Origin of the sequence: Streptomyces venezuelae (assembly GCF_008642375.1) — a bacterium.
GTDB classification, from domain to species: Bacteria; Actinomycetota; Actinomycetes; order Streptomycetales; family Streptomycetaceae; genus Streptomyces; species Streptomyces venezuelae_G.
In genome coordinates this window covers 1757574-2214232 of sequence record NZ_CP029194.1, presented here as the reverse complement: position 1 = coordinate 2214232, position 456659 = coordinate 1757574, and the positions used below count along the sequence as shown (strand labels likewise).

The 456659-nt window shown below is 72.1% G+C and carries 394 protein-coding genes and 9 pseudogenes (1 of these 403 only partly in view); 248 read left to right on the top strand and 155 right to left on the bottom strand.

Translation table 11 applies throughout. The features are described 5' to 3' along the window. The first annotated feature begins 194 nt into the window (after window positions 1-194). Window positions 195-2111: a 2-oxoacid:acceptor oxidoreductase subunit alpha gene (locus DEJ46_RS09805; RefSeq protein WP_411757736.1), complete on the top strand. Its 1917-nt coding sequence runs from the start codon at window positions 195-197 to the stop codon at window positions 2109-2111. Next, a complete protein-coding gene (locus DEJ46_RS09800) occupies window positions 2101-3153 on the top strand; it encodes a 2-oxoacid:ferredoxin oxidoreductase subunit beta (protein WP_150265265.1) in 1053 nt (350 codons plus the stop codon). Before DEJ46_RS09805 ends, DEJ46_RS09800 begins: the two co-directional genes overlap by 11 nt. A gap of 143 nt (window positions 3154-3296) precedes the next feature. Here the strand turns inward: DEJ46_RS09800 and DEJ46_RS09795 are convergent, their stop codons facing one another. Further along, on the bottom strand, window positions 3297-5228 hold the full coding sequence (locus tag DEJ46_RS09795; protein WP_150265263.1) for an acyl-CoA dehydrogenase: 1932 nt from the start codon (window positions 5226-5228) through the stop codon (window positions 3297-3299). A gap of 280 nt (window positions 5229-5508) precedes the next feature. Here DEJ46_RS09795 and DEJ46_RS09790 point away from each other — a divergent pair, with 280 nt between their 5' ends. Next, on the top strand, window positions 5509-6174 hold the full coding sequence (locus DEJ46_RS09790; protein ID WP_411757735.1) for a ScbR family autoregulator-binding transcription factor: 666 nt from the start codon (window positions 5509-5511) through the stop codon (window positions 6172-6174). Window positions 6175-6281: 107 nt separating this feature from the next. Then, window positions 6282-7517, top strand: coding sequence for a cytochrome P450 family protein (locus DEJ46_RS09785; protein ID WP_150265260.1), 1236 nt, complete (start codon window positions 6282-6284; stop codon window positions 7515-7517). 142 nt (window positions 7518-7659) lie between these two features. Here DEJ46_RS09785 and DEJ46_RS09780 read toward each other — a convergent pair whose 3' ends face one another. Next, window positions 7660-8688 carry a saccharopine dehydrogenase NADP-binding domain-containing protein gene (locus tag DEJ46_RS09780; protein WP_150265258.1) on the bottom strand — a complete coding sequence of 343 codons (1029 nt, stop codon included), beginning with the start codon at window positions 8686-8688 and terminating at the stop codon, window positions 7660-7662. Between the two features lie 124 nt (window positions 8689-8812). On the opposite strand from DEJ46_RS09780, the gene DEJ46_RS09775 reads away from it, so the two are divergent. Beyond that, window positions 8813-9823, top strand: a complete 1011-nt coding sequence (locus DEJ46_RS09775) for a helix-turn-helix domain-containing protein (RefSeq protein WP_150265257.1) — start codon at window positions 8813-8815, stop codon at window positions 9821-9823. Here the strand turns inward: DEJ46_RS09775 and DEJ46_RS09770 are convergent. Next, the gene (locus tag DEJ46_RS09770; RefSeq protein WP_150265256.1) at window positions 9804-10493 is read right to left on the bottom strand and encodes a TetR/AcrR family transcriptional regulator; all 690 of its coding nucleotides are present in this window, start codon (window positions 10491-10493) and stop codon (window positions 9804-9806) included. The two genes, DEJ46_RS09775 and DEJ46_RS09770, sit on opposite strands and share 20 nt — an antisense overlap. A 196-nt stretch (window positions 10494-10689) precedes the next feature. On the opposite strand from DEJ46_RS09770, the gene DEJ46_RS09765 reads away from it, so the two are divergent. The 5 genes from DEJ46_RS09765 to DEJ46_RS09745 all read left to right on the top strand — a co-directional run bounded on the left by DEJ46_RS09765 (window position 10690) and on the right by DEJ46_RS09745 (window position 17686). Continuing rightward, on the top strand, window positions 10690-11613 hold the full coding sequence (locus DEJ46_RS09765) for an MBL fold metallo-hydrolase (protein ID WP_150265255.1): 924 nt from the start codon (window positions 10690-10692) through the stop codon (window positions 11611-11613). Between the two features lie 89 nt (window positions 11614-11702). After that, window positions 11703-12326 (top strand): isochorismatase family protein, encoded by a 624-nt coding sequence (locus DEJ46_RS09760; protein WP_150265254.1) that lies wholly within the window; start codon window positions 11703-11705, stop codon window positions 12324-12326. Window positions 12327-12543: 217 nt separating this feature from the next. Next, complete coding sequence (locus DEJ46_RS09755; RefSeq protein ID WP_150265253.1) at window positions 12544-15231, top strand: YfhO family protein; 2688 nt, start codon at window positions 12544-12546, stop codon at window positions 15229-15231. A gap of 52 nt (window positions 15232-15283) precedes the next feature. Further along, window positions 15284-16249: a glycosyltransferase family 2 protein gene (locus DEJ46_RS09750; RefSeq protein WP_150265252.1), complete on the top strand. Its 966-nt coding sequence runs from the start codon at window positions 15284-15286 to the stop codon at window positions 16247-16249. Between the two features lie 3 nt (window positions 16250-16252). Next, window positions 16253-17686, top strand: a complete 1434-nt coding sequence (locus tag DEJ46_RS09745; protein WP_223834579.1) for an alpha-2,8-polysialyltransferase family protein — start codon at window positions 16253-16255, stop codon at window positions 17684-17686. 33 nt (window positions 17687-17719) lie between these two features. On the opposite strand, the gene DEJ46_RS09740 is transcribed toward DEJ46_RS09745, so the two are convergent. Continuing rightward, the gene (locus DEJ46_RS09740; protein ID WP_150265250.1) at window positions 17720-18496 is read right to left on the bottom strand and encodes a VOC family protein; all 777 of its coding nucleotides are present in this window, start codon (window positions 18494-18496) and stop codon (window positions 17720-17722) included. Between the two features lie 173 nt (window positions 18497-18669). On the opposite strand from DEJ46_RS09740, the gene DEJ46_RS09735 reads away from it, so the two are divergent. Further along, window positions 18670-19497 (top strand): sulfurtransferase, encoded by an 828-nt coding sequence (locus tag DEJ46_RS09735; protein ID WP_150265248.1) that lies wholly within the window; start codon window positions 18670-18672, stop codon window positions 19495-19497. 134 nt (window positions 19498-19631) lie between these two features. On the opposite strand, the gene sepH is transcribed toward DEJ46_RS09735, so the two are convergent. Then, window positions 19632-20699, bottom strand: coding sequence for a septation protein SepH (sepH, locus tag DEJ46_RS09730; RefSeq protein ID WP_150265246.1), 1068 nt, complete (start codon window positions 20697-20699; stop codon window positions 19632-19634). A 445-nt stretch (window positions 20700-21144) separates the two neighbouring features. On the opposite strand from sepH, the gene DEJ46_RS09725 reads away from it, so the two are divergent. Further along, window positions 21145-22158, top strand: a complete 1014-nt coding sequence (locus DEJ46_RS09725) for a hypothetical protein (protein ID WP_411757816.1) — start codon at window positions 21145-21147, stop codon at window positions 22156-22158. Window positions 22159-22161: 3 nt separating this feature from the next. Here the strand turns inward: DEJ46_RS09725 and DEJ46_RS09720 are convergent, their stop codons facing one another. After that, complete coding sequence (locus DEJ46_RS09720; protein WP_150265244.1) at window positions 22162-23502, bottom strand: D-arabinono-1,4-lactone oxidase; 1341 nt, start codon at window positions 23500-23502, stop codon at window positions 22162-22164. Continuing rightward, window positions 23441-24706 (bottom strand): MFS transporter, encoded by a 1266-nt coding sequence (locus DEJ46_RS09715; protein WP_150265242.1) that lies wholly within the window; start codon window positions 24704-24706, stop codon window positions 23441-23443. The genes DEJ46_RS09720 and DEJ46_RS09715 overlap by 62 nt, the downstream gene beginning before the upstream one ends. Before the next feature lie 207 nt (window positions 24707-24913). Between DEJ46_RS09715 and DEJ46_RS09710 the strand changes: the two genes are divergently transcribed. Both DEJ46_RS09710 and DEJ46_RS09705 read left to right on the top strand, forming a co-directional pair. Next, window positions 24914-26041: a ferrochelatase gene (locus DEJ46_RS09710; RefSeq protein WP_150265240.1), complete on the top strand. Its 1128-nt coding sequence runs from the start codon at window positions 24914-24916 to the stop codon at window positions 26039-26041. Window positions 26042-26077: 36 nt separating this feature from the next. Continuing rightward, window positions 26078-26878 (top strand): inositol monophosphatase family protein, encoded by an 801-nt coding sequence (locus DEJ46_RS09705; RefSeq protein WP_150274275.1) that lies wholly within the window; start codon window positions 26078-26080, stop codon window positions 26876-26878. Between the two features lie 82 nt (window positions 26879-26960). Here DEJ46_RS09705 and DEJ46_RS39090 read toward each other — a convergent pair whose 3' ends face one another. Next, window positions 26961-27134: a hypothetical protein gene (locus DEJ46_RS39090; RefSeq protein ID WP_190622533.1), complete on the bottom strand. Its 174-nt coding sequence runs from the start codon at window positions 27132-27134 to the stop codon at window positions 26961-26963. Window positions 27135-27517: 383 nt separating this feature from the next. Between DEJ46_RS39090 and DEJ46_RS09700 the strand changes: the two genes are divergently transcribed. The 4 genes from DEJ46_RS09700 (at window position 27518) to DEJ46_RS09685 (ending at window position 31211) form a co-directional block, all read left to right on the top strand. Further along, on the top strand, window positions 27518-28171 hold the full coding sequence (locus tag DEJ46_RS09700; protein WP_017237674.1) for a response regulator transcription factor: 654 nt from the start codon (window positions 27518-27520) through the stop codon (window positions 28169-28171). A gap of 5 nt (window positions 28172-28176) precedes the next feature. Then, window positions 28177-29415: a sensor histidine kinase gene (locus DEJ46_RS09695; protein WP_150265238.1), complete on the top strand. Its 1239-nt coding sequence runs from the start codon at window positions 28177-28179 to the stop codon at window positions 29413-29415. A 395-nt stretch (window positions 29416-29810) separates the two neighbouring features. Then, entirely contained in the window at window positions 29811-30107 is a 297-nt protein-coding gene (locus DEJ46_RS09690; protein ID WP_003955561.1) for a DUF4193 domain-containing protein, read from the top strand. A 12-nt stretch (window positions 30108-30119) separates the two neighbouring features. Beyond that, the gene (locus tag DEJ46_RS09685) at window positions 30120-31211 is read left to right on the top strand and encodes a hypothetical protein (protein WP_150265236.1); all 1092 of its coding nucleotides are present in this window, start codon (window positions 30120-30122) and stop codon (window positions 31209-31211) included. A gap of 81 nt (window positions 31212-31292) precedes the next feature. Here DEJ46_RS09685 and DEJ46_RS09680 read toward each other — a convergent pair whose 3' ends face one another. Next, window positions 31293-31859 (bottom strand): DUF3093 domain-containing protein, encoded by a 567-nt coding sequence (locus DEJ46_RS09680; protein ID WP_150265234.1) that lies wholly within the window; start codon window positions 31857-31859, stop codon window positions 31293-31295. A 58-nt stretch (window positions 31860-31917) separates the two neighbouring features. On the opposite strand from DEJ46_RS09680, the gene DEJ46_RS09675 reads away from it, so the two are divergent. The 8 genes from DEJ46_RS09675 to DEJ46_RS09640 all read left to right on the top strand — a co-directional run bounded on the left by DEJ46_RS09675 (window position 31918) and on the right by DEJ46_RS09640 (window position 39525). After that, a complete protein-coding gene (locus tag DEJ46_RS09675; protein WP_150265232.1) occupies window positions 31918-32502 on the top strand; it encodes a PaaI family thioesterase in 585 nt (194 codons plus the stop codon). Continuing rightward, window positions 32502-33014: a dUTP diphosphatase gene (gene dut, locus DEJ46_RS09670; RefSeq protein ID WP_150265230.1), complete on the top strand. Its 513-nt coding sequence runs from the start codon at window positions 32502-32504 to the stop codon at window positions 33012-33014. The genes DEJ46_RS09675 and dut overlap by 1 nt, the downstream gene beginning before the upstream one ends. 1 nt (window position 33015) lies before the next feature. Further along, entirely contained in the window at window positions 33016-33786 is a 771-nt protein-coding gene (locus DEJ46_RS09665; RefSeq protein WP_150265228.1) for a DUF3710 domain-containing protein, read from the top strand. Window positions 33787-34065: 279 nt separating this feature from the next. Further along, window positions 34066-34734, top strand: a complete 669-nt coding sequence (locus DEJ46_RS09660) for an ABC transporter ATP-binding protein (RefSeq protein WP_223835452.1) — start codon at window positions 34066-34068, stop codon at window positions 34732-34734. A 157-nt stretch (window positions 34735-34891) separates the two neighbouring features. Further along, window positions 34892-37438: a sensor histidine kinase gene (locus tag DEJ46_RS09655; RefSeq protein WP_150265225.1), complete on the top strand. Its 2547-nt coding sequence runs from the start codon at window positions 34892-34894 to the stop codon at window positions 37436-37438. A gap of 181 nt (window positions 37439-37619) precedes the next feature. Next, window positions 37620-38306, top strand: a complete 687-nt coding sequence (locus DEJ46_RS09650; protein WP_150265223.1) for a response regulator — start codon at window positions 37620-37622, stop codon at window positions 38304-38306. A gap of 58 nt (window positions 38307-38364) precedes the next feature. Next, a complete protein-coding gene (locus DEJ46_RS09645) occupies window positions 38365-38763 on the top strand; it encodes an OB-fold nucleic acid binding domain-containing protein (protein ID WP_150265221.1) in 399 nt (132 codons plus the stop codon). Between the two features lie 3 nt (window positions 38764-38766). Then, window positions 38767-39525, top strand: a complete 759-nt coding sequence (locus tag DEJ46_RS09640; RefSeq protein ID WP_150265219.1) for a DUF3159 domain-containing protein — start codon at window positions 38767-38769, stop codon at window positions 39523-39525. A 98-nt stretch (window positions 39526-39623) separates the two neighbouring features. Here the strand turns inward: DEJ46_RS09640 and DEJ46_RS09635 are convergent, their stop codons facing one another. Then, complete coding sequence (locus tag DEJ46_RS09635; RefSeq protein WP_141294962.1) at window positions 39624-40301, bottom strand: potassium channel family protein; 678 nt, start codon at window positions 40299-40301, stop codon at window positions 39624-39626. Continuing rightward, on the bottom strand, window positions 40301-40969 hold the full coding sequence (locus DEJ46_RS09630; protein WP_024758514.1) for a potassium channel family protein: 669 nt from the start codon (window positions 40967-40969) through the stop codon (window positions 40301-40303). The genes DEJ46_RS09635 and DEJ46_RS09630 overlap by 1 nt, the downstream gene beginning before the upstream one ends. Before the next feature lie 234 nt (window positions 40970-41203). Between DEJ46_RS09630 and DEJ46_RS09625 the strand changes: the two genes are divergently transcribed. Further along, window positions 41204-43258: an APC family permease gene (locus DEJ46_RS09625; protein ID WP_150265217.1), complete on the top strand. Its 2055-nt coding sequence runs from the start codon at window positions 41204-41206 to the stop codon at window positions 43256-43258. An 81-nt stretch (window positions 43259-43339) separates the two neighbouring features. Continuing rightward, window positions 43340-44668: a class I SAM-dependent RNA methyltransferase gene (locus DEJ46_RS09620; protein WP_150265215.1), complete on the top strand. Its 1329-nt coding sequence runs from the start codon at window positions 43340-43342 to the stop codon at window positions 44666-44668. A gap of 379 nt (window positions 44669-45047) precedes the next feature. Here the strand turns inward: DEJ46_RS09620 and DEJ46_RS09615 are convergent, their stop codons facing one another. From DEJ46_RS09615 to DEJ46_RS09600, 4 genes are all read right to left on the bottom strand, one after another. Next, window positions 45048-46499 carry a cellulose binding domain-containing protein gene (locus tag DEJ46_RS09615; RefSeq protein WP_150265213.1) on the bottom strand — a complete coding sequence of 484 codons (1452 nt, stop codon included), beginning with the start codon at window positions 46497-46499 and terminating at the stop codon, window positions 45048-45050. A gap of 172 nt (window positions 46500-46671) precedes the next feature. Next, window positions 46672-47571, bottom strand: coding sequence for an alpha/beta hydrolase fold domain-containing protein (locus DEJ46_RS09610; protein ID WP_150265211.1), 900 nt, complete (start codon window positions 47569-47571; stop codon window positions 46672-46674). 47 nt (window positions 47572-47618) lie between these two features. Further along, window positions 47619-48983, bottom strand: a complete 1365-nt coding sequence (locus tag DEJ46_RS09605) for an MFS transporter (RefSeq protein WP_150265209.1) — start codon at window positions 48981-48983, stop codon at window positions 47619-47621. 66 nt (window positions 48984-49049) lie between these two features. Further along, window positions 49050-50261, bottom strand: a complete 1212-nt coding sequence (locus tag DEJ46_RS09600) for a M20 family metallopeptidase (RefSeq protein WP_190622531.1) — start codon at window positions 50259-50261, stop codon at window positions 49050-49052. A gap of 101 nt (window positions 50262-50362) precedes the next feature. Here DEJ46_RS09600 and DEJ46_RS09595 point away from each other — a divergent pair, with 101 nt between their 5' ends. After that, entirely contained in the window at window positions 50363-51403 is a 1041-nt protein-coding gene (locus DEJ46_RS09595) for an Lrp/AsnC family transcriptional regulator (RefSeq protein WP_150265205.1), read from the top strand. Between the two features lie 298 nt (window positions 51404-51701). Here DEJ46_RS09595 and DEJ46_RS09585 read toward each other — a convergent pair whose 3' ends face one another. The 3 genes from DEJ46_RS09585 to DEJ46_RS09575 form a co-directional block, all read right to left on the bottom strand. Next, window positions 51702-53048, bottom strand: a complete 1347-nt coding sequence (locus DEJ46_RS09585) for an MFS transporter (protein WP_150265203.1) — start codon at window positions 53046-53048, stop codon at window positions 51702-51704. 116 nt (window positions 53049-53164) lie between these two features. Next, window positions 53165-54931, bottom strand: coding sequence for a sulfatase (locus DEJ46_RS09580; RefSeq protein ID WP_150265201.1), 1767 nt, complete (start codon window positions 54929-54931; stop codon window positions 53165-53167). After that, window positions 54928-56535 (bottom strand): sulfatase, encoded by a 1608-nt coding sequence (locus tag DEJ46_RS09575; protein ID WP_150265199.1) that lies wholly within the window; start codon window positions 56533-56535, stop codon window positions 54928-54930. Before DEJ46_RS09575 ends, DEJ46_RS09580 begins: the two co-directional genes overlap by 4 nt. Before the next feature lie 249 nt (window positions 56536-56784). Between DEJ46_RS09575 and DEJ46_RS09570 the strand changes: the two genes are divergently transcribed. Both DEJ46_RS09570 and DEJ46_RS09565 read left to right on the top strand, forming a co-directional pair. After that, on the top strand, window positions 56785-57828 hold the full coding sequence (locus DEJ46_RS09570) for a formylglycine-generating enzyme family protein (protein WP_411757734.1): 1044 nt from the start codon (window positions 56785-56787) through the stop codon (window positions 57826-57828). Between the two features lie 61 nt (window positions 57829-57889). Then, window positions 57890-58501, top strand: a complete 612-nt coding sequence (locus DEJ46_RS09565; protein WP_150265197.1) for a PadR family transcriptional regulator — start codon at window positions 57890-57892, stop codon at window positions 58499-58501. Window positions 58502-58556: 55 nt separating this feature from the next. Here the strand turns inward: DEJ46_RS09565 and DEJ46_RS39800 are convergent. Beyond that, window positions 58557-58664: pseudogene (locus DEJ46_RS39800) on the bottom strand (DNA-binding protein); the annotation flags it as partial. Next, window positions 58661-58825: a hypothetical protein gene (locus tag DEJ46_RS39085; RefSeq protein WP_190622528.1), complete on the bottom strand. Its 165-nt coding sequence runs from the start codon at window positions 58823-58825 to the stop codon at window positions 58661-58663. The gene DEJ46_RS39085 and the pseudogene DEJ46_RS39800, both read right to left, overlap by 4 nt. 355 nt (window positions 58826-59180) lie before the next feature. On the opposite strand from DEJ46_RS39085, the gene DEJ46_RS09555 reads away from it, so the two are divergent. From DEJ46_RS09555 to DEJ46_RS09540, 4 genes are all read left to right on the top strand, one after another. Further along, window positions 59181-60758, top strand: coding sequence for a sigma-70 family RNA polymerase sigma factor (locus DEJ46_RS09555; RefSeq protein WP_150265195.1), 1578 nt, complete (start codon window positions 59181-59183; stop codon window positions 60756-60758). A gap of 406 nt (window positions 60759-61164) precedes the next feature. Next, a complete protein-coding gene (locus DEJ46_RS09550; protein ID WP_150265193.1) occupies window positions 61165-63534 on the top strand; it encodes a non-reducing end alpha-L-arabinofuranosidase family hydrolase in 2370 nt (789 codons plus the stop codon). A gap of 40 nt (window positions 63535-63574) precedes the next feature. After that, complete coding sequence (locus DEJ46_RS09545) at window positions 63575-66199, top strand: RICIN domain-containing protein (protein WP_150265192.1); 2625 nt, start codon at window positions 63575-63577, stop codon at window positions 66197-66199. Window positions 66200-66646: 447 nt separating this feature from the next. Next, the gene (locus tag DEJ46_RS09540; protein WP_150265190.1) at window positions 66647-68434 is read left to right on the top strand and encodes an ABC transporter ATP-binding protein; all 1788 of its coding nucleotides are present in this window, start codon (window positions 66647-66649) and stop codon (window positions 68432-68434) included. Window positions 68435-68930: 496 nt separating this feature from the next. Here the strand turns inward: DEJ46_RS09540 and DEJ46_RS09535 are convergent, their stop codons facing one another. From DEJ46_RS09535 to DEJ46_RS09525, 3 genes and pseudogenes are all read right to left on the bottom strand, one after another. Then, on the bottom strand, window positions 68931-70079 hold the full coding sequence (locus DEJ46_RS09535) for a DUF418 domain-containing protein (protein WP_150274271.1): 1149 nt from the start codon (window positions 70077-70079) through the stop codon (window positions 68931-68933). A 251-nt stretch (window positions 70080-70330) separates the two neighbouring features. Beyond that, a pseudogene (locus DEJ46_RS09530) lies at window positions 70331-70627 on the bottom strand (TerD family protein); the annotation flags it as partial. 53 nt (window positions 70628-70680) lie between these two features. Then, entirely contained in the window at window positions 70681-71208 is a 528-nt protein-coding gene (locus DEJ46_RS09525) for a hypothetical protein (RefSeq protein ID WP_190622524.1), read from the bottom strand. A gap of 324 nt (window positions 71209-71532) precedes the next feature. On the opposite strand from DEJ46_RS09525, the gene DEJ46_RS09520 reads away from it, so the two are divergent. Then, window positions 71533-72213 carry a response regulator gene (locus DEJ46_RS09520; RefSeq protein WP_150265186.1) on the top strand — a complete coding sequence of 227 codons (681 nt, stop codon included), beginning with the start codon at window positions 71533-71535 and terminating at the stop codon, window positions 72211-72213. Then, a complete protein-coding gene (locus tag DEJ46_RS09515; protein WP_150265184.1) occupies window positions 72210-73331 on the top strand; it encodes a sensor histidine kinase in 1122 nt (373 codons plus the stop codon). The genes DEJ46_RS09520 and DEJ46_RS09515 overlap by 4 nt, the downstream gene beginning before the upstream one ends. Here the strand turns inward: DEJ46_RS09515 and DEJ46_RS39795 are convergent. The 5 genes and pseudogenes from DEJ46_RS39795 to DEJ46_RS09490 form a co-directional block, all read right to left on the bottom strand. Then, on the bottom strand, window positions 73305-73838 hold the full coding sequence (locus DEJ46_RS39795) for a hypothetical protein (protein WP_223834577.1): 534 nt from the start codon (window positions 73836-73838) through the stop codon (window positions 73305-73307). The genes DEJ46_RS09515 and DEJ46_RS39795 overlap by 27 nt on opposite strands. A gap of 81 nt (window positions 73839-73919) precedes the next feature. Next, window positions 73920-74786 (bottom strand): alpha/beta fold hydrolase, encoded by an 867-nt coding sequence (locus DEJ46_RS09505; RefSeq protein ID WP_150265182.1) that lies wholly within the window; start codon window positions 74784-74786, stop codon window positions 73920-73922. Between the two features lie 170 nt (window positions 74787-74956). Further along, window positions 74957-75961, bottom strand: coding sequence for an NADP-dependent oxidoreductase (locus tag DEJ46_RS09500; protein WP_150265180.1), 1005 nt, complete (start codon window positions 75959-75961; stop codon window positions 74957-74959). A 355-nt stretch (window positions 75962-76316) separates the two neighbouring features. Continuing rightward, window positions 76317-76466 (bottom strand): annotated as a pseudogene (locus tag DEJ46_RS39790) (aldo/keto reductase); the annotation flags it as partial. Window positions 76467-76522: 56 nt separating this feature from the next. Then, window positions 76523-77215 (bottom strand): SDR family oxidoreductase, encoded by a 693-nt coding sequence (locus DEJ46_RS09490; protein ID WP_150265179.1) that lies wholly within the window; start codon window positions 77213-77215, stop codon window positions 76523-76525. 118 nt (window positions 77216-77333) lie between these two features. Here DEJ46_RS09490 and DEJ46_RS09485 point away from each other — a divergent pair, with 118 nt between their 5' ends. Next, window positions 77334-77909 (top strand): TetR/AcrR family transcriptional regulator, encoded by a 576-nt coding sequence (locus tag DEJ46_RS09485; protein WP_150265177.1) that lies wholly within the window; start codon window positions 77334-77336, stop codon window positions 77907-77909. Between the two features lie 125 nt (window positions 77910-78034). Here the strand turns inward: DEJ46_RS09485 and DEJ46_RS09480 are convergent, their stop codons facing one another. The 3 genes and pseudogenes from DEJ46_RS09480 to DEJ46_RS39785 form a co-directional block, all read right to left on the bottom strand. Next, entirely contained in the window at window positions 78035-78484 is a 450-nt protein-coding gene (locus DEJ46_RS09480) for a TetR family transcriptional regulator (protein WP_150265175.1), read from the bottom strand. Window positions 78485-78590: 106 nt separating this feature from the next. Then, window positions 78591-79403 (bottom strand): molybdate ABC transporter substrate-binding protein, encoded by an 813-nt coding sequence (modA, locus tag DEJ46_RS09475; RefSeq protein WP_150274267.1) that lies wholly within the window; start codon window positions 79401-79403, stop codon window positions 78591-78593. Between the two features lie 389 nt (window positions 79404-79792). Continuing rightward, a pseudogene (locus DEJ46_RS39785) lies at window positions 79793-79990 on the bottom strand (molybdopterin-dependent oxidoreductase); the annotation flags it as partial. Between DEJ46_RS39785 and DEJ46_RS39080 the strand changes: the two are divergent. Next, window positions 79896-80099, top strand: a complete 204-nt coding sequence (locus DEJ46_RS39080) for a hypothetical protein (protein ID WP_190622522.1) — start codon at window positions 79896-79898, stop codon at window positions 80097-80099. The pseudogene DEJ46_RS39785 and the gene DEJ46_RS39080 sit on opposite strands and share 95 nt — an antisense overlap. Then, window positions 80060-80371, top strand: coding sequence for a PucR family transcriptional regulator (locus DEJ46_RS40885; protein WP_411757733.1), 312 nt, complete (start codon window positions 80060-80062; stop codon window positions 80369-80371). The genes DEJ46_RS39080 and DEJ46_RS40885 overlap by 40 nt, the downstream gene beginning before the upstream one ends. A 62-nt stretch (window positions 80372-80433) precedes the next feature. Here the strand turns inward: DEJ46_RS40885 and DEJ46_RS09460 are convergent, their stop codons facing one another. After that, window positions 80434-80832: a molybdopterin-binding protein gene (locus DEJ46_RS09460; protein WP_150265174.1), complete on the bottom strand. Its 399-nt coding sequence runs from the start codon at window positions 80830-80832 to the stop codon at window positions 80434-80436. Window positions 80833-80993: 161 nt separating this feature from the next. On the opposite strand from DEJ46_RS09460, the gene DEJ46_RS09455 reads away from it, so the two are divergent. Continuing rightward, complete coding sequence (locus DEJ46_RS09455; RefSeq protein ID WP_150265172.1) at window positions 80994-82454, top strand: basic amino acid/polyamine antiporter; 1461 nt, start codon at window positions 80994-80996, stop codon at window positions 82452-82454. A 69-nt stretch (window positions 82455-82523) separates the two neighbouring features. Beyond that, window positions 82524-83813, top strand: a complete 1290-nt coding sequence (locus DEJ46_RS09450; protein ID WP_150265170.1) for an arginine deiminase — start codon at window positions 82524-82526, stop codon at window positions 83811-83813. A 104-nt stretch (window positions 83814-83917) separates the two neighbouring features. Here DEJ46_RS09450 and DEJ46_RS09445 read toward each other — a convergent pair whose 3' ends face one another. From DEJ46_RS09445 to DEJ46_RS09420, 6 genes are all read right to left on the bottom strand, one after another. Further along, entirely contained in the window at window positions 83918-84418 is a 501-nt protein-coding gene (locus tag DEJ46_RS09445) for a DUF1269 domain-containing protein (protein ID WP_150265168.1), read from the bottom strand. A gap of 25 nt (window positions 84419-84443) precedes the next feature. Further along, window positions 84444-85085 (bottom strand): hypothetical protein, encoded by a 642-nt coding sequence (locus DEJ46_RS09440; protein WP_150265167.1) that lies wholly within the window; start codon window positions 85083-85085, stop codon window positions 84444-84446. Window positions 85086-85190: 105 nt separating this feature from the next. After that, window positions 85191-86285 carry a chemotaxis protein gene (locus tag DEJ46_RS09435; RefSeq protein ID WP_150265165.1) on the bottom strand — a complete coding sequence of 365 codons (1095 nt, stop codon included), beginning with the start codon at window positions 86283-86285 and terminating at the stop codon, window positions 85191-85193. Window positions 86286-86371: 86 nt separating this feature from the next. Further along, a complete protein-coding gene (locus tag DEJ46_RS09430; RefSeq protein ID WP_150265163.1) occupies window positions 86372-86860 on the bottom strand; it encodes a DUF1269 domain-containing protein in 489 nt (162 codons plus the stop codon). A gap of 319 nt (window positions 86861-87179) precedes the next feature. Continuing rightward, a complete protein-coding gene (locus DEJ46_RS09425; protein WP_150265162.1) occupies window positions 87180-88466 on the bottom strand; it encodes a cation:proton antiporter in 1287 nt (428 codons plus the stop codon). A gap of 6 nt (window positions 88467-88472) precedes the next feature. Next, window positions 88473-88943: a cation:proton antiporter regulatory subunit gene (locus DEJ46_RS09420; protein ID WP_150265160.1), complete on the bottom strand. Its 471-nt coding sequence runs from the start codon at window positions 88941-88943 to the stop codon at window positions 88473-88475. A gap of 332 nt (window positions 88944-89275) precedes the next feature. On the opposite strand from DEJ46_RS09420, the gene DEJ46_RS09415 reads away from it, so the two are divergent. The 12 genes from DEJ46_RS09415 to DEJ46_RS09360 all read left to right on the top strand — a co-directional run bounded on the left by DEJ46_RS09415 (window position 89276) and on the right by DEJ46_RS09360 (window position 100260). Beyond that, on the top strand, window positions 89276-90229 hold the full coding sequence (locus DEJ46_RS09415; RefSeq protein ID WP_150265159.1) for a sensor histidine kinase: 954 nt from the start codon (window positions 89276-89278) through the stop codon (window positions 90227-90229). Further along, entirely contained in the window at window positions 90226-90891 is a 666-nt protein-coding gene (locus DEJ46_RS09410) for a response regulator (protein WP_150265157.1), read from the top strand. Before DEJ46_RS09415 ends, DEJ46_RS09410 begins: the two co-directional genes overlap by 4 nt. Window positions 90892-91025: 134 nt before the next feature. Further along, complete coding sequence (locus tag DEJ46_RS09405; RefSeq protein ID WP_150265155.1) at window positions 91026-91823, top strand: putative protein N(5)-glutamine methyltransferase; 798 nt, start codon at window positions 91026-91028, stop codon at window positions 91821-91823. Window positions 91824-91923: 100 nt separating this feature from the next. Next, window positions 91924-92784, top strand: coding sequence for a metallophosphoesterase family protein (locus DEJ46_RS09400; protein WP_150265153.1), 861 nt, complete (start codon window positions 91924-91926; stop codon window positions 92782-92784). Between the two features lie 171 nt (window positions 92785-92955). Next, window positions 92956-93870, top strand: a complete 915-nt coding sequence (locus tag DEJ46_RS09395; RefSeq protein WP_150265151.1) for a dihydrodipicolinate synthase family protein — start codon at window positions 92956-92958, stop codon at window positions 93868-93870. A gap of 155 nt (window positions 93871-94025) precedes the next feature. Further along, complete coding sequence (locus tag DEJ46_RS09390; RefSeq protein WP_150265150.1) at window positions 94026-95030, top strand: proline racemase family protein; 1005 nt, start codon at window positions 94026-94028, stop codon at window positions 95028-95030. A gap of 86 nt (window positions 95031-95116) precedes the next feature. Next, window positions 95117-95812 carry a GntR family transcriptional regulator gene (locus DEJ46_RS09385; protein WP_150265148.1) on the top strand — a complete coding sequence of 232 codons (696 nt, stop codon included), beginning with the start codon at window positions 95117-95119 and terminating at the stop codon, window positions 95810-95812. 122 nt (window positions 95813-95934) lie between these two features. Next, window positions 95935-97173: a PLP-dependent aminotransferase family protein gene (locus DEJ46_RS09380; protein WP_190622520.1), complete on the top strand. Its 1239-nt coding sequence runs from the start codon at window positions 95935-95937 to the stop codon at window positions 97171-97173. Window positions 97174-97251: 78 nt separating this feature from the next. Then, entirely contained in the window at window positions 97252-97683 is a 432-nt protein-coding gene (locus DEJ46_RS09375) for a cell division protein SepF (protein ID WP_150265146.1), read from the top strand. 55 nt (window positions 97684-97738) lie between these two features. Next, window positions 97739-99088, top strand: coding sequence for an ATP-binding protein (locus tag DEJ46_RS09370; protein WP_150265144.1), 1350 nt, complete (start codon window positions 97739-97741; stop codon window positions 99086-99088). Window positions 99089-99267: 179 nt separating this feature from the next. Beyond that, the gene (locus DEJ46_RS09365) at window positions 99268-99645 is read left to right on the top strand and encodes a nucleotide pyrophosphohydrolase (protein ID WP_150274261.1); all 378 of its coding nucleotides are present in this window, start codon (window positions 99268-99270) and stop codon (window positions 99643-99645) included. Window positions 99646-99771: 126 nt separating this feature from the next. Then, window positions 99772-100260: a DUF6099 family protein gene (locus tag DEJ46_RS09360; protein WP_150265142.1), complete on the top strand. Its 489-nt coding sequence runs from the start codon at window positions 99772-99774 to the stop codon at window positions 100258-100260. A 47-nt stretch (window positions 100261-100307) separates the two neighbouring features. Here the strand turns inward: DEJ46_RS09360 and DEJ46_RS09355 are convergent, their stop codons facing one another. After that, on the bottom strand, window positions 100308-100712 hold the full coding sequence (locus DEJ46_RS09355; RefSeq protein ID WP_150265140.1) for a hypothetical protein: 405 nt from the start codon (window positions 100710-100712) through the stop codon (window positions 100308-100310). 248 nt (window positions 100713-100960) lie between these two features. On the opposite strand from DEJ46_RS09355, the gene DEJ46_RS09350 reads away from it, so the two are divergent. The 16 genes from DEJ46_RS09350 to argF all read left to right on the top strand — a co-directional run bounded on the left by DEJ46_RS09350 (window position 100961) and on the right by argF (window position 129996). Then, window positions 100961-101884 carry an LLM class F420-dependent oxidoreductase gene (locus DEJ46_RS09350; protein ID WP_150265138.1) on the top strand — a complete coding sequence of 308 codons (924 nt, stop codon included), beginning with the start codon at window positions 100961-100963 and terminating at the stop codon, window positions 101882-101884. Window positions 101885-101897: 13 nt separating this feature from the next. Further along, window positions 101898-102821, top strand: coding sequence for a homocysteine S-methyltransferase (gene mmuM / locus DEJ46_RS09345; RefSeq protein ID WP_150265136.1), 924 nt, complete (start codon window positions 101898-101900; stop codon window positions 102819-102821). Between the two features lie 66 nt (window positions 102822-102887). Further along, entirely contained in the window at window positions 102888-104372 is a 1485-nt protein-coding gene (locus DEJ46_RS09340) for a 3' terminal RNA ribose 2'-O-methyltransferase Hen1 (RefSeq protein ID WP_150265134.1), read from the top strand. Continuing rightward, window positions 104369-106924, top strand: a complete 2556-nt coding sequence (locus DEJ46_RS09335) for a polynucleotide kinase-phosphatase (RefSeq protein WP_150265132.1) — start codon at window positions 104369-104371, stop codon at window positions 106922-106924. Before DEJ46_RS09340 ends, DEJ46_RS09335 begins: the two co-directional genes overlap by 4 nt. A gap of 283 nt (window positions 106925-107207) precedes the next feature. After that, window positions 107208-107933 (top strand): Crp/Fnr family transcriptional regulator, encoded by a 726-nt coding sequence (locus DEJ46_RS09330; RefSeq protein WP_150265130.1) that lies wholly within the window; start codon window positions 107208-107210, stop codon window positions 107931-107933. 125 nt (window positions 107934-108058) lie between these two features. After that, window positions 108059-108928, top strand: a complete 870-nt coding sequence (locus tag DEJ46_RS09325) for a hypothetical protein (RefSeq protein ID WP_223834576.1) — start codon at window positions 108059-108061, stop codon at window positions 108926-108928. After that, a complete protein-coding gene (locus tag DEJ46_RS09320; protein ID WP_150265129.1) occupies window positions 108925-111387 on the top strand; it encodes a hypothetical protein in 2463 nt (820 codons plus the stop codon). Before DEJ46_RS09325 ends, DEJ46_RS09320 begins: the two co-directional genes overlap by 4 nt. After that, window positions 111384-113216: a hypothetical protein gene (locus DEJ46_RS09315; RefSeq protein WP_150265127.1), complete on the top strand. Its 1833-nt coding sequence runs from the start codon at window positions 111384-111386 to the stop codon at window positions 113214-113216. The genes DEJ46_RS09320 and DEJ46_RS09315 overlap by 4 nt, the downstream gene beginning before the upstream one ends. Then, window positions 113213-113803, top strand: coding sequence for a Pycsar system effector family protein (locus DEJ46_RS09310; RefSeq protein WP_223834575.1), 591 nt, complete (start codon window positions 113213-113215; stop codon window positions 113801-113803). Before DEJ46_RS09315 ends, DEJ46_RS09310 begins: the two co-directional genes overlap by 4 nt. 8 nt (window positions 113804-113811) lie before the next feature. Further along, window positions 113812-116469: a VWA domain-containing protein gene (locus tag DEJ46_RS09305; protein ID WP_223834574.1), complete on the top strand. Its 2658-nt coding sequence runs from the start codon at window positions 113812-113814 to the stop codon at window positions 116467-116469. Between the two features lie 22 nt (window positions 116470-116491). Next, window positions 116492-119965, top strand: a complete 3474-nt coding sequence (locus DEJ46_RS09300; RefSeq protein ID WP_150265123.1) for a tubulin-like doman-containing protein — start codon at window positions 116492-116494, stop codon at window positions 119963-119965. After that, entirely contained in the window at window positions 119962-122586 is a 2625-nt protein-coding gene (locus DEJ46_RS09295) for a hypothetical protein (protein ID WP_150265121.1), read from the top strand. Before DEJ46_RS09300 ends, DEJ46_RS09295 begins: the two co-directional genes overlap by 4 nt. Next, window positions 122583-124940, top strand: a complete 2358-nt coding sequence (locus tag DEJ46_RS09290) for a hypothetical protein (RefSeq protein ID WP_223834573.1) — start codon at window positions 122583-122585, stop codon at window positions 124938-124940. The genes DEJ46_RS09295 and DEJ46_RS09290 overlap by 4 nt, the downstream gene beginning before the upstream one ends. Beyond that, window positions 124937-127477, top strand: coding sequence for a hypothetical protein (locus DEJ46_RS09285; RefSeq protein ID WP_150265119.1), 2541 nt, complete (start codon window positions 124937-124939; stop codon window positions 127475-127477). The genes DEJ46_RS09290 and DEJ46_RS09285 overlap by 4 nt, the downstream gene beginning before the upstream one ends. Before the next feature lie 97 nt (window positions 127478-127574). After that, a complete protein-coding gene (locus DEJ46_RS09280) occupies window positions 127575-128807 on the top strand; it encodes an arginine deiminase (RefSeq protein WP_150265117.1) in 1233 nt (410 codons plus the stop codon). A 178-nt stretch (window positions 128808-128985) separates the two neighbouring features. Then, window positions 128986-129996 carry an ornithine carbamoyltransferase gene (argF, locus tag DEJ46_RS09275; protein ID WP_150265115.1) on the top strand — a complete coding sequence of 337 codons (1011 nt, stop codon included), beginning with the start codon at window positions 128986-128988 and terminating at the stop codon, window positions 129994-129996. Between the two features lie 74 nt (window positions 129997-130070). Here the strand turns inward: argF and DEJ46_RS09270 are convergent, their stop codons facing one another. Next, a complete protein-coding gene (locus tag DEJ46_RS09270; protein ID WP_150265113.1) occupies window positions 130071-130592 on the bottom strand; it encodes an ATP-binding protein in 522 nt (173 codons plus the stop codon). Window positions 130593-130844: 252 nt separating this feature from the next. Here DEJ46_RS09270 and DEJ46_RS09265 point away from each other — a divergent pair, with 252 nt between their 5' ends. From DEJ46_RS09265 to DEJ46_RS09250, 4 genes are all read left to right on the top strand, one after another. Then, window positions 130845-131672 carry an enoyl-CoA hydratase family protein gene (locus DEJ46_RS09265; protein ID WP_150265111.1) on the top strand — a complete coding sequence of 276 codons (828 nt, stop codon included), beginning with the start codon at window positions 130845-130847 and terminating at the stop codon, window positions 131670-131672. Beyond that, complete coding sequence (locus DEJ46_RS09260) at window positions 131657-133954, top strand: bifunctional salicylyl-CoA 5-hydroxylase/oxidoreductase (protein ID WP_150265109.1); 2298 nt, start codon at window positions 131657-131659, stop codon at window positions 133952-133954. The genes DEJ46_RS09265 and DEJ46_RS09260 overlap by 16 nt, the downstream gene beginning before the upstream one ends. A 90-nt stretch (window positions 133955-134044) precedes the next feature. Beyond that, window positions 134045-134596: a DUF1772 domain-containing protein gene (locus tag DEJ46_RS09255; protein ID WP_150265107.1), complete on the top strand. Its 552-nt coding sequence runs from the start codon at window positions 134045-134047 to the stop codon at window positions 134594-134596. Further along, a complete protein-coding gene (locus DEJ46_RS09250) occupies window positions 134593-134973 on the top strand; it encodes a nuclear transport factor 2 family protein (RefSeq protein WP_150265105.1) in 381 nt (126 codons plus the stop codon). The genes DEJ46_RS09255 and DEJ46_RS09250 overlap by 4 nt, the downstream gene beginning before the upstream one ends. A gap of 32 nt (window positions 134974-135005) precedes the next feature. Here DEJ46_RS09250 and DEJ46_RS09245 read toward each other — a convergent pair whose 3' ends face one another. Continuing rightward, window positions 135006-135833 (bottom strand): PaaX family transcriptional regulator C-terminal domain-containing protein, encoded by an 828-nt coding sequence (locus tag DEJ46_RS09245; RefSeq protein WP_150265103.1) that lies wholly within the window; start codon window positions 135831-135833, stop codon window positions 135006-135008. Window positions 135834-135875: 42 nt separating this feature from the next. Next, a complete protein-coding gene (locus DEJ46_RS09240) occupies window positions 135876-137498 on the bottom strand; it encodes an AMP-binding protein (protein WP_150265101.1) in 1623 nt (540 codons plus the stop codon). A 213-nt stretch (window positions 137499-137711) separates the two neighbouring features. On the opposite strand from DEJ46_RS09240, the gene DEJ46_RS09235 reads away from it, so the two are divergent. The 3 genes from DEJ46_RS09235 (at window position 137712) to DEJ46_RS09225 (ending at window position 140948) form a co-directional block, all read left to right on the top strand. Next, entirely contained in the window at window positions 137712-138890 is a 1179-nt protein-coding gene (locus DEJ46_RS09235) for an acyl-CoA dehydrogenase family protein (protein WP_150265099.1), read from the top strand. Next, window positions 138887-139300 carry a RidA family protein gene (locus DEJ46_RS09230; protein WP_150265097.1) on the top strand — a complete coding sequence of 138 codons (414 nt, stop codon included), beginning with the start codon at window positions 138887-138889 and terminating at the stop codon, window positions 139298-139300. The genes DEJ46_RS09235 and DEJ46_RS09230 overlap by 4 nt, the downstream gene beginning before the upstream one ends. A 97-nt stretch (window positions 139301-139397) precedes the next feature. Continuing rightward, on the top strand, window positions 139398-140948 hold the full coding sequence (locus DEJ46_RS09225) for an MFS transporter (RefSeq protein WP_190622517.1): 1551 nt from the start codon (window positions 139398-139400) through the stop codon (window positions 140946-140948). A gap of 88 nt (window positions 140949-141036) precedes the next feature. Here DEJ46_RS09225 and DEJ46_RS09220 read toward each other — a convergent pair whose 3' ends face one another. Together DEJ46_RS09220 and DEJ46_RS09215 are read right to left on the bottom strand one after the other, a co-directional pair. Then, window positions 141037-142566: a helix-turn-helix domain-containing protein gene (locus DEJ46_RS09220; RefSeq protein WP_150265096.1), complete on the bottom strand. Its 1530-nt coding sequence runs from the start codon at window positions 142564-142566 to the stop codon at window positions 141037-141039. 51 nt (window positions 142567-142617) lie between these two features. Further along, a complete protein-coding gene (locus tag DEJ46_RS09215) occupies window positions 142618-142974 on the bottom strand; it encodes a VOC family protein (protein ID WP_150265094.1) in 357 nt (118 codons plus the stop codon). 139 nt (window positions 142975-143113) lie between these two features. On the opposite strand from DEJ46_RS09215, the gene DEJ46_RS09210 reads away from it, so the two are divergent. Both DEJ46_RS09210 and acnA read left to right on the top strand, forming a co-directional pair. Further along, window positions 143114-143983, top strand: a complete 870-nt coding sequence (locus DEJ46_RS09210) for a maleylpyruvate isomerase N-terminal domain-containing protein (RefSeq protein ID WP_150265092.1) — start codon at window positions 143114-143116, stop codon at window positions 143981-143983. Between the two features lie 200 nt (window positions 143984-144183). Beyond that, window positions 144184-146901 (top strand): aconitate hydratase AcnA, encoded by a 2718-nt coding sequence (gene acnA / locus DEJ46_RS09205; RefSeq protein ID WP_150265090.1) that lies wholly within the window; start codon window positions 144184-144186, stop codon window positions 146899-146901. 114 nt (window positions 146902-147015) lie between these two features. On the opposite strand, the gene DEJ46_RS09200 is transcribed toward acnA, so the two are convergent. Then, window positions 147016-147933, bottom strand: a complete 918-nt coding sequence (locus DEJ46_RS09200) for an FG-GAP repeat domain-containing protein (protein ID WP_150265088.1) — start codon at window positions 147931-147933, stop codon at window positions 147016-147018. Window positions 147934-148496: 563 nt separating this feature from the next. On the opposite strand from DEJ46_RS09200, the gene ngcE reads away from it, so the two are divergent. From ngcE to DEJ46_RS09150, 10 genes are all read left to right on the top strand, one after another. Then, window positions 148497-149942: an N-acetylglucosamine/diacetylchitobiose ABC transporter substrate-binding protein gene (gene ngcE / locus DEJ46_RS09195; RefSeq protein WP_150265086.1), complete on the top strand. Its 1446-nt coding sequence runs from the start codon at window positions 148497-148499 to the stop codon at window positions 149940-149942. 100 nt (window positions 149943-150042) lie between these two features. Next, a complete protein-coding gene (locus DEJ46_RS09190) occupies window positions 150043-150972 on the top strand; it encodes a carbohydrate ABC transporter permease (RefSeq protein ID WP_150265079.1) in 930 nt (309 codons plus the stop codon). Beyond that, window positions 150972-151910 carry a carbohydrate ABC transporter permease gene (locus tag DEJ46_RS09185; RefSeq protein WP_150265077.1) on the top strand — a complete coding sequence of 313 codons (939 nt, stop codon included), beginning with the start codon at window positions 150972-150974 and terminating at the stop codon, window positions 151908-151910. Before DEJ46_RS09190 ends, DEJ46_RS09185 begins: the two co-directional genes overlap by 1 nt. A gap of 191 nt (window positions 151911-152101) precedes the next feature. Next, window positions 152102-153313: an ROK family transcriptional regulator gene (locus DEJ46_RS09180; protein WP_150265075.1), complete on the top strand. Its 1212-nt coding sequence runs from the start codon at window positions 152102-152104 to the stop codon at window positions 153311-153313. A 121-nt stretch (window positions 153314-153434) separates the two neighbouring features. After that, window positions 153435-154499: a substrate-binding domain-containing protein gene (locus DEJ46_RS09175; RefSeq protein WP_150265073.1), complete on the top strand. Its 1065-nt coding sequence runs from the start codon at window positions 153435-153437 to the stop codon at window positions 154497-154499. A gap of 343 nt (window positions 154500-154842) precedes the next feature. Then, window positions 154843-155631: an ATP-binding cassette domain-containing protein gene (locus DEJ46_RS09170; RefSeq protein WP_150274252.1), complete on the top strand. Its 789-nt coding sequence runs from the start codon at window positions 154843-154845 to the stop codon at window positions 155629-155631. After that, complete coding sequence (locus DEJ46_RS09165; RefSeq protein ID WP_150265071.1) at window positions 155628-156929, top strand: sugar ABC transporter permease; 1302 nt, start codon at window positions 155628-155630, stop codon at window positions 156927-156929. Before DEJ46_RS09170 ends, DEJ46_RS09165 begins: the two co-directional genes overlap by 4 nt. Window positions 156930-157185: 256 nt before the next feature. Beyond that, window positions 157186-159138, top strand: coding sequence for a 1-deoxy-D-xylulose-5-phosphate synthase (gene dxs / locus DEJ46_RS09160; protein ID WP_150265069.1), 1953 nt, complete (start codon window positions 157186-157188; stop codon window positions 159136-159138). A gap of 121 nt (window positions 159139-159259) precedes the next feature. Then, window positions 159260-160774: an amino acid permease gene (locus tag DEJ46_RS09155; protein WP_150265067.1), complete on the top strand. Its 1515-nt coding sequence runs from the start codon at window positions 159260-159262 to the stop codon at window positions 160772-160774. A gap of 97 nt (window positions 160775-160871) precedes the next feature. Next, the gene (locus DEJ46_RS09150) at window positions 160872-161954 is read left to right on the top strand and encodes a hypothetical protein (protein WP_150265065.1); all 1083 of its coding nucleotides are present in this window, start codon (window positions 160872-160874) and stop codon (window positions 161952-161954) included. 89 nt (window positions 161955-162043) lie between these two features. Here DEJ46_RS09150 and DEJ46_RS09145 read toward each other — a convergent pair whose 3' ends face one another. Beyond that, entirely contained in the window at window positions 162044-164182 is a 2139-nt protein-coding gene (locus DEJ46_RS09145) for a 3-hydroxyacyl-CoA dehydrogenase NAD-binding domain-containing protein (RefSeq protein ID WP_150265063.1), read from the bottom strand. Next, the gene (locus tag DEJ46_RS09140) at window positions 164179-165393 is read right to left on the bottom strand and encodes a thiolase family protein (protein ID WP_150265061.1); all 1215 of its coding nucleotides are present in this window, start codon (window positions 165391-165393) and stop codon (window positions 164179-164181) included. Before DEJ46_RS09140 ends, DEJ46_RS09145 begins: the two co-directional genes overlap by 4 nt. 323 nt (window positions 165394-165716) lie before the next feature. On the opposite strand from DEJ46_RS09140, the gene DEJ46_RS09135 reads away from it, so the two are divergent. Beyond that, complete coding sequence (locus DEJ46_RS09135; RefSeq protein ID WP_150265059.1) at window positions 165717-166928, top strand: alpha/beta fold hydrolase; 1212 nt, start codon at window positions 165717-165719, stop codon at window positions 166926-166928. 60 nt (window positions 166929-166988) lie between these two features. On the opposite strand, the gene DEJ46_RS09130 is transcribed toward DEJ46_RS09135, so the two are convergent. The 3 genes from DEJ46_RS09130 to DEJ46_RS09120 all read right to left on the bottom strand — a co-directional run bounded on the left by DEJ46_RS09130 (window position 166989) and on the right by DEJ46_RS09120 (window position 169951). Further along, complete coding sequence (locus DEJ46_RS09130) at window positions 166989-168272, bottom strand: ribonuclease D (protein WP_150265057.1); 1284 nt, start codon at window positions 168270-168272, stop codon at window positions 166989-166991. A gap of 81 nt (window positions 168273-168353) precedes the next feature. Further along, the gene (locus DEJ46_RS09125) at window positions 168354-169019 is read right to left on the bottom strand and encodes a response regulator transcription factor (RefSeq protein WP_017242457.1); all 666 of its coding nucleotides are present in this window, start codon (window positions 169017-169019) and stop codon (window positions 168354-168356) included. A gap of 230 nt (window positions 169020-169249) precedes the next feature. After that, window positions 169250-169951: a DUF3000 domain-containing protein gene (locus tag DEJ46_RS09120; protein WP_150265055.1), complete on the bottom strand. Its 702-nt coding sequence runs from the start codon at window positions 169949-169951 to the stop codon at window positions 169250-169252. A 91-nt stretch (window positions 169952-170042) separates the two neighbouring features. Here DEJ46_RS09120 and hemE point away from each other — a divergent pair, with 91 nt between their 5' ends. Then, a complete protein-coding gene (gene hemE / locus DEJ46_RS09115; protein ID WP_150265053.1) occupies window positions 170043-171119 on the top strand; it encodes a uroporphyrinogen decarboxylase in 1077 nt (358 codons plus the stop codon). Window positions 171120-171158: 39 nt separating this feature from the next. Here the strand turns inward: hemE and DEJ46_RS09110 are convergent, their stop codons facing one another. The 3 genes from DEJ46_RS09110 to DEJ46_RS09100 form a co-directional block, all read right to left on the bottom strand. Further along, on the bottom strand, window positions 171159-171647 hold the full coding sequence (locus tag DEJ46_RS09110) for a hypothetical protein (protein WP_150265051.1): 489 nt from the start codon (window positions 171645-171647) through the stop codon (window positions 171159-171161). Window positions 171648-171713: 66 nt separating this feature from the next. Then, window positions 171714-173087 carry an FAD-dependent oxidoreductase gene (locus DEJ46_RS09105; RefSeq protein ID WP_150265049.1) on the bottom strand — a complete coding sequence of 458 codons (1374 nt, stop codon included), beginning with the start codon at window positions 173085-173087 and terminating at the stop codon, window positions 171714-171716. A 9-nt stretch (window positions 173088-173096) separates the two neighbouring features. After that, a complete protein-coding gene (locus DEJ46_RS09100) occupies window positions 173097-174104 on the bottom strand; it encodes a DUF4349 domain-containing protein (RefSeq protein ID WP_150265047.1) in 1008 nt (335 codons plus the stop codon). A 138-nt stretch (window positions 174105-174242) separates the two neighbouring features. On the opposite strand from DEJ46_RS09100, the gene hemG reads away from it, so the two are divergent. Further along, the gene (gene hemG / locus DEJ46_RS09095; protein WP_150265045.1) at window positions 174243-175718 is read left to right on the top strand and encodes a protoporphyrinogen oxidase; all 1476 of its coding nucleotides are present in this window, start codon (window positions 174243-174245) and stop codon (window positions 175716-175718) included. A 17-nt stretch (window positions 175719-175735) separates the two neighbouring features. After that, window positions 175736-176449 carry a hydrogen peroxide-dependent heme synthase gene (gene hemQ, locus DEJ46_RS09090; RefSeq protein ID WP_150265043.1) on the top strand — a complete coding sequence of 238 codons (714 nt, stop codon included), beginning with the start codon at window positions 175736-175738 and terminating at the stop codon, window positions 176447-176449. 213 nt (window positions 176450-176662) lie between these two features. On the opposite strand, the gene DEJ46_RS09085 is transcribed toward hemQ, so the two are convergent. The 4 genes from DEJ46_RS09085 to DEJ46_RS09070 form a co-directional block, all read right to left on the bottom strand. Next, window positions 176663-177412 (bottom strand): TIGR04222 domain-containing membrane protein, encoded by a 750-nt coding sequence (locus DEJ46_RS09085; protein ID WP_150265041.1) that lies wholly within the window; start codon window positions 177410-177412, stop codon window positions 176663-176665. A 48-nt stretch (window positions 177413-177460) separates the two neighbouring features. Beyond that, window positions 177461-178498 (bottom strand): TIGR04222 domain-containing membrane protein, encoded by a 1038-nt coding sequence (locus DEJ46_RS09080; protein WP_190622512.1) that lies wholly within the window; start codon window positions 178496-178498, stop codon window positions 177461-177463. Window positions 178499-178500: 2 nt separating this feature from the next. Further along, window positions 178501-180006: a DUF692 family multinuclear iron-containing protein gene (locus tag DEJ46_RS09075; RefSeq protein ID WP_150265038.1), complete on the bottom strand. Its 1506-nt coding sequence runs from the start codon at window positions 180004-180006 to the stop codon at window positions 178501-178503. A gap of 378 nt (window positions 180007-180384) precedes the next feature. Continuing rightward, window positions 180385-181098, bottom strand: coding sequence for a peptidyl-tRNA hydrolase (locus DEJ46_RS09070; RefSeq protein WP_150265036.1), 714 nt, complete (start codon window positions 181096-181098; stop codon window positions 180385-180387). A gap of 91 nt (window positions 181099-181189) precedes the next feature. On the opposite strand from DEJ46_RS09070, the gene DEJ46_RS09065 reads away from it, so the two are divergent. The 3 genes from DEJ46_RS09065 to DEJ46_RS09055 are packed head-to-tail and all read left to right on the top strand — an operon-like array spanning window position 181190 to window position 182912. Further along, window positions 181190-182044, top strand: coding sequence for an ATP-binding cassette domain-containing protein (locus DEJ46_RS09065; RefSeq protein WP_150265034.1), 855 nt, complete (start codon window positions 181190-181192; stop codon window positions 182042-182044). Next, window positions 182041-182691, top strand: a complete 651-nt coding sequence (locus DEJ46_RS09060) for an ABC transporter (protein WP_150265033.1) — start codon at window positions 182041-182043, stop codon at window positions 182689-182691. The genes DEJ46_RS09065 and DEJ46_RS09060 overlap by 4 nt, the downstream gene beginning before the upstream one ends. 29 nt (window positions 182692-182720) lie before the next feature. After that, complete coding sequence (locus tag DEJ46_RS09055; protein ID WP_150265032.1) at window positions 182721-182912, top strand: hypothetical protein; 192 nt, start codon at window positions 182721-182723, stop codon at window positions 182910-182912. Between the two features lie 13 nt (window positions 182913-182925). Here DEJ46_RS09055 and DEJ46_RS09050 read toward each other — a convergent pair whose 3' ends face one another. Then, a complete protein-coding gene (locus tag DEJ46_RS09050) occupies window positions 182926-183786 on the bottom strand; it encodes a polysaccharide deacetylase family protein (protein WP_150265031.1) in 861 nt (286 codons plus the stop codon). Between the two features lie 47 nt (window positions 183787-183833). After that, window positions 183834-184031 carry a hypothetical protein gene (locus DEJ46_RS09045; RefSeq protein ID WP_150265030.1) on the bottom strand — a complete coding sequence of 66 codons (198 nt, stop codon included), beginning with the start codon at window positions 184029-184031 and terminating at the stop codon, window positions 183834-183836. Between the two features lie 125 nt (window positions 184032-184156). Between DEJ46_RS09045 and DEJ46_RS09040 the strand changes: the two genes are divergently transcribed. Further along, window positions 184157-185635 carry a hypothetical protein gene (locus tag DEJ46_RS09040; protein WP_150265029.1) on the top strand — a complete coding sequence of 493 codons (1479 nt, stop codon included), beginning with the start codon at window positions 184157-184159 and terminating at the stop codon, window positions 185633-185635. Here the strand turns inward: DEJ46_RS09040 and DEJ46_RS09035 are convergent. The 4 genes from DEJ46_RS09035 to zapE form a co-directional block, all read right to left on the bottom strand. Then, complete coding sequence (locus DEJ46_RS09035; RefSeq protein ID WP_223835450.1) at window positions 185621-186466, bottom strand: PPK2 family polyphosphate kinase; 846 nt, start codon at window positions 186464-186466, stop codon at window positions 185621-185623. The genes DEJ46_RS09040 and DEJ46_RS09035 overlap by 15 nt on opposite strands. Window positions 186467-186629: 163 nt before the next feature. Next, the gene (locus DEJ46_RS09030) at window positions 186630-188009 is read right to left on the bottom strand and encodes an alkaline phosphatase PhoX (RefSeq protein WP_150265027.1); all 1380 of its coding nucleotides are present in this window, start codon (window positions 188007-188009) and stop codon (window positions 186630-186632) included. A gap of 136 nt (window positions 188010-188145) precedes the next feature. Continuing rightward, the gene (locus DEJ46_RS09025; protein WP_055640845.1) at window positions 188146-188571 is read right to left on the bottom strand and encodes an OsmC family protein; all 426 of its coding nucleotides are present in this window, start codon (window positions 188569-188571) and stop codon (window positions 188146-188148) included. 33 nt (window positions 188572-188604) lie between these two features. Beyond that, entirely contained in the window at window positions 188605-189690 is a 1086-nt protein-coding gene (gene zapE, locus DEJ46_RS09020) for a cell division protein ZapE (RefSeq protein WP_150265026.1), read from the bottom strand. Between the two features lie 36 nt (window positions 189691-189726). Here zapE and DEJ46_RS09015 point away from each other — a divergent pair, with 36 nt between their 5' ends. The 9 genes and pseudogenes from DEJ46_RS09015 (at window position 189727) to DEJ46_RS08975 (ending at window position 197343) form a co-directional block, all read left to right on the top strand. After that, entirely contained in the window at window positions 189727-190605 is an 879-nt protein-coding gene (locus DEJ46_RS09015; protein ID WP_150265025.1) for a pyrimidine reductase family protein, read from the top strand. Window positions 190606-190710: 105 nt separating this feature from the next. Further along, window positions 190711-191193, top strand: coding sequence for an indole-3-glycerol phosphate synthase (locus DEJ46_RS09010; RefSeq protein WP_150265024.1), 483 nt, complete (start codon window positions 190711-190713; stop codon window positions 191191-191193). A 197-nt stretch (window positions 191194-191390) separates the two neighbouring features. Further along, window positions 191391-192782: a UDP-N-acetylmuramate--L-alanine ligase gene (gene murC, locus DEJ46_RS09005; protein ID WP_150265023.1), complete on the top strand. Its 1392-nt coding sequence runs from the start codon at window positions 191391-191393 to the stop codon at window positions 192780-192782. A 10-nt stretch (window positions 192783-192792) separates the two neighbouring features. Further along, the gene (gene msrB / locus DEJ46_RS09000; protein ID WP_150265022.1) at window positions 192793-193203 is read left to right on the top strand and encodes a peptide-methionine (R)-S-oxide reductase MsrB; all 411 of its coding nucleotides are present in this window, start codon (window positions 192793-192795) and stop codon (window positions 193201-193203) included. Window positions 193204-193283: 80 nt separating this feature from the next. After that, window positions 193284-195014: pseudogene (locus tag DEJ46_RS40735) on the top strand (YwqJ-related putative deaminase); the annotation flags it as partial. 54 nt (window positions 195015-195068) lie between these two features. Continuing rightward, window positions 195069-195542, top strand: coding sequence for an SUKH-3 domain-containing protein (locus tag DEJ46_RS08990; protein ID WP_150265020.1), 474 nt, complete (start codon window positions 195069-195071; stop codon window positions 195540-195542). Then, on the top strand, window positions 195535-196053 hold the full coding sequence (locus tag DEJ46_RS08985; protein ID WP_190622510.1) for an SUKH-3 domain-containing protein: 519 nt from the start codon (window positions 195535-195537) through the stop codon (window positions 196051-196053). Before DEJ46_RS08990 ends, DEJ46_RS08985 begins: the two co-directional genes overlap by 8 nt. Next, complete coding sequence (locus tag DEJ46_RS08980) at window positions 196046-196441, top strand: YwqJ-related putative deaminase (RefSeq protein WP_150265018.1); 396 nt, start codon at window positions 196046-196048, stop codon at window positions 196439-196441. The genes DEJ46_RS08985 and DEJ46_RS08980 overlap by 8 nt, the downstream gene beginning before the upstream one ends. Then, a complete protein-coding gene (locus tag DEJ46_RS08975) occupies window positions 196438-197343 on the top strand; it encodes an SUKH-3 domain-containing protein (protein WP_150265017.1) in 906 nt (301 codons plus the stop codon). Before DEJ46_RS08980 ends, DEJ46_RS08975 begins: the two co-directional genes overlap by 4 nt. Before the next feature lie 5 nt (window positions 197344-197348). Here DEJ46_RS08975 and DEJ46_RS08970 read toward each other — a convergent pair whose 3' ends face one another. The 4 genes from DEJ46_RS08970 to DEJ46_RS08955 form a co-directional block, all read right to left on the bottom strand. Further along, window positions 197349-198134 (bottom strand): SDR family NAD(P)-dependent oxidoreductase, encoded by a 786-nt coding sequence (locus tag DEJ46_RS08970; protein WP_150265016.1) that lies wholly within the window; start codon window positions 198132-198134, stop codon window positions 197349-197351. A 143-nt stretch (window positions 198135-198277) separates the two neighbouring features. After that, complete coding sequence (locus DEJ46_RS08965; protein ID WP_150265015.1) at window positions 198278-198871, bottom strand: hypothetical protein; 594 nt, start codon at window positions 198869-198871, stop codon at window positions 198278-198280. A 146-nt stretch (window positions 198872-199017) separates the two neighbouring features. Then, entirely contained in the window at window positions 199018-201033 is a 2016-nt protein-coding gene (gene fusA, locus DEJ46_RS08960) for an elongation factor G (protein ID WP_150265014.1), read from the bottom strand. A gap of 286 nt (window positions 201034-201319) precedes the next feature. Then, window positions 201320-201754: a VOC family protein gene (locus DEJ46_RS08955; protein WP_150265013.1), complete on the bottom strand. Its 435-nt coding sequence runs from the start codon at window positions 201752-201754 to the stop codon at window positions 201320-201322. A 149-nt stretch (window positions 201755-201903) separates the two neighbouring features. On the opposite strand from DEJ46_RS08955, the gene DEJ46_RS08950 reads away from it, so the two are divergent. Together DEJ46_RS08950 and DEJ46_RS08945 are read left to right on the top strand one after the other, a co-directional pair. Further along, the gene (locus tag DEJ46_RS08950; protein WP_411757732.1) at window positions 201904-202551 is read left to right on the top strand and encodes a nucleoside/nucleotide kinase family protein; all 648 of its coding nucleotides are present in this window, start codon (window positions 201904-201906) and stop codon (window positions 202549-202551) included. Between the two features lie 22 nt (window positions 202552-202573). Next, window positions 202574-203107, top strand: coding sequence for a YcxB family protein (locus DEJ46_RS08945; protein WP_150265011.1), 534 nt, complete (start codon window positions 202574-202576; stop codon window positions 203105-203107). 14 nt (window positions 203108-203121) lie between these two features. Here DEJ46_RS08945 and DEJ46_RS08940 read toward each other — a convergent pair whose 3' ends face one another. Beyond that, window positions 203122-203859: a glutamine amidotransferase-related protein gene (locus DEJ46_RS08940; protein WP_150265010.1), complete on the bottom strand. Its 738-nt coding sequence runs from the start codon at window positions 203857-203859 to the stop codon at window positions 203122-203124. Window positions 203860-203955: 96 nt separating this feature from the next. Here DEJ46_RS08940 and DEJ46_RS08935 point away from each other — a divergent pair, with 96 nt between their 5' ends. The 4 genes from DEJ46_RS08935 to DEJ46_RS08920 all read left to right on the top strand — a co-directional run bounded on the left by DEJ46_RS08935 (window position 203956) and on the right by DEJ46_RS08920 (window position 207624). Further along, window positions 203956-204492: a tetratricopeptide repeat protein gene (locus tag DEJ46_RS08935; protein ID WP_150265009.1), complete on the top strand. Its 537-nt coding sequence runs from the start codon at window positions 203956-203958 to the stop codon at window positions 204490-204492. An 8-nt stretch (window positions 204493-204500) separates the two neighbouring features. Continuing rightward, complete coding sequence (locus DEJ46_RS08930; RefSeq protein ID WP_150265008.1) at window positions 204501-205400, top strand: LysR family transcriptional regulator; 900 nt, start codon at window positions 204501-204503, stop codon at window positions 205398-205400. 49 nt (window positions 205401-205449) lie between these two features. Continuing rightward, complete coding sequence (locus DEJ46_RS08925) at window positions 205450-206409, top strand: hypothetical protein (protein WP_150265007.1); 960 nt, start codon at window positions 205450-205452, stop codon at window positions 206407-206409. 72 nt (window positions 206410-206481) lie between these two features. After that, the gene (locus DEJ46_RS08920) at window positions 206482-207624 is read left to right on the top strand and encodes an aminopeptidase P family protein (protein ID WP_150265006.1); all 1143 of its coding nucleotides are present in this window, start codon (window positions 206482-206484) and stop codon (window positions 207622-207624) included. A 57-nt stretch (window positions 207625-207681) separates the two neighbouring features. Here DEJ46_RS08920 and treZ read toward each other — a convergent pair whose 3' ends face one another. Together treZ and DEJ46_RS08910 are read right to left on the bottom strand one after the other, a co-directional pair. Further along, a complete protein-coding gene (gene treZ / locus DEJ46_RS08915; RefSeq protein ID WP_150274250.1) occupies window positions 207682-209433 on the bottom strand; it encodes a malto-oligosyltrehalose trehalohydrolase in 1752 nt (583 codons plus the stop codon). A gap of 61 nt (window positions 209434-209494) precedes the next feature. Continuing rightward, the gene (locus DEJ46_RS08910; protein WP_150265005.1) at window positions 209495-210511 is read right to left on the bottom strand and encodes a GNAT family N-acetyltransferase; all 1017 of its coding nucleotides are present in this window, start codon (window positions 210509-210511) and stop codon (window positions 209495-209497) included. 136 nt (window positions 210512-210647) lie between these two features. Here DEJ46_RS08910 and DEJ46_RS08905 point away from each other — a divergent pair, with 136 nt between their 5' ends. The 3 genes from DEJ46_RS08905 (at window position 210648) to DEJ46_RS08895 (ending at window position 213137) form a co-directional block, all read left to right on the top strand. Further along, window positions 210648-211196 carry a DUF1707 and FHA domain-containing protein gene (locus DEJ46_RS08905; protein WP_150265004.1) on the top strand — a complete coding sequence of 183 codons (549 nt, stop codon included), beginning with the start codon at window positions 210648-210650 and terminating at the stop codon, window positions 211194-211196. A 267-nt stretch (window positions 211197-211463) separates the two neighbouring features. Continuing rightward, window positions 211464-212546, top strand: coding sequence for a cytochrome P450 (locus tag DEJ46_RS08900; protein ID WP_411757815.1), 1083 nt, complete (start codon window positions 211464-211466; stop codon window positions 212544-212546). A 96-nt stretch (window positions 212547-212642) separates the two neighbouring features. After that, a complete protein-coding gene (locus DEJ46_RS08895) occupies window positions 212643-213137 on the top strand; it encodes a hypothetical protein (RefSeq protein WP_150265002.1) in 495 nt (164 codons plus the stop codon). Window positions 213138-213169: 32 nt separating this feature from the next. Here the strand turns inward: DEJ46_RS08895 and treY are convergent, their stop codons facing one another. Then, window positions 213170-215515, bottom strand: coding sequence for a malto-oligosyltrehalose synthase (gene treY / locus DEJ46_RS08890; RefSeq protein ID WP_150265001.1), 2346 nt, complete (start codon window positions 215513-215515; stop codon window positions 213170-213172). Window positions 215516-215605: 90 nt separating this feature from the next. Between treY and DEJ46_RS08885 the strand changes: the two genes are divergently transcribed. After that, window positions 215606-216844: an MFS transporter gene (locus DEJ46_RS08885; protein WP_150274248.1), complete on the top strand. Its 1239-nt coding sequence runs from the start codon at window positions 215606-215608 to the stop codon at window positions 216842-216844. Here the strand turns inward: DEJ46_RS08885 and glgX are convergent. After that, window positions 216813-218933 carry a glycogen debranching protein GlgX gene (glgX, locus tag DEJ46_RS08880; RefSeq protein ID WP_150265000.1) on the bottom strand — a complete coding sequence of 707 codons (2121 nt, stop codon included), beginning with the start codon at window positions 218931-218933 and terminating at the stop codon, window positions 216813-216815. The genes DEJ46_RS08885 and glgX overlap by 32 nt on opposite strands. 138 nt (window positions 218934-219071) lie before the next feature. Here glgX and DEJ46_RS08875 point away from each other — a divergent pair, with 138 nt between their 5' ends. From DEJ46_RS08875 to DEJ46_RS08860, 4 genes are all read left to right on the top strand, one after another. Then, on the top strand, window positions 219072-219962 hold the full coding sequence (locus DEJ46_RS08875) for a Tat pathway signal sequence domain protein (RefSeq protein ID WP_150264999.1): 891 nt from the start codon (window positions 219072-219074) through the stop codon (window positions 219960-219962). Between the two features lie 59 nt (window positions 219963-220021). Then, a complete protein-coding gene (locus DEJ46_RS08870) occupies window positions 220022-221353 on the top strand; it encodes a copper amine oxidase (RefSeq protein ID WP_150264998.1) in 1332 nt (443 codons plus the stop codon). Window positions 221354-221466: 113 nt separating this feature from the next. Further along, window positions 221467-222771, top strand: a complete 1305-nt coding sequence (locus DEJ46_RS08865; protein ID WP_150264997.1) for an SAV2148 family HEPN domain-containing protein — start codon at window positions 221467-221469, stop codon at window positions 222769-222771. Between the two features lie 77 nt (window positions 222772-222848). After that, the gene (locus tag DEJ46_RS08860; protein ID WP_150264996.1) at window positions 222849-223574 is read left to right on the top strand and encodes a 3'-5' exonuclease; all 726 of its coding nucleotides are present in this window, start codon (window positions 222849-222851) and stop codon (window positions 223572-223574) included. A gap of 13 nt (window positions 223575-223587) precedes the next feature. Here the strand turns inward: DEJ46_RS08860 and DEJ46_RS08855 are convergent, their stop codons facing one another. Then, window positions 223588-224418 (bottom strand): alpha/beta fold hydrolase, encoded by an 831-nt coding sequence (locus tag DEJ46_RS08855; RefSeq protein WP_150264995.1) that lies wholly within the window; start codon window positions 224416-224418, stop codon window positions 223588-223590. Window positions 224419-224475: 57 nt separating this feature from the next. Further along, window positions 224476-225333, bottom strand: coding sequence for a phosphotransferase enzyme family protein (locus DEJ46_RS08850; protein WP_150264994.1), 858 nt, complete (start codon window positions 225331-225333; stop codon window positions 224476-224478). Window positions 225334-225478: 145 nt separating this feature from the next. Here DEJ46_RS08850 and DEJ46_RS08845 point away from each other — a divergent pair, with 145 nt between their 5' ends. From DEJ46_RS08845 to DEJ46_RS08825, 5 genes are all read left to right on the top strand, one after another. Next, the gene (locus DEJ46_RS08845) at window positions 225479-226423 is read left to right on the top strand and encodes a carbohydrate ABC transporter permease (protein WP_150264993.1); all 945 of its coding nucleotides are present in this window, start codon (window positions 225479-225481) and stop codon (window positions 226421-226423) included. Further along, window positions 226420-227262, top strand: a complete 843-nt coding sequence (locus DEJ46_RS08840; protein WP_150264992.1) for a carbohydrate ABC transporter permease — start codon at window positions 226420-226422, stop codon at window positions 227260-227262. Before DEJ46_RS08845 ends, DEJ46_RS08840 begins: the two co-directional genes overlap by 4 nt. Continuing rightward, a complete protein-coding gene (locus DEJ46_RS08835) occupies window positions 227259-228551 on the top strand; it encodes an ABC transporter substrate-binding protein (RefSeq protein WP_150264991.1) in 1293 nt (430 codons plus the stop codon). The genes DEJ46_RS08840 and DEJ46_RS08835 overlap by 4 nt, the downstream gene beginning before the upstream one ends. A 141-nt stretch (window positions 228552-228692) precedes the next feature. Beyond that, complete coding sequence (locus DEJ46_RS08830; protein WP_150264990.1) at window positions 228693-229247, top strand: DUF1697 domain-containing protein; 555 nt, start codon at window positions 228693-228695, stop codon at window positions 229245-229247. A 76-nt stretch (window positions 229248-229323) separates the two neighbouring features. Beyond that, window positions 229324-229956 (top strand): DsbA family protein, encoded by a 633-nt coding sequence (locus DEJ46_RS08825; protein WP_150264989.1) that lies wholly within the window; start codon window positions 229324-229326, stop codon window positions 229954-229956. On the opposite strand, the gene DEJ46_RS39075 is transcribed toward DEJ46_RS08825, so the two are convergent. Further along, window positions 229953-230117 carry a hypothetical protein gene (locus DEJ46_RS39075; protein ID WP_190622508.1) on the bottom strand — a complete coding sequence of 55 codons (165 nt, stop codon included), beginning with the start codon at window positions 230115-230117 and terminating at the stop codon, window positions 229953-229955. The genes DEJ46_RS08825 and DEJ46_RS39075 overlap by 4 nt on opposite strands. A gap of 135 nt (window positions 230118-230252) precedes the next feature. Between DEJ46_RS39075 and DEJ46_RS08820 the strand changes: the two are divergent. Continuing rightward, a pseudogene (locus DEJ46_RS08820) lies at window positions 230253-230579 on the top strand (DUF4158 domain-containing protein); the annotation flags it as partial. 125 nt (window positions 230580-230704) lie between these two features. On the opposite strand, the gene DEJ46_RS08815 reads toward DEJ46_RS08820, so the two are convergent. The 15 genes from DEJ46_RS08815 to DEJ46_RS08745 all read right to left on the bottom strand — a co-directional run bounded on the left by DEJ46_RS08815 (window position 230705) and on the right by DEJ46_RS08745 (window position 245630). Then, complete coding sequence (locus DEJ46_RS08815) at window positions 230705-231751, bottom strand: hypothetical protein (protein ID WP_150264988.1); 1047 nt, start codon at window positions 231749-231751, stop codon at window positions 230705-230707. Between the two features lie 254 nt (window positions 231752-232005). After that, on the bottom strand, window positions 232006-232749 hold the full coding sequence (locus DEJ46_RS08810) for a sirohydrochlorin chelatase (protein WP_150264987.1): 744 nt from the start codon (window positions 232747-232749) through the stop codon (window positions 232006-232008). Window positions 232750-232757: 8 nt separating this feature from the next. Beyond that, window positions 232758-233660 (bottom strand): ABC transporter permease, encoded by a 903-nt coding sequence (locus tag DEJ46_RS08805; protein ID WP_150264986.1) that lies wholly within the window; start codon window positions 233658-233660, stop codon window positions 232758-232760. Further along, the gene (locus DEJ46_RS08800) at window positions 233647-234441 is read right to left on the bottom strand and encodes an ABC transporter ATP-binding protein (RefSeq protein ID WP_150264985.1); all 795 of its coding nucleotides are present in this window, start codon (window positions 234439-234441) and stop codon (window positions 233647-233649) included. Before DEJ46_RS08800 ends, DEJ46_RS08805 begins: the two co-directional genes overlap by 14 nt. A 33-nt stretch (window positions 234442-234474) precedes the next feature. After that, window positions 234475-235584 (bottom strand): aliphatic sulfonate ABC transporter substrate-binding protein, encoded by a 1110-nt coding sequence (locus DEJ46_RS08795; RefSeq protein WP_150264984.1) that lies wholly within the window; start codon window positions 235582-235584, stop codon window positions 234475-234477. Between the two features lie 205 nt (window positions 235585-235789). Next, on the bottom strand, window positions 235790-237139 hold the full coding sequence (locus DEJ46_RS08785; RefSeq protein ID WP_150264983.1) for a sulfate adenylyltransferase subunit 1: 1350 nt from the start codon (window positions 237137-237139) through the stop codon (window positions 235790-235792). Between the two features lie 2 nt (window positions 237140-237141). Continuing rightward, complete coding sequence (cysD, locus tag DEJ46_RS08780) at window positions 237142-238077, bottom strand: sulfate adenylyltransferase subunit CysD (protein ID WP_141295251.1); 936 nt, start codon at window positions 238075-238077, stop codon at window positions 237142-237144. Next, window positions 238074-238664, bottom strand: a complete 591-nt coding sequence (gene cysC / locus DEJ46_RS08775) for an adenylyl-sulfate kinase (RefSeq protein WP_150264982.1) — start codon at window positions 238662-238664, stop codon at window positions 238074-238076. The genes cysD and cysC overlap by 4 nt, the downstream gene beginning before the upstream one ends. Further along, window positions 238664-239380: a phosphoadenylyl-sulfate reductase gene (locus DEJ46_RS08770; protein ID WP_150264981.1), complete on the bottom strand. Its 717-nt coding sequence runs from the start codon at window positions 239378-239380 to the stop codon at window positions 238664-238666. The genes cysC and DEJ46_RS08770 overlap by 1 nt, the downstream gene beginning before the upstream one ends. Beyond that, a complete protein-coding gene (locus tag DEJ46_RS08765; RefSeq protein ID WP_150264980.1) occupies window positions 239377-239556 on the bottom strand; it encodes a hypothetical protein in 180 nt (59 codons plus the stop codon). Before DEJ46_RS08765 ends, DEJ46_RS08770 begins: the two co-directional genes overlap by 4 nt. Further along, window positions 239553-241250 (bottom strand): nitrite/sulfite reductase, encoded by a 1698-nt coding sequence (locus DEJ46_RS08760; RefSeq protein WP_150264979.1) that lies wholly within the window; start codon window positions 241248-241250, stop codon window positions 239553-239555. The genes DEJ46_RS08765 and DEJ46_RS08760 overlap by 4 nt, the downstream gene beginning before the upstream one ends. A 126-nt stretch (window positions 241251-241376) precedes the next feature. After that, window positions 241377-241460, bottom strand: a complete 84-nt coding sequence (locus tag DEJ46_RS40730; RefSeq protein ID WP_312846743.1) for a putative leader peptide — start codon at window positions 241458-241460, stop codon at window positions 241377-241379. A gap of 143 nt (window positions 241461-241603) precedes the next feature. Further along, window positions 241604-242173: a GNAT family N-acetyltransferase gene (locus tag DEJ46_RS08755; protein ID WP_150264978.1), complete on the bottom strand. Its 570-nt coding sequence runs from the start codon at window positions 242171-242173 to the stop codon at window positions 241604-241606. A 181-nt stretch (window positions 242174-242354) separates the two neighbouring features. Beyond that, entirely contained in the window at window positions 242355-243656 is a 1302-nt protein-coding gene (locus tag DEJ46_RS08750; protein WP_150264977.1) for a GAF domain-containing protein, read from the bottom strand. Between the two features lie 318 nt (window positions 243657-243974). Further along, window positions 243975-245630, bottom strand: a complete 1656-nt coding sequence (locus DEJ46_RS08745; RefSeq protein ID WP_150264976.1) for an acyl-CoA dehydrogenase family protein — start codon at window positions 245628-245630, stop codon at window positions 243975-243977. Window positions 245631-245647: 17 nt separating this feature from the next. Between DEJ46_RS08745 and DEJ46_RS08740 the strand changes: the two genes are divergently transcribed. Both DEJ46_RS08740 and DEJ46_RS08735 read left to right on the top strand, forming a co-directional pair. Then, the gene (locus tag DEJ46_RS08740; protein WP_150264975.1) at window positions 245648-246772 is read left to right on the top strand and encodes a YihY/virulence factor BrkB family protein; all 1125 of its coding nucleotides are present in this window, start codon (window positions 245648-245650) and stop codon (window positions 246770-246772) included. A gap of 32 nt (window positions 246773-246804) precedes the next feature. Continuing rightward, window positions 246805-247509, top strand: coding sequence for a helix-turn-helix domain-containing protein (locus DEJ46_RS08735; RefSeq protein WP_150264974.1), 705 nt, complete (start codon window positions 246805-246807; stop codon window positions 247507-247509). 4 nt (window positions 247510-247513) lie between these two features. Here the strand turns inward: DEJ46_RS08735 and DEJ46_RS08730 are convergent, their stop codons facing one another. Beyond that, window positions 247514-247918: a VOC family protein gene (locus tag DEJ46_RS08730; protein WP_150274246.1), complete on the bottom strand. Its 405-nt coding sequence runs from the start codon at window positions 247916-247918 to the stop codon at window positions 247514-247516. Between the two features lie 355 nt (window positions 247919-248273). Here DEJ46_RS08730 and DEJ46_RS39070 point away from each other — a divergent pair. Then, window positions 248274-248595 (top strand): annotated as a pseudogene (locus tag DEJ46_RS39070) (GTPase RsgA); the annotation flags it as partial. Window positions 248596-249016: 421 nt separating this feature from the next. Here DEJ46_RS39070 and DEJ46_RS08725 read toward each other — a convergent pair. Beyond that, window positions 249017-249787, bottom strand: coding sequence for a transposase family protein (locus DEJ46_RS08725; RefSeq protein WP_150264973.1), 771 nt, complete (start codon window positions 249785-249787; stop codon window positions 249017-249019). A 205-nt stretch (window positions 249788-249992) separates the two neighbouring features. Here DEJ46_RS08725 and DEJ46_RS08720 point away from each other — a divergent pair, with 205 nt between their 5' ends. Both DEJ46_RS08720 and DEJ46_RS08715 read left to right on the top strand, forming a co-directional pair. Then, complete coding sequence (locus tag DEJ46_RS08720) at window positions 249993-250580, top strand: hypothetical protein (RefSeq protein WP_150264972.1); 588 nt, start codon at window positions 249993-249995, stop codon at window positions 250578-250580. Window positions 250581-250586: 6 nt separating this feature from the next. Beyond that, window positions 250587-250754 carry a hypothetical protein gene (locus tag DEJ46_RS08715; RefSeq protein ID WP_317852174.1) on the top strand — a complete coding sequence of 56 codons (168 nt, stop codon included), beginning with the start codon at window positions 250587-250589 and terminating at the stop codon, window positions 250752-250754. 32 nt (window positions 250755-250786) lie between these two features. Here DEJ46_RS08715 and DEJ46_RS08710 read toward each other — a convergent pair whose 3' ends face one another. From DEJ46_RS08710 to DEJ46_RS39065, 3 genes are all read right to left on the bottom strand, one after another. After that, complete coding sequence (locus DEJ46_RS08710) at window positions 250787-251335, bottom strand: SMI1/KNR4 family protein (protein ID WP_150264971.1); 549 nt, start codon at window positions 251333-251335, stop codon at window positions 250787-250789. Window positions 251336-251416: 81 nt separating this feature from the next. Next, the gene (locus DEJ46_RS39780; RefSeq protein ID WP_223834570.1) at window positions 251417-252112 is read right to left on the bottom strand and encodes a hypothetical protein; all 696 of its coding nucleotides are present in this window, start codon (window positions 252110-252112) and stop codon (window positions 251417-251419) included. A gap of 187 nt (window positions 252113-252299) precedes the next feature. Further along, window positions 252300-252785, bottom strand: a complete 486-nt coding sequence (locus DEJ46_RS39065) for a hypothetical protein (protein ID WP_190623346.1) — start codon at window positions 252783-252785, stop codon at window positions 252300-252302. Window positions 252786-252822: 37 nt separating this feature from the next. On the opposite strand from DEJ46_RS39065, the pseudogene DEJ46_RS08695 reads away from it, so the two are divergent. From DEJ46_RS08695 to DEJ46_RS08685, 3 genes and pseudogenes are all read left to right on the top strand, one after another. After that, window positions 252823-253335: pseudogene (locus DEJ46_RS08695) on the top strand (transposase family protein); the annotation flags it as partial. Window positions 253336-253678: 343 nt separating this feature from the next. Continuing rightward, window positions 253679-254848: a ribosome small subunit-dependent GTPase A gene (gene rsgA, locus DEJ46_RS08690; protein ID WP_150264969.1), complete on the top strand. Its 1170-nt coding sequence runs from the start codon at window positions 253679-253681 to the stop codon at window positions 254846-254848. A gap of 44 nt (window positions 254849-254892) precedes the next feature. Next, window positions 254893-256332 carry a DNA-3-methyladenine glycosylase 2 family protein gene (locus DEJ46_RS08685; RefSeq protein WP_317852173.1) on the top strand — a complete coding sequence of 480 codons (1440 nt, stop codon included), beginning with the start codon at window positions 254893-254895 and terminating at the stop codon, window positions 256330-256332. On the opposite strand, the gene DEJ46_RS08680 is transcribed toward DEJ46_RS08685, so the two are convergent. Both DEJ46_RS08680 and DEJ46_RS08675 read right to left on the bottom strand, forming a co-directional pair. Next, window positions 256329-256715 carry a PPOX class F420-dependent oxidoreductase gene (locus DEJ46_RS08680; protein WP_150264967.1) on the bottom strand — a complete coding sequence of 129 codons (387 nt, stop codon included), beginning with the start codon at window positions 256713-256715 and terminating at the stop codon, window positions 256329-256331. The genes DEJ46_RS08685 and DEJ46_RS08680 overlap by 4 nt on opposite strands. A 34-nt stretch (window positions 256716-256749) precedes the next feature. Continuing rightward, window positions 256750-257232 (bottom strand): DUF456 domain-containing protein, encoded by a 483-nt coding sequence (locus DEJ46_RS08675; RefSeq protein ID WP_150264966.1) that lies wholly within the window; start codon window positions 257230-257232, stop codon window positions 256750-256752. A 151-nt stretch (window positions 257233-257383) separates the two neighbouring features. On the opposite strand from DEJ46_RS08675, the gene DEJ46_RS08670 reads away from it, so the two are divergent. Then, on the top strand, window positions 257384-258484 hold the full coding sequence (locus tag DEJ46_RS08670) for a hypothetical protein (protein ID WP_150264965.1): 1101 nt from the start codon (window positions 257384-257386) through the stop codon (window positions 258482-258484). A 30-nt stretch (window positions 258485-258514) separates the two neighbouring features. On the opposite strand, the gene DEJ46_RS08665 is transcribed toward DEJ46_RS08670, so the two are convergent. Beyond that, window positions 258515-259498, bottom strand: a complete 984-nt coding sequence (locus tag DEJ46_RS08665; RefSeq protein ID WP_150264964.1) for a helix-turn-helix transcriptional regulator — start codon at window positions 259496-259498, stop codon at window positions 258515-258517. Between the two features lie 233 nt (window positions 259499-259731). On the opposite strand from DEJ46_RS08665, the gene DEJ46_RS08660 reads away from it, so the two are divergent. The 4 genes from DEJ46_RS08660 (at window position 259732) to DEJ46_RS08645 (ending at window position 267300) form a co-directional block, all read left to right on the top strand. Then, window positions 259732-263493 (top strand): S8 family peptidase, encoded by a 3762-nt coding sequence (locus DEJ46_RS08660; protein ID WP_150264963.1) that lies wholly within the window; start codon window positions 259732-259734, stop codon window positions 263491-263493. 136 nt (window positions 263494-263629) lie between these two features. Then, window positions 263630-265042, top strand: a complete 1413-nt coding sequence (locus DEJ46_RS08655; protein ID WP_150264962.1) for a protein phosphatase 2C domain-containing protein — start codon at window positions 263630-263632, stop codon at window positions 265040-265042. 27 nt (window positions 265043-265069) lie between these two features. Next, window positions 265070-266812, top strand: coding sequence for a pyruvate dehydrogenase (locus tag DEJ46_RS08650; RefSeq protein ID WP_150264961.1), 1743 nt, complete (start codon window positions 265070-265072; stop codon window positions 266810-266812). 83 nt (window positions 266813-266895) lie between these two features. After that, complete coding sequence (locus DEJ46_RS08645) at window positions 266896-267300, top strand: ATP-binding protein (RefSeq protein ID WP_150274242.1); 405 nt, start codon at window positions 266896-266898, stop codon at window positions 267298-267300. 37 nt (window positions 267301-267337) lie between these two features. On the opposite strand, the gene DEJ46_RS08640 is transcribed toward DEJ46_RS08645, so the two are convergent. Further along, the gene (locus DEJ46_RS08640; RefSeq protein WP_150264960.1) at window positions 267338-268465 is read right to left on the bottom strand and encodes a DUF2637 domain-containing protein; all 1128 of its coding nucleotides are present in this window, start codon (window positions 268463-268465) and stop codon (window positions 267338-267340) included. A gap of 204 nt (window positions 268466-268669) precedes the next feature. Further along, on the bottom strand, window positions 268670-269545 hold the full coding sequence (locus DEJ46_RS08635) for a (2Fe-2S)-binding protein (protein ID WP_150264959.1): 876 nt from the start codon (window positions 269543-269545) through the stop codon (window positions 268670-268672). Window positions 269546-269748: 203 nt separating this feature from the next. Here DEJ46_RS08635 and DEJ46_RS08630 point away from each other — a divergent pair, with 203 nt between their 5' ends. The 4 genes from DEJ46_RS08630 to DEJ46_RS08615 all read left to right on the top strand — a co-directional run bounded on the left by DEJ46_RS08630 (window position 269749) and on the right by DEJ46_RS08615 (window position 274619). Next, window positions 269749-270579 (top strand): GntR family transcriptional regulator, encoded by an 831-nt coding sequence (locus tag DEJ46_RS08630; protein ID WP_223834569.1) that lies wholly within the window; start codon window positions 269749-269751, stop codon window positions 270577-270579. Between the two features lie 289 nt (window positions 270580-270868). After that, entirely contained in the window at window positions 270869-272509 is a 1641-nt protein-coding gene (locus tag DEJ46_RS08625) for a WD40 repeat domain-containing protein (RefSeq protein ID WP_150264957.1), read from the top strand. Window positions 272510-272570: 61 nt separating this feature from the next. Next, window positions 272571-273446 carry a DUF6042 family protein gene (locus tag DEJ46_RS08620; protein WP_150264956.1) on the top strand — a complete coding sequence of 292 codons (876 nt, stop codon included), beginning with the start codon at window positions 272571-272573 and terminating at the stop codon, window positions 273444-273446. A 60-nt stretch (window positions 273447-273506) separates the two neighbouring features. After that, window positions 273507-274619: an ABC transporter substrate-binding protein gene (locus DEJ46_RS08615; RefSeq protein ID WP_150274240.1), complete on the top strand. Its 1113-nt coding sequence runs from the start codon at window positions 273507-273509 to the stop codon at window positions 274617-274619. Window positions 274620-274736: 117 nt separating this feature from the next. Here the strand turns inward: DEJ46_RS08615 and DEJ46_RS08610 are convergent, their stop codons facing one another. Together DEJ46_RS08610 and DEJ46_RS08605 are read right to left on the bottom strand one after the other, a co-directional pair. Further along, window positions 274737-275525, bottom strand: coding sequence for a hypothetical protein (locus DEJ46_RS08610; RefSeq protein ID WP_150264955.1), 789 nt, complete (start codon window positions 275523-275525; stop codon window positions 274737-274739). A gap of 299 nt (window positions 275526-275824) precedes the next feature. Further along, complete coding sequence (locus DEJ46_RS08605; RefSeq protein WP_150264954.1) at window positions 275825-277522, bottom strand: PucR family transcriptional regulator; 1698 nt, start codon at window positions 277520-277522, stop codon at window positions 275825-275827. Between the two features lie 301 nt (window positions 277523-277823). Here DEJ46_RS08605 and DEJ46_RS08600 point away from each other — a divergent pair, with 301 nt between their 5' ends. The 5 genes from DEJ46_RS08600 to DEJ46_RS08580 all read left to right on the top strand — a co-directional run bounded on the left by DEJ46_RS08600 (window position 277824) and on the right by DEJ46_RS08580 (window position 284628). Beyond that, window positions 277824-278714 carry an FAD binding domain-containing protein gene (locus tag DEJ46_RS08600; protein WP_150264953.1) on the top strand — a complete coding sequence of 297 codons (891 nt, stop codon included), beginning with the start codon at window positions 277824-277826 and terminating at the stop codon, window positions 278712-278714. A 2-nt stretch (window positions 278715-278716) separates the two neighbouring features. Continuing rightward, window positions 278717-279304: a (2Fe-2S)-binding protein gene (locus DEJ46_RS08595; RefSeq protein ID WP_150264952.1), complete on the top strand. Its 588-nt coding sequence runs from the start codon at window positions 278717-278719 to the stop codon at window positions 279302-279304. Window positions 279305-279306: 2 nt separating this feature from the next. Then, window positions 279307-281694 carry a xanthine dehydrogenase subunit D gene (pucD, locus tag DEJ46_RS08590; RefSeq protein WP_150264951.1) on the top strand — a complete coding sequence of 796 codons (2388 nt, stop codon included), beginning with the start codon at window positions 279307-279309 and terminating at the stop codon, window positions 281692-281694. A 283-nt stretch (window positions 281695-281977) separates the two neighbouring features. Next, on the top strand, window positions 281978-283450 hold the full coding sequence (locus tag DEJ46_RS08585) for an NCS2 family permease (RefSeq protein WP_150264950.1): 1473 nt from the start codon (window positions 281978-281980) through the stop codon (window positions 283448-283450). Between the two features lie 41 nt (window positions 283451-283491). After that, entirely contained in the window at window positions 283492-284628 is a 1137-nt protein-coding gene (locus tag DEJ46_RS08580) for an XdhC family protein (RefSeq protein ID WP_150264949.1), read from the top strand. A 55-nt stretch (window positions 284629-284683) separates the two neighbouring features. Here DEJ46_RS08580 and DEJ46_RS08575 read toward each other — a convergent pair whose 3' ends face one another. Both DEJ46_RS08575 and DEJ46_RS08570 read right to left on the bottom strand, forming a co-directional pair. After that, a complete protein-coding gene (locus tag DEJ46_RS08575) occupies window positions 284684-285994 on the bottom strand; it encodes an ROK family transcriptional regulator (protein ID WP_150264948.1) in 1311 nt (436 codons plus the stop codon). Between the two features lie 54 nt (window positions 285995-286048). Then, window positions 286049-286654, bottom strand: coding sequence for a TetR/AcrR family transcriptional regulator (locus tag DEJ46_RS08570; RefSeq protein WP_150264947.1), 606 nt, complete (start codon window positions 286652-286654; stop codon window positions 286049-286051). Window positions 286655-286791: 137 nt separating this feature from the next. On the opposite strand from DEJ46_RS08570, the gene DEJ46_RS08565 reads away from it, so the two are divergent. Further along, a complete protein-coding gene (locus tag DEJ46_RS08565; RefSeq protein ID WP_150264946.1) occupies window positions 286792-287937 on the top strand; it encodes an acyl-CoA dehydrogenase family protein in 1146 nt (381 codons plus the stop codon). Between the two features lie 348 nt (window positions 287938-288285). Here DEJ46_RS08565 and DEJ46_RS08560 read toward each other — a convergent pair whose 3' ends face one another. Together DEJ46_RS08560 and cynR are read right to left on the bottom strand one after the other, a co-directional pair. Next, entirely contained in the window at window positions 288286-288852 is a 567-nt protein-coding gene (locus DEJ46_RS08560) for a GlcG/HbpS family heme-binding protein (RefSeq protein WP_150274238.1), read from the bottom strand. Between the two features lie 154 nt (window positions 288853-289006). Then, complete coding sequence (gene cynR / locus DEJ46_RS08555) at window positions 289007-289960, bottom strand: transcriptional regulator CynR (RefSeq protein ID WP_150264945.1); 954 nt, start codon at window positions 289958-289960, stop codon at window positions 289007-289009. 93 nt (window positions 289961-290053) lie between these two features. Here cynR and DEJ46_RS08550 point away from each other — a divergent pair, with 93 nt between their 5' ends. Further along, window positions 290054-290656 (top strand): carbonic anhydrase, encoded by a 603-nt coding sequence (locus DEJ46_RS08550; RefSeq protein WP_150264944.1) that lies wholly within the window; start codon window positions 290054-290056, stop codon window positions 290654-290656. A gap of 45 nt (window positions 290657-290701) precedes the next feature. Further along, window positions 290702-291172 (top strand): cyanase, encoded by a 471-nt coding sequence (gene cynS, locus DEJ46_RS08545; RefSeq protein WP_150264943.1) that lies wholly within the window; start codon window positions 290702-290704, stop codon window positions 291170-291172. Window positions 291173-291175: 3 nt separating this feature from the next. Here the strand turns inward: cynS and DEJ46_RS08540 are convergent, their stop codons facing one another. Then, entirely contained in the window at window positions 291176-291829 is a 654-nt protein-coding gene (locus DEJ46_RS08540) for a TetR/AcrR family transcriptional regulator (protein WP_150264942.1), read from the bottom strand. Window positions 291830-292017: 188 nt separating this feature from the next. Between DEJ46_RS08540 and DEJ46_RS08535 the strand changes: the two genes are divergently transcribed. From DEJ46_RS08535 to DEJ46_RS08525, 3 genes are all read left to right on the top strand, one after another. Continuing rightward, on the top strand, window positions 292018-292779 hold the full coding sequence (locus tag DEJ46_RS08535) for an SDR family NAD(P)-dependent oxidoreductase (protein ID WP_150264941.1): 762 nt from the start codon (window positions 292018-292020) through the stop codon (window positions 292777-292779). 136 nt (window positions 292780-292915) lie between these two features. Then, window positions 292916-293623 carry a TetR/AcrR family transcriptional regulator gene (locus tag DEJ46_RS08530; RefSeq protein ID WP_150264940.1) on the top strand — a complete coding sequence of 236 codons (708 nt, stop codon included), beginning with the start codon at window positions 292916-292918 and terminating at the stop codon, window positions 293621-293623. Between the two features lie 200 nt (window positions 293624-293823). Continuing rightward, entirely contained in the window at window positions 293824-294213 is a 390-nt protein-coding gene (locus DEJ46_RS08525) for a zinc ribbon domain-containing protein (protein ID WP_150264939.1), read from the top strand. A gap of 79 nt (window positions 294214-294292) precedes the next feature. On the opposite strand, the gene DEJ46_RS08520 is transcribed toward DEJ46_RS08525, so the two are convergent. From DEJ46_RS08520 to DEJ46_RS08505, 4 genes are all read right to left on the bottom strand, one after another. Further along, window positions 294293-295249, bottom strand: coding sequence for an electron transfer flavoprotein subunit alpha/FixB family protein (locus DEJ46_RS08520; RefSeq protein ID WP_150264938.1), 957 nt, complete (start codon window positions 295247-295249; stop codon window positions 294293-294295). A gap of 39 nt (window positions 295250-295288) precedes the next feature. Beyond that, window positions 295289-296074: an electron transfer flavoprotein subunit beta/FixA family protein gene (locus tag DEJ46_RS08515; protein ID WP_150264937.1), complete on the bottom strand. Its 786-nt coding sequence runs from the start codon at window positions 296072-296074 to the stop codon at window positions 295289-295291. A gap of 28 nt (window positions 296075-296102) precedes the next feature. Next, a complete protein-coding gene (locus DEJ46_RS08510; protein ID WP_150264936.1) occupies window positions 296103-297254 on the bottom strand; it encodes an acyl-CoA dehydrogenase family protein in 1152 nt (383 codons plus the stop codon). A 151-nt stretch (window positions 297255-297405) separates the two neighbouring features. Further along, window positions 297406-298065, bottom strand: a complete 660-nt coding sequence (locus DEJ46_RS08505; protein WP_150264935.1) for a ScbR family autoregulator-binding transcription factor — start codon at window positions 298063-298065, stop codon at window positions 297406-297408. Between the two features lie 130 nt (window positions 298066-298195). Between DEJ46_RS08505 and DEJ46_RS08500 the strand changes: the two genes are divergently transcribed. The 7 genes from DEJ46_RS08500 (at window position 298196) to DEJ46_RS08470 (ending at window position 304135) form a co-directional block, all read left to right on the top strand. After that, the gene (locus DEJ46_RS08500) at window positions 298196-299146 is read left to right on the top strand and encodes a ScbA/BarX family gamma-butyrolactone biosynthesis protein (protein ID WP_150264934.1); all 951 of its coding nucleotides are present in this window, start codon (window positions 298196-298198) and stop codon (window positions 299144-299146) included. Window positions 299147-299160: 14 nt separating this feature from the next. Further along, window positions 299161-300129 (top strand): NAD-dependent epimerase/dehydratase family protein, encoded by a 969-nt coding sequence (locus DEJ46_RS08495; RefSeq protein WP_150264933.1) that lies wholly within the window; start codon window positions 299161-299163, stop codon window positions 300127-300129. A gap of 39 nt (window positions 300130-300168) precedes the next feature. Next, complete coding sequence (locus DEJ46_RS08490; protein ID WP_150264932.1) at window positions 300169-300933, top strand: SDR family oxidoreductase; 765 nt, start codon at window positions 300169-300171, stop codon at window positions 300931-300933. 87 nt (window positions 300934-301020) lie between these two features. Next, window positions 301021-301614, top strand: coding sequence for a TetR/AcrR family transcriptional regulator (locus tag DEJ46_RS08485; protein WP_150264931.1), 594 nt, complete (start codon window positions 301021-301023; stop codon window positions 301612-301614). A 227-nt stretch (window positions 301615-301841) separates the two neighbouring features. Then, complete coding sequence (locus DEJ46_RS08480; RefSeq protein WP_150264930.1) at window positions 301842-302048, top strand: cold-shock protein; 207 nt, start codon at window positions 301842-301844, stop codon at window positions 302046-302048. A gap of 107 nt (window positions 302049-302155) precedes the next feature. Beyond that, on the top strand, window positions 302156-302572 hold the full coding sequence (locus DEJ46_RS08475) for an ArsR/SmtB family transcription factor (protein WP_223834568.1): 417 nt from the start codon (window positions 302156-302158) through the stop codon (window positions 302570-302572). 99 nt (window positions 302573-302671) lie between these two features. Continuing rightward, window positions 302672-304135, top strand: coding sequence for an MFS transporter (locus DEJ46_RS08470; RefSeq protein ID WP_150264929.1), 1464 nt, complete (start codon window positions 302672-302674; stop codon window positions 304133-304135). Here DEJ46_RS08470 and DEJ46_RS08465 read toward each other — a convergent pair. Further along, window positions 304132-304872 (bottom strand): TetR/AcrR family transcriptional regulator C-terminal domain-containing protein, encoded by a 741-nt coding sequence (locus DEJ46_RS08465; protein ID WP_150264928.1) that lies wholly within the window; start codon window positions 304870-304872, stop codon window positions 304132-304134. The genes DEJ46_RS08470 and DEJ46_RS08465 overlap by 4 nt on opposite strands. A gap of 137 nt (window positions 304873-305009) precedes the next feature. On the opposite strand from DEJ46_RS08465, the gene DEJ46_RS08460 reads away from it, so the two are divergent. From DEJ46_RS08460 to DEJ46_RS08440, 5 genes are all read left to right on the top strand, one after another. Further along, the gene (locus DEJ46_RS08460; protein WP_223834567.1) at window positions 305010-306554 is read left to right on the top strand and encodes an MFS transporter; all 1545 of its coding nucleotides are present in this window, start codon (window positions 305010-305012) and stop codon (window positions 306552-306554) included. A 116-nt stretch (window positions 306555-306670) separates the two neighbouring features. Beyond that, on the top strand, window positions 306671-307882 hold the full coding sequence (locus tag DEJ46_RS08455) for a hypothetical protein (protein ID WP_150264927.1): 1212 nt from the start codon (window positions 306671-306673) through the stop codon (window positions 307880-307882). Window positions 307883-307921: 39 nt separating this feature from the next. Next, entirely contained in the window at window positions 307922-308851 is a 930-nt protein-coding gene (locus DEJ46_RS08450; protein ID WP_150264926.1) for a glutaminase, read from the top strand. A 35-nt stretch (window positions 308852-308886) separates the two neighbouring features. After that, window positions 308887-309372, top strand: a complete 486-nt coding sequence (locus tag DEJ46_RS08445; RefSeq protein WP_150264925.1) for a BlaI/MecI/CopY family transcriptional regulator — start codon at window positions 308887-308889, stop codon at window positions 309370-309372. 8 nt (window positions 309373-309380) lie between these two features. After that, window positions 309381-310313 (top strand): M56 family metallopeptidase, encoded by a 933-nt coding sequence (locus DEJ46_RS08440; protein WP_150264924.1) that lies wholly within the window; start codon window positions 309381-309383, stop codon window positions 310311-310313. Window positions 310314-310343: 30 nt separating this feature from the next. Here the strand turns inward: DEJ46_RS08440 and DEJ46_RS08435 are convergent, their stop codons facing one another. Beyond that, on the bottom strand, window positions 310344-310799 hold the full coding sequence (locus DEJ46_RS08435) for a tellurite resistance TerB family protein (RefSeq protein ID WP_150264923.1): 456 nt from the start codon (window positions 310797-310799) through the stop codon (window positions 310344-310346). 303 nt (window positions 310800-311102) lie between these two features. On the opposite strand from DEJ46_RS08435, the gene kdpF reads away from it, so the two are divergent. The 5 genes and pseudogenes from kdpF to DEJ46_RS39775 form a co-directional block, all read left to right on the top strand. Continuing rightward, the gene (gene kdpF, locus DEJ46_RS08430; RefSeq protein ID WP_150264922.1) at window positions 311103-311192 is read left to right on the top strand and encodes a K(+)-transporting ATPase subunit F; all 90 of its coding nucleotides are present in this window, start codon (window positions 311103-311105) and stop codon (window positions 311190-311192) included. An 8-nt stretch (window positions 311193-311200) separates the two neighbouring features. After that, a complete protein-coding gene (gene kdpA, locus DEJ46_RS08425) occupies window positions 311201-312865 on the top strand; it encodes a potassium-transporting ATPase subunit KdpA (protein ID WP_150264921.1) in 1665 nt (554 codons plus the stop codon). Next, entirely contained in the window at window positions 312862-314967 is a 2106-nt protein-coding gene (gene kdpB / locus DEJ46_RS08420; RefSeq protein WP_150264920.1) for a potassium-transporting ATPase subunit KdpB, read from the top strand. Before kdpA ends, kdpB begins: the two co-directional genes overlap by 4 nt. A 6-nt stretch (window positions 314968-314973) precedes the next feature. Continuing rightward, complete coding sequence (locus DEJ46_RS08415) at window positions 314974-315639, top strand: potassium-transporting ATPase subunit C (protein ID WP_150264919.1); 666 nt, start codon at window positions 314974-314976, stop codon at window positions 315637-315639. 83 nt (window positions 315640-315722) lie between these two features. Next, window positions 315723-315932 (top strand): annotated as a pseudogene (locus tag DEJ46_RS39775) (IS630 family transposase); the annotation flags it as partial. Here the strand turns inward: DEJ46_RS39775 and DEJ46_RS08405 are convergent. Both DEJ46_RS08405 and DEJ46_RS08400 read right to left on the bottom strand, forming a co-directional pair. After that, complete coding sequence (locus DEJ46_RS08405) at window positions 315925-316356, bottom strand: nuclear transport factor 2 family protein (protein WP_150264918.1); 432 nt, start codon at window positions 316354-316356, stop codon at window positions 315925-315927. The pseudogene DEJ46_RS39775 and the gene DEJ46_RS08405 overlap by 8 nt on opposite strands. An 84-nt stretch (window positions 316357-316440) precedes the next feature. Next, complete coding sequence (locus tag DEJ46_RS08400) at window positions 316441-316671, bottom strand: hypothetical protein (protein WP_150264917.1); 231 nt, start codon at window positions 316669-316671, stop codon at window positions 316441-316443. A 240-nt stretch (window positions 316672-316911) separates the two neighbouring features. On the opposite strand from DEJ46_RS08400, the gene DEJ46_RS08395 reads away from it, so the two are divergent. Further along, window positions 316912-317883: an SMP-30/gluconolactonase/LRE family protein gene (locus DEJ46_RS08395; RefSeq protein WP_150264916.1), complete on the top strand. Its 972-nt coding sequence runs from the start codon at window positions 316912-316914 to the stop codon at window positions 317881-317883. 37 nt (window positions 317884-317920) lie between these two features. On the opposite strand, the gene DEJ46_RS08390 is transcribed toward DEJ46_RS08395, so the two are convergent. After that, on the bottom strand, window positions 317921-319084 hold the full coding sequence (locus DEJ46_RS08390; protein WP_150264915.1) for an agmatine/peptidylarginine deiminase: 1164 nt from the start codon (window positions 319082-319084) through the stop codon (window positions 317921-317923). A 333-nt stretch (window positions 319085-319417) separates the two neighbouring features. Between DEJ46_RS08390 and DEJ46_RS08385 the strand changes: the two genes are divergently transcribed. From DEJ46_RS08385 to DEJ46_RS08365, 5 genes are all read left to right on the top strand, one after another. Next, window positions 319418-321088, top strand: a complete 1671-nt coding sequence (locus DEJ46_RS08385; protein ID WP_150264914.1) for a serine/threonine-protein kinase — start codon at window positions 319418-319420, stop codon at window positions 321086-321088. Window positions 321089-321098: 10 nt separating this feature from the next. Further along, window positions 321099-321680, top strand: a complete 582-nt coding sequence (locus DEJ46_RS08380; RefSeq protein WP_150264913.1) for a TetR/AcrR family transcriptional regulator — start codon at window positions 321099-321101, stop codon at window positions 321678-321680. 170 nt (window positions 321681-321850) lie between these two features. Continuing rightward, window positions 321851-324136, top strand: a complete 2286-nt coding sequence (locus DEJ46_RS08375; RefSeq protein ID WP_150264912.1) for an RICIN domain-containing protein — start codon at window positions 321851-321853, stop codon at window positions 324134-324136. Between the two features lie 126 nt (window positions 324137-324262). Next, window positions 324263-325510 (top strand): NAD(P)/FAD-dependent oxidoreductase, encoded by a 1248-nt coding sequence (locus DEJ46_RS08370; protein ID WP_150264911.1) that lies wholly within the window; start codon window positions 324263-324265, stop codon window positions 325508-325510. Between the two features lie 201 nt (window positions 325511-325711). Then, window positions 325712-326503, top strand: coding sequence for a DUF4239 domain-containing protein (locus DEJ46_RS08365; RefSeq protein ID WP_150264910.1), 792 nt, complete (start codon window positions 325712-325714; stop codon window positions 326501-326503). A gap of 15 nt (window positions 326504-326518) precedes the next feature. Here the strand turns inward: DEJ46_RS08365 and DEJ46_RS08360 are convergent, their stop codons facing one another. Next, window positions 326519-326827 carry a hypothetical protein gene (locus DEJ46_RS08360; RefSeq protein WP_411757731.1) on the bottom strand — a complete coding sequence of 103 codons (309 nt, stop codon included), beginning with the start codon at window positions 326825-326827 and terminating at the stop codon, window positions 326519-326521. Window positions 326828-326955: 128 nt separating this feature from the next. On the opposite strand from DEJ46_RS08360, the gene DEJ46_RS08355 reads away from it, so the two are divergent. After that, window positions 326956-327549 (top strand): MerR family transcriptional regulator, encoded by a 594-nt coding sequence (locus tag DEJ46_RS08355; RefSeq protein ID WP_223834566.1) that lies wholly within the window; start codon window positions 326956-326958, stop codon window positions 327547-327549. 129 nt (window positions 327550-327678) lie between these two features. Here the strand turns inward: DEJ46_RS08355 and meaB are convergent, their stop codons facing one another. The 4 genes from meaB to DEJ46_RS08330 form a co-directional block, all read right to left on the bottom strand. Further along, complete coding sequence (meaB, locus tag DEJ46_RS08350) at window positions 327679-328665, bottom strand: methylmalonyl Co-A mutase-associated GTPase MeaB (protein ID WP_150264908.1); 987 nt, start codon at window positions 328663-328665, stop codon at window positions 327679-327681. Window positions 328666-328669: 4 nt separating this feature from the next. Then, entirely contained in the window at window positions 328670-330850 is a 2181-nt protein-coding gene (gene scpA, locus DEJ46_RS08345) for a methylmalonyl-CoA mutase (RefSeq protein ID WP_190622505.1), read from the bottom strand. Further along, window positions 330850-332667: a methylmalonyl-CoA mutase subunit beta gene (locus tag DEJ46_RS08340; RefSeq protein WP_150264907.1), complete on the bottom strand. Its 1818-nt coding sequence runs from the start codon at window positions 332665-332667 to the stop codon at window positions 330850-330852. Before DEJ46_RS08340 ends, scpA begins: the two co-directional genes overlap by 1 nt. Window positions 332668-333264: 597 nt before the next feature. Continuing rightward, window positions 333265-333480 (bottom strand): DUF6243 family protein, encoded by a 216-nt coding sequence (locus DEJ46_RS08330; RefSeq protein WP_150264906.1) that lies wholly within the window; start codon window positions 333478-333480, stop codon window positions 333265-333267. A 306-nt stretch (window positions 333481-333786) separates the two neighbouring features. Here DEJ46_RS08330 and DEJ46_RS08325 point away from each other — a divergent pair, with 306 nt between their 5' ends. From DEJ46_RS08325 to DEJ46_RS08220, 22 genes are all read left to right on the top strand, one after another. Continuing rightward, window positions 333787-334449, top strand: a complete 663-nt coding sequence (locus DEJ46_RS08325) for a hydrolase (protein ID WP_150264905.1) — start codon at window positions 333787-333789, stop codon at window positions 334447-334449. Between the two features lie 5 nt (window positions 334450-334454). Beyond that, window positions 334455-334961, top strand: coding sequence for a DoxX family membrane protein (locus DEJ46_RS08320; RefSeq protein ID WP_150264904.1), 507 nt, complete (start codon window positions 334455-334457; stop codon window positions 334959-334961). A 92-nt stretch (window positions 334962-335053) separates the two neighbouring features. After that, complete coding sequence (locus tag DEJ46_RS08315; RefSeq protein ID WP_150264903.1) at window positions 335054-335632, top strand: Dps family protein; 579 nt, start codon at window positions 335054-335056, stop codon at window positions 335630-335632. Further along, window positions 335632-337056, top strand: coding sequence for a dihydrolipoyl dehydrogenase family protein (locus DEJ46_RS08310; protein WP_150264902.1), 1425 nt, complete (start codon window positions 335632-335634; stop codon window positions 337054-337056). Before DEJ46_RS08315 ends, DEJ46_RS08310 begins: the two co-directional genes overlap by 1 nt. Window positions 337057-337108: 52 nt before the next feature. Continuing rightward, window positions 337109-337288, top strand: coding sequence for a hypothetical protein (locus DEJ46_RS08305; RefSeq protein ID WP_223834565.1), 180 nt, complete (start codon window positions 337109-337111; stop codon window positions 337286-337288). A 49-nt stretch (window positions 337289-337337) separates the two neighbouring features. Continuing rightward, a complete protein-coding gene (locus DEJ46_RS08300) occupies window positions 337338-338291 on the top strand; it encodes an alpha/beta hydrolase (RefSeq protein WP_150264901.1) in 954 nt (317 codons plus the stop codon). Next, window positions 338288-340174, top strand: coding sequence for an amidohydrolase (locus DEJ46_RS08295; RefSeq protein ID WP_150264900.1), 1887 nt, complete (start codon window positions 338288-338290; stop codon window positions 340172-340174). The genes DEJ46_RS08300 and DEJ46_RS08295 overlap by 4 nt, the downstream gene beginning before the upstream one ends. A gap of 16 nt (window positions 340175-340190) precedes the next feature. Next, window positions 340191-340928, top strand: a complete 738-nt coding sequence (locus DEJ46_RS08290) for a GPR1/FUN34/YaaH family transporter (protein ID WP_150264899.1) — start codon at window positions 340191-340193, stop codon at window positions 340926-340928. Window positions 340929-340973: 45 nt separating this feature from the next. Next, the gene (locus DEJ46_RS08285; protein WP_150264898.1) at window positions 340974-341288 is read left to right on the top strand and encodes a GNAT family N-acetyltransferase; all 315 of its coding nucleotides are present in this window, start codon (window positions 340974-340976) and stop codon (window positions 341286-341288) included. Window positions 341289-341352: 64 nt separating this feature from the next. Then, a complete protein-coding gene (locus DEJ46_RS08280; RefSeq protein WP_150264897.1) occupies window positions 341353-342078 on the top strand; it encodes an alpha/beta fold hydrolase in 726 nt (241 codons plus the stop codon). Between the two features lie 103 nt (window positions 342079-342181). After that, window positions 342182-343513: an ABC transporter substrate-binding protein gene (locus tag DEJ46_RS08275; protein WP_150264896.1), complete on the top strand. Its 1332-nt coding sequence runs from the start codon at window positions 342182-342184 to the stop codon at window positions 343511-343513. Then, complete coding sequence (locus DEJ46_RS08270) at window positions 343513-344478, top strand: carbohydrate ABC transporter permease (protein WP_150264895.1); 966 nt, start codon at window positions 343513-343515, stop codon at window positions 344476-344478. Before DEJ46_RS08275 ends, DEJ46_RS08270 begins: the two co-directional genes overlap by 1 nt. Continuing rightward, window positions 344475-345362 carry a carbohydrate ABC transporter permease gene (locus DEJ46_RS08265; RefSeq protein ID WP_150264894.1) on the top strand — a complete coding sequence of 296 codons (888 nt, stop codon included), beginning with the start codon at window positions 344475-344477 and terminating at the stop codon, window positions 345360-345362. Before DEJ46_RS08270 ends, DEJ46_RS08265 begins: the two co-directional genes overlap by 4 nt. 26 nt (window positions 345363-345388) lie before the next feature. Next, window positions 345389-348145 carry a helix-turn-helix transcriptional regulator gene (locus DEJ46_RS08260; protein WP_150264893.1) on the top strand — a complete coding sequence of 919 codons (2757 nt, stop codon included), beginning with the start codon at window positions 345389-345391 and terminating at the stop codon, window positions 348143-348145. Between the two features lie 134 nt (window positions 348146-348279). Further along, the gene (locus DEJ46_RS08255) at window positions 348280-349116 is read left to right on the top strand and encodes an alpha/beta fold hydrolase (protein ID WP_150264892.1); all 837 of its coding nucleotides are present in this window, start codon (window positions 348280-348282) and stop codon (window positions 349114-349116) included. A 116-nt stretch (window positions 349117-349232) separates the two neighbouring features. Beyond that, a complete protein-coding gene (locus tag DEJ46_RS08250) occupies window positions 349233-350318 on the top strand; it encodes an LLM class flavin-dependent oxidoreductase (protein WP_150264891.1) in 1086 nt (361 codons plus the stop codon). Beyond that, window positions 350315-350929: an FMN reductase gene (locus tag DEJ46_RS08245; RefSeq protein WP_150264890.1), complete on the top strand. Its 615-nt coding sequence runs from the start codon at window positions 350315-350317 to the stop codon at window positions 350927-350929. Before DEJ46_RS08250 ends, DEJ46_RS08245 begins: the two co-directional genes overlap by 4 nt. Before the next feature lie 60 nt (window positions 350930-350989). Next, window positions 350990-353863: a helix-turn-helix transcriptional regulator gene (locus DEJ46_RS08240; protein ID WP_150264889.1), complete on the top strand. Its 2874-nt coding sequence runs from the start codon at window positions 350990-350992 to the stop codon at window positions 353861-353863. Between the two features lie 137 nt (window positions 353864-354000). Next, the gene (locus DEJ46_RS08235; protein ID WP_150264888.1) at window positions 354001-355248 is read left to right on the top strand and encodes a PucR family transcriptional regulator; all 1248 of its coding nucleotides are present in this window, start codon (window positions 354001-354003) and stop codon (window positions 355246-355248) included. 138 nt (window positions 355249-355386) lie between these two features. Further along, window positions 355387-356238, top strand: a complete 852-nt coding sequence (locus DEJ46_RS08230; protein WP_150264887.1) for an alpha/beta fold hydrolase — start codon at window positions 355387-355389, stop codon at window positions 356236-356238. Window positions 356239-356386: 148 nt separating this feature from the next. After that, the gene (locus DEJ46_RS08225) at window positions 356387-357184 is read left to right on the top strand and encodes a helix-turn-helix domain-containing protein (RefSeq protein WP_223834564.1); all 798 of its coding nucleotides are present in this window, start codon (window positions 356387-356389) and stop codon (window positions 357182-357184) included. Window positions 357185-357353: 169 nt separating this feature from the next. Beyond that, on the top strand, window positions 357354-358067 hold the full coding sequence (locus DEJ46_RS08220) for an alpha/beta fold hydrolase (protein WP_150264885.1): 714 nt from the start codon (window positions 357354-357356) through the stop codon (window positions 358065-358067). A 168-nt stretch (window positions 358068-358235) separates the two neighbouring features. Here the strand turns inward: DEJ46_RS08220 and DEJ46_RS40725 are convergent, their stop codons facing one another. Further along, on the bottom strand, window positions 358236-358370 hold the full coding sequence (locus DEJ46_RS40725; RefSeq protein ID WP_317852227.1) for a hypothetical protein: 135 nt from the start codon (window positions 358368-358370) through the stop codon (window positions 358236-358238). 420 nt (window positions 358371-358790) lie between these two features. Continuing rightward, window positions 358791-359831 (bottom strand): LuxR C-terminal-related transcriptional regulator, encoded by a 1041-nt coding sequence (locus DEJ46_RS08210; RefSeq protein WP_223834563.1) that lies wholly within the window; start codon window positions 359829-359831, stop codon window positions 358791-358793. A gap of 119 nt (window positions 359832-359950) precedes the next feature. Here DEJ46_RS08210 and DEJ46_RS08205 point away from each other — a divergent pair, with 119 nt between their 5' ends. From DEJ46_RS08205 to DEJ46_RS08195, 3 genes are all read left to right on the top strand, one after another. Continuing rightward, window positions 359951-360238, top strand: a complete 288-nt coding sequence (locus DEJ46_RS08205) for a hypothetical protein (RefSeq protein ID WP_150264884.1) — start codon at window positions 359951-359953, stop codon at window positions 360236-360238. A 299-nt stretch (window positions 360239-360537) separates the two neighbouring features. Next, complete coding sequence (locus tag DEJ46_RS08200; RefSeq protein ID WP_150264883.1) at window positions 360538-363900, top strand: S8 family peptidase; 3363 nt, start codon at window positions 360538-360540, stop codon at window positions 363898-363900. Between the two features lie 368 nt (window positions 363901-364268). Continuing rightward, complete coding sequence (locus DEJ46_RS08195; protein WP_150264882.1) at window positions 364269-366734, top strand: BTAD domain-containing putative transcriptional regulator; 2466 nt, start codon at window positions 364269-364271, stop codon at window positions 366732-366734. Here DEJ46_RS08195 and DEJ46_RS08190 read toward each other — a convergent pair. Genes DEJ46_RS08190 through DEJ46_RS08165 form a run of 6 tightly spaced genes read right to left on the bottom strand, consistent with a single transcriptional unit; the run spans window position 366615 to window position 373050 of the window. After that, entirely contained in the window at window positions 366615-368078 is a 1464-nt protein-coding gene (locus DEJ46_RS08190) for an aromatic amino acid ammonia-lyase (protein ID WP_223834562.1), read from the bottom strand. The two genes, DEJ46_RS08195 and DEJ46_RS08190, sit on opposite strands and share 120 nt — an antisense overlap. Further along, complete coding sequence (locus DEJ46_RS08185; RefSeq protein ID WP_150264881.1) at window positions 368075-369217, bottom strand: AMP-binding protein; 1143 nt, start codon at window positions 369215-369217, stop codon at window positions 368075-368077. Before DEJ46_RS08185 ends, DEJ46_RS08190 begins: the two co-directional genes overlap by 4 nt. Continuing rightward, window positions 369214-369507, bottom strand: a complete 294-nt coding sequence (locus DEJ46_RS08180) for an acyl carrier protein (protein WP_150264880.1) — start codon at window positions 369505-369507, stop codon at window positions 369214-369216. The genes DEJ46_RS08185 and DEJ46_RS08180 overlap by 4 nt, the downstream gene beginning before the upstream one ends. Before the next feature lie 23 nt (window positions 369508-369530). After that, entirely contained in the window at window positions 369531-369938 is a 408-nt protein-coding gene (locus DEJ46_RS08175; RefSeq protein WP_150264879.1) for a hypothetical protein, read from the bottom strand. A 38-nt stretch (window positions 369939-369976) separates the two neighbouring features. Then, window positions 369977-371728, bottom strand: a complete 1752-nt coding sequence (locus tag DEJ46_RS08170) for a prenyltransferase/squalene oxidase repeat-containing protein (RefSeq protein ID WP_150264878.1) — start codon at window positions 371726-371728, stop codon at window positions 369977-369979. Next, window positions 371725-373050: a phenylacetate--CoA ligase family protein gene (locus DEJ46_RS08165; RefSeq protein WP_150264877.1), complete on the bottom strand. Its 1326-nt coding sequence runs from the start codon at window positions 373048-373050 to the stop codon at window positions 371725-371727. The genes DEJ46_RS08170 and DEJ46_RS08165 overlap by 4 nt, the downstream gene beginning before the upstream one ends. Window positions 373051-373239: 189 nt before the next feature. Here DEJ46_RS08165 and DEJ46_RS08160 point away from each other — a divergent pair, with 189 nt between their 5' ends. From DEJ46_RS08160 to DEJ46_RS08130, 7 genes are all read left to right on the top strand, one after another. Further along, a complete protein-coding gene (locus tag DEJ46_RS08160) occupies window positions 373240-373965 on the top strand; it encodes an SDR family NAD(P)-dependent oxidoreductase (protein WP_150264876.1) in 726 nt (241 codons plus the stop codon). A gap of 8 nt (window positions 373966-373973) precedes the next feature. Beyond that, entirely contained in the window at window positions 373974-374927 is a 954-nt protein-coding gene (locus tag DEJ46_RS08155; RefSeq protein ID WP_150264875.1) for a RimK family alpha-L-glutamate ligase, read from the top strand. A 65-nt stretch (window positions 374928-374992) separates the two neighbouring features. Next, complete coding sequence (locus tag DEJ46_RS08150) at window positions 374993-376387, top strand: amidase family protein (RefSeq protein WP_150264874.1); 1395 nt, start codon at window positions 374993-374995, stop codon at window positions 376385-376387. Continuing rightward, complete coding sequence (locus DEJ46_RS08145) at window positions 376384-377568, top strand: hypothetical protein (protein WP_150264873.1); 1185 nt, start codon at window positions 376384-376386, stop codon at window positions 377566-377568. Before DEJ46_RS08150 ends, DEJ46_RS08145 begins: the two co-directional genes overlap by 4 nt. 50 nt (window positions 377569-377618) lie before the next feature. After that, window positions 377619-379007, top strand: a complete 1389-nt coding sequence (locus DEJ46_RS08140) for a hypothetical protein (protein ID WP_150264872.1) — start codon at window positions 377619-377621, stop codon at window positions 379005-379007. Next, window positions 379004-380284: an ATP-grasp domain-containing protein gene (locus DEJ46_RS08135; protein ID WP_150264871.1), complete on the top strand. Its 1281-nt coding sequence runs from the start codon at window positions 379004-379006 to the stop codon at window positions 380282-380284. Before DEJ46_RS08140 ends, DEJ46_RS08135 begins: the two co-directional genes overlap by 4 nt. Next, window positions 380281-381582 (top strand): MFS transporter, encoded by a 1302-nt coding sequence (locus DEJ46_RS08130; protein WP_150264870.1) that lies wholly within the window; start codon window positions 380281-380283, stop codon window positions 381580-381582. Before DEJ46_RS08135 ends, DEJ46_RS08130 begins: the two co-directional genes overlap by 4 nt. Window positions 381583-382077: 495 nt before the next feature. Here the strand turns inward: DEJ46_RS08130 and DEJ46_RS08125 are convergent, their stop codons facing one another. Beyond that, entirely contained in the window at window positions 382078-383184 is a 1107-nt protein-coding gene (locus DEJ46_RS08125) for a magnesium and cobalt transport protein CorA (RefSeq protein WP_150264869.1), read from the bottom strand. A gap of 197 nt (window positions 383185-383381) precedes the next feature. Here DEJ46_RS08125 and DEJ46_RS08120 point away from each other — a divergent pair, with 197 nt between their 5' ends. Then, window positions 383382-384602: a winged helix DNA-binding domain-containing protein gene (locus tag DEJ46_RS08120; RefSeq protein WP_150264868.1), complete on the top strand. Its 1221-nt coding sequence runs from the start codon at window positions 383382-383384 to the stop codon at window positions 384600-384602. Beyond that, a complete protein-coding gene (locus DEJ46_RS08115) occupies window positions 384599-385084 on the top strand; it encodes an SUKH-3 domain-containing protein (protein ID WP_223834561.1) in 486 nt (161 codons plus the stop codon). The genes DEJ46_RS08120 and DEJ46_RS08115 overlap by 4 nt, the downstream gene beginning before the upstream one ends. A 19-nt stretch (window positions 385085-385103) precedes the next feature. On the opposite strand, the gene DEJ46_RS08110 is transcribed toward DEJ46_RS08115, so the two are convergent. Continuing rightward, window positions 385104-385937, bottom strand: a complete 834-nt coding sequence (locus DEJ46_RS08110; protein ID WP_150264867.1) for a helix-turn-helix transcriptional regulator — start codon at window positions 385935-385937, stop codon at window positions 385104-385106. Between the two features lie 116 nt (window positions 385938-386053). Between DEJ46_RS08110 and DEJ46_RS08105 the strand changes: the two genes are divergently transcribed. Continuing rightward, on the top strand, window positions 386054-387739 hold the full coding sequence (locus DEJ46_RS08105; protein WP_150264866.1) for an AMP-binding protein: 1686 nt from the start codon (window positions 386054-386056) through the stop codon (window positions 387737-387739). Then, window positions 387736-389337, top strand: coding sequence for an AMP-binding protein (locus DEJ46_RS08100; protein WP_150264865.1), 1602 nt, complete (start codon window positions 387736-387738; stop codon window positions 389335-389337). Before DEJ46_RS08105 ends, DEJ46_RS08100 begins: the two co-directional genes overlap by 4 nt. Window positions 389338-389418: 81 nt before the next feature. Here the strand turns inward: DEJ46_RS08100 and DEJ46_RS08095 are convergent, their stop codons facing one another. From DEJ46_RS08095 to DEJ46_RS40880, 3 genes are all read right to left on the bottom strand, one after another. Continuing rightward, a complete protein-coding gene (locus DEJ46_RS08095) occupies window positions 389419-389934 on the bottom strand; it encodes a GNAT family N-acetyltransferase (RefSeq protein WP_150264864.1) in 516 nt (171 codons plus the stop codon). 19 nt (window positions 389935-389953) lie between these two features. Further along, entirely contained in the window at window positions 389954-390787 is an 834-nt protein-coding gene (locus DEJ46_RS08090; protein WP_223834560.1) for a TIGR04222 domain-containing membrane protein, read from the bottom strand. Between the two features lie 122 nt (window positions 390788-390909). Beyond that, on the bottom strand, window positions 390910-392301 hold the full coding sequence (locus DEJ46_RS40880; protein WP_411757730.1) for a hypothetical protein: 1392 nt from the start codon (window positions 392299-392301) through the stop codon (window positions 390910-390912). 234 nt (window positions 392302-392535) lie between these two features. On the opposite strand from DEJ46_RS40880, the gene gcl reads away from it, so the two are divergent. Next, a complete protein-coding gene (gene gcl / locus DEJ46_RS08075) occupies window positions 392536-394323 on the top strand; it encodes a glyoxylate carboligase (RefSeq protein ID WP_223834559.1) in 1788 nt (595 codons plus the stop codon). Window positions 394324-394389: 66 nt separating this feature from the next. Here gcl and DEJ46_RS08070 read toward each other — a convergent pair whose 3' ends face one another. Next, the gene (locus tag DEJ46_RS08070; protein ID WP_150264863.1) at window positions 394390-395361 is read right to left on the bottom strand and encodes an ArsR/SmtB family transcription factor; all 972 of its coding nucleotides are present in this window, start codon (window positions 395359-395361) and stop codon (window positions 394390-394392) included. Between the two features lie 57 nt (window positions 395362-395418). Here DEJ46_RS08070 and DEJ46_RS08065 point away from each other — a divergent pair, with 57 nt between their 5' ends. Continuing rightward, on the top strand, window positions 395419-396666 hold the full coding sequence (locus tag DEJ46_RS08065; RefSeq protein ID WP_150264862.1) for an MFS transporter: 1248 nt from the start codon (window positions 395419-395421) through the stop codon (window positions 396664-396666). Here the strand turns inward: DEJ46_RS08065 and DEJ46_RS08060 are convergent. The 4 genes from DEJ46_RS08060 to DEJ46_RS08045 form a co-directional block, all read right to left on the bottom strand. Beyond that, window positions 396602-397267 (bottom strand): HNH endonuclease, encoded by a 666-nt coding sequence (locus tag DEJ46_RS08060; protein ID WP_150264861.1) that lies wholly within the window; start codon window positions 397265-397267, stop codon window positions 396602-396604. The genes DEJ46_RS08065 and DEJ46_RS08060 overlap by 65 nt on opposite strands. A gap of 595 nt (window positions 397268-397862) precedes the next feature. Next, window positions 397863-399320: a catalase gene (locus DEJ46_RS08055; protein WP_150264860.1), complete on the bottom strand. Its 1458-nt coding sequence runs from the start codon at window positions 399318-399320 to the stop codon at window positions 397863-397865. A gap of 211 nt (window positions 399321-399531) precedes the next feature. After that, on the bottom strand, window positions 399532-400422 hold the full coding sequence (locus DEJ46_RS08050) for a 2-hydroxy-3-oxopropionate reductase (protein WP_150264859.1): 891 nt from the start codon (window positions 400420-400422) through the stop codon (window positions 399532-399534). 55 nt (window positions 400423-400477) lie between these two features. Further along, on the bottom strand, window positions 400478-401311 hold the full coding sequence (locus DEJ46_RS08045) for a TIM barrel protein (RefSeq protein WP_150264858.1): 834 nt from the start codon (window positions 401309-401311) through the stop codon (window positions 400478-400480). 140 nt (window positions 401312-401451) lie between these two features. Here DEJ46_RS08045 and DEJ46_RS08040 point away from each other — a divergent pair, with 140 nt between their 5' ends. The 9 genes from DEJ46_RS08040 (at window position 401452) to DEJ46_RS08000 (ending at window position 409490) form a co-directional block, all read left to right on the top strand. Beyond that, complete coding sequence (locus tag DEJ46_RS08040; RefSeq protein ID WP_078627122.1) at window positions 401452-401703, top strand: hypothetical protein; 252 nt, start codon at window positions 401452-401454, stop codon at window positions 401701-401703. Window positions 401704-401747: 44 nt separating this feature from the next. Continuing rightward, window positions 401748-402086 carry a helix-turn-helix domain-containing protein gene (locus DEJ46_RS08035; protein ID WP_150274222.1) on the top strand — a complete coding sequence of 113 codons (339 nt, stop codon included), beginning with the start codon at window positions 401748-401750 and terminating at the stop codon, window positions 402084-402086. A gap of 155 nt (window positions 402087-402241) precedes the next feature. Beyond that, entirely contained in the window at window positions 402242-402766 is a 525-nt protein-coding gene (gene uraD / locus DEJ46_RS08030; RefSeq protein WP_150264857.1) for a 2-oxo-4-hydroxy-4-carboxy-5-ureidoimidazoline decarboxylase, read from the top strand. Further along, entirely contained in the window at window positions 402763-403155 is a 393-nt protein-coding gene (gene uraH, locus DEJ46_RS08025; protein ID WP_150264856.1) for a hydroxyisourate hydrolase, read from the top strand. Before uraD ends, uraH begins: the two co-directional genes overlap by 4 nt. A 5-nt stretch (window positions 403156-403160) precedes the next feature. Further along, window positions 403161-404084 (top strand): factor-independent urate hydroxylase, encoded by a 924-nt coding sequence (gene pucL, locus DEJ46_RS08020; protein ID WP_055640662.1) that lies wholly within the window; start codon window positions 403161-403163, stop codon window positions 404082-404084. Window positions 404085-404156: 72 nt separating this feature from the next. Further along, window positions 404157-405563 carry a nucleobase:cation symporter-2 family protein gene (locus DEJ46_RS08015; RefSeq protein WP_150264855.1) on the top strand — a complete coding sequence of 469 codons (1407 nt, stop codon included), beginning with the start codon at window positions 404157-404159 and terminating at the stop codon, window positions 405561-405563. Window positions 405564-405611: 48 nt separating this feature from the next. Beyond that, window positions 405612-407000, top strand: coding sequence for an 8-oxoguanine deaminase (locus DEJ46_RS08010; protein ID WP_150264854.1), 1389 nt, complete (start codon window positions 405612-405614; stop codon window positions 406998-407000). A 301-nt stretch (window positions 407001-407301) separates the two neighbouring features. Then, a complete protein-coding gene (locus tag DEJ46_RS08005; RefSeq protein WP_150264853.1) occupies window positions 407302-408750 on the top strand; it encodes a nucleobase:cation symporter-2 family protein in 1449 nt (482 codons plus the stop codon). 62 nt (window positions 408751-408812) lie between these two features. Then, a complete protein-coding gene (locus tag DEJ46_RS08000) occupies window positions 408813-409490 on the top strand; it encodes an aspartate/glutamate racemase family protein (protein ID WP_223834558.1) in 678 nt (225 codons plus the stop codon). 37 nt (window positions 409491-409527) lie between these two features. Here the strand turns inward: DEJ46_RS08000 and DEJ46_RS07995 are convergent, their stop codons facing one another. Beyond that, a complete protein-coding gene (locus DEJ46_RS07995) occupies window positions 409528-410106 on the bottom strand; it encodes a hypothetical protein (RefSeq protein ID WP_150264852.1) in 579 nt (192 codons plus the stop codon). Between the two features lie 142 nt (window positions 410107-410248). On the opposite strand from DEJ46_RS07995, the gene DEJ46_RS07990 reads away from it, so the two are divergent. Next, window positions 410249-411208, top strand: a complete 960-nt coding sequence (locus DEJ46_RS07990; RefSeq protein WP_150264851.1) for a fibronectin type III domain-containing protein — start codon at window positions 410249-410251, stop codon at window positions 411206-411208. 52 nt (window positions 411209-411260) lie between these two features. Beyond that, window positions 411261-413066, top strand: a complete 1806-nt coding sequence (locus DEJ46_RS07985; protein ID WP_150264850.1) for a hypothetical protein — start codon at window positions 411261-411263, stop codon at window positions 413064-413066. A gap of 32 nt (window positions 413067-413098) precedes the next feature. Here the strand turns inward: DEJ46_RS07985 and DEJ46_RS07980 are convergent, their stop codons facing one another. From DEJ46_RS07980 to DEJ46_RS07970, 3 genes are all read right to left on the bottom strand, one after another. Next, window positions 413099-414244 (bottom strand): GDSL-type esterase/lipase family protein, encoded by a 1146-nt coding sequence (locus tag DEJ46_RS07980; RefSeq protein WP_150264849.1) that lies wholly within the window; start codon window positions 414242-414244, stop codon window positions 413099-413101. 269 nt (window positions 414245-414513) lie between these two features. Further along, entirely contained in the window at window positions 414514-416136 is a 1623-nt protein-coding gene (gene aceB, locus DEJ46_RS07975) for a malate synthase A (RefSeq protein ID WP_150264848.1), read from the bottom strand. Between the two features lie 236 nt (window positions 416137-416372). Next, window positions 416373-416987 (bottom strand): NTP transferase domain-containing protein, encoded by a 615-nt coding sequence (locus DEJ46_RS07970; RefSeq protein ID WP_150264847.1) that lies wholly within the window; start codon window positions 416985-416987, stop codon window positions 416373-416375. A gap of 205 nt (window positions 416988-417192) precedes the next feature. On the opposite strand from DEJ46_RS07970, the gene DEJ46_RS07965 reads away from it, so the two are divergent. The 3 genes from DEJ46_RS07965 to DEJ46_RS07950 all read left to right on the top strand — a co-directional run bounded on the left by DEJ46_RS07965 (window position 417193) and on the right by DEJ46_RS07950 (window position 419744). Next, the gene (locus DEJ46_RS07965; protein WP_150264846.1) at window positions 417193-417510 is read left to right on the top strand and encodes a DUF5955 family protein; all 318 of its coding nucleotides are present in this window, start codon (window positions 417193-417195) and stop codon (window positions 417508-417510) included. Window positions 417511-417648: 138 nt separating this feature from the next. Further along, window positions 417649-419427: an MFS transporter gene (locus DEJ46_RS07960; RefSeq protein WP_223834557.1), complete on the top strand. Its 1779-nt coding sequence runs from the start codon at window positions 417649-417651 to the stop codon at window positions 419425-419427. Between the two features lie 92 nt (window positions 419428-419519). Continuing rightward, window positions 419520-419744 carry a hypothetical protein gene (locus tag DEJ46_RS07950; protein ID WP_150264845.1) on the top strand — a complete coding sequence of 75 codons (225 nt, stop codon included), beginning with the start codon at window positions 419520-419522 and terminating at the stop codon, window positions 419742-419744. Here the strand turns inward: DEJ46_RS07950 and DEJ46_RS07945 are convergent. Together DEJ46_RS07945 and DEJ46_RS07940 are read right to left on the bottom strand one after the other, a co-directional pair. Next, window positions 419734-420363, bottom strand: coding sequence for a response regulator (locus DEJ46_RS07945; RefSeq protein ID WP_150264844.1), 630 nt, complete (start codon window positions 420361-420363; stop codon window positions 419734-419736). The two genes, DEJ46_RS07950 and DEJ46_RS07945, sit on opposite strands and share 11 nt — an antisense overlap. Then, a complete protein-coding gene (locus DEJ46_RS07940) occupies window positions 420360-421499 on the bottom strand; it encodes a sensor histidine kinase (protein WP_223835448.1) in 1140 nt (379 codons plus the stop codon). Before DEJ46_RS07940 ends, DEJ46_RS07945 begins: the two co-directional genes overlap by 4 nt. A 256-nt stretch (window positions 421500-421755) precedes the next feature. On the opposite strand from DEJ46_RS07940, the gene DEJ46_RS07935 reads away from it, so the two are divergent. Together DEJ46_RS07935 and DEJ46_RS07930 are read left to right on the top strand one after the other, a co-directional pair. After that, window positions 421756-422832 (top strand): ABC transporter permease, encoded by a 1077-nt coding sequence (locus tag DEJ46_RS07935; protein ID WP_190622497.1) that lies wholly within the window; start codon window positions 421756-421758, stop codon window positions 422830-422832. Next, a complete protein-coding gene (locus DEJ46_RS07930) occupies window positions 422829-423509 on the top strand; it encodes an ABC transporter ATP-binding protein (RefSeq protein WP_150264841.1) in 681 nt (226 codons plus the stop codon). Before DEJ46_RS07935 ends, DEJ46_RS07930 begins: the two co-directional genes overlap by 4 nt. Before the next feature lie 73 nt (window positions 423510-423582). Here DEJ46_RS07930 and DEJ46_RS07925 read toward each other — a convergent pair whose 3' ends face one another. Further along, window positions 423583-424392, bottom strand: a complete 810-nt coding sequence (locus DEJ46_RS07925; protein ID WP_150264840.1) for an IclR family transcriptional regulator — start codon at window positions 424390-424392, stop codon at window positions 423583-423585. A gap of 343 nt (window positions 424393-424735) precedes the next feature. Between DEJ46_RS07925 and allB the strand changes: the two genes are divergently transcribed. After that, on the top strand, window positions 424736-426070 hold the full coding sequence (allB, locus tag DEJ46_RS07920) for an allantoinase AllB (protein WP_150264839.1): 1335 nt from the start codon (window positions 424736-424738) through the stop codon (window positions 426068-426070). Between the two features lie 3 nt (window positions 426071-426073). Then, a complete protein-coding gene (gene alc / locus DEJ46_RS07915) occupies window positions 426074-427192 on the top strand; it encodes an allantoicase (protein WP_150264838.1) in 1119 nt (372 codons plus the stop codon). Window positions 427193-427496: 304 nt separating this feature from the next. On the opposite strand, the gene DEJ46_RS07910 is transcribed toward alc, so the two are convergent. Further along, window positions 427497-428237 carry an SDR family NAD(P)-dependent oxidoreductase gene (locus tag DEJ46_RS07910; RefSeq protein WP_150264837.1) on the bottom strand — a complete coding sequence of 247 codons (741 nt, stop codon included), beginning with the start codon at window positions 428235-428237 and terminating at the stop codon, window positions 427497-427499. A gap of 197 nt (window positions 428238-428434) precedes the next feature. Here DEJ46_RS07910 and DEJ46_RS07905 point away from each other — a divergent pair, with 197 nt between their 5' ends. Both DEJ46_RS07905 and DEJ46_RS07900 read left to right on the top strand, forming a co-directional pair. After that, window positions 428435-428827 carry a hypothetical protein gene (locus DEJ46_RS07905; RefSeq protein WP_150264836.1) on the top strand — a complete coding sequence of 131 codons (393 nt, stop codon included), beginning with the start codon at window positions 428435-428437 and terminating at the stop codon, window positions 428825-428827. A gap of 150 nt (window positions 428828-428977) precedes the next feature. Continuing rightward, window positions 428978-429904 (top strand): DMT family transporter, encoded by a 927-nt coding sequence (locus tag DEJ46_RS07900; RefSeq protein WP_150264835.1) that lies wholly within the window; start codon window positions 428978-428980, stop codon window positions 429902-429904. A gap of 80 nt (window positions 429905-429984) precedes the next feature. Here DEJ46_RS07900 and DEJ46_RS07895 read toward each other — a convergent pair whose 3' ends face one another. Next, the gene (locus DEJ46_RS07895; protein WP_150264834.1) at window positions 429985-430206 is read right to left on the bottom strand and encodes a hypothetical protein; all 222 of its coding nucleotides are present in this window, start codon (window positions 430204-430206) and stop codon (window positions 429985-429987) included. A 146-nt stretch (window positions 430207-430352) separates the two neighbouring features. On the opposite strand from DEJ46_RS07895, the gene DEJ46_RS07890 reads away from it, so the two are divergent. From DEJ46_RS07890 to DEJ46_RS07880, 3 genes are read left to right on the top strand one after another with little or no spacing between them, the layout of a single operon-like run. After that, window positions 430353-431573 carry a sensor histidine kinase gene (locus DEJ46_RS07890; protein ID WP_150264833.1) on the top strand — a complete coding sequence of 407 codons (1221 nt, stop codon included), beginning with the start codon at window positions 430353-430355 and terminating at the stop codon, window positions 431571-431573. Further along, window positions 431570-432253, top strand: coding sequence for a response regulator (locus DEJ46_RS07885; protein WP_150264832.1), 684 nt, complete (start codon window positions 431570-431572; stop codon window positions 432251-432253). The genes DEJ46_RS07890 and DEJ46_RS07885 overlap by 4 nt, the downstream gene beginning before the upstream one ends. 37 nt (window positions 432254-432290) lie before the next feature. Then, entirely contained in the window at window positions 432291-433469 is a 1179-nt protein-coding gene (locus tag DEJ46_RS07880; protein WP_150264831.1) for a cytochrome P450 family protein, read from the top strand. 38 nt (window positions 433470-433507) lie between these two features. On the opposite strand, the gene DEJ46_RS07875 is transcribed toward DEJ46_RS07880, so the two are convergent. Beyond that, window positions 433508-434509 carry a Gfo/Idh/MocA family oxidoreductase gene (locus DEJ46_RS07875; RefSeq protein WP_150264830.1) on the bottom strand — a complete coding sequence of 334 codons (1002 nt, stop codon included), beginning with the start codon at window positions 434507-434509 and terminating at the stop codon, window positions 433508-433510. 165 nt (window positions 434510-434674) lie between these two features. Here DEJ46_RS07875 and DEJ46_RS07870 point away from each other — a divergent pair, with 165 nt between their 5' ends. From DEJ46_RS07870 to DEJ46_RS07840, 7 genes are all read left to right on the top strand, one after another. After that, complete coding sequence (locus DEJ46_RS07870; RefSeq protein ID WP_150274219.1) at window positions 434675-435403, top strand: GntR family transcriptional regulator; 729 nt, start codon at window positions 434675-434677, stop codon at window positions 435401-435403. A 107-nt stretch (window positions 435404-435510) separates the two neighbouring features. Next, a complete protein-coding gene (locus tag DEJ46_RS07865) occupies window positions 435511-436530 on the top strand; it encodes a sugar ABC transporter substrate-binding protein (RefSeq protein ID WP_190622495.1) in 1020 nt (339 codons plus the stop codon). Further along, window positions 436527-437582 carry an ABC transporter permease gene (locus DEJ46_RS07860; RefSeq protein WP_150264829.1) on the top strand — a complete coding sequence of 352 codons (1056 nt, stop codon included), beginning with the start codon at window positions 436527-436529 and terminating at the stop codon, window positions 437580-437582. The genes DEJ46_RS07865 and DEJ46_RS07860 overlap by 4 nt, the downstream gene beginning before the upstream one ends. Next, window positions 437549-438385, top strand: a complete 837-nt coding sequence (locus tag DEJ46_RS07855; protein WP_411757814.1) for an ATP-binding cassette domain-containing protein — start codon at window positions 437549-437551, stop codon at window positions 438383-438385. The genes DEJ46_RS07860 and DEJ46_RS07855 overlap by 34 nt, the downstream gene beginning before the upstream one ends. A 37-nt stretch (window positions 438386-438422) precedes the next feature. Continuing rightward, window positions 438423-439625 carry an ROK family glucokinase gene (locus tag DEJ46_RS07850; RefSeq protein ID WP_190622493.1) on the top strand — a complete coding sequence of 401 codons (1203 nt, stop codon included), beginning with the start codon at window positions 438423-438425 and terminating at the stop codon, window positions 439623-439625. Continuing rightward, a complete protein-coding gene (locus DEJ46_RS07845) occupies window positions 439622-440209 on the top strand; it encodes a hypothetical protein (RefSeq protein WP_150264827.1) in 588 nt (195 codons plus the stop codon). Before DEJ46_RS07850 ends, DEJ46_RS07845 begins: the two co-directional genes overlap by 4 nt. A gap of 52 nt (window positions 440210-440261) precedes the next feature. Next, on the top strand, window positions 440262-441722 hold the full coding sequence (locus DEJ46_RS07840; RefSeq protein WP_150264826.1) for a PHP domain-containing protein: 1461 nt from the start codon (window positions 440262-440264) through the stop codon (window positions 441720-441722). On the opposite strand, the gene DEJ46_RS07835 is transcribed toward DEJ46_RS07840, so the two are convergent. The 6 genes from DEJ46_RS07835 to DEJ46_RS07810 all read right to left on the bottom strand — a co-directional run bounded on the left by DEJ46_RS07835 (window position 441719) and on the right by DEJ46_RS07810 (window position 453562). Next, window positions 441719-442414 carry a formyltransferase family protein gene (locus DEJ46_RS07835; protein WP_150264825.1) on the bottom strand — a complete coding sequence of 232 codons (696 nt, stop codon included), beginning with the start codon at window positions 442412-442414 and terminating at the stop codon, window positions 441719-441721. The two genes, DEJ46_RS07840 and DEJ46_RS07835, sit on opposite strands and share 4 nt — an antisense overlap. Next, window positions 442411-442599 carry an MbtH family NRPS accessory protein gene (locus tag DEJ46_RS07830; protein WP_150264824.1) on the bottom strand — a complete coding sequence of 63 codons (189 nt, stop codon included), beginning with the start codon at window positions 442597-442599 and terminating at the stop codon, window positions 442411-442413. Before DEJ46_RS07830 ends, DEJ46_RS07835 begins: the two co-directional genes overlap by 4 nt. Then, window positions 442599-443843 carry a cytochrome P450 gene (locus DEJ46_RS07825; protein ID WP_150264823.1) on the bottom strand — a complete coding sequence of 415 codons (1245 nt, stop codon included), beginning with the start codon at window positions 443841-443843 and terminating at the stop codon, window positions 442599-442601. Before DEJ46_RS07825 ends, DEJ46_RS07830 begins: the two co-directional genes overlap by 1 nt. 2 nt (window positions 443844-443845) lie before the next feature. Continuing rightward, window positions 443846-445639 carry a beta-ketoacyl synthase N-terminal-like domain-containing protein gene (locus DEJ46_RS07820; RefSeq protein WP_150264822.1) on the bottom strand — a complete coding sequence of 598 codons (1794 nt, stop codon included), beginning with the start codon at window positions 445637-445639 and terminating at the stop codon, window positions 443846-443848. A gap of 70 nt (window positions 445640-445709) precedes the next feature. Next, window positions 445710-447551 carry a non-ribosomal peptide synthetase gene (locus DEJ46_RS07815; protein WP_150264821.1) on the bottom strand — a complete coding sequence of 614 codons (1842 nt, stop codon included), beginning with the start codon at window positions 447549-447551 and terminating at the stop codon, window positions 445710-445712. Further along, a complete protein-coding gene (locus DEJ46_RS07810; RefSeq protein ID WP_411757729.1) occupies window positions 447548-453562 on the bottom strand; it encodes an acyltransferase domain-containing protein in 6015 nt (2004 codons plus the stop codon). The genes DEJ46_RS07815 and DEJ46_RS07810 overlap by 4 nt, the downstream gene beginning before the upstream one ends. 620 nt (window positions 453563-454182) lie before the next feature. On the opposite strand from DEJ46_RS07810, the gene DEJ46_RS07805 reads away from it, so the two are divergent. After that, entirely contained in the window at window positions 454183-455529 is a 1347-nt protein-coding gene (locus DEJ46_RS07805) for an MFS transporter (RefSeq protein WP_150264819.1), read from the top strand. 593 nt (window positions 455530-456122) lie between these two features. Continuing rightward, window positions 456123-456659 carry the beginning of an alpha/beta fold hydrolase gene (locus DEJ46_RS07800; protein ID WP_150264818.1) on the top strand. The gene runs 723 nt beyond the window's last position, so the window shows 537 of its 1260 coding nt (coding positions 1-537); its start codon is at window positions 456123-456125; its stop codon lies off the right edge, out of view.

The following is a 456659-nucleotide window of genomic DNA, read 5'->3' as shown; positions in this document are numbered from 1 at the left end:
GGCCGGGTGTGCCCCTGGTGCCGTTCGCCCGGTCCTGCGCCCGGTCGTGTGGCCGGACCTGCGCCCGGCTCCGCTCTGCACCGGCTTTGACCGTCTTCTGACGCCCTCCGAACCCAGTTGAAGGGCACCGCAAGAACCTCACCGAAGGCTGATCCGGGACGTATTGAACCGGGGTCCGGGACCGAACAGGGTAGATGCTGTCGCCTGTGCCCCAAGCGACTCCGGGAAGCAACACGGTGAGGAGAACAGTGAACGTGAAGGAAGTCCGCAGGTTGGACCGGGTGATCATCCGGTTCGCGGGTGACTCCGGTGACGGTATGCAGCTCACGGGCGACCGCTTCACCTCGGAGACGGCCTCGTTCGGCAACGACCTCTCGACGCTGCCCAACTTCCCCGCCGAGATCCGGGCACCGGCCGGCACCCTGCCGGGGGTGTCGAGCTTCCAGCTGCACTTCGCCGACCACGACATCCTCACCCCGGGCGACGCCCCGAACGTGCTGGTGGCGATGAACCCGGCGGCGCTGAAGGCGAACATCGGGGATCTGCCGCGGGGCGCGGAGATCATCGTCAACACGGACGAGTTCACCCCGCGGGCGATGCAGAAGGTCGGCTACGCGACCTCGCCCCTCGAGGACGGGTCGCTGGACGCGTACCAGGTGCATCCCGTGCCGCTGAACACGCTGACCGTGGAGGCGCTGAAGGACTTCGCCCTGTCGCGCAAGGACGCGGGCCGCTCGAAGAACATGTTCGCGCTGGGGCTGCTGTCGTGGATGTACCACCGGCCGACCGAGGGCACCGAGAAGTTCCTGCGGAGCAAGTTCGCGAAGAAGCCGCAGATCGCCGAGGCCAACGTGGCCGCCTTCCGGGCCGGCTGGAACTTCGGCGAGACCACCGAGTCCTTCGCCGTCTCCTACGAGGTGGCGCCGGCGGCGAAGGCGTTCCCGCCGGGCACGTACCGCAACGTCTCCGGGAACCTGGCCCTCTCGTACGGGCTGATCGCCGCCGGCCGCCAGGCGGACCTGCCGCTGTATCTCGGCTCGTACCCGATCACGCCGGCCTCGGACATCCTCCACGAGCTGTCCAGGCACAAGAACTTCGGGGTGCGCACCTTCCAGGCCGAGGACGAGATCGCGGCCATCGGCGCCGCGCTCGGCGCGGCCTTCGGCGGCTCGCTCGCGGTGACCACCACCTCCGGGCCCGGCGTGGCCCTCAAGTCGGAGACCATCGGCCTGGCGGTCTCCCTGGAGCTGCCGCTGCTGATCGTGGCGATCCAGCGCGGCGGGCCCTCGACCGGGCTTCCGACCAAGACCGAGCAGGCCGACCTCCTGCAGGCCATGTACGGCCGCAACGGCGAGGCGCCGGTGCCGGTGGTGGCGCCCAGGACACCGGCCGACTGCTTCGACGCGGCGATCGAGGCCGCACGGATCGCGGTCACCTACCGCACCCCGGTCTTCCTGCTCTCGGACGGCTATCTGGCCAACGGCTCCGAGCCGTGGCGGATCCCGGAGCTCGACGAACTGCCGGACCTGCGGACGCAGTTCGCGCAGGGCCCCAACCACACCCTGGACGACGGCACCGAGGTCTTCTGGCCGTACAAGCGCGACGAGGAGACCCTCGCGCGCCCCTGGGCGATCCCCGGCACCCCCGGCCTCGAACACCGCATCGGCGGCATCGAGAAGCAGGACGGCACCGGCAACATCTCCTACGACCCGGCCAACCACGACTTCATGGTCCGCACCCGGCAGGCCAAGATCGACGGCATCGACGTCCCGGACGTCGAGGTCGACGACCCGGACGGCGCGAGCACCCTGGTCCTCGGCTGGGGCTCCACCTACGGGCCGATCACCGCGGCGGTACGCCGGGTCAGGGCCGCCGGCGGCGTCGTCGCCCAGGCGCACCTGAACCACCTCAACCCCTTCCCCCGCAACCTCGGCGAGGTCCTCGCCCGCTACGAGCGCGTGCTGATCCCGGAAATGAACCTGGGTCAGCTCGCCACTCTCATCCGCGCCAGGTACCTGGTCGACGCCGAGTCCTTCACCCAGGTCAACGGCATGCCCTTCAAGGCCGAGCAGCTCGCGGTCCGTATCCAGGAGGCCAACGATGCCCGCTGAGGCCCTGTCCCTCGTACCCCGCGCCGAAGCCGCCCTCGCGGCAAAGGACTTCAAGTCCGACCAGGAGGTGCGGTGGTGCCCCGGCTGCGGTGATTACGCGGTCCTCGCCGCCGTCCAGGGCTTCATGCCCGAACTCGGCCTGGCGAAGGAGAACATCGTCTTCGTCTCCGGGATCGGCTGCTCCTCCCGCTTCCCGTACTACATGAACACCTACGGGATGCACTCCATCCACGGCCGCGCCCCGGCCATCGCCACCGGCCTGGCCACCTCCCGCCGCGACCTGTCCGTCTGGGTCGTCACCGGCGACGGCGACGCCCTGTCCATCGGCGGCAACCACCTCATCCACGCCCTCCGCCGCAACGTCAACCTGAAGATCCTGCTCTTCAACAACCGGATCTACGGGCTGACCAAGGGCCAGTACAGCCCCACCTCCGAGGTCGGCAAGATCACCAAGTCGACCCCGATGGGCTCGCTCGACGCACCCTTCAACCCGGTGTCCCTCGCACTCGGCGCGGAGGCCTCCTTCGTGGCCCGCACGGTCGACTCCGACCGCAAACACCTCACCGAGGTCCTGCGCCAGGCCGCCGACCACAACGGCACGGCCCTCGTCGAGATCTACCAGAACTGCAACATCTTCAACGACGGCGCCTTCGAGGTCCTCAAGGACAAGGACCAGGCCAAGGAGGCCGTCATCCGCCTGGAGCACGGGCAGCCGATCCGCTTCGGCGCGGACGGCGCGAAGGGCGTCGTCCGCGACCCCGTCACCGGCGAGCTCGAGGTCGTCGCCGTCACCGAGGACAACCAGTCACGGATCCTCGTCCACGACGCGCACGCGCCGTCCCCGGCCACGGCCTTCGCCCTGTCCCGGCTCGCCGACCCCGACACCCTGCACCACACCCCGATCGGCGTGCTGCGCAGTGTGGACCGGCCGGTCTACGACACCCAGATGTCCGACCAGCTGGACGCCGCGATCGAGCGGGACGGCAAGGGCGACCTGGGAGCGCTGCTCGCGGGCGGCGACACCTGGACGGTCGCCGGCTAGGGCGTGCCGTGAGGAGAGGCCCGCCGACAGGGCCGGCCGACGGGGCCGGCCGACGGGACCGGCCGACGAGCCGGTCTGCGGGGCCGGCCGGGGCCCGTGGGAGGGCCCCGGCCACCTGGAGCGGTGGGCCGCTCCGAGGCGCGTCACTCCCAGAGGGGAGCCGGACGGGCCCACTCGTCCGCGTCGTCCCCGAGCCGCCGGCCGGCGGCGATCGGGACGGCCTGAAGGAACTCGGAAGGCAGGTCGAAGGCGTCGGCCAGGGCCATCATGTGGGGGGCCAGACCGGCGACGACCCCGTTGACGAGGTAGGGGAGCGCGCGGACGTGATCGGCGCTCACGTGGCCCTCCGCGAGCAGATCGCCCGTGTGACCCTCGATCTGGCGGAGCAGGAACAGTCGGCACAGCTGCTCGAGGAGCGCGCGCGTCTCGTCGCTCTCCGCCCGCGCCACCGCTTCGACGAAGGAGTCGGCCGCCTTGAGGGCGGCATAGGCCGAGACCATCTCCAGGGCCGGGCCGGACGCCTCGTTCCACCGGCCCAGCGGGTCGCCCTTGGGACCCTGACGCAGCGCCGTACGCGCCCGCGTCTGCCAGAGCGCCACGACCTCGACGAGGAGATCGCGGAGGCAGTGAAGGCTGGTCAGCGACATGTCGGAGGGCAGGTCGGGGTGGACGGCACCGCGCTCCACGTCCTGCCCGAAGAGCATCTCGGATCCGGCCTTCACCCAGATGACGAGGTTGTCCCCCTCGGCGGTGATCCCGCCTTCGATGTTCTGGGTCAGCTCGGAGATGCCGTTGACGGGGAAGAACCCCTGCGCCCCGCAGCGCTCGCGGGCCTCGGTCGTCAGGGCCCGGGCCTGCCAGGTGATCCAGCCCTTCGCGATGGCGACGAGCCGCTCCACGTCCGCCCGCTCCTCGGGGGCGTGCTCCGTCCAGCGGGACACCGTCGCGCGGTGGAGAAAGGTCATCGCGTACGCGGTGGCGAGGCCGTGAAGGAGTCGGCCGTGGTGACTGCGGTGCGCCGCCAGGGGCACCCGCTCACCGAGCTTCGGGCCGCTGATGTAGCGCGAGTGGGCGTGGCGTACGGCGATGGCAAGGGCCGCGCGGGACATGCCGAGGGTGCCTGCGCTCATGCAGAGCTTTCCGGCGGTGACACGGCCGACCGACGCGAGGAAACGCTTGCGCGCGCTGCCGATCTCGCTGTCGAGGCGGCCCTCGCCGTCGAGGCGGCCGTGGGCTCCCTCCAGCAGGGCCTCGCGGGGGAGCCGCACGTGCTCGAAGGCGGTGAGGCAGTGGTCCACGGGAGTGCCGGTACGGTCGGGGAGCTTGCGGACGTGGACCCCGGGAAGGTGGCCGTTCCGGTCGCTCAGCCGGGTGAGGAAGAGGAAGACTCCCTGGTCCTCGCCGTCGATCACGAGGCGGGCGGCGACGACGGCGCTCTTGGGCCCGCCGGTCAGGCTCGTGTTCGGCATGAACTTCTGGGCGCCCGGCGTCGGCGTGTGCAGGATGAAGCCCCCCGTCTCGGGGTCCGGCACGGCCGTGGTCCGGAGTGCCGCAGCGTCGTTGCCGTGGTCAAGCTCCGTACAGAGAAACGTTCCTGTGCTGCGCATCGAGGTGAACTCGGAGAGGTCGCGGCCGGCGGTGCCGTTCCGGTGGTCGAGCAGGCTGCCCAGGAACAGGTTGTAGTGGATGCTGGCGAGGGTGCACACGCCTCCGTCCGCGACTCCGACCCACTCGTGCAGGGCGGCGAGCGACCGCACGTCCCCCGCGAGGTCCAGGGGGGAGTCGACGAGGGTGTTGACCATGCGCAGCCGCTCGTACCCGAGGGCCGTGCGGGCGCCGGTGGACAGGCCGGCGCGGTGGCGGAACTCCTTCGCGGCGAGCAGGCGCCGCCATGTGCCGTGGACGCGGTTCCTGTCCTCCTGGTCGAAGAGCAGGTGCGTCAGGTCCTGCTGTAAGCGAGAGGCGCCGTCGACCGGTTGGACGCTCGTGCGGCGCTCCGGGCGGCGCTGCTCGGGTATGCGCTGCGGCTCCGTGTCCCGGGCCGGATGCTCGGCGCGGAAGGTCAGGATGCTCATGATCAAAGTCCCCCTCTGAACACTGTCAGCATTGATGGGACCATAAAATACCTACCAACCGGTTTAATCAACAGGAGGACGTGCTTGAAAAACCGGCTGACTGGTTTTATCCTGAGGGTCGACCGCAGCGCTCCGTGACCACTGGGTGTCCATAAACGCCCTTTTGGAGCGTCTGAGGTGACTGAGCGTTCGCCCTGTAAGGGTCCGTCAGGCCTGAGTAAGATTGATACCGGATGGTTTCTTTCTCTGGAGGTGGACCGTGGTACGGCAGGAACGGGCTGTGAGAACACGCCAAGCGGTGCTGGTGGCGGCTGCGGAGGTCTTCGACCAGGTCGGGTACGACGCGGCGTCGATCTCCGACATCCTCACCCAGTCCGGTGTGACCAAGGGGGCTCTGTACTTCCATTTCCCGTCCAAGAAGGATCTGGCGCAGGGGGTCCTGGACGCACAGGTCGACGCTCTGCCGGCCGTACCCGAACGGGAACTGAAGCTCCAGCAGTCCATGGACGAGGCGATGCTGCTGGCCCATCTCCTCCGGAAGGAGACGGGTGACCCGATCGTCAGCGGCAGCGTGCGCCTGACCGTGGACCAGGGGTCGAGCAAGGACGGCCTGGACCGGCGTGTGCCGATGCAGCGCTGGATCGATCACACCCAGGGCCTCTTCGAAGCGGCCAAACAGGCGGGGGAGATCCTGCCGCACATCGACGTGGAGGCCATCACCAAGCTGGCCGTCGGCGCCTTCACCGGAGTCCAGGTGCTGTCGAACATCATGACGGAGCGCGAGGACATGCCGGAGCGGGTCGTCGACCTCTATCAGAACCTCATGGCGGCCATCGCGGCACCCGCGGTCCTCGCCCGTCTTCAGTTCGACGTGGGGCGAGGCGCGGAAGTGTTCGAGGAAGTCGTACGACTACGGGACGAGAAGGCCGAGCTCGCCTCACCGTGAGCCGGTCGGCGCGATCCGTCACGGGAACACCCACGCCGAAGGCGGAGTGTCCCCGTGGGGGAACCGGATCGCGCTCACACCACACCAACACGAACGGGGACAGCACGATGACAGCACCTGCATGCCCTTACGCACTCGACGTCCTGGGACGTGACCTCGCCGGCGAGGCCGTCATGTTGCAGGGGCAGGGCGCAGCGGTGGAGGTGGAACTGCCCGGCGGAGTCCTCGCCTGGGCAGTCACCCGGCAGCGGTACGTCAAGCAGGTCCTCGGTGACCCGCGGGTCTCCAAGGACGCCCGTAAGCACTGGCCGGCGTTCCGTGAAGGACGCATCACCGAGCAGTGGCCCCTCTACCCCTGGGTGGCGAACGAGAACATGCTCTTCGCCTACGGCGAGGACCACTCCCGTCTCCGCCGCCTGGTCGCGGGAGCGTTCACCGCCCGCCGCACGGAAGCGCTCCGCCCGCGCGTGGAGGCGATCGTCGAGGAACTGCTGGACGGACTGGAGCTCCTGCCCGGCGGTGAACAGACCGACCTGCGGGCGGTGTTCGCCAAGATCCTGCCCGTGCGGGTCATCTGTGAACTGTTCGGGGTCTCGGAGGCCGACAGGAACCCCCTGTGCTCCGCCCTGGACACCGTCTTCGACACCACGGTCAGCGGCGAGGAGATGGCCGCGGCACGGCTGCGGGTCTTCGGGATACTGGGCAAGATCGTCCAGGAGAAGCGGTCCGAGCCCGGTGACGACCTGACGTCCGCCCTGATCGAGATCCGCGACAACGGCGAGGGGCTCCAGGAGCAGGAACTCCTCGGCACCCTGTACCTCATGATCGCGGCGGGCCAGGAGACGACCTGCACGCTGATCGTCAACGCCCTCGCCGCCCTGCTGCCCCGTCCCGAGCAACTGGAGCACGTCCGGTCGGGCCGGGCCGGCTGGGACGACGTCATCGCCGAGACCATGCGGACCCACAACCCGGCGGCCTTCTCGCCCATGCGGTTCGCCGTGGACGACATCGACCTGGACGGTGTGTCGATCAAGAAGGGCGACCCCATCGTGGTGTCCTTCGCCGCCCCCGGGATCGATGCGGAACACCACGGGGCCGACGCCGCCACCTTCGACCTGATGCGCGCCGGCCGCCGCGAGAGTCTCGGCTTCGGCCACGGTGTCCACCACTGTGTCGGAGCCCCGCTGGCCCGGCTGGAGGCGTCCGTCGCCCTGGCCCGGCTCCTGGAGCGTTTCCCGCGGATGACGATGGCCCGCCCGGTGGAGGAGCTCGACCCGATGGGGTCCTTCATCGTCAACGGATACAGCTCGCTCCCCGTCCTCCTGGACCCGGTGGCCGACTGACCGCGATCCCCGCTGTCCGGCGATGACACATACCCGACACCACTCGGTAAACCGAGCAGCCGGTTTGTTAGTCCGGCAGGTGAACAACGGAGCCGGGCAGGCGCCGGACGGCCGGTGGCACCGGCGAGGAGAGCCCGGACGGTCACGTGAGGGACAGCGAAGCCTGCTCGGTCAGCGCGCGGAGGAAGTCGGGCGCGTCGAAGACGGCACCGGCGGAGGCGACGCCGACCGTCCTGATCCGGCCGGCGAGGACGCGGTGGACCGCTTCCACCGCGAGCGGTGCGCTGAAGGCGTAGATGTCCCGGCCGCTCGCCGTGGCGCGCCGCTCCTCGCCGCCGGAGCGTACGACGACGTCGACGAGGAAGGTCTGGGCCGAGCGCCCGGACCCGTCGGCCGCGGTCGGCGCCGGCGTCTCCGGGGCCACCACGTCCCTGGCCGCCTCGACCGTCATGTAGGTGCGCACCTCGGGGACGGCCAGGTGGCTCGGGACGGTGACGACGTCGGCCATGGTGAACTCGCCGATCACGGACCGGACCCCCATCGGTTCGGGGAAGGACCACGTCGTCGTCGGCGGAGCGTCGTCGCGGTACTGCATCCGGCCCTCGCTGAACACGGCCCGCCGGCCCTCCCTGCGCTGCCGGGAGACGGTGCCCGCGCTGCGGGTTCCGGCGGTGGGGTGCCAGCTGCTCAGGGCGTACGCGACATGGGCCTCGTCGGCCGAGGTCCAGTCGCCCATCGCCGCAGTGACCAGCAGGTCGCCCAGGCCGCCGAAGAAGGCCATCGCCGGGATCACGACCGTGCCGGCCTCGGCGGCGCGCTCCGCGAACCGCGCGAACGTGTCGGCGTTGGCCTCGAGTTCGGCGGCCACGTCCACGTACGGGATCCCGGCGCGCAGCGCCGCCTCGATCACCGGGGCAGCCGTCGAGGCGAAGGGCCCGGCGGCGTTGATCACGGCGGCCGCGCCGGCCAGGGCGCGGTCCAGCGAGGCCGCGTCGTCGACCGTGGCCGGCCGGACGGCGAGCCCCGGGTGGGCCGCGCCGAGCGCCGCCAGCTTGCCCGCGTCGCGTCCGGTGAGGATCGGCACGAACCCCCGGTCCAGCAACTCCGCCACCACGAACCGCCCGGTGTGCCCGTAGGCACCGAACACCGCTACCGCCTGACCTGCCGTCATCGACTTCTCCCGCCGCCCGCTTGCCGCTCTTGCCGTTGCCCGTTTGTTCAACTGTGAACATCTTGCGGGGTGATGAGCGGCCGGCGTGAGTGTCCGGAACGACATGCTGCGTACAATTACGGACATGAAGACCGTCGCGCTGGCCGTCACCGAGGGCATGCTGCACTTCGAACTCTCCGTCGCGTACGAGGTCTTCGGAGCCGACCTGACCCATCTGGTCGACCCCTGGTACGACTTCGCCGTCCACGGACCCGGAGCCGTGCGGGTCGGCAGGTTCCGACTGGAGCCCGACCACGGGCTCGACCGCCTCCCGTACGCCGACACGGTGATCGTCCCCGGCTGGGCCGACGTCGACGTGGCACCGCCCGCCGAGCTCGTCGACGCCGTGCGCGCGGCCCACGAGGCGGGCGCGCGGGTGGCCTCCCTGTGCACGGGCGCGTTCGTCCTCGCCGCCGCCGGGCTCCTCGACGGGCGGCGCGCGACCACGCACTGGGCGCACACCCGGGCCCTCGCCGCCCGCCACCCCCGGGTCGAGGTCGATCCGGACGTGCTCTACGTGGACAACGGCACCGTGCTCACCTCCGCCGGCAAGGCCGCCGCGATGGACCTGTGCCTGCATCTGGTCCGCCTCGACCACGGCTCGGCGGTCGCCAACACGGTCGCCCGCCGCCTGGTCGTGCCCCCGCACCGGGCCGGCGGACAGGCCCAGTTCGTCACCGCTCCCGTGCCCGCCCAGGACGACCACCCGCTCACCGCCCTGCTGCCCTGGGTCGTCGAGCGCCTCGACCGGCCGCTGACCGTGGAGGACCTGGCCCGCCGCGCGCGCATGAGCTCGCGCAACCTGGGGCGCCACTTCAGGGCGGCGACCGGGACCACCCCGCTGCAGTGGCTGCTGACGCAACGCATCCGCCGCGCCCAGGAGTTGCTGGAGGCCACCGACGACAGTGTCGAGGCGATCGCGACGGCGACCGGCATGGGCACCGCCACGACGCTGCGCCGGCACTTCAACCGCACGGTCGGGGTGCCCCCGGACACGTACCGCCGCACCTTCCGCGCACGGTCGCGCCCCGCAGGACTCGGCCCCGCAGGACTCGGCCCCGCGGGGTCGGGACTCGTTACGCCTCCGGGGGCGTGACCGGCGGCGTCAGCGCGCGGGTCAGCCGGTCGAGGGCGGTCGCGTCGACGGGTGCGGTGCCCGTGAGGGTGCCGACCAGGGCCTGGGCGAGGACCGTCGCCGTACCGATCCGGGAGTCCTCGCGCTCGTCCCCGGTGGCCTTGCCGATCACGGCGTCGCGCACCGCCCGCGAGATCTCGTCGTCCGCGAACAGCTCGGGGAACGACAGCGCCATCATGCACACGCCCACGTTGGCGGAGAGGATCGACTGTCCGGCCAGCTCGGGGGCCATGCGCAGCCGCCCGGCGTCCCGGCAGCGCTCCACGGCCGTCAGGAGGATGGCCTGCGCCTCCTTGATCGCCTGCGGCTTGGCGTCGCCCGTCGGCGTGAACATCAGGCGGTACAGATACGGGTTGCGCAGCGCGAACGCGACATGGCTGTCCCAGGCCGTCCGCAGGTCCGCCACGGGGTCGTCGGTGAGCGGATTGCGCCTCTTGGCGGCGAGGAAGCGCTCGAAGCCGATGTCGGCGACGGCGGTCAGCAGCCCCTGCTTGTCGCCGAACTGGCGGTAGATCTCGGGCATGCCGACCTTCGCGCGGTCGCAGATGGCCCGGGTCGAGATGGCCAGGGCGTCCTTGGTGGCGAGCAGTTCCTCGGTGGCTTCCAGGATGCGCTCTCGTGCCGTCGACATGGCTCCCACGATAACAGCGCTAACACCGGGACCTGGGGGTTTGCGTCATCCGGGGCCGCCAAGGGTCGCCCGGGGAGGTTCCCGCACACGTCGTTGTTATCGATGATTACGTGATGTGTTAGCGTGATGAACGTCCCAGGGTGGCCGCCTCAGGGACGCCGTCGCCCGTCCGCAACCAGAGAGCTGGTAATCCCCGATGAACCGTTCGACGTTCCTGCGCGCCGCCACCGGCGCCGTCGCCGCCACCGCGGGCATGGCCCTCCTCGCGGCCTGCGGCGGCAGCGAGGACGCCGCGGGCTCCGCCGGCGGCGCGAAAGCCCCGTACGGAGCCGGCGACGCGAAGGCGTTCTCCGTCACGCACGTCGGCGGGCCGACCACGATCCTGGAGATCGCCGGTCTGCGGCTGCTGCTCGACCCGACCTTCGACGCGCCGAAGACATACAAGAGCGGCCTGGAGAAGATCCAGGCCCCGGCGTTCGGCGTCGACGGGATCGGCGAGATCGACGCCGTACTGCTCTCGCACGACCAGCACGACGACAACCTCGACGACAAGGGCCGCGAACTGCTCAGGACCGTGCCCGTCGTGCTCTCCACGCCCGGCGCGCGACAGCGCCTCGGCGACCACGTCACGGGCATGAAGGCCTGGGCCACCCACGAGCTGAAGACCTCCGGCGGCGGCGTCACGGTCACCGCCGTCCCCGCCCTCCACGGACCGGACGGAGTGGACCGCGGCGCGGACGGCGAGGTCACCGGCTTCGTCCTCAGCGGCAAGGGCGTCCCCACCACCTACATCTCCGGAGACAACGCCTCGGTCAAGGTCGCGAAGCAGGTCGGGGACCGGATCAAGAAGGAGATCGGCCCCGTCGACACGGCCGTCCTCTTCGCCGGCGCCGCCCGCACCCCCGCGATCCTCGACAACGCGCCGCTGACTCTCACCTCCAGGAACGCGGCCCTGGTGGCGAAGGACCTCGACCCCCGCAAGGTCGTCCCGGTCCACACCGACAGCTGGAACATCTACTCCGAGGACCTGGCGTCCCTGGTGAAGGCCTTCCGGGCGCAGGGCGTCGACGGGAAGCTCGTCGACCTCGCGCCCGACGGCACCAAGAAGGACCTCTCGTAGGCGCCCGGCGCCGCCTCGCCCCGTAACCGACGTACCGACGTCCCACGAACCCACGAACCCGCGAACCGACGTACCGAAAGGAACTCGCCATGACCGCGTCCACCACCCTGCGCGATGTGATCGGCCTGCCCCAGGACCTCCCGCGCCTCGCCGAGTCCACCCTGATCATGATCGACTTCCAGAACACCTACCGCACCGGCGTCATGCGGCTCGACGGGGCCGAGGAGGCCGTGGCCGCCGGCGCCCGGCTGCTCGCCGCCGCCCGCGCGGCCGGCGCGTCCGTCGTGCACGTCGTCAACGACGGCGGCGAGGGCACTCCCTACGACATCAGGGCCGAGATCGGCTCGATCAGCGCCGAAGTCGCCCCGGTGGAGGGCGAGAAGGTGGTCGTCAAGCAGGTCCCGAACGCCTTCCACGCCACGGACCTGGAGCAGACCCTCAAGGACCTCGGCGTCGGGGCCGGCGCCGACCTGGTCCTCGCCGGATTCATGACGCACATGTGCGTCCTCTTCACCGCGCAGGGCGCCTTCAACCTCGGCTACCGCCCGACCGTGGTCGCCGAGGCCACCGCCACCCGCCCCCTGGCCGCCCCGGACGGCACCGTCCTCGCGTCCGCAGCGCTCCAGACGGCGAGCCTGACGACGGTCTCCGACCTGTTCGGCACGGTCGCCCGCACGGTCGACGAACTCGCCGCCGCGACACCGGCCGGCTGACCCACGCACAACTGACCCACGCACGGCCGGCCCACCTATAGCCGATCCACGCACAGCCCACCCATGAAAGCACCGACCGCACCGGGAGTTCACCCGGGGTGTACCGGAAAACCGCCTGATGATCGGTTGCGGGTCGCCCGCCTCGGCGGTAATGGCGGTCGGCCCGTGACGACTCCACCTCCGGGCGTTCCCGCTCCGTGCGCCCCCTGGAGGACGTGTGCCCCCCGCCGCCGAGACCGTGCTCGACGAGGTCGACGGCGAGGAGGGGGACGGCGGGGCCCGGCGCCGGCCGGGACCTCGGCCGTGGTACCGACCGGTCCCGGCCGTCGCCGCCCCGCTCGCCGCCTCCCTGTTCACCGCCGTACTGCTCTGCCTCGCGACCGCGCTGTCCCGCACGTACCCCTTCGGGCCCGTGACCAGGAACATCGTCGACCTCGGCCAGCAGTACCTGCCGTTCCACGCGTACTGGCGCGCCCTGCTCCTCGGCGAGACGCACGGCGACGCCTTCCTCAACTGGAACTCCGGCTTCGGCTCCAACTTCCTCGGCGACATCGGCACCTACCTGAGCAGCCCCTTCGCCCTGCTGGTCGTCGCCTTCCCGGCGGACCGGATCGAGCTCGCCCTGTACGTCGTCACGGCCGCCAAGATCAGCGCCGCCGGCGGCGCGGCCGCGCTGCTGCTCGTACGGCTGCGCCCCGGCCCCTGGCCCGTCGCCGCCGTGCTCGGCACCGCTTATGCCCTTTCCGGCTGGACCCTCGACCACGGCGCCACCGTCCCCATGTGGCTCGACGGGCTCCTCGCCTTTCCGCTGCTCTGCCTGGTCGCCGAGTGGGCCCGCACCGGCCGCCGGCCCGTCCTCGGCCCCGTGATCGTCGCCCTGGCCTGGATCGCCAACTTCTACACCGCGTACATGGCCACCCTCGGCGCGGCCGTCTTCCTCGCCGTCAGGCTCCTCACCACGGAAGGGACCGCGACCTCCAGGCAGCGGATCGCAGGGGCCCTGCGCGCCGCACGGAGCGTGCTCATCGGCATCGGGCTCGCCGCACCGCTCGTCGTGGTCGTCTTCCTCGGCACGAAGGTCGCCGACCCGACACCCGCGACCACCTTCGCGCCCGCCGCCTGGACGGATCTCCTCGCCCGGTTCCTGCCCGCCACGTCGGGCGTGATCAGCCCCGCCCTCTTCATCGGTACGCCTGCCCTCGCGCTCGCCCTGACCCTGCCCTTCAACCGGGCCGTCGCCGTGCGCGTCCGGGCGGGCTGGACGGCGGCGGTGGTCCTGGTGACGCTCTCCCTCCAGTGGGAGCCCACCCATCTGCTCTGGCACGCGGGCGCCTCGCCCAACGGCAATCCGTACCGTCAGACCTTCGTCCTGAGCGGCCTCCTGCTGATCGCCGCCTGGCTGTCGGTCGCCCGGGGAGTGCCCCGGCCGCCCGCGCTCCTCGCCGGCGGCGCACTGCTCGGGGCCGTGGCGTGGGCGGCCCGCGACAGCGTCGAGATCGACGACCGGACCTTCCTCGCGTTCCTCGTCGCCGCGGCCCTGACACTCGCGGCGGCCCTCCTCGCCGGGGCGGCCGCCCGCCGGAAGGCCGCGGGCGCCCGTGCGACCGCTACCGGCCTGACCATCGGCCGCACCTGGCCCGCCGCCCTGGCCGTGGTCCTCTTCGTCGCCGCCCAGGCCGGCGAGACGGTCGTCACCGGCAAGCGGATCGACGAACAGCAGCGGAGCGAGGTCTTCTGGTCGCCCCGGACCGGCCCCTGGCACACGTCCGCCGCCCGCGAGGTCGCGCGCGCGGACGCCTGGCCCCGCTACCGCACGGACCCCGGAGAGGTGCCCGGCGGCAACGACGTCCTGCTCGTCGGAGGCCAGGGCGCCGACTACTACAGCAGCCTCACCGCCGACGTGACCTCCTCCACCCTCGCCGCCCTGGGGTTCGGTTACTACGCCAAGGGCCGGCACCCGGTCACCCTCGACAACCCGGTGACCGACGTCCTCTTCTCCATCGGCACCCGGATGCGTTCGGAGCCCACGGAGCCGGTACGGCAGGACGCGCGGCCCCGCGCCGAGGTCACCGCCGCCACGACCCCCGTGCCACCCCTGGTGACCGTCCGCCCCCGCACGGCACGTGCCCCGCGCCCGGGAGACTCCGCCTTCGTCCGCCAGGAACTCCTCCTCGGCTCCTCGGTGTACGAGCTGCCGCGGGACACGCGCCGCACCGGACGCACCCTCACCGCCCGCTGCCCGGCGGGCTCCGAAGTCTGGCTCTGGGCACCCGAGTACAAGGGCTCGGCGACACTCACGGGGGAGGAAGCGGGTGCCGTACCAGCGGGGGAGGGGACGCGTGCCGTACCCGCGGGGAAGCGGACGGGGCCCGTCGACTTCGACGGCAGGCCTCCCGCCGTACGCGCGCCCATGCAGGCCCTCGGGACCGTGCCCGCCTCCGGCGAGGTGCGCATCGACCTGCTGCCCGAGGAGGCCGGGATCAGGCTGCCCCGGCAACCCGTCGGCTGCCTCGTCCGGGCCCGGCTCGACTCCGCCGTACGTCAACTCACCGCCACCGGCGCCACCCACGTGAGCGCCGGCGGCCACAGCGTCACGGCCGAACTGCCCCCGGGCAGCACGGGCGTCGCCGTGCTCGCCGCGCCCCGCATCTCCGGCTGGCGCTGTGCCGCGGGCGACGCGGACGCCGTACCCGCCCGCGCGTACCAGGGGCTCGTCGCCGTTCCCCTCGACGGGCGGGCGACCGAGGTGAGCTGCTCCTTCCGGCCGCCGGGCCTCCGTCTCGGCGGCGCCGTCGGGGCGGCCGCCCTCCTCGCCCTGGCCGCGACGGCGGGTTTCCACCGGAGACGACAAGAGTTCACCCGGAGTGCACCCGAGGATCGTTCGGCCGGAAAATCGGACGGCTAACCTGCCCGCCGTACCGGCGTTTGATCTGTTCGATTCAGTGTGGGGATTCCGAGTGCCAAAGCTGTCCGTCGTCGTCCCGTTCCACAATGTCGGGCCCTATGCGCCCGACACCCTGCGCAGTCTCGCGAACAACGCGAACCCGGAATTCGAGTTCCTGCTGATCGACGACTGCTCGACCGACGACACCCCGGAAATCCTCGACCGCTGGCGTGACCGCCTCCCGAACGCCACCGTCATCCGCCACGAGACGAATCTCGGCGTCGCCCAGGCTCGCAACACCGGAATCGACGCGGCGAAGGGCGACTACCTCACCTTCCTGGACGGCGACGACTGGTACGCGCCCGGCCACCTGAGCGCCGCCGTGGCCGGAATCTCCCGCCTGGACTGCGATTTCGCCCGTACCGACCACGTCCTGGCGGAAGGCCGGAAGCGGCAGATCCGCTACGCCCCCGCCAAGCTCCGCGACGCGGTGATGGACCCCAGGGACGGCATCTCGCCCGCCAGCATGGTGACGATGGTCGACTATCCCTTCGTCCCCTTCGGCATTTACAGCGGACGGCTCTTCGAGAACGGCGCCTCGCGTTTCGAGACCTCGCTGAAAACCGCCGAGGACCGTCTCTGGGTCTGGCGCCTCCACCTCAAGGCCCGGACGTTCGCGGCGCTTTCCCTTCACGGTGTCTTCTACCGCCGGGGCGTCACCACCTCGCTCACCCAGATCACCGACAACCGGCAGCTCGACTTCATCACCTCGTACGACCTCCTGCTCGAAGACGTCTCCCGGGATGCCGAGGCGGACCGCTTCCTGCCGAAGGCCGTCCGCACCTACTGCGCGATGATCGCCTTCCACATGGGCAAGGTCGGGAAGTACGAGCCCGAGGTCGCCGCACGGCTGCGCACCGACGTCGGCGACGCCCTGCGCCGCATGCCGCAGCAGGTCCTCGACGAGACCCTCACCACCATGGACACCCCTCGCAGCACCCTCCTCCGGAGCCTGCGCGAAACCGGAAGGACCGCCTGACCCATGGCTCCCGACACGAACTCCGCCATGGCCTCCGGCTCGGCCCCCGACCCCCGCCGGGTGCAGATCTTCCAGGTGTCCACCCTCTACGGCGCCGCGACCCTCGCGGCCGCGCTGGACGCCGGACAGTTCGGCCCCCGCGAGGACGCCCGCCGGCTCCTGCTGATCTCGCACAACGCCGAGATCCCGGAGACCGCGCTGCGCCTGGAGACGATGACCGGTTACGAGCGGATCGCCGCCCGCTTCGACGGCACGCTCGACTGGAACGAGACGATCCACCCGTACCACCCCGCCGCCTGGGCGCCCCGGCCCGAGGAGAGCCCGCTCTGGCAGCGCGTGCTGCGGACCGCCTGGGGCCTCGGCACGGCGCGGGTCGAGCTGGTCGTCGAGTCGATCCAGGTCAACCCGGCCAAGGCCCTCGCCGCCGCCTTCCCCGAGAGCTCGGTCGACGTCTACGCGGACGGCCTCATGAGCTACGGCCCGACGCGCTCCGACCTCGCCCAGTCGATCGCCATCCGCATCCGCCGGGTCCTCCACCTCGACCTCGTACCGGGGCTGCGGCCCCTGCTCCTGAGCGAGTACGGGGTCGAGCCCGAGCTCGTCCCCGACAGCGCCTTCCGGGCGGTGCTCGCCGAGATCGCCGAAGCCTCCCTGGCCGACGAGCGGGCGGGCGCGGAGGCGACCTCGCCGGTCGCGCGGGCCGTCGCCGCCGAGCCCACGGCGCTCCTGCTCGGCCAGTACCTCGCCGCCCTCAACCTCCTCACCGCCGAGGAGGAAGAGGAGCTGCACGTACGGATGCTGCGCGGCGCGGCGGCGGCCGGACACGACTCGGTGGTCTTCAAGCCGCACCCGACCGCGCCCGTGCGCTACTCGCAGGCCCTCGACGAGGAGGCGGCGGAACTCGGCGTGCGGCTGACGGTCCTCGACGGGCCGCTGCTCGCAGAGACCTTCTACGAGCGGTGCCGGCCGCGGCTCGTCGTCGGCTGCTTCTCCACGGCGATGCTCACCGCCGCCGTCTACTACGGCATCCCGATCGCCCGCGTGGGCACGGTCGAGGTCCTCGAACGGCTCACCCCGTTCGAGAACAGCAACCGGATCCCCCTCACCGTCGTCGACCACCTGGTCGCGGACCTGGAGGCGGGCGAGGAGCCGGCGGTCCCCGGCACGGCTCCGGACTCGCTCTCGCCCCTGGTGCGGGCCGTCGGCTACTGCATGCGGCACAAGAGTCACCCGGGGCTCCGCGAGGAGGCCACCCGCTTCCTGGCCGGGCACCACGCGGAGCCGGGCATCGCGCACCACTTCACCGAGCTGCGGCTGACCCAGCTCGGTCTCCCGGGAGCGCCCGAGCCCACCACCCCGGAGCCGACGGCCGTCCCCGCCCCCGCCACCGGCACGTCGCTGTTCCGCCGCGGCTTCGCCAGGGCCCGCCGGACCTGACCCGGAGGGCAGGGGCCGGGGGACCGTGACGACTCACTGGTGGTCGACGGACCTGACGAGCGTGAACACCGCGCCCTCAGGGTCCGTCACCAGCGCCTGCCGCCCCGCCGTGCCCTCCCTCGGCGGCTTCAGCACGTGCCCGCCGAGGTCCGTCACCAGCCGCGCGGCCCCGTCCGTGTCCTCGACCTCGAAGTACGTCATCCAGTGCGCGCCCCGCTCCCGGGGCAGCGCGTTCCCGACGCCGTGCAGGGAGGCCACCGGGCGGTCGTCCAGGTGGAGCGTGGCGAAGTCGAAGTCGGCCGAGACGACCGGTTCCACCTCGTAGCCGAAGATCGACCGGTAGAACTTGGCGACCGAGGACGTCTCGTACGTGAGGAGCTCGTTCCATACGGGGGTCCCCGGCGGTCCGGCGGTCGCCGTGCCGTGGTGCGCCTCCGCCTGCCAGATGCCGAAGACCGCGCCGACCGGGTCGGAGCAGAGCGCCAGGCGGCCGGCCTCGCCCGCGTCCAGCGGGCCGACCGCGACCGTGCCGCCGCAGCAGCGGATCGTCTCGGCGGTCTCGTCGGCGTCGTCGGTGGCCAGATAGGGGGTCCAGGCGATGGGCAGATGCCGGTCGGGCGGCAGCTGGCCGATGCCCGCCACCTCCTCGCCGTCGAGCAGTGCCCGGACGTACGGGCCGAGGTGCTGCGGGCCGGGCACGAACTCCCAGCCGAAGAGCGCGCCGTAGAACTCCTGTGTCCCGTCAAGCCCGTGCACCATCAGGCTCACCCAGCAGGGCGTGCCGGGTGTGCGCCGGGTCGCCTCGGTCATCGTCACCCTCTCCTCGGACCATCGTCGTGGCCGTGCCGCGTGCCTCATGGCCGATGGTCGCACCGACGGGCGGGCCGCGCGTCCCGGCCGCACCGACCGTGGGGGGCGCGTTGTGGCGCGAGGGCGCCGGGATGTCCCCCCGCGGCCGTGCCGGCTGCGCGAGGATGGCACCCATGAACCCCATCATCTCCGCAAGCGAACTTCTGAGCGAGTCGGCCGGGGCCCGGCCGCCGGTTCTCCTGGACGTCCGCTGGACGCTCGGCGGCCCGCCCGGACGGCCCGCGTACGAGGCCGGTCACCTCCCCGACGCGGTCTACGTCGACCTGGACAGTGAACTGGCGGGACCGCCCGGGCGCGGTGGGCGGCACCCGCTGCCCGACGTGGCGGCCTTCGGGGCAGCGATGCGGCGAGCGGGTGTCTCGGCGGGCCGGCCCGTCGTCGTCTACGACGGCGGCCTCGGCTGGGGCGCCGCCCGCGCCTGGTGGCTGCTCCGCTGGACGGGCCACCCCGACGTGCGGGTCCTGGACGGCGGCCTCGCGGCCTGGACGGGAGAGCTCTCCGAGAAGACCCCCGAGCCGGAGCCGGGCGACTTCCGGCCGGAGCCGGGCGCCCTGGGGCTGCTCGACGCCGACGGGGCCGCCGAGCTGGCCCGAGCCGGGCTGCTCCTGGACGCCCGGGCGGCGGAGCGCTACCGGGGCGATGTGGAGCCGATCGACCGGGTCGGCGGGCACATCCCGGGTGCGGTCTCGGCCCCGACGACGGAGAACGTGGACGCGGACGGCCGTTTCCTGGACGCCGCCGCCCTGCGGGACCGCTTCACCGCCCTGGGCGCGGCCGAGGGCTCCCCGGTGGCGGTCTACTGCGGCTCGGGCGTCTCGGGTGCGCATGAGGTCCTGGCCCTGGAGATCGCGGGCATCCCCGCGGCGCTCTACGCCGGGTCCTGGTCGGAGTGGTCCGGCGACCCCGCCCGCCCGGTGGCCACGGGCCCGGACCCGCAGTAGGACCAGGAGGGCCACGCGTCCGTACGCAGGACGCACCCGTACGCAGGACCAAGCGCGAAGGGGCCCGCGCCGACCAGCTGCCCGGCGCGGGCCCCTCACGTCTCCCTCACATGTTCCTCATCCGCCTCCGCGGATCACTCCTGCTTCTTGCGCCGGGTGCCGAAGACGATCTCGTCCCAGCTCGGCACCGCGGCGCGGCGGCCGGGGCGGACGCCGTCGGCCTCGGCCTGGCGGTCGGTGGTGCCGGTGAGGCGGTCGCGGTGGCCCGAGACGGCGCGCGGCATCAGGACATCGGCGTACGCGGCACCCGCGCCCGCCGAGGCGGCCGGGGCCGGGGGCTCCTCCGCCTCCGGCTCCTCCGAGGGCTCCGTCTCCGGAGGCTCGGGCACGACCATGTCGCCGCGGAAGTTCGGGACGGCCTCCAGGAGGCTCGTCAGCGTGTCCCGCTCCTCCTCCGGCTCGGGCGCCGGGGCCGGGGCCGGCCGCTCCAGCCGCTCCAGCTGGCGGTCGAGCGCCCGGTCCAGGGGCCTGTCCCGGGGCAGCCGGGCGATGCGCGGCACGAAGGGGAAGCTCGGCTCGGGCGCGGCGGCGATCGTGTCGTCCGTCTCGCCGATCAGCGCACGCGCCTCGTCGTCCACGGCCTGGACGAGCCGCCTGGGCGGGTCGTACGTCCAGCTGGCCGTGTGGACCTCGCCCGCGACGCGGTAGACGAGCAGCACCTCCCAGGTGCCGTCGTCGCGCCTCCACGAGTCCCACTGCACGGTGTCCTTGTCGGCGCCGCGCAGCAGCAGCCGCTCCTGCACCGCCTCGCCGAGCTGCGGGCCGCTGTTCTCCCCGGGCCTGCGGACCGGGGTCTTGCGGGCCCGCTCCGCCATGAAGGCACGCTCCGCGAGGACGGGGCCCTCGAAGCGGCGCACGCGGTCGACGGGGATGCCGGCGAGCTGGGCGACCTCCTCCGCGGAGGCACCGGCTCGTATCCGCGCCTGGATGTCGCGGGGGCGGAGGTGGCTCTCCACCTCGATCTCGATCTGACCGAGGCGCGCGCGGTCGTTGCGCACGGCGGCGCGGAGGCGCTCGTCGATCGGAAGTGTGTACTCCGTGCTGTCAGCAGCCTTCAGCACCAGTCGTGTGCCGTCGTTGGAGACGGCCACGACACGCAGTTCGGGCATGGGGACCTCCCGGGTGGTGCCTGCCGACGTCACGTGCGTCGCTGCTTCCGCTAGTCGAGTGTGGCCTGCCCGGGTGCAGCCTGCCACTACCTTGCCGAGTTGCCCGGCGTGTCGGGCATGGACCCTGGAGCGCCGTTATGGCACGGTTACCTGTTCGCCACTCAGAGTGACTGACGGTCACGCTGTGCAGCGGGTCTCCGTGCGGTGCAGCGGCGCCGCCGGTTCGAGTGCCACGTTCGGCCCCCTCCCCGATCCCGGGCACCCGTGAAGGCGTCCGGTCCCAGGGTTCGCCAATGTACTCCATTCGGGCCACTTGGGTGGACCGGCGCGCCGCCCAACTTCTCGGGCGGTACGGGAGTTGAGTCTCCGCGATCTTGCCCCGCACGTGTCCCTCTTCACAGAACCGGCGGAACCGGAACTATTCCCTTCGCCTATTTGTCCCTTCTGGGTGCAAGGCGAACGGATGAGCCATCAGGGGTTGGAGATGCGTCACAGGCCGGAGACCGACACGGACGAGCCGGGGAATCCGGAGAAGGCGGAGGTGGGACGGGGCACGGACACGGCGGGGGAGAGCGGTCCCGGCAGGAGAAGGATCGACCTGAGCGTGGCTCAGGTCTCGGGCAGCGCCCTGGCCGCCGTCATCGCCGCCAAACTCGCCTCGACCCTCGGGGTGTACGGCACGATCCTGGGCGCCGGAGTGATCAGCGTCATCGCCACCTGCGGCGGCCCGCTCTTCCAGCACCTGTTCAGGCGCACGGGCGAGCAGGTGCGCGACGCGACCGCCGCCGCCAGGCCGAAGGCCCGTCAGGTGCCGTTCCCGGCCGCCCGCGCGGCGGGTGACGGGGACCGGCACACCCTGATGCTCGGCACGGTCCCGCCGCCCGGTTCCGCGGACTCCGTCCCGTACGACGAGGAGTTCGGCGCCGCGACCACGCACGGCACCCGCGTCCGCGGCTGGAAGCGCCCGGCGATCGCCGCGGCCCTGGTCTTCGGCGTCACCATGGGCGGGATCACCGCCTACGAGCTGGTCTCGGGCCGGGACTTCAGCGGCACCCAGGGGACCACCACCTTCGGCTCCGTCGTCCGAGGCGGCGGGAGCTCCGGGCAGGACGCCCCGGACCGGGGAGAGAACCCCGCGCCGACGCCCTCCGGCTCCGCCGGCGACACCGGGCAGCGGGAGGACGGCGACGGCACGCCCGCGACGGGCGCCACGCCGGACCCGGAGAAGCCGGGCACCGGCACCGCGACCCCCGATCCGGACCCGACGTCCTCGGGCACCACCGACGGCGGGCCGACTCCTGCGCCGGACCCGACCGGCCCGACCACCGGCCCCACGACCGGTCCGACCGACCCGGCCGGGCCGACGGAGCCCACGACCGGTCCGACCGGACCCACGGACCCGGTGACGCCGACGGCGCCGACCGAGGCCCCGACCACAGGCGCCGCCGCCCCCGGGACCCCGACGGCACCGGCCGCGGGCGACGCCGGCTGACGGTCAGTCGCCCAGGACCCGCCGCAGGTAGTCGTTGGCGAAGAGCCGGTCCGGGTCCAGCCGGTCGCGCAGCGCCGTGAACTCGGCGAAGCGCGGGTAGACCTCGGAGAAGTAGGCGGCGTCACGGGTGTGGATCTTGCCCCAGTGGGGGCGCCCCCCGTGCGCCGTCATGATGCGCTCCACCGCGGTGAAGTAGCCGCGGTGGGGCGTTCCCTTGTAGAGGTGGACGGCGATGTAGGCGGTCTCCCGCCCGGAAGCCGTGGACAGCGCGATGTCGTCCGCCGGGGCGGTGCGCACCTCCACCGGGAAGCTCACCTTGAGCGGCGAGCGCTCGACCATCTCCTTGACCTCGCGCAGCGCGGAGACCGCCGCCTCACGCGGCAGCGCGTACTCCATCTCCAGGAAGCGCACGCGGCGCGGCGAGGTGAAGACCTTGTACGGGATGTCGGTGTACGTACGGGCCGACAGGGCCCGGCTGGAGACCTTGGCGATCGAGGGGATGACCGGCGGGACCGCGCGGCCCACCGAGCAGGCGAGCTGGAAGAGCCCGTTGGAGAGGAGCTCGTCCTCGATCCAGCCGCTGACCTTCCCGGGAGGAGCGGCGGGGCCGGCGCTGCGGTTGTTGCGCTTGGTGTTGCAGTTGTCCGTGTGGGGGAACCAGTAGAACTCGAAGTGCTCGTTCTCCGCGTGCAGCGCGTCGAACTCCGAGGTGACCCGGTCGAAGGTCATCGGCTCCTCGCGGGCGGTCAGCAGGAAGACCGGCTCCACTGCGAAGGTGATGGCGGTGACCACGCCGAGGGCGCCGAGCCCGATCCGGGCGGCCGCGAAGACCTCGGGGTTCTCCTTCTCGGAGCAGGTGAGCAGCTCGCCCGATGCCGTCACCAGCTCCAGCTCGCGGATCTGCGCCGCTATCGAGGCGGAGTCACGGCCCGTGCCGTGGGTGCCCGTGGAGGTGGCCCCGGCGACGGTCTGCTCCATGATGTCGCCCATGTTCGTGAGCGACAGGCCCTCCCGGGCCAGTGCCACGTTGAGCCGCTTGAGCGGGGTGCCCGACTCGACCGTGACGGTCATCGCCTCGCGGTCGATGCGCCGGATGCCGGTCAGCAGCCCCGGCCTGATGAGTACGCCGTCGGTGGCCGCGATCGAGGTGAAGGAGTGGCCGGTGCCGACCGTCTTCACCCGCAGCCCGTCCGCGGCCGCCCTGCGCACCACCTCGGCCAGCTCCTCGGCCGAGGCCGGGCTCGCCTCCCGCACAGGCCGGGAGGTGACGTTCCCCGCCCAGTTACGCCACGGGCTGCTCGCCGTCCTGGTGCTCCCCGACCCCGCTGCTGTCGTCCCGCTCACGCTTCCCCTCCCGGTCCGGCGCCGGCCTGCTCAGCCGGCGGTGTCCGAGGAGACCCACCGCGACCGCGAGCGCACCCGAGACGACGGGCACCACGTACCCCGCCTCCGCCCCGGACGCGTCGACCACCCAGCCGGCGGCCGAGGAGCCCAGCGCCACGCCGATCGCGAGCCCGGTACCCGTCCAGGTCATGCCCTCGGTCAGCTTGGTGCGCGGTACGTGCGCTTCGACGAGGGCCATCGTGGTCACCATCGTCGGTGCGATGGACAGGCCCGCGACAAAGAGCGCCACGGCCAGCAACGGCAAGTTCCCGGCCAGTAGGAGGGGGATCATACTCACGGCCATCGCGCAGACGCCCAGGAGCCAGCGGCGGGACGGCTCGCCCTTGAGGTGCAGGAGTCCGAAGACCGCGCCGGCGAGGCAGGAGCCCAGGGCATAGACGGCCAGGACGAGGCTCGCGGCGGCCTTGTGCCCCTGCTCCTCGGCGAAGGCCACGGTCACCACGTCCACCGAGCCGAAGATGGCTCCGGTGGCGACGAAGGCGAGGGCCAGCACCTGGAGACCGGGGGAGCGGAGCGCGGACACGCTCTTCTCGCCGCTCACCCGGGGGTGCGGCACCGGCTCCGTGCCGCGCTGGGAGGTCAGCCAGAAGACGCCGATGGCCAGGAACACCGCGGCGAACAGCGGTCCGGCCTCGGGGAACCAGGTCGTGGACAGGCCGATGGAGATGATCGGGCCGAAGATGAAGCACACCTCGTCGACGATCGACTCCCACGAGTACGCGGTGTGCAGGCGCCGCTCGTCGCCCCGGTAGATCTCCGCCCAGCGGGACCGGGTCATCGCGCCGATGCTCGGCACACAGCCGATGACGGCCGTGAAGACGAAGAGCGTCCAGTCCGGGGCCTGCTGCTGCACGCAGACGAGGAGTCCGGCGGCAGCGGCGAGCGAGATCAGCGTCACCGGGCGGAGCACCTTGCGCTGTCCGTGCCGGTCGACCAGGCGCGAGACCAGCGGACCGAGGACGGCGGCGGACATCGCGAGCGTCGCCGAGAGGGCGCCCGCCAGCCCGTACCTGCCGGTGACCTGCGAAATCATGGTGACGACGCCGATGCCCATCATGGACAGCGGCATGCGCCCGAAGAATCCGGCGACGGAGAACGAGGTGGTGCCGGGCGCGGTGAAGATCGCGCGGTAGGGGCTGGGCAAGAGGATCTCCGGATCTCCGTGCTTCGGAGCGGGCTCCGCGCGACGAATCAACACGTGTAATTAATAGCTAAAGCCTACGGTGTTGAAGTCGATCGGTCATCCCCCTTTTTTCGGACGACGACCGCCTTTTCGGACGAGTACCGCTCCGCGCGCGCCGTCCGACGGGCCGCGCCCTCCGGCACCGGAGTCGGGTGGGAGGATCGGGCCATGTCCGATCAGCACGATCCCGCCCCGTACGACGCCCTGCTGCTGCTCTCGTTCGGCGGCCCCGAGGGCCCGGACGACGTGGTCCCGTTCCTGGAGAACGTGACGCGCGGCCGAGGCATTCCGAAGGAACGGCTCAAGGAAGTGGGGCAGCACTACTTCCTCTTCGGCGGCGTCAGCCCGATCAACGACCAGAACCGCGCGCTGCTCGACGCGCTGCGGACGGACTTCGCGGAGGCCGGCCTCGACCTCCCGGTCCACTGGGGAAACCGGAACTGGGCGCCGTACCTCACCGACACCCTCCGCGAGATGATCACCGACGGCCGGCGTCACATCGCCGTCCTCACCACCAGTGCGTACGCCTCCTACTCGGGCTGCCGCCAGTACCGCGAGAACCTCGCCGACGCGCTCGCCACCCTGGAAGCGGAGGGGCTCCCGCTGCCCCGCGTCGACAAGCTCCGGCACTACTTCAACCACCCCGGCTTCGTCGAGCCCATGGTCGAGGGCGTCCTCGCCTCCCTCGCGGAGCTCGACCCGTCCGTCCGCGACGGGGCCCACCTCGCCTTCACCACCCACTCCATCCCCGACTCCGCCGCAGACAGCTCGGGACCGGTCGCCGAGCACGGCGAGGGCGGTGCCTACGTGCGCCAGCACCTCGACGTGGCCCAGGTGATCGTCGAGGCCGTCCGCGAGGCGACCGGCATCGCGTACCCCTGGAAGCTCGTCTACCAGTCCCGCAGCGGCGCCCCGCACATCCCGTGGCTCGAGCCCGACATCTGCGACCACCTGGAGGAGCTGCACGGTGCCGGGGCGACCGCGGCCGTCATGGTCCCCATCGGCTTCGTCTCCGACCACATGGAGGTCCTCTACGACCTCGACACGGAGGCCACGGCCAAGGCGGCCGAACTCGGCCTGCCCGTCCGGCGCTCGGCGACCGTCGGGGCCGACCCGCGGTTCGCCGCGGCCGTCCGCGACCTCGTCCTGGAGCGGGCCGCGGGCGAGCGGGGCACGCGGGTGGAGCGGTGCGCCCTGGGCGCCCTCGGAGCCTCCCACGACCTGTGCCCCATCGGCTGCTGCCCGGCGAGGGCGGAGCGCCCCGCGGCGGCCGGCGCCGACAGCCCGTACGCGTAAGGAGCCCCTGTGACCGACCTGAACGGCGTGACCGACGTGAGCGACCCGCTGCTCGCCAAACTGCTCGACCTCGGCCTGGAGGCCGCACGGCGGGCCGGAGCCCTCCTCCGCGACGGCCGGCCGGACGACCTGGCCGTGGCGAAGACCAAGTCGAGCCCCATCGACGTCGTCACCGAGATGGACATCGCCGCCGAGAAGCTGATCACCGGCTTCCTCTCCGAGCACCGCCCACAGGACGGCTTCCTCGGCGAGGAGGGCGCGTCGAGCCCCGGCACCAGCGGGATCCGCTGGGTGATCGACCCGCTCGACGGCACCGTGAACTACCTCTACGGCCTGCCCACCTGGGCGGTCTCCATCGCCGCCGAGCGGGACGGCGAGACCGTGGTCGGCGTGGTCGCGGCGCCCATGCGCGGCGAGACGTACCGCGCGGTCCTCGGCGGCGGCGCGTACGCGGGGGAGCGGCGCCTCGCGGCCCGTCCCTCGCCCGAGCTCGGTCAGGCCCTCGTGGGCACCGGCTTCGGATACGTCCAGTCCCGCCGCGCCCACCAGGCCGACGTGGCTCGGCGCGTGATCCCGCGCGTCCGCGACATCCGCCGCGGCGGCTCGGCCGCGATCGACCTCTGCGACGTCGCGGCCGGCCGCCTCGACGCGTACTACGAGCGCGGACTCAACCCCTGGGACCTCGCCGCGGGAGCGCTCATCGCCCGCGAGGCCGGCGCCCTCACGGGTGGCCGGCCGGGAGAGCCGGAGTCGGGCGACCTGACCCTGGCCGCCTCCCCGGGCCTCTTCGCGCCCCTCCAGGAGCTCCTGGAGGAGCTCGGCGCCTGGCACGACTAGCGGATTCCGGGTCTCCCGCGAGGCCGGACGCGCGAGGGCCCGGAGCCGCTACGGCTCCGGGCCCTCGCGCGTGTGAGGCCGGTCAGTGGCCCGGCGAGGCGACCTCCACGCCGTGCTCGGCGGCCAGGCGGTGCAGGTCGTCAAGCTCGGCCTGCTCGACATCCGCGAGGAAGTCGTCGCCCGTCTCACGAGCGCGCGTGAGGTCGGTCTGCGTGGCCCTGATCCGGTGCAGCAGTCCTGCGGTGAAAGCGTCCATCGTGCGCCCCCTCGTCGTGGGTCCGGTGGCACGGGGGTGTGCCGAGGGTGGGTGGATCACACACTGCTGCCTCTGGGGGACAGAAGGCGGTAGGTGGCGCGCCACATACAGGGCGTGATCACGGGGTGTGCAGTCGTCCTCCCCACCCCCTTCCTCACAGAAACCTCAACTGGCCCGTGAATCAGGTGAATTCTTCGCGAGCCGCTGACGGAGGGGCTCGCGCCCGCCGCGCGCCCCCGCCCCACCACCCCCGCGCCCCGAGCCCCGCACATCCGTCTTACAGCCGGTTTACGCGCGTTCGGGGCAGGATGGACACGCACAGTCAGTGCTCAGGTTTTCAGCCGGTCCCCCTTCGGACCGCGGCTCAAGGGAAGGACTACGACGTGCGCGTACTCGTCGTCGAGGACGAGCAGCTGCTCGCCGATGCGGTGGCCACCGGACTGCGCCGGGAGGCCATGGCCGTCGACGTCGTGTACGACGGCGCCGCGGCCCTGGAGCGCGTCGGGGTGAACGACTACGACGTCGTCGTCCTCGACCGCGACCTCCCGCTCGTCCACGGCGACGACGTCTGCCGCAAGATCGTCGAGCTCGGCATGCCCACGCGCGTGCTGATGCTCACCGCGTCCGGGGACGTCAGCGACCGCGTCGAGGGCCTGGAGCTCGGCGCGGACGACTACCTGCCCAAGCCCTTCGCCTTCACCGAGCTCACCGCCCGCGTCCGCGCGCTCGGCCGGCGCACCACGGTGCCGCTCCCGCCCGTCCTGGAGCGCGCCGGCATCAAGCTCGACCCGAACCGCCGCGAGGTCTTCCGCGAGGGCAAGGAGGTCCAGCTCGCGCCGAAGGAGTTCGCCGTCCTGGAGGTCCTCATGCGCAGCGAGGGCGCCGTCGTCTCGGCCGAGCAGCTCCTGGAGAAGGCCTGGGACGAGAACACCGACCCGTTCACCAACGTCGTGCGCGTCACTGTCATGACCCTGCGCCGCAAGCTCGGCGAGCCCCCGGTCATCGTCACCGTGCCCGGCTCCGGGTACCGGATCTGACCCCGATGCCCACGACCTCCGCGCCGCACCCCCAGGCGCCGCCGAAACCGACCTGGGACCCCCGGGACCCCGTCCGGCCGCTGCTGCGCCCGACCATCCGGATACGGCTCACGCTGCTGTACGGCGGGATGTTCCTGATCGCCGGCATCCTGCTGCTCTCGATCATCTACCTCTTCACGGCGCAGACGCTGGGGGAGAGCGCGGCCAAGCTGCCGTTCGAGATCGTCGAGGGGAAGGTGCAGCCCACCACCTCCTGGTGCGACCTGCCCGTCCAGGGAACCGGCCAGCAGTTCAACGACGCCGTCTCGGTCTGCCTGCGGCACCAGACCGACCTGGCGCTCGACGACCTCCTGCGCCGCTCGCTCTTCGCCCTGCTCGGCCTGAGCATCATCGCCTTCGCCTTCGGCTACGCCATGGCGGGCCGGGTGCTCTCCCCGCTGGGCCGGATCACCCGCACCGCCCGCCAGGTGGCCGGTTCCGACCTGGCCCGCCGGATCGAGCTGGACGGCCCCGACGACGAGCTCAAGGAGCTCGCCGACACCTTCGACGAGATGCTGGAGCGCCTGGAGCGGGCCTTCACCGCCCAGCAGCGCTTCGTCGCGAACGCCTCGCACGAGCTGCGCACCCCGCTCGCGATCAACCGCACGCTCCTGGAGGTCCACCTCTCGGACCCCGGGGCACCCGTGGAGCTCCAGCAGCTCGGCAAGACCCTGCTCGCCACCAACGAGCGCAGCGAGCAGCTCGTGGAGGGCCTGCTGCTGCTCGCCCGGAGCGACAACCAGATCATCGAGCGCAAGGCCGTCGACCTCGCGGAGGTCGCCTCCCGGGCGATCGACCAGACGCACGCCGAGGCCGTGGCCAAGGGCGTGGAGATCCGGGGCGAGCGCGAGCCCGCCGTCGTCCAGGGCAACGGCGTCCTGCTGGAGCGGATCGCGCTGAACCTGCTCCAGAACGCCGTGCGGTACAACGTGCCGGAAGGAGGCTGGGTCGAGGTCACCACCGAGACCGAGCACGGACAGGCCTTCCTGATCGTCTCGAACACAGGACCGGTGGTCCCCGCGTACGAGATCGACAACCTCTTCGAGCCGTTCCGGCGGCTCCGGCAGGAGCGCACCGGCAGCGACAAGGGGGTCGGTCTCGGCCTGTCGATCGCCCGGTCCGTGGCTCGCGCCCACGGCGGCCGTATCATCGCGGAGCCCCGCGAGGGAGGCGGTCTCGTGATGCGCGTCACTCTGCCGATCTGACACACTGCACGAGCCGACCGGTTCCGTTCGCTTTGCGCGGAATTCCCGGGCCCCGATTCTGAGACGCTCATGTGTGATCGATCACAGGAGAGGGTGTCCGGACCTCCACTCTCCGTGACCGAGAAATCCCTCGGAAAACCAGGAAAAGTCCGGGTTTCCGGGGCCCGGAATGACGGGAAGTACACGGGGTGGCGCCTGTGAAGGGCGCCCGGAGGACCGTGTACGGTCCGGTTCGCCACCCGAAGCCGATCACTCGTGAGAGCGCGCGACGGGTGTCGATTGAGTAACAGACCTTGATGTGAGGCAAAATCTCCGCCTCAGGTCGGGCACAAGTCCGACCTCTCACGCGTTACGTGCGCTGGAGACACCGCAACTACCCAGAGGGGGAGAGCGACATGGCAACGGATTACGACACCCCACGCAAGACCGACGACGACGTCGACTCGGACAGCCTTGAAGAACTGAAGGCCCGCCGGAACGACAAGTCGACCTCGACGGTCGATGTCGACGAGTTCGAGGCCGCCGAAGGCCTGGAGCTGCCCGGCGCCGACCTCTCGAACGAGGAGCTGGCCGTCCGGGTCCTGCCGAAGCAGGCCGACGAGTTCACGTGCATGAGCTGCTTCCTCGTGCACCACCGCAGCCAGCTGGCGCGGGAGAAGAACGGCCAGCCGATCTGCCGCGACTGCGACTGAGACCGCTCGGCCGTGGCAGGCGAGACACCGTCCCGGAAGCGGCGTCTGCGGCTCCCTGGGAGCCCGCTGACGCACAAGGGCGGCACGAGCCCGGCAGAGGGTGCCCTGGAGGCCCCTGACGCCGAGCAGGCCGCCCCCCTGCCCTCCCTCGGCGCACGTGACGACGAGCGGGGCCCTTCGGCCTCGCTCGAAGCGGTCGTCGCGGACATCGAGGCGATAACGGGTGTGCGCGTCGAGCCGGGCCCCGGTCAGGGCGCCGGGCCGGACGCGGCGCCGCTCCCCGCGGAGCGGACCGAGGGTGACCGGGGCGAAGCGCGCAACGGGCGACTGGACGCCGTCAGGCGGCTGGCCAACCCGACGCGGGCCCGACTCGACAAGATCAAGATTGATTCCGACCGGATCGAAGCCGTCCGGCGCGGCGTCGCGCGCAGCGTCAAGGACGGCGTGAAGCGCGGCGGCGACAGCGCCAAGGCCGGCATCGGCCATCTGGCCGACCGGCTGATCGACCTCGCCCCGCGGATCCCGGTCCGCGACCTGGCGACCCTGCAAAGACAGTTCCCCGGGCTCGGTCCCGAGGCGATCGCCGACAAGCTCGTCCTGGGCGCGGCGAACGCGAGCTCGACCGTCGGTGCCGGCATCGGCGCCGCCGCCATGCTGCCCGTACCGCCGGCCATGCCGGCCGAACTGGCGGCCGAGATCACCGGCGTCGCCGCCGTCGAACTCAAACTCATCGCCGAACTGCACGAGGTGTACGGACTGCGCCCGCAGGGCCGGCTCACCCAGCGTTCGATGGCCTACCTGACCTCCTGGGCCGAGGAACGGGGCATCGACCCCTCCAAGCCCACCACGGTCAACGCGGCGCTCGGCGGGCAGCTCAAACGCGAGCTGCGCCAGCAGATCATGAAGCGCATGGTGCGCAACCTGCCGAACCTCACACCCTTCATGGTCGGCGCCGCCGTCGGCGCGGTCATGAACCGGCGCGACACCAAGAAGCTCGCCGCACACATCCGCAAGGACCTGCGCGCCCGCCAGGTCCCCTGGGACGTCCTCGGGGACCTGCCCCCGCTGGAGCAGCCCGAGAACCCGAAGGAGCTCGGCTTCTAGGGAGAGTGCCTTGTCGATCAGGCCGGATCAGGGCTCACGGCCGGGCCGGACGGGAGCCCGGCCCGGATCGCGGTGCCGGGATCAGGCCTCGGCGCGCACGGCGTCCAGGGCGGCCACCAGGGCCTCCGGCTCACGGCTCGACAGGTACGCATACGGCGTCGGGTCCGTCGGGTCGGTGATCTCGACCCGTACCGCCCGCGGCACATAGCTGCGCATCAGCATGAAGGCGCGCGGGTCCGCCTTGTAGGTGCGCCAGGCGCGCGCCTCCTCCTCGTCCAGCACCTCGGCCGCCCCGAGCGCCGAGACCGGGATCCGGGCGTCGCCCGCCACGAGCGAGCCCGCCACCACCCGGATCCGGGCGGAGCCGTACGAGGAGACCGCGGCGCCGGCGAGCACCGCCGCCACGATCAGACCGCCCAGCGTCGGGACCGTACCCAGCGGGAACATGACCAGGCCGCCGGAGAGACCGAGCAGGCCCGTGATGACCCACCACGCGCGGGGCGCCGTCAGCCGCTCGTCGAAGCGTGGCGCGACCGCCGCCGAGGCCCCCACCGGGGACGACGCGACGGGCGCCTCGACGGGTGTCCCGGCGGACGGCACCGCCGAGGGCTCGGAGGAGGGGGCGGGGGACGGCACGGAAGGCTGCATGCGTCCAAGCTTGGCACGGCGCGACCCGCGCCCGGCCGCGCGGGTAAGGTCTGCGCCTGTGACTGCAACATCTGCCGCCCTCACCCCGCCGGCCGACGCCATACCGCCGGTACGCCACCCCGACGCCCCGGCCCCCGGCGAGCTGCTCGGTGCCCACTACGAGTACTGCTTCGGGTGCGGCGGCGGGCAGCCCCACGGCCTGCACCTGGAGGCCCGGGCCGGCGAGGGTGTGACCGTCACTGCCGAGTTCACCGTGACCACCGACCACCAGGGCGCCCCCGGCCTCGCGCACGGAGGCGTCCTCGCCACCGCCCTCGACGAGACCCTCGGCTCCCTGAACTGGCTGCTGCGGGTCATCGCCGTGACCGGCCGGCTGGAGACCGACTTCCGCCGTCCCGTCCCGGTCGGCACCGTGCTCCACCTGGAGGCCGCGGTCACCGCCGTGCACGGCCGCAAGATCTTCTCGACCGCCGTCGGCCGGATCGGCGGGCCCGAGGGCCCCGTCGCCGTCCGCGCCGACGCCCTCTTCGTCGAGGTCAAGGTCGACCACTTCATCGACAACGGCCGGCCGGAGGAGATCCAGGCCGCCATGTCCGACCCCGACCAGGTCCGGCGCGCCCGCGCCTTCGAGGTGAACCCCTGATGCGCAACCCTGTCGACGTACTGATCCGCCGCGTGGACCCCGACGTGCCGATCCCGGCCTACGGGCACCCCGGCGACGCCGGCGCCGACCTCGTGACCACCGAGGCCGCCGTCCTCGCCCCCGGGGAGCGCGCCGTGCTGCCCACCGGGGTCTCCATCGCGCTGCCGGACGGGTACGCGGCCTTCGTGCACCCGCGCTCCGGCCTGGCCGCCCGCTGCGGAGTCGCGCTCGTGAATGCCCCGGGGACGGTGGATGCCGGGTACCGTGGAGAGATCAAAGTGATCGTGGTCAATCTCGACCCGCGCGAGAGCGTGCGGTTCGAGCGGTTCGACCGGATTGCCCAACTGGTCGTCCAGCAGGTCGAGAAGGTTCGCTTCCACGAGGTGGCGGAGCTTCCCGGCTCGGCGCGGGCCGAGGGGGGCTTCGGGTCCACCGGCGGCCATGCCGCCGTGGACGGCGCAACGGGTGGGAATCGATACGCTTCGGTCGTATCCGACCGGGAAGGACAGTGACGTGTTCGGACGTCGCAAGAAGAGCGGTGCCGCTGAGGACGCAGCGGGCGAGGCCGAGCAGGTCGTCGAGGAGGTCGGGTCCCGCGACGGTGAGGCCTCGGCCGAGGCGCCGCGTCGGGTGAACCTTCCGCCGGCGCCCCGGCCCGACGGGCCGTGGGACATCTCCGAGGTCACGACGCCGGAGGACGGCCGTGTCGACCTCGGTGGCATCTTCGTGCCCGGAGTCGAGGGCATGGAGCTGCGGGTCGAGGTGGCGGGCGACGCGATCGTCGCGGCCACCGTCGTCCTGCGTGACAGCGCCGTGCAGCTCCAGGCCTTCGCCGCCCCGAAGAAGGAGGGCATCTGGGGCGAGGTCCGTGACGAGATCGCCACGGGCATCGTCCAGCAGGGCGGAGTGATCGACGAGGTCGAGGGCCCCCTCGGCTGGGAGCTGCGGGCCCAGGTCCCCGTCCAGCTGCCGGACGGCAACCGCGGCGTGCAGCTCGTGCGCTTCGTGGGTGTCGACGGACCCCGCTGGTTCCTGCGCGGAGTGATCTCCGGGCAGGGCGCGGTGCAGCCTGAGGCTGCCGGGCTCCTGGAGCAGATCGTGCGGGACACCGTGGTCGTCCGCGGTGACGGCCCGATGGCCCCGCGCGACCCGATCGTCCTCAAGCTGCCGAACGACGCGCAGATGGTGCCGGACGGTGTCCAGCAGGAGGAGCAGGCGAACTCCCGCTTCTCCGGCGGCATGGGCCAGCTCCAGCGCGGCCCGGAGGTCACCGAGATCCGCTGAGCCGCGATCGAGGTCCATCGAGGTCCGATGATCGCGGACGCGCATCGACGAACGAGCGGTGGGCCGCTTCCCGTACGAGACGTACGGGAAGCGGCCCACCGGCCGTTTTCGCGCCGCTTCCTCCACCCCTCTCCCTGTCCGTACGGTCGTGGGCTCTGGCCCTGGGGCCCGGCGGCGGACCATACTGGCGCGCAGGTGTTCGAGGAGGGGGAGCGCGCGGTGAGTGAGAGCAGCACACGGTCCGGAACGGCCGTCGCCGAGGACCCGGCCGGCACGCCGATGGTCCGGGTCGAGGACCTCCGGCGCTCGTACGGCAGGGGCGAGGCCGCCGTCCACGCCCTGCGCGGGGTCACCTTCGACATCCCGCGCGGCGAGCTCGTCGCCCTGAAGGGCCGCTCGGGCTCCGGCAAGACGACCCTGCTCAACCTCGTGGGCGGCCTCGACACCGCCGACGGGGGCCGGATCGTCATCGACGGCACCGACCTCTCCACGGTCGGCGAGAACGGACTCCTGGAGCTGCGCCGCGACCGGATCGGCTTCATCTTCCAGTCCTTCGGGCTCCTCCCGATCCTCTCCGCCGCCGAGAACGTCGGCGTACCGCTGCGGCTGCGCAGGGCCGACCCGAAGGAGCGCGAGGAGCGGGTCGCCCTGATGCTCGGTCTGGTGGGCCTCGCCGACCACGCCGACCAGCGGCCCGGCGAGCTCTCCGGAGGCCAGCAGCAGCGGGTCGCCATCGCCCGTGCCCTCGCCAACAAGCCGGCCCTGCTGATCGCCGACGAGCCGACCGGCCAGCTCGACGCGGAGACCGGGCTCGCCGTCATGGAGCTGCTGCGCGCGGTGGTGCGCAGCGAGGGCTGCACGGCCCTGGTCGCCACGCACGACCCGCAGCTCCTGGGCCTGGCGGACCGGGTCCTGGAGCTCAGCGACGGCGAGATCATCGAGCACTGAGGCCGGGCCGCCCGACCGGGGCCGCCCGACCGGGGCCGCGGTCCAGGTCGGCCGATCCGGGGCTGTCGGCCTTCGGACATCAGAATCACGTCAATACCGCGCCCGGCCCTCCGCCCGCGTGCGGAATGTCCGATTGGCTGGACGTATGGTCGTGTCCATGGGACGCGGCAAGCTTCGGATCTACCTCGGCGCTGCGCCGGGCGTCGGCAAGACGTACGCGATGCTCTCCGAGGGACATCGCCGCATCGAGCGCGGCACGGACTGCGTCGTGGCCTTCGTGGAGCACCACGGACGGCCGCGCACGGAGGTGATGCTGCACGGTCTGGAGCAGGTCCCGCGGCGGACCCTGGAGCACCGGGGCGCCGGCTTCACCGAGATGGACGTCGACGCGGTCCTGGCCAGGAGGCCGGCCGTCGCGCTCGTCGACGAACTCGCCCACACGAACGTCCCCGGCTCCCGGAACTCCAAGCGGTGGCAGGACGTCGTCGAGCTCCTCGCGGCCGGCATCGACGTCGTGTCGACGGTCAACATCCAGCACCTGGAGTCGCTGGGGGACGTCGTCGAGTCGATCACCGGCGTACGGCAGAAGGAGACCGTCCCCGACGAGGTCGTCCGCCGGGCCGACCAGATCGAGCTGGTCGACATGTCACCGCAGGCCCTGCGCCGCCGCATGGCCCACGGCAACATCTACACGTCCGACAAGGTCGACGCGGCCCTCTCCAACTACTTCCGCCCCGGCAATCTCACCGCCCTGCGCGAGCTCGCGCTGCTGTGGACGGCCGACCGGGTGGACGAGTACCTCCAGCAGTACCGCGGCGAGCACAACATCCGCTCCACCTGGCAGGCCCGGGAGCGCATCGTCGTGGGCCTCACCGGCGGCCCCGAGGGCCGCACGCTCATACGCAGGGCCACGCGGCTGGCCGAGAAGGGCGCGGGCGGCGAGGTGCTCGCCGTCTACATCGCCCGCAGCGACGGCCTGACCGCCGCCTCGCCGAAGGAGCTGGCCGTCCAGCGGACCCTCGTCGAGGATCTCGGCGGAACGTTCCACCACGTCATCGGCGACGACGTCCCCTCCGCGCTCCTGGAGTTCGCCCGCGGGGTCAACGCCACCCAGATCGTCCTCGGCTCCAGCCGCCGCCGCACCTGGCAGTACGTCTTCGGCCCCGGCGTCGGTCAGACGGTGGCCCGGGAGTCCGGTCCCGACCTCGACGTCCACATCGTCACCCACAGCGAGGTCGCCAAGGGCCGGGGGCTGCCCGTCGCGCGCGGGGCGCGCCTCGGCCGGTCCCGGATCATCGCCGGCTGGCTCGTCGGCGTCGGGGGGCCCGCCGCCCTGGCCCTGCTCCTCACGCACGTCGACGCCGACCTCGGTCTCGCCAACGACATGCTGCTGTTCCTCGCCCTGACCGTCGCCGCGGCGATGCTCGGCGGCTTCCTGCCGGCGCTCGCCTCGGCCGCGGTCGGCTCCTTCCTCCTGAACTGGTTCTTCACCCCGCCCGTCCACCGGCTCACCATCGCCGACCCGAAGAACATCGTGGCCATCAGCGTCTTCCTCGGCGTCGCGATGGCCGTCGCCTCGGTGGTGGACCTGGCGGCCCGGCGCACCCACCAGGCGGCCCGGCTCCGCGCCGAGTCCGAGGTCCTGTCGTACCTCGCGGGCAGCGTGCTGCGCGGCGAGACCAGCCTGGACGCCCTCCTCGAACGGGTCCGCGAGACCTTCTCGATGGAGTCGGTGACCCTGCTGGAGCGGACGGACGAGATCGAACCGTGGACCCCGGCGGCGAGCGTCGGCCCCCACCCGGTGGCACGCCCGGAGGACGCGGACGTGGACATGCCGGTAGGCGACCATCTGGCCCTGGCGCTGAACGGCCGGGTCCTGCCCGCCGAGGACCGGCGCGTCCTCGGCGCGTTCGCGGCCCAGGCCGCGGTCGTCCTGGACCGGCAGCGGCTCGTCGGCGAGGCCGAGGAGGCCAGGAAGCTGGCCGAGGGCAACAAGATCCGTACGTCGCTCCTCGCCGCCGTCAGCCACGACCTGCGCACCCCGCTCGCGAGCATCAAGGCCTCCGTCACCTCCCTCCGCTCCGGCGACGTCGAGTGGTCCGAGGAGGACCGCGCCGAACTCCTGGAGGGCATCGAGGCGGGCGCCGACCGGCTCGACCACCTCGTCGGCAACCTCCTCGACATGTCCCGCCTCCAGACCGGCACCGTCACCCCGCTGATCCGCGCCGTGGACCTCGACGAGGTCGTCCCGATGGCCCTCGGGGGAGTGCCCGACGGCAGCGCCGAGCTCGACATCCCCGAGACGCTGCCGATGGTCGAGGTCGACAAGGGCCTCCTGGAGAGGGCCGTCGCCAACATCGTCGAGAACGCCGTCAAGTACAGCCCCGAAGGCCGACCCGTCTCGGTCGCGGCCAGCACCCTGGGAGAACGCGTCGAACTGCGCGTCGTCGACCGCGGCCCCGGAGTGCCCGACGAGAGCAAGGACGGCATCTTCGAACCGTTCCAGCGCTTCGGCGACGCGCCCCGCGGCGCCGGCGTGGGCCTCGGCCTCGCGGTCGCCCGCGGCTTCGTCGAGGCCATGGGAGGGACCCTCGCCGCCGAGGACACCCCGGGCGGCGGGCTGACCATGGTGCTCACCCTCAGGACCGCGCGGGGCGCGCCCCCGGAACCGGCCGCGGAGCTCCCGGCGCATGCCGTGAGCTGAGCCGGGCGGCGCCCCCGCCGCCGTACCGCCCGCGTTCCGCCGCCGTACCGCCCGCGCCGCCCCGTATCGCTCCCGTCCCACCCTCCGCTCCCGTACCGCCCGGCAAGCCCCACCGCCGCAAGCGCCACCGTCATCACCCAAGCCGCCCGCAACGGGCACCGAAGAAGGTAGGTCCCCCTCCATGACCCGGGTCCTCGTGGTCGACGACGAGCCACAGATCGTCCGCGCCCTGGTGATCAACCTCAAGGCGCGGAAGTACGAGGTCGACGCCGCCCCCGACGGCGCCACCGCCCTCCGGCTGGCCGCCGAGCGCCACCCCGACGTCGTCGTCCTCGACCTCGGCCTGCCCGACATGGACGGCGTCGAGGTGATCAGGGGCCTGCGCGGCTGGACGAGGGTGCCGATCCTGGTTCTCTCCGCCCGCCAGACCTCCGACGAGAAGGTCGAGGCGCTCGATGCCGGCGCCGACGACTACGTCACCAAGCCCTTCGGCATGGACGAGCTGCTCGCGCGGCTGCGCGCGGCCGTGCGCCGCGCCGAGCCGGTCGGCGGTGCCGAGGACGGCGTGGTGGTCGTCGAGACCGAGGGCTTCACCGTCGACCTCGCGGCGAAGAAGGTCCACCGCGACGGCCGCGACGTCCGCCTGACCCCCACCGAGTGGCACCTCCTGGAGGTCCTCGTCCGCAACGGCGGGCGGCTGGTCAGCCAGAAGCAGCTGCTCCAGGAGGTCTGGGGCCCCTCGTACGGCACGGAGACCAACTACCTCCGCGTGTACATGGCGCAGCTGCGGCGCAAGCTCGAGGCCGACCCCTCGCACCCCCGCCATTTCGTCACCGAACCGGGCATGGGTTACCGCTTCGAACGATGAAGCGGACGTCGTGTGTGCGGCCGGTCCCGGTGGGGGTGGAGGCCGGTACGCTTTCTGTATGAGTGCTGCACCGCGTACAGAGAAGCCGGCCGGAAGGTTCCGCCGGATGCTCGACCGGCTCTCCTCCACCCCGGAGGACCTGGAGTCGGAGGAGCTTCAGGAGGACGCCGAGGCCACCGGGTGCACGCGTATCTGCGACTGCTCCGACCGCCAGATAGTCAAGGTGACTGGTACCTTGCGCACGGTCACGCTGCGCCCCCGCGCCGGTGTGCCCGCGCTGGAGGCCGAGCTTTTCGACGGCACGGCACCGCTGGACGTCGTCTGGCTGGGCCGCCGCTCCATCGTGGGCATCGAACCGGGCCGCAAGCTGATCGCCTCCGGCCGGATCTCCCTGAGCCACGGCCGGCGGGTCCTCTTCAACCCCAAATACGAGCTCCGACCGCTCGGACAGGAGTAGCCGGTGACGTCCCTCGACAAGCCGACCACGGATCAGGGCGCCGAGGCCCCACAGGACGCCCAGGCCTCGAAGGAGGTTACCGAGGCCGCGCTGTTCGAGGCCTTCGGCGGGCTGCGGGGCATGATCGAGACGGTCGTGCCCGGCCTGCTCTTCGTCACGATCTTCACGATCAACAAGGACCTGCACGTCTCGGCGATCGCCGCGCTCGCGGTCTCGCTGGTCCTGGTCGCGGTCCGGCTGATCCGTCGCGACACCGTCAAGCACGCGTTCAGCGGCGTCTTCGGTGTCGCCTTCGGTGTCGTCTTCGCGATGATGACGGGCAACGCCAAGGACTTCTACCTGCCGGGCATGCTGTACACCCTGGGCCTCGCCCTCGCGTACATCATCACCACGGTCGCGGGCGTCCCGCTGATCGGCCTGATCCTCGGCCCGGTGTTCAAGGAGAACCTCTCCTGGCGCACCCGTAACCCCGGCCGCAAGAAGGCCTATGCGAAGGCGAGCCTCGCCTGGGGCTTCATCCTGCTCGCCAAGTGCGCGATCCTCTTCCCGATGTACTGGTGGGCCGACACGACCAAGTTCGGCTGGGTCCTGGTCGCCCTGAAGATCCCGCCGTTCCTGCTCGCGGTCTACCTCACCTGGATGTTCCTCGCGAAGGCGCCGCCGCCGATCGACGTCTTCGCCGAGATGGAGGCCGAGGAGCGCGCCGAGAAGGAGCGCAAGGCGGCCGCGGCCGCCGCGCAGAGCGGCACGCCGGAGGCCTGAGCCTCGTACCGACGCGGCACGCGGGAGGGCCCGGACCTGTTCGTCAGGTCCGGGCCCTCCCGCGTATCCCGTCTGTCCCGGGTATCCCGCGGGGCTTGTCAGGACTCGGTGGTCTCGCGGCGGACCTGCAGCAGGTCCTCCAGCTGCTCCTCGCGGGCCTGCGCGGCCACGAACAGCAGCTCGTCGCCGGCCTCCAGGGTCTCCTCGGGGCTCGGCGTCAGCACCCGCGAACCGCGGATGATCGTCACCAGCGAGGTGTCCTGCGGCCAGTCCACGTCCCCGACCGCGGTACCGGCGACCGCCGACTCCGGAGGGAGCGTCAGCTCGACCAGGTTCGCGTCGCCGTGGCTGAAGCGCAGCAGCCGGACGAGGTCGCCGACGCTCACCGCCTCCTCGACCAGGGCCGACATGAGGCGCGGGGTCGAGACGGCGACGTCCACGCCCCAGGCCTCGTTGAACAGCCACTCGTTCTTCGGGTTGTTCACCCGGGCGACGACCCGCGGCACGCCGTACTCGGTCTTGGCGAGCAGCGAGACGACCAGGTTCACCTTGTCGTCGCCGGTCGCCGCGATCACCACGTTGCAGCGCTGGAGCGCCGCCTCGTCGAGGGACGTGATCTCACAGGCGTCGGCGAGCAGCCACTCCGCCTGCGGCACCCGCTCCACCGAGATGGCGGTCGGCGCCTTGTCGATCAGCAGGACCTCGTGCCCGTTCTCCAGGAGCTCGCCCGCGATGGAACGGCCCACCGCACCCGCGCCCGCAATAGCGACACGCATCAGTGACCGCCCTCCTCAGGACCCTCGGCGAAGGCCTCCTCGACCTTCGCGATGTCATCCGTACGCATCATCACGTGCACCAGGTCACCCTCCTGGAGCACCGTCTGCGAGGTCGGCAGAATCGCTTCGCCCAGTCGGGTGAGGAAGGCGACCCGGACGCCGGTCTCCTCCTGGAGGCGGCTCACCTTGTGGCCGATCCAGGCGGGAGAGGTGTGGACCTCCGCGAGCTGCACACCGCCGCTCGGGTCCCGCCACAGCGGCTCCGCGCCGGAGGGCAGCAGCCGCCGCAGCATCTGGTCGGCGGTCCAGCGGACCGTCGCGACCGTCGGGATCCCGAGGCGCTGGTAGACCTCGGCACGGCGCGGGTCGTAGATCCGCGCCGCCACGTTCTCGATGCCGAACATCTCGCGCGCGACCCGCGCCGCGATGATGTTCGAGTTGTCGCCGCTGCTCACCGCGGCGAAGGCACCGGCGTCCTCGATCCCGGCCTCACGCAGCGTGTCCTGGTCGAAGCCCACACCCGTGACGCGACGACCGCCGAAGCCGGAGCCCAGACGACGGAAAGCCGTCGGGTCCTGGTCGACGACCGCGACGGTGTGCCCCTGCTGTTCGAGGGTCTGCGCGAGAGCGGCTCCCACTCGCCCGCAGCCCATGATGACGATGTGCACGTCCCCTTACCCCGCACTCCTGATCGCCCTACTGACCTGCGAAAACACCCTGCCCACAACTTTCCTCGCCCGATCGGCCCGGGCCGCGGCGGACAACTCCCTGCCGGGTTGTCCGGTCCGAGCTTATGCGGCAACGCTGGCGGGGACCGCATCCGAGGTGGTACTCAGGGAGATTCCGTGCTGATCGGGGGTGCCGGTGAGCATGGCGGATTTCGAACGCTTACGATCCTCTCCGTGTCCAAACTGACCGACGTGCCCAAACGGATCCTGATCGGGCGGGCCCTGCGCAGCGACAAGCTCGGGGAAACCCTTCTCCCCAAGCGGATCGCCCTCCCCGTCTTCGCCTCCGACCCGCTGTCCTCCGTGGCGTACGCGCCAGGCGAGGTGCTGCTGGTCCTCTCTGTGGCAGGACTGTCGGCGTACCACTTCAGTCCGTGGATCGCGCTCGCGGTCGTCGTCCTGATGTTCACGGTCGTCGCCTCGTACCGGCAGAACGTGCACGCGTACCCGAGCGGCGGCGGCGACTACGAGGTCGCCAACACCAACCTCGGGCCGAAGGCCGGACTCACCGTGGCGAGCGCCCTGCTCGTCGACTACGTCCTGACCGTCGCCGTCTCGATCTCCTCGGGCATCGAGAACCTGGGCTCCGCGATCCCCTTCGTCGTCGAGCACAAGGTGGCCTGTGCGGTCGGCGTCATCGTCCTGCTGACACTGATGAACCTGCGCGGGGTGAAGGAGTCGGGCAGCCTCTTCGCCATCCCCACGTACGTCTTCGTCGCCGGCGTCTTCCTCATGATCGCGTGGGGCGCCTACAAGGGGATCGTCCTCGACGAGACCATGAAGGCCCCCACCGCCGACTTCGAGATCAAGCCCGAGCACGAGGGGCTGGCCGGCTTCGCGCTGGTCTTCCTGCTGCTCCGCGCCTTCTCCTCCGGCTGTGCCGCGCTCACCGGTGTCGAGGCGATCTCCAACGGCGTCCCCGCCTTCCGGAAGCCGAAGTCGAAGAACGCCGCCACCACGCTCGCCCTCATGGGCGGCCTGGCCGTCACCATGTTCTGCGGCATCATCTTCCTCGCCATGGCCACCGACGTGCGGATGGCGGAGAAGCCCGCCCAGGACCTCCTCCACAACGGAGTGCCGGTCGGCGAGGGCTATGTCCAGGACCCGGTCATCTCCCAGGTCGCGGCCGCCGTCTTCGGCGACGGAACGTTCTTCTTCGTCGTCCTCGCCGCCGCCACCGCGCTCGTCCTCTTCCTGGCCGCCAACACCGCGTACAACGGTTTCCCGCTCCTCGGCTCGATCCTCGCCCAGGACCGGTACCTGCCGCGCCAGCTGCACACCCGCGGCGATCGCCTCACCTTCTCCAACGGCATCGTGCTCCTCGCGGGCGCCGCCGCGCTCCTCGTCTGGGTCTACGGGGCCGACTCGACCAAGCTCATCCAGCTCTACATCGTCGGCGTCTTCGTCTCCTTCACGCTCAGCCAGATCGGCATGGTCCGGCACTGGAACCGGCACCTGAAGACGGAGAGGGACCCGGCCAAGCGCCGCCACATGATCCGCTCCCGCGCGATCAACGCCTTCGGCGCCTTCTTCACCGGCCTCGTCCTCGTCGTCGTCCTCGCCACCAAGTTCACCCACGGCGCGTGGGTCGCCCTGCTCGGCATGGTGATCTTCTACGGGACGATGACCGCGATCCGCCGGCACTACGACTCCGTCTCCGCGGAGATCGCCGCCGCCGAGGAGCGGCCGGACGAGTACGTGCGCCCCTCCCGGGTCCGCTCCATCGTCCTGGTCTCCAAGCTCCACAAGCCCACCCTGCGCGCCCTGGCCTACGCCAAGCTCATGCACGCGAACGAGCTGGAGGCGCTGACCGTCAACGTCGACCCGGCCGAGGTGAAGGCGCTCAAGGAGGAGTGGGAGCGGCGTGGCATCAACGTCCCGCTCAAGATCCTCGACTCCCCGTACCGCGAGATCACCCGGCCGGTGATCGAGTACGTGAAGAGCATCCGCCGCGAGAGCCCGCGCGACGCCGTCTCCGTCTACATCCCCGAGTACGTCGTCGGCCACTGGTACGAGCACCTGCTCCACAACCAGTCCGCGCTCCGCCTCAAGGGCAGGCTGCTCTTCACCCCCGGCGTCATGGTCACCTCGGTCCCGTACCAGCTCCAGTCCTCCGAGGCCGCGAAGAAGCGGGCCCGGAAGCGCCAGGAGTGGAACGCGCCGGGCTCGGTCCGCCGCGGCCCGGTGGAGAAGGGCCAGAAGGAACCGGCCGCGAAGAACAACCGGTAAAGAACAACTAGACTGGTGGGCTGCCGTCCGAACTGTCCCGAACGGCGGCCCACCGTCACTTCCTCTTGGAGTCCCCCCGCCATGCAGAACACCCCTGTTTCGTCGTTGGTCGGGGAAGAGTACGAGGTCGAGGTCGGTCCGGTGGCCCACGGCGGGCACTGCATCGCCCGCACCGAGGCGGGCCGCGTCCTCTTCGTCCGCCACGCGCTGCCCGGCGAGAAGGTCGTCGCCCGCGTCACCGAGGGCGAGGAGACCTCCCGCTTCCTGCGCGCCGACGCGATCACGATCCTCGAACCCTCCAAGGACCGCGTCGAGGCCCCCTGCCCCTTCGCCGGCCCCGGCAAGTGCGGCGGCTGCGACTGGCAGCACGCCAAGCCCGGCGCCCAGCGCCGGCTCAAGGGCGAGGTCATCGCCGAGCAGCTCCTGCGCCTCGCCGGCCTCACCCCCGAGGAGGCCGGCTGGGACGGCACCGTCATGCCCGCCGAGGGCGACAAGCTGCCGTCGGGCGAGGTCCCGCAGTGGCGCACCCGCGTCCAGTACGCGATCGACGCCGAGGGTCACGCGGGCCTGCGCCGCCACCGCTCGCACGAGGTCGAGATCATCGACCACTGCATGATCGCCGCCCAGGGCGTCTCGGAGCTCGGCATCGAGAAGCGCACCTGGGAGGGCATGGCCTCGGTCGAGGCCATCGCCGCCTCGGGCTCGAACGACCGCCAGGTCATCCTCACCCCGCGCCCCGGCGCCCGCCTCCCCCTCGTCGAACTCGACAAGCCGGTCTCGGTCCTGCGCGTCGACGAGAACGACGGCGGCATCCACCGCGTCCACGGCCGCGGCTTCGTCCGCGAGCGCGCCGACGAGCGCACCCACCGCGTCGGCAGCGGCGGCTTCTGGCAGGTCCACCCGAAGGCCGCCGACACCCTGATGAAGGCCGTCATGCAGGGCCTCCTCCCGCGCAAGGGCGACTCCGCCCTCGACCTCTACTGCGGCGTCGGCCTCTTCGCGGGCGCCCTCGCGGACCGGGTCGGCGAGCAGGGCGCGGTCCTCGGCATCGAGTCCGGCAAGCGCGCCGTCGAGGACGCCCGCCACAACCTGGCCGGGTTCCCCCGCGTCCGCATCGAACAGGGCAAGGTCGAGTCCGTCCTCCCGCGCACGGGCATCACGGAGGTCGACCTCATCGTCCTGGACCCGCCCCGCGCAGGCGCCGGCAAGCAGACGGTCCACCACCTCGCGGGCCTCGGCGCCCGCCGCATCGCCTACGTCGCCTGCGACCCGGCGGCCCTGGCCCGCGACATCTCCTACTTCGCGGAGCGCGGCTACAAGGTCCGGACACTGCGCGCCTTCGACCTCTTCCCGATGACGCACCACGTGGAGTGCGTGGCGATCCTTGAGCCTGCTGAAAAGGGCCGGTGACCTGCCACTTTGCCGAGTGTGCATGATGTGCGGCACGTGCGTTACGGGCGATATCTCGACACATGTCCGACGCGCGTGACGCACGTGTGACGCACAGACGGCGCGGTTTCTGATGGGTCGTCATATGTATGGCCCGCGCCGCAGTTGCGGAAGGTGCCCGAGGGCAGGCCACGCCCTCGGCGCGTCCGTCATCCGGCCCGGCAACCGCTCCGCCACAGCCGGCACCAAACCCCCTCCATCGACGTCCAGGCGGCAAACCTTAGGACGCAGGGACGCGGCCGGTCAGGCAAATGATCACATCGCCACGGCGGCCGACACCGACGACGGTGTCGCGCACCGCGGGCGGTCGCGCCGCCACAGCCCGCGGCGGCCGGTTCGTTCAGGAGCTGGGAACGGAGTCCTTGAAGGCCGTTCCGGACGCGCGGAAGCCGGTGACCTTTGCCGCCACTTGGGCAGGGGTGAGGACCTGGTCCTTCACGTGGAGCATGTAGTCGATCCGCTCCTCGTAGACGCGGGGGGTCGTGGAGGTCTGGCCTGCGAGGTCGATCAGCCACTGGTTGAAGTGGACCGACATGGGCCGCTCGGGCAGGTAGTGGGCGTCGTGCCGGGCGAACTGCTTGCCGTCGATGTAGTAGACGAGCGCCTCGTCGTCGATGGTCAGGACCAGGTCGTGCCAGCCGGCCTGGCTCGTGCGGCTCTCGGTGTGCTGGTTGACGGCCTCCCAGGGGTCGGGTCGGAAGGTCTCCCAGGAGGTGGTGTAGAGGACGTTCGCCGTCTCGCCCCAGCCGCCGTTGGGGAGGTACTCGAAGTCGTACTCGGCGTAGTCGTCCGCCATCGGTGCGGTGAGGTCGTTGATGGTGAAGAAGCTCTGGACCAGGTGGTCGCCGTCCGGACCGCTGGTCGGGGTGTCCGTGAAGCGCACCCGGGCGGCGTAGGTCCCGTTCTTGAACTTCCGCGCCGCGGTGTGCACTTCGGTCTGTCGCGTCGACGCGCCGGTGCCCGCGGTCGACGTGCGCAGCGTCATGACGGAGTTCGTGCCCTCTTTGGCGAAGGTGACGTTCTCGGGTGCCCACGTCGCCGCGCCGACGCCGGGGCCGCCTCCGCCTGAGCGGATGGTCCAGCCGTGTGCGGCGATCGCAGGGTCGGTGTGGCCGGTGTAGTCGAAGTCGTCGAAGAGGACGCCCTGTTCGGCCGGGGGCGTGGTCGGAGGCGTGGGGGACGGGTCGGTCGGGGTCGGGGTCGGCGTCGGGGTCGCCTCGTTGCCGGCGGGGGCGGTGCCCCAGACCTGGACTCCGCCGACGGTGGCGGTGACCTTGGTCCAGTTCTCGTACGTGGTCTGGGTGGGCCCGAAGGAGTAGTCGTCGGACTGGTCGAGCGGCTGCCAGTCGGAGCGGTGGAAGCGCAGTTGTACGTCCCCGGTGTCGGCGCCCGGCGCCAGGGAGCCCGCCCCCGCCGTGAACCCGACCTCCAGGTACCGGTCCGCCGTGGCGGTGGGGCTGGCCGGCGTGCCGAACGTACCCGTCAGATGCGTGCAGCCCTTGACGGCCCAGTCGCAGGCGTAGCTGTACGAGGCACCGGGATCGGCCTTGAAGTAGTAGCGCAGCTTGACCTGGCTCAACGGGATGTTCGTCGTCCCGGTGTTGACCACGGTGAACCAGGGCGCCGCCTGGTCGCCGCCCGAGCCGCCCTGCCGGTAGCGGACGGCGACGCTCTCCTCCGCGGCGGCGGCAGGGAGGGCGGTCAGCGCGGTTGCGCCGAGACCGATCGCGGCGGTGACGGCGGCGAGCGCGGTGCGCATGCCGGGCTTCCGGCGGCTGGCTCCATTGCGCATGGGGGTTCCTCTCGGGGAGGTGATGGGGGGAAGGCAGCACGGTGCAGCGGGTGTGGTCCGTTGCTTCAACACCCTTGTGGGGAAAGGCTGACCATGCGCCGAGGAGAAATTGGCATAGACCAATGCTGGCGTCAACCCCTCGTACCGCGACCGGACAGCCGCTGAGCGAGCGTCAGCTCCGCAGGGCGGTGCAGAGGGCGGCACGGGCGGCTCTGCCTTCGGGGATCGGCAGGAGGGGGTAGACGTGCAGCATCTCCGGTGCCTCGTGGAAGTCCAGCTCGACGCCCGCGGCCGTGGCGCGGGCGGCCAGGCGTCGGGCGTCGGCGTTGACGATGTCCCGGGTTCCGCTGAACAGCGTGATCGGGTTCAGTCCGGTCAGGTCGGCGAGCAGAGGGCTGACGTGCGGGTGGTCGACGGGGAGCGTGCCGCGGTAGAGGTCCCCGGCGAAGCGCGCACCGGGGACGGCGAGCCAGGGGTCGCGGTCTTCGAGCAGGGCGATGCGCGGGTCGGTCAGGCTGATGTCGAGCCAGGGGGAGATGAGGATGGTGCGGGCGGGGGCGGGAAGTCCTCGGTCCCGCAGGTGGACGGCGACGGCGAGGGCCATTCCGCCGCCGGCGGAGTCTCCGATGAGGCTGAGGGTCGTGGTGGCCGCGTCGTCGAGGATCTCGGCGGCCAGGCCGGTGACGGCCGGCACCACCTCGGATGCCGTCGCCAGGGGAGCGAGGGGGTAGATCGGCACCGTGACCCGGGTGCCGGTCTCGGCGGCCACGTGGGCGATCAGCTTCCAGTGCTGGGGTGCTATCTCGTTGATGTACGCGCCGCCGTGCAGATAGACCGCCCGCCGTCCGGCGTCGGGAGCACCGCGAGGGGTGACCGCGTAGACGGGCCATCCGGCCACCCGGCGTACGGCGAGGTCGACCGTGCGTTCCAGTCCGGCCGGTGGGGCGTACCCGGTCGGCCGCAGGGAACGGGCGAGGACCTGTTCCCGGACGGCCTCCGCCGAGCTGAAAACCTTCTTGGCCCCACGGAGCCGCACCACGGTCGGCATCGCTCTGCTGGTCAGGCTCGGCACGGTACGGCTCCGTTCCCACAGTCCGGGTTCTCCGGCGTTCTGCGGTGTCACGTCAGGTCGGTGTTCTTCGTCTCCGGCATCCGGTGCACCACGGCCAGGGCGAGGAGCAGCAGAACCACCGTGTAGCCGAGGAAGAGGTCACCATTCCCGTTGCTGGTCAGCCAGGTCTGAAGATACGGGGCACTGCCGCCGCAGGCGGCCACGGCGATGGCGTAGGGAAAGCCCACACCCGTCGTGCGCAGCCGGGTCGGGAACATCTCCGCGAACACCGCGGGGGTGATCGCCGCGCCGGCGGACATGAAGAGCATGGCCGTCGTCATGGACACAGCCAGCTGCCAGGCCTGGTCCTGGATGAACCAGTTCAGGGGGAAGGCCAGGAGGGCTCCGCCGATGTAGGAGCCGTACAGGATGGGCTTGCGGCCCACGCGGTCGGAGAGGGCGCCGAACAGCGGCAGCGTCACGAGGAAGACCAGGTTGGCGAGGACTCCCGCCCACAGCGCGGAGGAGGCCTCGATGCCCTTGAGGGAGATGGCCTGGGCCGGGGCGGAGACGGCCCAGGTGTAGTAGACGACCGTGCCGCCCAGGGTGAGGCCGATCACGCGCAGGCACGCCGCCCGGTTCTCCCAGAAGCCGCGCCACACCGACGTGCGCGGTTCGTGGTCCGGGGTGTCGGCCTGCTTCTCGAACGCGTCGGTCTCCTCAAGGCGCAGCCGCATGATCAGCGCGTACAGGCCGAGAAGTCCACCGATGACGAAGGGCACGCGCCAGCCCCACGCGTGGAGCTGGTCCTCGCTGAGGAAGGAGGAGAGGACCGCCGCGAGCACGGTGGCGACCATGATGCCGCAGGTGCCGGAGATGTAGATCAGGCTCGACCAGAGCCCTCGCCGTTCGCGGGGGGCCATCTCCGCCACGTACGTCTGGGCCGCGGGAAGCTCCCCGCCGTGGGCCAGGCCCTGGACGAGCCGCGCGAACACCAGCAGGGCCGAGGCGCCCACGCCGATCGTGGCGTAGGTCGGTGCGAGGCCGATCAGCAGGCTTCCGGCGGCGGCCAGCGCGATGGAGCCGACCATCGCCGCACGCCGACCCTTGCGGTCGCTGAGCCGGCCGAAGACCAGGCCGCCCAGGGGACGCATGAGGAAGCCCACGGCGAAGATCGCCAAGGTGCTCAGCAGGGCCGAGGTCGGATCGGCGGAGGGGAAGAACTGCGAGGCGAAGAACGGGGTGAAGATCGCGTAGACGTTCCAGTCGTACCACTCCAGGGCGTTGCCCACGCCGGTGCCGACGACGGTGCGCAGCCGGGAAGGGGCGGGCGTGCTCTCACTCGTGGCACTCGTGGCACTCGTGGCGCTCGTGGCCGAGACGTCGGGAGCGTCGGATCTGGTGGCCGGGGACGGGGATGCGTGGTCGGGCACGGGGTTCTCCTGGGGGACGGGACGCAGCCCGGATGAGCTGCGTCCGGCGGAGCTGCGGGCGGGGCGTCAGGAGGTGGGGGCGGGTGTCGCCTTCGCCAGGCGGCGCAGGGCGAGTTCGGCGTAGAGCGCGGCTCCGTCACCGAGCACGCTGTCGTCGAAGACGGCCAAGGGCGAGTGGTTGTACGGGGCGCGCTGCACGTCCTGGTCAGGCGGGCAGGCGCCCAGGACCACGAACGCGCCGGGGACCTCGTCCAGCACCCGGGAGAAGTCCTCCGATCCGGTGGCCGGCCGGGGCGCCCACGTGTAGCGCTCCTCTCCGTGCACCTCCGACACCACGTCGGCGACGAACTCGGCCTCGGCCGGGTCGTTGACGGTGAGGGGGTACAGCTCGGCGAAGTCCACCTCGACGTCGAGACCGTGGGCGGCCGCGATACCGCGGCACACCTGCGCGGCGCCGTCCTTGATCCGGCCGTGCGACGACGCGGAGAACGACCGCACGGTCGCCGTGAACCGGGCCTCGTCGGGAATGACGTTGCCGGCCGTGCCCGCGTGGAAGGCGCCCACGGTCAGCACCACGGGGTCGAAGGGATCGAACCTCCGGGTGATGAAGGTCTGCAGCGCGGTGACCATCTCGCACGCCGCCGGTACGGGGTCGTTGGCCAGGTGCGGCATCGAACCGTGGCCACCCGCACCGCGGACGGTCACGCGAAGGCTGTCGGAGGATGCCAGGACCGGGCCCCGACGGGTCGCGAACAGCCCGCTCGGCTGGCCCGCCGACGTCACGTGCAGTGCGTAGGCGGCCACCGGTCGTTCACCGGAGGCGTCCAGGACCCCTTCGGCGAGCATGTGGCCGGCCCCGTCCTGCCCCTCCTCGCCGGGCTGGAACATGAAGACCACATCGCCCGCGAGCTCGTCCCGGCGGGCGGAGAGGAGCTGTGCCGCGCCGGCGAGCATGGACGTGTGCAGGTCGTGACCGCAGGCGTGCATGATCCCGTCCGTGCGGGAGGCGTACGTGAGATCCGCGCGTTCGGTGACGGGCAGCGCGTCCATGTCGGCGCGCAGGAGCACCGTGGGGCCGGGACGAGCGCCCCGCAGAACCGCGGTGACCGAGGTCAGCCGGTTCCCCGTGGTGACCTCCAACGGCAGTCCGTCCAGGGCGGCCAGGACCTTGTCCCGCGTACGTGGCAACTGCAGGCCCAGCTCGGGCTCGACATGCAGCGCCCGCCGCAGGCGGACCAGCTCACCCTGCACACTCCGTGCGTCCTCGCGCACCGACACCGGCATCCCCTTTCACTGACGTTCACCTCGCTGTCGCTCGGTTGCCAGTGATGATGGATACTCGGCACTCATGCCCACTGAAAACGCAGGATCTTTCTTCCATGCCTGATCGTTTGCAGGAATCTGCATCCCTGGACGAGCTCGACCTCAGCCTGGTCAACACGCTGCAGATCGACCCCCGAGCCCCCTGGTCGCGCATCGGACGGGCACTCGACCTCGATCCCGTCACCGTGGCCCGGCGCTGGTCCCGGCTGACCGGGACGGGTGTCGCGTGGATCACGGCACAGCCCGGGCGCGCACAGATCTCCCAGGGCTGCCTCGCCTTCGTCGAAGTGGACTGCCAGGCCGGCCGGGCGCTCGAGGTGGCCAACACCCTCGCGCAGTGGCCCCACGTCCTGACCGTGGATCACACCAGCGGCGGCCGGGACCTCCTGCTCACGGTGTCGATGCCCACGCTTCCCGCGCTCTCCGTATACGTGCTGGAACGTCTGGGCACGCTTCCCGGAATCAGCGCCACCCGCACCCAGCTCGGCACCCATGTCTTCACGCACGCCACCGACTGGCGCCTGCGTGCCCTCGACCCCCGCCAGCGGGCCCGCATCACCGCCGAGCGGCCGGCCAGGTCGCCGTCGACGCCCCAGACGCTCACCGCGAGGGACCGCCTCCTCGCCGTGCGCCTCGGGACCGAAGGACGTACTTCGCTCACGGACCTCGCGGAGGAACTGGGCGTCGGGATCACCACCGTACGCAAGCGGCTCGCCCTCCTCATCGCCAACGAGGACCTGGAACTGCGCTGCGAGGTCGCCCAGCCCCTGTGCGGCTGGCCGATCTCCACCACGATCTGGGCCCAGGCCCAGATCGACGACCGCGATGCCCTGAACAGACTCCTGGCCGCCGTCCCCGAGATCCGGGCGTGCATCGGCCTCGCCGGAGGGAGGGCGAATCTCCTCATCAGCGTCTGGCTCCGCTCCCTTCCCGACATCCGCGGCCTTGAGGCCCGCCTCACCAGCGCACTGCCTCAGCTGAAGGTGCTCGACCAGGCGGTCTCCCTGCGCTTCGTGAAGCGCATGGGCCGCATCCTCGACCCGGCCGGCCGCAGCGTGAGCACCGTCCCCATGGACATCTGGTCCGAGCCTTCCTGAGGCGTCGGATCAGGCGGGTGCGCGGCAGACTCGCGGACGGCCCGGTTGACGTGCTCCGGCTCCTCGAGGTTGCTGACATGGCCCGTGCCGGGGAGAACGACGAGCGTGACGTCCGCAATCGCCTCCTGGAACGTCCTGACCAGCGCCGAACGGCGACGACGGAGTTCCAGTACGACGGTCCCGCCCCAGGAGAGACCTGCGACGTGGGCGGGGCCGAGCCGCAGATCGTCGACCTCCGGTCACCTCGGGAAGAGGCTCCCGCTCCGCAAGCGGACGAGAGCGTCCGCTCCGTCCCGGGCTATCCGGCGAGAGCCGCCTGCCGCCGGCTTTCGAGTGCCTGCTGGACGCGGGCCACATCGGTGGCGTAGGTGCGATAGAGCAAGGTGAGGAAGGCGCCGTTGACGACCACGAGTCCGACGAGAACCCACAGGAACACCGCGCGCAGTCCGAAGGCGTCGCCGAGGAAGCCGGCTCCGAGGCTGAACGCGGCGATGGCGACGGCCTCGAAGACGCTGAGGTAGATGGCGAAGGCCACGCCGCGGAGTTCGGGAAGCGTCACGGCCATGATCATGGGCCGGTTGACCACCGGGTTGACGCCCTGGACGAGGCCCATGAGGGCGAAGAAGACAGCGAACACACCGATCCCGCCCCAGTCGAGCTGGGTACCGAAGAAGGCCACGGTCGCGAAGGCGAACTGAGCGGTCTGGAGAACGACCACGAGGCCGTGGCGCGGGTTGCGGCGGACGGCCCAGTCGGCGAGGAAGCCGCCGAGCACGGTGCCGGTGAAGAAACCGATGCCCATGGGGAAGAGGACGACGGAGGCGACCTGGGTGCTGAATCCGTAGACGTCCACCAGGAAGATCACACCGAACATCGCGGCGAGAAGTTGCCCCGACAGGAGTCGGGAGACGAGCAGGACCACCAGGCTCGGGATCCGGAAGAGCGCGGTCACCTGCTTCATGGTGACCTTGGTGTGGGCCTCGCGGGTCCGTCGGTCGAGGCCGGCGAGCTGGTGCTCGGACGCGCCTCTTCCCGGGTCGCGCATCCAGATCAACAGGGCGACACCGCACAGGACGTTGACGGCGCCGATGCCCCACAGACCCCAGCGCCAGCCGTCGTCGAACGCGGCGAGCTGTCCCTTCAGGGTGGCGAAGAGGGATGCGGCGAGGTTGATGACCCCGTACAGCATGCCGACGGCGCGGCCCCGGGACTCGCTGTCGAAGAGGTCCCCCAGGATTTCCGTGGTGAGAGGTCCGGAGGCCGCGTACCCGGCGGCGAGGATGGTGATCAGGATGAGGAGCTGGGTGAAGTTCTGGGCGAAGCCCGCGGCTATGCCCCACACTCCCCAGAACCCGGTGGCCAGGACGAGGACGCCCTTGCGGGACCAGCGTTGGGCGGCCCACACCCAGAACGGGCCGGCGAACACGCCGACGATCCGGCCCGCGGCGGTCAGGACGCCGAGCGCGCCGAGCGAGACTCCGAGCGAGTGGCGGATCACCGGGAACAGCCCGCTGATCAGACTCGCCTCTGTGTTCTCGACGAGCATGGTGCCGCCGAGCAGGGACAGCTGGCGCCAGCGGCCCTTCACGAGGACGGCCTTTCTCTCCTTCGTCGTGCAGACGGGTGCCTCGGTAAGATCGGGCAAGACGCCACCTCTTCTTCGTCTCGTTCTTCACTGGATGGGCAGGGGGAGGAAAGGCGGGCCGGTGACGGGGTAGCCGCCCCGTCACCGGCGTTCATCTGTGGTCCGACGACCGGCTCTCAGAGTTTCGCGAGTTCCTCGGCGACCAGGCGCAGCCGGTGGGGCGGGATCATTCCGCCCGACATCGCGGCGATGTCGATGAGCGGGGTCGGCCCCAGGAACTGCAGGAGTTCCGAGTCGGCGATCCCCGGCAGGTGGCGCTTGAGAACCTCCAGCGCCACCGGATCGCCGATCAGCGTCGCGACCGGCGTTCGCAGCGAGAGCCGCCCCTCGGGATAGTCCTCGGCACGAGGCAGGGGCACCGCGGCCCGCTGGGCCTGGTCGCGCTGGACCCGTACGAGGAGGTGCGCGCCGGTCACCGGACCCGTGGCGGGCAGCCCGAGACGTTCGTACTGACTGGGGGGAGCCTCCGTATCCCGCATCAGCTCCACCAGCAGCGTCGCGAGCCGCAGCTCCACCTCGTCGTCGACGAGCGGATCCAGCTGCTCGGGGTCGTTCTCCAGATCGAAGAGCAGGCTGCCGTGGTGGTACGGATTGACGAAGGTGCGGCCCGGCACTCGCAGGGGGCGGACGCCCTTGGTGAAGCCGAACGGCTCGGCCAGCTCCACGTCGGCGAGTTCGGCGGGGGTGAAGCGGCCGCGCATGTGGGTCGGCATCAACGTGTGCTCTAGCAGGGGGGTGTTGCCTGGGGAGGCGGGCGCGCGCATGTAGACGTACCGGCCGTCGGTGATGTTCACGTGACCGCCGTGGATGCCGAAGAGGCCGGCCTCGCGTACGGGGTCGTCTGCGGCGGTGACGGGCAGCGGTGCGCCCTGCATGTCGGCCGGGCGCTCGACGCCGAAGTACTCCAGGAGCGTGGGGGCGAGGTCGATGGTCTGCACGAGGGTGTCGCGCCGCTCGCCCGCGCCGCCGGAGCGCGGGTCCCAGACGAACAGCGGCAGATGGACCAGCTCGTTGTACCAGGGCTGGACGCCCTTGCCCCACCAGCCCTTCTCGCCGAGCAGCAGACCGTGATCGGTGTTGACGATCAGGAGCGTGTCGTCCCACAGCCCGTGCTCGTCCATGGCGTCCAGGACCCGGCCCAGGGAGTGGTCGCACATGGAGAGCAGTGCGGCGTACTCGTAACCGGCGTGCGCGACCTGCTCGTCCGTCTCCACCACCTGCTTGTAGTCGGGCCAGTCGAAGTGCGGCCCGTCGTACGCGTGCGGGTAGAGGTCCTTGTAGCGCTGGTGGGAGAAGAACGGCTCGTGCGGGTCGAAGGTCTCGATCTGGACGAACCACCGGTCCGCGTCCTTGTTCGTCCGGATGAACTCCAGGCCGGCGTCGAAGGTGAGGGTCTGCGGATGCCGGTCCTCGGTCGCCATGTGCGGCCGGTTCACCCAGTCCTGCCGGTACGCGGCCGAGCGCATCCGCTTCAGGTCCTCGGGCATCTCCGGATCGGCCACCTGACCCTTCCACGGATCGCCTTCCTGCCCGCGGAAGAACTCCCAGGAGTTGTAGCGGCCGTGGTACGTGGCGCCGCCGTCCTCCCAGTAGTGCGGGTGGTCGCTGGTCAGATGGGTGTACACGCCGTTCTGCTTGAGCAGTTCGGGCATCGAGTCGTCGAAGGGCTCCAGCGGTCCCCAGCTGCGGTGCAGGAAGTTGTAGCGCCCCGTGTGCAGTTCGCGGCGGGCCGGCATGCACGGCATCGACCCCGCGTACGCCTTGTCGAAGGTCACCGTGCGCTCGGCGAGGCGCGCGAAGTTCGGGGCGTGCGCCCAGTCCCCTCCGTACGGCGGCAGCATGCGCCGGTTGAGACTGTCGAACATCACCATGATCGCCCTCACCGGACGGACTTCCCTTCTGCCGGCTCTGCTGTCGCCGTCTTCGTGGCGCGTTCCTGGAAGATCTCCATCCAGCGCCCGAAGAGCTCCGCGGAACGTGGTGGTGCCGGTGCGTGCCAGGGAACCGGCACCGAGGCACGGGGTACGGCCAGACGCTGTTCCAGGTCCTCGGCCAGGTGGGACCGGCCGGTGTCGCGCAGATGCCGGGCGTAGCGGGTGGGGTCGGCGTAGTAGACGGGGCCTGCCTGGAGACTGCTCAGCATCGGATCGGGCAGACAGCCGGGGCGGCCGGCGTGCTCGTGCCACCACTCGGCCAGGTGGGAGCGCATCGTCCCGGCGAGAGCGGGCTCCTCGTCCAGGAGGTCACGCGTCAGGTACGGGTCGTCGGTGACGTCGTACAGCTGCTCCCAGGCCGTCTTGAAGCAGCCGGGGTGATAGGTGCGGATGTAGAGGTGGTCGCGGGTGCGGACGGCACGCTGGTAGGTGTGGGCGCCGTGGCCGAGGACCAGGTACGGGCGGGAGTCGGTCTCCTCGCCGCGTACCGCGCCCGCGAAGGAGGCGCCCTGCCAGCCCTCGGGCGCGTCGAGGCCGAGCAGGTCGCACAGGGTGGGCGCCAGGTCGATGTTGTACAGGAGGTCGTCGTTGCGCCGGGCCTCGGCCGGAAGGGTGTCGGTGACCCCGGGCCAGTACACGACGAGGGGGATCCGCTGGACGGACTCCGTGGCCAGCCCGTGTTCCGCGTACATGCCGTGCTCGCCGAACGCCTCGCCGTGGTCGGCGCTGACGACGATCGCCGTCTCGTCCGCGATGCCCAGCTCCTCCAGAGTGGCCAGGAGTCGGCCGAAGTGGTGGTCCCAGTAGGCGATGGCCCCGTCGAAGCCGTTGATCAGGTGCTCGAAGTCGGCGCGGGAACGGATCGCGTCGGGCATGTTGTGCGGCACGGGCGAGGTGCCGCCGCCCCCGGTGAGCGAGTAGTGCAGGTCCAGGGCGCTGCGGGGGCCGTAGATCTCGGCGTGCTCCCGGATCGCCTGCTCGTCCGGCCAGGGCTGCACAGGGGCGGAGGCCGCCATGCGTTCGGTCCACTCGGCGGGCTGGGTGTAGTCGGTGTGCGGGTCCCAGTAGGTGAGGTGGAGGTACCAGTCGTCGTCCTCGGCGTGCCTGCGGATCCAGTCGAGGGCGGCGCGGTTGACGTCGGCGGCGTCCTCGTCGCCCCAATTGCCGGTGGCGCGGACGGACTCGCGGAAGTTGCCGTGGAACCAGTACGCGCGATGGCGCTCGGCGAAGACGGAGACGGCCGCGGTGTAGTAGCCGTCGAGCTGGAGGCGCTGCCCGAGGAGAGGCCGGTCGGGCTCGGGGCCGTGGCCGGAGTCGAGCCGGAACTGGGCGTCGGCGCCGTAGTGGCCGATCACGCCGTTCGTGATCCCGAACTGTCCGCTGGTCAGAGCGGTCCGGGACGGCAGACAGGGCGAGTCGGAGCAGTAGTAGCGGTCGAAGACCACCGACTTGTCGGCGAGCTTCTGGAGGTGGGGCGTGGTGGGCCGGTGGTAGCCGTACGGGGTGGTGTGGTCGGCCCGCAGGGTGTCGACGTCCACATAGATGATGCGCAAGGGGAACTCCGGGGGACAGACGGGGGCCGCAGGCGGGCGGCATTCGATGAGCGCTCAGGACATATGTGCGTCAGCAGCTATGAGTCTCAGGTTTCAGGGCTGTTGCCGACGGTGTCAAGATGTCGCACATCAGTTCTCAAATCCGCAACACTCCTGCATCAACTCGCTGATCGTGTCCGTTCGGGAAGAGAGTGCCGATGCTCGACCCGCTTGCCGGGTCATGAGTTCTGACGTACATATAAAGCTGTCTTGGAGTCACAACCGAGGAGCGAGGAGAAGTCCGCCGTGGACAGCTGTTGCACCCCGGGCCGCACGGCCGCTCGCGAGAACACGACGCTGCCGGTGCCGTCCGTACCGGCCCCGCTTGCCACGTCGCGGGGGAGACGGCCGGAGGAGCAGGACGAACCAGAGTTCGTGGACCTTCCCGGCGGAGAGTTCCTGATGGGCGACAGATTCGGTGAGGGCTACCCTTCGGACGGGGAACAGCCGGTGCACCGGGTGGAACTCACCCCCTTCGCCATCGCCACCACCACCGTCACCAACGCCCAGTTCGCCGCCTTCGCCGCCGCGACCGGCCATCGCACGGACGCCGAGCGCTACGGCTCGTCCGCCGTCTTCCACCTCGCACTGCGCGCCCGCGCCCGGGACGTCAGAGGGCAAGCTCCCCGTACCCCCTGGTGGCTCGACGTCGCCGGCGCCGACTGGGCACACCCCGCCGGCTCCCTCTCCCACTGGGAGGAGGTTCCGGACCACCCCGTCGTGCACGTGTCCTGGGACGATGCCCTCGCCTACTGCCGCTGGGTCGGCGCCCGCCTGCCCACCGAGGCGGAATGGGAGTACGCGGCCAGGGGCGGGCACCCGGGTCGCCGCTACCCCTGGGGCGACGCCCTCACCCCCGACGGTGAGGACCGGTGCAACATCTGGCACGGCATCTTCCCCACCCACAACACCCTGAGCGACGGCCGCCTCACCACCGCGCCCGTACGCTCCTACCCGCCCAACGACCACGGCCTGTACGAGACCTCCGGCAACGTCTGGGAATGGTGCGCCGACTGGTTCTCCCCGGCGTACTACCATCGCTCGCCCCGGTACAACCCGCTCGGCCCGCGCACCGGCACCGCCCGCGTCACCCGTGGCGGCTCCTACCTCTGCCACGACAGCTACTGCAACCGCTACCGGCTCGCCGCCCGCTCCGCCAACACTCCCGATTCCTCCGCCGGCAACTGCGGCTTCCGGATCGCCCGCGGCTTCAGCGAGGACGAGCGGCCCGCCCCGGCGGATGGACCGCGGTGAGCCGCCCCCCAGCCGGCCCCTGAGACAATCCGCACCGACCCCGCTCTGTTGAGGACCCGCCATGCGTCTGGAACACGTCATTCTCGGCCTGCTGGCCCTGCGCCCGCTCTCGGGCTACGACATGCGCAAATGGATGGACGGCCCGGGCAAGTACATCGGCTACGGCGTGCAACTTCCCCAGATCTACCGGGTCCTGCCCCGCCTCGTCGCCAACGGATGGGCGGAGTTCGCGGTCGACCCCCGCGACGGCAAACCCGACGCCAAGGTCTACCGGCTCACCGACGCCGGCCGCGACGAACTCCTGGCGTGGGCCCGATCTCCGTACGAACCCTCCCCCCGCCCCATGGACCCCGACTTCAGACTCCGGTTCCTCTTCGCCGGACAGCTCGGCCCCGAGGTCACCGTCCAGATCCTCCGCACCGAACTCGACCACCGTCTCGCCCAGCTCCGCGAACCCGGCTGGATGGACTTCACCACCGTCGAACTGGACCCCGTCCCCGAGATCGACCAGGAGTGGGCGCGCACCATCCAGCTCGCGGCCCACGAGTTCGGCTACAGCAACACCGCCGCGTACATCGCCTGGCTTCAGCTCACCCTCGCCAAGGCAGAAGTCGCGGCAGGGCGGGCCCTCGGTAACACCCCCTATCGGGGCCCCGGAACCACTGCCGACTAGGGTCACTCAGCTTCATGGTCGAGGTATGTCCAGCGGTAACGCCGTTGACCGGACTCACCGGAAGGCCGGCGTAGCGGGCGGTGGTGAGCCACTCGTGGACTTCGCGGACGCGCTGTACGGCCTTGGCCAGGCCCTCGCCGTCCAGGACGAGTGCGCCGCTCACACGGCCACCCCGGCCCCGGGGGAAGTGCCGCCAGCGAGCTTGGCCCGCTTCGCGGCCACGGCTTCTGGATCGGCGGGGCCGTGGGTGCCGTCAGTGAGGGAGACGGAGATGCCGCTGCTGGGGCCGTCTCCGGGAGCGAAATCGGTGTCGTCGTCAGCCACGGCAGGTCGTATGGCATTCCGGATGCCATAGGGCGAGACCCTTCCGGCGGTGACCCCGAGGGCTCTCGCGCAGGGTGGAGCGTGCGTCGAGAGGCTGCACGTAGTGCTCATGGTGCCCGCAATGCACGTCGATCCCGCTTCCGATTTCCCACCGCGCGTGGCCTTCCGAGACCATCGGCTTGAAGGGGCCGTCAGCGAGTTGGCCGAGTAGGACCGGACACACCTCCGGGCACCGGGCCTTCCATGTCGGAACGGGCCGGACCGTCCGCCCGAGACGCAGGCTTTGGCCGTATGCCTTCGTCGAGGCTAGGGTGTGCCGCCGTACTCGGCGGATCGCTCCCCTGAAGAGGTGGGAATGGGGCTCAAGGACGCAGACCACGCGGGGTTGGTCGTCGCGGCGCAGGCCGGTGACGATCGGGCGCGCGAGGAGCTGATCGCCGCGTACCTGCCGTTGCTGTACAACATCGTCGGGCGAGCACTGAGCGGACATGCCGACGTCGACGACGTCGTCCAGGAGACCCTGCTGCGCGTGGTGCGTGACCTGCCCGCCCTGCGTGCCCCGGAGAGCTTTCGGTCCTGGCTGGTGTCGATCACGCTCCGCCAGATCAACACCCACTGGCACCGGCAGCACGCCCTCGCGGACCGGACCACGGTCATCGACGAGGCACGCCGGATACCGGACTCCGGCGCCGAGCCCGTGGACGTCACGATCCTGCGGCTGCACGTGTCGGACGAGCGGCGCCGGGTCGTCGAAGCCGGCCGGTGGCTCGACCCGGACCACCGGGTGCTGCTGTCGCTGTGGTGGCAGGAATGCGCCGGCCTGCTCAGCCGGGAGGACATGGCCGCCGCGACGGGGCTCACGGTCGCGCACGTCGGAGTGCGCCTCCAACGCATGCGGGAGCAGCTGGAACTGTGCCGGACGATCGTCGCCGCGCTGGAGACCGACCCGCGCTGTCCGCAGCTGGGGGAGACCGTCGTCGGCTGGGACGGTCACCGTGCATCGGTGTGGCGCAAGCGGATCGCGCGGCACACACGTGACTGCCCGGTCTGCATGGCGACGTCGGCGGAACGGGTTCCGGCCGAACTGCTGCCCCTCGGCCTCATGACGCTGGCCGTCCCGGCCGCACTGATCGCCGCGCTGGCCACCAAGGGCTTGCTGTCGGGTACGGCAGCGAGCGCCGCCGGGCTGGCCGCGGCCCCCGTCGCGGTCGGCGCGGCGACGGGGGGAGGCGGTCTGCACGGCGCTCTGATCGGCAAACTCCAGACGATGACCGCTCATCCGCTGGTGAGCCTCGCGACCGGCGCGGTGCTCATCGCCGGGACCGCCACCTATGCGACCTGGCCCGAACCGGCGCCTCGTTCGCCCGGCGCCACTGCCGCTCCCACGGCCGGCACGCCCACGCCCCTTCCCTCGCGTACCACCACCTCGGCGGGACCGTCCCCGACGAGTCCGTCGGCGAGCCCGCCCTCGGTCGGCCCGTCCGCCGTCGCGGGCACCGTTCCGCTGGGCGCACAGTCGCTGGAGGCCGCGGACAGTCCCGGCCTGTTCGTCACGTACACGGGCGACTTCGCGGCGCTCGGCAGCGTCGCCGCGTCCAGCAGCGCGCAGGCACGTCAGCGGGTCACCTTCACGGTCGTCGGGGGACTGGCCGACATGCGGTGTGTCACCTTCCGCGCCGCAGACGGCCGGTATCTTCGCCACCACTACCTGCGGCTGCGGCTGAGCACCGACGACGGCAGCGCACTGTTCCGTGAAGACGCCACCTTCTGTCCCCGTCCCGGGGCGGTCGCCGGGTCCGTGACCCTGCACGCGCACAACTATCCGGGATCGGTCCTCCGCCACCGCGACGGCGGCATCTGGCTCGACGGATCCGACGGCACGCGGGCCTTCGCCGGCCAGGCTTCCTTCATCGTGCGCAGCCCCGGGGCCTGAGCACCGCTCCTCGGGCGATCCCGACCCATTCGCACAGTCACAGCCGGTGCTCCTCCAGCCGGATCCCCCGCGGTTCCTGCCCCACGCCGTGACCGGCGTTCACCGCAGATCGGTGCGGCGCCCCTCTTCCACGGGCGCGACCAGGCCACGGCGGCCGGCATAACGCTTTCTGCCTGCGAGATGCCGCACGGGGCAATCCTGCGGACGGCGCGACTTTTCTGTTACGAGACCGGGAGCTCGGAAGCCTCCACTTCAGGGGTGTCCTTCCCGCCGCCTGTCATGACGTGCCGGCGCGGCCGGGTCCCGACGTCCCCCACTGACGTATCCCCCTGAAGAAAGCCCCTCACATGTCACAACACACCCACGAACCCAGGCCGACCGGTACGCAGGGCACCCGAGGAGAATCATGAAGGGCCTGCACCGGCTCCGCCGGCGACGCCGGACATGGGCGATTGGACTGTCGGCCACGGCGCTGGTGGCCGGCGTCGTGACGCTCCTCCCCAGCTCCGCCGGAGCCGCGGGCCTGGGCACCCAGGCTGCCCCCTCGGGCAGGTACTTCGGCACGGCTGTGGCCGCCGGCAGGCTCGGTGACTCCGCGTACACCGCGATCGCGGACCGGGAGTTCAACATGATCACCCCGGAGAACGAGATGAAGTGGGACGCCATCGAACCGTCCCGCGGCCGTTTCAACTTCGGCCCCGCAGACCGGATCGTCGATCGTGCCCTGGCGCGCGGCCAGCGACTGCGCGGCCACACCACGGTCTGGCACTCGCAGCTCCCCTCCTGGGTCGGCTCCATCCGCGACGCGAGCACTCTGCGTGATGTGATGAACCATCACATCACCACCCAGATGACCCACTACAAGGGCAAGATCTACGCCTGGGACGTGGTCAACGAGGCGTTCGCCGACGGCGGCAGCGGCCGGCTCCGCGACTCGGTCTTCCAGCAGGTGCTGGGCAACGGCTTCATCGAGGAAGCGTTCCGCACCGCCCGTGCGGCGGACTCCTCGGCCAAGCTCTGTTACAACGACTACAACATCGAGAACTGGTCGGACGCCAAGACCCAGGGCGTCTACCGCATGGTCAAGGACTTCAAGTCCCGCGGCGTGCCCATCGATTGCGTCGGGTTCCAGAGCCACTTCGGGGCGGGCGGCCCGCCGGCGAGCTTCAAGACCACCTTGGCCGGCTTCGCCGCCCTGGGCGTCGACGTCCAGATCACCGAGCTGGACATCGCCCAGGCATCACCCACCCACTATGCGAACACGATCAGCACCTGCCTGTCCGTGCCCCGATGCACCGGCATCACGATGTGGGGCGTCCGGGACAGCGACTCCTGGCGCAGCGGCGAGAGCCCGTTGTTGTTCGACAGCGGCGGCAGGCCCAAGCCCGCGTACACCGCCGTCATGAACGCTCTCCAGTCCGGCTCCGGTACCACCCCAGGCAAGCCGGCCGACGGTACGGGGGAGATCAAGGGCGTTGCCTCCGGCCGCTGTCTCGACATCCCCGGCTCCGCCACCGCCGACGGCACCCGGGCGCACCTGTGGGACTGCAGTGGACAGGCGGGTCAGCGCTGGACCTACACCGCCGCCAAGCAGCTGAAGGTGCACGGCGACAAGTGCCTGGACGCCAAGAGCAAGGGCACCACCAACGGCACCTCGGTGATCGTCTGGGACTGCAACGGCGGCGCCAACCAGCAGTGGAACATCAACACCAACGGCTCGATCACCGGCGTCCAGTCCGGGCTGTGCCTCGACGCCGTCGGCGCCGCCACCGCGAACGGCACCACGATCCAGCTGTACGCCTGCGCGTCCGTCAACAATCAGAAGTGGACCTGGACCGCTCCGTCCGGGACGGGCAGCGGCACGTGTGATCTCCCGACGACGTACAAGTGGAGGTCGACGGGTCCCCTCGCACAGCCGTCGAACGGATGGGCCGCGGTGAAGGACTTCACCCACGCCGTGCACGACGGCAAGCACCTCGTCTACGCGTCGAGCGCGTCGGGAACCTCGTACGGCTCGATGGCGTTCCGCCCCTTCACGAACTGGTCGGACATGGCATCGGCCGGCCAGATCCGGATGAGCCAGAACGCGGTGGCGCCCACCCTGTTCTACTTCGCACCCAAGAAGATCTGGGTGCTGGCGTACCAGTGGGGTGCCTCGCCCTTCAGCTACCGCACGTCGAGCGACCCCACCAACCCCAACGGCTGGTCCGCGCCGCAGCCGCTGTTCACCGGCAGCATCCCCCGCACCGAATCCGGCACCGGCCCGATCGACCAGACCCTGATCGCCGACGAGAAGAACATGTACCTGTTCTTCGCCGGTGACAACGGCAAGATCTACCGGGCGAGCATGCCGATCGGGAACTTCCCGGGCAACTTCGGCTCGTCGTACACGACGGTCATGAGCGACACGGCGAAGAACCTCTTCGAGGCGCCGCAGGTCTACAAGGTCCAGGGCCGGAACCAGTACCTCATGATCGTCGAGGCTCGGGGCGCGAACGAGCGGCGCTACTTCCGCTCGTTCACGGCCTCCAGCCTGACCGGTGCGTGGACCCCGCAGGCCGGCAGCGAAAGCAACCCCTTCGCGGGCAAGGCCAACAGCGGCGCGACCTGGACCGACGACATCAGCCACGGTGACCTGGTCCGCACCAACCCCGACCAGACCATGACCATCGACCCCTGCAATCTGCAGTTCCTGTACCAGGGCAAGTCCCCCACCGCGGGCGGACCCTACGACCGACTGCCGTACCGGCCGGGTGTCCTCACCCTGCAGCGCTGACCTGCCCTGTCCACGGTTGCACAAGGAGAAAAACCCCCCCATGAACAACCCCACCAACGCCGGGCCACGCGGACGTCACCGCCGTCGCAGGACCGCCACCGCTCTGCTGCTCGGTGTGCCCGCCACCGTCGTGCCGTACCTCCTGTTCGTGCAGGACGACTCGCAGGCCGCGACGGTCGACGACAGTGCCTACTACAAGCTGGTCTCGGTGCGCAGCGGCAAGGTGCTGGACGTCAACGCCTTCTCCACCGCCGACGGCACCCGCATCCAGCAGTGGACCGATCAGACCACCGCCAACCAGCAGTGGAGGCTGAGGTCCACCGGTGACGGCTACTACGAGCTGGTGAACCGCAACAGCGGCAAAGTGCTCGGCATAGCGGGCGATTCGACCGCGCAGGCGGCTGCCGCCGAGCAGCAGACCGACAGCTCCTCCGCCTCCCAGGAATGGCGGGTCGACGAGGTGAGCGGTTCCGACGCCGTCACCTTCACCTCCCGCAGGAGCGGCCAGGTCCTGGACGTCTCCGGAAGCTCCACGGCCGACGGCGCGGCGGTCATCCAGTTCGGCGGCCATGGCAGCACCAACCAGCAGTGGAAACTGGTGAAGACGGCCGAGGCCCCGGCCACCGGCACCGGACCGTACGCGTGGAAGAACGCCCAGGTGGTGGGCGGGGGTTACGTCACCGGGCTGGTGTTCAACCCCCGGGAGAGGGGGCTGCTGTACGCGCGTACCGACATGGGCGGCGCCTACCGCTGGGACGCCGCGGCCGAGCAGTGGATCCCGCTGACCGACTGGCTCGGTGAGAAGGACTGGAACCTGCTGGGCATCGACGCGCTGGCCACCGATCCCGTCGACCCCGACCGGCTCTACCTCGCGACCGGCACCTACACCAACGAGTGGGCCGGCAACGGCGCGATCCTGCGCTCCACCGACCGTGGCCGCACCTTCCAGCGCACCGCTCTGCCGTTCAAGCTGGGCGGCAACGAGGACGGCCGCGGGGCCGGTGAACGCCTGGCGATCGACCCCTCGGACAACCGCACCCTGCTGCTGGGCACCCGTAAGAACGGCCTGTGGCGCAGCGCCGACAGCGGTGCGACGTGGCGACAGGTCTCCTCGTTCCCCGTCAAGGACGGTGCGGGCAGTGGTGCGGGCATCTCCTTCGTGACGTACGGCCCGGCCGGCAGCAGGACGATCTACGCCGGCGTCGCCGACAGGTCCACCTCCCTCTACCGCTCCACCGACGGCGGCAGCACCTGGCAGGCCGTCCCCGGCCAGCCCACGGGCCAGTTGCCGCAGCACGGCGTGCTCTCCGGTGACGGCTCGCTGTACCTGACGTACACCAACGCCCTCGGACCCAACGGCGTGACGGCGGGCTCGGTCTGGAAGCACACGCCGTCCGGTGGGACTTGGAAGGACATCACCCCGTCCCGCGGCTCGTACGGGTTCTCCGGCCTGGCCGTCGACCCGCGCAAGCCGTCCACCGTGATGGTCACCACCCTCGACCGCTGGTGGCCCGAGGACGAGATCTACCGCACCACCGACGGCGGCACGACCTGGAAGGCGCTGGCGGACAAGTCGGTGCGGAACGCCTCCGCCGCTCCCTACATCGGCACCCACACCGGACACTGGATGACCGCCCTGGCCCTCGACCCCTTCGACTCCGGGCACGTGCTGTACGGCACCGGCAACGGCATCTGGCGCAGCAAGGACGCCAACGCCACGGACAACGGCGGCACCAGCCACTGGACCGCGGGGGCGCGGGGCCTTGAGGAGACCGCGCTGATGGACGCCATCGCCCCGCCCGGCGGTGCCACCGTCATCACCGCCATGGGCGACCAAGGCGGTTTCCGCCACGACGACCTGACCAAGGTCCCGGCCGGGCGGCTGAGCAATCCGATGATGACCAACAGCACGGACATCGACTTCGCCCAGTCCACGCCCTCGATGATGGTCCGCGTCGGCCGCGGCGGCGCGCAGGACGGCGCCTACTCCACCGACGGCGGCATCAGCTGGAACGGCTTCAAGGCCGAGCCGGTGGCCGGTGCCCAGGACGGCCGCGTCGCGCTCGCGGCCGACGGCTCCACCATCGTCTGGACCCAGGCCGGCCAGGTCCCGCACCGATCGACCGACAAGGGAGCGACCTGGTCGAGGGTCGGCGGACTGGGTGCCGACGCCGTCGTCATCGCCGACCGCGCCTCGGCCAGGACCTTCTACTCCCTGTCCCTCGGCACGCTGCAGGCCAGCACCGACGGCGGGGCGACCTTCACCGCCCGGGCGACCGGCCTGCCCGCCGGCCGGCTCACTGCGGTCCCCGGCGTCGCCGGAGACCTGTGGATCGCCGGCGGCGGCCAGGGGCTGCTGCACTCCACCGACGGCGGCCGCACCTTCACCGCGCTCACCACGGTGAAGTCCGCCTCGGCCCTCGGCTTCGGCAAGGCCGCACCCGGCGCCTCCTACCAGGCGCTGTACCTGATCGGCACCGTCAAGGACGTCACCGGCGTCTTCCGCTCCACCGACAAGGGCGCCACCTGGCTCCGCGTCAACGACGACGCCCACCAGTGGGGCAGCATCGGCGGCGTCGGCGTCATCACCGGCGACCCGGACACCTACGGCCGCGTCTACATCGGGACCAACGGCCGCGGCCTCCAGTACGGCGACCCCTCCTGACCCCGGCACAGGATGCACTCACGTCCGGCGTGTGAGCTGACGCGCGATCACTGACAGACTGCCGCCCTCCGGCCGATGGGACATCTCGGCCGGAGGGCGGCTTTCCGCTGGAGAGCGGCCCGGGTGCGTCGGCGGTGGCACCGTCCTTGACCGCGGCGGAGCCGCAGGTGCCTGGCTCCGGCTCCGCCGACCCCGCCACCACCTTCGCCGGCGTCGTCTGTTCCAGTCACTGCGTGCGGGCGGCTCCAGCCACTTGGCGGGGGTCCGCCCGACGATCGACGGATGGCCGGAGAGACCTCTGGTCTTCCAGGCTGGGGCATGACACGCCACGCACGAGCAGGCGCTCGCCACCTCACACCGGCCACCGGCCGGGGCGGCTGATCAACACGACGTCACGGCTGTGATGCCCGCCTGCCGCAGCGGCAGAACACGTAGGAAAGGAATCTTGTGAACACCGCACCCGCCCCGGAGACGACGGGTGCCGAGTCGCATCGCGCCCGCGAGACGCTCACCGCCCTGTACGGGTATGTCCGCCCGCACCGGTGGACCGTCGTGCTCGGCCTGCTCCTGGCGCTCGCCGGGTCCGTCGGCGGGCTGCTGCAGCCGCTGGCCACGAAGGCGCTCGTCGACCGGCTCTCGTCCGGTGGCACGCTCGCCACCGTCCTGCTGGCGCTGACCGTGCTGGTGCTGCTGAGCACGGTGGCCGAGGCGTTCGGCGCCTACGTCCTGGAGCGGACGGCGGAGTCGGTGGTCCTGGCCGCCCGCCGCAGCCTCATCGGCCGGCTGCTGCGGCTGCGGCTCTCGGCGGTGGACCGGATGCAGCCGGGCGATCTGATGTCCCGGGTCACTTCCGACACCACGCTGCTGCGGGCCGTCAGCACCCAGGCGGTGGTCAACGCCGCGACCGGGGCGCTGACGCTGATCGCGGCGGTCGTGGTGATGGCGTTCCTGGACGCCGTCCTGCTCGGCGTCACCCTCGTCGTGGTCGCGGTCGTCGGGGCGGGCGCCGCCCTGGTGATGCCGAAGATCGGACAGGCCGCCGAGCGCTCCCAGGCCGCGGTCGGGGAGATGTCCACCGGCCTGGAGCGGGCCTTCGGCGCGTTCCGCACGGTGAAGGCGTCCGGCGCCGAGGAGCGGGAGACCGCCCGCGTCGAGGCGTCGGCCCGGCGGGCATGGCGCCACGGCGTGCGCGGCGCGAAGTGGGAGGCCCTGCTGGGCACCGCGGACAACCTCGCCGTCGAGCTGGCGTTCCTCGCGGTGCTCGCGGTCGGCGGAGCGCGGGTGGCGTCCGGCGACATCCCCGTCTCTACGCTGATCGCCTTCCTGCTGTACCTGTTCTACCTGATGGAGCCGGTGTACAAGCTGGTCGAGGCCGCCTCCGCGTACCAGGAGGGCGCGGCCGCGATCTCCCGGATCAAGGAGGTGGACCGTCTGGCGGCGGAGCCGCCGGCCACGTACGAGCCGGTGCGGACCGAGGTGCGTCCGGCGTCGGTCCGCTTCGAGGACGTGTCCTTCCGCTACGGGCCCGGGCTGCCGTGCATCCACCAGCAGGTGGACTTCGAGGTGCCGGGCGCCGGGATGACCGCCTTCGTCGGGCCTTCGGGCGCGGGCAAGTCGACGGTCTTCTCGCTCATCGAGCGGTTCTACGAGACGACCGGAGGGCGCATCCTGGTCGACGGCCAGGACATACGGCAGTGGCCGCTGTCCGAACTGCGGTCCGTCATCGGGTACGTGGAGCAGGATGCTCCGGTCCTGGCCGGCACGCTGCGGGAGAACCTGGTCTTCAGCGCGCCTGGCGCGACGGACGACGACATCCGCGCCGTCCTCGCCCGGACCAGGCTCGACACCCTCGTCGACCGTCTCCCGCACGGCCTGGACACCCTGGTCGGGCACCGCGGATCGAAGCTGTCCGGCGGTGAGCGCCAGCGCGTCGCGATCGCCCGCGCACTGCTGCGCAGGCCCCGGCTGCTGCTCCTGGACGAGGCGACCTCTCAGCTCGACGCGGTCAACGAGCTGGCACTGCGGGACGTCATCGCCGAGACGGCACGCGAGACCACCGTCCTGGTGGTGGCGCACCGCCTGTCCACGGTGACGGACGCCGACCGCATCGTCGTCATGGACGCCGGCACGGTCCGTGCGATCGGCACCCATAGGGAACTGGTGGACGGGGACGAGCTGTACGCACAGCTGGCAGCGACCCAGCTCCTGATCCCGGCCGAGCGCCCCGCCGTGTGAGTGGAGTGCTCCGCAGGGCTGCCCCGCCATGCGGTGGATGCAGCCCTGCCAGGGGGCGGAGTGGCGCCGGACAGCAGTCGGGTACCGGCGCACCATACGGCGCGTGAGGCTGAGGACAGCGCCGCGCGTCACCGCGCGGTTCGCTCCTGCACGCCCTCTGTCCGCCACCTCACCTGGAGCCCCATGCCCGTCCTCATGGCCAAGGGCCGGCGGGTCCCGCTGAACAGGGCGGACGGCCGCCCGCTCGACCTGATGCGGGTGGCCATCGGCTGGCGGTCCGCCAAGAAGCGCGCTCCACGGGACGTCGTGAGCCCGGCCGGAGCGCCGCCCTGTCCGACCCTAAGATCCACCGTCCGTGGACGGCGGCGCCGAGCGCTCCCGTCCAAGCCGCTCGGGCCTGTCTCAGCCGTTCGGCGGGGTGCGGAACCGGACGGCCGATGTGAGCGGGCCGTCGGAGCCGGGGCGGGCCGTGAAGGACTGCCCGCCCCGGCCGGCGTCATCGGACGTGCTTCGCCGGCTTGGTGGCGGCGTTGAGCAACGCCTCCAGCGGTCCCCGGCGGAAGAAGCGGGACCAGCCCGCGGCGAACACGATCGCCCCGAGGACGAACGTGAGCACGGGGATCCAGGACGTCTGGGTGCTTTCGCCGGCCGATACGCCGAGCATGGACTGGGCGAGGAAGTGGCCGACGTAGGCCGTCAGGGACATGGTGCCCACGGCGATGACGGGCTTCGCGAGGCTGCGCAGGCGCGGCAGGCGGTCCATGAGCACCGTCGCACCGACGATCACGAGGATGGCGACGCCGACGCTGCCGATGATGTCGAAGGTGGTGCCGCTGTGCGGCCCGGCGGACAGCAGTTCCGAGGCCGCCCGCCGGGGGGCCTCGAAGGATCCGCTGCCGAAGGACGACTCCTTCTCGAACCCGGCGGACGACTTCCCGCCCTCCGCCGTGCTGCGCAGAGCGTCCTTGCCCGCCAGGAGCAGGGACAGGCCGTACGCGCCGACGGTCAGGGCGGCGCCGAGCGCGGCCAGGCGCCGCTGGACGGAGTCGGCCGAGAGGTCCAGGCGGGCCAGTGCCATGCCGGCGACGACGAACGACATCCAGGTGATCGTCGGGTAGAAGCCGGTGAGCAGCAGGTCGAGGACGCCGACCTCGCTGATCTTCTTGAGCGGGTCGTAGGCGTCGATCGTCTGCTGGACGGACTCGCTGAGCTGCGAGTTCAGGATGAACGCCAGCTGGGGTGTGACGAGCGCGAGCCCGGCCGCGGTGATCGCCAGTGCCTTGGCGGACAGCCGTAGCAGGGGCAGGGCGAGGAGGAAGTAGACGCCGTAGAAGCCGAGGATGATCACGCCCCCGTATTCCATCGCCAGCACGCTGCCCAGGGCCAGCAGGACCACGGCGCGGATCGCGATCCGGGCTTTCGCCTGTCGGCCCGCCAGGCCGGTCTTCGGCTCACGACGGCCGGCGATCAGCATCAGCGAGAACCCGGCGAGGGTGGCGAACAGGACCGACGAGTGCCCGTCGGCCAGATACCGGACCCAGGTGCCGACGCCGTGCGTGGACGAGAGCACCGGGCCGATGTGGACGATGTACATGCCGAACACCGCCAGTGCGCGGGCCAGGTCCACGCCGACCAGGCGTCCCATCGAGGGGCCGCCCGAGGATTTCCCGGCGGAGTCGGGCGAGGCTGCGGGCACGCGAGACGCGTTCTCCCGTGGAGCTGACGTCGCCTGCGGCGGCTGTATCTGTGTCATACGAGGAATCTCCCGGGGCTACAGGGGAGCGGACCATCCGGCAGGCTTCGGCGGCACCCCCGCCGACCGGCCGGGACCACCCCGCCGACCGGCGGGCCAGGGCGGACGGGATCAGAGGTGGCGGTCGATGGCGGGCAGGAGGTCTTCGCCATGATCTGGGCGGTGTGGCGGCCACCGCCGGACAGGGCGCACCGGGCGAGTTCGACCCCCGTCGATTCGTCCACCAAGCGGCGGTAGGCGTTCTCGACCTCGTCGAAGGTCGCGCCGGTGAAGCAGTTCACGGTGAAGACGATCTGGTCCGCTTCCGCCGGCATCCGAGTGAAGTCGACCGTGATGGCCTCGTCGTCCCCCGGTCCGTCTCCGCCGGTGCGGTTGTCGCCGGAGTGCTTCACGGCACCGAAGATGCCGGTCCGGTGCTGGAAGGAGACGACCTCCACCGGAGTGGATCAGCGGCCGGCTCGACGCGAGGTGAGACCGCGCGGACCGACCGGTTCTACTTGATGAGGGCGTTGGCCACGACGACCACGAGTCCGAGCAGCGCGTCCACCATGCCGATCCGCAGGGCAGAAGCCCAGGTGCGGCCCGCTGCGCGGGCCGCGAGCAGGCCCCAGGCGAACAGCAGGACCACGTTCACGGCGAAGACCACGTACTCGACGCCCTCCGAGGGCCACCATCCCCAGGCCGCGCCGAGCAGCAGGAACAGCGTCGGTGCCGTCGCCGCCACCAGTGGCCACTCGGACAGCAGCATCCGTACCCCGGCGCGTACGCCGTGGTGGGTCCGGTCGCCGCGCAGGGCGATCAGGTGGGCGTAGCCGTGCGCCAGGGCCGAGGCGACGGCCGTGACCAGGAGCCACTGGGCGCTGGTGAACCGGTCGGCCGCCGCCGTCTCCCCCTGCTCCGACAGGGCAGCCACCATGGAGCTGGCCAGCACCGCCCCGTACACGCCCCCGAACAGCACGTGGGGACGCGCGGCGAGGCGGCGCAGGGCACGGACGGACTGACGCAGGTATGAGCCGGGCATGGCGGGACGGTCCTCGAAACGGTACGGGCATCGGCTGCGGCCCTCGGACTCGGCGCGGGGCCACGGACCGATCCCACGGTACGAGCACGGCGGGCGCCATCCGCCGAGCCTCGCCCTCCGGCCTGCCGACCGGCGGGAGCGCACCCCCCGAACGGTTGGAGCCGACCCGCCGGGTGTCCACGGTCCTTGGGTGATCACGCCACCACGTACCCTGCCGGACGTACGGTCGACGTCAGGCGGACCCGTACGAGCACGCGAAGCCCCCGGGTCTACGGGTCGCCGAGCAGCGGGACAGCGCGGACGAGAGTGTGAGGCGGGACGCCGGTGATCCGGGTAGTGGTGGTGGACGACGAGGCCCTGGTGCGGTCCGGTTTCCAGATGATCCTGAACGCGTCCGACGGCATCGAGGTCGTGGCGACAGCGGCAGGGGCGCAGGCGGCCGACGTGGTCCGGCGCGAGTTGCCGGACGTCGTGCTCCTCGACATCCGCATGCCGGACGTGGACGGTCTGACCGTGCTGCGGCAGATCCAGACGCTGCCCGAACCGCCGCACGTGGCCATGCTGACCACCTTCGACACCGACGAGTACATCCTCACCGCCCTGCGCTCGGGAGCCTCCGGCTTCCTCCTCAAGGACACCGAGCCCGAACAGCTCGCCCAGCTGGTCCGCACCCTGGCCGCGGGCGGCATCGTCATGTCGCCGAAGGCATCACGCGCGCTGCTCCGCAGCCACCCGGGGGCCGGAGCACCCCAGGACTCGGACGTCGCACGCGTCGGCCTCCTCAGTGATCGGGAACGCAACGTCCTCGTCCTGGTCGCCGAAGGACTCTCCAACGCCGACATCGGCACCCGCATCCACCTGAGCGCGGGCACCGTCAAGGACCACGTCAGCTCGATCCTGACCAAGCTGCGGGTCACCAGCCGTGTCCGGGCGGCACTGCTCGCCGAGCGCGCAGGACTGCTCACCCACGACGACGACAACACGGCAGGGGACAAAGGACGATGAGCGCGGGCCGGGCATGGTGGCGGCCCGTACCGCCCTGGGCCGTCGACACGGGGCTCGTGATGCTGGCCGCACTCGACGCCTGGATCAACCTCCTGGGCGAGGGCACCCCTGTGATGTGGGCCTGCGCCGCCGTGGGCTCCGCCGGCCTGTTTCTCCGCAGGCGCTTCCCGCTGACCGTCTTCCTGCTGACCCTGCCCATGACCCTGTTCATGGACGTCGCGGTCGCCCCGATCGCCGCCCTGTACACACTGGCCGCGTCCACCCGCAGCCGCCCGTTGCTCGCCGGCTGCGCGCTGCTGAACGCCGCTGCGGGCACGCTCGCCTGGCCGCTGTCCGACGCGTTCGACGGGGACCGGACCTGGACACTCGTCCAGTTCGTCTACACCCTGGCCACGGCCTTCGCCCCCGTCCTGTTCGGCCAACTCGTGCAGGCCAGGCACGACGTGGCCCGCCAGCTCGTCGAGGTCGAGGAGGCCCGGGAACACGAACGCGCCCTCTACGCCCAGACCGTCCTCGCCCGCGAACGTGCCCAGCTGGCCCGCGAGATGCACGACGTCGTCTCCCACCAGGTCAGCCTCATCGCCGTCCAGGCCGGAGCCCTGCAGATGGCCGCCAAGGACCCCGACGCCCGCGAGGCCGCGCGCACCATCCGCACCCTGAGCGCGAACACCCTTGACGAACTCCGCCACATGGTCACCCTGCTCCGCGCCTCCGGCGGCAAGGCGACCGAACTCACCCCCCAGCCCACCCTCGCCGACCTCCAGCAGCTCATCGCCAACAGCGGCATCGAGACCACCCTGACCGGAGAGCTTCCTCCCGGCATCAGCACCACCGCCCAGCGCACCGTCTACCGCACGGTCCAGGAAGCCCTCACCAATGTACGCAAGCACGCCCCCGGAGCCCGCGCCGAGGTACGCCTCCGGCACGACGCGCACCACTTCGGCGTCACCGTCACCAACACCGCCCCCAGCCGCCCGACCGTCGCCCTGCCCAGCGCCCGCCACGGCCTCATCGGCCTGAGAGAACGCGCCGAACTGCTCGACGGCACCCTCACCGCCGAACCCACCCCAGAAGGCGGTTACAAGATCGAACTACGAGCCCCCACCCGGTCCGACTGAACACAATTCGCCCGAGGCAGCCGGCGCCAGTTCTCGCAATGCCTCAAGCAGGGACCTTTCGGCCGAGGCGCTGGCGATGATGCGAGAGCCTGTGGGACGGGCTCGCCTCGCAGCCGGGAGAGCACCGCACTCCAGGGCGGCATCCGTGATCCGGGGAGTGATCACCGCCGCAGCGGTACTCAGGGTGCGGCGGAACACGTTGATCTCGTCGGCGTGGGCCAGCTTCGTCTGCTTACGCCCTTTCAGGGGCGCAAGCGCCGATCGGAAGGTGACCTCGGAGGCGCCGTCGATCTTCCGGTCCGCCGGGATCGAGGTCTGCACCCCGTCGGTCGCCGGCCACCGGCCCGGGTTGTGCTCGGCGAGGTGGATCTGTCGGTACTCCTCCAGGCCCGGGGTGGCGGAGATGATCCCTGAGTGCGGTCCCTTCCAGTGATCCATGCCGGTCTGACGGGGCTGGTCGGTGCGTACCCGGAGCAGGATCGAGGAAGTGAGGTGCTTCTTCTCCACGCCCGGCTGAGCGGCGGACGATGAGGCGCTCCTGGTGCTGCTCTTCTCGCCGACACGTGCAGTGGTGGAGTTCGCCAGAGGTCAACGGGCGAGGAACTCGACCGCGAGGGGGGCGAACTGCTGGTGGTGCTGGAAGATGCCGCCGTGGCCGGAGTCGGGGTAGATGATCAGCTCGCTGTCCTTGATGCGTCGGTGCAGGTCCTCGGAGAGGACCGAAGGCACCATGCGGTCGTTGTCGCCATTGGCGATCAGGGTGGGCTGGGCGAGCTGCGACAGGTCGTCGGGGGTGGAGCGCCCCCATTTCTTGATCGCCTTCAGCTGCGTCCGGAACGCTTTGATCTTGATCTTCGCATCGCGGCCGGCAGTGCGCTCTTCGAGCCGGTTGACGAACGCGCGCGCGGCGAGCTTGCCGGTGGTGTTGCGGTTGAAGAACAGGAATTCCTTGGGGTCCAGCCGGGTCAGGGTGGCGCGCAGCATGTCCTGGTACGTGATGGCGGCGACCTTGTCGATGTCCTTGCCGCCCTTGGGTCCTGTGCCGGTGAGAACGAGTCTGCGGACGAGCTCGGGGTGCTTCACCACCAGGGCCTGGGCGATGAAGCCACCGAGGGAGAAGGAGAAGACGTCGATCCTGTCGAAGCCGAGCGCCGTGACGAAGGTGTAGGCGTCATCAGCCATCGCCTCGATGCTGTCCGGCACCTGGCCCGTGGAGGCCCCGACACCGCGCTGGTCGAAGGCGATGACGTGACGGCCCTTCGCGAGGGGGTCGACGATGCGCGGGTCCCAGTTGTCCAGGGTCGCGGCGAGGTGCACGAAGAACACGACGGGGACGCCGCCCTTGGGTCCCAGCTCGCGGAAAGCGTAGGTGACCTCGCCGGCGGTGACGGTGCGGGTCGGGGCGTGGGCGTACGAGGTGATGACGGGTTCGTTCGGGGTGCCGGTGCTGCTCATGATGGTTTCTCCCGGTGTGTTTCTGGTCGCCCGCCGCGGGGTGGCGGCGGGTCCGCCGGGGCTGATGACGGCCCTGCCGAAGCCGGCGCCAGCCCCGTGACCAGGCGCATCACGCCTTGCCCGGCATGGACGGTGAGCTGGTGGAGCTGGTCGGTGCCGGCGGGTCTGCCCTACGTCATGGAGACGACGACCTTGCCGGCCTTCGCCCGGCCCTTCTCGACGTACTCCATGGCGTGGAGGGTGTCGACGAACGGGAAGACGGTGTCGACGACGGGGCGGATCTTCCCGGAGTCGAGGAGCGGTGCGAGTTCGCGCAGTTGGCCACCGCTGGCCTTCATGAACAGGAAGGAGTACGTCACACCGAGACGCTTCGCCCGGCGCCGGGTCTTGGCGCTGAGGGCGGTGATGGCCAGACGCAGGACCGGGTTCGAGCCGAGTTCGCGGGCGGTGGCCGGGTCGGGCGGGCCCGCGACGGAGATAGCCAGGCCGCCGGGCTTGAGAACGCGCAGGGACTTGGCGAGGATCTCGCCGCCGAGGCTGTCGAGGACGACGTCGTAGCCGTCGAGGATCTCCTCGAAGTTCTGCGTGCGGTAGTCGACGACGACGTCCGCGCCGAGGTCCTTCACCAGGTCGACCTTGGCGGTACTCACGGTGGTGGCCACATGAGCGCCCAGCGCCTTGGCCAGCTGGACGGCGAAGGAGCCGAGACCCCCGGCGCCCGCGTGGACGAGGACCTTCTGGCCCGGCTGTACGCGGGCGCGCTCGACCAGTGCCTGCCATGCGGTCAGGGCGACCAGGGGCAGGGAAGCGGCCTCGGTCATGGTGAGGGTGACGGGTTTGGGCGCCAGGTCGTCCTGGTGGACTGCGAGGAGTTCGGCGAAGGTGCCGATGCGGTCCTTGTCGGGCCGGGCGTAGACCTCGTCACCCACCGCGAAGCGGGTGACGGAGGACCCGACCTGCAGGACCTCTCCGGCGAGGTCGTTGCCCAGGACGAGGGGGAGACGGTAGGGCAGGACCGCCTTGAAGTCCCCGTTGCGGATCCTGAGGTCCAGCGGGTTGACGCTCGCCGCGTGGATCTTGACCAGGACGTCGTCGGCGCCCACCTGCGGGTCGGGCATTTCGGCGGCGCGCATCCCCGCCTGGCCGCCGTACTTCTCGACCATGAAGGCCCTCATCGTCGTCTCCGTTCCGTGTCCCGTCCCTGGAAGGGGCCGGGATCTGTGCTCGCCCCGGGCTTCTCCCGGTACGAGATAGTTCGTGTTGTCTTCCTGGCTGCGGCTGGGCGCACCGCGTCCTCAGTGGCGTTCACCCGTCAGGCCACCGGCACGTCAGGGGCGGTGACGCGGTCGGCCGAGCCTCCCTGGAGGCCGTCCAGGGAGGCGCCGATCCCTTCGTGGGGCGCGCCGAGCGGCACCGCGCTGACCTCGGGCAGTCGGGTGTACTGCGGCGCGCTCGCGCACCCGGGCCACCGCCGCCTGGGCGGGTGTCACGCCGGTCTCCCCCACCAGGTCGTCGAGCCCGCGCAGGAGTTGTGCCGCCGGCCTCGGCGAACCGGTCGAAGATCCGGCGTGCCTCGTCCGGCTCGGCGCCCGCGCCCCAGCCGGTGCCGAAGTCCGCGGTGCCGAGCGCGTACTCGGACACGCGCAGTCCGGTCAGGCGCCCGAAGGTCGTACAACGCATGAAAGGTCCTTGCGCGAGGGGTGGGAAGGGGGCGCGCCGCGGTGGCGGGGTGAGCGTCAGCCTGCGTTCGGCTGGGGCGCCGCGGACAGGCTCTGCTTGACGTACCGGCTGGTCTCGTCGGCGAGGATCTCGGGCAGGCCGGTCTCGATGCCGTACAGGGCCTGGGCCGCGACGTCGGCGGCGGCGACCTTCTGGTCGGCGGGCACGCCGGCGGCCATGTCGGTGTCCATGTAGCCGACGTGCAGCGCCGAGACGGCGATGCCCCGGGGCGCCAGCTCGTCGCGGGTCGCGTCACTCAGTGCCCAGGCGGCGGCCTTGGATGCGGCGTAGGAGCCGAGGGCGGCAGGGTGGAACCAGGACAGGGCGGACAGGACGTTGAGTACGGCGCCGCCGCCGTTGCCCTCGATGACGGGGGCGAAGGCGCGGGTCGCGGCGAGCGGGCCGTAGAAGTTGGTCTCCATCTCCCGGCGCACCTCATCGGTGTCGCCTTCGATCAGCGTCGCGCCGGTGGAGATGCCCGCGTTGTTGATCAGCAGGGTCGCGTCCGACGCGATGCGGGCGGCCTCCCGTATCGACGCCTCGTCCGTCACGTCGAGGCGCAGCGGGACGGTGCCCGGCACATCGACCGTCTCGGGGCGGCGGGCCGCCGCGTACACCTTCGCGCCGCGCTCCACGAGCTGGGCGGCCAGGTGCCGCCCGAGGCCCCGGTTGGCGCCGGTGACGACCGCGACCGCGTTCTTCAGTTCCATGCCTGCTCCTGGTCTTCGGCGGGCGCCGTCGAGTCGCACGCCCCATGTTTAGATTACGAACCCAATCTAAACATGGGGATACGATAGATGCCAGTCGACATCCAAATGGGAGGTGGCCATGGGCCGCGTATCGCAGGCGCAGGCGCAGGAGAACCGCAGGCGGGTGGTGGACACCGCCTCCCGGCTGTTCCGGGAGCAGGGCACCCAGGTGAGCGTCGCCGACCTCATGAAGGCGGCCGGCCTGACCCACGGCGGCTTCTACAAGCAGTTCGCCTCCAAGGAGGCGCTCGTCGACGAGGCGACCGCCCACGCCTTCGCCGAGCTCGCCCGGCGCCATACGGCCGGGCTCGAGCAGTACGACGGGCGGCGGGATACCGCTCAGCGGGCCCTGATCGACGCCTACCTCTCCGTCGAGCACCGTGACGACCCGGCGGGCGGCTGCCCGGTCGCGGCCCTCGCCGTCGACGTCGCACGCGGAGATGAGGACTGCGAGGCCCGTCGCACCTACACCGAGGGGGTGGCCGACTTTGCCGCGTTCCTCGCCCCGGTCGGGGCCGCCGGGAAGGGCGAGGACGGCATCGCCCGGCTGTGCACCTTGTTCGGTGCGCTGGTGCTGTCCCGGGCCACCGCGGGTTCCCCACTCTCCGAGGAGATCCTCGCCGCCGCGCACGCGGCCCTGACGGAAGCCGGCTGACCGGGGTCAAAGCCCCTGGCACCGTGCGGCGTGTGCGCGCCGGTCGCACCCGCAGTCGAACACTTCGGGCACCGCGAGGGGCTGTGATCACCCCCCGGCCGGCGGTGGCGCTGCCAGTCGGAGCGTCACCGGCGCCGGCGCGGCAGTACGACCACCGGCTGGTCCCGGATGTCACGCGGGACCTCGTCGACGCTCGCGGTCGCGTTCACGCTCGCGGCCCGCGCGAGGAAGAGTACGGCGGACGCGACGCGCGCCAGCGTCGCGACATCGCTCTCGTTGAGCCGCCCGGCACGGCCCATGTGGGCGATGGCCTCCTCGGTGCGCGCGGTGACCGCCAGGGCCTGCTGGTGACGGGGCTCAGTGGGGTCACCGAAGACCATCTCGCGCTCGCCCTTGGTCTTGGCGGCCAGGAACAACGTGGCAGTGCCGATGTCGGCCTCGTCGGCGATCTGCTGGTTGGTGACCTCGTCGACGCCGCGATCGGCAAACGGCTCACGGGTCGCGGCGGAGATGCGGTCGAGCTCGACCTGCTTGTTCCGCTCGTGCCGGCCGGCCGACTGGGGAGCAGGTGGCATGAGGGCCTTTCAGGGGTGGTCCGGAATCATGTCGCCGGGCGGGAAGTCGGGGGGCTGCCCGTTCCCCCGATCCGGGCAGTCCCTCGCGATCATTGGCTCCGGGCGGTCACGGCTTCTGGAAGCCGGCGTCCTGGAGGATCTTCTGGCCCTCGGGGGAGGACAGCCAGGTGACGAAGGCGGTGGCGGCCTCCGTGTTCTTCGAGTCCTTCAGGGTGGCCGCGGGGTACTGGGCGATGGCGTTCTGGGTGTCGGGGATCTCGACGGCGTCGACCTTGTCCTTGGCGCTGTCGGCGTCGGTCTTGTAGACGAGGCCGGCGTCGGCCTCGCCCAGTTCGACCTTGCTGAGCACGGCGCGGACGCTGGGCTCCTGGGAGACCGGCTTCACCGTGATCTCCTGGGCGTCGAGGATCTTCTTGCTGTACTTGCCGGCCGGTACCTCGGGGGCGGCGAGGACCACCTTGAGCTTGGTGTCCGCGAGGTCCTCCAGGGCATCGATCTTGAACGGGTTGCCCTCGCCGGTGGCGATGACCAGGCGGTTCTTCGCGATGACCGTCGGCGTGCCGGTGTCGGCCTTGACCTTGTCCATGCTCTTGGTGTCGGCCGTGACCAGGACGTCGGCGGGCGAACCCTGCGAGACCTGGGCGACCAGCTCCTGCGAGCCCGCGAAGGAGAAGGTGATCTCCGTGCCGGGGTGGGCCTTCTCGTACGCGGCCCCCGCCGTCTTGAAGACGTTGGTGAGCGAGGCGGCGGCGAGGACCGTCAGATTCGCCTTGGGTACCGCGCTCGCGGAGCCGGAGGCGGGGGAGCCGTTGGTGTCCTTCTTGGTGTCGTCCTCCGACGAGCAGGCCGCGAGCGGGACGAGGAGGGCGGCGGTGAGGACGGACGCGGCCGTACGGCGTCTGGTGGCGGTGAGGAACACGAGGGTCTGAACTCCTTGAGGAGGAACGGAAGGTGCGGTGCGAGGCCGGCCGCGCCGACGGCCGAGGTCTCTCGGTACTCCGTGAGGGGTCAGGTGCGCTCGATGTGCACGCCGGTCGACTTCACGCGGGCGGTGGCCCGCATGCCGACTTCCAGTCCCCGCCCGATCACACGCCGGCCGCTCTCGTCGCGATGGGTCGCGACCCGGTCGGTCTCCCGGCCCGGTCGAGGGTGTGGGACTGCATATGCGACACGGTAGGGCGCTTTCGTGCTCATCTGCAACAACGTAGTGCGAGTCTCCATGGTGAATGCGAGGGGGTTGGAGGAAGGGATGAGGGGGACTGTCCGGCGGTCTCGGTCCTTGGACTGTGGGGTTCCGGGGAGTCGGTGCGCGCCGATCCAGATCCCGGTCACCGCGCTGACACAGCGGGCGCCGCAGCGGTCGGAGGGGACGACGAGCTGGGCGCCGGCCGTGTCGAGGTCCGCGTCGTCCATGCGGGTCGCGAGCGGCACGGGGGCGTTGCCGAAGTCCCCGTCGATCTCCGCCCACGACAGGACGGCGTGGTGCCCGTCGCCGCCGCTGGTCGCCGTCGGCACCGCCGAGTTCGGCAACGGCACCACCACCGTCCACAAACCCGGTGTCGTGCGTGCCCTCGCGTGGCCGGAGTCGACGACCTCGACGGGCTGGGCAAGCTGATGGCCTGCATCCCCGTCGACGTACGGAACGTGTACCGCGATACGGTCCTCGGACCGCTCCTCGGCGCCGGCCGAGGGCCGGGCACGATGCTCATGGAGACCTTGGAGGTCTTCCTGGCGCACGACTGCTCGTGGGCGAGGACCGCCGAGGCCCTCCACGTCCACGTCAACACGGTCCACTACCGCGTCGAACGCATCGAGACCCTCACCGGCCGGGACCTGTCGCGGCTCGAGCACAAGGCGGACCTGCGAGCGGCGCTGCTCTGCCACTGACGGGCACTGCTCTGCCACTGACGGCACTGCTCTGCCACTGACGACCCACGCGCCCGAAGCGGTCAGGGCAGGTCGATGTGCACGCTCGTCGACTTCACCCGGGCGGTCACCGTGACCCCGACATCGAGCCCCAGCTCCTCCACGGCCTCACGCGTCACCAGCGAGACCAGCCGGTGCGGGCCCGCCTGGACCTCCACCTGGGCGGCCACGTCGTCGACCCGTACCCCCGTGACGATCCCCACGAAGGAGTTCCGGACGGACGTGGGCACGTCGTCCTCCGGGACGGCATGGAATCCGGCGCCCCGCTCCCGCGCGAAGCCGGCCAGGGCCGCGCCGTCGATCACCCGCTTGCCGGAGCCGTCCCGCTCCATGGCCAACTTGCCGCCGTCCGCCCACCGGCGGACGGTCTCCGAACTCACTCCGAGCAGCTGCGCTGCCTGCCCAATGCTGTATGACGGCACCGTCGCACTCTAGGCCACCCACCGAACGCTCCCATTGACCGGCGTGCGGGCGGTACGGCCGACTCCCGCAGGACAAACGGTTCGGATACGCATAAGTTCGGAGATCATGAGGCGGGCCGATGCCGGTGCCGCAGCGTTCGAGCGCTTCGACGAGGAACGACATGGCCCGAGCCGACACTCACGACGACACCGGAGCGGCGCCGTCGGCACCGACCGCGAAACTCACCCTGCTGACGCTCACCGCGATGGTCGTCGGCTCCATGGTGGGTGCCGGAGTGTTCTCACTGCCACGGCGTTTCGCGCAGGAGACCGGTGTCGCGGGCGCGCTGATCGCCTGGACGGTGGCGGGTCTCGGCATGCTGATGCTCGCCTTCGTCTTCCAGGCCCTCGCCGTGCGCCGGCCGGACCTGGACGCGGGCGTCTACGCGTACGCCAAGGCCGGCTTCGGGGAGTATTTGGGCTTCTTCTCCGCCTTCGGGTACTGGGCGAGCGCGTGCGTCGGCAACGTGACGTACTGGGTGCTCATCATGTCGACGGTCGGCGCCATCGCGCCCGCCCTCGGTGACGGGGACACCGCCCTCGCCATCATCCTGTCGTCCGTCGGACTGTGGGGCTTCTTCCTCCTCATCCGCCGAGGCGTGAAGGAGGCGACGGCGATCAACAGGATCGTGACCGTCGCCAAACTCGTCCCCATCATCGTCTTCGTCATCCTGGCCCTCTTCTACTTCGAGCCGTCCGTGTTCGCCGACAACTTCGGCGGCGAGGACTACGCCGGCTCACTCTTCAACCAGGTCCGCGGCACCATGCTGGCCACCGTGTTCGTCTTCCTCGGCGTGGAGGGAGCCAGCGTCTACTCCCGCCACGCCAAGCGTCGGGAGGACGTCGGGCGGGCGACCCTGCTCGGATTCCTCAGCGTCTTCGCGATCTTCGCCTCCGTCACCATCGTGTCGTACGGCATCCTGCCCATGAGCGAGATCGCCGAGCTCCGCCAGCCCTCCATGGCCGGCGTCCTGGAGGCGGCGGTCGGCACCTGGGGCAAGGCCTTCGTGAGCGTCGGCCTCATCATCTCCGTCCTGGGCGCCTACCTTGCCTGGTCCCTCATGGCGGCGGAGGTCCTGTTCGTCGCAGCCAAGGACGAGGACATGCCCCGCTTCCTCGGGCGGTCGAGCGGGGACGACGTACCCGTCCCGGCCCTGCTCATGACGACGGCCCTCAGCCAGGTCGTCCTGGTCGTCACGGCCTTCTCCGACGACGCGTTCGGCTTCGCCCTCGACCTGACCAGCGCCCTGAGCCTGATCCCGTTCCTGCTGGCCGCGGCCTTCGCCGTGAAGATCGCCCTGCGGCCCCAGCAGGAGAGAGTCGTGGGGCGGAGCACCCGGTGGGAACTCGTCGTCGCCGTCCTCGCGACCGTCTACACGGCGTTCCTCCTCTTCGCGGCCGGGCTCAAGTTCGTCCTCGTCTCCTTCATCATCTACGCCCCGGCCACCTTCCTGTTCGTCAAGGCCCGCCGGGAACAGAACCGGCGCCTGTTCTCCCCGAAGGAGGCCCTCATCTGCGCCGTCTCCGTCGTGGGGGCCGTCGTCGGCATCGTCGCCCTGGCCGTCGGCTGGATCGAACTGTGACCTGCCGGGCCCCCGCCCGTCCCGCACATCGAGCCTCTCGTACCCGCCGCTTCACCGGAAAGGCTGCTCATGACCCTCCCCGAGACCGGTACCGGTACCCGTACCGGTGCTGGTGCCGCGACCCCCGCCCTCGGCGTTCACTCCGAGGTCGGACGCCTGCGCAAGGTGCTCGTCTGCTCCCCGGGACTCGCCCATCGCCGGCTCACCCCGGGCAACTCCGACGACCTGCTCTTCGACGACGTCATGTGGGTGGAGAACGCCCAGCGCGACCATGCCGACTTCGTCAACAAGCTCACCCAGCGGGGCGTCGAGGTCGTCGAACTGCACAACCTCCTCGCCGAGACCATGGCCCTCCCCGAGGCAAGGAAATGGCTCCTCGACCGGAAGATCGTCCCCAACGAGGTCGGGCTCGGCCTGGTGGACGACACCCGCGCCTACCTCGAGTCCCTCGCCCCGCGCGACCTCGCCGAGTTCCTCATCGGCGGCCTGTCCACCGCCGATCTGCCGGACGACTTCCGCTCCGGATACGTGGCGCTCGCCAGGGAGGGCGTCGGCGCGCGGGAGTACCTGATGCCCCCGCTGCCCAACACCCTCTACACCCGTGACACGACCTGCTGGCTGTACGGGGGAGTCACCCTCAACCCGCTGTACTGGCCCGCCCGGCACGGCGAGACCCTCCTGATGAAGGCGATCTACACCTTCCACCCGGACTACAAGGCAGCCACCGTGTGGTGGGGCGACCCCGAACAGGACTGGGGTCAGGCCACGTTCGAGGGCGGCGACATCATGCCGGTCGGCAACGGCGTCGTCCTCATGGGCATGAGCGAGCGCACCTCCCGTCAGGCCATCACCCAGGTCGCCCGTGCACTCTTCGACAACGGTGCGGCCGAGCACGTCGTCGTCGCCGGCATGCCGAAGCTTCGCTCCGCCATGCACCTCGACACCGTCTTCACCTTCGCGGACCGCGACGTCGTCACCCTCTACCCGAAGATCATGGACGCCGTGCACACCTTCTCCCTGCGGCCGTCCGACAAGGCGCCGGGCGTCGAGATCACCGACGAGGGCGGTGCCGCGTTCGTGGACGTGGTGGCCAAGTCCCTCGGCCTGCCCCAGCTACGGGTGATCGGGACGGGCGGTGACGTCTACGCCTCGGAGCGGCAGCAGTGGGACAGCGGCAACAACGCCGTCGCCCTGGAGCCGGGCGTCGTCTTCACGTACGACCGCAACACCCAGACGAACACGCTGTTGCGCAAGGCGGGTGTCGAGGTCATCACGATCGTCGGTGCCGAGCTGGGGCGCGGCCGCGGCGGCGGCCACTGCATGACCTGCCCCCTGGTCCGCGAGCCGGTCACGTTCTGACGCGCAGGCGGCGGCACGAAGTGGCACGAAGTGGCCGGGTCCCGGTGGGACCCGGCCACTTCGTGCGCGAACAGAACGCGTCGGGCAGTGCGTCAGGCAGCGTGTCAGGCAGCCGTCTCGGAGCCGGCCAGCTGCTCCGCGAGCTCCCGCTCGCGCTCCTCGGAGAGCGAGGTCTTGAGCACCTCTCCGCCGAAGGCTCCCATCGCGGCGGCGAACCGGTCCTCCGTGACCTTCGTGGCCATGATCACGACGGCGGCCGAGCCGGGCCGGAGCAGCTCCTGGACCTTCTTGCGGAACTTGTTGTCGACCCCCATCTGCTGGAGCTTGCCGATCAGCCCTCCGGCGGCCGCACCCACGACGCCGATCCCCGGGGTGAGGATGAGGATGCCGAAGACCATGCCCCACAGAGCGCCGGCGGTGGCCGACATGGCGATCTCCTCGGTCCTGGCCGGTGTGTCCACATGGGTCTTGCCGTCCTCGTCGACCGATACGACGGCGAGTCCGGACAGTTCGACCACGTGATCCTTGGTCAGCCGCTGCACCTCGGCGAACGCCTTGTCGGCGACGGCACGGTCCTCGTAGCCGAGGACGATGAGTTCGGACATGCGCAATCTCCTTGTGAGAGGGCGGTCAGTACCGCTGGGCCTTGGTGAGCCTCGCTGTGAGGACGGGCTCGGGCGGCTGCCGGCTGATGACCAAGGGCTGTCGGCGCTCGCCGGGAGCGAGATCCTCCTCGCCGACGAACTGGGTTTCGACGACCTTGCCCGCCGAGTCGATGAAGTCGACCTGGACGGCGTACGAGGCGGTGTCCTGCGTCTTGTTGGTGATGCTGACGACGGCGGTCGTGACGCCGCCGGTATCAGCGCGGGGCTTGCCGGTCAGCGCCACTTCGTCCAGGGCGTTCCCCCGGCCCTGCACGTCCTTCAACGCGTCCTCGGCCGCCTGGCGTGAGCGTTCGATCTCGGTCCCGATCGAGGCCTTGCGCGACGCCTCCCTGGCGGACGCGGACGCGGCGGCCGACGAGGCGGACGCGCGGGCGGACTCGACGGCTTCGGAGGCCGAGGAGGCGAGTGCGGAGGGCGGTGCTCCGCTGAAGGACTCGGTGACGGGTGGCGTCGGGCGTTCGCTGAAGGTCGGTCCGCTCGTGTCGTCGCCGCCGGAGTCGCAGGCGACGACGGCTGTCGTGCCGAGGGCGACGAGGACGACGGCGGCGGCCGCGGTCGCGGCGCGAGAACGGACCGGGCGGCTGAGCCGCTCGGGTGAGTGATTCACGGTCGTGTCTTCTCGGTAGGGGGATCACGGGTGGTGTCACGGGTGGTGTCGGTGGTCGTGCAGGGTTCGGTCGTGGCGTCCCGGGACCGGACCCTTGAGAGGCGGTCAGTACCGCAGCACTCCGGCGATGTGCCCTTGGCCGGCCAGCGCTTCGTCGGGTACGAAGCGGATCTCGGCCCCCCTCTCCAAGGCCTGCTCGACGATCTCGTCGACCATGTCGTCCCGCGCCCCGGGCTGGCCGGCGTCCGCGGGCTCCAGGTGGCCTCCCTCTTCCCGTACGACGGTCCGGTAGTGCTCCTCGACGGCCAGCAGCCGCACCCGCCCCTCCTGCACGGCCTGCCACACCTCGTCGAGTCCGCCCGCGAACTCCCGTCGGCCGCGTGCCGCTTCCAGCTCGGCGGCGATCGTGGCCGTCGAGGCCGCCTCGCGGGCGGCGCGCACGGGCTCCACGGCCTTGGCGACGGCACCGGCCGGCCCGTCGGCGAGCCCTCCGTGCTGGACGGTGACCGCGCCCGGGCCCAGCGGGCCGAGCTCCTCCAGGAGCGCGAGTGCGGCGGCCGACCCGATCACGTACAGCGGGCGGGGTGCGCCGGCGAGGACGGCACGCAGCCCGTCGTGCCCCTCGCGCAGGAAGTGGCGGGTGGCCTCGTCCTGGAACGTGCTGGGCAGGTCACCGATACGCTGCTTGCGCTCGGCGTCCGGGTCCTCCAGGCTCCGCGCGAGCGGGAAACCGTCCCCTGAGTACTCGGTGACCTGCTCGGGGCTGCCGTCCCACAGGGAGACCCGGTCGGCGGCCACGGCAAGCGCCCAGTACGGCTGCTCGGCTGCCTGCGCGGCCACGAGGTTGCGGGTGAGGAAGGTGTCGGAGAGCACCACACGCTCGGGCACGGTCCGGGCGACCGACCATACGTGGTGCTCGCCCTGGGCCACGAAGATCACCAGACCGTCCTGCGCGTGGGTCGGATCCAGCTCGGCGACGGCTCGCCTCAGCCGGTCGACCATCTCCGTGCGCCGCTCGCGCGGCACGTCGGGGTCGCTCTCCAGCGCCTTCTCCGCCTGGGCCACCAGGTTGCGCAGACGCACAGGGTCCTGCGCGTTCCCCGGCTCGCGCCGGTGGGTCGGCATCAGCAGCGAGAGTGCGGGATAGGGCCGGGGCCGACGCAGCTCGGCGAGCTGGTCCGAGGTGAGCTGGGGATCCATCGGATGCCTTCCTGGTGGTCGGGGGGAGGGGAGGGATGGAGGAGGCGCCCGTGGAGCTGGTGGGGGCCCGGTGCGGCGGGGCCCCGCTATTGCGGGCCGGCGAGCTGTTCGGAGAGTTCCTTCTCGTCCTCGTCGCTGAGCGAGGTCTTGAGGACGGTGCCGCCGTGCTGCTGCATCGCCGCCGTGAACTTGTCGTCGGTGACCTTGGAAGCCATGATCACGACGGCGGCGGATCCGGGTTTCAGCAGATCCCCCACCTGTTGACGGAATCGGTCGTCGATGCCGGATCTGCTCAGCCTGCCCACGAGACCACCGATCGCGGCTCCGGTCAGGAGGCCGAGCCCGGGGACGAGGAACAGCAGGCCGAAGATCGCGCCCCATACGGCTCCGGTGGCCGTGGTGGCGCCCATGACACGGCTGTCCGAGTCGACGTGGGTCTGTCCGTCCTCGTCGATCTCGACGACCGCGAGGCCGTTGAGGTGCACGACGTAGTCCCGTTGGAGTTCCCGTACCGTGTCGAACGCTCTGCCGGCCACGTCGGGGTCGTCGTATCCGATGACGATGAGCTCGCCCACTGCCGCCTCCTCGGTCCGATGCCCCTCCCGACGGACCGCTACCGAGCGATTCCGCCCGAAAGGGCACACATGGATGAGCTTGACCCGATATCGGTGAGGGCGCGACTCGATGCGCCCGAAGGCCTCGCGCCTGAAGACCGACCGCCCCCCAGTGCGCCGGCGCCGGCGGCCGGTCTGATCATGGCCGCGTTCGTGGTGCATCTCCTCGACGCAAGCCGCCGGCGACACGGCAGCCCGGGGCATGGACGTGGCAAACCCCTGTGACGTGGGTGGCCCCCCGCTCCTTTCCTTGTCTTCCCGTGTCCTCGTCGTCCTCGTCCTACGCGCGGCCCACCGGGTCCTGGGCAGGGTCCGGGTCCGGATCTTGGGCCTGGTCCTGGTCCTGGTCCTTGAGGTCTTCCCGGGACGCCGCCGGGGAAGGCACCTCGGTCAGGAGCGGGCCCGACGGGGTGCGGCGGCCGGTGATCCAGGTGGCCGCGGGTTCGGTGTAGCGGGCGGTGAGCGGTCCGATCACCACGAGGATCAGGACGTACGCGGTGGCGAGCGGACCCAAGGCGGGTTCGATGCCGGCGCTGACGGCGAGGCCGGCGATCACGATGGAGAACTCGCCGCGGGCCACGAGCGTGCCGCCGGCGCGCCAGCGACCCTTGACCCCGACGCCTGCGCGCTTCGCCGCCCAGTAGCCGGTGGCGATCTTCGTACCCGCCGTGACCAGGGCGAGAGCCAGGGCAGGCAGCAGGACCGGCGGGATGCTGGCGGGGTCGGTGTGCAGGCCGAAGAAGACGAAGAACACGGCGGCGAACAGGTCGCGCAGCGGGCTCAGCAGGGTGTGCGTGCCCTCCGCCACCTCACCGGACAGGGCGATGCCGACGAGGAACGCGCCGACGGCCGCGGAGACCTGGAGCTGCTGGGCGATGCCCGCGACGAGCAGCGTCAGCCCGAGGACCACGAGGAGGAGCTTCTCGGGGTCGTCGCTGGAGACGAAGCGGGAGATGTGGCGCCCGTAGCGCACGGCGACGAAGAGGACCGCTCCGGCGACGCCGAGGGCGATGGCCAGGGTCGCGCTGCCGGCGGCGAGGCCGACGCCGGCGAGGAGGGCGGTGACGATCGGCAGGTAGACGGCCATCGCGAGGTCTTCGAGGACCAGGATGCTGAGGATGACCGGGGTCTCGCGGTTACCGACCCGCCCCAGGTCGCCCATCACCTTGGCGATCACGCCGGAGGAGGAGATCCAGGTGACTCCGGCCAGGACGACGGCGGCGACCGGGCCCCAGCCCATGAGCAGGGCGGCGACCGCCCCGGGCACGGCGTTCAGGCCGAAGTCGACGAGACCGGCCGGGTATTGCGTCTTGAGGTTGGAGACCAGATCGGTGGCGGTGTACTCCAGGCCCAGCATCAGCAGCAGGAGGATGACGCCGATCTCGGCGCCGATCGCCACGAATTCCTCGCTCGCGCCCATCGGCAGCAGTCCACCCGTACCGAACGCGAGCCCGGCGAGCAGGTAGAGGGGGATGGGGGAGAACTTGAAGCGGCCGGCGAGCCTGCCCAGCAGGCCCAGGCCGAGAATGATCGCGCCGAACTCGATCAGGAAGACAGCGGAGTGCACAGGCGATCACTCCCGTCCGAGTATCGCCGCGGCGGCGTCGACACCCTCGCGGGTGCCGATGACGATGAGGGTGTCCCCGCCCGCGAGGCGGAAACCGGGCGCGGGGGAGGGCCGGGCCTCGGCCCGGCGCAGTACCGCCACGATCGAGACGCCGGTCTCCGTACGCATCCGGGTCTCACCCAGCACCCGGCCGTTCCAGTACGAGTGCGGGGACAGCTCGATGCGCTCGGCAACCAGGCCGAGATCGGTGGTGTGCAGCAGGCTCGGGCTGTGGTGCGCGGGCATCAGCGCGTCGATCAGCGAAGTCGTCTCCGCGCCGGTCAGGTGCAGCGACTGGGCGCAGGCGTCCGGGTCGTCGGCCCGGTAGACGTTCACCGTCCGTGTTCCGTCGCGGTGCGCGACCACGGACAGGTGGCGGTGCTCGCGGGTGGTGAGGTCGTACTGCACCCCGATGCCAGGCAGTGGTGTGGTGCTCATCCGTGAAGCCGGCACAGCCGTCCCCCCTTGGATTCGTTCGGGTTCGTCTCTACGAGGTGCCGTCGCGGCGAACCATCGAGCTCAGGCAGGGCAGGAGGCGCCGCTCGGCGGGCTCATCGTGCCACTTTCCGTGTGTCCGAAATATGGGTGTCGGCACGGATGGACGGCCGCGTTCCGCCGGCGTGAGGATGGAGACGGGACGGCCGTAAGGTCATTCAGAGTCATTCAGAGTCATTCAGAGTCATTCAGAGTCATCGAGGCCGTGAGGGCCGTGAAGGCCATGAGGTCATGACGGATGCTGGGAGAGACCGGCTGGAAAGGTGTATGCGGCCGTGTCGCTGTACTGGCGGATCTTCCTCCTGAACACCGGCGTTCTGGCCATCGCGGTGGCCCTGCTCCTCGGGCCGGTCACGGTCTCCACCCCGGTCCTGTTCGGCGAGGCCCTCGTCCTGCTCGGCGGGCTGGTCGCGATGCTGGTCGTCAACGCGGTGCTCCTCAGGGTCGGACTGGCCCCGCTCGCCCGGCTGAACCGGGCCATGGCCACCGCCGACCTCCTCAAGCCCGGGGCCCGCCCGGCCGTCACCGGAGACGGCGAGGTCGCCGCACTCACCCAGACCTTCAACGCCATGCTCGACCGCCTCGAAGCCGAGCGGGCCACCAGCAGCGGCCGGGTGCTCACCGCCCTGGAGGCCGAACGCCGGCGCATCGCCCAGGAGCTCCACGACGAGATCGGCCAGACCCTCACCGCCGTCCTCCTCCAGCTCAAGTACGCCGCCGACCGCGCCCCCGAACCGCTCCGCACCGACCTGCACCAGGCCCAGGAGACCACCCGCGCCAGCCTCGACGAGATCCGCCGCATCGCCCGCCGGCTGCGCCCGGGCGTCCTGGAGGAACTCGGCCTGCACAGCGCCCTGCGCTCCCTGGCCGCCGAGTTCACCACCCCGCGCCTGGGCGTCACCGCGCACATCACCCCGGGCCTGCCCCACCTCGACGCGGCCACCGAACTGGTCCTCTACCGCGTCGCCCAGGAAGGCCTGACGAACGCCGCCCGCCACTCCGGCGCCACCCGCGTCGAGGTGCACCTGCGGCCCCTGCCCGGCGGCGGCACCGGACTGCTCGTCCGCGACGACGGACACGGCCTCGGTGAGGCGCCCGAGGGCGCCGGCATCCGCGGGATGCGCGAGCGCGCCCTGCTGATCGGCGCCGAACTCCTCGTCGGCGCTCGCCCGCACGGCGGTACCGAGGTCCGACTCGACATCGCCGACACGACGAAGGCCGCACGATGACCCAGCCCGCCGCAGGACCCGCCCGCATCCTGCTCGCCGACGACCACACCCTCGTACGCCGCGGTGTACGGCTCATCCTCGACTCCGAACCGGACCTCACCGTGGTCGCCGAGGCCGCCGACGGAGCGGAGGCCGTCGCCCAGGCCCGCAGCCTCGACATCGACCTCGCCGTCCTCGACATCGCCATGCCCCGCCGGACCGGCCTCCAGGCAGCCCGCGAACTCGCCCGCATCCGGCCGGGGCTGCGGATCCTGATGCTGACCATGTACGACTACGAGCAGTACTTCTTCGAGGCCTTGCGCGCCGGAGCCTCCGGCTACGTACTCAAATCCGTCGCCGACCGCGACCTCGTCGAGGCCTGCCGCGCCGCGCTGCGCGACGAACCCTTCATCTACCCCGGTGCGGAGACCACCCTCGTCCGTACCTACCTCGACAGCGTCCGTTCCGGCGGCCGGATCCCGGACCGGCCCATCACCGAGCGCGAGGAGGAGATCCTCAAGCTCGTCGCGGAGGGCCACAGCTCCAAGGAGATCGGCGACTTCCTCGTCATCAGCCCCAAGACGGTGGAGCGTCACCGGGCCAACCTGCTTCAGAAGCTAGGCCTGCGCGACCGCCTCGAACTCACCCGCTACGCCATCCGCGTCGGCCTCATCGAGCCCTGACCGCAACTGGTGCGAGCAAAGGGCGAGATGGGTTCGTCGGATAATGTGGACGTCCGTCGTTGATCTCCGTTGCTGTGCTTGCAGCTGTTGCCGTTGCCGTTCCAGTTGCCGTTGCAGTTGCTCGAAAGGCCTCCATGTCCGTTCCTTCGCTCGACCACTCCGCATCCGCCATCGTCACCCGGCTCCGGACCGCGGGGTGCGTCTTCGCCGAGGACGAGGCGGAGATGATCATGGCTGCGGCCGGTGACGCCGCGGAGCTGGAGGCGATGGTCGAGCGGCGTGTCGTCGGGCTGCCGCTGGAGCACGTCGTCGGCTACGCGGAGTTCCGCGGCCTGCGGATCGAGGTCGACGCCGAGGTCTTTGTACCCCGGCGGCGTACGGAGGCGCTCGTCCAGCAGGCGGCGGAGCTCGCTCCGGAGCGCGCGGTCGTCGTCGACCTGTGCTGCGGCTCCGGTGCGCTGGGTGTCGCGCTCGCCGCTGCCCTGGGCGAGGTCGAGCTGCACGCAGCGGACGTCGACCCGGCCGCCGTCGCCTGCGCCCGGCGAAATGTGACTCCGGCCGGCGGCGAGGTCTACGAGGGCGACCTCTTCGAGGCGCTGCCCGCCGGGCTGAAGGGCCGCGTGGACGTCCTGCTGTCCAACGTCCCGTACGTGCCCACCGTGGAGATCGAGCTGCTGCCCTCCGAGGCCCGCGACCACGAGGCGCGCGTGGCGCTCGACGGGGGAGTGGACGGTCTGGAGATCCTGCGGCGCGTCGTCGCCGAGGCCGGCGAGTGGCTGGCCCCGGGCGGCGTCCTGCTGTTCGAGACGAGCGAGCGGCAGGCCGACGAGGCCGTGGCCGCGGTCTCCGCCGCCGGGCTCGTCGCCCGGGTGGCCACCGACGACGAGCTGGACGCCACCGTGATCATCGCGAGCCGCCCCGACGCCGCCTGAGGGAACGCCGCCTGAGTGGACGCCGCCCGAGTGGACACCGCCGGAGAGGGCGCTGTCCGAGAGAAAGAGGTCATCCGTGACGCGATCCGTGACTCCATCCGTGACGTTATCCGTGGACGTCGATCCCTCTGATCGTCGGCCGCAGCTCCTCGCCATCAGCGACCTGCACGTCTCCCACGAGGAGAACCGGCGGATCGTCGAAGAGCTCCGCCCGACGTCGGACGGCGACTGGCTGATCGTGGCCGGTGACGTGGGGGAGATGTCCGAGCAGATCACCTGGGCGCTGCGGACGCTCAGCGAGCGCTTCGCCCGGGTCATCTGGAGCCCGGGCAACCACGAGCTGTGGACGCCGAACGAGGACCCCGTCCAGCTGCGGGGCGTCGAGCGGTACGAGTACCTGGTCGACGTCTGCCGCGGCCTCGGCGTGCTGACCCCCGAGGACCCGTACGCCCTGTGGGAGGGCGACGGCGGCCCGGTCCGCGTCGCGCCCCTCTTCCTCCTGTACGACTACAGCTTCCGCACGCCGACCGCCGCGAACAAGGCGGAGTCGCTGGAGCAGGCCTACGAGGCGGGGGTGGTGTGCACCGACGAGTTCTTCCTGCACCCTGACCCGTACGCGGGCCGCGAGGACTGGTGCGCGGCCCGGGTGGCCCTCACGGAGCGACGCCTCGCGGAGTGCGACCCCGACGTCCCGCTCGTCCTGGTCAACCACTGGCCCCTGCTCCGCGAACCGACCAGGATCCTGCGCTACCCGGAGTTCGCCCAGTGGTGCGGGACGGAGCGCACGGCGGACTGGCACCGCCGGTTCAACACCGCCGTGGCGGTCTACGGCCACCTCCACATCCCCCGGACCACCTGGCACGACGGCGTGCGTTTCGAGGAGGTGTCGGTCGGCTACCCGAGGGAGTGGAAGCGCCCCGGCCACCCCAGGAACGTGCCGCGCCCGGTCCTCGTCCCGTGAGCGGGCGCGCCTTCCCATAGGGGCGGCGCGCCCGTCCGGCTGCGGAAGTCGTCTCCGGCCGCGGAAGACGTCCCCGGCCACGGCAGTCGTCCGGCCAGGCCATGGAACTCACCTCTTGTGGCGATACCGACGATCGGTAAAATGTCACACACCATACAAGGGAGTTCCTCCATGACCCACGAGCATGCCCCGGCGCACCGTGCCCACCCCTGGCACGGCATCATGGTCGCCACCGCCCTCCCCCTGCGCGACGACCGTTCCGTCGACCTCGACGCGTACGCGGAGCACGTGGCCTGGCTGATCGCCAACGGGTGTGACGGGGTCGTCCCGAACGGCTCCCTCGGTGAGTACCCGACCCTGACCGACGAGGAGCGCGGCCGGGTCGTCCGTACCGCCGTCGAGGCCGCGGGCGACGGGGCGCGGGTCATGCCCGGCGTCTCCGCCTACGGGAGCGCCGAGTCGCGCCGCTGGGCCGAGCAGGCCGCCGAGGCCGGGGCCGGGTCGGTCCTGCTCCTGCCGCCCAACTCCTACCGCGCCGACGAGCGGGCCGTACGCGCCCACTACGCAGAGGTCGCTGCCGCCGGCCTGCCCGTCGTCGCGTACAACAACCCCCTCGACACCAAGGTCGACCTCACCCCCGACCTGCTCGCGCGCCTGCACCGCGACGGAAGCATCGTGGCGGTCAAGGAGTTCAGCGGCGACGTCCGCAGGGCGTACGAGATCGCCGAACTCGCCCCGGAGCTGGACCTCCTGATCGGCGCCGACGACGTCCTCCTGGAGCTGGCGCTCGCCGGCGCGGTCGGCTGGATCGCCGGCTACCCGAACGCCCTGCCCCGCAGCTGCGCCACGCTCTACCGGGCCGCCGTCGCCGGCGACCTCGCCGTCGCGCTCCCGCTCTACAAGTCGCTCCACCCGCTGCTGCGCTGGGACTCCAAGGTCGAGTTCGTCCAGGCGATCAAGCTCTCCATGGACCTCGCCGGACGCCACGGCGGAGCCACCCGCCCGCCCCGCATGGCGCTGACGCCCGAGCAGGACGCGGTCGTGCGCGCCGCCACGGAGAAGGCCCTCGCCGAGGGGCACGCGTGAGCTCCTGACCCTCTGAGCTCCTGCCCGAGTTCCTCAAGCTCCTCCGTACCTCCGTACCTCCGTACCTCCGTACCTCCGTACCTCCGTACCTCCGTACCTCCGTACATCCGTACGTCAGTTCCTCAGCTCCTCAGCTTCCGTCCGAAAGGGACCTCATGCGCACGCGCCATGTCTTCCATGCCGTCGACTCGCACACCGAGGGCATGCCCACGCGCGTGATCACCGGTGGTGTCGGGGTCATTCCCGGCGCCACGATGGCCGAGCGCCGGCTGCACTTCATCGAGCACATGGACCACCTCCGTACGCTCCTCATGCTCGAGCCGCGCGGTCACGCCGCGATGAGCGGCGCCATCCTGCAGCCGCCCACCCGGCCGGACGCGGACTACGGCGTGCTGTACATCGAGGTGTCCGGGCTGCTGCCGATGTGCGGTCACGGCACGATCGGGGTCGCGACCGTGCTCGTCGAGACCGGGATGGTGCCGGTCGTCGAGCCGGTCACCACCGTCCGCCTCGACACCCCGGCCGGACTCGTCAGCGTCGACGTCCAGGTCGAGGACGGCGCCGCGAAGGCGGTCACGCTCACCAACGTGCCGGCGTTCTCCGTCGGGCTCGACCTCAAGACGGAGGTGCCCGGGTACGGCACCGTCACCTACGACCTCGCCTACGGCGGCAACTTCTACGCCTTCGTCGCTCTCGACTCCCTGGGGCTGCCGTTCGACCGCGACCGCAAGGACGACCTCCTCGCCGCAGGACTCGCCGTCATGGAGTCGATCAACTCCGGTCCCGACCGGCCCGTCCACCCCCTGGACCCGGCCATCGCCGGGGTGAAGCACGTCTATCTGGCCGCACCCGGTTCGGACGCGACCCGCTCGCGGCACGCGATGGCCATCCATCCGGGCTGGTTCGACCGTTCCCCCTGCGGCACCGGGACCAGCGCCCGCATGGCCCAGCTCCACGCGCGCGGCGAGCTCCCGCTCGACACCGACTTCGTCAACGAGTCCTTCATCGGTACGGAGTTCACCGGCCGGCTCGTCGGCGAGACCGAGGTGGGCGGCGTGCCCGCCGTCGTTCCCACGGTGACCGGCCGCGCCTGGATCACCGGCACGGCGCAGTACTTCCTCGACCCCGACGACCCCTTCCCCGCCGGGTTCCTCCTCTGACCCGCCCTGCGGGCCTGCCCCGCACGGGCCGGCGGAGAAACGTGACATTGTACGATGCTCCTCCGTGACATCTCGGAGGGCGCACGATGGGTGACCTGAAACAGTACGGCCTCGTGAGGGCGCAGGAGCGGCTCCGCGACCAGGTCGGGCACGCCCTCCGGGCCGCCCTGATAGCGGGTGAACTCCGCCCCGGCCAGGTCTACTCGGCCCCCGGGCTCGCCGCCGATCTCGGTGTCTCGGCGACCCCGGTCCGCGAGGCGATGCTCGACCTCGCCCGCGAGGGTCTGGTCGAGCCCGTACGCAACAAGGGCTTCCGCATCACCGAGGTCAGCGAGCGCGACCTCGACCAGTTCACCGAACTGCGGACCCTCATCGAGGTCCCCACCATCGGCCGCGTCACGCGCAAGGCCACCAAGGCCGAGCTGGAGGAACTCCGGCCGGTCGCCGAGGAGATCGTCTCCCGCGCCAGGGAGCACGACCTCATCGGCTACCTGGAGGCCGACCGCCGCTTCCACCTCGCCCTGCTCGCTCTGTCCGGAAACGATCGCCTCGTCGAGACCGTCGGAGACCTCCGCAAGCGCTCCCGCCTCTACGGCCTCACCGGCCTGGACGAGGCGGGCAAGCTCGTCTCCTCCGCCGAGGAACACCTCGAACTCCTCGACCTGGTGCTGGCCGGTGACGCCCAGGGCGCCGAGGACTGCATGCGCCGCCACCTCGGCCATGTCCGCTCCCTCTGGGCCGACGCCCGCGACGAGCCCGCCGGGCAGGCCACGGCCGTCTGAACACGGGGCCGGGGTGGCGCGATCCCGCCGTCGGACGACATGCGGGAGAGCGCCAACTCGGCTTTGCCCAGAGGGATTCCGCGAAGTCTGGACAGCCGGCGGGTGATCTATATGCTGACGCCATGCATTCCGCCGCCCCGACCCCCGCGAACGCCGCCACCACCTCCCGTACGCCCGGCCAGGCCGTACCGGTCCCCGCCACCGCCTCCCGGCTGGCCGGTGTCGCGTCGTCGCCGGTACGGGACATCCTGGCGCTCACCGCGCGCCCCGAGGTGATCTCGTTCGCCGGCGGACTGCCCGCCCCCGAGCTGTTCGACATCGCGGGGATCCGAGCGGCGTACGACCGCGTACTGGCCGAAATCCCGCGACAGGCCCTCCAGTACTCGACCACCGAGGGCGACCCGGAGCTGCGCGCCGCCGTCGCGGGCCGGCTCACGGAGCGTGACCTGCCCACGGACCCCGACGACCTGCTGATCACCACCGGCTCGCAGCAGGCCCTCACCCTCCTCACGGCGGCCCTCGTCGAACCGGGTGGTGTCGTCCTCGTCGAGGACCCCTGCTACCTCGCGGCCCTCCAGACCTTCTCTTTCGCCGGCGCCCGGGTCGTCCCCGTACCCACCGACGACCAGGGCGTCATCCCCGCCGCGCTCGAAGAGATCGCGGCACGCGAGAAGGCCACCCTCCTCTACATCATCCCCACCTTCCAGAACCCCACGGGCCGCACGCTCCCCGCCGAGCGCCGCGCCGCCGTCGCCGAAGCCGCCGCGCGGCACGGATTCTGGATCGTCGAGGACGACCCGTACGGCGAACTCCGCTACGACGGCGAGCGCGTCCCCTGCATCGCCGCCGACCCCGCGGCCGCCGACCGGACCGTCCTGCTCGGCTCCTTCTCCAAGGTGATGGCCCCGGGGCTCCGGCTCGGCTTCCTGCGCGCCCCCGCCGGACTGCGCCGCGCGTGCGTGATCACGAAGCAGGCCGCCGACCTGCACACCTCCTCCATCGACCAGGCCGCGGCCGCGCGCTATCTGCGCGACAGCGACCTCGACGCGCACGTCGCGGGGATGCGGGCCGCGTACCAGGAGCGCAGGGACGCCATGCTCGAAGGCCTGCCGGCCGCCCTGCCCGAAGGCAGCCGCTGGAACCGGCCGCAGGGCGGCATGTTCATCTGGGTCAACCTCCCCGACGGCCACGACGCGACGGCACTCCTCAGGACCGCCGTCGGCCACGAGGTGGCGTACGTGCCGGGGGCGCCCTTCTTCTCGGGCGAGCCGGACCCGGGCGCGGTGCGGCTGTCGTTCACCACGCACCCGGCCGAGGAGATCAGGGAAGGCCTGCGCAGACTGGCGAAGACCTTCGCCTGAGTACCGCCCGCTTCCCTTGAGGCCCATGACCTCGTGTCGTTGTTGGGCCGAACGGGTGAGGAGCGGGAGGATGTGCGCATGAGTAGGTACGAGAGCTACGACGTCACCGACGAACAGTGGGAGGGCCTCGCCCAGGTCCTGCCCCTGCGCGGCCGTGACGAATGGCCGTCCAGGGTCGACCATCGCACGATCCCCGAGCAGTACGAGTCCGCCGAGCAGCGCCGCATGATCGTGCTGCGGGTCCAGGTGTTCGCCGACGCCCGTGAGGTCGCCGAGTACCTCATCGCCCAGATCCCGGTCCTCCTCGATCTGACGAGTGCCGACGCCGATGTGGCCAAGCGCATCCTCGACTTCAGCAGCGGGGTCGTCTTCGGCCTCGGCAGCGGGATGCACCGCGTCGACCGGAACGTTTTCCTTCTTGCCCCCGCCGGTACGGAGGTCGAGGGCGCGGAGGGCGGCGACGGGGAGGAGGTCGTGGGCGGCCGGACCGCCGGCGTCCCCCGTTCGTAGGAAGGTCATCTGGACGTAACGGTTCGTCACGGAGTGGGCTGCGTACGGTCCGGGCATGGACCTCACCGGCGGCAGCACGCTCGCCCGCACGTCACACGCGCCCTCCTCCGACGCCGTCCCCTCCCAGGCCCGCTCCTCCGAAGCCCGCTCCTCCGGAGCCCCCTCTTCCGAAGTCCGCACCTCCGAAGTCCGTACCTCCGACGTCCGGTCTTCCGAAGTCCGTCCTTCCGAAGTCCGGCCCTCCGGCGGTCGCGGGGGCGGGGGCCGGGGCGAGGGCGGGCGGGCGTGCGCCCGGCCGGTGGTCACCGAGCTGCGGCTGTCCGCGTTCGCCGGCCACCGTGGCGCCGTCCACGCGCTCGGGCCGGTCACCCTCTTCGCCGGGCCCAGCGGAAGCGGCAAGTCCACCATGCTCCGGGCCTACGAGGCCCTGGCCCGGCTCGGCGCGGGCGACTCCCTCGACGAGGTCTTCCCCGACGCCGGCGACTGCGTGCCCGAACGCGCCCGCCCCGACGCCCAGGGCCGCCGTGGATTCCGGATCGGCTGCACGGTCGACGGCCCGGCCGGCCCGGTCCGCCTCGACCTCGCCGTCCAGGCCGAGCCCCGGCTCCGCATCGTCGGCGAGCGGCTCACCGGCCGGGGCCGCACCCTGCTCGCGACCGCCCTGCGCGACCCGAGCCGCAGCACCGTCCAGGCCGAGTGGCACACCGCCGGCGCCACCCCCGTCACCCGGGCACCGCTCCCCGACGACCTGCTCGGTACGGCCCTGCTGCCGCTGCGCGTCGCCGGCAAGACGCCCGGACAGCTGGAGGTGCTGGCCGCCGCCGAGCAACTGGTCATCGGGCTGCGGTCCGCCTTCCCCTGCGACCCGCGGCCCTCAGGGATGCGGTCCTCCGTCCTCCCCGGCGAAGGGCGGCTGCGGCGCGACTGTGCCAACCTCGCAGAGGTCCTGCACCGCACCCACACGGACTGCCCGCGCAGACACCACCGCCTCGCGGCCATGGCGGGTGCCGGCTGCGCGGGACCGGTCACGGGGCTCGGCGTGCGGGAACTCCCCGACGGCACCGTCCGCGCCGTCCTCGAAAGGGGCGGCCGGTCCGCGACCCCGCTCGGCCGCCTCGCCGACGGCGAACTGCGCTACCTGGCCCTGGCGCTCACGCTGCTCACGGGTCCAGGAGTGCTCGCGATGGACCGGATCGCCGAGGTGCCGGACGCCATGCAGAGCCTGACCCTGCTCGCCGACGGCCTGGACCGGGGGCTCGACGGGCGCCAGCTGCGCGAACTGCTCGGCCTCGCCGTGGCCATCGCCGCCGACGGGCACATCCGGGTCGCCGGGACGGTAGGGGAGCGAGGGGTGGGGGAGGCGCGGAGGACGTCCGGGGTGACGGTGGTAGACCTGGGCGTGTGACGGAGAAGAGGACGGAGTGCGAGACGGTGGACGGCGTGGACGGCGTGGACGGCGTGGACGGCGTGGACGGCGTGGACGGCGTGAGCGGCGTGAGCGGCGTGGACGGGGGCGTGGGTGTGGGCGGTGAGTCGACGGACAAGAGTGAGGCCGGCGGCGGTGACGTGGTGCGCCATGACGAGATGCGCCACGACATGGCGGCGCTCCAGCGCAGGCTGGCCGAGTTCGCGGCCGCCCGTGACTGGCAGCCGTACCACACGCCCAAGAACCTGGCGGCGGCGCTCAGCGTGGAGGCGTCCGAACTCCTGGAGATCTTCCAGTGGTTGACCCCTGAGCAGGCGGAACGGGTGATGGAGGACCCCGAGTCGGCGCATCGCGTCGCGGACGAGGTGGCCGACGTGCTCGCCTATCTGCTGCAGTTCTGCGAGGTGCTCGGGGTCGATCCGCTGGTGGCGCTCGCGGCGAAGATCGACAGGAACGAGGTCCGATTTCCCGCCCGACGGCGGGACGGAGGGGATGCCGGCGGGGCCGAGACGGGGGATCGTCACTCTTCGGAGTGATCGACTTTTCCCCATCGAGCCTACTGTCCACAGATTTCCGAATTCCCCTGGTGTCGGGGCTCAGTCGGCCTCACTCTGGGTAGTGGAATGAGTGGGCGGTAAGTCGTAGGAACGGGGGCGGCGTTGATGGAAGCAGAGCGGCTCATCGCGGCCGGGCGGCACGCGTTGGCGGGGAGCGGGACAGCACAGGACATCGTGGCGGAGGCCTGGCAGGCGCAGGCGCTCGCCCAGGCGATAGGAAGTCATCTCGCGCTCTGCGGGCCGCTGGAACTGCGCGGCGAGGCACGGGGGCTGAGCGAGATCGGGGAGTACCCGGCGTGGGGGGCCGGTGGGCCGCGTGCGGCGCAGTTGACCGAGGTCGGCGATCCGGTCGCGGCGCTGACGGCGCTCGGGGCGCTGCTCGGGGAGGTGGGGATCGCGCTCGTCGGGGTGGCCTGTGCCACCGACGAGGAGGGGCTCTACTGGCAGTGCATCGAGGCCATCGACGCGGTCGACGAGTCGAGCGACAGAGTGGGCGGGATGCTCCGGCGGCTCGCGGTGCGCGACGACCGGGAGCGGGCCCGCCCGCCCGACCCGGCCCGAGGCCGGGCGGGCCCCGGGCCGCGTCCGGCGTGAACGGCGGACGGCGATCGGCCGGGGGCGGTGCGGCGGTCTCGGTGGCGCTAGTAGAGGGGTCGCGGATCGCCGAGGGACGGGTGGTGATCGCGCCCGTGGCCGGAGCCCTCGCGGTGCTCGGTGCCGTGGTGCTCGGTGTCGTGGTGCTCGGGTCCCTGGCCGCTCTCGGGACCGCGGCGGTCGGTCCGCTGGTGAGCGGAGCCATCGTGCTCGGAGTGGTCGCCCTCGGCGTTCGGCCGGTCGGCGCCGGGGTGCGGGGGCTCCGGGTCCAGGCGTTCGGCCGTGGACTGGATGTCGGCGTCGAGCTGGGAGAGGTCGGCGGAGAGCGCCGCCATCAGCTCCTCCATCTGCTGGAGCAGGCCCTTGGGGGCATCGGCGTCCTTCTGCTCGGGCACGGACGGCGGCGCGGACTGCTCGGGCACGGCCCGCTCCGGCGCGGCTTCCTGGGACATGGCGGCCTCCTCGGCCCGGACCCCGCCGACGGCGGCGGGGACACGAGAGAGAGCGACGCACCGGCAGCGGCCGCCGGCACGCGGGCCGGGCGGTCCGGCTCCGCCCGAGCCAACGACGGGTCCCCGGCCACGGTCACTGGCCAGGTAGGACGCGGCCCGCCACGGGCCGGATATTCACCCGACCGGGACGGAGCCGCCCGCGAGCTGACGGAGAGGTTGACACGCACCCGACGGTGCAGGATGGAGGTATGGATCTCCGCATCTTCACCGAACCCCAGCAGGGGGCCGACTACGACACCCTCCTCACGGTGGCCCGGGCCACCGAGGAGCTCGGCTTTGACGCCTTCTTCCGCTCGGACCACTACCTCAGCATGGGCTCGTCCGACGGGCTTCCCGGGCCGACGGACGCCTGGATCACCCTCGCCGGTCTGGCCCGGGAGACGAAGCGGATCCGTCTCGGCACCCTGATGACCGCCGGTACGTTCCGGCTCCCGGGAGTCCTGGCCATCCAGGTCGCGCAGGTCGACCGGATGTCCGGCGGACGGGTCGAACTGGGCCTCGGCGCGGGCTGGTTCGAGGAGGAGCACAAGGCCTACGGCATTCCGTTCCCGAAGGAGAAGTTCGGCCGGCTGGAGGAGCAGCTGGCGATCGTCACCGGCCTGTGGGAGACCGAGCTCGGCAAGACGTTCTCGTACGAGGGGGAGTACTACCGCCTCACCGACTCGCCCGCGCTGCCGAAGCCCGCGCAGGACAGGATCCCGGTGCTGATCGGCGGGCACGGTGCGAGCCGTACGCCGAGGCTGGCCGCGCGGTACGCGGACGAGTTCAACATCCCGTTCGCCTCGCTGGAGGACAGCGAGCGGCAGTTCGGCCGGGTCCGGGCGGCGGCGGAGGCGGCGGGGCGGCAGGCCGGTGACCTCGTGTACTCCAACGCGCTGGTCGTCTGTGTCGGCAAGAACGACGCGGAGGTGGCCCGCCGGGCCGCCGCGATCGGGCGGGACGTGGACGAGCTCAAGGCGAACGGTCTCGCGGGTTCGCCCGCCGAGGTCGTCGACAAGATCGGGCGGTACGCGGCCATCGGCTCCTCCCGGGTCTACCTCCAGGTCCTCGACCTCGACGACCTGGACCACCTGGAGCTGATCTCCGCGCGGGTCCAGTCGCAGCTGGGATGAGCGGGGCGAGACGATGAAACCGGTCCGTACGCTCGCCGAGGCCCTCCGGGAGGGGCCGCTCGTCCTCGACGGCGGGCTGTCCAACCAGCTGGAGGCGCAGGGCTGCGACCTCTCGGACGCGCTCTGGTCCGCGCGCCTCCTCGCCGACGGGCCCGAGCAGATCGAGGCGGCGCACGCGGCGTACGTACGGGCCGGTGCCCGGGTGGTCACCACCGCCTCCTACCAGGCCACCTTCGAGGGCTTCGCCCGGCGGGGTGTGGGCCGGGCCGGGGCGGCGCGGCTCCTCGGCCGGAGCGTGGAGCTCGCCAGGGAGGCGGCGGAGCGGGTCGGGGCGGATGTCTGGGTCGCGGCGTCCGTCGGGCCGTACGGCGCGATGCTCGCGGACGGGAGCGAGTACCGGGGACGGTACGGGCTGTCCGTGCGGGAGCTCGAGCGGTTCCACCGGCCCCGGATCGACGTGCTCGCCGAGGCCGGGCCCGACGTCCTGGCCCTGGAGACGGTGCCGGACGCGGAGGAGGCGGAGGCGCTGCTGCGGGCGGTCGACGGGTGCGGGGTGCCGGTGTGGCTCTCGTACACGGTCGACGGCGGGCGGACCAGGGCCGGGCAGGAGTTGGCGGAGGCCTTCGCGGTCGCCGCCGGGAACGACCAGGTCGTGGCCGTGGGCATCAACTGCTGTGACCCGGAGGGGGTGGGGTCCGCCGTGGAGCTCGCCGTCGCCGTGACCGGGAAACCGTCCGTGGTCTACCCGAACAGCGGGGAGCGGTGGGACGCCGTCGCCCGGGGCTGGCGTGGCGACGGCACCTTCGACCCGCCCCGGGCCACCGCCTGGGCGGGGGCCGGGGCCCGGCTGATCGGTGGCTGCTGCCGCGTCGGTCCGTCGCTCGTCGCCGAGCTGGCCGAGGCGCTCGCCGGTGGGGCGGGTGAGTCGCCCGAGTAGCCGACGGGCGGCGGGTGCGTCGAAATTGCCTGGTGGGGCGGGCGGGGCACGCTCATACTCGAGCGTGTGTTCCTGACGATCAGTACAACCGGCACCCCGGAGCGACCCGCGACCGATCTCGGATTTCTGCTGCACAAGCATCCCGAGCGGGCACAGGCGTTCTCGACCTCGCACGGCACTGCGCACGTCCTCTACCCCGAGGCGAGCGCCGAGCGGTGCACCGCGGCACTCCTCCTGGAGGTGGATCCCGTGGCGCTGGTGCGCCGCGGCAAGGGCAAGGGCCGGGGCGGCGCCCCCGACGCCGCGCTCGCGCAGTACGTGAACGACCGGCCCTACGCGGCGTCCTCGCTGCTTGCCGTGGCGCTCGCCAAGGTCTTCAAGACCGCGCTGCACGGCGTGTGCCAGGCGATGCCCGAGCGGGCCGCCGCTCCGCTGCCGCTGCGGATCGAGGTCCCCGCGCTCCCCGCCAGGGGCGGCGCCGGCCTCGTGCGCGCCCTTTTCGAGCCGCTCGGCTGGAGCGCGGTGGAGGCCGAACCGGTCGCGCTGGACGCGGAGTTCCCCGAGTGGGGCGCCTCCCGGTACGTGCGCCTGGTGCTCGAAGGCGAGCTGCGGCTCGCCGACGCGCTCAACCAGCTGTACGTCCTGCTGCCCGTCCTCGACGACGCCAAGCACTACTGGGTCGCGCCCGACGAGGTCGACAAGCTGCTGCGCGCCGGGGACGGCTGGCTGGCCGGCCACCCGGAGCGGAAGCTGATCACCGAGCGCTACCTCTCGCGTCGCTGGGGCCTGGCCCGTGAGGCGACGGAGCGCCTTGAGCTGGTGCGGCTCGCCGAGGCCGAGGGGCTCGACGTCGAGGACGTCGACAACGCCGTGGACGAGGCCACCGACACGGAGGAGCGGCCGGTGCCGCTCGCCGAGCAGCGCCGGGACGCGATCCTCGCCGCGCTCCACAGCGCCGGCGCGGCCCGCGTGCTCGATCTCGGGTGCGGACAGGGCCAGTTGGTGCAGGCCCTGCTCAAGGACGTCCGGTTCACCGAGATCGTCGGCGTGGACGTGTCCGTCCGGGCGCTGACCGTCGCCGCCCGCCGGCTGCGGCTCGACCGGATGGGGGAGCGGCAGGCCGCCCGGGTCACGCTGCTCCAGGGCTCGCTCGCGTACACCGACAAGCGGCTCGCCGGCTACGACGCGGCCGTGCTCAGCGAGGTGATCGAGCACCTGGACCTGCCGCGGCTGCCGGCGCTCGAGTACGCGGTGTTCGGCGCGGCCCGGCCCCGTACGGTCCTCGTGACCACGCCGAACGTCGAGTACAACGTGCGCTGGGAGTCGCTGCCCGCCGGACACGTCCGGCACAACGACCACCGCTTCGAATGGACCCGGGAGGAGTTCCGGGAGTGGGCGGCGGGAGTCGCCGGACCGTACGGGTACGGCGTGGAGTTCGTTCCCGTCGGACCCGACGACCCCGAGGTCGGGCCGCCGACGCAGATGGCCGTCTTCACCCGGACGGACAAGACCGACGAGACCGACGAGACCTTGAAGGAGGTCGCGGCATGACCACCCGCACGCTGCCTGTCACCGACCTGTCCCTCGTGGTCCTCGTCGGTGCCACCGGCTCCGGCAAGTCGACCTTCGCGCGGCGCCACTTCAAGCCGACCGAGATCGTCTCCTCCGACTTCTGCCGGGGGCTCGTCGCCGACGACGAGAACGACCAGTCCGCGAGCAAGGACGCCTTCGACGTCCTCCACTACATCGCCGGCAAGCGGCTCGCGGCGGGACGGCTGACCGTCGTCGACGCCACCAACGTGCAGCCGGAGGCCCGCCGCCAGCTGGTCAGGCTGGCCCGGGAGCACGACGTGCTGCCCATCGCCATCGTGCTCGACCTGCCCGAGGAGGTGTGCCGCACGCGGAACGCCGGCCGTCCCGACCGCGCCGACATGCCCGCGCACGTCATCCAGCGCCACCGCCGCGAGCTGCGCCGCTCGCTGCGCGGACTGGAGCGCGAGGGCTTCCGCAAGGTGCACGTCCTGCGTTCGGTGGAGGAGGTCGAGGAGGCCGAGGTCGTCCTGGAGCGCCGCTTCAACGACCTGCGGCACCTCACCGGCCCCTTCGACATCATCGGTGACATCCACGGCTGCCGGTCCGAGCTCGACACCCTCCTCGCGCGGCTCGGCTATGTGGACGGCCACCACCCGGAGGGGCGCACGGCGGTCTTCGTCGGCGACCTCGTCGACCGGGGCCCCGACTCGCCGGGCGTCCTGCGGCGCGTCATGGCCATGGTCGCCTCCGGCGACGCCCTGTGCGTCCCCGGCAACCACGAGAACAAGCTCGGCCGCTGGCTGAAGGGCAGGAAGGTCCAGCAGACCCACGGACTCGCCGAGACGATCGAGCAGCTGGAGGGCGAGAGCGAGGAGTTCCGCGCCCAGGTCGCCGAGTTCATCGACGGGCTCGTCAGCCACTACGTCCTCGACGGCGGCGCCCTCGTCGTCTGCCACGCCGGGCTGCCGGAGAAGTACCACGGCCGCACCTCCGGCCGGGTGCGCTCGCACGCGCTGTACGGGGACACCACCGGGGAGACCGACGAGTTCGGGCTGCCGGTGCGCTACCCGTGGGCGGAGGACTACCGGGGCCGGGCCGCCGTCGTGTACGGCCACACGCCCGTACCGAACACCTCCTGGATCAACAACACCATCTGCCTCGACACGGGGGCCGTCTTCGGCGGGAAGATGACCGCGCTGCGCTGGCCGGAGCGCGAACTCGTCGACGTACCGGCCGAGCAGGTCTGGTACGAGCCGGCCCGGCCGCTCGCGACCGAGGCGCCCGGCGGGCACGAGGGACGCCCGCTGGACCTGGCCGACGTGCACGGCCGACGGATCGTGGAGACCCGGCACCTCGGCAACGTCGCCGTGCGCGAGGAGAACGCGGCGGCGGCCCTGGAGGTCATGAGCCGCTTCGCCGTCGACCCGCGGCTGCTCGCCTACCTGCCGCCGACCATGGCACCGACCGCCACCTCGCGCACCGAGGGGTACCTGGAACACCCGGCAGAGGCCTTCGCCCAGTACCGGGCGGACGGCGTCGAGAGGGTCGTGTGCGAGGAGAAGCACATGGGCTCGCGGGCCGTGGCCCTGGTCTGCCGGGACGAGAAGGCGGCCCAGGAGCGCTTCGGCGTCACCGGGGTGACCGGCGCCCTGTACACCCGTACCGGCCGCCCGTTCTTCGACGACCGGACCGTCACCGAGCAGGTCCTCGACCGGCTGCGGACCGCGATCGACGCCGCCGGGCTGTGGGACGAGCTCGCTGCGCCGGACAGCACCTCCGGCGCGGGCGACTGGCTCCTCCTCGACGGCGAGCTGATGCCGTGGTCGCTCAAGTCGGCCGGGCTGCTCCGCTCGCAGTACGCGGCGGTCGGCGCAGCCTCGGCCGCGGTCCTCCCCGGGGCGGTCGAAGCCCTCCGGAGCGCGGTGGCGCGCGGCGTCGAGGGCCTCGACGGACTTCTCGCCAAGCAGCGGGAGCGGGAGGTGGACGCGGCCGCGTTCACCGAGGCGTACCGCAGGTACTGCTGGCCGACGCAGGGCCTGGAGGGCGTGCGGTTCGCGCCCTTCCAGCTCCTCGCGGCGCGCGGCCGCTCGCTCGCGGCCGTCCCGCACGACCAGCAGCTGGCCTGGCTCGACCGGCTCGTGGAGCACGACCCGACCGGGCTGCTCCAGGTCACCCGCAGGCTCGTCGTCGACACCGGCGACGAGGCCTCGGTCCGCGCGGGCACCGACTGGTGGCTGGAGCTGACCGGAGCCGGCGGCGAGGGGATGGTCGTCAAGCCCCTGGCCGCGCTCGTCCGCGACGCCAAGGGGCGCCTCGGGCAGCCGGGTGTGAAGGTGCGCGGCCGGGAGTACCTGCGGATCATCTACGGCCCCGAGTACACCCGCCCGGAGAACCTGGAGCGGCTGCGGCAGCGCTTCCTCGGCCACAAGCGCTCGCTGGCCCTGCGCGAGTACGCGCTCGGCCTGGAGGCGCTGGACCGGCTCGCCGACGGCGAACCGCTCTGGCGGGTCCACGAGGCCGTCTTCGCGGTCCTCGCACTGGAGTCGGAGCCGGTCGACCCGAGGCTCTGATCCGGGGAATCCGGGCCGCTTCCCCGGCGGTTCCGTGATTCTTCCGTGCAGCTCCGACGGGGGGCGCAGGGGTGCCGTGAACGGCGCTCCCCTGCGCCCCCCGTGCTCGTTGACGTTGTCGTTCCGCACCTCTAGCGTTCTTCACCCCACGAGGTGACACAGCGTCAACAATGTGGCGGGGTGCGCCACATGAGGTGTGAACACACGCGCGAGCGGTGCCGGTCGACGACCGGCGGGCGGCCTTCTCCGAGGGGTCGCGGAACGGTACGGGGGTGAGCGGGTGATGAGTCTCTTCGGGCAGGACCGCTCCTTTCTGCACGCCCTTCCGGCGGCCGACCGCCGCTCCCTCATCGCCGAGGGCGCCCACCGCTCCTACGAGCCCGGGGAGGTGATGATCCGCGAGCACGACACCACCGCCTACGTCCTCGCGCTGCTCTCCGGCTGGTCCGTCGTCTCCGTCGGCACCGAGCGCGGCTCCCGGCTCATCCTCGCCCTGCGCGGCGCCGGCGAGGTCGTCGGCGACCTCGCCGCCGTCGACCTCCGCCCGCGCAGCGCCACCGTCACCGCGCTCGGCGCGGTCGAGGCCGTGGCCGTCTCCGGCGACCGCTTCCGGCGCTTCCTCGCCGCCCGGCCGCACGCCACCTCGCTGATCATGCGCCAGCTCGCCACCCGGCTGCGCAGCGCCGACGTCGAACGCCGCGCGCTCGCCTCCGAGACGGTCCTCCAGCGCCTCGCCGCCCGCCTCGTCGAACTGGCGGAGCGCGCGGGCCGACCGGCCGACACCGGGACCGTCCTGCAACTCCCGCTGCCCCAGCACGACCTGGCGGCCGCCATCGGAGCCACCCGGGAAGCGGTGGCCAAGGCGCTGCGCCTGCTGCGGGAACAGGACGTCGTCCGGACCGCGAACCGCACCGTCATCGTCATCGACATGCGGGTCCTCGTGCTGCTCGCCGAGGGGCGCGCACGCCCCCGCGCGGAACAGGCGGACGAATCTCCGCCGGATGTGTAAACGGCTACATCGCAGGTCGCACGGCGCGGCCACGCTGGACATCACACCACCACGGCACCAACACCACCACGGCACCAACACCATCACGGCACCAACGGCACCACGGCATCCAACAGGGAGTCCGAGTGAGCAGTGCGGGAGTGAACGGGGCGTACGAGGAGGCGGTTTCGCGCCGCGAGGCCTCCTCCGGCGGGATCCACCGGTTCGTCGTCTTCGGCGACATCTGCGGATCCGGCACCCTGAACATGGCCGAGAAGGAACTGCACCGCACGGCGATGTACGCGGCGTTCGACGAGGCCTACGCCTCCGTCGGGGTCGAGCCCGGCACCTACCACCAGGAGGACCGGGGGGACGGCATCCTCGCCGCCCTGCGCCCCGACATGCCGCCGCGGCTCATGGTCGGACGGTGGATCGACACCCTGTACGAGAGCCTCCGCACCCACAACACGGGCCGGAGTCCGCGACTGCGCCTGCGGATCGGCATGAACGCCGGGCCCGTGGTCCAGGACCGGCACGGGCTCGTCGGACGGGCGGTGGACCTCGCCGCCCGGCTATGCGACAGCCCCACGGCCAAGCGGATCATGGCGGAGGCCCCCGACGTCGACCTGCTCGTCGTGGTCTCCGACTGGCTGTACGGGAACGTGGTCGCCGAGGGCGGGCGGTACGTGGAACCGGACCACTACCGGCGGGCCCGGATCCGGTCGAAGGAGACCGACGAGGCCGCCTGGTTCCATGTGCCGCGGCGTGCCGCGCCGCCGCTGATCGGGCCCGAGCGGGAAGCCGCGCCGGGGGACGCGGACTCGGGGCGGCGGGTGCCCGGGGTGGGTTCAGGAGCCGGCGTTGGGCCGTCGCGGGGGGACGGCCCAACGCCCCGAACCGGCGGGGGGAACCGCACGTACCACGTCGGGGGAGACCTGCTCGACGTCCACGGCAACACCATCCACGGCGGGTTCACCGGCATCCGCAAGGACACGGGGGCGGGTGAGCGGGAGTGAGCGACGACCGCGACGACGGCGCCTCGTCGCACGACGCACACGACGCACACGACTCGCACCACTCGCACGACTCACGCGACGCGCAGGACGGGGGCCGCGGCTCGGACGACCGGGGAGGGGGCAGGGGCTCCGGGCGGGGCGCGGACCGGGGCTCCGGGCGGGGTGGCGACCGGGAGGGCGACCGCGCCGGTGACCGCTCCGGCGAGCGGCCCGGCGGCGCCGACCGGGGCGAAGGCGCCGGGGAGCAGCCGCGCGAGGTGAGCGTCTTCGCGTCCGCCGACCGGAGCCCCCTCGGCGGCGACGGCGACACCGGAGGCGCCGCCACCGCGCGCCGGGCCCTGCGGACCTGGGCCGCCGCCGAGGGCGACCGTCACACCACCTTCCTCGGCGACGGCACCCTCTTCGAGGGCAACCAGTTCTTCAACGTGTTCGGCTCCGACCACTCGGCGCGCTTCGTCCGGGGACCCGTACCGACCGAGACGCTCACCGAACTCGGGCAGGTGTACTGCGAGATCGCCGGCTACCAGGAGATGAAGCAACGGCTCCGCGACCACCGGGTCCTCGTCCTCTGCGGCGAGCCCGGCAGCGGCCGCAAGGCCACCGCGCTCGCCCTCCTCGACGAACTCACCGGAGGCAACGTCTTCCGCCTCGACCCGCGCCACGGCGTCGACGAGATCACCGAGGAGGCCCTCCAGGAACGCTGCGGCCACCTCATGGAGCTGCTCACCGAGGACGTCAGGACGGAGAGCGAGTCACGGCACGCCCGCTCCGGCCGGGGCGAGGGCGCCGACTCCGCGCGCCGGCCCGCCACCCGTCTCTCCGAACTGCACCTGGACCGCTTCGGGGATCTGCTGCGCGGCCGTGACGCCTATGGCATCGTCCTCGCCGAGAGCGGCGAGCTCGCCGACCGGATCCTGCGCGGCCGGTACGGGATGCCCTGCGCGCCGCCGCCCGCCGACGAGGTCCTCCGGCGCCACCTGAGGGTCCGGCTGCGCGGCGAGCCGCCCGAGGCCCTCGCCGCCGCGTGGGAACTCTCCGAGCGCCCCGACGTCGTCAGGGCCGTCGGCCTGGAGGAGCTGCGCCCGCGCGAGGCCGCCCGCTTCGCCGACCACCTCGCCCGCCACTGGCGCGGCGAGGCCACGGACGAACAACTCCTCGGCGAATGCGCGACCTTCGTGGCCTCCCAGGCCCGCGAGTGGTTCTCCGGCGCCGACCGGCCCGGCACGCTCCCCGAGGCACTCCCCGCCCTGAACACCGGAGCGTTCCGCATCTCCGTCGCCGTCTTCGACGGCTCCGCCTACAGCCTCGCCGCCGAGGCCGCCGAACTCCTCGCCTGGGAGCTCGCCGTCGCCCTCGACCCCGAACACGCCCCGGGAAGGCGCCTGTTCGGCACGCGCGCCGAGCACCGCCCGATGCGGGCACGCGCCGTCCTGGAGGACGGCGAGCTGGACCTCGGTCCGGCGAAGGTGCCGGCGCGCGCCGTCCGCTTCCAGGGCGAGGCCCTCGCCGGCGCCGTCCTCGGAGAGGTCTGGCACGGCTACCACAACGCCCGTGGCCCGATCGCCCGTTGGCTGCGGGCTCTCTGCGACGACCCGCGCGCGGAGGTGTGGGTGCGGGCCTCCGTCGCCGCCGGAGTGCTCTGCTCCTGGGACTGGATCCACGGCTTCCGCGAACTGATCGTCCCCCTCGCCGTGACGGACGTGCCCGTCGCCCGGCTGGCCGCCGCGACCGCGCTCGCCGAGTCCGCCCGCGACCCCCGGGTCAGGCCGGCCGTCGCCTCCGTCCTCAAGGACTGGGCGGTGTCCGCGGACTCCACACTCGTCGGGACCGCCCTGCTGACCCACGGCTACGTCCTGGCCGCCGGGGGAGTGTCCGGCTCGCTCGACGCCCTTGCCCGGGTCGTCAGGTCCCACGAGGCCTCCGACAGCGAGGTGCTGGTGCTCGCCGCGTTCAGCGTGGCCCGGCTGCTCGCCTCCGGCGAGCCCGAGACCGTGCTGCGACGGCTCCACCACTGGCTCGACGACGGGCGGCTCACCCTCGCCAACGTGGTCCATCTCGCCGTCATCCGCGCACTGAGCACCCGGACCACCCACCTGTGGGGACTGCGGGACGTGCCCGAACTCGACCCGCACGCGGCCCGCCCGCTGCTCGTCGCGCTGCTCGCCACCCGGCCGGGACTCGCACCCGAGCTGGCCCGGCTGCTGCGGACCACGCTCGCCACGGCCCGCGCGGGGGCGGCGGCCCTGGAGGCCCTCGGCGGTCTGCTCCGGCGGGCGGCCAAGGACGAGGAGGCGCTCGGCCACGTCTGCCGCTTCCTGCCGCTCCTCGCCGTGGACCGCCGCGACCGCGACCGGCTCAGGGGTCTGCTCAACGAATTGGTCCGGGACCGCGACCGGCCCCTGGACAGAGGCGCGGCGCGCCGCATGTGGGACGCCGTGACGGAAGGAGCGAACCGATGAGCGGGCCCGAGCAGAACAGGCGCGCGCGGCCGGACGAGCGGGCGCGGTGGGACGAGCGGGCACCGGACGGACGGGTACCGGACGGCCGGGCCCGGCAGCGGTACGAGGAGTCGCCCGGGCGAGCGCGGGACGACAGGGCACGGCAGGGGCAGGGGTACGAGCGGGAACGCCAGGGACAGGGTGACGACGCTCGGCGCGAGGCCCGGGGCGGGGAGAGGTACGGCGACCGGGAGCGGTACGGCGACCGCGAGCGGTACCGCGACGGTGACCGGGACCGGCGGCGGGAGCCGGGGCGTGAACAGGAGCAGGGAGGCGCGCGGGTGCCTGAGGGCAGGGAACGGGACGCGGAGCGGGGCAGTGGCCAGGACAGGGAGTACAGGGACCGGGACGGGGGGCGCGACGAGGCCTGGGACGACGTACGGGACGCGGCGCGGGACGGCGCGCGAGGCGGAGGACGGGTGAGGGAGCAGGGGAGCCCGGAGGCCTACGGCCGGCCGCGCGGACCGCTCCTGCGTGAGTACGCGCCCCCGTACCGCCGCCGGAGCGGCCGGGTGGCCGCCGTGCTCCTCTACCGCAACGGCGGGCACCGCGTGGCCTGGCCGGATCGCAACGAGGACGTCAACAAGCCGCTGCTCGGCTCCCCGTACACCGTCTTCGAGGTCCAGCTCGGCCGCAACGTCACGGAGTTCCGGCTCCAGCTGCCCGCCGCCGGGGACGGTGTCTTCTTCGAGGCCGTCGCCCGGGTCCAGTGGGTGGTCACCGATCCGCACCTCGTCGTCCAGGAACAGGTCGAGGACGTCGCCGAGCTGCTGCACGACGAGCTGCTCGACCGGCTGCGGCGGCTGTCCCGGAGGTTCCGGATCACCGAGGCGCAGCGCGCCGACGAGGCGGTGCGGGACGAGCTGAACGCCGGACGCTTCGTCCTCGGCCGCGACATCGGTCTGAAGACCCGCGTCCATGTCTTCATCGACCTCGACGACCTGGTGAAGGCCGAGGTCTACCGGCGGGACCGGGTCGGCGTGACGATGGAGGCCGACGCGCGCGAGGCCGAGGCGGAGCGCCGCAAGGACGCCGCCGAACGGGCCCGGATCGCCGACCGGGCCCGGGAGATCGAGGCCCTCTTCCGACGAGGCGACCTGGCCCAGATCGCCCACCACATGGCGATGCACCCCGACAAGCAGTGGGAGATCAGGACACAGCTCCAGCGGGAGCGGCGCGAGGGCCAGGAGGACTACCTCGCGGTCTTCAACCGGCTCCTCGACACCGGTGTCCTGGAACGGCACGACATCGGCGAGCAGATGTACCAGGTCCTGATGTACCTGCGGACCCAGACCAGCACCGTCGTCGGCGGGATCACCGACCACGTGCTCAACCCCTCGGGCGGATCGGGGGGCGCCCGTGCGCGGCGCGCCCTGGAGGAGGGGAATCCGGAGCCGGTCCGGCCGGACTGGGGCGACGAGCACCCGGAGAGGGCGGAACACACGGACCGCACGGAGCGCCCGGAACGCACGGAGCACGACGAGTCCCCGCACGACCGGCGGGTCTACGAACCGACCCGCGTCGAGTCCGGATCCGACCGGGAGCGGGGGGAGTACCGCGACAGGGACAGGGACAGAGACCGGGGCAGGGACGGCGACGGGTACCGGAACGAGGACCGCGAGCGGGGCTCCGCCCGGCGGGACGCCGACCGGGACCGGTACGACTCGTACGACCGGTTCGACCGCGACGATCCGTACGACCGCGAGGGCACCGACCGGGCCCGGCGGTCCTCCGGGCCCGTGCGCCCCGGGCGGCACAGCGAGGAGTTCGACGACTGGGAGGACGAGTGACGACCCCGGACCGCACGGCCCCCACGCCGACCCCGGACCGCACGCCGGCTCACGACCCCGCGCCGGCTCACGACCCCGCGCCGGCCCCGCCCCGAGCGGACTCCACGGCCGCCCCGGTGGCACCCGAAGAGCTGCGGTTCATGGCCGAGCGGCTGCTCGCCACCGTCCGCGAGGACATCGGGCGGGCCGACACCAAGGCCGCGATCCTCCTCTCCGGCGCCCTCGCCTTCCTCGCCGTCGTGTTCTCCGGCGACCGCGCCCCGATGCCCACGGCCGGCGTCGGGCTCGGCCTCCTGCTCGTGGCCGGGGCGTTGTGGACCGCGGGGGTCCTGATGCTCGTGTCGGTGGTCCTGCCCCGCACCCGGATAGGGGCGGAGCGCACGCTCCTGCGCGACCTGGCGGCCGGGCCCTCCGAAGGCGAACTGCGCGAGCGGCTCGCCCCGCCCGGCGCGGACGCCACCGGCTGGCTCCTCGAACAGGCCAGCGTGCACGGGCTCGTGCTCGCGGCGAAGTACCGGTGGCTGCGCCTGGGCGTGTCCGCGCTGGCGCTCGGCGCCCTCCTGGCCCTCCTCAGCGAACTGTGGTGAGAGTGACGATGCGTTGGACGAACAAGGGGAGCGCCCTGCTCCTCGCCGGTGCGCTGCTCGCGCTCACCGGCCCGCTCGCGACCGCCGGAACCCCCGGCGCGCCGCGCGGATCCCAAGCGGCCGCCGAGCCGGGCGAGGGACCCGAACCGATCGACTTCGCCGTCGTCGTCGACCAGTCGAAGAGCCTGGCCGACAAGGACCTCGCGCGCGAGACGGAGGCGGCGGGACTGCTCAGCCAGGGCGAGATATCGGAGCGCTCACGGGCGACCGTCATCGGCTTCGGCAGCTCGGAGAAGCCCGGCCAGTCGCCCGTACGCGAGGTCTGCGAGCTCACCGTCGCCGACGCGGCGGGCCGTGAGCGGCTCAGCGACTGCGTCCAGCTCCTCGACAAGCGCGACGCGGCCCGGATGGGACCGGGCACCGACTTCCCGGCGGCCATTCGCCAGGCCGTCACCCGCCTCACCCAGAAGAGCGGCACCGGCGGCGCGGCCGCGCAGGCCTCCGCCAAGCACAAGGTCGTCTTCCTCCTGACCGATGGCAAGCTCGACGTCTCCGACAGCCCCGAGTACGGCAGGGATCCCGCCAGCCGCCGCTCCAACGGCGAGCGGCGGCTCAAGGAGGAACTCGCCCGTGCCAGGGCGGCCGGCGTCCAGATCTGGCCCCTCGGCTTCGGCACCGGGATCGACCGCGCCGCCCTCACGGCCATGGCCGAGGGCGGCTACCGGGGCACGTGCTCCGCCGTGCCGGGCTCCGCCCCCCACATGCGGATCGTCGCGAGCTCCGCCGACCTCGACAAGGCGCTCCAGGAGACCTTCGCCGCCGCCCGCTGCGCGCGGATCTCGCACGGCACCGCGGGCAAGCCGCCCGCCGACCTGACGGTCGTCATCCCGCCCATCGCCACCGACGGCTCCCTCACGGTCTCCAAGCACGACCCGAAGGTCCGCGTCACCTACTACGACCCGGCGAACCGCCCGGTCCCCACCCGGGGCGAGTTCGACGGCTCCACCTTCGAGGTCGGCGGACAGGACGGGCCGGTCGAGGCGCTCCGCGTGAAGAACCCGCTGCCGGGCCGCTGGCGCGTGCACATCGAGGCGCCGGAGGGCCACCGCGACCGCGAGGTCGTCGTCCGTGCCATCTGGCAGGGCAGGCTCAGTTCCGACGTCACCCTGGACCCGGCCTCCCCGCGCCCCGGCGAGCAGGTCACCGTGGCCGTACGGATGCAGACCCGGCGCGGGGTGACCATCACCGACCCCCGGCAGCTCGCGGGGCTCGCGGTCACGGCCGAACTGCGCGGCGCGGGCTTCGCCCCCGTGACGTTCCGGCTCGCCGACGACGGGAAGGCCCCCGACCGCAGGGCGGACGACGTCCGGTTCACCGGCTCGCTCACCGTGCCCGCGGGCGCCACCGGCGACCTCCGCTTCACGACCCGCATGTCGGCGCCCGGCGTCACCTCCGACCTGCGCCCGCTGAACGCCCGCATCACCCAGGGCACACCGCTCCTCACCGCCGGACTCGCCTTCGACCGGGCGACCGCGCACCCCGGGGGCACCGTCCGCGGCACCCTCGACGTCACCAACAACGACTCCGGACCGCGCGTCCTGCGGCTCGCCGTCGAGAACCCGACGCCCGGGGCCGAACTCTCCGTCTCCCCGGCGACCGTCACCGCGCCGCCGGGCGGAAGCACCCGCATCCCCTTCACGGTGCGCCTCGGCGGCGGCACGCCCCTCGGTGAGCTGGGCGGCCGGATCGCGGTCGTGGACACCGGCGACGACGACCGCGTCGTCGACGCCGACTTCCTCGACGTCCTCGTCGTGGCCCCGCCGACCTGGTGGGACCGCTGGTGGAAGCTCGTCGTCGGCGGAGCGGCGGGCCTCGCCGTCCTCGCCGCACTCCTCGTCGCGCAGGTGGTGGCCCGGAACCGCCGCCGCGACCTCACCGGGGTCACGCTCGAACTCCGCGAGGACGGGCGCGTCCTCGACTCGCTCACCGTCCGCCGGGGCCAGAGCGTCCGCGGGTCCTTCCCCTTCGCGATCGACGACGGGGGCGGCGCGCCGGCCACCCTCCGCCGCGCCCGCGACGGCTCCTCGTCCTCCGCCCACGTACTGCGCCGCACGGGCACCGGCCAGCTGCTGCTGCGCCCCCGGGGCGGAGCGCAGGTGCCCCTGCGGCCGGGCGAGCCGGCCGGCCTCGGCGCGTACGAACTCGTCGTACGGGGCGGGGGCGGAGTCAGGGGCCGTGGCGGCAGGACGGGCCGCGCCGGCTCCGACAGCGGATACGGCTCCGGGTACGGCACCGACACCGACACCGACACCGACTCGGCATACGGATACGGATACGGGGCCGGTCACGGCCCGGGCGCGGCCACCGGCTTCCGTACGGCCGACGGCTTCGGTACGGACGACGACGGCTCCGGATTCGGTACGGGTGACGGAAGCGGGGCGCGTACGGGCGACGGCACCGGGTCCCGTACGCGTACCGCACAGGAAGGCCGCGTTCCGCGGCCGCGCCGGTTCGGACGGCCCCGACGGTCCGGCCGCTCCGGCGCCGGAACCGGCGACCCCATGACGACCGACGCCGGACCCGGCGGCGGAACAGGCGACAGCGGAACAGCACGCAGTACGGGCACGGGCGGCTCGACCGCCGGGGACCCGGACCCCAACTTCTGAACGGGCCCCCAAGGGAGACGACATGAAGATCTACCAGCCCATGCTCTTCGTCGGGCTCGGCGGCACCGGCGGACGCATCGGCACCGAACTCGAGCGCAGCCTCCGCCGGGAGCTCTGCGGCCCCGACGGCACCGACCTCGTCGACGGCGGCCGCCGGATGCCCTTCCAGCTGCCGGACTGCCTCCAGTTCGTCTACGCCGACTTCAGCGAGGCGGAGCTCACGAAGCAGCCGCAGTTCAAGGCCAAGGGCGCCGAGGGCGCCGCCTTCGCCCGGACCTCCCGGATGATCCGGGACCTGCTGCCCACCGACTTCGACTCCTCTCCCGAGGTCACGGAGATGCTCCGCGTCTCCGTCCCCGAGGAGACCCGGCTCTGGCTGCCGCCCCGGATCCGGCAGCCGCGCGTCGCCCCCCTCAACAGCGGTGCGGGGCAGCTGCCGACCGTCGGGCGCTCCGCGCTCTTCGCGACCCTGCGCTCCGGCCTGGAACCCGTCCTGCGGCAGCTCCGCGAGGCGATCGGCGCGATCGGCCAGTCGGCCGGCGACCTCCAGCGGGTCGGCGGCGGCAAGATCCGGGGCTGCGACGTCTTCGTCGCCTTCTCCGTCGCCGGCGGCACCGGCGCCGGCATCTTCTACGACTTCATCCACCTCGTCGGGCACGAGTTCCGCAACGCCAAGGTGCCCGGGGTGAAGATCTACCCGCTCGTCGTCATGCCCTCGGCGTTCCCGCCGGAGGCGGGCGGCGGACGCGAGGCCGAACTCAACGCCGCCCGCGCCCTCGTGGACCTGTCACGGCTCGTCGACGACCAGAACATGCCCGACTCCACCGACTCCGTCGGCGACGTCGAGCAGCGCGGCCGGCTCAGCGTCACGTACCCCAGGGACGGGGTCGTCGCCCTGCGCCCCGCGACCATGCAGACCGCCTTCCTCTTCTCCAAGCCGTCCGTCATCGGATCCGAGGACCTGCGCCGCTCCATCACCGCCATGGTGATGTCGCTCATCGGCACCGAACTCAGCGAGTCCAACGGCACGGTGGCCCACGCCGACGACGACTACCAGTCCTTCGCGGAGCGGTTCGTCAACAAGGCCGTCGAGCGCTCGACGCCCGCCCGCTCCGGCATCGGCTACCGGGGCATGTCCACCAGCCTCGCCGCCTCCCTCACCGTCCCCGTCGACGACCTCGCCGAGATCGTCGCCGCCCGGCTCCTGGCCCAGGCCGTGCGGGGCATGGAGGAAAGGGCCCGGCGGCCCGCCCGGGACGGCTCGGAGGCCGTCCGCGACCTCTTCGTCCGCTCCGGCATCGGCCGGCTCTGGAACCGCGAGGCACCGGACGTCCCCGGACCGGAGGAGCTCCCCAGGGGCCGCAAGGACATCGCCCAGGAACTGCAGCACCGGCTCGGGGACATGGAGGACGCGCTGCGCCGTCTCGACGCCAACCTCGCCCGCGAGATACCGCGCCTCACCGAGGACTTCAGGCCGGGCTACGGCGCCCGCGAACTCCTCGGTCTCATCGGCCCGTTCCAGCTCGAAGCCGTCCTGCACGGTCTGCCCGGCCACCCCGAGAGAGTCGCCAGGGTGGGCTTCACCGGCATGCTCGACAACCGGCGCAACGAACCCGAGCGGCCCTCCCACGTCCAGAGCGCCGCCCCGCCGATCCCCCCGATCAAGGGCGGCTTCGGCGGCGTCGTACCGGCCCGGTGGAACGACCCCGACGTCCAGGACACGCTCGCCGCGCAGCAGGCCTGGTACCAGTGGCGCGCCCGGAGCCTCTGGCACCGCGGCTGGCAGGCGGGCGAGGCCCAGTGGCGGCTCTCCCTGACCCGGACCGTCAACGAGCTCGGTGAACTCACCAAGGCGCTCCGCGCCCACGAACAGGACGAGGCACGCAACTTCGCCGACCGCCGCCGCGAGCTCTACCGCGACGACCGCGCCGGCATCGCCTACCTCCTGCCCCCGCAGAACACCCTGCGCGCCTTCTACGACGACGTCGTCGACCGGCTCGCCCAGAGCGAGGGCCTCCCCGAGGCCACCGACGCCGCGACCCTCCTCGACAAGCTGATCCGGCCCGACGACTGGCGCAGCGCCTTCGACGCGGTCCGCCGCTCGCCGGGAGCGCCGGTCAAGGAGATCAAGCAGGTCCTCGAACGCCGGGTCAAGAAGCTCTTCGGCGAGGCCAACGAGGCCAAGTTCACCCGCCCCCTGCTGCCCTCCATGGAGCTGCTGCTGAGGGCGGCGGCGGGTGACGAGGGCGCCGAGTCGAAGGTCGACCCGCGCTGGCTCGACCAGTTCCGCGCCCGGCTCGCCGGGCTGCTGCCCGTCGGCTTCGTCCCGGACGGCAGCGGCCCGATGAAGATCCTCATCGTGCACCCGGCCAGCGAGTCCGACGGGCGGGCCGCCGGCTTCCTCCGGCAGGCGCTCAACCTGCCCGCCAAGGCCGACCAGGAGTACCGGGCCGTCGACACCCACTCCCTCACCGTCGTCCTCTTCCGCAGCGGCATGAACCTCACCGACATCTCCGAGGTCCGCAACGTCCTCAGCCTCTGGTCCGAGGCCCGCGACTCGGCCGGGGAGGACGACTTCCTGCACTGGCGGCAGCGGCTCGGCTACCAGGACGACTGGCTCGTCGCCACCGAGCAGGACCGTCAGCGGATCATGCACCGGCTGCTCTGCGCGATGTGGAACGGCGACATCGCCACCGAAGGACCGGCCGACTCGCCCGACCTCGTCCGGATCAGGCTCCGGGAGGGCGAGTCAGCGACCATGTCGCTGCGCCTGGAGGCCTTCGACGGCTCGCTCTCCAGCTGGGCGGGGATGCTGCGCGCGTACGAGCGCTGGGCGCTGCTCGACGAGGGGCAGATCATCGAGGTGTTCTGCGAACGCCTCATGCGCACCCTGCCCAAGGGCCTCACGCAGGTGCCGCAGCCGCCGTCACGGCTCTTCACCCACTTCGTGGAGGAGGTCGCGCCGCGCCAGCTCGTCCTGCTCGACCGGCTGGAGGCCGAGTACCGCGAGTACGGCGACACGGACATCGAATGGCTCGCGCCGCTGCGGCAGTTCTGGGAGGTCACCTACCCGGGCGCCCTCGACATGCGCTTCCCGCCGGGGACCCGCGCGACCCGCTCCACCCTCCGCGCCCTCTTCGACCGGCACGGGCCGGCGGGGGCGGGCCGGGGGCGGGGCCGGGGTCCGGGCGTGGGAGCCGCGGGTCGTGGGCAGGGTCAGGGCCAGGGGCAAGGCCAGGGCCACGGGCACGCGACGCAGGGCCACGGGCACGGCCACGCGACGCAGGGCCACGGGCAGGGGCACGGGCAGAGTCAGGGGCACGGCCAGGCTCACCGCAACGGCCAAGGGCCTGACCAGGCGCCTCCGCCGGGAGCCGGGGGGTACGGACAGTCCGACCCCGGCCGGTCCCTCTACGACGAGGACTGGGACCTGGAGCCCGAGCCCGAGTTCGAACCCGACGGGTACCCCTGGGACCTGGAAGAGGAGGAGCAGTGAACGACCGGGTCCTCCCCGAACGCCCCCTGCCGGGCCACGCCGTCTGCCTCGACCTGCGGGCGGGCGGCCCGGACGACCCCGGCGCAGCCGTCCGAGCGGCGCTGGACGTCCCCCAGCCCGGCGGTGAGCGACGCTTCCTCGTCGTCGACGAGGCCGACGGGCTGGTCGGCCACCAGCTCCTCTACGAGCGCCTCTCCTCCTACGGCCCCGCCCAGATCGTGTGTCTGGCCGTCGGCGCCCGTGGCGACCGGACGCTGCGCCGCACCCTGACCCTGCGCCCGCCCGCCGCCGGAGTCCTGTGGCTCCTCGACACCGGGGGCGACGACAAGACCGACGGGCGGCACGCCTCGGACGACGCCGCCCTGCGCCCGCTCGTCGAGGTGCTGGCCACTCCTGAGGTCTTCGACGCCGTCCTCGGCTCGCTCGGGGAGGTGGTGCACGGCGTGGCCGTACCCGCCGTGCGCGTCCTGGAGCACGACCTCACCGACGAGGCCCGCGCGCGGGCCTGGCGACAGGCCGTCGAAGGGCTGACGGGCCCCGAGGTGCCGGCCGGGTCCGCCTCACCGGAAGACGTGCCGGGCGCACTCGCGCTGCTCCTCGGCGAGAGTGTGCCGCGCTCCCTGTCCGGTCACGACTGGCTCCCCGCGCGCGGTCGCGCGGGGGCCCGGCTCGCCGCCTGCCAGGAGGCCCTCGACGACGCCGTCGACGGCCACGACCGGGTGCGGGGCGCGGCGGGGCTCCTCACCGGGGCGGGCCGTGACGTCGACCTGCCGGGGGACATCGAGCGGCTCACGGAGGAGCTGGCCCGGCTCCGTACCGCCGTCGCGGACGCGTTCGGAGCGGCGGGCGGCACCCGGCTCACGGCGGAGCACCGCGGGGTGCTCCGCGACCGGGGGATCGAGCTCCCCGAACTGCCCCGGGAGATCACCCGGGCCGGGATCGTCCCGGCGCTGCGGGACCACACGTACGACCTGATCGGCCGGGGCCTGCCGCTTCGCTCCGTGGCGGCCCGGCTCTCCGCGCTCTCCGCGCGCACCGCGCCGGCGGGCAGCTCCTCCCGGCTCGCGCGGCTCGACGCGATCTGCGGTCCGGAGCGGCTGCGGCGGCTCGGGCGCCGGTATCCCTTCACGGCCGGCGGCTCGCGGCCCGCGGCGTTCGCCCTGACCGGCCTCCTCGCGCTGCTCGCCGGGGTGTGGCCGGTGCTCGGCTGGGTCCTCGGACCGGCCGTCGGCGGCCTCGCCGCCGCACTCGCCTGGCTGATGCTGCGGCGCAGGCCGAACCGTTCGCCGGACGGGCGGATCGACGGCGGCGGTGCCACGGGCGCGGCGCCCCGGCTGGTCGGCGGAGTCCTCGGCGGCCTCGCCGGGGCGGGCCTCGGCCAGTTCCTGGGCCCGCCGGTCTGGGCCGGGGCCGTGGCCCTGGCCGTGTCCGCCGCGGCCGTGGTGCTGCTCGCGCTGCGCGACTGGACCCGGGCCGTGGACGACTGGTGGGCGCGGGCGGACCCGGAGGAGGCGGGCCGGATCGTGCGGGAGATCCACGCCCTGGTCGTGACGACCGCCGTGCACGACTGGCTGTTCGCCGACGTACGGCACCACTGCTCGGCCGGTGCCGGTGCCGTGTCCCGGCTGCTGCGCGATCTCGCGGGGACCGCCGACGCGTACGGCGGTGGGTGGACGCCGGACCGGGGGCCGGAGAGGGCGTCGGCCTGGACGGCGGACCGGACGTCGGATCCCGTGTCGGACTGGGCTTCCTGGGACGACGAACCTTCCGAACCCACGTCGGGTCCGGGCCGGGGCCCGAACCCGGGTGGTGGCGCCGACACCGGCACGGGCACCTGGAGTTGGGACGACTGGAGCGATGCCGGGGAGGAGGACGGCTGGTCGGACATGGCCGAGGAGCCGCCGGTGCGGGACCCGGCCGCGTCCTCGTACGCGCCGCCGTCACCCCCGCCGCCCTCGCGCGCGCCGTCCCCGTACCCGCCGTCGTCCCCGCAGGCCGCGCCCGCTCCGGCGTGGCTGGAGCGGCGGTACGGGGACGGGGGCTCCGCGCTCGTCGACACACTCGTCGGCGATCTGGTCGCCGGCGCCGTCCTCCTCGTCGACGGGTGCTGGGCAGGCATCGAACGCGACCCCGGCGCCACGGATCACACGGCGCAGAGACGGCGGCTGACGGAACTCCTGGACGAGACCCGGATCAGGCTGGAGCGCGATGCGGCGGCCTCGCCGCCGCCCCCGTACGAAGGCCTCCGCGACCTCGGCGCGCTCACCTCGCTCGCCGCGCTCACCGACCGCTCCGAGCGGCCCGACGCGGCCCGCCTCACCGGTGTCGCCCCGGACGCGGTGGCCCGGCTGCTGCGCACCGAGGACGACCCCGGCAGCACGGTCGCGCTCTGCGGCCCCGCGCACCTGCGGCTGCTCTCCCACGACCCGCTCGCCGCCCGGCAGGTCCGCTTCGTGCCCGAGGCGATGCGGCGCGGCACGGCGGGGGACGACATCTGGCGGGGCACCGCCGAGGGCGTGGTGTGGACCGGTGCGGGGCGGCACGCCGGCATCCTCCGCCTCGTACCGCTGCGCGCGGACGTCGTGCACACCGTCCGCGCCGAGGAGGCGGGAGAACCGTGACAGACCCGAACCACCCGAACCACCCGAACCACCCGAACCGCCCGAACCGCCCGAACGACCCGAGCCGCCAGGACGACCCGAACCGCCCGGACTACCTGGACCGACTGGACGACGCGCGCGACCCGGACGAACTCGGCTCGGACGCCATGCAGAGCCCGCAGCACCACCCCGTCGATCCCCACCACCCCGACCACCTGAGCGAGCCCATGAGCCCCCCGCACCCGTACTACGAGGAACTGGAGTTCCTCAGCCACCGCGAGGAGCCGGTCCGCTTCACCGTCCGGTTCGGCGACGACCGCAGGCCGCCCGGCCGGCCCGGAGTCCTCGCGCGCCGGGCCACACTGGGCGCGGGATGGCCGGTCCTGCAGTTCCGGCTGGCGGCCTCCGCGCAGGCCGACCCCCACGCGTACGACCTCCTCGAACGCGAGGTCGCGGCCGCCGTCTCCCTCGAACGGCGATACGGGGAGGAGAAGTTCGGTGCCGTCTTCGCCAGGATCGTCGGCTTCGACCTGGCCGCGCCCGAGCCCTTCGTGCTGTACCGGATGCCCGGCGGACGGCCGCTCGCCGAGTGGGCGGGCCGCCTCGGCCCCGAGGAGCAGGAGCGGATCATCGGCCAACTGGCTTTCGCCGTACGGCTCCTGGAGAGGGTCGACCTCGTGCACCGGGCCGTCACGCCCGACACCGTACGGTGGGACGGCGCCCACGTGCGGCTCTGCGAACCCTTCGCCGCGCTGCGCGCGGGCGAGGCGCGCGAGCCGTTCGGCGGCCCGCCGTGGGCCTCGCCCGAGCAGCGCGAGGGGCTCGGGCCCGCCGACCCGCGCGACGACCTGTGGTCCGTCGCCCAGCTCGGCTACTACCTCCTCTCCGGGCGTCCCGCTCGGGGCGAGGGCCCGCCGGGGGACCTCGCCGACTACCGTCGTCTCGCCGCGCTGGCCCAGAGCGGGCTCTTCTCCCCGAGGGCGGCCGACCGGCCGCGCCCCGTCGAGCTCATGCGGCTCCTGAACGTCCCCGATCCGCTCGCCACCGCCGCCGGAGCGGCCGACCGGTTCGCCCGGGGCCGCGCCGAGTACGACCGCCAACTGGCCAGGAAGCGGGCCGTGTTCGAAGGGGGTGCGCCGCCGGCAGCGGAGCCGTACGGCGGCAGCGGCGACGACATGGGGGATCCGGCGCTGGATCCGCGCTCCTCGCGCACCACCCTGATCGACCGGATCTTCGGCGGCGGGGAAGGACCCGGCCGCCCCGCCGCTCCGGCGTCGCCGCTCGAACCGTCACCGGCCCCGCCCTCGCGGAGCCGGATGTGCCCGCACTGCCTGCTGCCCGTCGAGTACGACGAACGCCTGCTCGTCACCATCGACGCCAAGGGCAACCGGATCCCGCTCGACCTCAGCGGCGAACGGCGCCCCGCCCACATCGCGGACGCCCTCCGCAAGGCCTACCACCTGTGCCCGCACACCGTGGAGGGCGACGAGGAGCACGAACTCCCCGTGCCCTACCTCACCAACGGCGAGCCGCTCTCCGTCGCCCTCGTCGGCAGCTCGTCCGTCGGCAAGACCCACCTCCTCGCCGCGATGCTCGGCGAGATCGAACTCGGCGGCCTCGCCCCGTACGGACTGCGGAGCCGTCCCCTCAACCCCGAGGCACACCGCACCTATCTGCGCGAACGCGTGCAGAACCTCCAGCAGGGGCGGCAGCTGGGCCGCACGGGACAGCAGACCTTCGCCCGCTTCGCCGACGGCCTGCTCGTCTCCGCGGGCGGCGGGACGCCCCGGCCCGTCGTCTTCTTCGACCTCGCGGGCGAGGACCTCGCGCAGGACGGCGAAGTGGCCCGCTTCCTCATGGGGGTCGACGCCTTCGTCTTCGTCCTCGACCCGCTGCGCGCACTCCGTCTCGGCTCTCTCGACCCCGTCCGGGACCAGAGCGGGCTGCGCCGCCGCGACCTCGGCGACGAGGCCTTCGCCACGGTGCTCGACCGCATCCCGAGGCAGCGCGGCGGTCTCGTCGCGGCGCCCGCGGCGCTCGCCGTCAACAAGAGCGACCTCGTGCGCTTCGAGCCGTCCGTCGACCGGTGGCTCGGCCGGGCCCTGCCCGGCCGATACGACCCCGCCGAGGCGCACGACGAGAGCCGGGACGCGTACGCCTTCCTCGCCCACCACGCCAGCGCCGCCTGGCTCAAGCCCTTCGACGACTGCGCGAACTGCTCCCTGCACTTCGTCGCGGCCACCGGCGGGCAGGCCCGCGGCGACCGCTTTCCGCACGGGGTCCGGCCGCGCCGGGTCCTGGCGCCCCTGCTGTCCCTGTTCGCCATGTGCGGGCTGCTGCCCGGGGCGGAGCCTATGGAGGGAATCGTCCGATGACACGGTCGGAGAACGAGGTCGACCAGATCGTCTTCCGCTGGGACAGCGAGAACGCCTCGGGCAGCACCGGCTTCGGCCCGGTGGCCTGGTCCGGGCCCCGTGAGGAGACGGAGAGCCTCTTCCGGATCTCCGGTCCCATGCTGCGCGCGAGTGGCGACGAGACCAGGTCCGCCCTGATCCGGCTCCATCGGCGGCCGGGCGTGATGCTGATCCGGCGCATCCCGTTCACGGCAGCCGACGGAGCGTCGTCCGTGCTCTGCCACGCGCTCGTCGGCTCGCCCGCCCTCCTCGACCCCGCCGTCTGCCTCGGCCTCCACGCCTGGGACTGGCCGGGCGTCGACGTCGCGCACCTCGCGGTGGTGCGCGGCCGGCTGCCGGCGGTGCGCGAGGAGGCTCTGTTGCCGTCGACGGGCCGGGGACAGTGGAAGCTCGACGAGCTCTTGCCGTACGCCGCCACGGAACTCACCGGAGCGGTCGCAGAGTTGCTGCGCAACCCCGAAGCCCGCTTCACGGTCCTCGACGAACGCGGCGACACCGCCTGCCCCGTGCTGTGGGGGCTGCACAGCATGTTCGGCGCACTCATCGACCGCCGGTGGACCTTCGCCAGCCACGACACGTCCGAACTGCCCGATCTGCGCTTCGTGTTCGTCGGCCGCTGGTCGGGCGCCGCGAGCCCCAACACCGGGCGCTGCCGTGTCGACCCGCGCGAGCGGGTCGGCGACCGCGAGGAGGAGATCGCGGCCCGGCTCGTCCGGCACCACCTGCGGGGCGTCGAGGAGGGCGACGGCCGCGAGTACGCGGTCAGCAGCGCCCTCCACGAGGCGGCGTCCGCCCGCAGCACCCTCCTCCTCGACACGGTGACCCGAGCCCTGGACACCCTCGACACCCAGGCCCGCCGCGGCGCCCCACGCCCCCGGGAACCGCGCTTCCCGCCCGGGGGGAGGACCGGGTACGGGGCCGATCCGACGCCGGGGTACGGAAGCGGGGAGGACCCACGGCGCGGGTCCGGGCCGGAGCCTCGGCGCGGGCCGGAGCCGGAGCGGGAGCCGCGGTACGGCTCCGAGCCCGACCCGTGGTCGGAGGCGGCGCCGGAATCGCGGCGCGCGCCAGGACCCGAGCCGCGGTACCGGTCCGAGCCGGAGCCGCGGTACGAGGCCGAGCCGGACCCGTGGTTCGAGACGGCGCCCGAGCCTCGGCGAGGGGCGGACCCGCGGTCCGAGCCGACGCCCGAGCCGCGCCGCGGGGCGGGGCCGGACGCGAGGTCCGGGGAGAAGCCGGACCCGCGGTCCGGGTCGTTGACGGGCCCGCGGTCCCGCTCCGTACCGGAGCAGGTGTACCCGGCCGGGCCCGAACCTGGCGATCCGGCTGTGCCGGGGTCGCGATACCGGGCCGAACCGGAGCCGGAGTACGCGCCCGCCGCGCCGGAGCCGTACACGGACACGTCCCACGGGGAGGCTCCCGGCGGGGCCGACCCCTGGGCCAAGGGCACGCAACCACGCCAGGCCGGCCTCGGTCCCGCTCCCGACCCCGTACGCGAACCCGACCCCGCCCCGGACCGTCCCACCACCCCGGCCCCCGACCCGGGCGCCGTGCCTGCCCCCGACTCCGAACCCACCCCCACCCCCACCCCCGCACCCGTCCGGTCCCACCCCGCCCCCGAGCGGGTGGACGACCCGTACCCCCGTCCCGTCCTGCCGTTCGTCGGCGCCCAGTGGACCGGTCCGGCCGGTGGCGGCCGGCGGGTGTGGGCCAGGAAGCCGTGGGGGCGGGAGCGGGAGGTGGAGACCGGGCTCGTCCACCGGCTGCCGACCGCGTACGACGTGGCGGAGGCCCGCGGCTTCGTCGAGCGGGCCGGCAGCCGCGAGCTGCTCGACGCCCTGCGACGCCCCCAGATGTACGTGGTCGTCACCCTGCTCCTCCAGGAGATCGCCAGGCGCCTGCCCACCTGGGAGCATCCGGCGCGCCGCGAACTCTGCGAGGTGGTCCTCGGACGCGAGCTCTGGGCGGCCGCGCTGCCCGGCGCCGAGCACGACCGTTCCGAGCCGCCCGAGGAGCAGCGCGCGTCCAACGCCGCCGAGCTGCACCGCTGGGCCGTCCGGCCCCTTCTCGGCGGCGGTGACGCCCCGGTCGGCACGGTCGCGGCCCTGCTCGTCCGGCTCCGGACGAGCCCCGTGCCGTCGGCCCGGGAAGCCTTCTGGCAGATCGTCGACGGCGACCGCCCGGGCCTGCCCGACGCGGTCTGGCTCACGCTCCTCAAGGAGGCGCACGGCGTCCGGCGCACCCCGCCGCCCCACCAGGACCGGCCGCCCCACCATGCCCCAGCGCCTCACCACGCCCCGTCGCCCGGCAGGCCGACTCCCCCGGGCGCACCCCGCGCCGTGCCGTACACGCAGCAGCCACAGCCACAGCCACACCCACAGCCGCCGCCGCCGTCCGACGAATCGGTCAACGGCTACACCCGGCGCTTCCTGAGCCGTACCGCCGTCGTGCTCGCCCTCCTCCTCGCCGCGATCCTCGTCGCCACCGTCATGAGGTGATGCCACCGGCCCGTGCGGTCGGAACCCGTCTCCGCAACCCCAGGCCCGAAGGCCCGAAAGACGGGCCCGGGCCGCCGCGCTCCGTCAGGATGGGCCCATGGGATTCCACGTCGATTCCGAGACCGGGCGGCTGCGCCGCGTCATCCTCCACCGCCCCGACCTGGAGCTGAAGCGGCTCACGCCGTCGAACAAGGACGCCCTTCTCTTCGACGACGTGCTCTGGGTGCGCAGGGCCCGCCAGGAGCACGACGGCTTCGCCGACGTGCTGCGCGACCGAGGGGTCGAGGTCCATCTCTTCGGCGACCTGCTGCGGGAGTCCCTGGAGGTGCCGGCCGCCCGCGCGCTGGTCCTGGACCGGGTCTTCGACGAGAAGGAGTACGGGCCGCTGGCCGCCGATCACCTGCGCGCCGCGTTCGACTCGCTGGACGCGGGGGCGCTCGGCGAGGCGCTCGTCGGCGGCATGACGAAGCGGGAGTTCCTGGCGGCGCACCGGGAGCCGACGTCGGTGCGGTTCCACGCCCTCGACCTGGACGACTTCGTCCTCGGGCCGCTGCCGAACCACCTCTTCACTCGGGACACCTCGGCCTGGATCTACGACGGCGTCTCGATCAACGCGATGCGCTGGCCGGCCCGGCAGCGCGAGACGGTGCACTTCGAGGCGATCTACGGGCACCATCCGCTCTTCGCCGGCCCGGAGGCGGGTCCCTTCCACCACTGGTCGGAGGGGCAGCGCGACTACCCTTCGACGATCGAGGGCGGCGACGTCCTGGTCATCGGCAACGGCGCCGTGCTCATCGGGATGAGCGAGCGCACCACCCCGCAGGCGGTGGAGATGCTGGCCCGGGGCCTGTTCGCGGCCGGTTCGGCGCGCACGATCGTCGCGCTCGACATGCCGAAGCGGCGCGCGTTCATGCACCTGGACACGGTGATGACGATGGTCGACCAGGACACGTTCACGCAGTACGCGGGGCTCGGCATGCTCCGGTCGTACACGATCGAACCCGGCGACGCGGGGCAGTCCCTGCGGGTGACGGACCATCCGCCGGAGCAGATGCACAGTGCCATCGCCGCGGCCCTGGGGCTCCAGGACGTCCGGGTCCTGACGGCGACGCAGGACGTGCACGCGGCGGAGCGCGAGCAGTGGGACGACGGGTGCAACGTCCTCGCCGTGGAGCCGGGGGTGGTCGTGGCGTACGAGCGGAACGTCACCACCAACACCCATCTGCGCAAGCAGGGCATCGAGGTGATCGAGATCCCGGGGAGCGAGCTGGGCCGGGGGAGGGGCGGCCCGCGCTGCATGAGCTGCCCGGTGGAGCGCGAAGCGAGCTGAGTCCTTCCCGCGGACGGCCGCGGACCCGACTCCCCCAGGCGAGAGAGCACCAGGGCTGTATATAAATGCTGATGTACGTATAGACTTCCAGCGTCGCGGCCGGTCGTCGCCCGTCGGTCGTCGCGCCGTCACCTCTGCTGCCACCGTCCCGTCGACCCGTACCCCAGGAGCGCGTCCCATGGCCACCACTGACCTCATCGGCCGCCACTTCCTCAAGGAGCTGGACTTCACCGCCGAGGAGTTCCGCGGCCTGATCGCGCTCTCCGCCGAGCTCAAGGCCGCCAAGAAGGCGGGCACCGAGGTCCAGCGGCTGCGCGGCAGGAACATCGCCCTCATCTTCGAGAAGACCTCGACCCGCACCCGCTGCGCCTTCGAGGTCGCCGCCGCGGACCAGGGCGCCTCCACGACCTATCTGGACCCCTCGGGTTCCCAGATGGGGCACAAGGAGTCGGTCAAGGACACCGCCCGTGTCCTCGGCCGGATGTTCGACGGCATCGAGTACCGGGGCGACAGCCAGGCCGCGGTCGAGGAGCTCGCCGCGTTCGCCGGGGTCCCCGTCTTCAACGGCCTCACGGACGACTGGCACCCCACCCAGATGCTCGCCGACGTGCTCACCATGACCGAGCACACCGACAAGCCGCTCGACGGGATCACCTTCGCCTACCTCGGCGACGCCCGTTTCAACATGGGCAACTCCTACCTCGTCACCGGGGCCCTGCTCGGCATGGACGTGCGGATCGTCGCCCCGGAGGCGTACTGGCCGGCCGAGGGGATCGTCGCCGCCGCCCGCAAGCTCGCCGAGACGAGCGGCGCCACGATCACGCTCACCGATTCCGTGGCGGACGGGGTTCGCGGCGCCGACTTCGTGGCCACCGACGTCTGGGTGTCGATGGGCGAGCCCAAGGAGGTCTGGGACGAGCGCATCGCCGCCCTCGCCCCGTACTCCGTGACCATGGACGTGCTGCGGGCCACCGGGAACCCGGGCGTCAGGTTCCTGCACTGCCTGCCGGCCTTCCACGACCTGGGCACGGCCGTCGGCCGCGACATCCACGCCCGGCACGGTCTGACCGAGCTGGAGGTCTCCGACGAGGTCTTCGAGTCGGAGCACTCCGTCGTCTTCGACGAGGCCGAGAACCGGATGCACACGATCAAGGCGGTCCTGGTGGCCACCATGGCGGGCCGCGCCTGAGGCGCTGGTCGTCGGAGCGCTCGTGTACGCGCTCCACGGCCGCCGCCACTCACGGCTGGGCCGAGCGGCTCCGCTCAAGGCTCCTGGCGGCGGCGCTGGGCCGGAATCCCGGGGAGCGTGAACCACACCGCCTTGCCGTGCGCGGTCGGGCGATGGCCGCAGTCGCTGCTGAGCGCGCGGATCAGGAGGAGGCCGCGGCCGTGTTCCTGCCAGGGGTCGACCTCGGCCCCGGGGGCGGGGCAGACGAGCGCGCCGGCGCGGGCCGGCTCGGAGTCGTGGACCTCTATCTGACAGCCGCCCGGTGCGGCGAACAGCTCGACGACCAGCTCGATCGGGCCCCGGCCCGCGGTGTGCTCGACGGCGTTGGCGACGAGCTCGGCGGTGAGCAGCTCCGCGGTGTCCCCGTCGGGGAGGGAGGCGGCGCCGGGGTCGATGTCGTTGAGGGCGGCACGGATCAGGGCGCGGGCGATCGGCACGGCGGCGGTCGTGTGAGGCAGGCGGACGCGCCAGGCGGCGGCTCCGGCCGGGTGGTCGGCGGATTGGGCGGGTCCGGCGGGTCCGGCGGGGTGGTCGGCGGGTCCGGTGGCTTCGGGCATGGCTGGCAGGGCTCCCTTCGCCGAGGTCGGCAGGTGGGCGAGTGGGGTGGGGGCATCCCGAGACGTCCTGGTTTCAACCTTACGAGGCACAAGATCCCGTTCCCAGGGCCCCCCTCCCCGGGCGCCAGGGACTTCGGTCACCTGTCTCCCGGGACCTTGTGGGGCCTGGGCACACACCCCCTTTATCGCGTACTCGTGACGACGGTCACAGTTCAGTGATACCCTCCGGGAGGAGGAAGGAGGCCGTTCCGGATGAGCCCCTTTACCGGCTCCGCGACCCGCACCGAACGCTGGCGGCACCTGCGTCTGGACCTCGACGAGGGCGTCGCCACCGTGACGCTCGCGCGCCCCGCGAAGCTCAACGCCCTCACCTTCGGCGCCTACGCCGACCTGCGCGACCTGCTCGCCGAGCTCTCCCGGGAGCGGGCCGTCCGCGCCCTCGTGCTCGGCGGCGAGGGGCGGGGCTTCTGCTCGGGCGGTGACGTCGACGAGATCATCGGCGCCACCCTCTCGCTCGACACCGCCCGGCTCCTCGACTTCAACCGGATGACCGGCCAGGTCGTCCGGGCGCTCCGCGAGTGCCCCTTCCCGGTCGTCGCCGCGCTGCACGGCGTCGCGGCGGGCGCCGGGGCCGTCCTCGCCCTCGCCGCCGACTTCCGGGTCGCCGACCCCACCACCCGCTTCGCCTTCCTCTTCACCCGGGTCGGCCTGTCCGGCGGAGACATGGGCGCGGCCTACCTCCTGCCCCGCGTCGTCGGGCTCGGTCACGCCACCCGGCTCCTCATGCTCGGCGAACCGGTCCTGGCGGCCGAAGCCGAACGCATCGGCCTGCTGAGCGAGCTGACGGAGGAAGGTGCCGCCGACACCCGCGCCGCCGCGCTCGCCCGCCGGCTCGCGGACGGCCCGGCGCTGGCACTGGCCCAGACGAAGGCGCTGCTCTCGGCGGAGCTGGACATGCCGCTCGCGGCCTCGATCGAGCTGGACGCGGCGACGCAGGCCCTGCTGATGCACGGCGAGGACTACGCGGAGTTCCACGCGGCCTTCACCGAGAAGCGCCCCCCGAAATGGCAGGGCCGCTGACCATGAGCCCCGAGCCGACGCCCGCGACGCCCGCGCGGCCCGTGCGGATCGCCGTCATCGGGGGTGGCCCCGGTGGTCTCTACGCCGCCGCGCTGCTCAAGCGGCTCGACCCCGCCCGCGAGGTCACCGTCTGGGAGCGGAACGCGCCCTCCGACACCTTCGGCTTCGGGGTCGTCCTCTCCGACGAGACCCTCGGCGGCATCCGGGACGCCGACCCCGCCGTGTACGAGGCGCTCCGCCGCGAGCTCGTCCGCTGGGACGACATCGACGTCGTCCACCGGGGCCATCGCACGACCTCCACCGGCCACGGCTTCGCCGCCCTCGGCCGCCGCCGCCTCCTGGAGCTCCTCCACGCCCGCTGCGCCGAGCTCGGCGTACGGCTCCGCTTCCGCGCCGAGGCCCCGCCCGCCGCCGAGCTCGCGGCCGCCCACGACCTCGTCGTCGCCGCCGACGGCGTCCACAGCCGCACCCGCGAGGCGCACGCCGACCACTTCCGACCCACCGTCACCACCCACCGCTGCCGCTACATCTGGCTCGCCGCGGACTGCCCCTTCGAGGCCTTCCGCTTCGAGATCGCCGAGACCGAGCACGGCGTGATGCAGCTCCACGCCTACCCCTTCTCCGGTGACTCCTCCACCGTCATCGTGGAGATGCGCGAGGAGGTCTGGCGGGCCGCGGGGTTCGACGAACTCGACGAGGCGGAGTCCACCGTCCGCTGCTCCAAGATCTTCGCCGAGGCGCTCGGCGGCCGGGAGCTCCGCGCGAACAACTCCACCTGGACCGCGTTCCGCACGGTCGTCAACGAGCGTTGGTCGTTCGGCAACACCGTCCTCATCGGCGACGCCGCCCACACCGCGCACTTCTCCATCGGCTCCGGCACCAAGCTCGCCGTCGAGGACGCCCTCGCCCTCGCCCGGCACGTCGGCGAACACCCCACCCTCGACGAGGCGTTGACGGCATACGAGGCCGAGCGCCGTCCGGTCGTCGAGTCCACCCAGCGCGCCGCCGCGGCCAGCCTCCGCTGGTTCGAGGAGCTCGCCGGCCGCGTCGACCGCCCGCCCCGCCGCTTCGCCTTCGACCTCCTCACCCGCAGCCGCCGCGTCACCCACGCGAACCTGCGGCTGCGCGACCCGGCCTTCACCGACACGGTCGAACACGACTTCGGCTGCCCGCCCGGGACCCCGCCCATGTTCACCCCCTTCCGCCTGCGCGGACTCACCCTCCGCAACCGGATCGTCGTCTCGCCCATGGACCTGTACGTCGCCGAGGGCGGCGTCCCGGGCGACTTCCACCTCGTCCACCTGGGAGCCAGGGCCCTCGGCGGCCCCGGACTCGTCATGACGGAAATGGTGTGCGTGAGTCCGGAGGGCCGCATCACCCCCGGCTGCTCCGGCCTGTGGACCGATGAACAGGCCGAGGCCTGGGCCCGTATCACCGCCTTCGTCCACACCCAGGCGCCCGGCACGGCGCTGGGCGTCCAGCTCGGCCACTCCGGCCGCAAGGGCTCCACCCGGCTCATGTGGGAGGGCATCGACCAGCCGCTGCCCGAGGGCAACTGGCCGCTCGTCGCCGCCTCACCCCTCCCGTACCGGCCGGGTGTCAACCAGACCCCGCGCGCCCTCGACCGCGCCGGACTCGCCGCCGTACGCGAGGAGTTCACCGCAGCGGCCCGCCGCGCGGCCCGCTGCGACTTCGACCTCCTCGAACTCCACTGCGCCCACGGCTACCTGCTCTCCGGCTTCCTCTCCCCCCTCACCAACCACCGCACCGACGCCTACGGCGGCACCCTCGAAGGCCGGCTGCGCTTCCCGCTGGAAGTCTTCGACGCCGTGAGGGAGGTGTGGCCCGAGGACCGCCCCATGACGGTGCGCGTGTCGGCCACCGACTGGGCCGAGGGCGGCACGGACACCGAGGACGCCGTCGCGATCGCCCGCGCCTTCGCCGCGCACGGGGCGGACGCGATCGACGTCTCCACCGGCCAGGTCGTCCCCGAGGAACGCCCCGAGTACGGCCGCTCGTACCAGACCCCGTATGCCGACCGGATCCGCAGCGCGGTCGGCATCCCCGTCGTCGCCGTCGGTGCGATCTCCTCCTGGGACGACGTCAACTCCTTGCTCCTGGCGGGCCGCGCCGACCTCTGCGCCCTCGCCCGCCCGCACCTCTACGACCCGCACTGGACGCTCCACGCGGCGGCCGAACAGGGCTACGAGGGCCCGGCGGCGCCCTGGCCCGCCCCGTACCGCGCGGGCAGTCGCCCACCCCCGACGGGCCGCCGCGAGTAGGGGGACCGGCCGGTCGGCCGTGGACGCTCGCGCATGCGGGTGCGACGCGGAACCATGGTCCGCGCACCTCCGCTGCCCTTGAGTAAGGACATGACACAAAACAGGGGCGGGAAGGGTGCCGGGGCGGTCCTCGGCGCGGCGGCGGTGGTGACCGGACTGGTCGCCGGGGTCTTCTTCGCGTACGCCTGCTCGGTGATGCCGGCGATGGCCCGTAGCGACGACCGCGTCTTCGTGGAGGTCATGCGGAACATCAACGACGTGATCCAGAACCCGGTCTTCCTCGCCGCGTTCTTCGGCGCACCGATCCTCGCGGGCGCAGCCGCCTGGCAGCACCGAACGACCGGGGCCCGCGCCTGGACGCTCGCCGGGTTCGTCCTGTGCGCGGCGGTCTTCCTGGTCACCACGGCGGCGAACGTCCCCCTCAACGAAGCCCTGGCGACCGCGAGCGACCCGTCGGCGGCCCGCGCCGCCTTCGAGGACTCCTGGGCCGCCTGGAACACGGTCCGCACCGTCCTGTCCGCGGCGGCACTCGCCTCCCTGGTCAGGGCGATGTCGGCGCGGAAGGCCGCCTGCCGCGAGAGCACCCGGGGAGGCCGCCCCACCGCGCCGCACGCGCCTGGCGGCCCTACGGTGGCCCCATGAGCGACCCGGAGAAGAACAAGGCCACGGCCAAGGCGTTCTACGACCTGATGTTCAACGAGTGCCGTCCCGCCGAGGCCGTCGAGCGGTACGTCGGTGACACCTACATCCAGCACAATCCGCACGTCGGCGACGGCAAGCAGGCGTTCGTCGACTACTTCGAGCGCATGGCCGCCGAGTATCCGGGCAAGCGCGTCGAGTACCGGCGGGCCTTCGCCGAGGGGGACCACGTCGTCCTGCACTGCCGCCAGGTCTGGCCCGGCGAGGAGTACGCGGGCATCGACATCTTCCGCTTCGACGCCGACGGCAGGATCGTCGAGCACTGGGACGTCCTCCAGGTCGTCCCGCCCACCTCGAAGAACGACAACACCATGTTCTAGGACGACACCGTGCTCCAGGACGACACCGCGATCTAGGGGGTGTCCCCGCCGACGAACGGGCGCACGAAGTCCGCGCCCCGGTCCCACAGCAGCTCGTGCAGGGCCGCGAAGACCTCCGCCGAGCGGCGGCCCGGCCAGTCGTCGGGGAGCAGTTCCGCCGGCAGGACCGGGTCCGCGTACGGCAGGCGGCGCCAGGAGTCCAGGACGAGCAGGTACGCCCGGTAGGCGTCCTCCGGGCCGCCCGGCGCCGAGCGCCAGGACCGCAGGACCGGCTCGTGGACCGCGAGGAACTCCTCGTGCAGCCCCGCGATCGCCGGCAGGTCCCACCATCGGGCCACCGCCTCGGCCGTCGCCGCGTACCCCAGGTGCTCGCCCCGGAAGAGGTCCACGTACGTCGAGAGCTCCAGCCGCTCCAGGGTGTTCCGCGTCTCCTCGTACAGCCGGGCGGGCGCGATCCAGACGCCCGGCGCCGCCGTGCCGAAGCCCAGCCGGGCGAGCCGGGAGCGCAGCAGGTGCCGCTTGTGCCGCTCCGCCTCGGGCACCGAGAAGACGGCCAGGACCCACCCGTCGGACAGCTTCGGCTCCGTACGGGCGTAGATCCGGCGGTCGCCGTCGTCGAGGAGCCGCCGCGCGTCCTCCGACAGGGCGTACCCGGCGGCGCCGTCCGCCGTCCGGCGTGGCAGCAGCAGCCCGCGCCGCTTCAGCCGCGAGACCGAGGAGCGCACCGAGGGCGCGTCCACGCCGAGCCCCCCGAGCAGCCGGATCAGCGCGGCCACCGGCATCGGGGACTCGTCGGGCCCTCGGCCGTACGCGCCGTAGAGGGAGACGATCAGGGATCGGGGAGTGTGCTGCTCGGCCACGTGATCACTTTAGGGGGTCGGCCGGACGCGCCCGGCGCCGGATCAGACCGGATCGCGCAGCCGGAAGCGCTGCAGTTTGCCCGTCGCGGTGCGGGGCAGCGCGTCGAGGAAGACGATCCGGCGGGGCGACTTGTACGGGGCGAGGCGGGCGCGGACGAAGGCCCGCAGTGCGGCGGCCGTGCCGGAGTCGCGCGGCACCCCGTCCCGTACGACCGCGTACGCGACGACGATCTGGCCGCGCAACTCGTCGGGGCGGCCCACGACCGCCGTCTCGACGACGTCGGGGTGGTCGAGGAGCACCTCCTCGACCTGCGGACCGGCGATGTTGTACCCCGCCGAGATGATCATGTCGTCGGCCCGTGAGACGTACCGGAACCAGCCGTCGGGCCGGCGGACGTACGTGTCGCCCGTGACGTTCCAGCCGTCCCGTACGTACTCCGCCTGGCGCGGATCGGCGAGATACCGGCAGCCCACCGGGCCGCGCACGGCGAGCAGGCCCTCCTCGCCGTCCGGGACCTCCCGGCCCTCCCGGTCCACGATCCTGGCCTGCCAGCCGGGCACCGGGCGGCCCGTGGTGCCGGGGCGGATGTCGCCGTCGGCGGCCGAGATGAAGATGTGCAGGAGCTCGGTCGCGCCGATGCCGTTGATCAGGCGCAGGCCCGTGCGGCCGTACCAGGCGTTCCAGGTCGCCTCGGGGAGGTTCTCGCCGGCGGAGACGCAGCGCCGCAGCGAGCCGACGTCGGGGGCGCCCTCGCCGGCCAGCTCGTCGAGCATGACACGGTAGGCGGTCGGGGCGGTGAAGAGCACCGAGACCCGGTGCCGCTCGATCGCGGCGAGGAGCTGCCGGGGACCGGCCTGTTCGAGGAGCACCGCGCTCGCCCCCGCCCGCAGGGGGAAGACGACGAGCCCGCCGAGGCCGAACGTGAAGGCGAGCGGCGGCGAACCGGCGAAGACGTCGTCGGGCAGCGGGCGCAGGACGTGCGCGGAGAACGTGTCGGCGACGGCGAGGACGTCCCGGTGGAAGTGGACGCAGCCCTTCGGCTGTCCGGTGGTGCCGGAGGTGAAGGCGATGAGCGCCACGTCGTCGGCGGCCGTCGCCACCGCCTCGTACCGGCCGTCGCGGCGGGCTGCGAGGGCGAGCAGGTCGTCCGGGCCGTCCCCGCCGAAGGGGGTGACGCGGAGGCCCGGGATCCGGGCCGAGAGGAGCTCGTCGAGGGAGTGGGTGTCGCAGAGCGCGTGGGTGCAGCGGGCCGCCTCGGCCATCACGGCGAGCTCGGGCGCGCGCTGCTGGGCCAGGACGGTGACGGCGACGCCGCCGGCCTTCATCACGGCGAGCCAGCAGGCGGCGAGCCAGGGGGTGGTCGGGCCGCGCAGGAGCACGCGGTTTCCCGGCCGGACCTTCAGGTCGGACGTGAGGACGTGGGCGATGCGGTCGACCCGGTCGAGGAGGTCGCCGTAGCTCCAGATCCGGCCCTCGGCGTCGTGGAAGGCGGGCCGGTCCGTGCCGAATCGTTCCACCGTACGGTCGAGGAGTTCCGCCCCGCAGTTGAGCCGGTCGGGGTACGCGAGCTCCGGCAGCTCGAAGACGAGGCGCGGCCAGCGCTCCGGCGGAGGCAGTCCGTCGCGGGCAAAGGTGTCGAGATGGGCCGAGGGCGTCAGCTCCATGAGTCCGTCCCCCTGTCGTGGTGGGGTCGCTCAACGCCACACGAGCGTATCGTGTTGGTGACGGCAGTCAACGGTTCGCGACAAGAGCGTCGGGCGGAAGGGTACGGAAGGACGTACCCGGCGGCGCGGGGACGAACGCGCCGACCGGCGCACGGAGGAAAGCGCCGGAGGGCGCAGCGACAAGGGCGCCGCAGGGCGTCGGAGAGGGCCCACATGCCCGCATTCTCGCTCGATCCGGGACAGATCACCTGGTGTGCGGAGCTCCGCACCCTCGCCGCCGACCACCTCGCGCCGCTCGCCGCGAAGGGCGAGCCGGGCCGCGTCAACCGCCCCCTCGTCGCCGCCCTCGGCGAACTCGGCCTCCTCGCCCGACTCTTCGACGCCGGCGCCCTCGACCTCTGCCTCCTGCGCGAATCCCTCGCCCAGGCCTGCACCGAGGCCGAGACCGCCCTCGCCCTCCAGGGCCTCGGCACCCACCCGGTCGCCGCCTTCGGCACCACAGCGCAGCGCGCCCGCTGGCTCCCCGAGGCCGCCGCCGGCCGGGCGGTCGCGGCCTTCGCCCTCTCCGAACCCGGCGCCGGCTCCGACGCCGCCGCCCTCGCCCTCGACGCCGTCCCCGACGGACGCGGCGGCTGGCGCCTGCACGGCGAGAAACGCTGGATCTCCAACGCCCCCGAGGCCGACTTCGCCACCGTCTTCGCCCGCACCACCCGGGGCGCGGGCGCCCGCGGCGTCACCGCGTTCCTCGTCCCCGCCGACCGCCCCGGACTCGGCGGCGAGGCCCTCGACATGCTGTCCCCGCACGCCCTCGGCACCCTCACCTTCGACGGTGTGCCCGTCGGCCCCGAGGACCTCCTCGGCGAACCGGACCGGGGCTTCCGGGTCGCCATGCACACCCTCAACCTCTTCCGCCCCAGCGTCGGGGCCTTCGCCGTGGGCATGGCGCAGGCGGCCCTCGACGCCGCCGTCGCCCACACCGCCGCCCGCCCCGCCTTCGGCGGCGTCCTCGCCGACCTCCAGGCCGTCTCCCACCGCATCGCCGAGATGGCCACCCGCACGGAGGCCGCCCGCCTCCTGGTGTACGCGGCGGCCACCGCGTACGACAGCGGCGACCCGGACGTGCCGAGGCGCTCCGCGATGGCGAAACTCCTCGCCACCGAGACCGCGCAGTACGTCGTCGACGCCGCCGTCCAGGTGCACGGAGCCGCCGCCCTGCAACGCGGCCACCTCCTGGAACACCTCTACCGCGAGGTGCGCGCACCCCGGATCTACGAGGGGGCCACGGAGGTCCAGCGTGCGATCATCGCCAAAGAGCTGTACGCGACCCACGCGACCCACGCGAGCCGCCCGACGGTCACGGACGCCCCTCCCGAGAGGACGGTCTCCGCATGAGCCTCCACCGCCACAACCCGGCCGAACTCGCCCCGCCCACCGGCTTCTCCCACGCCGTCACCGCCACCGGCACCCGCCTGGTCTTCCTCGCCGGGCAGACCGCGCTCGACAGCGAGGGCAAGGTCGTGGGGGAGACCCTCCCCGAGCAGTTCACCACCGCCCTCGGCAACCTCCTCACCGCCCTGCGCCACGCCGGCGGCACCCCGGCCGACCTCGCCCGCGTCACGGTCTACACCACCGACGTCGACGACTACCGCGCCCACGCCGCCGAACTGGGCCGTGTCTGGCGCAGGTTGGCGGGCCGCGACTATCCGGCGATGGCCGTCATCGGAGTCGTACGGCTCTGGGACGAACAGGCGCGGGTCGAGCTGGACGGCTTCGCGGTCCTGGAGGAACCCACCCACGCTTGATCAACTGGTCACCCGAACGGCCCTGGCTTAGTGTCGAAAGGTGGACTGACCGGCCCACGGCTCCCCACGGTGAGGGCGCGATGCGCCATGAGAAGCCATGACGAGTGATCCGAAGCCGACGACCCCGACGGCGACCACCCCGCACAAGAGTGACGGGGACGGCAAGGGCATCGCCCTCTTCGTGATCGCCTCCTGTCAGTTGATGGTGGTCCTCGACATCACCATCGTGAACATCGCTCTGCCGGACATCCAGCAGTCGCTGGACTTCTCGACCACCAGCCTGTCCTGGGTCGTGAACGCCTACACGCTCACCTTCGGCGGACTGCTGCTCCTCGGCGGACGCGCGGGCGACATCCTCGGGCGTCGCAGGGTCTTCATCTTCGGCGTCCTGCTCTTCGGACTCGCCTCCCTGCTCGCCGGCTTCGCCCAGTCCGAATGGCAACTCCTCGCGGCCCGCGCCCTCCAGGGCGTCGGCGGCGCGATCGCCTCGCCGACCTCCCTCTCGCTGATCACCACGACCTTCGACGAAGGCCCCGAACGCAACCGCGCCTTCGGCGTGTTCGCGGGTGTCTCGGCCGGCGGCGGAGCCATCGGCCTGCTCGCCGGCGGCGTCCTGGTCGAGTGGCTCGACTGGCGCTGGATCTTCTTCGTGAACGTGCCGATCGCCCTGCTGATCGCCTTCCTGACACCTCGCCACGTCAAGGAGTCCGCACGCCAGCCGGGCCACTTCGACGTGACCGGGGCGCTGACCTCGACGCTCGGCATGGTGGCGCTGGTCTACGGCTTCATCCGCGCCGCGCAGGAAGGCTGGCGGGACCCGTACACGATCGCCTCCTTCGCCGCCGCGGTCGTCCTGCTCGTCACCTTCATCCTGGTGGAACGGCGCTCGCGGCAGCCGATCACCCCGCTGCACATGTTCGCCGACCGCAACCGCGCGGGCACCTACGGCATCATGCTCTGCCTCGCGGCCGCGATCTTCGGCATGTTCTTCTTCCTCACGCTCTTCGTGCAGCAGGTCCTGGACTTCAGCCCGCTCGAAGCCGGCCTCGCCTTCCTCCCGGTGAGCGCGGTCATCGCGGTCGCCGCCGGCATCACCTCCCAACTCCTGCCCAGGTTCGGCCCGAAGCCCTTCATGGTGCTGGGCTCGCTCTGCCTGGCGGCCGGCCTGTCCTGGCTCACCCTGACCGACGTCGACTCGACCTACCTGGGTTCGATCCTCGGTCCGATGCTGGTCTTCAGTTTCGGCATGGGGTTCATGTTCGTCTCGCTGACCCTGATGGCCCTCTCCAACGTCGCCCTCAAGGACACCGGAGCCGCCTCCGGCCTGCTCAACGCGACCCAGCAGGTGGGCGGTTCGCTCGGCCTCTCGATCCTGGTCACGGTCTTCGGAACGGTCAGCCGCAACGAGGCCGACACCCAGGTCCCGGCCTTCCTCGCCCAGGCGAGCCCCCTGGAGAAGGCCCGCTTCGCCGAAACGGGCCAACTCCCCCCGCCCTGGGGCGACGAGGTCCTCACCGCCGGAGTCTCGGCCGGCTTCATCGTGGCGGCGGTCTTCGCGATCCTCGCCCTCGTGATATCCGTCTTCGCCATCCAGGTCCGCCCCTCGGACCTCGAACGCCTCAAGGGCGGCGTGGTCCCGGGCGCCTGACCGGGTCCCCCTCGGCGATGTGCGCTGAAGCGGTCAGCCCTCCCGAGACGGGGAGGGCTGACCGCTGCGTCACCTTCGGCCGGACTTCCTAGATGTCCCGGAAGATCTCGATCTGCGCGCCGACCGAGTTGAGGCGCTCCGCGAGCTCCTCGTAGCCGCGGTTGATGACGTACACGTTCCGGAGGACCGACGTGCCCTCGGCGGCCATCATCGCCAGGAGGACGACCACCGCGGGGCGCAGGGCCGGCGGGCACATCATCTCGGCGGCGCGCCAGCGGGTGGGGCCCTCGACCAGGACGCGGTGGGGGTCGAGGAGCTGGAGGCGGCCGCCGAGGCGGTTGAGGTCGGTGAGGTAGATGGCGCGGTTGTCGTAGACCCAGTCGTGGATGAGGGTCTTGCCCTGAGCCGTGGCCGCGATGGCCGCGAAGAAGGGGACGTTGTCGATGTTCAGGCCCGGGAAGGGCATCGGGTGGATCTTGTCGATCGGCGCCTCCAGCTTGGAGGGGCGGACCGTCAGGTCGACGAGGCGCGTGCGGCCGTTGTCGGCGGCGTACTCGGCCGAGCGGTCGTGGTCGAGGCCCATCTCCTCCAGGACCGCGAGCTCGATCTCCATGAACTCGATCGGGACCCGGCGGATGGTCAGTTCGGATTCCGTGACGACCGCCGCGGCCAGCAGGCTCATCGCCTCGACCGGGTCCTCGGAGGGGGAGTAGTCGACGTCGACGTCGATCTGGGGGATGCCGTGGACGGTGAGGGTGGTGGTCCCGATGCCGTCGACCCGTACGCCCAGGGCCTCCAGGAAGAAGCACAGGTCCTGGACCATGTAGTTGGAGGAGGCGTTGCGGATGACCGTCACGCCGTCGTGGCGGGCGGCGGCGAGCAGCGCGTTCTCGGTCACCGTGTCGCCGCGCTCGGTCAGGACGATCGGGCGGTCGGGGGAGACCGAGCGCTCGACCTGGGCGTGGTAGATCCCCTCGGTGGCCGTGATGTCCAGGCCGAAGCGGCGCAGCGCGATCATGTGCGGCTCGATCGTGCGCGTACCGAGGTCGCAGCCACCGGCGTACGGCAGCTTGAAGCGGTCCATGCGGTGCAGCAGCGGACCGAGGAACATGATGATCGAGCGGGTGCGGATCGCGGCCTCGGCGTCGATGGACTCCATGTCCAGCTCGGCGGGCGGCACGATCTCCAGGTCGACCCCGTCGTTGATCCAGCGGGTGCGTACGCCGATGGAGTTGAGGACCTCCAGAAGACGGAAGACCTCCTCGATGCGGGCGACGCGGCGCAGGACCGTGCGGCCCTTGTTGAGGAGCGAGGCGCAGAGCAGCGCGACACAGGCGTTCTTGCTCGTCTTGACGTCGATGGCTCCGGAGAGCCGGCGGCGCCCGACGACGCGGAGGTGCATCGGTCCCGCGTAACCCAGGGACACGATCTCGCTGTCGAGGGCCTCGCCGATCCGGGCGATCATCTCAAGGCTGATGTTCTGGTTGCCGCGCTCGATCCGGTTGACGGCGCTCTGGCTCGTGGCCAGCGCCTCGGCAAGCTGCGTCTGTGTCCAGCCGCGGTGCTGCCGGGCGTCACGGATGAGCTTGCCGATGCGTACGAGGTAGTCGTCTGCCATGGCGTCACGTTATCTCAGATATGAGATGGTGATCGTCATTGGGGTAGGCCGTCAGGGTGACAGGGTGTGCGCGGTCGGGTGACGCGGTTCGTACAGGGGGAGTTCGGCGCCGCTCGGCAGCCGGACGGCACCGAGCAGGCCCCAGCCCTGGTCGGTGATGGGGCGTGAGATCTCGGCGCCCCGGTCCTCCAGGGCCGTCAGGGTGGCGGCGATGTCCTCGCACATCAGATAGACCTCGTGCCTCGGTTCGCCCTCCGTGGGGTGCACGGCGATCTCGGAGGGCGGCAGCTTGAAGACGAGCCAGCCCCGGCCGGCGTCCACATGGTCGAAGCCGACGACGTCCTTGAGGAAGTCGCGGTCTGCCTCCGCGTCCCGGGTGTAGAGAATCACGTGCGCGCCGTTGAACATGGCTCGATCCTCGGCCCGCCGGCCGCCCCCGGCCAGCCGTGCGCCGCCGTCCGGGTGCCCCCGCCCCCTGTCGCCACCGTGCTACTCGGCGGTAATCTGCGGGCCCGTCCGCAGCATGGGGGGCATGGGGAGGAGAGGCATGGGCTTCGTCGCGACGTTCGATCCCGTCTCCGAGCACGAGAGGACCCGCGCCGCGCTGGCCGCCGCGATCCCGCGCCTCGCGCGGCTTCTCCGCGAGGTCCCCGACCTGGACGCCGCCTCCGGTGTCCCGAGGTGGAGCGTCGGCGACGTCGGCGCGCACCTCACCTCCGTGTACCTCGCGTACGGCTCCGTCGTGTCCCCCGACGCGGCCGACACCGCCGTGGACTGGGGGAGTGTCCTGCCCTCCGGCGATCTGCCCTTCGTCGAGCGGATCACGGCCATGAACGACGCCTCCGTCGCCGTCGTCGACGGCGAAGGGCGCGCCCGGCTCGGCGACCTCATCGCCGAGCGGGGTGAGACGTTCCTGCGGATCACCGGGAACCTCGCCCCGGACGCCCCGGTCGCCGCGCCCTGGTACGGCCCCGGGCCGACGCTCACCGTGGCGGTGGTGACCGGGCTGATGCTCGGCGAGAGCCTCGTGCACGGCCTGGACATGGCGCGCGGCGCCGGACTGCCGTGGTCGATCGGCGGGGACGAGGCGAGCCTGGTGATCGGCCAGTCGATGCCGACGATGATGAGCCTGGCCCTGGACACGGCGAAGGCGCGGGGCGTCCGCGTCGCCTTCGACCTGGTGGTCGAGGGCGGCCCGCGCCTCGCCGTCGTCGTCGACGACGGAGCGATGACCGTGACCCGCGACGCCCCGCCGCGCGCGTACGACTGCAGGCTCACGGTCGACCCGGCCGCCTTCCTGCTCGTCTCGTTCCGGCGCACGCCGATCTGGAAGGCCGTCGCCCTGGGCCGGATGCGGGCCGGCGGCCGCAGGCCGTGGCTCGCCATGCGGCTCGGCCGACTGGTCGCCACCCCCTGACCGCCGAATTGCGGCCGGGCGGGCATGACCGAGCGGCGGGGATGCACTAGAGTTATCTCGACATCGAGATAACTGCTTACGGCGCACCGCAGCCGCCCATTCGGTAAGGGTTACCTAACTAAGTCTTACCTTAGCGGATCGGCGTGGAGCCGTGGCGGCAGCATGGCGGTAGTACGCGCACATTGATGAAGGAGACTGTCGTGTCGGCGAACAGCTTCGACGCCCGCAGCACGCTGCGCGTGGGCGACGAGTCGTACGAGATCTTCAAGCTGGACAAGGTCGAGGGCTCCGCGCGCCTCCCTTACAGCCTGAAGGTCCTCCTGGAGAACCTGCTCCGCACCGAGGACGGCGCGAACATCACCGCCGACCACATCCGGGCGCTCGGCAACTGGGACTCGCAGGCTCAGCCGAGCCAGGAGATCCAGTTCACGCCGGCCCGCGTGATCATGCAGGACTTCACCGGTGTGCCGTGTGTCGTCGACCTCGCCACCATGCGTGAGGCCGTCGCTGCGCTCGGCGGCGACCCGGCGAAGATCAACCCGCTCTCCCCGGCCGAGATGGTCATCGACCACTCCGTCATCGCCGACAAGTTCGGCACCAGCGACGCGTTCGCGCAGAACGTCGAGCTGGAGTACGGCCGCAACAAGGAGCGCTACCAGTTCCTGCGCTGGGGCCAGACCGCCTTCGACGACTTCAAGGTCGTCCCCCCGGGCACCGGCATCGTCCACCAGGTGAACATCGAGCACCTGGCCCGTACGGTCATGGTCCGCAACGGCCAGGCGTACCCCGACACCCTCGTCGGCACCGACTCGCACACCACCATGGTCAACGGCCTGGGCGTGCTGGGCTGGGGCGTCGGTGGCATCGAGGCCGAGGCCGCGATGCTCGGCCAGCCGGTCTCCATGCTCATCCCGCGCGTCGTCGGCTTCAAGCTGACCGGCGAGCTCCCGGCCGGCACCACCGCCACCGACCTGGTCCTCACGATCACCGAGATGCTGCGCAAGCACGGCGTCGTCGGCAAGTTCGTCGAGTTCTACGGTGAGGGCGTCGCCGCCACCTCCCTCGCGAACCGCGCCACCATCGGCAACATGTCGCCGGAGTTCGGTTCCACCGCCGCGGTCTTCCCGATCGACGGCGAGACCCTGAACTACCTCAAGCTGACCGGCCGCTCCGCGCAGCAGGTCGCGCTCGTCGAGGCGTACGCCAAGGAGCAGGGTCTCTGGCTGGACCCGGCCGCCGAGCCCGACTTCTCCGAGAAGCTGGAGCTCGACCTCTCCACGGTCGTCCCCTCCATCGCCGGCCCGAAGCGCCCGCAGGACCGCATCGTCCTCGCGAACGCCGCCCAGCAGTTCGCCCTGGACGTCCGCAACTACGTCGACGAGGTGGACGAGGCGGGCAAGGAGTCCTTCCCGGCCTCCGACGCCCCGGCGAACCACCCCATCGGCGCTCCGTCGAAGCCCGTCACCGTCACGGCTCCCGACGGCTCGACCTACGAGATCGACCACGGCGCCGTCACCGTCGCCGCGATCACCTCCTGCACCAACACGTCGAACCCGTACGTGATGGTCGCCGCCGCGCTCGTCGCGAAGAAGGCCACCGAGAAGGGCCTGACCCGCAAGCCGTGGGTCAAGACCACCCTCGCCCCGGGCTCGAAGGTCGTCACCGACTACTTCGACAAGGCGGGCCTCACCCCGTACCTCGACAAGGTCGGCTTCAACCTCGTCGGCTACGGCTGCACCACCTGCATCGGCAACTCCGGCCCGCTGCCGGAGGAGGTCTCCAAGGCCGTCAACGAGCACGACCTCGCCGTGACCTCGGTGCTCTCGGGCAACCGTAACTTCGAGGGTCGTATCAACCCCGACGTCAAGATGAACTACCTGGCCTCCCCGCCGCTGGTCGTCGCGTACGCCATCGCGGGCTCCATGAAGGTGGACATCACCAAGGACGCCCTCGGCGTCGACCAGGACGGCAAGCCCGTCTACCTGGCCGACATCTGGCCGTCGGAGGCCGAGGTCAACGACGTCGTCGCCAACGCCATCGGCGAGGACATGTTCAACAAGTCCTACCAGGACGTCTTCGCGGGCGACGCCCAGTGGCAGGCGCTGTCGATCCCGACCGGCAACACCTTCGAGTGGGACACCGAGTCCACCTACGTCCGGAAGCCCCCGTACTTCGAGGGCATGACGATGGAGACCACCCCGGTCACCGACATCGTCGGCGCGCGCGTCCTGGCGAAGCTGGGCGACTCGGTCACCACCGACCACATCTCCCCGGCCGGCGCCATCAAGGCCGACACCCCGGCCGGCAAGTACCTCACCGAGCACGGTGTGGAGCGTCGTGACTTCAACTCCTACGGCTCGCGCCGAGGCAACCACGAGGTCATGATCCGCGGCACGTTCGCCAACATCCGCCTGCGCAACCAGATCGCGCCGGGCACCGAGGGCGGCTTCACCCGCGACTTCACCCAGGCCGACGCGCCGGTGTCGTTCATCTACGACGCCTCGCAGAACTACCAGGCCGCCGGCACCCCGCTGGTCATCCTGGGCGGCAAGGAGTACGGCTCCGGCTCGTCCCGCGACTGGGCCGCCAAGGGCACCGCGCTCCTCGGCGTCAAGGCCGTCATCACCGAGTCGTACGAGCGCATCCACCGCTCGAACCTCATCGGCATGGGCGTCCTGCCGCTGCAGTTCCCGGCCGGCCAGTCGGCCGACTCGCTCGGCCTGACCGGCGAGGAGACCTTCTCCATCGCGGGCGTCACGGAGCTGAACGAGGGCACCACGCCGAGCACGGTCAAGGTCACCACCGACACCGGTGTCGAGTTCGACGCGGTCGTCCGCATCGACACCCCCGGTGAGGCGGACTACTACCGCAACGGCGGCATCATGCAGTACGTGCTCCGCAACCTGATCCGTGGCTGACACGATCTGATCGGGTAGTCGTACGAAGTACGGAAAGGGCCCCGCTCCTCGGAAGAGGAGCGGGGCCCTTTCGCTTGTCCTGATGCCGAGGCGCTCAGAGGCGCCCGGGGACGACTAGAACAGCTCGCGGAAGCCGTTCCAGCCGGACGTGCCGATCTTCACACGGCCGGTGTACGGGGTCGTGGCGTTGCCACGGCCCTTGTACAGCCACAGCGCGCCGGCGCCGTCGCGGGCGACGAGGTCGGCCTTGCCGTCGAAGTTCAGGTCACCCGAGGAGACGATGGCGTTGTACGTGTTCCAGCCACTGCCGACACGGGTGCGGGAGGCGAAGGGCGTCCGGTAGTTGCCGGTGCCCTTGTAGAGCCACAGGACGCCGTTGCGGTCACGCGCGACGACGTCGGGACGCCCGTCGCCGGAGACATCGCCCTTGCCGGCGATCTGCGTGTACGCGTTCCAGCCGGAACCGATGCGGTAGCGCTGGGTCAGCGAGCCGTTGCCGTTGCCCAGGTAGTGCCACAGCACACCGGAGCTGTCGCGGGCGAGAACGTCGTCGGCCGTGCCGCCGCCGGTGTTGGCGGCGGAGATGACCTCGTTGTAGATGCCCCAGCCGCCGCCGATGAAGCGGGGCGAGCCGCCGTACGGGGTGTAGGTCAGGTCGCCGCTGTTGACGGTGTACATACCGTTGGCGGAGCCGTTGCCGTCCAGGTCGGCCTGCGAGAAGTGCTTGTCGTAGTTCCAGCCGGAGCCGGACTGGGTGTTGAGACGCTGGATGGCGCCGCCACCGACCGGCTCGTAACGCCAGATGATGCCCGCGCTGTTCACGCCGCTCAGGTAGTTCACCGGAGCGGCGGCGGAGGCGGCGTCGGCCGCGAAGGCGCTCGCGCCGGAGGTCTGCTCGGCGGCGGCGATGCTGGGCTTCGGCGCGTCCGCTGCGACCGCGGCCGTCGTGGTGCCCACCAGGGCCGCCGTTATCGCCGCGACCGTGACACGGGACAGGACGCCCGTGCGATTCAGGCCAGAAGACTTGGCCACGTAGTACTCCAAATGCGTAGGGAACCAGGCAGATTCGCCGCGCCTCCGTCGCGAGGACGGGCGTCGGCGAGACCTCTATGATCCCGGATCCTCCTTATGGAATCTTCACTTGGTGGGGGGTCTGTGACACAACTGTTTCGGTCACGGACGTTTGTCCCTGTTTGCCCCTCCGTCGCCCCGGTCGGCATGGTTCGGTCCCACCGATGGCGTAGCGCGGCCTCCCAATATGTGGAGCTCTGATGTGCTGTCAAGGGTGTTACAGGGCCAACGGTTGGACGAAACGCCGCAGATTCGGCGCGCTTATCGCGGAGGTCTCAACTCGGGAAAGATGGTTGCTGAAACCTGCTTTCGATCTTGCTCAGGAGAAGGGAAGTGGACTATACCTGTCGGCGTCCAGCCAGTCGGAGCACTCCTCGGAGACTCCTCGGAACACTCCGGCGACGGCCCGACGCGTGCACGACCCGGCTGCAAATGACCGCGGTGGCGGGGCCCTTCGCCTGTGGCGAGTGAGTACGGGCGACCGGTACACCGCCTGAGTCCTGAATGAAGGCGAGGACTTGAGCATGGGATCCACCTCCGCTCAGACCAATGAGGGCCTTGGCCGTCGCGATCTGATCAAGCGTTCCGCCGCGATCGGCCTGATTTCGGTGCCGACCATGGGCTTCCTCTCCGCCTGCGCGAGCGGCAGCGGTGACGGAAACGCAAAGGTCGAGAAGGGTACGAAGTCCGACAAGAACCCGCTCGGGGTGAACGAGTCGGCCCCGCTTGATTTCGTCCTCTTCGACGGCGGATTCGGACAGCAGTACGCCAAGGACGCGATCAAGGTCTACGAGACGAATTACCCCAAGGCCAAGGTCAAGTTCACGCCCACCCAGAAGATCACCACCGAGCTCCAGCCGCGCTTCAACGGCGGCAACCCGCCGGACCTCATCGACAACTCCGGCGCGGAGCAGATGGACATGGGCGTCCTCGTCGGACAGAAGCAGCTGACCGACCTCACCGCCCTCCTGGACGCGGCCTCCGTCGACGACCCGAACAAGAAGGTCCGCGACACCCTGCGGCCCGGCATCATCGAGATGGGCCAGTTCGACGGCGCCCCGGTCTGGGTCCTCTACTACGCGTACACCGTCTACGGCGTCTGGTACTCGCAGAAGCTGCTCGACTCCCTCGACGCGAAGTACCCCGAGACCTGGGACGAGATGCTGGCCGTCTGCGAGAAGGCCAAGAAGAAGGGCATCGCCGGCTGGACGTACGCGGGCAAGCACCCGTACTACCTCCCCTTCTCGCTGTACCCGATGATCGGCAAGGTCGGCGGCCGCGAGGTCCTGGACGCCATCGACAACCTGGAGCCGAAGGCCTGGGAGCACCCCGCGGTCAAGGCCTGTTTCGAGGCCTACTACGAGCTCTACCGCAAGGGCTACATCCTCAAGGGCACCCCCGGCCTCGACCACATCCAGTCGCAGACCGCCTGGACCGAGGGCAAGGCGCTGTTCATCCCGAACGGCTCCTGGGTCGAGAACGAGGCGGCGAAGACCATGCCGGCCGACTTCGACCTGGCCGTCTCCGCCCCGAGCGGCCTCGACGCCTCCGACAAGATGCCCTTCGGCACCATGTGGGCCTCCGGCGGCGAGCCCTTCATCGTCCCGGCCAAGGCGGCCAACCCCGAGGGCGGCATGGAGCAGCTGCGCATCATGCTCAGCGAGGCCTCGTCCAAGAACTTCACGCAGTCCGTGAAGTCCCTCTCGGCGTTCAACGGCGGCACCGACGGCATCGAGCTGACGCCGGGTCTCAAGTCAGGTGTCGCGGCCCTGGAGAAGGCCGGCCAGAACGTCGTCAACCCGCGCCTCCAGGACTGGTACGTCGCTCTCCAGAAGGAGAAGATCGGTGTCGCGGGCATCGGCGAGATGATGGCCGGCCGCGCGACCCCGGCCGAGACGATCAAGAAGATCCAGAAGTTCGCCGACGAGGCGGCCCAGGACTCCTCGATCAAGCACTACAAGCACCAGTGAGCAGTGCCGGGGCCCCTTCCCGCCGACCGGGAGCGGGCCCCGGCCCCTTCGCGCGCGGCACCCGCGGCGCGCCTCCGCGGGAAGATCGGGGTCGGTAGGAATGCAGCACGGCAAGTACCGTTTCATCGTGGGGTTCCTGGCGGCACCCCTCGCGCTCTATGCGCTCTTCGTCATCTGGCCGTTCATCCAGTCCATCTACTACTCGCTCACGGACTGGAGCGGACTGAGCCCCGAATTCGGGTTCGTCGGATTCGACAACTACAGCAGAATGCTGGACGACGAGATCTTCTGGAAATCGCTCCAGCACAGTCTGACCCTCGCGGTGGTGCTGCCGCTGGTGACCGTCGGACTCGCGCTGTTCTTCGCATTCATGCTCAATGTCGGAGGTCGGCGCCGCCGTGGAGCGGCCATCGCCGGTGTGCGCGGATCAGCCTTCTACAAGATTGTGTACTTCTTCCCGCAGGTGCTGTCGATCGCGATCGTCGCGCTGCTCTTCCAGTTCGCCTACAACCCGAATAGCGGAGCCATCAATTCCGCTCTGAAGCTCGTGGGCCTCGGCAGTATTCAGCCGGACTGGCTGGGCGATCCGGATCTCGCCCTCATCTGCGTGATGGCGGTTCTCGTCTGGTCCACGGTCGGCTTCTTCGTCGTCCTCTTCTCGGCCGGCATGGCGTCCATTCCGAGGGACTTCTACGAGGCCGCGCTGCTCGACGGCGCCAGCCGTTTCACGACCTTCTTCAAGATCACCCTGCCGCTGCTCTGGGACACCGTGCAGTCCGGCTGGATCTACATGGGCATCCTCGCGCTCGGCGCGGAGTCCTTCGCCGTCGTCCAGATCATGACCGTCGGCCCCAACGGCGGCGGGCCCGACTACTCCACCGTCGTCCTTCCGCTGTACGTGTACCAGAAGGCGTTCCGGGACGGTCAGGCCGCCTATGCAACGACCATCGGTGTCGCGCTCCTTCTCGTCACCCTGGCCTTCGCGGCCGTCGTGATGAAGCTGGGCCGGCGCGAGCGGCTGGAGTTCTGATGAAGACGACCGACACTGCCACCCCCGGCGTCGAGACCCCCGGCCCCTCGGGGGGCTCGGGGCCCGTGGTCACCAAGACGGCGGCGCCCACGTCCCGCAAGGAGTCCAAGAGCGAGGGCGCGGTCCTCAACGTCTTCTCGCACGGCGTCCTGATCATCTGGGCGATCATGGTCGTCATGCCGCTGCTCTGGGCGGTCATGACCTCCTTCAAGACCGACCGGGCGATCTTCACCTCCCCGTGGTCGCTACCGGACGGCCTGCACTTCGAGAACTGGTCGCGCGCCTGGTCCCAGGCACACATGAGCGACTACTTCATGAACACGATCGTGGTCGTCGGCGGTTCGCTCGTCGGCACGCTGCTCCTCGGCTCGATGGCGGCGTACGTGCTGGCCCGCTTCGACTTCCCGGGCAACCGCTTCATCTACTTCCTCTTCATCGGAGGAATGAGCTTCCCGATCATCCTGGCGCTCGTGCCGCTCTTCTACGTGATGCAGAACCTGGCCCTGCTCAACACCCCGCACGGCCTGATCCTCGTCTACATCGCGTACTCGCTGCCCTTCACCGTCTTCTTCCTGACGGCCTTCTTCCGCACCCTGCCCTCCTCGGTGGCGGAAGCGGCCTTCGTGGACGGGGCCTCGCACACCCGGACCTTCTTCCAGGTCATGCTGCCGATGGCCAGGCCGGGCCTGATCAGCGTCGGCATCTTCAACTTCCTCGGTCAGTGGAACCAGTACCTGCTGCCCACCGTGCTCAACACGGAGCAGGACCAGAAGGTGCTCTCCCAGGGCCTCGTCCAGCTCGCCACGAGCCAGGGCTACAAGGGCGACTGGTCCGGCCTCTTCGCCGGCCTCGTGATGGCGATGCTGCCGGTCCTGGCCGCGTACATCATCTTCCAGCGGCAGGTGGTGGCCGGTCTGACCGCCGGCGCCGTGAAGTAGCCGCACCGCTCCCAGGAGGGGTGCCGAAGCCCCGCTCTCCCGCCCCGAAAGGCCCCCGGCGCCGCCGCGCCGGGGGCCCTTCGTGTGCCGTGACACCCGACGCCCACCGCTCAAGGTCTTGACGGGGAGCAAGCCGAAAGCGTCCCCTTAGAGTTCACATGTTGGAGAAATCGGTGGGAGTGAGTGAGTCGATGGAGACTCCGGGGTCGCAGACGTCTCTGCACAGGGCCAATCTCGAACGGGTCGTCCGGGCGGTACGGATGGCCGGCTCGCTCACCCAGGCGGAGATCGCCCGGGCGACGGGCCTGTCCGCCGCCACGGTCTCCAACATCGTGCGGGAGTTGAAGGACGGCGGGACGGTCGAGGTCACCCCGACCTCCGCGGGGGGCCGCAGGGCCCGCAGCGTCTCGCTCTCCGGGGACGCCGGCATCGTCATCGGCGTCGATTTCGGCCACACCCACCTGCGGGTCGCCGTCGGCAACCTCGCCCACCAGGTGCTGGCCGAGGAGGCCGAGCCGCTCGACGTGGACGCCTCCGCGGCCGAGGGCTTCGACCGGGCGGAACAGCTGGTCACACGGCTGATCGCGGCCACCGGGATCGGCCGCGACAAGGTCATCGGCGTCGGTCTCGGCGTACCGGGCCCCATCGACGTCTCCTCCGGCCTGCTCGGGTCGACCTCGATCCTCCCGGGCTGGAGCGGCATCAACCCCGCCGAGGAGCTCTCCGGCCGCCTCGGCGTCCCCGTGCACGTCGACAACGACGCCAACCTCGGCGCGCTCGGCGAGCTGGTGTGGGGGAGCGGGCGGGGCGTCAAGGACCTCGCGTACATCAAGGTGGCCAGCGGCGTCGGCGCCGGCCTCGTCATCGACGGGCGGGTCTACCGGGGTCCCGGCGGCACCGCCGGCGAGATCGGGCACATCACCCTCGACGAGTCGGGACCGGTCTGCCGCTGTGGCAACCGCGGCTGCCTGGAGACCTTCACCGCCGCCCGCTACGTCCTGCCGCTGCTCCAGCCCAGTCACGGCCCGGACCTGACCATGGAGCGCGTCGTCCAGCTGGCCCGCGCGGGCGACCCCGGCTGCCGCCGGGTCGTCGCCGACGTCGGCCGGCACATCGGCAGCGGCATCGCCAACCTCTGCAACCTCCTCAACCCCAGCCGGGTCGTGCTCGGCGGCGACCTCGCCGAGGCCGGTGAGCTGGTCCTCGCGCCCATCAGGGACTCCGTCTCGCGGTACGCGATCCCCAGCGCCGCCCGGCAGCTCTCGCTGGCCCAGGGAGCGCTCGGCGGACGCGCGGAGGTGCTCGGCGCCCTCGCCCTCGTCCTGAGCGAAATGGGCGATTCGACCCTTTTGGAGAGCCCCCTGCCGACGGCCGCCCCGCTCTCCACGCCTGCCTTCACTTAGATAACGAACGGCACCGTTGTCATCTCGTTAAGAATTTACTTCTTGACGACGGTGTTGCGGCCGAGTTGACTTCGGGCATCCTCGGCCGCAACGTCGCGGCCTCGTCAGGGAGGCAACCCCAATGAACGCAGTGACGCGTCGCGCCGTCATAGCCACGGCCGCGGTCTCGATGGCCCTCTCCCTCGCCGCCTGTGGCCAGGCGGGCGGCGGAGACGGTGAAGACAAGGGCAGCTCGACCAAGATCGGTCTGCTCCTTCCCGAGAACAAGACCTCGCGCTACGAGGCCCTGGACAAGCCGCAGTTCGAGAAGGCCGTCAAGGCCGCCTGCTCCGACTGCGAGATCGTGTACAACAACGCCGTCTCCGACGTCGTCAAGCAGAAGCAGCAGTTCGACCAGCTGATCGCCGACGGCGTCAAGGTCATCGCCCTCGACCCGGTGGACTCGGCCAAGGCCGCGGGCTGGGTCAAGGACGCGAAGGCGAAGGGCGTGAAGGTCGTCGCGTACGACCGTGCCGTCCCGGGTGCCGACGCCTACGTCAGCCACGACAACAACAAGGTCGGCGAGCTCCAGGGCCAGGCGCTCCTCGCCGCCCTCGGCGCCAAGGCGGCCACCGCCAACGTCGTGATGATCAACGGCGACGAGAAGGACCCGAACGCCGCCCTGTTCAAGAAGGGCGCCCACACCGCGCTCGACGGCAAGGTCGGCAAGATCGCCTACGAGGCGTCCGGCGAGTGGGACCCGAAGGTCGCCGGCGAGAAGATGTCCGCCGCGATCTCCTCGGTCGGCAAGGACAAGATCGGCGCCGTCTACTCCGCCAACGACGGCATGGCCGGAGGCATCATCACCTCCCTCGAGAACGCCGGCGTGAAGAACGTCCCGGTGGGCGGCCAGGACGCCGAGGTCGCGGGCATCCAGCGCATCGTCGCCGGCTCGCAGACCTTCACGATCTACAAGTCCCCGCTCCAGCTGGCCCCCGAGGCCGCCAAGTTCGCCGTGAACCTGCTGCAGGGCAAGGAACTCGGCGCGCAGGGCGCGACCGACGGCGTGCCCTCCACGCTCTTCCCGCCGGTCGTGGTCGACAAGACCAACATCCAGACCACGGTGATCGCGGACGGCATCTACAAGGCCGCGGACATCTGCACCTCGGACCTCGCCGCCAAGTGCACCGAGCTGGGCATCAAGTAACGCCCCCCCGGGCCTCCTCCCGAGCCCGGCCGGGCCCGCGAGGGCCCGACTCCCCGGCGACGGACCCCGGTGACCCCCGTGGTCCCGTGATCCGCGTACGACCGCCCCGTCCCCGCCTCCCCGCCCGTGCGACCGGCCTCCCGGCCGGGGCGCCACGTGCAAGAGGTGAAGGATCGCGCGGCGGATACGCACCACGAACGGGCTCCGTCCCCACCCACCCGTCCGGTTCCCGGCCGACCCAGACCCCGCTGTCGGTCCGGGAGCCGGACGCGCAAGCCCCCCTCAGATCTCGGCGCCGCCCGGGCGGCGCGCCTTGCCCGCCGCCGCACCGGCGGCGAAGGAGTTGGTTCACGTGTCCCAGACGCCCGTGTTGGCGTTGCGCGGGATCTTCAAGCGGTTCGGAGCGGTTCAGGTCCTCTCCGGTGTCGATCTCGAAGTCCACGCAGGAGAGGTCGTCGCGCTCGTCGGCGACAACGGAGCGGGCAAGTCCACGCTCGTCAAGACGATCGCCGGCGTGCACCCCATCGACGAGGGCGTCATCGAGTGGGAGGGCGAGCCGGTCGAGATCAACCGCCCGCACGACTCCCAGAACCTCGGTGTCGCGACCGTCTACCAGGACCTCGCCCTCTGCGACAACCTCGACGTCGTCGCCAACCTGTTCCTCGGCCGGGAGATCAAGAAGGGCGGCGTCCTCGACGAGGTCGCCATGGAGAAGCGGGCGAAGGACCTCCTCTCGACCCTCTCCATCCGCATCCCCAGCGTCCGCATCCCCGTCGCCGCCCTCTCCGGCGGCCAGCGGCAGGTCGTCGCCATCGCGCGCGCCCTCGTCGGCAACCCCAAGATCGTGATCCTGGACGAGCCGACCGCCGCCCTCGGCGTCGAGCAGACCGCGCAGGTCCTCGACCTGGTCGAGCGCCTGCGCGAGCAGGGCCTCGGCGTCATCCTGATCAGCCACAACATGGCCGACGTCAAGGCCGTGGCCGACACGGTCGCCGTGCTGCGCCTGGGCCGCAACAACGGCACCTTCCCGGTCGCCAGCACCACGCACGAAGAGATCATCGCCGCGATCACGGGAGCCACGGACAACGCCGTGACCCGCCGTCAGGCCCGCAACGCGGAGGTAGCGAAGTGAGCACGACCCCTCCCACCGCGAGCGACGAGACGGCCGTCCCCGAGCCCCGTACGGGCCAGGACGCCCCGGCCGCCGCGGCGATCCCCGCCGTCGACCCCCGCCTTCTCGTCCGCCAGCAGGGCCTCAAGGGCTACGTCGACGAGTTCAAGCGCAAGATCCGCTCCGGCGAGATCGGCTCGCTGCCCGTCGTCGTCGGTCTCATCGTCATCGGCATCGTCTTCCAGGCGCTCACCGGCAACTTCATCACCTCGTACAACCTCGACCAGATCACGCTGTACGCGGTCGGCCCCGGCATCATGGCCGTCGGCATCGTCTTCGTCCTGCTGCTCGGCGAGATCGACCTCGCCGTCGGCTCCGTGGCGGGTCTGGCCGGCGCGGTCTGGGGCGTCCTCGGCACCGACATGCCCGACGGCCTCGCGATCGTCCTCGGCATCCTCTCCGGCACCCTGATCGGCGCCTTCCACGGTCTGGTCTTCGCCAAGATCGGCGTGCCCGCGTTCGTCGTCACCCTCGCCGGCTTCCTCGGCTGGGCCGGCCTGCAGACCTGGGTGATGGGCGACCGGTCCACCATCCCCACCCCGATCGGCAGCTTCGTCGGCGACCTCACGAAGTACTACTTCTCCGACGTCGCGGCCGCCTACGGCCTCGCCGTGGTCGTCGTCGCCGCCTTCTACCTCGCCCAGCTGCGCGACTCCCGCCGCCGCAAGGCCGCCGAGCTGCCGCACCGCCCGCAGAGCGAGATCATCCTGCGCACCGCCGTCCTGGCGGTCCTGGTCCTCGTCGCCGCGTACGGCTTCAACCAGGAGCAGGGCCTCCCGCTCTCCCTGGTGATCTTCCTGCTGATCCTGCTCGTCACCGACTTCGTGCTCCGCCGCACCACGTACGGCCGTCAGGTCTTCGCGGTCGGCGGCGGCATCGAGGCAGCGCGCCGCGCCGGCATCAACGTCTCGTGGATCCGGATCTCGGTCTTCATGATCTCCGGCACCATGGGCGCGATCGGCGGCCTCTTCCTCGCCTCCGCGACCGGCGGCGCCGACCGCTCCCTCGGCGGCGGCAACCAGCTCATGATGTGCATCGCCGCGGCGGTCATCGGCGGCACGTCCCTCTTCGGCGGACGCGGCAAGGTCTGGTCGGCGCTCCTGGGCATCCTGGTCATCCAGTCGATCGTCCAGGGCCTCAACCAGATGAACCTGTCCTCGAACGCGATCCAGTACATGATCACCGGAGCGGTCCTGCTCATCGCCGTGATCATCGACTCGGTCTCCCGCAAGACGCAGAAGTCGGCGGGCCGCGCCTAGGGACCTCGATCCCGCGCGCGTAACGCTCGCCACACCGCCCGGCGCCGCGAAACCGGCGCCGGGCACTGCTGCGTCCGGAGCAGTGCACGAGGGCGTACGAGAGCGGTGCGCGCGGGCGTACAGAGCCGTACAGATCAGCGGCATGTCGGCCATGAGGGTGACGCCTCACCCCCCGGCCCGATGCCCACGATCCAAGACGGAACATTAGACTCGACAAATCGGCAAGCTCGACCAGCTCAAACGCAAGGAGGCACGGGTGGCTCTGCTGACCCGTATCAGGGGACCGCGAGATCTGGACCGGCTTTCCCCGGAACAGCTGGATCAGCTGGCCGACGAGATCAGGACGTTCCTCGTGGACGCCGTCTCCAAGACCGGCGGGCACCTCGGCCCCAACCTCGGTGTGGTCGAGCTGACCATCGCCCTGCACCGGGTGTTCGACTCCCCGAAGGACAAGGTCCTCTGGGACACCGGACACCAGAGCTACGTCCACAAGCTGCTCACGGGCCGCCAGGACTTCTCCAAGCTCAAGATGAAGGGCGGCCTCTCCGGCTACCCCTCGCAGGCGGAGTCCGAGCACGACGTGATCGAGAACTCGCACGCCTCGACGGTCCTCGGCTGGGCCGACGGCCTCGCCAAGGCCAACGAGGTCCTGAGGAAGGACGACCACGTCGTCGCCGTCATCGGCGACGGAGCCCTCACGGGCGGCATGGCCTGGGAGGCGCTGAACAACATCGCCGCCGCCAAGGACCGCCCGCTCGTCATCGTCGTCAACGACAACGAGCGCTCCTACGCGCCCACGATCGGCGGCCTCGCCAACCACCTGGCGACCCTGCGCACCACCGACGGCTACGAGCGCTTCCTCGCACGCGGCAAGGACATCCTGGAGCGCACCCCCGTCGTCGGGAAGCCGCTCTACGAGACCCTGCACGGCGCCAAGAAGGGCCTCAAGGACTTCATCGCCCCGCAGGGCATGTTCGAGGACCTCGGCCTCAAGTACGTCGGCCCCATCGACGGCCACGACATCGAGGCCCTGGAGTCCGCGCTGACCCGCGCCAAGCGCTTCGGCGGCCCGGTCATCGTCCACTGCCTCACCGAGAAGGGCCGCGGCTACCAGCCGGCCCTCCAGGACGAGGCCGACCGCTTCCACGCCGTCGGCAAGATCCACCCCGACACCGGCCTGCCCATCGCGTCCTCCGGCGCCGACTGGACCGGCGTCTTCGCCGACGAGATGGTCGCGCTCGGCAAGGAGCGCGAGGACGTCGTCGCCATCACGGCGGCCATGCTCCAGCCCGTCGGCCTCGACAAGTTCGCCAAGGCGTTCCCCGAGCGCGTCTTCGACGTCGGCATCGCCGAGCAGCACGCCGCCGTCTCCGCGGCCGGCCTCGCCACCGGCGGTCTCCACCCGGTCTTCGCCGTCTACGCGACCTTCCTCAACCGCGCTTTCGACCAGGTCCTGATGGACGTGGCGCTGCACAAGTGCGGCGTCACCTTCGTCCTGGACCGGGCCGGCGTCACCGGCACCGACGGCGCCTCCCACAACGGCATGTGGGACATGTCGATCCTCCAGGTCGTGCCCGGTCTGCGGCTCGCCGCGCCGCGCGATGCCGACCAGGTCCGCGCCCAGCTCCGCGAGGCCGTCGAGGTCACCGACGCCCCGACCGTGGTCCGCTTCTCCAAGGGCGCCGTCGGCCCCGCCGTACCGGCCCTGCGCCGCGTCGGCGGCATGGACGTGCTCCGCGAGCCCGGCAGCGATCTCCCCCATGGCCTGAACGGCATGGGAGGTACCCCCACCGACGTCCTCCTCGTCTCCGTGGGCGCCCTGGCGCCCATGTGCCTGGAGATCGCCGATCTGCTCGACCGTCAGGGCATCTCCACCACCGTCGTCGACCCCCGTTGGGTCAAGCCCGTCGACGAGGCGCTCGCCCCGCTCGCCGAGCAGCACCGGGTCGTCGTCACCGTCGAGGACAACAGCCGCGTCGGCGGCGTCGGCTCGGCCGTGGCCCAGGCGCTGCGCGACGCCGGCGTGGACGTGCCGCTGCGTGACTTCGGCATCCCGCCGCGCTTCCTCGACCACGCCTCGCGCGCCGAGGTCATGGCCGAGATCGGGCTGACCGCCCCGGACATCGCCCGCCAGGTCACCGGTTTGGTCTCACGTCTGGACGGGCGTTTCGAGTCCAGTGCGCAGGCCGTGGAGCCCGCCCGCGACTGACGGATCGCCGTCACCCGGCGTCACCATGGGGCCGGTCGGTTCACTCTTCGGAGTGCCGACCGGCCCTTTCGCGTGCATTCTGACCACAGGGCGGGCAGCCCCATGGCAGGGAGGTACGACCGTGAGTTTGGACCAACAGCCACGCGCGAACTCCGGAGTGTTCCGGACCAAGTCGGTCGAGCAGTCGATCCGCGACACCGAGGAACCGGAGCACGCGCTCAAGAAGTCCCTGTCCGCCTGGGACCTGACCGTCTTCGGTGTCGGCGTCATCATCGGCACCGGCATCTTCGTCCTCACGGGCAAGGTCGCCAAGGAGAACGCCGGTCCGGCGACCGCCCTCGCCTTCGTCGCAGCCGGCATCGTCTGCGCCCTCGCCGCCCTGTGCTACGCCGAGTTCGCCTCGACGGTGCCGGTGGCGGGATCGGCGTACACCTTCGCGTACGCCTCGATCGGCGAGCTGCCGGCCTGGATCATCGGCTGGGACCTCGTCCTGGAGTTCGCCCTCGGTACGGCGGTGGTGGCCGTCGGCTGGTCCGGCTACGTCCGCTCGCTGATGGACAACATCGACTGGCATCTGCCGAGAGCCCTGGAAGGCCCGGACGCGGTCGGCGGCACCTTCGACATCCTGGCCTTCCTGCTGGTCCTGGTGCTGACCGTCGTCCTCGTCCTGGGCATGAAGCTCTCCGCCCGGATCACCGCGGTCGTCGTGGCCATCAAGGTGACCGTGGTGATGATCGTGATCATCGCCGGCCTGTTCTTCATCGTCGGCGACAACTACGACCCGTTCATCCCGCCGGCGGTCACCCCGGAGGGCGGCGGCTCCAACTGGGACTCCCCGCTCGTCCAGACGATTTTCGGCTACGAGCCCACCAACTTCGGCGTCATGGGCATCTTCACTGCCGCCTCCGTCGTCTTCTTCGCCTTCATCGGCTTCGACGTGGTGGCCACCGCCGCCGAGGAGACCAAGCTGCCGCAGCGGGACATGCCCCGGGGCATCCTCGGCTCCCTCTTCATCTGCACCGTGCTGTACGTGGCGGTGGCCCTCGTCGTCACCGGTATGCAGCACTACACGGAGCTGTCCGTGAGCGCGCCGCTCGCCGACGCCTTCAAGGCCGCGGGGCATCCGTTCTACGCGGGCGTGATCAGCTTCGGCGCCGCCGTCGGCCTCACCACGGTCTGTCTGATCCTGCTCCTCGGCCAGACCCGTGTGTTCTTCGCGATGAGCCGCGACGGTCTGCTGCCGCGCTTCTTCTCCGTCACGCACCCGAAGTTCAAGACCCCGTACCGCCCGACGATCCTGCTCGGTGTGGTCATCGCGATCGTCGCCGGCTTCACCAGCATCAACGAACTCGCGACCCTGGTGAACATCGGCACGCTCTTCGCCTTCGTCATGGTGGCCGTCGGCGTCATGGTGCTCCGCAGGACCCGCCCCGACCTGCATCGCGCCTTCCGCACCCCGTGGGTGCCGGTGCTGCCGTGCCTCTCCATCGCGGCCTCGCTGTGGCTGATGCTCAACCTGCCGGGCGAGACCTGGTTCCGCTTCGCCGTGTGGATGGCGATCGGCATTGTCGTGTACTTCCTGTACGGGCGCGGGCACAGCCGGTTGGGCCGGGAGGGCCGGGAGGCGAAGTACTGAGCGGGCGGGGTACCGGGCCGACGGAGGGGTTCGGGCGGGCGACTACAGTCGGTTCGTACCCGAACTCCTCCCGACGACCGGAGCGCTGGATCCCCCCATGGCGAATCGATCCCAGGCCCCCACAGCCTCTGCCCACGGTTCCACTTCCGCCCCTCTCCTCCAGGGTGGCTGGCTGACCAGAGGGGAGGAGGGACGGTTCAGCGTCTACCTGCCCCGGGACGGTGAGGTGGTGCGCTGGACCGAGGAGCCCGAAGGCGGCTGGAGCGGTCCGGTCTCGCTCGGCGGCGACGGCCTGACGCCCTTCCTGGCGGTCGGCCAGGGCGCCGACCGCTACGTCCACCTCGTCGGCCTGCGGCCCACGGCCGGGGAGGAGGGACACGTCGAGCTGGTGCACAGCGTCCAGTTCCAGACGGGCCGTCCTGCAGTCGCGTGGCGCTCCATCGGGCACTCCAACGGCAAGGGGCCGTGGACGGGCAACCCGGCCGTCGCGGTGGACGCCGAGGGCCGCGCCTACGCCTTCGTACGCAACGGCGGCGGCGGGCTGAGCGTCCGGGCGCAGAAGGACGCGGGCGGCTGGCACCCGTGGTGGGACCTGCACGGCTCGGGCACCGACCCGTCCCCGGTCGCGGCGGTCAACGGCCAGGGGCGCGTCGAGCTCCTCACGGCCACCGCGAAGGGGCTCCTCCGCTACGTCCAGGAAGAGCCGGGGGCCAGGCCCGTGCGCCAGGACGTCGTGCCCGCGGAGGTCACCCTCGGCACGCTCGCCGCGGTGACCGGCCCGTCGGGGCACGTGACGCTCTACTACTGCGACAAGGACGGCGGGGTCCGCGCCTGGTCCCCGGGCCGCGGCCTGGCCCCGACCCGCCTCGCCGACGCGGTCGGTACGGGACGGCTCGCCGCGACCCGCTGCCTGATCGACGGCTTCGACTGCACGGTCCTCGCGCAGCAGTCGGCGGACGGCCGGCTCGCGCTCGCCGCCTACCCGAGCGAGCAGGAGGAGTCGGGCGCCCGCTGGTCGGAGACCGGTGAGCCGCGCGGACAGCTGACCACGGTCCTCACCCGGGGGCTCGACGGCCGCCTGGTCGCCATGGCTCTGGCCGGTGCGGGGACGCTGGTCACCACACGTCAGAAGGCGGCGGCGGACGGCCTCCTCCTGGAGAGCTGGCGCCCCGTCGGCTGACCCCCCGGCAGGGCATACGCCGAACGGCCCCGGCACCTTCTTCAGGTGCCGGGGCCGTTCACGTACGCCCTGCGGGGCGCGCTCCGGTGTTACGCCGGGACGCTCGCCACGCCCTGCGCCAGGAAACGCTTGCCGTTGACGCGCTCGGAGACGCCCTCACGGTCCAGGTACGGCGTGATGCCGCCCAGGTGGAAGGGCCAGCCCGCGCCCGTGATCAGGCAGAGGTCGATGTCCTGCGCCTCGGCGACGACACCCTCCTCCAGCATCAGGCCGATCTCCTGCGCCACCGCGTCGAGGACGCGGTCGCGGACCTGCTGCTCGGTCAGGACGGAGTCGCCCTGGACGAGGAGAGCGGCGACCTCGGGGTCGAGCTCCGGCTTGAAGCCGTTCTCCGGCTTGTAGACGTAGAAGCCGCGCTTGCCGGCCTCGACGACGGCCTTCAGGTTGGGGGAGACGATGAAGCGCTCCGGGAAGGCGCGGTTCAGGGTCTCGGAGACGTGCAGACCGATCGCCGGGCCGACGAGCTCCAGGAGGACCAGCGGGGACATCGGCAGGCCGAGCGGCTCGATCGCCTTCTCGGCGGTCTCGACCGACGTGCCCTCGTCGATGACGTTCTGGATCTCGCCCATGAAGCGGGTGAGGATGCGGTTCACGACGAACGCCGGGGCGTCCTTCGTCAGGACCGCGGTCTTCTTCAGCTTCTTCGCGACACCGAACGCGGTGGCCAGCGAGGCGTCGTCCGTCTTCTCGCCGCGGACGATCTCCAGGAGCGGGAGGATCGCGACCGGGTTGAAGAAGTGGAAGCCGACCACGCGCTCCGGGTGCTGGAGCTTCGACGCCATCTCGGAGACCGACAGCGAGGAGGTGTTGGTGGCGAGGATCGCGTGCGCCGGGGCGACCGCCTCGACCTCCGCGAACACCTTCTGCTTGACGGACATCTCCTCGAACACGGCCTCGATGATGAAGTCCGCGTCCGCGAAGCCCTCGGCCTTGTCCAGGACACCGGAGACCAGGCCCTTGAGACGGTTGGCCTTGTCCTGGTTGATGCGGCCCTTGCCGAGCAGCTTCTCGATCTCGGCGTGGACGTAGCCCACACCCTTGTCGACGCGCTCCTGGTCGATGTCGGTCAGGACGACCGGCACCTCGAGGCGGCGCAGGAAGAGCAGGGCGAGCTGGGAGGCCATCAGACCGGCGCCGACGACACCGACCTTGGTGACCGGGCGGGCCAGCGACTTGTCCGGGGCGCCGGCGGGGCGCTTGCCGCGCTTCTGCACCAGGTTGAAGGCGTAGATGCCGGAGCGGAGCTCGCCGCCCATGATCAGGTCCGCGAGGGCCTGGTCCTCGGCGTCGAAGCCCTTCTGCAGGTCCCCGTCCTTGGCGGCCTCGATGATGTCGAGGGCGCGGTAGGCGGCCGGGGCGGCGCCGTGCACCTTGGAGTCGGCGATGGCGCGGCCCTTGGCGACGGCCTGGTCCCAGCCCTCGCCGCGGTCGATCTCGGGGCGCTCGACGGTGACGGAGCCGTTCAGGACGGAGGCCGTCCAGATCAGCGACTGCTCCAGGAAGTCGGCACCCTCGAACAGCGCGTCGGCGATGCCGAGCTCGAAGACCTGCTTGCCCTTGAGCTGGCGGTTCTGGTTCAGCGAGTTCTCGATGATGACCGAGACGGCCTTCTCGGCACCGATGAGGTTCGGCAGGATCGCGCAGCCGCCCCAGCCGGGCACCAGGCCGAGGAAGACCTCGGGCAGCGAGAAGGCCGGGAGGGCCTTCGACACGGTGCGGTAGGTGCAGTGCAGACCGACCTCGACACCGCCGCCCATGGCAGCGCCGTTGTAGTACGCGAAGGTCGGCACGGCGAGTGCGGACAGACGCTTGAAGACGTCGTGGCCGCCCTTGCCGATGGCGAGGGCCTCGTCGTGCTGCTTCAGCAGCTCGACGCCCTTGAGGTCGGCGCCGACGGCGAAGATGAACGGCTTGCCGGTGATGCCGGCGCCGACGATCTCACCGTTCGCGGCCTCGGCCTCGACCTGGTCGATCGCCGTGTTCAGGTTGGCCAGCGACTGCGGGCCGAAGGTGGTCGGCTTGGTGTGGTCGAAGCCGTTGTCCAGCGTGATCAGCGCGAACCGACCCGCACCGGCGGGCAGTTCGAAGTGCCGTACGTGGGCGCTCGTGACGACCTCGTCGGGGAAGAGCGCGGCGGCGCCCTTCAGAAGCTCGGCGGTGGTGCTCACTTGCCCTCCCAGTGGGGGTTTTCCCAGATGACCGTCGCGCCCATGCCGAAGCCGACGCACATGGTGTTGAGGCCGTAGCGGACCTGCGGGTTCTCCTCGAACTGGCGGGCCAGCTGCGTCATCAGGCGGACGCCGGAGGAGGCGAGCGGGTGGCCGTACGCGATGGCGCCGCCGTACTGGTTGACGCGCGCGTCGTCGTCGGCGATGCCGTAGTGCTCGAGGAAGGCCAGCACCTGGACGGCGAAGGCCTCGTTGATCTCGAAGAGGCCGATGTCCTCGATGGACAGACCCGCCTGGGCGAGCGCCTTCTCGGTGGCCGGGATCGGGCCGTAGCCCATGACCTCGGGCTCGACGCCGGCGAAGGCGTACGAGACGAGGCGCATCTTGACCGGGAGGTTGTTCTCGCGGGCGAAGTCCTCGGAGGCGATGATCGAGGCGGTGGCGCCGTCGTTGAGACCGGCCGCGTTGCCCGCGGTGACGTTGCCGTGGACGCGGAACGGCGTCTTCAGGTTGGCCAGCGACTCCAGGGTGGTGCCCGGGCGCATCGGCTCGTCGGCGGTGACCAGGCCCCAGCCGGTCTCACCGGCCTCGGCGTTGGTGCGGCGGACGGAGATCGGCACCAGGTCGGGCTGGATCTTGTTGTCCGCGTAGGCCTTGGCGGCCTTCTCCTGCGAGCGCACGGCGTACTCGTCGGCGCGCTGCTTGGTGATGCTCGGGTAGCGGTCGTGGAGGTTCTCGGCGGTCATGCCCATGAACAGGGCGGACTCGTCGACCAGCTTCTCGCTGACGAACCGCGGGTTCGGGTCGACGCCCTCGCCCATGGGGTGACGGCCCATGTGCTCGACACCACCGGCGATGACGGCGTCGTACGCGCCGAAGGCGATGGAACCGGCGACGCTCGTCACGGCGGTGAGGGCGCCGGCGCACATGCGGTCGATCGAGTAGCCCGGCACGGACTGCGGCAGCCCGGCGAGGATGCCCGCCGTGCGGCCGAGGGTCAGGCCCTGGTCACCGATCTGCGTGGTCGCGGCGATGGCGACCTCGTCGATCTTCGCGGGGTCGAGGCCGGGGTTGCGGCGCAGCAGCTCCCGGATGGCCTTGACGACGAGGTCGTCGGCGCGGGTCTCGTGGTAAATGCCCTTCGGGCCCGCCTTGCCGAACGGGGTGCGGACGCCGTCGACGAAGACGACGTCCTTGACGCTACGAGGCACGATGGCTCTCCTCCAGGGTGCGGGATGGCACTGCTGCTGCGACGCACACCTAAGCGTGCGCTTGCTTCCCCCATGCTACTTGTGGGTAACCAAGCTGCCCAGTCCCTGGGGCCCAAGCGGCGAAGGTCACATCCCGAGCCCGTCGCCGAGACCCCGCGCGCCCCCCGCGTACGCCCGACCGATCGGCGCGCTCGTGGTGACCCGATCGGGTCGGCCGCCCGGCAACCCCGGTCACGTCGGCCCTGCCCGGGCGTCATCCGGGCGGAACCTGGCCGCGCCCGGGGCGCCCGTCCCGGGCCGGATCCGAGCGAAACGGAGCACCCATGGCGGCCACGGTCACCCAGGCGGTATCCAACGTCACCGATCTCTACGTGGATCACATCTCGACGATTCCGGCGAACGTCGGCCACAAGGTCAAGCTCTTCGTCCGGGAGCACGAGGCCACCTCCCACGGCGCCGGCCCGCGCCGGCCCGTTCTGATGCTGCACGGCCGCAGTGTCGCGGGCGTGGCGGCCTTCGACCTGCCGGGCAAGAACAAGAGGTACAGCTGGGCCGCGCAGCTGGCGAAGGCCGGCCACGACGTGTACGTGATGGAACTGCAGGGCTCAGGCCTGTCCACCCGGCCGAAGATGGACGACCACCGCAACGTCAGCCCGGCCGAGGCCCAGCGCAGACTCCTCGTCCCGAACCCGAACCCCGAGATCTACACCGGCCCGGTGGAGTACGGGAAGCAGCTGAACAACTCGCAGAGCGACTGGGACGAGGTCGGCGCCGTCGTCGACTTCGTCCTCGACCGCACCGGCGTCACGAAGCTGGACCTCATCGGCTACTCCGCGGGCGCCCAGCAGCTCGGGCCCTACGCCATCAAGAACCCCGGCAAGGTGCGCAGCCTCTTCCTGGCGGCGCCGATCTTCCCGCCGAACGGCAGGAAGAGCAAGGCCGGGACCGACTTCGACGCCCCGGTGCCCATGCCGGTGTCCCTTCCCGAGGGCGCCTTCGCCTATCCGATGACGGTGGGCACCAAGGACGGTCTCAAACTCTCCTGGGAGAGGGACCTGAAGTGTCCCGACCAGCGTGAGCCCGACATGCTCGACGAGGCGTGGAAGGCGATGATGGCGGCCGACCCGATCGGCGCCACCTGGGGAGGCACGGTCCCCGGCTCCCCGGACGGGCTGAACCGGATCCGGAACTCCTACTGGTGGGGCTGGAACTCCACCACCGTGCAGCTGCACAAGGTCCTCGGCGACAGGGTGCCCGTGTGCATCGTGTACGGGGAGCACGACTCGATCATCAACACCTCGCCGGACCTCGGCCTGACGTACTTCTCGACGCCCGAGCTCTACCGGAAGATCCCCGGGACGAAGAAACTGATGTTCCGGATCTCCTGCGCGGGCCACCAGCTGCTCTGGGAGCGCCAGGCCAAGCTGGTGCACACCATGTCCGAGCACTGGCTGAAGCACGGCAAGGTCGAGGGCGCGACCAGCGGAAGCTACGACCGGGATGCGGACGGGGCCCTCACCCTGCTGGAGGAGTGAGGACCCCGTCGTGAGGATCCGCTCGTGAGGCTCCGTCGTACGGGCCTCAGGGCCGCCGGCTCAGGCCTCCGCGGCCAGCGCCTCGACGAGCAGCGGGGTCACGAGCCCGACCTGCCAGGGACGCGCGCCATGGCCCGCCAGGGCGGCGGCGACGGCGTCCGCGTCGGCCGGGGACGGCGGCTCCCAGCAGACGCGGCGGACCGTGTCCGGGGTGATCAGGTTCTCCTGGGGGAGGTTCAGCTCCTCCGCGAGCGCCGAGACCGCCGTGCGGGCCGCCGCGAGACGGGCCGCCGCGACCGGGTCCTTGTCCGCCCAGGCGCGGGGCGGGGGCGGGCCCGCGACCTGCGCGCCCGGCTGGGGGAGCTCGCTCTCGGGCAGGGCCCTGGCCCGGTCCACCGCGGCCTGCCACTGCTCCAGCTGCCGGCGGCCCATCCGGTTGCCGAAACCGGGCAGCGTGGTGAGCGCGGCCACGTTCACCGGCACCGCGAGCGCGGCCTCGACGATCGCCGCGTCGCTCAGCACCTTGCCGGGGGAGACGTCCCGCCGCTGGGCGACCTTGTCACGGGCCGTCCACAGCTCCCGTACGACCGCCATCTGGCGGCGGCGGCGCACCTTGTGCATGCCGGAGGTGCGGCGCCACGGGTCCTTGCGCGGTGGGGCGGGCGGGGCGGAGGCGATCGCGTCGAACTCCTGGTGCGCCCACTCCAGCTTCCCCTGCCGGTCGAGCTCCTTCTCCAGCGCGTCGCGCAGGTCGACGAGGAGCTCGACGTCCAGCGCCGCGTACCGCAGCCAGGGCTCGGGCAGCGGGCGGGTGGACCAGTCGACGGCGGAGTGGCCCTTCTCCAGGGCGTAGCCGAGGACGGACTCGACCATCGCGCCGAGGCCGACGCGCGGGAAGCCCGCGAGCCGTCCGGCCAGCTCGGTGTCGAAGAGCGAGGTGGGGAGCATGCCTATGTCGCGCAGGCACGGAAGGTCCTGGGTCGCGGCGTGCAGGATCCACTCGGTCCCGGCGAGCGCCTCGCCGAGCCCCGAGAGGTCGGGGCAGCCCACGGGGTCGACGAGCGCGGTGCCCGCGCCCTCGCGGCGGAGCTGGACGAGATAGGCGCGCTGCCCGTAGCGGTAGCCGGAGGCACGCTCGGCGTCGACGGCCACCGGGCCGGTCCCGGCGGCGAAGGCGGCGATCACCTCGGCGAGGGCGTCCTCCGTCTCGACGACGGGCGGGATCCCCTCGCGGGGCTCCAGCAACGGGATCGGAAGCCCATTCGCAGGGACATCGTCGTCCGGGGGGCCGCCCCCGGTGGTGCGCAGTGCTGTGTCTGCTGCGGTCTCTTGGGCGTCGGTCACCTGTCAAGGGTATCGGTGAACGGCAAGCGCCTGTCGACGGAACGTTCCGTCGACAGGCGCTTGCCTTCCCGCGGCCTCATGTCAGTGGATGATCCCCGTCCGCAGGGCCACCGCGACCATGCCGGCGCGGTCGCCGGTGCCCAGCTTGCGGGCGATGCGGGCGAGGTGACTCTTGACGGTGAGGGCGGAGAGGCCCATGGAGACGCCGATCGCCTTGTTCGACTGGCCCTCCGCGACGAGCCGGAGAACCTCGACCTCACGGCCGGAGAGCTCGCGGTAGCCGCCCGGGTGGCTCGGGGCACCCGGGGGGCGGCGGTGGCCGAGACGCGCGGCGGCGGAGCCGATGGGGGCGGCTCCGGGCCGGGTCGGGTGACCGATGTTGGTCCGGGTGCCGGTGACGACATAGCCCTTCACGCCGCCCGCCAGGGCGTTGCGTACGGCGCCGATGTCATCGGCGGCCGAGAGGGCGAGGCCGTTGGGCCAGCCCGCGGCGCGGGTCTCGGACAGCAGGGTCAGGCCGCTGCCGTCGGGCAGGTGGACGTCGGCAACGCAGATGTCGCGCGGGTTGCCGACGCGGGGACGTGCCTCCGCGATGGACGAAGCCTCGATCACGTCGCGTACTCCGAGGGCCCACAGGTGGCGGGTGACGGTGGAGCGGACGCGCGGGTCGGCCACGACGACCATGGCCGTCGGCTTGTTCGGGCGGTAGGCGACCAGGCTTGCGGGCTGCTCGAGGAGAACGGACACCAGGCCTCCTGGGGGGGAAGGATGCGGGACGGAGCCGGCTCGGGGATGAAGCCGGGGGCGAACCCGTGCTGCTGATGGGGTCACTGACTCCTTCGGCAGCTGGGCCGCCCTCCTTTAGGGAAAGATCACGATTTGGTGAGTAACAATTAGGGCAATTCGGACGCGTGATCGATCATCCTACGAGCGGACCCCCTTCCGAGGGCCCTCGGAAGGGGGTTCCGGACCCGCTCCTACGCCTGCTGCGGGCCCCGTCGCTGGGGCAGCGAGACGACCCCCGCGCCCGTCACCGTCCCCGTCGGCCCCGCCCCCGGCTCGGGCGCTGCCGGAGGCAGTCCCGCGATCTGGCAGAGCAGATCGCACCAGGCCGCCAGGTGCGCCCCGGTGTCCGGCACCCCGCCCAGCCCCTCGTGCGGCGTCCAGGAGGCCCGGATCTCGATCTGGGTCGCCGGCCGCCGGTCGGCCAGCCCGCCGAAGTAGTGCGAGCCGGCCATCGTGACGGTCCCGCTCGCCTCCCCGTACGCGAGCCCGCGCGCCTCCAGTGCCCCGGTCAGCCAGGACCAGCACACCTCGGGGAGCAGCGGGTCCGCCGCCATCTCGGGCTCCAGCTCGGCCCGGACGAGCGTCACCAGCCGGAACGTGCCCTTCCATGCCTCGTGGCCGTCCGGATCGTGCAGCAGCACGAGCCTGCCGTCCGCGAGGTCCTCCTCACCGTCGACGACGGCCGCCTCCACCGCGTACGCGTACGGGGCCAGGCGCTGCGGGGGCCTGGTCGGGTCGATCTCGATCTCGGAACGCAGTCGCGCCGATCGCAGCGCCTCCACCGCACGCCGGAAGGCGGGGGGTACCGGGTTCGTCTCCGTACTGTCCGCTGTCTCGTCCGTCCCTCTTTTGCCGTCGGAATGATCGGAAAAATGTCCCTGAGCCGCAGCCATGCGGGGAAGAGTAGGCGGAACGGGGCCTCTGTGCGGGGAGGGACACCCGCCCCGCACGAGCGGCTTCCCGCCACATGCGAAGATTCTGGGCGTGAGTGCCAATGACCGCCCGCAGGGCCAGCAGACGAAGCAGCAGTCGCGGACGTACGACTCCGCGTTCCTCCGGGCATGCCGGCGCGAGCCCGTGCCGCACACCCCCGTCTGGTTCATGCGGCAGGCCGGGCGCTCCCTCCCCGAGTACCTGAAGGTCCGCGAGGGCATCCCGATGCTCGAGTCGTGCATGCGGCCCGAGCTGGTCACCGAGATCACGCTGCAGCCGGTGCGCCGCCACAAGGTCGACGCGGCCATCTACTTCAGCGACATCGTCGTCCCGCTCAAGGCCATCGGCCTCGACCTCGACATCAAGCCCGGCGTCGGCCCGGTCGTCGCCGAGCCGATCCGGACCCGCGCCGACCTGGCCCGGCTGCGCGACCTGACCCCCGAGGACGTCCACTACGTCACCGAGGCCATCGGGATGCTCACCGCCGAGCTGGGCGAGACCCCGCTCATCGGCTTCGCGGGCGCGCCTTTCACCCTCGCGAGCTACCTCGTCGAGGGCGGCCCGTCGCGCAGCCACGAGCGCACCAAGGCGATGATGTACGGCGACCCGCAGCTCTGGGCCGACCTGCTCGACCGCCTCGCCGAGATCACCTCGGCCTTCCTCAAGGTCCAGATCGAGGCCGGCGCCTCCGCCGTGCAGCTCTTCGACTCCTGGGTGGGCGCCCTCGCCCCGGCCGACTACCGCCGCTCGGTGATGCCGGCCTCCGTGAAGGTCTTCGACGCGGTCGCCGGTTACGGCGTCCCGCGCATCCACTTCGGCGTGGGTACGGGCGAGCTGCTCGGCCTCATGGGCGAGGCCGGCGCGGACGTCGTCGGCGTCGACTGGCGCGTCCCGCTCGACGAGGCCGCCCGCCGCGTCGGCCCCGGCAAGGCGCTCCAGGGCAACCTGGACCCGGCCGTGCTCTTCGCCTCGACCGAGGTCGTCGAGGCCAAGGCGGACGAGGTCCTCGCCGCCGCGAAGGGCCTGGAGGGGCACGTCTTCAACCTGGGCCACGGCGTCATGCCGTCGATGGACCCGGACGCGCTGACGCGTCTCGTCGACTACGTGCACACGCGGACGGCCGTCTGACGGCCGCCCGCGCGGCGGGATCGGGACGGAGGCGCGGGCTCAGCCCTCGCAGTTGATCGGTGCGTTGCCGGCGCCCACCCGGCAGAAGTCGACGCCGAGGCTGCCGTCGACGACGCCCGTGTTGACGGAGACCCGGAGGAGGTCGCTCCCGGCCCCGCCCGTCACGGCGCCGGTCGGGGCGACGGTCCCGGCCGTGAGGTAGTCGGACGAGTCGCCCCCGGACACCGTGCCGGAGACCGTGCCGGGGGTGCTGAGGTAGTCGGCGCCGGGACCGCCGGTCACCAGACCGGCGACCGATCCGGTGACGACGATCGTGTCGTTGCCGCCGAGACCGTTCACCTGGTCGCCGTTGGCGACCGACGCGCAGCGGATGAAGTCGCTGCCCGCGGTGCCGGACACGACCGTGCCGGTCACGGGGAAGCCGTTGACCGTGCAGGTCGTGACCGCGTGCGCGGGGGCGGCGGCGAGGGCGAGCGGGGCGATGACGAGCGAGGCGGCGCAGAGCGCGCGCAGGGTGTGTCTGATCATGTGACCACTCACGCACGGTGAGGAATTTCTCGCAAACGGTCACCCCGTGTCACTCTGCCGCTCGGGTCATCCCGCCGCCCGAACAGCCGCCGTGGCCTTGCGGGCGGCGATCAGCACCGGGTCCCACACCGGCGAGAACGGCGGCGCGTACCCCAGGTCCAGGGCCGTCATCGCCTCCACGGACATCCCCGCCGTCAGCGCGACCGCCGCGATGTCCACCCGCTTCGCCGCGCCCTCCCGCCCCACGATCTGCACCCCGAGCAGCCGCCCCGTACGCCGCTCCGCCAGCATCTTCACCGTCATCGGCGCGGCCCCCGGGTAGTAGCCCGCCCGGCTCGTCGACTCCACCGTCACCGTCACGAACCGCAGCCCCACCTCGCGGGCGTCCTTCTCCCGCAGGCCCGTCCGCGCGATCTCCAGGTCGCACACCTTCGACACCGCCGTGCCCACCACACCCGGGAAGGTGGCGTAGTCGCCGCCGACGTTCGCCCCGATCACCTGGCCGTGCTTGTTCGCGTGCGTCCCCAGCGGCACGTGCCGCTCCCGGCCCGAGACCAGGTCCAGGACCTCCACGCAGTCGCCGCCCGCCCAGATGTCCTCGTGACCGCGCACCCGCATCGCGAGATCGGTCAGCAGCCCGCCGTACTCGCCCAGCGGCAGCCCCGCCGCCCGCGCGAGCGAGGTCTCCGGCACCACACCCGTCCCCAGGACCACCACGTCCGCCGGATACTCGGCGGACGCCGTCGCCACCGCCCGCACCCTGCCGTCCGCTCCGGTCAGGATCTTCGTCACCTCCGCCGAGACGACCGTCGTGATCCCCAGGCCGTCCATCGCCCGGTGCACCAGCCGGCCCATGTCCGGATCGAGCGTCGCCATCGGCTGCTCGCCCCGCGTCAGGACCGTCACGTCGTAGCCGCGGGCGAGCAGCGCCTCGGCCATCTCCACGCCGATGTAGCCCGCGCCGACCACGACCGCCCGCCGGCCCGGCGTCCGCTCCAGCGAGTCGAGCAGTGCCTGCCCGTCGTCGAGGGTCTGGACGCCGTGCACGCCGGGCGCGTCGATCCCCGGCAGCGGCGGACGCAGCGGCCGGGCCCCGGTCGCGATCACCAGCTTGTCGAAGCCCGTCCACGCCTCCGTACCCGCGTCGAGGTCCCGGGAGAGGACCCGCCGCCCCGGCACGTCGATCGCGGTCACCTCGGTCCGCATCCGCAGATCGATGTCCCTCGCCCGGTGCTCCTCCGGGGACCGGGCGATCAGCTCCCCCCGTGCGGCGACGTCCCCGCCGACCCAGTACGGGATGCCGCAGGCCGAGTACGAGGAGAAGTGACCGCGCTCGAAGGCGACGATCTCCAGCTCCCCGGCGGACCTGAGCCTGCGCGCCTGCGACGCGGCGGACATGCCCGCCGCGTCGCCCCCGATGACCACCAGTCGTTCGCTCATGAGAAGAAACTACTTCTCGGGAGACTCCCGGGTCTCGGGGATCCCGGCACCCGCGGGGACACCCGCGGCGTTCGCCTCCGGCAGGGGCCGCGTCTCCGGAGCCGCGGCCGGGCGCGCCGCGAGGCGCGGACGGACCAGGCGGCGCCACACCACGAAGACGATCAGCGCGACCGCGAGCCACGGCGCCAGCGCGGCCAGCACGACCACGACCCAGGCGGCCGCGCCCACCAGCGCGTTCCACCCGCCGCTCAGCGCGTCACCGAAGCCGGGGCGGCTCTCGTCCTGCTCCTTGTCGGCGCCCGGCTTCTCCTTCTCGGTCAGCTCCAGGGTGATCGTCGCCAGCGAGGTCCGGTCCTTCAGGGAGGACTGCTGGGCGAGCAGCGACTCCAGGTCCGCCTGGCGGCGGCTCAGCTCGCCCTCCAGGGTCACCACGTCGGCCAGCTTCTCCGCCCGCTGCATCAGCGCCCGTACGCGCCCCACACTCGCCCGCTGGGTGGCGATCCGGCTCTCCACGTCCACCACCTGCTCGGTGACGTCCTTGGCGTCGGCCTTGCGGGCGAGCAGCCTGCCGGTGCCCGCCAGCTCGACGAGGACCGCGTCGTACTGCTCCTGCGGCACCCGCAGCACCACACGCGAGGTGACGTACGAGTCGTCGAGCCGCTCCGTCGACTCGTTCTCCACCCGTCCTCCCGCGCCCGCCGCCACCCGGCGAGCCGTGACCAGGGCCTTCGTCGCGTCCTCGACCTCCACGGAGAGCGAGGCGGTACGGATGACGTGCTGCGGCTGCGCGGCCTTGCCCGGCGCCGTGGGGGCCTTCTCGCCGCCCGACGCGGCGTCGGCGGCACCCTCCACGACCGCCTTGCTGCCGTTGGCGGGCTTCGCCGCGCTCACGCCCCGCTTGGCGTCGCCTGCCGAGTCGTCGGAGCTCGCGCCGCAGCCGGTCAGGACGAGCGAGGCCGTCAGGAGCGCGGCGGCCGTCGCCGTCCGGGCCCGCGACGCCGTTCGTGTTCTGCTCATGCGTTCCCCCCAGGGAGTGGTGGTGAGTCGTGCCCGTTGGACGTGGGAGGTGGCCGTGCGGGTTGCCCTCCGGCGGTAGCGATGCGGTCACGTTCCGGCCTCGGAAAGGGAGCGCGGGCGATTTGAGAGAGTGGTCCCATGAACGCGGACACCACGGGACCCCACGTCGTCGTCGCCGGAGGCGGAATCGCCGGACTCGCGGCCGCCCACCGGCTCGCCACCGCAGGCCACCGGGTGACCCTCCTCGAAGCGGACGACCGCCTCGGCGGCAAACTCCTCGCCGGGGAGATCGCCGGCGCGCCCGTGGACCTCGGCGCCGAGTCGCTGCTCGCCCGCCGCCCCGAGGCCGTCGCCCTCGCCCGGGCCGTCGGCCTCGGCGACCGGCTCCAGGCACCGGCCACGACCACGGCCTCCGTCTGGTCCCGCGGCACGCTCACCCCCATGCCCAAGGGCCATGTGATGGGCGTCCCCGGTGACGGCCGCGCGGTCGAAGGGCTCCTCTCCGAGGAGGGCGTGCGCCGGATCGGCCTCGACCGCGAACTCCCCCCGACCGAGATCGGCGACGACATCGCCATCGGCGCGTACGTCTCCGAGCGCATGGGCCACGAGGTCGTCGACCGGCTCGTCGAACCCCTCCTCGGCGGCGTCTACGCCGGCGACGCCTACCGCATCTCGATGAAGGCCGCCGTCCCCGCCCTCTTCGAGGCCGCCCGCCGCCACCCCACGCTCACCGCCGCCGTCCACGCCGTCCAGCAGGCCGGAGCAGCCGTCCCGGCCGACGCGGCGGGCGCCGCCACCGGCCTCGGCGGCTCCGTCTTCCTCGGCGTCGAGGGCGGTGTCGGCACCCTGCCCGGCGCCGTCGCCGACGCCATCCGCGCCGCCGGGGGCGAGATCCTCACCCGTACCGCCGTCACCGCCCTCCGCCGCACCGGTCCGGCCGGCTGGGAGGTCGTCGCGGGAGACAGGGGCGTGGCCGCCGACGCCGTCGTCCTCGCCACCCCCGCCGGGCCCGCCGCCGCGCTCCTCGCCGACCACGCGCCCGCCGCCTCCGCCGAGCTCGCCGGCATCGAGTACGCCTCCATGGCCCTGATCACGCTCGCCTTCCGCCGCACCGACCTCCCCGCCCTGCCGGGCTCGGGATTCCTCGTCCCCCCCGTCGACGGCCACACCATCAAGGCCTCCACCTTCTCCAGCCGGAAGTGGAGGTGGGTCGCCGACGGCGCCCCCGACCTCTTCGTGCTGCGCACCTCCGTCGGCCGCCACGGCGAGGAGGAGCAGGTCCACCGCGAGGACACCGACCTCGTCGCCGCCTCCCTCAAGGACCTCGCCGCCGCCACCGGGCTCGCCGCGCGACCCGTCGCCACCACGGTCACCCGCTGGACCGGCGGCCTGCCCCAGTACCCCGTCGGTCATCTCGCCCGGGTCGCCCGCCTCCGTGAGGCCGTCGCGGCCCTGCCCGGACTGCGGGTCGCGGGCGCCGCGTACGACGGCGTCGGCATCCCCGCGTGCATCGCCTCGGCGCACCGCGCGGCCGACGAGATCGCGGGCGCGTTCGGGGACGAGATCATCGCCACGTCGAAAAGGACCCACCCCGGTGCGGGGCACTCCTCGTGACGGGCGAGAATAGGCGTATGAGTGCGCCCGAAAAGATCCCGAACGCCGGTAAGAAGGCGAAGGACCTCAACGAGGTCATCCGCTACACCCTGTGGTCCGTGTTCAAGCTGCGCGACGTTCTGCCCGAGGACCGCGCCGGCTACGCCGACGAGGTCCAGGAGCTGTTCGACCAGCTCGCCGCCAAGGACATCACCGTCCGCGGCACGTACGACCTCTCCGGTCTGCGCGCCGACGCCGACGTCATGATCTGGTGGCACGCCGAGACGAGCGACGAGCTCCAGGCGGCGTACAACCTCTTCCGCCGCACCAAGCTGGGCCGCGCCCTGGAGCCGGTCTGGTCCAACATGGCGCTGCACCGCCCCGCCGAGTTCAACAAGTCGCACATCCCGGCCTTCCTGGCCGACGAGAACCCGCGCGACTACGTCTCGGTCTACCCCTTCGTGCGCTCCTACGACTGGTACCTGCTGCCGGACGAGGACCGTCGCCGCATGCTCGCCGACCACGGCAAGATGGCCCGCGGCTACCCCGACGTCCGCGCCAACACGGTCGCCTCCTTCTCGCTCGGCGACTACGAGTGGCTCCTCGCCTTCGAGGCCGACGAGCTGCACCGCATCGTCGACCTCATGCGCCACCTGCGCGCCTCCGAGGCGCGGATGCACGTCCGCGAGGAGGTCCCGTTCTACACCGGTCGCCGCAAGAGCGTCGCCGACCTGGTGGCGGGCCTGGCCTGACACGGCCGTACGAACCTGGTGGCGGCCCGGCTCCCGGCCGGGTGCGCCACCCCTTGACCCGGAAGATCAGACGGTGGGCGTCTTCATTGCCCTCCGCTCCAGCGACACCGGGTCCGGCTCCGGGTGCGGCGCGCACGACGCGCGCCGCACCGGCGTCATTTCCGGGGTCTTTTCGCTCCGGACACCCGTTCACGCAGGCGTGGATCCAAGGGCCTACGCCAGACGTACGGGAGCGTGTCCGCGGAGGGCCGCGCGGAGCTCGGGCTCCAGGACGGCGGGGCCGCGCGTCGCGAGCGCGGTGAGCGGATCGGCGGGGGAGAGGCCGGAGAGCAGCCGCTGCCCGGCGGGGGACGCCCAGCGGGTGTACGGGTACACCTCGATCCGGCCGATCAGCAGGCAGAGCGCCGAGGCGAGCAGAGGCAGCGAGAACGCGGCGACGACCGGTGCCCGCTCCGTGCCGGGCACGAGGAGCGCCGCCGCCGTCCCGAGCGCCAGGGAGAGCAGGAAGGCGGCCCGCACCGCCCGTACCCCGGCCGCGACCTCCCGGCGGCCGGCGTCGGGGACGGCGAGCCCCCGGTCGACGAGTCGTTGGGCGAGCGACCGCACCGCATCGGCGGCGGCCACCGCCGGCCGGACAGCGGGGATCGGGGACTGGCCGCCGGGCCCGATCGCGCCGAGCACGGCGCTCTCCCACTCGTCCCGGGAGCCGGTGGCGGAGTCCACGACGGTCGCCCAGCCGGTGTGGGCGAGGAGCAGCCGCCGCTCCCGGTGCATCGCGACGAGGGTGAGGTCGGTGACCCGGAGCGGACCGCCGGCGAGGTAGGCGGCTTCGAGGACGGTGAGCTCGTCCTCCGCGGCGGACGCGGTCGTGGGCCGGGCCGCCGCGAGGGAGGCCCGGCACAGCCGTGCGCAGCCGACGCCGGCCACGACGCACGCCACGAGGAGAAGCGGAACCCAGACCATGTCCGAGTTCTACGACAGGACAGGCGGGCCCGCCACTCGAATGGGTGATCAGCTGCTGGAACTGGAGCACGAACTCCCGCTGGAACTGGAGCTGGAGCACGAACTGCCGCTGGAGCTCGAACAGGAACTGCCGCCCCCGCCTCCGCCTCCGCAGCTCGACCCGGACCCGCCGCCCGAGCACGAACCGGAGGAGCAGGAGCCGGAGGAACACGAACCGGAGTTCCCGCCGGAGGAACCGCCGCCGCAGAAGCTGTTCTGCGCGCACCACACGAGGGCCACACCGGCGGCGGCGTGGTCCGTGGCGTGGTGACGCGAGGCCGCGGGACGGCGTCCGCGCCCGCGGGGCGGCGCGTACACCCGGGCGGCGGCGAGGAGTTGCTCCCGCAGCACCGGGTCGGGCAGCCCCCGCAGCCCGTACAGGGCCACGAGGTGACCGGCGTCCGCGAGGTGACCGTGGGCCCGCCCGTACGAGGCGACGGCCGCCTGCCCGGCCGAGGTGATCCGCCGTCCGGCGACCGCCCCGCACGCGATGGCGGTGACGCCGACGGCGAAGAGGGCGGGCAGCACCTTCACGACGAACGGCACCGACATCTCCGGTGCGGTGGAGAGATCGACCATCGTGAGGGCGACCGAGACGGGGAAGAGGAAGAAGGCGGTGAGACCGAGCCCGAGGCACCAGGCCTGGGTGGTGCGCCGCCTCGACGGCTCGACGATCAGCCCGCGCCCCGCGAGCCCGTCACCGATCTCCTGCACCGCCGGGTGCCGCATCACGGCGACCCGCAGGTGGTGCAGGGCCCCGTGCGGGGCGGCCGCGTGCTCCTGGAGCACGGCGCGCTCGACCGGGTCGTGCGCGACGGGCCGGACGACCGCGACGATGCCGGGGCCGCCGATCGCGATCCGGCCGTCGTACTGGAGGGCGGCGACGGCGGTGTCGACGACCCGGGCCGGGCCGCCGTTCAGGAAGGCGGCCTCGTACCGGTCGTGGACCGGCCCGCCGGGGCCGCCGCGCGACCGGACGACCCGGGTGACGAGCAGCGCGATGCCGGTGGCGGCGGCCACGTAGAAGACGACGACCAGAGTGTTCACGGTCACCTCCTGGCGAGGGCGGCCCGGGCGGCCCGGGCGAGTCGGACGGCGCGGCCGGGCGGACGGCTGCCGGAACGGTCCTGCCACCACTCCGTGAGCGCCCGCCGGGCCGCAGGGTCCTCGGGGCGGTCGGCGAGCAGCAGGTGCTCGGCGAAGTCGAGGGCGTCACGGCGGTAGCCGCCGGTCATGGGGCGGGTCCTGGCGTAGGCGAGGAACGCGGGCCGGAAGCCCTTGCCGAGGATCTCCGGCAGCTCGGGGGCGACCTTCGCGACGACCCCGGCCCGCTTGGCCGCGAGGGCCCGGCTCTGGACACCGAGGCGCCGGCTGTCGAACCCCTCGGGCGCGGGCGTCCCGGCGACGAGCGCCGACAGCAGCGCGGCCTGCGCGAGCCCGACCCGCTGCCGGGCGCCCTCCCGCGGCGCGGACTCCTGTCCGGGAGCGGGCGTCTGCACGGGCACGGACGCCTGGGCGGATGCCTGTACGGGCACGCGTACGGGTACGGGCGAGGGCTCCTGCGCGGGCGAGGGCCCCTGCGCGGGCGCGAGCTCCTGCACGACGGGAGCGCCCGGCATCGGCCCGCCCGACACGCGGGCACCGGCGCCGATGAGCAGCGGCGTCCCCCGGGCCGCGAGCACGGACGAACGGGCGCCGCGCGGGCGGATCGTTCCCCCGATGCTCACCGCCCTCCCGGCGGCCACGGTCTCCCGGATCACCGTCAGCTCCGACGCCAGCTCCTCCGCCGGCGGGAAGTCGTCGTCCCGCTCCAGGAGGACCCCGGGCGGCGAGACCCGCGAGGCGAGGTCCGCGAGGACGTCGAGCACGGCCCTCGGCACCGGGTGGGCGTGCGTGTCGTGCCAGACCCCGTCCCGCTCGACACCGCCCGCCACGTGCACGTACGCGATGGCCTCGACCGGCAGCTCGGCCAGGGCCTTCGCGGGGTCCTCGCCGCGGTTGACGTGGTTGGTGTGCAGGTTCGCGACGTCGATGAGGAGCCGTACCCCCGTACGCTCCACCAGCTCCGCCAGGAACTGCCCCTCCGTCAGCTCCTCCCCGGGCCAGGCGATCAGGGCCGCGATGTTCTCCAGGGCGAGCGGCACGGGCAGCGCGTCCTGGGCGATGCGCACGTTCTCGCAGAGCACGTCGAGCGCGTCCCGGGTCCGGGGCACGGGCAGCAGGTGCCCCGCTTCGAGGAGCGGGGATGCGGTGAGCGTCCCCCCGGCCCGTACGAACGCGATGTGCTCCGTGACCAGCGGCGCCCCCAGCGCCACCGCCTTCTCGCCGAGCGCCGCGAGCCGCGCCGGGTCCGGCCGGTCCGCGCCGCCGAGTCCCAGCGACACCCCGTGCGGGACGACCGTCACGCCGCGCTCGCGCAGCCGGGTCAGCGAGTCGGGCAGGTGGTCGGCGCAGATGTTCTCCGCGACCACCTCGACCCAGTCGACGCCGGGCAGCGCCTCCACCGCCTCCGCGATCTCGGGACGCCAGCCGATGCCGATGCCGAGTTCCGTCATGTCCCCCTCCTTCGGTCCTCAGTCATCCACGTGATGACCCGGGGAGACACCGTCGAACCCGGAGAGGGGGACGTTCAGAGCTACATTTGAGGTTCCGGCCTCGAACGGGGTCCTGAACAGGTCCTGAACGGGGTCCTGCCCGAGCCCCGCTACATGCCGTGGACGGTGTGATAGCCGGTGTGCAGCGTCCATTCCAGCAGGGTGCCGGGGCGCTCCCGCAGCGCGGCGAGCGAGACGCCGGAAGGGTCGGACACGCAGGTGGCGATTCCCCCTGCGGGGCCGGCCGATGCCGTCGAGCCCCACCAGGAGGAAGAAGAGCGACAGGCCCGTGGCGTGGCCCGCCCGCCGGGCCACATGTGGCGTCATACGCCGAGTCTCCTACGCCTGCGGCAGCCGCAGGTGAGAAGCGAAGAGGCGGCTTCCCTCGGAGACGACCGTCTTTCCGGGCGCGATCTCCGTGAAACCGGCGTCCCGCACGACGGGCAGCCCGCTGCCGCTCGCCGTGAGCGCGGCCCAGTGCTCGGGCGTCGCGGTGCGCACGGCGAGCGGGAAGCCCGCCTCCTTCCAGGCCTTCCGGTCCGCGTCCGCCATCGCCCACCACAGCAGCTGCGCGCCGTGCCCGGTCTGTGCCATCGTCTTGCCCGCCGACATGTCGAGCCCGGGGTTGATCCAGAGCACCACGGCCCCGTCCGCCACGGGACCGGGCGTGGCCGGGTCGTCGAGGTCGGTGCCCGACACCTGGAGCTTGGCCAGCTCCTTGGGCCAGCCGTCGAGCGGCACCGGCGGGAAGACCCGCACCTCCGCCTCCGCGCCCGTCACGGTGATCCCCGGGAGCGTCCCGGCACGCCGCCACTCCGCTCCGCGCGCCCGGCGCACGACCTTGCGGATCCGGGCGTCCTGCCAGTCCGTCATGGCCTGCGCCCACTCGCCCTCACCGAGGGAACGGTCGTCGTCGAGGATCTCCAGGACGGCGCGCGCGGCGGTCTCCAGGGCGTCGGTACGGGTCGGGGGCGCGTCACGCTCGATCCGCACCACCAGGGGGAGGACGAACTGGGGCTTCTCATCACGGAGGTCGGTCTCTTCACTGCTCACCCGGCAAGTCTGCCACCGCGGCGCGGAGTGAATCTTGTGGGAATCCTCGCTTCCGGGTCAGGATGCCCCGCATGACGAGCGATCTTCTCGGATGAGGCTGGAGCGGGTGGGACGCCGGTACGGCCCGCGCGGGCCATGGGTCCTGCGCGGGGCCGACCTCGACCTGCCCGGCTCCTCCCTCGTCCGGGTCGTCGGCACGAACGGCACCGGCAAGTCGACGCTGCTCCGGCTGATCGCCGGGATCGACGCCCCGAGCGAGGGCCGGATCACCGGCCGCCCGCCCCGCACGGCGTACGTCCCCGAGCGCTTCCCGGCTGCCCTGCCCTTCACGGCCGCGGACTACCTGGTCCACCTGGGCCGCGTCCAGGGCCTCGGCCGGGCGACGGCCAGGGCACGGGCCGGGGAGTGGCTGGAGCGCTTCGGGGCCGGCGAGCACGCCCGTACGGAACTGGCGGAGCTCTCCAAGGGCACCAGCCAGAAGGTCGCCGTCGCCCAGGCCCTCCTCGCCGGCCCCGGACCCGGCCTTCTCGTCCTCGACGAGGCCTGGACAGGCCTCGACACGGCGGCCCGCACCGAACTCGACCGCGCCGTCCGGGAACGGGTCGCGGCGGGCGCCACGGCCGTCTTCGTCGACCACGACCCGCGGCGCCTCGCCGGGGAGGCGGACGCGGTGTACGGCGTGGAGCGGGGGGCGGTACGGGCCGTGGCGGCCACGGCCCGGGACGTACCGCCGGAGCCCCGGGTCCGGATCACCGCCTCCGGCGGCAAGCCGCTCCCGGAGGGCCTGCCGGGCGCCCCCGCCACCGAGCCGCCGGACCCGGACGACCCCACGCGCCCCCTCGTCCTGACGGTGGACGCGGCGCACTCCGACGCCCTGCTCGGCGCGCTCCTCGCGGCCTCCTGGCACATCCACCACCTCGGCACGGAGGAGGGCGTACGGGTATGACGGCGCTCCTGCGCTACCAGTCGGGTCTGCTGCTCCGCTCGCAGCGCTGGCTCGCGCCCCTCCTGCTCCACGCGGCCGTCCTGGCCGTCGGCGTCCGTGCGGGCGAACCCGTGCTCGGCGCCCTCGGCTTCTCGGCGGCGGCCCTGGTGCCGGTGACGGCCTGGTGCGTGCGGATCTGCCTCACGCAGGAACCGCCCGCCGCCCGTGACGTGGTCGCCGCTGCCGCCGGCCGGGGCCGGGCCCATCTCGCGACACTCCTCACCGGGGCCGCGCTGCCGGGGCTCCTCGGGACGGTCGCCGTCCTCGGTCTCACCGCGATCGGCGACCGGCGGGGGGTCGGCGCGCTCGCCGCCACGGGTGCCGGGCTGCTCGCGACGGCGGCCTGCGTCCTGACGGGCGCCTCGGTCGGCGCGCTGGCGGCCCGCCCGTTCCTCAAGGCCACCGGCTGGTCGGTCACGGCCCTCGTCACCGGCTCGCTCCTCGCCCTCGTCGCCACGGGCTCCCCGGCGAAGCACGCCCTGACCGCCCTGGTCACCGGCTCCCGTACGACCACCGCGCACCTGCCCTGGTTCGCCTGCGCCGGTGCCGTGCTCCTCGCGGCGGCGACGGCGGCCCTCGCCTGCAGGGCCACGGCACGCCTGGAGTGAGCGGACCCCGGGGGCGTAGGCTCGAAGACATGACCGAGTCGACGTCGTACTGCGGCATCCCCGAGCCCGCCGGACCGAAGCCCGAACCGGCGGCCGAGGGTCCCTTCGCCTCCTGTGTGCTGTGCCAGGAGCCGACCGAGTACCCGGAGTCGACCAAGGGGATCACGCTCTGCCCTGTCTGCGAGTGGCAGGAGGCCGAGCGCACGGCCTGCTCGGGCTGAAAGGCCCGGCGTTCTAGCCGTTCCTCATCAGCTCGGAGACCTTCACGAAGCGGTAGCCGCGCGCCCGCAGCTCCGGGACGATCCGGCGGATCGCCTGCTCGGTGACGGGGGCGGCGCTGCGCGTGCAGTGCATGACGACGAGCGAACCGGGCTTCACCCCGTCGAGCACCTGCTCGGCGACGGCGTCCGCGTCCTTGGCGAAGGCGTCGCCGCTGACCACGTCCCACTGGACCGCCGTCACCCCGGCGGGGCCGAGCGCGCGCAGGGCGGCGTCGTCGTAGCAACCGCCGGGGAAGCGGAAGTACGGGACGACGTTGACGGCCCCGGCGTCACGGAAGGCGTCGAAGGCACGCTGCACGTCGGCCGTCATGTCGGGCCCGGCGACGGTCGGGAGGCCGTAGCAGGGGGACGCGAAGGCGTAGTGGCTGTAGGAGTGGTTGGCGATCTCGAAGCGCGGGTCGCCGCCGATGGACCTGGCCTGGTCCGGGTACTCCTCCGCCCAGCGGCCCGTCATGAAGACGGTGGCGTCCACCTTGAGGCGGCGCAGGGTCGCGATGAGCTGCGGGTTGTCGAACCGCTCGCCGCTCGCGGCCCGGGGGCCCTGATCGGCCGTCATGTCGGCGTCGAAGGTGAGCGCGACGACCTTCTCGCTGCCCTGTGCGCGGCGGCTGTAGACGGGGGTCAGCCCCCCGGGCCCCGGCGCCATGGTGGGCACGGCGGCGGGCACGCGCGCGGGCTTCGGGCCGGCGGCCGCGCTCGCCCGGGGCGACGGGCTGTGGGACGCGGTCGGGGTCTTCGCCTTCGGAGCGGGAGCCTCGGCGGCGCCCCCGCCGCAGCCGACGAGAGCGGCGCCCAGAAGAACGAACGCCGCCATGTTTCGTACAGGAATGTTCACGATCGGAAGTTATCCGATCAAAGTGTCTAACGCTCGCGACTCGACAGCAGCAGCCCCCGAGTCCACGCACTGAGCTGACGCACCATCGCCTGGGCGTGCGCGGCCCGATCGCGACGGAAGGGGAGGACGAGCAGAGCGGGGACGAAGGCGAGGGTGACGAGGAGCAGGGGCAGGGTCGCGACGAGGACGATGAGGGCGCGCTGCGCCCAGCGGAGAGTACGCACGGGGTTCCTTCGTGAGCGGTGGGATCGACGAGCCCCCACCGTCGGCCGCGTCCGGTACGTTGCGACAGCCGCAACCGTTGCCGGTACGGCGTCAACACCGCGCCGGGGGAGGCACCATGACGGAAATGGCCCGCACGCAGGGCACCTCGTCGGAGGTCGAGCGGGGCGAGGTCGCGGAGGTTGCGGCGCTCGGCAACGTGCTGACGGGTCTCTTCAACAGACTGGGCATCCCGCAGACCCAGTACGCCCACCGAGTCCACCTCGACAAGTCCGCCGTCTCCCGCTACCTCTCGGGCCGGCGGCTCGCTCCCCAGGAGTTCGTCGACCGCCTGGTGAGGGAGGTGGAGGAGCACGTCGGAGCGCCCCTGCAGCCGGAGGCCAAGGAGGCGATCCGGAACCAGCGACTGGAGGCGCTGCGGGTCTGCAATCCGGCCGAGTTCCGGCTGGAGAGCCTCCGGGGCGAACTGGACCGCTCCCGCCGCGACACGGAACGCGCCCACCGCAACATCGAGGCCCTGCACGCCCTCCTGGAGCGGAAGGAGTCCGAAGTCCGCCACGCCGCCGAGGACCTCACTCGGGTCCGCCTGGACTGGGGCGCCGAGCGGACCGCCGCGGTCCGCGCCCAGGAGGACCTCCTCCGCCAGGTGCTCCGGCTCCGCCAGGACCTCCACGACGCCGAACGCCTCCGGGCGGATGCCGAGCACCAGAGCCGGGAGCTGCGGGATCAGGTGCTGAGACTTGAGGAGGAGTTGTCGCGGCGGTCGGTGGCCGGGGCCGGGAACCTTCCGTTGGCTGCGCTCCAGGCCCAGCTGGCAGCGATGTGGGAGGAGGGGAACACCCCGGAGGCGGCGCGGGAGCTGACGGAGGCAGCCTGGTCGCGCCCACTGGGAGAGGTGACGTTGCTGCTGGGGTGGCTTGAGAAGCGAGGTGCCGTGACGACGGACGAGACGTTCGTGGCGGATGTGGCCCGGCTGAGGCCGCTGGACGAGGTGCTGGCCTTCGCCCCGCACGTGGTGCGGATCGGAATCCAGGGAGCCTGGACGTCCGCCGTCGCCGCCCGGGTCACCGAGCGCAACGCAGCTGTCGTCTACCAAGGACTGCAGAGCCGCGAGGCCGACAGGGTGCTGGGTGGGGCGTTGAGACGTGTGTCGAGTGACGCGGACGCCGTAGCCCTCGTACTGGCAGCACTGGCGGGCGCGTCGCCCCCGCTGCAGCTCAGGAGTACGGCGGCGGCGTTGATTCGGGGGCGTGGGGCCGACCGGATGGAACTGCGGGTCCTGGCAGGGCTCGCGGAGGCAGGCAGGCCCGACGTGGCAGCCGGCCTGCTCGACTGCTTCCTGCGGATCCAGCGGCTCGTCAAGCTGGCCCAGCGAGTCGGGGCGCTTGACGATGCGCAGATCGACTCACTGTTCGACCTGGTGACCTGGTTGGACGACACGAGCCTCATGACCGCGTTCGCCATGGGCCTGACTCTCGACCGCACCCTCCTCGACCGCCTGCTCACCATGCTGGCCGAGCAGGGCCGGCTGAGCCTGCTCGACCGCACCGCCTTCAAGGAGCTGAACACGGCCGTCGACCGATGGCGCCGCTCACGTGGCCAGTAGCCGCCGCCGGCACTCCGCCACGTCGAAGTCCCCCGGCGGGTACGTCGGGTCCAGTGCCTCCAGGTGTTCGAGCAGCAGCTTGCTGACCGCCCAGTTCCGGTACCACTTGCGGTCCGCCGGGACCAGGTACCAGGGCGCCTCGTCCGTCGTACAGCGCTCCAGGGCGATCTCGTACGCCTCCTGGTAGGCCGGCCACACCGACCGCTCCTCGATGTCGCCCACGTTGAACTTCCAGTGCTTCTCCGGGTTGTCCAGGCGCTCCAGGAGGCGGTTGCGCTGCTCCTCGTACGAGATGTGCAGGAAGACCTTGACGACCGTCACGCCGTCGTCCGCGAGGGACTTCTCGAAGCGGTTGATCTGGGCGTAGCGGCGGCCGAGCTGCGAGCGCGGGGCCAGGTCGCGGACGCGCGCGATGAGGACGTCCTCGTAGTGCGAGCGGTCGAAGATGCCGATCTCGCCCGGCTGGGGGAGCGCCTTCATGATCCGCCAGAGGAACGGATGGCCTCGCTCCTCCGGGGTCGGGGCCTTGAAGGCGCGGATACGGCAGCCGGACGGGTTGAAGAGGCCGATGACGTGCTTGACCGTGCCGCCCTTGCCGCTGGTGTCCATGCCCTGGAGGACCAGGAGCAGCCTGCGCCGGTCGCCCGCCGTGCTCGCCGCGTACAGGCGTTCCTGGAGGGCCGCGAGGCGCGGCGCGAGGGTGGCGGTGGCGGTCAGACCGGCCGCCTTGCCGACGGGGCCGGCCGGGGTCGCCGAGGCGTCGTACGCGGCGAGGTCGAGGCGCTCGCCCTCGGGCACGCGCAGTACGTCACGCAGGGGAGTGTCCGGTATGCGCCGCGGCTCCTTCCCCTGCCGGTCGCCCTGCTCGCGGTCGTCCCTCTTCTTCTTCGCCACCGCGTGACCCTTCCGCCGCGCCCCGTTCCGTCCCGTCCTCGTCCCTTCCCGATCCTGCTTCGGAACCGGCGCGCCCGCGACCCCGGCCCCTCCCGTCAGCTCAGCACCACGGGCCCGTCACCGCGAACGTCGTCCCCGGCGTGTAGCAGTTCACGTACATCGTGGCGCCGTCCGGGGAGAAGGTGACGCCGGCGAACTCGCCCCACTCCGGCGCCTCGGGCGTCCCCGTGTTCTGGGCCCCCCGGGCGACCGCGTACACCTCGCCCTTCCTGCTCACCCCGTAGACGTGCTGCGCCCCGTCGCCGTCCTCGCTCACCATCAGGCCGCCGCTCGGCGTCAGACAGATGTTGTCCGGGGACTCGCCCGGGAGCTGGATGTCGGTGCTCGGGCCGAAGACGACGACGAGCGTGAGGCGGCGCCGGTGCGGCTCGTACTTCCAGACCTGCCCGAAGTGGGTGGCGCCGGAGCCGTCCTTCTGCCGGGCGAAGGAGGACACGAAGTACACGGCCCGCCCGCCCCAGTAGCAGCCCTCCAGCTTCTGGGCGTGCGTGATGCCCCTCGGCCCGAAGTCCTGGAGCCTGATGGGGGTCCCGGCCGCCTGCGGATCCGGTACGGGGACCCACTCGACGCCCTCGAAGCGCGCGCCGGTCTCCTGGATCACGGAGAGGTCGGGGACGCCGGGCACCCGCATGGCCTCCAGGGCGCCGCCCGCGCGCAGCGAACCGGTGCCGCCGAGCGGCTTGTGCGGGAGGAAACGGTAGAAGAGGCCGAAGGGCTGCTGGAAGGCGTCCTCCGTCTCGTAGACGATGCCGCTCGACGGGTCGACGGCGATCGCCTCGTGCTGGAAGCGGCCCATCGCGGTGAGGGGGACGGCGCCGGTGCGGTGCGGGTCGGCCCCGTCGACCTCGAAGATGAAGCCGTGGTCCTTGGTGTAGCCGTTCGTCCCGGCCTTGTCCTCGGTCTCCTCGCAGGTCAGCCAGGTGTTCCAAGGGGTGGGCCCGCCGGCGCAGTTGACGGCGGTCCCGGCGATGGCGACGCGCTCGCCGAGGACGTTGTTCCGGCCGTCGAGTTCGAGCGCCGTGCAGCCGCCCTTCGCCGCCGGGTCGTACGTCAGGCCGGGGACGGTCGGGACGCCGATCTTCCCGGTGACCCGGTTCTCGTGGTTGCGGACGAGGTGCACGCGTCCGCGCCGGCCGGCGAGGGCGGCCATGCCGTCGAAGTTGCTGGGGACGGGCCCCTCGCCGGAGCGGAGCGGGTCGCCCTGCCGGGAGAGGACCTCGTAGCGGAAGCCGGCCGGGAGGTCGAGGAGTCCGGCGGGATCGGGGAGGAGGGGGCCGTAGCCACCCCGCGACCCGAGCCTCCCGAGGTCCCCGGCGGCGGACGCGCTGCCGGCGAAGAGTTCGGAGAAGGCGCCGGTGAAGGCGATCCCGGCGACGGACGCGCCGGTGCGGGAGAGGATCTGACGTCGTGTTGCGGACATGAGGCAACCCACTTTTCCTGTTGGCGGACAGGTGTGTGATGTGACGTGTGACCCGCATGTGTGTATCACGCACTGTGGTGACACGTGAACCATGCGGGCCACAACTGCCTCGTGTGGCGCGTGTTCTGACCGGGGGTCAGGCCAGTTCGGCGGTGAGCGTGATCGTCACACCGGTGAGGGCCTGGCTCACCGGGCAGTTCTGCTTGGCGGTCTCGGCCAGCTCCTGGAACTTGTCCGAGTCCAGGCCCGGGACCGTGCCGCGCACGGTGAGGTGGCTGGTCGTGATGCCCGTGCCGGGCACGAAGGTCACGTCGGCCTTGGTCTCCAGGCGCTCCGGCGCGTTGCCTGCCTTGGCCAGGATGTTGGAGAACGCCATGTTGAAGCACGAGGAGTGCGCGGCGGCGATCAGCTCCTCCGGGCTGGTCTTCCCGTTCGGCTGCTCGGTGCGGGCAGGCCAGGAGACGTCGAACTTGCCGAGACCGGAGGAGTCGAGCGTGACGACACCGGAGCCCTTGAGGAGGTCGCCCTCCCAGACGGCGTGAGCGCTGCGCGTTGCGGCCATGGTGGATCCCTTTCGATCGGGTATGGCCCCAACCTACTGCCCGACAAGCCCCTTTGCGTCGCGCGCGAGCGCGGTGAGCCGGGAGATCGCCCGGAAGTACTTCTTGCGGTACCCGCCGTTCAGCATCTCGTCGCTGAAGAGCCGGTCGAAGGGCAGTCCGGAGGCGAGGACGGGTATCTCGCGGTCGTAGAGGCGGTCGGCGAGGACGACGAGCCGGAGGGCCGTCGACTGGTCGGGGACCGGCTGGACGTCGGTGAGGCAGACCGCCGCGAGGTCGTCGGTGAGCGCGCCGTACCGGCTCGGGTGCACCTTGGCCAGGTGGCCGAGCAGGTGCGGGAAGTCGTCGAGGGAGGCGCCCGGCGTGCGGTACGCGGTCTCCGTCACGACCTGGTCGGTGTACGGGGCGGGGGCCTCGGGCAGACCGCGGTGGCGGTAGTCCTCGCCGTCGATCCGCAGCGGCATGAAGTGCGCGGAGAGGCCCTGGATCTCGCGGAGGAAGTCGGCGGCGGCGAAGCGGCCCTCGCCGAGCTTGCCCGGGAGCGTGTTGGAGGTGGCGGCCAGGGCCACGCCCGCCTCGACGAGCTTGCCGAGGAGGCTGGAGACGAGGACGGTGTCGCCCGGGTCGTCCAGCTCGAATTCGTCGATGCAGAGGAGACGGTGCCCGCTGAGGGTCTTCACCGTCTGCTGGAAGCCGAGCGCGCCGACCAGGTTGGTCAGCTCGACGAAGGTGCCGAAAGCTTTCAGCGAGGGCTCGGCGGGGGTCGCGTGCCAGAGGGAGGCCAGCAGGTGGGTCTTGCCGACGCCGTATCCGCCGTCCAGGTAGACCCCGCGCGGCCCGCTCGGGGCGGCCGCCTTCTTGGCGAACCAGCGGCGCTTACCGGCGCCGGAGGCGTGTGCCCCGCCGAGGCCCTCGGCGAAGCCGCTCAGCGCCTTGACGGCGTCCGTCTGGCTGGGCTGGTTCGGGTCCGGGAGGTACGTGTCGAAGCGCACGGAGTCGAAGCGCGGCGGCGGCACCATCTCCGCGACGAGACGGTCGGCGGGGACGTGGGGCTCTCGGGAGCAGAGCGAGAGCGGGGCCGCTTCGGTGGAAGCCGCTTCGGTGAGGGCGTGGGTCGACACAGTTCCCCACTGTAAGCGCCATGTCAGACTGCGAGGATGCGACGCCTGCTCCCTGTGACGGACATGACAGCCCACGAGACCGCCGCGGGGGAGGTCCACGAGACCGCCGCGGGGAGGGCCACAGCGGCCGCGGAGGCCACAGCGGCCACCGCGGGGGCGACTCCGGCGACCGCCACCGGCGAGGCCCCGGCCGGCGGCCGGGAGTGGACCCTCGACGAGCTGGCCGACGCCTACGCGTATCCGGAGGGTGACGCCGTGTGGCTGCGGGCCAACATGGTCTCGTCCCTCGACGGGGCCGGCCAGCACGACGGCCGCTCCCAGCCGCTCTCCTCCGAGACCGACATGCGGATCTTCGGCACCCTGCGCGGCCTCGCCGACGTGATCGTCGTGGGCGCGGAAACGGTACGCCTCGAGGGGTACCGCCCCGCCCGGGCGCGGGAGGCCTTCGCGGCCCGCCGGGCCGCCGCAGGGCAGGGCCCCGCACCCGTGATCGCCGTGGTGACGGCCTCCCTCGATCTTGACTTCTCGCTGCCGCTCTTCACGGACCCGCTCGTCCCGACCCTGATCCTGACGGGGGCCGCCGCGCCCGCCGAGCGCGTACGGGCCGCCCGGGAGGCGGGTGCCGAGGTGCTGATCGCGGGCGACGGGGCCGGGGTGGAGCCCGCCCGTGCGGTGGCGGTCCTCGCGGAGCGCGGGCTGCGGCGCCAGCTGACCGAGGGCGGGCCCCGGCTGCTCGGTCAGTTCGTGGCGGCGGGGGTCCTCGACGAGCTGTGTCTGACGATCTCGCCGACGATGACCGCGGGTGGCGCCCAGCGGATCGCCGGGGGCCCTTCGGTGGCCGTCCCGACACGCTTCTCGGTGGCTTCCGTGCTGGAGCAGGACGGCTTCCTCTTCACCCGCTACCGTCGGATCTGACAATCAGCGGAATTTGTCGTTCCGCTTTCCGTCCGCTGGGCACACTTATGTCGCAGACCCCGTGCGGGCACGGGGAAGGATGGTTTCCGCAGAAGGGCTCCAGAGGTGTTCACAAGCGTTCTGATGATCGAGAAGCCCCTGACGTCCGTCGACGTGGAGTTCGTCACCACGCTGCACGGCGACGAGGGCGTGTCCTTCATCGTCCTTATGCAGCCGCGTGGTGACCAGGCCGATGTGCTCTTGCGTGCCATCGACGACGTCGCCATGGGCGAACTGAAGGAAGCCGCCCACGAGGGAGGGGAACCGGAGGGCAAGGCCGCCCGGGGCCCCGCCGAGCAGGCCCTGGAGTACTCGCTCCGGGCCCTGAGAGACGCCGGCTGCGAAGCGGTCGGCCAGGTCGTCGAGGACCACCCGCTCACCAAGATGAAGGCGGTGGTCGAGGAGTCGGAGGCGGACGAGGTGATCGTTCTCACCGCCCCGCACTACGTGGAGGAGTTCTTCCACCGGGACTGGGCCTCCCGGGCCCGGCACAAGGTCGGCGTCCCGGTGCTCAAGCTCTTCGCCCACAGCGAGCAGGACGGCGCCTAGGGCCTGTCCGGCGGATCAGGGCCCGACAGGCCGTGACGACCGGCCCCGGGCCGCGCCCCGTGCAGGGGGCGCGGCCCGGGGCGGGCCCGCCGTCAGCGCACCGCCCGACGTGCCTGGCCCGGGTCCGGCAGACCGGAGCCACTAGGCTGGTCCTTCCAGTACGAGACAGCCAGACGCACCCCCGGGGAGAGATCCGCATGGCACCCGCCATCCCTGCCGCCATGGAACGACCGCACTTCATCGGTATCGGCGGTGCCGGAATGTCGGGCATCGCGAAGATCCTCGCCCAGCGGGGCGCCAAGGTCGCCGGCAGCGACGCCAAGGAGTCCCCGACCGCCGAGGCCCTGCGCGCCCTCGGCGCCACCGTGCACATCGGGCACGCCGCCGAGCACCTCGCCGACGACGCCTCCGCCGTCGTCGTCTCCAGCGCCATCCGGTCCGACAACCCCGAGCTGGCCCGCGCCGCCGAGCTCGGCATCCCCGTCGTCCACCGCTCCGACGCGCTCGCCTCCCTCATGGACGGCCTGCGCGCGATCGCCGTCGCCGGCACGCACGGCAAGACGACGACCACCTCCATGCTGGCCGTCGCGCTCACCGAGCTCGGTCTCGACCCCTCGTACGCCATCGGCGGCGACCTCGCGGGCCCCGGCACCAACGCGCTGCACGGCGACGGCGAGGTCTTCGTCGCCGAGGCCGACGAGAGCGACCGCAGCTTCCAGAAGTACGACCCCGAGGTCGCGATCGTCCTCAACGTCGAGCTGGACCACCACGCGAACTACGCCTCCATGGACGAGATCTACGAGTCCTTCGAGGCCTTCACCGCCAAGATCCGCCCGGGCGGCACCCTGGTCGTCGGCGAGCACGCGGGCGCCCGTGAACTGGCCCGCCGCGTCGCGGACCGCGACGGCCTGAACATCGTCACGGTCGGCGAGTCCGAGGACTCCGACGCCCGGATCCTGAAGATCGCCCCGAACGGCATGAAGAGCGAGGTCGTCGTCCTCCTCGACGGCGTCGAGCACACCTTCACCGTCTCCGTCCCCGGCCGCCACTACGCCCACAACGCCGCCGCGGCCCTCGCCGCCGGCGCCCGCGTCGGCATCGACCCGGCCGAGCTGGCCCAGGCCCTCACCGCCTACACCGGCGTCGGCCGCCGCCTCCAGCTCAAGGGCGAGGCCGCGGGCGTCCAGGTCATCGACTCGTACGCGCACCACCCCACCGAGATGACCGCCGACCTGGAGGCCATGCGCGGCGCGGCCGGAGCCGCCCGTCTGCTCGTCGTCTTCCAGCCGCACCTCTTCTCCCGCACGCAGGAGCTCGGCAAGGAGATGGGAGACGCGCTGGCCCTCGCCGACGCCTCCGTCGTCCTCGACATCTACCCGGCCCGCGAGGACCCGATCCCGGGCGTCACCAGCGAGCTGATCATCGCCGCCGCCCAGCGGGCCGGCGCCGACGTCACGGCCGTCCACGACAAGGCGACCGTCCCGGACGTCGTCGCGGGAATGGCCAAGCCCGGCGATCTCGTTCTGACGATGGGCGCGGGCGACGTCACGGACCTCGGACCGCGGATCCTGGACCACCTGGCGAACTGAGGAGCAGCTGATGTCGGCGTACGAGGTAGAGAAGCCGGACGAGCAGTGGCGGGCGGAGCTCACCCCGGCGGAGTACCAGGTGCTGCGCCAGGCGGGCACCGAGCCGGCCTTCCGCGGGGAGTACACGGACACGAAGACGAAGGGCGTGTACTCCTGCCGTGCCTGCGGCGCGGAGCTGTTCACGTCGAACGAGAAGTTCGAGTCGCACTGCGGCTGGCCCTCGTTCTTCGACCCCAAGGACTCCGGGGCCGTCGAGCTGATCGAGGACCGCTCGCACGGCATGCTCCGCACCGAGGTCCGCTGCTCGCGCTGCGGTTCGCACCTGGGTCATGTCTTCGAGGGTGAGGGCTACCCCACCCCGACGGACCAGCGGTACTGCATCAACTCGATCTCGCTCCGCCTGGAGCCGGACGAGGGCTGACGCCCGGACGCCTCGTCACCCGCCCCTTGTGGTAGGACTATTGCGGATTGCAAACAGTCTTCAACGGGGGGCGGGGGAACGTGGCAGTCACGGTTCCGGACTGGGCGGACACTCTTCTCGACTTGATCGGCGTGGCCTGGCCGAACGTCGACGAGGACGCGTACCGCGAGATGGCGGACGCGCTCAGGGAGTTCGCTGAGGACCTGGAGGACGACGGTCAGCTCGCGAACAACCACTTCGAGCGGTTGTTGTCGTCCGGTGAGGGCGAGGCGCTCGACGCGCTCAACGAGCACTGGGCGAAGATCAAGACCAAGCACCTGAAGGACATCTCGGGTGCGGCGCGGACGGTCGCGGGCGGCCTGGACACGGCGGCCGGCGCGATCGAGGGCATGAAGCTCGCCGCACTCGTCCAGCTGGGCTATCTCGCGGCCGAGGCCGGTATCGCGATCTCCTTGATCCCGGTGACGGGCGGTCTGTCGGCGCTGATCGGCGCGGCGTCGATGCGGGCCACGCAAGAGGTCATCAAGCGGCTGATCAAGGAGTGCGTGGAGGAGGCCGTCGGTTACGTCGTGGCCGCGATGACCGAGCCCGCGGTGGCCGCCCTCGAGGGCATGGCCGCCGATCTCGTCGTCCAGCTCGGCGCGGTGGCGATCGGCCTGCAGGACGGGGTCGACCTCGACCAGACGAAGGACGCCGGACAGGAGGGCTTCAAGGAAGGGGTCCAGTCCGGCAAGGAGGCCATGAACCTGGCCTCGGCCGGCGGCGGTGGCGGCGGCTCGAAGGGCGGCGGGCTGAAGAACCTGCACATCGAGCACGCCGAGCACACCCACGCCTCCACCCAGCTCAACACCGTCTCCGCGGGCATCCACGGCAAGACCGCGGGCAAGCTCACGAAGGCGAAGACCGCGCACGGCCGGACGCGGGGCCGCGACTCGATCGCCGACGCGATCGACCCGATCGCCGACAAGGCGCTCGAAGCCCTCACCAAGGCCGCGAAGAACATGGGCGACCACGTCGGCCAGACGCTGCCCAAGGCCGTCAAGCAGATCTCCGTCGACCACAAGAACACCGACGACAACCTCCGCGACCGCTTCGCCCGCCAGCGCAAGGGCGACCACGACAACGGCGGCAGCGGTGGTGGCGGTGGCGGTGGGAACGGCAATCCCCCCGGCGGAAACGGCAACGGCGGCTCGGGGAACAACCCCGGCGGCAACCGCATCACCCCGGCCCCGCCATGGCACGGCAGCTCGGCCGGCGGCATGAATCACCACCGGACCGACCCGCTTGACGTACGCCACCTCACCCCGGAGCAGCAGCGGGCGGCGGTCGTCCAGGAGGCGCGCGACCTCGCCGACAGGGCGCGCAGGGCCGATCGCAACAACCCGGACGATCCCAAGCACAAGATCGACATGGCCAAGACGCACTTCCCGCCCGGCGAGAACCTCCTCAAGGACGGCGCGTGCTCCGGCAGCATGCTCCACGACGGCGTGATCACCAGCCATTCCAGTGCCACGAAGGGGGTCGATCAGGAGAAACCCGATCTGCACCCGGCCGCACAGGACATCTACGATCAGGTGAAGGCCCGGATCGAGGGGGAAGGGCGATTTCCCGGCGGGGGACACGGTCAGTGCGCGGAGGCCAACCTCATCTCGGACCGGCTGCGCCACCTCGATCCCACAGGGACGTCCATCAGCAGCCTCGACGATGTACGCGAGGCGCTGAAGGGTGCGCAGATGTACACCGTGCAGATCGGCCAAGACCGGAAGAAACTCTTCGACCACAACGAGTACAAACCGCCGTGCCGCTCGTGCGGGATCGCCCTCGAAATGGCCGGCATCACCGCCTACACCGGCTAAGGAGCCCGCGTGCCTCACCTCAACACCCCGGCCGACGTCGATGCCTGGTTCGGCGAGTACGGATGGTTCCCCGGGCGGAACGTGGCCGACCAGGTACCTGCGATCGTCACGGAGATCACGGAGGAGTGCCGCAGCGAAGGCTTCCCTCTGGAGCCCTTCGCCGCCGCGACGGATTTCCTCACCGAACACGCGGGACTCCAGGTGGCCATCGACGTCCCGCGCAAGGAGTACCTCGAATTCGCGCCGGCCCTCGTCTGGGACTCGACCTCCGAGGACATCGCGGAGCTGAGCCGCAACCTCGGCGTCCGGCTCTTTCCGATCGGCTGGGACTCCTCGGAGGGATCCCCCCTTGTCATCGACGAACAGGGCCGCTGGTTCTTCATGCACCACACCGGCAACTACTACATGGGCGCCGACAAGTACGAGGCGATGATCGCCCTGGCCCACGCCCCCATGCAGGATGCGGAGGACTACTTTGTCTGACCCCGTCCCCGGCACAGCGGCGGGCGGGGCGCCCCGCGCGTCCCGTCCCCGCGTCCCCGTGGATGTCGACGCCTGGTTCGGCGTGTACGGCTGGTTCCCCGGCCGGAACGCCGCCGAGCAGGCTTCGGCGTTCGTGGCGGAGGCCGTCGAGGAGAGCCGGAAGCGCGGATTCCCGGTGGTGCCCTTCCCTGCCGCGACCGACTTCCTCACCGAGCACGTCGGGCTCCGGGTGACGCACGACGTCCAGCGCGACGACTACATCGACTTCACGGCCGTGCCCGTCTGGGGCCATCTCTTCGAGGACATGGCGGAGCTGAGCAGCAGACTGGGTGTGCGACTGTTTCCGGTCGGTTGGGACTCCACGGACGGCGAGGTGTTCGTCATCGACGAAGGGGGCCGGTTCTTCTGCATGCACCACACCGGCGACTACTACATGGGCACCGACAAGCACGAGGCGATGATCGCCCTCTACCGGTCTCCCATGCAGGACGCGGAGGATTTCTATGTCTGACCTGATTCCCGGAACGGCGGCCTCGCTGCTCATCCACGGCACGATCACCAGCCACACCAGCCTCACCGGTGACGGCGAGCCGCACCTCCACCCCGCCGTCCAGGAGTTCTTCGACGGGCTCCCGCCCGCCCTGCGCGAGCAGTTCATCGGCTACTGCGCCGAGTCCGCGCTCGTCTCCGACGAACTCCTCGGATGGGACAGGAAGCGTGGCGACGGCCGTGCCGCCACCCTCGACGAGGCCGTCCCGCACTTCGCGGGAGCCGCGATCGTCGCCCGTAAGATCCGCCCGCACGGGGACCCCGAGCACGGCACCGAGGCCGAGGTCTGCCGCTCCTGCTCGGCGCTCCTCGACCGGCTGGGGATCACGATCATCCACGACGAAGCATGACCGGCGTGCTGACGCGGGCCGGGTGGCAGCCGGACCGCGACGCCGGGGACGCCGCCATGCTCGCGATCCTCACCGCCGTGGCGGTCGGCGCGAGGCTCTTCCCCGCCGCCGAGCTGGCCCTGCGGGAGTTCCACGGCCTGACCGTCCTCCCCGCCGACACCGGTGGCCGTGACGTCGCCGCCATCGGCAGCGTCGTGGACCCGCGCGAAGCCCGCTTCGACGTCCCGTCCCTGCACCGGGTCGCCGACTCCCTCGGCGTACGCCTCTTCCCCCTCGGCCGTACGGACACGGACGCGCCGCTCGCGGTCGACGAGCACGGCCGGCTTCTGATGCTCGGAACCGGCGGGCCCTGGCTCCTCGGCGAGACGGTCCACGACGGCCTCACGGCGCTCGCGGAGGGGATCGCGCCGGTCCGGCTCCGCGCACCCCGCTGGAGCTTCCCGCTGCCCGGCGGGTCCGCCGATCTCGGCGCCGCCGTACGGGCCGCGCTCGTCGCCGTCTACGTCCTGCACAGCGCGGGCGTGTACAGCGGCCGCGCGCTGCACCTGCGGGCCACCACCCTGCGGGGGATCGGCGTCGTGGCCGTCGACGAGGACTTCCCGCTGGGCCCGGGGTCCCTGGACAGCAGCGCCGAACCGCTGGTCGCGGCGATGACCGCGCGCCTCGACGCCTCGGGCGCCCGCGCGGCCGCCTGCGAACTGACCCTGACGATCCCCGTCCCGCCCGGCACGGAGGGCCCGCCCGCCACGGTGGAGTGCACCGTGACGGTGGGCAACCCGGCCGAAGCCCCCGCCCTGACCCTCACGGCCGGCCTGTCCGCGTCCGCGGGTCCCACGGCGACGGCCCTGGACCACTGCGCACGGTCCCTCACCGCCTGGTCGGGGACGCCCCCCGGCGCCTGATCGGCTCAATGGACGGAGAAGCCGCCGTCCACGAAGAGGGACTGGCCCGTGACGTACGCGGAGGACGTGCTCGCCAGGAAGACCGCCGCGCCCGCGAAGTCCTCGGCGAGGCCGTTGCGGCCGACCATCGTGCGGGCCGCCAGGGCCGCCACCTTCTCCGGGTCGGAGGAGAGCCGCCGGTTGAGCGCGGTCATGACGAAGCCGGGGACCAGGGTGTTGGCCGTCACGCCGTACGGCGACCACGCCTCCGCCTGCGAGCGGGCCAGCGACTCCAGGGCGCCCTTGGAGACCCCGTACGCACCGCTCTGGACGAACGCGCGGTGCGCCTGCTGGGAGGTGATGTGGATGATGCGGCCGAAGCCGCGCTCGGCCATGCCGGGGCCGAAGCGCCGGCCGAGGAGGAAGGGGGCCTCCAGGTTCACCGTCATGGTGGTGTCCCAGACCTCGTCGCCGAGTTCGCCGAGCGGCGGACGGAGGTTGATGCCCGCAGAGTTGACCAGGATGTCGGGCTCACCGAAGACGGCCGCCGCCGCCTCCGCCCCGGCCTTGATCCCCTCACGGGTGCTCAGGTCGGCACTCACCCACGCGGCCCGGCAGCCGTCGGCCGTCAGCTCGTCCACCGTCGCGGCGAGCTCGCTCTCCTTGCGCGCCAGGACCACGACCCGCGCCCCGGCCCGGGCCAGGGCCCCGGCGATGGCCCGGCCGATGCCCGAACTGCCGCCGGTGACAAGGGCGGTGCGTCCGTCGAGCGAGAACAGCCCGGAGAGGTAGGGGCCGGAGGTCGTGGTCATCGTGTCGCTCCTCGAGTCGTACGGCACCGGGCCGTCCGCGTGCGGTGGACGGCCGTCCCCGCATCCTGGCACAGGGCCCTCACGGGCAGCGGACCTGTCCGGTCCGCACGGACGGAGCGGGAGCTGCGCGCCGTGCCGTCACGTCACCAGCCGAGCTGTGGCTCGCCCAGGACCTGGCCGCCGATGCTCGCGGCGAGCTCCTGGGCCCTGGTCAGGGCCCCGGGGGTGCGGGCGCAGCCGTGGACGAAGACGGTGTGATGCTCGGTCCACCCGCGGATCTGGGCCCTCTCGCCGTGGAACACGACCTGGACGCCGTCGTCGTTCGCGCTCGCGTACTGGCCAAGCTCCGGGCGCGCCGGCCACAGCCCGCGCCAGCAGATGTCGGCCAAGCCCTGGCCGAGAGCCGCGACGAAACGTTCCTCCACCGTTCCTGTCGGCACTTCTGCATCGGCATCCAGCGGCAGGTGTGCCTCCAGCGCGGTGGCTTCCGCGGTCGTCACGTCGAGGTCGAACCAGACGTACTCACCCGCAGGATCGGTACGGATGTCCAGATAGTCGAAGCGTGCCTCGGGCAGGACCGCAGCCATCCGCTGCACGTCCTCGACCGTTCGCAGCTCGGCGTAGAGCTCGGCCTTGGCCTCGCACTCGGCCATCTGCCGACGCAGACGATCGGCCCGCGCGAATGCGGTGGCCGCGTCGGTGGTCCGGTAGACGGGATACGCCCTGGAGTTGCCCATGGGCCGAACCGTCACACACCCGCGCAGGCCGCCGCCACCGTGTTTCGTGCGGTCTCCGGACTCGGTGCCTGCCCGGGCGGTGCGTGAGCCGACGCTCACGCACCCGCCCGGGCCGTCCCCCGGCGGCGTGCGCCGGCCGCCCGGCCTCAGCCCTGCGACTGCGGGGCCGCGGCGTACCCCGCCGGGCGGGTGGTGAAGGTGCCGCGGCCCTGGGTGCGGCTGCGTAGGCGGGACGCGTAGCCGAAGAGTTCGGCCAGCGGGACCGTCGCCGAGACCACCGCCGTGCCGGAGCGGGTCGTCTGGTCCGTCACCCGGCCCCGGCGGGCCGCGAGGTCGCCGAGGACCGCGCCGACCGACTCCGCAGGGACGGTGACCGTCACCTCGGCCACCGGTTCCAGGAGGGTCATCGCGCTCGCGCGGAGCGCCTCGCGCAGGGCGAAGCGGCCCGCCGTGCGGAACGCCATCTCCGAGGAGTCCTTCGGATGCGTCGCGCCGTCCGTGAGCGTGACCCGGACACCCGTCACCGGGTGGCCGCCGAGGGGGCCCTCGACGAGGGCGTCCCGGCAGCCGGCCTCGACCGCGCGGACGTACTCCTGCGGTACGCGGCCGCCCGTGACCGAGGAGGAGAAGGCGAAGTCCTGCTCCTCACCGGCCGGTTCGACGTCGATGACGACATGGGCGAACTGGCCCGCGCCGCCGTCCTGTTTGACATGGCGGTACAGCAGGCCCGTGACGCCCTTCGCCACCGTCTCCCGGTACGCGACCTGCGGACGGCCCACCGTCACCTCAAGGCCGCGGTCGCGCCGCAGCTTCTCCACCGCGACCTCCAGGTGCAGTTCGCCCAGGCCCGAGAGGACCGTCTGGCCCGTCTCCGGGTCGGACCGCACGACGAGCGAGGGGTCCTCCTCCGAGAGTCTCGCGAGGGCCGTCGCCAGGCGGCCCGTGTCCGTGCTCCGGCGGGCCTCCACGGCGACCGAGACCACCGGGTCGGCGGTCGTCGGCGGTTCGAGGAGGACCGGCGCGTCCGGAGCGCAGAGCGTCGCGCCCGGTCGGGCCGTCTTCGGGCCGACGACGGCGACGATGTCCCCGGCGCGCGCCCCGTCCAGCTCCGTCGTCCGGTCGGCCTGGACGCGCAGGATGCGGGAGATCCGCTCGGTGCGGCCGGTGGTGGTGTCGAGCACGGTGTCCCCCTTCGTGATCGTGCCCGCGTAGACGCGGACGTAGGTCATGCGGCCGGTGGCCGTCGCGCTCACCTTGAAAGCGAGCGCGGTGAACGGCGCCGCCGGGTCCGCCGGCGTCCCGCCGCGTACCGGCGGCATGTCGGACGGCGCCGGGAGGTACGCGACGACGGCGTCGAGGAGCGGTTCGACGCCCCGGTTGCGGTACGCCGAGCCGCACAGGACGACCACGGCGTCGCCGGAGAGGGTGAGGTCGCGGAGCGCGCCCCTCAGTGTCCCTTCGGAGAGCGCGGACTGCGCGCAGAACTCCTCCAGGGCGGCCGGGTGCAGCTCCGCCACCGTCTCCTCCAGGCGTCGCCTGCGGTGCCGGGCCTCGTCCGTCAGTTCGTCCGGGACCGGCTCCTCGGTGTACGTGTCGGCGCCGTCGGGCCACACGTACGCCCGCATCCGGACCAGGTCCACGACGCCCGTGAAGCCGTCCTCGCGCCCGATGGGGAGCTGGACGGGGAGCGGGACGGTGCCGAGGCGCGTACGGATCGACTCCACGGCGCCGTCGAGCTCCGCGCCCGCCCGGTCCAGCTTGTTGACGAACGCGATGCGCGGGACGCCGTGCCGGTCCGCCTGCCGCCACACCGTCTCGCTCTGCGGCTCGACGCCCGCGACGGCGTCGAAGACGGCGACGGCGCCGTCGAGGACGCGCAGCGAACGCTCGACCTCGTCGGAGAAGTCGACGTGCCCCGGGGTGTCGATGAGGTTGATCCGGTGCCCGGTCCAGTCGCAGCTGACGGCCGCGGCGAAGATCGTGATGCCCCGGTCCCGCTCCTGCGGGTCGAAGTCGGTGACGGTCGTGCCGTCGTGGACCTCACCGCGCTTGTGGGTGGCGCCGGTGAGGAACAGGATCCGCTCGGTGACGGTGGTCTTGCCCGCGTCGACGTGGGCGAGGATGCCGAGGTTGCGGATGCCGGTGGTGAGGTGGGTACGCACGGTGTCGTGCCTTTCGCTGCTGCGTGGAGACAGGGCAGCGCGATTCCCGGACGGATCGAGAAGGGATCAGGATCAGGACGTCACGGGTCGGCGATGGCGGGCGCGCAGCCGCCACCGGCCGGGGGAAGAGGCGAGGATCACGTCGAACCGGGCACGGGAGGGCGACACGGCGACGGCACGGTGGCTGCGCACGGTCATCTCCCCTCGGACGGACGTCTCACGGCGCACCGATCGGTGCGCCGTGACGTGAGTGTAGGGAGCCGAACCGCGCGTGCGACAGCGGTTTTTACGCGGTGACGGTGGTGGCGTCGGTGACGTCGGCCGGCTGGAGAAGGTCCCAGCGGTTGCCGTAGAGGTCCTCGAAGACGACGACCGAGCCGTACGGCTCGTGGCGCGGCTCCTCCTTGAAGACGACCCCGGCCGCCGTCATCCGGGCATGGTCGCGGGCGAAGTCCTCGGTGTGGAGGAAGAAGCCGACCCGGCCGCCCGTCTGGTTGCCCACCGAGGCCGCCTCGGTCTCGTTCTTGGCGCGGGCCAGGAGCAGGCCCGCGTTCCCGAGGCCGCCGACGCCCGCCGCGCCGCGCGGACGGACGACGACCCAGCGACTGCCGTCGCCCCGGTCGGTGTCCTCGACGAGTTCAAAGCCGAGGGCGTCGGTGAAGAAGGCGATGGCCTCGTCGTATTCACGGACGACGAGGGTGACGAGTGCGATGGACGGCATTACCCCAACGTAATACGTGGAAGCGGTAGGAATCTACTCGCGTCAACCCGCGTCGTCGCAGGTACGACCCTCGTCGCAGCGAGGGTGCGAACGAGGGGTCGGGGAGGGTCGGGCGAGGGTCCGGGGGAGGGGTGGCGAGGGGTGCGAGAATGCCCGACATGGACGCGCAACAATTCGAGCGCCTCGCCGCACGTGCGCGTGCCCTCGCCGAGCCGGGGTCCGGCCCGCGCCACCGGCGGATACTCGGCCTCGCGGGCGCGCCCGGGGCCGGGAAGTCCACGCTGGCCGCACGGCTCGTCGCCCGCCTCGACGGGCTCGCCGTCCTCGTCCCGATGGACGGCTTCCACCTCGCGCAGGCCGAGCTGGAGCGCCTCGGCCGGGCCGGCCGGAAGGGCGCGCCCGACACCTTCGACGCCGCCGGGTACACGGCGCTCCTCACCCGGCTGCGCGCCCCCGAACCGGGCACCACCGTCTACGCCCCGGCCTTCGACCGCTCCCTGGAGGAGCCGATCGCCGGAGCGATAGCCGTCCCGCCCGAGGTCCCGCTCGTCGTCACCGAGGGCAACTACCTCCTCCACGACGAGGGCGCCTGGGCCGCGGCCCTGCCCCTCCTCGACGAGGTCTGGTACCTGGACCTGGACGACCGCCGCCGCGTCCCCCGGCTCGTCGAGCGGCACGTCCGCTTCGGCAAGGAGCGGGCCCAGGCCGAGCGCTGGGTGCACGACTCGGACGAGGTCAACGCCCGCCTGGTGGCCCGGAGTCGGGACCGCGCGCACCTGGTCGTCCGGATGACCTAGCGGAACAGTACGATCCCGTTCCATGGTCATGGACTCGGGGCACGACGGCAGGCAGGGCGACATACGGAGCACGGTCGAGCTGGTGTACCGGCCGACCCGTGCCGACATCCACACGGCCGTCCTGGTGCGCGAGCGCTGCCGGCGCCTCCATCTGGTCCGCTGGGGTTTCGCGGGACTGTTCGCGGCCGTGGCCCTGCTGGTCCTGGCCGCACCGACGAGTGCCGCGTCGTCGTCCCTGCTGCCCGCCGTCCTCGCCGTTCTGGTCTGGTCGGTCCCTCACGCCCAGAGCCACCACGCGCTGAAAACGGTCTCCTGGCAGGGCGAGTACCGCCTGTCCGTGAGCGGGACGGGAGTCTCCGCCGAGACCGAGCACGTGACGCTCCTCCAGCGCTGGTCGGTCTTCCGCGGCTACCGCGAGACCCGTGACCACGTGGTGCTCCTCAGCCGCGACCCGAACATCCTGCTCGTGGAGGTGCTCCCCAAGCGCGGACTGCGCTCCCCGGAGGGCGTGGAGGGGCTCCTCGACCTCGTCGGCCGCCACCTGCCCCGCATCTGAACCCTGAGTCCCTCTCAGGGCGTGGCGTCCTCCGCGTGCCGCACCGCCGCCGTCGCCAGGGCGCGGATCAGCGGGTGCGGGCGGGTGCCGTCGCCCGCCAGCTCCGGCTGGAAGAGGGTCGCCAGGAAGAAGGGGTGCCCGGGGAGTTCCGCGACGCGGACCCCGCCCTCCTCGTCGGCGCCAGTGAACCGGATGCCGTGGGCGCGCAGGGCGTCGAGGTGCCGGCTGTCCGGGCCGTAGTTGCAGTGGTAGCGCTCGGTGGTCCGCTCCGCGCCGAGGGACTGCTCGGCGAGCGAGCCGGGGGCGACCCGGACGACGCCCTCGTGGCCGACGAGCGAGCAGGCGAGCGGCGCGATCAGCAGGTCTCCGGAATCCGCCGCCGGGTCGTTCTCGGCGTGCGCGGCGCGGGACAGTCCGCAGACGTTCCGCGCGTACTCGAGGAGGGCGTGCTGGAAGCCGCCGCAGGTGCCGAGGAAGGGGATGCCGTCCTCACGGGCCGTACGGATCGCGGCCAGCGCCCCCGCCTCGCTCGCGTACGGACTGCCCGGCAGCACCCACACCGCGTCGAAGCCCCTGACGGCGCCGGGCGCCTCCGCGTCACCCGTCGGGATCCAGTACGCGTCGAGCGCGAGCCCGTCCCGTTCGGCGAGGGCGTCGAGGAGGACGGGGATACGGACATGGGACCTGACGTGCGGGGAGCGGTCGCCGACCAGGGCGATGCGGGGGACGGGGCGGGAGGTGTTCGCGTTCATGGCGACCATGCTGGTGGGCGCCGCCTGTTCACGTCCAACGATGATTCCTGCACTCTCCATCACGCATGCTTATGTCGCCGTCAGTAGGGTGTCCGTATGACCAGCCATCACTCGGTGGAGCAGGAGTGGGAGCTCCGGGTCGCCGCGCTCTGGGAGCGCCTCGACGACCACGAGCCCGCCGACTTCCGCGCCGCCGTCGCCGCCCTCGCCGCCGAGCGGGCCGAAGACGACCCCGCAGCCCTCTTCGAGCTGGGCGCCGCCCACGACTCCACCGGCCTGCCCGTGGAGGCGGTCCGCCTCTACGAGCGCGCCCTCGACGCCGGTCTCACCGGGCTGCGTCGCCGCCGGGCCGTCGTCCAGCTCGCCAGCAGCCTCCGCAACCTGGGCCGGCCCGACCGCAGCGTCGAACTCCTCACCGCCGAGCGCGACATCCCCGCCGACCGGCTCGACGCCGACGAACTCGCGCTCTCCGGCGCCGTCGACGCCTTCCTCGCCCTCGCCCTCGCCGACACCGGCCGGGACCGCGAGGCCGCCTCCCTCGCCCTCGGCGCCCTCGCACCCCTGCTGCCCCGCTACAACCGCTCGCTCGCCCACTACGCGCGCGCCCTCCTCACCGCCCCCGACGGCTCCTGAGCGACTTCGTGGACCCGCATCTCCTCCGTACGTACGTCACCGTCGCCCGGCTCGCCTCCTTCTCCGAGGCCGCCCGCGAGCTGGGCTACACCCAGTCGGCCGTCTCCCAGCACATCGCCGCCCTGGAGGCCGACCTCGGGCTGCCGCTCCTCGGCCGGCGGCCCGTCGCACCCACCCCCGCCGGGCAGCGGCTCCTCGAACACGCGGGGGCGCTGCTCCTGCGCCTCGACGCGGCCCGCGCCGACCTCGGCCGGTTCGCCGCCGCGCCCCGCGCGACACTGAGCGTCGCCGCCTCCCCGCTCGCCCTGGCCGCCCGTACCCTCGCCGCGCTGCCCGCCACCGGGGTCACCCTGCGCGCCCTGCCCGGCGAGCGAGTACCCGAGGCCGTCGCCACCGGCGAGGCCGACGCCGGGCTCGTCGACGGGATCACCGCACCCAGCGACCCGCTGCGGCTGCCCGACGTCGCGCCGCTCACCGCGACCGGGATCGCCGAGGAGCCGCTCGCCGTCGTCCTGCCCGCCGGCCATCCGCTCGCCGGGCGCGCCGGGCTGCGGCTCGACGACCTCGTGGACGCGCGCTGGCTCGACGCGCCCGCCGCCGGGGTCCCCCTGGAGCAGCTCCGGGCCGTCCACGCCGGACCGGCCGGCCGGGGCTTCCGTACGGCCCTGCGCTACGAGGGCACCGACACCCGCACCCTCGCCGCCCTCGCCGCCGCCGGGCACGGCCTCGCGCTCCTGCCGCTCCCCGTGGCCGCCGGAGTCCCCGGCGCCACCGCCGTCCCGCTGGTCGCGCCCCGCCTCGTCCACCGCATCGAACTCCTCCTCCCGGGTCTCGGCGGGGGCGCAACCGGTGAAGGAGGCGAACCCGCCGGGCCGGCTGCCGAGTTCGCGCGACGACTCAAGAGCTGACACCCGCACTCGCTACCCTGTGCGCAACGGCGACGGAAGGCGGGCTGACGTGGGCTGGCTGAGGCGAGGACCCAAGCGGGACGGCGAGGACACGCCGAGGGATCCCGAGTTCACGTACTTCTCGGAGCGCGAGGCCGCGCTCTTCCGCGGCCGGGTCCGCGCCACCTTCGCCGAGCTCGGTCTGGAGGTCTCCGTCTACGCGGACCACGTCGTCGACGACAGGAAGCGGCGGTTCGGCCTCGGCAACCTCGCCGCCGTCTGCCACCAGGACCGCCGCGGCATGCGCGTCTGGCCCGAGCTGATTCATCGTCATGTCGACCTGGTCGTACGGGCGATGGAGGGGCCGTCCGCTCTGGAGACCCTCCCGCCCGAGCAGATCCGGGCCCAGCTCTACCCCCGGGTCGTCAGCGGCGACGGCATCGACGCAGGGGCCTTCGGCTACGCGCGAACCGTCGCCCCCGGGCTGTACGAGGTCCTCGCGCTCGACCTGCCGGAGAGCGTCATGATGCTCACCGACGAGGCCCTGGACCGGCTCGGCGACCACGCGCAGCTCCGCGACCGGGCGCTGCGCAATCTGCGCGGGCTGCCCGTGGAGGAGCACGAGACCGTCCGCGACGCCGACGGCATGTGCTTCGAGATCATCCTCGGCGACTCCTTCTACACCGCGAGCCGCGTCCTCGACCTGGACGGCGTGGCCCGGCGCGTCACCGGACTGCCGCTGGGCGAGCACGGCGCGCTCGTCGCCCTGCCCTTCCGCCACCAGCTCGCCTTCCACCCCATCCGGGACACCTCGATCATCCCGGCCCTCGGCGCGATGGCCTCCTTCGCCGCCTCCGGGTACGAGGACACGCCGGGGGCCATCAGCCCGTACGTCTTCTGGTGGCGCGGCGGCACGCTCACCCAGCTCAGCGAGCACGACGAGGAGCGCGGCGATCTGCGGATCGTCGTCGGCGACGACTTCCAGGAGCTTCTGGAGCGGCTCATCGCCCAGGGCCCGGACCACCGCTGAGCGGTCGCGTCGGGGCCCGGCCGGGGGCAGGATGCTGTACGTCGCCGCCGCTGCCGCCGAGAAGGAGCCCCCATGTCGCGCACCCCCGCCCTCGATGAGGTCGTGCCCTTCACCGCGGACGACTACCGGGCCCGGATGGCCCGCGCCGCCGAGTCCGCGGCCGACGCGGGGCTCGCGGGCGTTCTCGTCGCCCCGGGACCCGACCTCGTCTACCTCACCGGCTACCAGCCGACCGCGATCACCGAACGGCTCACCGTCCTGGTCCTCGCCGCCGGCCAGGAGCCGGTCCTCGTCGTCCCCACCCTGGAGGCGCCCGACGCGGAGAAGGCCACCGGGGCCGCCGCGCTCACGCTGCGCGACTGGACGGACGGCAAGGACCCGTACGCCGTCACGGCGCCGCTCCTCGACGTCGAAGGGCGCTTCGGCGTCAGCGACAACGCCTGGGCCATGCATCTGCTCGGCCTCCAGAAGGTCCTGCCCGGCACCTCGTACGTCTCCCTCACCGAGGCCCTGCCCATGCTCCGCGGCGTCAAGGACGCCCACGAGCTCGCGCGGATCGCGGCGGCCGGGGCCGCGGCCGACCAGGCGTACGGGGAGATCCTCAAGGTCCGGTTCGCCGGCCGCAAGGAGACCGAGGTCGCCGCCGACCTGGCGCGGCTGCTCATGGAGTTCGGCCACTCCCAGGTCGACTTCACCGTCGTCGGCTCCGGTCCCAACGGAGCCAACCCGCACCACGAGGCCGGGGACCGGACCATCGAGCGCGGCGACATGGTCGTCCTCGACTTCGGCGGCCTCAAGCACGGCTACGGCTCCGACACCACCCGCACCGTCCACGTCGGCGAACCGACCGAGGAGGAGCGGAGCGTCCACGACCTCGTCCGCGAGGCCCAGCAGGCCGGCTTCGAGGCGGTCCGCCCCGGCGCCGCCTGCCAGGAGGTCGACCGCGCGGCCCGCAAGGTCATCACGGACGCCGGCTACGGCGAGTACTTCATCCACCGCACGGGCCACGGCATCGGCGTCACGACGCACGAACCCCCGTACATGATCGAGGGCGAGGAGCTCCCGATCGTCCCCGGCATGTGCTTCTCGATCGAACCGGGCGTCTACCTCCCCGGCCGCTTCGGCGTCCGCATCGAGGACATCGTGACGGCGACGGAGGACGGTGCGGGGCGCCGCTTCAACAACACCCCGCACGAGATGGCGATCGTCGAGTAGGTCCCGGCTCCCCCCCGGGCTCCCTCCCCGGCAACCTTTCGGGCTTCCCGGCTCCCGTCAGCCGTCCGTCAGGACGACCGCCGACTCGCCCGGGAGGCGCAGGACCCCGTCCGCGCCCGGGGCCTCGATCGGGTCCCAGGCCGCGAGGACCCGGTCGCGGCCGTTCGAGCCGAGGGGGATGACGGCCGGCTCCTTGCCCAGGTTGACCGCCACCCGCAGGTCGCCCCGGCGGAAGACCAGCCAGCGGGACTCCTCGTCGAAGGCGACCTTCACGCCCCCCAGGTCCGGGTCCGTCAGGTCCGGCAGGGTGCGGCGGAGGGCGATGAGCTGGCGGTGCCAGGCCAGCAGGCGCTTGTGGGGGTCCCGCTCCCGCTCGGCGCGGTCGAGGACCGAGCGGTCGCGGGTGGCCGGTTCCTGCGGGTCGGGGACCTCGTTCTCCGACCAGCCGTGCTCCGCGAACTCCCGCCGCCTGCCTCGCCGTACGGCCTCCGCGAGCTCCGGATCGGTGTGGTCGGTGAAGTACTGCCAGGGTGTCGTCGCCCCCCACTCCTCGCCCATGAAGAGCATCGGCACGGAGGGGCCGGTCAGGACGAGCGTCGCCGCGCAGGCGAGGAGACCGGGGGAGAGGGAGGCCGAAAGACGGTCGCCCAGCGCCCGGTTGCCGATCTGGTCGTGGGTCTGGGCGTATCCCAGGAAGCGGTGTGCGGGGGTGCGCTCCCGGTCCACCGGGCGGCCGTGCCGGCGGCCCCGGAAGGTCGAGTACGTACCGTCGTGGAAGAAGACATGCGTGAGGGTCTTGGCGAGCGCCGCCATCGGGGCCCGCGCGAAGTCACCGTAGTAGCCCTGGGATTCACCGGTCAGGGCCGTGTGCAGCGAGTGGTGGAAGTCGTCGTTCCACTGGGCGTGGACACCGAGGCCGCCGAGCGTGCGCGGGGTGGTCGTGCGCGGGTCGGCGAGGTCGGACTCGGCGATCAGGAAGTGCTGGCGGGCCTGCTCCTTCGCCAACTCGTCCACCGCCGAGGAGAGTTCCTCCAGGAAGGTCAGCGCCCGGGTGTCGGCGAGGGCGTGGACGGCGTCGAGCCGCAGCCCGTCGATCCGGTAGTCCCGCAGCCACGCGAGCGCGCTCCCCAGGAAGTACGCCCGGACCTCGTCCGAGCCCGGCGCGTCCAGGTTCACCGCGGCGCCCCACGGGGTGTGGTGCGTGTCGGTGAAGTACGGGCCGAAGAAGGGGAGATGGTTGCCGGACGGGCCCAGGTGGTTGTGCACCACGTCGAGGACCACGCCCATGCCGAGACCGTGCGCCGCGTCCACGAACCGCTTGAGGGCCTCAGGGCCCCCGTACGGCTCGTGGACCGCCCACGGCGCCACGCCGTCGTACCCCCAGCCGCGGACCCCGGGGAACGGGCACAGCGGCATCAGCTCCACATGGGTGATGCCGAGGCCCGCGAGCTCCCCGAGGCGTGCCGTCGCCGCGTCGAGCGTCCCCTCGGGGGTGAAGGTGCCGACGTGCAGCTCGTACAGGACCGCGCTGCGCAGCCGCAGCCGCGGGGACTCGTGCCGCCAGACGTACGAGGAGTGGTCGACGACCGCGCTCAGGCCGTCGGGCCCGTCGGGCAGCCGGCGCGAGCGCGGGTCCGGCAGGACGTGCCCGCCGTCGAGGGCGAAGCCGTAGCGGTCGCCGTCCTCGGCGGGGACGACCCCGGTCCACCAGCCGGCCCGCTCGGCGTCCCTCTCCAGGGCGTGGCCGGTACCGTTCAGCTCCAGTGTGACCTGGTCCCGGGCGCTCGGCGCCCACACCTCGAAGAGCACGCGCATCCCCTCGTCGACGGTTCCACCACTCAACGACTGACTACCGCGTCCATCCTGGCAGTCAGGACTCCGACGCGCCCGGCGCGTCCCACACGTAGTTGATCGCCCGCTCGAAGGTGACGTAACCCGTCCGGCCGAAGGACGCCGCCATCGGCACGTTCCCCAGGTCCGTCGCCGCCCTGATCCGGGGCACGTCCGTGGCCGCCAGGATGCGGGTGCCCTCCGCCAGGATGTCGTCGATGTAGCCGTGGCCGCGGTGCGCGGGCAGCACGCCGATGTACGCGATGGTGTGGTGGTAGTTGTTCCGGGCGGGGACGACGAAGCCGACCGGCTCGCCCGTCTCCGGCAGCTGCGCGACCTGCCACCACTCGCGGGGCGAGGTGTAGTGCTCGAACTCCTCGTCGTAGTGCAGCTCCGCCGCCTCACGGGCCGACAGGCCGGACGCCATGTCGGCCTGCCCGTGCGCGTCGAGGGTGCCCTCCATGACGGGCGTCATCAGGGCGACCAGATCCTCGCGGTCCCGGACGGGGCGGAACTCCAGGCGGCCCTTCGGCTCCGGCACGGGTGTGCCGGGGCGCCACTCCAGGCGCAGCCGCTCGACCAGGGGCCGGGCGCCCGAGCGCTCCAGGACGCCGAAGAGCGACTCCAGGACGGACCGGGTCTCCGGGACCTCGCGCCAGTCCGCCGGCATGAAGCGGCCGAATTCCGGGCGCTGCGTCCCCGCCGGCACGACCGAGGCCGTCGCGGTCTCCAGGAGCCGCAGGCCGATGTCGGCGCGCTCCTCCTCGGCCAGCTCCGGGGCGAGGTCGAAGAAGTCGAGCGCCAGCGGCTGGGCGCCCGCCTTGTTCGTCCACCAGGCGATCCGTCCGAGCAGCCGGTCGCCGTCGAGGGCCACCCACATCCACCCGGGCAGGCGGCGGCCGGTGGCGAGGTCGTCCGCCAGCTCGTGGTCGAGCGAGTACGTGAGACGGAGGAACAGGTCGAGTTCCTCGGGCCCGGCGAGCGGACGTATGACGAGGTCGGGAGCGGCGGAGGTCGTCGCGGAGTCAGAAGTGGTGCTGGAAGATGACGCGGTCACGTCGTGGTTCCCCCTGGGAATCATCTCTGGTGTGGAGACCGCAGACCGTAGCAGCGATCTTGTCGGACGGGTACGGAGTTCCCAGGTCGGGGGCCCTTCTGGACACTTCGGGCCCGCCGGGCCGACAATCACGTGTGTGACGACCCCCTTCGAGCTCCCGGCGAACACCCCTCGGCTGACAGACGCCGAGCGGGACCGCGCGCTCGGGCTGCTCCGTGAGGGCGCCGCTCAGGGACGCCTCTCGCACGACACCTTCCTCTACCGGATGGAGCGCGCGCTCCAGGCCCGCCGGCCGGACGAGCTCGACGTGCTCGTCGCCGACCTGCGCACCGAGGGCGCCTGGACCAAGCGGGTCGTCGGCGCGGTCGAGCGGATGTCCGCGTTCACGGCGCGGATCGGCCGTGCCTGGAGCGCGGAGCGGCTCCCGAAGCTGCTGCTGCCGCTCCCCGGCCCGCATCCGCTGCGGATCGGCCGCGACCCGGTCAACGGCCTGCGGCTCAGCCACGAGACCGCGTCCCGGCTGCACGCCGAGCTCTCGCTCCAGAGCGGGATGTGGGTGCTGCGCGACCTCGGCTCGACGAACGGGACGACCGTCAACGGCCGACGGGTCACCGGCGCGGTCGTCGTACGGCCCGGGGACGTCGTCGGCTTTGGACAGATGTCGTTCCGGCTCTCCCACGGCTGACACCGCACCGCACGTCCTCTTGCGTCGTCGCAGGTCGCCGTAGGCCGCCACGCGTCCCGTATCACCCGTTCGGCGGTACGTGACGCGCCGCGCGGGCCGCCCGGTGATGGGGTGGGGAGACGCGCGCCACACTTCTCCGGCCGCGGCACCCACCGCCGATCGACAGGGGGCGCGATGAGCGACGAGCCGAACCGCGGAGCACCGGACCGAGGCATAGGGAACGCCCGGCCGGAGGAGTCCGGGGACCCCTGGACGCGCTTGCCGTCCATGGCCCCCGGCGCGGCGTCCGCAGCGATCCCGACCGTGACGTCCGGCGCGGCCCCCGCGCGGGGCAGCACCGCGGGCCGCGTGCGGACCGTCGCCGAGCCGACAGCCGGGGGGCCCATGGGCCCGGCCGGATCCGCGGGCCCGGCCGACGGACCCTTCGCGCCCACCGGGCGGACCGTCGCGCCGAGCCCCCTCGACCCCGGCGCCACCCGCGACCCGCACGCGATCCACCGGACGCTGCGCGAGGAGTTCCCGCTCACGTACGACCCGCTGCTGCGCGCCTGGGTCCTCAGCCGGTACGCGGACGTCGCCACCGCCCTCACCGACACCCGATTCACCCACGGGCACCGGCCGGGGGACCCCCCCTGCTCACGGGCCCATGTCGACGTCGACATGGCCGAGTTGAGATCCGTCACCGAACGCACGGCGTACGTCCTCGCCCGCCGCATCGCCGAGCGCCCGCAGGCCGACCTCGTCGCCGACTTCTGCCACTGGCTGCCCGCAGGGACCGTCGCCGCGGCCGTCGGCGTGCCCTACCGCGACATGATGCGGCTCGTGCGCGGCCGGGCCGCCGGCGCGCTCGCCGGGGAGTGCGGCGGCCAGATCGCCGTACGGGAGAAGGCGCTCGCCTCCTTCCTCGGCAACGTCCTCGCCGACCCCGACCAGGTCGCCGCCCTCCGTGACGCCCCCACCGCGCTCGTCGCCCGCGCCTGGGCCGAGTCGCTGCGCCGCGACCCGCCCGTGCAGATCGCCGTGCGCCGCACCCGCTCCGAGGTCCGGGTGAGCGGCGGCATCATCCCGTCGGGTGCGTCCGTCGCCCTGCTCGTCGGCTCCGCCGGCCGGGACCCGGAGCGCTTCCGCGACCCCGACCGCTTCGACCCGTTCCGCGACGACCCGGGCCAGCTCACGTACGGCAGCGGCTTCTGCCCCGCCGTACTGCTCGCCGGCTTGGAGGCCGAGTACGCCGTGCGCGCGCTCTTCTCGGCGATGCCGCGGCTGCGGCTCGCCGACGGCTTCCGGCCCGACTCCACCGGCCTCATCACCCGGGCGCCGCGCAGCCTGATCGTTCGCCCGGGCGGCTGATCCGAGAGTGGAACGAGCTGTCCGACACCGCTGCTAGGGTGACGTGCGCTCGTCAAAAGAGCCCTTCTCTTTACCACTTTCAACGGGGATTGAAACATGAATAAGCGTCATGTCCGCGCCATCGCTGTCGCCGCCGTCGCCGTCGTCGCCCTGACCGGTGCCCGCGGCTCGGGCGGAGGCGGCTGCGACAACAACAGCAGTGGCAGCAGCGGCAGCTCCGGCTCCAGCAACCACAACGACAGCGACAGCTCCGGCAGCTCCTCCGGCGGCTCCCTGCCCGGCGGCTCCAGCAGCGCCGACAAGGCGATCCGCGACGTGACCATCGACGAGTGCAAGTACGACCAGGCGACCAAGAACCTCGTCGCCCGGGTCACCGTCAAGAACGACGGCTCGATGGACTACGACTACAACGTCACCATGAAGTTCAAGGGCGCCGCGGGCGGCAGCGTCGTTCCGCGGACCGCGATCAAGGCCGGCATCGCGGTCGCGGCGGGCGCCTCCCAGAGCGCCGAGGTGACCACCCCGTACATCGGAACCGGTGACGGCTCCGAGTACACCGACTGCGAGGTCTCGCGAGTCTCCCGCTTCTGACCGTTCGGGCGCTCCCGGGCCACCGGGAGCGCTCAGCCGTCCAGCCTCGCCAGCAGCGCCACCGGCCGGTCCGCGAAGAGCTCCGCGAGCTTGAGCTCGGTCGCCGGACCGCCCGTGAACTCCCGTACACCGTCGAGGAGATCGGCCCAGCGGCCGTCCGGCAGAACCAGCTCCGTGTCCTGCCAGCCGCCTGCCTCCGCGAGTCGCAGGGAGAGCCGGGTCACGGCCGTCACCACCGCACCGGAGCGGGCGAAGGCCAGACAGTGCGCGGCGGCGGGGCCGATCGCCGCCAGGGGTGTGTACGCTCCGCCCGGGCCGAAGGCCGCCGGGCGCTCCCGGCGCAGCCCCAGGGCCGCCCGGACCAGGACCGTCCGGTCGTCGTCCGGGCCCGCCGCGAACGGGGCCCGGTTGTCCGGGTCGACGAGCGCCCGGTACTCCCGCTCCGTGTTCTGGTACAGCTCCGGCACGCCCGGCATCGTCAGCTGCACGAGCGCCGCGCCCAGCGCGTGGGCCCGGATGTGCGGTTCGAGGGCGAAGGCCGCCTCCGAGGCCGAGCGCAGCGGGATCCGGCCCGGTCCGGCCGCCGTGAACTCGGCCACCGCCCGCTCGTACGCCGCGTCCGGCTCGGTCCAGCTCGTCCGGAGCCCCGCCTCCCGCACGGACTTGAGGACCGCGGGACCGAGCCGCTCCGCGTCCGGCGCGCCGAAGCCGAAGGCCGTCTGCCAGGCCGTCCACGCCAGGTGCGGATCGGGCGCCGGCACCCCCGCGACCTCCGTCAGGAGCGCCGCCCACACCTCCGGGCACTGGGCGAGCACCGCGATCGCGGCCCGCACGTCCGCGCTGCGCTTGGTGTCGTGGGTGGACAGCACGGTCCCGGTGCCCGGCCAGTCCCGGGCGATCCGCAGGCAGTACGCGTGGAACTCGTCGACCGACACGGCCGGACGCCCCGCGTCCCCGCCCACCTCGTTCGCCGAGAGCAGGGGTGTGTACCGGTAGAAGGCCGTGTCCTCCACGGACTTGGCCCGCAGCGCCGATGACGTCTGCGCGAACCGCGCCCGGAACGCCCGGTGTTCCGGTCCGTCCCCCAACGAGCCGAGCGCCAGCTCCCGTACCAGGTCGACGGCCGAGGCCTCCTCCGGCACGGCGAACGCGGCCTTCGCGCCCCGCGCCGCCGCCGGGGTCAGCACCTCCTCGCCGCCCGTCCGGTAGCTGCGGTAGACCGGCACCCGGACGAGCAGCTCCCGTACCGCCGTCCGCACGGCCCAGGGCGCGTGGTCCCGCAGTGCCGGGTCGGCCGCGCAGATCCGCTCCGCGAGCCGGGTCAGCGCGGCCGTCTCGGCGGCCAGGTCGTGCGTCACCACCTCGTACGCGGCGCGGCGCGCGGTCGCCTCCCACCGGCCGCCCCGGTCCCCGGCGGCTCCCGTGAACTCCCGGTACACATCCGCCAGTTCGTCGGCACCGACCGGGTCCGTGAGGACTCCCTCGACCTGCCGCAGCGCGTCGTACCCGGTGGTGCCCGCGACGGGCCAGGCGGCCGGCAGGGGCTCCGTCCCCGTGAGGATCTTCTCCACCACGGTCCAGCAGCGCCCGCCGGTCGCCGCCGCCAGGTCCTCCAGGTACCCCTGCGGGTCCGCGAGACCGTCCGGGTGGTCGATGCGCAGCCCCTCGACCACCCCGTCCGCCACCAGCTCCACGATCTTCGCGTGGGTCGCCGCGAACACCTCGGGGTCCTCCACCCGCACCCCGATGAGCTCCGAAATGGTGAAGAAGCGACGGTAGTTGAGATCCGTGCGGGCCAGGCGCCACCAGGCGAGGCGGTACCACTGGGCGTCGAGCAGCTCGTCGAGCGGCAGCCCCTCCGTGCCCTCCCGCAGCGGGAAGTCCTGCCCGTCGAGGTGCAGCGCCCCGTCCGAGACCCGCAGCCGATCCCGTACCTCAGGGAGCCGCGCGGGCAGCACCGGCAGCAGCAGCCGTCCGTCGCCCGCCGCCCAGTCGACGTCGAACCAGCGGGCGTACGGCGAGTCCGGGCCGTCGCGGAGCACCGACCGCAGCGCGTGGTTGTGCCGGGGGGAGGCCGCCATGTGGTTGGGGACCAGGTCCACGACGAGGCCGAGGCCGTGGGACCGCGCGGTCGCCGCCAGGGCCCGCAGCCCCTCCTCGCCACCCAGCTCGGCCCGTACGGACCGGTGGTCGGTGACGTCGTAGCCGTGGGTCGAGCCGGGCACCGCCTCCAGGACGGGGGAGAGGTGGAGGTGCGAGACCCCGAGCCCGGCGAGGTGCGGCACGGCCCGCTCGGCGGCGGCGAACGGGAACTCCGGCTGGAGCTGGAGCCGGTAGGTGGCGGTGGGGAGCGCGGAAAGGGCCGAGGAGGAGGTCATGCGAACGTACGTACCCCGCGCGAGGGCTTCTGTGTCATCGCCCTATGCACTCGTTCGTGTGCATCGCGTTACGGTCGCGTGATGCTCCGGATGTATCGCGACACGCTGTCCCTGCTCGGCCCGGCCCTGCCGGTGATCTCCTTCCTCGGCCGGCTGCCCACGGCCATGTGTCAGCTCGGCAGCCTGCTCCTGGTCGCCGAGACCAGCGGCTCGCTCGCCACCGCCGGGCTCGCCGGCGGCGCGCTCGCCGCCGGACAGACCGTCGCGGGACCGGTCATCGGCCGCCTCGCCGACCGGCACGGCCAGCGAGGGGTCGTCCTCGCCGCCTCCCTCGCCAACGCGGTCGCCGTCGCCGTCCTGGTCGCCGCCGCGCTCGCCCACGCGGCCACCGGCTGGCTCATGCTGGCCGGCGCGCTCGCCGGCGCCACCGTCCCCCAGATCGGGCCGCTCGCCCGGACCCGTGCGGTGGCCCTCGCCCGCCGCTCCGGGAGCCGCGACGAACGGACCGTCGGCGCGCTCCTCTCCTTCGAAGGCACCCTCGACGAGGTCTCCTTCGTCCTCGGCCCGGCCCTCGTCGGCCTCGCCGCCGCCCTCGCCCACCCCGCCGCCGCGCTCCTCACGGCCGCGCTCCTGCTCGCCGTCTGCGGCTCCGCCTTCGCCCTGCACCCCACCGCGGAGGTCACCGCGCCGGACCCGGGCCGGGCCACCCGTACGGACGCGGCCGAGCGGGGGCGGCTGCCCCGATCCGCGTACGCGCTGCGGGGCACGATGGTCCTCCAGGGCGCGATGTTCGGCGCCTCCCAGGCCGGGATCACCGCGCTCACCGAGGAGCTCGGCGCGCCCGCCCAGGCGGGGCTCGTCTACGCGGCGATGGGCGTGATGAGCGCCGCCGTCGGCCTCTCCCTCGCCGCGCTGCCCGCCCGCATCGGGCTCACCACCCGCTGGCGCGCGGCCACCGTCGCCCTCGTCGTCCTCTCCGTGCCCCTGCTCTTCGTCGGCTCGCTCGGCGCGCTGTACGTGGTCGTGGTCGTCCTCGGCGCCGCCTATGCCCCGCACCTGATCACGGTCTTCGGGCTCACCGAGCGGACCGTGCCGGCGACCCGGCTCTCCGAGTCCATGGCCTTCCTCACCAGCGGGATCGTCGCCGGTCAGGCCCTCGCCCTCGCCCTCTCCGGCCGGCTCGCCGAGAACCACGGCGCCCCCGCCGCCTTCGCGGTGGCGGTGGGGGCGGCCGTGGCCTGCGCGGCGCTGTCCTGGTCGGCGCGGGTGGCGGCTCCCGTGCCGCCGGTACGGGAGCTCAGGCCGGCCGGCGCAGAACGGTCAGGCTGAGCGGCGCCAGCGTCACCCGCTCGCCGCCCGCGAGCTCAGGCCCCTCCTGCGGCGGCATGCCCTCCGGGTCGGAGGTGTCGACCACCATCCGCCAGTACCGGCCGTGGCTGTCCGGCACCACGAACTCCAGCTCCTTCGCGGAGGCGTTGAACATCAGCAGGAAGGAGTCGTCGGCGATCCGCTCGCCCTGCGTCCCCGGCTCCGAGATGGCGTTGCCGTTGAGGAAGACCGTCAGCGCCTGGGCGTGCGCCGCCTGCCAGTCCCTCGACGTCATCTCCTCGCCCTCGGGCGTGAACCAGGCGATGTCGGTCAGCTCGTCGTGGGTGCCCTCCACCGGCCGCCCGTGGAAGAAGCGGCGCCGCCGGAAGACCGGATGCTCCCGGCGCAGCCGCACCATGGACCGGGTGAAGCGCAGGAGCGTGGCCTCGGCCTCGCTGTTCTCCTTCGGCCACCGCACCCAGGACACCTCGTTGTCCTGGCAGTACGCGTTGTTGTTGCCGCCCTGCGTCCGCCCGAACTCGTCGCCGTGGCTCAGCATCGGCACGCCCTGCGAAAGCATCAGCGTGGCCAGGAAGTTGCGCATCTGGCGGGCGCGCAGCTCGGTGATCCCGACGTCCTCCGTCTCCCCCTCCTCGCCGCAGTTCCACGAGCGGTTGTAGTTCTCGCCGTCCCGGTTGCCCTCGCCGTTCGCCTCGTTGCGCTTCTCGTTGTACGAGACGAGGTCCCGCAGCGTGAAACCGTCGTGGCAGGTCACGAAGTTGACCGAGGCGAGGGGGCGGCGACCGTCGTCCTGGTAGAGGTCCGACGAGCCCGTCAGCCGGGACGCGAACTCGGCGAGCGTGCGGGGCTCGCCCCGCCACAAGTCCCTTACGCAGTCCCGGTACTTGCCGTTCCACTCGGTCCACAGCGGCGGGAAGTTGCCCACCTGGTAGCCGCCCTCGCCCACGTCCCAGGGCTCGGCGATCAGCTTGACCTGGCTGACCACCGGATCCTGCTGCACGAGGTCGAAGAACGAGGACAGCCGGTCCACCTCGTGGAACTGCCGGGCCAGGGTGGCCGCCAGGTCGAAGCGGAAACCGTCCACGTGCATCTCGGTCACCCAGTACCGCAGGCTGTCCATGATGAGCTGGAGCACGTGCGGGGAGCGCATGAGCAGCGAGTTCCCCGTGCCCGTCGTGTCCGTGTAGTACCGGGGGTCGTTCGAGAGCCGGTAGTAGGAGGGGTTGTCCAGGCCCCGCATGGAGAGCGTCGGACCCAGGTGGTTGCCCTCGGCGGTGTGGTTGTAGACCACGTCGAGGATGACCTCGATGCCCGCCTGGTGGAGCGCCCGGACCGCCGACTTGAACTCCAGGACCTGCTGGCCCCGGTCGCCCCAGGACGCGTAGGCGTTGTGCGGGGCGAAGAAGCCGATCGTGTTGTAGCCCCAGTAGTTCGAGAGCCCCGCGTCCACGAGCCGGTGATCGTTCACAAACTGGTGAACCGGCATCAGCTCCAGTGCCGTGACGCCGAGTTCCTTCAGATGGCCGATGACCGAGGGGTGCGCGAGCCCCGCGTACGTCCCGCGCAGCTCCTCCGGGAGATCCGGATGGAGCATCGTCAGGCCCTTCACATGGGCCTCGTAGATCACCGTGTGGTGGTACTCGGTGCGCGGGCGCCGGTCGTCGCCCCAGTCGAAGTACGGATTGACCACGACCGAGGTCATCGTGTCCGGGGCCGAGTCGAGGTCGTTGCGCGCGTCCGGCCGCCCGAACGGATAGCCGTACACCGCCTCCCCCCAGCGGATCCGCCCCGACACCGCCCGCGCGTAGGGGTCGAGGAGCAGCTTCGCCGCGTTGCAGCGGAGCCCGCGTTCGGGGGCGTACGGGCCGTGCACCCGGAACCCGTACCGCTGGCCCGGCATCACACCCGGCAGATAGGCGTGCCGGACGAAGGCGTCCGTCTCGCGCAGCTCCACCGCCGTCTCCGAGCCGTCGTCGTGGAGCAGGCACAGCTCGATCCTGTGGGCGGCCTCCGAGAAGACCGCGAAGTTGGTTCCCGCTCCGTCATAGGTGGCGCCCAAGGGGTACGCCTGTCCCGGCCAGACCTGCATGGATACGACTCTTCCTCTTCTGTCCGGGTTTAGTGGGTGTTCTTCGGCCAGATCCTGCCCGAAAGAGGCGCAACCTCCTAGGACTTCGCCCCGTCCTACCGGGTGACCGCACATCAAGAGGGGGATAGAGGGGGAAGTGTGTACGAAATAGCGCGCCGCCACCTGGGGAAGGTGGTGGCCGGAGCGGCCATGGCGGTGACGGGAACCGCCGTCGCGGTCGCGATCAGCCTGCCGGGCAGCGCGGGAGCGAACGGCGCCGCGGGAACAGCGGGTACGGCGGGGGTCGCCGGTACCGCCGGATCCGGCGGTACGTCGGCAGGGGGCGGATCGGCCGGCGCGACCGGCCAGGGGCAGGCCGGGACCACGGCGGACGGCGCGGCGGAGGCCGGCGCCCAGGCGGCCGGCTCCGCGCCGCCGCCCGCGACCGTGGCCCCGGCCGCGGCCGAGGGGGACAAGGGCATCGGGAGCGACCCGCTCACCGACGACGAGCTCACGCGGGCCGAGGAGCTGGCGCTCGCCCCGCCGGCCGCCGCCGCCCAGGAGAACGTCGAGGGAGGCAAGGGCCCGCAGCACCTGGGCACCGTCCTCGCCGACCCGCTGCCGGGCGACGGCTCGCGCCGCGCCGAGGTCCGGTTCTACGACTACGCGCGGGACGAGCTCGTCACCCGCACCGTCAACCTCGGCACGGGGAAGGTCGAGAGGTCCGCGGCGCAGCGCGGCGTCCAGCCCTCCGCCCACCCGGAAGAGCTCCGCGAGGCCCTGGAACTGATCCTCGCGAGCCCGCTCGGCAAGGGCGTCAAGGAGGACTACAAGGACGCCACGGGCAAGCAGCTCACCTCCACCGGGCAGCTGTGGTTCAACGGCGACGTCTACCGCCCCTACCGCGAGAAGAACGTGCCCGCGCAGCTCGCCAAGTGCGGAGAGCACCGCTGCGTCCGCCTCGTCACCAAGGTCCTCAACGGGGCCTGGATCGACACCCGGAACCTCATCGTCGACCTCTCCGCGAGGACCGTCACGCGCGTCGGCTGATCACCGCCGCCCCCGGTCCTCCCGATCCACGACATCTCCGTACGAGGGAGTACGTTCCCATGTCCACCCAGCGCACGACGCGAACCCGCCGGAAGGGCGCCGTCCTGACCGCGGCCGTCCTGCTCGGCACCGCCACGGCCGCCGCGGGACCCGCGACCGCCGCCCCGCCCCGCCCGTCGGCCCCGCCGCTGCCCACCGCCGCGCCGCCGCCGCCCGCCCAGCCCGCCTGCTCGGCCGCCTACCGCATCACGCAGAAGCTCGAAGGCGGCGCGGTCTGGAACATGTGCTGGCGCTACAACACCGACGCCGGGCTCACCCTGGACCGGGTCACCTACCAGGCGCCCGGCGCCGCGCCGATCAAGGTCCTCACCAGCGCCCGGCTCGCCCAGATCCACGTGCCGTACGACGACGGCGTCGCCGAGTACGACGACCTCACCGGCGCCGGCTTCGGCTGGGGCCTCCAGAACCTCAAGCCCGCCGAGTGCCCCGGCGGCACCATCTCCACCGTCAAGGTGCCCGAGGTCGGCCAGGTCAAGGGCCTGTGCACCACGACCAGGGCGCGCGGCCACGCGTACCGCATGGCCGCCGACGGCGGCGACAAGGTCTATCAGGTCCAGGGCAAGGACCTGCTCGTCTACACCGTCAACAAGGTCGGCTGGTACGAGTACATCTCCGAGTGGCGCTTCTCCGCCGACGGCACCATCGGCGCCAACGTCGGTGCCACCGGCAGCCTTTCGCCGGTCGACTACAACGCGACCGACGGCCGTGGCTGGCCCATCGGCAAGGGCGCCCGCGCCTACGCCACCAGCCACGCCCACAACGTCTTCTGGAAGCTCGACTTCGGCCTCGACGGCTCGACGAAGGACCGGATCGAGCAGTTCGACTCCACCGTCACCGCGCCGCCCGCGACCGGCGGCGGACCGACCGTGAAGACGAAGCGCACCGTCGTCACCAAGGAACTCGCCGGCGACGCGAAGAACATGCGCTGGTGGCGGGTGGTCAGCGGCACCGGCAAGAACGCCGACGGCCACGCCCGTTCGTACGAGATCGTGCCCGGCCACACCGACACCCACGCCGGCCGCGGCTTCACCAAGCACGACGTGTACTTCACCCAGTCGCGGGCCTGCGAGCAGTTCGCGAGCAACAACATCGGCAACTGCGGGACCAACGCCGGTGACAGCGTGGACAAGTGGGTCAACGGCGAGACGCTGACCAAGCCCTCGGTGTGGGTCAACATCGGGTTCCACCACATCGCCCGGGACGAGGACCAGCAGCCCATGCCGGTCCACTGGCAGGGCTTCCAGCTCGCGCCCAGGGACCTTACCGCTATGAATCCGCTCACTCCGGCCGATCTCGCCTCCGAGAACGGGCAGCCCGATCTGGGTAGTTGAGCAAGGAGCCTGACGATCCTGCTGCACCGCCTCCCGCTTGCGGAGTACCCTTCCTTGATCGTTGTCGGAATGGTCGAAGAAGCGGGCTTCCAGGAGCAGAAGGCGGTGCGCGGGTGAGCTCGGGAGGTCGGGAGCTGCCCCCAGGTGACGCGGGTCACGAGGGGGGTCCGGCCGACCCCGCCGAGGCACCGCCCGGCGCGGTCGTCCCGCCCGGCGCGGCGATCCCGCCGGGGACGGTCGTGCCGCCCGGGACGGTCTCCGTCGCCCGGCCGGTGGAGATCGGGGCGGAGCTCGACTGGGGTGCCGAGGCCTGGGGCGAGGTGCGCACCCGCGCCCAGCGCGCGGGGCGCGCCTACATCTGGCTCAACCTGGTCGAGCAGCGGCTGAGGGCCGTGGTCGCGGCCGTCCTGCGGCCCGTGTACGAACCCGTGCACGGCGAGGAGTGGGTCGTGGCCGCGGCCGGTCCCGCCGGCCAGGAGTGGGTGCAGAGGGCGGTCGCCGTCCGCGAGGTCTCCCGGCGCAAGGGCTACCTCCTCGACCCGGCCGACGACAACGTCCTGAGCTTCCTCACGCTGCCGCAGCTGCGCGAGCTGATGGTGCAGCACTGGCCCTGCTTCGAGCCCTACTTCGACGACCGGCGCGAGGTCGAACTCGCTCTGGACGAGCTGGAGGTCACGCGCAACGTGGTCTCCCGCAACCGGGCGCTCTCGCTGACCGTGCTCGCCCAGTCCGAGCGGGCGTCGGCGCGGCTCCTGGAGATCCTCGGCAGCGGGGCCGGGGTGCCGTCCGCCGACCGGCTGCCCGTGGACGCGGTCGAGGACCTCGTAGGCGACCGGTACGCGGACGTGGTCTCCGTCCACCCCGACCGGGTGCGGCTCCAGCGGCAGCTGCCGGCCGAGGACCTGTTCGGCGGCGCCCGGCGCCTCGACGCCACAGGCATAGGCCTGAACCTCCTCGTGCAGAACTTCTCCGGCCGCCGCATGGTCCGGCTCGCGGAGTCCGGCTGCCGGACGCGGCTGCTCTTCCTCAACCCGGCGAGCAGCGCGGTCAAGCGGCGCGAGCGGGAACTCGGCCTCAAGAAGGGCGAGCTCAGCCGCTCCGTCGAGATGAACATCCTGCACATGCGGCGGGTCCGCTCGAAGCTGCGCGACCCGGGCGCCTTCCAGATCCACGTCTTCGACGAGACCCCGCGCTTCACCGCGTACCTGGTGGACGGCGACGGCCCGGACGGGGTGGGCGTCGTGCAGTCCTATCTGCGCAAGGCCCGCGGCATGGAGGCCCCGGTCCTCGTCCTGCGGGGCGGGGGGCGGAGCGTGGTGCGGCACGGTCAGCCCGGCGCCGACGGTGAACACGGACTTTTCCAGACATACCGGGAGGAGTTCGAGTCGGTGTGGCTCGACTCCCGCCCGGTCTCCTGACCACCACCCAGGGGCGTTGTCAGTGGTGCGTGCGAGGGTGGTCACCACCACGGGGGAGATCACGTAAGGAGGACCCGATGGCCTGGCACGGCGACACGCTGGTCGGCTTCGACCTGGAGACGACCGGCACCGATCCGCTGGAGGCCCGTATCGTCACGGCCTCGATCATCGAGGTCGACGGCGGGGGAGACGTCGTCCGACGACAGGACTGGCTCGCCGATCCCGGCATCCGCATCCCGGAGCAGGCCTCCGCGATCCACGGCATCAGCACCGAACGCGCGGCGGCCGAGGGCCGGCCGGTGCGCGAGGTCGCCGACGAGATCGCGAGGACCCTCGCCGCGTACTGGGAGGACGGCGTCCCGATCGTGGCGTACAACGCCTCCTTCGACCTCACGCTCCTCTCCGCCGAGCTGCGCCGGCACGGGCTGCCCTCGCTGAGCGAGCGGCTCGGCGGCGTCGAGATCGGGCCGGTCGTCGACCCGTACACGATCGACCGGGCCGTCGACCGCTACCGGCGCGGCAAGCGGACCCTGGAGGCGGTCTGCGGGGAGTACGGCGTGGTCCTCGAAGCCGCCCACCAGGCCGCGGCCGACGCGCTCGCCGCCGTCCGGGTCGCCGTCGCGATAGCCGAGCGGCACCGCCAGGTCGCCGAGCTGGACCCGGCCGAGCTGCACGAGCGGCAGATCTCCTGGTACCGCGTCTGGGCCGAGGACTTCCAGGCCTTCCTGCGCCGCAAGGGAGACCTGGAAGCGGTCGTCGAATCCACCTGGCCCCTGCGGCCGGCGGTCCTGGCGGCCGGCTAGGAGTTCTCCCCGGCTAGGAGTTCTCCTTGAAGAAGGAGAGCAGCAGCTCGTTGACCTTCTCCGGCTGGTCCAGCTGAAGCCAGTGACCCGCCTCCTCGACGCGCTCGTAGCGCCAGGACCCGGCGACGTACTCGCCCGTGCCCGACATCGAGCTCTCCGTGAGGAAGCGGTCGCCCGTCGACCAGAGGCCCATCACCGGGATCGACTCCGCCAGCGGGGGCAGCACCGGATCGGGACCGAACTGCACCTCCGGCGGCAGCCCCGCGCGGTAGATGTCCAGGGCGGCCGTCAGCGCGCCCGGCGCACGCAGGGGTTCGAGGACGGCCTCCGCGTCCGGGTGCTCGGCGAGCATCTCGCGGAAGTTGGCCCAGTCGTCCCGCACGAGCCACTCCTCGGCCACCCCGGCCAGCTGGAACAGCACCATGTACCAGGACAGCTGCCGCTGCTTCCAGCCCGCCGCCCGGATCGCACCCAGATGCCCCACCGACAGCAGGCTCAGGCTCCGCACCCGGTCCGGCGCGAACTGCGCGAGCACCTGGGCGATGCCCGAGCCCCAGTCGTGGCCGACGAGATGGACCCGGTCGAGCTCCAGCCGGGCCAGCAGTTCGAGAAGGTCGCGGACGTGCTTGGCCGGGTGGTACGCCTCCGGGCCGCCCTCGGGCCGGTCCGAGGCGCCGAAGCCCCGCAGGGTGGGCGCGACACAGGAGAAGCCGGCCGCGGTCAGCGCCGGGATCTGACGGCGCCAGAGGTCATGGCTGTCGGGGAAGCCGTGCACCAGGAGGACGGCCGGTCCCTCGCCGCTCACCCGGACGTCGAGCGTCACCTCGGAAAGTTCCACACGCATCGCAACACCCCGTTCGGCAGAGGGAATCCGGGCCGGCCACCCGGCCCGGACATGATGTCAGAACGGGTACCAGCGGACCTCCGGGTCATCGTCCCGCAGCGAGCGGACCCGCCGCTCGAATTCGGCCAGCGCCTTCGGGTTCGCCGGCGCGTGCTGGGCCACCCACGCGCAGCTCGCCGTCTCCCGCGCGCCCCGCAGCACGGCGCACCCCTCCCACTCCCGCACGTCCCAGCCGTACGCCTCCGTGAAGGCGTCGTAGGCGGCCGGGTCGACGCCGTAGCGGTCCCGGGAGAGCGCGAGCACCACGAGGTCGTGCTCGCGCAGGTCGGAGGAGAAGGTCTCCAGGTCCATCAGGACCGGTCCTTCGGGTCCGACGAGGACGTTCCGGGGGAGGGCGTCGCCGTGGACCGGGCCCGGCGTCAGGCGCGGGGTGAGCGCGGCGGCCGCCGGGGCGAAGGCGTCGCGCCGCTCCCGGAGGAAGGCCGCGTCCGCCGGGTCGATCGCCTCTCCCGCGAGCCGCAGCCACCGCTCGACCCCGCCGAGCAGGTCACGCCGGGGGAGCGTGAACCCCACCGGCTCGGGCAGGGCGTGCACGGCCCGCAGCAGCGGCGCCAGATCGCGGGGCTCCGCCGGCCGGACCGCGTCGGGCAGCCGGTGCCAGAAGGTGACCGGGTGCCCCTCGACCAGCCGCGGCTTCTCCTCGGCGGCCCGCGGAGCCGGGACCCCCGCCCCGGCGAGCCAGTCGGCCAGTGCCATCTCCCGCTCGGCCCGCTCGAACAGCTCGGCGTCCCTGCCGACCTTCACCACCAGGTCGCCCACGGCGAAGACCGCGTTCTCCCCCAGCGCCAGCAGCCGCGCCTCCGCGACCGGCAGCCCCGCCGCCGCCAGGATCTCCCGGGCCCGCGCCTCGTCCATCGACCTCTCCCTACCTGTGCGTTTGAGCCAAAGTCTCGCATCCGCGCCGGTCGCCGCGCCGGTCGCCTTGACGGCCCCACGGCCCGTCAGGACCATGACGGGGTTCCTCACCGGCGGCGCGGCCGGCAGACGGGGGGTCGGATCGATGAGCTCGGCGACCGCGACGAAACGGCCGGACGGGACGCGGGCACCGCGGACCGTCCGCTCGGCACGACCCCGGGGGCCCGACTTCGGCGCCTGGTTCCTGGTGCTCCCGGCGCTCCTGCCCATCCTCGTCCTCAGCGTCGGTCCGCTCCTCTACGGCATCGCGCTCGCCTTCACCGACGCCCAGTCCGGCCGCACCCAGGCCACGCGCTGGGTCGGCACCCTCAACTTCCAGGACCTGCTGCACGACACCCTCTTCTGGGACTCCTTCCGCATCGGCCTGCTCTGGGCCGTCGGGGTGACCGTCCCCCAGTTCCTGCTGGCCCTCGGCCTCGCCCTCCTCCTCAACGAGAAGCTCCGCTTCCGCTGGCTGGCGAGGGCCCTCGCGATCGTCCCCTGGGCGATGCCCGAGGTCGTCGTCGGCATCATGTGGCGGCTCGTCTACAACCCCGACGCCGGCATCCTCAACGAGACCGTCCGCGACCTCGGCCTCGGCCAGGGCCACGACTGGCTCTCCGGCCTCGCCACCGCCCTCCCCGCCGTCGTCGTCGTCGGCATCTGGGCCGGCATGCCCCAGACCACGGTCGCCCTGCTCGCCGGACTCCAGAACACCCCGCGCGAACTCCACGAGGCCGCCGCCCTCGACGGCGCCGGCACCTGGCGCCGCTTCCGCACCGTCACCTGGCCCGCGCTGAGACCCGTGGCCCTCGCGATCACCGCGCTGAACCTCATCTGGAACTTCAACTCCTTCGCCCTGGTCTACGTCCTGACCAGCGGCGGACCGGGCGGCCGGACCCGGCTCCCGATGCTCTTCGCCTACGAAGAGGCCTTCCGGTACGGACAGTTCGGCTACGCCGCCGCGATGGGCTGCGTGATGGTCGCAGCCGTCTCGGTGCTCATCGCCCTCTCCCTCGTACGCCGGCTGAAAGGGGACCAGGACCGGTGAGCGCCCTCCGGACGAGCAGACCCGCGCGGATCGGCCAGTACCTCGCCCTCCTCGCCTACCTGGTCTTCCTCGCCTTCCCCTTCCTCTGGCTGGTCTCCACCGCCTTCAAGCCCGCCCCCGAGCTGGCCTCGCTCCACCCCACCTGGATCCCCGAGGAGCCGACCCTCGTCAACTTCCGGCAGGCCTTCGACGAGCAGCCGCTGCTCAGGGCGGCCGGGAACAGCCTGGTCGCCGCGCTCGCCGCGGCCCTGATCGCGGTCGCCATCGCCACCCCGCTCGCCTACGTCACCGCCCGCCACCGGGGACGGCTCGCGACGGCGGCCACCGGCTGGGTCGTGATCAGCCAGGCCTTCCCCTTCGTCCTGGTGATCATCCCGCTCTTCCTGATCCTCAAGAACCTGCACCTGATCAACAGCGTGCCCGGCCTCGTCATGGTCTACGTGGTGTGGTCGCTGCCCTTCGCGCTCTGGATGCTCATGGGGTACGTCAGGGCCGTGCCGGCCGAACTGGAGGAGGCCGCGGCCGTCGACGGCGCCGGCCGGCTCCGTACCCTCGTCTCCGTCACCGCCCCGCTGCTCGCCCCCGGCATCGTCGCCACCGCGCTCTTCGCCTTCGTCACCGCCTGGAACGAGTTCTTCTTCGCGCTCGTCCTGCTCAAGACCCCCGAGAAGCAGACCCTGCCGGTCGTCCTCACCCACTTCCTCGGCGCCGAGGGCGTCGCCGACCTCGGCCCGCTCGCCGCCGCGGCCTTCCTCGCCACCCTGCCCTCCCTCGTCGTCTTCGCCGTCCTCCAACGCCGCATCGCCGGCGGCATGCTGGCCGGGGCGGTGAAGTCATGAGGCGCCTTCTGACCTGCGCCGCCGCACTCACCCTGCTCCTCACCGGCTGCGCCGGCGGCGGCGAGCACCCCGACGACGGCGTCGTACGGCTCCGCTTCCAGTCCCTCGCCTGGCAGAAGGAGTCCGTCGACGCCAACAAGCAGCTCGTCGCGGAGTGGAACGCCGCCCACCCGAGGGTCCAGGTCGACTACGTCCAGGGCAGCTGGGACTCGGTCCACGACCAGCTCCTCACCTCCTTCGAGGGCGGCGAGGCGCCGGACATCATCCACGACGCCTCCGACGACCTGGCCGACTTCGCCTACGGCGGCGACCTCGCCGACCTGCGCCCGCTCCTGTCCGAGCGGCTGCGCGCCGACATCCCCGCCCGCAGCTGGGAGACCACCACCTTCGGCGAGGGCATCCACGGCATCCCGTTCCTCCAGGAACCGCGCATGATCATCGCCAACCGGAAGGTCCTGCAGTCCTCCGGCGTCCGCCTCCCCACTCCCGAGAAGCCCTGGACCTGGGGCGAGTTCCGGCAGATCGCCCGGGACCTCACCACCGCCATGGGTCCCGGCAGGTACGCGGTCGCCTGGCCGCTCAAGGAGCCCGTCTCCGTCAGCCTCAACCTCGGTGTCTCGGCCGGCGGCGGCCTCTTCCACCGCGGCGCGGACGGCCGGGTCACCATCGACTTCACCGACGCGGACGCCGTCGTCCCCGGCACCGTCCACGACCAGGTGGTCACCGACCGGACCGCCCCGCGCACCACCCTCGGCAGCGGCGGTTCCGACACCCTGCCCGGATTCTTCGCCGGCAAGTACGCCATGGTCCCGCTGGGCTTCGCCTACCGGCAACAGATCGCCCAGCAGGCCCCCGAGGGCTTCGAGTGGACGGTGCTGCCCGCCCCCGCCGGGAGCGAGGGCCTCGCCCAGGGCGTCTCCCCGCAGACCCTGTCGATCGCCGAGGACAGCCCGTACAAGAAGGAGGCGATGGAGTTCCTCGACTTCTTCCTGCGGCCGGCGAACATGGTCCGGCTCGCGCGCGGCGACTGGATGCTGCCGACCGGCAGAGCCGCGCTCGCCGACCCGTCCCTGCGGACCGCCCGCGACGGCTGGGCCGTCGGGGCCGAGGTCGCCGAGCGGCTGCGGCCCGCCGCCGCCCAGGGGGTGCGCGGCTATCCGGAATGGAAGGACAAGGTGGCGACGCCGGCCTTCCAGGAGTACTACAGCGGCGCCATCGACATCGCCGAGCTCCGCAGACGGCTGGTGGAGGACGGCAATCGGGTCCTCGCCCGCTATCAGCGCAAATGATGGATTCGTCATTACGAAACCTTGTTGAATAAGTCACAGATGAGTGAAGGGTCTTCTCCGGATCGCTCCCATCGGAGAGTGTTCGAACCGGCCACCGTGCCGCCCCCCACGAGGCGCGGTGGCCGCCCTAAGGTGAACCCCATGGCGAAGACATACGCGGCCCTTCTCCGCGGCATCAACGTGTCCGGACACCGCAAGGTCCCCATGGCGGAGCTCCGTTCCGTCCTCGAAGACCTCGGCCACCGGGACGTCCGCACCTACCTCCAGAGCGGGAACGCCGTCTTCACCACGGACTCGGGCGCCTCCGACGCCGAGCTCACGACCGCGCTGGAGGACGCGATCGAGCGCCGATTCGGCTTCCGCGTCGACTGCCTCGTCCGCGACGGCGACTACCTCGCGGCCGTCGCCGAGGCCTGCCCCTTCCCGGCCGCCGAGCTCGAAGGCAAGCAGCTCCACGCGATCTACTGCTCGGGACCCGCCGAGCCCGAACGCTTCGCGGCGATCGACCGGGAGGCGTACCTCCCGGAGGACTTCGCCCTCGGCGACCGCGTGCTCTACCTCTACGTCCCCGAGGGCCTCGGCCGGTCCAAGCTGGGCGACGTGCTGACCCGCCCGTCGATCGTCAAGGGGCTCGTGGCCACGGCCCGGAACTGGAACACGGTGGTCAAGCTCGTCGAGATGACCCGCGAGGAGTGAAGCCGCGAAGTGGCCCAGCCGACCGCGCGCCGATTGGCCCACGGCGACGGGCCACCCACTGACTAGATTCAATGGCATGACGAGCACCGCGACCGCCACCGAACCCCGCACCACCGTCGACTTCTTCTTCGACCCCGCCTGCCCCTTCGCCTGGGTCACCTCCCGCTGGATCCTGGAGGTCGAACGCCTGCGGCCCGTCGACCTCCGCTTCCGGGTCATGAGCCTGTACGTCCACAACGAGGGCAACACCCTGCCCGACTGGTACCGCGAGCTCGTCGACGCCTCGATCGGCCCGGTGCGCGTCGCGGTGGCCGCCGCCGAGCAGCACGGCGAGGAGATCCTGCGCCCGCTCTACACCGCGTACGGAACCCGCATCCACGAGAAGAAGCAGCAGGACTTCGACGCCGTGATCGCCGAATCGCTCACCGAACTCGGTCTGCCGCCCGAACTCGCCGCCGCCGCCCACGACCCGGCGTACGACGGGGCCGTCCGCCGCAGCCACGACGCGGGCAAGGATCCCGAAGCCGGAGCCTACGTCGGCACGCCGACGATCCACGTCGACGGCACCGTCTGGTTCGGCCCGGTCCTGCGGGCGATCCCCCGCGGGGAGAAGGCGGCCGAACTCTTCGACAGCTTCCGCGTCCTGGCCGCCCACCCCGACCTCTTCGAACTGAAGAGGACCCGCACGGGTGGCCTCGACTTCAGCTAGGGCCTGTCCGCAGGACCGACCGAGAAGCCGTCTCCGTCGGTGACGACCCGGTGCCGGGTCACCGTGCCGTCCGCGGCGAGGGCGTAGACGCCACCGTCGGACACGACGCGCAGACCCGCGGCCCGCACCTCCGAGAGCGCGGCCCCACCCGTGGGAGGCATGGCCGCGAGCCGGCCCTCGGAGAGGAAGACTCCGCCGCCGCCGGCGGCGCCGAGCCCGCCGCCGCTCGACGTGCCCGCCCGGGCCGTCCGGCTCCCGGTCGTTGAGCGGCTGCGGGCGTCGTTAGCGTCAGGTCCATGCCAGTGGAGTTCTTGACCGACGAGCAGGCGGCGTCGTACGGGAAGTTCAACGAGGAGCCGACCCGGCCGGAGCTGGAGCGGTTCTTCTTCCTCGACGACGAGGACCGCAAGCTGGTCGCGAAGCGGCGCGGTGATCACAACCGGCTCGGGTTCGCTCTCCAGATGTGCACCGTGCGCTACATCGGCCGCTTCCTCCCGGACGACCCGCTGGACGTTCCGTGGGCGGTGGTGGAGTACCTCGGGGACCAGCTCGGCATCGAGGACGTCAGCTGCGTGAAGCAGTACACCGAGCGCAAGCCGACGGCGTACGAGCACGCGTGGGAGTCCGGGACGCGTACGAGTACCACGAGTACGAGGATGCGGAGTGGGGGCGGAAGTTCCGTAGGGCTACAGGCGCCGCGCTTGGCGATAGACCGGGGTCTCGGGCGGGCCCGACGCCATGTGGCTGGCTAGTGCATCAGCTCGGAGTGGGGGTGCTCGGGCGTCGCCGGGCACACGTAGAGCTGCTGGTCGTAGCCGCTTCCGATCTGGACGGCAGTGGGCTGGCGACGTTCGTAGGGGTCGAAGCCCGGGAGTGATTCATCCGCCGGTTCCTGGTGCGGGAGCCAGCTGCTGTCGTCGTCGCTCTCGAACGTGGCGATCGTCAGTAGGGCATCCATGTCACTGCCGCACGCAGTGCAGAGCCGAGGGCCGGGGTCGGTGGAGGTCCACCGCGGCCAACCGCCGACTTTCCAGCCGGGCGCGCCCGCCAGTTCACTGTCATAGAACTCCTCCGGGCACGACTCGTAGTCACTGTCTATCTCCACGTCGGCGGCCTGCCACATGCGCCAGTTCCCGAGCTGCTCCTGCAGTTCCTTGCTCACCTCCAGGTGGTCGGGGTATTCGGTGACCTGCTCGGGGCGGAGCAGGCACGGCTCGGGGAGGTAGTCGTCGAACTGCATCGCGGGCGGTTCGGGGGGCGTGGTGAGGATGTCGGTGACCGTGGCTGTCGACCGCCAGAACAGGGCGGTCTTAGGCATGATCGGGTGGTCGAAGGGGCACCAGAGGACCCGGAGCAGGTCTGCTCCTTCGGGTGTGGGCAGATCGGGCACGTCCCGCTTGTACAGCTGCGCGACCGGCAGCATCGCGATGGAACCCTCATACGGGGCGACCGCGACCTTCACTGGGTACTTCCGAGGAGGGGTGATCCGCTCCAGGGTTTCTCGTTCCTGATCGGTCAGGCTCCGTCCGCGGGAGGCGGTACTGATGCGCCGCTTCAGCCTCACGTCCGTGGGCGGCAGCGCCCGGTTGATCCCGTCCACTACATGAGGTTCCTCGCAGTGCGGCCACGGCTCGTCGGCGGGCCACAGCAGTGGTCCGCCGATGGAACTGTCCTGCGGTGACGGGGTCCCCCGGCGGGGGTGCAACCGGGTCGCCGTGCGGGCCAGCGGAGCCAGCTGAGGGAAGACCGTGGTCACATCGAACGGCCGCGGCGGAGTGGTCGGGGTACTGTTCATAAACTCGATCTTGCCAACTGGCTATGACAATGGGACCCGCAACCGCGTGCCCCAAGGCCGGACATGGCGCACTCGCTGGAGAACTCCCCGAGGTCCCCGGACCCTGCGTCCCGAACCGAGGGTGACGAGGGCCGGCTTCTCACCCACGGTGGCGGCCCGGTCGGCGGCGAGGCCGAGGCAGCCGACGGAACCGGGAAGGCGGTCGGCGGCGAGCCGGGGACGGCCGGCCGCCTGCCGGAGACGGACCGCGGGGGTCAGGCGGTGTGGGCGACCGGCCGGCGTGCCGCGCGGGCGCCGTCGTACCGCTCCACGAGGAGCGCGGCCAGTTCGGGGGAGGGGCCCAGGACGTCCGCGAGGACGTCCGCCTCGGCCGCACCGGCGGCGATGCGGTCCGGGAGACGGCCCGGGGCGATCACGTACGGGGCGACGGCCACCCGGCGCACGCCCGGGTCGGTACGGACGAGCCGTACGGCCTCCTCCGTGCGGGGGAGAGATGCGGAGGCGAACGCGGGCCGCACGGAGCACCAACCGGTGCGCCGCAGCTCCCGCGCCGTTTCTGCGATCACCGCGATCGCCTCCGGGTCGGTGGAGCCCGCCGAGGCCAGGACGACCCCGGTCGTGCTCTTGTCGCCGGGCCTGAGCCCGGCCTCGTACAGCCGCCGTTCCACCGCTTCGATGAGGAGGGGAGAGGGGCCGAGGACCTCCGCCTGGTGGATCCGCAGGGACGGCGGAGCCTTCCGAAGGACGGCGGGGATGTCGGCCTTCGCGTGGAAGGCCCGGGTCAGCAGCAGCGGCAGCGCCACCACGTCCCGTACCCCGTCGGCGGCGAGCCGGTCGAGGACACCCGCCACCGACGGCAGGTTGAAGTCCAGGAACGCCGTCTCCACGCGCAGCCCCGGCCGCAGCGCGCCGGCCCGGCGCACGAGCGCCTGGACGGTCGCCGCGTGCCGCGGGTCGCGGCTGCCGTGGGCGATGACGAGGAGGGCGGGCCTGTTCACGGTGCGGCTCAGCCCTTCGCCAGCAGGCCGCGACGACGGAGCACCGTGCGCTCCAGCGGGCTGAAGATCAGCAGGTCGATGGCGATACCGACGATCAGGATCAGGATGATCGCCAGGAAGATCCCGGCCATGTCGATGTTGTTGCGGCCGTGCTCGAGCAGCTGGCCGAGGCCGACTCCCAGGTCGGGGGAGGACGCGATGATCTCCGCGGCCATCAGCGAGCGCCACGAGAAGGCCCAGCCCTGCTTGAGACCGGCCAGGTAGCCGGGGAGCGCGGCCGGCATCACGATGTGCCAGGCGCCCCTGAGCCCGGTCGCGCCGAGCGTCTGGCCGGCCCGCAGGTAGAGCGGGGGGACCTGGTCGACGCCGGCGACGAGGCCGTTGGCGATCGACGGGACGGCGCCCAGCAGGATCACCGCGTACATCATGCTGTCGTTGAGGCCGAGCCAGAGCACGGCCGGTGCCACCCAGGCGACCGAGGGGAGCGACTGGAGGCCGGAGAGGATCGGGCCGATCGCCGCGCGCACGAACTTCACCCGGGAGACGAGGAGTCCCAGCGGGGTGCCGATGGCGAGCGCCATGAGGAAGCCGAGCAGCGCCCGGGACACGCTGGTCCACAGGACTTCGAGGAGCGTGCCCTCCAGCCACATCGTGGTCAGGCTGTCCCAGACGGCGGACGGGGCGGGGAGCTTGTACTCCTCGGTGACCTTCCCCCAGACCAGCAGCTGCCACACGACCAGGATCAGCGCGACCGCGATGACCGGCGGGAGCACCTTCTTGAGGAGGACCTCACGGACCGGGGTCCGCCGGATCTGCACACTGTCCAGGGCGTCCAGACCGGCTTCCAGACCGGCGAGGTCGTCGGCCTTCCCCGTCCTCGGGGTCTTAGGAGTGGTGTCAGTGCTGGCCATGACGGCGGATCTCCCCACGCAGGTGCTCGGTGATCTCGACGGAGAGCTCCGCGACGTCGGAGTCCTCGATGCGGCGCGGCTGCGGGATGTCGATCGTCCACTCGTGGGCGATCCGGCCGGGCCGGGACGAGAGGAGGACGACGCGCTCGGCCAGCCGCACGGCCTCGCGGACGTTGTGGGTGACGAAGAGCACCGACAGCTTCGTCTCCCGCCAGATCCGGGTCAGCTCGTCGTGCAGCACGTCCCGGGTGATGGCGTCGAGCGCGGCGAACGGCTCGTCCATCAGGAGCAGATCGCTGTCCTGGGCGAGCGCGCGCGCCAGGGCGACCCGCTGGCGCATGCCGCCGGACAGCTCGTGGACGCGCTTGCCGTACGAGCCGCCGAGCCGCACGAGGTCGAGCAGCCGCTCGGCCTCCTCGCGCCGCTCGGCCTTGGGTACTCCGCGCAGCCGCAGGGCCAGTTCGATGTTCTTGCCCGCGGTGAGCCACGGGAAGAGGGCGTGCTCCTGGAACATCAGGGCCGGCCGGCCGCCGGGGGTCTCGATGGACCCCGCGGACGGCCGGTCGAGCCCGGCGACCAGGTTGAGCAGCGTGGACTTGCCGCAGCCCGAGGCACCCAGGAGGGTGACGAACTCGCCGGGGGCGACATCGAGCGAGATGTCGTCGAGGACGAGCTGTCCGCCGGCGGGTCCGCCGAAGGACTTGGAGACATGCTCGATACGGGCGGCATGGGTCACCGCCGTGCGGTCCTCGGCCTTGGCGAGCGTCGCGGTCGTGGCCATGGTCGTCACCTCCTGGGTATGAGCTGCGGCTGGTTACTTCGCGCCGAGACCGGCGTCGGAGACCTCGGGCTGCCCCGCGGCCTTCAGGACCTTGTTGAGCGGCTTCAGGTCGTAGATGCCGGACAGCTCGGGCTTCTCCAGGAGGCCTGCCTTCACCGCGTGGTCGGCCTGGGCCTGGAGCGTGGCCGCCAGCGGATCGTCGGTGAACTGGATGGACGGCCACGCGGCGTCGATCACCTTGTCACCGAGCGCCTTGCCGGAGATCGTCTTGAGCTTGGCGTTGGCCGAGGCCTTCGCCTTGTCCGGGTTGGCGTTGATCCACTCGTTGGTCTTCACCGCGCCGCGCAGGAAAGCCTCGACGACGTCCGGGTGCGCCGTCAGGAACTTCTGCGACACGATGATGTTCGTGATGACGAACTTCTTGTCCGGCCACAGGTCGGACTCGTCGAGCAGGACCTTCGCGCCGTCGCTGACCAGCTTCGACGCGGTCGGCTCCGGCACCCAGGCGCCGTCGATGGCGCCGGAGCCGTAGGCGTTCGGGGTCACCTTGTTGTCCGTGCGGACCACGGAGACGTCACCCTTGCCGCTCTTGGCGTCGACCTTCCAGCCCTTCTCGGAGATCCAGTTGAGGAAGGCCACGTCCTGCGTGTTGCCGAGCTGCGGCGTGGCGATCTTCTTGCCCTTGAGGTCGTCCAGGGTCTTGATCTTCGCGGGGTTCACGACGAGCTTCACGCCACCGGAGGCCGAGCCGCCGATGATGCGGAGGTTGGTGCCCTTGGTCTTGACGTAGCCGTTGATGGACGGCGAGGGGCCGATGAAGCCGATGTCGATCGAGCCCGCGTTGAGGGCCTCGATCTCGGACGGACCGGCGTTGAAGGTGGTGGGCTTCAGCAGGGTGCCGCCCAGTTCCTTCTGGAGGATGCCCTCCTGGTCACCCACCAGCGCGGTGGCGTGCGTCAGGTTGGGGAAGTACCCGAGCCGTACGGTGTCGGCGGAGAGCTTCTTGCCCTCGGCGGCCACCTTCTTCTCGTCGTTCTTGGCCTCGGAGCCGTAGCCGCAGGAGGCGAGTGCGCCGATCAGCAGCGGCAGGACGGCGGCGGCGGCCAGGCCGCGGCGCAGGGTGGTACGGGTGGTGGCAGGCACGGGAAGTGTTCCCCTCGATGTCAACTTCTGCGAAGTCTGCGTCTATGTCGTTCGGGGTGGATCGGGTGGAGCCGCGTCGCACCGCTCGCGCGGTGCGTGGAGGTCGGCGCGCAACATCGCGCAACGCCTCCCTGGCCCGTGCCGAGGGTGCCGCCGCCCACGCGACCACCCTCCTTGGCGAAGGTGGCGTAGATGTCCTGGAACATCAGAAGTCCCACCCCTCCACGTCCTCGACGACCGAGACGGCCTTGGTGGTGGCGAAGGACTCGCCCGCCATGCCCGCCGCGAGCGTGGTGCCGTCCGCCGGGTCGATCAGCAGGAAGGAACCGGTACGGCGCGAGTCCGCGTACGCGTCGAGCGCGAGCGGCTCGGCGGTGCGCACGACGACCCGGCCGATGTCGTTGGCGACCAGCTGCCCGGGGTTCGGGTGCTGGGAGAGATCGTCCAGGGTCAGCCGCGAGGGGATCTCCTTGACGATGGCCTTGACCGTGCGGGTCGTGTGCTTGAGCAGCACCCGCTGGCCCACGGCGAGGGGCTGGTCGGCCACGTGGCAGACCGTCGCCTCGACGTCCTGGCTGGTCGCCGGGGCGTCACCGACCGGGGCGAGCAGGTCGCCGCGCGAGATGTCGATGTCGTCGGCGAGCCGGATCGTGACCGACTGCGGGGCCCAGGCGATGTCCACGGACTCGCCGAGCGCGTCGATCCCGCTGATCGTGGAGGTCTTGCCCGACGGCAGGACCGTGATCTGCTCGCCGACGCGGAAGGCGCCCGCCGCGATCTGACCGGCGTAGCCCCGGTAGTCGGGGTGCTCGGCGGTCTGCGGGCGGATCACGTACTGGACCGGGAAGCGCGCGTGGCAGGCCGTCAGGTCGTGGCTGACCGGGACGGTCTCCAGGTGCTCCAGGACCGTCGGGCCGCCGTACCAGTCCATGTTCGCGGACGGCTCCACGACGTTGTCGCCGGCGAGCGCCGAGATCGGGATCGCGGTGATCTCCGGGACGCCGAGCTCGGAGGCGTACGTCGTGAACTCCTCGGCGATCGCGGCGAAGACGGGCTCCTGGTAGTCGACCAGGTCCATCTTGTTCACGGCCAGGACCACGTGCGGGACGCGGAGCAGCGCGGCGACGGCGGCGTGCCGGCGGGTCTGCTCGACCACGCCGTTGCGGGCGTCGACCAGGACGACGGCCAGCTCGGCGGTGGAGGCGCCGGTGACCATGTTCCGGGTGTACTGCACGTGGCCGGGGGTGTCCGCGAGGATGAAGCGGCGGCGGGCGGTGGCGAAGTAACGGTAGGCCACGTCGATCGTGATGCCCTGCTCGCGCTCGGCCCGCAGGCCGTCGGTCAGGAGTGCCAGGTCGGGCGCCTCCTGGCCGCGCTTGATCGACGCGGCCTCGACGGCCTCCAGCTGGTCGGTGAGGACCGACTTGGAGTCGTGCAGGAGACGGCCCACCAGCGTGGACTTGCCGTCGTCGACGGAGCCGGCGGTGGCGAAGCGCAGCAGGGTGGTCGCCGAGACGTCGGCGAACTCGGCGAACTGGTCGGTCGTGTTCGTCATGGCTAGAAGTACCCTTCGCGCTTGCGGTCTTCCATCGCGGCCTCGGACATCTTGTCGTCGGCGCGGGTCGCGCCCCGCTCGGTGAGGCGGGAGGCGGCGATCTCGGCGATGACGGCGTCGAGCGTGGTGGCGTCGGAGTCGACGGCACCGGTGCAGGACATGTCGCCGACGGTGCGGTAGCGGATGAGCCGCTTCTCGACCGTCTCGGTGTCCTTGGGGCCGCCCCACTCGCCGGCGGTCAGCCACATGCCGCTGCGCGCGAAGACCTCACGCTCGTGCGCGAAGTAGATCTCCGGCAGCTCGATGCCCTCGCGGGCGATGTACTGCCAGACGTCCAGCTCGGTCCAGTTGGAGAGCGGGAAGACCCGGACGTGCTCGCCGGGCGCGTGGCGGCCGTTGTAGAGCTGCCACAGCTCGGGGCGCTGCCGGCGCGGGTCCCACTGCGAGAACTCGTCGCGCAGCGAGAACACCCGCTCCTTGGCGCGGGCCTTCTCCTCGTCGCGGCGGCCGCCGCCGAAGACCGCGTCGAAGCGGTGCTGCTGGATCGCCTCGGTCAGCGGGACGGTCTGCAGCGGGTTGCGGGTGCCGTCCGGGCGCTCGCGCAGCTTGCCCGCGTCGATGTACTCCTGCACGGAGGCGACGTGCAGCCGCAGCCCGTGCTCGGCCACGACCCGGTCGCGGTAGGCGAGGACCTCGGGGAAGTTGTGCCCGGTGTCGACGTGCAGCAGCGTGAAGGGGACCGGCGCCGGGGCGAAGGCCTTCAGCGCCAGGTGCAGCATGACGATGGAGTCCTTGCCGCCGGAGAAGAGGATCACCGGCCGCTCGAACTCGCCCGCCACCTCGCGGAAGATGTGGACGGCCTCCGACTCCAGGGAGTCGAGGTGCGACAGCGCGAACGGGCTGTCGGTCGTCTCGTGGACGTTGACGACGGTGGTCACAGCAGACCCCTCTCGGTGAGCAGCGCGTGGAGCTGCGCCGCGGACTCCTGCACGGTCTGGTTCTGGGACTCGATCCGGAGATCGGGCGTCTCGGGGGCCTCGTACGGGTCGTCGACGCCGGTCAGGCCGCTGATCTCGCCGGCGGCCTGCTTGGCGTAGAGGCCCTTGACGTCGCGGACCGAGCAGACCTCGACGGGGGTGGCCACGTGCACCTCGACGAAGGTGGTGCCCTCGGCGGCGTGGCGCTTGCGGACCGCCTCGCGGCTGTCGGCGTACGGGGCGATGACCGGCACCAGGACCTGCACGCCCTGCGAGGCGAGCAGCTCGGCGACGAAGCCGATGCGCTGCACGTTGGTGTGCCGGTCCTCGCGGGTGAAGCCGAGGCCCGCGGAGAGGAACTCGCGGATCTCGTCGCCGTCGAGGATCTCGACGCGGTGGCCCTCGTCGCGGAGGCGGCCGGCCAGCTCGTACGCGATGGTGGTCTTTCCGGCGCTCGGCAGGCCGGTGAGCCAGATGGTGACACCGGTCACGTGGTTCTCCTGGGAGGTGTGGGAGATCTCGGGGGAGGTCTGAGGGGTGGGGGTCATCAGCCGTGCAGTCCGCACTCGGTCTTGTTGCGGCCCGCCCAGCGTCCGGCGCGGGCGTCCTCGCCCTCCAGGACACGACGGGTGCAGGGGGCGCACCCGACGGAGGCGTAACCGTCCGTCAGGAGCGGGTTGGTGAGGACCCCGTGCTCCATGACGTACGCGTCGACGTCGTCCTGCGTCCAGCGGGCGATGGGGGAGACCTTGACCTTCTGCCGCTTCTCGTCCCAGCCGACGACCGGGGTGTTCGCCCGGGTCGGGGACTCGTCGCGGCGCAGGCCGGTGGCCCAGGCGCTGTAGGCGGTCAGGCCCTCCTCCAGCGGCTTGACCTTGCGCAGCGCGCAGCACAGGTCGGGGTCGCGCTCGTGCAGCTTCGCGCCGTACTCGGCGTCCTGCTCGGCCACCGTCTGGCGCGGCGTCAGGGTGATGACGCTGACGTCCATGACGGCGTCGACGGCGTCCCGGGTGCCGATGGTCTCCTCGAAGTGGTAGCCCGTGTCGAGGAAGACGACGTCCACGCCGGGCCGGACCCGCGAGGCGAGATGGGCGACGACCGCGTCCTCCATGGAGGACGTGACGCAGAAGCGCGCGCCGAAGGTGTCCACGGCCCACCGGAGGATCTCCAGGGGCGAGGCGTCCTCCAGGTCACGGCCGGCCTGCTCGGCGAGTGCCTTGAGGTCGGCCGCGGTGGCGTCCTGATCGATCTGGGTGACCGTCATATCTCTTCCCTTCCAGGGGTGTTGCCCGAAGTGCCCGGGGCGAGCAGCCCCAGGAACTTCAACTGGAAGGCACGGCTGCACGTGGCGCATTCCCAGGCGCCGTGACCCTGCTCGTTCGGACGCAGGTCCTCGTCCCCGCAGTAGGGGCAGTGGAACGGTGCGGCTCGCTCGCTCATGAGAGGGATTCCTCCGAGGCGCGGGCCGTCCAGGTCGCGAACCGCTCGCCGTCCTCGCGCTCCGCCTGGAAGCGCTTGAGGACCCGCTCCACGTAGTCCGGGAGCTCGGCGGCGGTGACCTTGAGGCCGCGGACCTTGCGGCCGAAGCCGGCCTCCAGGCCGAGGGCGCCGCCCAGGTGCACCTGGTAGCCCTCGACGCGGTTGCCCTCGTCGTCCAGGACCAGCTGGCCCTTGAGACCGATGTCCGCGACCTGGATACGGGCGCAGGCGTTCGGGCAGCCGTTGATGTTGATCGTCAGCGGCTCGTCGAACTCCGGGATGCGGCGCTCCAGTTCGTCGATGAGCGAGGAGCCGCGGCCCTTCGTCTCGACGATCGCGAGCTTGCAGAACTCGATGCCGGTGCAGGCCATCGTGCCCCGCCGGAACGGCGAGGGGGTGACCCGCAGGTCCAGCGCCTCCAGGGCGGAGACGATGCCCTCGACCTGTGCCTCCTCGATGTCGAGGACGAGCATCTTCTGCTCGGCGGTGGTGCGGACCCGGCCGGAGCCGTGCGTCTCGGCGATCTCGGCGATCTTCGTCAGCGTGGCGCCGTCGACCCGGCCGACGCGCGGCGCGAAACCGACGTAGAACCGGCCGTCCTTCTGCCGGTGGACGCCGACGTGGTCACGCCACTGGCCGGCGGGCTGCTCGGGGGCGGGGCCGTCCGGCAGCTTGCGCTTGAGGTACTCGTCCTCCAGGACCTGGCGGAACTTCTCCGGGCCCCAGTCGGCGACCAGGAACTTCAGACGGGCGCGGTTGCGCAGCCGGCGGTAGCCGTAGTCGCGGAAGATCGAGATGACGCCCTCGTACACGTCCGGGACCTCGTCGAGCGAGACCCAGGTGCCGAGCCGGACGCCGAGCTTCGGGTTGGTGGACAGGCCTCCGCCGACCCACACGTCGAAGCCGGGGCCGTGCTCGGGGTGACGCACGCCGACGAACGCGATGTCGTTGATCTCGTGCGCCACGTCGAGCAGCGGCGAACCGGAGACCGCGGACTTGAACTTGCGGGGCAGGTTGGAGAAGTCCTTGTTGCCCACGATCCGGCGGTAGATCTCGTCGATGGCGGGCGTGCCGTCGATGATCTCGTCCTCGGCGATCCCGGCCACGGGCGAGCCGAGGACGACACGCGGGGTGTCACCGCAGGCCTCGGTGGTCGACAGGCCGACCGCCTCCAGGCGGTTCCAGATCTCGGGGACGTCCTCGATGCGGATCCAGTGGTACTGGACGTTCTGCCGGTCGGTGATGTCGGCCGTGCCGCGGGCGAACTCCTCGGAGATCTCACCGATCACCCGGAGCTGCTGCGTGGTCAGCCGGCCGCCGTCGATGCGGACGCGGAGCATGAAGTACTCGTCGTCCAGCTCCTCCGGCTCCAGGACGCCGGTCTTGGTGCCGTCCAGACCCTGCTTGCGCTGGGTGTAGAGGCCCCACCAGCGCATGCGGCCGCGGAGGTCGTTGGGGTCGATGGAGTCGAAACCGCGCTTCGAGTAGACCGTCTCAATGCGTGTCCGCACATTGAGACCGTCGTCGTCCTTCTTGAACTGCTCATTGCCGTTCAGCGGGGTGAAGTGCCCCACGGCCCACTGACCCTCGCCACGGTGGCGCCCGGCCTTGCGGCGGGCGGCGGCGGGTGTGGGGTTTTCCGGGGTGGCGGCCATGGCGTTTTGTCCTTCGGGACTGCGAGAGGGCGGCTCTGACCTGCACACTCGCGCTGAGGTCAGAGGGTGGCGCGTCAGTGCGCAGCAGGGTCGGGCAGAGGAGAGATCGCGGCGGTGCTGGTGGTGTCAGCGCGCCGGACAGATGGCGCTGGACATGCGGCCGAGGTCGACGTGCCGCCGACTCACCAAGGCAGTTCCAGTTCCAGACATGACGGAAGCGTGTCACGGGACTTTGGACGCAGTCCAGCATCGTCCGTTATTTGGACAGAACTGTCTCGGTGTGCGAGATGCTGTGTTCCAGGTCACGTAAAAGGGGCCCCGGCGGGGCCCCTTCAACGTAATCGCTGCGTGGTTCAGGCGTGAGCCCCGGGCCACGGGCCGGGGGTCTCCGACTCCTCGACCTCCTCCACCTTCGTGTCGAAGAGCCGGAAGCCGCGCCGCTCGTAGTTGGCCATCGCGTGCGGACCGTCGAGCGAGCAGGTGTGCAGCCAGACACGCTTCGTGGCCTCCCGGTCCGGCCAGCGCTCGGCCAGGTCCCAGGCGCGCCGCACGCCCTCGGAGAGGAGGTGGCCGCCGATCGCGCGCCCCCGGAAGGCGGGGATCAGGCCGAAGTAGACGATCTCCACGACGCCGTCGGGCTGCGGGTCGAGCTCCACGTATCCGGCCGGTGTCCCCCGGTCGTACGCCACCCAGATCTCGGCGCCCGGCTTCTCGACGATCTCCTGCCACTGCTTGTACGTGAGCGAGAGCCGGTCGTTCCAGCGGATGTCGCCACCGACCGCCGTATAGAGGAAGCGGCTGAACTCCGCCGAGGGCACCTCGGCCCGGGCGATCGTGATGTCGTCGCCCTCCGGGAACCGGGCGGGCCGGAGATCGGCCGGGGAGGTCTGTTCGAGGGACCAGGTGGTGAGCGTGATGTGCATGGGCCCATCGCATCACGAGCCCCGCCGGGGAGGCGACCGGGGTCGGCCGCCGCGGCCGGGGGCCCGGTGGTCCCGGTGGTCCCGGTGGGAGAGGTGGGAGAAGTGAGCGGAGTGGGCGGAGTGAGCGGGGTGGGCGGGGTGTCCAAGGAGTGGGACGGAGGTCCGCGGGGGCCCGGCCGCGCTACGCCTCCGTGGCCGTCCTGGCCGCTCTGACCGCCGGGGCCGTCGAGTGGGGGAGGAGGTCTGCCGGACGCTCCGGGCGGCGGAGCTCCACCGCCACCTCTTCGCGGAAGCGGTACGGGCGGTGGGCCAGGACGCCCGCCAGGTTCCGGCGCACCCGCGACATCTCCGCACGCACGGTCACCGTCCTCGTACGGTCGCCGAAGACGTCGTCCGCCAGCTCCGCGGCCGTCCGGCCGTCGCGGTGCAGCGCCAGGACGTAGAGGAGCTCCGCGTGCCGGGGGCTGAGCTCCTGCTGCCAGCTGCCCGCCTCCCCCGAGACGTCCACCGTCCAGCGGCGCGGCCGGCTCAGGTCGAGGACCACGCGGCTCGCCGCCGGTGCGCCGGACTCCACCGGCCGGGGCTCCTCCTCCACCCGCAGCAGCCAGCCGCCGGGCAGCGGCTCCACCGCGCACAGGCCCAGCGAGGGCAGCCAGACCCGCCCCGCGCGGAACGACTTGGGCAGCGGGATCCGGTCCACCGGCGCGAGACCCGTCACCGCCGCCGTCCAGCCGTGGATGTCGACCGCCACGGCCCGCCCGCCCACCCGGCACAGGATCGGCGCGGCCACCGCCCTCAGCCGCTCGACCGACCCCCGGTGCCGCTCCCGCATCTCGGCCTCGGCGAGCTGGGCGACCGAGGCGACCAGCGCCAGCATCGCCGGATGGAAGCTGGACGCGGGACCGCTCACGTCCAGGATCCCCAGGAGCCGCTGGTCGCGCGGATCGTGCACGGGCGCGGCGGCACAGGTCCAGTTGTGCAGCGTGTGCACGTAGTGTTCGGCGGAGTGCACCTGCACGGCCCGGCCCATGGCGAGGGCCGTGCCGACCGCGTTCGTCCCGGTCGCGTGTTCCGTCCAGGCCGCGCCCTCCTCCAGACAGATGCCGTTCGCCTGGCGCAGCACCGCGAGGTTCCCCTGGCGCCACAGGACCCGGCCGTGCTCGTCGGTGACCACCATGATCTGGAGAGAGGTGTCGGCGATGCCGGCGAGGCCGCCGCTGAGCGTCTGCATCACCTCGGCCAGGAGCGTGCTCCTGCGCCGCTGCTCCAGCTCGTCCCGCTGGAGCAGCACGCTGCTCGTGCCCTGGTCCGGGTCGAGTCCCAGCCGGGCCATCCGCTGCCACGACGCGTCGATCACCGCGCGGGGCGCGATCGGCGGCGTACGGCCCGCGAGGGTCTCGTCGCGGACCCGGTGCAGCAGGCGGGCGGCCTGAGCGGCGTCCATGGCGGCCAGCCGCTTCATGTCGAGCTGAGTGTTCTTCATCGGTCTCTCCCAGCCACCCGTGGTGCTGTATCGGTTCTGCATAGGGCAGATGTCCGGAGTGTCGCTGCCCATGGTGCCGTTCGGGGCCGCCCGGCGCGGCCCGGTTCGGGTAATCCTGCAACCCTTTGCAACTCTGGCGACCCACCGGCCGCGTGCCCGAGGGTGGAACGAGCGGTGGGTGGTGCCGTGTCGGCGCAGCACCACCCCCGCTCTCCGCTCTCCGCGCGTGCCGACCCTCCGGGGTCCACCCCTGGTACGCGCGGCTCAACTCCTCAGGCCCGCGGGAGACGCTGCCGCCCGGGCCGGCCGTACGACGTGTCAGACCGCCACCCGCGCCCGCTCCACCACCGCCCGCAGGTCCAGCGTGTGCGGCAGCGTCCCGAACGTCGACCCCCCGTCGCCGCCGAGCCGCGAAGCGCAGTACGCGTCGGCCACCTCTGGGGGCGCCCACCGCACGAGCAGCGCCCCCTGGAGCACCAGTGCCATCCGCTCCACGAGCCGACGCGCCCGCGCCTCGACCCCCTCCAGATCGGCCAGTTCGCCCAGCAGGTCCCGGATCGCCCGGTCGAGGCGATGGTCCGCGCCCCGCGCCGCCCCCACCTCCCGCAGGAACGCGTCGAACGCGCCGGGCGCGGTCCGCAGTGCCCGCAGCACGTCGAGCGCCTGCACGTTCCCCGAGCCCTCCCAGACCGAGTTGAGCGGCGACTCGCGCAACAGCCGCGGCAGCCCCGACTCCTCCACGTACCCGTTGCCGCCCAGGCACTCCAGGGCTTCCGCCACCACCGGCGTGCACCGCTTCGTCACCCAGTACTTCGCCACCGGCACGGTGATACGGAGGAAGGCCCGCTCCCGTTCGGCGCCCGGGCCGTCCGCGTCCACCGCGTCGTACGCCGCCGCCAGACGCATCCCCAGCACCGTCGCCGCCTCCGACTCCAGCGCCAGATCGGCGAGGACGTTCCGCATCAGCGGCTTCTCGATCAGCACCCCGCCGAAGGCCTCGCGGTACGCGCAGTGGTGCACGGCCTGCGCCACCGCCTGCCGCATCAGCGCCGCCGAGCCGAGCACACAGTCGAGGCGCGTCGCCGCCACCGCGCCGATGACCGTCCGGACCCCGTGCCCCTCCTCGCCGATCCGGCGCGCCCAGGTCGTCCCGTCGAACTCGACCTCGGCGGAGGCGTTCGAGCGGTTGCCCAGCTTGTCCTTCAGCCGCTGGATCGCGAACGCGTTGCGCGAGCCGTCGGGCAGGACCCGCGGCAGCAGGAAGCAGGTCAGCCCCGCCGGAGCCTGCGCCAGGACCAGGAAGGCGTCCGACATCGGCGCCGAGCAGAACCATTTGTGCCCGGTCAGGACGTACTCCCCGTCGGCCGCCAGCGGACGCGCCTCCGTCGTGTTCGCGCGTACGTCGCTGCCGCCCTGCTTCTCCGTCAGTGCCATCCCCAGCAGCGCCCCGGGCTTCTCGGCGACGGGACCCGGCTCCCGCTCGTACACGTGCGAGGTCGCCGCCGGCTCCCACACCTCCGCGAGCTCCGGTTCGGCGCGCAGCGCGGGCACCGACGCGTGGGTCATGGACAGCGGACAGACGTGCCCCGCCTCCGCCTGGGACACCACGAGGAGCCCTGCGGCGCGCCGCACATGACCACCCGGACGGCCCCACGCATCCGTGAGCCCCGCCGCCACCGACTTGCCGAGCAGCCGGTGCCAGGACGGATGGAAGTCGACCCGGTCGATCCGGTTCCCGTACCGGTCGTGGGTCCGCAGCCGCGGCGGGTACGTGTTCGCGAGCTCTCCCCACTCCCTGACCTGCTCGGATCCCCACGCCCTGCCCAGCATGCCCAGCTCGTCGCGGACCTCCGCCAGGAGCTCGGGGGCGAGATGCCGCTCGACCGCCTCCGTCAGCGTCCGATCGCACGTGAAGACGTCGTATCCCACCAGGGGCGGAGCCTGGTTGGTCACGGTGTGGGTGCTCGCTGCCATGCCGATACGGTAAGCAGGTGCAGGCAGCAAGCGAAACACCCGATCGGCCCGAGCGGCGGCCCTGGAGCAGGCTCCACCGAGCGCGCGTCCTCTACCGCAACGTCTCCAAGCGGAAGATGGTCTGGCTCCTCCTCAAGGACACCGTCAACTCGTGCATCGAGTACCGCATCCTCGGCCTCGCCGCCGAGGCCGCGTTCTTCACGCTGCTGTCGCTGCCGCCCCTGCTCCTCGGCCTGATCGCCCTCCTCGGCTACGCCGACGACTGGACCAACACCGACACCGTCGCGAGCATCGAGGAGAACATCCTCCGCGCCGCCGGAACGGTCCTCTCCGACCGGGGCGTCCGCGACATCGCCAAGCCCCTCCTCGACGACGTCACCCAGGGAAAACGGCCCGAACTCGTCTCCCTCGGCTTCGCCATCGCCCTCTGGTCCGGCTCACGCGCGGTGAACGTCTTCATCGACACCATCACCGTCATGTACGGACTCGACGGCCACCGCGGCATCGTCAAGACCCGGCTCCTGGCCTTCCTGCTCTACATCGTGGCCCTGATCATCGGAGCCGTCGTCCTGCCCCTCGCGGTCGTCGGTCCCGACCGCGTCGTCGAACTGGTGCCCTGGGGTACAGAAGTCGTCGCCGTCCTGTACTGGCCGGCCGTCATCCTGCTCTCCGTCGCCTTCCTCACGACGCTCTACCACGTGTCCGTACCCGTCAGATCGCCGTGGATCGAGGACATCCCCGGCGCCCTCGTCGCGCTCGGCATGTGGGTCCTCGGCAGCTTCCTGCTGCGGATCTACCTCACCAGCCAGGTCGAGGGACCGACCATCTACGGCTCCCTCGCCGCGCCCATCGCCGTCCTCCTCTGGATCGGCATCTCCGCCTTCGCGGTCCTCGTCGGCGCCGCGGTGAACGCCGCGATCGACCGGGTCTGGCCCTCGGTCGCCACCGCCGCGGCCCGCGAGGCCAACGAACGCGCCCGCGCCGTCCAGGCCGCCGAGCTGGTCGCCCGCGTCCGCGCGGAGGCGGAGGACGTCGACGAGGACGACCCGGACATGCCCTCCGAGTTCCCCGAGCGCTGGTCCAAGTTCCTGCCCCCGGACGACGTGAAGTCGCGGATCCACTCGGGCTGGGAGAAGGAATGAGGCGGCGCGCCGCCGGGTCGTAGGCTCGGAGGATGTACGAGGAGCGCCCGGCCCTGCTCGACGGAGCCGTCCTGTGGACGAGCGTCCCGGCGAGGGACACCCGTCCGGTACGTCCCGTCCTCCCCGACGGCTGCATGGACCTGATCTGGGCCGACGGCCGGCTCCTCGTCGCCGGGCCCGACACGCGCGCGTACGTGTCCGGGGAGACCGCCACGCGGTACGCGGGCATCCGCTTCGCACCCGGAGAGGCGCCCGCGATCCTCGGCGTACCGGCCCACGAGCTGCGCGACCGGCGGGTCGCCCTCGGCACGCTCTGGGGCGAGGCCGAGGCGCGACGGCTCGGCGAACGGATCGCGGAGGCCCCCGACCCGGGCGCGGCCCTGGAGGCCCTGGCCCTGCGCACGGCGGCCGGCGCCCCCGCCCCCGACCCGCTGCTCCGGTCCGTCGTCGCCCGCCTGGACGCGGGCCGTCCGGTCGCGGAGACCGCCGACGCGGTCGGACTCGGCGCCCGGCAGCTGCACCGGCGCTCCTTGGAGGCCTTCGGCTACGGCCCCAAGACACTCGCCCGGATCCTCCGCCTCCAGCGCGCCCTGGCCCTGGTCAGGGCCGGCCTGCCGTACGCCGAGGCCGCCCTCCGCGCGGGCTGCGCCGACCAGGCCCACCTCGCGCGCGAGACGAGGGCCCTGGCCGGCACGACACTGAGCGACTACGAGGCGTCCGCCGGAGCGTCGGCCTGAGCTGTCACGAGGCGTCCGCCGGCGCGTCCGCGAAGAGGGACACCCCGTTGCCGTCCGGGTCCAGGACCACCGCGTAACGCTGTCCCCAGACCGCGTCCCAGGGCTTCAGATGCCCGCCGTGGCCCGCGCCCACGAGCTCCTCGTACAGCGCGTCCACGTCCTCGGGCGTGGCGCACCGGAAGGCGAGCTCGATCCGGTTCCCGCCCTCGGGGCGCCGCCAGGAGGGATCGAAGGAGCGCACCGTCTCCTCCGTGTCCCAGGCGATGCGCAGCCCGCCGGGCAGCGCGGCCTCCACGTGCGGGGCGGTCTCCGCCCCGGCCGGGACGTCCAGGCCGAGACGGCGGTAGAAGGCGAGCGAGGCGGCCATGTCCGAGACGACGACGCCGACGAGGTCGAGGCGGGGCGTGATGCGAGGTGCTGTGTCCATGCCCCGCACGCTAGGACCTGCGGGGCGGCTCCGTCTTGAACGAAACGGACGCGCGCGCCGACCTCCCGGGAGCCCGGGGAAATCCGCCGCGAAAGACCCGTGACGGGTCCGCGGAGGCCCCCGTGAAGGTGCTTCTTGTACAAGATCGCTTGTACGAGATCGCTTGTACGAGATCGCTTGTACGAGAGCGCGACAAGACACAGGAGGTGTGACCGATGGCTGTCATCACGAAGGGCCTCGCCCACACGCGGATGCTCGTCCACACCACCTCCGCGGCCACCGGCTGACCTCACTCTCCGTCTTTCAGCGCCGGGGCCGCCCCTGTGCGGGGTCCCCCTTGTCTCTCCGTTCTTCGGTTCCGTCTTCTTCTTCGTCTTCCTCCCTCGCCGCTTCCTCCTCGCTGCTCGACGTCCACGGCTGGGACGCCGGCTGGGCCGAGGCCTTCGCCCCGTACGAGGCTCAGGGACCGCTCCCCGGCCGGGTCGTCCGGGTCGACCGAGGACAGTGCGACATCGCCACCCCCGAGGGGATCGTGCGCGCCGACACGGCGTGATCCTCGCGGCCGACGTCGACACGCGGTCATCGCCGTCTCGCTCGCCGTCGAGCTGGACCTCGGCCGGATCGAACGCTTCCTCGCACTCGCCCGGGAGTCCGGCGCGAACATGCATCGGAGAGTGATCTCCTCAGAGCGCAGCCCAGGCTCGTGTGGACCTCACCTTGTGCGGGCCGGGAGTCGAGGTTGAGGGCGGTGACGGTGAGCGCGCACCGTGCGGTCTCGCGTCGGCCGTGCCCTTTCTGGCGGTCGTGGCGACGCATGGTCACCTCCGGCCAGAGCGGGACATCGACCGGCGAGTGACGCCGTCCGCGTCGGTCACGCGGGTTGGCCAGGGTGTTCAGTCGGGTTGCCGGCGCGAGGACTGTCCGGAAGTGAAACTGACACTCCCTCCCCAGGGACGCGAGTGCGCAGACCGTGCCCGTGTGTCCATGCAGGTCCCCAACGGCCTCGCACCCGCGTGACCTGAAGCGTGTTGCAGAAGGTCGCGTTCAGGCAGGTCAGGACCTGGTTTGGTGCCGGTCTGGTCATGTGGTGAGGGCGAGGTTGTGCATGTGGGCGACGGCCTGGACCGCGTGATGGAGGCCGTTGCCGCGCTGGCGGCAGTCGCGGAGGATCTTGTAGTGCTTCATGCGGGCGAAGGCGTGCTCGACACGGGCCCGGACCTTTCGGTGCTCGGCGTTGTCCTCCTCCTCTCCCGGCAGGAGGGCTCGGCCGGGGCGTTTGCGGTGCGGGACGACGAGCCCGGTGCTGATGTAGGCGCCGTCGCCCAGCACGGTGACCCCCTTGTAGACGGTGGCCAGGCCGGAATCCCGCCACACTTTCGCATCCGCGGTGGTGCCGGGCACCGGCCGGGCCGCCGCGATGACGAGTTTCGTGTCGGCGTCGATGATGACCTGCACGTTCGCCGAGAACCGGTAGTTGCGTGAGGACGCCCCGGTCTTCCGGTCGCGGACAGGGATGAGAGTGCCGTCCACGATCCACAGCCGTTCCACCGCATCGGTGGGACGGGTGGCCGGCTCGATGACCAGCAGCGGCCGCAGCCGCTGGATCACCCGGCAGGCCGTCGCCGACGAGGCGCCGAACAGCGGAGCGAGCTGCCGCATCGTGAGGTTCGTCCGGTAGTAGACAGCCACCAGCAGCACCCGGTCGGCCAGCGGCAGGCACCACGGACGGCCGCCACCAGGCCCGTTCCCGCCCCGTTCCCGGACCACCTTCAGCAGCCGCTCGAACTGCCGCATTCGCAGACCCGTGAACGTCTTCACCCACAACGGCTCGGCCCTCAACACCCCACGCATGCAAGGGAAATGTCCACCCCGCAGCCTTCTGTGACACGCTTGGGTCCGGCCGACCGTGCCGGGCTCGCGGGCCCGGCACCGCACCGGCCGGGTCCGCGCCCTGCCCCGGACGACGGCTTCGACACGAACGCGACGGCGGTGGGGCCGCTGCGACGGTCCGTGGCGAGACGTACGGTACGCAGGTACGAGCACGGGAGGGGAGACCATGGGCGACTGGTTCCAGACGATCGTCGACACCGAGGCCACGCCGGAGGAGGTGCAGGGGCTCGCGGCGAACGTACTCGACTGGCTGATCGCAGACGGCTTCGTCTCGGCGGAACGCACCGACTGCGTCCTCGGCGCCGACGCCGGGCACGCACCGGGGCCGCGGTACGGCGAAGCCGTCGAGGACCCGGATCCCGAGCTGGTCCATATGTGGAGCAACGGCCTGCACGTCACCGTGGAGCGTACGGTCTTCGATGCCGGGCAGGGTGAACCCTCGGCCGTCACCTGCCCGCACTGCGCAGCGGAGGTACCCCTCGTCGACGAGCGCTGGTCGCCCCTCGACGAGAAGTGGGCACTGTTCGCGGACGCGGTGGGCTCCTGGGCCGAGGGGGAGGACGAGCCCGTCGCGTGCCCGTCCTGCGGCCGGACGGCTCCCGTGCACACGTGGCGCTGGGCGGACGACTACTTCGCGTTCGGCCATCTTGGATTCACGTTCTGGAACTGGCCTACGCTGCGCCCCGAGTTCGTCGCGGACTTCTCGCGCCGCCTCGGTGGCCACCGCACCGTACTGCTCGAAGGCAAGCTCTGACGGGACATGAAGAGCGAGGGCCTCGTCCGCCGGCGCGTGACCGACGGCATCGAGATCGCTTTCGCCCGCGCGCTGCACGGCCGACTGCGAAAGCCCCGCGCCCGCCGCCTGCTCGACCGGATCACGGGAACCGTCATCGCCGCCTTCGGCGTCCGACTCGCCCTCGGCGACTGAGCGGCACACCCGGGAAGCGGCACGGGACCGGATCAGGACGTCGGCCGGTCCCCGTTCCCTTCTCCTGCGTCGGAATCGGCACCGGTATCGAACGACGTGGCCGGGGCCAGGCGCTCGACGAACGTCCGGAAGTCCGGGGCCAGGGGAAGTTCCATGCCCTCCTCCACATCGAACCACGTCACGGACGGTTCCCCGTCCCTCCCGCACGCCCGGTAGTCGAGGGCGATCCAGCAGTGGCCGTCACGGGACAGCAGGACCAGAGGGGAGGGAAGACCCCACTCCTCGACGAGGTAGGGGGTGTCCAGCAGGGACAACTGGTCCTCGTGGCGGCCGATGCCCATCAGGTCGTCGAACGGGACGTGGTCCTCGCTCCACGACGTCGGTACGTCGGTCGGGAACGCGTTCCACGACTCCGCCACCGCGCCGCCGTTCCGGACCTGCAGGACCTCCAGCAGCGACGCCGGCAGACGGACGCCGAGCCGACGCTCCGCGTCCTGGACGGCGGTGTCCGTCAGTGGGGGCTGGACCCCGTACCGGCCCTCGCCCCAGAAGTCCGCCCCGACCTCGTCGAACCGTGCCATGAACGCATCCTACGGATCCCCGCCCACGGATCCCCGCCCACGGGTCTGCCGACCCCTGTCGTCCGCAGGGGCGGGCAGGCGTCACAGCTCCCGGTCCCCAGGGGCGAACGGGCCGGTCGCGGGGGCCACGCACTTGTCGACGACGGTCTCCGCGCCGGCCGCCGTGCCCTCCAGGCAGAGCTTCCCACCCTTCTCACGCAGGTCGACGAAGAACAGGGTGGTCGCACCGGACTGCTTCAGGCCGTGGACGCGGTCGTCGGCGTAGTCGAGGCCACCGAGAATCGTCCTGACCTTCGCGGGGGTGGGGTCGGCCAGGTCCAGGAGGGCCTCGGCGACGCGCTGCTCGTGGTGGACGCCCGCGCACCAGTCACGTCCGTCCAGCTCCACCTCCGGCCCCGCCGTGGGCATGACCGGTTCGACCGGAGGCCGCTCGCCGGGCGGCAGTGCCGTCGGCATGCTCGACGGGCCGCCCGCCGGGGGGCCGGGGACCGGCGGGGCGACGGGCGGGGTGCCCGGAGCGGGGCACGTCCGCTCGATGTACTCCCGCAGCTCCGCGAGGGTCGGAGCGGACTGCCGGCTCTCCCCGGTCTGCGGGCCTTCCGCGCTCTGGCGGCTCCCCACGGCCTCCGCGCGCACGGCCTGCTCCCCGCCAGCGTCCGTCTTCGCGGTACCGCACGCACCGAGCGCCAGCACGGCGAGGGTCGTCACGGCCAGGGCGAGCCGTGTCCGACGTGCGGAGCGTGGGAACGTGCTGGTCGAGGAAGGAGTTCGTCTCATGGACACAGCTTCTGACCGAGCCGCCTTCCCGTGCGTGAGTACGCGTACTCACATGGGCGGGATCGTGCACTCAACTCGATGAGAGGTGGGGAGACTTCAACTTGGCCTTCGGCCGCCCAGTACGTGCCACAGACAAAGCCTATACATCTGAACAGAATTCCTGACTCAGAAGACTAGGGGGCGGTCGTCAGTCGGCGCCGCTGAGGTAGACCCGGCTGGTGTGCGCGTCGACCTGCGTCACCGCGATCTTCAGCCAGTCGAGATCTTCCTCGCACGGTGCGCACACCTGACCTTCACGGACCTTCGCCGACAGGTCGGGTTCCGGCAGCCCCAGGTGCGAGAACGGCGTCGACGGGTTCGTGTTGCGGGCGAGTGGCTGTTCCCGCAGGCTGAGCGGTTCCTCCGGCTTCAGCTGAGCGACGAAGCCGTCTACCTCGGTCGTAGGGAGGACGAAAGCCATGATCAGACCGTCGTCCTGGAACCCCGCCAAGTGCGCCGCCTTCGCCTCCGTCGCCGTGGCGGGCGTCCGTACGTGTAGCGTCTTGGCCACCGACTCCACGGTGGCCGTGTCCACCCAGTGCGACACCTGCCCTGAGGAGCGGCCGGCCGCCGGAGTTCGGTTCTCCGCCGCCCCCGAGCATCCGGCCACCTGCAGAGCAGTGAGGATGCTCATCGCCCCAGTAAGCGGGGGGTGTCACCTGCTTCGCGGGTCCCTCGCCCCGTCTCTGGCCGAGGCGATGAAGGCGATCCGGGTGAAGGGGTTCGTCATCCTCGACGGCACCCTGCTGCCGATCGACCGGATCGCCGCCGACACCCCGTACTGCTCCGGGAAACACAAGCGCCACGGCATGAACGTCCAGGTCCTCACCGACCCGTGCGGACGGCGGCTCTGGGCCTCGCCGGCTCTGCCCGGCTCGACTCGTGACCTGACCGCCGCGCGACACCACGGGATCGTCGAAGCCCTCACCGAAGCAGGACTCAAGTGCTGCGCGGACAAGGCGTATCAAGGTGCCGGCGGACCCGTCCGGGTACCGTTCCGAGGCCGCCGGCTCAAGCGGTGGAAGCGCCGCCACAACACCACCCACGCCAGGATCCGCTGTCTCGGCGAGCAGGCCATGGCCACCCTCAAGGGGTGGCGTCTCCTGCGGAAGCTCCGCTGCAGCACCAATCGAGTCACCGACGTCGTGAAGGCCGTCCTCGTCCTTTACCACGCATCAACGTGAGGTTGGAAAAAGCTCATTGGATCACGGCGCCACGAGGTTTCCCTCGGGGCGTAACGACGGAGCGTCCGCGGCCGCCGATGTCGGGCGGGTGAGGTCTCGGATTTAATCGGTGGTGCCGCGCCCTGGGACGGGGTTATGGTTCTGCTCATCCGCTCCCAAACAGGGCGCGGTGTTGGTTCGTTGAGAAGAAGCAGGAGGTGAGGACATTGATGACTGTCACGGTGACGGGCTCTGCCCGCATTCAGGAGTTCATCGTTCCCACCCCTGTGGTCTCCGGCTGACACCCACTCGACTTCCGCGTGCTCGGAGCGCGCCGCCGGGGCCACCCTTTGAAGGGTCCCCCTTGTTCAACGCTTCGCTTCACCCGTTTTCCTCTTCCGCTGTCCAGCACCCGCTCGCCGTCTACGGCTGGGACGAGGGCTGGGAGGCCGAGTTCGCCCCGTACACCGCCCAGGGCCTGGTCCCCGGCCGGGTCGTCCGGGTCGATCGCGGTCAGTGTGATGTGGCCACCCCTGACGGCGTCGTTCGTGCCGACACCGCGTTCGTCGTTCCCCATGACCCGATGAAGGTCGTGTGTACAGGGGACTGGGTCGCCGTCGACCCGGAGGGTTGTGATCCGCGGTATGCGCGGACGATCCTGCCTCGGCGGACCGCGTTCGTGCGGTCGACGTCGTCCAAGCGGTCCGAGGGCCAGGTGCTGGCCACTAACATCGACCACATCGTCATCTGTGTGTCGCTCGCGGTCGAACTCGACCTCGGGCGGATCGAACGGTTCCTCGCGCTCGCCATGTCCAGTTCGAGCGGTGAGGCACTGCTGCGTACGTCGGCGGACTCCTGGGAGTCCGGCGCGCAGCCGATCATCGTCCTCAGCAAGGCGGACCTCGTGCCCGACCCGGTCGGTCTTTCCTACCTCGTCGAGGACGTCGAGACCGTCGCCCCCGGTGTCCAGGTCGTGCCCCTCAGCTCGGCCACCGGCGAGGGACTCGACGTGCTCTCCGCGGTGGTCGCGGGCGGCACGACCGTACTCCTCGGCGTCTCCGGCGCCGGGAAGTCCACCCTCGCCAACGCACTCGTCGGCCAGGACGTCATGACCGTCCAGGCCGCCCGCGACGTCGACGGCAAGGGCCGCCACACCACGACCACCCGCAATCTCTTCGTGCTGCCGGGCGGGGGCGTCCTCATCGACACCCCCGGACTGCGCGGCGTCGGGCTCTGGGACGCCGAGGCCGGCGTCGGCCAGGTGTTCTCCGAGATCGAGGAGCTGTCGGCGGAGTGCCGCTTCCCCGACTGCGCCCACGAGGCGGAGCCCGGCTGCGCGGTGCTCGCGGCGATCGACGACGGCACCCTGCCCGTGCGACGCCTGGAGAGCTTCCGCAAGCTCCTGCGCGAGAACCAGCGGCTCGTGGCCAAGACCGACGCCCGCCTGCGCAACGAGATCCGCAAGGACTGGAAGCGCAAGGGGGACGCGGGCCGCGCCGCCGGGGAGTTCAAGCGCAGCGGCCGGCTGCGGTAGTCCGGACGGGCACGGCGACGGTCGTACGGCCCCCGGGGAGCGCTGTGTCCGAAAACCGCGAGCCGGGTGTCGTCGGCCGCCGCACACTGGGAGACGTGAAGGACGACGACACCCGCTACGAGGCGGTCAGCAGCAGGGACGCACGGTTCGACGGAGAGTTCTTCTTCGCCGTCCGCACCACCGGCATCTACTGCCGGCCCAGCTGCCCCGCCGTCACCCCCAAGCGGCAGAACGTCGCCTTCTTCCCCACGGCCGCCGCCGCCCAGGGCCACGGCTTCCGCGCCTGCCGCCGCTGCCGGCCGGACGCCGTGCCCGGCTCCGCCGCGTGGGACGTACGGGCCGATGTCGTCGGCCGTGCCATGCGCATGATCGGCGACGGGGTCGTCGACCGCGAAGGCGTGCCCGGCCTCGCCGGCCGCCTCGGCTACAGCACCCGACAGGTGCAGCGCCAGCTCACCGCCGAGCTCGGCGCCGGACCCGTGGCCCTCGCCCGCGCCCAGCGGGCGCACACCGCGCGGCTGCTGCTCCAGACGACGGGCCTGCCCGTCACCGAGATCGCCTTCGCGGCCGGCTTCGCCAGCGTCCGCCAGTTCAACGAGACCGTCCGCGCCGTCTACGCCCGCACCCCCACCGCCCTGCGCGAGGAGGCGGGCAGCGGCGCCGGAGGCCGTACCGCGCTCGCCGCCGGGGTCCCGCTGCGGCTCGCCCACCGGGGGCCGTACGCCGCCGGGGAGGTCTTCGACCTGCTCGCGGCCGAGGCCGTGCCCCGCGTCGAGGAGGTCGCCGGCGCCCCCGGCAGCCGCACCTACCGGCGCACGCTCCGCCTCCCGTACGGCACCGGGATCGTCTCCGTCGACGAGCGGTCCGCGGGCCGCTGGCTCGACGCCCGCATCCACCTCACGGAGCTGCGCGACCTGACCACCGCCGTGCACCGGCTGCGCCGCCTCTTCGACCTCGACGCCGACCCGTACGCGGTCGCCGAGCGGCTCGGCGCCGACCCCGGGCTCGCCGCCGAGGTGACGGCCCGGCCCGGCGTGCGGTCCCCGGGGACGGCCGAGCCGGAGGAGTTCGCCCTGCGGACGCTCCTCGGGCCCGCGGAGTCGGACCGGCTCGTCGGAGCGCACGGTACGCCCCTGGCCACCGCCTGCGGCGGCCTCACCCACCTCTTCCCGGCCCCGGCCGACCTGACCGGTCACCCCGTCGCGGGGCCGCTGGCCCGGGCGCTCGCCGACGGAGCCGTACGCCTCGACCCGGGCGCCGACCGCGACGAGGCCGAGCGTGCGCTGCTCGCCCTCCAGGGCGTGAGCCCCGAAGCAGCCGCCCTCATCCGGATGCGGGCCCTCGGCGACCCCGACGTCCTCCCCGGGGGTGCCCCGGAGGCGGAGGAGTGGCGCCCCTGGCGCTCCTACGCGGCGCGCTACCTCCGGACCCCTGTTCCGAGCGCCTCCGTTCAGGCCGCCTCCGTCCAGGCCGCCTCCGTTTAGGGTGCCTCTTCAAGGCCCCAGCTGTGGATCCGGCGCGGATGGATCCGGATGACCTCCTCGCTGAAGTGCGGGCCCAGTGCGTGCGGGCCCACGCGGAGCTCCGCCTCGCCGCGGATCTCCACGCCCCGCACCCGCCAGGGGCGGACGCTCGCGAGATCGTCGACGACCAGGGCCACCTTCGGGTTCTGCCGCAGATTGCGCCACTTCTTCGTACGGCCCATGGCCAGACCGCCCACCAGGACGGTGCCGTCTTCCTGCGGGAAGAAGCCCACCGGGTTGACCTGCGGCTGGCCGGACGGGTCGACCGTGGCCATGCGGGCGAGCTTCCGGCCTTCCGTGAGATAGGCGCGCTCCGCCTCGTTGAATCCCTCGAAATCCCTCATGGATCCAGGATCGCCCCGGGACCCGCTCGACGGGTCAGCCCCAGAGCACCGCACCCGCCCACGCCCCCACGATCAGCAGACACGAGAAGAGCTCGACGAGGACGCTCGTACCGGCCGCCCGCATGACCGTCCGGGTCGCCGCCCTGGCCTGGCCGTGGCCGCCGAGGCGGAGCCGTTCCGAGAGGTAGACCCCACCCACGAAGCCGGGGATCGCACCGAGGACGGGGACCAGGACGAAGCCCAGGAGCGCGCCGAGGCCCGCGTACACGATCATCCGCCGGGTGATGCCGACACCCCGGAACCGGCGTGGCGGGAGCTGCCAGACGACCACCTGCGTGAGGAGCAGCAGACCGGTCGAGGAGGCCAGCAGGATCCAGGCGAGGTCCGACCGCTCGTGCAGCGACCACCAGAGCATGGCGGCCCACACCAGCCACGTTCCCGGCACGCCGGGGGTCAGCACCCCGAACAGACCGAGCAGCATCACCGTCGCGACCATCAGGAGCTGCCACACACCCACGCTGCCCAGCGTCCCCCAGAAATCGCGTCCCCGCAGGTCGCGCGACCCGTACGGGGTCCCGAGCGCGCCCCGGGCCCGTGCGGGAAATCCGGTGGATCCGCGGCGGCGGGCGAGGCACAATCCCGAGGAATCGGGGCGAGGGGGAGCTTGTTTGTACGTGTTCACGTGTGCCGGGTGCGGCACGGAGCTGACGGCGCCGGTGTCCCGGGTCGCCCTCCCCGTCCACACCCACTACGGGGCGTGGGAGGAACTCCACCCTCCGCTGATGGAGCCCGCGACATACGCCGTCGAACCCCGGCCCAGCGGACCGCCCTGGCGGTCGTGGGAGGAGACCGGTGAGGACGAGGCCGCCCGTCAGGGCGTGTACGCGCGGGTGTACTCCGTCTCGTTCGGCGCGCGGAACAGGATCGTCATCGCCCCCGGCGACTCCCGGTCCATGGCCCTGATCCCCGAGAAGTGCGCCGGCTACTGCATGGGCGTGGACGGCCGGGACGGCCCCAACCTGGCGTGCGAGGGCTGCGGGCGGGCCGTGGCGACCCGCAGGGACGACTGCGGCATGTGGCAGACGGTGTGGCTGGAGCCCGACGCGGTCGAACGCCGCCCCTCGGGGCTCCCGGCCGGTCCGCCTCCCGACTGGGACGACCTGGAGCGCGCCGAGCACCGCGTCGCGCCCGTCGAGCCCGACGGGTCATGGAGCCGCCGGTGGGAGGCGGCGCTCGGGGTCGCGCTGGCCCACCTCGTGGCCGTCACCGGGAACCGCCCGGTGACTCTCCCCTCCGGCCCGGTCGCCGAGCTGCTCGGCCACGCGGTCGACCGATGCCTGCCCGCGGGGCCGGGGTCCGGGACCGCGGACGGTCCCGAAGCCGGGCTAGGTCCCGAATCCGGGCTCGCGACCTGGTCCGTGGAACTGGCCGGTCCAGGGATCCGTACACCCCGGCCCCGCCCCGACGTCCTCCTCGTCCCCCGCCACCCCCTCACGGGCGACCCCTGGCGCCCGCCGGGCGACGAAGGGGCCGTGGTCCCGCTGGACAGCGGGGTCTGGGCGTACCTCGTCCACCCGGGCGAGACCTCGCCGCTGCCCGCGACCGGGGTGCTCCCGGCGGGAGTCCTGCGCGACGACTACCCCCTGCCGAGGCGGCCTTGGCGCCTGCTGACGGCCGACCGTGCCGCCTTCGAGGGCACCCTGGTGCGGCTGCCCGCCGTACGCCACCCCCGGCTGCGCGGGTTCCGCGACGCCCGGCACACCCCGTAAGGACTCCCCGGCCCTGACCCGGGACACCCCCTAGCCGCGAGCCACCCAGCCCTTCTCGTACGCGTGCCAGCCCAGCTGGAGGCGGGTCGTCACGCCGGTCAGTTCCATCAGGCCCTTGACGCGGCGCTGGACCGTCCGCAGGCCCAGGTCCAGCTGCTTGGCCACGCTCGCGTCCGTCATCCCGGCGAGGAGCAGCGACAGGATCTCCAGGTCCATCACGTCGGGGCCGGGCGCCTCGTCCTCGGTGATCTGGGCGCCCGCCCCGAGCCGCAGCGGCAGGGCCTCCCGCCACACCGACTCGAAGAGGCCCATCAGCGATTCGAGGAGCCCGCTCGCGTGGACGACGATCGCCGCGGGCTCCGCGCCCCGCCCCGTCAGCGGGACCATGGCCAGGGAACGGTCGGCGACCACCAGCTTGGTGGGGACCCGGTCCGCGACCCGGATGCGCTCCTCGCGGCTGAGCGCCGCCGAGAGTTCCAGCAGCCCGGACGGCAGGCCGAGCACCTCGCGCTCGATCACCACCCGGTAGCGCACGCCCCGCCCGGCCGCCTGCTCCTCCGCGTCGTTCTCCATGCCGGTGACCGCGATCGGCTTGCCCGTCACCAGGGCGCAGACCTCCTCCTGTGCGCCCAGCTGGAGCTGGAGGAAGCGGTGGGTGACCGCGCTCGCGCCCGTCACCACCTCCACCAGGTCGTGGACGGCCGCCTCCGCCGCCTCCGCCCGGTACTCCTCGGCCAGCAGCTTCGCCGCCAGCTCCGCCTGCTCCAGCTCGTGGCGCTGCTGCGTCAGCAGGGCGCCCAGGGCCACGCCCGGCGGCGCCGCCACCCAGCGTCCGGTCCTGGCCGAGGACTGCGCGGCGAGCCCCTGGGACTCCAGCCGGCGCAGCGCGCGCTCCGTGTCCTGCTCGGGCAGGGCGAGCCGGTGCGCGAGATCGGTGACCTCGGCCGCGCCCAGCGCGACCAGGGCGCGGTACGCGGACTCCTGGCGCTCGTCGAGCCCTATCGCTCCCAGCATGGTTGCCCCACCCCTCGCCGTACATCCGATGGGCGCCCCGGATCTTCCCGGGACCTTCACCGGAGGCATTCGTTCCGTTGGTGACCTGGCGGGAAACGGCCACGGCGTATTCCCGCCTTGCCCATCATCCCTGTACCGCCCTCACCTCTGCCAATGTGGCGCCACCGCAGCACCAACAGCCTCCGGAGACGGGTGCCTTGTGTGCCTTTTTCCGGAATCAGATGGGGAGAGCGATGCGCCCGATTTCGCGTACGGCCCTGGGGGCGGCGACCGCCGCCGTACTGGCCGTCACCGCGGTCGCGCCGTCCATGGCGAATGAGCCGCAGGACGGCACGGCCGGCAAGCGACCGCTGGTCGGCAGCGAGGCCTCGGCCCGCGCCGGTGACCGGACCGCCACGGTGACCCTGGTCACCGGGGACCACGTCCTGGTCAGCCACGACGCCGACGGGAACCCGGCGGCCACGGCGCTGCCCCGAGAGGACGGCACCGTCCCGCTCGTCCAGACCCGCCGCTCCGGCCAGGACCTGTACGTCTACCCCGAGGGCGCCACCGAAGCGCTCACCGCAGGCCGTGTCGACGAGGAGCTCTTCAACGTCACCGGCCTCATCCGTCAGGGTTACGACGACGCCTCCGCAGCCACCCTGCCCCTCATCGCGGTCTACGCCTCCGACCTCGCACGCTCGGCCCCCGCCGCCCCGCGCGGCGCCGAGCGCGGCCGGATCCTGCGGACCGTCGACGGCGTCGCGCTCAAGGCCGACAAGAAGCAGGCCGCCACCTTCTGGGCCGACGTGAACACCCCGCAGGCGCGCTCCGCCGCCGGCATCGAGAAGCTCTGGCTCGACCGCAAGGTTCAGGCCACCCTGGAGCAGTCGACGAAGCAGGTCCACGCCCCCGAGGCCTGGGCCGCCGGCTACGACGGCACCGGCACCAAGGTCGCCGTCCTCGACACCGGCGCCGACACCGAGCACCCCGACCTCAAGGGACGCGTCACCGCCTCGGAGAACTTCACCGACTCCGAGACGGCCGACGACCGCCAGGGCCACGGCACCCACACCATCTCGACCGTCGGCGGCTCCGGCGCCGCGAGCGACGGCAAGAAGAAGGGCGTCGCCCCCGGCGCGGACCTCCTCAACGGCAAGGTCCTCAACGACTCGGGCTCCGGCGCCGCCTCCTGGATCATCGCCGGCATGGAATGGGCCGTCGCCCAGGGCGCCGACGTCGTCTCCATGAGCCTCGGCAGCTCCGTCCCCACCGACTGCACCGACCCGATGAGCGTCGCCGCAGAGCAACTCGCCCAGAACAAGGGCACGTTGTTCGTCATCGCCGCCGGAAACTCGGGCCCGACCCTCAACACCGTCTCCTCGCCCGGCTGCGCGCCCAGCGTCCTCACCGTCGGCGCCACCGACCGCGACGACTCCACCGCGTACTTCTCCAGCCGCGGCCCGACGACCGTCAACCACACCCTCAAGCCCGAGATGGCCGCGCCCGGCGTCGGCATCTCCGCCGCCGCGGCCGGCGGCCGGGGCGTGTACGCCTACCAGTCCATGTCCGGTACGTCGATGGCCACCCCGCACGTCGCGGGCGCCGCCGCCATCGTCAAGCAGCGTCACCCCGACTGGACCGCCCAGCAGATCAAGGCCGCCCTCGTCTCCTCCGCGGAGAGCGACCTCCCCGGCGACGTCCGCGAGGTCGGCGGCGGCCGCCTCGACGTCAAGGCGGCCATCGACCAGACCGTCCTCGGCGCCCCCGCCGTCCAGGGCGGCACGTTCGACTGGCCGCAGGACAGGACCGACCGCACCACGGTCTCCGTCCCGTACAGCAACACCTCCGGCACCCCCGTCACCCTGAACCTCTCCGTCGAGAAGGTCACCGGCAACGACGGTTCCCGCGTACGGAGTTCGGTCGCCCGCCTCGCCAAGCGCACCGTCACCGTCCCGGCCGGCGCCACCGTCCAGGTCCCGCTGGAGCTCGACCCCGCCGCCCGCCTGGACCGTGCCCAGTACGGCGACGCCACCGGCCGCGTCCTCGCCACCGGCCCCGGCGGCATCCACGTCTCGACCCCCTTCTCGCTCCACGTCGAGCCCGAGACCGTCACCCTCCGCGTCAAGCTGATCGACCGTCAGGGCAAGCCCGCCGACGGCGCGTCCTCCCTCGACGTCATCGGCACCGACGTCGCCAGTGGAGAGCGCCGCTTCAACGAAGGCGCCGCGGACCAGGTCTACCGCCTGCGCCCCGGCAGCTACTTCCTCTCCTCCTTCGTCACCACGCCCGACGCCGGCGAGGGCGCCACGCTGAACGACTCGCTCAGCTACCTCGGCCGCCCGCAGATGGAGCTGAAGAAGGACACCACCGTCGTCCTCGACGCCCGCAAGGCCCACAAGCTGTCGGTCACGACCGACAAGGCCTCCGAACTCCGGGGCGCCACCCTCGCGTTCTCCCGCTCCTGGGACGACTTCTGGCTGCACGCCGGCACCGCCGCCGGACCGCGCACCATCCGCGGCTACTACGCCTCGGTCGAAGGCGCTGCCGACGAGGGCGACTTCGAGTTCGGCAGCTACTGGCGCGCCGCCGCCCCGCAGATCACCTCGCTGCGCACCGCCGACGGCCTGACCCTGCACCCGCTGACCGGCTCCATCGCCTCCGACAACCTCGACGGGACCGGCTCCGCCCGCCTCGTCGACGCCGGAGCCGGCACCCCGGAGGAGCTCAAGGCCGCCGGGGTCCAGGGCCGCATCGCCCTCGTCCGGCTCCCGGACGACTCGACCTCGGCGGGCACCCTCGCCCGTAACGCCAAGGCCGCCGGCGCCGTCGCCGTCATCGCCCACCACTCGGCCTCCGGCCGCTGGTACCCGACCGGTGGCTTCACCGGCCTCGGCCTGCCGGTCCTCTCCGTCCCGTCCACCGAGGCGACCGCGCTCCTGGGCAAGCTGGCGGCCGGCGAGGTCACCCTCGCCTGGCAGGCCACCGCGAAGAGCCCGTACGCCTACAACCTCGCGTTCCCCGAGACCGGCGCGATCCGCGACGACAAGGACTACCGGGTCCGGGACCGCGAGCTCGGCCGCACGGACTCCACCTACGGCTCGGCGGGCATCGCCACCGACTTCATTGACTTCCCGGCGGCGCGCCGCCCGGACGGCGTTCGCGTCGGCTTCGGCTCGCTGGAGACGGTCCCGGCGCCCGGCGCCCGCACCGAGTACTACTCGGCCGGCGACACGAGCTGGGAGCCGATGGTCGGCAGCAGCTTCCCCTTCGGGGAGATCATGGTCGGCACTCCGCACACCTACACCCCCGGCGAGAAGCGCACCGAGAACTGGTACGACGGGGTCATCGCCCCCACCGCCCCGCGCGACGCGGCCGGCGAACCGGTGCTCGTCGCCGAGCGCCAGGGCAACCTGCTCGGCTTCGCCAACGCCATGTGGGGCGACGGCACCCACCACGCCGTGCCCGGCTCCTTCGGAGACATCGGCAACGTCAGCCTCAGCCGCGACGGTGAGGTCCTCGGCACGAGCAGCTGGCCGTTCGGAGTGTTCGAGGTACCCGCGGAAGCCGGGACGTACACGCTCGAACAGAACACCATGAAGATCGGCAGCAAGGTGTGGGCCCGCTCCACCTCCGTCAAATCGGTGTGGAAATTCACCTCCAAGCTTGACGAGAGCGTCTATTCTCAGGGCATCCCGATTCTCTTCCCCCGGTACAACCTTCCGGAGGACGGACTCAAGACCCTCGCCGCGACCGACGGCCAGCAGATCGGCCTCACCGCGACGGGTCACGCGGGCTACACCCCCGCAGCGCTCACCTCGGCCAAGCTCTCGTACTCCTACGACGGGGGCACGACCTGGACGGAAGCGCGGGTCTCTCAGCAGGGCGGTCAGTGGACCGCGACCGTGAACCACGCGGGCGCGTCCGGTGAGCCTGTCACCCTGAGGACCGAACTGACGGACGCCAACGGCAACTCCGTCACCCAGACCGTGGTCCGCGCTTACGACGTGCGCTGATCACGACGGTCCGCCGGGCGTCCTTCCCGTGGGGGGTGGGGCCGCCCGGCGGACCACTCTTTTCGCGTCACTCATTCGCAGCAACGGTTTTCCTGATGTCCGTTTTCGGGCGCCGTGCGCGGTGGACAATAAGGGCATGACTCAGCAGGGGGACAACTGGTGGGACAAGCTCTACGACGAGTCGGCGCCGGACACGGCCCCGACGGTCCCGGGTGAATCGCTCGACGACCACTTCGCCACGGCGCCCCGCGCCACCACGGGCCCGCCGGGCCGGAGCCCGGCCCTTGAGCCGGAGCCGGAGCCGGATCCTCGGGCCGTCCTCCCCGACAGGGCGCCGGCGCCCTGGGAGGCCCCCGAGCAGGGGCCGCGCTCCTTCCCCGGGCCGCCGCCCCCGGCCGCCCCGCCGACCGAGACGCCCACCGTCCAGGTGGCGGTGCCGGAGCCCCAGGCCGACGCCGAGGCCGGTCCGGAGAACGACCCGGAGACCGGTTCGGAGAACGACCCGGAGACCGGTCCGTACGCCGATCTCACCGTCCAGGTGCCCGTGCCACGCCCCCGGGCCGCCGGGTTCGTCGGCAGCAGACCGCCGACGTACGAGGCCGAGCCCACCGCCCTCCCCGTCGCCCGCCCCGGCGAGCTCGCCGAACTGGTCGCCGACACCGTCCTCGACGGCGCCCGCTACGGCACCTGCACCCTGCGGGCCGCCTCCGTCCGCGGCGACTCCGCCCGCTACCGCGGCGAACCCCGCCGCGACGCCCTGCTCACCGCCCGCTTCGGCCACGACGAGGCCGCGCTCGTCCTCGTCGCCGTCGCCGCCGGCTCCCGCGCCGCCGAGGACGCCCACCTCGCCGCCGCCGACGCCTGCCGGTGGATCGCCGAGGCCGTCGGCCGCAGCCACGCCCGGCTCTCGGAGGACATCAGGAGCGGCCGCCGCGGAGACCTCAAGTCCGGACTGCACCGGCTCACCGACCGTACGTACGGCAAGCTGCGCGCCCGCGCCGCCGACCGGGGCCTCGCCCCCGACGAGTACACCGCGACCCTCCGCTGCCTCCTCGTCCCCGCCGACCCCGAGTGCCGCACGCGCGTCTTCTTCGGGATCGGCGGCGGCGGCCTCTTCCGGCTCCGCGAGGGCTCCTGGCAGGACATCGAACCGCTCCTGCCCGAGCCCGCGGCCGTCACCGGCGCCCCCGTCGTCGGCTTCGGCTCACCGCCCTCGCCGAAGGACGCGGCCGAGACCGAGGAAGGGGACCGGCTCACCATGAACCTCGGCGTCACGACCCCGCCGGGCCCGCTCGTCGAGGAGCCCGTCCCGCCGCCCGCCGAACCGTTCCGCTTCCGGGCCTCCGTCGCCCGCCCCGGGGACACCCTGCTCCTCGCCTCACCCGGACTCGCCGAGCCGATGCGCGGCGAACCCGCCCTCGCCCGCGAACTCGCCACCCGCTGGGCCGACCAGGAGCCTCCCGGTCTCGCCGCCTTCCTCGCCGACACCCAGCTGAGGGTGACGGGTTACGCCGACGACCGTACGGGGGTGGCCGTCTGGGAGGCGTAACGCGCCGGGCCGTGTGTTGATGGAGCCATGGCCAAACAGAACGTCGCAGAACAGTTCGTCGACATCCTCGTGCGCGCGGGCGTGAAGCGTCTGTACGGCGTCGTCGGCGACAGCCTGAACCCGGTCGTCGACGCCATCCGCCGCACCCCCGCGCTCGACTGGATCCAGGTGCGGCACGAGGAGACGGCCGCCTTCGCCGCCGGTGCCGAGGCCCAGATCACCGGCAGCCTCGCCGCCTGCGCGGGCTCCTGCGGCCCCGGCAATCTGCACCTGATCAACGGCCTGTACGACGCCCACCGTTCCATGGCCCCGGTCCTGGCCCTCGCCTCGCACATCCCGTCCAGTGAGATCGGCCTCGGCTACTTCCAGGAGACCCACCCCGACCAGCTCTTCCGCGAGTGCAGCCACTACAGCGAGCTCATCTCCAACCCGAAGCAGATGCCCCGGCTGCTCCAGACGGCGATCCAGCACGCCGTCGGCCGCAGCGGCGTCAGCGTCGTCTCGCTGCCCGGCGACATCGCCTCCCTGCCCGCCCCCGACAAGGCCGTGGAGACCGCGCTCGTCACCTCCCGCCCCACCGTCAGGCCGGGCGACGACGAGATCGACGCGCTCGTCCGGATGATCGACGCGGCCGACCGGGTGACACTCTTCTGCGGCAGCGGCACGGCGGGCGCGCACGCCGAGGTGATGCAGTTCGCCGAGCGGATCAAGGCACCCGTCGGCCACGCCCTGCGCGGAAAAGAATGGATTCAGTACGACAATCCCTTCGACGTCGGCATGAGCGGGCTGCTCGGCTACGGCGCCGCCTACGAGGCCACCCACGAGTGCGACCTGCTGATCCTGCTCGGCACGGACTTCCCGTACAACGCCTTCCTGCCCGACGACGTGAAGATCGTCCAGGTGGACGTCCGGCCCGAGCACCTGGGCCGGCGCTCCCGGCTCGACCTCGCGATCTGGGGGGACGTCCGGGAGACCCTGCGCTGTGTCGTCCCGCGCGTCCGGGCCAAGACCGACCGTCGCTTCCTCGACAAGATGCTCAAGAAGCACGCCGACGCACTCGAAGGCGTCGTGAAGGCGTACACCCGCAAGGTCGAGAAGCACGTCCCGATCCACCCCGAGTACGTCGCCTCCGTCATCGACGAACTGGCCGACGGGGACGCCGTGTTCACGGTCGACACCGGCATGTGCAACGTCTGGGCGGCCCGTTACCTCTCGCCCAACGGACGGCGCAGGATCATCGGCTCGTTCAGCCACGGCTCGATGGCGAACGCGCTCCCGCAGGCCATCGGCGCGCAGTTCACCGACCGGAACCGGCAGGTCGTGTCGCTCTCCGGCGACGGCGGATTCTCCATGCTCATGGGCGACTTCCTCACCCTCGTCCAGTACGACCTCCCGGTGAAGGTCGTCGTCTTCAACAACTCCTCGCTCGGCATGGTCGAGTTGGAGATGCTGGTCGCCGGACTGCCCTCGTACGGGACGACGAACAAGAACCCGGACTTCGCGGCCATCGCGCGCGCCGCCGGGGCCTACGGCGTCCGCGTCGAGAAGCCCAAACAGCTCACGAGCGCGCTCAAGGACGCCTTCAAGCACCGGGGCCCGGCTCTCGTGGACGTCGTCACCGACCCCAACGCCCTCTCCATCCCGCCCAAGATCAGCAGCGAGATGGTCACCGGCTTCGCCCTCTCCGCCAGCAAGATCGTCCTGGACGGCGGCGTGGGCCGCATGCTCCAGATGGCCCGCTCCAACCTGCGCAACGTCCCCCGTCCCTGAGTCCCCCGGCTCCGAGGGAATGCGGGCGGCCTCGTGGGGCATGCATCCCCGTGAGCCTGTTCGACGACGTGTGGGTGGGGGATATGGCCGGGGAGGCACGACAGCCGACTCAACTGCTCAGGAAGGTGGGATGCGCGGATCTCACCGCGGTGCCGGAGGTGCGACACGCGTTACGGAAGATGCTGCGGAAGTGGGGCGGGCCGGGCGCCTCCGACGTGGCCGAACTGCTCACCAGCGAGCTGGTGACCAATGCCCTGGTCCACACCGAGCACGGGGCCGTCGTGACCGCGACGGTCGTCCCCGAGCAGCTGAGGGTCGAGGTCCGCGACTTCGTCCCGGGACTCGACCGGCCGCACGCACCGCCCGCCGACGACGGTACGCACGGCAGGGGACTCGTCCTCGTCCAGGCCCTGGCCGACTCCTGGGGGGTCGAGGAGCACGGGGTCGGCAAGGTGGTCTGGTTCGAACTGAACGGCGGGGCCGCCTGAAAGGCGACCCCGCCGGATTCCTTGTGTTTCCCGTGGTTCAGCCGAACTGCTGCTCCAGGTCCTTGAGCTTGCGCTCCAGGGAGTCGAGCCGGGGCAGCGTCTGGGTGTCGTCCTCGGCGGTGAGGTCCACCGTCCGGGAGTCTCCCGCGCGGGGCTCAGCGCCCCTTACGGCTTGCAGGGAGGGCCGGGGTCGAAGCGGCAGTTGTCCCGGATCCGCTATGGCGGGCTCCGCGACGGCGGCCTGCACGGCCGCCGTCGCGGAGCCGGAGCCCGCACCCGATCCGGAACCCGGGCCGTGGCCCGTACCGGCGCTCCCCGCGGCGCCCAGTGCCGCCATCTCGACCTGGCGGGCGTCGCCGCCGCGGCCGAGCCCGAAGGCCCGGTGCTGGCGGTTGATGGCCTTGAGGCGTGCCCGGTCGAGCTTGACCTGGTCGCGCCGGCGGATCCGGTTCTGCTCCTTCTCCCGCCGGTCCTCGCGGACCTCGTCGACCGCCTCGTCCAGCGTCCGTACGTTCTCCAGGAGCATCAGCGACCAGGCCGCGAAGGTCTCCCGGGGCGCGCGCAGCCAGCGGACGATCCGGATCTGCGGCAGCGGGCGGGGCACCAGGCCCTGCTCGCGGAGCGCGGCCCGGCGGGTCTGCTTCAGCGCGCGGTCGAAGAGGACCGCCGCCGAGAGGGACATGCCCGCGAAGAACTGCGGTGCCCCGTCGTGGCCGAGCCCGCGCGGGGCGTGCACCCAGTTGAACCAGGCGGCCGCGCCGGCGAAAAGCCAGACGAGGAGCCGCGAGCCGAGCGCCGCGTCGCCGTGGCTGGCCTCGCGGACGGCGAGGACCGAGCAGAACATGGCGGCGCCGTCGAGGCCGAAGGGGACGAGGTACTCCCAGCCCCCGGAGAGGCTGAGGTTCTGCCGGCCGAAGCCGACGAGTCCGTGGAAGGAGAGCGCCGCGGCGACCGCGGCGCAGCAGAAGAGCAGGACGTAGGAAGCCGTTCCGTACACCGCCTCCTTGCGTCTGCGGCGCTCCTCGCTGCGCTCCCAGGAGTCCTCGGCCGCGGCCTGGTCACCGGCGCGCTTCCCGCGCGCGAGCACCGCCACCGCCGTCAGGACCCCGGCCACCATCACGCCGCCCGGAAGCAGCCAGTCCAGCGATATGTCGGTCAGTCTCATGCGGTGTCCCTTGCATCGCAGTAGGGCGTTTGGCGGCCCATACTGGCCGACCTCGTGCGGCGCTCAAGCGGTTTCGGGGCAAGAGCACGCCATCGGGGTCCCAGGGCATACGAATAGGTGCGATCTGCTCGAACGCCCGTGCAGGGAGAGGGGGTTGAGTTCGATTCACGCCACCCTTCCGGGTGGCGTAATCACTCGGGAGCCTCAGGCGGTCGCGGCCAGACGACGGACACGCTCGGTGTCGCACGTGCGCGGGCAGGTGAGGCAGGTGTCCTCGGGGCGCAGCGTGTAGAAGAAGCAGCAGGTCGCCCGGTCGCGGGTCGCGCGCGGGGTGCCGTCCGGGCCCTCGGAGCCGGTGAGCTCGCGGAAGCCCGCCGAGCCGGCGTACGGCTTGTGCTGCTTGCGTGTGACGGTGGTGCCCGGCAGGAGCAGGTCGAGCTCGGCCATCGCCCGCTCCTCCTCGCCGAGCAGGGCGCCGATGTACCAGAGGCCCTCGACGATCTCGTCCGTGGCCATCCCCCACAGGGCCCGGCGGCCGCGCTTCATCCGGGGGCCGAAGCCGCCGAGGACCGCCTCGAAGTGCTCGGCGAGCGAGGCGCGCACCTCGGTCCGCAGTGCCTCCTCGTCGGGGACGACCCGGGCGCCGGGCAGGGCGGCCGCGGGGTCGCCGGGCAGGCAGGCGAACTCCTCGACGCGGACGGACATGCGGCCGAGCGCGCGCTGGAACGAGACGTTCGCGGCGGGCAGCCGGGGCACCCGTCGGTCCAGGAACCAGGGGACGGTGACGAGGAGGCAGGCGGGCCAGGCGTACCGGTGCAGTCCGAAGCTCGCGACGACGTCGGGGCGGGCCTGGGTGCCGTAGTCGCGCAGCACCTGGGCGTTGTCCCAGGCGAGGAAGGCGTCGAGGGCGGATCCGCCGGCCGCGAGCTCGTCGGCCCCGACCCAGCCCGCGCCGCGCGGCAGCCGTTCGTCCACGGCCGCTTCCTCTATCCGCAGGCCGGAGAAGACCTCCGCGAGCCGGGCGTACGAGGCCGCGACGGGGGAGGTGAGGGGTGCGGACAGCAAGGCGGGGACGGTCATGCGGACCACCGAATCGCGATCGTTAGCAGGTTAGCCTTACCTTACCCGAATCTCGATCGCCTCTCACCACCGCACGGGACGCAGCTCCCGCGGGTCCGACGGATCGGCCCCCGGTGCCCCATATGTCGGCCCGTTCGCCTATGGTGCACAGGGGACCCGGGTATCGCGAGCCGGGCCCGGCACGAGGCCGCAGGAGGACCCGGGTGGAGCAGGGCGCAGCGCGCGAGCGGGCGACGGAGGGGCCGTACCCGCCCTTCGGCGACGCCGTGCGCGTACCGGAACAGGCCCGCGGCGAGCATACGCACGGCGAGCAGGCGGCACCGCGCCGTGAGGCCGCCCCGGCTCCGGCACCGGGCCGTGAGGCCGCCCCGGCCCCGGCCGCGCGTCGTGAGGCCGCCCCCGCCCCGCGTGTCGTCCAGCGGCACTCCGTCCGCGACCAGATCCTCCAAGCCCTCCGGACCGCCCTCGTCGGTGGCGAGCTCGTCCCCGGCGAGGTGTACTCCGGCCCCGCCCTCGCCGAGCGCTTCGGCGTCTCGGCCACCCCCGTCCGCGAGGCCATGCAGCGCCTCGCCGTCGAAGGGGCCGTCGAGGTCGTCCCGAACCGCGGCTTCCGCGTCACCGAGCGCACCCCGCGCGAGCTCGCCGAACTCGCCGAGGTCCGCGCGCTCATCGAGGTCCCCGTCATGCTGCGGCTCGCCCGCACGGTCCCGGCCGCCCGCTGGACCGAGCTCCGCCCGCTCGCCGAGGCGACCGCCACGGCAGCCGCCCGCGGCGACCGCGCCCACTACGCCGAGACGGACCGCGCCTTCCACCGGGCGGTCCTCTCCCTCGCCGGGAACGCCTCGCTGCTCGCCGTCGCCGACGACCTCCACCGGCGCTCCCAGTGGCCGCTGATCAGCGCGCCCGCCTTCCGCCACGGCGAGCTCGTCGCCGACGCCGCCGAGCACACGGCCCTGCTCGACGCCCTGATCGCCGAGGACCTCACGGTCGTCGAAGCCCTCGTCCGCGAGCACTTCGCCGGGTCGAACGCCTGAGATCCACCCCGCGAAGGGGGTGTGAAGGAGCCGTCGAGCGGTCCGTCCGGTCCCTTCCTCCCGCGTGTGCAGCCCCGTTCCCGGCGTCGAAAGGGCGGAGCGCGCCGCCAGGATCCGGCTCGACCGGATCGGCACCGTCGCGGCGGCCGGCGACTCCGGCCACCGGCCCGCTCCGAGGAACCCGCGGAAGCTACGGAGACCGTCCCCGCGACGGGGCGGTCCCCGGGGCCTTCGCGCACTAAAGTCAGGGGCGACAGCCGCCCGTACCGCGTCGCCCGTGAGGTGTCCCATGCCGTCCGCGAGCTCACCCCCGGCATGGGAGGGACGCCGAGCCGTCTCCGGTACGGAAGCCGAGGCCGCGGCCCTGCTCGGCTGGCTCACCGACCCGGAGGCGCCCCGGCTCTGCCTCGTCACCGGCGCCCCCGGCAGCGGCAAGACGGCCCTCCTCGACTGGCTCGCCGCACACGGCCCGCGCGCCGGCGGCCGGCGCCGCCGCACGCCCCGGGTGCTCGTCCCGCTCGCCGGGCAGAGCGCGCTCGGCGCGACCTGGACGATCGCCGACCTGCTCGGTGTGGTCGCCAGGTCCCCGGACGAACTCGTCCACGCCCTCGCCACCAGCGAGGCGCGTCCCTCGGGCCGGGCCGTCCTCCTTCTCACGGACCTCCACGCCGCCGCCGAACCCGCCGCGCTCACCGAGCTCATCGGCGAACTCGCCGGAGTGGGCCGGGTCCGGCTCGTCGTCGAGGCCCGGACCGGCAGCCCGGCCCCCGATACCCTGCGCTCCGCGCGCCGGGCGACGGTCGTCGACCTGGACGGCGAGCCCGCCCCCGACCGCAGCGCCCCCGCGGAGCGCCCGCGCCCGCTGCCGGACCTCTCCGATCCGCTCGCCGTGTGCGCCGCCGACCCGCTGCTCGTCACCACGGCGTACGTCACCGGAACCGGTGAAGGCTCCGGCGAGACCGGAGTTGACGATCACGGCGGGCTCAGGACCGCCTGGCTGCGCGCCGGGCAGTCGCTCTGCCGCGCACAGGACCCGGCGGAACGCGCGCTGGTGCTCCTCGCCGCGCTCGGCGACGGCGCCGACCCCAGGCTCCGGCCCGCGCTGGCCGGGCTCGCCGAAGGCGCCGCCTGGGGGCTCCGCTGGGCCCGCAACCGCGGCGACCTCGCACCGGCCTGGCCGGGACCCGTCGCCGTGCTCGGCGCCGCCGGCGGCCCCTTGGAGGGCACGCTGCTCGTCGGCGACCGCACCGGCACCGTCCGCCTCCTCCACGAGGCCGACGCGAGCTCCGCCGGGCGCCTCCCGCACACCGTCCCCGGCCGGGTCACGGCGCTCGCGCCCGCCCCCGACGGCACGGTGCTGCTCCTGGACGACCGGGGCAGGCTGCACTCCGTCCGGGGGACGGTGCCCAGGGCCCCGTACCTGGAGCGGCTCACCGAGGCCGTCTCGAAGACCCTGGCCCGCCACCCCGGCACGGCCCTCGCGGCGATCGCGGGCTCGGTCGTGGTGGGGGACCGGCTCGGCTCCGTGCACGCCTTCGGCCTCACGGGCCTGCACCAGGCGGCCTCGCACAGCGGCCGCGTCACGGCGGTCGCCGCCGTCGACTCCGAGACCCCGTTCGTGTGCTCCGGCGGCGCCGACGGGACCGTACGGCTCTGGACACCGGGCCGCGATCCGCTCCCCGAACCGCTGGCGGAGCGCCGCTCACCGGTGGTCTCCCTGCACGCGACCGAGACGCCGCACGGCCCCCTGGTCGCCGCGGCCTGGGCCGACGGCCTCGTCGAACTCCACCGCCCGGAAGGCGGCGCGACGCTCTCCTTCCGCCCGGGACCGCCGGTCCGCGCGGTCGCGGTCACCGGGGCGGGAGCGCTGCTCGTCGGCACGGACGAGAGCCTGGTCTGCCTCGTACCGCGCTCCCACAGCGGAGGGTGACCTCGGAGGGGTCGCGGCGGTTGAGCGGGTGACTATGCCGCTGACATGTGGGAGGGCGACCGTGACGGTTGACAGTGACACCAGGGACAGCAGGGACAGCAAGGCCGGATTGGGTGGAGGGGCCGACCTCGCCGTGCACGACGACTGGTTCCCCAGCGGGTGGACGCGCGTACTGCCGAGGCACCAGGCCCTCCTGATGTGCCTGCTCCTGAGCACGGCCGCGTCGCGGCCGGTGACCGGGACGCTCGACGAGGTCGTGCAGGAGGTGTTCGGCGACTCGCTGGGCGACTTCCTGCGGGAACTGGGAGAGGACCTGGACTCGCCCGTGCTCTGGCTCCAGCCCGACGACCTCGCCTGGGCGAAGGGCGCGGGGGAGGAGGACCGGGTCCGCGCGGAGGCGGAGGCACGGAGGGAGGCCTGCGAAGGCGCCCTGCGCGCAGGCGGATTCCCCGTCCCGACGACGATGCGCGAGCTCGTCGGCACCATGCTCGCGCTGGGCATCGCCCACACGGCCGAGGGCCGATGGACCATGCCGGAGCGGCTGCCGCTCCCCGAGAAGGTCCTCCGACTCCCGCAGGACCTGAGGGAGATCTTCCGGAAGCTGCGGCACAGCGAGGCCGTCGCGCCCTGGAAGCAGGCCCTGATCCGGTACCTCGACGAGGGCCTCGGCCGCCCCGGGGACATCTTCACCACACCGGGCCGGCTGGCCGAGGCCGTACGCCTGAGCACCGGCGAACTCCGCGCCGCGCTCGACTACTTGGCGGACGACGGGCATCTCCGCCTCTACCGGGGAATCCCCCGCGTCCCGGTCGCCTCGGCGCGGGACCTCCAGGACCACCAGCGCTTCCACCTCGTACCGGACTGGGAACGGTACGACGAGGACCACATGTTCGTCGTACGTCACGACGACACGGAGGACCAGGGCCCACGTCCGTGAACGAATAATCGGTTGCCGTCGGCGATGCCGGTGGTTCCAATGACCGGCATGAGCACTGAGGTGAACACGCCGACATCGCCGTCCGGAGCGGAGGGCGCGGAGAAGGCGCCTGTACGGCTGGGGGCTCTCGTCCCGCTGACGCGGCCCGGCTGGGTCGGAGCGGGGCGGCATCTGCTCGCGGGACTCGAGCTGGCCGTCCAGGAGGTCAACGGCACCGGCGGGATCGGCGGCAGGCCGCTGGAGCTGGTGGTCCGGGACACCGCGGCCGATCCGGAGCGGGCCGCCGCGGCCGTGGACGAACTGGCCGGTCTCGGGGTGGCCGCCGTGGTGGGCGAGTACCACAGCGTCGTCGCCCGCGCGGTCGCCGCCCGGGCCGACGCCCTCGGGGTGCCGTACCTCTGCTCGTCGGCCGTGCTCGACGTGCTCACCGATGAGCCGACGGAGTGGGTCGCGCGGCTGGCTCCGGCCCAGTCCCACGGCTGGCGGACGTACGCGGACTTCCTCCTGGGCGCGGGCCGGCGGCGGATCGCCGTGGTGACCCAGCCGAGCGTCTACTGGGCGACCGGGACCCGTCTCCTGCGGGACCACGTCGCTCCCCGCGGCGGCACCGTCGTCGAGCTCGACGCGAACGGGCTCACCCCCGAGGCCCTGTGCGACGCCCTCGTCGGCCACGGCACGACGGCGCTCCTTCTGCTCGTCGGCCATCCGGAGCCCGCGGTGCCGATCGTCAGGGCCGTCCGGAGCGACCCGCGGCTCGCGGAGCTCCTCGTCGGCGCTCCGGCCGGACAGCCGGAGTTCGCGGAATGGGCCGGACTGCTGGGCCGGGACGGCGCCGGGATCCCGTTCCTGCGCTACCTGCCCGATCGCCCCGGCCCGCTCGGCGAACGCGTGGGGAAGGAGCTCCGCGAGCGGCTGGGCGAAGCGCCCTCCTTCGTCGCCTTCGAGGGCTGGGACACCGTCACCGTCCTCGCCGAGGTGCTCCGCGGCCACGGCACGGACCGGTCGGCCGTTGCCGGCGCATGGCCGCACGTGGCGGTCGAGGGCACCCGGGGACCGATCCGCTTCTCCCGCACACCGGGCATCGGCGTGTGGCAGTGGACGTGGCCCCCCGTCCAGGTGGCCGACCGGGACCCGGCGGAACCCGATCGCTTCCGCGTCCTCCACACCGGCTGAGCGCGCGGAGATCGAGCCGGCCGGCCGAAACGGCGATGTGCCCCCGGCCCCGGGGGCATGGAGGGCACATCGCATCAGAGCTGGCGGAGCGTCACCTTGGTGTTCCTGCCGACGATTTCACGTCACCGTACGCGGTGTCAGCTGAGCCGACAGCCAGGTCGGTACGCCGCCGAGGAGGCGGAAGAGACGTCGGGCCTCCGCGCGCAGCCGGCCCGCCTCCGGTTCGGTCTCCGTGTCGGCGAGGGCGGTGAGGGCCGGGGCCGTACCGACCAGGTAGCCCAACTCCTCGCGGATCCGGAGGGATTCGGCGAATCCGTGCCGGGCCTCCGCCAACTCGCCCTCTCTCAGGGCGAGTCCGGCGAGATGACGCCAGGTGGAGGAGAGCAGTAACGAGTCCCCCTGGTCCTCCGCCCCCGCGTGCGCCCTGCGGTACGCGGCGCGGGCCGCCTGCGGGGAGTCGCCGAGGTTCTGGGCGATGAGACCGCGCCGGAAGTCCAGCAGGGGCCGCCCCCCGGCCGAGGGGCCGATGAGGGCAGCCGCCCGGCCCAGTGCCATCCGGGCCTCGTCGGCCCGGTCGCGTACCCCGAGGAGCGTGGACGCGTAGGCGAGATAGCCGCGTTCACAGGCCGCGGCCCCACGCTCCTCGTCGGTACGGGCGACCGCCTCGGCCGCCCGGAGGGCCTCCTCGGCGTCGGCCCAGCCCTGTTCGGTGTAGAGGCAGCGCTCGATCAGCAGGGCCGCCCGTTCGAGCGCGGCGGCCGGTTCGGTCGCGTACGGAGCGAGCAGTGCTGCCGCGTCCGTCCAGCAACCTCGGGAGCGGAGCCGCCATATGGCGGTCTCCACGGGAGTCTCCTTGCCGTAGGCGAGGGACGGATCTTCGCCACCCCTTGATTCGGAACCAGACATGGCGGTATCCGCCACATTGCCCTCCCCGAGCGCGCCATTGAGCTGTTGAGTAGACCCGCATCTCAGCACGAAGGGCAGCACCTGGCCAAGGGGTCAGGTGAAAGAATTCACAAGAGTCCGGCGCATGCGGACGTCGCCGCCCGGGCAGTGGCCGACAGCCCGTCAGATCGCCGTCGGGCCCGGGATCAGGCCTCCGCGCGGCCCGCCGGCCACCCCGGCCGACGGGCTGCCACCAGCCCCGATGTCACTCCCCTGGACTCCACCGAAAGAGTGAACAGGCGACGTCGAACACTCCTGGATCAGCTCATCCGGAGCGCGAGGAAGAAGTCGAGCTTGTCCTCCAGGCGGGAGAGGTCGCGGCCCGTGAGCTGCTCGATCCGGCCCACCCGGTAGCGCAGCGTGTTCACGTGCAGGTGCAGCCGAGTGGCGCAGCGCGTCCAGGAGCCGTCGCAGTCGAGGAACGCCTCCAGGGTCGGGATGAGCTCCGCGCGGTGGCGCCGGTCGTAGTCGCGCAGCGGGTCGAGCAGCCGGGCCGTGAAGGCGCGGCGGACGTCGTCCGGGACGAACGGCAGCAGCAGGACGTGCGAGGCCAGCTCGTGGTGGCCAGCGGCGCAGACCCGGCCCGGACGGGCCGCGGCGACCCGGCGGGCGTGCCTGGCCTCCTCCAGGGCCCCGCGCAGGCCCTCCGCGGAGTGCACGGCCGCGCTGACGCCGAGCGTGAGCCGCCCGTCGTCCGCGAGGCCGGCGGCGAGCGGAGCGCGTACGGCGGCGAGCAGGGCGTCAGCGTGGAGCCCGAGCGCGGTCGCCGGACCTTCGTCCTCGCTGTCCGGCAGCGGCGCGGCGGCCAGCGGGACCAGCGCGATCGCCTCGTCGCCGCTGTGTGCGACGGCGATCCGGTCCGCGGACTCGGCCCCGACGGTCGCCGGGTCGACGAGGATCTCCTCCAGGAGCGCCTGGGCGACCGGACCGCCGTCCACGGGGGTGCCCTGACCGGCCTCCTGCTCCCAGTCGACACGGGCCACGACGACCTGCCAGTGCGGGGCCGAGCCGAGCCCGGGCAGCAGCACCGGGGCCGCGACCCGCAGGCGGGCCGCGATCTCGGCGGGCGCGGCGCCCGTCTGCACCAGCTCCAGGACCTCCTGGGCGAGCCGGCGGCGTACCGTACGGGCCGCGTCGCGCCGGTCCCGCTCGACGGCGATCAGCTGCGTGACGCCCTGGAGCAGGTCCAGGCGGGCCGCGGGCCAGTCGCCGGCGTCCGCCTCGACGGCGAGCAGCCAGTCCGACAGGACCGTCTCGCGCACGTCCCTGGAGGCGGGGGCGGGGCCCCGCCCGGTGTTGCGGATCGGGAACAGCGAGTACGTGGCTCCGGCGACGCTCAGCCGGTGCGGGCCGCGCCGCCCGGTCCGGGTCGCCGCCAGGTGCTCGCCCGCCAGGGTCGCCGCGAGGCCGCTGTCGAGGGGCTCGCCGGCGCCCGCGATCTGGCGGCCGGTGGGGGAGAGGACCCAGGCCCGCAGGTCCAGGTCGGAGCCGAGCAGGTCGAGGACGACCTCGGGGCCGCCGCCCGCGGGGCCGGAGGTCATCAGCCGCCGGTGCCGGTCCACGACGGCGGCCAGGTCGCCCGCCCGCTCGCCGGAGACCTGTCGAACAACGTGCTCGGTGATCGTCGCGAACGCAACGGACTCGTTCACCGCGAAGAGCGGCAGCCGATGGCGTGAACACGCCTGTACGAGATCGTCGGGGATGTCGCCGAGCTCCGCCTCGCCCGCCGCGAGGGCGGCCACCCCGGCCGAGGCCAGGATGCGGACGAAGGGCTCCGCGTCGGTCGGGTCCGTCCGCCAGGCGAGGCCGGTGAGCACCAGCTCGCCGCCGGAAAGGTACCGGCTGGGATCCTTGAGGTCCGTCGTCATCACGCCGCGGACCGTGCGGTCCAGCTCGTCCTCGCCGCCGAGCAGGCGCAGCCCCAGCGCGTCGTTCTCCAGCAGTGCGCGCAGCCGCATCGTGTCGCCGCCGTTCCTTCGAGTGGGTGATCGTGGGTGTCGCGTTGTCGACGGTGGCGTGGTGCCACCGTTTCCAGGGGAAAACGGAGAGGTTCCTGTTTCCCGCCTTTCGTTCGAATCTACAAGACGACAACGGGAGCCAGCCAACTCCTTCATGTTTTCGGTGACTGCACCCGGGCGAAGGTGGGCTTGTGTACTAGGCCACACACCGCGTTAACAGCACATGAACATGACGTCGAGGGCCGGCCGTCCCCCCGGGCCCATCAGTTCGACCCCCGATCATCACTAGAAGAGAGCCACCATGGACTTCCTTCGCCCCGCCAGCTGGGAGGAGGCGCTCGCCGCCAAGGCCGAGCACCCCACGGCCGTGCCCATTGCGGGTGGCACCGACATCATGGTCGAGATCAACTTCGACCACCGGCGGCCCGAGTACCTCCTGGACCTGAACCGTATCGAGCTGCTGCGTGAGTGGGAGGTCGGGGAGGAGAACGTCCGCCTCGGCGCGTCCGTTCCGTACACCCAGATCATGGAGAACCTGCGGACCGAGCTTCCGGGTCTGGCGCTCGCCTCCCACACGGTCGCCTCCCCGCAGATCCGCAACCGCGGCGGCGTCGGGGGCAACCTCGGCACCGCCTCGCCCGCCGGCGACGCCCACCCGGCCCTGCTCGCCGCGGGCGCCGAGGTCGAGGTCGAGTCGGTCCGCGGCAGCCGGTTCATCCCGATCGACGAGTTCTACACGGGCGTGAAGCGCAACGCGCTCCAGCCCGACGAGCTCATCAAGACCGTCCACGTCAAGAAGGCGGACGGCCCCCAGCAGTACTCCAAGGTCGGCACCCGCAACGCGATGGTCATCGCCGTCTGCGCCTTCGGCCTGGCCCTGCACCCGGAGACCCGGACGGTGCGCACCGGCATCGGCTCCGCCGCGCCGACCCCGATCCGCGCCAAGGAGGCCGAGGCCTTCCTGAACGCGGCTCTGGAGGAGGGCGGCTTCTGGGACAACGGCAAGATCATCACCCCGTCGATCGCGAAGCAGTTCGCCGACCTCTGCTCGGGTGCCGCCAACCCGATCGACGATGTCCGAGGCACCGCCAAGTACCGCCGCCACGCCGTCGGCATCATGGCCCGCCGCCAGCTCGGCTGGACCTGGGAGCAGTACCGCGGAACCGGCCGCACGCTTGAGGGAGCTGCATAACCATGCGCGTCAATTTCACGGTCAACGGCCGTCCCCAGGAAGCCGACGACGTCTGGGAGGGCGAGTCCCTCCTCTACGTCCTGCGTGAGCGGATGGGCCTCCCCGGCTCCAAGAACGCCTGCGAGCAGGGCGAGTGCGGTTCCTGCACGGTCCGCCTCGACGGTGTGCCCGTCTGTTCCTGCCTCGTCGCCGCCGGCCAGGTCGAGGGCCGCGAGGTCGTCACGGTCGAGGGCCTCGCCGACTTCGCCAAGGAGCGTGCGGAGCACGCCGGTTGCGCCACCGGCACCTGCGGCACCTCGCTCGACGCCGCCAAGAAGTGGGAAGCGAAGCCCGGTCAGGACTCGCAGACCGGCGAGGGTGTCGAACTCTCCCCGATCCAGCAGGCGTTCATCGACGCCGGCGCCGTCCAGTGCGGCTTCTGCACCCCCGGTCTGCTGGTCGCCGCCGACGAGATGCTGGAGCGCAACCCGTCCCCGACGGACGCGGACATCCGCGAGGCGCTCTCCGGCAACCTCTGCCGCTGCACCGGTTACGAGAAGATCCTCGACGCGGTCCGCCTCGCGGCCGCCCGTCAGGGAGAGGCGGTCTGATCATGGCTGGTACCACCACGGGCATCCCCCGCGACGTCACCCAGAACCACGTCCAGGGCGGCATCGGCGAGTCCACCCTCCGCCCCGACGGCACGCTCAAGGTCACCGGCGAGTTCGCCTACTCCTCGGACATGTGGCACGAGGACATGCTGTGGGGCCAGATCCTGCGCTCCACCGTCGCGCACGCCGAGATCGTGTCCATCGACACCTCCGAGGCCCTCGCGATGGACGGCGTCTACGCCGTCCTGACCCACGAGGACCTGCCGGCCGCGAAGAACTACGGCATGGAGTTCCAGGACACCCCGGTCCTCGCCTACGGCAAGGTCCGTCACCACGGTGAGCCGGTCGCGCTCGTGGCCGCCGACCACCCGGAGACCGCCCGCCGCGCCGCCGCCAAGATCAAGATCGAGTACCGGGAGCTCCCGGTCATCACGGACGAGGCCTCGGCCATCGCCCCGGACGCGATCCTGGTCCACGAGAACCGCGACGACCACCACTCCGGTCACGTCCCGCACCCGAACATCGTGCACCGCCAGCCGATCATCCGCGGCAACGCCGACGAGGCCGCCAAGCGCGCCGACGTCATCGTCAAGGGCGAGTACACCTTCGGCATGCAGGACCAGGCCTTCCTCGGCCCCGAGTCCGGCCTCGCCGTACCGGCCGAGGACGGCGGCGTCGACCTGTACGTCGCCACCCAGTGGCTGCACTCGGACCTCAAGCAGATCGCCCCCTGCCTCGGCCTGCCCGAGGAGAAGGTCCGCATGACCATGGCGGGCGTCGGCGGCGCGTTCGGCGGCCGCGAGGACATCTCCATGCAGATCCTCGCCTCCATCCTCGCGCTGCGCACCGGCAAGCCGGTCAAGATGGTCTACAACCGGTACGAGTCCTTCTTCGGGCACGTCCACCGTCACCCGGCGAAGCTCTACTACGAGCACGGCGCCACCAAGGACGGCAAGCTCACGCACATGAAGTGCAAGATCGTCCTCGACGGCGGCGCCTACGCGTCGTCCACGGCGTCGGTCGTCGGCAACGCCTCCTCCCTCTCGGTCGGCCCGTACGTCATCGACGACGTCGAGATCGAGGCGATCGGCCTCTACACCAACAACCCGCCCTGCGGCGCCATGCGCGGCTTCGGCGCGGTCCAGGCCTGCTTCGCCTACGAGGCCCAGATGGACAAGCTCGCGGCCAAGCTGGGCATGGACCCGGTGGAGCTGCGCCAGCTCAACGCCATGGAGCAGGGCACGATCATGCCGACCGGCCAGGTCGTGGACTCGCCGGCCCCGGTCGCCGAGCTGCTCCGTATCGTCAAGGCCCGCCCGATGCCGCCGGAGCGCCAGTGGGAGACCGCCGGTGAGAGCGCGGACGTCCGCGCGCTGCCGGGCGGCCTGTCCAACACCTCGCACGGCGAGGGTGTCGTGCGGGGCGTCGGCTACGCGGTCGGCATCAAGAACGTCGGCTTCTCCGAGGGCTTCGACGACTACTCGACCGCCAAGATCCGCATCGAGGTCATCAACGGCGAGGCCGTCGCCACGGTCCACACCGCCATGGCGGAGGTCGGCCAGGGTGGTGTCACCATCCACGCGCAGATCGCCCGTACCGAGCTCGGTGTCCAGCAGGTCACGATCCACCCCGCCGACACCCAGGTGGGCTCGGCCGGTTCGACCTCCGCGGGCCGCCAGACGTACATGACCGGCGGCGCCATCAAGAACTCCTGCTCGATCGTCCGGGAGAAGGTCCTGGAGATCGGCCGGCGCAAGTTCGGCTCGTACCACCCGGCCTGGGCCAACGCCGAACTCCTCCTGGAGGGCGGCAAGGTCGTCACCGACGGCGGCGAGGCCCTCGCGACCATCGCGGACGTCCTCGAGGACCAGGTCGTGGAGGTCGAGGAGGAGTGGAGGCACCGTCCCACCCAGGCCTTCGACCTCGTCACCGGCCAGGGCGACGGCCACGTCCAGTACGCCTTCGCCGCGCACCGCGCGGTGGTGGAGGTCGACACCGAGCTCGGCCTGGTCAAGGTCATCGAACTGGCCTGTGCCCAGGACGTCGGCAAGGCGCTCAACCCGCTCTCCGTGATCGGCCAGATCCAGGGTGGCACCACCCAGGGCCTGGGCGTCGCGGTGATGGAGGAGATCATCGTCGACCCGAAGACCGCGAAGGTCAGGAACCCCTCCTTCACGGACTACCTGATCCCGACCATCCTCGACACGCCGACCATCCCGGTCGACTACCTCGAGCTGGCCGACCCCAACGCGCCGTACGGCGTGCGGGGCATCGGCGAGGCCCCGACCCTGTCGTCCACGCCGGCCGTCCTCGCGGCGATCCGGGCGGCGACGGGCCTGGAGCTCAACAAGACGCCGGTCCGCCCCGAAGCGCTCACCGGCACCCTCTAGGTCTCTCCGGGCGGTGCGTGCCTCCCAGGAACGTCACACTTCCACCGCCCGCACCGCCCGGAGCAACCCCTCAGCACCGCCCCGCAGTACCAGCGTCACCCCCCCCCGCAGTACCAGCGTCACCCCCCCCGCAGTACCAGCAGGACCGATTCATCCCGTTCGCCTCGGGCCGTCCCCCGGGTCGTGCAGCCCACGCAGCATCCCAAATCCCGCAGCTTCAACCAGATCAGAATCCCTTCGAAGTCTGATGCGGGTGCCCCTTTGAACCTTGGGAGTAGGCCCCATGACCCAGTCGTCTGTGGAGCCCAAGACCGCATCGGAGGACGCGGGCTCCGGCTCCAACGTCCCCGCCGGCCGTTCTTGGCTCGACCGGTACTTTCACATCTCGGAGAGAGGATCCACCGTCGCGACGGAGATCCGCGGCGGCGTCACCACCTTCATGGCGATGGCGTACATTCTCCTGCTCAACCCGATCCTCCTCGGCGGCCCGGACGTCGAGAAGAACGTCCTCGGCTCCTCCGCCGTCATCACGGCGACCGCCCTCGCGGCGGCGGTGACCACCCTGCTGATGGGCTTCATCGGCAAGGTCCCGCTGGTCCTCGCGGCCGGTCTCAGTGTCTCCGGTGTGCTCGCCACCCAGGTCGTGCCCACGATGACCTGGCCGCAGGCCATGGCGATGTGCGTCGTCTACGGTCTGGTGATCTGCCTCCTGGTGGTCACCGGTCTCCGTGAGATGATCATGAACGCGATTCCCCTCGCGCTCAAGCACGGCATCACCATCGGCATCGGCCTCTTCATCGCGCTGATCGGCTTCAACAAGGCCGGCTTCGTCGGCGCCGGCCCGCAGTTCGGCCCGCCCATCACCATGGGCTCCGGCGGTGAACTCGTCGGCTGGCCCGTCCTGATCTTCGCGATCACCCTCCTCGCGATCTTCGCTCTGCAGGCCCGCAAGATCCCGGGCGCGATCCTCATCGGCATCGTCGCCGGCACCGTCATCTCGCTGATCGTCAACGCGGTCGCCGACATTCCGGCCAAGGGCCCGGGCTCCTGGGCGAACGGCTCGCCCGAGCTCAAGGGCAGCGCGGTCTCGACCCCCGACTTCTCGCTCTTCGGCGACGTCGACTTCGGCGGCTGGGGCGACGTCGGCTACATCACGGTCGGCGTGATCGTCTTCACCCTGGTCCTCGCCGGCTTCTTCGACGCCATGGCCACCATCATCGGCGTCGGCACCGAGGCCAACCTCGCCGACGACAAGGGCCGCATGCCGGGCCTGTCCAAGGCGCTGTTCATCGACGGCGCGGGCGGCGCGATCGGCGGCGTCTCCGGCGCCTCCGGCCAGACCGTGTTCGTGGAGTCCGCCACCGGCGTCGGCGAGGGAGCCCGTACCGGCTTCTCCTCCGTCATCACCGGCCTGTTCTTCGCGGCCTGCCTCTTCTTCACCCCGATCACCCAGATCGTGCCCCGTGAGGTCGGCTCCGCCGCCCTGGTCGTCATCGGCGCGATGATGATGATGAACGCCAAGCACGTGAACTGGGGCGACAGCGCCGTAGCAATCCCGGTCTTCCTGACCGTCGTGCTCATGCCCTACACCTACAGCATCACCCCGGGTGTCGCGGCCGGCGTCATCGCCTACACCGTCATCAAGGTGGCGCAGGGCAAGGCCCGCGAGGTCGGCGCGTTCATGTGGTGCCTGACCGCGATCTTCATCGTGTTCTTCGCGCTTCACCCGATCGAAGGCTGGCTGGGCGTCAGCTGACGTCGTACCGTCGCCCTCCGCACACACCCAAGGAGACCGAAATGCTGGACATCGCCGAAGAGCTTCACCGGTGGGTCGAGCAGGGACGCGCGTTCGCCGTCGCCACCGTGGTGGCCGTCGGCGGCAGCGCGCCCCGGCAGCCCGGAGCCGCCCTCGCCGTCGACAGCGAAGGCACGGCGATCGGCTCGGTCTCCGGAGGATGTGTGGAGGGCGCGGTCTACGAGCTGTGCCGGCAGGCCCTCGAAGACGGCAGGACCATCGTCGAGCGCTTCGGCTACAGCGACGAGGACGCCTTCGCGGTCGGCCTCACCTGCGGCGGCATCATCGACATCCTCGTCACCCCGGTGCGCGGCGGGGTCTTCCCCGCCGCGCTCGCGGCCGCCGCCACGGGGGAGGCGGCGGCCGTGGCCCGGATCGTCTCGGGCCCCGACGACCTGATGGGCAGGGCCCTCCTGGTCTACCCCGACGGCTCGTACGAGGGGCAGCTCGGGGGCCACCCCGAACTGGACCGCACCGCGGCGAGCGAGGCCCGCGCGATGCTCGACGCGGGCCGCACCGGCACCGTGGAGATCGGCGAGGACGGCAGCCGCTGCGGACAGCCGCTGACCCTCCTGGTCGAGTCCTCCGTCCCCGCCCCCCGCATGATCGTCTTCGGTGCCATCGACTTCGCCGCCGCCCTCGTGCGCGTCGGCAAGTTCCTCGGCTACCACGTCACCGTCTGCGACGCGCGGCCCGTCTTCGCGACGCCGGCCCGTTTCCCCGAGGCCGACGAGATCGTCGTCGAGTGGCCCCACCGCTACCTGGAGTCGACAGAGGTCGACGGCCGCACCGTGCTGTGCGTCCTCACCCACGACGCCAAGTTCGACGTGCCGCTCATCAAGGCCGCCCTGAAGCTTCCCGTCGCGTACATCGGCGCGATGGGCTCCCGCCGCACCCACGAGGACCGCAACAAGCGCCTGCGCGAGGTCGGCGTCACCGACCTCGAACTCGCCCGCCTGCGCTCCCCGATAGGCCTCGACCTCGGCGCGCGCACGCCCGAGGAGACCGCTCTCTCGATCGGAGCCGAGATCGTCGCCAACCGTCGCGGCGGCAGCGGCGCCTCCCTCACCGGCGCCCACACCCCGATCCACCACGACGGCCCCCGCGAGCCGCACGGCCGCATAGGGTCCGTCGCCTAGGACCTGCCTGTCTGCCGGGTCACGACGGCCCGGCGGCCAGAAGGGGGGCGCGCGGTCAGTGCGCCTCCCGTCCCCGTACGGTCGGGGCCCAGGCCGGCTCCTCCTCGGCGAGCTCCGGTTCGGCGCGCCGGCCGCCGCGGGCGAAGAAGTCCGCGAGCGGCAGGATCGCGGCGCCGACCGTCACCGCGTCGGGGCCGAGCGTTCCCATCGTGATGTCGACCCGCGCCGCCGGGTACGCGAGCGCGTACTCCTTCGCGTGGCCCGCGACCGTCTCCAGGAAACGGGCGCCGAGCTGGAGCCCCGCCCAACCGCCGACGAGGATCCGCTCGGGCTGGAAGAGGTTGATCAGGTCGGCGAAGCCGGCGCCGACGTACTCGGCCGTCTCGGCCAGGACGGCCAGCGCCGCCGCGTCGGGCGTCCGCCCCGCGTCGGCGGGATACGCCGCGGCGAGCATCGCCGTCAGCGCGGTCTCCTCGTCCGCCCCGGCCGGTACCGCCCCGCCCGCCTCGCGCCACCGGTCGAGGAGCGCGCCCGCGCCCGCGTACGCCTCCAGGCATCCCCGGGAGCCGCAGCGGCAGCGGCGCCCCCTGACCTCTACCGTCAGGTGTCCCCATTCGAGCGCCCGGCCCGGCCGCATCGGGTCGGTGACGACGCAGGCGCCGACGCCCGAGCCGAAGAGCGCGACCACGGCGCTCCGCGCACCCCGCCCGGCCCCGAACCACATCTCCGCCTGACCGAGCGTCTTGGCGCCGTTGTCGATCCGGTACGGGACCGAGGCCGGCAGCTCCACGGCCTCCCGCAGGAGCAGCTCCAGCGGGACGGCGTCCCAGCCGATGGTCTGGCCGTGCACGACGGCACCGTCCTCGGGGGTACGGGCCACGATGCCGGGCACGCCGACCCCGACCCCGAGGAGCCGCTCGGCGGGCACCTCCGCCGCGGCGAGCACCTCCGCGACGGCGTCGCGGACGAGACCGACGACGAGCCCGACCTCGTACCGCTCGTTCGGATGGGCACTCTCGACAGCCAACGGGCGTTCGGCCCGGGCGAGTTCGGTGAGCGTGAGGTCGAACAGCTCGACCCTGACCCGTGTTTCGCCGACGTCGACGCCGATCATGCAGCCGCTGCCGGGCGTGATCCGCAGGAGGATACGAGGCCGCCCGCCGGCCGAGTCGACGCTGCCGGCCTCCTCCACGAGGCCCTCCGCGACGAGTTCGCCCACCACGTTGCTGACCGAGCCCGAGCTCAGCCCGGTCGCGGGCCCCAGCGAGAAGCGGCTCATCGGCCCGTCGAAGTACAGACGGTGGAGGACGGCGGTGCGGTTCTCGCGCCGCAGGTCACGTACCGTGCGGCCGTTCCGCGTGGTCACTGGGCCCCCTGGTGAAGTAGTCCGGCCGAAGCCGAAACATACCGTCCTCGTGCTTCAGGCCTTGCGCAGGCCGCTGAGCAGCAGCTCCGCCAGCTGCTCGTACGCCTCGGCGTCGGCCAGGCCGGTCGCCGCGGCCACCTGGCGCCGCTGGATGCGGACCATCACCGAGGAGATCACGTCCGCCGCGAAGGTCACGTGCACCTCGCGGAAGACACCCGCGCGCACGCCCTCCTCGATGAGCTGCTGGACCCGGCCGGCCGCCGCGCGGGTGTTCCGCTCGTACACCTCGGCCGCCGGCTCGAAGGCGGCGACGTCGTCGAAGAACTGCGGCGAGACCGGCGCCAGCTCGGCCGAGACGGCGCGCAGATAGGCCGCCAGCCGCTCGGCGGGGTCGGTCGCGGCGGCGAGGACCGCCTCGACCCGGGCCGTGGCCCGCCGGAAGAAGTGCACGACCGCCGCCCGGACGAGCTGCTCCTTGCTGCCGGCCAGGCCGTACAGCGTGCGCTTCGAGCAGCGCAGCCGGGCGGCCAGGTCGTCGAGCGTCAGGCGGGCGAAGCCCTCGCCGACGAGCAGCGCGACGAGCTCCTCGAAGAGGGCGGAGCGGCGCGCCGCTCCGCGGCCCGTCAGCTTCGGGGCGTCGGCGGAGGAGGTCTCGATCACCCGGCCAGTATTCCAGGCCGCCCCTCGCCGGGGCCTCGAGCCCCGGTGAGGGGGGTTACGTCCGGACCCGGCTGCGCTACGCTAAGCGGTACTGCAGTACCTGCCCCAGTACCACTTTGCGCGCCGCTGGAGTCGCCATGGATGTCGACCGCCTGCTTCCCACCCCCGAAGCGGCGGACCTCATCGCCCTCACCCGGGAGATCGCCGACAAGGAGCTCTCTCCCCGGGTGAACGAGCACGAGGCCGCCGAGACCTATCCCGAGGGTCTCTTCACCACCCTCGGCGAGGCCGGGCTCCTCGGCCTCGCCTACCCCGAGGAGTACGGCGGCGGAGGCCAGCCGTACGAGGTCTACCTCCAGGTCCTGGAGGAGCTCGCCGCCCGCTGGGCGGCCGTCGCCGTCGCCACCAGCGTCCACACGCTGGCCTGCCACCCGCTCCACACCTTCGGCACCGCCGAGCAGAAGGAGCGCTGGCTGCCCGCGATGCTGGAGGGCCGCACCATCGGCGGCTACAGCCTCTCCGAACCGCAGGCCGGCTCGGACGCGGCCGCCCTCGCCTGCAAGGCCGAGCTCCAGGAAGACGGCAGCGGATACCGCGTGACCGGCACGAAGGCCTGGATCACCCACGGCGGCAAGGCCGACTTCTACGCCCTCTTCGCCCGCACCGCGCCCGGCAGCCACGGCATCTCGTGCTTCCTCGCCCCCGGCGCCGCCGAAGGGCTGAGCTTCGGCCAGCCCGAGCGCAAGATGGGCCTCCAGGCGGTCCCGACCACCTCCGCGTACTGGGACGGAGCCCTCCTCGACGCCGACCGGCGCATCGGGGAGGAGGGCCAGGGCCTCCAGATCGCCTTCAGCGCCCTCGACAGCGGCCGCCTCGGCATCGCCGCCTGCGCGACGGGCCTCGCCCAGGCCGCGCTGGACGCCGCCGTGGACTACGCCAACGAGCGCACCACCTTCGGCCGCCGGATCGTCGACCACCAGGGCCTCGGCTTCCTCCTCGCCGACATGGCCGCCGCGGTCGACGCGGCCCGCGCCACCTACCTGGACGCGGCCCGCCGCCGTGACCTCGGCCGGCCCTTCAGCCGCCAGGCCAGCGCGGCCAAGCTCATCGCCACCGACACGGCCATGAAGGTCACCACGGACGCGGTCCAGGTCCTCGGCGGCTACGGCTACACGCGCGACTTCCCGGTGGAGCGCTTCATGCGCGAGGCGAAGATCATGCAGATCTTCGAGGGCACCAACCAGATCCAGCGGCTGGTCATCAGCCGGGGCCTGGCGCGCTAGGCAGCGGGCTTACGTTCTGCGCTCCGGTGGAATCACGCATGGTGATTCCACCGGAGGGCCGGGATGAGCAGCGAACCGTGGCGGCAGCCGCGGCGCGACGGCCAGGGCCGTGCCCTCGGCGTAGGTCACCTGCTGCGGCGGGAACGGGATCCCTCGGGGACGATCCGTACGGCCCAGACGAGTTCCGCCAGGACGAGCACACCCACCGCCACGAACGACAGCGTCATGGGACCCAACGGTCCGGTCCCCCCTCGGCCTTCCCGTGTCGGTCGGCGCAGTTTCGCAGAACTGGCCCAGGGGGCACAGGCGTTGGGGGAGGTGGGAGAGGGCGTGGGTGAGGCCTCCGGCCTACTTGCCGAGGGTGGCGACGCCGGCCTGGGCGAACTTCTCGTCGAGGTCGCCGGAGGGGGCGCCGGCGACGCCGATGCCGGCGATGGGGGCGCCCTTGGCGGTGACGGGGGCGCCGCCGCCGAGGAAGAGGGTGCCGGGGATGTCCTTGAGGTTGGGGGCCTGGGCGAGGCGCTTGGCGAGTTCGGAGGTGGGGGCGTTCCAGGAGACCGCGGTGAAGGCCTTCTTGGCGGCGGACTCGTAGGACTGGGGGCCGGCGCCGTCGCCGCGGAGGGTGACGAGGGTGTTGCCGTTGCGGTCGACGACGGCGACGGAGACGCGCTGGTTCTCCTTCTCTGCGGCGTCGAGGGTGGCCTGTGCGGCCTTGGTGGCGGCCTCGATGGTGAGGTGCGTCGACCGGGTGGTGTTCTTGTTCTTGGCGTCGGCCTCGGCGACGGCCGCGGCTGGAGCGGCCGCCGTTTCCTCGCCGGTGGCGTTGGCGGAGTAGGCACCGAAGGCGCCGAGCGCGATGGCCGCGGCCAGTGCGCCGCCGGTCACGGCACGGGTGCGCGTCGAGGCCTTCTTCACGTGCTTCATGGGGTCCGCTCCAGTGAACTCGGGGAATCGCGAGGGCCGTCGGGAGGACGCCGCCCGCTCTCTCCCTTCCATCCTGGTGTCGTACCGCGCCTCACCCCGTCGGCGTCCCGGCTGCACCCGGAGGGCTCAACGGGTGACCCCCGGGTCAGCCGATCGGATGACCCCGATCCGACTCGTCGCCCGCTACGGCCGGTTCGGCCCCGGTGTCCCACTCGCCGGTCTCACCCGCCATCGCCAGTTCGGCGAAGGCCTCGGCTGCCGTGCTCCGGTAGCCGCCGGTGCGGCGCAGCAGGGCGACGCCGCGTGACGGGAGCGCGGGGGCGAGCGGAACGGGTGTCAGGTACGGGTGGTCGCGCGTCACGGCGTCGGGGAGGACCGTGGCGAGGGCGGTCCGCCGGACGATCTCGGTGAGCGCGCTGACGGAGTTGGCCTCCACCGCGATCCGGGGGCTGACCCGGTGCTCCGTCACATACGCGTCGACATGCCGTCGGGTCGCGAAGTCCTCGCTCAGCAGCGCCAGGTGACGGTCGGTCAGCTGCGCCACCGGCAGCGGCTCGGTGCGGCCGGCGTATGGGTGCGCCGGGCCGACGACCAGGCCGAGGGTCTCCGTGAAGAGCCCCGTCGCCTCGACGCCCGCGAGGTGCGCGCCGTCGAAGGCGATGCCGAGATCCACGCGGTCCGCGAGGAGTTCGGCCTCGATGCGGTCCTGTGTCAGCTCCCGCACCTCCACGGTGATCCCCGGGTGGCGCGTGTGGAACGCGGCGACGAGCGGACCCGTGAGGTACGCGGTGAAGGTGGGGGTGACCGCCAGCCGGAGGTGGCCGCGGGACAGGTCCCGTACGTCCAGCACCGCCCTTTCGCCCGCCGCCAGGTCCCGGAGAGCGCGCCGGGCGTACCGCGCGTACGTCTCCCCGGCGTCCGTGAGGCGGACGGTCCGGCCGGTGCGGTCCAGGAGCTGGGCCCCGAGGGCCTTCTCCAGCTGCTTGATCTGCTGGGACAGCGTCGGCTGGGCGATACGGAGCTCTTCCGCCGCGCGCGTGAAGTTGGCGTGCTCGGCGACGGCGAGGAGGTAGCGGAGGTGGCGGAGTTCCGGCTGCATGAGACAAGTGTAGACAGGCTATAGATGCCATCTATGGCAGAGATCGATGACCGGTCTTGGACGCTATAGGCACTGGTCGGGCAGGGTGAAGGCATGCCTCATCTCGCCGAGGGAATCGACCGCTTCCAGCGGGAGGTCTTCCCCGCCAAGGCCGGCCTCTTCGCCCGCCTGGCCACCGTCCACCGCCCCCGAACCCTCTTCGTCGGCTGTTCCGACGCCCGCGTCGTCCCCGAGCTGATCACCCAGACCGACCCGGGCGAGCTCTTCGTCATCCGTACCGTCGGCAACCTCCTCCCCGCCCACACCCCGGGCGCGGACGCGGTCTCCGCCGGCGTCGAGTACGCCGTCGCGGTCCTCGGGGTACGGGACGTCATCGTCTGCGGGCACTCCGCCTGCGGAGCGATGACCGCGCTCGCCGAGGGTCACGACCTCGCCGCCGCGCCCGCCGTCGCCGCCTGGCTGCGCCACGCGGACGCCTCCCTGGCCCGCGCCGCGGCGGCCGGACGCCAGGGAGACGTGGCCGCCCTGGTCCGCGAGAACGTCGCCGCCCAGCTGGCCAACCTCGCCACCCACCCCTCCGTCGCCCGCGCGCTCGCCGAAGGCGACGTACGGCTGCACGGCTGGGTCTTCGACATCGCGGCGGGCTCCGTCGAGGAGCTCGACACCACCGCCCGCCCGGCCGTCACCGCCGCCTGAACCCGCCCACCCCCCCATAGATTCACGACGAAGGACGTATCTCTCATGGTGCACGCCCAGTTCGACCCCACCGCCCGTCGCGAGCTCGCCGTCGCCGCCGTCGAGGCCAAGACCGTCAAGGACCTGACCTGGCAGCGGATCGCGGACGCCGCAGGGCTCTCCGTCGCCTACACCACCGCCGCCGTCCTCGGCCAGCACCCGCTGCCGGATGAGTCCGCCCGGGCGGTCGCCGAGCTCCTCGGCCTCGACGAGGAAGCGGTACGGCTGCTGCGCACGATCCCCACCCGGGGCTCGATCGACGGCGGCATCCCGACCGACCCGACGATCTACCGGTTCCACGAGATGCTCCAGGTGTACGGCACCACCCTGAAGGCCCTGGTCCACGAGCAGTTCGGCGACGGCATCATCTCCGCGATCAACTTCACGCTCGACGTGAAGAAGGTCGCCGACCCGGAGGGCGGCGAGCGCGCCGTCATCACGCTGAACGGCAAGTACCTGCCGACAAAGCCCTTCTGACGGTCATTCAGTCAAAGTGGAGGCCCTCGCGCCCAGCAGGGCCAGGGAGTTCGGCCAGAGGACGTCGAGGCGCCCCACGTCGTCGTACAGCTTGGCGAAGAGGACCTGGCCCTCCAGCTGGGCGACGAGGGCGCGCGCGGCCTCGTGGGCGTCGGCGACGGTGACCTCGCCGCGCCCGCGGGCCTCGGCGACGGTCTTCTCCACCAGGGCCACCTGCTCGTCGAAGATCTCCCGCAGGCGCTCCCGCACGGCCGCCGTCCCGGTGCTCATCTCCAGGGCCAGGTTCCCGAGGAGGCAGCCCGTGACGGTGCCGCAGCTCCGCTGCCCGTCCCGCAGTTCGGCGGCGGTCGACTCGTACAGCCGCCGCAGCCCCCGGAGCGGCCGGACGCCCCCGTCTCCGTCCATGCCTCCGTCCTCGTCCCCGACGCCGTCCCCGTCCAGCGCTCGCGTCCAGTCGGCGCGCTGGTCCGTCCAGTGCTCGTCGATCACGGCGAGGGCCAGCTCCTCCTTGGAGGCGAAGAAGTAGTAGAAGCTGCCCTTCGGGACCCCGGCGGCCTTGCAGATCTCCGCCACGCCCAGGGCGGAGTAGCCGCGCGACAGCATCAGCGTCTTCGCGGCGGTCAGGATGCGCTCCCGCGCGTCACTCGTTCGCCCCATGGCGGAAGTCTACGACCGGTCGGCCACCCCTGGAGGATGTCCTGCTTCCGCTTCCGGGGGCACTGCCTGCGGTTCTATGGTGGGCGGCGCAGATCGCGCGGACCGCGCGGTCCCCCGCGGGCACGCGCCCGATCCGGCGGCCATCCCGGCGGCAGGGTCCCACCCGCACGATACGAACGAGGAGTTCCATGGACATCGCCGGCTCCGCCGCTCTCGTCACCGGCGCCGCCTCCGGCCTCGGCGCCGCCACGGCCGCCGCGCTCGCCGCTCGTGGCGCCACCGTCTACGGCCTCGACCTGGACAAGGCCGTCGCGGCCGCCGGGCCGCTGCCCGAGGGCGTCCGCCTGCTCGCCGCGGACGTCACCGACGAGGACCAGGTGCGCGAGGCCCTGGCCGCGATCGACGCCGACGGCGCCGAACTCCGGCTCGCCGTGAACTGCGCGGGCATCGCCCCCTCCGCCCGGATCCTGGGCCGCAAGGGACCGCACGACCTCGACCTCTTCCGCACGGTCCTCGACGTGAACCTGCTGGGGACGTTCAACGTGATGCGGCTCGCCGCCGAGGCCATCGCCCGGCACGAGCCCGACGAGCACGGGCAGCGCGGCCTCGTCGTGAACACCGCCTCGATCGCCGCCTTCGAGGGCCAGGTCGGCCAGATCGCTTACGCCGCCTCCAAGGCGGGTGTCGCGGGCATGACCGTCACCGCGGCCCGCGACCTCGCGCAGTTCGGCATCCGGGTCGTCACCGTCGCCCCCGGCATCGTCGACACCCCGATGATGGCCGGCTTCGGCGAGGAGGTCAGGGCGGGTCTCGCGGCGAGCGTCACCTTCCCGCAGCGCCTCGCGCGCCCGGAGGAGTACGCCCGACTGGTCACGATGATCGTCGAGCACGACTACCTCAACGGGGAGACGATCCGCATGGACGGCGCCCTGCGGATGGCCCCGCGCTGAGTCCGTGGCGACCGGCCGTGCGGCAGGCCCCGCGCTGAGCCCGCACTGACCCTCCGTACCCTCGATGCGGTACTCGGTGCCGGATTCTCTCGGCACCAAGTGCCGCATCGAGCGGTTCGAGTGTTAGGTTCGGGCCATGGGAACAGCCTCGACGAACTCTCCGAAGCCCGCGATGCGGGACTCCCTCATCGCCGCGGCCTTCCAGCTCTTCCTCGAGCGCGGCTACGAGCAGACCACCGTCGACGACATCGTCACGCTCGCGGGTGTCGGCCGCCGCTCCTTCTTCCGGTACTTCCCGTCGAAGGAGGACGTGGTCTTCCCCGACCACGAGCAGTGCCTCGCCGACATGACCCGCTTCCTCGCGGCGAGCGCCGACTCCGACGACCCGATCGTCCGCGTCTGCGACGCCGCCCGCCTCGTCATGCGGATGTACGCCGAGAACCCGACCTTCTCCGTGCAGCGCTACCGCCTCACCCGCGAGGTGACCGGACTGCGGACGTACGAGCTCTCCGTCGTCTGGCGGTACGAGAAGACCCTCGGCGACTACCTGCGCACCCGCTGGGCCGACCGCCGGGACGGCACCCTGCGCGCCAACGTGGTCGCCGCGGCCGTCGTCGCCGCCCACAACCACGCCCTGCGCCACTGGCTGCGCTCGGGCGGCGAGGGCGACCCGCTGGCGGAGGTGGACCAGGCCCTGGAGTTCGTCCGGGCGACCTGGAGCCCGGACGCGGTCGCGGTCGCGCCGGCCGAGGAGAACGAGGACGTCGTGGTGGTCATCACCAAGCGGTCCACCCCGATGTGGCGTGTGGTGCGCGAGGTGGAGTCGAGCCTCGGTGAGGACTGAGGGCGGGATCTCGCGCCTCTCGTGAGGGGTTCCCGCGTCCTTCGTGAGGGGGCCCCGCCCTCTTGTGACGGGATCACGCATCCCCTGTGAGGGATCCCGGTATCTCGAATTGAGGGAACTCAGGTCTTTATTTGATGGCACTCAGTGCCATATCTTTGCTCCATGCACGGTCGAGCCGCCGAGTGCAAGGAGAACCCATCGTGTTCCACACCGGACTGAGGAGCGGGGCCGCCGTCCAGGCCGCCGAAGAGGCGGGCCCCGACGCCGAGCTCTACTTCCAGCGCTGCCGCTGGTGTCACACCACGACCTTCCAGCGACTGCTCTGCCCGACCTGCGGGTCGACCGAGCTCTCGCCCGAACTCAGCGAGGGTGAGGGCGTGATATCCGTACGTCGCGGGGTCGCCGCGGCCGACGCGGACCTCTGGCCGGTGTACATGACGGAGGGCTTCACGGTCCGCTGCCGCGTCGACGGGCCGCTGCACGCGGTGCGCCCCGGCGTCCGCGTGAAGGTCTCCTCGGGAGTCGGCCTGACCGGTCGCAGGCCGGTCGTCCGGCTCTGCGAAGAGGTCCCGCTCGACGGCTGGATCTGACGCGAGGCACACGGAAAGGGGGCGGTGAGTGGCACAGAGTGCCACTCACCGCCCCCTTTCGCGTCGGGCGACGGAACGGTCAGCGGGCGCCGATCTCGTCCGTCAGCTGCGGCAGCACCTCGAAGAGGTCGCCGACCACGCCGTAGTCCACGAGGTCGAAGATCGGGGCTTCGGCGTCCTTGTTGACGGCCACGATCGTCTTCGACGTCTGCATGCCCGCCCGGTGCTGGATCGCGCCGGAGATGCCCGCGGCGACGTACAGCTGCGGCGAGACCTGCTTGCCGGTCTGGCCGACCTGGTTGGCGTGCGGGTACCAGCCGGCGTCCACGGCAGCGCGGGAGGCGCCGACGGCCGCGCCGAGCGAGTCGGCCAGCTTCTCGACGACCGCGAAGCCCTCGGCCGCGCCGACGCCACGGCCGCCGGAGACCACGATCGCGGACTCGGTCAGCTCGGGGCGGCCGGTGGAGACGCGCGGGGTGCGCGAGACGACCTTGGCGGCGTTGCCGGTGAAGGCGACGGCGACGTTCTCGACCGAGCCGGCGGCCGGGGCGGCCTCCGGGGCGGCGGAGTTCGGCTTGACGGTGATGACCGGGACGCCGTGCGAGACCGTCGAGCGCACCTGGTACGAGGCGGCGAAGACGGACTGGGTGGCGACCGGGCCGTTCTCGCCGGCCTCCAGCTCCACGGCGTCGGTGATCAGACCGGAGCCGAGGCGCAGCGCGACGCGGGCGGCGATCTCCTTGCCCTCGCCGGAGGAGGTCACCAGGACGGCGGCGGCCCCCTTCTCCTTCGCGAGCTGGGTCAGCGCGTCGACCTTGGGGACGACCAGCTGGTCGGTGAACTCGGCGCCGTCCGCGACGTACACGGTGGCCGCGCCGTACTCGCCGGCCGTGGCGGCGATCGAGGCCGCGGCCTCGCCGGCGCCGAGCACGACGGCCGAGGGCTCGCCGATGCGGCGGGCCAGGGTCAGCAGTTCGAGGGCCGGCTTGCGGACCGCACCGTCGGCGTGGTCCACGAGAACCAGGATCTCAGCCATGATTCATTGCTCCTGAGTGGGTGTCTGGCTGACGGTGGGTCAGATGAACTTCTGGGTGGCGAGGAAGGCCGCGAGCTGCTTGCCGCCGTCGCCCTCGTCCGTGACGATCGTGCCCTGCGTACGGGCCGGACGCGCGGCCACGGCGTCGACGAGGGTCCAGGACCCGGCGAGGCCCACCTCGTCGGCGTCGATGTCCAGGTCGTCCAGGTCCAGCTCCTCGACCGGCTTCTTCTTGGCAGCCATGATCCCCTTGAAGGAGGGGTAGCGGGCCTCGCCGGACTGGTCGGTGACCGACACGACGGCCGGCAGCGGGGCCTCCAGGAGCTCGGTGGCGGAGTCGCCGTCGCGGCGGCCCTTCACCGTCCCGCCGTCGACCGAGACCTCGGACAGCAGCGTCACCTGCGGCACGTTCAGCCGCTCGGCCAGCAGGGCCGGCAGGACGCCCATCGTGCCGTCGGTCGAGGCCATGCCGCAGACGACCAGGTCGAAGCCGGTCTTCTCCAGGGCCTTGGCCAGGATCGCGGAGGTGGCGATGACGTCGGAGCCGTGGATGTCCTCGTCGTTGACGTGGACGGCCTTGTCGGCGCCCATCGACAGCGCCTTGCGCAGCGCGTCCTTGGCGTCGTCCGGGCCCACGGTCACGACGGTGACCTCGGCGTCGTCGGACTCCTCCGAGATGCGGAGGGCCTGCTCGACCGCGTACTCGTCCAGCTCCGAGAGCAGGCCGTCGACGGCCTCGCGGTCGGTCGTCAGGTCGTCGGCGAAACCGCGGTCGCCGGTCGCGTCGGGGACGTACTTCACACAGACTGCGATCTTCAGGGTCACGGCCTGTCTCCTTTCGAGGGGCTGGTGGTTACGGGAGGTTGCGGGCCATGACGATGCGCTGGACCTGGTTGGTGCCTTCGTAGATCTGGGTGATCTTGGCGTCGCGCATCATGCGCTCGACGGGGTAGTCGCGGGTGTAGCCGTAGCCGCCGAGGAGCTGGACGGCGTCGATGGTGACCTCCATGGCGACGTCGGAGGCGAAGCACTTGGCGGCGGCGCCGAAGAAGGTGAGGTCGGCGTCGGTGCGCTCGGACTTGGCGGCGGCGGCGTAGGTGAGCTGGCGGGCGGCCTCGAGCTTCATGGCCATGTCGGCGAGCATGAACTGGACGCCCTGGAAGTCGGCGATGGGCTTGCCGAACTGCTTGCGTTCCTTGACGTAGCCCTTGGCGTAGTCGAGGGCGCCCTGGGCGATGCCGATGGCCTGGGCGGCGATGGTGACGCGGGTGTGGTCGAGGGTCTTCATCGCGGTGGCGAAGCCGGTGCCCTCGGCGCCGATCATGCGGTCGGCGGGGATGCGGACGTTGTCGAGGTAGACCTCGCGGGTCGGGGAGCCCTTGATGCCGAGCTTCTTCTCCGGGGCGCCGAAGGAGACGCCCTCGTCGGACTTCTCCACGACGAAGGCGCTGATGCCCTTGGAGCGCTTGTCGGGGTCGGTGACGGCCATCACCGTGTAGTACTCCGAGACGCCGGCGTTGGTGATCCACCGCTTGACGCCGTTGAGGACCCAGAAGTCCCCGTCGCGCACCGCGCGGGTCTTCATGCCGGCCGCGTCGGAGCCCGCGTCGGGCTCGGACAGGGCGTAGGAGAACATCGCGTCGCCCTTGGCCAGCGGGCCCAGGTACTTCGCCTTCAGCTCCTCCGAGCCGGACAGGACCACCGGCAGCGAGCCCAGCTTGTTCACCGCCGGGATCAGCGAGGACGAGCCGCACACCCGCGCGACCTCCTCGATCACGATCACCGTCGCCAGCGCGTCCGCGCCCGCGCCGCCGTACGCCTCCGGCACGTGCACCGCGTGCAGGTCGTTGGCGACCAGCGCGTCCAGCGCCTCCTGCGGGAACCGGTGCTCCTCGTCCACCGCCGCCGCGAACGGAGCGATCTTCGCCTCCGCCAGCGCGCGCACCGACTCACGGAGCATGTCGTGCTCCTCGGAGGGCCGATACAGGTCGAAGTCCTTGCCCATGATGTGGAGCTCCCCTAGACGCTTGTGGCACTGAGTACCCTCAGCAAAACACACTCAGTGCCATGACGCCAGAGCGCCCCGACACTGTTCCGTGTCGGGGCGCTCAAGCGACCGTGTGGTCTGTTTTGTTTAACGGAGTGTGTACGCGGGGTTATTGCTCCTCGCGGCGCTTCTGGCTCGCGTCGTACTCCGCCGCCAGCTGATCGGCGCGGTCCTCGTTCAGCCGGAGGCCGGTCAGTAGGGCCGGCGTGCAGATGCTCGGCATGAGGTACCTGAGCAGGACCGAGATCCGATGGTTCAGGTCGTTGCGATCGCGCAGGATCTGGGACATCGTCTGGATGCCGGCGTACGCGCCGGAGAAGAGTTCGGCGGCGTCGGACACGTCCACGTGACCGAGGATCTCGCCCCGGGTCTTCGCGACGGTCAGGATCTCCGACACCTGGTCGATCCACGCCTTGAACGGCGCGGCCCTGTCGACCCCGGTGGCACCGCTGTCCAGGGCCAGTGCGACGCTCGCCCGGACGAGAGGGTCGCGCTGGAGCCGGTGGGCGAGCAGGAAAGCCTGGTCCGCGAGTTCCTGGAGCTTGATCGGCTGCGGGGACATCGGCTCGTCGAGCATCTGGGCGTCGAGTACACCGAGGGCGAGGTCTTCCTTGGAGGTGAAGTGGAAGTAGAGCGCTCCCTTGGTCACCCCGGCGCGCGCCAGGATCTCCCCGATGGTCGTCCGCTCGTAGCCGCGCTCGGCGAAGACCGTGGCGGCCGCCTCCAGAATGGCCCGTCGGGTCTTGATTGCACGCGCTTGCTGCGCCAAGGCGCCGCCTCCTGCTGTGTCGCTGTCTGTGCTCACCATGTGACGTGATGCGTTGAAAAGAAAACCGGACTGTACGTATTCTATGTTTGGCGGACACATCCGCTTGGGGTGTGGGATGCAAGGGGGATCCATGGACCAGAAGTGGCGAGGAGTGACGACGCACGTCCCCGGGGAGTTCGTCCACCGAGCCGATCCCGCGGACATCTTCCCCACGGACTGGACGCGACTGACCGAGAACCGGTTCTCGGTCTCCGCCCGCTGGCCTGCTGCGCATCCCTTCTTCTCTCCGGTGGCGGGGGACCGGCACGACCCTGTCCTGGTGGCCGAGACGATACGCCAGGCCACCATGCTCGTCGCTCATGCCGAGCTGGGGGTACCCCTGGACGAGCAGTTCGTCATGTGGGGTCTCGGTTACACCGCGGACCCCGAGGCGCTCGCCGTGGGCGGCCGCTCCTCGGACATCGCCGTCGACCTCGTCTGCTCCGACGTGGTCCGCCGAGGCAGCGGCCTCCGCAGCATGCGCGCCACTCTGGTGCTCACGCGTGACGGCCGGCACCTCGCCACCGGCAGTGCCCTGACCCGCTGCACGTCCGCCCTCGCCTACCGCCGGATCCGCGGCGAGCGCCTGGCCGCGCTCGGCAGGCCGGTCCCGCTCATACCGGGCGTGGCCCCGCAGCTCGTCGGCCGGGAGAACTCCAAGGACGTCGTCCTGGGCGCGGGTGCCAGGCCCGGCCAGTGGCAGCTGCGGATCAACACCGGGCACAGCACCCTCTTCCGCCGCCCGAACGATCATGTACCGGGCATGGTGCTCCTCGAAGCCGCCCGTCAGGCGGCGACCCTGGCGACCGGGAGCAGCGCGTTCCTGCCCGCCGTCATGGAGTCCTCCTTCACGCGCTACGCCGAGCTCGACAGCCCGTGCTGGATAGAGCCCCAGATCGTGCGCACCGCCGATCCCTCGACGACCACCGTCCTGGTCACCGGCCGGCAGGACGGCAACGAGGTGTTCCGTTCCGTGCTCTCCTCCCCGTCGTGTGGCCTCGCGGTCACCGGTGGCGGCATCCGCAGCCGACTGGCCGGTTGAACAGGACGGAAACCATGGGTCCCCGCGTTCTGATCACCGGCACGACCGGCTTCGTCGGCAGCCGGGTCGCCGCGCTGGCCGCGGCCCGTCCGGAGACCGGCCACCTCCGGCTGCTCACCCGCGGCCCGCTGCCGCCCGCGACGGCGTCCGCGACGGCGCCCGAGACGCCGACCGAGACCGTCACGGGTGACCTCCGCGACGCCGACTCCCTGCGCCGGGCCTGCGAGGGTGCCGACGTGCTGATCCACTGCGCCTCGGCGATCGGCGCGGACGAGGAGCTGGCCCGCAGCGTCAACGACCAGGGCGCCCGAGCCCTCGTCGACGCGGCCGTACGCGCCGGCGTGACCCGGATCGTCGCCCTGAGCACCGCCTCCGTCCACGGCCGCGGCCCCTTCCGTGCCGCCGCCCCCGGCACCCTGCCGCTGGCCCCCGGTTCGGCGACCAGCCGCACCCGGGCGGCGGGCGAGCGGTACGTCCTGGACGCGGGCGGGGCCGTACTGCGACCCCACCTCGTGTACGGAGCGGGCGACCGGCAGGTGGTTCCCGGCCTGGTCCGCCTGCTCGACGCGCTGCCCGGCCCGCTCGACGCGGGCACCTCGCTGCACTCCCTGATCGATGTGGAGAGCCTGGCGGGCGCCCTGCTCGGCGCGGCGCTCTCGCCGCGGACGGAGGCGGGCGCGTACTACGTCAACCACCCCGAGCCGGTGCCGGTCGCGGAGCTGCTCGCGCCCTGCGAGGAGCTCCTGGCCGGGCGGGCGGGCCGGGAGAGCCGGTCCCGGGCGGCGGCGGTCGACCTCGCGGAGGCCCACGAGCTGCTCGCCGGCCACCCCTTCGGCCGGCACCACCTGGCCATGCTCGCCACCGACCACTGGTTCGCCGACGACCGCCCCTGGGGGGAGCTCGGCTGCGACCCGGGACCGGGCTTCACCGCCGGCTTCGCGGCCCACGCGCAGTGGTACCGGAATCTTCTCGCCCCTTCCTGAGCACATCGCAGACCCGTACCGAAAGAAGGCACCACCGACATGTCCCCGCTGACCGGCAGGACCGCGATCGTCACGGGCGCGAGCCGAGGCATCGGAAGAGGCATCGCGGAGCGTCTGGCCAGGGACGGAGCCCTCGTCGCCGTGCACTACGGCAGCAGCGCCGACGCCGCGCGCGAGACGGTGGAGGGCATCGAGAGGCGGGGCGGCCGGGCCTTCGCCTTCCGCGCGGAGCTCGAAGCGCCGGACGTCGTGGACACGTTCTACGCGGCGCTGGACGCCGGTCTCGCCGAGAGCGGCGCGGAGCCCGGGTTCGACATCCTCGTGAACAACGCGGGCGCGAGCGGCTCCGGCCGCATCCACGAACTGACCACCGAGGTCTTCGACCGGCTGTTCGCGATCAACGTGAAGGCCCCGCTGTTCCTGATCCAGCGCGGCCTCGGCCGGCTGCGCGACGGCGGCCGGATCGTCAACGTCTCCTCGGCGGCGACGAGGATCGCCTTCCCGGACTCCGTCACGTACGCGATGACGAAGGGCGCCGTCGACACGATGACGCTCGCCCTCGCCAAGGAGCTGGGGCCCCGCGGGATCACGGTCAACGCCGTGGCGCCCGGCTTCGTCGCGACGGACATGAACGCGCGACGCAGGGCGACCCCGGAGGCGAGCGCCGCCCTCGCCGCCTACTCGGTCTTCAACAGGATCGGGACGCCGGCCGACATCGCGGACATCGTCGGGTTCCTCGTCTCCGACGACGCCCGCTGGATCACCGGCCAGTACGTGGACGCCACGGGAGGAACCGCCCTCTGAGCCCTGGCCGACCGGCTTCCTCCGGCGAGGACTTCGGTGTCTTCGGCGGGCGGGCGGTCGCGCTCCCATGGATAAAGTGGGGCCACGATGACACGTTTCCGCGAGAGCGTCCGATCCCTGCTGCGCGAGCAGGTGCTCGACGCCGCCTACCGCCTTGTCGCCGCCGACGGCTGGGGCGGGCTGCGCATGACCGCCATCGCGCGGGCGGCCGGGATCAGCCGCCAGACGCTCTACAACGAGTTCGGCTCGAAGGAGGCCATCGGCAAGGCCCTGGTCCAGCGCGAGCTGGAGGGCTTCCTGCTCGGCATCCAGCGCGAACTCGACGCCCACCGGGGCGAATTGGAGGCAGCGGCCGCCGCCGGGGTCGGCTACACGCTCCAACAGGCCGCGGACAACCCCCTGATCAAGGGGGTCCTGGTGGCCGCGCGGGGCGGCGAGGACGACCTCCTCGCCTATCTGACCACGCGCCCGGAGCCGGTCTTCGGGACGGCGATGACGATGCTCGACGCGTACGCGATCGAGGCCTGGCCCGATGTGGACGAGGAGTCGCGGGGACTCGCGGTCGAGACGATCGTCCGGCTCACGGTCAGCCACATCGTCCAGCCGGTGGCGTCCCCGGAGGAGTCCGCGCGGCGCATCGCCCGGATCACGGCCCGGACCGCGTACCCCGGCAGGCGCTGAGGCGCCGGGGCCGGGAGGAATCGCGAAGTCGGCGAGGCCCGGTGGCGGACACGGGGGATCTCCGGCACCGGGCCTCTGTTGAATATTCTACGAGACGGTCGAGGGTGGCCCGTACACCGGGACCGCCCCGGTCGTCCTCCGGCGGTCTCCCGTGACGGGCGAAGCGCGGACCGGCGGGGTAGATCTCACCTGAGAGGCACATCGCCGGTGACGACAGGGAGGCCGCCGTGGAAGGCAGAAGCAAAGGGTTCGTGCAGTCCTTCAACCGTCTCGGCGGGTACGGCTTCGTCGTCCCCGTGGGCTCCGAGGAGCAGGTCTGGTTCAGTGCGGAGGACATCGAGGACGAGACCCGGACGCTCTCCGAGGGCCAGCAGGTCACCTTCGTCCTCGTCCTCGGCGACGGCCGCTTCGAGGCCAAGGAACTGCGCCTCTGACTCACCCGGACGGACGAGCGGCGGCGCCGCGTCCGATACGAGGGCGATGGCGCGGGTGCGGGCATGGGCCCGGCCGGGTCGCTCGCGAGGCTGCCTACGATGACCCCATGTCCGAGCGCGCAGACCCGGCTGACGCCGCAGATCCCGACGGCCCCACGGCGGGCACCGAAGCGCATGCCGGGGCGGCCGCCGTGCCCCGTACGCACGAGCGGACCCCCGGAGCACGGGAACTCGCCGCGGCGGCCGAGGTGTTCGCCCTCCTCTCCGACCCCACCCGCCTCCACCTGCTGTGGCTGCTCACGCACGGAGAGGCCGACGTCAGCGCCCTGACCGAGGCCTGCGGGGCCGCGCGACCCGCCGTCAGCCAGCACCTGGCCAAACTGCGCCTCGGCGGACTCGTGCAGTCCCGCAAGGACGGGCGCCGCGTCGTGTACGCGATGCCGGACGGGCATCTGAAGCGGCTGGTCGTCGAGGCGATCAGCCGTGCCGACCACGTCGTGAGCGGCGAGCCCTGGCACGACTGAGGCCTTCCGCGCCAACATGTGCGCACCTGTGCACATGTCGGCTACGGTGAAGAGGCCGGAGAAGTCAGCCGACCGCCGTGGCCGACCGGGGGCGCCCTCATGCTGTCCGTGCTGCGCAACCGCACCTACCGACGCCTCTTCACCGCCCAGGTCGTCGCCCTCGCCGGCACCGGCCTCGCGACCGTGGCGCTGAGCCTCCTGGCCTACGACCTCGCCGGGGCGAACGCCTCCGCCGTGCTCGGCACCGCCCTCGCGATCAAGATGGCCGCGTACGTCGGCATGGGTCCCGTCGTCGGCGCCCTCGCCGGCCGGCTGCCCCGCCGGACCCTGCTCGTCACCCTGGACCTCGTACGGGCCGGGGTCGCCGTGTCCCTGCCGTTCGTCACCCAGGTGTGGCAGATCTACGTCCTGATCCTGCTCCTCCAGACCGCCTCCGCCGCCTTCACGCCGACCTTCCAGGCGACGATCCCCGAGGTGCTGCCCGAGGAGCGCGACTACACCCGGGCGCTCTCCCTCTCTCGGCTCGCCTACGACCTGGAGAGCCTGCTCAGCCCGGCGCTCGCCGCCGCGCTGCTCACCCTCGTCCCGTACGACCGGCTCTTCACCGGCACCGCCGCCGGTTTTCTCCTCTCGGGCGTCCTGGTCCGCGCGACCGCCCTGCCCGCGCCCGCACCCGCCGCGCGCGGGGGAGGCCTCCGGGCCAGGGCCGCCTTCGGTACGAGGCTCCTCCTCGGCACTCCGCGCCTGCGCGCCCTGCTCGCCCTCGACCTCGCGGTGGCTGCGGCGGGTGCGACGGTGTTCGTCAACACCGTCGTGCTGGTCCGCGACACCCTCGGCCGCGCCTCCGGGGACGTCCCGCTCGCCCTGGGCGTGTACGGAGCGGGCTCGATGACGGTGGCACTCCTCCTCCCGCGTGCCCTGGACCGCCGGCCCGCCGAACCGGCCCGCGGGCGGGCGACCGCCCTCTGGCCGGCGCACGCCATCCGGCGGGCGAGCGTCCTTCGGCGGGTGCGCGTCCTTCGGTCGGCGCGCGTCCTTCGGCCGGCCGGGGAACGGACGCTCATGCTGCGCGCCGCCTTCGTCCTGGCCGGGGGCCTCGGGCTGCTCGCACTCGGGCTCGCGTCGACACCGGGAGGCTGGACCTGGTCCGGGCTGCTCGTGGTCTGGGCGGTCCTCGGCGCGGCGACCTCGGCGATCCTGACGCCCGGCGGCAGGCTGCTGCGCCGCTCCGCGCGGAGCGCCGACCTGCCGGCCGTCTTCGCCGCCCGGTTCTCCCTCTCGCACGCCGGCTGGCTGCTCACCTACCCCCTCGCCGGCTGGCTGGCCGCGCGCGCCGGACTCGCGGCCTCGGCGGCCGTGCTCACCGGGGTCGCCCTGATCGGTGCCCTGACCGCCGCCCGCCTGTGGCCCCGTACCGATCCGGCCGCGCTCGAACACGCCCACCCGGAGCTCCCCGCCGGCCACCCCCATCTCGTGGCGGCGGGCGGCGGCGGCCGCCATGCGCACGACTTCCACATCGACGAACTCCACCGCCGCTGGCCCCGCCGGGAGGTCGCCTCCTAGCGAGGGAGGCGCATCTCCAGGCCGTCGAGGACGACGTCCAGGCCGTAGGCGAACTTCGCGTCGCGGAGGGCGACGGGGTCGACGGGCGCCCGGACGGCGGCGTCGGCGTACGCCTCGGCGAGGTGGTCGTGGTCGGCCGCGGCCTGCTGGGCGGCGGGCATCAGCCGGGCGATGAAGTCGCCCTCGCTGTCGCCGGAGCGGGCGACCGTGGTGAGCCAGGCGGCCTCCGTCGTGCTCATCCCGATGACGTACGACAGGAGGGTGTCGATCGCCCGGCTCGGCTCCGGGAAGCCGGCCGCCGTGAACAGGGCGGCGAGCCGCTCCGAGTACGACATCAGGTTCGGGCCCAGGTAGGCGAGGCCCGCCTGGCCGAGGACGGACGAGAGCCAGGGGTGGCGCAGAGCCGTCGCACGGAAGGAGCCCGCGGCCTCGGTCGCGGCGGCGCGCCAGCCGGCCCCGCCGCGGGCGGCCTCCGCCGGGGGGACGGAGATCTCGCCGGCGACCTCGTCCACGGCGAGCTCCATGAGCTCGTCCTTTGTCGCGACATGACGGTAGAGCGAGGTGGCGCCGGCGTTCAGGCGGGCGCCGAGCTTGCGCATGCTGAGCGCCTCGATGCCGTCGGCGTCCAGCATGACGACCGCCTCGCGGACGATCGCGGTGCGGCTGAGCGCGGGCTGATCGGGTGCGGACTGCTGCCGCGTCCATACGGACGGGACGGGATTCGCCTTGGCGGCCATGGGCCCTCCTTCGCTGCGTACGGCGTTCGCATCAAGCGTACAGGTGCATGGGGTTGCGAACACTGTGCGCGCCTGCGTACAGTGTTCGCATCGAAGGAAGACGACAAGCGAAAGACGAAAGTCGAGGGGGAAGTCCGATGGAAACCCGCAACCCACGCCGCTGGTGGATCCTGGTCGTGCTGTGCCTCAGCACCCTGGTCCTGGTGGTCGACAGCATGGCGCTGACCGTCGCGGTCCCCTCGATGACCGAGGACATCGGCGCGAGCGCCCAGGACATCCAGTGGATCCTGGACTCCTACATCCTGGTCTTCGCGGGGCTCCTCCTCACCTCCGGAAGCCTCGGTGACCGGTTCGGCCGACGGAAGATCATGATCATCGGCCTGCTGCTCTTCGGCGCGGCGTCGCTGGCCGCGACGGTCTGCACCAGCCCCGGCGAGGTCATCGCCGCGCGGATCACGATGGGCGTCGGCGGCGCGCTGATCATGCCCTCGACGCTCTCCATCCTCATCACCGTCTTCGACGAGGACGAGCGGCCCAAGGCGATGGCGGCCTGGGGCTCCGTGTCGATGCTCGGCCTCGTCGGCAGCCCGGTCCTCGGCGGCGTCCTGATCGACCGGTTCTCGTGGCAGTCGATCTTCTTCATCAACGTCCCGGTCGTCGCCCTCGCCGTCGTCGCCGCCCTCACCCTCATGCCGGAGTCGAAGGGCCCCTGGCAGAAGCCGGACCCGCTCGGCGCGATCCTCTCCGCCGTCGGCATGACCGCGCTGATCTGGTGGATCATCGAGATCCCGCAGCACGGCGCCTTCGAGGGCCGCTCGCTCGTCACCCTGGCCGTCGCGGTCGTCTCCCTCGTCGGCTTCGTGATCTGGGAGAACGTCACCCCCGAGCCGATGGTGCCGCTGGTCCTCTTCAAGCACCGCAACTTCAGCGGAGGTTCGCTCTCGCTGACCCTCGTGCAGATCGGCAACGGCGGGCTGCTCCTCGTCCTCACCCAGTACCTGCAGTTCGTCCTCGGCTACTCGCCGGTCAAGGCGGGCCTCGCCTTCGTCCCGCTCGCCGTCGCCGCGCTCATCGGCAACGGCGCCGGCGCCGGACTCGCGGCCAAGGTCGGCAACCGCGTCCTGATCCTCGCGGGCATGCTCGTCATGGCCGGTTCGTTCGCCCTGCTGACCACGGTCGACGCGGCCTCCGGCTTCACCGTCCCGGCCGTCGCCCTGGGCCTGCTCGGACTCGGCGCCGGCCTCGCGATGCCGGCCGCCGTCGGCGCCCTGATGAGCACCATCCCCGAGGAGAAGGCGGGCGTCGGCTCCGCCCTGAACGACACGATCCAGCAGGCCGGCACCGCGCTCGGCATCGCCATCCTCGGCTCGCTCCTCACCAGCACCTTCTCCCGTGAGATGCCGGCCGACGCCCCCGAGCAGGCCAAGCAGTCGATCGGCGGGGCGCTGGCCGCAGCCAAGGGCGACCCCGCGATGATCGAATCGGCCCGCGAGGCCTTCACCACCTCGATGTCCACCACCTTCACCATCAGCGCGATCGGCGTCCTCGCGGCGGCCGTCCTCGCCACCCTGGTCATGCGGGACGGCAAGAAGACCTCCGCCGACGGCGAGACGGCCGGGACTCCCGGGGCGGCGGACGGACAGGACACAGAGGGCAAGGAGAAGTCCGAGCTCGCGGTCTGACCCGCACGCCGACGACAGGAGCCGGTGCCCCCTCCGCGGCGCCGGCTCCTTCCGTGTGGCGAGAAGCTTCCGCGAACACCCGCGTCCACCCGCCCCGGCCTGGCACGCTTTCGTCCGTGACCTATGTCGTAACCGTGGAAATACGCGTTCCGGAGGGTGCTCCGGAGCTGGACGGGCTCCACCGCGTGGGAGCCACCGCCCTGCTGGAGCAGGGCTTCGCGTCGGTGGCCGGAATCGAAGGCGCCGACGGCATGGAGATGGACCTGTTCGACGTCGCCGTGGCCGTCCATCCGCGCGGGGCGACCCTGAAGGTGATGGTCGCGGCGCCGTCGCTGGAGTTCGCGGAGGAAGCGGTCGGCTCCGTGAGCGAGGAGGTCCTGGAGCGTTCGGAGCTGCTGGCCGAGTGGACGGTCGAGAGCAGCGAGGTGCAGCTGCACACCGACGCGGCGCGCGAGAGCCTCGAAGCGGCCGACGGGCCCGGCGCCCCGCCCAGCGACCCGCAGGCCCGCCGGGCCCATCACACGGCGAAGCCCGACACCGCCGACGAGCCGGAGCAGGAGGCGCAGGACCACGAGGCCGCCTTCCGCGCCCTGGCGGCCCGGCTCCGCTCCTTCGGTCCGGCGGCCTTCGGTGTCGCGGAGGCGCGAGCGGAGGCAGGAGCTGTGGCGAGGGCGGGGTCGGGTGCAGAGACCCGCCCGGAAGACGAGGGGACGGAAGGCGCGGGAACAGGGGAATCGGGGGACGGGCTCCCGGCCATCTCTCCCGAGAGCGCCGAACTCGCCGCCGGCTCCCTCGTCTACGGTGCCGAGGTCCTCATCGACGAGCTGTACGACGACGTCCAGACCCTCGCCGAGGAGGACACCACCGTCGCCGAGTGCCAGGGGCACCTGTGGCACTTCGACCAGCTGCCCTCGCGCCACGCGCTGCAGTACAACGAACTCTTCGCGCGCCGCTTCCTGGTGACCGCGATCGCCCTCACCACCCGGTTCACCGACGGCAGCTTCCGGCGGCTCGGCTGCCTCGCCGAGGAGCTCGTGCTGAAGCTCCTCCTCGAACAGGCCCATGTCACCCTCGACCTGCACGGACTCCTGGACGAGGAGGTCGCGGCCGCCCTCGGGCGCTTCGCGGGCGAGGTCTACGAGGACATGGACTTCGCGTGGCTCCAGGACACGGGGGAGGACGGCGCCGACGGGGGTGGCGGTGGCGGTGAGGGGGCGGCGAGCGGCTTCGGCACCTGGTTCACGCCCTTCGACGACGCGCGGTACGTGCACCCGTACGCCCTCGACGAGATGCCGGAGACCGGCGTCCCCGACACGGCGGAGAACTGAGCCGTAACCGAGCCGGCCACGGCCGGGCACAATGCGCTCATGGCGCAGTCCTTCCAGCAGTCCTTCCTGCCCGTACTCGAACGCATCGGCGAGGAGATCGAGGGCCTCGCCGGCCGGGGCCGCCCGGCCGACTACATCCCGGCCCTCGCCGCCGTCGACCCGAACCGCTTCGGGATGGCCGTGGCGGAGCTCGACGGCACGGTGTACGGGGTGGGGGAGTGGCAGCAGCCCTTCTCCACCCAGTCCGTCACCAAGGTCTTCACGCTCGCCCTCGACCTCGCCCGGGAAGGCGACAGCCTCTGGGAGCACGTCGGCCGCGAACCCTCCGGCAACCCCTTCAACTCGCTCGTCCAGCTGGAGTACGAGCACGGCATCCCCCGCAACCCGTTCATCAACGCCGGCGCCCTCGTCGTCACCGACCGCCTGCACCGCATGACCGGAGACGCCTCCGGCAGCCTCCTCGAATTCCTGCGTGCGGAGTCCGCCAACCCGGACCTCGACTTCAACCGGGACGTCGTCGCGTCCGAGACCGCCCACGGCGACCGCAACGCCGCCCTCGCCCACTTCATGGCCTCCTACGGCAACATCACCACCCCCGTGCCGACCCTTCTCCGCGAGTACTTCCGGCAGTGCTCGATCGAGGCCTCCTGCGCCGACCTCGCCGTCGCCACCGGCTTCCTCGCCCGGCACGGCATCCGCTCCGACGGCTCCCGCCTGCTCCCCCGCAGCCAGGCCAAGCAGGTCAACGCCGTGATGATGACCTGCGGCACGTACGACGCGGCGGGCGACTTCGCCTACCGGGTCGGGCTCCCCGGCAAGAGCGGGGTGGGCGGCGCCATCATCGCCGTCGTCCCGGGCCGCTGCACCCTCTGCGTCTGGAGCCCGGGCCTCGACGACCGCGGAAACTCGGTCGCCGGCGTCGCCGCCCTGGACCGCTTCACCACCATCACGGGTCTCTCCGTCTTCTGAAGTGACAAGTACGGGACCGGAGGGAGGGGGGCGGCATGAACGACCGGGGCGGAAACCGGGGCGGAGACGGGACGCGGCCCTCGCAGAGCAGGCGCGGCCAGGGAGAGCTGGAGGCGCACGTCCTCTCCGTGCTCAAGGGCGCCGCCGAACCGGTGCCCGTGGCATGGGTGCAGGAGCGCCTCGGCGGCGACCTCGCCTACACCACCGTGATCACGATCCTGACCCGGCTGCACGGCAAGGGCGCGGTGGAGCGCGAGCGGGCGGGGCGCTCCTTCGTCTGGACGGCCGTGTCCGACGAGGCGGGGCTCGCCGCGCTCCGGATGCGCAAGGTGCTGGACGCGGAGGCGGACCGTCAGGCGGTACTCGCCAGCTTCGTCACGGCACTCTCCAAGAACGACGAGCTGCTCCTCCGTGAACTCCTGGCCGCAGAACCGGAGTCCCCGGACCTCTCCGACGCCTCCGACCCTTCCCGTGCCTCCGGCCTCTCCGCGTCCACGGCTTCCCCCGAGGAAGACCGCTGACACGAACCATGGGACTCTTCGTCTTCCTCCCCCTCGTCCTCCCGCTCACGGCATGGCCCATCGCCCGGCTCGCCGAGAGCCGGCTCCATCCCCGTACCGCGACGCGCCTCCTCTCTGCCGTCGCCGGCGTCCTCGCGGTGTGCAGCACCCTCTGCCTCGGCCTCCTCATGATCGTCGGTACGGCCCAGCTGCCCGGCAACCCGCTGCCCGACGCCTGGTCGGACCCCGAGGTGCGCGCGGCCCTGCCGTACGACGAGGTGGCCGGCCGGGCGGCCATCCCGGCCCTGCTCGCCGTCCTCGTCTCGTGCGGCATGGCGGCCCGGCGCCAGGTGCGGGCGCGCCGACGGGCCGAGGCCGCGCTCGCCGGTCTGCCCGAGACCTCCGTGACCGTCCTGCCGGACGGCGCCCCCTACGCCTACGCGCTGCCCGGCCGTCGGCGCGGCCGGGTCGTCGTCAGCACCGGCATGCTCGCCGCGCTGACGTCCCGCGAACGCAGGGCGCTTTTCGCCCACGAGCGGGCCCACCTGGCGGGGCGCCACCACCGGCACCTCCTGACGGTCCATCTCGCCGCCCGCGCCAACCCGTTCCTGCGCCCGCTCCGTACCGCCGTCGCCTACACCGCCGAACGCTGGGCCGACGAGGAGGCCGCCGCCGTGGTCGCCAGCCGCCGCTGCGTGGCCCGGGCGATCGGCACGGCGGCCCTCCTGGCCCCGCCGACGACCACCCCTCTGCTCCCCGCGGTCACCGGCGCGGGCCCCGTACCCCGCCGAGTAGCGGCTCTCCTGCGCCCGGCCCCACAGCCCCGCACCTGGCCGTCGCTCTTCACCGCGGTGGGTCTCGCGGCATGGACCGCGGCCTTCGGCACGACGGCCTCCGCCCTCTCCTCGGCGAACTCGGCAGTCACCCTCTTCCTCACCCTCCGCGCGGCCACCCCGATGTAAGGCCCCGGCCCCCGCGGACCGGGCCCCCGGCTAGAGGTCGAATTCGTGGGGCGGCAGGCCGAGGGCGAAGCAGGCCTCGCGGACGACGGACTGTTCCGTCTTGTCGAAGTCGCCGTCGGCGCCGCCGATGACGATGCCTATCTGGACCACCGCGCGGGCCTCGGCGGGCTTCTTCTTCGCCTTGGCGATCTCCTGGAGCACGCCGACCCGGCCGAAGTCGAAGTCGGCCGTCAGCTTGTTCAGATTCTCGTCGAACCGGCGCTGGAGGTCGGTCGCGTCGAAGTTCTGCAGGACCTCGTTCGTCGAGATGAGCTGAGCGACCCGCCGGCGCTCGGCCGGGTCGATCGTCCCGTCGGCGGCGGCCACGAGTGCGCACATCGCCATGCTGGCGTCCCGGAAGGCGCCGCTCTTCAGGTCGTTCTTCCTCGCCACCAGCTGGGTCTGCATCCCCGATGCGGATTCCTTGATGCGGTCCCACAGGGCCATGTTCCGTCACTCCAGTCGTCGTCGGCTGTTTCTACGCTTCTGTAGAACGTGACGGGGTGGGGGAAGGTTCCCGGGCTGGTCGCGATCGCGTAGAGGACGCGTCAAGAGGGCGCCGCGGGACGTATGAGGGGCGTTAACGGAAGCCGCGACCCCGTCCGAGCAGGGGTTTGCTCATCTCGTCCGAGAATCCGTTCTTCCTTCTTCCTGCATCCGGGAGCTCACGATGGCCGACGTGGCCTTCGTCGTCACCACGATCGCGGTCTTCGCGCTGGTGGCCTTCATCGCCAAGGGGGTGGCCAAGCTGTGAGTGCCGAGAACATCGTCGGTCTGCTTGTGGCCGCCGCCCTGCTGGTCTATCTCGTCCTCGCCCTCGTCAAGCCGGAGAGGTTCTGAGTGCGGAGATGAGTCCTGTTCTTGCTGGAGTCCTCCAGCTTCTGGCGTTGATCGTCGCCCTGGGCCTGTCGTACCGGCCGCTGGGTGACTACATGGCGAAGGTGTACTCCTCGGAGAGGCACTACAAGCCCGAGAAGTGGATCTACAAGGCCATCGGGGCCAACGCGAACACGGAGATGCGCTGGCCCGCCTATCTGCGCGGCGTCCTGGCCTTCTCGGCCGTGAGCGTCCTCTTCCTCTACCTGCTCCAGCGGGTGCAGGGTTCGCTGCCCGGCTCGCTGGGCTTCGTGCCGATCGACCCGGACCAGGCGTTCAACACGGCCGCGTCGTTCGTGGCGAACACGAACTGGCAGTCGTACTACGGCGAGCAGGCCATGGGCCACGTCGTGCAGACCGGCGGCCTGGCGGTGCAGAACTTCGTGTCGGCGGCCGTGGGTATGGCCGTGGCCGTCGCCCTCGTCCGTGGCTTCGCCCGGTCGCGTACCGGTGAGCTGGGCAACTTCTGGGCCGACCTGGTCCGCGGCACCGTCCGCATCCTGCTGCCGATCGCCGTGATCGGCGCGCTCGTCCTCGTCGCCTGCGGTGCGATCCAGAACTTCTCCGGCATTCACGAGGTCGGCCAGTTCATGGGCGGCACGCAGCAGTGGAACGGTGGGGCGGTGGCTTCGCAGGAGGTCATCAAGGAGCTGGGCACGAACGGCGGCGGTTACTTCAACGCCAACTCGTCCCACCCCTTCGAGAACCCCAACGGTCTGTCGAATCTCTTCGAGATCTACCTGATCCTGGTGATCCCCTTCGCGCTGACGCGGACCTTCGGCCGCATGGTCGGGAGCATCAAGCAGGGGTACGCGATCCTCGGCACGATGGCCACGATCTGGATCGTGTTCACGGGCCTGATGCTGTGGACCGAGTTCGCCCACAACGGCCCCGCCTTCGACCTTGCCGGCGGGGCGATGGAGGGCAAGGAGACCCGGTTCGGTATCGGCGGCTCGTCGATCTTCGCGGTCGCCACGACGCTGACCTCGACGGGTGCGGTGAACTCCTTCCACTCCTCGTACACCGGCTTCGGTGGCGGGATCACCATGCTGGGCATGCAGCTGGGTGAGATCGCGCCCGGCGGTGTCGGCTCGGGTCTGTACGGCATGCTGATCATGGCGGTCATCGCGGTGTTCATCGCCGGTCTGATGGTCGGCCGCACCCCCGAGTACCTGGGCAAGAAGATCGGCACCCGTGAGATCAAGTTCGCGGCCTGCTACATCCTGATCACCCCGGCCCTGGTGCTGTGCTTCACGGCGGCCTCGTTCGTCCTGGACACCCCGTCGAACTCGATGACGAACTCCAACGCGCACGGCTTCTCCGAGATCCTCTACGCCTACACCTCGGGCGCGAACAACAACGGGTCCGCGTTCGCGGGTCTGAACGCCGACACGCAATGGTTCAACTCGACCATCGGCATCGCGATGCTGCTGGGCCGGTTCCTGCCGATGGTGTTCGTCCTCGCGCTCGCCGGCTCGCTCGCCGAGCAGACGCCCGTACCCGAGACCGCGGGCACGCTCCGTACGGAGAAGCCGCTGTTCACGGGCCTGCTGGTCGGCACCATCATGATCATCGCCGGTCTCACCTACTTCCCGGCCCTCGCGCTGGGACCGCTCGCCGAAGGGCTCGCAGCATGAGCACCATCACCCCCACCCGGCCCACGCGGCCGGAGGCGCCGACAGACGGGCCGGCCGAGGCCGGACGCGTCGGCGGCGGACTGTTCGACCCCAAGCAGCTGGTGAAGTCCTTCCCGGACGCGCTGCGCAAGCTCGACCCCCGGGTCATGGTCAAGTCGCCCGTGATGTTCGTGGTGCTCGTCGGCTCGGTGGTCACCACCGTGCTGGCGGTCAGGAACCCGGGGGACTGGTTCGGCTGGGCGATCACCGTCTGGCTGTGGCTGACCACGATCTTCGCCAACCTGGCGGAGGCGGTCGCCGAGGGCCGGGGCAAGGCGCAGGCCGACACCCTGCGCAAGGCCAAGACCGACACCGTCGCCCGCCGCCTGACCAGGACGGGCGAGGAGCAGGTGCCCGGCACCGAGCTGCGCATCGGCGACCTGGTCGTCTGCGAGGCCGGCGACATCATCCCCGGCGACGGGGACGTCGTGGAAGGCGTGGCCTCCGTCGACGAGTCCGCCATCACCGGCGAGTCCGCCCCGGTCATCCGCGAGTCCGGCGGCGACCGGTGCGCGGTCACCGGCGGCACGAAGGTCCTCTCCGACCGCATCGTCGTCAAGATCACGACGAAGCCCGGTGAGACCTTCATCGACCGGATGATCAACCTGGTCGAGGGCGCGGCGCGGCAGAAGACCCCGAACGAGATCGCCCTCAACATCCTGCTGGCGTCCCTCACCATCGTCTTCCTGCTCGCCGTCGTCACCCTGAAGCCGTTCGCGATCTACGCGCAGGCCGACGAGCAGACCTCGCTCATCGTCCTGACGGCCCTGCTCGTCTGCCTGATCCCGACCACGATCGGCGCGCTGCTGTCCGCGATCGGCATCGCGGGCATGGACCGGCTGGTCCAGCGCAATGTGCTGGCCATGTCGGGCCGTGCGGTCGAGGCCGCCGGTGACGTGTCGACGCTGCTGCTCGACAAGACCGGCACCATCACGCTCGGCAACCGCCAGGCGTCGGAGTTCGTGCCCGTCAAGGGCACGACGGCGGCCGAACTCGCCGACGCCGCCCAGCTCTCCTCCCTCGCCGACGAGACCCCCGAGGGCCGCTCGATCGTCGTCCTCGCGAAGGAGAAGTACGGCCTGCGCGAGCGCCACCAGGGCGAGCTCTCCCACGCCACGTGGATCGAATTCACCGCCCAGACCCGCATGTCGGGTGTCGACGTCGACGGCAGGAAGACCCGCAAGGGCGCGACCGGCTCGGTCGTCGCCTGGGTGAAGGAGCAGGGTGGCACCGTCGCCGATGACGCGCAGGCGCTCACGGACCGGATTTCCCAGGCCGGTGGCACGCCGCTGCTGGTGGCTGTGGAAGACGACAAGGGCGCGCGGGTTCTCGGTGTCGTCCACCTGAAGGACGTCGTCAAGGAGGGCATGCGGGAGCGGTTCGACGAGCTGCGCCGGATGGGCATCAAGACGGTCATGATCACGGGTGACAACCCGCTGACCGCGAAGGCCATCGCGGAGGAGGCGGGTGTCGACGACTTCCTCGCCGAGGCCACCCCCGAGGACAAGATGGCCCTCATCAAGCGCGAGCAGGCGGGCGGGAAGCTGGTCGCGATGACGGGCGACGGCACCAACGACGCCCCCGCGCTGGCCCAGGCGGACGTCGGCGTGGCGATGAACACGGGCACGTCGGCCGCCAAGGAGGCCGGCAACATGGTCGACCTCGACTCCAACCCGACCAAGCTCATCGAGATCGTCGAGATCGGCAAGCAGCTCCTCATCACCCGGGGTGCGTTGACGACCTTCTCGATCGCCAACGACGTGGCGAAGTACTTCGCGATCATCCCCGCGATGTTCACCGTCGCCTACCCGTCCCTCGACAAGCTCAACATCATGGGCTTGACCTCGCCCGAGTCCGCGATCCTCTCGGCCGTCATCTTCAACGCGCTGATCATCATCGCCCTCGTGCCGCTGGCGTTGAAGGGCGTGCGCTACCGGCCCTCCAGTGCGGACTCGATGCTCCGCCGCAACCTCGGGATCTACGGACTCGGCGGCCTGATCGCCCCGTTCATCGGCATCAAGATCATCGACGTGCTCCTCTCCCTCATCCCCGGAATCGGTTGATCCACGATGAACAACTCAGCAGTGAACACCGGCCGAGTGCTGTGGGCGGGACTCCGCGCCCTCCTCGTCCTGAGCGTGATCACCGGCGTCCTCTACCCGCTCGCCGTCACCGGCATCGCCCAAGTGGCCTTCCCCGGCGAGGCGAACGGCTCCGAGATCAAGAGCGAGGGCAAGGTCGTCGGATCCGAACTCATCGGCCAGACCTACAACCTCCCCCTCAAGGAAGGTGAGGAGACGGCGGCGCCGGACCTGAAGTGGTTCCAGCCCCGCCCCTCCAACGGCCTGGGCACCAACAGCGTCAACGGGCAGTACAAGCTGATCCTCTCCGGCGCGACCAACCGATCCGGTGACAACGAGGACCTGATCCAGTGGGTCAAGGACGCCAAGGCCGCCGTGGTGAAGGACAATTCGGTCGGCGGCTACAAGGTGAAGCCGTCCGACGTGCCCGCCGACGCGGTCACCTCCTCCGGTTCGGGCCTCGACCCGCACATCTCCCCGCAGTACGCCGAGATCCAGGTCCACCGGGTCGCGGAGAGGAACCACCTCACCGTCGCCCAGGTCGACAAACTGGTCGCCGACCACACCGACGACCGCATCCTCGGCTTCATCGGCGAACCCCGGGTCAACGTCCTCCAACTCAACATTGCCCTGAAGGAGTTGGCGAGTCGCTAGTGCTGTGACCGCATAGGTTCGGCGGGTTGGTTGTCGTGGCGGTTGGATGTGCGGTGACGTCCGATCCAACCGCCGGAGGCGCGGTGGCCGAGCCTGTCCGTGTGCGCAGACCGACCGACCAGGAGGGGCAGCGGCTGCAGCAGATCGTGCGCCGGGGCAGCACCAACTCGGTGCGCTATCGGCGCGCGATGATGCTGCCGGCATCGGCCGGCGGGAACCGGGTGCCGGTGATCGCCCAGCTGGTGGCGGCCGACGAGGACACCGTGCGCGATGAGATCCGCGGGTTCAACGAGAATCGAGGCCCACTTCGGACCGCTGAGGCCCAGCGTAGATAGGCGTGCAGGGCTCTGACGGCTCGATCTCCCCCGCGAAGACGATGACCTGGTCGATGAGGCTCCGCCTCAGATGGACCACGTCCGTTCCCGCCAGGCGGGGGCCTCCATCCGGCGTCGTGAAGACCCACTGGTACCGGGCCCACTCGTCCGGCATGTCCACCGCCGAACAGCGCACCATCGTGCCGGTCCCCGCGGGGTGGCGCCGGATGTCCAGCACGAACCGCTCGACCGCCTCGATCCCCTCACTGCGGCCCAACGGTCCCCAGAAGACCACGTCCGAGGTTAGGGCCTGGGAGAGCAACGCAGTCACATAGCTGTCGTCCGAGGCGTTGAACGCGGAGATGAACGTGTCGATCGCGGACCGCGCGGTCTCTTCCTGCATGCACCAGTAATACCAGTCGCCTGGCGGAACGCGCTCGTCCCGTGAGCCGTCCTCCGGCCACGGTGAACCATCCCGGTCACAGCACTAGGGAGCGCGGGGATGGCCGGCTCCACCTCGCGCCGGCTCAAGCCGGATCTCCGGGACTCTGACCGGCGCCCGTCCCCTCGCCAGGGCCAGGACGGGCACGGCCGCACCGGTGGCGACGGTGCCGACACCGGCGCCGTCGGACAGGTCGAGCAGTCCGCCGAGGACGAGGAGGGAGGTGACGGTGTGCTCGGAGAAGCCGCCGAGGACGCGGCGATCGGGCTCCGCCACGACGACAGATGCAGCAGGCGATACATCTGCTCCCTCGGTCGGTGCCGGCGTCACCCGAGTGCGAGGCAACCGGCCCCAGGACGTGGGCCACGTGGGCGATCCGTCGGCCCGGGCTTCGCCCGGCACCGGACGTCGTGTCGTCGTGTGGCTGTGTGCCCGCGTCGCCATGACCGGCTGCACGGCCGTCCGTCTGTTCGGCGCCGCGCTCGCCGGCGCCTCGTGCCCACCAAGGAGAGATCCATGTCCCGAGTCCCGCGCCTGGCTGCCACCGCCACGGCCGCCCTCGCCCTCACCGTGCTCGCCGCGGGCCCCGGCGCGGCCGGTGAAACGGTCGTGACGGACCCGCGCATCGTCGCCCGCTTCGACTTCGCGCTCGGCCAGGCGCCCGAGAACATCGCCCTCGAACCGGACGGTTCCGCGAACCTGACCATGAGCTTCGCCCGGCAGGTCGTCAATGTCGACAAGAAGGGCGGGAAGCGGAGCGTCGCGACCCTGCCCGTCGTCACCGACCCGAACACCCCCGTCATCGGCGTGGCCGCCGTCATGGGCATCACACGCGCCCACGACGGCACGCTCTACGTCACCTACGCCACCGGCACGAGCGAGAACGGCATCTGGCGCATCGGGGCCGACGGCAGCGCGCCCGTCCAGATCGCGAAGCTGCCGGCCGACGGCTTCCCCAACAGCCTTGCCCTCGACGAGAAGTGCGGTGTGCTCTACGCCGCCGACTCGGTGCTCGGAACGGTGTGGCGCGTCCCGGTGGAAGGTGGGACGCCCACCGCCTGGGCCACGGGTACCGCGCTCCAGCCCCTGCCCGCCCCCGACGGCCTCGTCGGCGCCAACGGCCTCAAGGTCCACAACGGTGCCGTGTGGGTCTCCAACACCGACCGGCGGACGCTGTTGCGCATCCCCGTCCGGGCCGACGAGAGCGCGGGCCCGATCGAGACCAGGGCGACCGGGCTCGCCTGGATCGACGACTTCGCCTTCACCGGTCACGACGACACGGCGCTGGCGGCGCTGATCATGGACAACGCCCTCGCGCTCGTACGCCCCGACGGCACGCACAAGGTCGTCCTCAACGCGCAGGACGGCCTCTCCAACCCGACCTCCGTGGCGGTGCGCGGGAAGACCGTCTACGTCCCCAGCGCGTCGTTCTTCACCGAGGTGAAGGACCCGAACCTCCTCCTCGCCCAGCTGCGAAAGGGCCGCTGACCCGGCCGGAAGGCCGGCCCGCAGTCCGGGCCGCAGGTCAGGCCGCGGGCTTGCCGGGCTGGTCGTGGGTGGCGCAGTGGATCCCCCCACCGCCGGAGGCGATGGTGTCGATCTGCAGCTGGACGACGTCCCGGTCGGGGAAGTGCTCGCCCACGATGGCCTTCGCCCGCGCGTCGGCCTTCTTGTCACCGAACTTGGGCAGGAACACCGAGTCGTTGGCGACGTAGAAGTTCGCGTACGTGGACACGAAGTCGTCTCCCTCGCCGGTGATCCTGTCCAGGTCGGGCTGCGGCAGGTCGACGATCTCGAAGCGGCGGCCCCGCGCGTCGGTCGCCTTGCTGAGCACCGAGCGGGCCTGGTCGGCCGAGCGGGACCAGGAGTCCGGGGGAGTGCCGGGGAACGCCTGGTCGAGCAGGACCACACCGGGCGCGGTGAAGCGTACGAGGCTGTCCACGTGCGCGTCCGTGATGTCCTCGCCGCGGACGCCCGCGAGCCAGACGACCTTCTCCACGCCGAGGTACTCGATCAGCTCGTCCTCGATCTGGTCCCGGCTCTTCCCGCGGTTGCGGTTGTCGTTGACGATCGAGCTCTCCGTGACGAGGAGGGTGCCCTCGCCGTCGGTCTCGAAGGAGCCGCCCTCGGCGACGAGCGGTGCCTGCTCGCGGGGGATGCCGTACCGCGCGAGCAGCTTGCGGCCGACCTGCGCGTCGTCGGTGTGCTCCTGCTTGTTGCCCCAGCCGTTGAACTTGAAGTCCACCCCGACGAGCTTGCCGTCGTCCTCGACGAAGACGGGGACGGTGTCACGGGCCCACAGGTCGTCGACGGCGAGCGGGATGACCTCGACCTGCCTGCCGCAGGCCCGCTGCGCCGCCGCCACCTGCTCCGGGCGGGCCATCATCACGACCTCCTCGTACTCCCCGATCGCGCGCGCGATGCGGGCGATGTCCTCCCGTACGTAGGACAGGTCGTCCTCCCAGACGGAGGCGAGGGCGGGCCAGGACATGAACGTACGGGTGTGGCTGTCCCACTCGGCGCCGAAGTGGCGCTCCCCGTCGGCCGAAGGGGAGCGGGAGGGGGTGCCGGCCGCGCCGCCGAGCGCGGGGTCCTCCGGGCCGCAGGCGGTGGCGCCGAGGCCGAGGGCGGCGCCGATGCCGGCGAAGCCGCGCAAGGCGGTGCGACGGGTGGGAAGGAAGGGGGACACAGCGTGCTCCGATCGTGGGCTGGCGAGAGTATCCGGCGGTGGCCGTGGGATCTCGGGGACGCGGCGCGGTGACGGAATCGCGGGCCTTGGCTTCACGCGTACGGCGGCCGTGAGGACGGCGCCGTGGCGGCGTGAGTGGGGGTGGGCCGTGATCCCACTGTGGCACTGACTGGATTTTCAGTCAAATATGAGGGGAGGGGTTGGGGGAGGGTGTGGGCCGCTGTAGGGTTGATGTCGATATTGACTGAAACTTTAGTCAAGAGGCACCCTCGGCGCGGGGCGCGCCGTGCACCCCACCGGCCCTGCCGTTCCGTACCGCCGAAAGAGCCGCTCATGTCCTCCCCTCTGCCACCCGTGGTCCAGCCGGCCCACCTGCCGCTGACGCCCGCCGACCCCCACGAGATCGGCGGCTACCGGGTCCACGCCCGGCTCGGCTCGGGCGGCATGGGGGTCGTCTATCTCGCCCACACCCCGGGCGGCCGGCCCATCGCCCTGAAGGCGGTGCGCGAGGACTTCGCCGCCGACCCGGAGTTCCGCAGACGGTTCTCCCAGGAGGTCGCGAGCGCGCGCCGCATCCACGGCCTGTTCACCGCGCAGGTGGTGGACGCCGGCCCCGACGACGTCGTCCCCTGGCTGGCCACCGCCTACGTCCCCGGTCCTTCCCTCCAGCAGGTGGTCCAGCGCCACGGGCCGCTTCCGGCGCCCGAGGTGCTGCGCCTGGTCGCCGGGATCGCCGAGGCCCTGCAGGCCATCCACGGGGCGGGTGTGATCCACCGCGACCTCAAGCCCGCCAACGTCCTGATCGCCGAGGACGGCCCGCGCGTCATCGACTTCGGCATCGCGCGCGCGGCCGACGCCACCGGGCTCACCGGCACCGGCCTGCGGATCGGCACCGCCGCGTTCATGGCACCCGAGCAGGCCCTCGGGCACCCCGTGACCCCCGCGACCGACGTCTTCGCGCTCGGTGCCACGGCCGCGTACGTGGCCGGGGGCGTCCTGCCCTTCGGGGCGGGGCCCGAGTCGGCGGCCCTCTACCGCGTGGTCCACGAGCCCGCCGACCTCTCGCACCTGCCGGCGGAGCTGCGCGAGCTCATCGGGCACTGCCTGGCCAAGTCCCCGGAGCGCCGCCCCACCCCGGCGGAGCTGATCGCCGCCGTGCGCGCGCAGCTCGCCGTCGGCCCCGGCCAGGACCTCGGCGGGGCCCTGCCCTCCGGCGGGCACCGACCGCCCGTGCCCGACGGCGGGCTCTCGCCGCACGACCGTCCCACGCGGGCGGCGGCGCCCGCGGTCCGTGTGCCCACGGAGCGGGTCGCGACGGGCAGCGGTGCGCCGGGCGGGGGTGCGCCGGGCGGATCGACCGCGGAGCGGGATGCGGAGCCCGTACGGAAGGGCGGATCGGCGACGGGTGGTTCGGTGAAGGGTGGATCGGCCGCGCGGCGGGGCCGGCGTCGTGGGCGTACGGCTCTGGTGGCCGGGTGCGCCGCGGTCGTCGCCGGTCTTGTGGCGGCGGCCGGCGTCGCGTACTGGCTGACGTCCGGTCCGGACCTGGGCGGCGCGGGACGGGCCGCCGGGTACACGCCGGGCTACGCGGACATGGAGCTGACCGTCCCGGACGACGGCTACGAGTTCGACCTCGGCACCGGGAAGGTCGCGCCCGCCGAGACCGCCGTGTGGTACCTCGCCCGGGACAAGAGCGGGTTCGTGCTTCCGGAGGACGCCGACGCCTTTGTCGCCTCGGGGTACGCGCTCGGTCCGGCCGACTGCGAGCGCGGGGTCGACGCGGAGCCGGTGACGAGCCTGCCGTTCGACGAGCTCGCCGACGAGCGGCCGTTCTGCGTGCGCAGCGCCGACGGCGAGCGGCTCGTCGTGGCGCGCCTGGTCGAGGGGGGTTCCGGCACCGGTCCGGTCACGGTCGTGCTGAGCCAGTACCGGCGGAGCGGCTCAGCCGGCCGGGAGCAGGCAGGGAGCGGGCCGGGATCGAGTGCCGCCCGGCGGTCCGGATAGGGTTCGTGACATGGCATCTCGTAGTACTCAGATCCTGGAAGCGGCCGCCCGGGTGATCGCCCGGCGCGGGGTCCGCGGGCTCCGCGTGGAGGAACTCGCCGAAGAGGCCGGGGTCTCCACCGGTCTGATCTACTACCACTTCAAGGACCGCACCGGAATCCTGCGCCACACGCTGGAGTTCATCAACAGTCGCGCCGAGCGGTACACCGCGGCGCAGGACGAGGCGGCGGAGCCGCTGAGCCCGCGCGAGGAGCTCGACCAGGTGCTGATTCTGGAGCTCCAGGACACGCCGGAGGTGCGGGAGAACAGCACGGCCTGGGGCGAGCTCCGCGCGAGCGCCGTCTTCGACCCGGTCCTGCGCGAGGACCTCGCGCGGGCGACCCTGGTGTGGGTGCAGGAGGTGGCCGGGCTCCTCGGCCAGGTGGAGCCCCTGGCGCCGGCGGTCGGGCTCGCCGCGTCCGCCGAACGGCTCACGGCTCTGCTGGAGGGCCTGAGCATGCGCTGGCTGAGCGGCGGCATCACGATCGACCACGCGCGCACGCTCATGGCGGAGGCCGTCGAGGTGGAGCTGGCCCGGCTGCGACAGTCGTAGCCTCCGGCCTTTCTCCCTTCCGGCCTCCTCCCTCCTGACCCGACTTTCTCGCGCCGCACGCAAAGTCCAAGCGCCGCGGTCGAGTGTCCATGTGCACGGCCCGCGCGGCGCGCTTCTGTGTATCCAGCCGCCTTGAAGGGCTGCGCACGGAGACCAGTCAGGAGTCCCCCATGTCAACTCCTCGAAGAAGCCTGCTCGGTACGGTCGTCGCCGCCGTCGCCCTCGCGGTGACCGCGGGCGGCGCCGAAGCGACAGCGCCCGCACCCGCCCCCGTATCGGCACCCGCCCCCGTACCCGTACCGGCGCAGGCGTCCGGGGCCGCGGCAGCCGCCACGTACAGCGTCACCGTCGGTGCGAAGGGGGCGTGGTCCCAGCCCGACGACACCCCGGCCTCCCCCTACATCGACAAGGACGGCACCTTCTACTTCCAGCAGGCCCACGCGCTCTACGGATCGACGCAGCAGCGCAGGTGGAACTTCTTCACCGGGACGAACTTCGACACGGCGGTCCGGTCGACCGCCCTCAGCGACGCCGTGAACCCGGCGAACCCCAACGACCGCAACAACGACACGACATGGCGGTGCAACAACAGCCCGACCGGCCTGGAGTCCACCTACGCGCCGGTCGGATCGTCGTACTCCCAGCGGAACTTCTGCGACCTGGCCGGGGTGTGGGTAGACCCGGACACCGGCGACTGGTACGGCCTCGTGCACAACGAGTTCACCCCGCAACCCTTCGGCGACGGCGTCCACTTCGACGGGATCGACTACGCGGTCTCCACCGACCAGGGCAGGACGTGGGCCATCAAGGACCACGTCATCACCTCCCCCTTCAGCACCCGGCGAGGCGACACGGCGGCCTTCCCGCAACAGACGTACCACTACGGCGACGGTGACCAGCGCCTGTTCGTCGACACCGCCTCCGGGTACTTCTACGCCTTCTACGGCTCGCGGATCGTGGAGAAGGGCGGCGGCTGGAAGGCCTTCCACGCGCACGTGGCGCGCGCCCCCATCTCCGGGAAGATGGCGCCCGGTTCCTGGAGGAAGTGGTACGACGGAGCCTGGACCGAGCCCGGAGTGGGCGGTCGCGAGAGCAACATGACACCGGTGACGGCGTCCGACACGACCGGCCACACCCCTGTCGGCGGTGAGTACGACCCGACGAACACCGGCACCGTGAGCCAGCAGGTCGCGGCGGGCAAGATGCCCCCCACCTCGCCCCTGTTCGTCATGGACATCACCTACAACGCCCACCTGGGGCTGTACATCGGGGAGCCGCAGGCCGTCGACCAGAGCGGCAACGCGCCCCAGGAGATCTACGCCACCGACGACCTCACCACCCAGAAGTGGTTCCGTCTCGGCGACACGGGCAGCTACCGGAACGCGTCGTGGTACCGCTGGTTCCTCGACGGCGTGAACAAGACCGGTTCCGGGATCGTCGGCAGGAACTTCCGCTCCTACTGCTCCTTCGGCTGCTCGGGCGGAGCGTCCAGTGAGTACGTCAACCTCGCCGTCGACTCCTCCGCACCCGCCGCGCCCGTCGACACGAGCAAGGCGTACCGGATCTCCGCCGCGGGCGGGCGCGTCCTCGCCCAGGTCGCCGGCGGTTCGGCGACCACGTCCGTACCGACAGCAACCGGAGCCGACCTGGAATCGTGGATCTTCACGGCCAACGGAGACGGTTCGCACCGGATCGCCAACGCCGCCACCGGGCAGCTCCTCGGTGTCGACTCGGCCACCACGGGCAGCCGCGCCTGGGGCACCAGGCCGACGGTCACCCCGGCCCCGGCGGGCGGCCCCTCCGTGGGGCAGCAGTGGTTCGTGATCCCCGGCACCTCCGCCGCGGACGGCTCGCCGAACGGCACGTACCGCCTGGTCAACCGCTACAGCGGCCTCGTGATCAGCCTGTCCGGCACGGCGAACCGCCTGGCCGAGACGACTCCCACCCGGAGCTGGAGCAACACCACGGGCAACGCCGTGGGCGGGACGCGGACGGCGGGCGAGCAGACCCTGACGCTCACCGCGGTCGGCCAGGCCCCCGTCGTGATCGCCGACGGCAACCACACGCTCGCCGCGAGCGGCAAGGCCCTCGACAACCCCGGGCACAGCACCACGGCCGGCACGCAGCTCGTCACCTGGACCCCGAACGGCGGCGCCAACCAGGCCTGGCGCTTCACCCGCGGCGCCGACGGCACCTACCAGCTCGCCAACGCCGAGTCGGGACTCTGCGCCGACGTCGACGGCGGGTCCACGAGCGCCGGGGCCAAGGTCATCCAGTGGAACTGCACCGGCGGCGCCAACCAGCGCTGGACCGTCACGCGGCTGGCGAGCGGCGCGTACACCGTCGCCTCCGTGAAGAGCGGACTGCTGCTCACCACCGCGTCCACCGCCAACGGCGCCGCGGTCACCCAACAGCCGAACTCCGGCTCGGCGTTGCAGCAATGGACGATCGGCTGAGGCTTCGAGGGGTCCGGGCTTGTCAACCCGCCCGCCCGACCGCCCCTCGGGTTGGTCATGCGCCTGACAGTATGAGCGCCGCAGCACCCCATCCGCGGCATCACACCCGAAGGGAGCGATCGGCGCATGACCAAGCCTGAGAGCCCGGTTCACGACTACGACGTCGTCATCAGCGGGGCCGGCCTCGCCGGCAGCGCCGCGGCGATCCTGCTCGCCCGGCGCGGTGTCCGTGTCGCCCTGCTGGAGCGCCGCTCGGACCCCGGGGCGTACAAGGTGCTGTGCACCCACTCCCTCACCGCCAACGCCCACCCGGTCCTCGAGGAGCTCGGTCTCGTCCCCGCGCTGGAGAAGGCGGGGGCCGTCCGCAACGAGGCCCGCTGGTACACCCGTTGGGGATGGATCCACCCGAAGCCCGCGCCGGCGGGGCCCCCGCTGCCGTACGGGTACAACGTCCGGCGCAGCACCCTCGACCCGCTGATCAGGTCCCGTGCGGCGGAGACCCCCGGCGTCGACCTGCTCCTCGGCCATCAGGTGACCGGCCTGACCCGGGAAGCGGGGCGCACGGTCGGAGTGCGCGCGTCGACACCACAGGGCGAGCGCGAGATCCGCGCCCGCCTCGTGGTCGGCGCCGACGGCAGGGACTCGCCCGTGGCGAAGTTCGCCGACGTGCCGACGCGGGAGTACGAGAACACCCGGTTCGGCTATCTGGCGCACTTCCGCGACCTGCCGCTGCGCGACGGGATCGCCCACACCTGGTTCCTCGAACCCGACATGGCGTACGCCTTCCCGAACGACGGCGGGGTGACGGTCGTGGCCGTGGTCCCGGACAAGAAGTGGCTGCCGGCCTTCCGGGCGGACCTGGAGCGCAGTTTCCTCGACTTCGTCCGCGACCTGCCCGACGCGCCGCCGATCGACTCCGCCGAGCGCGTCACGAAGATCATCGGCACGGTCGACTACCCCCTCCGCAGCCGCAGGCCCACCGCCCCGGGCCTCGCCCTCGTCGGCGACGCGGCCCTGACGAGCGACCCCCTGTGGGGAGTGGGCTGCGGGTGGGCCCTGGAGACCGCGAAGTGGCTGACCGAGGCCGTCGCCCCGGCCGTGACCGGCGCGGGCGACCTGGACAGGGCGCTCGCGGCGTACGGGCGCGGCCACCGGCGCCGCCTGACCGGCCACCAGAAGCTGGCCGTCGACTTCGCCAAGGCCCGCCCGTTCAACCCCGTGGAGCGGCTGATCTTCTCGGCGGCGGTGCGCGACGATTCGCTGGCCCGGCACATGCACCTGTTCGCTTCCCGCCTGATCGGCCCGCTCCGGTTCGTGAACCCGGTGATCATGGCCAAGTCCTGGGCCGTCAACATCAAGCACCGCCGGGCGTGACCCTGCCGGGCCCATGAGCGCTGACCGGGGACCCGTCCATCACTCATCCGTGTGGAATCTCCTGCGCACCGGCGCACAGCAGGGTCCGGGAGCGCCCCCGCTGATCACGGGCGCGCTCGCGGGGTGACCGGAGCGCGCCCGGCGTACTCGCCCTCCGGGGGCGGCTCCGGCGCGCGTGCCCGGTCCCTACACTCCCCGCACATGTCGCTCTGGCTGCTCAACCACTTCAGCACCACCACTCTCGCCGTGGTCACCGTCGGCGGGACCGTCGTCCTGGCCGTCACCGGCAGCGTGCTGCTCCGCCGCAGGTACCCCTCGCTGGCCGAGGGGGAGCACAACGACATGGTCGGCGTGACCCTGGGGATGTTCGGCGCGATCTACGGGATCATCCTCGCCTTCGTCATCGTCACCCTCTGGACGCAACTGGAGAACACCCAGACCATCGTCGCCACCGAGGCCACCGACATGGCCCTCATCGCCCGGGACGCCGCCGCCTTCCCGCCCGACGTCCGCGCCCGCCTCGACACCGCCCTGAGCGCCTACGTCCACGGGGTCGTGGAGGACCAGTGGCCGCTGATGCGCGAGGGACAGCCGAGCTACGGGGCCACGGCGAACCGGTTCCAGACCGTCTTCGAGGTGCTCCAGTCGTACGAGCCGAAGACCGTCCGCGAGGAGGTCTTCTACGAGCAGGCCGTCAGCCACCTGAACGACGTCGCCTCCCAGCGCCGGGCCCGGATCACCATGGCCGAGCAGGAACTCCCGCCGCTGCTCCAGGTGCTGGCCTTCGGAGGCGCGCTCGTCCTGATCCCGCTCACCTTCCTCTACGGCATGCGCAAGCTGCGGATCCAGATCCTCTTCGTCTCCTCCGTCGCCGCCCTCATCGGCTTCAGCCTGCTCCTGGTCTTCGTCCTCGACCGCCCGTTCGCCGGCGAGCTCAGCGTGAGTCCCGCGCCGTACCGCGAGGGAGCACTTGAGCGGTACTGGACGGAGTGAAGGTCGGGCCCGCTCTCAGTCGACGGCCTGGTAGAGCGTGGTCCAGAAGTCGTTCATGACGCGCGGGGAATCCGGAGTGGACAGTCCGACCTGGGTGAGCAGGACTCCGGTGAGCCGGTTGGTCCTGTCCGCGTAGGCGGTGGTGCCGGTACCGCCGAACCAGCCGAACCGGCCGGCGGGCGCGTAGTCGCCGCGATAGGTGCGTACCGCCATCCCGAAGCCCCAGCCGCCGCTCGACCCCTGGCCGGACGACAGGTGGGCGACGGTGCCGAACATGGCGTCCCGGGCCGCCAGTTGCCCGGGCGTGAGGCGATTGGTGGTCATCAGCTCGACGGCCGCCCGCGACAGGATGCCTGGCCGCGGAGCCGGACCGCGACCGCTCCGGCTACCGCCGCTACCGATCGGGCGAGCTGTTCCGGCTGGTCCAGGTCCGGACCCTGGCAGCGGCCGGCGTGCCGCTGGCCGAGATCGGCGACCTGCTCGACGCCGATCCCGAGGCGTTCGCCGCCACCCTGGACGACGTCCGTCACCGGCTCACCGAACGGATCGACGAGCTGATCGCGCGCCGCGACAGACTGCACCGTCTCGACCACGGCGACCGGGCCCTGCTGCCCGACCGGGCCTGCGCGGTCCTGGACCGACTCGCCGAACTCGGCTTCGGCCCCGACCACGTGTCCGGACAACGGGAGGCACTGGTGCTGACCCGCGCACTGGTCCCGGAGATCTTCGACGGCTTCCTGACCCGGCTCGAACACTCGCTTGACGATCCCGAGTCCGTCGAGCTGACCAAGCGCGGCTGGGACGCGAGGACTTGGGACCCGGACGACCCGCGGATCGAGGAACTGGCCTCCGCGCTGGCCGACAAGCTGCTGGCCGACCGCGCGCTCCTGGCGATGCCGACCGGGTTCCAGAACCGGTCCGACGCCGCCTCCCGGTACGGAATGGTCGACCACCACCGGGAGGACCGGGCACCGTCCATCGCCCGGTTGAACACGCTGAGCGAGGCGAAGCTGCGTGCGGCCGGCATCGCCGTTCCGCAGCAGTGACGTCGACGTCGGCGCGCTGGTTCAAGTGCTGCCTCGGTGTCCTTCGAGCTCGCGCCGACCGGTCGGCGCGAGCCCCCTTCGGACTCGGCCGCGAAGGTCGAGACCCCCGGGCCGGTGAGACGGGGCGTCTCAGTCCGTCCGCTCCCCGAACGCCCCGAGGATGCGCTCCGCCGCGAGCGTCGCGGTCAGTTCGCCGTTCCTGACCAGCCGCTCGACGTCCGGGGCGAGCGCCCGTACCGCCGGATGGGAGTTCAGCCGGCCCAGCAGCTCGTCCTTGACCATCGTCCAGGCCCAGTCGACCTGCTGGTCCCGGCGCCGGGCGTCGAGGCGGCCCGCCGCGTCGAGGATCGAGCGGTGGTTCTCCAGCCGCTCCCACACCTCGTCGAGGCCGCTCGACTCCCGCGCGCTGCAGCTGAGCACCGGCGGGGTCCACACCGCCTCCCGGCCGTGCATCAGCCGTAGTGCGCCCGCCAGTTCCCTGGCCGCGGCGCGGGCGTCGGTCGCGTGCGGACCGTCCGCCTTGTTCACGGCCACGACGTCCGCGAGCTCCAGGACGCCCTTCTTGATGCCCTGCAACTGGTCTCCGGTGCGCGCCAGCGACAGCAGCAGGAAGGAGTCGACCATGTTCGCCACGGCCGTCTCCGACTGGCCGACGCCGACCGTCTCGACCAGGATCACGTCGTAGCCGGCGGCCTCCATGACCACGATCGACTCCCGCGTCGCCTTGGCGACGCCGCCGAGGGTGCCCGCGCTGGGGGAGGGGCGGATGAAGGCCGCGGGATCCACCGCGAGCCGCTCCATCCGCGTCTTGTCGCCCAGGATCGAGCCGCCGGTCCGCGTCGAGGACGGATCGACGGCGAGGACGGCGACCCGGTGGCCGAGGCCCGTGAGCATCGTGCCGAAGGCGTCGATGAAGGTCGACTTCCCGACGCCGGGCACGCCGCTGATGCCGATCCGCCGCGCCCGGCCGCTGTGCGGCAGCAGCCGGGTGAGCAACTCCTGGGCGAGCGCCCGGTGATCGGGCCGGGTGGACTCCACGAGGGTGATGGCGCGCGCCACGAGGGCGCGCTTCCCCTCGCGCACGCCCTTCACGTACGTGTCGATGTCGATGGCCATGGGATCAGAGATCGTGTCCCAGGTCGGAGGCGAGCCGGCGCACCAGGTCCGCGGCCGCGTCCGGGATCACCGTGCCGGGCGGGAAGACGGCGGCGGCCCCCATGTCGAGGAGCGTGGGCACGTCCTGGGGCGGGATGACACCGCCGACCACGATCATGATGTCCTCCCGGCCCTCGGCGGCAAGCTCCTCCCGAAGTGCCGGGACGAGCGTGAGGTGACCGGCCGCCAGCGACGAGACACCCACGATGTGGACGTCCGCCTCGACGGCCTGCCGGGCCACCTCGGCCGGGGTCTGGAAGAGGGGGCCCACGTCGACGTCGAAGCCCAGGTCGGCGAAGGCGGTGGAGATCACCTTCTGGCCGCGGTCATGACCGTCCTGGCCCATCTTGGCGACCAGGATGCGGGGGCGCCGGCCCTCGGCCTCCTCGAAGGCGTCGACGAGCGCGCGGGTGCGGTCCACGGTGGGGGACTCTCCTGCCTCGTTGCGGTACACGCCGGAGATCGTACGGATCTGGCCCGCGTGCCGCCCGTACACCTTCTCCAGGGCGTCGGAGATCTCCCCGACGGTGGCCTTGGCCCGCGCGGCGCGGACGGCCAGCTCCAGGAGGTTCCCGGAGCCGCCGGCGGCCCGGGTGAGGTCGTCGAGCGCGTCCTGGCAGGCCCGCTCGTCGCGCTCGGCGCGCAGCCGCCGCAGCTTCTCGATCTGCTGGGCACGGACGGAGGAGTTGTCGACCTTCAGGACGTCGATCTGCTCGTCCCCGTCGACCCGGTACTTGTTCACCCCGATGACCGGCTGGCGCCCCGAGTCGATCCGCGCCTGGGTACGGGCGGCGGCCTCCTCGATGCGGAGCTTCGGGATGCCCGCGTCGATGGCCTTCGCCATGCCGCCGGCCGCCTCGACCTCCTGGATGTGCTGCCAGGCGCGGCGGGCCAGGTCGTACGTCAGCTTCTCCACGTACGCGCTGCCGCCCCACGGGTCGATGACCCGGGTCGTCCCCGACTCCTGCTGGATCAGCAGCTGGGTGTTGCGGGCGATGCGCGCAGAGAAGTCCGTCGGCAGCGCGAGCGCCTCGTCGAGGGCGTTGGTGTGCAGCGACTGCGTGTGGCCCTGGGTGGCGGCCATCGCCTCCACGCAGGTGCGGGTGACGTTGTTGAAGACGTCCTGGGCGGTCAGCGACCAGCCGGAGGTCTGCGAATGGGTGCGCAGCGAAAGGGACTTGGAGTTCCTCGGGTCGAACTCCTTGACCAGCTTGGCCCACAGGAGACGGGCCGCGCGCAGCTTGGCCACCTCCATGAAGAAGTTCATGCCGATCGCCCAGAAGAACGACAGACGCGGCGCGAACGCGTCCACGTCCAGGCCGGCCTCGCGGCCCGCCCGGATGTACTCGACCCCGTCCGCCAGCGTGTACGCCAGCTCCAGGTCGGCCGTCGCGCCCGCCTCCTGGATGTGGTAGCCGGAGATCGAGATGGAGTTGTAGCGCGGCATGTTCTGCGAGGTGAAGGCGAAGATGTCGGAGATGATCCGCATCGACGGCTTCGGCGGGTAGATGTAGGTGTTGCGGACCATGAACTCCTTGAGGATGTCGTTCTGGATGGTCCCCGTGAGCTTCTCGGCCGACACTCCCTGCTCCTCGGCCGCGACGATGTACAGCGCGAGGACGGGCAGGACCGCGCCGTTCATCGTCATCGACACCGACATCTTGTCCAGCGGGATGCCGTCGAAGAGCTGCCGCATGTCGTAGATCGAGTCGATGGCCACGCCCGCCATGCCGACGTCGCCGGTGACGCGCGGGTGGTCGCTGTCGTAACCGCGGTGCGTCGGCAGGTCGAAGGCGACCGACAGGCCCTTCTGGCCGGCCGCCAGGTTCCGCCGGTAGAAGGCGTTGGACTCCTCGGCGGTCGAGAAGCCCGCGTACTGGCGGATCGTCCACGGCTGGTTGACGTACATCGTCGGGTACGGGCCGCGCAGGTACGGCGCCGTGCCCGGGTAGGTGCCGAGGAAGTCGACGTCCTCCAGGTCGTGCCCGGTGTACAGCGGCTGCACCGCGATGCCCTCGGGCGTCTCCCAGAGCGAGCCGTCCCCGTCGGAGGCCTGCTTGGCGGCGGCGCGCCACTCCTCGGTGCTGCCGGCGGCGGACGGCGACCCCAGTTCGATCCCGGTGAAGTCCGGGATTCCGATTCCCATCAGGACACTCCCATGCGGTCGAGGGCGGCGGTGAGCACGGCGACCGCGTCGCACCCCGCGAAGACGTACGTGTCGACACCGGCGTACGAGCCGGGCCGGCCGGCCAGTGCCACGTGCCCGGCCCCGGCCTCCCGGAGAGCGGCGGCGGCGGACTCGGCCTGCTCCTCGTACAGGGCGTCGCTGGAGCAGAGGCAGGCCTCGGTGGCGCCGCTCTCCTCGAACGGCCCCTCGGTGACGGGCTCGATACCGCCCGCCTGGAGGAGGTTGGCGGTGAAGGTGAGGCGTGCCGTGTGCGCGGCGGCGGGCCCGAGGGCCGCCAGGTAGACACGCGGCCGGGCACCCGTCGCGGCGAGGTGGGCGTCGGAACGGGCGCGCAGCGCCTCGTACGCCTCGTCACGCCGGACGCGCGGCAGGCCACCGCCCGGCGCGGCGGGCGCCGGCTCGCGCACCACGGGCTTCTCCGCCAGGTGCGGGAACTCGCTGACGCCGGTGACGGGTTCGCGGCGCTTGGCGAGCCGCTTGCTGCGCTCCTCCCAGTTGGCGGCGAGCTCCCGGCCGACCAGGCCCGAGCGCAGGGCGGCGGCCAGGCCTCCCGCACGCTCGATCTCCTGGAAGAACTCCCAGGCTGCCCGGGCGAGTTCGTCGGTCAGCGACTCCACGTACCAGGAGCCGCCGGCCGGGTCGATCACCCGGGACAGGTGCGACTCCTCGATGAGGATCGTCGAGGTGTTCCGGGCGATACGACGGGAGAAGGCGTCCGGCAGGCCCAGGGCGTGGTCGAAGGGGAGCACGCTGACCGAGTCGGCGCCGCCGACGCCGGCCGCCAGTGTGGCGATCGTCGTCCGCAGCATGTTCACCCACGGGTCGCGGGCCGTCATCATGACCGAGGACGTCACCGCGTGCTGGCGCTGCGCACCGGCCGCCGGCGCGCCACAGGCCTCCGCGATCCGCGCCCACAGGCGCCGGGCGGCCCGGAGCTTGGCGATGGTCAGGAACTGGTCGGCGGTGGCCGCGTAACGGAACTCCAGCTGCCCGAGGGCCTGTTCGACGGTCAGGCCGCCCTCGGTGAGCGCCCGCAGATAGGCGACGCCGCCGGCGAGCGCACAGCCGAGCTCCTGCGCGGTGGAGCCGCCGGCCTCGTGGTACGGCAGGGCGTCCACGGTCACGGCCCGCAGCTGCGGGTACGTCTCCGCGCAGCGCCGCGCCAGAGCGACGGTGCCGGGGAAGTCGTCACCGTCGTAGGCCTGCCCGGTCCGGGCCTCGGTGCCGAGCGGGTCGGCGCCGAGATTGCCGGCGGCGGCCTCGGGCGCCACGCCACGGCGTTCGTAGATCGCGAACAGCTCGTCCGCGGCGGCCGAGGTCTCCGGGCCGGCGTCGAGGGCGACCGGGGCCAGGTCGAGGTAGACGCCCTGGAGGAGCCGGTCGAGTTCCGGCACCGGTACACCGGCCGGCCCGACGGCCAGCCACAGCGAGGTGACGCCGTTCTCCAGGTCGGTGAGGACCGCCTCGGGGTCGGCGGCCACGTGCCGCTGGCGCACGTCCCAGCCGCTCGCGGTGTTGCCCTCGGCCCGGCCGCCGCGAACGAACGGGGCGAAGCCGGGGAGGCCGGGATCGGGGGCGGCGTCGGCGGCCGTGTACAGGGGGCGGGCGCGCAGGCCGTCCTCGAGGGCGGTGGACAGGACGTCCTCGGCCTCGGCGTCCGGCACGTCCTTGCCCGACCTGCTCAGCACGCCCGCGACGAGGCGACGCCACTGGTCGTGGGTCGCTGCGGGGAACTCGGCGGCCAGGGAGAGGCCATCGTCAGGCAGCACAGTCATGCCTCGGATGCTAGGTGAAGGCCCTTGAGCGACAGCAGAGTGATCGACTGTGACCTTGACCTCTCCGGATCGGCCTTGCTCGGGGCGCGCCCGACGCCTACGACCGTCACCTCCGCACAGGCTGCGGCCGGGGAGCCGTTCGGTGAGAGCGCCGTACAGCTCGGGGCGGCGGGTGCCCATCAGGCCGAAGTCGAGCCAGTCCCGGCGCTGGTCGAGGTCGAGGTCGGCCACGAGGACGGCGGGGGTGTTCCGCGGGGCCCGCAGCATGATCCGGCCGTAGGGGTCGGAGATGGACGAGGAGCCGTAGAAGGTGGAGCGGCCCGCTGTCGCCGGGGCGGAGGCACAGGTCCTCGCGGTAGCCGGGGAAGGCCGGGATGTGGTTCTTGCGGGTCCGGGCGAAACCCGCGCGTCCACGCTCGGTACCCGCCTGATCCGGGGCGGGTCACGGGGGCCCGGACGCCGTACACGTCCGGGACGAGCCGCGCGGTGAGGATCGGCGCGGACCCGCGCCGGGGACCGGACGCGATCGTCCGGGATCGTCCAGGGGCGGGCGGCCCCGCTCCCGCGCAGCGGATACGGCCGCGCGGCGGCGGTGCGTCAGCTCTGTGCGGTGCCGTCGCCCGTCTGCCCGGCGCCCTCGGCCGCGCGTGCCTTCTCGCGCATCTTGCGCACCAGCTCCGCCTTCCGGTCGGCGGCACCCTGGCGGTCGAGGTTGCGATGCGGACCGTTGTTCTGCCGCTCGGCGCGGGACAGCCTCTTGCGCTGGCCGCCGCCCTGGCCCACGGGGTTGTTGATGTTCTTGCTGTCGGTCACGGGTTCTCCCGGTGGTGAGGTGAAGTGATCTACGAATTCATCGGTGGGGGGACGTCAGCCGGAGCCCGTCACGCTCTCACTCGTGAATCGGCATCTGGAAGAACATGACAAGGACGTTACCCGGTCCCGCCGGCCCCGCGCGCCAGGCCCTTCGCCGTGCGGCCGACTCCTTGACCGGTTGTGCGCTGTCGTGCCAACCCCTGGGCGCCGGAGGTCAACGCGGTCGTTCGGGTCGCTCATAGCTTGAGGAGGTGCCGAGCCGCGGACGCGGCGGGCACGTTACCGATTGCTTCGAGAGGACCCCTCATGTTCGACATCGACAAGGTGCAGGCCGCCCCGAGCAAGGATCTGCTCACCCCCGACAACTCGGTCATGCTCTTCGTGGACCACCAGCCGCAGATGTTCTTCGGCACCGGTAGCGGAGACCGCACCGCGATCATCAACAGCACCGTGGGTCTCGCCAAGGCGGCGCGGGCGTTCGATGTGCCGGCCGTCCTGACCACCGTCGCCGCCGAGTCGTTCTCCGGGCCCCTGCTGCCCCAGCTCGCCGAGGTGTTCCCCAAGCAGGAGGTCGTCGACCGTACGAGCATGAACGCCTGGGAGGACGAGGCGCTCGTCGCGGCGGTCAAGGCGACCGGGCGTAAGAAGATCATCCTGTCGGGCCTGTGGACCGAGGTCTGCCTGGTGCTGCCCGCGCTCTCCGCCCTGGAGCAGGGTTACGAGGTGTACGTGGTCTCCGACGCGTCCGGCGGCGTCAGCCCCGCGGCCCACGAGCACGCGCTGCAGCGGATGATCGCGGCCGGCGCGGTGCCGGTGACCTGGGTGCAGGTGCTCCTGGAGCTGCAGCGCGACTGGGCGCGTCAGGAGTCGTACGGCGCGGTCATGGAGATCGTCAAGGCGCACGCGGGCGCGTACGGCCTGGGTGTCGTGTACGCGCAGAGCGTCATCGGCGAGCACGCCGCCGGCTGACGCCTGTGGACACCGGCCTTCTGATCCTGCGCCTGCTGGTGGGGCTGCTCGTCGCCGGCCACGGTGTGCAGAAGATCAGCTCACACCTGGGCGGCAAGGGGCTCGGGGGCGGCACCGAGGAGTTCCGCGCCGACGGTTTCCGCGGCGGTGCCCTCACCGCCCTGGCCGCGGGCGGTGGTCAGATCGGATCGGGCCTGCTGCTCGCCGCAGGTCTCCTCACCCCGCTCGCCGCGACCGGCGCCATCGGCGTCATGACGGTCGCGCTCACCGTGAAGTGGCGCCACGGGCTCTGGGTGCAGAACGACGGATACGAGTACCCGCTCGTCCTCATCGGTACCGCCGCCGCTCTCGCCGCCACCGGACCCGGCGCCTGGTCCCTGGACGCGGCCCTCGGCCTCACGCCGTACCCGCTGTGGTGGGCGGCCGTCGCGCTCGTGGCCGGTCTCGGCAGCGGGCTCCTCACCCGGCTCGTCCTGCACCGGCCCCCCGCCCCGGCGGTCGCCGACCGCTGAGCGCGAGCCGCACGGACCGGGTCCGGCCGCCGCGTACCCCCCGACCGGCCGGCCGGGCCCTTCCCACCCTCTCTCCCGAACAGGAGCACCCGATGGACACCCTCACGACCTCGCACGGCGGCGGCCAGCCTCTGCTGCACCAGAAGGGCGCCGAGACCCAGGCGTTCGGCACGCTCAAGCAGGTGCCGATCGGCCTCGGCCACGACACCCGCATGTACGCCTGCCAGCGGCTGAACCGCGTCCTCGCCGACACGCAGATTCTCTACTCCCTCTACAAGAAGCACCACTGGCTCATGCGAGGGGCGACCTTCTACGCGCTCCACCTGATGCTGGACAAGCACGCGGAGGCCCAACTGGCCATCGTGGACGCGCTGGCCGAGCGGGTTCAGAGCCTCGGCGGCGTCGCCGTCGGGGACCCGCGCCACGTCGCGGAACTCACGGCGATCCCCCGTCCGCCGGACGGCGTCGAGCCGGTGCCCGTCATGCTGTCGCGGCTCCTCGACGCGCACGAGCGGATCCTGATCGACGCTCGGGACGCCGCCGCCCGGCTCTCAGGGGAGGGCGACGAGGGCAGCGCCGACCTGCTCGTCTCCGATGTCATCCGCACCGGCGAGGCGCAGGTGTGGTTCCTCGCCGAGCACCTCGTGGACACCCCTCTGGTGCGCGGCTGATGGACACGTACGACGTCGTCGTGGTCGGCGGCGGTCCGGCCGGCGAGGTCGCCGCCGACCGGGCCGTCCGGTCGGGGCTGACCGCCGTCGTCGTCGAGGCCGAGGCGGTCGGCGGCGAGTGCTCCTACCGTGCCTGCGTGCCGAGCAAGGCCCTGCTGCGACCCGGCGCCGCCCGAGCGGCGGCCCTGTCGGTCGACGGGAGCCGGCAGGCGGTCACCGCGGCACTCGACCCGGCGCGCGTCCTGGCCCGGCGTGACCGCTTCACCGGCCGCGGTGACGACACCGGCCAAGCGGACTGGCTCGACGGCGCGGGCATCGCGCTCGTACGGGGGCACGGGCGGCTCGCCGGCGAGCGCCGGGTGGAGGTGACCGGGGCCGACGGCACGGTCCGTACCCTGCGGGCCCGGCACGCGGTCGTGGTCTCGACCGGCACCGAGCCCGCCCTTCCGCCGGTCGAAGGGATCGACCGGATCGGTGTGTGGACCAACCGGCAGGCCACCACGGCCGAGGCGGTGCCCGATCGGCTCGTCGTCATCGGCGGGGGAGTGGTGGCCTGCGAGATGGCCACCGCGTGGAGCTCGCTCGGCGCCTCCGTCACTCTGCTGGTCCGTGACCAGGCCCTGCTGACCGGCTGGGAGCCGTGCGCCGGAGAGGAGGTCACCCGGGGGCTGAGCGATCTGGGCGTCACGATCCGCTTCGGGGTGTCGGCCGTCCGGGTCGCCCGCGACGCCGACACCCGCACGGTGACCGTGAACACGGACGACGGCATCGGCCTCGTCTGCGACGAGGTCCTCGTCGCCGTCGGCCGCCGCCCGCGCACCGCGGACCTCGGCCTGGACTCCGTCGGACTGCCGTCAGGGGACCGGCTCCCGGTCGACGACACCTGTCGGGTCACCGGGGTCGAGGGCGCATGGCTCTACGCCGTCGGCGACGTGAATCACCGTGCGCCGCTGACCCACATGGCCAAGTACCAGGCCCGCGCCTGCGCGGCGGCGATCGCCGAGCGGGCAGCGGGTCGCCCGGCCGTCACCGGCGGCCTGCAGCCGTGGAGCGCGGAGGCCGACCACATCGCCGTCCCCCAGGCCGTCTTCACCCGTCCCGAGGTCGCGAGCGTCGGTCTCACGGAACGCGCGGCACGCGAAGCGGGTCTCGCGGTACGCGCGGTGGAGTACCGCATCGACGACGTCGCCGGCGCCGCGCTCCACGCGGACGACTACCGCGGCCTCGCCAAGCTCGTCGTCGACGAGACGCGGGGAGTCGTCGTCGGCTGCACGCTCACCGGCCCGATGGCGACCGAACTCGTCCACACCGCCACCGTGGCCATCGTGGGCGAGGTCCCCCTGGACCGCTTGTGGCACGCCGTGCCCGCCTTCCCGACGGTCGGCGAGGTGTGGCTCCGGCTCCTGGAGGCCTACGGCCTCTGAGCCGAGCCCCGCCCGCCGCACCCGAATGCTTCACCACCCGACAAGGACCCCCATGCATCCCGAGAGGCGCACGCTCGCCCAAGCCCTGCCGGCCACGCCTGCCGCCGGACGGCGGATGGCCCGGCGCGCCGGCTCGCACATCACCGAAGCGGACGCGTCGCACGCCGTGGCCGTCTCCCGTCCGGCCGTGGTCACCGCCGTGATCCTCGACGCCGTACGCACGACCCGCTGATCCCCCGGCCCGCGCCCATTCGTACGTCCCGGAAGGAAGAGAACCCCTCATGAAGAACCGTCCGATCCTCGAACCCGCCGCCCAGGCCTTCGCCGACGCCACCGCCCAGCCGCCGTACCTCTACCAGATCCCCGTCGCCGAAGGCCGCAAGGCCGTGGACGGTGTCCAGAGCGGTGAGGGCGTCCCGCTGCCCGAGGTCGACGAGGAGTGGATCACCGTCCACGGCGGCCCGACCGGCGACGTCCGCGCCCGGATCGTCCGCCCCCGCGGCGCCACCGGCCCGCTTCCCGTCGTCCTCTACATCCACGGCGCGGGCTGGGTCTTCGGCAACGCCCACACCCACGACCGGCTCGTCCGCGAACTCGCCGTCGGCGCCCGGGCGGCCGTCGTCTTCCCCGAGTACGACCTCTCGCCCGAGGCCCGCTACCCCGTCGCGATCGAGCAGAACTACAGCGTCGTCCAGTGGATCGCCCGCGAGGGCCACCACAAGGAGCTCGACGGCACGCGGATCGCCGTCGCGGGCGACTCCGTCGGCGGCAACATGACCGCCGCCCTCACCCTCATGGCCAAGCAGCGCGGCGACGTCACGCTCGTCCAGCAGGTCCTCTTCTACCCGGTCACCGACGCGAGCTTCGACACGGACTCGTACCACGCCTTCGCCGAGGGCTACTTCCTGCGCCGCGACGCCATGAAGTGGTTCTGGGACCAGTACACGACCGAGGAGGCCGAGCGCGCCCAGATCACCGCCTCACCCCTGCGCGCCACCACCGAGCAGCTGACCGGCCTGCCGCCCGCCCTGGTCGTCACCGCCGAGGCCGACGTCCTGCGCGACGAGGGCGAGGCGTACGCGGCGAAGCTCCGCGCCGCCGGAGTCCCCGTCACCGCCCTGCGCGTCCAGGGAACCATCCACGACTTCGTCATGCTGAACGCACTGCGCGAGACGCAGGCCGCCGAACTCGCCATCGGTCTCGCCACCGACACCCTGCGCAAGGCCCTCGCATGACCGGCCCGTCGACGAGCATGCCGGTGGCGGGCCTCGTCCCCGCCCCGCGCCGGGAGCAGGAGCAGGCCGACCTCCTCGTCCGCAACGCCAAGGTCTTCACCGGTGACCCCGACCGGCCCGAGGCCCGCGCCGTCGCGATCCGCGACGGCAGGGTCGCGGCCCTCGGCGACGACCACGACGTCGCCCACCTCGTCGGGCCGGGAACGAAGGTCGTCGACGCCCTCGGCCGCCGGGTGATCCCCGGCCTCAACGACTCGCACCTGCACGTCATCCGGGGCGGCCTGAACTACGTCCTGGAGCTGCGCTGGGACGGGGTGCGCAGCCTCCGCCACGCTCTTGCCATGCTGCGGGAGCAGGCCGGCCGTACGCCCAAGGGGCAGTGGATCCGGGTGGTGGGCGGCTGGACCGCCGAGCAGTTCGCCGAGCGCAGGATGCCGACCGTCGCGGAGCTGAACGCCGCCGCTCCCGACACCCCGGTCTTCGTCCTGCACCTGTACCAGTCGGCGCTGATGAACCGGGCCGCGGTGCAGGCGGCCGGATTCACCCGCGACACCCCGGATCCCCGCGGCGGGCAGATCGTCCGGGGCCGGGACGGCGAACCCAACGGCGTGCTCCTCGCGGCGCCGAGCGCCCTCATCCTGTACTCGACCCTGGCCAAGGCGCCGGCTCTCGACGAGGCGGACAAGCGGACGTCGACGCGCCACTTCCTGCGCGAACTGAACCGTTTCGGACTGACGTCCGCGGTCGACGCCGCCGGCGGCTTCCAGAACTTCCCCGACAACTACGCCACGGTCGCCGACCTCGCCCGGTCGGGGGAGCTGACGCTCCGTATCGCCTACCACCTCTTTCCGCAGACGGCCGGTCAGGAGCTCGCCGACCTGAAGCGCTGGACCGAGATGGTCAAGCCCGGGGACGGGGACGAGTGGCTCCGGCTCAACGGCGCGGGAGAGAACCTGACGTGGGCCGCCGCCGACTTCGAGAACTTCTCGGAACCCCGGCCCGAACTCGCCGCCGGCTACGAGACCGAATTCGAGAGCGCCGTACGGCTGCTGCTCGAGAACGGCTGGGGCTTCCGGCTCCACGCGACCTACGACGAGACGATCCGCCGTGACCTGGCCGTCTTCGAGAAGCTCGCGGCCGAAGGGCTCTTCCCCGGCGGCAACCGCTGGCTCTTCGACCACGCGGAGACGGTCTCGGGCGACAGCCTGGACCGGATCGCGGCCCTCGGCGGCGCCGTGTCCGTGCAGAACCGGATGTCCTTCCAGGGCGCCGCGTTCCTCGACCGCTACGGCGCCGAGGCCGCCGCCCACACCCCGCCGGTCCGGGCCATGCTCGACCGGGGCCTGACCGTCGCCGCCGGAACCGACGCCACCCGCGTCTCCTCGTACAACCCGTGGGTCTCGCTCCACTGGCTGGTCACCGGGCGCACCGTCGGCGGCACGGCCCTCTACCCGGCCGGCAACCTGACCGACCGGGAGACCGCCCTCGGCCTCTACACCCGAGGCGGGGCGGAGCTCACCGGCGAACAGGACGTCAAGGGCACTCTGCGGGAGGGGTGTTACGGCGACCTCGCGGTCCTGTCGGACGACTACCTCACCGTGCCCGAGGCCGTCATCCCCGACATCGAGTCCGTCCTCACCGTCGTCGGCGGCCGCATCGTCTACGCGACCGCCGAGTACGAGGGCCTCGACGAGGCGGTTCCTCCGGTGAGCCCCTACTGGAGCCCGGTGGCCCACTTCGGCGGTTACCGGAGCGGTGCGCAGCAGGCGGTGTCCGTGGCCGAGGCCGTGGCCGAGTCCGAGCAGCACCGCCGCTGGCGCGTCGCCCGCGGCGCCGTCCCCGACACGGCGCCGTCCTTCGTCGACCCCTGCTTCGAGCACTGAAAGAGAGATCCACCCGATGTCCGCAGCCTCCCCCGCCGCCGACGGCGGCGACACCCCGCCGGCCTTGCCGGACGCGCCCCCGGGACGCCGTTTCGAACCGGACCTCCGGTCGATGACACGGATCAACCTGCGTCCCATCGCCTCACCCATGCCGCTCGGCTTCTTCACGATAGCCATCGCCTCCGTGATGACGGGCTGCCTGCAGCTGGGGATCTTCGACGAGACGGCCCGCAGCGCCGTCGCCTTCACCGTGCTGCCGGCCTTCGTCCTCCAAATCCTGGTGAGCTTCCTGGCCTTCGGCGCCCGTGACGTGATCGCGGCGACGCTGATGGCGGTCTTCGCCGGCAGCTGGCTGCCCTACTCGCTCATCATGCTCAGCGGCGCGGCCGACGGCCTTCAGGTCCTCGGCGTGTTCAACCTGGCGCTCCTCTGTTTCGGGGCCCTGATGACCGCCGTGACCCGGCCCAAGCGCGCACTGTGGCTCGTCCTCGCGGTCTCCCTGCCCCGCTGGGCGGCCACGGGCCTCGCGGGTATCACCGGCGCCGAATGGTTGACGCGCACATCCGGCGCGCTCGGCCTCGTGGTGGCGCTCGTCGCGATGTACACGGCGTTCGCCCTGATGCTCGAGGACATGCGCAGCGAGCAGGTCCTGCCCATCGGCCGCAGCGGCCCCGCCCACCTCGCCGTGGAAGGCGACCTGTCCGTCCAACTCCGCAACCTGGAACGCCAGGCGGGCGTACGCCGCACGCTGTGACCGCACCCACCCACCCCGTCACACCACCACCGCACAGGAGCACCCATGGAACCGCAGGTGACGGACCGGCCCGAGAAGTCCCGGTACGAGATCCTCGCCGGCGACGACGGCACCGAGACCGCGGGCTTCGCCGAGTACCACCTCTCGGAGGGCGAGATCGCCTTCATCCACACCGAGATCGACAGCCGGTTCGCCGGCCGGGGCCTGGGCGGGCTGCTCGCCCGCGCGGTCCTCGACGACGCCCGGACCCGAGGGCTGCGTGTCCTGCCGTACTGCCCCTTCATCCGGGGCTGGATCGGCAAGCACCCCGAATACACCGGCCTGGTGCCCGAGGCGAGGCGTGCCCGCTTCGGCCTGTGAAGAACGACACCGACGCCACACATCCGTCTCCCGCATCCCCCGTCACGCACCGAGGAGTTCCCCCATGCCCCGACACGCCCGCCCCACCGTCGTCCTGGTCCACGGCGCCTTCGCCGACGCCTCCAGCTTCGCCCGCGTCATCCCCGAACTGGCCGCCGCCGGGATGGACGTGGTGGCCCCGGCCGTGCCCAACCGCGGCCTCGTCGACGACGCCGCGTACATCGCCTCGGTGATCCGCGCCGTCGAAGGCCCCGTGATCCTCGTCGGGCACTCCTACGGCGGTGCCGTCATCACCCTCGCCGGCACGGAGGACAACGTCCGCGCACTGGTGTACCTCGCGGGATACGCGCTGGAGGAGGGCGAGAGCCTGGGCGAGCTGCAGGGCCGCTTCCCCGACTCCGGTCTCGCCGACGCGCTCGTCCACACCCCGTTCCCGGTGGCCGGCTCCACCGAGACGGGCATCGACGTCTCGGTGGAGACCGAGAAGTTCCCCGCCCTCTTCGCGGCGGACGTCGACCCCGGCCTCGCCGCGGTGCTCGCCGTCTCCCAGCGCCCCCTGGCCGCACGTGCCTTCTCGGAGGCGGCGCCCGTCGCGGCGTGGAGGACCAAGCCCTCGTGGGGCCTCGTCGCCTCCTCCGACCGCACGATCAACCCCGATGTGGAGCGCTTCGGGTACGAGCGCGCCGGCATGACCACCGTCGAGGTCGACTCCTCCCATCTGGTCATGCTCGCCCGGCCCAAGGCCGTGGCGGAGCTGATCCAGGACGCGGCCCGGGCCACCGCCCACTGACCCGATCGTGCAGGATCGAACGATTAGTCGATAATGTTCGAGCGCTGATAGCTTCTGATCGCCCCCAAGGACCCTTCGGTGGGCGATCGGAGGAGATCCACCCATGAGGTTCGGCGCGAGGCTCGCGCTCGCCGTCACCGCCCTCGCCGCCCTTGCCACCGCCTGCGGTGTTCCCCAGGACAGTGGTTCGCCGTCGCACCCCGCCGTGGACTGTGGGCCGTACGCCAGGTACGGCAAGCACCCCGGCGCCGAGGTCACCGTCTACGCGGAGAACCGGGACCGGGAGGCCGACCTGTTCGAAGAGACCTGGGCGGACTTCGCGTACTGCACGGGAATCGACGTCCAGTACGAGGGGGACGGGGAGTTCGAGACTCAGATCCAGCTCCGGGTCGACGGCGGGAGCGCGCCGGACGTGGCGTTCTTCCCCCAGCCCGGGCTCCTGGAACGCTTCGCGCGGGCGGGGAAGCTCAAACCCGCGAGCGCCGGGGTCGTGGCCCTCGCGAAGCAGGGCTGGTCGGCCGACTGGAACAGCTACGCGACCGTGGACGGCACCCTCTACGGCACGCCGCTGGTCGCGAACGTGAAGTCGTTCGTCTGGTACTCGCCGAAGTTCTTCCGTGACAGGGGACTGAGCGTTCCCCGCACGTGGTCCGAGCTGATGGCCGTGACGGAGAAGGTCGCGGCGTCGGGCGTCAAGCCGTGGTGCGCGGGCGTCGAGTCCGCCGAGGCGACCGGCTGGCCCGTGACGGACTGGATCGAGGACGTCCTGCTGCGCCAGCAGGGCACGGACGTCTACGACCGATGGGTCGCTCACAAGATCCCGTTCAACGACCCGCGCGTGATCAAGGCCATGGACACCGTCGGGTCCATCCTCAAGAACGACCGGTACGCCAACGGCGGTTTCGGTCCGGCCCGTTCGATGGCGTCGATCTCCTTCCAGGAGGCCGGCACACCGGTTCTCTCCGGCGACTGCGCGATGCACCGCCAGGCCTCGTTCTACGCCGACATGTGGCCGAAGGGCACCGAGATCGGACCGGACAAGGACGTCTACGCCTTCCTCCTGCCGGGGGCCGACCCGGCCGACCGGCCCGTACTGGGCGGCGGGGTGTTCACCGCGGTGTTCGCCGACCGTCCCGAAGTGCGGGCGTTCCAGGAGTATCTGGCCTCCGCGGACTTCGCGAACGCGCGTATGAAGAAGGGCCCGTTCGTCTCGGCGAACAGGGGCGTGGATCCGGCGAACGCCGCGACCCCGGTCGACAGACTCTCGATCCGGCTGCTCCAGGACCCCGGCACACAGTTCAGGTTCGACGGTTCGGACCTGATGCCCGCGTCGGTCGGCGCCGGCACGTTCTGGAAGGGAGCCGTCGACTGGATCGGCGGCGCGAGCACCCGACAGGTCGCCGACTCCGTCGAACGGTCCTGGCCGAGCCACTGATGTCGTTCGACGCCTTCGCCCAGCAGCCCAAGCTGCTCTACCTGCTCCAGGGCGTCGCCGCCTTCGCGGCGGTGGTCTCCCTGATCCTGCTCGCGCTGCACCGGGGGCCGGTCAGGAGCAGGGCCGCGGCCCTGCTCCTGCTGGCCCCCGCGCTGCTGCTGCTCACGGTGGGTCTCCTCCTGCCCGGTCTGCGCACCCTGGCGCTGTCGTTCACGGAGAACGGGGGAGACTCCTGGGCCGGCTTCGACAACTACGTGTGGATGGTCACGGACCCCCGGGCGCTGGTCGCGCTGCGCAACACCCTGGCGTGGGTGGTGCTCGTGCCGTCGCTGGCGACCTCGGTCGGTCTGCTCTACGCGGCGGCCGTCGTACGGTCGCGGTTCAGAGCGTTCGCGCTGCTCCTCGTCCTGACGCCGATGGCGATCTCCTTCGTCGGCGCGGGCGTCGTCTGGAAGTTCGTCTACGCCTACCGTCCCGCGGAGGCCGGGCAGATCGGGCTGCTGAACCAGCTCGTCGTCGCGTTCGGCGGCGAACCGAGGCAATGGCTCGTGGACTCTCCCTGGAACGTCCTGTTCCTCGTCGTGGTGATGGTGTGGACACAGGCGGGCTTCGCGGCCGTCCTGCTGGCCGGCGCGATCAGGGCCGTTCCCGGAGAGCTCACCGAGGCGGCCCGACTCGACGGCGCATCCCCCCGGCAGATCTTCTGGCGGATCACCATGCCGTCGATCAGGCCCACTCTGCTCGTCGTGGTCCTCGCCCAGGCGATCGGCACCTTCAAGGCCTTCGACATCGTCAAGACCATGACCGGCGGACAGTTCGGCACCGGCGTCATCGCCCACGAGATGTACGACCAGGCCTTCCGCTACGGCGAGACGGGCCGCGGCGCGGCGCTCGCCGTGCTCCTCTTCGTCCTCGTCACCCCCTTCGTCGCCCACCAGGTCCGGGCACAGCGGAGGGCGGCGTGAACGGCGTCCGGGAGCGTCTGGCCTCCCGCGCCTTCACGTCGGTCGCCGTGGTGATCGCGGTCCTCTGGACGACACCGACCCTCGGTCTGCTGCTCTCGTCGTTCCGTCCCGAGGAGGAGATCAAGACGACGGGCTGGTGGACCGTGTTCGGTACGCCGCACCTCACGCTCGACAACTACGGCGAGGTGCTGACCGCCGGCGGGAACGGGTCGGGGCGGCTCGCGGAGCACTTCGTCAACTCCGTCGTCATCACCCTTCCCTCGGTGCTGTTCCCGCTCGTCCTGGCGTTCTTCGCGGCGTACGCCCTGGCGTGGATCGACTTCAGGGGGCGGGACGCGCTCGTCGTCGGCATCTTCGCGCTCCAGGTCGTGCCGCTCCAGATGGCGCTCGTCCCCCTCCTGAAGCTGTTCTCCCAGGGCTGGCTGTTCCTGCCCGCGTGGAACCTCACCGGCCCCGCGCGTTTCGGCCAGATCTGGTTCGCCCACACGGTCTTCGCGCTGCCGTTCGCGGTGTTCCTCCTGCACAACTTCCTGGCCGGGCTGCCCAGGGACCTGATCGAGGCCGCCCGCGTCGACGGCGCGTCGCACGGGACGCTGCTGCTCCGCATCGTGCTGCCCCTGGCCCGCCCGGCCCTGGTCTCCTTCGCCGTCATCCAGTTCATCTGGGTGTGGAACGACCTCCTCGTGGCACTGACGCTGTCGGGCGGGACCGCCGAGACCGCGCCGATGACGGTCAGACTGGCGAGCCTGGCCGGGACATACGGCAACGAATGGCAGCGGCTCACCGCAGGAGCCTTCGTGGCGGCGTTCGTCCCCCTGCTCGTCTTCGTCTTCCTCCGACGGCACTTCGCACGGGGACTGCTCGCCGGATCGGTCAAGGGATGAGCCCCGACCGGCTGGAGGGAGAAGCCATGGCGGTGCCCGGCAGCGCGGCGCTGAGCCGGCCCGGACTGCGGGGCCGCGAAGCCGAGCTGGAGAGGCTGCGCGCCCTGATCGAGGCGGTGCGCGACGGCGAGGGAGGAGCGATCGCGCTGCTCCTGGGCGAGCCCGGGATCGGGAAGACCGTACTGCTCCAGGAGACCGTCTCGATCGCTCGGGCTCACGGGTTCGTCGTCAGCCATGGACGCGCCGAGGAACTGCACGAGCTGGCACCGCTCGCCTCACTGGCCTCCGGCCTCCTGCGCGGTGACCCGCCGCTGTTGTCCAGCACGGACTTCGCCGACCTCGCGGGCCATCACGACCAGCGCATCTGGCTCGTCGAACGACTGGCCCAGCTGATCGAGGAACGCTCGGCGGGCACGCCCGTACTGATCGCGGTCGACGACGTCCAATGGGCCGACCCGCTCAGCCGGTTCGCCCTGAGTGCCATGCCGGCACGGCTGCTCAGCTCCCCGGTCCTCTGGCTGCTCACGGGCAGGAACGACCCGGAGCTGTACGGGCAGGGGCCGCGGACGACGACCCTCCCGCTCCGGCCGCTGTCCGACACGGCCCTGGCCGAGCTGGCACGGGACGTCCTCGGCGGGGGCGTACCGACGCGGGTCACGGAGCTTCTCGACGGGGCGGGAGGCAACCCCTTCCTCGCGGCCGAGATGCTCAGGGGCATCGCGGCGTCGGGCGCGGGCGCGGGTGTGGACACGGACGCGCCGGAGCCGCCGGAGCGACTGGTCCTCGGCGTACGCGACCGGCTGGCCGGACTCCGGCCGGAAACCCTCCACTTCCTGCGCATCGGCTCGGTCCTCGGCCGCGCGTTCTCGCTCGCGGACGCCGCCGCCCTGAGCAGCCGGCCGGCCTCCGGACTCAGCGCCGAAGTGGACGAGGCGATCGCGGCCGCCCTCCTCCACGACGACGGCGAACGCCTCCTGTTCCGCCACGACCTGCTCCGCCAGGCGGTGTACGCCGATCTCGCCCCCTCCGTACGCCGGGCGCTCCACCGTGAGGCCGCGAGCCGGCTCGTCGCAGCGGGCCGGAGCTCCACCGACGCGGTCCCGCACCTGCTGAAGAGCGCCGAACCCGGCGACCAGGAGGCGATCGGGCTGCTCGGCACGGCCGCCACGGACGTGATCGCCGTGATGCCCGACCTCGCCGCCGACCTGGCCGTACGCGCCCTGGAACTCGTACCGCCCCATGCGCCCATGGCGTTCGACGTGGGAGAACGAGCCATCGTCGCGCTGACCCGCGCGGGCCGGTACACCCAGGCACGGGACACCGGCGACACGCTGCTCGCCCGGCAGCCGCCCCTGGACGTCTTCGCCCGCCTGCAGTCCGTGCTCGGCGACACGCTGTGGCACCTCGACGACATCCACGAGCTGACCCGACGGTCGACGGCAGCACTGGCCGCCGTCACCGACCCGACGATCCGCGCCCGGCTCACCGCCCGGCAAGCCCTCGCCCGGTCCCGCGGGCGCGACCTCGGGGCCGCTCGCGAGACCGGCGAACGGGCACTCGCCGAGGCGGAGCGGTCCGGGGACCGGGAGGCCCGGGTCCTCGCGCTGTGGGGCCTCGGCGAGATCGCCCTCAACGCCGGCGACTGCGCCGCCGCCGTCGAGCACCACACGGCGCTGAGCGTGTTCGACACGGCCTTCCTGCCGGAGGAGGCCGTCGCCCGGATCCACATGGACGACTTCGACGCCGCACGGCGACTGCTCCGGACGGCGGGCGGCGCTCCCCTGCGCCCCGCCATGCTGACCTGGGCCCAGGGAACCCTGAACATGGGGCTCGGCCGGCTCGACGACGCGGACGCCGACCTCGTCACCGCCGAGCGGCTCGAAGCGGACCTCCACGTGCCCGGCAACCTGGTCAACATCCGCGTCAACCGCGGCCTCCTCGCGATGCTGCGCGGCGACCGCGACGCCGCGCGGGAACACCTGGACATCGTGCGGGCGACCGTGGCCGAGCGGCCGAACACGGGCAACCACGCCACACACCGGTACTTCGAGGCCGTGGTCGCCGACGCCGACGGCGACCACGCGGCAGCGGCCGAACTGATCCGATCCGTGCAGCGTGACCATCCCTTCCTCCGATGGCGGCTCCTGCGCCCCCATGTCGTCCAGGCCGTGCGGATCGCCCTGCGCGGCGGGGAACGGAACCTGGCCGAGGACCTCGCGGCCCAGGCCGCCGAACACGCCACCCGCAACCCCTCCGTGCCGACCGCACGGGGGACGGCCGCCCACGCGGCCGGTCTGGTGAACGCCGACCACGGACTCCTGGAGCGAGCGGTCCGCGTCCTCCTCACCGGCCCCCGGCCGCTGCCCCTCGCCGCCGCATCCGCAGACCTCGGGCGCGCACTCCTCACGGCGGGCGACCCCGCCGCGACACCCGCCCTGACCAGGGCCCACGACCTCTACGCCCAGGCGGGAGCCGACGCCGCGGCGGACCGGGTCCGGGCCGCGCTGGAACGGGCCACGAGCCGCTCCGGCCGACGCACCGGAGGCTTCCGGCCGCGCCCCGGCCAGGGCTGGGACGCCCTCACGGCCTCGGAACGCAAGGTGGCCCGGCTGATCGCCGCGGGTCACACCAACCGGTCGGCCGCGGAGACCCTCGTCGTCTCCCCGCACACGGTCAACACCCATCTGGCGTCGATCTTCCGCAAGCTCTCGGTGCGCTCGAGGGTCCACCTGGCCCGGATCGTGCTCGCGGAGGGCGCCGCCGGAACGGTGACCGGCGACTGAGTGACCTCTGCGCCCGCGTGCAAGGCGTCGTGCGCGGCGCGTCAACAGGAGGCGCGGGACCGGTCCTAACGTGACGGGCGTACCGCGCCGCTTCGACGCGCGGACCAGCCGACCCGAATCGAGGAAACAACCCCATGCCGTACATCACCGTGGGCCAGGAGAACACCAACCCCATCGAGCTGTACTTCGAGGACCGGGGTGCCGGGCAGCCGGTCGTCCTCATCCACGGCTTTCCGCTCGACGGCCACTCCTGGGAGCGCCAGAGCGCCGCACTGCTCGACGCCGGCTACCGCGTGATCACGTACGACCGCCGCGGTTTCGGGCAGTCCTCCCAGCCGGCCGTCGGCTACGACTACGACACCTTCGCGGCCGACCTGAACACCGTGCTGGAGACCCTCGACCTGAAGGACGCCGTCCTGGTCGGTTTCTCCATGGGCACCGGAGAGGTCGCCCGCTACGTGTCCACGTACGGCTCCGGCCGCGTCGCCAAGGTCGCCTTCCTGGCCTCGCTCGAGCCCTGCCTGCTCAAGACCGACGACAACCCGGACGGCGTCGCGCCTAAGGAGTTCTTCGACGGAATCGTCGCCGCCGTCAAGGCCGACCGCTACGCCTACTACACCGCCTTCTTCAACGACTTCTACAACCTCGACGAGAACCTGGGCACCCGCATCAGCGAGGAGGCCGTCCGCAACAGCTGGAACACCGCGGCCGGCGGCGGCTCCTTCGCCGCGTCCGCCGCGCCGTCGACCTGGTACACCGACTTCCGCGCCGACATTCCCGCCGTCGACGTGCCCGCCCTGATCCTGCACGGCACGGCCGACCGCATCCTGCCCGCCGAGAACACCGCGCGCCCCTTCCACAAGGCGCTCGCATCCGCCGACTACGTCGAGATCGAGGGCGCCCCGCACGGCCTGCTGTGGACCCACGCCGAAGAGGTCAACACCGCGCTCCTCGCCTTCCTGGCGAAGTGACGCCACACCGTTGCCCCGCCGGGTGACGCCGGAGCCCCCGGCGTCACCCCGGCCCCGGCCCCCCGTCCCCGGTTCCCTGCGCGGGAGCCGGCCGAGCTCAGGAGAGCGGACACCCCATGCAGTTCGGCATATTCACCGTCGGGGACGTGACCCCCGACCCCACCGACGGTCGCACTCCGACCGAACACGAGCGCATCAAGGCGATGGTCGCCATCGCCCTCAAGGCCGAGGAGGTGGGCCTGGACGTCTTCGCCACAGGCGAGCACCACAACCCGCCGTTCGTCCCGTCGTCGCCGACGACCATGCTCGGCTACATCGCGGCCCGCACCGAGAAGCTGATCCTGTCCACGTCCACGACGCTGATCACCACCAACGACCCGGTGAAGATCGCCGAGGACTACGCGATGCTCCAGCACCTGGCCGACGGCCGGGTCGACCTCATGCTGGGGCGCGGCAACACGGGTCCGGTCTACCCGTGGTTCGGGCAGGACATCCGCCAGGGCATCGACCTCGCCAAGGAGAACTACGCCCTGCTGCGCCGGCTGTGGCGTGAGGACGTCGTGGACTGGGAAGGCACGTTCCGTACGCCGCTCCAGGCCTTCACCTCGACACCCCGGCCCCTGGGCGGCGTCCCGCCGTTCGTCTGGCACGGATCCATCAGGTCGCCCGAGATCGCGGAGCAGGCCGCCTTCTACGGAGACGGCTTCTTCCACAACAACATCTTCTGGCCGGCCGACCACACCCGGCGCATGGTGCAGCTCTACCGGCGCCGGTTCGCGCACCACGGCCACGGCCGGCCGGAGGACGCCGTCGTCGGCCTGGGCGGACAGGTCTTCATGCGCAAGAACTCCCAGGACGCCGTTCGGGAGTTCCGCCCCTACTTCGACAACGCTCCCGTGTACGGCCATGGCCCGTCGCTGGAGGACTTCACCGAACAGACCCCGCTGACGGTGGGCTCTCCCCAGCAGGTCATCGAGCGGACCCTGTCGTTCCGGGAGAGCGTCGGCGACTACCAGCGCCAGCTGTTCCTGATGGACCACGCGGGCCTGCCTCTGAAGACCGTCCTCGAACAGCTGGACATCCTCGGCGAAGAGGTCGTGCCCGTGCTGCGGAGCGAATTCGCCAAGGGGCGTCCGGCCGACGTGCCGGAGGCCCCCACGCACGCGTCCCTTCGGGCCGTCCGGGAGGTGTCCGCAGCATGAAGCTGATCGTCGTCTCCGCGGGGCTGAGCACCCCCTCCTCCACCCGCCTGCTCGCGGACCGGCTGGCCGAGGCGGCCCGCGACGAACTCGCCGCCCGGGGGCAGGCGCCGTCGACCGAGGTCGTGGAGCTGCGGGATCTCGCCGGCGACATCGCCAACCACCTCGTGACCGGCTTTCCGCCGCCGCGACTGAGCGCCGGGATCGACGCGGTGACGGCGGCCGACGGCCTGATCGTGGTGACTCCCGTGTTCGCGGCTTCCTACAGCGGTCTCTTCAAGTCCTTCTTCGACGTGATCGATCCGGACGCCCTCTCCGGGAAGCCGGTCCTGACCGCGGCGACGGGCGGTACCGCCCGCCACTCCCTGGTCCTCGAGCACGCCGTGCGCCCGCTCTTCGCCCATCTCCGTGCCGTCGTCGTCCCCACCGCCGTGTTCGCGGCCTCCGAGGACTGGGGCTCGGGGGGAGACGAGTACACCGACGGTCTTCCCCGCCGCGTCCGCCGGGCGGGCGTCGAGCTCGCCGCGCTCATGGCGGCGCGCCCGGTCGGTGAAGAACCCGAGGACGACGTCACGGTCCTCGAACGGCAACTCGCCGACCTGCGCTTCGACTGAGGCGAGCCCCCGGGCCCGGCGACGGTGGGGTGGCTCATATCGTTCATACTGTTCCGCCGTATGAGCGTGAACCGAGTGACGACAAGGACCGTGCCCGAGGAAACCGAGGGTCTACGGACACCCCTCCGCGGCAGGGACGCCGAACTGGCGTTCATCGCGGCGCGGCTCGACGCGCTCGACCGGGGCGAGGGCGGAATCATCCGCGTCGAAGGCCCCGTCGGTATCGGCAGGTCCAGGATCCTCGCGGAGGCCGCGGCAGCCGCGAGGCGGCGCGGGACGAGGGTGTTCGAGGGTGCGGCGGACCCCGACGAACAGTTCGTGCCGCTCGGCCCGCTGCTCGACGGTCTGCTCTCCGGCGAGGAACCGCTGCCGGGCGCCGTCCGCCTCAGGGACCTTGCCACGACACCCGGCCAGCGCTTCTGGCTGCTCCAGGAACTGGGGGACCGTCTGAGGGAGACCGCTCGAAACGGCCCCTTGCTCGTCGTCCTCGACGACCTCCAGTGGTGCGACGATCTGACCCTTCTCACCTTCAACACCCTCGCGGCCGGACTCTCGTCGCACGCCATCCTGTGGCTGGTCGCCGTGCGCGGCGGCAGCGTGCCCTCGGGAGTGCGCACGACGCTGGACAGGATCCGGCAGGCAGGCGCACACGAGCTGGTGCTGGGAGCGCTGGACGACCAGGCCACCACACGGATCACCGAGGACGTCCTGGGCGCCGCCCCCGGCCCGGACGTCCTCCGCGTCGTCCGCCGCGCCGAAGGGGTCCCGCAGCTGCTGGTCGCGCTGCTCGGCTCGCTGCGGGAGTCGGTGACGATCGAGAACGGCACGGCCGGACTGCCGGCCGGACCACCCGCCCCACGGGAAATCCCCTCGGTCGTGCGTCGCCTCGACCAGCTGTCCGACGAGGCACGGGCGCTGGTCCAGACGGCGGCCGCCGTGGGCGCCCCGGTCACCGTCGCGCTGCTGGCCGAACTGCTCGGCAGGTCCTCGGCGGCGCTCATCACCGCGGTACGGGAATCCCTCGACGCCGATCTGCTCACCGAAAGCGGCGATCGCCTCGCCTTCCGCCACGCACTGATCCGCGAGGCGGTGGAAGCCGGCCTTCCGCTGTCCCTGCGTCTGGCCCTGCGCGGTCAGGCCGCCGAGCTGTCGCCGGGGAGCGCGGCCTCCTCTGTCGAGCAGCCCGGGCCGTCGGCAGGGAGAGCACCGGAAGACGCGGCGGAGGCCGGGAGAGCGGGGCCGGGAGACGCGGCGGAGGCCGACCGGCTGCGCACCGCCGCGGCGGAACTCGCGCCCACCGCTCCCGGACCCGCCGCGGAACGGGCCCTCAAGGCCCTGGAACTCACCGCGGCGGACGCTCCGGAGCGGCCGCGGATCATCGCCGAGGCGATCCCGCTGCTCTGGCAGACGGGCCGGGCGGCCCAGGCGCGCGAGCTGGGAGCATCCGCCCTGGCGACCGGCGGTCTCGCACCCGAGGACGAGGCGCGCGTACGCCTCGCCCTGGCCCGCCTCGCCGTACCGTTCGACTTCTCCGAGGCGGCCCGGCAGGCCCGCGCCGGGGCGGCACTGTCCGGGATCCCCGTGGACGTCAGGGGGCGGCTGCTCGCCATGCTCGCCGTCGGCCTGTCGATGGCGGGCGAGCACGCGAAGGCCGAGCGGGTCGCCGCGGAGGCGTGGGAGGCCGCGGCGGCAGCGGGGGACCGCTCCGCGGAGGCGACGCTGACGACGGTCCGCTCCGCCGTGAGTTTCCACCGCATGGACCTGACCGAGGCGTTCCGGCAGGCCGAGAGGGCCGAGGCGCTGGCCGACGCACTGGGCGTCAGCACCTCGCTGTGGGTTCCGGAGGCCTTGTGGCACGCTCTCCTGTCGAACACCACCGGACGCTCGGCGGAGGCGCTCGCCGCCGCGGACGAGGGCATCCGGATCACCAGGGAGCAGGGCCGGACGGCGGCCACCGGCATGTGGCTCATGACCCGGTCCCGCATCCTCCTGGAGGCCGGACGGCTGGCGGACGCCCGGGCCGACGCCGAAGCCGCGTCCGCGACGACCGACGATCTCGGCCCGGGCAACCTCGCCGACGTCACGCTCCGGTACGTGATGATGCGCGTCGCCCTCCACACCGGCGACCGGCGGACCGCACGAGCGTACGCGGCGGAGGCGAGGCGCATGCGGAGCGACGGTGCCCCCGTCGTCCGGCACTTCGGTTCCTGGATGCTGGCACTGATGGCCGACTCCGAAGGCCTGCCCGACCGTGCCATGGCCGAACTCGACGAGGTGATGACGTCGCCCGCCGCGGACCGGCCGGCCTACGCCGGCTTGGTCGACCCCGCCGACGCCCCGGTCCTCGTCCGCCTCTCCCTGCGTGCCGGCGCGCACGAACGGGCCGCGCAGGCAGTCGCCCTGGCCGAGCGACTGGCCGTGCTCAACCCCGGCCTCACGTTCCTCGCCGCCACCGCCGCGCACGCCCGGGGGCTCCTCGACAACGACCTCGCCTCTCTCGTACGCGCCGTCCGGCTGTACGAGGACTGCCCTCGGCCGTTGGCCCGGGCGTCGGCACTGGAGGACACCGGACGCAAGCTGGCCGCCACCCGCAAGCCCGAAGCGGTGCCGTACTTCGACACGGCCCTCGCGCTCTACGCGCGAGCGGGCGCCGAGCGGGACGCCGAACGCGTCCGCCGACGCCTGCGGGCCGCCGGTGTCCGCCGCCGGCCCTCGGCGGCCGGACTCTCCGCTGCGTGGCCCGAGCTGACGGCCGCGGAGATACGGGTGGTACGGCTCGTGGCCCGGGGGCTGACCAACCAACAGGTGGCCGAGCACCTCTCCGTCTCGCCGCACACGGTGAGTTCGCACCTGCGCCGGGCCTTCACCAAGCTGGACATCACCTCGCGCGCGGAGCTGGCCCGGCTGGTCAGGCATCGTGACAGCGGAGAGTAGCCGCTTCGTATCCCCTGTGGGCCTCATGGCAATGGACGATTCGTGCGATGTGCCGACGTCGTCGCTTCCTCAGAATGATCAAGAGCCGCGGAATGGCGAAGCCCGCGGGGAATCGTTGGTCGAGAGAGGAACAGCGCATGACCGTAAGGCTCCAGCGAGCCCGCCCCGGCAGCCCCGAGCTCCAGGCGCTTGTCGACGAGCTCGCGGAGCGGCTCGGCCGGTCCGTCGCCGTCGACGACCCGCTGGTCCGCATGGTCTGCACGAGCCGCCACTTCGGCGACGAGGACCCGGTCCGCATCGGCACCCTGTTGCAGGGCCGCGCCGACAACGCGACGATCCGCTACGTCCTCGCCCAGGGCGTGACCCAGTGGTCCCGAGCCGGATTCATCGAGGGCCGTGACGATCTCGGACTGCTGCCCCGTTACGTCGTGCCGCTGCGCGAACGCGGGCATCTCCTCGGACTGCTCGTGGTGGTCGTGCCCGAGAAGACGCTCACGGAGCACGAGACACGTGCCATCGCCCTGGCCGCGGACGCCATGGCCGCCCAGATGCACGGAGAGCACATCGCCACCGACACCCGGAAGGCCGACGAGCGGGACCTCGTCCTCGAACTCGTCGGCGCCGACGCCGCCGCCCACACCGCCGCACGGCGGCGAGGCAGGGAACTCGGACTGCTCGGAGCAGCCGAGCACGTCCTGGTCACCGTCGTCCGGCTGAGCCGCGCGACCGAGCTCGTGCGGCAGTCCGAGGCGGCCTTGTGGGGGGCGCTGGAGGGGTTCCGGCAGACGCGTTCCGCCCAGGGCCTCATCGCGATCGGGAAGGAGCGGGCGACGCTGCTCCAGCTGCGGGACCGCCCGCCCGGCCAGGACGAGGTCACCGCACAGTCCGCTCGCATCCTGGACGAACTCCACACCTTCCTGGGCCCGTCGGCGGACCCCGTGATCGGCGTCGGCGGCCGGCACCCCGGCCTGGGCGACGCACGGACGTCGTACGAGCAGGCGCTGGTGGCGGCACGCGCGGCACGCCGGCTGCCCACCCTGAAGGGCGCCGGTGACTGGGAGCTGCTCGGGGAGCTCGCGGTGCTGCTCCAGCTCCCCGAGCACGCCCTGAACGCGTCGCTGGTCCCGAAGCCGCTCCGCGCCCTGAGCGACGCTCATGGCGGCGACCGCCTGCGGGACACCCTGCGCTGCTTCCTCGAACACGCGGGATCGATTCCCCGCACCGCGGACACGCTGGGAATCCACCGCACCTCGCTCTACTACCGCCTGCGCCAGATCCAGGAGATCACCGGTCTCGACCTCGACGACGGCGCCCACCGGCTCACTCTGCACCTCGGCCTCAGGATCGAGGAACTCCTCGCCCCGGGCGGCGCCGGAGCCGTCTGACCCGTGGGTCCGCTTCGACAAAGCGAGGAGGATCCACGGCCCGATTCCTACAGCTCGCGGTGGTGGGGGCGGCGGGCCCCATTCGATGATGTTGGGACGGGCGGGACCGATGTACCGCCTCTGACCAGGGGAGAGGTCATGAAGGAACTGATCACGACGGACGGCGTACGGCTCGCGTACCGGGACACCGGCGGCGAGGGCGTCCCGCTGGTGATGCTGCACGGCTGGGGGCAGACGCAGGTGATGTTCCGCCACCAGACCGAGGGGTTGGCACCCGGCCGTCGCGTCGTCACCGTCGACCTCCGCGGCCACGGGGAATCCGGCAAGCCGCATCACGGCTACCGCATCGCCCGCCTCTCCCGCGACGTGCTCGAACTCGTCGACCATCTCGGGCTGGCCCGTTTCGACGCACTGGGCTGGTCCATGGGCGTCTCCGTGTGGTGGAGCTTCATCGACCAGTACGGGACCGGACGGATCCGTCGCTTCGTCGCCGTCGACCAGCCCGCGGCGGTCGCCGCCGTGCCCTGGATGACCGAGCGGGAACAGCGGGACTCCGGCGCCATCTTCGACGTGTCGGGGCTGTTGTACCTGGGTGCGGCCCTCGCGGGGCCGGAGGGCGACACGGTCCGCGCCGACTTCGTGCGCGGCATGTTCTCCGGCGAGCCCGACCCCGAGGTGCTGGCCTTCGTCGGCGAGCAGATCCGGTCGACACCCGCCTACGCGGGCGTACCGCTGCTCTTCGACCACTGCGCGCAGGACTGGCGCGACGTGCTTCCCCGGATCGATGTGCCGACCTTGGTGATCGGCTGTGAGGGAAGCCATGTGCACCCCGATTCGCAGCGCTTCGTCGCCGAGCGGATTCCCGGCGCACGCCTGCACGTCTTCGCCTCCGACGTCGCGAGCTCGCACTTCCCCTTCCTGGAGAACCCGCCGGCCTTCAACGCCGTGGTGGAGAAGTTCCTGGCCGAGGAGCCGTCGAACGGGGTGTGAATCAGCCCTCCGCCCGCACGCACCTACGCTAGGACTCCCCATGACCCCCACAACGATGTCCCGTGCGCCCGAACGGGTACCCCGGCAAGCGTCCGGACCGGCCGCGCCCTCCTCCCGCTCGGGGTGGCTGGTCCAGATGCTTTCAGAGATGCCGGAGACGAACGACCGTACCCACGTCTACCTCGGCGTCCATGTCCGTGGCTCCGTCACCGTCGTCCACGAACGCGCCAGGACCCTGCTGGAGCCGAACGACCTGGTCTTCTGCGACCCGGCCCGGCGGCATCTGCTGCGGTTCGGCGAGGACTGCCAGATGATCTTCTTCCGGGTGCCCCGGTGCTACCTGGGCGTCACGGAGGCGGAACTGGGCCGGGTGCTCGGCGTACCCGTACGAGGCGGGGAGGGGATCGGGGCGCTGGCGTCCGACTTCCTGACCGCGCTCGCCGCCAAGGAGGAGTTCCGCCGGTCCACGATCGGGGACCGGCGTGCCCGGACGGCCGTACACCTCCTCTCCGTCCTGGTCATGGAGCTCCTCGAAGCGGACACGACGGACGAGGCCGGCGACGCGTCCGGGACCGTCAACGAGATGCTGTCCCGGATCCGCGCCCACATCGAAGAACATCTGATGGACCCGGACCTCTCCCCGGAGTCGATCGCACGCGCCCACCACATCTCCGTCCGGTACCTGCAGAAGCTCTTCCAGAACGACGGCAGCACGGTGAGCCAATGGGTGCGGCGGCGCAGGCTCGAGTTCTGCCGGCTCGAACTGGGCCGCTCCAGCCGGAGGATCACCATGGCCGCGGTGGCACAACGCTGGGGCTTCAGCAGCCCCTCGCACTTCAGCCGCACCTTCCGTGGCGCCTACGGCATGAGCCCCAGCGAATGGCAGGCGCTGGCGACCTCGGCCTTCGCGCCGACGCCCAGGACGAGCGAAGGCGCTGAGCCGTGAGTGCGCCGTCATGACAGCGCAGAGGCACGCACGGACAAGAGGTGCCCCTTCCACGGCTCTACCGTGAGTGACAGTCGCACGGGCCTCCAGCCGAACTCCGGGCCGCACCCGCACCGTGACCGTCGTGACGACGCCCCACACGCGGCCCGACACCGAGAAGAGAACTCGCATGACCAACCCCACCGTCGTCCTCGTACACGGTGCCTTCGCCGACGCGACGGGCTGGATAGGCGTCATCGCGGAACTGCGGAGCAGCGGCATCCCGGTGATCGCTCCGTCGAACCCGCTGCGGGGCCTGACGCCGGACTCCGCCTACCTCTCCTCCGTCCTGGCCCAGCTCGACGGCCCGGCCGTACTCGTCGGCCACTCTTACGGCGGCGCGCTGATCACCGTGGCCGGCACCGCGCAGAACGTCGTGGGGCTCGTCTACGTGGCCGCCTTCGTACCCCACGAGGGCGAGAGCATCGGCGAGCTCCAAGGGGCCTTCCCCGAGCCCCCGTCGACGGGCAGCCTGAAGCAGTGGACCTACCCGCTCCTCGACGGCGACTCCGGGGTCGAGGTCACCATCGAGGAGACCGCGTTCTCCGCGGTGTTCGCGGCGGACGTGCCCGAGGACATCTCCGGCGTCCTGGCGGCGGCCCAACGCCCGCTCGCCACGGTCGCCTTCACCGAGACCGCGTCCGCGGCGGCGTGGCGGACCAAACCCTCCTGGGCCCTGGTGGCCGGGGCGGACCGCGTGATCAGCCCCGAAGTCCAGCGCTTCGGCGCCGCACGGGCCGGCGCCGTCGTCGTCGAACTTCCGGACGCCTCCCACGCAGTCGTCCTCTCCGAGCCCACACGGGTCGCCGACCTGATCAGGGACGCGGTACGAGCGTCGAGCTGACCGACCGGCCCCCCGCGACGACACGGAAGGCAACGGAGGCGTCGGAGGCGAGCTCCGGAACAAGTCGGCCAAGCGCGGGGGAAAGGTGCGGGCAGGCGCCCTGGTGGCAGTCGCAGCGGTCGCGCACATCCGCCCGTACCGTCGGGCCGCGCGGTCTGGGGTGGGTGGCTACAGCCAGTCCTTCTTCTTGAAGATCACGTACAGGCTCGTGCACACCACCGCCATCAGCACCACCGCGAACGGATAGCCGCCCGCCCGGTGCAGATGGCCGGGTGAGTCATGCTGACCTGTGGCTTTGCTCATTTCCGGGGCTTTCACGATGACACCGATTCACGCGGTCGATTCTCCCCAGGCGCTCCCCGGAGCTGCATGTACTCGCCAGATTCTCCCCACTGAGAGACTGTGACTGGGGATCCAGTACCGCCATGCCCAACCTGGCAGGCGCCTCGCAGGTGTTGCGGCGCCGCGAGGGATGCCTGCTCGTGCAGCGAGCCAACCACCCTTCCGCACCGTCAGGTTGGAAAGAACTCACTGCCCACTGCGTCACGGCCGCCGGGTGGCTCAGCGGCCTGGGCTCTCGCCCGCGCTTGGGCACCGGCGGCAGTGAGGCACCCCTTCTGCTTGTCGACGACCCGAGGTGAGGCCCCGCCCGGTGCGCCCTCCAAGGTTCACCAGGAGTCTCCATCGATCGACCCCGGCGGACGTACGGGTGGCTCGTCCGGCCTACTCCGGAGGGTGCCGGGGCACACCGTACGGGAGCCAGCCGGCCAGTACCGCGAGGATGCCCGCCTCGAATCGGCTGCGCGCGTGCAGGCGGTGCAACAAGCCGGCGACGATCCGGCGGGCGCTGCGTGAGGAGATGCCGAGTCGCTTGGCCATCGACTCGTCCGTGTGCCCCTCGGCCAAGAGCCGGAGCACCTCCTGTTCCCGCCGATCCAATGCTTTGTCCTTGAGTCGTGGTTGGTCGGGAGTCGGGCAGTCCAAGGGACGGGCGTCGGACCAGGTCTGCTCGAAGAGGGCACAGAGAGCCGCCACGAGACTCGGTTCCCGCACCACGATCGCCGCGTCACGGGCGTCGGCGACGTTCATGGGGAGCACGGCCGTTTCCCGGTCGACGATGATCATCCTGAGGGGGAGGGAGGGCACGGTGCGAACCTTGGCACCGCAACGTCCCAGCCATTCCACGTGCTCCCGGGTAGGGCCGTGATTCCGCGCGCTGTCCAAATAGACTGTCCGTGAGCGGACGCCACGGGCCAGTAACGCTTCGTTGGGGCCGCGGCTGGCCTTCAGGTCATCCTCGCTGTGCCCACCGCCCGCGGCGAAGGTCATCACCGAGCATCGTGCGTCGGCGCCCAGCTGGGCGAGTTGTCGTCGAATCGTATGGATTCCGTGGAGGCGCTCGACTGTGTCGCCTTCGGCGTAAGGATGGGCTGAGTCGTACTCGGCGACGAGTCGGGCAGCCGCGACCCGGGCCTCTTCCGTGCGCTGCCGCTGGGCCGCGAGCGCGGCCTCCTGACGGGCGAGCAGTATTCCCGCCGCCGTCTCGGGCCGGAGCGCCCTGGGTGCCTCGGACTCGCGGGCGTCCGGATAGATCAAGGAGAGTTCACTGAGCTTGTCGAGAGCCGGCCCCAGAGCGTCGACCGATAGGTGCAGCCGGGCCGCGAGCTGGGGCGCGTCCTCGTCAGGGTGGGCCAGCATCGCTCGGTACACCCGCTCGGTGACGGGATCCAGCCCTAACGCCCGCAACATCGATGTGCCTGTCATTGATAGTGGCATGCCAAGGATTCTGTCGTAACTGACATGCCTGCGGAAGGCGACTCCGGCACATCTGCCCCAGCGTGCCCCGGAGCCTCCGCATCCATTTCGATCGCCCCGGAGGATCTATGTATCTGGTTCATGCCCAGTTCGCCCCACCCGCCGTCGGCGGGATGTGGGGCGAGGAGATGCACCTGGCCGGGGAAGAGATCCGGAGGGACCCTCGGGTACAGCATGTCTCGTGCCATCCCGACGGGCCGTCGGGACCCGTTCTCGGCGTCTTCGTCCTGGCCCGCACCGTCGAAGCGGCCGAGGAACAGGTGGCCGAGCTGTGCCATACCGCTCTCCGTGCCAGCCCTGGCCTCAGCGGTTGGCGGCTCGCCCGGTGCGAGGTCGTGCTGAGCGTCCTCAGCTGATCACCGGTCCGGCCCCGCGACGGGCATGGCCGGTTTGGGACATGGCCGGATGAGGAAACACCGATCGCTTCCGTGTCTTTCCGCCTCCCCCACACCATGAGGGCACCTCCGACCAACCCTCGTGAGTGGAGACCCTCCATGCACCGGAACGTACCCCGATCCGAGAGCACTGCCGGCCTCATCGCGCCGTACGACCTCACCTGGGGAGGCTGACCGGGGGAGGAGGTGGCAGCCGCCCGACCGGGCGCGCTCCATACCCCTGGCGCGACAAGGGAACCGGACGGAAGAGGTTGATTGGCTTGCCGCAACACTCCCAGCGCACAAGACGCTTCCGAAGGGCAGCGACTCTCGCGGCGGCGCTCGCGCTCGCCACCACCACCGCCACCACCGCCGCCACCACCGTGGGCGCGGCCACCGGCGACGGGCTTGCCGCCGCGGTCGCCGGATCGCAGCGGACCCCCGGCGGGCTGTCTGCCGGCCTCGCGCCTCGGCCGACCCACGACGAAGGCCGTGCCACGGTGTTCGTGGAGCTCGCTGTCGGCTCCGCACTCGACGCGTCCACGGCACAGACCCGTCGTGGCTCCGGCGAGCAGGCGGCGCGGCGAGCAGCCAAGGACGCCCGCCGCGCCGTCGACAGCCACGCCGAACGAGTCGCCGACATCCTGCGCGACGCGGACCGGACCACGAAGGTTCTCGCGGTCACCGGCAATGCCGTACCCGGTCTCCTCGTCGAGGCCGATCTCGACGGTGTACGGCTCCTCGCCGAGCGTCCCGACGTACGCTCCATCCGCCCGATCACCGCCCAGGAGAAGAGCAGCACCAGTTCCGTGCAGCTCACGGGGGCCCTCAATGCCTGGCAACAGACCGGCAGAACCGGTAAGGGCATCCGCATCGGCATCGTCGACGACGGAATCGACTACACCCACGCGGCATTCGGTGGACCCGGTACCCCGGCCGCGTACCGCGCGATCGATCCCACCGTGGTGGCCCCCGGTACCTTCCCCACCGCGAAGGTGATCGGAGGCACCGACTTCGTGGGAGACGCCTACGACGCGTCCGGGCGGCTCGGCTCCACCACCCCGGTGCCCGACCCCAACCCGATCTCCTGCGGCCATCACGGCACGCACGGCGCCAGCATCATCGCCTCCCAGGGCGTCAACGCCGACGGGTCCACCTTCACCGACGACTACGCCGATCTCACCCCGGAGACCGTCCGCTCGATGCGCGTCGGCCCCGGCATGGCCCCGGAGGCTTCCCTCTACGCTCTGAAGGTCTTCGGCTGCAACGGACTCACCTCCGCGCTCACCGCGAAGGCCTTGGACCACGCGCTCGATCCCAACGGGGACGGCGACTTCGGCGACAAGCTCGACATCGTCAGCCTCGCTCTCAGCAGCAACTACAACAGCGTCGACGACCCCCTGTCGCTGTTCGTCCGCAAGCTCGCGCAGCACGATGTGCTGACGGTGTTCTCCGCCGGCAACGGAGGCGACCTGTACGATGTCGCCGGCTCACCGGGCAGCCTGGCGCCGGAGGCGCTCACGGTCGGCAGCACCCGCGACTCGTACTTCCTGCGCGACGGGGCCCGAGTCGAGGGGCCCGCCGCACAGGCCGGTGTCCAGCAGGGCCAGTTCAGTCTCGCGTTCACCGGCATGGACGCCCTCGATCTGAGCCGTGACGTCGTCCCCCTCCCGGCACACAACGCGCAGGGCTGCAAGGCGTACACGCCCGAGGAGACCGCGGCCGTCGCCGGGAAGACGGTCTGGCTGGAGATGAACGGCCAGCGGACCATCGAAGGCCTCGAGTGCGGATCGGTGGCCCGTGCTTCCCACGCACGGAAGGCCGGTGCCGCGGCCGTGGTGCTCAGCTCCGAACTGGACCACTTCACGGCCCGGATCACCGGGACGGCGGACATGCCGATGTTCCAGTTCACGATGACGTCCAGCGAGGCGCTCCGGCCCGCCGTGGAGGCGGGAACCCTGCGGCTGCGGCTCGTCGGATCCGACCGGGCCAGCGTTCCGACGTACGACGAGCGGCTCACCGACACCGCCTCCGTCTTTACCTCGCGCGGCATCCGCGGCCCCGTCGTCAAGCCCGACATCTCGGCGCCCGGTGACACCATCGCCGCTGCGTTCAGCGGCAGTGGGACCGACCGCGCCGTCTACTCCGGCACCTCGATGTCGGCCCCGCACGCCACCGGCGTCATGGCCCTCATCCGCCAGGCCCATCCGGAGTGGACCTACGAAGAGGCCAAGGCCGCCGCGATGAACACCGCGGGACATGACGTCACGGCCGACGACGGCACCCCCCTCACCCCGCAGCGGGTCGGCGCCGGAAGGATCGACGCCCTCGCCGCGCTGCGCACGGGAACCCTCGCCTACGTCACCGACGATCCCGGCGCCGTCAGCGCGTCCTTCGGCGTCGTGGAGGTGGAGCGGCGGCTGAAGCGGACGAAGACCGTGCGTGTCGTCAACAAGAGCGGCCACGCCCAGGTGTTCGACGCCTCGTACCAGACGATCGCGACCATGCCCGGCGTGCGCTTCACCGTCTCTCCCACCCGGGTACGCATCCCCGCGCACGGATCGGCGAAGGTGACCGTCACCCTGCGCGTCGACGACGCGCGAGAGCTCCGCAAGGCCATGGAACCGGCCATGGAACCGGTCCAGGGCGGACTCGCCCGTCAGTTCGTCGGCGACGCCTCGGGCCGCCTGTTGCTCACCCCGCGTCAGGGCGCCGACCAGACTCTGCGGGTCCCGGTCGCGGCCTCGCCCAAGCCGGTTTCCACGATACGGGTTCCCCGCACCGTCACCCCGCGCGGCGAGAACGCGCGCGCTCTGCTGAAGCTCACCGGCCGCGGTCTCGATCAGGGCGAGGGAGCCTCCGCCTACCGCTCACTGATCAGCGCCTTCGAACTCGGAGCCCGGTCACCGCGGATGCCCGACTGCGCCGACAGTACCGGTGGACGCTGTGTTCTCAACGCCACCGCCCGTGGCGGGGACCTGCGCTACGTCGGAGCCACCAGCACCGCCCCGCAGGCCCGCGCGGCGGGAAGGGCACAGGACGCACTGGCCGCCTTCGCGGTGGTGACCTGGGGCGACTGGGCCAACATCGGCAGCAACACGGTTCCGTACGTCCGGATCGACACCACCGGCGACGGAACGCCCGACTTCGAGTCCTACGTGGTCAAGGCGCCTCGCAGCGACGTCCTCCTGGTCAACACCGTCGACCTGCGCAAGCCGCGTCCGGGCGGCGGCTTCACCTCGGTCGACACTCAGCCCGTCAACAGTCACTTCGGCGATGTGGACACCAACACGTTCGACACCAACGTCGTCGTCCTGCCGGTCAGACTGAGCGCTCTGGGCATCGACCCGGCCGCCGCTTCCCACCCGATCAGCTACACCGTGGCGGTGGGCGGCTTCTACCGTGCCCCTGGCAGCGCGGTCGTCGACGAGCTCGACGCACCCGTCGCCTACGACCCGCTCGCCCCCACCTACCGGGTCGAGGGCGCAGGCGACCCCGCGGTGACCCACCTCGCCCTGCCCGGCACCTCCCTCGCGGTCCACGCCGCACCGGGGGCCCGCGGTGGCGAGTTGCTGACCGTCCTCCACCACAACGGCGGCCGGCACCGCGCCGACGTCGTCACCGTGCACAAGACCCGCCGCTAGGTCCTGTCGTCGAACTCCCGTCGTCGCCCGAAGGGCGGACCCGCGGCGTCAGGTGCGTGCTCTCGGTGTGCCGGGCTCAAGCCCTCGTACTGGACGTACTCGGGCTTGTGCCCGGTGCGGCGAGAGCGCGTGCATGGCGTCGTGGGGCAGATGGGAGTTCGACGGTCCTGGGGCCTGTCCGACGGATCAGGGTCGGACAGGCCCTAGGCCACGCCGGACGGAGGACGACGTCCGCGTCCCACGGCCTCGTATGCCCTTCGGGGGCGAGACAGGCGAGGGCCTCGGACTTTCATCCGGATCCGACCAGTGCCCGCCCCGCTTCCCGGGGCGGGCACCCGTCACACGCGAGCGAGAAGGAGGACAACGTCATGTCGACCGCCGTCCGCGCCCCCGAGGCCGTGTCGTTCCTCGGTACCGCCCTCGCCGGGGCGGACCACCCGACGACCGGGGTGACGTTCCGACTCCTGGGCGACTTCGACGTCCGTATCGGCGGCGTCCGCTGGACGCCGCCGTCCCGCAAACCCCGGAGGCTGCTCGCCGCCCTGCTCCTCGAACCGCGCTGCCACGTCGCCAAGGAGCGCTTGGTGGCGGCCGTCTGGGACGGGGAACCACCGCGCTCGGCGACGAGCGCCATCCAGGTGTACGCCTCGCAGCTACGCCGTGCCCTGCCCGGCCACGCCCTCGTCTGCTCAGGCGACGGGTATCTCCTGGACGTCGACCCGTACTCCGTCGACCTGCACCGCTTCCGTCTCCTCGTCACCCGAGCGGAGACACGGCCCGCCGAGCAGGGCGCAGTGATGCTGCGCGAAGCCCTGGAACTCTTCCGCGGCGAACCGCTCGCCAACATCGGGTCCGATCACCTGCGCCGTGACGCGGAACCCGTCATCATGGAGGAACACCTCAGCGCGTACGAGCGCCTGGCGGAGCTCGAACTCGCCCTCGGCCGCAGTGACCGGACGGTACCCGAACTCCTGCGTCTCACAAGCCTCCACCCCCTGCGTGAGCGTCTCTGGGAGCTGCTGATCCGCTGCCAGAGCTCCCTGGGCCGCCACCGCGACGCGGCCGACACGTACGCCCGCGTCCGCCGGGTCCTGCACCAGGAGCTCGGTGTGGAGCCGGGCGCCGAGCTCCGGAAGGCAGGGCGCCAGGCGGACGCCCGGGCGGGGCACGGCCGGCCACGAAAAGGAATGATGGACATGGGGCGTTCCGCGATGCCGCCGGTCCTCCGGGAACCGGAACGGGAGAGCGGACACGAGCCGGCTCCCGGCCCCGGAGCCTTCGCCCCACGGGCCGGGGGCACAGGCGAGCCGGTTCCGGGCTCCGTACGGCCCTCGACCGAGCCGACACGGGAACCGGGAGACGCCGGGGCGGCCCCCTTACCCGGGCCCGATCCGGACTCCTCCCCGGAGCTCCTGTCCACGGGCTGCCATGGACCGAACATGCTGCCCGGGGACCTCACGGACTTCGTCGGACGGGGCGCCGAACTCGAGCGGGCGCGTGTGCTGACGGCGGACACCCCCCGGGGCAGCGTGATCCTGGCCGTCACCGGTATGCCGGGAGCGGGGAAGACCGCGCTCGCCACCCGCATCGCCCACCACGCCGCGGCCGCGTACCCGGACGGACAGTTCTACGTCGACCTGCATGGTCACAGCGACGAGCGGGATCCGCTGTCCCCGTACGAGGCGCTCGACCTGCTCCTGCGGATGGCCGGAGAGCCCGGTGATCTCGCGAATGCCGATGGGGCCGGGAACGTCGCGCTCGCCGCCGCTCGCTGGCGCGCCCTGCTCGGCCGTCGCCGTGTGGTCCTCCTGCTGGACGACGCCGCCGACGCCGCGCAGATCCGCCCCCTGCTGCCGGGCGATTCCGCCAGCCTCGTGGTCGTCACCGGCCGCGGCCCCCTCGCCGAACTCGACGGCGCCCATCCGATCCGCCTGGGCATGCTCTCCACCGCCGAGGCAACCGCCCTGTTCACCGGTGTGGTGCCCAGGGACGAGGCGTACGGCGCCGTGGTCGCCCGGCTCTGCGGCAACCTGCCGCTCGCCGTGCGGATCGCCGCCGCTCGCCTGCGCCACCAGGCGTCCCAACCGGCCGCGGAGCTCGTCCGGAACCTGCGAGGAGGCACCGCGTTCGACGAACTCCGACTCGGCAGCCGTAGCGTCGCGCGGACCTTCGACGCCTCCTACCGTTCCCTGTCCCGGCCCGCCCGGCACGCCTTCCGCATGCTCGGCCTGCTGCCCGGCCAGGACACCGACCTCCCGGCGACCGCCGCGCTGTTCGGAGTTCCGCGCGAGCGGGCGCGCCGGCTCCTGGACGGTCTGGTCGACCGCAACCTCCTGGAACAGCACACGCGCGGCAGGTTCCGGATGCACCCGCTGCTCCGCCGTTACGCGCTCCTGGCCGCGCACCGCCAGGACCCCGGACCCGAGCGTCGCGCCGCACTGGGCCGACTCTCCGAGTACTACCTCCGCCATGCCCGTGCCGCGCTCCGCCTGATGGTGCGGCCACGCCCGATGGCCGCCGACGACGAGGCCGGGCGGCTCTTCGCCGATCGTTCGGCCGCCGCCCGGTGGCTGGCCGCCGAGCGCGTCAACCTGGCCGCCGTCGCGCACGGCCCCGCGTACGCGCTGCCCCCGGAACAGACACAGGCCCTGGCACGCCTGCTACTGGGCCACGTCCGGGGGCCCGGCTCCCCGGGGCCGGGTGGCGTCGAGCGCCTACCCGGTGGTGTCGAGCGCCAGGTCCGCGAGGAGGCGGACCTCCGCCGCCAGCGGGCGGTCATGGGTGAGGGGCGCGGCGGCTTCGGTCAGGATTCTCCACAGTCCGTGCGCCCGTGACCCGGTACGTCGGCCCGTCTCGGTGAGGGCCAGCAACAGCGCGCCGGAGATCCAGCGCAGACGGGTCAGCATCTCGGACACGGCCGCGGCGCTGTTCAGGGCCAGCGGCACGTGATCCTGGTTGTCCAGGTTGGTGGGAATCGTGGTCATCGACGCCGGATAGCCGAGCTGGCGGATCCGCGACAGATGTGAGGAGGCGGCGATCTGCACTCCGGCGAGCCCGCTGTCCCGGCCCGGTCGCGCCGCGAGCAGCGGGGGTAGCCCCCCGTTGGCGCGCGGGTCGAGGAGGAGAGCCAGTTGCCGCTCCATCAGCAGAGCCACCTGATGGACGGAGCTCGCGTGCGCCTCCGAGGCGAGGACGACCGGCGCGGCGTGGAAATTGCCGCCGTGCCGGATCACGCCGTCCACCGTGACGGGGTTGTCCGTGCAGCCGTCCGCCTCCGCCGTCAGCACCGTCTCCTGAAACCGCAACTGGTCCAGGACGGCGCCCAGGACCTGAGGAGCGCAGCGCAGCGAGTACCGCTCCTGCAACGGCCTTTCCGGCGACCGGACATGACCGGGCGGCAGCTCCGCGCGGATCAGCGCGGCGGCCCGCCGCTGCCCAGGCTGGCCGCGCACTCGGCTGAGCGCGTCGTGGTACGGATCAGGATCGGCCCCCAGCACCTCGGCGAGCCTGCCGGTGACGGCGGCCGCGAGCCGCGCCGTCGCCTCCAGCTCCCGGTGGTTGTGCAGCGCCAGCGCGAGACCGGCACTGGTGCCGTTGACGAAGGCCAGCGCCCCTCGGGCGTCCCACACCAGAGCCGGGACACCGAGCCGGCGCAGCACCTCGGCCGGCGGGTGGTGCCCGCCGCCCGCCGCCTCCTTCGGGTCCGCCCAGGCGAGCTGGGACTGGTCATCCCCGGTCGCGGCCAGTGCGGCATGGGCGAGGGGCACGAGGTCCCCACTGGCGCTCAGGCTTCCGTCGCGCGGGACGACAGGGGTGAAACCCGCGTTCCACTGGTCGGCGAACAATTGCCACAGAGCTGGATCGACCGCCGAGTGTCCGGCGGCCATCGACCGCAACCGCAACCAGAGCATCGTCCGGGTCACCGCCGGGGTCAGGGGTTCGCCCTGCCCGGTTGCCAGGTGCCGGATCAGACCGAGCCCTTGTACGCCCGGGTCGGGGTCCGCGGCGTACGTGACCAGGGGGCCGAAGCCACGGGTCGTGCCGTACACGTCCCGTGTGCGGCACGACCGCTCGAACGCGTCCCGGCTCCTCGCCATCCGTTCCCGCGCCGAGTCGTCGAGCGTGATCCGGCTCTCCCAACCGCTTTCCGCGAGCAGACGTGACACCGTGCCGCTCACGACGTCCGTCCCGCCATCTCCCGAAGCCGCTCGATCAGAACGATGTCACCGGACCGTGGCACCTCACGCACCTGGATCACCGACCGGGGACCGGGCACCACGGTGCCCAGCACGGCCGCGAGGCGGGAGCGGAACTCGGCCGTCCCGGTCCCCGAGGGGCTGGCGTAGTACATGGCGTAGTGCTCGCCTCGGATCTCGTCGTCGAGTGGTACACACACGGTGTCCGCCTCCGGGAACGCCTCCCGCGCCAGCAGCTCCACCAGGCCGAGGTCACAGCGGACTCCGTTCACCTTCACCAGTCCGGGCGACCGGCCGAGGCGTCTGAAGCCGCGCGGTCCGGCGGGCACGACCAGATCCGGCATCGTGACCGTGTCCGGTCGCGGCGCCCCGGGACGCCGTGCCAGCCGGGATCCGCCCACGGTCAGACGCACCGGACCGGCGCGCCGGTCGGTTACGGGACCGCTCTCCCCGCAGGCTGCCGGACCGGCCTTCGCCCCTGCTCCCGGGCCGACCCACGAGCCCATGCCGGCTTCCGCGGCCGCGTCGGGCCACGTGTCGTCCGCCGGTGACGGGCGTATTGCCGCCGCGCCGGCCCAGGAGACGTCAGGCAGGAGCTGCCACACCCCGTCCTCACGCAGCGCGGGGTCCAGGGGGCGGGTCGCCACGGCACCGGTCTCGGTCGAGCCGAGCACCTCGAGAGCCCGGAATCCGGTGCCGGCCAGGCGCCTGGTCACCTCGTACGCGGCGCCCGGAACCCGGGCGGTGCTGTGCACCGCCACCACCTCCCGGCACGCGGCCAGTTCCGGCAGCCGGCGCAGCAGCAGTTGCCAGCTGGAGGGCAGGCACACCAGCACGGTCCGTGCACCGGGGTCGAGCGCCGGCGGTACCAGCGGAGTGTCCCCGTGATCGGTCACGGAGGCACCGAGGAGACGGGGGAGTTCGACGCCGAAGACCCGGCCGTACAGATGGTGCGGCGGTGCGTACGAGACCACCTGGTCGGCGGGCCCGGTCAGTCCGGCCAGGAGCTCGCCCTCCGCCCGGAGCTGCCCGGCGGTCCGCAACCAGGTGACCGGCCTGCCGGTGGTTCCCGAGGTCCTGAAGACGATGTCCGGGCCGGGCTCGGAGCGACGGACGGTCACCGGCCGGAACCCAGCGCCGCGGCGTCCTCCAGTCGGTCCGCGACGAACCGAGCCATCCGCTCGGTCGTGGCGAACCAGTAGCGTACGTCGTCCCCGACGAGGTCCACCTCGATGCCGAACTCGGCCTCCACCCCGGTGATGCACTCCAGAGCGGTCAGGCTGTCGTATCCCTCACCGAGTGAAACCCGCAGGTCGGCCCCGTCCGGGAACGTGGCGTACTCGGGTCCGAGCCGGGCCGCGAGAAGCGCGCGCAGCCGGGTGAGCACGGTGTCCGGGGATGGTGTGGTCATGTGTCGCTCAGTCCTTCGCTGCCTTACGCTCCGACCGGCCGGTCGGAGCGGTGAAGTGGTCCGGCCGCCGCGATGTACACGTCGGACGGCGAGGCGGTGCGGAACTCCAGGTAGAAGAAGGCCGTGCGCTCCGTCACACCGAGCGCGTGGGCGATCCGGGCAGCGAGCGCCGCCCGGAACTCCTCGTCCCGCTCGGGGGAGATGCAGCAGACGACCGAGGCATGGCGCAGGTCTCCTTCGGCGGGCCGCGGCGGCAGCGAGGCCACCGGCCAGCCGCCCGCGAGCACCCGTTGTTCATCCGCCGTCTCGAACTGGACCACGACGTGCCGGGCCTGCACGTCGTGGTCGGCCAGCCAGCGAGTGATGGTCAGCGCGACCGCGCGCTGACGGGAGGCGGACATCTCCGCACTGGCGATGGTGATCGTCGGCATGGCTGGCCTCGCTTCCGTCGTCCGGAGGTGATGTGGTGTCAGGAGAGAGTGAGGGCCGGGAGCCGTCCGGCCGAGGAGCGACCCACGCCGGCGGCCCGCGCTCGCAGGAGTGCGCCCAGCACCTCGGCGAGAGGTCCACCGCCGACCGGGGACAGCGGGGTCCACGCGGTGCCGTCGGGCCGGTCGGCGGCCTTCAGAAGGAGCTCCAGATGGTGCGTGTCCACGGGTATCCCGGCCCGCTGGGAGGCCACCACCGCCTCGTAGGTGGACAGCAGGTCGGGCAGCCGGTTGCCGGTGTCGGCGAATCCACCGCCCCTGACCCGGTGGCGATCGAGCGCCGGAGCCGGGTCCGGCGGGCGCTGCCCGGCGGCAGTGAGTACCCGGTACGCCTGCAGCGTGGCGCGCAGCGACATGGGGGCGCCCGGTACCTGACCGTACCCGCCGCCCGGCGCGGCGCAGGCGTCGGTGAACGCCACCAGCGCCCTGGCGTCGAGCGAGACGGCTGCCCGGACCCCCAGTAGTCGCAGCGTCTCCACGGCGGAGGCCGTGGACACCAGGTCCGAGCCGCGCCCGCTCCAGTACCCGAAGCCGCCGTCCTCGTTCTGCAGCCCGGCGAGCCAGTTCACCACCTTCACGCGACCCGCCGGGTCCTCCCTGAACGCGCCGGCGGCCACCGCCCACAGAGTGCAGCGAACCTCCGCGCCCCGACCGGGCATGTACATCACCCCGCCCTCGTTCGGCAGTTGGCAGGCCTCCAGCCACCGCACCAGCTCCGTCCGCCGCGCCGGAGGCGTATCCGGACGCAGCGCGAGCGCCGCCGTGGTCAGCGCGTCGTCGGCCCGCTCCGGCTCCCGGTAGGTGAACCCGCCTCCTGGAGTGGCCAGTTCGGTGATACGGCGGACCACCGGATCGGCCACCTCGTCCGTCGGCACACCGAGTGCCCGCAGCGATCCGACCGCGCAGAACGACGCCCACACGTCCTCCACCGGGTAACCCTCCCAGCGGACGAAGGCCCCGGCGGAGCCGCGCAGCCGCAGCACCCACCGCAGACACGCCTCGGGCAGCGCGGGCGCCGCGCCGAGGGTGGCCAGGGCGCCTGTCGCCCGGTACGTCGCCCACATGCACGGGACGTCGGACGACGCGGAGAAGTGGAAGCCGCCGCTGGTGTCCTGTCGGTCTCGCAGCCAGGCCACCAGCGCCGGCACCTGCCACGGAGGGGCCTCTCCAGCGCGGGCGACCGCCGCCCAGGCGTGCACGCCGTAGAAGCAGGCCCGCACGTCGGTGCGGTTGCGCCGCGCGTCGGCCGGTGTCCAGCCGAGACCGCCGTCCGGGGCCTGAAGCGCACCGAGCCAACGCAGCAGCCGGCTCCGCTCGCCCGGAGGGGGCGTCAGGCCGACCAGGCCGGCGGTGCGGGTGCTGAAGTGGGTCGCCCACACCTCCGCGCCCTGACCGGGCAGCATCCCGTACGCCTCGCCGGTCCAGGTGGACTCCAGCCACCGGGCGGTGCGCTCCGGACTGTCCTGGGTACAGCCGAGGTCGGCCAGGCCCTGGGTGCAGTAGAAGGTCGCCCACGCGTCGGAGGCCATGCCGGCGCTCCACGCGTGGCCACCGTCGTGGTTGCGGCGGGAGCGCAGATAGCGCGCCGTGGCCTCGGGTGCGGGCAGCTCACCGGACCGCCCGAGCCATGCGAGGGTACGGACGGCGGCGTAGGTGCACCACAGGTCGGGCTCGCCAGTGGCCGCCCCTCGTACACCGGACCCACCGACAGGCTGGAGCCCCCCGCCGGTCACTGGGCCGCCGCCAGGATGCGTACGTTGGAACGCTTCCAGCTCTTCTGCGAGGCGCCGCTCTTGGTCAGCTGAGGCAGCGAGTTGACGAAGACGACACGGTCCCAGGAGAGGTCGAGCCGCTCCTTGGAGGCCCTGCGGACCTCCTCGACGGCGGCCGGTTCCGCGGCGCGGTCGGCGCCGGGGAGGCGCTCCAGGAGCAGTCCGGCGTACGTACCGGATGCGTCCACCTCGATGAGGTAGCCGGTGGCGTCCGCGGTGGCGAACACCACCTCCTCCACGGCGCGAGGCGTCAGCGAGATCCCGTGGACGGCCAGGGTGTCGGAGTCGCGTCCGTGCACGGTGACCGTGGGCGTCACCAGCCCGCACGGGCAGTTCCGGCCGAGGGTGACCACATCACCGGTGGCCAGGCGGAGCAGCGGCCTGGCATAGGAGTTGAGCGGCGTCACCACAAGCTGCCCGGTGCGCGGGGCATCGGCGTACGCCCCGGCCGGGACGACGCCGTCGGGGCCCTGGGTGTCCAGTTCGAAGTAGGCGCTCGCGGTCAGTAGGTGCTGGCGGCCCGCCTGGCACGTGGTGGCCAGCGTGCCGGTCTCGGTGCTGCCGTAGCTCGCGTCGTGGACGTCGGCCTCCCACCACCGCCCCAGCCGCTCCCGGAACGGTTCCGTGTTCACCTCGCCCAGGAGCATCATGCGACGCAAGCCCGATCCGAGGTCGGCCAGAAGCCCGCGCCCGGCCGCCAGTCGAGTCCAGTCCAGGGCCACGCCGGGGGCGAGAAAGACGGTGGTCGGCCGGTAGGCGAGCCACAATTCCGTCAGCCGGTCCCAGCCGGTGATACCGGTCGCGAACGGATAGGCCCGCAGATGGGACAGGTCCAGGTAGTCGGCGACCTGGGCGATCAGGTCACCGATCGGGACCACGTCCGAGGGCATCAGGCTGAGGACGCGTTCGTCCTCACCCAGCACGGACCGCCAGGCCTCGGCCACCGCGACCGTGTTCCAGATGACGTCCTCGGCGAGTCGGGGCGTCGGGGTGGGCCGGCCGGTGCTCCCGGTCGTCTCGTAGTAGCGCAGTGCCGTGCCGGGCGTCACGGTCGCGAAGTCGAGCGGCCGGGTCTTGAGCTCTTCGCGAGGCAGGAGAGGCTGGGCGGAGAACGCCTCGGCGGAGAACGGACCGAGGTGGCGATAGGCCGGAGCCGGCGTGGCCCGCGACCAGAGTTCGCCGAGCTTGCGCAGGTAGAAGTCCGGACCAGGATCACCGGCCGTCGCCAGGGTCTCCTGCCTGGCCGAGCGCCAGATATCGACATGCCGTTCCTGATGCCACATCGGAAGATCCCCTGACAGCCGCTGGGAGTGAGAGTCGTGCGGCATCAAACCCCGGCCTTCTTAAGATCCCCCGAACCACCGTCCGGACGGCTTCAGCGGATGTTAAGCGTGACCCTCCACTGTTGCGGCGGCCTCACGGCAAGGCGGTACCCACTGCGGGGATCGGCGTCCGCTATCGAAGGAGTACGTGTGACCAGAGTCGTTGTCACCGGTGGAGGAACAGGCATTGGCCGCGCCACGGCACGCCTCTTCGCTCGCGATGGTGCCGAGGTCGTCCTCGTCGGCCGCCGCCGTGACCTCCTTGAGAAGGCGGCGGCCGAGCTGGAACCCGCCTCGGTACGTGTCGTGGCCGCGGACCTGTCCGGACCGGACGGCGCGCGGCTCGTGCTCGACGCCCTCCCCGACGGATCCGTGGACGTGCTCGTGAACAACGCGGGTGGCGTGGACCGGGACAGGCCGGGAGGCCTGGACGGGTATGCCGACTCGTTCCGCCGTACCCTGGCTGCCAATCTGCTCTCCGCCGCCGTTCTCACCGAAGCCCTCTGGCCACGGCTCGCCCGTCCCGGAGCACGCGTGATCAGTATCGGATCGGTCGCGGCCCGCCGCGGGGGCGCCGACGGCTACACGGCCGCGAAGGCCGGCCTGATCGGCTGGTCCCAAGGGCTCGCCCGCAAGGGCGGCCCCGACGGGATCCTGGTGAACCTCGTGGCGCCGGGCTACGTCCAGGACACCGAGTTCTTCGGCCCCACCGGGCGTTCGGCGCGCCACGACGTCCTGGTCGCGGAGACCTTGCTGGGCCGGGCGGGCGTTCCCGACGACGTGGCCCCGCTCATCCACTTCCTGGCCTCACCGGGTGCCGGCTGGATCACCGGCCAGGTCTTCGACATCAACGGCGGAAGCGTCCTGGGAAGGTGACGGCGGGCATGCAGCGCAGACGGATTCTGTATCTCTTCCCCGATCGCAGCTCGGCTCTGCTCCGCGCTTACGAGGAGGGGGAGTTCTGGGTGGACTACCGCCTCGCCGCGGACCGGGCCGGTCTCGACTTCGACGTGGCCGCCCCCGACCACTTCGCCATCGCCCGAGGAAGGGTGTACTGGCGGGATGAACCGCTCTCCCCGAACCGGGACATCATCGTCTACGGCATCCGCACGGGCCCCACCCACGAGGTCGACCTGTGGGCGGGCCTCTCCCTGATGCGTTCCCTGCAGACCCTGGGCTTCTGGCTGCCGATCCCGCTGGACACCGGCATCCTTCTCAACGACAAGTACGCCACCCTCAACGCCTTCCAGGACTCACCGGTTCCGGTCGTGCCGACCATCCGCCTCGCTGCCGACCGCGACGTGCACCGGCTGCGGCACCTCAGCCTGGTGCCGAACGACTGGTACCCGGTCTTCGTCAAACCGCTTTCCTGGAGCGGCGGGCAGGGCTGTGTGGCCTGCCCCGACCGGGACAGCCTGGAGGCGGTACTCGGCCTCGCCGCCGGCAGCCGGACCGGGGTGGCCATCCAGCCCAGACTGCCCCAGGTGGCGGCCGACATCCGGGTGGTGAGCGTCGAGGGCACCGTCATCGCGATGTTCGACCGGATCCCCCGACAGGGGTCACACGTCGCCAACGTCAGTCGCGGAGCCGGCTACGCCGTGCGCACCGAGATCGACCCGCGCGTGCACGAGCTGGCCAAGCTCGCTTCGAACCGGCTGGGTGTCTCCTATCTCTGTATCGATCTGCTGCTCGCGGACGGCCAGCTGTGGCTGTCCGAGTTCGAAGCGGACGGGGCGGTGTCCCGGCTGCTCGCTCCGGCCGACCTGGTTCACCACGTGGTCGCTACACGCTTCGCCGCCTACGAGCGACGGCTGGACGCCTTCCTGGCCGGGCGTTGACCCCGGCCCTGGCCTCGTGCCCGAACGACCGTTCCGCCCGCTCCCTGCCCGAGAGAGGCACGCCCGTGACCAGTGCCGCCGCACGCGGATACCTCCGGCACACCCTGTCGCCCGACGACGGCCCGGCCCCCGTCGGCCTGCTGCTCGGCCCCGTCGAAGGCCGGGGAAAGGCGCTGGCCGCGGCCGGGCTCGATTCGGACGCCTGGCGTGCGGCCCGCCTCCGTTGGGTCGGCGAGGCCGACCGGATCACCCGCGCCATGACCTGGCTCGACACGAGCGCCGACCTCGCCGCGACGACCGTCGGGGTCAAGGACACCCTGGATGTGGGCGGGATGCCCACCACGTTGGGACACGCGAACCATCGCCACTACCCCGCCGTGGACGCCCTCGCCGTGGCCCGGATCCGCGCGCTCGGGCTGGTCGTCAACGGGAAGGCCTGTGCCACCGAACTGAACATCGGCGCTCCTGGTGATGTCCTCAACCCAGTCTTCCCGGACCTCTCCCCGGCAGGATCCAGCACCGGTTCAGCGGTCTCTGTCGCGGCCGGGATCTGCGACTACGCCCTCGCCACCGATGTACTCGGATCGGCCCGCTGGCCCGCCGCGAACTGCGGCGTCGTGGGGCTACGGACCACCTGGCGGCCAGAGCGGCTCGCGGGCGGCCTGCCGGTCTCGCCCACCCAGGACGCCCTGGGACTGATGGCCCGGACCGTCGGCGACCTGCGTCTGCTGTGGCGGCGCGGAGCGGTGGACGACGCCGGACCGGGCGGTACGGCGGCCGACGGGCAGGGCCACCGCACGACGCGGGTGGCGACGGTGGACAACACCGGTGGCTGCGCGCCCGGCCTGGCCGACGCCCAGGCCCGGGCCGTGGCGGCACTCGGCGAACTGGGCCTTCCGCACCTTGCGACGGAGCTGCCGGAAGAGTTGTGGCGGGCCCGTGCCGACGCCTGGGAACTGTGCGGCATCGATGTCGCCGAAGTGGTGGGCGAGGTCGAGAGCCGGCTCGCGCTGCGCATCTCACCGGTCGCCCGGGCCTCGCTCGCCCCGGAGCCGGAGCCTGGCCGCCGGGCGGAACTGCTTGCTTCCCAGCGTCGGTTCCGCCGCTCGCTGCTCGCGCATTTCGACCGTGAGGGGATCGACGTGCTGCTCATGCCGGTCAGCTCCACTCCTCCCAAGCGGGTGGTCGAACGCGCGGGGAAACCGACTCTGCCGAAGCCCGGGGACATCGACTACGCCGACCGGCTCGGCTACACGCCGATCGCCAGTTTCGCCGGGCTGCCCGCGCTGGTCCTGCCTGCCGCAGTCAGCGCCGACCACGGACCGCTCGCCGTCCAACTCGTCGGCCGTCCGGGAGAAGAGGCCCGGCTGCTCGATCTCGGCGCCGCCCTGGAGCGAGTCCTCGACACCCGTACGGAGCTCACTTCCCGCGTGGCACGCACCCTGCGGGAGGCGCGGTGACCCGCATCGGCCGGCTCGACCCCGAGCGGATCCGGGCGGAGACCGCTCGGCTCGCCACGCTCGGTGGCGCCCCCCAGGGCGGCGGCGAGAGCGGACCGGACCAGGTCGCCGCCGTGACGCGGGCACTGGCCGCTGGTGCCGGCGGTCAGGTCGTGGCCAGCGGCGGCACCACCGGACGGATCAAACTCACCACCATCGCACCCGACCAGGGCATCCCCCGCCTGGTGCGCAGCTGGCGGCCTCTCGGCCCCGGGGACGTCCTGCTCAACCTCTTCCGCCCCGGCCGGCTTTGGGGTGCCCACTACTTCTACAACACGCTCGCCACCCACTGCCGCGCGTCCGTGCTTCCCATGGGGCCTGTGTCCAGAAGAGAACTCACCGAGTGGGCAACGGTGTTCGAAGTGAGCGGAGTCAACGCCCTGGCCGGTGCGCCCAGCGTTCTCGCCGACTTCGCCGACGTCGTGAGGGAGACCGGCATCACGCTTCCCGTGTCGAAGGTGGTGTGGGCCGGTGAACCCCTCACCGAGGCACGGCGCCGCGCGGTCGAACTCGCCTTCCCCGGAGCACGGACGTGGGGGAACTACGGCTCCATCGAGACGTATGTGATCGCCACCAGCGGCCCCGACTGTGCCCCCGGCCTCGTGCATCTCCTTCCCGATCAGGAACTCGAGTACGACACCGAGCACACCTGGCTCAGCCGGACGGGGGACGGCTGGCCCGCACCCGCGATGCGCTACCGCCTGGGCGACCGGATCGATGCGGCGTCCGCCTGTCCGTGCGGAGGCGCTGACGCCTTCCGGGTGCTGGGTCGCACCGACGACCGGCTGAAGTTCTACAACACCATGGTCCGCCTCGGTGATCTGCTGGAGGTCGTACGCGGTGTGCCAGGCGTTGCCGACGCCCAACTACTTCTCGTCCCGGACCCGTCCGCCGCCTCCGCGCTGGGCGGCGTCGTCATCCGGTGGACCGCTCACGAGTCCGGCGCCGCGGGGCCGGCGCCGACCGGGTCCGACAGGGTGCGTGCCGAACTCCTCCGTCGCGTCTATGCCCTGGAAGTGATTGCCGCGCAACACCCGGACAGTGTCGCGGTCGAGTGGACGGACCTGCTCGACCGGAACGCCCGCACCGGCAAGGTGATCCCGTATCTGTGGCAGCGCACGCCCACACAGGCCACCCGATGACGGGTGCCGGAACGAGCCAATACCGAGCGAAGACGAGAAGGGACGGTGCCATGGAGCACGGCACGCCGGTCGAGAACCGGATCACCAGGGAGTTCCTTGACGAGAGTCGCGGGCCCACTCGCGCTGTCGCCACTACGGACCCGGCCTTCGACCGCACCCACGCCTGGCTGGGCCGTCCCGTCTTCGGCCGGCCCGCCTTCCTGGAAGCCGTCGAGGTCCGCTCCCTCGACCACGACCTCGGTGTGTTGCTGCGGCTGCTGTCGTCGCTCCCCGAGCGCCTCTACGGAGGTGACGTCGGCCGGATGGCCCGAGCCCTCGGTCTGCCACCGGCCCAGGCCAAGGCGGTCGCCCGCTGTGTGGTGCCCGGTCCAGCGGTACCGGTGGGGCGTGCCGATCTCCTGCGGGAGCAGGGACGGTTCCGTCTCGTGGAGTTCAACACCACCAGCTCGCTCGGCGGGTGCGAGATCGCCGAGATGAGCCGCGCGATGCTCGCCGACCCGGCACTCACGGACTTCGCCGATCGCCACGGCCTCGGCTACGCCGATCCCGTCGCCGGCATGGCGGCCTCCATGGACGCGGCCTGCCCGGACCGTACCGGCCTCCCCATCGCGGTCGTGAAGTGGCCCAACAGCCCCGAGACGGCCGACGATTTCGGGCACATGCGGCTCTTTCTCGAGCAGCTCGCCGAGCTCGGCCGCGAGGCGTTCCCCTGCCACATCGGGCAGCTCGACTATCGCGACGGCGTGCTCACCGCCCGCGGCCGACGTGTCGACCGGGTCTTCCGCACCTTCCAGTTGAGCCGACTCACCGACACGCCCGAGACGCAGGAGCTCGCCGGGCCGCTGCTGGACGCGGTCGCCGACGGCAACGCCGCACTGTTCACGCCGCTGCCCTCGGACCTGTACGGGATCAAGGACTGCCTCGCTCTGCTCAGCGACGACACGCGGCACGGTGACTTCACCGCCGAGGAGCAGGACGTCATCGACCGGCTGCTGCCCTGGACGCGTCCGCTCCGGCCAGGTCCCGTCACGTATCAGGACGGCCGGACCGAACTTCTTGGTCTGCTGTCCGCCCGACGCGAGAACCTGCTGCTCAAACCGAGCGCGGGGTTCGCCGGACAGGGCATCACGGCAGGCTGGATGGTCGGCCCCGACGAGTGGGAGCGTCGGATCTCGGACGCCCTACGGGGCGGCGTGCCGTACGTGGTGCAGGAGCGGGTGGTCGGCGACGCAGAACGGTTCGTGGACGACGACAAGCCCGACACGCTGGCCTCCACCCTGCTGAACTGGGGCGTCTTCCACACCGTTCGCGGATACAGCGGTGCCTTCGTCAAGGGCGTTCCGCGCGCCGCACAGGACTTCCGGTTCCTCGGCGACGGCTCTCATGTGGGCTGTGTCCTTCACCAGGTGGCCGCCCGTCCGCAGGAGGGAGGCCGATGACCGGGCCGGTCACCGGAGTCGTCGTGGACGCGTACACCACCGGCAACCTGCTGCCCGCGGCCTTCGCGGCCCACGGAGTGCGGCTGGTACACGTCCAGGCCGGAAGGACGGTCTCCACCGCGCTGCCCGGCCCGGACCTGGCCCGCTTCGCCGAGAACATCGTCCACGACGGGGTTGCCACCCTGGCACGCCTCCGTGCCCTCGCGCCCGGATTCGTCATCGCCGGTCAGGACTCCGGCGTGGCCCTCGCCGACCGGCTCAGCGAAGAACTCGGTCTGCCGACCAACGGAACCGCGCTTTCCGCTGCTCGTTGGGACAAGTACGTCATGGGGGAGCGGCTGCGAGCCCGCGGGCTGCACTGCGCCCGCCAGTTCCGCTCCGCCGACCCCGCCGACCTGATCCGCTGGCGCAAGGAATCAGGTCCGGACGCCGATCAGCCGGTGGTCGTCAAGCCGGTCGCGTCCGCCGGCACCGACCGGGTGCGCGTCTGCCGGACCGAAGCCGAGATCGAGGCCGCGGCGGCCACCGTCCTCGCCGGCCCGGACGTCTACGGGCGGCCCCCCGCCGAGGTCCTCGTCCAGTCCTACCTGGAGGGCACGGAGTACATCGTGGACACCGTCAGTCGCGACGGTGCCCACTTCTTCTGCGGGGTGTGGCGCTACCACAAGCGCCTGGTGGCCGGTCGCCCGGTCTACGACCGGGACACGCTGCTGGCCCCGGACGAGGAGCCGGTGCCTGCGCTCCTCGACTACGTCGGCACCGTCCTCGACGCGCTGGGGATCCGGCACGGCTCCGCACACGCGGAGGTCATCGTCACCCCGCGGGGCCCCGCTCTGGTGGAGATCGGGGCCCGGATGAACGGCAACATGAACCCAGGACTGCACCGGCTCTGCCTCGGCCACGACCAGGCCGCGCTCACGGCGCTGGCCTACCTCGCCCCCGAGGAGTTCCACGCGCGTTGGGCAGCCCGGGTCTACCGGCGACTCCGTCCCGCCGTGGTCTGCAACACGGCCACCGAACGATCCGGCGTCGTCACGCGGGTGGACACCGAGACCATACGCCGGATCGAGGGCCTCCCCTCGGTCCACGCGGTCGCCCCGAAGCTCGCTCCGGGGGACCGGATGCGCCCCACCACCGACCTGCTCTCCAGCCCACTGCGGGTCTTCCTCACTCACGAGGACAGCGCGGTCCTCGACAGGGACGTGCGGACCGTCCGCGCACTCGCCGACCGGGTGTACGAGATCGGTGACGTGGCCGGTGTCGGAGGGGTCGCGTGAGCCGGCCGGAGGTGACGGAGGACGCCACTTCCGGGAAGCCTCCCGAGGGCCCTCCCGAGCCGAGCCTGTGGCGACACCGAGACTTCGTCTCCTACTGGTTGGGGGAGAGCGCGGCGCGGGTCGGCGTCCAGGTGAGCGCGCTGGTTTTGCCGCTGCTCGCCGTCGTCGAACTGAATGCGACCTCCTCCCAGGCGGGCCTTCTCAACGGTGCCCAGTTCGTGCCGTACCTGCTGTTCACGCTGTTCGCCGGGGTGTGGGTGGACCGGCTGAGGCCACGGCCCTTCCTGATCGGCACCAACCTCGTGCGGGCGGTCCTGCTGACGCTCGTGCCCCTGCTCTTCTGGCTCGATACGCTCACGCTCGGTGTCCTGTACGTCGCGGGCTTCGCGATGGGTCTCCTCGCCGTCCTCTACGACCTGTCCTCCTCCGCCTACCTCCCCTCGCTCATCGGCAAGGACCGACTCGCCGAAGGCAACAGCCGGATCCAGGGCAGCGGTTCGGTGGCCCGCATCGCGGGTCCGGGCCTCGGTGGGGTACTGGTCCAGCTGGCCTCGTTGCCGGTCACGATGGTCGTGGGGGCCGCGATCCACCTGCTCTCCGCGCTCGCGCTGGTCGCCGTGCGGACACGCGAGGACCGGCCGGCCACCGCCGGAAAACCGATGCTGAGGGAGATCGCGGGCTCACTGCGGTTCGTCGCCCGAAACCCCTACCTGCGAGTCTCGGCCTTCCGGGCGGGCTTCAACAACCTGTTCTTCATGGCCATGCAGACCTTGTTGCCCCTCTTCGTCGTCCGGGAACTCGGCCGGCCCAGCGGCACGTTGGGGCTGGTGCTGGCCACAGGGGCAGTCGGCTCCCTGATCGGCGCGGTCCTTGCAGTCAAGGTGGCGCGCCGCCATGGGCCGGGACGCGCCATCGTCGTCGGCTTCGGTCTCGGCTCGCTCTCCCAGGCACTCGTCCCACTGGCGGGTGGGCCCACCGCGCTCGTCCTCGCCGTGCTGCTGGGTTCCTTCCTGCTGGGCGGTATCGGCACCACCATCGGCAACATCCACCTCTCCACCCTCACCCAGACCGTCACCCCTTCCCGAATGCTCGGCCGCACCAACGCGGCTCTGCGCTTCCTCACCTGGGGGACCATGCCCGTGGGCGCACTGATGGGTGGCTGGCTCGGTGACCTGATCGGCCTGCGCGCGGCTCTCCTTGTCACCGCGGTGGGCTTCACGATCTCCCTGCTCCTGGTGGCCTTCTCGCCGGTGGGCAGGCTCAAGGAGCTCCCCCCGGAGGCCGAGTGGACGGAGTGAGCCGCCGCTGCCCCGAGGCTGCTGTATCAAGTCAAGCTGCTCGAGGGAGATCGTCAACGGTGATCTTCCGTGCGGGCCGATCTCCTCGTTCGGGAGGCTGTGTGCGAGACGCTCGGCTTCCGTGTGCTCGGAGACCGACGTCCCGACCATGGGCAGGACGGTGGAGAGGGGGCGGACGTGTGGCTCCGCTCAGAACCCAGTGTCACTGTCTGCCATCTGTTGGGGGGCGGCGAGGGGCGACCGGCGAGATGTTGAGCAGGAAGCAGGATGGGGACGAAGCCGCAGACGCAGGAGCTGTGTCGTCAGCCGATTCTCCCCGGATTCTCCCCAGCGCCTACAGGAGGGTAAAAGTCCTGGTCAGGGGCTTGCTGGAGGCAGGTGGACGAGATCACCCGCATCACTTCCCCCCAGGGACTCCTCGGAGCCCGGATTGGGCGCTCGTGTGGGAGGTGCAGACGCAAACCATGCACGCTGCTCGACCGGAGTCGGCCGACTCTAGAGCCAATCCCGTCGCTTGAAAATCACGTACAAACTGACGCAGACCATCCCCATCAAGCCGACCGCGAAGGGGTATCCGAGGCTCCAACCCAACTCAGGCATGGACTCGAAGTTCATACCGTAGATAGTTCCAACGAGTGTGGGTGCAAAGAGAATGGCCGCCCAGGCTGAGATCTTCTTGATCTCCTCGTTCTGCTCGAAGCCGGCTTCCGCCAACGCGCGCATCTCGGCGTTCTGTTGTTGGGTGACCAGGGTCGCGTTGACCGTGAGGATGTCCGTGAGGGCCTGACGGAAGCCGTCCACGCGTTCGCTGGTGTGGGTGACGTGGTCGGCGACGTCGCGGAGGTAGCGCTGGAGTTCCTCGTCCGTGCCGTACTTGGCGAAGCCCGCCATCAGGCCGTGGAGCATGCCCACCAAGGGGCGGGTGGCGCGCTGGAACTCGACCATTTCCCGGGAGAGTTCGTAGATGCGGCGGGAGACCGCCGGGTCGCCGCCGAAGACCTCCGTCTCGATCTCGTCGATGTCGTTCTGGACGCCCGCCACCACCGGGGCGTAGCCGTCGACCACCGCGTCGAGGATCGCGTACAGGACCGCTTCCGGGCCGAGAGCGAGGAGGTCCGGGTTCCCCTCCATGCGGTGGCGGACCGTGGAGAGGTCCGGGGCCGCGCCGTGGCGGACCGTGATCAGGAAGTCCGGGCCCACGAAGATGTGGAGCTCGCCGAACTCGACCTCCTCCTGGGCGTCGAGATAGCGGGCGGCGCGCAGGACCACGAAGAGGGTGTCGCCGTACCGCTCCAGCTTGGGGCGCTGGTGGGCCTCCAGGGCGTCCTCCACCGCCAGCTCGTGCAGGTCGAACTCCGCGGCCAGGGAGTGGAGTTCAGCCTCCGTCGGGCGTTGCAGGCCGATCCATGCCATGCCGTCGGGGTGCTCGCGCAGCTGACGGAACGTGTCCGCGAGCGTGGCGGGGGAGGAGACCCGTCGGCCGTCGCGGTAGAGGCTCGCCTGCACCACGCCCGGCCGGTCGGTGGAGTGCGGCGTCGACGCGGGCTCGGGTTCCGGTTCCGGATGGCGGCGCCAGGCCGCGCGGGGACGACGTTCGGGCACCGGATCTTTCGCCTTTCGGGTGGGGACGGGCGGGCAGTGTGGGGCTTTGCGTATGGTATCTGGCAGTTTGTGGTTGGTGCTGTGGCTCGTGATGCTTTCCGGCATCGACTTTCCCCGCGGCCTTTTCCCGCGGCTTCCCTTCGACTTCCCGCTCCTTGCGGACCGAATCTGTCCGCAAGGAGCAGTAGCGTCCTCGTATGGCCTCCACGACGAAGCACCCGGTCCTCAGCCGCCGCGCCCTGAACCGCGCCACCCTCGACCGTCAGCTCCTCCTCCGCCGCGCCCCGCTCGGTGTCGAGGACGCCGTGGCCCATCTCCTCGGCCTCCAGGCGCAGAACACCAAGCCCCCGTACTACGCGCTCGCCGCCCGCCTCGACGGGTTCCGGCCCGAGCAGCTGTCCGACCTCATGGAGTCCCGCGCCGTCGCCCGCATCGTCACCATGCGCTCCACCGTCCACACCCACACGGCCCAGGACGCCGTCGCCCTGCGCCGGCTCGTGCAGCCGGGGGCCATCGACCGGGAGCTCGCCATCTTCGTCGCCCGCAAGGGCCTCGACGGTGTCGATCTGGAGCGGCTCGCCGCGCTCTCCCGCGAGCTCGTCGAGGAACGGCCCCGCACCCCCAAGCAGCTCCGCGAGGAGCTTCTCAAGGAGTGGCCCCACGCCGACCCGCAGTCCCTGTCCCTCGCCGCCCGCTGCCTCCTCCCGCTCGTCCAGGTCACCCCGCGCGGTCTGTGGGGGCGTGGTGGGCAGGTCGCCCTCACCACCACCGACGTGTGGTTCGGGGACGCGGTCCCGAAGGTGAGCGAGGCGACCAAGGGGAGGAAGGCAGCGAGCAAGGAGGCGGGAAGTGCGGAAAGTGCGGAGAGCGCGGAATGCGCGGAGAGCGTCGACCGTGACGCCGCCGTGCTGCGTTATCTCCGCGCCTTCGGGCCCGCCTCCGTCAAGGACATGCAGACCTGGTGCGGTCTGACCCGCCTCGGCGAGGCCTTCGAGCGCCTCCGGCCCCGGCTCCTCGTCTTCCAGGACGAGCGCGGCACCGAGCTCTTCGACCTCCCCGACGCGCCCCGCCCCGACGAGGACACCCCCGCCCCGCCCCGGTTCCTGCCCGAGTTCGACAACCTGCTCCTGTCGCACGCCGACCGCACCCGGGTCGTCACCCCCGAGATCCGCTCCCGCACCTGGCAGGGCAACCGTGCCTTCTCCGTCTTCCTCCTCGACGGCCTCCTCGCGGGGCTCTGGCACCTCGACGAGGCCAAGGACGGCGCCACCACCCTCACCGTCGAGCCCTTCGCGCCCGTGACGCGGGCCCAGCGCGCCGAGCTCGCCGCCGAGGCCGAGCGGACCCTCCGGATCATGACGCCGCCGGGCACCTCGTGCGACATCGTCCACCAGGAGCCGAGCGAGAAGCCCGCGTGACGCCCCGCATGACGCCCCGCATGACCGCGCGGGAGGTCGAGGCCGTCCTCGCCGGGGCCGGCTGGGTCCCGGGCCGGGACATCGGCGCCCGGCTGCCCGCGCTGCTCGGGTTCGTGACCGACCGGTTCGCCGCGGAGGGCCATCCGGTCGAACCGTTCCCCGCCGCCCGGGACTTCGTCCGGGAGTTCGGCGGGCTGCGCCTGGAGATCCCCGGTACGCCCGCGGACGCCGTCGGCTTCACCCCGCACTGGATCTACGAGGACAGCGCCGAGGACGTCGCCGAGCTCGCCGGGAACCTCGGGCAGAGGCTCTTCCCCGTCGGGTACGAGACCTTCGACGGGTCCATGCTCCTCATCGACGAGACCGGGCGCTTCTTCCTCCTGCACCACACCGGTCCCTACTTCCTGGGGGAGAGCGCGCACGAGGCCGTCAGCTGTCTGCTGCGCGGGCCGCAGCGGGAGGCCCGGGACCACTACCGCTGATCCGGGCCCTGCTCGTGGCTCACGGCAGTACGCCTGCCCGGCGGGCCGCCACGACCGCCTCCAGGCGGGTGTGCGCCCCGAGCTTCCGCATCGCCGAGCGCAGATAGCCCTTCACCGTCTCCGGCCGCAGCCCGAGCCGCTGCGCCGCCGCCGCGTTCGTCGCCCCCGAGGCCACCGCCGCCAGGACGTCCGTCTCGCGCGGCGTCAGCGACACCACCGGCACGGGCTGCCCCGAGGCCGGCGCCGCCGCCGTGCCGGAGGCCGCCTCCAGGCGTCCGCACACCACGAGCAGCCGCTCCCGCAGCTCCGCGTCCGGCACCCGGGGAGCCAGCGCGCGCAGCTCCCCGTACGCCTGCCGCACCTCCTCCCAGGACGGCACCGAGGGCGGCGGGGCCGGCAGCCGCTGGACCTCGTCCCGCACCGCGAGCGCCTGCTCCACGTCCCGGGCCGCCGCCACCGCCGCGTCGAAGACCCGCTCGCCGATCGGCAGCGCGTCGCGCAGTGCCCCGTACAGCACCCCGCGCACCTTCCGGCGGACCACGACCGGCACGGCGATCACGGACCGCAGCCCCTCCGCGGAGACCGGCGCGTCGTACTCGTGCGTGATGTGCCGGGCCGAGGGGTAGTCGGTCACCGCGCACGGCCGCGACAGGGCCAGGCACTTGCCCCCGAGCCCCGAGCCGGCCGTGATCGCGAGCCCGCGCAGCGCCGGGGTCACCGCCCCGCTCAGCTCGGCGATCCGCAGCGCGCGGCCGTCCTGGAGCAGCCCCCCGAAAACCACCGGGAGACCGGTGGTGCGGCGCAGCCGCAGCAGCGCGCCGCGCAGCTCCACCGATTCGCCGTGCTCGCGCACCGTTCTCTCCCGGTTGTCCGTTGTATGGCCGGCTGGTTCACCCCCGAACGGGGGTAGTGAGACCTGGGTCACCGATTACACGATGTCCGGGACCGGTCCCGCAACGAGGAGGACACATGACGGCAGCGAGCGCGACCAGCGCGACGGAGAGGTTCCGGGCCGCCCGGGACTTCCTGCTCCACCATCGCGAGGACTACGACACGGCGTACGAGGGCTTCGCCTGGCCCCGGCCCGACCGTTTCAACTGGGCGCTCGAATGGTTCGACGTCATCGCCGCCGGCAACGACAGAACCGCCCTGCACATCGTCGAGGAGGACGGCTCCGAGACGAAGCTGAGCTTCGCCGAGATGTCCGCCCGCTCGAACCGCGTCGCGAACTGGCTGCGCGCCCAGGGCGTCCGCGCCGGGGACCGGATCATCGTCATGCTCGGCAACCAGGCCGAGCTGTGGGAGACCATGCTCGCCGCGATGAAGCTGCGCGCCGTCGTCATCCCCGCCACCCCCCTCCTCGGCCCCGCCGACCTCCGCGACCGCGTCGAGCGGGGCCGCGCCCGTCATGTTCTCGTGCGCGCCGAGGACACCGCCAAGTTCGACGAGGTCCCCGGCGACTACACCCGGATCGCGATCGGCGGCGACGGCGTGACGTGGCTCGGTTACGAGCACGCCGCCCAGGAGTCGGCCGACTTCGAGCCCGACGGCGTGACCTTCGCCGGGGACACGCTGATGCTGTACTTCACCTCCGGGACGACGGCCCGGCCGAAGCTCGTCGAGCAGACCCACACCTCGTACCCGGTCGGCCACCTCTCGACGATGTACTGGATCGGCCTCAAGCCCGGGGACGTCCACCTCAACATCTCCTCGCCCGGCTGGGCCAAGCACGCCTGGTCCAACCTCTTCGCGCCGTGGAACGCGGAGGCGACCGTCTTCATCCACAACTACACGCGCTTCGACCCGGCCCGGCTGATGAGCGAGATGGACCGGCACGGCGTCACCAGCTTCTGCGCCCCGCCGACCGTGTGGCGGATGCTGATCCAGGCCGACCTCGGGCAGCTGAAGACCCCGCCGCGCGAGGTCGTCGCCGCCGGCGAGCCCCTCAATCCCGAGGTCATCGAGTCGGTGCGGCGCGCCTGGGGCGTCACCATCCGGGACGGCTTCGGCCAGACGGAGACCGCCGTGCAGGTCTCCAACAGCCCCGGTCAGCGTCTCAAGGAGGGCTCCATGGGCCGCCCGAGCCCCGGCTTCCGCGTCACGCTCGTCGATCCGGTGACCGGCCGGGCGGACGTGGAGGAGGGCGAGATCTGCCTCGACCTGTCCGTCAACCCGGTGGGACTCATGACCGGTTACCACGGGGACCCGGAGCGTACGGCCGAGGCGATGGAGGGCGGCTACTACCGCACCGGCGACATCGGGTCACGGGACGCGGACGGGTACATCACGTACATCGGGCGCGCCGACGACGTCTTCAAGGCCTCCGACTACAAGATCAGCCCTTTCGAGCTGGAGAGCGCCCTCCTGGAGCACGAGGCCGTCGCCGAGGCGGCCGTCGTCCCCGCCCCGGACCCGCTGCGGCTCGCCGTTCCCAAGGCGTACGTCGTCCTCGCGGCGGGCTGGGAGCCGGGAGCGGAGACCGCGAAGGCCCTCTTCGCCCACTCGCGCGCCGTCCTCGCCCCGTACAAGCGGATCCGGCGCATCGAGTTCGCCGAGCTGCCCAAGACCGTCTCCGGCAAGATCCGCCGGGTCGAACTGCGCCGGCTCACCGCCGAGGGCGGCGGCAAGGAGTACGTGGAAGGGGACCTCGGATGACGGCGACGGCTGAACTCTCCTACGCCCACGGGGTGTCCGGCAGCGCCCTCCTCGGCGACACCGTCGGCGCCAACCTCGACCGGGCCGTCGCCGCCTGGCCCGACCGGGAGGCGCTCGTCGACGTCCCCAGTGGCCGACGCTGGACCTACGCCCAATTCGGCGCCGACGTCGACCGGTTGGCCGGGGCGCTGCTCGGCAGCGGCGTCCGGAAGGGTGACCGGGTGGGGATCTGGGCGGTGAACTGCGCCGAGTGGGTCCTCGTCCAGTACGCCACCGCCCGCATCGGTGCGGTCATGGTCACCATCAACCCCGCCTACCGTTCACATGAGTTGGCGTACGTGCTCAACCAGGCGGGCATCTCCCTGCTCTTCGCCTCGCTCGCCCACAAGACGAGCGACTACCGGGCCATGGTCGAGGAAGTGCGGGAGGAGTGCCCCGGGTTGAGGGAGGTCGTGCACTTCGGCGACCCGACCTGGGACACGCTCCTCGCCCGCACGGCGGGAGACCTGCGACCCGAGCCACTCTCCTGCGACGAACCGGTCAACATCCAGTACACCTCGGGGACCACCGGCTTCCCGAAGGGAGCCACCCTCTCCCACCACAACATCCTCAACAACGGTTACTTCGTCGGGGAGATGATCGCCTACAGCGAGCAGGACCGGATCTGCATCCCCGTGCCCTTCTATCACTGTTTCGGCATGGTGATGGCCAATCTTGCCGCCACCTCGCACGGCGCCTGCATGGTGATCCCCGCGCCGTCCTTCGAGCCCGCGGCCACCCTCAGGGCCGTGCAGGAGGAGCGCTGCACCTCGCTGTACGGGGTGCCGACGATGTTCATCGCCGAGCTGGGCCTCCCCGACTTCGCGACGTACGACCTCTCCTCCCTCCGCACCGGGATCATGGCCGGCTCGCCGTGCCCGGTGGAGGTGATGAAGCGGGTCGTCGCCGAGATGAACATGGCGGAGGTGTCGATCTGTTACGGCATGACCGAGACCTCGCCCGTCTCCACCCAGACCCGGCGCGACGACGACCTGGAGCGCCGTACCGGCACCGTCGGCCGGGTCCTGCCGCACGTCGAGGTCAAGATCGTCGACCCGGCGACCGGGCTCACCGTGGAGCGCGGCACGGCGGGGGAGCTGTGCACCCGGGGCTACAGCGTGATGCTCGGCTACTGGGACGAGCCGGAGAAGACCGCCGAGGTGATCGACGCGGGCCGCTGGATGCACACCGGAGACCTGGCGGTGATGCGGGACGACGGCTACGTCCAGATCGTCGGCCGCATCAAGGACATGATCATCCGGGGCGGGGAGAACGTGTACCCGCGAGAGATCGAGGAGTTCCTCTACGGGCACGCCAAGATCGCCGACGTCCAGGTCGTCGGCGTGCCCGACGCGCGGTACGGCGAGGAGATCCTGGCCTGTGTGATCCCCCGCGACCCGGCCGACCCGCCGGGCCTGGAGGAGATCACCGCCTTCTGCCGCGACCGGCTCGCCCACTACAAGATCCCGCGCAGGGTGGAGATCCTCGGCGAGTTCCCCATGACGGTCAGCGGCAAGGTGCGGAAGGTGGAGCTGCGGGAGCGGTACGGGAACGGGTGAACGAGCCCCGTGATCCGCCGTGATCCGCTGAGGCCTGCTGAGGTCCGCTGACGTCCGCAGACGTCAGCGGACGGGCCCGCGTCAGCAGACCTCCCGACGCATGCACACCCGGGGCCAGACCGAGAGGCCGTGGGCCGCCTCCGCGCGGCTGATCGCGCGCAGCCCCTCCGTGAGCTCCGGATCGGATTCGGCGAGCGGGCGGAAGCCGAGCCGGGTGTAGTACGGGGCGTTCCACGGGACTTCGGTGAACGTCGTCAGGGTGAGGGCCGTCAGGCCCTGCTCCCTGGCGGCCGCCGCCAGGTGCTCGATCAGCTCCCGTCCGACGCCCCGGCGGGCGGCGTCCGGGTGCACCGACACCTGCTCGATGTGGGCGGAGCCGTCGACCGTGTCGGCCAGCAGATAGGCGACCGGACGGTCGGCGGTGTCCACCGCCACCCAGGCCCGGCCCTCGCGGCGGTACGCCTCCAGAACGTCCAGGGGCAGCGGGTCGTCGTCGGCGATCGCCGCCATGCCGAGAGAACGGAACGGCTCGCCCGCCGCCCGTTCGATGTCCTGGAGCAGCGGGAGTTCGGCCGGAGCGGCCGCTCTGATGCGCATACGACAGTATGGCGCGAGGTCAGCGAGCGGTGCGGCCCGTCCCCCCGCCCGGCTCCGGGGACGGCCGGTTCTCGTCCGCCTCGCCCGGGCGGTCGAGCAGCCCGCCGTCCCGGGAGAAGCGGGGCAGGAACATCGCGAGCGCGGGATCCCCGTACAGCGCCACGTACAGCTGGACGAGGCGTCCGTCCGTCACCTCACGACGGTGGGCGGGCAGCGGATGCCGCTCCCGCAGGCCGTCGAGCAGGTCCCGGGCGGCCGGTGTGGCCGGCCGCAGGCGCAGCAGCAGCGCCGTGGCCGCGAGGACGGGCGGCACGGCGACGGCCGCGACGAGGCCGGCACCGCCGGGCCCGCTCTCGTACCCACCGCCGTGTCCGTGGCGCGCCCACGTGACGAGCAGCCCGGCGCCGACCGTCAGCGGTACGCAGGCGAGCAGGACGCGGGCGGCCCGCAGCCGGGCGGGCGGCCGCAGCAGCCCGGCCCGGCCGAGCTCGCCGCGCAGGGCGTCCACGGCCCGGCGCGCCTCGGGCCGCAGGGCGAGCGCCCGCAGCGCCAGGGCCCGGTGCAGCGACCCGTGGACCCCGAGCTGTACGGGGTCACGGGTCCGGCCCGGCCCTCCGTTGGCCCGAATCGTACGTTTGCGGCCCGCGGCGACCGCCCCGCGCTGGTGCAGGGCCACGAGCGCGACCGTGACGGCCGCCCGGCGCCCTCCGCGCAGCAGCGCGAGCGCCTGCGGCGGCGGCTCGGCGTCCGCGGGCCACGCCCCGCTTTCCTGGCTGCGGGTTCGCAACAGCACGGCGGCGAGCACCAGTTCCGTGCAGGCCACCCCGATGAACCACCACATCGCCGTCGTCATTGACGCCACCCCCGAGAGTGTTGTGCCCGGGGGAGCGTGATCGTCACGCGTGAATGGCCGGTTTCGGATGACGATCGGACAGCGAGGCGCCCTGGGCGGGCGCCGTGGCCTCGGCGGGGGTGTCAGGCGCCGGTGGCGGCCAGTTCGTCGGCGGCGTGGTTGACGGGCTGCGGGGTGCCCGTCAGGTCCAGGACGAAGAGCGGGAGGCCTATCTCGGCGGCGCGCTCGCGCGCCTCCGGGGTGTAGCCGGCCAGCGAGAAGAACACGCTCACGCTCGTGGCGGGGGTGCTCAGACCGTTGAGCCAGAGGCATTCGACGGCCCGCAGCCCGGCGGGCCGGGTGCTCGGGTCCACCTGGGCGACAAGGCCAGGAGCCCGCAGGTCCACCCCGGAGACGGGGCGGTCCTCGGGCTGGACCACGTCCCGGAAGCCGAGCCAGCGGAGGTACCCGGCGGCAGCGGCCACCGCGTCCCTCGCGGTCCGGATCGTCACCGGCCGGAAGGCGCCCCGCGCCGGCGCCGGGCGCGGGGCCGTGGGCGGCAGCGGGATGTGCGCGGGGTACCGCTCGGCGAAGGTGCGGTGCGCGCCGCGGGCCCCGGGCGGGACGTCCCGGCCACCGGGGGTGCGGTCGTCGCGCCCGGCGGGGCCCGTACCGAACCACTCCGAGCCGGGCTCGACCGCCCGCGGCCTGACCGGGCCGCCGGGCCCGCGCGTACCGATCCCGTCGGCGCCGAGGCCATCCGGGCTCAGCCCGTCCGCGCCGAGCCCGTCCGTGCCCAGCCCGTCGGCGCCGAGGCCGTCCGTGCCCAGCCCGTCGGCGCCGAGGCCGTCCGTGCCCAGCCCGTCGGCGCCGAGTCCGTCCGCACCGAGTCCGGCCGTCCCGAGCCCGTCCGTGCTCAGCGCGTCCGTGCCGGGGCGGAAGGGCGCCGTTTCCGGCCGGGCGCCGCCGAAGGTGCCACCGGCGGCCGTCGGGGGCGTGAGTCCGGGACCACCCGGGTCACGGGGTGCCGCGCCGTGGCCGCCCCGCGGGTCGGCCCCCGGGGACGTACCGGAGGGCGACGCACCGGACGACGGCCCGCCCGGGGAAGGCGGGGTCAGAGAGCCCTGAGGGCTCTGAGGAGCATGCGGAGCTTGTGGGACCTGTGGGGCGGAAGGCGGGGCAGGGGGCCACGTCGGGGTGTGCCCCGGGCTCCCCGCCGCTCGCGGTTCCTCCGTCCCGCCGGCTGCGCCGGGCTCCGTGCCGATCTCCGCGCCCACCGGTCGGACCGGGACCCGGAGGACCGTGCCGCAGGCGCAGCCGAGCTCCGGGTGGGGCCAGTCGTCCTCGCGGCCGCAGGCGCCGCAGCGCACGGTGACCCACTCGTCCGTCCAGTTGCGGTGCGTGATCGGTTCCGCCGTCGCGCCCGCCGTCACCGGCGGCGCGACCGGGCTTCCGCACGCGCAGGGGAAGACAGGCGCCGCGTACGCCTGCGTCCGCTGGCACTCCGGGCAGCGCACCGGTACCGACTCAGCCACAACCCCTACCCCCTGTCGTTCGGTCCCATCGTCCACCCATCGGCCACCTCGGGGGAGGAGTTCGGCCACTTCGCTGATCCCGCGCTGCGGACTTCTCTTGACGGCTCTCCGCGAGCCGACCTACATTGCTTCCGTATAGCAGAACAGTATTTCCGCATTACGGAAACAGGCCTCCCGGGCTCACCGAGCAGCCGGGTGCGCCACCTTCCGACCGGCCGAAGCAGGAGCACTCCCATGCCTCGTATGACCGCCGCCGCAGCGGCCGTTGAGATCCTCAAGCGCGAAGGCGTCACCAACGCGTTCGGCGTGCCCGGCGCGGCGATCAACCCCTTCTACCGCGAGCTCAAGAACGTCGGTGGCGTCAGCCACACGCTGGCTCGTCACGTCGAGGGCGCGTCCCACATGGCCGAGGGCTACACGCGTGCCAAGGCCGGCAACATCGGCGTCTGCATCGGCACCTCGGGCCCGGCCGGCACCGACATGATCACCGGCCTGTACTCGGCCATCGCGGACTCGATCCCGATCCTCTGCATCACCGGCCAGGCCCCGGTCTCGAAGCTCCACAAGGAGGACTTCCAGGCTGTCGACATCGCCTCGATCGCCAAGCCGGTCACCAAGGCCGCCACGACCGTCCTGGAGGCCGCGCAGGTCCCCGGCGTCTTCCAGCAGGCCTTCCACCTGATGCGCTCCGGCCGTCCCGGCCCGGTCCTCATCGACCTGCCGATCGACGTCCAGCTGGCCGAGATCGAGTTCGACCCGGAGACCTACGAGCCCCTGCCGGTCTACAAGCCGCAGGCCAGCCGTGCCCAGGCCGCGAAGGCGCTGAGCTTCCTCCTGGAGTCCGAGCGCCCGCTGATCGTCGCGGGCGGCGGCATCATCAACGCCGACGCCACCGACCTCCTCGTCGAGTTCGCCGAGCTCACCAACATCCCGGTCATCTCCACCCTCATGGGCTGGGGCACCATCCCGGACGACCACGAGCTCGCCGCCGGCATGGTCGGCGTCCAGACCGCGCACCGCTACGGCAACGCGACCTTCCTGGAGTCGGACTTCGTCCTCGGCATCGGCAACCGCTGGGCCAACCGTCACACCGGCTACAACCTGGACGCGTACACCAAGGGCCGGAAGTTCGTCCACGTCGACATCGAGCCCACCCAGCTCGGCAAGATCTTCGCCCCGGACTACGGCATCGCCTCCGACGCCAAGGTCGCGCTGGAGCTCTTCATCGAGATCGCCAAGGAGCTGAAGGCCGAGGGCAAGCTGCCCGACTTCTCCGCCTGGGCCGCCTCCGCGCAGGAGCGCAAGGCCACCCTCCAGCGCCGCACGAACTTCGACAACATCCCGATCAAGCCCCAGCGCGTCTACGAGGAGATGAACAAGGCCTTCGGCCCGGAGACCCGCTACGTCACCACCATCGGCCTCTCCCAGATCGCGGCCGCGCAGTTCCTGCACGTCTACAAGCCGCGCCACTGGATCAACTGCGGCCAGGCCGGCCCGCTCGGCTGGACCATCCCGGCCGCCATCGGCGCCGCCACCGCCGACCCGGAGACCCCGGTCGTCGCCCTCTCCGGCGACTACGACTTCCAGTTCATGATCGAGGAGCTGGCGGTCGCCGCCCAGCACAAGGTCCCCTACGTCCACGTCCTCGTGAACAACGCCTACCTCGGCCTGATCCGCCAGGCGCAGGGTGGTCTGGGCATCAACTTCGAGGTCAACCTCGAGTTCGAGAACATCAACACCCCGGAGATCGGCGTCTACGGCGTCGACCACGTCAAGGTCGCCGAGGGCCTGGGCGTCAAGGCCATCCGCGTCACCGACCCGGACAAGCTGGGCGAGGCGCTGGAGGAGGCCAAGAAGCTGGCCGTCGAGTACCAGGTCCCGGTCGTCGTCGAGGCCATCCTGGAGCGCATCACCAACATCGCGATGAGCAAGACGGTCGACATGAGCGACGTCACCGAGTTCGAGGAGCTCGCGACCGAGCCCGGCCACGCGCCGACCGCGATCAAGGCCCTCAAGGTCTGATCGTCCCCCTCGCCAGAGGGACCGACCCCCGCCCCGAGGAGCACCGGGGCGGGGGTCTCCCGCGTCTCAGCGCTGTGCCCGTACGAGTACCGCGCCCGCGTCCGTCCACTCGTACAGCACCGAGCGGCCCGCCCGCCCCCGCCGTACGAGTCCGGCGTCGAGCAGCACCTTCAGATGCCGGCCCACCGAGCCGAGGCCCTGCCCGGTCAGCGCCACCAACTGGCTGGTGGACAAAGGCGATCCGAGGCGTACGAGCACGCCGGCCCGCGCCGGTCCGAGCAGCGTGCCGAGCGCCTCGGGCACGACGGGTCCCGCCGTGTCGGCCAGAACTCCCGCGCAGGGATAGACGATCGCGCTCCGCTCCGTCCCCTCCCATGACACCCAGCCGGTCACCGGCGTCACCGGGACGAGCAGCAGCCGCCCCTTGACGATCGAACGCACCGGATAGTCACGGGTGTTGACCTGGAGCCGCCCGTCGCCGAGCCAGCGCATCTTGCCCGGGCACAGCTCGTCGAGCGCCGCCGCCCAGCCGTCCCGGCTCAGGCGGGCCGTCCGCGCCGTCACGTCGGCCTCCAGGATCCGCCGCCGCCGCGCCCACTCCGGCAGCACCGTCTCCCGCCACACCCAGCCGAGCACCCCCGCGAGCCGCTCCGGCAGGTCGCGCGCCGAGCGCAGCGGCTCCGGCACCGGTCCGCCGATCGCCACCGCCAACTGGTCGACGGCATCGGCCGGTTCGGTCGCGAGGACCGCCTCGACCTCCTCCTCGAAGGTCCGCTCGCGGTCGCCCAGCGGAGTGGGGGTGAGGAAGTCCGCGTTCCAGGTGGGCCCGATGGCGGCCCGCACGAGCCGCGCGTCGAGCGGTTCGGCCGCGAGCCGCTCGCGGTAGGCGGGCAGATGCCGGTCGAGCCAGGCCCGCTCGCCCGGGTGCGTCGACGACCCGGCGTGCAGCTTCTTGAGCGAGGCGACCGTCTCGGCGAGCGGCGAGAACACGAACGCGCTCCCCGCCAGGGTGTCCGTGCCGATCTGCCACCAGCCCATGTTTCGCCTCCCCGCGAAACAATACCGGCGGTCGAGGGGCTCACCGAGACTCCCCGCATGCCCCGCTACCGCGACCTGTTCCGCACCCCCGAGTTCACCCCGCTCTTCCTCACCGGATCCGCCCAGATCGCCGCCCAGACGGTGGCCGGGCTCGGGCTCGCCACGCTCGTCTTCCGCGCGACCGGCTCCCCGCTCCTCTCCGCCCTGGCGCTCTTCGGGCCCTCGCTCGCCCAGCTGCTCGGCGCCACCACCCTGCTCTCGGCCGCCGACCGGCTGCCGCCGCGCGCCGCGCTCGCCGGGATCGCGCTCTTCTTCGCCCTGGGCACCGCCGTCCTCGCGGTCCCCGGGCTGCCGACCTGGGCGCTCTTCGGGATCCTCCTCGCCGAAGGGCTCGCTGCCTCGCTCGGCGGAGGCGTGCGCCACGGGCTCCTGAACGAGATCCTCGCCCGCGAGGACTACCTCCTCGGGCGCTCGGTCATGAACATGGCCTCCGGCATCTGGCAGATCGTCGGCTTCGCCACCGGCGGCGTCCTGGTCACCCTGCTCTCGCCGCGCGGCACGGTCCTCGTCGGCGCCGGCCTCTACCTCGCCGCCGCGCTCCTGTCCCGCCTCGGCCTCGGGGAGCGGCCGCCCCGCGCCGCCGGCCGGGCCTCGGTCGCCGAGACCTGGCGCACCAACCGGCGGCTGCTCTCCTCGCCCGCCCGCCTCCGCTGCTACCTCGCCCTGTGGGTGCCGAACGGTCTGGTCGTCGGCTGCGAGTCGCTCTTCGTGCCGTACGCCCCCGAGCGCGCCGGGCTCCTCTTCGCCTGCGGCGCGCTCGGGATGCTGGCCGGGGACGTGGCGGTCGGCCGCTTCGTGGCGGCACGGCTGCGCGGCCGGATCCGCTTCCCGCTCCAGGCGCTGCTCGCGGCCCCGTTCCTGCTCTTCGCCCTCGACCCCGGGCTGCCGGTCGTGCTCGTGCTCGTGACCGTCTCGGCCGTCGGGTTCGGGGCGAGCCTGCTGCACCAGGAACGGCTGATGGCCCTGGTGCCGGCCGAGCTGGGCGGTCACGCGCTCGGGCTGCACACCTCCGGGATGCTCGCGCTCCAGGGGCTGAGCGCGTCTCTCGCGGGCACCCTCGCCCAGTTCACGTCACCGCGCACGGGGATGGTGCTGCTCGCCCTCGCCTCGCTCACCGTGACCCTGGCGCTCGCCCGGGCCGACCGGAGGGCCGACCGGACCGCCGACGGCCCGGCACTCCCTACCGAGGCGCCGTCGAGCGCATCACGACCGTCTGCTCGCACGGGCCGTCGGCGAACAGCTTGAGCGCCTCCATCTCGTCCTTGTCGACGGAGAGGCCCCAGCGCAGCTTGGTGCTCACCCACTCGCCGACGTAGCGGCAGTAGCGGGAGTCCTCGGCGGGCACCCACTCGGCGGGGTCGCGCCCGGCCTTCTCCTTCTGGCTGCGGGCGGTGACGGCGACGAGCGTCGCGGCGGCACCCTGGTCGTTGGCGTACTGCTCGCGCCGGGCGGCCGTCCAGCCGGAGGCCCCCGACTGCCAGGCCTCCTCCAGCGCGACGACGTGGTCGACGCGGAGCGAGGCCGGGTCGGTGACGCTCTGGCCGTCGTAGTACGAGGTCCACCGGCCGCCGGTCAGTGCGCAGTCCTTCCCGGGCTTCGGGGCGTCCTCCGCCTCGGCGATGAGGACCTCGGAGCGGGTGTCGCAGCCGTCCGCCGCGTCGAGCCCCTGGTTCCAGTGGCGGAACGCCGACTCCTTGTAGCCGTCCGGGTCCTCGGAGGCCTCGGTGAGTTCGGCGAGCGCGTCGGGGAAGAGGATGACGCCCGCGGAGAGCGCGGGGGAGGGGACGGCGAGCGGGGACAGGATCAGGGCGAGCGGTGCGAGACCGCGCATCAGGTTCTTGATCATGTACCAGTGGATAGCGCCGGTGGCGGGGCGCACGGGGTGAGAATCGCGGTGCGCTCCTCCGAGCGGGTGTGGATCTTCACCGCAGAAACGATGCGCTGGGCGCCCGTATGCCCGCGCATACGAAGAAGAGCGTGGAACCAGGGACCGTAAACCTGGTTCCACGCTCTCCCGTTGTACCCGTCCGACGGCACGAGGCTGGCGCGACAGGACGTTCGCGCCGCCGGACGGAGTCTGTGGGTGCACCTGCTTCCGGGGTCGGCGGACGGAGTCCGACGCAGCCGCCCGAAGCCTGCGGCGCAGTGCGAGGGCGGCGTCGGGAGTGGGACGTTCGCGCCGCCGGACGGAGTCTGTGGGGCCCCTGGGGGAAGGGGCTGGGCGATAGGACCGCGGCGGCGGCGACGGGCGTGCCGGCTGTCCTCTTCCTTCAGGTCAAGAAGAGGGCCCGACGCCCTTACCACCGCACTGGCTCGACGCCGCCGCGGTCCTCACGCTTGTCCGGTCCGCCGACCACCCCTCATCCGGGCCGGCGATCCGGACCGCGTAGGGCACTGACCTCCCGTCAGATGCCTTACGCAGTCTGGGTGGTGCTGGAGGATCAGTCCTCGCGCAGGGCGCGGACCGCCTCTTCCACGCGCTTGCCGTAGTCCGCGTCGGCGGCGGCGAAGTGCGCGAGGTTCTTCTCGATGACGTCCTCGCGGGACACCTGGGAGAGACCGCCGGCGATGTTGGCGACCAGGCGCTTCTTCTCGTCCTCGGACATCAGGCGGTAGAGCTCGCCGGCCTGGAAGAAGTCGTCGTCCTTGGTGTGCGCGGGCGCCTCGTGGGTGCCGGTCCAGCCGTGGATCGCGAGCGGCGCGGAGAGCGCGGCGTCGGTCTGGGCCGGGCCCTGGTACGAGTTGGGCTCGTAGTTCTTGTCGTGGCGCGAGCCGTTGCGCGTGGCCATGAAGCCGTCGCGGCCGTAGTTCTCGGCCGTGGTCGCCTTGGGGGCGTTGACCGGCAGCAGGGTGTGGTTCACGCCCAGGCGGTAGCGGTGGGCGTCCGCGTAGGCGAAGAGACGGCCCTGGAGCATCTTGTCCGGCGAGGGGCCGATGCCCGGGACGAAGTTGTTCGGGGAGAAGGCGGCCTGCTCGACCTCGGCGAAGACGTTCTCCGGGTTGCGGTCGAGGACCAGGCGGCCCACGCGCTGCAGCGGGTAGTCGCTGTGCGGCCACACCTTGGTGAGGTCGAACGGGTTGAAGCGGTACTCCGCGGCCTCGGCGGCCGGCATGACCTGGACGTAGAGGGTCCAGCTCGGGTTCACACCGCGCTCGATGGCCTGCAGCAGGTCGGTCTGGTGCGAGTTCGCGTCCTTGCCGACGAGCTCGGCGGCCTGGTCGGCGGAGAGGCTGCGGATGCCCTGGTTCGTCTTGAAGTGGTACTTGACGAAGAAGGCCTCGCCGGCCTCGTTGGTCCACTGGTAGGTGTGCGAGCCGTAGCCGTTCATGTGGCGGTACGAGGCGGGGATGCCGCGGTCGCCCATGAGCCAGGTGATCTGGTGCGTCGCCTCGGGGGCGTGCGCCCAGAAGTCCCAGACGTTGTCCGCCTCCTGCTTGCCCGTGAAGGGGTCGCGCTTCTGGGAGTGGATGAAGTCGGGGAACTTGATCGGGTCCTTGATGAAGAACACCGGGGTGTTGTTGCCGACGAGGTCGTAGTTGCCCTCTTCGGTGTAGAACTTCAGGGCGAAGCCGCGGGGGTCGCGCACCGCGTCCGCGCCGCCGAGCGAGTCGGCCACGGTGGAGAAGCGGATGAAGGTCTCGGTCTTCTTGCCGACCGCGCCGAGGAAGTCCGCCTTGGTGTACGCGGTGACGTCGTCGGTCACCTCGAAGTATCCGTACGCACCGGAGCCGCGGGCGTGGACCACGCGCTCCGGGATCCGCTCACGGTTGAAGCGCGCGAGCTTCTCCAGAAGGTGCTGGTCCTGGAGGAGGATGGGGCCACCGACGCCGGCGGTGGCGGAGTTCTGGTTGTCGGCGACGGGGGCGCCGGACTCGGTCGTAAGCACGCGCTTCGACATCGTGACCTTCCGTACGGGAGCTCTGCTGACGGTCCGAGGAGCGTAAATTCGGCCCGAACGTAACGTCAACAGTTTGTTGAAAATGAAGTGTGGTGTTCCGGCCGGCGGCGACGCCTGGGCGCGACAGGACAGGTGTCAGCGCCACCGCCGGCCGGAATTCAGGGGCCCCGGTGAAGGGGCTGGGGCCCGGCCCGAAGGCGGGCCCCTGGGATCAGACCTGCTGGCCGGAGAGGCGCTCGACGGCGCGCAGCAGGGCCGAGTGGTCCAGGCCGCCGTCACCCTGGGCGCGCAGGGAGGCGACGAGCTGGGCGACGACCGCGCCGACCGGGAGGGCCGCGCCGACGTTGCGGGCGGCGTCGGTGACGATGCCCATGTCCTTGTGGTGGAGGTCGATCCGGAAGCCGGGCTTGAAGTCCCGGTTCAGGAAGTTGTCCTTCTTGCGGGTCAGGACCGTGGAGCCGGCCAGACCGCCGTTGAGGACGTCCAGGGCGGCCTGGAGGTTCACGCCGGACTTCTTGAGGAAGACGACGGCCTCGGCGCAGGCCTGGATGTTGACCGCGACGATCAGCTGGTTGGCAGCCTTCACCGTCTGGCCGGAACCGTGCGGGCCGCAGAGCACGATGGTCTTGCCGAGGGCCTCCAGGATCGGAAGGGCCTCGTCGAAGTCGGCCTGCTCGCCACCGACCATGATCGAGAGCACGGCCTCGATCGCGCCGGCCTCGCCGCCGGACACCGGGGCGTCGATGACGCGGATGCCCTTCTCGGCGGCGTTCTTGGCGAGGTCGACCGAGGTCTGCGGGGTGATCGACGACATGTCGACGATCAGCGCGCCCTGCTTGGCGTTCTCCAGGATGCCCTCGGGGCCGTAGGAGATGGCCTCGACCTGCGGGGAGGCGGGCACCATCGTGATGATGACGTCGGCGTCCTTCACGGCCTCGGCGATCGACGAGGCGGAGGTGCCGCCGGCCTTGGCGAGCCGCTCCAGCTTGTCCTGCTCCAGCGTGAAGCCGGTGACCGAGTAGCCGGCCTTCAGCAGGTTCTCGGACATGGGCGAGCCCATGATGCCGAGGCCGATCCAGGCAATCTTGGGAAGGTTGCTCATGAGGGTGCCTCTCAAAAACTGGTGGTACGTGGGGAGGGGGACGGCGGGCCGCGCGTCAGCGGGCCGCGCGGGCCTCGGCGGGGAGCCAGGCGAAGGACGCGGCGGCGTCGGCGGCCTTGTACTCCAGGCCGACCCAGCCGTCGTAACCGGCCTTCTTGAGTTCGTCGAGGAGCTGCTCCAGGGGGAGCTCGCCGGTGCCCGGGGCGCCGCGGCCCGGGTTGTCCGCGATCTGGACGTGGCCGGTCTTGGCCGCGTACTCCGCGATGACCTGGCTGACGTCCTCGCCGTTCATCGACAGGTGGTAGATGTCGAGGAGGAACTTGGCGTTGCCGAGACCGGTCGCCTCGTTGACCTTGTCGACGACCTCGATCGCGGAGGGGGCGCTCACCAGCGGGTAGAGCGACGACTCCGGCTTGTTGAGGGTCTCGATCAGCAGGATCGCGCCGGCGCGGTCGGCGGCCCGGGCTGCCAGGACCAGGTTCTCCAGGGCGAGGGTGTCCTGGATCGCCGGGTCCACGCCCTCGACGCGGTTGCCGTAGAGCGCGTTGAGCGCCTTGCAGCCGACCGAGGCGGCGAAGTCCGCGGCGACGTCGATGTTGGCCCGGAAACGCTCGGACTCCTCACCGGGCACCGAGACCGCGCCGCGGTCCGGGCCGGGGAGCTGTCCGGCGTAGAAGTTCAGACCCACCAGCTGGGTGCCGGCGTCCTCAAGGGCTTTCTTGAGGGCGTCGAGCTCGCTCTGCTCGGGGGTGGCGGTGTCGATCCAGGGCCACCACAGCTCGACCGCGGTGAAGCCCGCCGCGGCGGCGGCCGCGGGGCGCTCCAGGAGCGGGAGTTCCGTGAAGAGGATCGACAGGTTCACATCGAAGCGCTGGTCCGTGTATCCCATGAGGGGCGGCGCTCCTTCCGTATCGCGGAAGTAAGTTTCTGTCTGACGGAATGTTGCAAGGGGGTTGCCTCAGTTGTCAAGAGGTCCCCGCAGGTCCGGGGCTCCCGCGCGCCGGAGCGGGGCCGTACTTTGGGTCCATGGTGCGTTTGAGAGTGGAGTTCACGACCGAGCCGTTCGACCTCGACGAGGCGCCGGCGCACGCGGTCGTGGCCCGAGAGGTCATCCAGTCGGCCGAACTGGACGCGGTCGACGTCGGCCCCTTCGGCAACACCGCGGAAGGCGGTGCCGACGAGGTGCTCACCGCGGTCGACGCGCTGCTGCGCAGATCGCTCGCGGCCGGTGCCACCCGGGTCTCCCTCCAGGTGAATGTGATCGGGGAGGGCGAGAAGTGACCGAACACCCGCTGGTCGCGGCAGTGAAGCCGCTGGTCGACGCCATGGGCGCGGAGCTGCTGGTCCCCGCGCAGGCGGAGGCCGACGACGTCGTCCTCTCCTGGGAGGGGGAGGACGTGCTCGCCGTGCGGCTCCCGCAGCTCTCGGATTCGCTGGACCACATCCTCGCGGCGATGGAAAGACGGCACGGGATGCCGCTGGCCGAACTCGACCGCAAGGCGAAGCAGGAAGCGGTGCGTCATCTGGAGGCACGCGGTGCCTTCTCGGTGCGCCATGGGGTGGAGACGGTGGCGGGGGCGCTGGGTGTCAGCCGCTTCACCGTGTACAACTACCTGAACAGGGAGACCGCCCTGAGCAGGGAAAAGGCCGCCGAGGGCAGCTAGTTGATCTTGTGTGGCCGGAAGCCGTCGTCCAGATGTCGGGACGACGGCTTTTGTGTGGCCGAGTTTTCAACAAAGTGTTGACGTCGTGTTGCGGAGGGCGTTAGCTATCCGCAGCCCGTCCGACGCACAGCGAAGAACAGCCACGGAGGCTTCCCGTGACTTCAGGTACGACACCGGGTCTCACCCGGTTCAACACCTCGGCGGACAGCGAGGCCCTCGCCACGCTCCACGAGGTGTGCTCCAGCTCGGCGTGGGGGAGCAAACTGCTCGCCCAGCGCCCGTACGCCACCGCCGAAGCCCTCTTCCTCGCCAGCGACGCCGCCATGGCCGAGCTGACGACCGAGGATCTGGCCGACGCGATGGCGGGCCACCCGCCGATCGGTCGTCCGAAGGCAGGGGACCCGACCTCCTCCCGCGAACAGAGCGGGATGGCCGGCGCCTCCACGGAGCTCAAGGCCGAGATGCTCGAGCTCAACCTGGCCTACCAGGAGAAGTTCGGTCATGTCTTCCTCATCTGCGCCACCGGCAGGACCGGCGAGCAGATGCGCGACGCGGTCCGTGAGCGGATCGGCAACTCGCCCGAGACGGAGCGGGAGATCGTCCGCACCGAACTGGGCAAGATCAACCGCATCCGGCTGAACCGTCTCGTAGAGACCTCCGAGGAAGAGAACTCCGCATGAGCACCGACACCACGGCCTCGGTGTCCACCCACATCCTGGACACCAGCATCGGCCGCCCGGCCGAGGGCGTGACCATCACGCTCGCGGCCCGCAGCGGCTCCGACGCCGAGTGGGTCGCGCTCGGAGGCTCCGCCACCGACGCCGACGGGCGCTGCAAGGACCTGCCGGCCCTGCCGGAAGAAACCACCCACGTGCGTCTCGACTTCGAGACCGAGACGTACTTCGCCAAGAAGAAGCAAGCCGAGGCGCAGCAGGACGCCCCCCGCGTAAGGGACAGCGGTGCGTTCTTCCCGGAGGTGGCGATCACGTTCGCCGTCGAGCCGGGCGAGCACTATCACGTACCGCTGCTGCTCAACCCGTTCGGCTACTCCGTTTACCGAGGGAGCTAGCAGACATGCCCACGATTCTCGGCCAGAACCAGTACGGCAAAGCAGAGAACCGCGTCGTCAAGATCACGCGGGACGGCGACACCCACCACATCAAGGACCTGAACGTCTCCGTCGCCCTCTCCGGCGACCTCGACGACGTCCACCTCACCGGCTCCAACGCCCACTGCCTCCCCACCGACACGACGAAGAACACCATCTTCGCGTTCGCCAAGGAGTACGGCATCGAGTCCGCCGAGCAGTTCGGCATCCACCTCGCCCGCCACTTCGTGACGAGCCAGGAGCCGATCAAGCGGGCGCGCATCCGGATCGAGGAGTACTCCTGGGAGCGCATCGCCTCCTCGGACGCCAACTCCAAGTTCATCGGCGCCGAAGAGGTCAACCACTCCTTCGCCCGCAAGGGCCAGGAGACCCGGGTCACCCAGGTCACCTACGACGGCGAGAAGTGGGAGGTCATCTCCGGCCTCAAGGACCTCGTCGTCATGAACTCCACCAACTCGGAGTTCTGGGGCTACATCAAGGACCAGTACACCACGCTCCAGGAGGCGTACGACCGCATCCTGGCGACGCAGGTGTCCGCCCGGTGGCGCTTCAACTGGACCGACGACGACCAGCGCATGCCCAACTGGGAGCGGTCCTACGAGCAGACCCGCAAGCACATGCTCGAGGCCTTCTCGGAGACGTACTCGTACTCCCTCCAGCAGACGCTGTACCAGATGGCCACGCGCATCATCAACCACCGCTCGGAGATCGACGAGGTCCGCTTCTCGCTCCCGAACAAGCACCACTTCCTGGTCGACCTCGAGCCCTTCGGCCTGAAGAACGACAACGAGGTCTACTACGCCGCCGACCGCATGTACGGCCTCATCGAGGCCACCGTCCTCCGTGACGGAGCGACGGCGCAGATCCCGGTCGACATGACCAACCTCTAAGCGGCATCCGTGTGACCGGCCCCGCCCGCCCGCAGTCGGGCGGGGCCGGTGCACCGGACCGGAGGGATTCTCATGGCACAGCCCGCAAAGGGGCCGGCGCACGCCGAAGGCCCGTGTTCCACCCCGCCGGACACGACCCACCAGGTCCACCCGGTGGACGAAAAGCTTCCCGCCTCGCGGCTCGTCCCCGCGGCACTCCAGCACATCGCCGCCATGTACGCGGGCGTCGTCACCCCTCCGCTGATCATCGGCCAGGCCGTCGGCCTGGACACGGCCGGGATGACCCGGCTCATCGCCGCCAGCCTGCTCATCGCCGGCTGCGCCACGATCCTGCAGACCCTCGGCATACGGACCTTCGCCGGCAACCGGCTCCCGTTCGTCAACGCCGCCTCCTCGGCAGGCATCACCCCGATGCTCGCCATCGCCGAGACCAGCTCCCCCGGACACCAGCTCCCCGCCATCTACGGCGCGGTGCTGGTCGCCGGAGCCCTCTGCCTCGCCGTCGGCCCCTTCTTCGGGAAGCTCCTGCGGTTCTTCCCGCCGCTCGTCACCGGTGTCGTCATCACCCTCATCGGGGTCACCCTGATGCCCGTGCCCGTCGGCTGGGCCCAGGGCGGCGACAAGCACGCCGCCGACTTCGGCGCCATGAAATACCTGGCGCTCGCCGGCTTCACCCTCGTCGTCGTCCTGCTCTTCCAGCGCTTCGGCAAGGGTTTCGTCAAGCAGATCGCCCTGCTGCTCGGCCTCTTCATCGGCACCCTCGCCGCGATCCCCTTCGGGATGGCCGACTTCACGGCCCTGCGGGAGGCGCCCGTGGTGGCCATGCCCACTCCCTTCGCCTTCGGCGCCCCCGAGTTCCAGCCCGCGGCGATCCTCTCCCTGTGCATCGTGATGCTGGTCCTCATGACCGAGTCCAGCGCCGGCATGCTCGCCCTCGGCGAGATCTGCGACCGCCGCAGCGACGGACAGACCATCACCCGGGGCCTGCGCACCGACGGCATCGCGACCCTGATCGGCTCCGTCTTCGGCGGCTTCCCGACCTCGGCCTTCGCACAGAACGTCGGCGTCGTCTCGCTCACCCGGGTCCGCTCCCGGTACGTCGTCGCCGTCGCCGGCGGCGCCCTGCTGGTCCTCGGCACCTCCCCGGTCCTCGGCGCGGTCGTCTCGATGGTCCCGATGCCCGTCCTCGGCGGCGCCGGCATCGTCCTCTTCGGCTCGATCGCGGTCAGCGGCATCCGCACCCTGTCGGAAGCCGGACTCGACGACAGCTCCAACATCATCCTGGTGGCCGTGGCGCTCGGAGCGGGCATCATCCCGCTCGCCGCCCCCACCTTCTACGCCGACTTCCCGGCCTGGGCGCAGACCGTGCTCGGATCCGGCATCAGCGCGGGCGCGCTCGTCGCCGTCCTGCTCAATCTGTTCTTCCACCATCTCGGCACCCGGAGCCGTCACGCGGCTCCGGCACTCAAATCCTCCTAGGGTCCTGCCGTGCCCACACCACCCCCGAGGAATGAAGGAAGCACCGCCATGGCAGCACCTTCGGCAGCCCAGCGCATCGTCATCGAGAACGCGGCGATCGCGACCGTCGACGCGAACGACACCGAGTACGCCTCCGGCTACCTGGTCGTCGCCGACAACAAGATCGAGTCCATCGGTGCCGGCAAGGCGCCCGAGGGGCTGGAGAACGTGGTCCGGCGGATCGACGCCACCGGTCATCTGGTGACGCCCGGTCTGGTCAACACCCACCACCACTTCTACCAGTGGATCACCCGTGGCCTGGCCACCGACCACAACCTCTTCAACTGGCTGGTCGCGCTCTACCCGACCTGGTCGCGCATCGACGAGTCGATGGTCCGCGTGGCAGCCCAGGGCTCCCTGGCGATGATGGCCCGCGGCGGTGTCACCACCGCCATGGACCACCACTACGTCTACCCGAAGAACTCGGGCGACCTGTCCGGCGCCATCATCGGTGCCGCCTCCGACATGGGCGTCCGCTTCACCCTCGCCCGCGGCTCGATGGACATGAGCGAGAAGGACGGCTTCCTGCCGCCCGACTTCGCCGTCGAGTCCACCGAGGGCGCGCTCGCCGCGACCGAGGAGACCGTCAGGAAGTTCCACGACGCCTCCTTCGACGCGATGACCCAGGTCGCCGTCGCCCCCTGCTCCCCCTTCTCGATCTCCACCCAGCTCCTCAAGCAGGGTGCCGAGCTGGCCCGCCGGCTCGGAGTGCGCATGCACACCCACGGCTCGGAGACCGTGGAGGAGGAGAAGTTCTGTCACGAGCTCTTCGGCATGGGCCCGACGGACTACTTCGAGTCCACCGGCTTCCTCGGCGAGGACGTGTGGATGGCGCACTGCGTCCACATGAACGACTCCGACATCGCCGCCTTCGCCCGCACCGGTACGGGTGTGGCCCACTGCCCGTCCTCCAACGCGCGCCTCGCCGCCGGCATCGCCCGCGTACCGGACATGCTGAAGGCCGGCGTGCCGGTCGGCCTCGGTGTCGACGGCACCGCGTCCAACGAGTCCGGCGAGCTCCACACCGAGCTGCGGAACGCGCTCCTCATCAACCGCCTCGGCGCCCACCGCGAGGCCGCGCTCAACGCCCGCCAGGCCCTGCGCCTCGGCACCTACGGCGGTGCGCAGGTCCTCGGCCGCGCCGACAACATCGGCTCCCTCGAAGCCGGCAAGCTCGCCGACTTCGTCCTCTGGAAGATCGACGGCCTCGGCCACTCCTCGATCGCCGACCCGGTCACCGCGATCGTCTTCGGCGCCGCGGCCCCGGTCACCGCCTCCTTCGTCAACGGCAAGCAGATCGTCGAGAACAACCGACTGCTGTTCGCCGACGAGGAGCAGATCGCGCGCGACGCGCGCGCGGAGGCGCAGCGCCTGGCCCGCATCACGGCCCAGGGCTGACCCTCCCCATGGAGTCCGACCGAGGGGGACGGCCCTCGGTCGGTCGCCGCGGACCCGAGCGGGGTCCGCGGCAGCCCGACCGGGAGGTGGCGTACGAAGAAGACGTACGGCACCTCCCGGGAAGGTGAACCCCGCCCGACCACCCTTCGGGCACCCCGTCCCCGCGCAGCGCCTCCTCCCCGCGCGCACCCGCTCCACCCCAGCTTCGCTACGAGCCGCACCTCCTGTACTTCGCACCGCATCGCACCACCTCCCTGAACCCCGCGTCACCGCCGACGTGTAACCGACCGGAGGAACCGCCGTGGCCGCCAAGCCCCAGGTTCGCAATGCACAAGACACAGGCTCCGCCCCCGAAGACCGCGAGAAGCATCCGGTCGACGAGACGCTGCCCCCACTGAAGATGGCTACGAGCGGCCTCCAGCACGTGGCCGCCATGTACGCGGGCGTCGTCGCCCCGCCTCTGATCGTCGGAGCGGCCGTCGGCCTCTCCGGCACCGAACTCACCTTCCTGACCGGCGCGAGCCTCTTCACCGCCGGCCTCGCGACCTTCCTCCAGACGCTCGGGGTCTGGAAGATCGGCGCCCGGCTCCCGTTCGTCAACGGTGTCACGTTCGCCGGTGTCGCCCCGATGCTCGCGATCGTCGACACGACCGACGACAAGAAGGACGCCCTGCCCGTCATCTTCGGCGCGATCATCGTCGCCGGACTGCTCGGCTTCCTCGCCGCCCCCTGGTTCTCCCGGCTCGTGCGGTTCTTCCCGCCGGTCGTCACCGGCACGGTCATCACCCTCATCGGTGTCTCCCTCCTCCCGGTCGCCTTCGGCTGGGCCCAGGGGCCCAATCCCAAGGCCGAGGACTACGGTTCGACGACCTTCCTCTCCCTCGCCGCCATCACGCTGGTCGTGGTGCTGCTGCTGCGCCGCTTCACCCGCGGCTTCCTCAAGCAGGTCGCCGTCCTGGTCGGCCTCGTCATCGGCACACTCATCGCCATACCGTTCGGCGTCACCGACTTCTCCCCGGTGACCGAGGCGGACATCGTCGGCTTCCCGTCCCCCTTCCACTTCGGCGCCCCGCAGTTCGCGCTCGCCGCGATCATCTCCATGTGCGTGGTCATGCTGGTCTCCATGACCGAGTCGACCGCCGACATGCTGGCGCTCGGCGAGATCGTGGAGCGGCCCGCCGACGAGAAGACCATCGCGGCCGGCCTCCGTGCCGACACCCTCGGCTCCGCCATCAGCCCGCTCTTCAACGGCTTCATGTGCAGCGCCTTCGCCCAGAACATCGGCCTGGTCGCCATGACCAGGATCCGCAGTCGCTTCGTCGTGGCCTGCGGCGGTGGCTTCCTGGTCCTGATGGGGCTGTCCCCGGTGGCCGCCTCGCTGATCTCGGTCGTGCCCCGGCCGGTCCTCGGCGGCGCGGGCGTCGTCCTCTTCGGCTCGGTCGCCGCGAGCGGCATCCAGACGCTGGTCAAGGCCGGCCTGGAGAAGGACAACAACGTGCTGATCGTGGCCGTCTCGCTGGCCGTCGGCATCATCCCGATCACGGCGCCGGAGTTCTACCACGCCTTCCCGGAGACCGCGAAGATCATCCTGGACTCCGGCATCTCCACCGGCTGTGTCGCGGCCGTCCTGCTCAACGTGGTCTTCAACCACCTGGGCAGCGGCAAGGACGACGACCAGGTCACCGCACCGATGGAGCCGGGCGAGGAGATCTCCGGCAGCGCCACGGCGAAGGCGGCGCACGTCCACTGAACCCGCTCGTCGCCCCGTCGCCAGCCCCGGTCCCCGCGCCCGCCGCGGGGCCCGGGGCCGTCGTGCTGATCAACCCGAACACCTCCACGGCGACGACCGCGATGATGACCGCGATCGCCCGGCGGACCCTGGAGACGGACCCCCGCGCGGTACGTGGGGGCGCCGGGGTCCCTTCCGTCCGCGGCGTCACCGTCGCCCGGGGCCCGCTCATGCTGACCGACCCCGCCGCCCTGCGCGCCGCCGCCCCCGAGGTCCTCGCCGCCGGACTCAGGGCCGCCTCCGAGGGCGACTGCGCGGCGCTCCTCGTCGGCGCCTTCGGCGACCCCGGCCTGGAGGCGCTGCGCGCCGCGACCGGTCTGCCCGTGGCCGGACTCGGCGAGGCGGCCTTCCTGGAAGCCGCCGCCGACGGCAGGCCGTTCGGCGTCGCCACCACCACGCCGCTCCTGGCCGACGCCATCGCCGAGCGGGTGGCGGCCCTCGGCCTCGGCGCCCGGTACACGGGCATCCGGCTCACCGCCGGCGCCCCCGAACGGCTCTCCGCCGACCCCGTGCTGCTCCTCGACCGGCTGGAGCGGGCGGTCCGGGCCTGCGCCGAACGGGACGGGGCGCGCGCCGTCGTCATCGGCGGCGGACCGCTCGGCGAGGCCGCCGAGGCGCTGCGCGCCCGGTGCGCGGTCGAGGTCGTCGCCCCGATCCCGGCGGCCTGCCGCGCGCTCACCCGCCTGCTGACGACGGCCTGACCGCTCCTCACCGCCGCACTCCGCACGGCTCCCTCCTTCACCGCTCCACCGCGATCCGCCGCAGACACTCCCGGGCCAGCGCCGGGTAGGCCGCGGCGATCGCCTCGTACAGTCGCCGCCGCAGCAGCCGCTCGGCGTCCCCGCGGCCGGTCTCCCCGTACAAGCCGTCGAGCAGCGACTCGTACCGCGAGAGGGCGTGCCGCAGATAGCTCACCTGCCACCGCACGAGCGCGCCCCGGGGTGCCTCCCCGGGGCCCCGCGCGCCCAGCAGGTGCCGGTGGCGCACCGCCCGCCGCTCCAGTTCGGGGCCGGGGAGCAGCGGCACCTCGATCGGCGCGGCCCGGATCGCGGTGAGCACGGCGGCCCGCCGCCGCTCCGCGTACACCCCGGCGGCCGCGGACCGGGCCTTCGAGAGCAGGGACGCCGCGGCGAACTCGGCGGTCCGCTCCACCGTCTCCACCCGGACCAGGAGATAGAGCCGCACGGGCGCGAGGGACCAGCGGCGCGGATCGCGGCCCTGCACGTCGGGCGAGCCGAGCAGGTCCCTGACCATCGAGTCGGTCCAGCCGCGGCGGCGCACACCGGTGAGCGTCACATAGGTCGTACGGTCCGTCATGATTCCCCCTGGTTCGGCTACTCAGCGTGACGATTCCAGTGAAGCGGACGCCACTGACAACGCCCTCCGGCACACCCCCTTGCCGGGCCGCCCGAGCTGTGCGATATAGGTCTGGACCTTTTCGACGGACGGAAGGCTTCCCGTGCAACGCCCGCTCGCCGCAAGCCTGTTGGCCATCCTGCTGCTCGCGCTCTCCGCCTGCTCGGGCACCCCGGAACCCCCGCCGAAGGACACCGCCGCCCCCACCGTCCCGATCGGGGTCACCGCCACGGCGGGCAGCGCGAGCACCGTCCACGTCATGTGGAGCGCCGCCACCGACGACCGGGCCGTCACCGGCTACGCCGTCTACCGCGAGGGCCGCAAGGTCAAGGACCTCCCCGCCACCACCCTGATGACCGACGTCGTCGGCCTCGCGCCCGCCACCCGGCACGCCTTCACCGTCCGCGCCCGCGACGCCGCCGGCAACACCTCGGCCCCGAGCGCCACCGTCACCGCGACCACCCCCGCCGCGGACACCGAGGACCGCACGCCCCCCACCGCCCCGAGGGCGCTCCGCGCCACCGCCGACGGCAGCCGCGCCGCCACCCTCACCTGGACCCCGTCCCGCGACGACACCCGCGTCACCGCCTACGACGTCTACCAGGCCGACACCCGCGTCCACACCGCCCCCGGCACCGCCACCACCGCCCACGTCACGGGCCTGCGCCCCGGCACCGCCTACGCGTTCACGGTCCGCGCCCGCGACGCCGCCGAGAACTCCTCCCCGGACAGCCCCCGCGTCGAGCTCACCACCACCCCCGCACCCGGCGCGCCCCCGAACACCGCACCCCAGGACCTCACCGCCATGGCCGCCCGCGGCGAGATCACCCTCACCTGGACCCCGCCGGACACCGGAGCCCCCGTCACCCACCACCAACTCCACCTGAACGGCCGCTTCGCCACCACCATCGTCTGGGGCACCACCCCGCCCCCGGCCCGCGCCACCTACACCTTCCCCGTCCAGGACCCCCCGGGCACCCGCTACACCGTCACCCTCCGCGCGCAACTTCCCGACGGCACCTGGGGCGACTTCTCCGCACCCCGCGTGGTGGCGGTGCGCTGACCTGGATGTCTCGCATGTCCGGAATCCCCTCCCCGGAATTACCCTGGGAAGCGTGGCCGAGACCGTTCTCACCAACACCGGGCTCGACAGCTTCCTCGACGGAACGCCCGAGCGCCGCGACCCCGCCTTCACGCGTGCCGCCGAAGCGGTCCTGGGACTGCTCGCCCTCCGCGGGGCGGACCGGCGGACCGGGGTGCCCGAGCCGACGCCAGGGCTCGTGCGGCACCTCCTCGTCGAGGACCTGCCCTCGTTCGTGTACGCGGCGCCCGCGGACCTCGGCGCCTATCCGGCCGTGCTCGGGGCGCTCGCCGCGCGGTTCGACGGAGGGCGCGGCGAGCAGGTGGTCGCCGTCGTCGCGGAGTCGGGGCCCGACTTCGAGCGCGCCATGAACGACCCCGGAAACCTCACCTGGCACCGCTGGTACGCCTCCCTCCTGAGGTCCTGCGGCACCGACCTCACCGACCCCGACGACGTACGCCGACGGCTCGCCGCCCTCGACGGCGCGCCGCTCCCCGCCGGCGTACGGCGGGCCGACCTCATGGGCCGTACGGCCCTCGCCGACGTCCTGCTCTCCGAGGCGCTCACCCGTGCGTACGTACGCGACGCAGAAACCGCACCGACCGCCGGGCCGCTCCTCAGCGACCACGACGTCGCCACCGGCATCGCGCAGGTGGCCGCCGCGCTCCTCGACCGGTGGACCGCCGCCGGGCTCGCCGAACAGCTCGCCGGGCCCTACGCCCGCTTCGCCCCCGGCCCCGACGCCTTCCCCCACCTCGTCCTCGCCGACGCCCTCCTCGGCGAGCACCTCGACTACTACGGCGACACCGCCGCCCCCGTGCCCCCGCCGCCCGCCCTCGAGGAACCGACCGCGCCCGGGGCCATCGAGGCGGACGCCGACATGCTCTCCGCCGCCGTCGAGGCCGTCGCCGAGGAGGGCGGCCCCTACAGCGGCGAGGCCGCGCACCTGCTGTACGTCGTCTACCAGCGCGGCTGCTCCGCCGAGTCCGTCGCCCGCAAGGCCGCCGAGTACGAGGACTGGGCCGTCGACCCGGCCGGGGAGGACCTGCCCGTGCCGGTGCCGGACGAGGCACCCGACGCGTACGCGACCCCGCCGGCGGAGGAGCTCGTACGGCTCCTCGGCGCCCCCGAGCTGACCGCGGCGGACCGGGAACGGCTCATCGGGCCCGCCCGCGACCTCGCCGCGGTCGTCGACCGGCTCGCCGCCACCGGCCTCCTCTTCCGTACCGGCGACGCCTTCGGCCTGACCCCGCGCGGCGCCGGCGTCCTGCGCTACCTCCTCGGCGTGCGCGGCATCGCCGCTCCCGCCGCCGCCGAGACGGCCGCCTGGTCCGCTTCGGCCCTGGTCGCCGCCGCCACCGGCTGGCCCGTGCCGTCCGCCGCGCGCGTCCTCGCCGACTGGCTCCACGTGCGCGTGAACACCGCCGAGGCCTGGTCCCAGCTGCTCGCCGCCCTCGGCACCGCCCACGCGGGCACCGCCGACGCGGCCGCCGCCCGGGGCCTCCTCGCCGTCATCGACACGGCCTCCGCCCCGGCCGAGGCCCTCCGCGGCGCCCTGCGCGACCCCGTGGTCGGCGAGTACGCGTACGAGATCCTGCGTGCCAGGGGCGAGCGGGCCGACCACATCCAGGTCCCCACCTCGGCGCGGGCGCTGCACGTCCTCGACGGACTGCCCGGCAAGCAGGGGCCCCTGGAGTCCCGCCGGGCCGCCTTCGACGCGGCGGCGGCGGCCTGGCCGGGGGGCTCGGCCGCCCTGGTCAAGGCGATGACCGAGGCGGACCGCCACGAGACGGCCCGGGTCCTCGGCCCCCTCGGCATCGTCGGCGTCACCGCGCCGTGAGGAGGGCCCTCACCCTGCCGTGAAGCGGGGCCTCACCCCGCCGTGAGGTACATGCCCGAGGCTCCCGACCCCGCGGTGTTCCTGCAGCTGTGGTTCCCGGTGGGCCGGGCGTGGACGAGGGCGAGGCAGCGGCCCAGGGCCTGCTGGCCGTAGGCGTTCGGGTGCATCGACTCCTGGACCAGGCCCTGCGTGCTCTGGCTGTCGATCCAGCGCGCCCACTCGCTCGTCGTCGCGGACGCCGGCACGGTCGACGTGACCTGCTTGCTCGCCTTCGCGCAGACCTCGCGCCCCTGGAGGGCGTCCCGCAGGTCCATGAACTGCACGCCCTTGGCCGCCGCGACGCCCTTCAGCCGGTTCGCGAGCTGCGGCACGAGGGAGTCCCGCGCCCAGTCGGCGTCCGCGTTCCAGAAGGGGCAGCCGCCGGTGTTGGTGCGGGTCCAGCCGCTCTCCGAGTAGCGGTTCTCGCTGGCGCGCGGGATGGGGGAGGGGTACGACTGGAGGACGATCCGGTAGTCCGACGAGGAGTAGCCCGCGCCCGTCATCACGGCCCGGATCTCGTCGACCGAGCGGCCGACGTCCGCCATCACGCCGTCGATCCTCGCGTCGACCTCGTCCTGCTGGTCGTCGTGGCAGTACGAGTACCAGACGATGTAGTCCTTCGCGCAGGCGGCGATGATGTCGGCGAAGCCGAGGTCGTTGCCGCCGATGGAGAGGGCGATGAGCTCGACGTCGTGCGAGGCGGCCACGGCCGCCAGCTGGTCGGCCTGCGGGGCCTCGCCCTTGTAGGCCTGGCCGCCCTGGGAGGCCCGGACGACGTTCTTCGTGGTCGCCCCCGAGCAGGCGAGGTTGATCAGGGAGGAGGCGATCGGTCCGGCGCTCTTCACCTCGGAGACGTCCGAGCGGTGGCAGCCGCCCGCGGTGGCTCCGTAGACCCGGGAGGGGTCGTAGCCGCTGCCCGTCCAGGCCCGGTCGGTGCCGGTGCGGCTGCCGGAGTTGGTCAGGCTGTTGCCCAGCCAGCGCCCGGCCTCGCCGGAGATGTAGCTGTCGCCCATGGCGACGACGGCGGTCGGGCCGGTGCCGGGGGAGGCGTGGGCGGACGGAACGGCGACGGAGGCGAGCCCGGCGGCGGTACACAGAGCCAGGAATCCGCGCAGCGCACGGTGGGGGGTCGAAGGCATGGCTGTGCTCCTGCGGTATGCGGTACGCAGTGACGTGGGGGACAGCCGCCGGCCGGTGGCATGGCGGAATCTCGCACGCCCTGGCTTGTTACCGCTAGGTAGCTGCATATCTCGGTTGCGTCACGTCGCCTGTGAGGAGCCAGGGAACGGGACAGGGCCCGGCCTCCGGAGTCCGTGCGGACACCGGGGGCCGAGCCCTGTTCGGTACGTCGTGCGGGGAGCTGTTCGGCAGCTGTGCGGGCAGCCGGACCAGCCGGTTCTCCTACGGGTCAGCCGACCAGCTGCTCGTAGGCGGGGAGCGTCAGGAAGTCCGCGTAGTCCGCGTCGAGGGAGACGTGCAGGAGCAGGTCGTGCGCCTGCTGCCACTTGCCGGCCGCGAAGGCCTCCTCGCCGATCTCCGCGCGGATCGCGGCGAGCACCTCGGTGGCGACCTCGCGGGCCAGCTCGGGGGTCGCCGTCTTCCCGTTCTCGAAGACGACACCGGCGTTGATCCACTGCCAGATCTGCGAGCGCGAGATCTCGGCCGTGGCGGCGTCCTCCATGAGGTTGAAGATGGCGACGGCGCCGAGGCCGCGCAGCCACGCCTCGATGTAGCGGATGCCGACCTGCACGGCGCTGACCAGGCCCTCGTACGTGGGCTTCGCGTCGAGCGAGTCGATCGCGATCAGCTCGCCGGGCGCCACGGAGACGTCCTCGCGGAGGCGGTCCTTCTGGTTCGGCTTCTCGCCGAGGACGGCGTCGAAGGAGGCCATCGCGATCGGGACCAGGTCGGGGTGCGCGACCCAGGAGCCGTCGAAGCCGTCGCCGGCCTCGCGGTCCTTGTCGGCCTTGACCTTCTCGAAGGCGACCTTGTTGACCTCGGCGTCCTTGCGGGACGGGATGAAGGCCGCCATGCCGCCGATCGCGTGCGCGCCGCGCTTGTGGCAGGTGCGGACGAGGAGTTCGGTGTACGCGCGCATGAACGGGGCCGTCATCGTGACCGCGTTGCGGTCCGGCAGGACGAACTTGGCGCCGCCGTCACGGAAGTTCTTGACGATGGAGAAGAGGTAGTCCCAGCGGCCCGCGTTCAGGCCGGCGGCGTGGTCGCGGAGCTCGTAGAGGATCTCCTCCATCTCGTACGCGGCCGTGATGGTCTCGATGAGGACCGTGGCGCGGACGGTGCCCTGCGGGATGCCGACGTAGTCCTGGGCGAAGACGAAGATGTCGTTCCAGAGGCGGGCCTCCAGGTGCGACTCCGTCTTCGGGAGGTAGAAGTACGGGCCCTTGCCGAGGTCGATCAGACGCTGGGCGTTGTGGAAGAAGTACAGGCCGAAGTCGACGAGCGCGCCGGGCACCGGGCGTCCGTCGAAGGTGAGGTGACGCTCCTCCAGGTGCCAGCCGCGCGGCCGCATGACGACCGTGGCCAGCTCGCCGGCGGGCTTGAGGGCGTACGTCTTGCCCGACCTCGGGTCCGTGAAGTCGATGTTCCGGGTGTACGCGTCGATCAGGTTCACCTGGCCGAGGACCACGTTCTCCCAGGTCGGCGCGGAGGCGTCCTCGAAGTCGGCGAGCCAGACGCGGGCGCCGGAGTTGAGCGCGTTGATCGTCATCTTGCGGTCGGTCGGGCCGGTGATCTCGACACGGCGGTCGTTCAGGGCCGCCGGGGCCGGTGCGACCTTCCAGGAGTCGTCGGCGCGGATCGCGGCGGTCTCCGGGAGGAAGTCCAGGGTGGACGTACGGGCGATCTCGGCGCGACGCTCCGCCCGGCGGGCGAGGAGCTCGTCCCGGCGCGGAGTGAACCGCCGGTGCAGTTCGGCGACGAAGGCCAGGGCGGCCTCGGTGAGCACTTCCTCCTGACGCGGCAGGGGCTCGGCATCGACGACGGCCAGGGGGGACGGCGCTGGTGCGGACATGAACTGTCACTTCCTTCAGCGAACTTCACGGGCGGTGCCAGGCGGCCGCCGGGCGTCGCGGGACGGCACGCAGTGCCGCAGGCGCCGAGATACGGCCGCGAGCGCCTCCGAACTGGCAGGCGCTTCTGAACAGTGGATACTAGTTTCCTCATGGTGGAAGTTCAATGGTTTGTTGATGTCGAGATTCTCTGGATCGACACAACGTGGCGCTGCGTGCCACACCCGTGTCCCACCGCTCACTCCAGGTGGGCCAGATCCGCCTCCGTGTCGATGTCATAGGGCTCGGCCACATCCGAACAGTCCACCGGGGTGATCGCATCCCGGTGCGCCGCCAGATAGTCCCGCGCGCCCCGGTCGCCCACCGCCGTCTTCTCGATGCCCGCCCAGTGCCCGGCGCCGAACAGCACGGGATGGCCCCGCTGCCCGTCGTACGAGGCGGCCGCCAGCGAATCCCGCGAGCGGTACGCGGACCGGACCCGGGCCACCGCCTCCACCCCGATCCCCGGCTGGTCGACCAGCAGGACGAGCGCCGCGTCCACCCCGCGCGCGTCGGCCGCCAGCGAGGCGAGCCCGGCCCGCAGCGAGGACCCCATCCCCTCCGCCCACTCCGGGTTGTCCACCAGCACGCACCCGGGCAGCTCCGCCCGCTCCCGTACGGCGCCGGCCGACGCCCCGAGCACCACGTGCACCACCTCGCACCCGGCCCCGCGCAGCACCCCCACGGCGTGCTCGACCAGCGGCCGCCCCCGGTGCGTGAGCAAGGCCTTGGGCCGCCCTCCCAGGCGCCTCCCGCCCCCGGCGGCGAGGAGCAGTCCGGCGACGACGGGGCTTCGATCTTCTGCAGCTGTCATGGGGACTGCATACCTCATGGGGCGGAATCACACGGTCGCCTGAATTCCGTTCACCAAGGGTGGCGCGCCGGGGTGGCGAAGGAGTTAACTGGCCCGCGACTCACGGCGCCCGGCCGCCGTACCGGGGGGTCGGCTCGGGATGCTCGGAGAGTCCGGAGTGTTCGGAGTGGAGTTCTGCGCACAGTGTCGTGCGAGGGGGAGAACCATGTTGCGAAGCGTGGGGCAGAGGCGAGTGACCGGCGAGGGTGTGGACCCCAGGGTGACCGAACTGCGGTTCGCCGTGTCCCGGCTCCGACGCGAACTGGCCGCACACCGGGTCGAGTTCGCCGACCGGGGGATCGCCGAGGACGAGCTGGCCGCACTGGACGCCATGGCGCTCAGCGGCGACCCCGAGGTGCGGCGGCTGCGCCGCTCGCTGCTGATCGTCGCGGGCTCCGTCGGTTCCGTCAGCGCGCTCGCCGAGGGCCTCGCGGGCGTCCGCCGTGCCGTCGAGCTCTTCGGACCCCCGCCGGCCGCGCAGTAGGCCCCCGCCGCCAGGGCGGCCGGGGCCGCTGGCCCTTCCGGTGGCTGGGGCGCGCCCTTTCGGATGTGATGGCGGAGGGAGAGCTCACCCCTCCCGCCGTCGGTGGCACCGGCGGCCGAGTCCGGCGAGGTGGCGACCATGGGACGTTGGCGTGCTCTGATCGTGCTGGGGACGGCCCAGTTCCTGATGGTGCTGGACACCTCCGTCATGAACGTCTCCATCAGCCAGCTGGTCGAGGACTTCGACACCGAGGTGACGGCGATCCAGGCCGTCATCACCCTGTACGCCCTGGTCATGGCCGCCTTCATGATCATCGGAGGCAGGTTCGGGGACATCCTGGGCCGTCGCCGCGTCTTCCTGATCGGCATGGCGGTCTACGGCCTCGGATCGGCCCTGACCGCCGTCGCGCCCACCCTGTGGGTCCTCACCCTGGGCTGGTCGATCATCGAGGGGCTCGGCGCCGCCCTGGTGCTCCCCTCCATGGCGGCCCTCGTCGCCGAGTCCTACCGGGGCCGCGACCGCTCCGTCGCGTACGGCGTCATCGGCGGCCTGGCCGGCGCGGGCATCGCGGTCGGTCCGCTGCTCGGCGGCTGGGTGACGACGTACCTCACCTGGCGCCTGGTCTTCGCGGGCGAGGTCGTGGTGGTGCTGGCCGTCCTGCTCCTGCGGCGGGCGATCCCGGAACCGGCCCCGGTGAGCCGGCGTCCCGGGCTCGACGGCGTCGGCGCCGTGCTGTCGGCGGCCGGTCTGGGCCTCGGCGTGCTCGGCGTGCTGCAGAGCAGCACCTGGGGATGGGTCGAGCCGCGCAACCCGCCCTTCACGGTCTTCGGCTTCGCCCCCACGCTGTTCGTGATCGGGGCCGGAGCGGTGGTCCTCTTCCTCTTCCGGGCGTGGGAGGAGCGCCGGGAGGCCCGCGGCGCCGACCCCCTGGTCCACCTGGCCCTCTTCCGCAGACCCACCCTGAGCGCGGGGCTGATGACCCTGCTCAGCCAGAACCTCATCCTGCTCGGGCTGTTCTTCACCATCCCGCTCTACCTCCAGGTGGTGCAGGGACTCGACGCCTTCGAGACGGGACTGCGGCTCCTGCCGGTCTCCGTCACCATGCTCGCGGCCTCTCTGGGCGCGGCGAAGCTCGGCCGCAGGCTTGGCCCGCGGCGGATCGTCCGGCTGGCCCTGGTGCTGCTCCTCGCCGCCATCGCCTGGCTCCTCGCCACCATCGACCCCGTCATCGACGACGCCCAGTTCTTCTGGGCCATGGCGCTCCTCGGCCTGGGCATGGGGCTGCTCGCCTCGCAGCTCGGCAACGTCGTGCAGTCCAGCGTGGGGGAGGAGGAGCGCAGCGAGGTCGGCGGCCTGCAGTTCACCGCGCAGAACCTGGGCTCCGCGCTCGGCACGGCCCTCATCGGATCCCTGCTGATCGGAGCCCTGGCCCAGGCCTTCACCACCCAGGTGGAGGACGACGCGAGACTCTCTGACGAGGCGCGCGCGCAGACGAGCGTCGCGCTGGAGGCCGGGATCAGCTTCGTCCCCACCGAGCAGGTCCGCGCGGCGGCGGAGAGCGCGGGGCTTCCGCCGCAGGAGGTGGACGCCGTCACCGACTCCTACGCCTCGGCCCAGCTCGCCGGCCTCAAGGCGGCCGTCCTCGCGACCGGGGGCATCACCCTGGCGAGCTTCCTGGTGACGCGTGGACTGCCGGGCGCCGGCGGGGCCGGACGCGCGAGCCGCGAACGGGGCGCCGCGGGTCCCAACCCGCCGGAGCGCGACCCGGACCGGCCGGAGCGCGACCGGGACCGGCCGGAGCGCGACCCGGACCGGCCGGAGCGCGACCGGGACCGGCCGGAGCCCGGCCCCCACCCGCCGGAGCCCGGCTCTCCGGAGCCCGGCCCCACGCCGAAGACCGGTCCTGCCGGCCCGTGACGGTTCACCCGAACGGCCGGGCCGCCGTGCCGGGGCCGCCGGGCACGAGTTGGGTGGAACCCGGACACCGCACCCGGAGAACGGAAACTGCCATGTACGAGATGCACATCGCGCCCGACGACTCCAGCGGCCTTCTGGTCTGGCACGTGATCGCCAAGGAGGCGGGCAACAGCCTCTGCGGTCAGAGCGTCGACCGCGACGCCGACGGGGTGCGGACGGACCGGCACTGCCTGCCGTGCATGCAGTCCTTCCAGGACCTGATGGGCGCCCGCGCCGACTCGTCGGCCGCGGGCCGGCAGGGCGGGCTCACCGCCTGATCAGCCGCCGGGCCGTCGCCGCCGCCACCGCGGCCGTCCGCGAGTCCACGCCCAGCTTCGCGAAGATGTGGACCAGGTGCGACTTCACCGTGGCCTGGCTCAGGAACAGCGCCTTGCTGATCTGCTGGTTAGACAGGCCCTCGCCCACCAGCTGGAGCACCTCGAGCTCCCGCTTCGTCAGCGCCTCCGCCGGGGTCCGCATCCGGTCCATCAGCCGGTGGGCCACCGCCGGGGCGAGCGCCGACTGGCCGGCCGCCGCCGTCCGTACCGCCGCCGCCAGCTCCTCCGGCGGCGCGTCCTTCAGGAGGTAGCCGGAGGCGCCCGCCTCCACGGCCGCCAGGATGTCCGCGTCCGTGTCGTACGTCGTCAGGACCAGCACCTTCGGCCCGCCGGGCGCGGCCGTGATCGCCGCCGTCGCCTCCGAGCCGTGCATCCCGGCGCCGAACTGCAGGTCCATCAGGACCACGTCCACGCCCCCCGCGGCGGCCAGCTCCACCGCCCGCTCGGCCGTCGCGGCCTCGCCGACCACCGTGAAGTCCGGCTCCGTGTCCAGGACCGCGCGCAGACCCGCCCGTACCACCGGGTGGTCGTCGGCGAGGAGAAGCCTGATGGTCGTCATGCGGAGACTCCTGCGGGAAGGGGGAGGGAGACGGCCACCGCCGTGCCCTGGCCGGGTGCCGATTCGACGGTGAAGGTGCCGCCCAGCGACTCGGCCCGCGAGCGCATCGCCGGAAGCCCGAAGCCGCCCTCCGAGGACTGCCGTACGGAGCCCGGGTCGAAGCCCTTGCCGTCGTCGACCACGTCCAGGGTCACCGAGGCGTCCATGAACGAGAGGGTGATCTCCGCCCGCGAGGCCGAGGCGTGCCGCACCGTGTTCGCGAGCGCCGACTGCGCGATCCGCAGCAGCGCCACCTCGTACGGCGTCGGCAGCTCGGCCGGCGTCCCGCTCACCGAGAAACGCACCCGGGGCCCGGCCGCCCCGGGCTCGTCGGAGCCGTACCCACCGGAACCGGCCACCGGCTCGCACAGCCGCTCCAGCGCCGCCGCCAGCGAGCCGTGCTCCAGGTCCGGCGGCGACAGCGCGCGGACAAAGCGCCGCGCCTCCGCCAGGTTGTCCTGCGCCGCCTGCCGCGCCCGGTCGATGTGACCGGCGGCCGGGGAGCCCGGCGGCAGCGCCCGCTCGGCGGCGCGCAGCAGCAGCTGGATCGAGGACAGGCCCTGCGCGAGCGTGTCGTGGATCTCCCGCGCGAGCCGCTCGCGCTCGGCGAGCGTCCCCGCGTGCCGCTCCGCCGCCGCCAGCTCCGCCCGGGTCTCGATCAGCTCCTCGATGAGCCGGCGTCGCCGCTCGCTCTCCCGGTACAGGGCCTGGTAGCCGAGGACGGTCGCCACCGCGACCGCGCCGCCGAGCAGCGGCCCGATGAAGACGCCCGGATTCAGGGCGGCGCCGTGGCCCACGTACGAGAGGATCGCCGCGCCCGCCGTCAGGGCGACGGCCGGCAGCGACCAGCGCGGGGGCAGCAGGTGGAGCTGGAGGAAGTACAGCGGGAACGCCACCCACAGCGCGTCGGGCGTCAGCCAGAGCAGCCCCAGCCAGGACGCGCACAGGACGCCCAGCCAGACGGCCGCGGCCCGCTGGGAGCCGGCCACGGACGGCAGCAGCGAGCCCGCCGCGTAGACCGCGCCCACGACCGCCGCCATCACCGTCCCGGCGGCGGTTCCGCTCCGCACCGCCGCGAGGACGAGCAGGCCCGCCATCAGCAGGTGCAGGCAGAGGCGCAGCGCGCGCAGGACGGGGGTGAGAGAACGCCGGGCGGGGTGGAGGGAGGAGTGCCGGGCGGGGTGGAGGGAGGAGTGCCGGGCGGGGTGGAGGGAGGAGTACGGATCCATGTCCCCACCAGCGTAGACAGCGGGAGCGCGGGGAACGGACAATCCGGACTCAACCGAAAGTTTGATTGTGGAGCCATCCGTGGCGCGATGCCCGGACGGCCCTCCTCGGACCACTCTGGTCAGCATGTTCGTGGCATGGAGAGACCTGAGATTCGCCAAGGGGCGGTTCGCCCTCATGGGCACCGTGATCGTCCTGATCACCCTGCTCGTGGGGCTGCTGTCCGGGCTGACCGCCGGGCTCGCGCGAGAGAACATCTCCGCGATCACCGGACTGCCCGCCGACCGGCTGGCCTTCGCGGCGCCGCCGTCCGGGCAGTCGGTCTCCTTCACCAACTCGACGGTGACGGAGGACCAGTGGAACGGCTGGGCCGAGCGGCCCGGCGTGACGGAGGCCGCGCCGCTCGGCATCCGCACCCTCAACGCCGCCGCCGGGGACCGGACGGCCGCCGTCTCCGCCTTCGGTACGGAGCCGGGGTCCGGGCTCGCCCCCGGTGCTGTCGGCGCCGGGAAGGCGGTCCTGTCGGAGTCCGCGGCGGAGGAGCTCGGCGTGGGCGTCGGCGACGCGCTGCGCCTCGGCCCCCTGGAGGCCACCGTCACGGCCGTCTCCGGCGACGCCTCGTACAGCCACACGCCGGTGGTGTGGACCTCCCTCGACGACTGGCAGCAGCTCGGGCACAGCGGCACCACCCCCGAGGCGCAGGCCACCGTGATCGCGCTCAGCGGCGACGGGGTCGACTGGGCCGCCGGCGACGAGGCCGCGAAGACCGAGGCGCGGACCGTCGAAGGGGCGCTCACCGCCATAGGGTCCTACCAGGCCGAGAACGGCTCGCTCCAGCTCATGCGGGGCTTCCTCTTCGCGATCTCCGCGCTCGTCATAGGGGCCTTCTTCACCGTCTGGACGATCCAGCGCAGCGGCGACGTCGCCGTCCTCAAGGCGCTCGGTGCCTCCACGCCGTACCTCCTCAAGGACGCCCTCGGGCAGGCCGTCCTCATGCTCACCGCGGGCACTCTGCTCGGCACCGCGCTCGCGGTCGGCATCGGCGCCCTGGTCAGCGGCGGGAACGTGCCCTTCGTCCTGGAGCCGCTCACCGTGCTCGGGCCCGCCGCCGTGATCGTCGTGCTCGGGGTCCTCGGCGCCGCCCTGTCCATCCGGCGGATCACCGCCGTCGACCCCCTCACCGCCCTCGGGAGCGCCCGATGAGCCTCGTCCTCGACGCCGTCACCCTGACCTACCCCGACGGAGACGGCCGGCTCACCGCCCTCGACTCCGTCTCGCTGACCGTCCCCGCGGGCACCCTCACTGCCGTCGTCGGCCCTTCGGGGTCCGGCAAGTCCAGCCTGCTCGCCGTGGCCGCGACCCTGGTGACCCCGGACCGGGGGCAGGTCGTGGTCGCCGGTACGGACACGGGGCGGCTCAGCCCGGCCGCCCGCGCCGAGCTGCGGCGCGAGCACATCGGGATCGTCTTCCAGCAGCCCAACCTGCTGCCCTCGCTGAGCGCGGCGGAGCAGCTCCAGGTGATGGCGCACCTGTCGGGGCGCGCGCCGAAGTCGGTACGGGGCCGGGCGATGGACCTGCTCGACGCGGTGGGCCTCGCGGACCAGGCGCACCGCCGCCCGCACCAGCTGTCGGGCGGCCAGCGGCAGCGCGTGAACATCGCGCGGGCCCTGATGAACGAGCCGTCCGTGCTCCTGGTCGACGAGCCGACGAGCGCACTGGACCACGAGCGGGGCGCGGCGGTCATGGACCTGCTCGCCGGTCTGACGGCCGAGCGGGGCACGGCGACGGTGCTGGTGACCCACGACCGGACCCATCTGGCCCGCACGGACCGCACGGTGTCGGTCCAGGACGGGCGGCTGACGGAGGCGGTGCGGGCCTGAGGCACGGAAGACGCGAAGGCGCCCGGAACCTCGAGGGTTCCGGGCGCCTTCGCGTGTGCGGCAAGGCTCCGGGTCAGGCGCCGCCGTTGCCCGTCGTGTTGGCGAGGGCCGCCGACAGTTCGCGGGCGACCTGCTGGAGGATCGGGACGATCTTCTCCGTGGCCGCCTCGGTGACCCGGCCGGCCGGGCCCGAGATCGAGATCGCCGCGGCGGTGGGGGAGTCGGGGACCGGCACCGCGAGGCAGCGGACTCCTATCTCCTGCTCGTTGTCGTCGACGGCGTACCCGGTCGCGCGGACCGCTTCGAGGGCGTCGAGGAAGCCGTCGGGCGTGGTGATGGTCTTCTCGGTGGCGGCCGGCATGCCGGTACGGGCGAGCAGCGCGCGCACCTCCTCGGCCGGGGTGTGCGCGAGGAGCGCCTTGCCCACGCCGGTGGAGTGCGGCAGGACCCGCCGGCCGACCTCGGTGAACATGCGCATCGAGTGCTTGGACGGCACCTGGGCGACGTACACGATCTCGTCGCCGTCGAGCAGCGCCATGTTGGCGGTCTCGCCGGTCTCCTCGACGAGCCGCGCCAGGTAGGGGCGGGCCCAGGTGCCGAGGAGGCGGGACGAGGACTCGCCGAGCCGGATGAGGCGGGGGCCGAGCGCGTACCGCCGGTTGGGCTGCTGGCGCACGTAGCCGCAGGCGACGAGGGTGCGCATCAGCCGGTGGATGGTGGGGAGCGGCAGTCCGCTGCTGGCGGAGAGCTCGCTCAGCCCGACCTCGCCCCCGGCGTCGGCCATCCGCTCCAGGAGGTCGAAGGCACGCTCAAGGGACTGGACGCCACCGCTCGCTGCGGCGGGCTTGGCGGCGTCGGTGGTGCTGGCGCTGGACGTCGGCACGTCAACGGTCCTTTCGAGGCAGGCGGGCAAGTCAGCAGCCTACCGGGCCACCGGCCGGGGCACCTGGTCCCGGTACCGGCGTACGGGCCGGTCAGGGGGTGTTTGTCCGGTGTCGGGGAGGGCCTGGAGGGATCCTGGTCTGCCCCACATGTGCGGAGCTACGTTCTACTGTACGGAATTTCCATTCCACTTTGTGGAAACCTCTAAGTCGGGTTCGCTGAAGGCCGATGCTGGAAGTGTGCCCTTGACGACATGTCGCCAGGAAGTGAAGACTCCTTTTCAACAGTTCGTTGAATTTCTCGCCGAAGTGCTCGAAGCCGGAGCACTTGAAGAAGGGGTACGGGTGGACGTCAACCTGGTCCTGCGCTCGACTCGCGTCATCACCCCCGAGGGGACGCGTCCGGCGTCGATCGCCGTCTCCGGAGGGACGATCGCGGCCGTGCTGCCGTACGACGCCGAGGTACCGGCCGGTGCCCGCCTGGAGGACGTCGGCGACGACGTCGTCCTGCCCGGCCTCGTCGACACCCACGTGCATGTGAACGACCCGGGCCGGACCGAGTGGGAGGGCTTCTGGACCGCCACCCGCGCGGCGGCCGCCGGCGGCATCACCACGCTGCTCGACATGCCCCTGAACTCCATCCCGCCGACGACCACCGTCGAGAACCTGCGGGTGAAGCAGGAGGTCGCCCGCACGAAGGCGCACATCGACGTCGGCTTCTGGGGCGGCGCCCTGCCCGACAACGTCAAGGACCTGCGCCCGCTGCACGACGCCGGGGTCTACGGCTTCAAGTGCTTCCTGTCGCCGTCCGGCGTGGACGAGTTCCCCTCGCTCGACCAGGAGCAGCTGGCGAACTCGCTCGCCGAGATCGCGGGCTTCGACGGTCTGATGATCGTGCACGCCGAGGACCCGCACCACCTCGCGGCCGCGCCGCAGAAGTCCTCCAGCGAGTACGCCGACTTCCTCGCCTCCCGTCCCCGGGACGCGGAGAACACGGCGATCGAGAACCTGGTCAACCAGGCCCGCCGGCTGGGCGCCCGCGTCCACGTCCTGCACCTCTCGTCCTCCGACGCGCTGCCCGCCATCGCCGCCGCCAAGGCCGAGGGCATCAAGATCACCGTCGAGTCCTGTCCGCACTTCCTCACGCTCACCGCCGAGGAGATCCCGGACGGCGCCACCGAGTTCAAGTGCTGCCCGCCCATCCGTGAGGCCGCCAACCAGGACGCCCTGTGGCAGGGGCTCGCGGACGGCACGATCGACTGCATCGTCTCCGACCACTCCCCGTCCACCGCCGACCTGAAGACCCCGGACTTCCTCTCCGCCTGGGGCGGCATCTCCTCCCTCCAGCTCGGCCTCCCCGCGATCTGGACCGAGGCCAAGCGCCGCGGCCACTCCCTGGAGGACGTGGTCCGCTGGATGTCCGAGGCCCCCGCCCGGCTCGCGGGCCTCTCGCGGAAGGGCGCCATCGAGGCCGGCCGCGACGCCGACTTCGCGGTCATCGACCCCGACGCGACCTTCACCGTCGACCCGGCCGAGCTCCAGCACCGCAACCGCATCACCGCCTACGCGGGCAAGACCCTCAGCGGCGTCGTCGCCTCCACCTGGCTGCGCGGAGAGCGCATCGTCGACCACGGCACCCTCGCCGAGCCCTCCGGCCGCCTCCTCGAAAGGAACAACTGACCCGTGAGCACCGGCATACCCTCCTTCACCGGCGACGCCAGCCCCTTCGGAGGCGGCGACCCGTACGCCGACTACCGCACCGCCGACTTCCCCTTCACCCAGTACGCGGACCTCGCCGACCGACGACTCGGCGCGGGTGTCGTCGCGGCCAACGACGAGTTCTTCGCCGAGCGCGAGAACCTCCTCAAGCCCGAGCCCGCCGAGTTCGACCCCGAGCACTTCGGCCACAAGGGCAAGATCATGGACGGCTGGGAGACCCGCCGCCGCCGCGGCGTCTCGGCCCAGCAGCCGCACCCCACCGAGGACGACCACGACTGGGCGCTCGTACGGCTCGGCGCCCCCGGCGTCGTCCGCGGCATCGTCGTCGACACCGCCCACTTCCGCGGCAACTACCCGCAGGCCGTCTCCGTCGAGGCCACCTCGGTCGCCGGCTCGCCCTCGCCCGAGGACCTCCTCGCCGACGACGTGAAGTGGACGACCCTCGTCCCGCGCACCGCCGTCGGCGGCCACGCCGCCAACGGCTTCGCCGTCGACGTCGAGCAGCGCTTCACGCACCTGCGCGTCAACCAGCACCCCGACGGCGGCATCGCCCGTCTCCGCGTGTACGGAGAGGTCGCCCCCGACCCGCGCTGGCTCGCCGTCCTCGGCACCTTCGACCTCGCGGCCCTGGAGAACGGCGGCCAGGTCGAGGACGCCTCGGACCGCTTCTACTCGCCGGCCACCAACACCATCCAGCCGGGCCGCTCCCGCAAGATGGACGACGGCTGGGAGACCCGCCGCCGCCGCGACAAGGGCAACGACTGGATCCGCTACCAGCTCGTCGCCGAGTCCGAGATCCGCGCCGTCGAGATCGACACCGCCTACCTCAAGGGCAACAGCGCGGGCTGGGCCGCCCTCTCGGTCGCGGCCGAGGGCTCCGAGGACTGGACCGAGATCCTGTCCCGGACCCGCCTCCAGCCCGACACCAACCACCGGTTCGTGCTCGACACGCCGGCGGTCGGCTCCCGGATCCGGATCGACATCTACCCGGACGGCGGCATCTCCCGCCTCCGCCTCTTCGGCTCCCTCACGGAGTCCGGCGCGGCCCGACTGACCGCCCGCCACCAGGAGCTGGGCGGCTGACGCCACCGACTCCTCCATGAACTGGGCGGGTACGACACCCCGCCCGGCCCGCGAGGGCGCACCGGCCCGACAGCACCGGTGCGTCCTCGCGTCCCCCTTCTTTCGGGCTCGGTTCGCCTCCGGGGCGCTACAGCCGGGCTCACAGGGCCGACCGTGCTCGCCTCCTTCGTTCCTCAGGAGGCTCCGCGCGCTCGACCCTGTTCCCCCGACGCGCCCCTTCGGCTCACTCGCCACCATCGCGTACGGGTCCTCCCGGCCCGGCCCCACAGGCAGGTGCCTCCCGCGGGGTCCGGACCGGCCCGGCCTACGCCGCGTGCCCGCCGTCCACCGCGAACTCGGCCCCCGTCACGTACCGCCCCTCCGGCCCCGCCAGGAACGCGACCATCGCCGCCACCTCGTCCGCCGTGCCGAAGCGGCCGAGCGCCGTCATCGCCGCCTGGCCCTCCGCGTGAGGCCCGTCCGCCGGGTTCATGTCGGTGTCGACGGGGCCGGGGTGGACGAGGTTGGCCGTGATGCCACGGCCTCCCAGCTCCCGGGCGAGCGCCTTCGTCAGGCCGGTCAGCGCCGCCTTGCTCGTCGCGTACAGCGTGGCGCCGGGCCCGGGGACCCGCTTCGTCATGCAGGTGCCGATCGTGACGATCCGCCCGCCCTCCGGCAGGCGCCCGGCCGCCGCCTGCGAGGCGAGGAAGGCCGCCCGGACGTTGACCGCGAGGACCCGGTCCACGTCCGCCAGGGTCAGCGACTCCAGCGGGCCGAGGACCCCGACGCCGACACTGTTCACGAGGACGTCGAGCCGGCCCAGGGCATCCGCCGCCCACTCCACCGCACCCGCCGCGTCACCGGCGTCGGCCGCGTCGGCGCGCAGGGGCAGCGCCGTGCGCCCGGCCGCCTCGATCCGCGCGACGACCTTCTCGGCCGCCGCCTCGTCCCGTACATAGGTGAAGGCCACGTCGGCGCCCTCCCGGGCCAGGCGGACGGCCGTGGCCGCGCCGATCCCGCGGCTGCCGCCCGTCACCAGTACCGCCGTGCCGTGCATCGTGGACATCCGAAACCTCCGTGAGAAGCGGTAAGTGGTTGCGGTTTCAAGGAAACTCGGGTGCGAGCCCGGACGCTGGCGGGAAACGGACGCCGACTCCGCCCCCGATCGCCGACTCGGCCCCGCGGCGCGCCCGTCCGGCGTCCCTCGGAGCCCGGCGTGGGGTGGAGCCCCCTTCGGGGTTCCCCGCCTGCTTGAATGCGAGCGTGATCGAACTACTGTTTCTCGCCGCAGTCGCCGCCCTCGTCGGGTGGCTGATGGACCGGAAGCGGCGGCAGCGGTCGACCGCCCTCGCCGCCGGGGAGACGGCCGGGGTTCCCTGCATGCTCAAGTGGCCGGTGCACGGCTCCCGCTGGCGGGCCGGACGCCTGCTGATCGACGCGGGTCCTCCGGTCTGGCGGGCCTCCTGGGGCTCGCGGGAGCTCGCGCTGCCGACCGATCTGCGCCGGACGGGAACGCGCCCGCCCTCCGCTCGCGAGGGGATGTCCATCAATCCGGGATGCCGGATCCTGGAGTACGCCTCGTCCGGCGGGGTCGTCCTGGTCGCGGTCATGCCCGGCGAGCTGGACCTGGTGGCCAAGGCCCTGGAGAGCGCGTAGCCGCGCCTCCCCGTCCGTCAGGACAGCAGCCCTTGACCGGCGAGGCCCGGAAAGGTGTAGCCACCACACGCCTCTCCCGGTACCGTGATCGCTCCACGTGCGAGCCGTCGAAGTCTCCACCTCGTCCCGACAGTTGGAGAAACGGCCGTCATGTCCTCCCTCGCTGCCCCCGTGTCCCTCGGCGCCCCGCGCCGCGCCTGGCTCATCGACCTGCCCGTCCTGCTCGTCGCCGTCGTCTGGGGCGCCAGCTACCTCGCGGCCAAGGGCATCACCACCACCCACACCGTCATCGCGGTCCTCGTGCTGCGCTTCGCGGTGGTGCTGCCCGTCCTCGTCGTCGCCGGACGGCGCAAGCTCCGCGCGCTCACCGCGGCCCAGTGGCGCGGCGCCGGCACCCTCGGGCTGATCCTCAGCGGGATCTTCCTCCTGGAGACGTACGGCGTCGTCCACACCTCCGCCACCAACGCGGGCCTGATCATCAGCCTCACCATGATCTTCACCCCGCTCGCCGAGGCCGCCGTCACCCGGGTGCGGCCGCCCCGCGCCTTCCTCGCCGCCGCCGCGCTCTCCGTCACGGGCGTCGTCCTGCTCACCCAGGGCGGCGGCTTCACCGCACCCTCCCTCGGCGACCTCCTCATGCTGCTCGCCGCCCTCGCCCGTACCGTCCACGTCCTGGCGATGTCCCGGATCAAGGCGGTCCGGTCGGCCGACTCGCTCTCCCTCACCACCGTCCAGCTCGGCTCCGCCGTCGCCGTCTTCGCCGTCATCGCGGCCTTCCCCGGGACGGGTGCCTCGCCCTGGGCGACCGCCCTCGACTTCGGCCCCCGCGAGTGGGTCGGGCTGCTCTTCCTCTCCGTCTTCTGCACGCTCTTCGCCTTCTTCGTGCAGATGTGGGCGGTCCGCCGCAGCTCCCCGTCCCGGGTCAGCCTGCTCCTCGGCACGGAGCCGCTCTGGGCCGCCGCCGCAGGCATCGCCCTTGCCGGCGACCGCCCGGGGATCCTCGGTCTCCTCGGCGCGGTCCTCGTCCTCGCGGGGACCAGCTGGGGCCGCCGCACGGCCGACGAGGACGCCCGCTAGGGCCTGTCCGACGGATCAGGGCCGGACAGGCCGCGGCCCCGGCCATGATCCGTCGGACAGGCCCTGGGCCGTCCCGAGGGTCAGGACTTCCGTACGCGGTCCGACACGATCATGAGCACCAGGCCGAGGGCTGCGATCACGATGTTCACGAACACCTCCCTGCCCTCCATGAACCACACGTTCCCGGTCAGGAAACGGGTCAGGCCCATCAGCTTGAACCAGCCGTCGGTCAGCTCGCGGATCACTCCGCAGACGCCGAACACGACGAGCAGGAAACCGGTGACCTCAAGGAATCTCTTCATGTCTTGATCATCATCGGGTGACGGCTCCGGCCGCGTCCGACTGCGGTCCACGGCCACTGCGACCGAAGTATCGACCTCCGCGACTTAGGTAGCGTCCGGCGCCGACCCTCACCCGCGCGGGGCCCTCAGCTGCGTACATTGCCGATATGACCCGTACGGAACGACAGCGCTGGCTGTTCCCCTCCCACCTGGTCGCACCGGGCGAGAGCGGCGCGGCAAGGCCCCGCCGTACCGTCCGTGACTGGATCGTCGACACCTCCCTCTTCCTCCTCGCGGCGCTCGTCGGACTCATCGCCGCCGACGCCGGCGCGGAGTACAGCAGCGAGCCCGTCATCCTCTTCGACCAGATCGCCGGCGCCGCCGCCTGCTGCGCCCTCTGGCTGCGCCGCCGCTGGCCCGTCGGACTGGCCGTCGGCCTCTCCCTGCTCAGCGTCGTCGCCCCGGTCGCCGGCGGCGCCGTCCTCGCGAGCCTCTTCAGCGTCGCCGTCCGCCGCCCCTTCCGCGAGGTCGCCTGGATCGGCGCGCTCGCCGTCGCCGCCTCCACCGTCCAGGTCTTCGTCCGCCCCGACCCCACCCTCAACGCCGGGATCGCGGTCGTCCTCGGCTTCGTCCTCATCCTCCTCGTCACCGCCTGGGGCATGCTCGTCCGCTCCCGGCGCCAGCTCGTCGAGGCCCTCCGCGAGCGCGCCCGCCGCGCCGAGGCCGAGGCCGAGCTGCGCGCCGCCCAGGCCCAGCGGCTCGCCCGCGAGGCCATCGCCCGCGAGATGCACGACGTCCTCGCCCACCGGCTGACCCTCCTCAGCGTGCACGCGGGGGCCCTGGACTTCCGGCCGGACGCCCCGCCCGAGCAGATCGCCCGCGCCGCCGGCGTCATCCGCGACAGCGCCCACGAGGCCCTCCAGGACCTGCGCGAGATCATCGGGGTCCTGCGGGCGCCCGGCGAGAACGGCGACGGCGACCGGCCCCAGCCGACCCTCGCCACCCTCGACGCGCTCGTCGCCGAGTCCCGCGAGGCCGGCGCGGACATCGTCCTGGAACTCGACGTCGACACCGCCGAGGGCGCGCCCGCCGTCCCCGCCTCCACCGGCCGCACCGCCTACCGCATCGCCCAGGAGGGCCTGACCAACTGCCGCAAGCACGCCCCCGGCACCAAGGTCACCGTCACCGTGAGCGGCCGGCCCGGCGAGGGCCTCGACGTCACCGTCCACAACCCCGCGCCCGCCGGACCCGTCCCGCACGTCCCCGGCTCCGGCCAGGGCCTCATCGGGCTCACCGAGCGGGCCGCCCTCGCCGGGGGCCGACTGGAGCACGGACCGGCCCCCGGCGGCGGGTTCGCCCTGCACGCCTGGCTACCGTGGCCCTCATGACCATCCGGCTGATCATCGTCGACGACGACCCCCTGGTCCGCGCGGGCCTCACCTTCATGCTCGGCGGTGCCGAGGACCTGGAGATCGTCGGCGAGGGCGCGGACGGCCGCGAGGTCCCCGAGCTCGTCGACCGGCTCGCCCCGGACGTCGTCCTCATGGACATCCGCATGCCCCAGGTCGACGGGCTCACCGCCACCGAACGGCTCCGCGCACTCCCCGGCGCCCCCGAGGTCGTCGTCCTCACCACCTTCCACGCCGACGAGCAGGTGCTGCGCGCCCTGCGGGCGGGCGCCGCCGGCTTCGTCCTCAAGGACACCCCGCCCGCCGAGATCGTGGCCGCCGTCCGCCGGGTCGCCGCCGGGGACCCGGTGCTCTCCCCGGCCGTCACCCGCCAGTTGATGACCCATGTCGCGGGGGAGCAGGACCGCCCGGACCGGCGCGAGGAGTCCCGGCGCGCCGCGATCACCGCGCGCCTCGCCGAACTGGCCGTACGGGAAAGGGAAGTGGCCGTCGCCGTCGGCAAGGGCCGCTCCAACGCGGAGATCGCCGCCGAGCTGTACATGAGCGTCCCCACGGTCAAGACCCATGTCTCGCGCGTCCTCGCCAAGCTCGGCCTCAACAACCGCGTCCAGATCGCCCTCCTGGTCCACGACGCGGGCCTCCTGGACGAGGAGGAATAGCCGGAGCGGTCGTCGGCCGGTCGGATAGTCTGCGGAGATGTCCGTCATCGAACTGGGGGAGTACGGCGCGGACTTCACCGCGAACCCGTACCCCTACTACGCCAAGCTCCGTGAGTCCGGCCCGGTCCACGAGGTCCGCATGCCCGACGGCTACCAGTTCTGGCTGGTCGTCGGCCACGAGGAGGGACGCGCCGCCTTCGCCGACCAGCGGCTCGCCAAGTCCCCCTCCGTCGTCGGCGTACGGCCGCCGGAGGAGGACGTCATCGGCGTCCACCTCCTCGCGGCGGACGCCCCCGACCACACCCGGCTCCGCCGACTGGTCACGGGTGTCTTCACCGGTCGCCGGGTCGAGGCCCTGCGCCCCCGCATCGAGCGGCTCACCGGGGAACTCGCCGACGCCATGGAACCGGCCGGACGCGCCGACCTCGTCGACGCCTACGCGTTCCCCCTGCCGATCACCGTCATCTGCGAACTCCTCGGGGTCCCCGCCGAGGACCGCGACACCTTCCGCGACTGGTCGAACGAGCTCGTCACCCCCGCGGGCGAGGACGGCTACCTCGGCGCCCTGCAGGGCTTCGCCGGCTACCTCGACGCGCTCATCGAGGACAAGCGCGCCGCGGGCCCCGCCGACGACCTGCTCTCCGGTCTCATCGCCGCCCGCGCCGAGGACGGCGACCGGCTCTCCGGGCCCGAACTCCGTGCCATGGCCTACCTGTTGCTCATCGCCGGCCACGAGACCACGGTCAACCTCATCTCCAACACCGTCCGCAACCTCCTGGCCCACCCGGAGCAGCTCGCCGCCCTGCGCGCGGACCCCGAGCTCCTCGACGGGGCGATCGAGGAGTCCCTGCGGTACGACGGACCGGTGGAGACCAGCACCTTCCGCTTCACCCGCGAGCCCGTCACCATCGGCGGCACCGAGATCCCGGCGGGCGCGAGCGTGCTCGTGGCGATCGGCGCGCTCGACCGCGACCCGGCCCGCTTCCCCGACCCCGACCGCTTCGACATCCGCCGCGACACCCGCGGCCACCTCGCCTTCGGCCACGGCATGCACTACTGCCTGGGCGCTCCGCTCGCCCGCCTGGAGGGCAGGATCGCCCTCCGCACCCTCCTGGACCGCTTCCCCCGGCTCGAACTGGACGCCGAGGCCGACCCCTGGGAGTGGGTTCCCGGCCTCCTCATCCGCGGCGTCCGCCACCTGCCGGTGCGGTGGTGAGCGGAGAGACCGTGTTACGGAGCGGCCGCGAGACCGCGTTACGGAGCGGCCGCGTCCACCCGGACCGGACGCCGCTCCCGGCGGGACAGTTCGCACGCCTCGGCGATCCGGAGCGCAGCCAGGGCCTCGGGGCCGTCGCACGGATTGGGCACCTCGCCGCGCACCAGCCGGACGAAGGCGGCGAGCTCCGCCTCGTACGCGGGGGCGAACCGCTCCAGGAAGCCCTGCCAGGGCTTCCCCGGCGCCGGCGGCCCCTGGGGCTCCACCGAGGTGAGCGGGGTCCGGTCGTCCAGGCCCACCGCGATCTGGTCCCGCTCGCCGGCCAGCTCCAGCCGCACGTCGTACCCGGCGCCGTTGCACCGGGTCCCCGTCACCGTCACCAGCGTGCCGTCGTCCAGGGTGAGGAGCGCGGCGGCCGTGTCCACGTCCCCCGCCTCCCGGAACATCGCGGGACCCGCGTCCGAGCCCGTCGCGTACACCTCGACGACCTCCCGCCCGGTCACCCACCGCACGATGTCGAAGTCGTGCACCAGACAGTCCCGGAAGAGCCCGCCGGAGAGCGGCAGGTACGTGGCGGGCGGCGGCTCCGGGTCGGACGTCGCCGCCCGTACGGTGTGCAGCCGGCCGAGCCGCCCCGACCGCACCGCCTCCCGCGCCGCCCGGTACCCCGTGTCGAAGCGGCGCATGAACCCGAGCTGGAGCTCGGTGCCCGCCTCCGCCACGGCCCGCAGCGCCGCCCGAGTGCCGGGCACGTCCAGGGCGATCGGCTTCTCGCAGAAGACCGGCAGACCCGCCCCGGCGGCGCGGGCGATCAGCTCCGCGTGCGCGGCCGTCGCCGAGGCGATCACCACCGCGTCCAGGGGGTGCCCGAGCAGCGCCGTCACGTCGGGCGCGGCCTGTGCCCCGAGCGCCCCCGCGACCCCGGCCGCCCGCGTAGCGTCCGCGTCCGCCACGACCAGCGAATCGACCTCCGGGTGGCGGGCCAGTACCCCCGCGTGGAAGCTCCCGATCCGTCCCGTACCGATGAGTCCGATGCGCATGGCCCCACCGTGGAGCGGTACGACCCCGGTGTCAAGGATTGTCAGGACAACCGGACGTCACGACGTCATGTCGTCCCTGCCCGCCGTCGGCTTCCGGTCGTCTGCGTGCGCGGATACGCTCCCCCCGTGGCCAAGCAGTCCGGTTCCCCCCTGCCCCCGCTCTCCGTGGACCGCACCAGTCCGGTCCCGCTCTACTTCCAGCTGGCCCAGCAGCTGGAGGCCGCGGTGGAGAACGGGACGCTGCCCCCGGGCACCCTCCTCGGCAACGAGATCGAGCTCGCCACCCGCCTCGGCCTCTCCCGCCCCACCGTCCGCCAGGCCATCCAGTCCCTCGTCGACAAGGGCCTCCTCGTCCGCCGCCGGGGCGTCGGCACCCAGGTCGTGCACAGCAGGGTCCGGCGCCCGCTGGAGCTCAGCAGCCTCTACGACGACCTGGAGGCCGCGGGCCGCCGCCCCGCCACGCGGGTCCTCGCCAACCGCCTCGAACCCGCCACCGCACCGGTCGCGGCCGCCCTCGGCGTACCCGAGGGCAGCGACGTCCACTACCTGGAGCGGCTGCGCACCGCGTACGGCGAGCCCATGGCGTACCTGCGCAACCACCTGCCCGCCGGGCTCCTCGGCCCGGACGAACCGGACACCGGACGCCTTGAGACCACCGGCCTCTACCGGATGCTCCGCTCGGCCGCGCTCACCCTGCACAGCGCCCGTCAGTCCATCGGCGCCCGCGCCGCGACCGCGGAGGAGGCCGCGCTCCTCGACGAGCGGGCGGGTGCCCCGCTGCTCACGATGGAACGCACCACCTACGACGACACCGGCCGGGCCGTCGAGCACGGCTCCCATCTCTACCGGGCCGCCCGCTACTCCTTCGAGCTCCAGCTGATGGTCCGCCCTTGACAGCACACGCCGCCCGACGGGCCCCGAGCGCCCCCCTGACCAGTGCCACGACCCGCATGACCGATACTGCAATGCACGCAGAAGGACACAAAGGAGGGCACGGCCTCGTGACCAGGCTTCGGACAGGAGGGGTGCGGGCCGTCATCGGCGCCGTGCTCGCGCTCGCGCTCACAGGAGCCCTCGCGGGGTGCAGCAGCACCGGCGGGAAGCGGGCGGAGGACGCGCGCAAGGCCGCGGCGGCACAGGGCAGGGCGGCCGTCGGCACCCCCCGCTGGACCTTCGCCATGGTGACCCACTCCGGTGACGGGGACACCTTCTGGGACATCGTCCAGAACGGCGCCAAGCAGGCCGCCGTCAAGGACAACATCAACTTCCTGTACGCGCACAGCGACGAGGCCCAGCAGCAGGCCCAGCTCATCGACTCGTACGTCGCCAAGGGCGTCGACGGACTGATCGTCACCCTCGCCAAGCCCGACGCGATGAAGGCCTCCGTCGAGAAGGCCGTCAAGGCCGGCATCCCGGTGATCACCGTGAACTCCGGCGCCGAGCAGTCCAAGGCCTTCGGCGCCCTCACCCACATCGGCCAGGACGAGACCGTCGCCGGCGAGGCCGTCGGCGACGAGCTGGACCGGCGCGGCAAGAAGAAGGCCCTCTGCGTCCTGCACGAGCAGGGCAACATCGGCCACGAGCAGCGCTGCGCCGGAGCGAAGAAGACCTTCGGCGGCGAGCTCGTGAACCTCTACGTCGACGGCACCAACATGCCCGACGTCAAGGCCTCCATCGAGGCCAAGCTCCAGTCCGACAAGGCCGTCGACGCCGTCGTCACCCTCGGCGCCCCCTTCGCGGACACCGCCGTCCAGGCCGCGAAGAGCGCCGGGAGCAAGGCCGAGGTCGACACCTTCGACCTCAACGCCAAGGTCGCGACCTCCCTCCAGGCCGGCACGCTCGGCTTCGCCGTCGACCAGCAGCCCTACCTCCAGGGGTACGAGGCCGTCGACCTGCTCTGGCTCTACCGCTACAACGCCGACGTCCTCGGCGGTGGCAAGCCGGTCCTCACCGGCCCCCAGATCATCACCAAGGACCAGGCGGGCGCGCTCAAGGAGTACGCGGAGCGGGGTACCCGATGAGCTCCACCGCCCCACCGTCCGACGGCCTCGACCACGTCGACGAACGGCTCCTGCGCACCACCCCGCTGAAGAAGCTCCTCGCCCGGCCCGAGCTGGGCTCGGTCGTCGGCGCGATCGCCGTCTTCGTGTTCTTCTCGATCGCGGCCGACAGCTTCCTGCGCCCCGCGAGCCTCGGCACCGTGCTCTACGCGGCCTCCACCATCGGCATCATGGCCGTCCCGGTCGCCCTGCTGATGATCGGCGGCGAGTTCGACCTCTCCGCCGGCGTGCTGGTCACCAGCTCGGCGCTGGTCTCCTCGATGTTCAGCTACCAGATGACGGCGAACGTCTGGGTCGGCGTCGGCGTCTCGCTGCTCGTCACCCTCGCGATCGGCGTCTTCAACGGCTTCATGCTGACCCGCACCAAGCTGCCCAGCTTCATCATCACGCTCGGCACCTTCCTCATGCTGACCGGCCTGAACCTCGGCCTCACCAAGCTCATCAGCGGCACCGTCTCCACCAAGACCATCGCCGACATGGAGGGCTTCCCCTCCGCCCGGAAGCTCTTCGCCTCCCAGGTGACCGTCGGCGGCGTCGAGCTCAAGGTCACCATCCTGTGGTGGCTCGGCCTCGTCGCCCTCGCCACCTGGATCCTGCTCCGCACCCGCTTCGGCAACTGGATCTTCGCCGTGGGCGGCGGCGCCGACGCCGCCCGCGCGGTCGGCGTCCCGGTCTACCGGACGAAGATCGGCCTTTACCTGGGCGTGGCCTTCTGCGCCTGGATCTCCGGCCAGCACCTGCTCTTCTCCTTCGACGTCGTCCAGTCGGGCGAAGGAGTCGGCAACGAGCTGATCTACATCATCGCGGCCGTCATCGGCGGCTGTCTGATCACCGGCGGATACGGCTCCGCCATCGGCTCGGCGGTCGGCGCCCTCATCTTCGGCATGACCAGCAAGGGCATCGTCTACGCCGAGTGGAACCCCGACTGGTTCAAGTTCTTCCTGGGAGCGATGCTCCTCCTGGCGACCCTGCTGAACGCCTGGATCCGCAAGCGCGTGGAGGCCACCAAGTGACGACGGCGACGAAGACCGAGGCCGTTCCGCTCGTCGAGCTCGACGGCGTCAGCAAGTACTACGGCAACATCCGCGCCCTCGAAGGGGTCTCCCTGGAGGTCCGCTCCGGCGAGATCACCTGCGTCCTCGGCGACAACGGCGCCGGCAAGTCCACCCTCATCAAGATCGTCGCGGGGCTCCACCGGCACGACGCCGGCTCCTTCCGCATCGAGGGCGAGGAGGTCACCCTCGCCAACCCGCGCGACGCACTCGACCGGGGCATCGCCACCGTCTACCAGGACCTCGCCGTCGTCCCCCTCATGCCCGTCTGGCGGAACTTCTTCCTCGGCTCCGAGCCCACCAAGGGCTCGGGCCCCTTCAAGCGGCTCGACGTCGACCTGATGCGCACCACCACCCGCGAGGCACTGCTCCGCATGGGCATCGACCTGCGCGACGTCGACCAGCCGATCGGCACCCTCTCCGGCGGCGAGCGCCAGTGCGTGGCCATCGCCCGCGCCGTCCACTTCGGCGCCAAGGTCCTCGTCCTCGACGAGCCGACCGCCGCGCTCGGCGTCAAACAGTCCGGGGTCGTCCTGAAGTACGTGGCCGCCGCGCGTGACGAGGGCCTCGGCGTGGTCCTCATCACCCACAACCCCCACCACGCCTACCTCGTCGGCGACCGGTTCGTCCTCCTCAAGCGGGGCGTGATGGCCGGCAGCCACACCAAGAGCTCCGTCACGCTCGACGAGTTGACCCGCCAGATGGCCGGCGGCACCGAGCTGGAGGACCTCCGCCACGAGCTGGAACGCCCGTCCGCGACGTAACGGCCGCCACACACCCCACCTGGCAGAATCGGAACCGATGAGTACCTACCGCGACCGCACCCTCCCCCAGGCTCTCCGAGCAGGGGGGACCCCCAGATCTGCCCGGGGCACGGTGTTGAGGACCGTCGGGACCCGGGAGCGGCGCTCCCACCTGACGGCGCCCCGCGTGCCGACCGTCGGCATCGACATCGGCGGTACGAAGGTGATGGCCGGGGTCGTCGACGCGGACGGCAACATCCTGGAGAAGCTCCGCACCGAGACCCCGGACAAGTCCAAGAGCCCCAAGGTCGTCGAGGACACCATCGTCGAGCTCGTCCTCGACCTCGCCGACCGGCACGACGTGCACGCCGTCGGCATCGGCGCGGCCGGCTGGGTCGACGCCGACCGGGCCAGGGTCCTCTTCGCCCCGCACCTCGCCTGGCGGAACGAACCCCTCCGGGACTCCCTCCAGTCCCGGCTCGCGGTCCCCGTCATGGTCGACAACGACGCCAACACCGCCGCCTGGGCCGAATGGCGCTTCGGCGCCGGACGCGGCGAGGACCACCTCGTCATGATCACCCTCGGTACGGGCATCGGCGGCGCGATCCTGGAGGACGGGCAGGTCAAGCGGGGCAAGTACGGCGTCGCCGGCGAGTTCGGGCACATGCAGGTCGTCCCCGGCGGCCACCGCTGCCCCTGCGGCAACCGCGGCTGCTGGGAGCAGTACAGCTCGGGCAACGCCCTCGTCCGCGAGGCCCGCGAGCTCGCCGCCGCCGACTCCCCGGTGGCGTACGGGATCATCGAGCGGGTCAAGGGCAACATCCCCGACATCACCGGACCGCTCATCACCGAGCTCGCCCGCGAGGGCGACGCCATGAGCATCGAGCTGCTCCAGGACATCGGCCAGTGGCTCGGCGTCGGCATCGCCAACCTCGCCGCCGCCCTCGACCCCTCCTGCTTCGTCATCGGCGGCGGTGTCTCCGCGGCCGACGACCTCCTCATCGGCCCCGCCCGGGACGCCTTCCGCCGCCACCTCACCGGACGCGGCTACCGCCCCGAGGCCCGCATCACCCGCGCCCAGCTCGGCCCCGAGGCCGGCATGGTCGGCGCCGCCGATCTCGCCCGGCTCGTCGCCCGCCGCTTCCGCCGCGCCAACCGTCGCCGCGTCGAGCGGTACGAGCGTTACGAGCGCTACGCCCAGGCCCTGCGCAGCGGGACCGCGGGCAAGACCGCCCGTACTCCCGAGGACCCCACTTCATGACCCTGCCCCACCAGTCCCTTCAGTCCCACCCGCCCCACGTGCCCGAGGGAAAGCTGCCGGAGGACCGGCGCCACATGATCCGGCGCCGCTGGATCACGGCCGTCATCATCGTGCTGCTCGTCGGCATCCCCGCCGGCTACCTCGTCGTCTCCGCGGGCCAGAGCCGCGACAGCGGCCGCGACAAGGAGATCGAGTCCTCGGCCGTCGGCCTCCAGACCAACCCGCCCTCCTGGATGAAGCGCCGGGTCTTCGAGGTCCCGGTCCCCTGGGGAGCCTGGGACGTCGCGTACTACGAGACCAGCAACTGGAAGACGAGCCGGCTCTACGTCCAGTTCACGACGGACGCCTACGGCCTCGACTTCTTCCTCTTCAACGCCGGCATCTCCCGTTCCCAGCTCACCCCGGGGCAGATCACCATCGGCGACCGGGACGCCGAGATCGTCGGCTGGACCTTCGGCGAGGGAACGATCTGGTCGGGAACCACGGTCAAGCGCGAGGAACCGCGCCCGACCACCGACATCACGGTCGACCTCACGGACCCCTCGTTCCCCCGCGTCTACGCGGTCTCCACCACCAGCCCCTGACCCCCCACGGCGGATATGCTTCGGGACTCCGTGCCTGGAGGGGGAAAAGGGAATGGGGCGCGCAAGCGGGTACCTGTGGCTGGCCGGTGACCACCACGTCCACACGCAGTACAGCGGCGACGGGAAGTACCGGGTCGTCGACCAGGTGCGCCAGGGCCGGGCACACGGTCTGCGCTGGCTCGTCATCACCGACCACGGCGGTACCACCCACGCCAAGCTCGGTGTGGAGAAGGTGCACCCGGACATCGTCCGGGCCCGCGAGGAGTACCCGGACACCCTGGTCTTCCAGGGGCTGGAGTGGAACGTCCCGGCCGCGGAACACGCCACGGTCTTCGTCCATCCCGGGCGCGAAGAGGTCACCGTCCTCAAGGAGTTCGAGACGGCCTACGACGGCGGGGTGACGGGTACCTCCGCCGTCGCCGACGCCCACAAGGCGCTCGCGCTCTCCGGACTCGGCTTCCTGGCGGACGCGTTGGAGGACGGGCGCGTCGAGGACGCCCTCTTCCTCGTCAACCACCCTTCCCGCCGCGGCCTCGACGCGCCACGGGACCTCAGGAACTGGCGCGACGCCCAGCCGCACATCGCCGTGGGGATGGAAGGCGCACCCGGCCATCAGGCCGCCGGACTGCCGGCGTCGCGCGGCCCCGGCAGGCACCGCGGCCACTACGGAGCGAACCCGGGCCCGGGCTCCTACTCCCCCTATCCTCCGGAGAGTTACCGCACCTTCGGCGGCTTCGACTGGATGACCGCGACCGTGGGAGGCCTGTGGGACAGCATGCTCGCCGAGGGCAGGCCGTGGTGGATCACGGTGAACTCCGACTCGCACGACGTCATGGGTGACACCTCGGTCCGCGGACCCGGCAGCGACTTCGCCGCCGACGGCAGGCACGCCGACCCCGTCTACGGCGCGGAGCCGAACCGGACGACCGGCGATCACTGGCCGGGCCAGTACAGCCGTACGCACGTCGGCGCGGCGGCCTTCTCGTACCAGGCGGTCATGGACGGCCTCCGGGCGGGCCGGGTGTGGGTCGACCACGGCGGCCTGCTGAGCGGACTCCACGCGCGGCTGCGGGCGGGCGACCGGACGGCCGGCCTCGGCGGGACACTGACCGTGCGGCGTGGCGAGCACGTCGACCTCGTCGTCGACGTCACCCCGGCGACCGCCCCCAACTGGACGGGGAACGTACCGCGTCCGGCCCGTGTGGACGTCGTCCAGGGAGACGTGACCGGGGCCCCGGCCGATCCCGACGGCTTCCGCGCGCCCGGCACCCGAGTGGTCCGGTCCTTCGAGGTCGACGGGTCCGCCGGCACGGTACGGCTGACGTACCCCCTCGGCCGGGTGGACCGGCCCGTGTACGTACGGCTGCGCGGGACCGACGGCAACCGTGGAGCCACGGGGCTCCACGGTGCCGCTGTCGATCCCCACGGCCCCGCCGTCGACGTACGGGGCGACGCCGACCCGTGGCAGGACCTGTGGTTCTACTCCAACCCGATGTGGGTCGTTCCCTCCTAGTTCGAGTGGAGCGCCCACGTGCTGCCGTCGACCGGCGTGGTTCCGGGCAGAGCGATCAGCTCGGGCTTGAAGAGCGGCGGCGAGTCCATCGCGGGCTCCCAGGTCGCCAGCTTCTCGTCCTGGGGGACCTCGATCCGCCGGCCCTCGGCGAGGTCGGCGACCACCTTGAGGAGCAACCGGACGCCGAGCGGGGCCAGTTGCTCCCGCCACAGGCTCCGCGCGGTCGCACCCGGGGGCACGAACACGTGCTCCTGGGCGGCGAGCGGGCCGCCGTCGGTGCGCTCGGTGAGGTGGTACACGCTCCCGCCCGTCACCTTGTCGCCGTCCCGGACCGTCCACCGGATCGCGTCCCGGCCGCGGTGCAGCGGCAGCAGGCTGGGGTGGTAGCCGATGGTGGCGATCGTGGCCCGGGCCCGCGTCCTGCGGCCGAGGAAGGCGTGCGAGTGCGCGGCGACGATGACGTCCACCCCGTCCGGGACGTGCATCGCCCGCAGCTCGGCCGAGTCCGTCCACGGGATGCCCCGGGGGAACGCCCAGGCCCGCAGACGGTCCCAGGCCATCGCGTTGCTCTCGTCGGACTGCCCCTTGCGCAGCCGGGGCGCGGACACGCCGGAGATCTTGTGCCCCTCGTCCAGCAGGGCGTCCGCGACCTGGACCGCGAATGCCCCCCGTCCCGAGATGAAGATGTTCACTCGTCCACCGCCATGGCGAAGTGCCGCTCGACATGGTCGAGGGCGCTCTCGCGGTCCGGGCCCGAGTGGACGACCCGCCAGCCCTTCGGCACGTCCAGGTGGGGCCGCCACAGTGCGCACTGCCCGGCGGCGTTCACCACGACCAGCCAGTCGCCCTCGCCGGCGTCGAAGGGGCTACCGTTCATCAGTCGACCTCTTTCAGTCCGGAGTGATCGGGCAGGAACCGCACCGGCAGTGTGGAGAACCCGGTCAGGAAGTTGGACCGGATCGGCAGCGACTCCGCCGTCTGCTCGAATCCGGTGGTGAAGTCCCGTAACGCCATGAGGAGTTCGGCGATCTCCACCTTGGCCAGGTACGAACCGACGCAGAAGTGCGGGCCGTAGCCGAAGGCCAGGTGCTTGTTGGGGGTGCGGCCGAGGTCGAACGTCCCGGGCCGGTCGAAGACCCGCTCGTCGCGGTTGCCCGAGGCGTGCCACAGCGTGACGATCTCGCCGGGCCGCAGCCGTACGCCGTGCAGCTCGGTCTCACGGACGACACTGCGCCCGAAGTGCATCGTGGGCGAGGCCCAGCGCAGCACCTCGTCCACAGCGGTGTCGACCGCGACCTCACCGTGCTTGAGCCGCCGCCACTGCTCCGGCTGCGCCGCCAGGGTGCGTACGCAGTCGATCATCGTGAGCCGGCTGGTCTCGTCGCCACCGATGATCAGGCTGTAGCAGTTGAGCACGACGTCTTCGTCGGACAGCGGCACACCGTCGATGGAACTGGCGACGAGCATGCTGATCACGTCGTCGCCCGGCGACTCGCGCCGCTCCTCGACGATGTCCATGAAGTACATGAGGATCTCGTTGCGGGCCATCTCGGAGTCGACCTCGCCGACGCCCTCGTCCTCGGTCGACAGCGCGGCCTTGGTGAGGGAGAGCAGGAACTCCCGGTCCTCCTCGGGCACACCGAGCAGACTGGAGATCGTCGTCATCGGGATCCGCCCGGCGATCTCCTCGGCGAAGTCGCAGCCGCCGCTCTCGACCGCCTCGCGGATCCACCGCCGGGTGTTGACCCGCACGGTACGCGCCACCTCGTCGAGCACCCTCGGCGAGAGCACCCGTTGGAGGATCTTGCGCAGCTCGTGGTGCCGGGGCCCGTCGGTGACGGCCAGCATCCGGCCGGCGCCGGCGTCCCCGCCGCCCAGGAGCGTGACCAGCACGTTCCCGCGCTCGGACGTGAAGTGCACGTCGTCCCGGTAGGTGGCCATGATGTCCTCGTGGCGGGAGAGCACCCAGAAGCCCTTGCGGCCGCCGGCCGGCGGGTTCCAGTACACCGGCGCGGTGTCCCGCAGGGCGCGCCAGAACGCGCCGAGGTCGTGCTCCGCGAAGGTGGCCGGGTCGCCCAGGTCCACGGTGTCCGTCCCGACGTACGGTGCCGTCGTCCTCACGGTCACCAGTCCGTACGCCAGAAGCGGCGCGGCCGGAAGGGGTACGTGGGCAGGGGCACGCGGCGGCTGGCCTCCCCGAGGTGCAGGGAGCCGAAGTCCACCCGCCGGCCCGTCACCCACGCCGCGGCCAGCGCGGTCAGCTCGGGCAGCGCCTGTGCGTCCCGCCCGGACAGCACGATCCCGTCGTCGTTGCTGCGGAAGGACTCCGCGTCCACCCGCGGCGCCGAGGCGGTCGTGACGGCCGGACCCCCGGAGGAGCCGGCGGCCAGCGCGTCGATCAGCTCCTCACGGCTGCGGACGACGGCAGCCCAGCGGCGGTCCATCACCTTGCGGCCCAGATTGAGGCTGAAGCAGATGTCGTCGAGCCGCAGCTCGGGGCGGGCGATCAGCCACTCCCGCAGCCGTGCGCGCTGACGGTCGAGCGCCTCGTCGTCCAGGGCGGACAGGGTGGCCAGGCGCGGCCTGCCGGCGGCCTCGGGGGCGCGCTCGGCGACCGTCGGCGGCTCCTCCAGGACGAGGTGCGCGTTGTAGCCGCCGCCGCCGATCGAGGTGATGCCCGCACGGCGGATGCCGGACTCCGACTCCCAGTCGGCGGTCTCCAGCTGCGGCACGAACGGCGTGCTGGGGAAGTCGAGGTCCTGGTTGACCTCGGTCAGGTTGATCGTCGCCGGCAGCTTCCTGTGGAAGAGGGCGAGCGCGGCCTTCATCGCGCCGAAGCCGCCGGACACCACGCCGCCGTGGCCGACGTTGCCCTTGACCCCGCCGATCGAGGTGGTGCCGGTCTGCTTGCCGAACGCCATGCTCGCCGCGTGCACTTCGAGCTCGTCGGTCATCGGCAGGCCCAGACCGTTCGCCTCGTACATGGACACGGTGTCCGGGCCGACGCCGCCGACCTCCATGGCGCTCGCGATGCACGCGCTGAGCCGCTCGGGCTGGGCCAGGCCGTAGGCCATCGCGCTGACACCGTTGTTGTTGACGGCCGAGCCCTTGACCACGGCGTAGATGTGGTCGCGGTCGGCGACGGCCTGCGCCAGCGGCTTGAGCAGGACGGTGACGACACCGCTCGACAGGGCCGTGCCGGTGCCGTTGGCGTCGAAGGGGCGGCAGTGGCCGTCCTTGGAGAGGATGCGGTTCTCCTCCCACAGGTGGCCGCGGGGGTGCGGCAGACGGACCATCGCACCGCCCGCGATCGCCATGTCGGTCTGGCCGAGCAGCAGCGACTGGCAGGCCAGGTGCACCGCGTAGTGGAAGCCGGCGCAGACGGCGGCGACGGTCACGGCCTCACCGGTCAGCCCCATGTAGTAGAGCGCGTTGGAGGTCATGGTGTCCGGCGACCACGCCAGACTCGCCTCGATCGCCTCGGGGCCGACCGACACCCGGTCCGGCGGGGAGCTGTAGAGCGCGGCGGTCTGCGGGTTGTTGGCGCCGTACATGCCGATCTCGGCCCTGACCCGGTCCGGGTCGTAGCCGCCGTCCTCGAGCGTCTCCCACGCGCTCTCCAGGAACAGCCGGTTCTCCGGGGTCATCGCGGCCGCCATCCGGTCGCTGATGCCGAACACCGAGGGGTCGAACTTGTCGTACGTGTCGAGCACGCCGCAGGCGCGGACGTAGAACGGGCTGTGGATCAGGGTCTCGTCGACGTGGATGTCGTCCTTCTCCAGGAAGGACACGGACTCCCTGCCGTGGACGAGGTTGTCCCAGAACTGTTCCTTGGTACGGGCTCCGGGCGACCGGAGGGACATGCCGATGACGGCCACGTCACCCGGGTCGTAGTCCTGCTCGGGGCTGTCGGTCATGGGGAAGCTCCTGCTTCGAGGCGAATGCCGAGCGGCAAGTGGTGGACGGTGGGCGACAGATGACGGTGAGTCAGCTGTCGGAGGGGGCGGCGCGGCCGCGCAGTGCGGCGCGGCGGGCGCCGGCGCGGCGGCGGGCCGACTCGACGATCTCGGGGGTGGCGCCGCTCTCGGCGTCGAGCCAGCGGGCCAGCGAGGCGATGTCGCGGAAGCTGAAGAGGTCGGGCACGCGGACGCGGCGGTCGAACCGCCGGGTCATCAGCCTGGCCAGCCGGACGAGCAGCAGCGAGTCGCCGCCGAGGTCGTAGAAGGCGGCCTGGACGTCGATGCCCGCCGGTTCGAGGTCGAGCAGCTGGCCCCAGATCTCCGCCAGCGCCACCTCGGTCGGCGTGCTCGCGGCCCTCAGGGGTGTGCCGGGGTCGGCGGCCGGCGGTTCGGGCAGCGCGCCGCGGTCCAGTTTTCCGCCGGGCGCCAGCGGGAGCGCGGTCAGGAACACGATCGTCCCCGGCACCATGTAGTCGGGCAGCTCGGCGGCGAGCCCGCCGGTGAGGGCCGTCTGACGTTCGGCGTCCAGCCACACGGCGTCGCCGTCCCGGGAGTCGGCCTCCGGGGAGCCCGCCTCCGGCACCACGTAACCGATCAGCCTGTTGCCCCGGACGACGGCGGCGGCCTCGCGGACCCCGGGCCGGCCGGTCAGCCGGGCCTCGACCTCCTCCAGCTCGATGCGGAAGCCGCGCAGCTTGACCTGGTGGTCCGAGCGGCCGCCGAACCGGAGCTCGCCGTCCTCGGTGAGCGCGACGACGTCACCGGTGCGGTACATGCGCTCGCCGTCCAGGAACGGGTCCGGCACGAACCGCTCGGCCGTGGTGCGCGGCCGGTTGACGTAGCCGTGGGCGAGCCCGACCCCGCCGACGTACAGCTCGCCGGGCACGCCGGCCGGCAGCGGCTTCAGGTTCTCGTCGAGGACGTACGCGCGGGCACGGGACGACGGCGTGCCGATCGAGGGCTCGTCGGTCCCGTCCTCCGGCACCCACTTGTGCGAGGTGAAGACGGTCGCCTCGGTCGGACCGTAGGCGTTGTAGACCCGGTCGGCGCCGGTCTCCCGGTACGCCCGGTCCACGAGCTTGCGCCGCAGGGGCTCGCCGCCGAACACGACCGTGCGCACGTTCGGCGGCAGGCCGCCGGCGTCGAGCAGGCTGTTCATCACCGACGGGACGACGTTGAGGTGGGTGATCCGGTCGGCGTACGGGCTGTCCGGCAGGTGCACGGCGCTCTCCACGAGCACGACGGCGCCGCCGCGGCACAGCGCGGGGAAGATCTCCATCACCGACATGTCGAAGCAGACCGAGCTGGCCGCCGAGATGCCGCTCATGTCGCGGCCCTCGAAGATCCGGTCCATCTCGGACAGCATGGCGACGCAGCCGCCGTGGTGGATGGCCACGCCCTTCGGGAGGCCGGTGGAGCCCGAGGTGTAGATGACGTACGCGGTGTCCTCGGGCACGACCGGCACGGGCCGGTCGCCGGGCTCGGTCGTCACGGTGTCGCCGAGCACGACCACGGTCGGTCCGGCCGGACAGTTGGCCCGGGAGGCGGGCGTGGTCAGCAGCAGCCGGGTCCCGCTGTCCCGGACCATGAAGGCCAGCCGCTCGGCGGGGTAGTTCGGGTCCAGCGGTACGTAGCAGGAGCCGGCGCGCAGCACGGCCAGGACGGCGACGAGCAGGTCGGGCGTGCGCTCGACGCACACGCCGACCGGGACACCGGGTCCGGCGCCGTCGGCCACGAGCCGCTCGGCCAGCAGACGGGACCGCTCGTTCAGCTCGCCGTAGGTCAGGACGCCGGCGTCGGAGTAGACCGCGGGCGCGCCCGGGTTCTTGACCGCTTGCTCGACGAACTCGGAGTGCAGGGTCTCGGTCACCGGTCCGACTCCTCGGCCTCGGCCTCGGGGAGCCCGCTCGGCGCGATGTCCCGCAGCGCCAGGTCGGGTCGGGCGATCGAGTCGAAGAGCACGGTGCGGTAGAGCGCGAGCAGTGCCGTCACGGTTTCCTTCTCCAGATAGCTGGGTTTGTACTGGATGTGGCCGACGACCTCGCCGTCGATGTCGGCCATCGAGATCTCCAGGTCGAACTTGGCGAGGTGCCTGCGCACCTGGAGCGGTTCGAGCGGGAGGGCGCCGTCGGGCGCGATGGTGTCGCCGATGCCGTGGAAGAGCTTCACGGACCGCGGGAAGGCCTCGGACGAGAGCCAGTTCACGACCACGTCGAACCACGGGGAGCGGCCCTCGGCCCGCGGCGGCTTCAGCTGGGAGGCCAGCAGGTCGAGCGGGTAGTTCATGTGCTCGACCAGGCCGAGCGAGAAGGCGTGGACCTCGCCCAGCAGGTCGCGGAAGGTGCGGTCGCCGGCAGGCTCCGCCCGTACCAGTACCGTGTTGAGGTAGTAGCCGATGGCGGATTCCCAGCCGGACTCGGCGCGTTGGGCGATGGCGGTGGCCAGTACGGAGTCCTCGACCCCGGCCGCGCGGTTGAGCGTGGCGAAGAAGCCGGCCAGCACGACGGTGCTGATCGACACGCCCTCGCGTACCGCGAACTCCCGGAGCAGACGCGTCTCTTCCGCGCTCCAGCGGAGCGTGAGGTCACGTCCTTCGTAGGTGACGCCCGGGGGCCGCTCCCGGTCGGACAGGTCGAGGTGGGTGGGCGGGTCGGCCAGCTTCCGCGACCACCAGTCCAGCGCCGCGCCGGCCGCCGGTCCTTCCAGCCACTGCCGCTCCCACTCCACGAACTCGGTGTAGGGGGCGACCGGTTCGCGGGTGGCGGGGTCGGCACCCTCGTAGAACTCCTGGAGTTCGCGGATCATCACGTCGGCCGAGGCCGCGTCCGAGGCGATGTGGTGGACGAGTACGAGCAGGTAGTGGTCCGCCGGGCCGCGTGTCATCAGCACCACCCGCACGAGGGGGCCGTTGTCCAGGTCCAGCGGCTCGTGCCCGTACTCGGCCAGCTCCTCGCGGGCCTCCTCGTCGTCCAGTTCGGAGCTGTCCACGACGAGGAACTCGTACACCGGCTCGTCCAGGACGACCTGGTGCGGTCGGCCGCCGGCCTCGACGAAGAGCGTGCGCAGCGCGGGGTGCCGCTCCATCACGGCGCGCACGGCGCCGTCGAGCGCCTTCTCGTCGACCTCGGTACGGATCCGGGCCGCGACCATGAAGTTGTACGGCACGGAGTCCGGCGAGACCTGCTGCATGAACCACAGGGAGGCCTGGCCGTGCGAGGCCGCCGCCACCTCGAACCCGAGGCCGTCGGTGCGCAGCTGCTCCGACGCCGGTGCGCCGGTGGGCTCCAGGAGCCCGCGCGCGGCCAGTTCCTCGACCAGCTCCTCGGCGTCCAGCGCGGACAGGTCGTCCAGGAACGACCGGGCCGGCCCGGCCTCGGGAGCCGTCGGCGCCGGCCTCACCTCGACCGCCGGCGCGGGAGCGGGCCCCGCTGTGGTGCCGGGAGGACCGACGGTCTCGACGACGTGGGCGACGACCTCGGAGATGGAGCGGCCGTCGAGGAACACCACCGGCGACACCCGGTGGCCGAACAGCGACTGGAGCCTGTTCACGAGGCGGATCGCGAGCATCGAGTCGAGGCCGAAGTCCCGCAGACCGGCGCCCCCGTCGAGCAGGCCCGACGGCACGCCCAGCGCCTCGGCGAGCTCGTCGAGGACCACCTCCGCGAGCGGCCTGTCCGGCACGGAGACGGCGACGGAACCGGCGACGGAACCGGCGACGGGCGCGGTGGCGGTCGTGGCCGCGCTCGCGGCCACGGACTCCGTCACGGCCGCGGTCCCGGCGGCCGCCGTGGACCCCACCTGGGGGAGCGGCGCGGCGTCCAGCCAGTAGCGGTCCTTCTGCCACTGCACGAGCGGGGTCTCCACGACCTCGGCGTCGTCGGCGAAGAGCGAGTCGAAGGCCAGCGGCAGACCCCTGACGTACAGCGACGCGGCGGCTCCCAGCAGACAGCGGACGTCGCTCTCCTCGCGCCGCAGGGAGTTGATCGTGTGCACCTGCGCACCACGGGTCAGCGCGATCTCCTCGACCGCGCCGCGCAGGGTCTCGTGCGGGCCGATCTCGATGAACGTGCCGACGCCTTCGTCGACCAGTGCACCGATCGTCTCGGCGAACCGCACCTGGTTGCGCAGGTTGTGCACCCAGTAGTCGACGTCCGCGACCGGGTCCACCGTGTCGGCGAGCGCGGTGGAACGGAACTCGATCGTGTTGCTCAACGGGCTGATTCCGTCGATGAGTTCGCGCAGCGGCTCGATCAGCGGGTCCATGCCGGGGCTGTGCACCGGCCGTTCGACGCGGATCCTCCTGGTCGAGACCCCTGCCTCGCGGAGATCGGCCTCCAGGGCGTCGATCGCCTCGGGCGAGCCGGACACCGCCGCGCTGGTGGGGCTGTTCACCACGGCGACGGCCGCGTGCTCCGCGTACGGGGCGAGCCTCGGCATCAGCTCCTGCTCCGGCAGGTCGACCGAGATCATCGCCCCGGCCGCCGCCTTCCGTTCGAGCAGGTGCGAGCGGGCGACCACGACACGGGCGGCGTCCTCCAGGGACAGCGAACCGGCGACGCAGGCGGCGGCGACCTCGCCCAGACTGTGTCCGACGACCGCCGTCGGCTCGATGCCGAGGCCGAGCCAGACCTTCGCCAGCGAGACCTGGAGGGCGAACAGCACGGGCTGCTGGAAGTCCATCTCCTCGTACCGGGCCTCGTCGGCCGGGGCGGCGAGCCGGTCGAGCACCGAGCAGCCGCCGGCCGCCCGCACGGCGGCGTCGCAGGCGGTCATCCACGTACGGAACCCGGTGTGCGAGCGCAGCAGCTCCCGGCCCATGCCGACCCACTGCGTCCCCCCGCCGGAGAAGACCAGCGCCACCCGGCGGTCGCCGTTCCCGGAGACCGTGCCCGTGACGATGTCGGGGTGCGGCTGGCCCGCGGCGACCCGCGCGAGTCCGTCGAGGACGTCCTGACGGTTGCGGGCGAACAGCGCGATCCGCCGGCTGTGCTGCGTACGCCTGGTCGCGAGCGTGTACGCGAGATCGGAGACCCGCAGGCCCGGGTCGCGTTCGACGTGGTTGGACAGCTCGCGGCAGGTGTCGGCCAGCGCCTCCTCGGTGCGTGCCGTGACGGGCACGAGGTGCACCCGGTCGTCGGGCGCGGCCTCGCCCCGGCCGGGCGTGACGTGCCGTCCCCGGTCACCCGCGAGGAACGGGGTGGCCGTGACGGGGTGACCCGCGGCGTACAGCGCGCCGAGCGAGTCGAGCAGGGTCCAGGCCTCGTCGGTGCCGCGCCGCATAGAGGGCAGGGTGGCCGCCGCCGGCAGGATCTCCGCCACGGACTTGAGCAGGACGGGATGCGGGCTGATCTCGACGACCGCGTCGATGTCGTGGTCGCGCAGGGTCGTCAGGGCGTCGACCACCCGGATCTCCTGGCGCAGGTTGTCCGCCCAGTAGTCCGGCCCGAGCTCCGTGCCGTCGACGAGTGCGCCGGTGACCGTCGAGACCATCGGGACGCGGGTGGACCGCGGCCTGATGCCGTCGAGCTCGACCTTCAGCGGGGCGAGGACGTGGTCGACCAGCGGCGAGTGCGGGGCGTGGCCCATCCGTACCCGATGGCTCGTGACGCCCTCGTCGGTCAGCCGCTGGACCAGTTCGTCGATCTCCTGCGGTGTGCCGGTGACCAGCGTCGAGTTCAGGCCGTTGTGGCCGGCGATCGTGAGCTGTCCGGTCAGATACGGCCGGACGGCGTCGGCGCCGGTCGTGACCACGATCCCGTCGCCGCGCCCCACGGCCAGCTGCTGGAGGAGGCGGCCGTGGTGGGCGGCCAGCCGGGACGCGTCCTCGAAGTCGAGGGCACCGGCGATGTGGGAGGCGGCGAACTCGCCGACGCTCTGGCCCACGACGACGTCCGGCTCCACGCCCAGGGACCGCCAGGTGTCGGACAGGGCGACCTGGAGGGAGAACAGCAGCGGCTGGAAGACGTCCATGTCGTCGATCCGGCCGTCGGCCGCCATCAGCTGCTCGACGAGCGAGAAGCCGAGCAGCTCCCGCATCCGCTTGTCGGAGCGGGTCATGGACCGGCGGAACACCGGATTGCCGGCGAGCAGCTGTCGGCCCATGCCCACCCACTGCGAACCGTTGCCCGAGAAGAGGAAGGCCACCCGCGGCTTGCGCGCGGCCGCCTCCCCGGCGTTCAGCCCCGCGACGGGGGCGCCGGCGGTGAAGGAGTCGAGCTGCGTCCTGAGCTCGGTCAGGTCACGGGCGGCGGCGGCGAGCCGGAACCTCCCCTCGCCGGGGGTGCGCCGGCAGATCGCCCGCAGGTCGTTCCCGTCCCGCAGCAGCGCCGATGCCTCATCGGCCAGCGCCTCCCGGGAGTCCCCCGAGAGCAGGAGGAGGCTGCCTTCGGACCGCGGCAGCTCCTCGACGACGACATGGCAGATCGCGCCGCCGAAGCCGAACGAGCTGACGCCTCCGCGGCGCGCGTCGGAGCGCCGGGGCCAGGGCGTGAGCCGGTCCTGGACCGTGAGGTTGTACTCGTCGAACAGGATCTGCGGGTTCGGGGAGGAGTAGTGCAGGCTCGGCGGCAGCACGCCGTTGCGGATCGACAGCGCGAGCTTGACCAGGCCGACGATGCCGGCCGCCGCCTCCAGGTGCCCGACGTTGGACTTGACGGAGCCGAGCCGCAGCGGCTCCGCGCGGTCACCGCCCAGGACCGCGCCGATGGCGTTGGCCTCGATCGGGTCGCCGAGGGGCGTCGCGGAGCCGTGGCACTCGATGTAGTCGACGAGGGAGGGCGCGATGCCGGCCCGCCGGTAGGCGTTGCGGAGCATCAGCTCCTGCGCCTGGGGGTTCGGCGCGGTCATGCCGTTGCTCAGACCGTCGTTCTGGGAGGAGCTGCCCTTGATCACGCAGTACACGGGGAGATCGCGTTCGAGGGCCACGCTCAGCGGGGCGAGGACGACGACCCCGGCGCCCTCACCGCGTACGTACCCGTTCGCGCGGGCGTCGAAGGACTTGCAGCGGCCGTCGGGGGCGAGCGCGCCCATCGCGTCCATGGCGGTGTAGTAGTCGGAGACGAAGCTCAGGTTCACGCCACCGGCGAGCACCAGCTCGCTCTCGCCCAGCCAGATCGACTGGCAGCCCGCGTGCACCGAGACCAGCGACCCGGCGCAGGCGGCGTCGATGGCCATGCTCGGGCCCTGCAGGCCGAGGACGTAGGAGACGCGGTTGGCGATGATGCCGTCGTGCATGCCGGTCGCGGTGTGCGGGGTGATCTGGGTGTCGGGCCCGCGGTAGTGGGCCAGCGCGGCGTAGTCGCCCCAGCAGGAGGCCATGAACACACCGGTCTCGGTGCCGACGAGGCTGTCGGGGGCGACCCCCGCGTCCTCCAGCGCCTCCCAGGCCAGTTCCAGGATCAGCCGCTGCTGCGGGTCCATCTGGACGGCTTCACGGGGTGAGATGCCGAAGAACAGCGGATCGAACTGGTCGATGCCGTCGATGAACCCGCCCCAGCGGGCCGAGCCGCGCAGCAGCTCCCGGCGCGCGGCCGGCACCGGGCCGACGGCGTCGCGGCCTTCGGACAGCAGCTTCCAGAAGGCGGAGGGGTCCGGTCCGCCGGGGAACCGGCAGCCGATGCCCACGATCGCGACGGGCTCGTGCGAGGCGGCACGGCGCTCGTCGCCCGGGGCGGGGCCGGGGGAGGTCCCTGCGGTACGGGGACCCTCGACGAGCGCACGGCACAGCTCGTCGACGGAGGGGTACTGCCACATCCAGGTGACAGGGACTTTCCAGCCAACGAATTCGGATAAGGAGGTGGCGAGACGGGTGAATTTGAGTGAGTCGAGACCGTATCGGTGCATCGGTGTCCAGCGGTCCACCGCGTCCTTGGGCAGATCCATCAGCTCGACGACGTGAGAAAGAAGAAACTCCGTTATGGCACGCGGATCTGGTTCTGCGCGCTCTTGGGGCATGACGGCTCCTCAGCAGGGCTGGTGGGGGTGACCGCGGCGCACCTGCGGCCGTGCCGGTGGGCACGGTCGGGGCCGGCGGTCTCGAAATGACTCCCGTTGAGTCATCGTGGCTGATGCGGATCGGGATCTGATTCAAGACTGCTTTCCGGCGGTCCGGCCGCCGGGCATGCATCGCGCGTCTCCTGGTCGCGTCGCTCCGCGACTGCGATTCCAGGACTGGAACTAGCGGGCTGACATGGCCCGTATGACGAAGTAGTTGCCCCGACCGACCAACATCACGATGCCACTCTGGGAATGGCGAGACAAGGGTGCTTGACGGGTCGGATGGTGCGCTGGCGTGATCTGGCCCCGGACTGACCGGATCGACTCGCTCAATGGCCTTGAAGCGGTTCGGAGATGACAGGAAACGAGGCGGACTGGACAGCGGGCGAACGACCTTGCAAGCTGCTCGCCATGAAATACATGAACCACACACCGGTGTCGGCCGACATCGACATCGTTTTATCCGGGCGTCCCCCGTACACGCCTGTCACGGTGGCGGGTGACGCATGACCGGTACCGACGTGATGCCACGGCACAGGCCGGGCCTGGCCCTCGGCGTGCTGGCCGGAGCGCTCGCGCTCGACGTGAGCGGACTCGGCGTCCTGAACGCCGCTCTGCCGTCCGTCGGCGCACGTTTCGGCCTCGACGACACCACGCTCCAGTGGGTCATGATCGCCTACGCGGTGACCTTCGCCGGCTTCCTCCTGGTGGGCGGCCGCCTGGCCGACGTGCTCGGCCGCCGGCGCGTCTTCGAGTGCGGAGTCGCCCTGTTCACCCTGGCCGCCCTGGTCGGCGCCGTGGCACCGGACACGGCCGTGCTGCTCGGCGCGCGGGCGGTCCAGGGCATCGGCGCGGCCCTGTCGGGCCCGGCCGCGCTGGCCCTGCTCACCGAGGTCTTTCCCGCCGGACCGGCACGCAACCGGGCACTCAGCGTGTACGCCGCGGTGGGCGCCGCGAGCTTCAGCGGCGGGGTGCTCCTGGGCGGCGTACTGACCCAGTTCCTCGGCTGGCGGTCGGTGCTGTGGTTCTCGGTCCTCCTTGGCCTCCTCGTGCTGGCCGCGACGCGCGCCGGCCTGCCCGGCGGTGCCGGGCGCGGCGGCGGCCTCGACCTGCCCGGCGCGATCTCGGGCACGCTCGGCCTCACGCTGCTGGTCGTCGGCGTGAGCACCCACGGCGCGGCGGCCTGGACCGCGCTCCTCGCGGCGGCGGCCTGCCTGGTGTTCTTCGTGGTGCGCGAGCACCGCACGCCCGACCCGGTGCTGCCCCTCGGCCTCTTCAGGACCGCGTCCGTCCGGGCCGCGAGCCTGGCGGCGTTCCTGCAGTACATGGGCTCGGTCGGGATGCTGTTCTTCGCGCCGCTCTACCTGCAGGGCATGCTGGACTACACGCCTCTCGAATCCGGTCTCGCGCTGGTCCCGATGTCGGCGGCCGTCTTCCTCACCGCCAACTTCGCCACCGGACGGCTCCTCGCCCGGCACACTCCGCGCACGCTGATGGCCGTCGGACTCGTCCTGATCGGTGTCGGTACGGGGCTGTGGCTGAGCACGCCGGACGACGGCGCCTACCTGCTGCACGTGCTCCCGGGCCTGGTCGTCAGCGGCATCGGCCAGGGACTGAACTTCCCCTCGATGACCTCCGCCGCACTCACCGGGGTCGAGCCGGAGCGGCACGCGGTCGCCGGCGCGGTGAACGTCGTGGCGCAGCAGATCGGCGCCAGTGTCGGAGTGGCGGTCATGGTGCTGATCGCGGCGACCAGCGGCGACCAGCTCACGGGATACCACCTGGCTTATCTCACGGCGGCCATTGCCTGCGTACTCGGAGCGGCGTTCATCGCCGCGGTGAGACGTCCCTGACAGCGGAATACCCGAGAACACCGTTCCGGCCCTCCGGAAATCCGTCGGGACATGCGGATGCGGTCGTGAGCCGCGCGCGGGTGACGCATTCTCGACGGTCGGCCGCAGGGCCGGTACGAGAAGGCCGGACCGGTCTCGCCCCGTACGCCGCCGAAACGGCCGGAGTCGGCCGGGCGATGAGTCAATTCGCCGTACGCGTACGGTACGAGTGCGCCATTCGCGTACCGTACGCGTCCCGGAAACCTATCGGCCCGCCGTTCCGGATATCTCGGCAGCCGAATTTCCCGTACCGATACCCGGCCGGCCGAACTCGCGGAAACCGGCGACGCTTTCGGCCGCGTCCTCTCTCGACCACCGGTCCGAATGGCGTCTCGTGCTCCGAGGCGAAACCACGCTCCCGTTCCGGAAAAGTCCTCGTGAAGTTCTGCTCACCAGCTCATGACCCGGAGGTGATCGACAGGACGGAATGCTTCTCGCGAATCCCGATTCCTCCTGCTCCGCCGCCCGTCGCGGTCGCCCGCGCGCGCCGGCTCGCGGCGCCGCCACCGCCCCCGCTCCCCTGGAGGCCGGTGCCATATGAGAGGGTCTGGCGAATGAGCGAGACACCACCGAACACCTTGCAGTACCGCTCTGACGGGCGAGAGGACGCTCCGGTCCTCGTGCTGGGGCCCTCGCTGGGGACCACCTGGCACATGTGGGACCGGCAGATACCCGAGCTCACGCGTGAGTGGCGGGTCGTGCGGTTCGACCTCCCCGGTCACGGCGGCGCCCCGGCCGAGCCCTTCACCTCCGTCGCCGAGCTCGGCGACCGGCTCCTCGCCACCCTCGACGCGATCGGCGTCCAGCGCTTCGGCTACGCGGGCTGCTCCCTCGGCGGCGCCGTCGGCCTCGACCTCGCGCTGCGCGCACCCCAGCGGGTCGCCTCGCTCGCACTGGTCGCCACCTCGCCGCGGTTCGGCACCGCCGACGAGTTCCGCCAGCGCGGGGTCATCGTCCGGACCAACGGCCTGGAGCCGATGGCCCGCACCGCCCCCGAGCAGTGGTTCACCCCGCTCTTCGCGGGCGCGCAGCCGGCCATCGTCGACTGGGCCGTCCAGATGGTCCGGACGACCGACCCCGCCTGCTACGTC

Bases quoted from the DNA above. Each gene is read 5' to 3' on its own strand.
- DEJ46_RS09805 (WP_411757736.1), top strand. From the start codon at position 195: ATGCTGTCGCCTGTGCCCCAAGCGACTCCGGGAAGCAACACGGTGAGG.
- DEJ46_RS09800 (WP_150265265.1), top strand. From the start codon at position 2,101: ATGCCCGCTGAGGCCCTGTCCCTCGTACCCCGCGCCGAAGCCGCCCTC.
- DEJ46_RS09795 (WP_150265263.1), bottom strand. From the start codon at position 5,228: ATGAGCATCCTGACCTTCCGCGCCGAGCATCCGGCCCGGGACACGGAG.
- DEJ46_RS09785 (WP_150265260.1), top strand. From the start codon at position 6,282: ATGACAGCACCTGCATGCCCTTACGCACTCGACGTCCTGGGACGTGAC.
- DEJ46_RS09780 (WP_150265258.1), bottom strand. From the start codon at position 8,688: ATGACGGCAGGTCAGGCGGTAGCGGTGTTCGGTGCCTACGGGCACACC.
- DEJ46_RS09775 (WP_150265257.1), top strand. From the start codon at position 8,813: ATGAAGACCGTCGCGCTGGCCGTCACCGAGGGCATGCTGCACTTCGAA.
- DEJ46_RS09770 (WP_150265256.1), bottom strand. From the start codon at position 10,493: ATGTCGACGGCACGAGAGCGCATCCTGGAAGCCACCGAGGAACTGCTC.
- DEJ46_RS09765 (WP_150265255.1), top strand. From the start codon at position 10,690: ATGAACCGTTCGACGTTCCTGCGCGCCGCCACCGGCGCCGTCGCCGCC.
- DEJ46_RS09760 (WP_150265254.1), top strand. From the start codon at position 11,703: ATGACCGCGTCCACCACCCTGCGCGATGTGATCGGCCTGCCCCAGGAC.
- DEJ46_RS09745 (WP_223834579.1), top strand. From the start codon at position 16,253: ATGGCTCCCGACACGAACTCCGCCATGGCCTCCGGCTCGGCCCCCGAC.
- DEJ46_RS09740 (WP_150265250.1), bottom strand. From the start codon at position 18,496: ATGACCGAGGCGACCCGGCGCACACCCGGCACGCCCTGCTGGGTGAGC.
- DEJ46_RS09735 (WP_150265248.1), top strand. From the start codon at position 18,670: ATGAACCCCATCATCTCCGCAAGCGAACTTCTGAGCGAGTCGGCCGGG.
- DEJ46_RS09710 (WP_150265240.1), top strand. From the start codon at position 24,914: ATGTCCGATCAGCACGATCCCGCCCCGTACGACGCCCTGCTGCTGCTC.
- DEJ46_RS39090 (WP_190622533.1), bottom strand. From the start codon at position 27,134: ATGGACGCTTTCACCGCAGGACTGCTGCACCGGATCAGGGCCACGCAG.
- DEJ46_RS09695 (WP_150265238.1), top strand. From the start codon at position 28,177: ATGCCCACGACCTCCGCGCCGCACCCCCAGGCGCCGCCGAAACCGACC.
- DEJ46_RS09690 (WP_003955561.1), top strand. From the start codon at position 29,811: ATGGCAACGGATTACGACACCCCACGCAAGACCGACGACGACGTCGAC.
- DEJ46_RS09680 (WP_150265234.1), bottom strand. From the start codon at position 31,859: ATGCAGCCTTCCGTGCCGTCCCCCGCCCCCTCCTCCGAGCCCTCGGCG.
- dut (WP_150265230.1), top strand. From the start codon at position 32,502: ATGCGCAACCCTGTCGACGTACTGATCCGCCGCGTGGACCCCGACGTG.
- DEJ46_RS09660 (WP_223835452.1), top strand. From the start codon at position 34,066: ATGGTCCGGGTCGAGGACCTCCGGCGCTCGTACGGCAGGGGCGAGGCC.
- DEJ46_RS09655 (WP_150265225.1), top strand. From the start codon at position 34,892: ATGGGACGCGGCAAGCTTCGGATCTACCTCGGCGCTGCGCCGGGCGTC.
- DEJ46_RS09650 (WP_150265223.1), top strand. From the start codon at position 37,620: ATGACCCGGGTCCTCGTGGTCGACGACGAGCCACAGATCGTCCGCGCC.
- DEJ46_RS09645 (WP_150265221.1), top strand. From the start codon at position 38,365: ATGAGTGCTGCACCGCGTACAGAGAAGCCGGCCGGAAGGTTCCGCCGG.
- DEJ46_RS09635 (WP_141294962.1), bottom strand. From the start codon at position 40,301: ATGCGTGTCGCTATTGCGGGCGCGGGTGCGGTGGGCCGTTCCATCGCG.
- DEJ46_RS09620 (WP_150265215.1), top strand. From the start codon at position 43,340: ATGCAGAACACCCCTGTTTCGTCGTTGGTCGGGGAAGAGTACGAGGTC.
- DEJ46_RS09615 (WP_150265213.1), bottom strand. From the start codon at position 46,499: ATGCGCAATGGAGCCAGCCGCCGGAAGCCCGGCATGCGCACCGCGCTC.
- DEJ46_RS09595 (WP_150265205.1), top strand. From the start codon at position 50,363: ATGCCTGATCGTTTGCAGGAATCTGCATCCCTGGACGAGCTCGACCTC.
- DEJ46_RS09565 (WP_150265197.1), top strand. From the start codon at position 57,890: ATGCGTCTGGAACACGTCATTCTCGGCCTGCTGGCCCTGCGCCCGCTC.
- DEJ46_RS09555 (WP_150265195.1), top strand. From the start codon at position 59,181: ATGGGGCTCAAGGACGCAGACCACGCGGGGTTGGTCGTCGCGGCGCAG.
- DEJ46_RS09550 (WP_150265193.1), top strand. From the start codon at position 61,165: ATGAAGGGCCTGCACCGGCTCCGCCGGCGACGCCGGACATGGGCGATT.
- DEJ46_RS09545 (WP_150265192.1), top strand. From the start codon at position 63,575: ATGAACAACCCCACCAACGCCGGGCCACGCGGACGTCACCGCCGTCGC.
- DEJ46_RS09535 (WP_150274271.1), bottom strand. From the start codon at position 70,079: ATGGGACGCCTGGTCGGCGTGGACCTGGCCCGCGCACTGGCGGTGTTC.
- DEJ46_RS09525 (WP_190622524.1), bottom strand. From the start codon at position 71,208: ATGCCCGGCTCATACCTGCGTCAGTCCGTCCGTGCCCTGCGCCGCCTC.
- DEJ46_RS09515 (WP_150265184.1), top strand. From the start codon at position 72,210: ATGAGCGCGGGCCGGGCATGGTGGCGGCCCGTACCGCCCTGGGCCGTC.
- DEJ46_RS09505 (WP_150265182.1), bottom strand. From the start codon at position 74,786: ATGAGCAGCACCGGCACCCCGAACGAACCCGTCATCACCTCGTACGCC.
- DEJ46_RS09500 (WP_150265180.1), bottom strand. From the start codon at position 75,961: ATGAGGGCCTTCATGGTCGAGAAGTACGGCGGCCAGGCGGGGATGCGC.
- DEJ46_RS09490 (WP_150265179.1), bottom strand. From the start codon at position 77,215: ATGGAACTGAAGAACGCGGTCGCGGTCGTCACCGGCGCCAACCGGGGC.
- DEJ46_RS09485 (WP_150265177.1), top strand. From the start codon at position 77,334: ATGGGCCGCGTATCGCAGGCGCAGGCGCAGGAGAACCGCAGGCGGGTG.
- DEJ46_RS09480 (WP_150265175.1), bottom strand. From the start codon at position 78,484: ATGCCACCTGCTCCCCAGTCGGCCGGCCGGCACGAGCGGAACAAGCAG.
- DEJ46_RS39080 (WP_190622522.1), top strand. From the start codon at position 79,896: ATGCGGGTCGCGAGCGGCACGGGGGCGTTGCCGAAGTCCCCGTCGATC.
- DEJ46_RS09455 (WP_150265172.1), top strand. From the start codon at position 80,994: ATGGCCCGAGCCGACACTCACGACGACACCGGAGCGGCGCCGTCGGCA.
- DEJ46_RS09450 (WP_150265170.1), top strand. From the start codon at position 82,524: ATGACCCTCCCCGAGACCGGTACCGGTACCCGTACCGGTGCTGGTGCC.
- DEJ46_RS09445 (WP_150265168.1), bottom strand. From the start codon at position 84,418: ATGTCCGAACTCATCGTCCTCGGCTACGAGGACCGTGCCGTCGCCGAC.
- DEJ46_RS09435 (WP_150265165.1), bottom strand. From the start codon at position 86,285: ATGGATCCCCAGCTCACCTCGGACCAGCTCGCCGAGCTGCGTCGGCCC.
- DEJ46_RS09420 (WP_150265160.1), bottom strand. From the start codon at position 88,943: ATGAGCACCACACCACTGCCTGGCATCGGGGTGCAGTACGACCTCACC.
- DEJ46_RS09410 (WP_150265157.1), top strand. From the start codon at position 90,226: ATGACCCAGCCCGCCGCAGGACCCGCCCGCATCCTGCTCGCCGACGAC.
- DEJ46_RS09405 (WP_150265155.1), top strand. From the start codon at position 91,026: ATGTCCGTTCCTTCGCTCGACCACTCCGCATCCGCCATCGTCACCCGG.
- DEJ46_RS09395 (WP_150265151.1), top strand. From the start codon at position 92,956: ATGACCCACGAGCATGCCCCGGCGCACCGTGCCCACCCCTGGCACGGC.
- DEJ46_RS09390 (WP_150265150.1), top strand. From the start codon at position 94,026: ATGCGCACGCGCCATGTCTTCCATGCCGTCGACTCGCACACCGAGGGC.
- DEJ46_RS09385 (WP_150265148.1), top strand. From the start codon at position 95,117: ATGGGTGACCTGAAACAGTACGGCCTCGTGAGGGCGCAGGAGCGGCTC.
- DEJ46_RS09380 (WP_190622520.1), top strand. From the start codon at position 95,935: ATGCATTCCGCCGCCCCGACCCCCGCGAACGCCGCCACCACCTCCCGT.
- DEJ46_RS09375 (WP_150265146.1), top strand. From the start codon at position 97,252: ATGAGTAGGTACGAGAGCTACGACGTCACCGACGAACAGTGGGAGGGC.
- DEJ46_RS09370 (WP_150265144.1), top strand. From the start codon at position 97,739: ATGGACCTCACCGGCGGCAGCACGCTCGCCCGCACGTCACACGCGCCC.
- DEJ46_RS09365 (WP_150274261.1), top strand. From the start codon at position 99,268: ATGCGCCACGACATGGCGGCGCTCCAGCGCAGGCTGGCCGAGTTCGCG.
- DEJ46_RS09360 (WP_150265142.1), top strand. From the start codon at position 99,772: ATGGAAGCAGAGCGGCTCATCGCGGCCGGGCGGCACGCGTTGGCGGGG.
- DEJ46_RS09355 (WP_150265140.1), bottom strand. From the start codon at position 100,712: ATGTCCCAGGAAGCCGCGCCGGAGCGGGCCGTGCCCGAGCAGTCCGCG.
- DEJ46_RS09350 (WP_150265138.1), top strand. From the start codon at position 100,961: ATGGATCTCCGCATCTTCACCGAACCCCAGCAGGGGGCCGACTACGAC.
- mmuM (WP_150265136.1), top strand. From the start codon at position 101,898: ATGAAACCGGTCCGTACGCTCGCCGAGGCCCTCCGGGAGGGGCCGCTC.
- DEJ46_RS09335 (WP_150265132.1), top strand. From the start codon at position 104,369: ATGACCACCCGCACGCTGCCTGTCACCGACCTGTCCCTCGTGGTCCTC.
- DEJ46_RS09330 (WP_150265130.1), top strand. From the start codon at position 107,208: ATGAGTCTCTTCGGGCAGGACCGCTCCTTTCTGCACGCCCTTCCGGCG.
- DEJ46_RS09315 (WP_150265127.1), top strand. From the start codon at position 111,384: ATGAGCGGGCCCGAGCAGAACAGGCGCGCGCGGCCGGACGAGCGGGCG.
- DEJ46_RS09305 (WP_223834574.1), top strand. From the start codon at position 113,812: ATGCGTTGGACGAACAAGGGGAGCGCCCTGCTCCTCGCCGGTGCGCTG.
- DEJ46_RS09300 (WP_150265123.1), top strand. From the start codon at position 116,492: ATGAAGATCTACCAGCCCATGCTCTTCGTCGGGCTCGGCGGCACCGGC.
- DEJ46_RS09285 (WP_150265119.1), top strand. From the start codon at position 124,937: ATGACACGGTCGGAGAACGAGGTCGACCAGATCGTCTTCCGCTGGGAC.
- DEJ46_RS09280 (WP_150265117.1), top strand. From the start codon at position 127,575: ATGGGATTCCACGTCGATTCCGAGACCGGGCGGCTGCGCCGCGTCATC.
- argF (WP_150265115.1), top strand. From the start codon at position 128,986: ATGGCCACCACTGACCTCATCGGCCGCCACTTCCTCAAGGAGCTGGAC.
- DEJ46_RS09270 (WP_150265113.1), bottom strand. From the start codon at position 130,592: ATGCCCGAAGCCACCGGACCCGCCGACCACCCCGCCGGACCCGCCGGA.
- DEJ46_RS09265 (WP_150265111.1), top strand. From the start codon at position 130,845: ATGAGCCCCTTTACCGGCTCCGCGACCCGCACCGAACGCTGGCGGCAC.
- DEJ46_RS09260 (WP_150265109.1), top strand. From the start codon at position 131,657: ATGGCAGGGCCGCTGACCATGAGCCCCGAGCCGACGCCCGCGACGCCC.
- DEJ46_RS09255 (WP_150265107.1), top strand. From the start codon at position 134,045: ATGACACAAAACAGGGGCGGGAAGGGTGCCGGGGCGGTCCTCGGCGCG.
- DEJ46_RS09250 (WP_150265105.1), top strand. From the start codon at position 134,593: ATGAGCGACCCGGAGAAGAACAAGGCCACGGCCAAGGCGTTCTACGAC.
- DEJ46_RS09240 (WP_150265101.1), bottom strand. From the start codon at position 137,498: ATGGAGCTGACGCCCTCGGCCCATCTCGACACCTTTGCCCGCGACGGA.
- DEJ46_RS09235 (WP_150265099.1), top strand. From the start codon at position 137,712: ATGCCCGCATTCTCGCTCGATCCGGGACAGATCACCTGGTGTGCGGAG.
- DEJ46_RS09230 (WP_150265097.1), top strand. From the start codon at position 138,887: ATGAGCCTCCACCGCCACAACCCGGCCGAACTCGCCCCGCCCACCGGC.
- DEJ46_RS09225 (WP_190622517.1), top strand. From the start codon at position 139,398: ATGACGAGTGATCCGAAGCCGACGACCCCGACGGCGACCACCCCGCAC.
- DEJ46_RS09220 (WP_150265096.1), bottom strand. From the start codon at position 142,566: ATGGCAGACGACTACCTCGTACGCATCGGCAAGCTCATCCGTGACGCC.
- DEJ46_RS09215 (WP_150265094.1), bottom strand. From the start codon at position 142,974: ATGTTCAACGGCGCGCACGTGATTCTCTACACCCGGGACGCGGAGGCA.
- DEJ46_RS09210 (WP_150265092.1), top strand. From the start codon at position 143,114: ATGGGCTTCGTCGCGACGTTCGATCCCGTCTCCGAGCACGAGAGGACC.
- ngcE (WP_150265086.1), top strand. From the start codon at position 148,497: ATGGGATCCACCTCCGCTCAGACCAATGAGGGCCTTGGCCGTCGCGAT.
- DEJ46_RS09190 (WP_150265079.1), top strand. From the start codon at position 150,043: ATGCAGCACGGCAAGTACCGTTTCATCGTGGGGTTCCTGGCGGCACCC.
- DEJ46_RS09185 (WP_150265077.1), top strand. From the start codon at position 150,972: ATGAAGACGACCGACACTGCCACCCCCGGCGTCGAGACCCCCGGCCCC.
- DEJ46_RS09180 (WP_150265075.1), top strand. From the start codon at position 152,102: ATGGAGACTCCGGGGTCGCAGACGTCTCTGCACAGGGCCAATCTCGAA.
- DEJ46_RS09175 (WP_150265073.1), top strand. From the start codon at position 153,435: ATGAACGCAGTGACGCGTCGCGCCGTCATAGCCACGGCCGCGGTCTCG.
- DEJ46_RS09150 (WP_150265065.1), top strand. From the start codon at position 160,872: ATGGCGAATCGATCCCAGGCCCCCACAGCCTCTGCCCACGGTTCCACT.
- DEJ46_RS09135 (WP_150265059.1), top strand. From the start codon at position 165,717: ATGGCGGCCACGGTCACCCAGGCGGTATCCAACGTCACCGATCTCTAC.
- DEJ46_RS09120 (WP_150265055.1), bottom strand. From the start codon at position 169,951: ATGGCTGCGGCTCAGGGACATTTTTCCGATCATTCCGACGGCAAAAGA.
- DEJ46_RS09110 (WP_150265051.1), bottom strand. From the start codon at position 171,647: ATGATCAGACACACCCTGCGCGCGCTCTGCGCCGCCTCGCTCGTCATC.
- DEJ46_RS09105 (WP_150265049.1), bottom strand. From the start codon at position 173,087: ATGAGCGAACGACTGGTGGTCATCGGGGGCGACGCGGCGGGCATGTCC.
- DEJ46_RS09100 (WP_150265047.1), bottom strand. From the start codon at position 174,104: ATGAGCAGAACACGAACGGCGTCGCGGGCCCGGACGGCGACGGCCGCC.
- hemG (WP_150265045.1), top strand. From the start codon at position 174,243: ATGAACGCGGACACCACGGGACCCCACGTCGTCGTCGCCGGAGGCGGA.
- hemQ (WP_150265043.1), top strand. From the start codon at position 175,736: ATGAGTGCGCCCGAAAAGATCCCGAACGCCGGTAAGAAGGCGAAGGAC.
- DEJ46_RS09085 (WP_150265041.1), bottom strand. From the start codon at position 177,412: ATGGTCTGGGTTCCGCTTCTCCTCGTGGCGTGCGTCGTGGCCGGCGTC.
- DEJ46_RS09075 (WP_150265038.1), bottom strand. From the start codon at position 180,006: ATGACGGAACTCGGCATCGGCATCGGCTGGCGTCCCGAGATCGCGGAG.
- DEJ46_RS09065 (WP_150265034.1), top strand. From the start codon at position 181,190: ATGAGGCTGGAGCGGGTGGGACGCCGGTACGGCCCGCGCGGGCCATGG.
- DEJ46_RS09060 (WP_150265033.1), top strand. From the start codon at position 182,041: ATGACGGCGCTCCTGCGCTACCAGTCGGGTCTGCTGCTCCGCTCGCAG.
- DEJ46_RS09055 (WP_150265032.1), top strand. From the start codon at position 182,721: ATGACCGAGTCGACGTCGTACTGCGGCATCCCCGAGCCCGCCGGACCG.
- DEJ46_RS09050 (WP_150265031.1), bottom strand. From the start codon at position 183,786: ATGGCGGCGTTCGTTCTTCTGGGCGCCGCTCTCGTCGGCTGCGGCGGG.
- DEJ46_RS09040 (WP_150265029.1), top strand. From the start codon at position 184,157: ATGGCCCGCACGCAGGGCACCTCGTCGGAGGTCGAGCGGGGCGAGGTC.
- DEJ46_RS09030 (WP_150265027.1), bottom strand. From the start codon at position 188,009: ATGTCCGCAACACGACGTCAGATCCTCTCCCGCACCGGCGCGTCCGTC.
- DEJ46_RS09025 (WP_055640845.1), bottom strand. From the start codon at position 188,571: ATGGCCGCAACGCGCAGCGCTCACGCCGTCTGGGAGGGCGACCTCCTC.
- DEJ46_RS09015 (WP_150265025.1), top strand. From the start codon at position 189,727: ATGCGACGCCTGCTCCCTGTGACGGACATGACAGCCCACGAGACCGCC.
- murC (WP_150265023.1), top strand. From the start codon at position 191,391: ATGGCACCCGCCATCCCTGCCGCCATGGAACGACCGCACTTCATCGGT.
- msrB (WP_150265022.1), top strand. From the start codon at position 192,793: ATGTCGGCGTACGAGGTAGAGAAGCCGGACGAGCAGTGGCGGGCGGAG.
- DEJ46_RS08980 (WP_150265018.1), top strand. From the start codon at position 196,046: ATGTCTGACCTGATTCCCGGAACGGCGGCCTCGCTGCTCATCCACGGC.
- DEJ46_RS08975 (WP_150265017.1), top strand. From the start codon at position 196,438: ATGACCGGCGTGCTGACGCGGGCCGGGTGGCAGCCGGACCGCGACGCC.
- DEJ46_RS08970 (WP_150265016.1), bottom strand. From the start codon at position 198,134: ATGACCACGACCTCCGGCCCCTACCTCTCCGGGCTGTTCTCGCTCGAC.
- DEJ46_RS08965 (WP_150265015.1), bottom strand. From the start codon at position 198,871: ATGGGCAACTCCAGGGCGTATCCCGTCTACCGGACCACCGACGCGGCC.
- DEJ46_RS08955 (WP_150265013.1), bottom strand. From the start codon at position 201,754: ATGCCGTCCATCGCACTCGTCACCCTCGTCGTCCGTGAATACGACGAG.
- DEJ46_RS08950 (WP_411757732.1), top strand. From the start codon at position 201,904: ATGCCCGACATGGACGCGCAACAATTCGAGCGCCTCGCCGCACGTGCG.
- DEJ46_RS08945 (WP_150265011.1), top strand. From the start codon at position 202,574: ATGGTCATGGACTCGGGGCACGACGGCAGGCAGGGCGACATACGGAGC.
- DEJ46_RS08940 (WP_150265010.1), bottom strand. From the start codon at position 203,859: ATGAACGCGAACACCTCCCGCCCCGTCCCCCGCATCGCCCTGGTCGGC.
- DEJ46_RS08935 (WP_150265009.1), top strand. From the start codon at position 203,956: ATGACCAGCCATCACTCGGTGGAGCAGGAGTGGGAGCTCCGGGTCGCC.
- DEJ46_RS08920 (WP_150265006.1), top strand. From the start codon at position 206,482: ATGTCGCGCACCCCCGCCCTCGATGAGGTCGTGCCCTTCACCGCGGAC.
- DEJ46_RS08900 (WP_411757815.1), top strand. From the start codon at position 211,464: ATGGCCCCCGGCGCGGCGTCCGCAGCGATCCCGACCGTGACGTCCGGC.
- DEJ46_RS08895 (WP_150265002.1), top strand. From the start codon at position 212,643: ATGAATAAGCGTCATGTCCGCGCCATCGCTGTCGCCGCCGTCGCCGTC.
- treY (WP_150265001.1), bottom strand. From the start codon at position 215,515: ATGACCTCCTCCTCGGCCCTTTCCGCGCTCCCCACCGCCACCTACCGG.
- DEJ46_RS08885 (WP_150274248.1), top strand. From the start codon at position 215,606: ATGTATCGCGACACGCTGTCCCTGCTCGGCCCGGCCCTGCCGGTGATC.
- glgX (WP_150265000.1), bottom strand. From the start codon at position 218,933: ATGCAGGTCTGGCCGGGACAGGCGTACCCCTTGGGCGCCACCTATGAC.
- DEJ46_RS08870 (WP_150264998.1), top strand. From the start codon at position 220,022: ATGTCCACCCAGCGCACGACGCGAACCCGCCGGAAGGGCGCCGTCCTG.
- DEJ46_RS08860 (WP_150264996.1), top strand. From the start codon at position 222,849: ATGGCCTGGCACGGCGACACGCTGGTCGGCTTCGACCTGGAGACGACC.
- DEJ46_RS08855 (WP_150264995.1), bottom strand. From the start codon at position 224,418: ATGCGTGTGGAACTTTCCGAGGTGACGCTCGACGTCCGGGTGAGCGGC.
- DEJ46_RS08850 (WP_150264994.1), bottom strand. From the start codon at position 225,333: ATGGACGAGGCGCGGGCCCGGGAGATCCTGGCGGCGGCGGGGCTGCCG.
- DEJ46_RS08845 (WP_150264993.1), top strand. From the start codon at position 225,479: ATGAGCTCGGCGACCGCGACGAAACGGCCGGACGGGACGCGGGCACCG.
- DEJ46_RS08835 (WP_150264991.1), top strand. From the start codon at position 227,259: ATGAGGCGCCTTCTGACCTGCGCCGCCGCACTCACCCTGCTCCTCACC.
- DEJ46_RS08830 (WP_150264990.1), top strand. From the start codon at position 228,693: ATGGCGAAGACATACGCGGCCCTTCTCCGCGGCATCAACGTGTCCGGA.
- DEJ46_RS08825 (WP_150264989.1), top strand. From the start codon at position 229,324: ATGACGAGCACCGCGACCGCCACCGAACCCCGCACCACCGTCGACTTC.
- DEJ46_RS39075 (WP_190622508.1), bottom strand. From the start codon at position 230,117: ATGCCTCCCACGGGTGGGGCCGCGCTCTCGGAGGTGCGGGCCGCGGGT.
- DEJ46_RS08815 (WP_150264988.1), bottom strand. From the start codon at position 231,751: ATGAACAGTACCCCGACCACTCCGCCGCGGCCGTTCGATGTGACCACG.
- DEJ46_RS08805 (WP_150264986.1), bottom strand. From the start codon at position 233,660: ATGGCCAGCACTGACACCACTCCTAAGACCCCGAGGACGGGGAAGGCC.
- DEJ46_RS08800 (WP_150264985.1), bottom strand. From the start codon at position 234,441: ATGGCCACGACCGCGACGCTCGCCAAGGCCGAGGACCGCACGGCGGTG.
- DEJ46_RS08785 (WP_150264983.1), bottom strand. From the start codon at position 237,139: ATGACGAACACGACCGACCAGTTCGCCGAGTTCGCCGACGTCTCGGCG.
- cysC (WP_150264982.1), bottom strand. From the start codon at position 238,664: ATGACCCCCACCCCTCAGACCTCCCCCGAGATCTCCCACACCTCCCAG.
- DEJ46_RS08770 (WP_150264981.1), bottom strand. From the start codon at position 239,380: ATGACGGTCACCCAGATCGATCAGGACGCCACCGCGGCCGACCTCAAG.
- DEJ46_RS08765 (WP_150264980.1), bottom strand. From the start codon at position 239,556: ATGAGCGAGCGAGCCGCACCGTTCCACTGCCCCTACTGCGGGGACGAG.
- DEJ46_RS08760 (WP_150264979.1), bottom strand. From the start codon at position 241,250: ATGGCCGCCACCCCGGAAAACCCCACACCCGCCGCCGCCCGCCGCAAG.
- DEJ46_RS40730 (WP_312846743.1), bottom strand. From the start codon at position 241,460: ATGTCTGGAACTGGAACTGCCTTGGTGAGTCGGCGGCACGTCGACCTC.
- DEJ46_RS08755 (WP_150264978.1), bottom strand. From the start codon at position 242,173: ATGCACATCACGCTCACCACCTGGTCCCTCGAACAGACCTCCCCGGCC.
- DEJ46_RS08750 (WP_150264977.1), bottom strand. From the start codon at position 243,656: ATGAAGAACACTCAGCTCGACATGAAGCGGCTGGCCGCCATGGACGCC.
- DEJ46_RS08745 (WP_150264976.1), bottom strand. From the start codon at position 245,630: ATGGCAGCGAGCACCCACACCGTGACCAACCAGGCTCCGCCCCTGGTG.
- DEJ46_RS08735 (WP_150264974.1), top strand. From the start codon at position 246,805: ATGTACGAGGAGCGCCCGGCCCTGCTCGACGGAGCCGTCCTGTGGACG.
- DEJ46_RS08725 (WP_150264973.1), bottom strand. From the start codon at position 249,787: ATGCGTGGGGTGTTGAGGGCCGAGCCGTTGTGGGTGAAGACGTTCACG.
- DEJ46_RS08720 (WP_150264972.1), top strand. From the start codon at position 249,993: ATGGGCGACTGGTTCCAGACGATCGTCGACACCGAGGCCACGCCGGAG.
- DEJ46_RS08715 (WP_317852174.1), top strand. From the start codon at position 250,587: ATGAAGAGCGAGGGCCTCGTCCGCCGGCGCGTGACCGACGGCATCGAG.
- DEJ46_RS08710 (WP_150264971.1), bottom strand. From the start codon at position 251,335: ATGGCACGGTTCGACGAGGTCGGGGCGGACTTCTGGGGCGAGGGCCGG.
- DEJ46_RS39780 (WP_223834570.1), bottom strand. From the start codon at position 252,112: ATGAGACGAACTCCTTCCTCGACCAGCACGTTCCCACGCTCCGCACGT.
- DEJ46_RS39065 (WP_190623346.1), bottom strand. From the start codon at position 252,785: ATGAGCATCCTCACTGCTCTGCAGGTGGCCGGATGCTCGGGGGCGGCG.
- DEJ46_RS08680 (WP_150264967.1), bottom strand. From the start codon at position 256,715: ATGAGGGATTTCGAGGGATTCAACGAGGCGGAGCGCGCCTATCTCACG.
- DEJ46_RS08665 (WP_150264964.1), bottom strand. From the start codon at position 259,498: ATGCTGGGAGCGATAGGGCTCGACGAGCGCCAGGAGTCCGCGTACCGC.
- DEJ46_RS08660 (WP_150264963.1), top strand. From the start codon at position 259,732: ATGCGCCCGATTTCGCGTACGGCCCTGGGGGCGGCGACCGCCGCCGTA.
- DEJ46_RS08655 (WP_150264962.1), top strand. From the start codon at position 263,630: ATGACTCAGCAGGGGGACAACTGGTGGGACAAGCTCTACGACGAGTCG.
- DEJ46_RS08650 (WP_150264961.1), top strand. From the start codon at position 265,070: ATGGCCAAACAGAACGTCGCAGAACAGTTCGTCGACATCCTCGTGCGC.
- DEJ46_RS08645 (WP_150274242.1), top strand. From the start codon at position 266,896: ATGGCCGGGGAGGCACGACAGCCGACTCAACTGCTCAGGAAGGTGGGA.
- DEJ46_RS08640 (WP_150264960.1), bottom strand. From the start codon at position 268,465: ATGAGACTGACCGACATATCGCTGGACTGGCTGCTTCCGGGCGGCGTG.
- DEJ46_RS08635 (WP_150264959.1), bottom strand. From the start codon at position 269,545: ATGACCGTCCCCGCCTTGCTGTCCGCACCCCTCACCTCCCCCGTCGCG.
- DEJ46_RS08625 (WP_150264957.1), top strand. From the start codon at position 270,869: ATGCCGTCCGCGAGCTCACCCCCGGCATGGGAGGGACGCCGAGCCGTC.
- DEJ46_RS08610 (WP_150264955.1), bottom strand. From the start codon at position 275,525: ATGTCTGGTTCCGAATCAAGGGGTGGCGAAGATCCGTCCCTCGCCTAC.
- DEJ46_RS08605 (WP_150264954.1), bottom strand. From the start codon at position 277,522: ATGCGGCTGCGCGCACTGCTGGAGAACGACGCGCTGGGGCTGCGCCTG.
- DEJ46_RS08600 (WP_150264953.1), top strand. From the start codon at position 277,824: ATGGACTTCCTTCGCCCCGCCAGCTGGGAGGAGGCGCTCGCCGCCAAG.
- DEJ46_RS08595 (WP_150264952.1), top strand. From the start codon at position 278,717: ATGCGCGTCAATTTCACGGTCAACGGCCGTCCCCAGGAAGCCGACGAC.
- pucD (WP_150264951.1), top strand. From the start codon at position 279,307: ATGGCTGGTACCACCACGGGCATCCCCCGCGACGTCACCCAGAACCAC.
- DEJ46_RS08585 (WP_150264950.1), top strand. From the start codon at position 281,978: ATGACCCAGTCGTCTGTGGAGCCCAAGACCGCATCGGAGGACGCGGGC.
- DEJ46_RS08580 (WP_150264949.1), top strand. From the start codon at position 283,492: ATGCTGGACATCGCCGAAGAGCTTCACCGGTGGGTCGAGCAGGGACGC.
- DEJ46_RS08565 (WP_150264946.1), top strand. From the start codon at position 286,792: ATGGATGTCGACCGCCTGCTTCCCACCCCCGAAGCGGCGGACCTCATC.
- cynR (WP_150264945.1), bottom strand. From the start codon at position 289,960: ATGCAGCCGGAACTCCGCCACCTCCGCTACCTCCTCGCCGTCGCCGAG.
- DEJ46_RS08550 (WP_150264944.1), top strand. From the start codon at position 290,054: ATGCCTCATCTCGCCGAGGGAATCGACCGCTTCCAGCGGGAGGTCTTC.
- cynS (WP_150264943.1), top strand. From the start codon at position 290,702: ATGGTGCACGCCCAGTTCGACCCCACCGCCCGTCGCGAGCTCGCCGTC.
- DEJ46_RS08540 (WP_150264942.1), bottom strand. From the start codon at position 291,829: ATGGGGCGAACGAGTGACGCGCGGGAGCGCATCCTGACCGCCGCGAAG.
- DEJ46_RS08535 (WP_150264941.1), top strand. From the start codon at position 292,018: ATGGACATCGCCGGCTCCGCCGCTCTCGTCACCGGCGCCGCCTCCGGC.
- DEJ46_RS08530 (WP_150264940.1), top strand. From the start codon at position 292,916: ATGGGAACAGCCTCGACGAACTCTCCGAAGCCCGCGATGCGGGACTCC.
- DEJ46_RS08520 (WP_150264938.1), bottom strand. From the start codon at position 295,249: ATGGCTGAGATCCTGGTTCTCGTGGACCACGCCGACGGTGCGGTCCGC.
- DEJ46_RS08510 (WP_150264936.1), bottom strand. From the start codon at position 297,254: ATGGGCAAGGACTTCGACCTGTATCGGCCCTCCGAGGAGCACGACATG.
- DEJ46_RS08500 (WP_150264934.1), top strand. From the start codon at position 298,196: ATGGACCAGAAGTGGCGAGGAGTGACGACGCACGTCCCCGGGGAGTTC.
- DEJ46_RS08495 (WP_150264933.1), top strand. From the start codon at position 299,161: ATGGGTCCCCGCGTTCTGATCACCGGCACGACCGGCTTCGTCGGCAGC.
- DEJ46_RS08490 (WP_150264932.1), top strand. From the start codon at position 300,169: ATGTCCCCGCTGACCGGCAGGACCGCGATCGTCACGGGCGCGAGCCGA.
- DEJ46_RS08485 (WP_150264931.1), top strand. From the start codon at position 301,021: ATGACACGTTTCCGCGAGAGCGTCCGATCCCTGCTGCGCGAGCAGGTG.
- DEJ46_RS08475 (WP_223834568.1), top strand. From the start codon at position 302,156: ATGTCCGAGCGCGCAGACCCGGCTGACGCCGCAGATCCCGACGGCCCC.
- DEJ46_RS08470 (WP_150264929.1), top strand. From the start codon at position 302,672: ATGCTGTCCGTGCTGCGCAACCGCACCTACCGACGCCTCTTCACCGCC.
- DEJ46_RS08465 (WP_150264928.1), bottom strand. From the start codon at position 304,872: ATGGCCGCCAAGGCGAATCCCGTCCCGTCCGTATGGACGCGGCAGCAG.
- DEJ46_RS08460 (WP_223834567.1), top strand. From the start codon at position 305,010: ATGGAAACCCGCAACCCACGCCGCTGGTGGATCCTGGTCGTGCTGTGC.
- DEJ46_RS08450 (WP_150264926.1), top strand. From the start codon at position 307,922: ATGGCGCAGTCCTTCCAGCAGTCCTTCCTGCCCGTACTCGAACGCATC.
- DEJ46_RS08445 (WP_150264925.1), top strand. From the start codon at position 308,887: ATGAACGACCGGGGCGGAAACCGGGGCGGAGACGGGACGCGGCCCTCG.
- DEJ46_RS08440 (WP_150264924.1), top strand. From the start codon at position 309,381: ATGGGACTCTTCGTCTTCCTCCCCCTCGTCCTCCCGCTCACGGCATGG.
- DEJ46_RS08435 (WP_150264923.1), bottom strand. From the start codon at position 310,799: ATGGCCCTGTGGGACCGCATCAAGGAATCCGCATCGGGGATGCAGACC.
- kdpA (WP_150264921.1), top strand. From the start codon at position 311,201: ATGAGTCCTGTTCTTGCTGGAGTCCTCCAGCTTCTGGCGTTGATCGTC.
- kdpB (WP_150264920.1), top strand. From the start codon at position 312,862: ATGAGCACCATCACCCCCACCCGGCCCACGCGGCCGGAGGCGCCGACA.
- DEJ46_RS08415 (WP_150264919.1), top strand. From the start codon at position 314,974: ATGAACAACTCAGCAGTGAACACCGGCCGAGTGCTGTGGGCGGGACTC.
- DEJ46_RS08405 (WP_150264918.1), bottom strand. From the start codon at position 316,356: ATGCAGGAAGAGACCGCGCGGTCCGCGATCGACACGTTCATCTCCGCG.
- DEJ46_RS08395 (WP_150264916.1), top strand. From the start codon at position 316,912: ATGTCCCGAGTCCCGCGCCTGGCTGCCACCGCCACGGCCGCCCTCGCC.
- DEJ46_RS08385 (WP_150264914.1), top strand. From the start codon at position 319,418: ATGTCCTCCCCTCTGCCACCCGTGGTCCAGCCGGCCCACCTGCCGCTG.
- DEJ46_RS08380 (WP_150264913.1), top strand. From the start codon at position 321,099: ATGGCATCTCGTAGTACTCAGATCCTGGAAGCGGCCGCCCGGGTGATC.
- DEJ46_RS08375 (WP_150264912.1), top strand. From the start codon at position 321,851: ATGTCAACTCCTCGAAGAAGCCTGCTCGGTACGGTCGTCGCCGCCGTC.
- DEJ46_RS08370 (WP_150264911.1), top strand. From the start codon at position 324,263: ATGACCAAGCCTGAGAGCCCGGTTCACGACTACGACGTCGTCATCAGC.
- DEJ46_RS08365 (WP_150264910.1), top strand. From the start codon at position 325,712: ATGTCGCTCTGGCTGCTCAACCACTTCAGCACCACCACTCTCGCCGTG.
- DEJ46_RS08360 (WP_411757731.1), bottom strand. From the start codon at position 326,827: ATGACCACCAATCGCCTCACGCCCGGGCAACTGGCGGCCCGGGACGCC.
- meaB (WP_150264908.1), bottom strand. From the start codon at position 328,665: ATGGCCATCGACATCGACACGTACGTGAAGGGCGTGCGCGAGGGGAAG.
- scpA (WP_190622505.1), bottom strand. From the start codon at position 330,850: ATGGGAATCGGAATCCCGGACTTCACCGGGATCGAACTGGGGTCGCCG.
- DEJ46_RS08340 (WP_150264907.1), bottom strand. From the start codon at position 332,667: ATGACTGTGCTGCCTGACGATGGCCTCTCCCTGGCCGCCGAGTTCCCC.
- DEJ46_RS08325 (WP_150264905.1), top strand. From the start codon at position 333,787: ATGTTCGACATCGACAAGGTGCAGGCCGCCCCGAGCAAGGATCTGCTC.
- DEJ46_RS08315 (WP_150264903.1), top strand. From the start codon at position 335,054: ATGGACACCCTCACGACCTCGCACGGCGGCGGCCAGCCTCTGCTGCAC.
- DEJ46_RS08310 (WP_150264902.1), top strand. From the start codon at position 335,632: ATGGACACGTACGACGTCGTCGTGGTCGGCGGCGGTCCGGCCGGCGAG.
- DEJ46_RS08305 (WP_223834565.1), top strand. From the start codon at position 337,109: ATGCATCCCGAGAGGCGCACGCTCGCCCAAGCCCTGCCGGCCACGCCT.
- DEJ46_RS08300 (WP_150264901.1), top strand. From the start codon at position 337,338: ATGAAGAACCGTCCGATCCTCGAACCCGCCGCCCAGGCCTTCGCCGAC.
- DEJ46_RS08295 (WP_150264900.1), top strand. From the start codon at position 338,288: ATGACCGGCCCGTCGACGAGCATGCCGGTGGCGGGCCTCGTCCCCGCC.
- DEJ46_RS08290 (WP_150264899.1), top strand. From the start codon at position 340,191: ATGTCCGCAGCCTCCCCCGCCGCCGACGGCGGCGACACCCCGCCGGCC.
- DEJ46_RS08285 (WP_150264898.1), top strand. From the start codon at position 340,974: ATGGAACCGCAGGTGACGGACCGGCCCGAGAAGTCCCGGTACGAGATC.
- DEJ46_RS08280 (WP_150264897.1), top strand. From the start codon at position 341,353: ATGCCCCGACACGCCCGCCCCACCGTCGTCCTGGTCCACGGCGCCTTC.
- DEJ46_RS08275 (WP_150264896.1), top strand. From the start codon at position 342,182: ATGAGGTTCGGCGCGAGGCTCGCGCTCGCCGTCACCGCCCTCGCCGCC.
- DEJ46_RS08270 (WP_150264895.1), top strand. From the start codon at position 343,513: ATGTCGTTCGACGCCTTCGCCCAGCAGCCCAAGCTGCTCTACCTGCTC.
- DEJ46_RS08260 (WP_150264893.1), top strand. From the start codon at position 345,389: ATGGCGGTGCCCGGCAGCGCGGCGCTGAGCCGGCCCGGACTGCGGGGC.
- DEJ46_RS08255 (WP_150264892.1), top strand. From the start codon at position 348,280: ATGCCGTACATCACCGTGGGCCAGGAGAACACCAACCCCATCGAGCTG.
- DEJ46_RS08250 (WP_150264891.1), top strand. From the start codon at position 349,233: ATGCAGTTCGGCATATTCACCGTCGGGGACGTGACCCCCGACCCCACC.
- DEJ46_RS08245 (WP_150264890.1), top strand. From the start codon at position 350,315: ATGAAGCTGATCGTCGTCTCCGCGGGGCTGAGCACCCCCTCCTCCACC.
- DEJ46_RS08240 (WP_150264889.1), top strand. From the start codon at position 350,990: ATGAGCGTGAACCGAGTGACGACAAGGACCGTGCCCGAGGAAACCGAG.
- DEJ46_RS08235 (WP_150264888.1), top strand. From the start codon at position 354,001: ATGACCGTAAGGCTCCAGCGAGCCCGCCCCGGCAGCCCCGAGCTCCAG.
- DEJ46_RS08230 (WP_150264887.1), top strand. From the start codon at position 355,387: ATGAAGGAACTGATCACGACGGACGGCGTACGGCTCGCGTACCGGGAC.
- DEJ46_RS08225 (WP_223834564.1), top strand. From the start codon at position 356,387: ATGCCGGAGACGAACGACCGTACCCACGTCTACCTCGGCGTCCATGTC.
- DEJ46_RS08220 (WP_150264885.1), top strand. From the start codon at position 357,354: ATGACCAACCCCACCGTCGTCCTCGTACACGGTGCCTTCGCCGACGCG.
- DEJ46_RS40725 (WP_317852227.1), bottom strand. From the start codon at position 358,370: ATGAGCAAAGCCACAGGTCAGCATGACTCACCCGGCCATCTGCACCGG.
- DEJ46_RS08210 (WP_223834563.1), bottom strand. From the start codon at position 359,831: ATGACAGGCACATCGATGTTGCGGGCGTTAGGGCTGGATCCCGTCACC.
- DEJ46_RS08205 (WP_150264884.1), top strand. From the start codon at position 359,951: ATGTATCTGGTTCATGCCCAGTTCGCCCCACCCGCCGTCGGCGGGATG.
- DEJ46_RS08195 (WP_150264882.1), top strand. From the start codon at position 364,269: ATGTCGACCGCCGTCCGCGCCCCCGAGGCCGTGTCGTTCCTCGGTACC.
- DEJ46_RS08180 (WP_150264880.1), bottom strand. From the start codon at position 369,507: ATGACCACACCATCCCCGGACACCGTGCTCACCCGGCTGCGCGCGCTT.
- DEJ46_RS08175 (WP_150264879.1), bottom strand. From the start codon at position 369,938: ATGCCGACGATCACCATCGCCAGTGCGGAGATGTCCGCCTCCCGTCAG.
- DEJ46_RS08165 (WP_150264877.1), bottom strand. From the start codon at position 373,050: ATGTGGCATCAGGAACGGCATGTCGATATCTGGCGCTCGGCCAGGCAG.
- DEJ46_RS08155 (WP_150264875.1), top strand. From the start codon at position 373,974: ATGCAGCGCAGACGGATTCTGTATCTCTTCCCCGATCGCAGCTCGGCT.
- DEJ46_RS08140 (WP_150264872.1), top strand. From the start codon at position 377,619: ATGGAGCACGGCACGCCGGTCGAGAACCGGATCACCAGGGAGTTCCTT.
- DEJ46_RS08135 (WP_150264871.1), top strand. From the start codon at position 379,004: ATGACCGGGCCGGTCACCGGAGTCGTCGTGGACGCGTACACCACCGGC.
- DEJ46_RS08120 (WP_150264868.1), top strand. From the start codon at position 383,382: ATGGCCTCCACGACGAAGCACCCGGTCCTCAGCCGCCGCGCCCTGAAC.
- DEJ46_RS08105 (WP_150264866.1), top strand. From the start codon at position 386,054: ATGACGGCAGCGAGCGCGACCAGCGCGACGGAGAGGTTCCGGGCCGCC.
- DEJ46_RS08100 (WP_150264865.1), top strand. From the start codon at position 387,736: ATGACGGCGACGGCTGAACTCTCCTACGCCCACGGGGTGTCCGGCAGC.
- DEJ46_RS08095 (WP_150264864.1), bottom strand. From the start codon at position 389,934: ATGCGCATCAGAGCGGCCGCTCCGGCCGAACTCCCGCTGCTCCAGGAC.
- DEJ46_RS08090 (WP_223834560.1), bottom strand. From the start codon at position 390,787: ATGACGACGGCGATGTGGTGGTTCATCGGGGTGGCCTGCACGGAACTG.
- gcl (WP_223834559.1), top strand. From the start codon at position 392,536: ATGCCTCGTATGACCGCCGCCGCAGCGGCCGTTGAGATCCTCAAGCGC.
- DEJ46_RS08070 (WP_150264863.1), bottom strand. From the start codon at position 395,361: ATGGGCTGGTGGCAGATCGGCACGGACACCCTGGCGGGGAGCGCGTTC.
- DEJ46_RS08065 (WP_150264862.1), top strand. From the start codon at position 395,419: ATGCCCCGCTACCGCGACCTGTTCCGCACCCCCGAGTTCACCCCGCTC.
- DEJ46_RS08060 (WP_150264861.1), bottom strand. From the start codon at position 397,267: ATGATCAAGAACCTGATGCGCGGTCTCGCACCGCTCGCCCTGATCCTG.
- DEJ46_RS08055 (WP_150264860.1), bottom strand. From the start codon at position 399,320: ATGTCGAAGCGCGTGCTTACGACCGAGTCCGGCGCCCCCGTCGCCGAC.
- DEJ46_RS08050 (WP_150264859.1), bottom strand. From the start codon at position 400,422: ATGAGCAACCTTCCCAAGATTGCCTGGATCGGCCTCGGCATCATGGGC.
- DEJ46_RS08045 (WP_150264858.1), bottom strand. From the start codon at position 401,311: ATGGGATACACGGACCAGCGCTTCGATGTGAACCTGTCGATCCTCTTC.
- DEJ46_RS08035 (WP_150274222.1), top strand. From the start codon at position 401,748: ATGGGCGCGGAGCTGCTGGTCCCCGCGCAGGCGGAGGCCGACGACGTC.
- uraH (WP_150264856.1), top strand. From the start codon at position 402,763: ATGAGCACCGACACCACGGCCTCGGTGTCCACCCACATCCTGGACACC.
- pucL (WP_055640662.1), top strand. From the start codon at position 403,161: ATGCCCACGATTCTCGGCCAGAACCAGTACGGCAAAGCAGAGAACCGC.
- DEJ46_RS08015 (WP_150264855.1), top strand. From the start codon at position 404,157: ATGGCACAGCCCGCAAAGGGGCCGGCGCACGCCGAAGGCCCGTGTTCC.
- DEJ46_RS08010 (WP_150264854.1), top strand. From the start codon at position 405,612: ATGGCAGCACCTTCGGCAGCCCAGCGCATCGTCATCGAGAACGCGGCG.
- DEJ46_RS07995 (WP_150264852.1), bottom strand. From the start codon at position 410,106: ATGACGGACCGTACGACCTATGTGACGCTCACCGGTGTGCGCCGCCGC.
- DEJ46_RS07980 (WP_150264849.1), bottom strand. From the start codon at position 414,244: ATGCCTTCGACCCCCCACCGTGCGCTGCGCGGATTCCTGGCTCTGTGT.
- aceB (WP_150264848.1), bottom strand. From the start codon at position 416,136: ATGTCCGCACCAGCGCCGTCCCCCCTGGCCGTCGTCGATGCCGAGCCC.
- DEJ46_RS07970 (WP_150264847.1), bottom strand. From the start codon at position 416,987: ATGACAGCTGCAGAAGATCGAAGCCCCGTCGTCGCCGGACTGCTCCTC.
- DEJ46_RS07965 (WP_150264846.1), top strand. From the start codon at position 417,193: ATGTTGCGAAGCGTGGGGCAGAGGCGAGTGACCGGCGAGGGTGTGGAC.
- DEJ46_RS07960 (WP_223834557.1), top strand. From the start codon at position 417,649: ATGGGACGTTGGCGTGCTCTGATCGTGCTGGGGACGGCCCAGTTCCTG.
- DEJ46_RS07950 (WP_150264845.1), top strand. From the start codon at position 419,520: ATGTACGAGATGCACATCGCGCCCGACGACTCCAGCGGCCTTCTGGTC.
- DEJ46_RS07945 (WP_150264844.1), bottom strand. From the start codon at position 420,363: ATGACGACCATCAGGCTTCTCCTCGCCGACGACCACCCGGTGGTACGG.
- DEJ46_RS07940 (WP_223835448.1), bottom strand. From the start codon at position 421,499: ATGGCGGGCCTGCTCGTCCTCGCGGCGGTGCGGAGCGGAACCGCCGCC.
- DEJ46_RS07935 (WP_190622497.1), top strand. From the start codon at position 421,756: ATGTTCGTGGCATGGAGAGACCTGAGATTCGCCAAGGGGCGGTTCGCC.
- DEJ46_RS07930 (WP_150264841.1), top strand. From the start codon at position 422,829: ATGAGCCTCGTCCTCGACGCCGTCACCCTGACCTACCCCGACGGAGAC.
- DEJ46_RS07910 (WP_150264837.1), bottom strand. From the start codon at position 428,237: ATGTCCACGATGCACGGCACGGCGGTACTGGTGACGGGCGGCAGCCGC.
- DEJ46_RS07900 (WP_150264835.1), top strand. From the start codon at position 428,978: ATGTCCTCCCTCGCTGCCCCCGTGTCCCTCGGCGCCCCGCGCCGCGCC.
- DEJ46_RS07895 (WP_150264834.1), bottom strand. From the start codon at position 430,206: ATGAAGAGATTCCTTGAGGTCACCGGTTTCCTGCTCGTCGTGTTCGGC.
- DEJ46_RS07890 (WP_150264833.1), top strand. From the start codon at position 430,353: ATGACCCGTACGGAACGACAGCGCTGGCTGTTCCCCTCCCACCTGGTC.
- DEJ46_RS07885 (WP_150264832.1), top strand. From the start codon at position 431,570: ATGACCATCCGGCTGATCATCGTCGACGACGACCCCCTGGTCCGCGCG.
- DEJ46_RS07880 (WP_150264831.1), top strand. From the start codon at position 432,291: ATGTCCGTCATCGAACTGGGGGAGTACGGCGCGGACTTCACCGCGAAC.
- DEJ46_RS07875 (WP_150264830.1), bottom strand. From the start codon at position 434,509: ATGCGCATCGGACTCATCGGTACGGGACGGATCGGGAGCTTCCACGCG.
- DEJ46_RS07860 (WP_150264829.1), top strand. From the start codon at position 436,527: ATGAGCTCCACCGCCCCACCGTCCGACGGCCTCGACCACGTCGACGAA.
- DEJ46_RS07850 (WP_190622493.1), top strand. From the start codon at position 438,423: ATGAGTACCTACCGCGACCGCACCCTCCCCCAGGCTCTCCGAGCAGGG.
- DEJ46_RS07845 (WP_150264827.1), top strand. From the start codon at position 439,622: ATGACCCTGCCCCACCAGTCCCTTCAGTCCCACCCGCCCCACGTGCCC.
- DEJ46_RS07840 (WP_150264826.1), top strand. From the start codon at position 440,262: ATGGGGCGCGCAAGCGGGTACCTGTGGCTGGCCGGTGACCACCACGTC.
- DEJ46_RS07830 (WP_150264824.1), bottom strand. From the start codon at position 442,599: ATGAACGGTAGCCCCTTCGACGCCGGCGAGGGCGACTGGCTGGTCGTG.
- DEJ46_RS07820 (WP_150264822.1), bottom strand. From the start codon at position 445,639: ATGACCGACAGCCCCGAGCAGGACTACGACCCGGGTGACGTGGCCGTC.
- DEJ46_RS07810 (WP_411757729.1), bottom strand. From the start codon at position 453,562: ATGGATCTGCCCAAGGACGCGGTGGACCGCTGGACACCGATGCACCGA.
- DEJ46_RS07805 (WP_150264819.1), top strand. From the start codon at position 454,183: ATGACCGGTACCGACGTGATGCCACGGCACAGGCCGGGCCTGGCCCTC.